Annotated in this window: 381 protein-coding genes, 7 tRNA genes, 5 pseudogenes and 2 riboswitches (2 of these 395 cut by a window edge); of the genes and pseudogenes, 247 read left to right on the forward strand and 146 right to left on the reverse strand. The window is 72.8% G+C overall.

Annotation, left to right across the window (positions count from 1 at the left end; translation table 11 throughout):
* On the reverse strand, nt 1-1,256 hold the 5' portion of the coding sequence (locus tag OG618_RS22915) for a fumarate hydratase (RefSeq protein ID WP_329489413.1). Its footprint begins 412 nt before the window's first position; the window shows 1,256 of its 1,668 coding nt (coding positions 1-1,256); the start codon lies at nt 1,254-1,256; the stop codon falls past the left edge of the window.
* Between the two features lie 156 nt (nt 1,257-1,412).
* On the opposite strand from OG618_RS22915, the gene OG618_RS22920 reads away from it, so the two are divergent.
* Together OG618_RS22920 and OG618_RS22925 are read left to right on the forward strand one after the other, a co-directional pair.
* Nucleotides 1,413-2,150, forward strand: a complete 738-nt coding sequence (locus OG618_RS22920; protein WP_329489414.1) for a DUF1707 SHOCT-like domain-containing protein — start codon at nt 1,413-1,415, stop codon at nt 2,148-2,150.
* Between the two features lie 284 nt (nt 2,151-2,434).
* Nucleotides 2,435-2,827, forward strand: coding sequence for a WhiB family transcriptional regulator (locus OG618_RS22925; protein WP_329489415.1), 393 nt, complete (start codon nt 2,435-2,437; stop codon nt 2,825-2,827).
* A 123-nt stretch (nt 2,828-2,950) separates the two neighbouring features.
* On the opposite strand, the gene glpX is transcribed toward OG618_RS22925, so the two are convergent.
* Entirely contained in the window at nt 2,951-3,991 is a 1,041-nt protein-coding gene (gene glpX / locus OG618_RS22930) for a class II fructose-bisphosphatase (protein ID WP_329489417.1), read from the reverse strand.
* Nucleotides 3,992-4,228: 237 nt separating this feature from the next.
* On the opposite strand from glpX, the gene OG618_RS22935 reads away from it, so the two are divergent.
* Nucleotides 4,229-4,744: a DUF4245 domain-containing protein gene (locus tag OG618_RS22935; protein WP_329489418.1), complete on the forward strand. Its 516-nt coding sequence runs from the start codon at nt 4,229-4,231 to the stop codon at nt 4,742-4,744.
* Between the two features lie 93 nt (nt 4,745-4,837).
* Here the strand turns inward: OG618_RS22935 and OG618_RS22940 are convergent, their stop codons facing one another.
* From OG618_RS22940 to OG618_RS22955, 4 genes are all read right to left on the reverse strand, one after another.
* Nucleotides 4,838-5,440 carry a malonic semialdehyde reductase gene (locus OG618_RS22940; protein WP_329489419.1) on the reverse strand — a complete coding sequence of 201 codons (603 nt, stop codon included), beginning with the start codon at nt 5,438-5,440 and terminating at the stop codon, nt 4,838-4,840.
* A gap of 111 nt (nt 5,441-5,551) precedes the next feature.
* Nucleotides 5,552-5,803 carry an exodeoxyribonuclease VII small subunit gene (locus tag OG618_RS22945; RefSeq protein ID WP_329489420.1) on the reverse strand — a complete coding sequence of 84 codons (252 nt, stop codon included), beginning with the start codon at nt 5,801-5,803 and terminating at the stop codon, nt 5,552-5,554.
* Between the two features lie 61 nt (nt 5,804-5,864).
* Complete coding sequence (gene xseA / locus OG618_RS22950; protein WP_329489421.1) at nt 5,865-7,085, reverse strand: exodeoxyribonuclease VII large subunit; 1,221 nt, start codon at nt 7,083-7,085, stop codon at nt 5,865-5,867.
* Between the two features lie 35 nt (nt 7,086-7,120).
* Nucleotides 7,121-8,464 carry an APC family permease gene (locus OG618_RS22955; RefSeq protein WP_329489422.1) on the reverse strand — a complete coding sequence of 448 codons (1,344 nt, stop codon included), beginning with the start codon at nt 8,462-8,464 and terminating at the stop codon, nt 7,121-7,123.
* Between the two features lie 87 nt (nt 8,465-8,551).
* Between OG618_RS22955 and OG618_RS22960 the strand changes: the two genes are divergently transcribed.
* Together OG618_RS22960 and ppgK are read left to right on the forward strand one after the other, a co-directional pair.
* Nucleotides 8,552-9,526 carry a 4-hydroxy-3-methylbut-2-enyl diphosphate reductase gene (locus OG618_RS22960; protein ID WP_329489423.1) on the forward strand — a complete coding sequence of 325 codons (975 nt, stop codon included), beginning with the start codon at nt 8,552-8,554 and terminating at the stop codon, nt 9,524-9,526.
* 142 nt (nt 9,527-9,668) lie between these two features.
* Nucleotides 9,669-10,418 carry a polyphosphate--glucose phosphotransferase gene (gene ppgK, locus OG618_RS22965; RefSeq protein ID WP_329489424.1) on the forward strand — a complete coding sequence of 250 codons (750 nt, stop codon included), beginning with the start codon at nt 9,669-9,671 and terminating at the stop codon, nt 10,416-10,418.
* Between the two features lie 106 nt (nt 10,419-10,524).
* Here ppgK and OG618_RS22970 read toward each other — a convergent pair whose 3' ends face one another.
* Nucleotides 10,525-11,082, reverse strand: a complete 558-nt coding sequence (locus OG618_RS22970) for a DUF6542 domain-containing protein (RefSeq protein ID WP_329489425.1) — start codon at nt 11,080-11,082, stop codon at nt 10,525-10,527.
* 257 nt (nt 11,083-11,339) lie between these two features.
* Between OG618_RS22970 and OG618_RS22975 the strand changes: the two are divergent.
* From OG618_RS22975 to OG618_RS22990, 4 genes and pseudogenes are all read left to right on the forward strand, one after another.
* Nucleotides 11,340-11,734 (forward strand): annotated as a pseudogene (locus OG618_RS22975) (VOC family protein).
* Nucleotides 11,735-11,809: 75 nt separating this feature from the next.
* The gene (gene ychF / locus OG618_RS22980) at nt 11,810-12,883 is read left to right on the forward strand and encodes a redox-regulated ATPase YchF (protein ID WP_329489426.1); all 1,074 of its coding nucleotides are present in this window, start codon (nt 11,810-11,812) and stop codon (nt 12,881-12,883) included.
* A gap of 199 nt (nt 12,884-13,082) precedes the next feature.
* Nucleotides 13,083-13,364 carry a type II toxin-antitoxin system Phd/YefM family antitoxin gene (locus OG618_RS22985; protein WP_329489427.1) on the forward strand — a complete coding sequence of 94 codons (282 nt, stop codon included), beginning with the start codon at nt 13,083-13,085 and terminating at the stop codon, nt 13,362-13,364.
* Complete coding sequence (locus tag OG618_RS22990; RefSeq protein WP_329489428.1) at nt 13,361-13,615, forward strand: Txe/YoeB family addiction module toxin; 255 nt, start codon at nt 13,361-13,363, stop codon at nt 13,613-13,615. The genes OG618_RS22985 and OG618_RS22990 overlap by 4 nt, the downstream gene beginning before the upstream one ends.
* Nucleotides 13,616-13,930: 315 nt before the next feature.
* Here OG618_RS22990 and OG618_RS22995 read toward each other — a convergent pair whose 3' ends face one another.
* Nucleotides 13,931-14,590: an HAD-IA family hydrolase gene (locus OG618_RS22995; protein ID WP_329489429.1), complete on the reverse strand. Its 660-nt coding sequence runs from the start codon at nt 14,588-14,590 to the stop codon at nt 13,931-13,933.
* Between the two features lie 64 nt (nt 14,591-14,654).
* Nucleotides 14,655-15,793 (reverse strand): annotated as a pseudogene (locus OG618_RS23000) (dihydrofolate reductase family protein).
* Between the two features lie 327 nt (nt 15,794-16,120).
* Between OG618_RS23000 and OG618_RS23005 the strand changes: the two are divergent.
* The 23 genes from OG618_RS23005 to OG618_RS23115 all read left to right on the forward strand — a co-directional run bounded on the left by OG618_RS23005 (nt 16,121) and on the right by OG618_RS23115 (nt 47,685).
* Nucleotides 16,121-16,939 carry a methyltransferase domain-containing protein gene (locus OG618_RS23005; protein ID WP_329489430.1) on the forward strand — a complete coding sequence of 273 codons (819 nt, stop codon included), beginning with the start codon at nt 16,121-16,123 and terminating at the stop codon, nt 16,937-16,939.
* Nucleotides 16,940-17,110: 171 nt separating this feature from the next.
* The gene (locus tag OG618_RS23010) at nt 17,111-18,568 is read left to right on the forward strand and encodes a DUF4190 domain-containing protein (protein WP_329489431.1); all 1,458 of its coding nucleotides are present in this window, start codon (nt 17,111-17,113) and stop codon (nt 18,566-18,568) included.
* Between the two features lie 200 nt (nt 18,569-18,768).
* Nucleotides 18,769-18,921, forward strand: a complete 153-nt coding sequence (locus OG618_RS23015) for an SPOR domain-containing protein (protein WP_329489432.1) — start codon at nt 18,769-18,771, stop codon at nt 18,919-18,921.
* 10 nt (nt 18,922-18,931) lie between these two features.
* Nucleotides 18,932-19,339 carry an NUDIX domain-containing protein gene (locus tag OG618_RS23020; protein WP_329489433.1) on the forward strand — a complete coding sequence of 136 codons (408 nt, stop codon included), beginning with the start codon at nt 18,932-18,934 and terminating at the stop codon, nt 19,337-19,339.
* Nucleotides 19,340-19,744: 405 nt separating this feature from the next.
* Entirely contained in the window at nt 19,745-22,318 is a 2,574-nt protein-coding gene (locus OG618_RS23025) for a SpoIIE family protein phosphatase (protein ID WP_329489434.1), read from the forward strand.
* 221 nt (nt 22,319-22,539) lie between these two features.
* Nucleotides 22,540-25,134, forward strand: a complete 2,595-nt coding sequence (locus OG618_RS23030) for a SpoIIE family protein phosphatase (protein ID WP_442906854.1) — start codon at nt 22,540-22,542, stop codon at nt 25,132-25,134.
* Nucleotides 25,135-25,272: 138 nt separating this feature from the next.
* A complete protein-coding gene (locus OG618_RS23035) occupies nt 25,273-27,165 on the forward strand; it encodes an ABC transporter family substrate-binding protein (RefSeq protein WP_329489435.1) in 1,893 nt (630 codons plus the stop codon).
* A 317-nt stretch (nt 27,166-27,482) separates the two neighbouring features.
* Nucleotides 27,483-29,351, forward strand: coding sequence for a translational GTPase TypA (gene typA, locus OG618_RS23040; RefSeq protein WP_329489436.1), 1,869 nt, complete (start codon nt 27,483-27,485; stop codon nt 29,349-29,351).
* Nucleotides 29,352-29,781: 430 nt separating this feature from the next.
* Nucleotides 29,782-31,416: a peptide ABC transporter substrate-binding protein gene (locus tag OG618_RS23045; protein WP_329489437.1), complete on the forward strand. Its 1,635-nt coding sequence runs from the start codon at nt 29,782-29,784 to the stop codon at nt 31,414-31,416.
* A gap of 89 nt (nt 31,417-31,505) precedes the next feature.
* Nucleotides 31,506-32,450, forward strand: coding sequence for an ABC transporter permease (locus OG618_RS23050; protein WP_329489438.1), 945 nt, complete (start codon nt 31,506-31,508; stop codon nt 32,448-32,450).
* Entirely contained in the window at nt 32,443-33,381 is a 939-nt protein-coding gene (locus OG618_RS23055) for an ABC transporter permease (RefSeq protein ID WP_329489439.1), read from the forward strand. The genes OG618_RS23050 and OG618_RS23055 overlap by 8 nt, the downstream gene beginning before the upstream one ends.
* Nucleotides 33,382-33,400: 19 nt before the next feature.
* On the forward strand, nt 33,401-34,450 hold the full coding sequence (locus tag OG618_RS23060) for an ABC transporter ATP-binding protein (protein ID WP_329489440.1): 1,050 nt from the start codon (nt 33,401-33,403) through the stop codon (nt 34,448-34,450).
* Nucleotides 34,443-35,462, forward strand: a complete 1,020-nt coding sequence (locus OG618_RS23065; protein WP_329489441.1) for an ABC transporter ATP-binding protein — start codon at nt 34,443-34,445, stop codon at nt 35,460-35,462. Before OG618_RS23060 ends, OG618_RS23065 begins: the two co-directional genes overlap by 8 nt.
* Nucleotides 35,463-35,653: 191 nt before the next feature.
* Nucleotides 35,654-37,273 carry a peptide ABC transporter substrate-binding protein gene (locus tag OG618_RS23070; RefSeq protein WP_329489442.1) on the forward strand — a complete coding sequence of 540 codons (1,620 nt, stop codon included), beginning with the start codon at nt 35,654-35,656 and terminating at the stop codon, nt 37,271-37,273.
* Nucleotides 37,274-37,393: 120 nt separating this feature from the next.
* Entirely contained in the window at nt 37,394-38,320 is a 927-nt protein-coding gene (locus OG618_RS23075) for an ABC transporter permease (RefSeq protein WP_329489443.1), read from the forward strand.
* Between the two features lie 76 nt (nt 38,321-38,396).
* Nucleotides 38,397-39,311: an ABC transporter permease gene (locus tag OG618_RS23080; protein ID WP_329492231.1), complete on the forward strand. Its 915-nt coding sequence runs from the start codon at nt 38,397-38,399 to the stop codon at nt 39,309-39,311.
* 15 nt (nt 39,312-39,326) lie between these two features.
* Nucleotides 39,327-40,376 (forward strand): ABC transporter ATP-binding protein, encoded by a 1,050-nt coding sequence (locus OG618_RS23085; RefSeq protein ID WP_329489444.1) that lies wholly within the window; start codon nt 39,327-39,329, stop codon nt 40,374-40,376.
* The gene (locus OG618_RS23090; RefSeq protein ID WP_329489445.1) at nt 40,369-41,490 is read left to right on the forward strand and encodes an ABC transporter ATP-binding protein; all 1,122 of its coding nucleotides are present in this window, start codon (nt 40,369-40,371) and stop codon (nt 41,488-41,490) included. Before OG618_RS23085 ends, OG618_RS23090 begins: the two co-directional genes overlap by 8 nt.
* 412 nt (nt 41,491-41,902) lie before the next feature.
* Nucleotides 41,903-43,552, forward strand: a complete 1,650-nt coding sequence (locus OG618_RS23095) for a peptide ABC transporter substrate-binding protein (RefSeq protein WP_329489446.1) — start codon at nt 41,903-41,905, stop codon at nt 43,550-43,552.
* 93 nt (nt 43,553-43,645) lie between these two features.
* Nucleotides 43,646-44,590, forward strand: coding sequence for an ABC transporter permease (locus tag OG618_RS23100; RefSeq protein ID WP_329489447.1), 945 nt, complete (start codon nt 43,646-43,648; stop codon nt 44,588-44,590).
* Nucleotides 44,583-45,557: an ABC transporter permease gene (locus tag OG618_RS23105; RefSeq protein ID WP_329489448.1), complete on the forward strand. Its 975-nt coding sequence runs from the start codon at nt 44,583-44,585 to the stop codon at nt 45,555-45,557. Before OG618_RS23100 ends, OG618_RS23105 begins: the two co-directional genes overlap by 8 nt.
* A 15-nt stretch (nt 45,558-45,572) precedes the next feature.
* Nucleotides 45,573-46,673 carry an ABC transporter ATP-binding protein gene (locus OG618_RS23110; RefSeq protein WP_329489449.1) on the forward strand — a complete coding sequence of 367 codons (1,101 nt, stop codon included), beginning with the start codon at nt 45,573-45,575 and terminating at the stop codon, nt 46,671-46,673.
* The gene (locus OG618_RS23115; protein WP_329489450.1) at nt 46,666-47,685 is read left to right on the forward strand and encodes an ABC transporter ATP-binding protein; all 1,020 of its coding nucleotides are present in this window, start codon (nt 46,666-46,668) and stop codon (nt 47,683-47,685) included. Before OG618_RS23110 ends, OG618_RS23115 begins: the two co-directional genes overlap by 8 nt.
* Nucleotides 47,686-47,743: 58 nt before the next feature.
* On the opposite strand, the gene OG618_RS23120 is transcribed toward OG618_RS23115, so the two are convergent.
* The 5 genes from OG618_RS23120 to OG618_RS23140 form a co-directional block, all read right to left on the reverse strand.
* Complete coding sequence (locus OG618_RS23120) at nt 47,744-49,453, reverse strand: ABC transporter family substrate-binding protein (RefSeq protein WP_329489451.1); 1,710 nt, start codon at nt 49,451-49,453, stop codon at nt 47,744-47,746.
* Nucleotides 49,454-49,631: 178 nt separating this feature from the next.
* Nucleotides 49,632-51,923: a peptidoglycan binding domain-containing protein gene (locus OG618_RS23125; protein ID WP_329489452.1), complete on the reverse strand. Its 2,292-nt coding sequence runs from the start codon at nt 51,921-51,923 to the stop codon at nt 49,632-49,634.
* A gap of 238 nt (nt 51,924-52,161) precedes the next feature.
* Nucleotides 52,162-52,623, reverse strand: a complete 462-nt coding sequence (locus OG618_RS23130) for a DUF6113 family protein (RefSeq protein ID WP_329489453.1) — start codon at nt 52,621-52,623, stop codon at nt 52,162-52,164.
* Nucleotides 52,620-53,519, reverse strand: coding sequence for an N-acetyl-1-D-myo-inositol-2-amino-2-deoxy-alpha-D-glucopyranoside deacetylase (gene mshB, locus OG618_RS23135; RefSeq protein WP_329489454.1), 900 nt, complete (start codon nt 53,517-53,519; stop codon nt 52,620-52,622). The genes OG618_RS23130 and mshB overlap by 4 nt, the downstream gene beginning before the upstream one ends.
* Nucleotides 53,520-53,550: 31 nt before the next feature.
* On the reverse strand, nt 53,551-53,745 hold the full coding sequence (locus tag OG618_RS23140) for a DUF2304 family protein (RefSeq protein WP_045939028.1): 195 nt from the start codon (nt 53,743-53,745) through the stop codon (nt 53,551-53,553).
* Nucleotides 53,746-54,061: 316 nt separating this feature from the next.
* On the opposite strand from OG618_RS23140, the gene OG618_RS23145 reads away from it, so the two are divergent.
* From OG618_RS23145 to OG618_RS23165, 5 genes are all read left to right on the forward strand, one after another.
* The gene (locus OG618_RS23145; RefSeq protein WP_329489455.1) at nt 54,062-56,251 is read left to right on the forward strand and encodes a S9 family peptidase; all 2,190 of its coding nucleotides are present in this window, start codon (nt 54,062-54,064) and stop codon (nt 56,249-56,251) included.
* 327 nt (nt 56,252-56,578) lie between these two features.
* Nucleotides 56,579-57,535, forward strand: a complete 957-nt coding sequence (locus OG618_RS23150; protein WP_329489456.1) for an ABC transporter ATP-binding protein — start codon at nt 56,579-56,581, stop codon at nt 57,533-57,535.
* Entirely contained in the window at nt 57,532-58,254 is a 723-nt protein-coding gene (locus OG618_RS23155; RefSeq protein ID WP_329489457.1) for an ABC transporter permease, read from the forward strand. Before OG618_RS23150 ends, OG618_RS23155 begins: the two co-directional genes overlap by 4 nt.
* An 8-nt stretch (nt 58,255-58,262) precedes the next feature.
* A complete protein-coding gene (locus OG618_RS23160; protein ID WP_329489458.1) occupies nt 58,263-59,489 on the forward strand; it encodes a sensor histidine kinase in 1,227 nt (408 codons plus the stop codon).
* Between the two features lie 33 nt (nt 59,490-59,522).
* A complete protein-coding gene (locus tag OG618_RS23165) occupies nt 59,523-60,149 on the forward strand; it encodes a response regulator (protein ID WP_380388404.1) in 627 nt (208 codons plus the stop codon).
* A gap of 42 nt (nt 60,150-60,191) precedes the next feature.
* Here OG618_RS23165 and OG618_RS23170 read toward each other — a convergent pair whose 3' ends face one another.
* Entirely contained in the window at nt 60,192-61,085 is an 894-nt protein-coding gene (locus OG618_RS23170; RefSeq protein WP_329489460.1) for a transglutaminase-like domain-containing protein, read from the reverse strand.
* A 95-nt stretch (nt 61,086-61,180) separates the two neighbouring features.
* The gene (locus tag OG618_RS23175) at nt 61,181-62,194 is read right to left on the reverse strand and encodes a GNAT family N-acetyltransferase (protein WP_442906855.1); all 1,014 of its coding nucleotides are present in this window, start codon (nt 62,192-62,194) and stop codon (nt 61,181-61,183) included.
* 130 nt (nt 62,195-62,324) lie between these two features.
* On the opposite strand from OG618_RS23175, the gene fdxA reads away from it, so the two are divergent.
* Both fdxA and dapC read left to right on the forward strand, forming a co-directional pair.
* Complete coding sequence (fdxA, locus tag OG618_RS23180) at nt 62,325-62,654, forward strand: ferredoxin (RefSeq protein ID WP_329489462.1); 330 nt, start codon at nt 62,325-62,327, stop codon at nt 62,652-62,654.
* Between the two features lie 21 nt (nt 62,655-62,675).
* Nucleotides 62,676-63,836, forward strand: a complete 1,161-nt coding sequence (gene dapC, locus OG618_RS23185) for a succinyldiaminopimelate transaminase (protein ID WP_329489463.1) — start codon at nt 62,676-62,678, stop codon at nt 63,834-63,836.
* Between the two features lie 94 nt (nt 63,837-63,930).
* Here the strand turns inward: dapC and OG618_RS23190 are convergent, their stop codons facing one another.
* Both OG618_RS23190 and OG618_RS23195 read right to left on the reverse strand, forming a co-directional pair.
* Nucleotides 63,931-64,695, reverse strand: a complete 765-nt coding sequence (locus OG618_RS23190) for a hypothetical protein (RefSeq protein ID WP_329489464.1) — start codon at nt 64,693-64,695, stop codon at nt 63,931-63,933.
* Between the two features lie 328 nt (nt 64,696-65,023).
* Nucleotides 65,024-66,046 (reverse strand): hypothetical protein, encoded by a 1,023-nt coding sequence (locus tag OG618_RS23195; RefSeq protein WP_329489465.1) that lies wholly within the window; start codon nt 66,044-66,046, stop codon nt 65,024-65,026.
* A 121-nt stretch (nt 66,047-66,167) separates the two neighbouring features.
* On the opposite strand from OG618_RS23195, the gene dapE reads away from it, so the two are divergent.
* On the forward strand, nt 66,168-67,241 hold the full coding sequence (dapE, locus tag OG618_RS23200) for a succinyl-diaminopimelate desuccinylase (RefSeq protein WP_329489466.1): 1,074 nt from the start codon (nt 66,168-66,170) through the stop codon (nt 67,239-67,241).
* Nucleotides 67,242-67,388: 147 nt separating this feature from the next.
* Nucleotides 67,389-68,198 carry a TIGR00730 family Rossman fold protein gene (locus OG618_RS23205; RefSeq protein ID WP_329489467.1) on the forward strand — a complete coding sequence of 270 codons (810 nt, stop codon included), beginning with the start codon at nt 67,389-67,391 and terminating at the stop codon, nt 68,196-68,198.
* A gap of 29 nt (nt 68,199-68,227) precedes the next feature.
* On the opposite strand, the gene folP is transcribed toward OG618_RS23205, so the two are convergent.
* Nucleotides 68,228-69,040 carry a dihydropteroate synthase gene (gene folP, locus OG618_RS23210; protein WP_329492232.1) on the reverse strand — a complete coding sequence of 271 codons (813 nt, stop codon included), beginning with the start codon at nt 69,038-69,040 and terminating at the stop codon, nt 68,228-68,230.
* A gap of 174 nt (nt 69,041-69,214) precedes the next feature.
* Here folP and OG618_RS23215 point away from each other — a divergent pair, with 174 nt between their 5' ends.
* Both OG618_RS23215 and OG618_RS23220 read left to right on the forward strand, forming a co-directional pair.
* Complete coding sequence (locus tag OG618_RS23215; protein WP_329489468.1) at nt 69,215-69,634, forward strand: DivIVA domain-containing protein; 420 nt, start codon at nt 69,215-69,217, stop codon at nt 69,632-69,634.
* Nucleotides 69,631-70,221, forward strand: a complete 591-nt coding sequence (locus tag OG618_RS23220; protein WP_329489469.1) for a DNA-3-methyladenine glycosylase I — start codon at nt 69,631-69,633, stop codon at nt 70,219-70,221. The genes OG618_RS23215 and OG618_RS23220 overlap by 4 nt, the downstream gene beginning before the upstream one ends.
* 74 nt (nt 70,222-70,295) lie before the next feature.
* Here the strand turns inward: OG618_RS23220 and OG618_RS23225 are convergent, their stop codons facing one another.
* On the reverse strand, nt 70,296-71,096 hold the full coding sequence (locus OG618_RS23225; protein ID WP_329489470.1) for an enoyl-CoA hydratase-related protein: 801 nt from the start codon (nt 71,094-71,096) through the stop codon (nt 70,296-70,298).
* 297 nt (nt 71,097-71,393) lie between these two features.
* Between OG618_RS23225 and OG618_RS23230 the strand changes: the two genes are divergently transcribed.
* Nucleotides 71,394-71,561, forward strand: coding sequence for a DUF3117 domain-containing protein (locus OG618_RS23230; protein ID WP_014137929.1), 168 nt, complete (start codon nt 71,394-71,396; stop codon nt 71,559-71,561).
* A gap of 171 nt (nt 71,562-71,732) precedes the next feature.
* On the opposite strand, the gene OG618_RS23235 is transcribed toward OG618_RS23230, so the two are convergent.
* Entirely contained in the window at nt 71,733-72,341 is a 609-nt protein-coding gene (locus OG618_RS23235; protein WP_329489471.1) for an O-methyltransferase, read from the reverse strand.
* 326 nt (nt 72,342-72,667) lie between these two features.
* Here OG618_RS23235 and sigE point away from each other — a divergent pair, with 326 nt between their 5' ends.
* The 4 genes from sigE to OG618_RS23255 all read left to right on the forward strand — a co-directional run bounded on the left by sigE (nt 72,668) and on the right by OG618_RS23255 (nt 75,899).
* Entirely contained in the window at nt 72,668-73,408 is a 741-nt protein-coding gene (gene sigE / locus OG618_RS23240; RefSeq protein ID WP_380388406.1) for an RNA polymerase sigma factor SigE, read from the forward strand.
* Nucleotides 73,405-74,442 (forward strand): zf-HC2 domain-containing protein, encoded by a 1,038-nt coding sequence (locus OG618_RS23245; RefSeq protein WP_329489472.1) that lies wholly within the window; start codon nt 73,405-73,407, stop codon nt 74,440-74,442. Before sigE ends, OG618_RS23245 begins: the two co-directional genes overlap by 4 nt.
* Nucleotides 74,443-74,572: 130 nt before the next feature.
* On the forward strand, nt 74,573-75,016 hold the full coding sequence (locus OG618_RS23250; RefSeq protein WP_329489473.1) for a sec-independent translocase: 444 nt from the start codon (nt 74,573-74,575) through the stop codon (nt 75,014-75,016).
* Nucleotides 75,017-75,224: 208 nt separating this feature from the next.
* Complete coding sequence (locus OG618_RS23255; RefSeq protein WP_329489474.1) at nt 75,225-75,899, forward strand: hypothetical protein; 675 nt, start codon at nt 75,225-75,227, stop codon at nt 75,897-75,899.
* Nucleotides 75,900-75,958: 59 nt separating this feature from the next.
* Here the strand turns inward: OG618_RS23255 and OG618_RS23260 are convergent, their stop codons facing one another.
* The 4 genes from OG618_RS23260 to OG618_RS23275 all read right to left on the reverse strand — a co-directional run bounded on the left by OG618_RS23260 (nt 75,959) and on the right by OG618_RS23275 (nt 79,823).
* Nucleotides 75,959-77,119, reverse strand: coding sequence for an Mrp/NBP35 family ATP-binding protein (locus OG618_RS23260; protein WP_329489475.1), 1,161 nt, complete (start codon nt 77,117-77,119; stop codon nt 75,959-75,961).
* A gap of 56 nt (nt 77,120-77,175) precedes the next feature.
* Nucleotides 77,176-77,769 carry a DUF1003 domain-containing protein gene (locus OG618_RS23265; protein WP_442906950.1) on the reverse strand — a complete coding sequence of 198 codons (594 nt, stop codon included), beginning with the start codon at nt 77,767-77,769 and terminating at the stop codon, nt 77,176-77,178.
* A gap of 49 nt (nt 77,770-77,818) precedes the next feature.
* Nucleotides 77,819-79,105, reverse strand: coding sequence for a magnesium transporter MgtE N-terminal domain-containing protein (locus tag OG618_RS23270; RefSeq protein WP_329489476.1), 1,287 nt, complete (start codon nt 79,103-79,105; stop codon nt 77,819-77,821).
* 157 nt (nt 79,106-79,262) lie between these two features.
* Complete coding sequence (locus OG618_RS23275; RefSeq protein ID WP_329489477.1) at nt 79,263-79,823, reverse strand: hypothetical protein; 561 nt, start codon at nt 79,821-79,823, stop codon at nt 79,263-79,265.
* A gap of 124 nt (nt 79,824-79,947) precedes the next feature.
* On the opposite strand from OG618_RS23275, the gene OG618_RS23280 reads away from it, so the two are divergent.
* Nucleotides 79,948-80,877 (forward strand): DMT family transporter, encoded by a 930-nt coding sequence (locus tag OG618_RS23280; protein ID WP_396488350.1) that lies wholly within the window; start codon nt 79,948-79,950, stop codon nt 80,875-80,877.
* Nucleotides 80,878-80,884: 7 nt separating this feature from the next.
* Here OG618_RS23280 and corA read toward each other — a convergent pair whose 3' ends face one another.
* Entirely contained in the window at nt 80,885-82,009 is a 1,125-nt protein-coding gene (gene corA, locus OG618_RS23285) for a magnesium/cobalt transporter CorA (protein WP_329489478.1), read from the reverse strand.
* A gap of 454 nt (nt 82,010-82,463) precedes the next feature.
* Here corA and OG618_RS23290 point away from each other — a divergent pair, with 454 nt between their 5' ends.
* Nucleotides 82,464-83,111, forward strand: coding sequence for a suppressor of fused domain protein (locus OG618_RS23290; protein WP_329489479.1), 648 nt, complete (start codon nt 82,464-82,466; stop codon nt 83,109-83,111).
* A 111-nt stretch (nt 83,112-83,222) separates the two neighbouring features.
* On the opposite strand, the gene OG618_RS23295 is transcribed toward OG618_RS23290, so the two are convergent.
* The 5 genes and pseudogenes from OG618_RS23295 to OG618_RS23315 all read right to left on the reverse strand — a co-directional run.
* Complete coding sequence (locus tag OG618_RS23295) at nt 83,223-84,083, reverse strand: PHP domain-containing protein (RefSeq protein WP_329489480.1); 861 nt, start codon at nt 84,081-84,083, stop codon at nt 83,223-83,225.
* 63 nt (nt 84,084-84,146) lie between these two features.
* Nucleotides 84,147-84,785, reverse strand: a complete 639-nt coding sequence (locus OG618_RS23300; RefSeq protein WP_329489481.1) for a DUF6758 family protein — start codon at nt 84,783-84,785, stop codon at nt 84,147-84,149.
* A gap of 316 nt (nt 84,786-85,101) precedes the next feature.
* A complete protein-coding gene (locus OG618_RS23305) occupies nt 85,102-85,248 on the reverse strand; it encodes a hypothetical protein (RefSeq protein WP_329489482.1) in 147 nt (48 codons plus the stop codon).
* Nucleotides 85,249-85,582: 334 nt separating this feature from the next.
* Complete coding sequence (locus OG618_RS23310; protein WP_329489483.1) at nt 85,583-86,470, reverse strand: alpha/beta fold hydrolase; 888 nt, start codon at nt 86,468-86,470, stop codon at nt 85,583-85,585.
* Nucleotides 86,471-86,617: 147 nt separating this feature from the next.
* Nucleotides 86,618-88,372, reverse strand: a pseudogene (locus tag OG618_RS23315) (DEAD/DEAH box helicase); the annotation flags it as partial.
* 715 nt (nt 88,373-89,087) lie between these two features.
* On the opposite strand from OG618_RS23315, the gene OG618_RS23320 reads away from it, so the two are divergent.
* Complete coding sequence (locus OG618_RS23320; RefSeq protein ID WP_329489484.1) at nt 89,088-89,816, forward strand: ferritin-like fold-containing protein; 729 nt, start codon at nt 89,088-89,090, stop codon at nt 89,814-89,816.
* Between the two features lie 24 nt (nt 89,817-89,840).
* On the opposite strand, the gene OG618_RS23325 is transcribed toward OG618_RS23320, so the two are convergent.
* From OG618_RS23325 to OG618_RS23335, 3 genes are all read right to left on the reverse strand, one after another.
* Nucleotides 89,841-90,158, reverse strand: coding sequence for a hypothetical protein (locus OG618_RS23325; RefSeq protein ID WP_329489485.1), 318 nt, complete (start codon nt 90,156-90,158; stop codon nt 89,841-89,843).
* A 125-nt stretch (nt 90,159-90,283) separates the two neighbouring features.
* A complete protein-coding gene (locus OG618_RS23330; RefSeq protein WP_329489486.1) occupies nt 90,284-90,511 on the reverse strand; it encodes a DUF3107 domain-containing protein in 228 nt (75 codons plus the stop codon).
* 131 nt (nt 90,512-90,642) lie between these two features.
* Complete coding sequence (locus tag OG618_RS23335; protein ID WP_329489487.1) at nt 90,643-91,305, reverse strand: TetR/AcrR family transcriptional regulator; 663 nt, start codon at nt 91,303-91,305, stop codon at nt 90,643-90,645.
* A 206-nt stretch (nt 91,306-91,511) separates the two neighbouring features.
* On the opposite strand from OG618_RS23335, the gene OG618_RS23340 reads away from it, so the two are divergent.
* From OG618_RS23340 to moeZ, 5 genes are all read left to right on the forward strand, one after another.
* The gene (locus OG618_RS23340) at nt 91,512-92,435 is read left to right on the forward strand and encodes an alpha/beta fold hydrolase (protein WP_329489488.1); all 924 of its coding nucleotides are present in this window, start codon (nt 91,512-91,514) and stop codon (nt 92,433-92,435) included.
* A 366-nt stretch (nt 92,436-92,801) separates the two neighbouring features.
* Complete coding sequence (locus OG618_RS23345) at nt 92,802-94,430, forward strand: DUF3492 domain-containing protein (RefSeq protein WP_329489489.1); 1,629 nt, start codon at nt 92,802-92,804, stop codon at nt 94,428-94,430.
* A 405-nt stretch (nt 94,431-94,835) separates the two neighbouring features.
* Nucleotides 94,836-95,579, forward strand: coding sequence for a hypothetical protein (locus OG618_RS23350; protein ID WP_329489490.1), 744 nt, complete (start codon nt 94,836-94,838; stop codon nt 95,577-95,579).
* A gap of 89 nt (nt 95,580-95,668) precedes the next feature.
* Nucleotides 95,669-96,694: an NAD-dependent epimerase/dehydratase family protein gene (locus tag OG618_RS23355; protein ID WP_329489491.1), complete on the forward strand. Its 1,026-nt coding sequence runs from the start codon at nt 95,669-95,671 to the stop codon at nt 96,692-96,694.
* A gap of 264 nt (nt 96,695-96,958) precedes the next feature.
* Nucleotides 96,959-98,137: an adenylyltransferase/sulfurtransferase MoeZ gene (gene moeZ, locus OG618_RS23360; protein ID WP_329489492.1), complete on the forward strand. Its 1,179-nt coding sequence runs from the start codon at nt 96,959-96,961 to the stop codon at nt 98,135-98,137.
* Between the two features lie 59 nt (nt 98,138-98,196).
* On the opposite strand, the gene OG618_RS23365 is transcribed toward moeZ, so the two are convergent.
* The gene (locus OG618_RS23365; RefSeq protein ID WP_329489493.1) at nt 98,197-101,028 is read right to left on the reverse strand and encodes a lysylphosphatidylglycerol synthase transmembrane domain-containing protein; all 2,832 of its coding nucleotides are present in this window, start codon (nt 101,026-101,028) and stop codon (nt 98,197-98,199) included.
* 134 nt (nt 101,029-101,162) lie between these two features.
* On the opposite strand from OG618_RS23365, the gene OG618_RS23370 reads away from it, so the two are divergent.
* The 4 genes from OG618_RS23370 (at nt 101,163) to OG618_RS23385 (ending at nt 109,626) form a co-directional block, all read left to right on the forward strand.
* A complete protein-coding gene (locus OG618_RS23370; RefSeq protein ID WP_329489494.1) occupies nt 101,163-101,507 on the forward strand; it encodes an MGMT family protein in 345 nt (114 codons plus the stop codon).
* A 113-nt stretch (nt 101,508-101,620) separates the two neighbouring features.
* On the forward strand, nt 101,621-104,938 hold the full coding sequence (locus OG618_RS23375; protein WP_329489495.1) for an ATP-dependent helicase: 3,318 nt from the start codon (nt 101,621-101,623) through the stop codon (nt 104,936-104,938).
* 77 nt (nt 104,939-105,015) lie between these two features.
* Nucleotides 105,016-108,243, forward strand: coding sequence for an ATP-dependent DNA helicase (locus OG618_RS23380; RefSeq protein WP_329489496.1), 3,228 nt, complete (start codon nt 105,016-105,018; stop codon nt 108,241-108,243).
* A gap of 192 nt (nt 108,244-108,435) precedes the next feature.
* Nucleotides 108,436-109,626: a PP2C family protein-serine/threonine phosphatase gene (locus OG618_RS23385; RefSeq protein WP_329489497.1), complete on the forward strand. Its 1,191-nt coding sequence runs from the start codon at nt 108,436-108,438 to the stop codon at nt 109,624-109,626.
* Between the two features lie 22 nt (nt 109,627-109,648).
* Here the strand turns inward: OG618_RS23385 and OG618_RS23390 are convergent, their stop codons facing one another.
* Nucleotides 109,649-110,620 carry an endonuclease/exonuclease/phosphatase family protein gene (locus tag OG618_RS23390; protein ID WP_329489498.1) on the reverse strand — a complete coding sequence of 324 codons (972 nt, stop codon included), beginning with the start codon at nt 110,618-110,620 and terminating at the stop codon, nt 109,649-109,651.
* 76 nt (nt 110,621-110,696) lie between these two features.
* Here OG618_RS23390 and OG618_RS23395 point away from each other — a divergent pair, with 76 nt between their 5' ends.
* The 6 genes from OG618_RS23395 (at nt 110,697) to OG618_RS23420 (ending at nt 118,783) form a co-directional block, all read left to right on the forward strand.
* Nucleotides 110,697-111,335: a PadR family transcriptional regulator gene (locus OG618_RS23395; protein WP_329489499.1), complete on the forward strand. Its 639-nt coding sequence runs from the start codon at nt 110,697-110,699 to the stop codon at nt 111,333-111,335.
* Between the two features lie 73 nt (nt 111,336-111,408).
* Nucleotides 111,409-112,182 (forward strand): ABC transporter ATP-binding protein, encoded by a 774-nt coding sequence (locus OG618_RS23400; RefSeq protein ID WP_329489500.1) that lies wholly within the window; start codon nt 111,409-111,411, stop codon nt 112,180-112,182.
* Complete coding sequence (locus tag OG618_RS23405; RefSeq protein WP_329489501.1) at nt 112,179-115,067, forward strand: ABC transporter permease; 2,889 nt, start codon at nt 112,179-112,181, stop codon at nt 115,065-115,067. The genes OG618_RS23400 and OG618_RS23405 overlap by 4 nt, the downstream gene beginning before the upstream one ends.
* 139 nt (nt 115,068-115,206) lie before the next feature.
* Nucleotides 115,207-116,619, forward strand: a complete 1,413-nt coding sequence (locus tag OG618_RS23410) for a dipeptidase (RefSeq protein ID WP_329489502.1) — start codon at nt 115,207-115,209, stop codon at nt 116,617-116,619.
* An 81-nt stretch (nt 116,620-116,700) separates the two neighbouring features.
* A complete protein-coding gene (nudC, locus tag OG618_RS23415) occupies nt 116,701-117,642 on the forward strand; it encodes an NAD(+) diphosphatase (RefSeq protein ID WP_329489503.1) in 942 nt (313 codons plus the stop codon).
* Nucleotides 117,643-117,919: 277 nt separating this feature from the next.
* Nucleotides 117,920-118,783 carry a GntR family transcriptional regulator gene (locus tag OG618_RS23420; protein ID WP_329489504.1) on the forward strand — a complete coding sequence of 288 codons (864 nt, stop codon included), beginning with the start codon at nt 117,920-117,922 and terminating at the stop codon, nt 118,781-118,783.
* A 35-nt stretch (nt 118,784-118,818) separates the two neighbouring features.
* Here the strand turns inward: OG618_RS23420 and OG618_RS23425 are convergent, their stop codons facing one another.
* Nucleotides 118,819-119,076, reverse strand: a complete 258-nt coding sequence (locus OG618_RS23425; protein WP_329489505.1) for a mycoredoxin — start codon at nt 119,074-119,076, stop codon at nt 118,819-118,821.
* A gap of 190 nt (nt 119,077-119,266) precedes the next feature.
* Between OG618_RS23425 and OG618_RS23430 the strand changes: the two genes are divergently transcribed.
* From OG618_RS23430 to OG618_RS38050, 4 genes are all read left to right on the forward strand, one after another.
* Nucleotides 119,267-121,498: an ATP-dependent DNA helicase UvrD2 gene (locus tag OG618_RS23430; protein WP_329489506.1), complete on the forward strand. Its 2,232-nt coding sequence runs from the start codon at nt 119,267-119,269 to the stop codon at nt 121,496-121,498.
* A 296-nt stretch (nt 121,499-121,794) separates the two neighbouring features.
* Nucleotides 121,795-122,277 carry a hypothetical protein gene (locus OG618_RS23435; protein ID WP_329489507.1) on the forward strand — a complete coding sequence of 161 codons (483 nt, stop codon included), beginning with the start codon at nt 121,795-121,797 and terminating at the stop codon, nt 122,275-122,277.
* Between the two features lie 168 nt (nt 122,278-122,445).
* Nucleotides 122,446-122,814, forward strand: coding sequence for a WhiB family transcriptional regulator (locus OG618_RS23440; protein WP_380388088.1), 369 nt, complete (start codon nt 122,446-122,448; stop codon nt 122,812-122,814).
* A gap of 149 nt (nt 122,815-122,963) precedes the next feature.
* Nucleotides 122,964-123,209: a hypothetical protein gene (locus OG618_RS38050; protein WP_380388100.1), complete on the forward strand. Its 246-nt coding sequence runs from the start codon at nt 122,964-122,966 to the stop codon at nt 123,207-123,209.
* A gap of 91 nt (nt 123,210-123,300) precedes the next feature.
* On the opposite strand, the gene OG618_RS23450 is transcribed toward OG618_RS38050, so the two are convergent.
* Together OG618_RS23450 and OG618_RS23455 are read right to left on the reverse strand one after the other, a co-directional pair.
* Nucleotides 123,301-124,692: an ABC1 kinase family protein gene (locus OG618_RS23450; RefSeq protein ID WP_329489509.1), complete on the reverse strand. Its 1,392-nt coding sequence runs from the start codon at nt 124,690-124,692 to the stop codon at nt 123,301-123,303.
* Between the two features lie 140 nt (nt 124,693-124,832).
* Complete coding sequence (locus OG618_RS23455) at nt 124,833-125,918, reverse strand: ThiF family adenylyltransferase (protein WP_329489510.1); 1,086 nt, start codon at nt 125,916-125,918, stop codon at nt 124,833-124,835.
* Nucleotides 125,919-126,332: 414 nt separating this feature from the next.
* On the opposite strand from OG618_RS23455, the gene OG618_RS23460 reads away from it, so the two are divergent.
* A complete protein-coding gene (locus tag OG618_RS23460) occupies nt 126,333-126,902 on the forward strand; it encodes a M48 metallopeptidase family protein (RefSeq protein ID WP_329492238.1) in 570 nt (189 codons plus the stop codon).
* Between the two features lie 136 nt (nt 126,903-127,038).
* Here OG618_RS23460 and OG618_RS23465 read toward each other — a convergent pair whose 3' ends face one another.
* Both OG618_RS23465 and OG618_RS23470 read right to left on the reverse strand, forming a co-directional pair.
* On the reverse strand, nt 127,039-127,626 hold the full coding sequence (locus OG618_RS23465) for an NUDIX hydrolase (RefSeq protein ID WP_329489511.1): 588 nt from the start codon (nt 127,624-127,626) through the stop codon (nt 127,039-127,041).
* Complete coding sequence (locus OG618_RS23470; RefSeq protein ID WP_329489512.1) at nt 127,623-129,200, reverse strand: zinc-dependent metalloprotease; 1,578 nt, start codon at nt 129,198-129,200, stop codon at nt 127,623-127,625. The genes OG618_RS23465 and OG618_RS23470 overlap by 4 nt, the downstream gene beginning before the upstream one ends.
* A 209-nt stretch (nt 129,201-129,409) precedes the next feature.
* On the opposite strand from OG618_RS23470, the gene OG618_RS23475 reads away from it, so the two are divergent.
* The 4 genes from OG618_RS23475 (at nt 129,410) to OG618_RS23490 (ending at nt 132,642) form a co-directional block, all read left to right on the forward strand.
* On the forward strand, nt 129,410-130,558 hold the full coding sequence (locus OG618_RS23475) for an NAD-dependent epimerase/dehydratase family protein (protein ID WP_396488378.1): 1,149 nt from the start codon (nt 129,410-129,412) through the stop codon (nt 130,556-130,558).
* Nucleotides 130,559-130,702: 144 nt separating this feature from the next.
* Nucleotides 130,703-131,143, forward strand: a complete 441-nt coding sequence (locus OG618_RS23480) for a molybdenum cofactor biosynthesis protein MoaE (RefSeq protein WP_329489513.1) — start codon at nt 130,703-130,705, stop codon at nt 131,141-131,143.
* A 182-nt stretch (nt 131,144-131,325) separates the two neighbouring features.
* On the forward strand, nt 131,326-131,514 hold the full coding sequence (locus tag OG618_RS23485) for a hypothetical protein (RefSeq protein ID WP_329489514.1): 189 nt from the start codon (nt 131,326-131,328) through the stop codon (nt 131,512-131,514).
* Nucleotides 131,515-131,556: 42 nt separating this feature from the next.
* Nucleotides 131,557-132,642, forward strand: a complete 1,086-nt coding sequence (locus OG618_RS23490; RefSeq protein WP_329489515.1) for a YlbL family protein — start codon at nt 131,557-131,559, stop codon at nt 132,640-132,642.
* Nucleotides 132,643-132,704: 62 nt separating this feature from the next.
* Here the strand turns inward: OG618_RS23490 and OG618_RS23495 are convergent, their stop codons facing one another.
* Nucleotides 132,705-133,268, reverse strand: coding sequence for a PPA1309 family protein (locus tag OG618_RS23495; RefSeq protein WP_329489516.1), 564 nt, complete (start codon nt 133,266-133,268; stop codon nt 132,705-132,707).
* A gap of 278 nt (nt 133,269-133,546) precedes the next feature.
* On the opposite strand from OG618_RS23495, the gene OG618_RS23500 reads away from it, so the two are divergent.
* The 3 genes from OG618_RS23500 (at nt 133,547) to OG618_RS23510 (ending at nt 139,033) form a co-directional block, all read left to right on the forward strand.
* Nucleotides 133,547-136,537: a UPF0182 family membrane protein gene (locus OG618_RS23500; RefSeq protein ID WP_329489517.1), complete on the forward strand. Its 2,991-nt coding sequence runs from the start codon at nt 133,547-133,549 to the stop codon at nt 136,535-136,537.
* A gap of 56 nt (nt 136,538-136,593) precedes the next feature.
* Nucleotides 136,594-136,667 (forward strand) — tRNA-Met (locus OG618_RS23505).
* Nucleotides 136,668-137,050: 383 nt separating this feature from the next.
* Nucleotides 137,051-139,033 carry a tetratricopeptide repeat protein gene (locus OG618_RS23510; protein ID WP_329489518.1) on the forward strand — a complete coding sequence of 661 codons (1,983 nt, stop codon included), beginning with the start codon at nt 137,051-137,053 and terminating at the stop codon, nt 139,031-139,033.
* A gap of 7 nt (nt 139,034-139,040) precedes the next feature.
* On the opposite strand, the gene OG618_RS23515 is transcribed toward OG618_RS23510, so the two are convergent.
* Nucleotides 139,041-139,460, reverse strand: a complete 420-nt coding sequence (locus tag OG618_RS23515; protein WP_329489519.1) for a Fur family transcriptional regulator — start codon at nt 139,458-139,460, stop codon at nt 139,041-139,043.
* Nucleotides 139,461-139,567: 107 nt separating this feature from the next.
* On the opposite strand from OG618_RS23515, the gene OG618_RS23520 reads away from it, so the two are divergent.
* A complete protein-coding gene (locus OG618_RS23520) occupies nt 139,568-141,046 on the forward strand; it encodes a catalase (protein WP_329489520.1) in 1,479 nt (492 codons plus the stop codon).
* Nucleotides 141,047-141,119: 73 nt separating this feature from the next.
* On the opposite strand, the gene hisN is transcribed toward OG618_RS23520, so the two are convergent.
* From hisN to OG618_RS23545, 5 genes are all read right to left on the reverse strand, one after another.
* Nucleotides 141,120-141,917, reverse strand: coding sequence for a histidinol-phosphatase (hisN, locus tag OG618_RS23525; protein ID WP_329489521.1), 798 nt, complete (start codon nt 141,915-141,917; stop codon nt 141,120-141,122).
* 523 nt (nt 141,918-142,440) lie between these two features.
* Complete coding sequence (locus tag OG618_RS23530) at nt 142,441-142,764, reverse strand: DMT family transporter (protein ID WP_329489522.1); 324 nt, start codon at nt 142,762-142,764, stop codon at nt 142,441-142,443.
* A gap of 118 nt (nt 142,765-142,882) precedes the next feature.
* Nucleotides 142,883-143,938: a ribosome small subunit-dependent GTPase A gene (gene rsgA, locus OG618_RS23535; RefSeq protein ID WP_329489523.1), complete on the reverse strand. Its 1,056-nt coding sequence runs from the start codon at nt 143,936-143,938 to the stop codon at nt 142,883-142,885.
* 16 nt (nt 143,939-143,954) lie between these two features.
* Complete coding sequence (gene aroA, locus OG618_RS23540) at nt 143,955-145,286, reverse strand: 3-phosphoshikimate 1-carboxyvinyltransferase (protein ID WP_329489524.1); 1,332 nt, start codon at nt 145,284-145,286, stop codon at nt 143,955-143,957.
* A 90-nt stretch (nt 145,287-145,376) separates the two neighbouring features.
* Nucleotides 145,377-146,093: a M50 family metallopeptidase gene (locus OG618_RS23545; RefSeq protein WP_329489525.1), complete on the reverse strand. Its 717-nt coding sequence runs from the start codon at nt 146,091-146,093 to the stop codon at nt 145,377-145,379.
* A 154-nt stretch (nt 146,094-146,247) separates the two neighbouring features.
* Between OG618_RS23545 and OG618_RS23550 the strand changes: the two genes are divergently transcribed.
* From OG618_RS23550 to def, 8 genes are all read left to right on the forward strand, one after another.
* Nucleotides 146,248-147,000 (forward strand): SOS response-associated peptidase, encoded by a 753-nt coding sequence (locus OG618_RS23550; RefSeq protein WP_329489526.1) that lies wholly within the window; start codon nt 146,248-146,250, stop codon nt 146,998-147,000.
* Between the two features lie 70 nt (nt 147,001-147,070).
* Nucleotides 147,071-147,706, forward strand: a complete 636-nt coding sequence (locus OG618_RS23555) for an alpha/beta hydrolase family protein (protein ID WP_329489527.1) — start codon at nt 147,071-147,073, stop codon at nt 147,704-147,706.
* Nucleotides 147,707-147,993: 287 nt separating this feature from the next.
* Nucleotides 147,994-148,737 (forward strand): sigma-70 family RNA polymerase sigma factor, encoded by a 744-nt coding sequence (locus OG618_RS23560; RefSeq protein ID WP_380391665.1) that lies wholly within the window; start codon nt 147,994-147,996, stop codon nt 148,735-148,737.
* The gene (gene rsrA / locus OG618_RS23565; RefSeq protein ID WP_329489529.1) at nt 148,734-149,138 is read left to right on the forward strand and encodes a mycothiol system anti-sigma-R factor; all 405 of its coding nucleotides are present in this window, start codon (nt 148,734-148,736) and stop codon (nt 149,136-149,138) included. The genes OG618_RS23560 and rsrA overlap by 4 nt, the downstream gene beginning before the upstream one ends.
* Nucleotides 149,139-149,444: 306 nt before the next feature.
* A complete protein-coding gene (locus OG618_RS23570) occupies nt 149,445-150,878 on the forward strand; it encodes an HD-GYP domain-containing protein (RefSeq protein WP_329489530.1) in 1,434 nt (477 codons plus the stop codon).
* Nucleotides 150,875-152,176 carry an HD-GYP domain-containing protein gene (locus OG618_RS23575; RefSeq protein ID WP_329489531.1) on the forward strand — a complete coding sequence of 434 codons (1,302 nt, stop codon included), beginning with the start codon at nt 150,875-150,877 and terminating at the stop codon, nt 152,174-152,176. The genes OG618_RS23570 and OG618_RS23575 overlap by 4 nt, the downstream gene beginning before the upstream one ends.
* A 247-nt stretch (nt 152,177-152,423) precedes the next feature.
* Nucleotides 152,424-153,413: a tetratricopeptide repeat protein gene (locus OG618_RS23580; RefSeq protein WP_329489532.1), complete on the forward strand. Its 990-nt coding sequence runs from the start codon at nt 152,424-152,426 to the stop codon at nt 153,411-153,413.
* A gap of 62 nt (nt 153,414-153,475) precedes the next feature.
* On the forward strand, nt 153,476-154,117 hold the full coding sequence (gene def, locus OG618_RS23585; RefSeq protein ID WP_329489533.1) for a peptide deformylase: 642 nt from the start codon (nt 153,476-153,478) through the stop codon (nt 154,115-154,117).
* 50 nt (nt 154,118-154,167) lie between these two features.
* On the opposite strand, the gene OG618_RS23590 is transcribed toward def, so the two are convergent.
* The 3 genes from OG618_RS23590 to OG618_RS23600 all read right to left on the reverse strand — a co-directional run bounded on the left by OG618_RS23590 (nt 154,168) and on the right by OG618_RS23600 (nt 158,861).
* Nucleotides 154,168-155,229, reverse strand: coding sequence for a ferritin-like domain-containing protein (locus tag OG618_RS23590; RefSeq protein WP_329489534.1), 1,062 nt, complete (start codon nt 155,227-155,229; stop codon nt 154,168-154,170).
* Between the two features lie 195 nt (nt 155,230-155,424).
* On the reverse strand, nt 155,425-156,420 hold the full coding sequence (locus OG618_RS23595; protein ID WP_329492241.1) for a ribonucleotide-diphosphate reductase subunit beta: 996 nt from the start codon (nt 156,418-156,420) through the stop codon (nt 155,425-155,427).
* Nucleotides 156,421-156,455: 35 nt separating this feature from the next.
* Nucleotides 156,456-158,861 carry a ribonucleoside-diphosphate reductase subunit alpha gene (locus tag OG618_RS23600; RefSeq protein WP_329492242.1) on the reverse strand — a complete coding sequence of 802 codons (2,406 nt, stop codon included), beginning with the start codon at nt 158,859-158,861 and terminating at the stop codon, nt 156,456-156,458.
* A 189-nt stretch (nt 158,862-159,050) separates the two neighbouring features.
* A riboswitch (cobalamin riboswitch) is annotated at nt 159,051-159,177 on the reverse strand.
* Nucleotides 159,178-159,560: 383 nt separating this feature from the next.
* Here OG618_RS23600 and OG618_RS23605 point away from each other — a divergent pair.
* The 5 genes from OG618_RS23605 to OG618_RS23625 all read left to right on the forward strand — a co-directional run bounded on the left by OG618_RS23605 (nt 159,561) and on the right by OG618_RS23625 (nt 166,230).
* Nucleotides 159,561-160,844 carry a hypothetical protein gene (locus tag OG618_RS23605; protein WP_329489535.1) on the forward strand — a complete coding sequence of 428 codons (1,284 nt, stop codon included), beginning with the start codon at nt 159,561-159,563 and terminating at the stop codon, nt 160,842-160,844.
* A 169-nt stretch (nt 160,845-161,013) separates the two neighbouring features.
* Nucleotides 161,014-162,477: a glycoside hydrolase family 26 protein gene (locus tag OG618_RS23610; RefSeq protein ID WP_329489536.1), complete on the forward strand. Its 1,464-nt coding sequence runs from the start codon at nt 161,014-161,016 to the stop codon at nt 162,475-162,477.
* A 149-nt stretch (nt 162,478-162,626) separates the two neighbouring features.
* On the forward strand, nt 162,627-163,481 hold the full coding sequence (locus OG618_RS23615) for a hypothetical protein (protein WP_329489537.1): 855 nt from the start codon (nt 162,627-162,629) through the stop codon (nt 163,479-163,481).
* A 71-nt stretch (nt 163,482-163,552) separates the two neighbouring features.
* Nucleotides 163,553-165,004, forward strand: a complete 1,452-nt coding sequence (locus OG618_RS23620) for a glycosyltransferase family 2 protein (RefSeq protein WP_329489538.1) — start codon at nt 163,553-163,555, stop codon at nt 165,002-165,004.
* 26 nt (nt 165,005-165,030) lie between these two features.
* Nucleotides 165,031-166,230: a glycoside hydrolase family 113 gene (locus OG618_RS23625; protein WP_329489539.1), complete on the forward strand. Its 1,200-nt coding sequence runs from the start codon at nt 165,031-165,033 to the stop codon at nt 166,228-166,230.
* Here OG618_RS23625 and OG618_RS23630 read toward each other — a convergent pair.
* Together OG618_RS23630 and OG618_RS23635 are read right to left on the reverse strand one after the other, a co-directional pair.
* The gene (locus tag OG618_RS23630) at nt 166,200-168,446 is read right to left on the reverse strand and encodes an acyltransferase family protein (RefSeq protein ID WP_329489540.1); all 2,247 of its coding nucleotides are present in this window, start codon (nt 168,444-168,446) and stop codon (nt 166,200-166,202) included. The two genes, OG618_RS23625 and OG618_RS23630, sit on opposite strands and share 31 nt — an antisense overlap.
* 182 nt (nt 168,447-168,628) lie before the next feature.
* Nucleotides 168,629-169,123, reverse strand: coding sequence for a GNAT family N-acetyltransferase (locus tag OG618_RS23635; protein WP_329489541.1), 495 nt, complete (start codon nt 169,121-169,123; stop codon nt 168,629-168,631).
* 442 nt (nt 169,124-169,565) lie between these two features.
* Between OG618_RS23635 and OG618_RS23640 the strand changes: the two genes are divergently transcribed.
* Nucleotides 169,566-170,522: a helix-turn-helix domain-containing protein gene (locus OG618_RS23640; RefSeq protein WP_329489542.1), complete on the forward strand. Its 957-nt coding sequence runs from the start codon at nt 169,566-169,568 to the stop codon at nt 170,520-170,522.
* Between the two features lie 46 nt (nt 170,523-170,568).
* Here the strand turns inward: OG618_RS23640 and OG618_RS23645 are convergent, their stop codons facing one another.
* The 4 genes from OG618_RS23645 to OG618_RS23660 all read right to left on the reverse strand — a co-directional run bounded on the left by OG618_RS23645 (nt 170,569) and on the right by OG618_RS23660 (nt 174,523).
* The gene (locus OG618_RS23645; protein WP_329489543.1) at nt 170,569-171,390 is read right to left on the reverse strand and encodes a histidine phosphatase family protein; all 822 of its coding nucleotides are present in this window, start codon (nt 171,388-171,390) and stop codon (nt 170,569-170,571) included.
* Between the two features lie 154 nt (nt 171,391-171,544).
* On the reverse strand, nt 171,545-173,158 hold the full coding sequence (mctP, locus tag OG618_RS23650; RefSeq protein ID WP_329489544.1) for a monocarboxylate uptake permease MctP: 1,614 nt from the start codon (nt 173,156-173,158) through the stop codon (nt 171,545-171,547).
* Nucleotides 173,155-173,412 carry a DUF3311 domain-containing protein gene (locus OG618_RS23655; protein WP_329489545.1) on the reverse strand — a complete coding sequence of 86 codons (258 nt, stop codon included), beginning with the start codon at nt 173,410-173,412 and terminating at the stop codon, nt 173,155-173,157. The genes mctP and OG618_RS23655 overlap by 4 nt, the downstream gene beginning before the upstream one ends.
* Nucleotides 173,413-173,731: 319 nt before the next feature.
* Nucleotides 173,732-174,523 carry a GntR family transcriptional regulator gene (locus OG618_RS23660; RefSeq protein ID WP_329489546.1) on the reverse strand — a complete coding sequence of 264 codons (792 nt, stop codon included), beginning with the start codon at nt 174,521-174,523 and terminating at the stop codon, nt 173,732-173,734.
* 336 nt (nt 174,524-174,859) lie between these two features.
* Here OG618_RS23660 and OG618_RS23665 point away from each other — a divergent pair, with 336 nt between their 5' ends.
* From OG618_RS23665 to OG618_RS23695, 7 genes are all read left to right on the forward strand, one after another.
* Complete coding sequence (locus OG618_RS23665) at nt 174,860-176,143, forward strand: extracellular solute-binding protein (RefSeq protein WP_329489547.1); 1,284 nt, start codon at nt 174,860-174,862, stop codon at nt 176,141-176,143.
* Nucleotides 176,144-176,231: 88 nt separating this feature from the next.
* Nucleotides 176,232-177,257 carry a carbohydrate ABC transporter permease gene (locus tag OG618_RS23670; protein ID WP_329489548.1) on the forward strand — a complete coding sequence of 342 codons (1,026 nt, stop codon included), beginning with the start codon at nt 176,232-176,234 and terminating at the stop codon, nt 177,255-177,257.
* Entirely contained in the window at nt 177,254-178,081 is an 828-nt protein-coding gene (locus OG618_RS23675) for a carbohydrate ABC transporter permease (protein WP_329489549.1), read from the forward strand. Before OG618_RS23670 ends, OG618_RS23675 begins: the two co-directional genes overlap by 4 nt.
* Before the next feature lie 6 nt (nt 178,082-178,087).
* Nucleotides 178,088-179,641 (forward strand): glycoside hydrolase family 3 protein, encoded by a 1,554-nt coding sequence (locus tag OG618_RS23680; protein WP_329489550.1) that lies wholly within the window; start codon nt 178,088-178,090, stop codon nt 179,639-179,641.
* 436 nt (nt 179,642-180,077) lie between these two features.
* Entirely contained in the window at nt 180,078-181,376 is a 1,299-nt protein-coding gene (locus tag OG618_RS23685; protein ID WP_396488559.1) for an extracellular solute-binding protein, read from the forward strand.
* Between the two features lie 209 nt (nt 181,377-181,585).
* Complete coding sequence (locus OG618_RS23690) at nt 181,586-182,644, forward strand: SIS domain-containing protein (protein WP_329489552.1); 1,059 nt, start codon at nt 181,586-181,588, stop codon at nt 182,642-182,644.
* Between the two features lie 430 nt (nt 182,645-183,074).
* A complete protein-coding gene (locus OG618_RS23695) occupies nt 183,075-184,595 on the forward strand; it encodes a sensor histidine kinase (protein WP_329489553.1) in 1,521 nt (506 codons plus the stop codon).
* A gap of 478 nt (nt 184,596-185,073) precedes the next feature.
* Here the strand turns inward: OG618_RS23695 and OG618_RS23700 are convergent, their stop codons facing one another.
* Nucleotides 185,074-185,325: a WhiB family transcriptional regulator gene (locus tag OG618_RS23700; protein WP_014138019.1), complete on the reverse strand. Its 252-nt coding sequence runs from the start codon at nt 185,323-185,325 to the stop codon at nt 185,074-185,076.
* A 369-nt stretch (nt 185,326-185,694) separates the two neighbouring features.
* On the reverse strand, nt 185,695-186,666 hold the full coding sequence (locus OG618_RS23705; protein ID WP_329489554.1) for a diacylglycerol/lipid kinase family protein: 972 nt from the start codon (nt 186,664-186,666) through the stop codon (nt 185,695-185,697).
* Between the two features lie 50 nt (nt 186,667-186,716).
* Here OG618_RS23705 and OG618_RS23710 point away from each other — a divergent pair, with 50 nt between their 5' ends.
* Nucleotides 186,717-187,145: a hypothetical protein gene (locus tag OG618_RS23710; RefSeq protein WP_329489555.1), complete on the forward strand. Its 429-nt coding sequence runs from the start codon at nt 186,717-186,719 to the stop codon at nt 187,143-187,145.
* Nucleotides 187,146-187,188: 43 nt separating this feature from the next.
* On the opposite strand, the gene OG618_RS23715 is transcribed toward OG618_RS23710, so the two are convergent.
* The 8 genes from OG618_RS23715 to sodN all read right to left on the reverse strand — a co-directional run bounded on the left by OG618_RS23715 (nt 187,189) and on the right by sodN (nt 193,613).
* Nucleotides 187,189-188,196: an RNA polymerase sigma factor SigF gene (locus OG618_RS23715; protein ID WP_329489556.1), complete on the reverse strand. Its 1,008-nt coding sequence runs from the start codon at nt 188,194-188,196 to the stop codon at nt 187,189-187,191.
* A gap of 155 nt (nt 188,197-188,351) precedes the next feature.
* Nucleotides 188,352-188,762 (reverse strand): anti-sigma regulatory factor, encoded by a 411-nt coding sequence (locus OG618_RS23720; RefSeq protein WP_093860582.1) that lies wholly within the window; start codon nt 188,760-188,762, stop codon nt 188,352-188,354.
* 301 nt (nt 188,763-189,063) lie between these two features.
* Complete coding sequence (locus OG618_RS23725) at nt 189,064-189,540, reverse strand: GNAT family N-acetyltransferase (protein WP_329489557.1); 477 nt, start codon at nt 189,538-189,540, stop codon at nt 189,064-189,066.
* Nucleotides 189,541-189,549: 9 nt separating this feature from the next.
* Nucleotides 189,550-189,933, reverse strand: a complete 384-nt coding sequence (locus OG618_RS23730; RefSeq protein ID WP_329489558.1) for a nuclear transport factor 2 family protein — start codon at nt 189,931-189,933, stop codon at nt 189,550-189,552.
* Nucleotides 189,934-189,998: 65 nt separating this feature from the next.
* Nucleotides 189,999-190,994: an ABC transporter substrate-binding protein gene (locus tag OG618_RS23735; protein ID WP_329489559.1), complete on the reverse strand. Its 996-nt coding sequence runs from the start codon at nt 190,992-190,994 to the stop codon at nt 189,999-190,001.
* A gap of 9 nt (nt 190,995-191,003) precedes the next feature.
* Nucleotides 191,004-191,822, reverse strand: coding sequence for an ABC transporter ATP-binding protein (locus tag OG618_RS23740; RefSeq protein ID WP_329489560.1), 819 nt, complete (start codon nt 191,820-191,822; stop codon nt 191,004-191,006).
* A complete protein-coding gene (locus tag OG618_RS23745) occupies nt 191,822-192,886 on the reverse strand; it encodes a FecCD family ABC transporter permease (protein WP_442906951.1) in 1,065 nt (354 codons plus the stop codon). The genes OG618_RS23740 and OG618_RS23745 overlap by 1 nt, the downstream gene beginning before the upstream one ends.
* Nucleotides 192,887-193,217: 331 nt before the next feature.
* Nucleotides 193,218-193,613 (reverse strand): superoxide dismutase, Ni, encoded by a 396-nt coding sequence (sodN, locus tag OG618_RS23750; RefSeq protein WP_063347853.1) that lies wholly within the window; start codon nt 193,611-193,613, stop codon nt 193,218-193,220.
* Nucleotides 193,614-193,797: 184 nt separating this feature from the next.
* Between sodN and sodX the strand changes: the two genes are divergently transcribed.
* Complete coding sequence (gene sodX / locus OG618_RS23755; protein ID WP_329492243.1) at nt 193,798-194,238, forward strand: nickel-type superoxide dismutase maturation protease; 441 nt, start codon at nt 193,798-193,800, stop codon at nt 194,236-194,238.
* A 12-nt stretch (nt 194,239-194,250) separates the two neighbouring features.
* Here the strand turns inward: sodX and OG618_RS23760 are convergent, their stop codons facing one another.
* From OG618_RS23760 to OG618_RS23780, 5 genes are all read right to left on the reverse strand, one after another.
* Complete coding sequence (locus OG618_RS23760) at nt 194,251-194,841, reverse strand: CGNR zinc finger domain-containing protein (RefSeq protein ID WP_329489562.1); 591 nt, start codon at nt 194,839-194,841, stop codon at nt 194,251-194,253.
* Nucleotides 194,842-194,951: 110 nt separating this feature from the next.
* Entirely contained in the window at nt 194,952-195,752 is an 801-nt protein-coding gene (locus OG618_RS23765; protein WP_329489563.1) for an amino acid ABC transporter ATP-binding protein, read from the reverse strand.
* Nucleotides 195,749-196,723, reverse strand: coding sequence for an amino acid ABC transporter permease (locus OG618_RS23770; protein ID WP_329489564.1), 975 nt, complete (start codon nt 196,721-196,723; stop codon nt 195,749-195,751). Before OG618_RS23770 ends, OG618_RS23765 begins: the two co-directional genes overlap by 4 nt.
* A 36-nt stretch (nt 196,724-196,759) precedes the next feature.
* Nucleotides 196,760-197,686: an ABC transporter substrate-binding protein gene (locus tag OG618_RS23775; RefSeq protein ID WP_329489565.1), complete on the reverse strand. Its 927-nt coding sequence runs from the start codon at nt 197,684-197,686 to the stop codon at nt 196,760-196,762.
* Nucleotides 197,687-198,200: 514 nt separating this feature from the next.
* Nucleotides 198,201-199,127 carry an ABC transporter substrate-binding protein gene (locus tag OG618_RS23780; protein WP_329489566.1) on the reverse strand — a complete coding sequence of 309 codons (927 nt, stop codon included), beginning with the start codon at nt 199,125-199,127 and terminating at the stop codon, nt 198,201-198,203.
* A 600-nt stretch (nt 199,128-199,727) separates the two neighbouring features.
* On the opposite strand from OG618_RS23780, the gene OG618_RS23785 reads away from it, so the two are divergent.
* Both OG618_RS23785 and OG618_RS23790 read left to right on the forward strand, forming a co-directional pair.
* The gene (locus OG618_RS23785) at nt 199,728-200,924 is read left to right on the forward strand and encodes an NAD(P)-dependent malic enzyme (protein WP_329489567.1); all 1,197 of its coding nucleotides are present in this window, start codon (nt 199,728-199,730) and stop codon (nt 200,922-200,924) included.
* A 131-nt stretch (nt 200,925-201,055) separates the two neighbouring features.
* The gene (locus OG618_RS23790; protein ID WP_329489568.1) at nt 201,056-202,018 is read left to right on the forward strand and encodes a zinc-binding dehydrogenase; all 963 of its coding nucleotides are present in this window, start codon (nt 201,056-201,058) and stop codon (nt 202,016-202,018) included.
* Nucleotides 202,019-202,076: 58 nt separating this feature from the next.
* Here the strand turns inward: OG618_RS23790 and OG618_RS23795 are convergent, their stop codons facing one another.
* The 7 genes from OG618_RS23795 to OG618_RS23825 form a co-directional block, all read right to left on the reverse strand.
* The gene (locus OG618_RS23795; protein WP_329489569.1) at nt 202,077-203,114 is read right to left on the reverse strand and encodes a PadR family transcriptional regulator; all 1,038 of its coding nucleotides are present in this window, start codon (nt 203,112-203,114) and stop codon (nt 202,077-202,079) included.
* 1 nt (nt 203,115) lies between these two features.
* Complete coding sequence (locus OG618_RS23800; protein ID WP_329489570.1) at nt 203,116-204,030, reverse strand: DUF4097 family beta strand repeat-containing protein; 915 nt, start codon at nt 204,028-204,030, stop codon at nt 203,116-203,118.
* Between the two features lie 207 nt (nt 204,031-204,237).
* A complete protein-coding gene (locus OG618_RS23805) occupies nt 204,238-204,417 on the reverse strand; it encodes a DUF6104 family protein (RefSeq protein WP_063347844.1) in 180 nt (59 codons plus the stop codon).
* 60 nt (nt 204,418-204,477) lie between these two features.
* Complete coding sequence (locus OG618_RS23810) at nt 204,478-206,469, reverse strand: serine/threonine-protein kinase (RefSeq protein ID WP_329489571.1); 1,992 nt, start codon at nt 206,467-206,469, stop codon at nt 204,478-204,480.
* 256 nt (nt 206,470-206,725) lie between these two features.
* Nucleotides 206,726-210,478 carry a multifunctional oxoglutarate decarboxylase/oxoglutarate dehydrogenase thiamine pyrophosphate-binding subunit/dihydrolipoyllysine-residue succinyltransferase subunit gene (locus tag OG618_RS23815; RefSeq protein ID WP_329489572.1) on the reverse strand — a complete coding sequence of 1,251 codons (3,753 nt, stop codon included), beginning with the start codon at nt 210,476-210,478 and terminating at the stop codon, nt 206,726-206,728.
* Between the two features lie 336 nt (nt 210,479-210,814).
* A complete protein-coding gene (locus tag OG618_RS23820) occupies nt 210,815-211,942 on the reverse strand; it encodes a sensor histidine kinase (RefSeq protein ID WP_329489573.1) in 1,128 nt (375 codons plus the stop codon).
* Nucleotides 211,943-212,020: 78 nt separating this feature from the next.
* Nucleotides 212,021-212,758 (reverse strand): response regulator transcription factor, encoded by a 738-nt coding sequence (locus OG618_RS23825; protein WP_209411241.1) that lies wholly within the window; start codon nt 212,756-212,758, stop codon nt 212,021-212,023.
* 575 nt (nt 212,759-213,333) lie between these two features.
* Here OG618_RS23825 and OG618_RS23830 point away from each other — a divergent pair.
* From OG618_RS23830 to OG618_RS23845, 4 genes are all read left to right on the forward strand, one after another.
* Nucleotides 213,334-214,092, forward strand: a complete 759-nt coding sequence (locus OG618_RS23830) for a rhomboid-like protein (RefSeq protein ID WP_329489574.1) — start codon at nt 213,334-213,336, stop codon at nt 214,090-214,092.
* 163 nt (nt 214,093-214,255) lie between these two features.
* Nucleotides 214,256-216,649, forward strand: a complete 2,394-nt coding sequence (lon, locus tag OG618_RS23835) for an endopeptidase La (RefSeq protein WP_329489575.1) — start codon at nt 214,256-214,258, stop codon at nt 216,647-216,649.
* A 112-nt stretch (nt 216,650-216,761) separates the two neighbouring features.
* Entirely contained in the window at nt 216,762-217,283 is a 522-nt protein-coding gene (locus tag OG618_RS23840; RefSeq protein ID WP_329489576.1) for a GtrA family protein, read from the forward strand.
* A 153-nt stretch (nt 217,284-217,436) separates the two neighbouring features.
* Nucleotides 217,437-218,651: an ROK family transcriptional regulator gene (locus tag OG618_RS23845; RefSeq protein ID WP_329492244.1), complete on the forward strand. Its 1,215-nt coding sequence runs from the start codon at nt 217,437-217,439 to the stop codon at nt 218,649-218,651.
* A gap of 36 nt (nt 218,652-218,687) precedes the next feature.
* On the opposite strand, the gene OG618_RS23850 is transcribed toward OG618_RS23845, so the two are convergent.
* Entirely contained in the window at nt 218,688-219,731 is a 1,044-nt protein-coding gene (locus OG618_RS23850) for an ABC transporter permease (protein ID WP_329489577.1), read from the reverse strand.
* 111 nt (nt 219,732-219,842) lie between these two features.
* On the opposite strand from OG618_RS23850, the gene OG618_RS23855 reads away from it, so the two are divergent.
* On the forward strand, nt 219,843-220,301 hold the full coding sequence (locus OG618_RS23855) for a MarR family winged helix-turn-helix transcriptional regulator (RefSeq protein ID WP_329489578.1): 459 nt from the start codon (nt 219,843-219,845) through the stop codon (nt 220,299-220,301).
* 158 nt (nt 220,302-220,459) lie between these two features.
* The gene (locus OG618_RS23860; protein WP_329489579.1) at nt 220,460-222,013 is read left to right on the forward strand and encodes an MDR family MFS transporter; all 1,554 of its coding nucleotides are present in this window, start codon (nt 220,460-220,462) and stop codon (nt 222,011-222,013) included.
* 85 nt (nt 222,014-222,098) lie between these two features.
* On the opposite strand, the gene OG618_RS23865 is transcribed toward OG618_RS23860, so the two are convergent.
* Both OG618_RS23865 and OG618_RS23870 read right to left on the reverse strand, forming a co-directional pair.
* Nucleotides 222,099-222,353: a hypothetical protein gene (locus OG618_RS23865; RefSeq protein ID WP_329489580.1), complete on the reverse strand. Its 255-nt coding sequence runs from the start codon at nt 222,351-222,353 to the stop codon at nt 222,099-222,101.
* Between the two features lie 26 nt (nt 222,354-222,379).
* Nucleotides 222,380-223,564 (reverse strand): inorganic phosphate transporter, encoded by a 1,185-nt coding sequence (locus tag OG618_RS23870; protein ID WP_329489581.1) that lies wholly within the window; start codon nt 223,562-223,564, stop codon nt 222,380-222,382.
* Between the two features lie 336 nt (nt 223,565-223,900).
* Between OG618_RS23870 and OG618_RS23875 the strand changes: the two genes are divergently transcribed.
* Nucleotides 223,901-225,580 carry a C40 family peptidase gene (locus OG618_RS23875; protein ID WP_329489582.1) on the forward strand — a complete coding sequence of 560 codons (1,680 nt, stop codon included), beginning with the start codon at nt 223,901-223,903 and terminating at the stop codon, nt 225,578-225,580.
* A 49-nt stretch (nt 225,581-225,629) separates the two neighbouring features.
* On the opposite strand, the gene OG618_RS23880 is transcribed toward OG618_RS23875, so the two are convergent.
* The 3 genes from OG618_RS23880 to OG618_RS23890 form a co-directional block, all read right to left on the reverse strand.
* On the reverse strand, nt 225,630-227,915 hold the full coding sequence (locus OG618_RS23880) for an FdhF/YdeP family oxidoreductase (protein ID WP_329489583.1): 2,286 nt from the start codon (nt 227,913-227,915) through the stop codon (nt 225,630-225,632).
* Nucleotides 227,916-228,333: 418 nt separating this feature from the next.
* A complete protein-coding gene (locus OG618_RS23885) occupies nt 228,334-230,364 on the reverse strand; it encodes an FAD/NAD(P)-binding protein (RefSeq protein WP_329489584.1) in 2,031 nt (676 codons plus the stop codon).
* Nucleotides 230,361-231,401, reverse strand: coding sequence for an amino acid ABC transporter permease (locus tag OG618_RS23890; protein WP_329489585.1), 1,041 nt, complete (start codon nt 231,399-231,401; stop codon nt 230,361-230,363). The genes OG618_RS23885 and OG618_RS23890 overlap by 4 nt, the downstream gene beginning before the upstream one ends.
* Nucleotides 231,402-232,148: 747 nt before the next feature.
* Here OG618_RS23890 and OG618_RS23895 point away from each other — a divergent pair.
* From OG618_RS23895 to OG618_RS23930, 8 genes are all read left to right on the forward strand, one after another.
* Nucleotides 232,149-233,315, forward strand: a complete 1,167-nt coding sequence (locus OG618_RS23895; RefSeq protein WP_329489586.1) for an LLM class flavin-dependent oxidoreductase — start codon at nt 232,149-232,151, stop codon at nt 233,313-233,315.
* Entirely contained in the window at nt 233,312-233,872 is a 561-nt protein-coding gene (locus OG618_RS23900) for a GNAT family N-acetyltransferase (protein WP_329489587.1), read from the forward strand. Before OG618_RS23895 ends, OG618_RS23900 begins: the two co-directional genes overlap by 4 nt.
* A complete protein-coding gene (locus OG618_RS23905; protein WP_329489588.1) occupies nt 233,869-234,819 on the forward strand; it encodes an ABC transporter substrate-binding protein in 951 nt (316 codons plus the stop codon). Before OG618_RS23900 ends, OG618_RS23905 begins: the two co-directional genes overlap by 4 nt.
* 40 nt (nt 234,820-234,859) lie before the next feature.
* Nucleotides 234,860-235,876, forward strand: a complete 1,017-nt coding sequence (locus OG618_RS23910) for an amino acid ABC transporter permease (protein ID WP_329489589.1) — start codon at nt 234,860-234,862, stop codon at nt 235,874-235,876.
* 20 nt (nt 235,877-235,896) lie between these two features.
* Nucleotides 235,897-236,649 (forward strand): amino acid ABC transporter ATP-binding protein, encoded by a 753-nt coding sequence (locus OG618_RS23915; protein WP_329492245.1) that lies wholly within the window; start codon nt 235,897-235,899, stop codon nt 236,647-236,649.
* 72 nt (nt 236,650-236,721) lie between these two features.
* Entirely contained in the window at nt 236,722-237,711 is a 990-nt protein-coding gene (locus tag OG618_RS23920; RefSeq protein WP_329489591.1) for an ABC transporter substrate-binding protein, read from the forward strand.
* Between the two features lie 93 nt (nt 237,712-237,804).
* Nucleotides 237,805-239,040: a serine/threonine-protein kinase gene (locus OG618_RS23925; protein ID WP_329489592.1), complete on the forward strand. Its 1,236-nt coding sequence runs from the start codon at nt 237,805-237,807 to the stop codon at nt 239,038-239,040.
* A 354-nt stretch (nt 239,041-239,394) separates the two neighbouring features.
* Entirely contained in the window at nt 239,395-240,246 is an 852-nt protein-coding gene (locus OG618_RS23930) for a fumarylacetoacetate hydrolase family protein (RefSeq protein WP_329489593.1), read from the forward strand.
* Nucleotides 240,247-240,345: 99 nt separating this feature from the next.
* Here OG618_RS23930 and OG618_RS23935 read toward each other — a convergent pair whose 3' ends face one another.
* Entirely contained in the window at nt 240,346-241,080 is a 735-nt protein-coding gene (locus OG618_RS23935; protein ID WP_329489594.1) for a TetR/AcrR family transcriptional regulator, read from the reverse strand.
* A gap of 258 nt (nt 241,081-241,338) precedes the next feature.
* Here OG618_RS23935 and OG618_RS23940 point away from each other — a divergent pair, with 258 nt between their 5' ends.
* The 5 genes from OG618_RS23940 to OG618_RS23960 all read left to right on the forward strand — a co-directional run bounded on the left by OG618_RS23940 (nt 241,339) and on the right by OG618_RS23960 (nt 247,798).
* Nucleotides 241,339-242,028 (forward strand): rhomboid-like protein, encoded by a 690-nt coding sequence (locus OG618_RS23940; RefSeq protein ID WP_329489595.1) that lies wholly within the window; start codon nt 241,339-241,341, stop codon nt 242,026-242,028.
* A 64-nt stretch (nt 242,029-242,092) separates the two neighbouring features.
* Nucleotides 242,093-243,796 carry a DUF885 domain-containing protein gene (locus tag OG618_RS23945; RefSeq protein ID WP_329489596.1) on the forward strand — a complete coding sequence of 568 codons (1,704 nt, stop codon included), beginning with the start codon at nt 242,093-242,095 and terminating at the stop codon, nt 243,794-243,796.
* A gap of 228 nt (nt 243,797-244,024) precedes the next feature.
* Complete coding sequence (locus OG618_RS23950) at nt 244,025-245,590, forward strand: MFS transporter (protein ID WP_442906952.1); 1,566 nt, start codon at nt 244,025-244,027, stop codon at nt 245,588-245,590.
* 274 nt (nt 245,591-245,864) lie between these two features.
* Nucleotides 245,865-246,866, forward strand: coding sequence for a trypsin-like serine peptidase (locus OG618_RS23955; RefSeq protein WP_329489598.1), 1,002 nt, complete (start codon nt 245,865-245,867; stop codon nt 246,864-246,866).
* Between the two features lie 86 nt (nt 246,867-246,952).
* Nucleotides 246,953-247,798, forward strand: a complete 846-nt coding sequence (locus OG618_RS23960) for an LppX_LprAFG lipoprotein (protein ID WP_329489599.1) — start codon at nt 246,953-246,955, stop codon at nt 247,796-247,798.
* A gap of 145 nt (nt 247,799-247,943) precedes the next feature.
* Here OG618_RS23960 and OG618_RS23965 read toward each other — a convergent pair.
* Nucleotides 247,944-248,015: transfer RNA gene (locus OG618_RS23965), tRNA-Arg, on the reverse strand.
* A gap of 198 nt (nt 248,016-248,213) precedes the next feature.
* On the opposite strand from OG618_RS23965, the gene OG618_RS23970 reads away from it, so the two are divergent.
* The 26 genes from OG618_RS23970 (at nt 248,214) to OG618_RS24095 (ending at nt 276,568) form a co-directional block, all read left to right on the forward strand.
* Complete coding sequence (locus OG618_RS23970; protein WP_329492246.1) at nt 248,214-248,633, forward strand: response regulator; 420 nt, start codon at nt 248,214-248,216, stop codon at nt 248,631-248,633.
* A gap of 73 nt (nt 248,634-248,706) precedes the next feature.
* Nucleotides 248,707-250,368, forward strand: a complete 1,662-nt coding sequence (argS, locus tag OG618_RS23975; protein ID WP_329489600.1) for an arginine--tRNA ligase — start codon at nt 248,707-248,709, stop codon at nt 250,366-250,368.
* Between the two features lie 87 nt (nt 250,369-250,455).
* On the forward strand, nt 250,456-251,847 hold the full coding sequence (gene lysA, locus OG618_RS23980; protein WP_329489601.1) for a diaminopimelate decarboxylase: 1,392 nt from the start codon (nt 250,456-250,458) through the stop codon (nt 251,845-251,847).
* Between the two features lie 136 nt (nt 251,848-251,983).
* A complete protein-coding gene (locus OG618_RS23985) occupies nt 251,984-253,276 on the forward strand; it encodes a homoserine dehydrogenase (RefSeq protein ID WP_329489602.1) in 1,293 nt (430 codons plus the stop codon).
* 8 nt (nt 253,277-253,284) lie between these two features.
* Nucleotides 253,285-254,373, forward strand: a complete 1,089-nt coding sequence (gene thrC / locus OG618_RS23990; protein ID WP_329489603.1) for a threonine synthase — start codon at nt 253,285-253,287, stop codon at nt 254,371-254,373.
* Nucleotides 254,374-255,031: 658 nt separating this feature from the next.
* The gene (thrB, locus tag OG618_RS23995; protein ID WP_329489604.1) at nt 255,032-255,967 is read left to right on the forward strand and encodes a homoserine kinase; all 936 of its coding nucleotides are present in this window, start codon (nt 255,032-255,034) and stop codon (nt 255,965-255,967) included.
* A 604-nt stretch (nt 255,968-256,571) separates the two neighbouring features.
* The gene (gene rho / locus OG618_RS24000; protein WP_329489605.1) at nt 256,572-258,686 is read left to right on the forward strand and encodes a transcription termination factor Rho; all 2,115 of its coding nucleotides are present in this window, start codon (nt 256,572-256,574) and stop codon (nt 258,684-258,686) included.
* Between the two features lie 126 nt (nt 258,687-258,812).
* Complete coding sequence (locus OG618_RS24005) at nt 258,813-259,958, forward strand: LCP family protein (RefSeq protein WP_329489606.1); 1,146 nt, start codon at nt 258,813-258,815, stop codon at nt 259,956-259,958.
* A gap of 193 nt (nt 259,959-260,151) precedes the next feature.
* Nucleotides 260,152-260,373, forward strand: a complete 222-nt coding sequence (gene rpmE / locus OG618_RS24010; RefSeq protein ID WP_329489607.1) for a 50S ribosomal protein L31 — start codon at nt 260,152-260,154, stop codon at nt 260,371-260,373.
* Between the two features lie 127 nt (nt 260,374-260,500).
* Entirely contained in the window at nt 260,501-261,577 is a 1,077-nt protein-coding gene (gene prfA / locus OG618_RS24015; RefSeq protein WP_329489608.1) for a peptide chain release factor 1, read from the forward strand.
* A gap of 60 nt (nt 261,578-261,637) precedes the next feature.
* Nucleotides 261,638-262,504 carry a peptide chain release factor N(5)-glutamine methyltransferase gene (gene prmC / locus OG618_RS24020; RefSeq protein ID WP_329489609.1) on the forward strand — a complete coding sequence of 289 codons (867 nt, stop codon included), beginning with the start codon at nt 261,638-261,640 and terminating at the stop codon, nt 262,502-262,504.
* Between the two features lie 78 nt (nt 262,505-262,582).
* Nucleotides 262,583-263,230 (forward strand): L-threonylcarbamoyladenylate synthase, encoded by a 648-nt coding sequence (locus tag OG618_RS24025; protein ID WP_329489610.1) that lies wholly within the window; start codon nt 262,583-262,585, stop codon nt 263,228-263,230.
* A 29-nt stretch (nt 263,231-263,259) separates the two neighbouring features.
* A complete protein-coding gene (locus tag OG618_RS24030) occupies nt 263,260-263,910 on the forward strand; it encodes an arsenate reductase/protein-tyrosine-phosphatase family protein (protein WP_329492247.1) in 651 nt (216 codons plus the stop codon).
* Nucleotides 263,911-264,033: 123 nt separating this feature from the next.
* Complete coding sequence (gene glyA, locus OG618_RS24035; RefSeq protein ID WP_329489611.1) at nt 264,034-265,338, forward strand: serine hydroxymethyltransferase; 1,305 nt, start codon at nt 264,034-264,036, stop codon at nt 265,336-265,338.
* A gap of 132 nt (nt 265,339-265,470) precedes the next feature.
* Nucleotides 265,471-266,814: an MraY family glycosyltransferase gene (locus OG618_RS24040; RefSeq protein WP_329489612.1), complete on the forward strand. Its 1,344-nt coding sequence runs from the start codon at nt 265,471-265,473 to the stop codon at nt 266,812-266,814.
* A 309-nt stretch (nt 266,815-267,123) separates the two neighbouring features.
* A complete protein-coding gene (locus OG618_RS24045) occupies nt 267,124-267,567 on the forward strand; it encodes a hypothetical protein (RefSeq protein WP_329489613.1) in 444 nt (147 codons plus the stop codon).
* Between the two features lie 285 nt (nt 267,568-267,852).
* Entirely contained in the window at nt 267,853-268,668 is an 816-nt protein-coding gene (gene atpB, locus OG618_RS24050) for a F0F1 ATP synthase subunit A (protein ID WP_329489614.1), read from the forward strand.
* 91 nt (nt 268,669-268,759) lie between these two features.
* A complete protein-coding gene (atpE, locus tag OG618_RS24055; protein WP_030235786.1) occupies nt 268,760-268,996 on the forward strand; it encodes an ATP synthase F0 subunit C in 237 nt (78 codons plus the stop codon).
* Between the two features lie 34 nt (nt 268,997-269,030).
* Nucleotides 269,031-269,588 (forward strand): F0F1 ATP synthase subunit B, encoded by a 558-nt coding sequence (locus OG618_RS24060; RefSeq protein WP_329489615.1) that lies wholly within the window; start codon nt 269,031-269,033, stop codon nt 269,586-269,588.
* The gene (locus tag OG618_RS24065) at nt 269,585-270,400 is read left to right on the forward strand and encodes a F0F1 ATP synthase subunit delta (protein WP_329489616.1); all 816 of its coding nucleotides are present in this window, start codon (nt 269,585-269,587) and stop codon (nt 270,398-270,400) included. Before OG618_RS24060 ends, OG618_RS24065 begins: the two co-directional genes overlap by 4 nt.
* 151 nt (nt 270,401-270,551) lie before the next feature.
* Complete coding sequence (atpA, locus tag OG618_RS24070) at nt 270,552-272,126, forward strand: F0F1 ATP synthase subunit alpha (RefSeq protein ID WP_329489617.1); 1,575 nt, start codon at nt 270,552-270,554, stop codon at nt 272,124-272,126.
* Between the two features lie 32 nt (nt 272,127-272,158).
* Nucleotides 272,159-273,073 carry a F0F1 ATP synthase subunit gamma gene (locus OG618_RS24075; protein WP_329489618.1) on the forward strand — a complete coding sequence of 305 codons (915 nt, stop codon included), beginning with the start codon at nt 272,159-272,161 and terminating at the stop codon, nt 273,071-273,073.
* A 2-nt stretch (nt 273,074-273,075) separates the two neighbouring features.
* Nucleotides 273,076-274,521, forward strand: a complete 1,446-nt coding sequence (gene atpD, locus OG618_RS24080; protein WP_329489619.1) for a F0F1 ATP synthase subunit beta — start codon at nt 273,076-273,078, stop codon at nt 274,519-274,521.
* Between the two features lie 186 nt (nt 274,522-274,707).
* Nucleotides 274,708-275,091, forward strand: coding sequence for a F0F1 ATP synthase subunit epsilon (locus OG618_RS24085; RefSeq protein WP_148642910.1), 384 nt, complete (start codon nt 274,708-274,710; stop codon nt 275,089-275,091).
* Nucleotides 275,092-275,239: 148 nt separating this feature from the next.
* A complete protein-coding gene (locus tag OG618_RS24090) occupies nt 275,240-275,740 on the forward strand; it encodes a DUF2550 domain-containing protein (protein ID WP_329489620.1) in 501 nt (166 codons plus the stop codon).
* Nucleotides 275,741-275,995: 255 nt separating this feature from the next.
* Complete coding sequence (locus OG618_RS24095; RefSeq protein WP_329489621.1) at nt 275,996-276,568, forward strand: cob(I)yrinic acid a,c-diamide adenosyltransferase; 573 nt, start codon at nt 275,996-275,998, stop codon at nt 276,566-276,568.
* 63 nt (nt 276,569-276,631) lie between these two features.
* On the opposite strand, the gene OG618_RS24100 is transcribed toward OG618_RS24095, so the two are convergent.
* Nucleotides 276,632-277,222, reverse strand: a complete 591-nt coding sequence (locus OG618_RS24100) for a hypothetical protein (RefSeq protein ID WP_329489622.1) — start codon at nt 277,220-277,222, stop codon at nt 276,632-276,634.
* Between the two features lie 158 nt (nt 277,223-277,380).
* Between OG618_RS24100 and OG618_RS24105 the strand changes: the two genes are divergently transcribed.
* From OG618_RS24105 to OG618_RS24125, 5 genes are all read left to right on the forward strand, one after another.
* Complete coding sequence (locus OG618_RS24105) at nt 277,381-278,592, forward strand: sensor histidine kinase (RefSeq protein WP_329489623.1); 1,212 nt, start codon at nt 277,381-277,383, stop codon at nt 278,590-278,592.
* Nucleotides 278,589-279,239, forward strand: coding sequence for a response regulator transcription factor (locus OG618_RS24110; protein WP_329489624.1), 651 nt, complete (start codon nt 278,589-278,591; stop codon nt 279,237-279,239). The genes OG618_RS24105 and OG618_RS24110 overlap by 4 nt, the downstream gene beginning before the upstream one ends.
* Before the next feature lie 183 nt (nt 279,240-279,422).
* The gene (locus OG618_RS24115; protein WP_329489625.1) at nt 279,423-280,292 is read left to right on the forward strand and encodes a 3-hydroxyacyl-CoA dehydrogenase family protein; all 870 of its coding nucleotides are present in this window, start codon (nt 279,423-279,425) and stop codon (nt 280,290-280,292) included.
* A gap of 364 nt (nt 280,293-280,656) precedes the next feature.
* The gene (locus OG618_RS24120) at nt 280,657-281,001 is read left to right on the forward strand and encodes an STAS domain-containing protein (RefSeq protein WP_329489626.1); all 345 of its coding nucleotides are present in this window, start codon (nt 280,657-280,659) and stop codon (nt 280,999-281,001) included.
* A 207-nt stretch (nt 281,002-281,208) separates the two neighbouring features.
* Complete coding sequence (locus OG618_RS24125) at nt 281,209-283,518, forward strand: ATP-binding protein (RefSeq protein WP_329489627.1); 2,310 nt, start codon at nt 281,209-281,211, stop codon at nt 283,516-283,518.
* 4 nt (nt 283,519-283,522) lie between these two features.
* Here the strand turns inward: OG618_RS24125 and nucS are convergent, their stop codons facing one another.
* Nucleotides 283,523-284,182 (reverse strand): endonuclease NucS, encoded by a 660-nt coding sequence (gene nucS, locus OG618_RS24130; protein WP_329489628.1) that lies wholly within the window; start codon nt 284,180-284,182, stop codon nt 283,523-283,525.
* Nucleotides 284,183-284,668: 486 nt separating this feature from the next.
* Between nucS and OG618_RS24135 the strand changes: the two genes are divergently transcribed.
* Complete coding sequence (locus OG618_RS24135) at nt 284,669-285,061, forward strand: SCO5389 family protein (protein WP_329489629.1); 393 nt, start codon at nt 284,669-284,671, stop codon at nt 285,059-285,061.
* A gap of 117 nt (nt 285,062-285,178) precedes the next feature.
* Here the strand turns inward: OG618_RS24135 and OG618_RS24140 are convergent, their stop codons facing one another.
* Nucleotides 285,179-286,486: an LLM class flavin-dependent oxidoreductase gene (locus OG618_RS24140; protein ID WP_329489630.1), complete on the reverse strand. Its 1,308-nt coding sequence runs from the start codon at nt 286,484-286,486 to the stop codon at nt 285,179-285,181.
* Between the two features lie 227 nt (nt 286,487-286,713).
* Between OG618_RS24140 and OG618_RS24145 the strand changes: the two genes are divergently transcribed.
* On the forward strand, nt 286,714-287,037 hold the full coding sequence (locus OG618_RS24145) for an ATP/GTP-binding protein (RefSeq protein ID WP_329489631.1): 324 nt from the start codon (nt 286,714-286,716) through the stop codon (nt 287,035-287,037).
* 28 nt (nt 287,038-287,065) lie between these two features.
* Here OG618_RS24145 and OG618_RS24150 read toward each other — a convergent pair whose 3' ends face one another.
* Both OG618_RS24150 and OG618_RS24155 read right to left on the reverse strand, forming a co-directional pair.
* Nucleotides 287,066-287,833 carry an ABC transporter permease subunit gene (locus OG618_RS24150; protein ID WP_329489632.1) on the reverse strand — a complete coding sequence of 256 codons (768 nt, stop codon included), beginning with the start codon at nt 287,831-287,833 and terminating at the stop codon, nt 287,066-287,068.
* Between the two features lies 1 nt (nt 287,834).
* Nucleotides 287,835-288,842 (reverse strand): ABC transporter ATP-binding protein, encoded by a 1,008-nt coding sequence (locus OG618_RS24155; protein ID WP_329489633.1) that lies wholly within the window; start codon nt 288,840-288,842, stop codon nt 287,835-287,837.
* A 92-nt stretch (nt 288,843-288,934) separates the two neighbouring features.
* On the opposite strand from OG618_RS24155, the gene OG618_RS24160 reads away from it, so the two are divergent.
* The gene (locus tag OG618_RS24160; protein ID WP_329489634.1) at nt 288,935-289,729 is read left to right on the forward strand and encodes an alpha/beta fold hydrolase; all 795 of its coding nucleotides are present in this window, start codon (nt 288,935-288,937) and stop codon (nt 289,727-289,729) included.
* Complete coding sequence (locus OG618_RS24165) at nt 289,726-290,046, forward strand: hypothetical protein (RefSeq protein ID WP_329489635.1); 321 nt, start codon at nt 289,726-289,728, stop codon at nt 290,044-290,046. Before OG618_RS24160 ends, OG618_RS24165 begins: the two co-directional genes overlap by 4 nt.
* A gap of 141 nt (nt 290,047-290,187) precedes the next feature.
* Here the strand turns inward: OG618_RS24165 and OG618_RS24170 are convergent, their stop codons facing one another.
* From OG618_RS24170 to mce, 3 genes are all read right to left on the reverse strand, one after another.
* On the reverse strand, nt 290,188-291,117 hold the full coding sequence (locus tag OG618_RS24170) for a cellulose-binding protein (protein WP_218201876.1): 930 nt from the start codon (nt 291,115-291,117) through the stop codon (nt 290,188-290,190).
* Nucleotides 291,118-291,224: 107 nt separating this feature from the next.
* A complete protein-coding gene (locus tag OG618_RS24175) occupies nt 291,225-295,874 on the reverse strand; it encodes a hypothetical protein (protein WP_329489636.1) in 4,650 nt (1,549 codons plus the stop codon).
* Nucleotides 295,875-296,400: 526 nt separating this feature from the next.
* Nucleotides 296,401-296,844 carry a methylmalonyl-CoA epimerase gene (gene mce / locus OG618_RS24180; protein ID WP_329489637.1) on the reverse strand — a complete coding sequence of 148 codons (444 nt, stop codon included), beginning with the start codon at nt 296,842-296,844 and terminating at the stop codon, nt 296,401-296,403.
* A 245-nt stretch (nt 296,845-297,089) separates the two neighbouring features.
* Here mce and OG618_RS24185 point away from each other — a divergent pair, with 245 nt between their 5' ends.
* Nucleotides 297,090-298,298: an acetyl-CoA C-acetyltransferase gene (locus OG618_RS24185; protein ID WP_329489638.1), complete on the forward strand. Its 1,209-nt coding sequence runs from the start codon at nt 297,090-297,092 to the stop codon at nt 298,296-298,298.
* A 71-nt stretch (nt 298,299-298,369) separates the two neighbouring features.
* Nucleotides 298,370-299,326, forward strand: coding sequence for a methylmalonyl Co-A mutase-associated GTPase MeaB (gene meaB, locus OG618_RS24190; RefSeq protein WP_329489639.1), 957 nt, complete (start codon nt 298,370-298,372; stop codon nt 299,324-299,326).
* A gap of 238 nt (nt 299,327-299,564) precedes the next feature.
* On the opposite strand, the gene OG618_RS24195 is transcribed toward meaB, so the two are convergent.
* The 4 genes from OG618_RS24195 to OG618_RS24210 all read right to left on the reverse strand — a co-directional run bounded on the left by OG618_RS24195 (nt 299,565) and on the right by OG618_RS24210 (nt 302,463).
* Entirely contained in the window at nt 299,565-300,080 is a 516-nt protein-coding gene (locus OG618_RS24195; RefSeq protein WP_329489640.1) for a MarR family winged helix-turn-helix transcriptional regulator, read from the reverse strand.
* Nucleotides 300,081-300,119: 39 nt separating this feature from the next.
* Nucleotides 300,120-300,929, reverse strand: coding sequence for an AIM24 family protein (locus OG618_RS24200; RefSeq protein ID WP_329492249.1), 810 nt, complete (start codon nt 300,927-300,929; stop codon nt 300,120-300,122).
* Nucleotides 300,930-301,174: 245 nt separating this feature from the next.
* Complete coding sequence (locus OG618_RS24205; RefSeq protein ID WP_329489641.1) at nt 301,175-301,825, reverse strand: AIM24 family protein; 651 nt, start codon at nt 301,823-301,825, stop codon at nt 301,175-301,177.
* Nucleotides 301,825-302,463 (reverse strand): AIM24 family protein, encoded by a 639-nt coding sequence (locus OG618_RS24210; protein ID WP_329489642.1) that lies wholly within the window; start codon nt 302,461-302,463, stop codon nt 301,825-301,827. Before OG618_RS24210 ends, OG618_RS24205 begins: the two co-directional genes overlap by 1 nt.
* A 242-nt stretch (nt 302,464-302,705) precedes the next feature.
* Here OG618_RS24210 and OG618_RS24215 point away from each other — a divergent pair, with 242 nt between their 5' ends.
* On the forward strand, nt 302,706-303,038 hold the full coding sequence (locus OG618_RS24215; protein WP_329489643.1) for a DUF3817 domain-containing protein: 333 nt from the start codon (nt 302,706-302,708) through the stop codon (nt 303,036-303,038).
* A 104-nt stretch (nt 303,039-303,142) separates the two neighbouring features.
* On the opposite strand, the gene OG618_RS24220 is transcribed toward OG618_RS24215, so the two are convergent.
* Together OG618_RS24220 and OG618_RS24225 are read right to left on the reverse strand one after the other, a co-directional pair.
* Complete coding sequence (locus tag OG618_RS24220; RefSeq protein WP_329489644.1) at nt 303,143-304,756, reverse strand: M4 family metallopeptidase; 1,614 nt, start codon at nt 304,754-304,756, stop codon at nt 303,143-303,145.
* Between the two features lie 442 nt (nt 304,757-305,198).
* Nucleotides 305,199-306,839, reverse strand: coding sequence for a M4 family metallopeptidase (locus OG618_RS24225; RefSeq protein WP_329489645.1), 1,641 nt, complete (start codon nt 306,837-306,839; stop codon nt 305,199-305,201).
* 499 nt (nt 306,840-307,338) lie between these two features.
* On the opposite strand from OG618_RS24225, the gene OG618_RS24230 reads away from it, so the two are divergent.
* From OG618_RS24230 to OG618_RS24240, 3 genes are all read left to right on the forward strand, one after another.
* Nucleotides 307,339-307,866, forward strand: a complete 528-nt coding sequence (locus tag OG618_RS24230) for a MarR family winged helix-turn-helix transcriptional regulator (RefSeq protein ID WP_329489646.1) — start codon at nt 307,339-307,341, stop codon at nt 307,864-307,866.
* Between the two features lie 101 nt (nt 307,867-307,967).
* Nucleotides 307,968-308,309, forward strand: coding sequence for a DUF3817 domain-containing protein (locus OG618_RS24235; RefSeq protein WP_329489647.1), 342 nt, complete (start codon nt 307,968-307,970; stop codon nt 308,307-308,309).
* A gap of 254 nt (nt 308,310-308,563) precedes the next feature.
* The gene (locus OG618_RS24240; protein WP_329489648.1) at nt 308,564-310,249 is read left to right on the forward strand and encodes an acyl-CoA mutase large subunit family protein; all 1,686 of its coding nucleotides are present in this window, start codon (nt 308,564-308,566) and stop codon (nt 310,247-310,249) included.
* A gap of 70 nt (nt 310,250-310,319) precedes the next feature.
* Here OG618_RS24240 and OG618_RS24245 read toward each other — a convergent pair whose 3' ends face one another.
* Nucleotides 310,320-311,015 (reverse strand): TetR/AcrR family transcriptional regulator, encoded by a 696-nt coding sequence (locus tag OG618_RS24245; protein ID WP_329489649.1) that lies wholly within the window; start codon nt 311,013-311,015, stop codon nt 310,320-310,322.
* Between the two features lie 367 nt (nt 311,016-311,382).
* Here OG618_RS24245 and OG618_RS24250 point away from each other — a divergent pair, with 367 nt between their 5' ends.
* The 4 genes from OG618_RS24250 (at nt 311,383) to OG618_RS24265 (ending at nt 315,909) form a co-directional block, all read left to right on the forward strand.
* Complete coding sequence (locus OG618_RS24250; RefSeq protein WP_329489650.1) at nt 311,383-312,378, forward strand: tetratricopeptide repeat protein; 996 nt, start codon at nt 311,383-311,385, stop codon at nt 312,376-312,378.
* Nucleotides 312,379-313,076: 698 nt separating this feature from the next.
* The gene (locus OG618_RS24255; RefSeq protein WP_329489651.1) at nt 313,077-313,742 is read left to right on the forward strand and encodes a DUF6230 family protein; all 666 of its coding nucleotides are present in this window, start codon (nt 313,077-313,079) and stop codon (nt 313,740-313,742) included.
* Between the two features lie 131 nt (nt 313,743-313,873).
* Nucleotides 313,874-314,500: a DUF6114 domain-containing protein gene (locus OG618_RS24260; RefSeq protein WP_329489652.1), complete on the forward strand. Its 627-nt coding sequence runs from the start codon at nt 313,874-313,876 to the stop codon at nt 314,498-314,500.
* Complete coding sequence (locus tag OG618_RS24265) at nt 314,497-315,909, forward strand: hypothetical protein (RefSeq protein WP_329489653.1); 1,413 nt, start codon at nt 314,497-314,499, stop codon at nt 315,907-315,909. The genes OG618_RS24260 and OG618_RS24265 overlap by 4 nt, the downstream gene beginning before the upstream one ends.
* 75 nt (nt 315,910-315,984) lie before the next feature.
* On the opposite strand, the gene pyk is transcribed toward OG618_RS24265, so the two are convergent.
* The 7 genes from pyk to OG618_RS24300 form a co-directional block, all read right to left on the reverse strand.
* The gene (gene pyk / locus OG618_RS24270; RefSeq protein ID WP_329489654.1) at nt 315,985-317,412 is read right to left on the reverse strand and encodes a pyruvate kinase; all 1,428 of its coding nucleotides are present in this window, start codon (nt 317,410-317,412) and stop codon (nt 315,985-315,987) included.
* 94 nt (nt 317,413-317,506) lie between these two features.
* Nucleotides 317,507-318,721 (reverse strand): acetate kinase, encoded by a 1,215-nt coding sequence (locus tag OG618_RS24275; RefSeq protein WP_329489655.1) that lies wholly within the window; start codon nt 318,719-318,721, stop codon nt 317,507-317,509.
* The gene (gene pta, locus OG618_RS24280; protein WP_329489656.1) at nt 318,718-320,889 is read right to left on the reverse strand and encodes a phosphate acetyltransferase; all 2,172 of its coding nucleotides are present in this window, start codon (nt 320,887-320,889) and stop codon (nt 318,718-318,720) included. The genes OG618_RS24275 and pta overlap by 4 nt, the downstream gene beginning before the upstream one ends.
* Before the next feature lie 233 nt (nt 320,890-321,122).
* Complete coding sequence (glgB, locus tag OG618_RS24285; protein ID WP_329489657.1) at nt 321,123-323,630, reverse strand: 1,4-alpha-glucan branching protein GlgB; 2,508 nt, start codon at nt 323,628-323,630, stop codon at nt 321,123-321,125.
* A 99-nt stretch (nt 323,631-323,729) separates the two neighbouring features.
* On the reverse strand, nt 323,730-325,217 hold the full coding sequence (locus OG618_RS24290; protein ID WP_329489658.1) for a maltokinase N-terminal cap-like domain-containing protein: 1,488 nt from the start codon (nt 325,215-325,217) through the stop codon (nt 323,730-323,732).
* A gap of 239 nt (nt 325,218-325,456) precedes the next feature.
* The gene (gene treS, locus OG618_RS24295; RefSeq protein ID WP_329489659.1) at nt 325,457-327,181 is read right to left on the reverse strand and encodes a maltose alpha-D-glucosyltransferase; all 1,725 of its coding nucleotides are present in this window, start codon (nt 327,179-327,181) and stop codon (nt 325,457-325,459) included.
* Nucleotides 327,178-329,133, reverse strand: coding sequence for an alpha-1,4-glucan--maltose-1-phosphate maltosyltransferase (locus OG618_RS24300; protein WP_329492250.1), 1,956 nt, complete (start codon nt 329,131-329,133; stop codon nt 327,178-327,180). Before OG618_RS24300 ends, treS begins: the two co-directional genes overlap by 4 nt.
* A 1,098-nt stretch (nt 329,134-330,231) precedes the next feature.
* On the opposite strand from OG618_RS24300, the gene glgP reads away from it, so the two are divergent.
* Nucleotides 330,232-332,943, forward strand: coding sequence for an alpha-glucan family phosphorylase (gene glgP / locus OG618_RS24305; RefSeq protein WP_329489660.1), 2,712 nt, complete (start codon nt 330,232-330,234; stop codon nt 332,941-332,943).
* A gap of 57 nt (nt 332,944-333,000) precedes the next feature.
* Here the strand turns inward: glgP and OG618_RS24310 are convergent, their stop codons facing one another.
* The 4 genes from OG618_RS24310 to glgX form a co-directional block, all read right to left on the reverse strand.
* A complete protein-coding gene (locus OG618_RS24310) occupies nt 333,001-333,753 on the reverse strand; it encodes a class I SAM-dependent methyltransferase (RefSeq protein WP_329489661.1) in 753 nt (250 codons plus the stop codon).
* A 128-nt stretch (nt 333,754-333,881) separates the two neighbouring features.
* Nucleotides 333,882-335,759 (reverse strand): ABC transporter ATP-binding protein, encoded by a 1,878-nt coding sequence (locus OG618_RS24315; protein WP_329489662.1) that lies wholly within the window; start codon nt 335,757-335,759, stop codon nt 333,882-333,884.
* Complete coding sequence (locus tag OG618_RS24320) at nt 335,756-337,585, reverse strand: ABC transporter ATP-binding protein (RefSeq protein WP_329489663.1); 1,830 nt, start codon at nt 337,583-337,585, stop codon at nt 335,756-335,758. Before OG618_RS24320 ends, OG618_RS24315 begins: the two co-directional genes overlap by 4 nt.
* 101 nt (nt 337,586-337,686) lie before the next feature.
* Nucleotides 337,687-339,891 carry a glycogen debranching protein GlgX gene (glgX, locus tag OG618_RS24325; protein WP_329489664.1) on the reverse strand — a complete coding sequence of 735 codons (2,205 nt, stop codon included), beginning with the start codon at nt 339,889-339,891 and terminating at the stop codon, nt 337,687-337,689.
* Nucleotides 339,892-340,180: 289 nt separating this feature from the next.
* On the opposite strand from glgX, the gene OG618_RS24330 reads away from it, so the two are divergent.
* The 4 genes from OG618_RS24330 to OG618_RS24345 all read left to right on the forward strand — a co-directional run bounded on the left by OG618_RS24330 (nt 340,181) and on the right by OG618_RS24345 (nt 345,063).
* Nucleotides 340,181-341,416: a L,D-transpeptidase gene (locus OG618_RS24330; protein WP_329489665.1), complete on the forward strand. Its 1,236-nt coding sequence runs from the start codon at nt 340,181-340,183 to the stop codon at nt 341,414-341,416.
* Nucleotides 341,417-341,633: 217 nt separating this feature from the next.
* Nucleotides 341,634-342,908, forward strand: a complete 1,275-nt coding sequence (locus tag OG618_RS24335) for a L,D-transpeptidase (protein ID WP_329489666.1) — start codon at nt 341,634-341,636, stop codon at nt 342,906-342,908.
* 202 nt (nt 342,909-343,110) lie between these two features.
* A complete protein-coding gene (locus OG618_RS24340; protein ID WP_329489667.1) occupies nt 343,111-344,388 on the forward strand; it encodes a L,D-transpeptidase in 1,278 nt (425 codons plus the stop codon).
* A 198-nt stretch (nt 344,389-344,586) separates the two neighbouring features.
* Complete coding sequence (locus OG618_RS24345) at nt 344,587-345,063, forward strand: ATP-binding protein (protein ID WP_329489668.1); 477 nt, start codon at nt 344,587-344,589, stop codon at nt 345,061-345,063.
* Between the two features lie 424 nt (nt 345,064-345,487).
* On the opposite strand, the gene OG618_RS24350 is transcribed toward OG618_RS24345, so the two are convergent.
* The 6 genes from OG618_RS24350 to OG618_RS24375 all read right to left on the reverse strand — a co-directional run bounded on the left by OG618_RS24350 (nt 345,488) and on the right by OG618_RS24375 (nt 348,928).
* Nucleotides 345,488-345,931, reverse strand: coding sequence for a hypothetical protein (locus OG618_RS24350; RefSeq protein WP_329489669.1), 444 nt, complete (start codon nt 345,929-345,931; stop codon nt 345,488-345,490).
* Entirely contained in the window at nt 345,931-346,341 is a 411-nt protein-coding gene (locus OG618_RS24355; protein WP_329489670.1) for a helix-turn-helix domain-containing protein, read from the reverse strand. Before OG618_RS24355 ends, OG618_RS24350 begins: the two co-directional genes overlap by 1 nt.
* A 62-nt stretch (nt 346,342-346,403) precedes the next feature.
* A complete protein-coding gene (locus tag OG618_RS24360) occupies nt 346,404-346,763 on the reverse strand; it encodes a type II toxin-antitoxin system RelE/ParE family toxin (RefSeq protein ID WP_329489671.1) in 360 nt (119 codons plus the stop codon).
* Between the two features lie 61 nt (nt 346,764-346,824).
* Entirely contained in the window at nt 346,825-347,685 is an 861-nt protein-coding gene (locus OG618_RS24365; RefSeq protein WP_329489672.1) for a hypothetical protein, read from the reverse strand.
* 233 nt (nt 347,686-347,918) lie between these two features.
* Nucleotides 347,919-348,119 (reverse strand): DUF397 domain-containing protein, encoded by a 201-nt coding sequence (locus tag OG618_RS24370; RefSeq protein ID WP_329489673.1) that lies wholly within the window; start codon nt 348,117-348,119, stop codon nt 347,919-347,921.
* A complete protein-coding gene (locus OG618_RS24375; protein ID WP_329489674.1) occupies nt 348,116-348,928 on the reverse strand; it encodes a helix-turn-helix domain-containing protein in 813 nt (270 codons plus the stop codon). The genes OG618_RS24370 and OG618_RS24375 overlap by 4 nt, the downstream gene beginning before the upstream one ends.
* Nucleotides 348,929-349,087: 159 nt before the next feature.
* Between OG618_RS24375 and OG618_RS24380 the strand changes: the two genes are divergently transcribed.
* On the forward strand, nt 349,088-349,498 hold the full coding sequence (locus tag OG618_RS24380) for an ATP-binding protein (RefSeq protein ID WP_329489675.1): 411 nt from the start codon (nt 349,088-349,090) through the stop codon (nt 349,496-349,498).
* 195 nt (nt 349,499-349,693) lie between these two features.
* On the forward strand, nt 349,694-350,992 hold the full coding sequence (locus OG618_RS24385; RefSeq protein ID WP_329489676.1) for a glycosyltransferase 87 family protein: 1,299 nt from the start codon (nt 349,694-349,696) through the stop codon (nt 350,990-350,992).
* Nucleotides 350,993-351,086: 94 nt separating this feature from the next.
* Here the strand turns inward: OG618_RS24385 and OG618_RS24390 are convergent.
* The 3 genes and pseudogenes from OG618_RS24390 to OG618_RS24400 form a co-directional block, all read right to left on the reverse strand.
* Nucleotides 351,087-351,555 (reverse strand): annotated as a pseudogene (locus tag OG618_RS24390) (type II toxin-antitoxin system VapC family toxin).
* Nucleotides 351,545-351,814 (reverse strand): type II toxin-antitoxin system Phd/YefM family antitoxin, encoded by a 270-nt coding sequence (locus tag OG618_RS24395; RefSeq protein ID WP_329489677.1) that lies wholly within the window; start codon nt 351,812-351,814, stop codon nt 351,545-351,547. The pseudogene OG618_RS24390 and the gene OG618_RS24395 overlap by 11 nt, the downstream one beginning before the upstream one ends.
* A 90-nt stretch (nt 351,815-351,904) precedes the next feature.
* Nucleotides 351,905-352,630, reverse strand: a complete 726-nt coding sequence (locus OG618_RS24400) for a TetR/AcrR family transcriptional regulator C-terminal domain-containing protein (protein ID WP_329489678.1) — start codon at nt 352,628-352,630, stop codon at nt 351,905-351,907.
* A gap of 137 nt (nt 352,631-352,767) precedes the next feature.
* On the opposite strand from OG618_RS24400, the gene OG618_RS24405 reads away from it, so the two are divergent.
* Entirely contained in the window at nt 352,768-354,267 is a 1,500-nt protein-coding gene (locus OG618_RS24405) for an MFS transporter (protein ID WP_329489679.1), read from the forward strand.
* Between the two features lie 78 nt (nt 354,268-354,345).
* Here OG618_RS24405 and OG618_RS24410 read toward each other — a convergent pair whose 3' ends face one another.
* The gene (locus tag OG618_RS24410; protein WP_329489680.1) at nt 354,346-355,656 is read right to left on the reverse strand and encodes a helix-turn-helix domain-containing protein; all 1,311 of its coding nucleotides are present in this window, start codon (nt 355,654-355,656) and stop codon (nt 354,346-354,348) included.
* Nucleotides 355,657-356,443: 787 nt separating this feature from the next.
* On the opposite strand from OG618_RS24410, the gene OG618_RS24415 reads away from it, so the two are divergent.
* Nucleotides 356,444-357,175, forward strand: a complete 732-nt coding sequence (locus OG618_RS24415; RefSeq protein WP_329489681.1) for a S1 family peptidase — start codon at nt 356,444-356,446, stop codon at nt 357,173-357,175.
* Nucleotides 357,176-357,239: 64 nt separating this feature from the next.
* Here OG618_RS24415 and OG618_RS24420 read toward each other — a convergent pair whose 3' ends face one another.
* Nucleotides 357,240-357,647, reverse strand: a complete 408-nt coding sequence (locus OG618_RS24420) for a DUF3291 domain-containing protein (RefSeq protein ID WP_329489682.1) — start codon at nt 357,645-357,647, stop codon at nt 357,240-357,242.
* An 85-nt stretch (nt 357,648-357,732) separates the two neighbouring features.
* On the opposite strand from OG618_RS24420, the gene OG618_RS24425 reads away from it, so the two are divergent.
* Entirely contained in the window at nt 357,733-358,353 is a 621-nt protein-coding gene (locus OG618_RS24425; RefSeq protein WP_329489683.1) for a MerR family transcriptional regulator, read from the forward strand.
* A gap of 215 nt (nt 358,354-358,568) precedes the next feature.
* Here OG618_RS24425 and OG618_RS24430 read toward each other — a convergent pair whose 3' ends face one another.
* Nucleotides 358,569-359,882, reverse strand: a complete 1,314-nt coding sequence (locus OG618_RS24430) for an MFS transporter (RefSeq protein ID WP_329489684.1) — start codon at nt 359,880-359,882, stop codon at nt 358,569-358,571.
* A gap of 196 nt (nt 359,883-360,078) precedes the next feature.
* On the opposite strand from OG618_RS24430, the gene OG618_RS24435 reads away from it, so the two are divergent.
* The 3 genes from OG618_RS24435 to OG618_RS24445 all read left to right on the forward strand — a co-directional run bounded on the left by OG618_RS24435 (nt 360,079) and on the right by OG618_RS24445 (nt 363,626).
* Nucleotides 360,079-362,055: an alpha/beta hydrolase family protein gene (locus tag OG618_RS24435; protein ID WP_329489685.1), complete on the forward strand. Its 1,977-nt coding sequence runs from the start codon at nt 360,079-360,081 to the stop codon at nt 362,053-362,055.
* Nucleotides 362,052-362,222: a hypothetical protein gene (locus OG618_RS24440; protein ID WP_329489686.1), complete on the forward strand. Its 171-nt coding sequence runs from the start codon at nt 362,052-362,054 to the stop codon at nt 362,220-362,222. The genes OG618_RS24435 and OG618_RS24440 overlap by 4 nt, the downstream gene beginning before the upstream one ends.
* A 96-nt stretch (nt 362,223-362,318) precedes the next feature.
* Nucleotides 362,319-363,626 carry a cytochrome P450 family protein gene (locus tag OG618_RS24445; RefSeq protein WP_329489687.1) on the forward strand — a complete coding sequence of 436 codons (1,308 nt, stop codon included), beginning with the start codon at nt 362,319-362,321 and terminating at the stop codon, nt 363,624-363,626.
* A 247-nt stretch (nt 363,627-363,873) separates the two neighbouring features.
* On the opposite strand, the gene OG618_RS24450 is transcribed toward OG618_RS24445, so the two are convergent.
* The 4 genes from OG618_RS24450 to gcvT form a co-directional block, all read right to left on the reverse strand.
* Nucleotides 363,874-365,241: an L-serine ammonia-lyase gene (locus OG618_RS24450; protein ID WP_329489688.1), complete on the reverse strand. Its 1,368-nt coding sequence runs from the start codon at nt 365,239-365,241 to the stop codon at nt 363,874-363,876.
* A 145-nt stretch (nt 365,242-365,386) separates the two neighbouring features.
* Entirely contained in the window at nt 365,387-366,655 is a 1,269-nt protein-coding gene (gene glyA, locus OG618_RS24455) for a serine hydroxymethyltransferase (protein ID WP_329489689.1), read from the reverse strand.
* A gap of 140 nt (nt 366,656-366,795) precedes the next feature.
* Entirely contained in the window at nt 366,796-367,173 is a 378-nt protein-coding gene (gene gcvH, locus OG618_RS24460) for a glycine cleavage system protein GcvH (RefSeq protein WP_329489690.1), read from the reverse strand.
* Nucleotides 367,174-367,307: 134 nt separating this feature from the next.
* Nucleotides 367,308-368,429 carry a glycine cleavage system aminomethyltransferase GcvT gene (gene gcvT / locus OG618_RS24465; RefSeq protein WP_329489691.1) on the reverse strand — a complete coding sequence of 374 codons (1,122 nt, stop codon included), beginning with the start codon at nt 368,427-368,429 and terminating at the stop codon, nt 367,308-367,310.
* A gap of 229 nt (nt 368,430-368,658) precedes the next feature.
* Nucleotides 368,659-368,765, reverse strand: a riboswitch (glycine riboswitch).
* Nucleotides 368,766-369,016: 251 nt separating this feature from the next.
* Here gcvT and OG618_RS24470 point away from each other — a divergent pair.
* The 8 genes from OG618_RS24470 (at nt 369,017) to OG618_RS24505 (ending at nt 378,503) form a co-directional block, all read left to right on the forward strand.
* Entirely contained in the window at nt 369,017-369,811 is a 795-nt protein-coding gene (locus tag OG618_RS24470) for an enhanced serine sensitivity protein SseB C-terminal domain-containing protein (protein ID WP_329489692.1), read from the forward strand.
* Between the two features lie 146 nt (nt 369,812-369,957).
* Complete coding sequence (locus tag OG618_RS24475; protein WP_329489693.1) at nt 369,958-370,896, forward strand: enhanced serine sensitivity protein SseB C-terminal domain-containing protein; 939 nt, start codon at nt 369,958-369,960, stop codon at nt 370,894-370,896.
* Between the two features lie 679 nt (nt 370,897-371,575).
* Nucleotides 371,576-372,565 carry an ABC transporter permease gene (locus OG618_RS24480; RefSeq protein ID WP_329489694.1) on the forward strand — a complete coding sequence of 330 codons (990 nt, stop codon included), beginning with the start codon at nt 371,576-371,578 and terminating at the stop codon, nt 372,563-372,565.
* A 55-nt stretch (nt 372,566-372,620) separates the two neighbouring features.
* Entirely contained in the window at nt 372,621-374,390 is a 1,770-nt protein-coding gene (locus OG618_RS24485) for an ABC transporter substrate-binding protein (RefSeq protein ID WP_329489695.1), read from the forward strand.
* Between the two features lie 98 nt (nt 374,391-374,488).
* On the forward strand, nt 374,489-375,499 hold the full coding sequence (locus OG618_RS24490; protein WP_329489696.1) for an ABC transporter permease: 1,011 nt from the start codon (nt 374,489-374,491) through the stop codon (nt 375,497-375,499).
* Nucleotides 375,496-376,563, forward strand: a complete 1,068-nt coding sequence (locus tag OG618_RS24495; protein WP_329489697.1) for an ABC transporter ATP-binding protein — start codon at nt 375,496-375,498, stop codon at nt 376,561-376,563. Before OG618_RS24490 ends, OG618_RS24495 begins: the two co-directional genes overlap by 4 nt.
* Before the next feature lie 34 nt (nt 376,564-376,597).
* A complete protein-coding gene (locus tag OG618_RS24500; RefSeq protein ID WP_442906857.1) occupies nt 376,598-377,656 on the forward strand; it encodes an ABC transporter ATP-binding protein in 1,059 nt (352 codons plus the stop codon).
* A gap of 187 nt (nt 377,657-377,843) precedes the next feature.
* Entirely contained in the window at nt 377,844-378,503 is a 660-nt protein-coding gene (locus OG618_RS24505) for a trimeric intracellular cation channel family protein (protein WP_329489698.1), read from the forward strand.
* Here OG618_RS24505 and OG618_RS24510 read toward each other — a convergent pair.
* The gene (locus OG618_RS24510; protein WP_329489699.1) at nt 378,439-379,197 is read right to left on the reverse strand and encodes an IclR family transcriptional regulator; all 759 of its coding nucleotides are present in this window, start codon (nt 379,195-379,197) and stop codon (nt 378,439-378,441) included. The genes OG618_RS24505 and OG618_RS24510 overlap by 65 nt on opposite strands.
* Before the next feature lie 274 nt (nt 379,198-379,471).
* Between OG618_RS24510 and OG618_RS24515 the strand changes: the two genes are divergently transcribed.
* The 21 genes and pseudogenes from OG618_RS24515 (at nt 379,472) to OG618_RS24615 (ending at nt 410,291) form a co-directional block, all read left to right on the forward strand.
* A complete protein-coding gene (locus tag OG618_RS24515) occupies nt 379,472-380,659 on the forward strand; it encodes a cysteine desulfurase family protein (protein WP_329489700.1) in 1,188 nt (395 codons plus the stop codon).
* 44 nt (nt 380,660-380,703) lie between these two features.
* On the forward strand, nt 380,704-381,840 hold the full coding sequence (gene mnmA / locus OG618_RS24520) for a tRNA 2-thiouridine(34) synthase MnmA (RefSeq protein WP_329489701.1): 1,137 nt from the start codon (nt 380,704-380,706) through the stop codon (nt 381,838-381,840).
* Between the two features lie 424 nt (nt 381,841-382,264).
* Nucleotides 382,265-382,822, forward strand: a complete 558-nt coding sequence (locus OG618_RS24525; protein ID WP_329489702.1) for a Uma2 family endonuclease — start codon at nt 382,265-382,267, stop codon at nt 382,820-382,822.
* 39 nt (nt 382,823-382,861) lie between these two features.
* Complete coding sequence (locus OG618_RS24530; protein ID WP_329489703.1) at nt 382,862-383,386, forward strand: TIGR00730 family Rossman fold protein; 525 nt, start codon at nt 382,862-382,864, stop codon at nt 383,384-383,386.
* A 13-nt stretch (nt 383,387-383,399) separates the two neighbouring features.
* Nucleotides 383,400-384,089, forward strand: a complete 690-nt coding sequence (locus OG618_RS24535) for an SDR family oxidoreductase (RefSeq protein WP_329489704.1) — start codon at nt 383,400-383,402, stop codon at nt 384,087-384,089.
* 131 nt (nt 384,090-384,220) lie between these two features.
* Nucleotides 384,221-385,249 (forward strand): methionine synthase, encoded by a 1,029-nt coding sequence (locus OG618_RS24540; RefSeq protein ID WP_329489705.1) that lies wholly within the window; start codon nt 384,221-384,223, stop codon nt 385,247-385,249.
* 22 nt (nt 385,250-385,271) lie between these two features.
* Entirely contained in the window at nt 385,272-387,557 is a 2,286-nt protein-coding gene (gene ligA, locus OG618_RS24545) for an NAD-dependent DNA ligase LigA (protein ID WP_442906953.1), read from the forward strand.
* Nucleotides 387,558-387,929: 372 nt separating this feature from the next.
* A pseudogene (locus OG618_RS24550) lies at nt 387,930-389,483 on the forward strand (putative bifunctional diguanylate cyclase/phosphodiesterase); the annotation flags it as partial.
* A gap of 364 nt (nt 389,484-389,847) precedes the next feature.
* Nucleotides 389,848-390,144 carry an Asp-tRNA(Asn)/Glu-tRNA(Gln) amidotransferase subunit GatC gene (gene gatC, locus OG618_RS24555; protein ID WP_280719380.1) on the forward strand — a complete coding sequence of 99 codons (297 nt, stop codon included), beginning with the start codon at nt 389,848-389,850 and terminating at the stop codon, nt 390,142-390,144.
* Between the two features lie 3 nt (nt 390,145-390,147).
* Nucleotides 390,148-391,641 (forward strand): Asp-tRNA(Asn)/Glu-tRNA(Gln) amidotransferase subunit GatA, encoded by a 1,494-nt coding sequence (gene gatA, locus OG618_RS24560; RefSeq protein WP_329489708.1) that lies wholly within the window; start codon nt 390,148-390,150, stop codon nt 391,639-391,641.
* Nucleotides 391,638-391,877, forward strand: coding sequence for a hypothetical protein (locus tag OG618_RS24565; protein ID WP_329489709.1), 240 nt, complete (start codon nt 391,638-391,640; stop codon nt 391,875-391,877). The genes gatA and OG618_RS24565 overlap by 4 nt, the downstream gene beginning before the upstream one ends.
* Nucleotides 391,878-391,958: 81 nt before the next feature.
* Nucleotides 391,959-393,470, forward strand: a complete 1,512-nt coding sequence (gene gatB, locus OG618_RS24570; RefSeq protein ID WP_329489710.1) for an Asp-tRNA(Asn)/Glu-tRNA(Gln) amidotransferase subunit GatB — start codon at nt 391,959-391,961, stop codon at nt 393,468-393,470.
* 258 nt (nt 393,471-393,728) lie between these two features.
* Nucleotides 393,729-393,887, forward strand: coding sequence for a hypothetical protein (locus OG618_RS24575; protein WP_329489711.1), 159 nt, complete (start codon nt 393,729-393,731; stop codon nt 393,885-393,887).
* A 119-nt stretch (nt 393,888-394,006) separates the two neighbouring features.
* Complete coding sequence (locus OG618_RS24580; RefSeq protein ID WP_329489712.1) at nt 394,007-397,057, forward strand: helix-turn-helix transcriptional regulator; 3,051 nt, start codon at nt 394,007-394,009, stop codon at nt 397,055-397,057.
* Nucleotides 397,058-397,528: 471 nt separating this feature from the next.
* Nucleotides 397,529-400,456: a putative bifunctional diguanylate cyclase/phosphodiesterase gene (locus tag OG618_RS24585; protein WP_329492253.1), complete on the forward strand. Its 2,928-nt coding sequence runs from the start codon at nt 397,529-397,531 to the stop codon at nt 400,454-400,456.
* A gap of 331 nt (nt 400,457-400,787) precedes the next feature.
* On the forward strand, nt 400,788-402,641 hold the full coding sequence (locus tag OG618_RS24590) for an acetolactate synthase large subunit (protein WP_329489713.1): 1,854 nt from the start codon (nt 400,788-400,790) through the stop codon (nt 402,639-402,641).
* 35 nt (nt 402,642-402,676) lie between these two features.
* A complete protein-coding gene (gene ilvN, locus OG618_RS24595) occupies nt 402,677-403,201 on the forward strand; it encodes an acetolactate synthase small subunit (RefSeq protein ID WP_329489714.1) in 525 nt (174 codons plus the stop codon).
* A 101-nt stretch (nt 403,202-403,302) separates the two neighbouring features.
* Complete coding sequence (gene ilvC, locus OG618_RS24600) at nt 403,303-404,301, forward strand: ketol-acid reductoisomerase (RefSeq protein WP_329489715.1); 999 nt, start codon at nt 403,303-403,305, stop codon at nt 404,299-404,301.
* A 249-nt stretch (nt 404,302-404,550) separates the two neighbouring features.
* Nucleotides 404,551-406,137, forward strand: a complete 1,587-nt coding sequence (gene serA, locus OG618_RS24605; RefSeq protein ID WP_329492255.1) for a phosphoglycerate dehydrogenase — start codon at nt 404,551-404,553, stop codon at nt 406,135-406,137.
* A 351-nt stretch (nt 406,138-406,488) separates the two neighbouring features.
* Complete coding sequence (locus OG618_RS24610) at nt 406,489-406,647, forward strand: hypothetical protein (protein ID WP_329489716.1); 159 nt, start codon at nt 406,489-406,491, stop codon at nt 406,645-406,647.
* Nucleotides 406,648-406,925: 278 nt separating this feature from the next.
* The gene (locus tag OG618_RS24615) at nt 406,926-410,291 is read left to right on the forward strand and encodes a S8 family serine peptidase (RefSeq protein WP_329489717.1); all 3,366 of its coding nucleotides are present in this window, start codon (nt 406,926-406,928) and stop codon (nt 410,289-410,291) included.
* A gap of 64 nt (nt 410,292-410,355) precedes the next feature.
* Here the strand turns inward: OG618_RS24615 and OG618_RS24620 are convergent, their stop codons facing one another.
* On the reverse strand, nt 410,356-412,848 hold the full coding sequence (locus OG618_RS24620; protein ID WP_329489718.1) for a YfhO family protein: 2,493 nt from the start codon (nt 412,846-412,848) through the stop codon (nt 410,356-410,358).
* 424 nt (nt 412,849-413,272) lie between these two features.
* Here OG618_RS24620 and OG618_RS24630 point away from each other — a divergent pair, with 424 nt between their 5' ends.
* From OG618_RS24630 to cimA, 3 genes are all read left to right on the forward strand, one after another.
* Entirely contained in the window at nt 413,273-414,310 is a 1,038-nt protein-coding gene (locus OG618_RS24630) for a 3-isopropylmalate dehydrogenase (protein ID WP_329489719.1), read from the forward strand.
* 247 nt (nt 414,311-414,557) lie between these two features.
* On the forward strand, nt 414,558-415,670 hold the full coding sequence (locus OG618_RS24635; protein WP_329489720.1) for a branched-chain amino acid aminotransferase: 1,113 nt from the start codon (nt 414,558-414,560) through the stop codon (nt 415,668-415,670).
* A 366-nt stretch (nt 415,671-416,036) separates the two neighbouring features.
* Nucleotides 416,037-417,662, forward strand: a complete 1,626-nt coding sequence (gene cimA / locus OG618_RS24640; RefSeq protein ID WP_329489721.1) for a citramalate synthase — start codon at nt 416,037-416,039, stop codon at nt 417,660-417,662.
* A gap of 67 nt (nt 417,663-417,729) precedes the next feature.
* Here cimA and OG618_RS24645 read toward each other — a convergent pair whose 3' ends face one another.
* The 8 genes from OG618_RS24645 to OG618_RS24680 form a co-directional block, all read right to left on the reverse strand.
* Complete coding sequence (locus tag OG618_RS24645; RefSeq protein WP_329489722.1) at nt 417,730-418,314, reverse strand: GTP-binding protein; 585 nt, start codon at nt 418,312-418,314, stop codon at nt 417,730-417,732.
* Nucleotides 418,295-418,993, reverse strand: a complete 699-nt coding sequence (locus tag OG618_RS24650) for a DUF742 domain-containing protein (protein WP_329489723.1) — start codon at nt 418,991-418,993, stop codon at nt 418,295-418,297. Before OG618_RS24650 ends, OG618_RS24645 begins: the two co-directional genes overlap by 20 nt.
* A 160-nt stretch (nt 418,994-419,153) precedes the next feature.
* Complete coding sequence (locus OG618_RS24655; protein WP_030057391.1) at nt 419,154-419,567, reverse strand: roadblock/LC7 domain-containing protein; 414 nt, start codon at nt 419,565-419,567, stop codon at nt 419,154-419,156.
* 10 nt (nt 419,568-419,577) lie between these two features.
* Nucleotides 419,578-423,057 (reverse strand): sensor histidine kinase, encoded by a 3,480-nt coding sequence (locus OG618_RS24660; RefSeq protein ID WP_329489724.1) that lies wholly within the window; start codon nt 423,055-423,057, stop codon nt 419,578-419,580.
* Nucleotides 423,058-423,458: 401 nt separating this feature from the next.
* The gene (locus tag OG618_RS24665) at nt 423,459-424,037 is read right to left on the reverse strand and encodes a GTP-binding protein (RefSeq protein WP_329489725.1); all 579 of its coding nucleotides are present in this window, start codon (nt 424,035-424,037) and stop codon (nt 423,459-423,461) included.
* Nucleotides 424,018-424,443, reverse strand: a complete 426-nt coding sequence (locus OG618_RS24670; protein ID WP_329489726.1) for a DUF742 domain-containing protein — start codon at nt 424,441-424,443, stop codon at nt 424,018-424,020. The genes OG618_RS24665 and OG618_RS24670 overlap by 20 nt, the downstream gene beginning before the upstream one ends.
* Before the next feature lie 161 nt (nt 424,444-424,604).
* On the reverse strand, nt 424,605-425,018 hold the full coding sequence (locus tag OG618_RS24675; RefSeq protein WP_030057391.1) for a roadblock/LC7 domain-containing protein: 414 nt from the start codon (nt 425,016-425,018) through the stop codon (nt 424,605-424,607).
* A gap of 10 nt (nt 425,019-425,028) precedes the next feature.
* Nucleotides 425,029-428,781 (reverse strand): nitrate- and nitrite sensing domain-containing protein, encoded by a 3,753-nt coding sequence (locus tag OG618_RS24680; protein WP_329489727.1) that lies wholly within the window; start codon nt 428,779-428,781, stop codon nt 425,029-425,031.
* A 628-nt stretch (nt 428,782-429,409) separates the two neighbouring features.
* Here OG618_RS24680 and OG618_RS24685 point away from each other — a divergent pair.
* From OG618_RS24685 to OG618_RS24720, 8 genes are all read left to right on the forward strand, one after another.
* Nucleotides 429,410-429,631, forward strand: a complete 222-nt coding sequence (locus tag OG618_RS24685) for a hypothetical protein (protein ID WP_329489728.1) — start codon at nt 429,410-429,412, stop codon at nt 429,629-429,631.
* 218 nt (nt 429,632-429,849) lie between these two features.
* Nucleotides 429,850-430,650, forward strand: a complete 801-nt coding sequence (locus OG618_RS24690; RefSeq protein WP_329489729.1) for a fumarylacetoacetate hydrolase family protein — start codon at nt 429,850-429,852, stop codon at nt 430,648-430,650.
* Nucleotides 430,643-432,142 carry a glutamate--tRNA ligase gene (gene gltX, locus OG618_RS24695; RefSeq protein WP_329489730.1) on the forward strand — a complete coding sequence of 500 codons (1,500 nt, stop codon included), beginning with the start codon at nt 430,643-430,645 and terminating at the stop codon, nt 432,140-432,142. The genes OG618_RS24690 and gltX overlap by 8 nt, the downstream gene beginning before the upstream one ends.
* A 210-nt stretch (nt 432,143-432,352) precedes the next feature.
* Nucleotides 432,353-432,424 (forward strand) — tRNA-Gln (locus OG618_RS24700).
* A 64-nt stretch (nt 432,425-432,488) separates the two neighbouring features.
* A tRNA-Glu gene (locus OG618_RS24705) sits at nt 432,489-432,561 on the forward strand.
* 27 nt (nt 432,562-432,588) lie between these two features.
* Nucleotides 432,589-432,661, forward strand: a tRNA-Glu gene (locus tag OG618_RS24710).
* Nucleotides 432,662-432,687: 26 nt separating this feature from the next.
* A tRNA-Glu gene (locus OG618_RS24715) sits at nt 432,688-432,763 on the forward strand.
* 43 nt (nt 432,764-432,806) lie between these two features.
* A tRNA-Gln gene (locus tag OG618_RS24720) sits at nt 432,807-432,881 on the forward strand.
* A 125-nt stretch (nt 432,882-433,006) separates the two neighbouring features.
* On the opposite strand, the gene ndgR is transcribed toward OG618_RS24720, so the two are convergent.
* Nucleotides 433,007-433,720: an IclR family transcriptional regulator NdgR gene (ndgR, locus tag OG618_RS24725; RefSeq protein WP_148642806.1), complete on the reverse strand. Its 714-nt coding sequence runs from the start codon at nt 433,718-433,720 to the stop codon at nt 433,007-433,009.
* 231 nt (nt 433,721-433,951) lie between these two features.
* On the opposite strand from ndgR, the gene leuC reads away from it, so the two are divergent.
* The 4 genes from leuC (at nt 433,952) to OG618_RS24745 (ending at nt 437,354) form a co-directional block, all read left to right on the forward strand.
* Nucleotides 433,952-435,373, forward strand: a complete 1,422-nt coding sequence (leuC, locus tag OG618_RS24730) for a 3-isopropylmalate dehydratase large subunit (protein ID WP_329489731.1) — start codon at nt 433,952-433,954, stop codon at nt 435,371-435,373.
* Nucleotides 435,374-435,378: 5 nt separating this feature from the next.
* Nucleotides 435,379-435,975, forward strand: coding sequence for a 3-isopropylmalate dehydratase small subunit (leuD, locus tag OG618_RS24735; RefSeq protein ID WP_329489732.1), 597 nt, complete (start codon nt 435,379-435,381; stop codon nt 435,973-435,975).
* Nucleotides 435,976-436,156: 181 nt separating this feature from the next.
* Entirely contained in the window at nt 436,157-436,504 is a 348-nt protein-coding gene (locus tag OG618_RS38055) for a hypothetical protein (protein WP_380388343.1), read from the forward strand.
* 133 nt (nt 436,505-436,637) lie between these two features.
* Complete coding sequence (locus OG618_RS24745) at nt 436,638-437,354, forward strand: HU family DNA-binding protein (protein WP_329489733.1); 717 nt, start codon at nt 436,638-436,640, stop codon at nt 437,352-437,354.
* A gap of 131 nt (nt 437,355-437,485) precedes the next feature.
* Here OG618_RS24745 and OG618_RS24750 read toward each other — a convergent pair whose 3' ends face one another.
* Both OG618_RS24750 and cofC read right to left on the reverse strand, forming a co-directional pair.
* Nucleotides 437,486-437,707, reverse strand: a complete 222-nt coding sequence (locus tag OG618_RS24750) for a hypothetical protein (RefSeq protein ID WP_329489734.1) — start codon at nt 437,705-437,707, stop codon at nt 437,486-437,488.
* A 101-nt stretch (nt 437,708-437,808) separates the two neighbouring features.
* Nucleotides 437,809-438,540, reverse strand: a complete 732-nt coding sequence (cofC, locus tag OG618_RS24755; protein ID WP_329489735.1) for a 2-phospho-L-lactate guanylyltransferase — start codon at nt 438,538-438,540, stop codon at nt 437,809-437,811.
* A 219-nt stretch (nt 438,541-438,759) separates the two neighbouring features.
* Here cofC and OG618_RS24760 point away from each other — a divergent pair, with 219 nt between their 5' ends.
* The 3 genes from OG618_RS24760 to OG618_RS24770 all read left to right on the forward strand — a co-directional run bounded on the left by OG618_RS24760 (nt 438,760) and on the right by OG618_RS24770 (nt 441,801).
* Nucleotides 438,760-439,590: a lysophospholipid acyltransferase family protein gene (locus OG618_RS24760; protein WP_329489736.1), complete on the forward strand. Its 831-nt coding sequence runs from the start codon at nt 438,760-438,762 to the stop codon at nt 439,588-439,590.
* Nucleotides 439,587-440,588, forward strand: coding sequence for an NAD(P)H-dependent glycerol-3-phosphate dehydrogenase (locus OG618_RS24765; protein ID WP_329489737.1), 1,002 nt, complete (start codon nt 439,587-439,589; stop codon nt 440,586-440,588). The genes OG618_RS24760 and OG618_RS24765 overlap by 4 nt, the downstream gene beginning before the upstream one ends.
* A 70-nt stretch (nt 440,589-440,658) precedes the next feature.
* Nucleotides 440,659-441,801, forward strand: a complete 1,143-nt coding sequence (locus OG618_RS24770; RefSeq protein WP_329489738.1) for a D-alanine--D-alanine ligase family protein — start codon at nt 440,659-440,661, stop codon at nt 441,799-441,801.
* A 78-nt stretch (nt 441,802-441,879) separates the two neighbouring features.
* On the opposite strand, the gene OG618_RS24775 is transcribed toward OG618_RS24770, so the two are convergent.
* Together OG618_RS24775 and OG618_RS24780 are read right to left on the reverse strand one after the other, a co-directional pair.
* The gene (locus OG618_RS24775; RefSeq protein WP_329489739.1) at nt 441,880-442,392 is read right to left on the reverse strand and encodes a DUF3515 domain-containing protein; all 513 of its coding nucleotides are present in this window, start codon (nt 442,390-442,392) and stop codon (nt 441,880-441,882) included.
* 20 nt (nt 442,393-442,412) lie between these two features.
* Nucleotides 442,413-442,646, reverse strand: coding sequence for an Lrp/AsnC family transcriptional regulator (locus tag OG618_RS24780; RefSeq protein WP_329489740.1), 234 nt, complete (start codon nt 442,644-442,646; stop codon nt 442,413-442,415).
* A gap of 225 nt (nt 442,647-442,871) precedes the next feature.
* Between OG618_RS24780 and OG618_RS24785 the strand changes: the two genes are divergently transcribed.
* The 3 genes from OG618_RS24785 (at nt 442,872) to thiD (ending at nt 445,948) form a co-directional block, all read left to right on the forward strand.
* Nucleotides 442,872-443,837, forward strand: coding sequence for a thiamine-phosphate kinase (locus OG618_RS24785; protein ID WP_329489741.1), 966 nt, complete (start codon nt 442,872-442,874; stop codon nt 443,835-443,837).
* A 215-nt stretch (nt 443,838-444,052) separates the two neighbouring features.
* Nucleotides 444,053-445,078 (forward strand): 6-phosphofructokinase, encoded by a 1,026-nt coding sequence (locus OG618_RS24790; RefSeq protein ID WP_329489742.1) that lies wholly within the window; start codon nt 444,053-444,055, stop codon nt 445,076-445,078.
* A 24-nt stretch (nt 445,079-445,102) separates the two neighbouring features.
* Nucleotides 445,103-445,948, forward strand: coding sequence for a bifunctional hydroxymethylpyrimidine kinase/phosphomethylpyrimidine kinase (gene thiD / locus OG618_RS24795; RefSeq protein ID WP_329489743.1), 846 nt, complete (start codon nt 445,103-445,105; stop codon nt 445,946-445,948).
* Nucleotides 445,949-446,117: 169 nt separating this feature from the next.
* Here thiD and rpmB read toward each other — a convergent pair whose 3' ends face one another.
* Nucleotides 446,118-446,303 carry a 50S ribosomal protein L28 gene (gene rpmB / locus OG618_RS24800; protein ID WP_014138233.1) on the reverse strand — a complete coding sequence of 62 codons (186 nt, stop codon included), beginning with the start codon at nt 446,301-446,303 and terminating at the stop codon, nt 446,118-446,120.
* Between the two features lie 282 nt (nt 446,304-446,585).
* On the opposite strand from rpmB, the gene OG618_RS24805 reads away from it, so the two are divergent.
* The 10 genes from OG618_RS24805 (at nt 446,586) to mutM (ending at nt 456,579) form a co-directional block, all read left to right on the forward strand.
* Entirely contained in the window at nt 446,586-448,217 is a 1,632-nt protein-coding gene (locus OG618_RS24805) for a DAK2 domain-containing protein (protein ID WP_329489744.1), read from the forward strand.
* Nucleotides 448,218-448,307: 90 nt separating this feature from the next.
* A complete protein-coding gene (recG, locus tag OG618_RS24810; RefSeq protein ID WP_329489745.1) occupies nt 448,308-450,539 on the forward strand; it encodes an ATP-dependent DNA helicase RecG in 2,232 nt (743 codons plus the stop codon).
* A gap of 149 nt (nt 450,540-450,688) precedes the next feature.
* Nucleotides 450,689-451,222 (forward strand): hypothetical protein, encoded by a 534-nt coding sequence (locus OG618_RS24815; protein WP_329489746.1) that lies wholly within the window; start codon nt 450,689-450,691, stop codon nt 451,220-451,222.
* A gap of 127 nt (nt 451,223-451,349) precedes the next feature.
* The gene (gene rsmD / locus OG618_RS24820; RefSeq protein ID WP_329489747.1) at nt 451,350-451,934 is read left to right on the forward strand and encodes a 16S rRNA (guanine(966)-N(2))-methyltransferase RsmD; all 585 of its coding nucleotides are present in this window, start codon (nt 451,350-451,352) and stop codon (nt 451,932-451,934) included.
* A gap of 49 nt (nt 451,935-451,983) precedes the next feature.
* Nucleotides 451,984-452,472 carry a pantetheine-phosphate adenylyltransferase gene (gene coaD / locus OG618_RS24825; RefSeq protein ID WP_329489748.1) on the forward strand — a complete coding sequence of 163 codons (489 nt, stop codon included), beginning with the start codon at nt 451,984-451,986 and terminating at the stop codon, nt 452,470-452,472.
* A 199-nt stretch (nt 452,473-452,671) separates the two neighbouring features.
* On the forward strand, nt 452,672-453,853 hold the full coding sequence (locus tag OG618_RS24830) for an ATP synthase F0 subunit B (RefSeq protein ID WP_329489749.1): 1,182 nt from the start codon (nt 452,672-452,674) through the stop codon (nt 453,851-453,853).
* Nucleotides 453,854-454,003: 150 nt separating this feature from the next.
* The gene (locus OG618_RS24835; protein WP_329489750.1) at nt 454,004-454,648 is read left to right on the forward strand and encodes a YceD family protein; all 645 of its coding nucleotides are present in this window, start codon (nt 454,004-454,006) and stop codon (nt 454,646-454,648) included.
* 2 nt (nt 454,649-454,650) lie between these two features.
* Nucleotides 454,651-454,824 (forward strand): 50S ribosomal protein L32, encoded by a 174-nt coding sequence (rpmF, locus tag OG618_RS24840; protein WP_188303282.1) that lies wholly within the window; start codon nt 454,651-454,653, stop codon nt 454,822-454,824.
* A gap of 20 nt (nt 454,825-454,844) precedes the next feature.
* On the forward strand, nt 454,845-455,633 hold the full coding sequence (rnc, locus tag OG618_RS24845; RefSeq protein WP_329489751.1) for a ribonuclease III: 789 nt from the start codon (nt 454,845-454,847) through the stop codon (nt 455,631-455,633).
* A gap of 52 nt (nt 455,634-455,685) precedes the next feature.
* Nucleotides 455,686-456,579, forward strand: coding sequence for a bifunctional DNA-formamidopyrimidine glycosylase/DNA-(apurinic or apyrimidinic site) lyase (mutM, locus tag OG618_RS24850; RefSeq protein WP_329489752.1), 894 nt, complete (start codon nt 455,686-455,688; stop codon nt 456,577-456,579).
* Nucleotides 456,580-456,612: 33 nt separating this feature from the next.
* On the opposite strand, the gene OG618_RS24855 is transcribed toward mutM, so the two are convergent.
* A complete protein-coding gene (locus tag OG618_RS24855; protein WP_329489753.1) occupies nt 456,613-457,536 on the reverse strand; it encodes a hypothetical protein in 924 nt (307 codons plus the stop codon).
* Between the two features lie 305 nt (nt 457,537-457,841).
* On the opposite strand from OG618_RS24855, the gene OG618_RS24860 reads away from it, so the two are divergent.
* The 5 genes from OG618_RS24860 to smc form a co-directional block, all read left to right on the forward strand.
* Nucleotides 457,842-459,212 (forward strand): hypothetical protein, encoded by a 1,371-nt coding sequence (locus OG618_RS24860; protein ID WP_329489754.1) that lies wholly within the window; start codon nt 457,842-457,844, stop codon nt 459,210-459,212.
* A 118-nt stretch (nt 459,213-459,330) separates the two neighbouring features.
* Nucleotides 459,331-459,828 (forward strand): winged helix-turn-helix transcriptional regulator, encoded by a 498-nt coding sequence (locus OG618_RS24865; protein WP_329489755.1) that lies wholly within the window; start codon nt 459,331-459,333, stop codon nt 459,826-459,828.
* A gap of 35 nt (nt 459,829-459,863) precedes the next feature.
* The gene (locus OG618_RS24870; RefSeq protein ID WP_329489756.1) at nt 459,864-460,163 is read left to right on the forward strand and encodes an acylphosphatase; all 300 of its coding nucleotides are present in this window, start codon (nt 459,864-459,866) and stop codon (nt 460,161-460,163) included.
* 424 nt (nt 460,164-460,587) lie between these two features.
* The gene (locus OG618_RS24875) at nt 460,588-460,791 is read left to right on the forward strand and encodes a hypothetical protein (RefSeq protein ID WP_329489757.1); all 204 of its coding nucleotides are present in this window, start codon (nt 460,588-460,590) and stop codon (nt 460,789-460,791) included.
* Nucleotides 460,792-460,968: 177 nt separating this feature from the next.
* Nucleotides 460,969-461,373: the 5' portion of a chromosome segregation protein SMC gene (smc, locus tag OG618_RS24880; RefSeq protein WP_329489758.1), read on the forward strand. Its footprint extends 3,225 nt past the window's final position; the window shows 405 of its 3,630 coding nt (coding positions 1-405); the start codon lies at nt 460,969-460,971; the stop codon falls past the right edge of the window.

Genomic DNA, 461,373 nt, shown 5'->3' on the forward strand with positions numbered 1-461,373 from the left:
TGGTCCTGGAGGTACTTGGGCATGCCCTCGCCGGCGTCCAGCCGCTCCTTGATCTTGGCGTGCGCGATGTCGCGCGCGACCACGAGCGTGCCGGTGAGCGAGAGCCGGGTCTTGACCGGGTACTTGGACAGCTCGCTCCGGATCGCGGCCATCGGCTGGTCGAGGTCGATGCGCACCACGTCGTCGTCGAGGTGCTCGTCGGTGGTGTCCGGCAGGTACTTCGCCGGGTCGGTCTCCAGCTGCTCCAGGAAGACGCCCTCGGCGGTGATCTTGCCCAGCGCCTGGCGGTCGGCCGAGCAGGAGACGGCCATCGCGACCGGCAGCGAGGCCCCGTGCCGCGGCAGCCGGACGACGCGCACGTCGTGGCAGAAGTACTTGCCGCCGAACTGCGCGCCGATACCGATCCGCTGGGTGAGCTCGGTGACCTTGGCCTCCAGGTCCAGGTCCCGGAACCCGTGCCCGGTACGGGCGTTGCCCTCGGTCGGCAGGTTGTCCAGGTAGTGCGCGGAGGCGTACTTGGCGGTCTTCAGCGCGAACTCCGCGCTGGTGCCGCCGATCACGATGGCCAGGTGGTACGGCGGGCAGGCGGCGGTGCCGAGCGAGCGGATCTTCTGCTCCAGGAACGAGAGCATGCTGGCCTCGTTCAGGATCGCCTTGGTCTCCTGGTACAGGTACGACTTGTTGGCCGAGCCGCCGCCCTTGGCCATGAACAGGAACTTGTAGGCGTCGCCGTCGGTCGCGTACAGCTCGATCTGGGCCGGCAGGTTGTTGCCGGTGTTCTTCTCGTCCCACATGGTCACGGGGGCCATCTGCGAGTACCGCAGGTTGAGCTTGGTGTACGCGTCGTAGACGCCGTGCGCGATCGCGCTCTCGTCGCCGCCCCGGGTCAGCACGGACTGGCCGCGCTTGCCCATGACGATCGCGGTACCGGTGTCCTGGCACATCGGCAGGATGCCGCCGGCCGAGATGTTGACGTTCTTCAGCAGGTCCAGCGCGACGAAGCGGTCGTTCGGGCTGGCCTCCGGGTCGTCCAGGATGCGCCGCAGCTGGGCGAGGTGGGCGGGGCGCAGGTAGTGCGAGATGTCGTGCATCGCCTCGGCGGTGAGCAGCCGCAGGGCCTCGGGCTCGACCTGGAGGAAGGTGCGACCGCCGGCCTCGAAGGTGGAGACACCCTCGGAGGTCAGCTTGCGGTACGGGGTCGGGTCAGCGCCCAGGGGGAGCAGGTCGCTGTACTCGAAATCCGGCGTGGGAGCCATGGGGGCGGTCCTTAGTGTTCCAGTGATGCGGCTGCGTCGGCGAAGCACCCTCAAGGGTAGGACCCGCCGGAACGTCGCACGCGGACAGGTCGGCCTGCGTGACCGGGGTCACTCGTACACGCGTACGGGACTTGCCCGGTTGACTAGGCTTGGGCCGTGGACAACTCGCCGTCGCAGGACGACCAGGGGCAGTCGCCCGTAGCCATCACCAAGCCGGGGGGCGAGCCGCCCGCCCGGGTCGACCGGACCCCGGTCGCCGAGGCCGAGATGCGGGCCTCGGACGCCGACCGCGAGCGGGTCGCGGAGCTGTTGCGCGACGCCTATGCCGAGGGCCGCCTGAACGTGGACGAGCACGCCGAGCGGATCGAGGCCGCCTACGGGGCCAAGACGCTGGGCGACCTCGTGCCGCTCACCCGGGACCTCCCCGCGCACCGGTCGATCTCCTTCGAGAAGGCCCCGCTGGGCGCGCCGGAGGCCCGGCCGTCCGGCCCGGTGCGGCTGCCGGCGCGGCACGAGGCGCCGACCATGGTGGCGATCTTCGGCGGGGCCTCCCGCCGGGGCCGCTGGCGGGTCGGCTCGCACCTGCGGGCGGTCGCGGCGTTCGGCGGGGTCGAGATCGACCTGACGGATGCCGTCTTCGAGTCGCCCGAGGTGGAGATCGAGGTGATCGCCATCTTCGGCGGCGTCGAGATCAAGGTGCCGGAGAACGTCAGCCTGCACGGCAGCGGGGTCGGCATCTTCGGTGGCTTCGACGTCAAGGAGCAGACCGCGGCCGACCCGTACGCGCCGGTCGTCCGGGTCAAGGGCGCCGCGGTGTTCGGGGGTTGCGAGGCGAAGCCGCGCAAGGGCAAGAAGCTCAAGGAGTGGGTGCGCAAGCAGCTCGGCACCGACTAGGGGCCCGCTGCGGGCCGCTGACCTGCGCAGGGCCGGACCGAGTGCCCGGGCGGGAACAACTCCCGCCCGGGCACTCGGTGTTGCGGCGAGTGCAGGCTGTAGTCGATTGCGTGCAGTGTGCATGAATCGCGGTGCGGCAGGGTAGTTCCTCTCGCACATCGCTTCTTGTACGGCTGCGCACCGGAGGCGGCCTGAGGCCGGCTCGGGGGGTGAAGAGCGGGGGCTCGCAGCCGGACAGGGGAGCGAGCTTCCCCGTGTCCGAGAGCCTCGTCAGGAGTACGGCCGTGCTGCATCCGATCGAGTCCCGCACCACTTCGCCCGTCGCCGCCGCCCGGGTGCTGGAGCGCCCGCCGGTTGCCCAGTCGCAGGGCGACGACAATCCCTGGCACACCGGCGCGGCCTGCCGGCGGGACGAGGTGGGCCTGTTCTTCGCTCCTTCCAAGGAGCCGACGGCGGCCCGGCTCTCGCGCGAGGAGCGGGCGAAGCAGGTCTGCGCGCGCTGCCCGGTGCTGCTGGAGTGCCGCGAGCACGCGCTGGCGCAGCCGGAGCCGTACGGGGTGTGGGGCGGGCTGACGGCCGCCGAGCGCCGGGTGGTGCTGGCCCGCCGGCGGCGCCGGGAGACCGACCTGCACGAGGCCGCCCGGATCCCGGCCGCCCGCAGCCGCATCGCGGGCTGACCGGGCTGACCGGGCGACGGGCGGTACGCGAGGCGCCCGGCGCGGTACGCGAACGCCCCGCGGCTTCGGCGAAGGGGGATTTCGCCGAAGCCGCGGGGCATTGGAACGCGGCCGGGAGCCGGTTCAGTTGGCGCGGTCGAAGTCGATCGCGCTGTACGCCCGCAGCTTGGACAGCTTGTGGGTCGAGTGGATCTCCCGGATCGTGCCGCTCTTGGAGCGCATCACCAGCGAGCTGGTGGTGGCGGTCTCCTGGCGGTAGTGCACGCCGCGCAGCAGCTCGCCGTCGGTGATGCCGGTGGCGACGAAGAACACGTTCTCGCCGCTGACCAGGTCGTCGGTGGTGAGCACCCGGTCCAGGTCGTGGCCCGCGTCGAGGGCCTTCTGGCGCTCGGCCTCGTCCTTGGGCCAGAGCCGGCCCTGGATGACGCCGCCCATGCACTTCATCGCGCACGCCGCGATGATGCCCTCGGGGGTGCCGCCGATGCCCATCAGGAGGTCGACGCCGGTGCCCTCGCGGGCCGCCATGATGGCGCCGGCCACGTCGCCGTCGGAGATGAACTTGATCCGGGCACCCGCCTCGCGGATCTCCTGGACCAGGCCCTCGTGGCGCGGCCGGTCGAGGATGACCACGGTGACGTCCTCGACGGCGCTGCCCTTGGCCTTGGCGACCCGGCGGATGTTGACGGCCGCCGGCGCGGTGATGTCGACGAACTCGGCGGCCTCCGGGCCGGCCACGAGCTTGTCCATGTAGAACACGGCGCTCGGGTCGAACATGGTGCCGCGGTCGGCCACGGCCAGCACGGCCACGGCGTTGTTCATGCCCTTGGCGGTCAGGGTGGTCCCGTCGACCGGGTCCACCGCGACGTCGCACTCGGCGCCGGTGCCGTCGCCGACCCGCTCGCCGTTGTAGAGCATCGGTGCTTCGTCCTTCTCGCCCTCGCCGATGACGACGACACCGTTCATGGAGACGGTGGAGACGAGGGTGCGCATGGCCTTGACGGCGGCGCCGTCGGCGCCGTTCTTGTCGCCACGGCCGACCCAGCGGCCGGCGGCCATCGCGGCCGCCTCGGTGACCCGGACGAGCTCGAGCGCGAGGTTCCGGTCCGGAGCCGCGGGAGCGACCTCAAGGGCGCTGGGGAGATTGTGCGGGTACTGCGTGGTCATCGTCGTTACCTCTCTGTACGCGACGGCCAGTAAGCGCCCGACTACTGCCAGGTCGAACGCCGTGGTGAGGGTCCTGCGATCGTATCTGCCCAAGAGATGACTGTCTGTGGCGCGGGTCGCCACCCCCGGTCGGAATCGGCCCGTTCGTCCCGGATCACCCATACGTGGGCACCCCCGGGTGCCGGTGTCCCGTAAGGGATGAGTCACCATGTGGGGGTGGCTGGAGAGAGCAAGGGCATGAGGAGCCGGCAGTCGGTACGGGACATGGTCCTGTCGATGCTGGCCGTCGGTTTGGTGGTCTGGGTCGGGTACCTGTTCCTGCCGCACGACGCCGGCGGCGACGGGGTGCGCACGGTCGAGTACAAGGTGGCCGCGGCCTCGGCGAAGCGCGCCGCACCGTACCCGCTGCTCGCCCCGGAGGGCCTCTCCGACAAGTGGCGGGCCACCTCGGTCAAGTACGACCCGGCGTCGCTGGGCGGCGGCCGGGGCAACGCCTGGCACCTGGGCTTCGTCACCCCCGCCGGTCAGTACGCGGCGGTCGAGCAGAGCGACATCGCCCCGGGCTCGCTGGTCGGCTCGCTGGTGGCCGACGGCAAGCCGGACGGCAGCTCCGAGGTGGCCGGGCGGGTCTGGGAGCGGATCCAGGGCGGCAAGTCCCGCGCGCTCACCTTCCAGAGCGGCGGCGGCACCACCGTGCTCACCGGCACCGCCTCGTACGAGGAGCTGGCCGAGCTGGCGCAGGCGCTCAAGTAGCCAAGCGGCGGGCGGAGCCGGCTGCCCGGCGGTGGAACGCGCGGAAGGGCCCGCACCGGTCGAACGGTGCGGGCCCTTCCTGCGTGCCACCGGTCAGACGGTGGTGACGACCTCGTCGTAGGCCAGGCGCGGCGAACGCGGGAACCAGGCGTCCTCGCCCGGCTTGCCGATGTTCACCACGGCCAGCACCGAGTGCTCGCCGTCGGCGAAGAACTCCTTGTTGATGCCCTCGGCGTTGAAGCCGGTCATCGGGCCGGCGGCCAGGCCCGCGGCGCGCACGCCGATGATGAAGTAGCCGGCCTGCAGGGCGCCGTTCAGCACCGCGGAGGACTCGCGCACCGGACGCTCGGTGAAGAAGAGGTCCTTGGCCTGCGGGAAGTGCGGCAGCTGGGTCGGCAGCTCCTCGTGGAACTCGTTGTCCACGGCCAGGATGGCGACCAGCGGCGCGGCGGCGGTCTTCGCCTTGTTGCCGTCCGCCAGGTGCTGGACGAGGCGCTCGCGGCCCTCCGCCGAGCGGACCAGGACGACGCGCAGCGGCTGCTGGTTGAACGCGGTCGGGCCGAACTTCACCAGCTCGTAGATGGCCTGGATCTGCTCCTCGGAGACCGGCTCGTCGGTGAAGGTGTTCGCCGTGCGGGCGTCACGGAACAGCAGGTCCTGAGCGGCGGCGTCGAGTACCAGGGCGTCGGTGGTCATGCTTGTCTGCACCTCATGCGGGACGGGGTTCGTCGGTCGACCGGCGGCGCCGATCACTGGATCCCAACATGAGTGAAGATTCAACTGTTCCCCGGGGGCGTGTGACACGTGTCACTCCGGGGCGGCCCCGCCCTCCTCGGCGGCCAGCGCGGCGTCCAGCCGGGCCCGGGCGCCGTCCAGCCAGCGCTGGCAGACCTTCGCCAGCTGCTCGCCGCGTTCCCAGAGGGCCAGCGACTCCTCCAGCGACGTGCCGCCGTTCTCCAGCTGCCGGACGACCTCCAGCAGCGCGTCCCGGGCGTGCTCGTACCCCAGCGCGTCGTCGGGGGTCCGCGGCGCCGCCTCCACCTGCTCCTGCTCAGCCATGGAGCCAGCGTAGGGCGTGACGCCGACAGCGCCGTCCCACCACCGCCCGCGCGGCCGGCGGCTAGGGCTTGGCCGTGGGGCCGGCCGTCACGTCGAAGCCGCCGCCCGCCACCCGGGCGTGCAGCGCGTCGCCCGCCTCGACCTGGGCCGGATCGGTCACCACCGTGCCGTCCGCGCGCTGCAGCACCGCGTAGCCGCGCTCCAGGGTGGCCGCGGGGGAGAGGGCGACCACCCGGGCCAGGGTGTGCCCGAGGTCGCTCTGCGCGTGGTCCAGCCGGTGCCCGAGGGTGCGCCTGGCCCGCTCCAGCAAGGCCTCCACCTCCTGGCCGCGGCCGTCCAGCATCCGGCGCGGCGCGGCCAGCGCCGGGCGGCTTCGGACGCCGTCCAGCCCGTGCTGCTCCCGTTCGACCCGGCCGAGCACCTGCCGCCGGGCCCGGTCGCGCAGGGTCAGGACCTTCGTCAGCTCCTCGCCGACGTCCGGCACCACCCGTTTGGCCGCATCGGTCGGGGTGGAGGCGCGCAGGTCGGCGACGAAGTCCAGCAGCGGCTGGTCCGGCTCGTGCCCGATCGCGCTGACCACCGGCGTCCGGGCGGCCGCGACCAGCCGCACCAGGGCCTCGTCCGAGAACGGCAGCAGGTCCTCCACGCTGCCGCCGCCCCGGGCCACGATGATCACGTCCACCTCGGGGTGGTCGTCCAGCTCGCGCACCGCCGCGCCGACCCGCTCCACCGCGCTGACGCCCTGCACCGGCACGTTGCGCACCTCGAAGCGGACGGCCGGCCAGCGCCGCCGGGCGACCTCCAGGACGTCCCGCTCGGCGGCCGAGCCGCGCCCGGTGACCAGGCCGACGCACTGCGGCAGGAACGGCAGGGGCCGCTTGCGCTCGGCCGCGAACAGGCCCTCCCCGGCGAGGCGCCGCTTCAGCTGCTCCAGCCGGGCCAGCAGCTCGCCGAGCCCCACCAGCCGGATCTCGGCGGCCCGCAGCGACAGCTGGCCGCGCGCCCCGTACCACTCCGGCTTGGCGTGCACGATGACCCGCGAGCCCTCCTGCACCGCGTCGGCGACCTCGTCGAAGACGGAGCGGAAGCAGGTCACCGTCAGGGAGACGTCCGCCTGCGGGTCGCGCAGGGTCAGGAACACCACCCCCGCGCCCGGCCGCCGGCTGAGCTGGGTGATCTGGCCCTCCACCCAGACCGCGCCGAGCCGGTCGATCCAGCCGCCGATCAGCGCGGAGACCTTGCCGACCGGGAGCGGGGCTTCGGGGGAGCTGGTGTTGGCCATGCGTATGAGGCTAGCGGCGGATGCCGACAGGGAGGTCAGCGGCGGACCCCAGCGGCCGCGGCCCCCTGGACCAGCAGCACGACGAGCCCGACCGCCAGCCAGACGGCCCCGGTGAGCTGCGCGGTGGACGAGGCCTCGTAGACCACCGCGCCGATCACCGCGATGCCCAGCAGCGGCGCCACCAGGTGCCGCGCCCAGTCCCGCGAGCCGTGCTTCACCACGTACCAGCCGATCACCGAGGCGTGCAGCAGTGCGAAGGCCGTCAGCGCGCCGACGTTGACCACCGAGGTCAGCTGGTCCAGCCCGTCGTCCCGGTTCGCCGCCCAGACGGCCGCACCCATCGTGATCACCGCGGCCACCAGCAGCGCCCGGCGCGGCACCGCCGAGTCGGGGTCCACCGCGGCCAGGAAGCGCGGCAGCCGCCCCTCCCGTCCCATCGCGAAGACCAGCCGCCCGGCGGCCGCCTGCCCGGCCAGCGCCGCGAAGGCCGCGCCGATCGCCTTGCTCGCCGCCACCAGCACGTGCAGCCAGTGCCCGACCCCGCGCTCCACGGTGTCGTAGAAGGCCGAGCCCTGGGCGGCCGGATCCGCCGCCAGCTGCTGCGGGGTCAGCGGCTCCAGCAGCGCCGCCAGGTACGTCTGCAGCACGAACAGCACCCCGGCCAGGGCCAGGCACCAGAGCACCGCCCGCGCCACCGCGGCGGAGGCGCCGACCGCCTCCTCCACGAAGGTGGCGATCGCGTCGAAGCCCAGGTACGACAGGACGGCCACCGAGACGGCCGAGATCACGGCCGTCGGAGAGAAGCCGCCGACGGCCGTGAACGGCGTGTCCCAGCCGCGCTGCGCCCCGTCCCGGGCCAGCACCACCACGGCCGCCACCACGAAGACCGCCAGCACCGCGATCTCCAGCGCCAGCACCGCCAGGCCGACCACCGCCGCCGTCCGCACCCCGGCCAGGTTGAGCGCGGTGGTGACCACCACCGCCAGCGCCGTCCACACCCAGCGCGAGACGTCCGGGACCAGCGAGTTCAGGGCGATGCCGGAGAAGAGGTACGCCACCGCCGGGATCAGCAGGTAGTCCAGCATCGCCATCCAGCCGGCGATGAACCCCGGACCCTCGCCCAGCCCGGCCCGCGCGTAGGCGAACACCGAGCCGGTCCGCGGCACCGCCCGCACCATCTGGGCGTACGAGAGCGCGGTGAATCCCATCGCGACCGTGGCGGCCAGATAGACGGCCGCCACCGCGCCGTGGCTCTTGGCGTCCAGCACACCGAACACGCCGACCGGGGCCATCGGGGCGATGAACAGGAGCCCGTAGACCATCAGATCGCGCACGCCCAGGCTGCGCCGCAGGCCGCCGTCGTCGACTCGATCGCTCATCACGTCCACATTTGAGCACCGGTGACCGGATCCGGCTCGAAGGCGCCTTCCGTCGGCGCGGCTCGCCGCCGCCCGTACGATGGAGCCATGTCCAACACCGCGCAGCGCCGTGTCCTGCTCGCCGCCCCCCGGGGCTACTGCGCGGGCGTCGACCGCGCCGTGATCGCCGTGGAGAAGGCCCTGGAGCAGTACGGGGCGCCGATCTACGTCCGCAAGCAGATCGTCCACAACAAGTACGTGGTGCAGACCCTGGAGAAGCGGGGCGCGATCTTCGTCGACGAGACGGAGGAGGTGCCCGAGGGTTCGATCGTGGTGTTCTCCGCGCACGGCGTCGCGCCGTCCGTCCACGACGAGGCCAAGGAGGGCCGGCTCGCCACCATCGACGCCACCTGCCCCCTGGTCACCAAGGTGCACAAGGAGGCCGTCCGCTTCGCCGACGAGGGCTTCGACATCCTGCTGGTGGGCCACGAGGGCCACGAGGAGGTCGTCGGCACCATGGGCGAGGCCCCGGACCGGATCCACCTGGTGGACGGTGCCGAGGACGTCGCCAACGTCGAGGTCCGCGACGAGTCCAAGGTCGTCTGGCTCTCCCAGACCACGCTCTCGGTGGACGAGACCATGGCGACCGTCGGCGAGCTGAAGAAGCGCTTCCCGCTGCTGGTCAGCCCGCCCAGCGACGACATCTGCTACGCCACCCAGAACCGCCAGGTCGCCGTCAAGCAGATGGCGTCCGAGACGGACCTGCTGATCGTGGTCGGCTCCAGGAACTCCTCCAACTCGGTCCGCCTGGTCGAGGTCGGCCTGGAGTACGGCGCCAAGGCCGCCCACCTGGTGGACTTCGCCGACGAGATCCAGGAGTCCTGGCTGGACGGCGTCACCACGGTCGGCCTGACCAGCGGCGCCTCGGTGCCGGAGATCCTGGTCGACGGCGTCCTGGAGTGGCTGGCCGCGCGCGGCTACGGCGACGTGTCGACCGTCAAGACCGCCGAGGAGCACCTGACCTTCTCGCTGCCCAAGGAACTCCGCCGCGACCTGCGCGCCGAGGCCGCCGGCAAGCTGTAACGGACCTCCCGGGAACCCGGTGCCCCGCGCGGGCGCCGGGTTCTCCGCTGCGCGCGGCCGTGCGCGCCCGGCCGCGCTCTCGTAGTTTTGTACACAGCTGTGCACAGGCCTGTGGACAACGGTTACGCGGAGGGCGGTCGTCATGACGGCGGTATTCGGTGTGGACATCGGCGGTTCGGGCATCAAGGGTGCTCCCGTCGACCTCGCCCGGGGCGTGCTCGCCCAGGAGCGGCACAAGGTCCTCACCCCGCAGCCCTCGGCCCCGGAGGCCGTGGTCGCCGCCGTCCGCGAGGTGGTCCGGCACTTCGACCACCAGGGACCGGTCGGGCTGACCTTCCCCGGGGTGGTGGTGAACGGCCAGACCAGAACGGCGGCCAACGTCGACAAGGGCTGGATCGGCCTGGACGCGGCGGGCCTGTTCCGCGAGGCGCTCGACCTGCCGGCCGTGGTGCTCAACGACGCCGACGCGGCGGGTCTCGCCGAGACCGTCCACGGGGCCGGCCGCGACCAGCAGGGCGTCGTCCTCGTGCTGACCTTCGGCACCGGCATCGGCAGCGCGCTCTTCGTGGACGGCGCACTGGTGCCCAACACCGAGCTGGGCCACCTGGAGCTGCGCGGCAAGGACGCCGAGCGGCGGGCCTCCTCGGCCGCCAAGGAGCGGCACGACCTGAGCTGGGAGCAGTGGGCCGGGCGGGTCGACGAGTACCTCGACCTGGTGGAGATGCTCTTCTCGCCGCAGCTGATCGTGATCGGCGGCGGGGTGAGCCGCAAGCACGAGAAGTTCCTGCCGGTGCTGCGCGAGCGCGAGGCGCGGGTGGTCCCGGCCGAGCTGCGCAACGACGCGGGGATCGTCGGCGCGGCCATGGCGGCGGCCCGGGCCTCCACCGGCTGACCGGTCCGGCCTTCGCGGCCGCGTACGGTGCCGGGTCGGGGAGTGGGCCGGGGGCGGGTCGGGCCGGGTCGGGGGCGGGAAGTCGGCCGGTCCGACGTCCCACTCCTCAGCGGTCGCGGTGGATCCGCCGCTGGGCCACGAAGCGGGCGAGCACGATGGCCGCGGCCAGGCCGGTGCCGGTGAAGAGCCAGCCGGCCCGCGTCGCGAGACCGGTCGCCAGCGCCACCACCTGGGCCGTCAGGCCCGAGGAGGTGACCGGGCCGAGCAGCAGCAGGGCGACGGCGAAGGCGATCGGGCCGCTGATCGGGGCGGCCAGCAGGTCGGCGAAGCGCACCCGGACGGCCAGCTGGAAGCAGATGACCAGGTAGCCGATGCCGAACAGCACCCCGAGACCGCCGAAGAGCATCCGGTCCACGCCCGCCAGGGCGACGGTCGCGACCGTCGCGGCCACGCCGGTGCCGATCGCGGTCAGCCGGGTCGGCCGCCCGGTGCGCCGGCGCCCGTAGAGCCGGCTGTCCGGGTGGCCGCCGCGGCGGGCGCCGCCCCGTTCGCCGCCGCGGGCGTCGTCCCGGGCGTCCTCGCGCTCGCCGGTGCGCGGTCCGAACGGCAGGCGCAGCCCGGTCCGGCCCGCGCCCGGGCGGCCGCGCTCGGCTCCGCCGGCCACGGCGCGTAGCCGGGAGGCGGGTGCGGCGGAGCCCTCGTCGGTCTCGGGGGCCCGCCCGGGCCCGGGGACGGCGGCCCCGGCCGCGCCGTTAGGCGGTCGGCGTCTGGGCCCTGGCGGCTGAGTTCGGATGCGCTGCTCCACCCACCCAACGTACGGTCCGATCATCGCCACACTGTGTAATGGGCCACAGGACCTTGCTCCGTGTCTCCGGACGGAGTACTGGTGTGATCGTCGCTCAACTCGACCATGGGGGGCTCATGACCGGCGGATTCGCCTTCGAACGCCTGCACCACGTGCAGCTCGACATCCCGGCCGGCGCCGAGGACGAGTGCCGCGCCTTCTGGCACGGCGTCCTGGGCATGGCCGAGCTGACCAAGCCCCCGGTCCTGGCCGCCCGCGGCGGCTGCTGGTTCCGGGGCGGCGGGGTGGAGGTGCACCTGGGCGTCGTTCCGGAGTTCCGTCCGGCCCGCAAGGGCCACCCGGGGATCCAGGTGCGCGCCCTGGACGCGCTCGCCGAGCGGCTGGCCGCGCACGGCCACGAGGTCGTCTGGGACGACGCCCTGCCGGGTCACCGCCGGTTCCACTCCAGCGACCGGTTGTGGGCAACCGCCTGGAGTTCCTGGAGCCGCTGCCGGTGGACGCGGGCGCCTGACCCGCTGCCCGTAGACTGGGCGATCGGCCCGCACGGTGCCGACCCAACTCCTCCAAGCCCACGGGACTGCGCTTCATGTCGCTCACGATCGGAATCGTCGGCCTGCCGAACGTCGGCAAGTCGACCCTGTTCAACGCCCTGACCAAGAACGACGTGCTGGCGGCCAACTACCCGTTCGCCACCATCGAGCCGAACGTCGGCGTCGTCGGTGTCCCGGACGCCCGGCTGAAGAAGCTCGCCGAGATCTTCGGCTCGCAGCGGATCCTCCCGGCGACCGTGGACTTCGTGGACATCGCGGGCATCGTGCGCGGCGCCTCGGTCGGCGAGGGCCTGGGCAACAAGTTCCTGGCGAACATCCGTGAGTCCGACGCGATCTGCCAGGTCATCCGGGCCTTCGTCGACCCGGACGTGGTGCACGTCGACGGCAAGGTCTCGCCGAAGGACGACATCGAGACCATCAACACCGAGCTGATCCTCGCCGACCTCCAGTCGATCGAGAAGGTGCTGCCGCGGCTCCAGAAGGAGGCCCGGCTCAAGAAGGAGTCGGCCGCCACGCTGGCCGCCGCCGAGGCCGCCCAGAAGATCCTGGAGACCGGCAAGACCCTCTTCGAGGTGGGCTTCGACGCCTCCTCGGTGCGCGAGCTGCACCTGCTCACCACCAAGCCCTTCCTCTACGTCTTCAACGTCGACGAGGACGAGCTGGTCGACGAGGAGTTCAAGGAGGCCCAGCGCGCCCTGGTCGCCCCCGCCGAGGCCATCTTCCTGAACGCCAAGATCGAGTCCGAGCTGATCGGCATGGACGAGGACGAGGCGCTGGAGCTCCTCCAGTCCATGGGCCAGGAGGAGACCGGTATGGCCACCCTCGGCCGGGTCGGCTACGAGACCCTCGGCCTGCAGAGCTACCTCACCGCGGGCCCCAAGGAGACCAGGGCCTGGACCATCAAGAAGGGCGCCACCGCCCCCGAGGCCGCCGGTGTGATCCACACCGACTTCCAGAAGGGCTTCATCAAGGCGGAGATCATCTCCTTCGACGACCTGGTCGCCTGCGGCTCCATCGCCGAGGCCCGCAGCAAGGGCAAGGCCCGCATCGAGGGCAAGGAATACCTCATGCAGGACGGCGACGTCGTGGAGTTCCGCTTCAACGTGTGATCAAACCATTACTGCATGTCAACTGATTTTGACAAGTGTGCAGGTCAGAGAGGGGCGGACTCCCCGGAGTCCGCCCCTCTCCTCGTTTCCGTGCTGACTTGGTGCTGACTTGCGGGAGTCCGTACCGGCCATCGATCCGCCCGGAAGCTCTCGCTTGAGTGGTACGTTATCCGGTACTACTCGCCGAAGGGGTACGCCCATGTCCATCACCGCGAGCGAGGCCCGCAGGGATCTCTTCCCGTTGATCAAGAAGGTCAACGAGGATCATGACGCCATCGAAATCGTGTCCAAGCACGGAAATGCCGTGCTCATCTCCGCCGAGGATTACGCCTCCTTGCGGGAGGGCTCCTACCTCTTGCGTTCGCCGGCGAACGCGCGTCGCCTGCTGAAGGCGTACGACAATGCGTTGAACGGCATAGGGCTCTCCGAGCGCACGCTCATCGACCCCGACTCGGCTGATGCCGGGCGGGGTGTCGAGTGAGGCTCGTCTTCGAAGAACAGGGCTGGGAGGACTGCACGTCCTGGCTCAAGAACGATCGCAAGATGCTCGCGAGGACCAACAAGCTCATCGAGGACGTCCTGCGCGATCCGTTCACAGGGATCGGCAAGCCCGAGCCGCTGAAGTACCACCTGCCAGGGGCCTGGTCGCGGCGGATCGATGACGAGCATCGCCTCGTCTATCTGGTCACTGACCGGGAAATCATCATCCTGGCGGCCCGCTACCACTACTGACCCGGCCCTGGCGTGCTGTCACGGTGCTGATTCCGTGCTGACTTGGGCCCTCGGAATCGACGTTTTCGCAGGTCACAGCGTTGCGGTGGACGTTCCGCTTCAACGTGTAGCCGTTCGCTCGCTGTGCGCCAGTTGACCGGTCAAGCGCGTAGCTAGGAAGGGGTCGGACTCTGTCGAGTCCGACCCCTTCGTCGGTACCGGGCCGGAGGGGTGGTCGCGGCGGATCGATACGAGCACCGCCTGGTCCATCCGGTCACCGACCGGGAAGTCGTCATCCTGGCGGCCCGCTCTCACGATTGGTCCCCGGTGGCGCCGTCAGGCGATGTGCACAGTGAGGGTGCCGTCGGGGCCGGGGGTGACGGTGACCTGCTCCAGGGTGGGGGCGTGGGCGGTGGTGCGGTGGGCCGTGGCGCGGGGGCCGATGCCGAGGACCGGGATGCCGGCGGCCACGGCGGCGGCGATTCCGGCCGAGGAGTCCTCCAGGGCGAGGCAGTCGGCGGGGGCGAAGCCGAGGGCGGCGGCGCCCTTGAGGAAGCCCTCGGGGTCCGGCTTGCTGGCGCCCACCGACTCGGCGGTGACGAGGACCGGCGGCAGCGGGAGGCCGGCGGCGGCCATCCGGACGCGGGCGAGCGGTTCGTCGGCGGAGGTGACCAGGGCGTGCGGCAGGTCGGCCAGTGAGGCGAGGAAGGGGGCCGCGCCGGGGATCGGGACGACGCCCTTGACGTCGGCCTTCTCCTCGGCGAGCATCCGGTCGTTGTCGGCGCGGTTGAGCGCGACCGGGCGGTCGGGCAGCAGGGCGGCCATGGTGGCGTGGGCCTGGCGGCCGTGCGCGAGCCGGAGCACCTCGGCGGGGTCGAGGCCGTTCGTCGCGGCCCAGCGGCGCCAGCAGCGCTCGACCACGGCGTCGGAGTTGACCAGGGTGCCGTCCATGTCCAGCAGGAGGGCGCGGGTGGTCAGGGTGAGGGGGGTGGGCATGCGGGGGCTCCTCGCGGGCGGCGGGCGGGCTTCCGAGTCTATTGTTCAGCAAGGATACAAAAGATCAACCCACCAGGTGCGCGTTGACCGCGCGGGCCTCCTCGGCCAGCTCCGGCAGCTCCACCACCTCGACGCCGGCCGCCTCCAGGAGTGCCGTCCCCTGGCAGTCGGTGACGAACAGGTCCGGCTCGCGCCAGGCGACGACCACCCGGGGCACGCCGGCCGCGATCAGCAGCCGGGCGCACGGCAGCGGCCGGGAGGCCCGCCGTCCGCAGGGCTCCAGCGAGCTGTAGACGGTCGCGCCGCGCAGTCGGGGATCGCCCGCCGGGAGCTTGGCGAGGGCGGCCTCCTCGGCGTGGTCCAGCGCGTCCGCCTCCCGGCTCCAGCCCTCGGCGAGCACCTTGCCGTCCGCGCCGACGATCACCGCGCCGACCGAGAAGGCGGTACTGGAGGGCGGGCAGCGACGCGAGAGCTCGACGGCCCGCCGCAGGTGTGCGAGGTCGGACGGTGCGCTGGTCACGGGGTGGACTCCTTCGGGGCGTACCTGAGCAGGACGACGTCGTCCACGGTACGTGCCTCCAGCAGGCGCATCCGGCGGGCCGGTCCGCCGGGGAAGGCCGCCGGCCGGACGAAGCGCGGCGCGTCCGCCTGTCCGACCAGCAGCGGGGCGACCGCCAGCTGGAGCTCGTCCGCCAGGCCCCGGGCCAGGAACTGGGTGTGCACGCCGCTCCCGCCCTCGACCATCAGCCGCCGCACCCCCCGGGCCCCGAGGTCGTCCAGGACCGCGCCCAGCTCCACCGTGCCGCCGAGGGCCACCACCTCGGCCAGCCCGTCAAGCGCCGGGCGGAGCACGGCGGCGCCGGCGTCCGAGGTGTAGGCGACCTTGTCGCCGCCGGTGTGCCAGAACCTGAGCGAACGGTCGAGGGCCCCGCTCGCGGTGAGGGTGACCTTCAGCGGGTACTCCGGTCGGCCGGCCGCGAGCCGGGCCGCCCGTCGGCCGGGGTCGTTGACCAGCAGCCGGGGGTTGTCCGCGCGCAGGGTGTTGCCGCCCACCAGGATCGCGTCGCTGGCGGCGCGCTCCGCGTCCACCCGGTCGAAGTCGGCGGGACCGGAGAGCAGCAGGCGGTCGGGGGAGGCGTCGTCGAGGTGTCCGTCGAGGGACATCGCGGCGCTCAGCAGGACGAAGGGGCGGCGGCCGGGCATGGTGAACCGTTCTGTCGGGAGCCCGTCCACGGTACGGGCCCCGGTCCTGCCCCCGCGCCGCGCGGGGGCAGGAGTTCGCCCGGTGGCCCGCCGGCGGAGGGGCGGCGTTCGCCGAGGGGGCCCACCGCGGTCCGGACCTCGCACCGCCCCTCAACTCGTGCTCCCCGCAAGGCGAAGCCCCCGCCCGGGCCCTGGGCGGGGGCTTTCGGGTGAATCGGTCGTTCGCCATGTGAGACGAATCTTCTCGCCATACGGGACAAGGGGTAGCGTCGGAGGCGTCGGAGGAACCGACCGCAGGGAACGCGACCGAACCCCAGGGGGACCGCCATGACCGGACCGCAGCCCACCGTCTACACGCACGGGCACCAGGAGCCCGTGCTGCGCTCGCACCGCTCCCGCACGGTGGCCAACTCGGCCGCCTATCTGCGGCCCGAACTGCGGCCGGGGCAGGCCGTGCTGGATGTCGGCTGCGGCCCCGGCACGATCACCGCCGAGCTGGCCGAACTGGTCGGCCCCACCGGGCGGGTGGTGGCCGTGGACACCTCGGCCGAGGTGCTGGAGTCGGCCGCCCGGTACGCGGCGGACCGGGGCCTGGCCAACGTGGTCTTCGAGATCGCCGATGTGCACGGACTGCCGTACGCGGACGGGGAGTTCGACGTGGTGCACGCCCACCAGGTGCTGCAGCACGTGGCCGACCCGGTGGGGGCGCTGCGGGAGATGCGCCGGGTCACGGCGGTGGGCGGCGTGGTCGCGGCCCGGGACGTCGACTACGCGACCATGACCTGGTACCCGCAGGTACCGGAGCTGGACCGCTGGCTGGCGCTGTACGGGCGGATCGCCCGGGCCAACGGCGGCGAGCCGGACGCCGGCCGACGGCTGCTGTCCTGGGCCCGGGAGGCCGGCTTCACCGACGTCACGGCGACGTCCAGCAGCTGGAGCTATGCGTCGCCCGAGCAGCGTGCCTGGTGGGGCGGGCTGTGGGCGGACCGGATCGTGGCGTCCGACATCGCCGACGCGGCGGTGGCCGAGGGGTACGCGGACCGGGCGGAGCTGGAGCGGATCTCGGCCGGGTGGCGGGCCTGGGTGGCCGCCGAGGACGGGTGGTTCGCGATGCTGCACGGCGAGGTGCTGGCGCGCCGCGGGTGAGCGGCGGGCGGCCGGAAAGGGCGGGAGGGTGTGCTCCAAGATCGGGTAAAGTCGCGCGTCCGTTCCCATCGCCCTAGCCGGTCCTCCGCTGGTCCGCCCGGTGGTCCGTCCGCGGAACGTTCGAGTCGAAACTGCCGAGCTGATGCCCGTGACCGGGCCGGGGGAGTCCACGTGTCCAAGCCCGAGTCCGACGCGCCCGTTCCCGGGCCGGAGGCCGTCGCACCGGAGGCCACCGCACCGGAGGCCACCGTGCCGGACGCCGCCGCACCCCACGCCGCACCGGCCGACACCCCGCCGGTGGACGCGGCACCGGCGGACCGGGTGGAGCTGACCAAGCCCGCGGCCCCCGCCGAACCCCCGGCACCGGCCACCGCTCCCGCCGCCGACCCGTGGGCCGCGCCGGGCGGGACCACCCCCGCTCCCGCCGCCGACCCGTGGGCCGCGCCCGGCGCCGACCCGTGGGCCGCCGCCGGGGGGCCGGTCCCGCCCGGGGCGCCGCCGGCCTCCGGCTGGGCCGCCGTCACGCCCGGCGCGATCTCCGGCTTCCAGCCCGGCTACGCCTACCTGGCGACCCCCGAGGTCACCAACGGCTTCTCCGTCGCCGCGCTGGTCACCGGCCTGCTCTGCATGTGGCCGCTCTCGCTCGCCTTCGGCATCGTCGCGCTGGTCCAGATACCCAAGCGCAACGAGCGCGGCCGGGGCATGGCGGTGACCGGTGTGGTGTTCGGTGTCCTCGGGGCGCTGGTCTCGCTGATCGCCTTCATCGGCCTGCTCGCCGCCGGGGTCGACGAGAGCACCCGCGCCGACCGTCCCGCCCGGTCCCCGAAGGCGCCGGCGGGCTCGGTGCTCTGGTCCTCGCTCAAGTCCGGCGACTGCTACAACCCCGCCGGTGGCGCCGACGGACGCGAGGACGGCGACCAGACGGTCCTCTGGGTGTTCAAGGCCCCCTGTGCGCTGCCGCACCACGGCGAGGTGGCCGGCACCGCCCGGATCCCGGAGAGCGGCGGGCTCGCCTACCCGGGCGAGAGCCGCGTCCGCGAGAGCGCCGCGGCGCTCTGCGGCCCGGTGCTCGCCGACTACGCCCTCGACTACTGGGCCGTGCCGGACGGCGTGGACGAGGTCTACCTGTTCCCGGGCCGCGCCAACTGGAAGTCCGGCGAGCGCTACGCCACCTGCGCCTTCGAGGACCGCGACGCCGAGCACCTGGGCAGCGTCCGCACCGACCGGGGCAAGCTGTCCCAGGCCCAGCTGGCCTACCTGGAGGCGGCCCTGGTCTACAACAAGGTCTCCTGGAGCGAGCCGGACGCCGAGGTCGCCGACGCCCGGCCCGAGTTCACCACCTGGGCGGGCAGGATGGCCGACGCCTCCCGCAAGGAGGCCGAGCAGCTGTCCGGGAGCACGGCGGCCTGGCCGGAGGGCGCCAAGCCGAAGGTGGCCGAGCTGGTGGCCGCCCAGCGCGCCGCCGCGACGGCCTGGGACGCCGCGGCCAAGGCCGTGGACGCGACCGCGCTCGAACGCGAGATCCGGCGGGCGAAGTCGCTGGTGGCCAAGGAGGCGAACTCGACCGTGGAGATCCGCCGGGAGCTCGGCCTCTCGACCGGCGAGCAGGTCGGCGAGATCCGGGTCTGACGGCGGCTGCGGGCCGGGCCGGTGTCTTACCGGGCGTTAACCGGGCCCGTACACACCGGAAGCGCGCGGGGCGTAGCGTCCCGTGCGCGTGGTCCCGGCCCGACCCCCACGCGGGCCGGGACCGCGCGCCCCGGGCGGTCGGATTCCCGTGCGGCCACCGGCCGTTCCGGTCCCGGGGCGGGGCGCCTAGGCTCACCGGTATGGACACCTGCCGGGTGATGCGACAGGACGACAACGGCAACCGCTACGTGGTCGCCAAGGGGCTGGACCGGGCCGAGGCCGAACGGCTGGCCGCGGAGTTCGAGGCCCGCGGGCACAAGCAGCTGTACTGGGTGGAGGCCGAGGCCGCATAGGGTCGGGGCCATGGAGAACCGGATCGTCGTCGGGGGCGCGCTCGTCCACCGGGGCCGGGTGCTGGCCGCCCGCCGCAGTGCCCCGGCCGAGGTGGCCGGGCGCTGGGAGTTCCCGGGCGGCAAGGTCGAGCCCGGTGAGACGCAGCCGCAGGCGCTGGAGCGCGAGCTGCTGGAGGAACTCGGTGTCCGGGCGAGGGCGCTGGAGCCGTTGCCCGGGGCGTGGCTGGTCCGCCCGGGGCTGGAGCTGCGGCTCTGGGTGGCCGAACTGCTCTCCGGCGACCCGCGGCCGCTGCAGGACCACGACGAGCTCCGCTGGCTCGGCCCCGCCGAGCTCGACGGGCTCGACTGGCTCGACCACGACCGCGAAGTCCTCCCGCACCTGACCCGCCTGCTGGCCGGGGCCGACAGCGCGCGCTGACCGCCGCGCGCCCGGCGTGCCCGCCCGCACCACGGGAGGGGCGGGCGGGCCGCCCGCGCCACGCGCGATACGCCAGGTAGGTCAATCGGAAAAGAGGACCCATAAGCCGGGATAGCCTGGGTTCTGCTGGGTATGTCGCTTTTCGGCACCATTCGTCACCATCGGTGAGCCGTCCCCAGCCGGCGACGCCGATCCCGACCAGAGCCGGAGGCCCCGTCGGTGTCGAGTACCGGTCACGGTGGCGGGGGAGCACGAGGCACGGGCACCGGGGGGAGTGCCGCCGCGCGCGCCCGCCTGCGCCGTGGCGCGCGCCCGCAGCAGCAGCCGCCGCAACCGCCGGCCGGCCGCCGCCGGGGGGACGGCGGCGCCCCCGAGGCCGATCCCGCGGACCGTCCCGCGACGTCCATGGTGGCGCCCGACGCGTCCCCGTCGGCGGGCCCCCGCAGCCGCCCCGGCCGCCCCTTCCCGGGCGCCCCCGGAGCCGAGCCGGGCGGCACGGGCGGCCACCGCGAGGGCAATCTGCTCGACGTGGTGAAGGTGGCCATCGCCATCCTGGACACCGCCGGCCGGGTGGTGCTCTGGAGCCCGGCCGCCGAGGAACTGCTCGGCTGGCCGAACGAGCTGCTGGTCGGCCGCCGGATCGACGAGCTGATCCCGGACGAGGACCAGGTCACCCGGATCCGCACGGCGATCCAGGACACCCTGCGCCACGGCCGCTGGGCCGGCCTCACCGAGCTGCGCGACCGGGACGGCGAGGCGGTCACCGTCGACGCCCGGATCTCCCTGCTGGTGGACGGCGACGGCACGCCGTTCCTCCAGGTCAACCTGGCCGAGGCGGCCGCCGTCCGGGCGGTCGAGCGGGACCTCGCCGTCCGGGACGCGCTGTTCGAGCAGTCCCCGCTGGGCATCGCCGTCCTCGACACCGACCTGCGCTACACCGCCGTCAACCAGACCCTGGCCGAGATGAACGGCATGGTCACCGAGGACCACGTCGGGCGGACCACCGGCGAGACCCTGCCCGAGCGGGCCGCCGACGAGATCACCGCCATCCAGCGCCAGGTGCTGGCCACCGGCGAGCCGGTCATCGACGTCACCCTGGCCTCGCCGGTCACCGCCCGCTCCGGGTACCGCTCGATCTCCTACAGCCGGATGACCGACCGGGCCGGCCGGGTGCTCGGCATCTCCGGCACCGTGATGGACGTGACCGAGCGCTACCGGGCGGTCGCCAAGGTCGAGCACGCCCGGCGCCGGCTCTCGCTGCTCAACGAGTTCGGCTCCCGGGTCGGCGACCTCCTGGACGCCTCGCGGATCGCCCAGGAGCTGGCCGGCGCCGTGGTGCCCCGGCTCACCGACCACTCCGCGGTGATCCTGCTCCAAGCCGTCGCGCACGGCGACGACCTGCCCCGGCACGGCCACGACCGCCGCACCTCGCTGCTCCAGCTGGGCACCGCCTCCGTCCAGGACGGTCCCGAGGTCGAGGTGATGCTCCGGCGCGGCGCCCGGATCACCTTCTCCGAGGACTCCGCCTGCGGGCGGGTGCTGCGCACCGGCGTCCCCGAGCTGCTCTCCGGCGCCGACCAGCTGAGCGACGTCACCTACCCGGGCGACCCGAAGATGCAGGCCGCCCACGACCTGGGCGTGCACTCGATGCTGGTGGTGCCGCTGCGGGCCCGGGGCATCGTGATCGGCCTGCTGCTGGTCAGCCGGGCCGGCTACCGCGAGGGCTTCGACCGGGACGACCTCGCCTTCACCGTCGAGCTGGCCGACCGGGCCGGCAGCTCCCTCGACAACGCCCGGCTCTACGCCCGGGAGCGCACCGCCGCGCTCACCCTTCAGCGCACCCTCCTCCCGCAGCAGGTCCCGCAGCCCACCGGCGTCGAGGTCGCCTACCGCTACGTGCCGGGCAGCATCGGCACCGAGGTCGGCGGGGACTGGTTCGACGTCATCCCGCTGCCCGGCGACCGCACCGCGCTGGTGGTCGGCGACGTGATGGGCCACGGCCTGCGGGCCGCCGCCACGATGGGCCGGCTGCGCACCGCCGTCCGCGTCCTGGCCGCCCTCGACCTGCCCCCGGACGTGCTGCTGCGGCACGTCCACGAGCTGGCCGACGACCTCGCCCAGGGGCCGGACGAGGCGCTGCTGGCCACCTGCGTCTACGCGGTGTTCGACCCGGCCACGGCCCGGCTGACGGTGTCCAAGGCCGGCCACATCCCGCCGGTGCTGGTGGTGCCCCGCGAGGGCGCCGAGGAACCGACCCGCACCGGCGGCCCGCTGCTCGGCGGGACCGGCCGGATCCTCGACCTGCCGTCCGGCGCTCCGCTCGGCGTCGGCGGCGTCCCCTTCGAGTCGGTCGAGCTCAAGATCCCCGAAGGCAGCCTGCTCGCCCTGTGCACCGACGGGCTGGTGGAGTCCCGGGACAAGGACCTCGACGTCGGCCTCGGCCGGCTGGTCACCGTGCTCCAGGAGCCGCACGCCTCCATCCAGGCGGCCTGCGAGGCGGTGCTGGCCACCATGGAGCAGGGCCGCGAGCCCGACGACGTGGCGCTGCTGCTGGCCCGGCTCGGCCACGGCCAGGCCGGCACCCCGACGGCCGGCTGGACGCTGCCCGCCGAGCCGACCGCCGTCAGCCGGGCCCGTCGGCTGGTCCGCGCCGCGCTGGTCGAGTGGGGCGTCGAAGCGCTCACCGACACCGCTGAGCTGCTGGTCAGCGAGCTGGTGACCAACTCGGTCCGCTATGCGAGCGCCCCCATCGGAGTACGGTTGACGCTGGGCGAGACGCTGCTGGTCGAGATCTCCGACCCGCTGCCCGACCCGCCTCGCGAGCGTCACGCGGCGGAGGCCGACGAGGGCGGCCGGGGCCTGGAACTCGTCCGCCGGCTGGCACTGCGCTGGGGCGCGCGGGCCGAGGGCATGGGCAAGGTCGTCTGGTTCGAGCAGGCGCTGCCGGGTAATGAGCCCGAGGAGCCGGGTGACGAGTAGGACGCGAGTAGAACGGGACCGCATATGCCAGCAGGGGGCCGGGGGGAGCGCGCACTCCGGCAGGGGGCGCGAGCGTGGCATTGTGGTTGCGCGGGCGGTAGGACAAAAACCTTCGCCCGATCTGATGTTGTGATGTTGAGGGCGTGTGAACGTACCCCTCGATGATGAATACTCGGTCTTCTCGGCATCCGGACGGTCGCGGGTTTGGAGGGGTCGGTCCGTTGAACAGCACCCCGGCGCGTAACGCGCCGAGCAGCAGCGGTCATGCCGCTGTGCCCGGGCAGGCCGGTTCGCCACACCTGCCCGCCCCGGCCGCGGGGCAGGGCCGGGCGGCCCGCCCGGTGGTCGGCGCCCACCAGTGGGGCGCGGGGGACCCGGGCTCGATCTACGACTACATCCGGGTCGCCACCTTCGCGATCGGCCCGGACGGCCGGATCAGCCAGTGGAGCGAGCGCGCCGCCGAATTCTTCGGTGTGCCCGCCGTCGAGGCGGTCGGCGCCGATCCGATCAGCACCTTCGTCCCGCGCGAGCTCTGGCAGCGCGGCCGCACCCGGCTGGAGCGCACGCTGGCCGGCGAGGAGTGGGTGGGCACCACGCCCTACCGCGACGCCACCGGCGGCGAGGGCCTCGCCGAGCTCTACCTGATGCCCGACAGCGCACTGCCCACCGCCGGTGCCACCTGTCTCGCGGTCGACCTCGGCCGGCTGCGCCGGATCGAGACCGACCTCGCCGCCTCCGAGGCCGTCTTCGGCCAGACCCCGACCGGCTTCGTCCTGTTCGACGACCGGCTCCGGCTCCAGCGGGTCAACGACGCCTTCGCCTCGGGGGTCGGCCTCGCCCCCACCGACCTCGAAGGCCTGACCGCGCACGACCTCTTCCCGGCCCCCGAGGCCGACCGGCTGACCGCCGCCCTGCGCAAGGTCCTCGCCACCGGCGAGCCCGTCTTCGACCTCCGCTTCCACTCCGCCGTGCCGACCCGCGAGGGCAACCGGCTCTGGGCCGTCTCGCTCTACCGCCTCAACGGCTCGGCCGGGCAGCCGATGGGCGTGGCCGGCCAGGTCTCCGACGTCACCTCCCGGCACGTCGCCGAGCGCGAGGCCGACGGGGTGCGCCGCAACCTCGCCCTGCTCAACGAGGCCAGCGCGCACATCGGCTCCACCCTCGACCTGGAGACCACCGCCAAGGAGCTGCTGGACGTCGTCGTCCCGCCGTTCTGCGACCTCGCCACCGTCGACCTCTACACCGCGCTGCTCTCCGGCGAGACCGTCCCCAGCGCCGGCCGCTACGGCGACGGCGTGCTCACCGACGGCAGCGGCGAGCTGCGCCGGGTCGCCGTCTCCAGCGTGGTCGGCGGCGCCTCCTCCGTACTCGGCTCGGTCACCGGCCTGCCGATCGCCGAGGCCGGCGGCACGCTCTGCTACCCGCGCCGCTCACCGCACGCCCGCGCGCTGCGCACCGGCCGCAGCGTCGTCCCCGAGCCCGGGCCGGACCCGCTGCTGCGCTCCACGCTGATCGTGCCGCTGGTCGCCCGCGACCAGGTGCTCGGCCTGGTCCAGCTCTCCCGCGCGATCGGCAGCGAGCCGTTCGACGCCCGTGACGTCGCCATCGCCGAGGAACTGGTGGCCCGCGCCGCCGTCTGCATCGACAACGCGCGGCTCTACCGCCGCGAGCACGAGCGCGCCCTGATCCTGCAGCGCAGCCTGCTGCCCCCGGGCAACCCGGCCGCCAGCGGCCTGGAGATCGCCTGCCGCTACCTGCCCAGCAACAACAACACCGAGGTCGGCGGCGACTGGTTCGACGTCATCCCGCTGCCGGGCAACCGCACCGCGCTGGTCATCGGCGACGTGATGGGCCGCGGCCTGCGCGCCGCCGTCGCGATGGGCCAGCTGCGCACCGCCGTCCGCACCCTGGCCATGCTCGACCTCGACCCCGCCGAGGTGCTCACCGCCCTCGACGAGATCGCCCGCGGGCTGGGCGACGACTCCGCGCCCGCCGGCTCGCCCACCCCGTACGGGCGGCTCACCTCGACCGCCGACGAGGAGGCCCGCGAGGTCTACCTGGCCACCTGCGTCTACGCGGTCTACGACGCCGTCACCCGGCGCTGCGTCTTCGCCAACGCCGGCCACCTGCCGCCCGTCCTGCTCAGCCCCGACGAGCCCGCCCGGATGCTCGACGTCCCGCCCGGCCTGCCGCTCGGCGTCGGCGGCGAGCCCTTCGAGGAGGTCGAGCTGACCCTGCCGGACGGCGCCGTCCTCGGCCTGTACACCGACGGCCTGGTGGAGAGCCGCAAGCACCAGCTGGACGAGGGCCTGCGCGCCTTCCGCATCGCACTGTCGGCGGAGGGCAAGAGCCTGGAGAACCTCTGCGACCACGTCCTCGGCGAGCTCAACCCGCACCACGGCGAGGACGACATCGCCCTGCTGATGGCCAAGGTGCACGCCTTCCCCGACGACGCCGTCGGCAACTGGTTCCTGCCGCCCGAGCCGACCTCCGTCGCCAAGGCCCGCGAGCTGGCCTGCAGCTGGCTGCTGGCGCGCGGTCTGGACGAGCTGGTCGACACCACCGAGCTGCTGGTCAGCGAGCTGGTCACCAACGCGCTGCGGCACGGCCGGGGCGAGATCCGGCTGCGACTGCTGCGCGACCGCAGCATGGTCTGCGAGGTCTGGGACGACGGCTACGCCCAGCCGCGCCAGCGGCGCGCGCAGGAGACCGACGAGGGCGGGCGCGGGCTCCAGCTGGTCAGCCTGCTGGCCGAGCGCTGGGGGAGCCGGCGGACGCCCAAGGGCAAGATCGTCTGGTTCGAGCTGTCGCTGTAGGGCCGGTCGCCCCCGGACCGGTCGCTCCCGGCCGGGCACGCTCGGGGCCGCCGCGCGGATCGGCTGTCCGGGTGCAGTCCCCCGGCGGCCGCCGTGTCGGGACGGCCGCCCCGACCGGGTCGGCGTTCGATGGCCGCCATGCGCGTCCGCCAGCTCACCGCCGCAGCCGCCGCGCTGCTGCTCGCCACCGGCGCCCTGGCCGGCTGCTCCGGCGGCCCGGCCCCGGCCCGCCCGCCGGTACCGGCTCCCGTACCGGCCCCGCCCACCGCCGTCACCGGGGACGTCGGCCCGCCCGACCGTGCCGCCGTCCGGGAGGGCGGCACGCCACGCTGGGCGCTGGACGCCGCGCCGGCCACGCTCAACGTCTACCAGCCGGCCGCGACCGCCGACAGCGCGCTGCTCGCCCACGCCCTCTACCCCTCGCTGTTCCGGCCGGACGAGCACGGCCGGCCGGTCGCCGACCCGGACTACCTGGAGTCCGCCGAGTGCACCCCGCCCGGACAGCAGCCGCAGGTGGTCACCTACCGGCTCAGCCCGCAGGCCGTCTGGAGCGACGGCACCCCGCTCTCGGCCGCCGACTTCGGCGCGCAGCGGGCCGCCCTCTCCGGCCTCGACCCGGCCTACGCCGGGAACCGTCCGGCCGGGTACGACGCGATCGACTCGATCACCGAGGGGGCCGGCCCGCACGAGGTGAAGGTGACCTTCCGGCGGCCGTACGCGGAGTGGCGCGCCCTGTTCGGTCCGCTCTACCCGGCCGCGGTGACCGGCTCCCCGGCGGCGTTCAACCGGCCGCTGACCGACGGGCCGGAGCCGAGCGCGGGTCCGTTCCAGCTCTCCCGGTACGACCCGGCGGGCGGGCGGGTGAGCCTGGTGCGCAGCCCTAACTGGTGGGGCGACCGGCCGAAGGCGGACGGGATCGACTTCCTGGTGGTCCCGGCCGAGGGCCGGCTGGACGCGCTCGACCAGGACCGGCTGGACATCGCCTCGCTCACCGCAGCGGTCGACCGGGCCGGCTCCACCCCGGCCGCTCCACCCACCCCGGCCGCGTCCGCCTCCGCCTCCGGGGCCGCCTCCGGGGCCGGGTCCGCCTCCGGCTCCGGGTCCCCGGCCGCGACCGCGTCCGCGACCCCCGCCGCCCCGCCCGCCGCCCCGCCCGCTGCGGCGCCGGAGGCCGCCGACCGGGCGCTGCGGCGGGCGGAGGCCCTGCCCGGCATCACCGTGCACCGGGCCGCCGCGGCCGCGCTCACCGAGCTCACCCTGAACGCCGCCCGCGGCCCGCTCACCGACCCGGCCGTCCGGCTCGCCCTGGCCCGCGCGGTCGACCGGCGCCGGGTCGCCGGTGCCGCGCTCACCCCGCTCGGCCTCGCCGCCGCCCCGCTCGGCAGCCACCTGTTCGCCGGTGACCAGGACGGCTACCGGGACAACAGCGCCGCGCTCGGCCCGGCGGACGCGGGCCGGCTGCTGGACGCGGCCGGCTGGAAGCGGCCCGCGGCCGGCGCCACCCGGCTCCGGGACGGCCGGGAGCTGGCCCTCGCCCTGCTGGTCCCGGCCGGCTCGGCCACTGCCCGGCGCACCGCCGACGCGCTGACCGCCGACCTCGCCGGCGCGGGCATCGCGCTCCGGACGGTGGCGGCGCCCGCCGAGGCCTTCGTCCGGGACCACCTGGCGACCGGCGACTACGACCTCGCCCTGTTCTCCTGGCCGGCCGGACCCCACCCGGCGGTCGAACAGCGTGCCGTCTACGCCAAGCCGCGCCCCGGCGCGGACGGCGCCCTGGAGGCCGGCAGCAACTACGGCCGCTCGGGGACGGAGGAGATCGACCGCCTCTTCGACCGCGCGGCCGCCGAACTCGACCCCGCCGCCCACCTGGCCCTGCTCCAGGAGGCCGACACCCGGATCTGGCAGCTGGGCCACTCGGTACCGCTCTACCAGCGGCCGGACCTGGTCGCGGTCCGGTCGGACGTGGCGGGCGCGGGCGCCTGGGGCTTCGGCCGGCCGCGCTTCCAGGACGTGGGGTTCCGCGGCCCCTGACCGTGCGCGGGGCGGGGCGGACCACGCGGACGACGCCCGGCCCGGCCGGGCCCGGCGGTGCGTGACCGGGAGGCCCCGGCACGGCGTCGGCCGGGTGCCGTGCCGGTGATCCACCTGTGATCTTGATCCCGCCCGACCTGCCCGTTTCTGCCGACCTGGAGGGTTCCCCGTACGATAGGAGGAAGCCGTGGCATGTCCTGCCCGGCGGGTGGACCGGTAGTAGCAGGCGGAACGGGCGGCGGTGATCACAACGGATCGCCGGTCGGCGTCACGCAGCCGGGCGCCGAAACCCACGATTCCGGGAGAATCCGCTCAGCATGCCCACGCGCAATGACATCCGCAACGTTGCCATCGTCGCCCACGTCGACCACGGCAAGACCACTCTGGTCGACGCCATGCTGAAGCAGGCCGGTGCCTTCGCCGCCCACCAGCACCTCGATGACCGCATGATGGACTCCAACGACCTGGAGCGCGAGAAGGGCATCACCATTCTCGCGAAGAACACCGCCGTGAAGTACCACCCCAAGGAGGGTGGCGCCCCGATCACGATCAACATCATCGACACCCCCGGCCACGCCGACTTCGGTGGTGAGGTCGAGCGCGGTCTGTCCATGGTGGACGCGGTCGTTCTCCTGGTCGACGCCTCCGAGGGTCCGCTGCCGCAGACCCGCTTCGTGCTCCGCAAGGCGCTCACCGCCAAGCTCCCGGTGATCCTCTGCATCAACAAGACCGACCGTCCGGACTCCCGGATCGACGAGGTCATCAACGAGACCTACGACCTCTTCCTGGACCTCGACGCGACCGAGGAGCAGATCGAGTTCCCGATCGTCTACGCCTGTGCGCGTGACGGCGTCGCCTCGATGACCAAGCCGGAGGACGGCAGCGTCCCGGCCGACAGCGACTCGCTGGAGCCGTTCTTCTCGACCATCCTGTCGGCCGTCCCGGCCCCGACCTACGACGAGGACGCCCCGCTCCAGGCCCACGTCACCAACCTGGACGCGGACAACTTCCTCGGCCGCATCGCGCTCTGCCGCGTCGAGCAGGGCGAGCTGCGCAAGGGCCAGCAGGTCGCGTGGATGAAGCGTGACGGTTCGATCCAGCAGGTCAAGATCACCGAGCTGCTGATGACCGAGGCGCTCACCCGCAAGCCGGCCGAGGTGGCCGGCCCCGGCGACATCTGCGCCGTCGCGGGCATCCCGGACATCATGATCGGCGAGACCCTGGCCGACCTGGAGAACCCGATCGCGCTGCCGCTGATCACGGTGGACGAGCCGGCCATCTCGATGGTCATCGGCACCAACACCTCGCCGCTGGTCGGCAAGGGCGGCAAGGGCCACAAGGTCACCGCCCGCATGGTGAAGGACCGCCTGGACCGCGAGCTGATCGGTAACGTCTCGCTCCGCGTGCTGCCGACCGAGCGTCCGGACGCCTGGGAGGTCCAGGGCCGTGGCGAGCTGGCGCTGGCCATCCTGGTCGAGACCATGCGCCGGGAGCTCTTCGAGCTGACCGTCGGCAAGCCGCAGGTCGTCACCAAGGTCATCAACGGCAAGACCCACGAGCCGGTCGAGCGGATGACCATCGACAGCCCCGAGGAGTACCTCGGCGCGATCACCCAGCTGATGGCGACCCGCAAGGGCCGCATGGAGACCATGACGAACCACGGCTCCGGCTGGGTCCGCATGGAGTTCATCGTCCCGTCGCGCGGCCTGATCGGCTTCCGGACCCAGTTCCTGACCGACACCCGCGGCACCGGCATCGCGCACTCCATCTTCGAGGGCCACGAGCCGTGGTTCGGCGAGCTCCGGATGCGCAACAACGGCTCGCTGGTGGCGGACCGCGCGGGCGTCGTGACGCCGTTCGCGATGATGGGCATCCAGGAGCGCGGCACGCTCTTCGTCGAGCCCACCACCGAGGTGTACGAGGGCATGATCGTCGGCGAGAACTCGCGCCAGGACGACATGGACATCAACATCACCAAGGAGAAGAAGCTCACCAACATGCGTGCGGCCTCCTCCGACACCACCGAGAACCTGGTGCCGCCGCGCAAGCTCTCGCTGGAGCAGTCGCTGGAGTTCTGCCGCGAGGACGAGTGCATCGAGGTGACTCCGGAGACGGTTCGCATCCGTAAGGTCGTCCTGGACCAGAAGGAGCGCGGCCGCACGGCTTCGCGCGCCAAGAAGGCGTGACCACTTCCTTCTGAGCGCCCTTTGGCCTGAATCGATCGCCCCCCTTTCCAACGGAGAGGGGGGCGATCGTTTTCACTACTCCACGCTGTCGACGCGCGTATAAACGGAATATCGCTTAACACAGCAAGGTGTCCGCTGAGCGAACGTGACAGTCCGTCATTCATGACGACTGTCCGTTTGATGCCTGTCTGAGTATGTCTCTTATGTCCGATTTTCGAAACTTACCGACCGTTCATGTGACCTAATTGAGATCGCTAGTGGTCACTTTCGTGTCCGTGCGTGACGGATAGTGGGTGCAGTCAGGCTCGGGTCAAGGGTTAACGCGCAGGGGTGCGCGCCGAAACCACGAGCGCGGACAGCACAACGGAAGCGGCGTCAGCCGACCGTGGTGCTCTCCTCGTTGGAAAGTCGATTTCAGGAGGCATCCCCCATGCGCGGTGCAACCCAGACCAAGTGGATCGTCGCGGCGACCGCTATCGCCCTCGCGGCGACCGCTTGCAGCACCAGCTCGAAGAGCAGTGACAAGGCCTCTTCCGGCGGCGGCACCATCGCCGTCCAGCTCGGCGAGCCGCAGCACGGTCTGGTTCCCCAGAACACCGCGGAGTCCGAGGGTGCCGAGGTTCTCGGTGCCGTCTTCGCCGGCCTGGTCGAGTACGACAACAAGACCAACGAGCCGAAGCTGCGCGTCGCCGAGTCGATCGAGAGCGCCGACAGCAAGCTCTGGACGATCAAGCTGAAGGACGGCTACACCTTCCACAACGGTGAGAAGGTGACCGCCCAGTCGTTCGTCGACGCCTGGAACTGGGGCGCCAACCAGGACAACGCGGCCGAGGGCCTGCCGTTCTTCGCCAAGATCGAGGGCTCCGAGGACCTGGCCCCGGGCAAGGACAAGAAGCCGACCACCGACAAGCTCAAGGGCCTGACGGTCGTCGACGACAAGACCTTCACGGTCTCCCTGACGCAGCCGTTCTCCCAGTTCAAGACCATGCTGGGCTACAACGCGTTCTACCCGCTGCCCAAGGCGTTCTTCACCGACCCGAAGACGTTCGCCGACAAGCCGATCGGCAACGGCCCGTTCGAGATGGACGGCGCCTGGGAGCACAACAAGCAGATCAAGGTCAAGCGCTACGAGAACTTCCCTGCCTCGGACGGCAAGGCGAAGCTCCAGGGCGTCACCTTCAAGATCTACGACAACCTGGACACCGCGTACAACGACCTGCGCGCCGACAACATCCAGGCCACCGACAAGCTGCCGATCTCGGCCCTGTCGAGCGTCAAGGGCGAGTTCGGCGACCGCTACATCTACAAGCCGGAGTCCGGCGTCGGCTACATCGGCTTCCCGATCGCCACCAACCCGGCCACCTACGGCAAGCCGGAGATCCGCAAGGCGATCTCGATGGCGATCGACCGCGAGGCGATCACCAAGACGATCTTCTCGGGCACCCGCGTCCCGGCCGACGACTTCATCAACCCGCTGATCCCGGGTTACCGCAAGGGCGCCATGGGCGACGCGGCGAAGTACGACCCGGCCAAGGCCAAGGCGCTCTTCGACCAGGCCGGCGGTGTTCCCGGCAACACCATCGAGCTGGGCTACAACGCCGACGGTGGCCACAAGGAGTGGATCGAGGCCGTCGCGAACCAGCTGAAGAAGAACCTGGGCATCGAGGTCACCACCAAGCCGTTCGAGAAGTTCGGCAAGATCCTCGACGCGCTGGGCGAGAAGCAGTACTCGGGCGCCTTCCGCATGGCGTGGTCGATGGACTACCCGTCGATCGAGAACTACCTCCGTCCGATCTTCTCCAAGGTCGCGATCGAGAACGGCTCGAACTACGGCGGCTACGTCAACGACAAGTTCGAGGACCTGCTGAACCAGGCCGACCAGGCGAAGACCCAGGACGAGGGCCAGAAGCTGTACCAGCAGGCCGACGACATCCTGGTGCAGGACCTGCCGTACATCCCGGTGTACACCTACATGTCCTCCGCCGCGTACAGCAAGAAGATCAAGAACTTCGACACCGACGCCCAGGGCCGTATGAACCTGGACGAGGTCGAGCTCGCCGGCTGATCCGGTAGTCAGACGAACGGGGGCGGGCGGACCGGACTACAGTCCCGGTCCTCCCGCCTCCCTTCCTTGCTTGAAAGTGTGGAGGTCTGATGGGCCGCTATGTCATCCGCCGACTGATACAGGCGATCCCTGTCCTGCTCGGTGCGACTCTGCTGATCTATGCCCTGGTTCACTACCTGCCCGGTGACCCGGTGCAGGCGCTGGCCGGTGAGAAGCGGGCCGACCCGCTCGTGGCGGAAATGATCCGCCAGAAGTACCACCTGAACGACCCCTTCCTGCTGCAGTACTGGAACTACATCTCAGGGGTCTTCAAGGGGGACCTCGGCGAGAGCCTGACCGGTCGCTCCGTGACCGACATGATCAGCGAGGCGTTCCCGTACACCGTCAACCTCGCCCTGGTCGCCTTCATCATGGAGGCAGTCATCGGCGTGCTGGCGGGTGTCATGGCGGCCCTGCGCAAGGGCAAGTTCATCGACCAGCTGGTGCTCATCAGCACCCTGTTCGTGATTTCCATCCCGGTCTTCGTCACCGGCTTCGTGCTCCAGCTGGTGCTGGGCGTGAAGCTCAAGACCGACTACGGCGTCGACTTCTTCCCGGTCTCCTTCAACGAGGAGGACGGACTGCGGGCCTACCTGCTGCCGGCCTTCGTGCTGGCGTCGACCTCGCTCGCGTACGTCGCCCGACTGACCCGCACCAGCCTGATGGAGACCATGCGCGCGGACTACGTCCGCACCGCGGTCGCCAAGGGTCTGAAGCGCCGTCGGGTGATCGGCCGCCACGCCCTGCGCAACGCGCTGATCCCGATCGTCACCTTCCTCGGTGCCGACCTCGGCGGTCTGATGGGTGGCGCGGTCATCACCGAGAAGATCTTCAACATGCACGGCATCGGCGGCCTGCTGGCCCAGTCCGTGTACCAGAAGCAGGGCACGGTGATCGTCGGCATGGTCACCCTGCTGGTGATGATCTACCTGATCACCACCCTGCTCGTGGACCTGCTGTACGCCGTGCTCGACCCGAGGATCCGCTATGAGTGACACCATCACCGTGGGCAGCGAGGCGCCCGAGGACAAGACCCCGAAGGCCGCGCCGGAGAAGAAGCAGAAGCCCGAGCGCGTCGCCAGCCTCTGGTCCGACGCACTGCGCGACCTGCGCCGCAACCCGGTCTTCATCATCGGCGCGGTGCTCGTCTCCGCCCTGCTGGTGATCGCCGCCGTGCCGCAGCTGTTCACCGACGGCAGCCCGCTCTCGGGCGACGCGTGCGACCTGGCCAACTCCCTGAAGCGCCCGAGCGCCGAGCACTGGTTCGGCTTCGACGTGCAGGGCTGTGACGTCTACACCCGCACCATCTGGGGTGCCCGCAACTCGATCATCGTCGGTGTGCTCACCACCACCACGGTGACCGTGATCGGCGCCCTGCTCGGCCTGCTGGCCGGCTGGGTCGGCGGCATGGTCGACAGCATCCTGTCGCGCTTCACCGAGATCTTCTTCTCCATCCCGCTGCTGCTCGGCGGCATGCTGATCATGTCGATGCTCGGCAAGGGCAACGCCTACACCGTCTCCGTCGTGATGGCCGTGCTCGGCTGGCCGCAGATCTTCCGCATCATGCGCGCCTCCGTGCTGGCCAACAAGCACAACGACTACGTGATGGCGGCCAAGGCGCTCGGCGCCGGCAGCTTCCGGATCACCTTCCGGCACATCCTGCCGAACGCCATCGCGCCGGTGATCGTGGTCTCCGCGATCAGCCTGGGTGTGTACATCGGTGCCGAGGCCGCGCTGTCCTACCTGGGCATCGGTGTCCAGTCCCCGGAGATCTCCTGGGGCCTGATGATCAGCGACGCCCAGCCCCGCTTCCTGACCGCCCCGCACGTGCTGCTCTTCCCGTCCGCGGTGCTGAGCGTCACGGTGCTGGCGTTCATCATGCTCGGCGACGCGGTGCGCGACGCCCTCGACCCGAAGCTCCGCTGAGAGAAGAGGTGACGACCCGATGACCACCGTGATCGAGAAGAACCAGAAGAGCGGCCGCCTCGAAATCGGCACCCCGCTGCTGGAGGTCCGTGACCTCCACGTGGAGTTCCACACCCGGGACGGCGTCGCCAAGGCCGTGAACGGCGTCAACTACTCCGTTTCCGCCGGTGAGACCCTGGCGGTGCTGGGTGAGTCCGGCTCCGGCAAGTCGGTGACCGCCCAGACCATCATGGGCATCCTGGACATGCCGCCCGGCAAGATCAGCCAGGGCCAGATCCTCTTCCGCGGCGAGGACATGCTCGCCATGAAGGAGGAGCAGCGCCGGCTGATCCGCGGCCAGAAGATCGCGATGATCTTCCAGGACGCGCTCTCCTCGCTGAACCCCGTGATGACCGTGGGCGACCAGCTCGGCGAGATGTTCCGGGTGCACAAGGGCATGTCCAAGAAGGACGCCCGGGCCAAGGCCGTCGAGCTGATGGAGCGGGTGCGCATCCCCGCCGCCAAGCAGCGCGTCGGCGACTACCCGCACCAGTTCTCCGGCGGCATGCGCCAGCGCATCATGATCGCGATGGCGCTCTCCATGGAGCCCGACCTGATCATCGCCGACGAGCCCACCACCGCCCTGGACGTCACCGTCCAGGCCCAGGTGATGGACCTCCTCGCGGAGCTGCAGGCCGAGTACAACATGGGCCTGATCCTGATCACCCACGACCTCGGCGTGGTCGCCGACGTCGCGGACAAGATCGCCGTGATGTACGCCGGCCGGATCGTCGAGACCGCCCCGGTCCACGACCTGTACGCCAACCCCGCGCACCCGTACACCAAGGGCCTGCTCCGCTCCATCCCGCGCCTGGACCAGAAGGGCCAGGAGCTGTACGCGATCAAGGGCCTGCCTCCGAACCTGCTGAAGGTCCCGGCCGGCTGCGCGTTCAACCCCCGCTGTGACGTCGCCACCGACCAGTGCCGCACGGAGATCCCGAAGCTGCACCAGGTGACCGACAAGGACGGCACGGAGCTCACCGGCCGCCGCAGCGCGTGCCACCTCTGGAAGGAGACCCTCCATGGCTGAGCCCATCCTGGAGGTCAAGGACCTGGTCAAGCACTACCCGCTGACCCAGGGCATCCTCTTCAAGAAGCAGGTCGGCGCGGTCAAGGCGGTCGACGGCATCTCCTTCGACCTGATGAAGGGCGAGACGCTCGGCATCGTCGGCGAGTCCGGCTGTGGCAAGTCCACGCTGGCCAAGGTGCTGATGAACCTGGAGCGGGCCACCTCCGGCCAGGTGCTGTTCAAGGGCGAGGACATCTCCAAGCTGTCCGGCTCCGCCCTGAAGGCGGTCCGCCGGAACATCCAGATGGTGTTCCAGGACCCGTACACCTCGCTCAACCCGCGCATGACGGTCGGCGACATCATCGGCGAGCCCTTCGAGATCCACCCCGAGGTGGCTCCCAAGGGCGACCGCCGCAAGGCCGTCCAGGACCTCCTGGACGTCGTCGGCCTGAACCCGGAGTACATCAACCGGTACCCGCACCAGTTCTCCGGCGGCCAGCGCCAGCGCATCGGCATCGCCCGCGGCCTCGCGCTCAAGCCCGAGATCATCATCTGCGACGAGCCGGTCTCCGCCCTGGACGTCTCCGTCCAGGCGCAGGTGATCAACCTGCTGGACCAGCTGCAGAGCGAGTTCGAGCTCTCGTACATGTTCATCGCGCACGACCTCTCGATCGTCCGGCACATCTCCGACCGCGTCGGCGTGATGTACCTCGGCAAGATGGTCGAGATCGGCACGGACGAGGCGATCTACGAGAACGCCACGCACCCGTACACCCAGGCGCTGCTCTCCGCGGTGCCGGTGCCGGACCCGACGGCGCGCGAGTCCCGGGACCGGATCATCCTGACCGGCGACATCCCCTCGCCGGCCAACCCGCCGTCCGGCTGCCGGTTCCGCACCCGCTGCTGGAAGGCGGAGGAGCGCTGCGCCACCGAGGTCCCGCTGCTGGCGGTGCCCAGCACGCTCAGCGGTGCGGCGGCCCACGAGTCGGCCTGCCACTTCGCCGAGGTCCGGGAGACGGCCGCCGCCGTCTGATCCCCGAGGCGTTCCCCGGAAGGGCCCGCGGCTGTCGAAGCCGCGGGCCCTTCCGGCGTTTCGCGCTCCTGTGGCGGCGTCAACCCCGGGCGGGGTCCGCTGCACCCGTCCGGGGGTACCTGGCTCGCGCCGCCGGGCCACCGCGCTTCTCATGGGGTGTGATGCGACACACACCTTGAGGAGGGACCTCCATGCCCGCAGCCACTCGCGCTCGATGGGTCCTCGCCGCTGCGACATCTGTGGCCCTGGTGGCCAGTGGGTGCAGCAGTAGCGGCGGAGGCAGTAGTTCGTCGGACAGCGGCAAGACCTTCAGCTACCAGAGCAGTGAGCCGCAGAACCCCTTGCAGCCCGCGAACGCGAACGAGACCGGCGGCGGCCGCATCCTGCAGAACCTGTTCAAGGGGCTGGTGGACTACGACCCCAGCAACGCGAAGATCCGGATGCAGGTCGCGGACTCGATCGAGACCAGCGACTCGCAGACCTTCAACGTCACCCTGAAGACCGGCTGGACGTTCCACGACGGCACCCCGGTCACCTCGAAGAACTTCGTCGACGCCTGGAACTGGGGCGCGACCACCAGCAACAACCAGATCAACAGCTCCTGGTTCTCGGACATCGAGGGCTACCAGGACGTCCACCCGGCCAGCGGCCAGCCGACCGCCACCGCGATGTCCGGCCTGACCGTCGTGGACGACACGCACTTCACCATCAAGCTGCACACCAAGGTCTCGTACTTCGAGTACAAGCTGGGCTACATCGCCTTCTCCCCGCTGCCGACCGCCTTCTTCAGCGACCCGACCGGGTTCGGACAGAAGCCGGTGGGCAACGGCGCCTACCAGTTCGTCAGCTGGAGCCACAACCAGCAGGTGGTGACCAAGGCGTACCCGAACTACCAGGGCGTGGACAAGCCGAAGAACGGCGGCATCGTCTTCAAGATGTACAACACGTCCGAGGCCGCCTACGCGGACCTGCAGTCCAACAACCTCGACGTGATGGACCAGGTGCCGCCGTCCGCGCTGGCGACGTACAAGAGCGACCTGGGCGACCGGGCGATCGACTCGCCGCAGGGTGCGATCCAGAACATCGGCTTCACGCTCTACCAGCCGGACTGGGCCGGCCCGGACAAGGCGAAGGTCCGTCAGGGGCTGTCGATGGCGATCGACCGCGACACCATCACGAAGACCGTGCTGCAGGGCTCGCGCAAGCCGGCCTCCGCGTGGGTCGCCGAGGGCGTCGAGGGCTACAAGGCCGGCCAGTGCGGCGACAACTGCACCTTCGACGCCACCAAGGCCAAGCAGCTGATCGCCGAGGGCGGCGGCGTCCCCGGCAACAAGCTGACGATCACCTACAACGCCGACGGCGGCCACAAGGAGTGGGTGGACGCGGTCTGCAACTCGATCCGGCAGAGCACCGGCGTGGACTGCGTGGGTGACCCGAAGCCCGACTTCAAGACCGCCCGCGCGGCGATCACCGGGCACCAGATCAACGGCGCCTTCCGCACCGGCTGGGTTCAGGACTACCCGCTGAACGCCAACTTCATGGCCGACGTCTACCGCACCGGCGCCGCGTCCAACGACTTCGGCTACAGCAGCCCGCAGTTCGACCAGCTGGCCACCGAGGCGGACCAGGCGGCCAGCGTGGCGGACACCGTGACGGGCTACCAGAAGGCGGAGACGGTGCTGGCGAACGACATGCCGGCCATCCCGCTCTGGTACTACCGCACCAACTCGGGCTACTCGGCGAACGTCCAGAACGTGAAGTTCGACTCCTTCGGCAACCCGGCCTGGACCCAGGTCGAGGTCAAGGGCTGATCCAGCCCCTCGCGCCGGCCCCGCCCTCCCCGCACGGAGGGCGGGGCCCGGGCACTCGACCCCCACGCGGCCCTGCGCACCCGGTCACGGGCCGACCAGTCACCTAGGAAGGAGGCTCGGATGGGAAGTTATGTGCTGCGGCGGGTGCTGCAGATGATCCCGGTGTTCTTCGGCTCCACATTCCTGATCTTCCTGATGGTCTACACGCTGCCCGGGGACCCCGTCGCGGCGCTCTTCGGGGACAAGGCCGCGGACCCGGCGGTGGTGGCCAATCTGAAGCACAAGTACTACCTCGACCAGCCGCTATGGAAGCAGTACCTGCACTACATGGGGAACCTCTTCCAGGGCGACTTCGGGACGAGCTTCACCGGCCGCTCGGTCACCGACATCATGGCGGACGCCTTCCCGGTCACCATCAGGCTGGCGCTGATGGCCTTCGCCTTCGAGCTGATCGTCGGGCTGGCGCTCGGCCTGGTCTCCGGCCTCAGGCGCGGCAGCGTCCAGGACACCCTGGTGCTGGTCCTGACCCTGGTGGTGATCTCGATCCCGGTGTTCGTGCTGGCCTACATCGCCCAGACGATCTTCGCGACCAACCTGGGCTGGGTCACCCCGACCGTGCAGGACTCCAAGGACCTCTCCCAGCTGATCCTGCCCGCGATCGTGCTGGGATCGCTCTCCCTCGCCTACGTCGCCCGGCTCACCCGGACCTCGATCGGGGAGAACCTGCGGGCGGACTACATGCGCACGGCGGTCGCCAAGGGCCTGCCCCGGCGCACCGTCATCACCCGCCACCTGCTCCGCAACTCGCTGATCCCGGTGGTCACCTTCCTCGGGACCGACCTGGGCGCGCTGATGGGCGGTGCGATCGTCACGGAGGGCATCTTCAACGTCCAGGGCATCGGCAACGTGCTGTACCGGGCGATCAACCAGAAGGAGGGCCCCACCGTGGTCGGCATCGTGACCGTCCTGGTGATCGTCTACCTGGTCGCCTCCCTGATCGTCGACCTGCTCTACGCGGTCCTGGACCCGAGGATCCGTTATGCCTGACCTGCATGACGAGGGCGAGTTCAAGCCGCACGCGGCCCCGGGTCTCGACCACCTGGACTACGCCGGCGAGCAGGGCATGGCGGTCGAGCAGGAGACCCTGGTCGAGGGCGATCCGGCCAAGCGGGAGGAGGCCCGCAGCCTGTGGGGCGACGCCTGGCGGGACCTGCGGCGCCGGCCGATCTTCCTGATCTCGGCGGTCCTGATCCTCCTGCTGGTCGTGATGGCGATCTTCCCCTGGGCCTTCACCGACGCCGATCCGCGCAAGGCCGACCTGGTCAACGACTACCTCAAGCGCCCGGACTGGTCGGACTTCTTCGGCGCCGGCTGGTTCGGCTACGACGGCCAGGGCCGGTCCATCTACGCCCGGGTGGTCTACGGGGCCCGCGCCTCGATCACCGTCGGCATCTTCGTGACCCTGGGGGTCACCCTGCTCGGCGGGCTGACCGGGATGGTCGCCGGGTACTTCGGCGGCGCGGTGGACGCCGTGATCTCCCGCGTCGTCGACATCTTCTTCGGTATCCCGCTGCTGCTCGGCGCGCTGGTCCTGCTGGGCGCGTTCTCCGCCCGCACGGTGTGGAGCGTGGTCATCGCCCTCGCGGTGCTCGGCTGGACGCAGATCGCGCGCGTCATGCGCGGGGCCGTCCTGACCGTCAAACAGTCCGACTACGTGGTGGCCGGCCGGGCGCTCGGCGCGAGCACCGGGCGGTTGATGTTCCGGCACATCCTGCCGAACGCGATCGCGCCGGTGATCGTCGTCGCCACGATCGCGCTGGGCGGCTACATCGCGACCGAGGCCACGCTGAGCTTCCTCGGCATCGGCCTGCAGGATCCGACCATCTCCTGGGGCATCGACATCGCCTCCGCCCAGAAGGTCATCCGGACGGCCCCGTACGTGCTGTTCTTCCCGGCCGTGGCGCTCTCGATCACCGTGCTGGCCTTCATCATGCTGGGTGACGCGGTGCGCGACGCCCTCGACCCGAAGCTTCGCTGAGCGAGGGGACTCATCGTGACCACAGCTGTCGACACCGGCAAGCCCCAGCGGGAGACGCCCTACGAGGGGCCGCTGCTGGACGTCCGGGACCTGCACGTGGAGTTCGTCACCCGGGACGGCGTGGCGAAGGCGGTCAACGGGGTCAACTACAGCGTCCGGGCGGGGGAGACCCTGGCGGTGCTGGGGGAGTCCGGTTCGGGCAAGTCGGTGACCGCGCAGGCGATCATGGGCATCCTAGACATGCCCCCGGCCCGCATCCCGCAGGGCGAGATCCGCTTCCGGGGCCGGGACATGTTGACGATGGGCAAGGAGGAGCGCCGGAAGATCCGCGGCCAGAAGATCGCGATGATCTTCCAGGACGCGCTCTCCTCGCTGAACCCGGTGCTGAGCGTGGGCTTCCAGCTCGGCGAGATGTTCCGGGCCCACCACGGGGCGTCGCGCAAGGAGGCCAAGGCCAAGGCCGTCGAGCTGATGGACCGGGTGCGCATCCCGGCGGCGAAGGAACGGGTCAACGACTATCCGCACCAGTTCTCCGGCGGCATGCGCCAGCGCATCATGATCGCGATGGCGCTGGCCCTGGAGCCGGACCTGATCATCGCGGACGAGCCGACCACCGCGCTGGACGTGACCGTGCAGGCGCAGGTGATGGACCTGCTGGCCGAGCTGCAGGCCGAGTTCCACATGGGGCTGATCCTGATCACCCACGACCTCGGCGTGGTCGCCGACGTCGCGGACAAGATCGCCGTGATGTACGCGGGCCGGATCGTCGAGACCGCCCCCGTGCACGAGCTGTACGCGCGGCCGGCCCACCCGTACACCCGGGGCCTACTGGACTCGATCCCGCGGCTGGACCAGAAGGGCCAGGAGCTCTACGCGATCAAGGGGCTGCCGCCCAACCTGCTGCGGATCCCGCCGGGTTGCGCGTTCAACCCGCGCTGCCCGCGCGCCCAGGACATCTGCCGGGCCGAGGTGCCCGAGCTCTTCCAGGTCACCGCGGACGACGGCAGCGAGCTGGCCGGGCGGGGCAGTGCCTGCTTCTTCTGGAAGGAGACCCTCCATGGCTAGCCCGCTCGGGCCCGCGGTGCCCAAGGAGGAGGCGTTCGCGCAGGCCGTGCGGCCCGGCGAACCGATCCTCGAAGTCCGGGACCTGGTCAAGCACTTCCCGCTGACGAGGGGCGTCGTCTTCAAGAAGCAGGTCGGCGCCGTGAAAGCGGTCGACGGGGTCAGCTTCGACCTGATGCAGGGGGAGACGCTCGGCATCGTGGGGGAGTCCGGCTGCGGCAAGTCCACGCTGGCCAAGGTGCTGATGAACCTGGAGCCGGCCACCGGCGGATCGGTGCGCTACAAGGGGGAGGAGATCTCCCGGCTCTCCGGCTCCGCCCTGAAGGCGGTGCGGCGCAACATCCAGATGGTGTTCCAGGACCCGTACACCTCGCTCAACCCGCGGATGACGGTCGGTGACATCATCGGCGAGCCGTACGAGATCCACTCCGAGGTGGCGCCGAAGGGCGACCGGCGCCGGGCCGTCCAGGACCTGCTGGACGTGGTGGGTCTGAACCCGGAGTACATCAACCGGTACCCGCACCAGTTCTCCGGCGGTCAGCGCCAGCGCATCGGCATCGCCCGGGGGCTGGCGCTCAAGCCGGAGGTGATCATCTGTGACGAGCCGGTCTCGGCGCTGGACGTCTCCGTCCAGGCGCAGGTGATCAACCTGCTGGAGCAGCTGCAGGGCGAGTTCAACCTCTCGTACATGTTCATCGCGCACGACCTCTCGATCGTCCGGCACATCTCCGACCGGGTCGGCGTGATGTACCTGGGCAAGATGGTGGAGATCGGCTCCGACCGGGAGATCTACGACCACGCGACGCATCCGTACACCCAGGCACTGCTCTCCGCGGTGCCGGTGCCGGACCCGACGGCGCGCGAGTCCCGGGACCGGATCGTGCTCGTCGGGGACGTGCCGTCGCCGGCCAACCCGCCGTCCGGCTGCCGGTTCCGCACCCGCTGCTGGAAGGCGCGGGACAGGTGCGCCGTGGAGGTGCCGCTGCTGGCCGCCCCGGCCTGGCTGGACGGGCACGCCCGGCACGACTCGGCCTGCCACTTCGCGGCGGAGCGCGGGGGCCCGGACGGCGGGGAGGGCGCGGCGGGCACGCCGGAACCCCCACCCGAATCCAGTTGACACAGTTGTCCTGACCACGCACCAAGGGCGCGTCCTCCCTCCGGAGGGCGCGCCCTTGCGTTGTCCTGCGGAAACGCCGGAATTCCCGGCCCGAAAATGATCATTACGCTCCGTAAAGCATCGAATACCGGAGCTTATTGTTCGTTATCCGGAAACCGGAACGCGGCATTCCAGGTTCGATATGCCGGAATTTGGCGAGCATTGTCATGACTTGGTCTGAGCATGTAATTGAAAAGAGATGTGAGGCGGATTCCGCCGGAGGGGTCGGGTGATCGATAGTTGCTCTGCGCGTATCAGTGGTCACCTCGCCAACTGTGCGGATCGGCCCTGAGATGTCGACCCTTGCCATGCCCGGCACACCGACTGGCGAGGCGCCGTTCGTTCGTAAGCCCCTAAATCGAGAGGCACTTGAATGAGGCTCACCAAGACCATGCGTTGGACCGCGCTCGCGGCGTGCACCGCACTCGCGATCTCCGCCTGCAGCACCGGCGGCGACAAGAAGTCCTCCAGCGAGGCGAGCGGCGCCGGGTCGGACAAGAAGGGTGGCTCGATCAGCGTCGAGCTGGGTGAGCCGCAGCACGGGCTGGTGCCCCAGAACACCTCCGAGTCCGAGGGTGCCGAGGTGCTCAACGCGATCTTCGCGGGCCTGGTCGACTACGACATCAAGGACAACTCGCCCAAGCTCCGGGTCGCCGAGTCGATCGAGAGCCAGGACGCCACCACCTGGACGATCAAGCTGAAGGACGGCTACACCTTCCACAACGGCGAGAAGGTGACCGCCCAGTCCTTCGTCGATGCCTGGAACTACGGTGCCAACCAGGACAACGCGCAGGAGGCCCTGCCGTTCTTCGACAAGATCCTCGGCTCCGACGAGCTGGCCCCCGGCAAGGACAAGAAGCCCACCGCCGACAAGCTCAAGGGCCTCGCGGTCGTCGACGACAAGACCTTCACCGTCACCCTCAAGGCGCCGTTCTCGCAGTTCAAGACGATGCTCGGCTACAACGCGTTCTTCCCGCTCCCGAAGGCGTTCTTCACCGACCCGAAGGCCTTCGAGGACGCGCCGATCGGCAACGGCGCGTTCCAGATCGACGGGAAGTGGGAGCACAACAAGCAGATCAAGGTGAAGCGCTTCGAGAACTTCCCGGCGTCCGACGGAAAGGCCAAGCTGGATTCCGTCACGTTCAAGATTTACGACAAGCTGGACACCGCGTACAACGATCTGCGAGCGGACAACATCCAGATCACCGACAAGCTGCCGATCTCGGCGATGGCGACCGTCGCCCAGGAGTTCGGCGACCGCTACATCTACAAGCCGGATTCCGGCGTCGGTTACCTCGGATTCCCGATCTCGACGAATCCGGCATTCGCCAGTCCGGACCTCCGCAAGGCGATCTCGATGGCGATAGACCGGGAATCGATCACCAAGACCATCTTCTCGGGCACCCGCAAGCCCGCCGACGACTTCATCAACCCGATCATTCCCGGGTACCGCCAGGGCGCGCTCGGCGACGCCGCGAAGTACGACCCCGCGAAGGCCAAGGCGCTCTTCGCCCAGGCCGGCGGCCTGCCCGGCAACACGCTGGAGATCGGCTACAACGCCGACGGCGGCCACAAGGAGTGGATCGAGGCCGTCGGCAACCAGCTCAAGGCGAACCTCGGGATCGAGGTCACCTTCAAGCCGTTCGAGAAGTTCGGCGCGATCCTCACCGCGCTGGGCGAGCACAAGTACTCCGGCGCCTTCCGGATGGCCTGGTCGATGGACTACCCGTCGATCGAGAACTACCTGCGGCCGATCTTCTCCAAGGTCGCCATCGACAACGGGTCCAACTACGGCGGCTACGTCAACGAGGAGTTCGAGGCCCTGCTGTCCAAGGCGGACGCGGCCAAGACCGACGCCGAGGGCATCAAGCTCTACCAGCAGGCCGACGACATCCTGGTCAAGGACCTGCCGTACATCCCGGTCTACACCTACATGTCCTCCGCGGCGTACACCAAGACCGTCAAGAACGTGAACGTCAACGCCCAGGGACAGATGGACCTGGCCAACGTCGAACTGGCCTGACCGACATCCAGCTGACCGGCACGCCGGGACGGGTGGCGCGGGCAACCCCCGTGCCGCCCGTCACGGGCGTGCCCCGAACCACGAGGAGGCCGCATGGGCCGCTATGTGGTCCGCCGGATCATCCAGGCCATACCTGTGATCCTCGGCGCGACGTTCCTGATCTACGCACTGGTCTTCCTGCTGCCTGGCGACCCCATCACGGCACTGGCCGGTGAGAAACGGCAGGACCCTGCCGTCGTCGCGGTCCTGCGGGACCGCTACCACCTGGACGACCCGTTCTTCATCCAGTACTGGGACTACCTGGTCGGCCTGTTCAAGGGCGACTTCGGGGAGGACTACCGCGGCAACGAGGTCGTGGACGTCATGAAGACGGCGTTCCCGTACACCATCAACCTGGCGGTGACCGCGCTGGTCATCGAGATGGTGGTGGGTGTCACCGCGGGTGTGATCGCCGCCCTGCGCCGCGGCAAGTTCATCGACAACGTGGTGCTGATCTCGACCCTGATGGTCATCTCGATCCCGGTCTTCGTGATCGGCTTCGTGCTGCAACTGGTGCTCGGGGTGAAGCTCAACACCGATTACGGCATCGACTTCTTCCCGGTCTCGTTCAACGAGGACGCCGGCTTCCGGTCCTATCTGCTACCGGCCTACGTCCTCGCCTCCACCTCGCTGGCGTACATCGCGCGGCTCACCCGGACCAGCCTGATCGAGGTGATGCGGGCGGACTACGTCCGCACGGCGGTCGCCAAGGGCCTCAGCCCGCTGCGGGTGGTCGTCCGGCACGGCCTGCGCAACGCGCTGATCCCGATCGTCACCTTCTTGGGCATGGACCTCGGCGGGCTGATGGGCGGCGCGGTCATCACCGAGGGCATCTTCAACATCCCCGGGGTCGGACACCAGCTCTTCCAGTCCGTCTACCTGCGCGAACGCACCATCGTGGTGGGCATCGTGAGCGCCCTGGTGCTCGTCTACCTGTTCGCCAACCTGGTGGTCGACCTGCTGTACGCCGTTCTGGACCCGAGGATCCGCTATGAGTGAGCCGACGAAGAGCGAGGACACCAAGGTGGCGATCCCCGAGCAGCCCGGCTCCGCGGCGCCCGGGACCGCGGTGCTCACCAAGGACGCCGAGGCCGGCCGGACCGGCAACGAGCGGGTGGCCAGTCTCTGGACCGACGCCTGGTACGACCTGCGGCGCAATCCGCTGTTCCTGATCGGCGGGTTCCTGGCGCTGTTCATGGTGGCGCTCGCCGTCGCCCCGAGCCTGTTCACCGACGGGGACCCGACCTCGGCGGGCTTCTGCAACCTGTCCGACTCGCTGAAGCGGCCCAGCGCCGACCACTGGTTCGGCTTCGACGTCCAGGGCTGCGACATCTACACCCGCACCGTCTGGGGCGCCCGCAACTCGATCATCGTCGGCATCCTGACCACCTCGCTGGTGGTCGCCGTCGGCGGCACGCTGGGCCTCTGGGCCGGCTGGATCGGCGGGATCTGGGACAGCCTGCTCTCCCGGGTCACCGAGATCTTCTTCGCCATCCCGCTGCTGCTCGGCGGCATGCTGATCATGTCCACCTGGGGCAAGGGCAACGCCTGGACCGTCTCCGCCGTGATGGCCGTCCTCGGCTGGCCGCAGATCTACCGGCTGATGCGCTCGGCGGTGCTCTCCAACAAGCACAACGACTACGTGGTCGCGGCCAAGGCGCTCGGCGCCGGCACCGGGCGGATCGTCTCCCGGCACATCCTGCCGAACGCGGTCGCCCCGGTGATCGTGGTCTCGACCATCAACCTGGGCGTCTACATCGGTGCCGAGGCCGCGCTCTCGTACCTCGGCATCGGCATCCAGTCCCCGGCGATCTCCTGGGGCCTGATGATCAGCGACGCGCAGTCCCGCTTCCTGACCGCGCCGCACGTGCTGCTCTTCCCGGCCGCGGTGCTGAGCATCACCGTGCTGGCGTTCATCATGCTCGGCGACGCGGTACGCGACGCCCTCGACCCGAAGCTGCGCTGAGGAGGGCCGCGGACGATGAGTGACACGACGAAGCTGTCGAAGCAGTCGAAGGACGGCACCCCGCGCCGGGACGCCGTGGAGGTGATCGGCGGCGGCCGGGAGAACCTGGTGCCCGGAACGCCGCTCCTGGAGGTCGACGACCTGCACATCGAGTTCCACACCCGGGACGGCGTGGCCAAGGCCGTCAACGGCGTGAGCTACTCGGTGTCGGCCGGGGAGACCCTGGCGGTGCTGGGGGAGTCCGGCTCGGGCAAGTCGGTGACCGCGCAGGCGATCATGGGCATCCTGGACATGCCCCCGGGGAAGATCACCGCCGGCTCGATCCGGTTCCGGGGCGAGGACCTGCTCACCATGAGCCCCAAGGCCCGGCGGGCGGTCCGCGGCCGGAAGATCGCGATGATCTTCCAGGACGCGCTCTCCTCGCTGAACCCGGTGCTGAGCGTGGGCTACCAGCTGGGCGAGATGTTCCGGGTGCACCAGGGGGCCTCCCGCAAGGAGGCCAAGGAGCGGGCCGTCGAGCTGATGGAGCGGGTGCGCATCCCCGCCGCCAGGCAGCGCGTCGGCGACTACCCGCACCAGTTCTCCGGCGGCATGCGCCAGCGCATCATGATCGCGATGGCGCTGGCCCTGGAACCGGACCTGATCATCGCGGACGAGCCGACCACCGCCCTGGACGTCACGGTCCAGGCCCAGGTGATGGACCTGCTGGCCGAGCTGCAGGCCGAGTTCAACATGGGCCTGATCCTGATCACCCACGACCTCGGCGTGGTCGCCGACGTCGCGGACAAGATCGCCGTGATGTACGCGGGCCGGATCGTCGAGACCGCCCCCGTGCACGAGCTGTACGCGCGGCCGGCCCACCCCTACACCAAGGGCCTGCTCCGGTCGATTCCCCGGCTGGACCAGAAGGGCCAGAACCTCTACGCCATCCAGGGCCTGCCGCCGAGCCTGCTGCGGATCCCCGAGGGCTGCGCGTTCAACCCGCGCTGCGACCGGGCGGCGGACCGCTGCCGCGGCGAACTCCCGCGGCTGGTGCCGGTGCTGGACTCCGACGGGGCCGATCTGCCGGGCCGCCGCAGCGCCTGCCACTTCTGGAAGGAGACCCTCCATGGCTGAGCCCATCCTGGAGGTCAGGGACCTGGTCAAGTACTACCCGCTGACCCAGGGCATCGTCTTCAAGAAGCAGGTCGGCGCGGTGAAGGCGGTCGACGGCATCTCCTTCGAGCTGATGAAGGGCGAGACGCTCGGCATCGTCGGCGAGTCCGGCTGCGGCAAGTCCACGCTGGCCAAGGTGCTGATGAACCTGGAGCGTGCCACCTCCGGCCAGGTGCTGTTCAAGGGCCAGGACATCACCCGGCTCTCCGGCGCCGGGCTGAAGGCGGTGCGCCGCAACATCCAGATGGTGTTCCAAGACCCGTACACCTCGCTCAACCCGCGGATGACGGTCGGCGACATCATCGGCGAGCCCTTCGAGATCCACCCGGAGGTGGCGCCGAAGGGCGACCGCCGCAAGGCCGTCCAGGACCTCCTGGACGTCGTCGGCCTGAACCCGGAGTACATCAACCGGTACCCGCACCAGTTCTCCGGCGGCCAGCGCCAGCGCATCGGCATCGCCCGGGGGCTGGCGCTCAAGCCGGAGCTGATCATCTGCGACGAGCCGGTCTCCGCCCTGGACGTCTCCGTCCAGGCGCAGGTGATCAACCTGCTGGAGCAGCTGCAGAGCGAGTTCGAGCTCTCGTACATGTTCATCGCGCACGACCTCTCGATCGTCCGGCACATCTCCGACCGCGTCGGCGTGATGTACCTCGGCAAGATGGTCGAGATCGGCACGGAGGACGAGATCTACTCGCACCCGACCCACCCGTACACCCAGGCGCTGCTCTCCGCGGTGCCGGTGCCGGACCCGACCGGGCGGGAGCAGCGCGAGCGCATCCTGCTCACCGGCGACCTGCCGTCGCCGGCCAACCCGCCGTCCGGCTGCCGGTTCCGCACCCGCTGCTGGAAGGCGGAGGAGCGCTGCGCCACCGAGGTCCCGCTGCTGGCGGTGCCCGGCACGCTCAGCGGCGCGGCGGCGCACGACTCGGCGTGCCACTTCGCCGAGGTCCGGGACGTGATCGGCGCGGGCTGAACCGGTCGGCGGGCCGGGCCCCGGGGCGTGCTCCCCGGGGCCCGGCCCGCCCGGCCGTTCACCGCTGGAAGGCGACGTTCTCCCAGACGATGTCGGACAGGCCCTGCGCGCCGATGTTGGCCAGGTCGGCGCGGGCGCCGTACAGCTGCGGGCGCTGGTAGAGCGGCAGCACCCCGGCCACCTTCCACAGCTCGCCGTCGGCCTGGTTGATGGCCTCGAAGGCGGTGGCCGCGTCGGTCGCGGCGGCGGCCCGGTCGAGGGCGGCGTCGGCGGTGGCGCTACCGGCCAGGGAGTGGTTCGTGCCGCCGTTCTGGACGAAGTTGGCCCGGTTGCCGCTGGCGGGGAAGGGCGTGCCGAGCAGCGAGTAGGCGGCGATGTCGAAGTCGTGGCGGTTGACGTACTTGTCGAAGTACTCGTTGGCGGCGGCGGTCACCGTGGTGACCTTGACGCCGACGTTCTTGAGCATCCGGGTGGTCACGGCGGCCTCGTTCTGGGCCTGGGTGACCCCGGCCGGGATCACCATCCGCAGGTTCAGCTCCCGGCCGTCCTTCTTGCGGACGTCGCCGTCGAGCTTCCAGCCCGCCGCGTCCAGCTTGCGGACGGCGTCGGCCGGGTCGAACCGGCTCAGGCCGAGCGAGTTGTCCCGGTAGGCGTTCTGGTTGGCCACCAGCAGGTGGTTGTTGAGGGTGACGGTGGGCCAGTCAAGGCCGCTGAGGTCGGAGCGGGTGATGGCGTCCCGGTTGATCGCCTGGAACAGGGCCTGCCGGACGGCCGGGTCGGTCAGCAGGGGGCTGTGGCTGTTCAGCGTGAACTGGCGGAAGTCGGGCCCGCCGGCGCGGCGCACGGCGGCGCCCTTGGTGCTCCTGATGAGCTGGTAGCCGGCCACGTCGGGGCCGTTGTTGAAGAAGTCGATCTCACCCTTGGCGAAGGCGGCGGCCATCGTGTTGGGCACCATGGCACGGAAGACGATCCGGTCCAGCAGCGGCTTCTCGCCCCACCACCCGGGGTCGGCGACCAGGGTGACCGTCTGCGCGGCCCGGTCCAGCTTCTCCACCTTGAACGGGCCCGCGGTGACCGGTATCGCGTCCAGGTAGGCGGAGTTGAACAGGTCCGCGGTGGCGATCCGGCTCGCGGGCAGCAGCGGGGCGTTGGCGGCGCCGTTGAACATCGACTGCCACTCGGAGAACGGCTTGTCGAAGGTCATCACGGCCTGGAAGTCGTCCCGGCCCCGCTCGACCGACGAGACCAGCTCGAAACCGGTGCTGCTGGAGGCCTTGAAGGCGGGGTCCTTCCCGTTCAGGGCGTGCCAGTTGGCCGCGATGTCGCGCCAGGTGAGCGGGGTGCCGTCGGACCACCTCGCCTTCGGGTTGAGCGTCCAGGTGACGACCTGGTGGCCGTCCCGGAACTCGGACCGGGCGTCCTGGAGGTAGGCCGGGTTGATGCTCTGGGTGCCGGCCGCGTCGGAGCGGAAGAAGGTCGGCAGCAGCGGCTTGGTGACGGTGACCGTGGAGGACTCGCTGCCGTCGGTGTGGATCGGCGACCACTGGGTGGAGTACTGCGCGACCGCGACCCGCAGGGTGCCGCCCGGGCGGAGCTCGGCACGGTCGTGCGGATTGATGTCGACCGCGGTGAGCTTGGGCGATTCGAGCGGGGTCGGGGCGGCCTGGGCGCCGCCGGTGCCGGAGCCGCAGGCGCAGAGGGTCAGCGAGAGCGAGACGGCGGTGAGGCCGGCGAGCAGGGCCGTGCGGTGCGAGGTGAGGCGGCCCATGATGCTGCTCCCGGTGCGGATGTGAAGGACGTGACGGAGGGTACGGCGTCACATCTTGATGACCGGGGTGGTGAGTTGTCGAGGGGCGGGCCCGGATCCGGGCCCGCCCCTCGGTCGTTCGTCCACTCGCCGTGCGCCCGGGACCGGTGGGCCGGCCCCGGGCGGTGGGAGGCTCCGCTCAGGCGACGGTGAACTTGACCGTGCGCTCCTTGTCGCCGGTCTTGTCCAGCACCGAGGTGATGGCGTCGGCGACGTCCTGCGGAGTGATCGCGGCGGTCTGGCCGTTCTTCTTGATCTTCAGCTTGTCGAACACCGTGCCCAACTGGCCGGCGAGCGCGTCCAGGTCCCACTTGGGCACGATCTTGCCGGCGGCGTCGGGCACCAGGGTGAGCGTCTTGGGGGCGGTCTTCGGGCCGAAGTCCCAGGTCTTGGTGCCGGCCGTGATGTGGATCTTCCCGTTGACCGCGGACTTGCCGAGGCTGTCCGCGGCGGCCTGCAGGGCCTGCGGGGAGACCTTGGGCTGGGCGGCCGTCACGGTGAGGGCGACCGGCTGCTCGGCCTTGCCGGTGGCGCGGTCGCGGTAGGCCTGCTCGACCTGGTCCACGGCGGACGCGGCGTCGACCGCCTGGCCGGCCCTGCCGGGCACCACGACCGGCTCGCCGGCGTCGCCGAACCTGACGTAGCCCTCCTGGAGGCCCTGCCCGGACCCGGCGGCCAGCCCCTCCAGGGCGGCCTTGAGCTTGGCCCGGTCCACCTTGACCTCCGGCGGCACGGCCTTCTCGTCGCCCTTCAGCGAGGTGATCACGTCGACCGGGCTGTAGGAGTGCTGGGTGAGCCGGTCCACGGTGGCCGTGGTGTCGAAGCTCAACCCGGCGACGGTCGGGTCGAGGTCCATCGCCTGGTCGCCGATCTTCAGCTTGACCGGCTGCTGGCCGGCCTTGCCGACCGTCTCGTCGAGCTGGTGGATCGCCTGGTCGCGGTTGCTGCCGCCGATGTCCGTGCCGAGCACCACGGTGCCCTTGGGGATGTCGGACTGGTTCAGCATCAGGCCGGTGCCGTACGCGGCGGCGCCGAGGAAGAGCACGCCCGCGACGCCGTAGACGCCGAGCTTGACGAGCTTCTTGCCGCGGCTCGGCCGGGCCTTGCCGGTGGCCGCCTTGGCGGCCTGCGGCGCGGCGGGCGCCGGCTGCTTCGGGGCGGGAGCGGTACCGGCCTCGGCCTCCGGGCCGCCGGGGTACGGCCGGCCGGGGGCGGCGCTGCCGGGGCCGCCCGGCCGACCGGCCTGCGGGTCGGGCGGGGCCGTCGGCTGGGCGCCGGAGACGCCGGGAACGCCGGGGAAGAGGCCGCCGGGGGCGGCGGAGCCGTACGGCTCCGCGCCGGCCTGGGGGCGCTGGGCGGCGAACGGATCGGCGCCGGCCGGGGCCGAGGCGAACAGGCCGTTCTGCGGGGAGCCGTTCGGCGGGAGGCCGTGCTGGGCCGTGCCGCCGGGCAGGCCGGATATGGCGGCGGGCGGGAGGGCCTCTTCGCGGATCGGCGCGAAGCCGTCCACCGAGGTGTCCTCCGGGTTCGCCGCGTCGGCCGGTCCGGCCATCGGGTGGCCCTGGCCCTGGCCCTGGCCCTGCGGAGCGCGGCGGGCCGCGAACGGGTCCGCGCCGGGGCCCGGGCCGAAGGGGTCGGCGCCGGGGCCGGTGGCGAACGGGTCCGCCGGGGCGTCCTCGTAGACGCCGGCCTCGTCCGCCGGGGCGTCCGGGCCGGCGCCGGTGCCGAACGGCGAGGCGGGCGCGCCGGTCGGGCGCGGGGCGGCGGCCTGCGCCGGTACCGCCCGGCCGTTCGGGCGGGCCGTGTCCGGGCCAGCGGTCCGGGCGGGGCGGGCGGCCTTGGGCCGGGCGCCGTTCGGGCGGGCCTCGGTGCCGGGGGCGGGCGCGGGGCCCGGCGCGAAGGGGTCGGCCGGGGCGTCCGCGGCGCCGGCCGGGACGGCGGCGGGCTCCGCCGGGCCCTTCTTCTGGCGCGGCCGGAACCACGCGCCGGTGGACTCCGACTCGGAGGTCGCGGGCGGGATCTCCCACTCCGGCGGCAGGTTCGGCGGGGTGGCCGTCCGCGCGCCGCCGTCCATCACCCCGAGGACGGGGGAGGCGGACGCGGCGGAGCGGTGCCGGGGTCCGGCCGGCTCGGCGGCGGCCGGCGGGGCCTCCTCGCCCTGGCCGTCCTCGTTCTTGACGGTGCTGCGGACCACCACGGGCGGGATCGGGCGCGAGCCCGGGATGTTGATCCGGACCCGCGTGGTCAGCGTGGTCTCCGTCTTCGGGGCTTCGTCCTCCCCGGCCGACGCGGAGCCCGGGGCGGCACCGGCACCCGCGCGGTCGCCGCCGGGGAAACCCGGTGTGCCGTAGGGCGGGGTGCCCGACGGGTAGGCGTCCGGGCCCGTCCGCCGAGGCGTCGGGTGGGCGTTGTCAGATTCGCGGCTGCTCAATGCTGCTCTGCTCCGGGTTCGCGGGCGGGCCGTGCGGCGCGACCGCGGTTCGTGGTCGCCGGGCCTGGCGGGCGGCGGTGGGGTACGGGCGTTCTGCGGCACCACCATACTGGGAAGAACTGACCGGTGAACCGGTTCGGATAGAACCTGATACGTCCGGTTCCTCCGGTATGAGAGTACGGCTGTGTGGTCCTGACTGCGCGTCGTACGCGGTACCGTACGCGGGCCGCCGGGGCGGTCAGCGCGGCGGGCCGGGCACTCCGGGGAACCAGCTCGTCCGGGTCGGCAGGGTGGCGCAGATCACGCCCAGGATCGAGCCCGCGAACAGCCAGGCGAGCGACGTGGCGTTGGTCCAGAGCACGTTGTCGCCCTCGGGCCGGGGGACCATCACCAGCAGCAGTGCCAGGAACCAGCCGGCCGCCGGCAGTGCGGCGCCGAGCCGGGTGCCGGTCACCCGCAGGCCCGCGTAGAACGTGGCGCCGGTGGCGGCGAGCGCCAGCAGGACTCCCACGGGCGGCCACAAGGCCTGCACAAATGCTCCGCAGACCGAGACCGCGACGCCCAGCAGGAAGAACAGGACATAGGCCGCGATCCGCCCGATCCGCGGGGGCTGCGGCTCGGCCAGCCGCTCGGCGCGGGTGCCGAGGACGGCCGCCGGGATCGAGCGGCGACGGGCCTGCGGGGTGGCGGGCTCGGTCATCGGGCACTCTCCTCGAAGGTGCTGTCCAGGCCGGCGAAGAGGTCGTCCTCCGGCAGCGGCCGTCCGGCCCGGCCGCGGACCAGCTGGTAGTACTCGGTGGCGACCAGCGGCTGGCCGAGGTCGTTGGAGAGCGTGAACCAGTCGCCGTGCACGGTGATCTGGGTGGCGTGGGCGGCCATCGCGGCCGCCTTGCGGTCGGCGTACGCGGCGCCGTCCAGCACGGTGGTGACCACGGCGTCGTCCACCACGCCGGGTACGTCGGAGGGGCTCGCGACGCCGGGCGACGGCGCCTTGGCGGCCGTCTCGGCCAGCCCCCGCTCGATCACCGACCGGGGCATCCGGTTCCAGTACACCTTGGCGATCCGCCAGGCCGGACCCAGGTCGGGCCGGTACGCCGGGTCGGCGGCCAGTTCGTACGCGCGCATCGCCACCCGGTGCGCCTGGATGTGGTCCGGGTGCCCGTAGCCGCCGTCCTCGTCGTAGGTGACCAGGACCTGGGGCCGCACCTCGCGGACCACCGCGACCAGGTGGCCGGCCGCCTCGTCCACGTCCGCCCGCCAGAAGCAGCCGGGCGCGTCGTTGTCGGGGACGCCCATCATCCCCGAGTCGCGGTAGCGGCCGGGGCCGCCGAGGAAGCGGAAATCGGCGACGCCGACGGCGCGCATGGCGTCGGTCAGCTCGCCGATCCGGTGGGGGCCGAGGGTGTCGTCCCGATCCGCCGTCAGGTGGGCCAGCTCCGGCGGGATCACCTCGCCGCCCTCGCCGAGGGTGCAGGTCACCAGGGTGACCAGGGCGCCCTCGGCGGCGTACCTGGCCATCGTGGCGCCGTTGCCGATCGACTCGTCGTCGGGGTGGGCGTGCACCAGGAGCAGGCGGCGGCCGGTAGTCGCGGTCATGGGAGGAAGCCTAACGACCGCGTGCGGGGGGTCAGAGCTTCAGGCCGTTGATCATTCCGGCGAGGTTGCTGGTGACCTGGCTGATCGACGGCGCGATGGAGCTGGACGCCAGGTAGAAGCCGAGCAGCGCGCAGACGATCGCGTGCCCGAGCTTCAGGCCGGAGCGGCGGATCAGCACCACCACGATGACCAGCATCAGCATGGCTGCGGAGATGGACAAAGCCATGTCGGCTCACACCCCTTCTCGGGTGCGCCACCCCCTCGGGGAGGGCGGCGGTCGGGACCGTGCGGGACTTGCGGTCGGGCGACCGGGGCCCGGGACGGGGCCTGACGATCACTCGTTGAACCAGTCATACCCGATGTGTGAGGGGCGCATTACGTTCAGTGAGGCTGCACGCGCCGGGGCATGGTGGCACAAATGGGGCGCATGGGCCGGTCGGAAGGGGTGTGGACCCCGTTCGGGGGTCCCGGTCGACGATGCTCCGAACGAGTGATCAAAATCCTCCGGGTGGGGGCGGGGGAACGTCATAGGGTCTGGTGCCATGACCTCCCACACCCCTGCGGACACCTTCCCGCGGCAGTACGCGCGCACCCTGCGCTACACCGTCGGCGCCCCCCGGTCCTTCTCCGTCGCATCCGACGGCTCCCGGGTCGTCTTCCTGCGCTCCCTGCCCCGCCCCTCGGCCGGGGAGACCCCCCGCGCCGGCGACCGGGCCAACCGCCTCTGGACCCTCGACACCGCCACCGGCGAGGAGCGGATCGCGGCCGATCCGGTCGCCCTGCTCGGCGGCGGCGAGGAGGACCTCTCCCCGGCCGAGAAGGCCCGCCGCGAGCGCAGCCGCGAGGGCTCGGCCGGCATCGTCGGCTACTCCCTCGACGGCGCCGGCGCGCTGGCCGCCTTCGCCCTCTCCGGCCGCCTCTTCACGGCCGACCTGGTCGCCGGCGGCACCGTCGAACTGCCCGCCGAGGGCCCGGTGGTCGACCCCCGCCTCGCCCCGGACGGCGTCCACGTCGCCTACGCCAACACCGCCGGCGAGCTGCGGCTCACCCGCGCCGACGGGACGGCCGACCGGGCCCTCGCACAGCCCGACGGCCCGGGCGTGACGTGGGGCCAGGCCGAGTTCATCGCCCAGGAGGAGATGAGCCGCGACCGCGGCTTCTGGTGGTCGCCGCAGAGCGACCGGCTGCTGGTCGAGCGGGCCGACGACACCCCGGTGCGCCGCTGGTGGATCGCCGACCCGGCCAACCCGGGCACCGAGCCCGCCGAGATCGCCTACCCCGCGGCCGGCACCGCCAACGCCGGCGTCGGGCTCTGGCTGATCGGCCTGGACGGCGGCCGGACGGAGGTCCGCTGGGACGACGCGGCCTTCCCGTACCTGGCCCGGGTGCACTGGTCGGCGGGCGGCGTGCCACTGCTGCTCGTCCAGGCCCGCGACCAGCGCAGCCAGCGCATCCTCGGGGTGGACGTCGAGACCGGCGCCACCGAGGTGCTGTTCGAGGAGCACGACGACGCCTGGCTGGAGCTCTTCCAGGGCGTGCCCGCCTGGACGCCGGACGGCAAGCTGGTCCGGATCTCCGACGGCGCGGGCGAGGACGGCGTGCGGGCGCTGGTGATCGGCGACCAGACCGTCACCGGCGCCGACCTGCTGGTGCGCTCGGTGGTGGCGGTGACGGCCGAGGAGGTCTTCTTCACCGCCTCCGGCGGCGCCGGCGAGACCGACCCCGAGCCGGGCTGGATCGCGGTCGGCCGGATCAGCCACGACGGCAAGCGGCTCTCCTGGGAGGCCGCCAACGACCGGCCGTTCACCTCGGTCACGTCGGCGGTGCACGCGGCCGGCATCACCGTGCGGGCCACCGCCGAGCCCGACCTGCCGGGCACGCTGGTGCAGGTCGCCCGGGACCTCCCGGAGGGCGTGGTGGTCGACGTCGTCGCCACCGTCGCGTCCTACGCCGAGACGCCGGTGCTCACCGCGCGCCCGGTGTTCCGCTTCGCGGGCGAGCGCCGCATCCCCGCCGCGGTCTTCCTGCCCACCGGCTACGACCGCGAGCGGGACGGCCTGCTGCCCGTCCTGATGGACCCGTACGGCGGCCCGCACGGGCAGCGCGTCGTCCAGGCGCACAACCCGCACCTCAACTCGCAGTGGTTCGCCGACCAGGGCTTCGCGGTGGTCGTCGCCGACGGGCGCGGCACCCCCGGGCGCGGGCCGGCCTGGGAGAAGTCGATCGCCTTCGACTTCGCCGGCGCGACCCTGGACGACCAGGTGGACGCGGTGCGGGCGCTCGCCGAGGAGTTCCCGCTGGACCTCGGCCGGGTCGCCATCCGCGGCTGGTCGTACGGCGGCTACCTCGCGGCGCTCGCCGTGCTGCGCCGCCCGGACGTCTTCCACGCGGCCGTGGCCGGCGCCCCGGTGACCGAGTGGGAGCTGTACGACACCCACTACACCGAGCGCTACCTGGGCCACCCCGCCGAGCGGCCCGAGGTCTACGCGGCCAACTCGCTGACCGGCCACGCGGCCGGGCTGGAGCGCCCGCTGATGATCATCCACGGTCTGGCGGACGACAACGTGGTGGCCGCGCACACCCTGCGGCTCTCCTCGGCCCTGCTCGCGGCCGGCCGGCCGCACACCGTGCTGCCGCTCTCGGGCGTGACGCACATGACCCCGCAGGAGGAGGTCGCGGAGAACCTGCTGCTGCTCCAGGTCGACTTCATGAAGAAGTCGCTCGGCCTCTGAGGCGGGCGGCTGCGAGGTTCAGCGGAGGGGGGCCGTCAGGGCGCCGGGGCCCCGCGGACGAGCGGTGCCGAGGCGCCCTCCGCTCCCCCGGCCGCGGGTGCCCGCACGGGGTCGACGGGCCCGGCCCCGGTGGGGACGCCGGCCCCCGGCACTGACAGACGGCGCGCGACCTGCGGCTTCGGTGGCCGGTACCCGTGACACGGGTACCGGCCACCGGCATGACATCCGTCATGCCGAAGGCACGACGGCGGCCACTGCCGCCGGGCCGGGGCCGCGCGGGACTCTGAGCTGGTGCGAACGACACCAGCAGGGGAGAGGACCGGGTCGATGGGTACCGAGGTGGCCGCCTTCCGGGGCGTGGGCAAGAGCTACGGACGGGTGCGGGCGGTGGACGGGCTCGACCTCGTGCTGTGGCCGGGCGAGACCGTCGCGCTGCTCGGCCCGAACGGCGCCGGCAAGTCCAGCAGCCTCGACCTGCTGCTCGGCCTGCGCGAGCCGGACCGCGGCAGCGTCACGCTGTTCGGCGGCGCCCCGCGCGCCGCGATCGCGGCCGGCCGGGTCGGCGCGATGCTGCAGAGCGGCGGGCTGATGGCGGACGTCAAGGTCCGCGAGCTGGTCGGGCTGGCCTGCGACGTCCACCCGCGCGGCCGGGCCGTCCGGGAGGTGCTCGTCGACGCCGGGATCACCGAGCTGGCCGAGCGGCGGGTCGACAGGCTCTCCGGCGGCCAGGAGCAGCGGGTGCGCTTCGCGCTGGCGATCGCCGGGGCCAACGACCTGATCGTGCTGGACGAGCCCACCACCGGCATGGACGTCTCGGTCCGCCGGTCGTTCTGGGCGAGCATGCGGGCGCAGGCCGACGCCGGGCGCACGGTGCTGTTCGCCACCCACTACCTGGAGGAGGCGGACTCGGTCGCCGACCGCGTCCTCGTGCTGCACCGGGGCCGGCTGATCGCGGACGGCACGTCCGCCGAGATCAAGGCGAAGGCCGGGGCCCGCCGGATCACCTTCGAGCTGCACGACGTGGACGGCCCGTTCGAGGAGGCGGCGCTGCGTCGCCTGCCGGGGGTGCTGGCCCTGGACGTCAGCGGCCGGGTCCCGGGGGTGCGGACCGTCCGGATCCGGACGGCGGACGCCGACGCTGGCGTCGCCGGGCTCTACCGGGCGGGTCTGTACCCGCGCGGGCTGGAGGTGACCGGCCTGGGCCTGGAGCAGGCCTTCCTGACCATCACCGGCGAGCAGGACACCGCCGACACCACCGAGTTCGCGACGGAGGCCGCCCGATGACCACGCTGATCCGGCTGGAGATCACGCGCACCCTGCGCAACAAGCGGTACGTGCTCTTCACGGTGCTCTACCCGGCGCTGATGTACTTCTTCTTCATCCACGCCTACGGCACCGACCAGGTGGCCGGCGGCCTGCCGGTGAAGACCTACTTCATGGTCTCGATGGCCACCTTCGGCGCGGTCGGCGCGGTGCTCACCGGCAGCGCGCAGCGGATCTCGCTGGAGCGCAGGAGCGGCTGGGTGCGCCAGCTGCGGCTGACGGCGCTGCCCGGCCGGGCGTACACCGTCGCCAAGATCGCCGCCGGCGCGGTCACGACGCTGCCCGCGATCCTGGTGGTCTTCGGGGTCGGGGCCGCCCAGGGCGTGCGGATGGGGGCCGCCGAGTGGGCCGGCCTGGCCGTGGCGCTCTGGCTGGGCAGCTTCGTCTTCGCGGCGCTCGGGGTGGCGCTCGGCTACGCGGCGGGGGCTGACTCGGTGCAGACCGTCGTGATGATCACCTACATGGTGATGGCGCTGTTCGGCGGGACGTGGTTCCCGGTGACCGGCACGCTGCGGACGATCGCCCAGGTCGACCCGGTCTACCTGTACAACCGGCTGGCCGGCTTCACCCGGCCCGGACAGTCGCTGGACCTGGTCGCGGCCGGCGGTCTGGCCGGCTTCCTGGTGGTCTTCACCGCGGCCGCGGCCGTGCTGTACCGCCGGGACACCCGGCGGGCATGATGGCCACCATGTCCGACACGCCCCGCACCCACCGCACCGACGAGCCGGAGGCGGGGCCGGTGTCCTTCATGAACGTCCCCGGCGCCACCGTGGAGAACCGGCGGCAGCTGCTGGTCAAGGTCAGCTGGATGCTGCTCTGGATGGTCTACCTGCTCTACCCGGTGGGCGACCTGCTCAAGGACGGGCACTCGCCCGCGGCGACGGTGGCCGGCTGGATCGCCCTGGTGGCGTTCGTCGGCTGCTACATCAGCCTGGTGGTGTTCCGTTCGATGGCCGGCATGCGGCCGCTGGCCTGCCGGGTGGTGGTCGCGGCGATGATCGTGACGGCGGTCGTCACCTCCTTCGGCCTCGGCACCGCGTGGCTCACGCTCTTCACCTACGCCTCGGTCGCCGTGGCGATCATCGCGCCGGTGCGCTTCGCGCTCGCCGGGGTCGCCGCGATGGCCGGGCTGACCGTCGTGGTCGGGCTGCTCAGCCGTGCCGACCACGGGGACATCCCCACCATCGCGCTCACCGCCTTCCTCTCCGGGGCCGCCATGACCGGGCTGCAGCGCCTGGTCGCGACCATGCGGGAGCTGCGCGAGGCACGGGCCGCCGTCGCCCACCTCGCCGCCTCGGAGGAGCGGCTGCGGATGGCCCGGGACCTGCACGACCTGCTCGGGCACTCGCTGTCGCTGATCACGCTGAAGAGCGAGCTGGCCGGGCGCTTCATGGACGGCGGCAAGGAGGAGGCCGCGCGGGCGCAGGTCGCCGACATCGAGAAGGTGGCCCGGCAGTCGCTGATCGACGTCCGGGAGGCGGTGACCGGCTTCCGCCGGCCCACCCTGCCGGTCGAACTCGCCGCCGCCCGGACGGCGCTGGCGGCCGCGCAGGTCAGCCTGGAGGTGGCGCCGGAGCTGGTGGACGCCTGGCCCGGGCTGGCCAACGAGGAGGCCGGCGCGCTGGCCTGGGCGCTGCGCGAGGCGGTCACCAACATCGTCCGGCACGGCGAGGGGGCCACGGTCTGCACGGTGCGGGCGGACGAGACGTGGGAGGGCGGCGGCGAGCGGTACGCCGTCCTGGAGGTCTGCGACAACGGGGCCGGGCCGGGCAAGTCCGGGCCGGGCAACGGGCTCTCCGGGCTGGAGGAGCGGCTGGCGCTGGTCGGCGGCCGGCTGGAGACCGGCCCGGGCGACCGCGGCCGGGGGTTCCGGCTGCGCGCGCTGGTCCCGCTGCGCTCGGTCTCCGTCGTGTAGGGGCGCGGGCCTAAGGTCGTCGGCATGAGTGAGATGCGAAACGACGGTGCCCCGTCCGTCCGCGTGCTGCTGGCGGAGGATCAGGGGATGGTCCGGGAGGCGCTGGCCGCGCTGCTCGGGCTGGAGGGGGACATCGACGTGGTGGCCCAGGTGGGGCGCGGCGACGAGGTGGTGGACGCGGCGGTCGCCCACGACGTGCAGGTCGCGGTGCTGGACATCGAGATGCCCGGCATGACCGGGATCGAGGCCGCGGCGGAGCTGCGCCGGCTGCGGCCGCAGACCAGGGTCGTGATCGCGACCACCTTCGGCCGCCCCGGTTACCTGCGGCGGGCGATGGAGTCGGGGGCGGACGCCTTCCTGGTCAAGGACGCCCCGGCGGCCGAGCTGGCGGAGGCGATCCGCCGGGTGCTGCGCGGCGAGCGGGTGATCGACCCGGTGCTGGCCGCCGCCGCGCTCGCCGAGGGGGCGAACCCGCTGACGGCGCGCGAGCGGGACGTGCTCGCGGCCGCCGCGGACGGCGCCGTGAACGCCGAGATCGCCCGCCGGCTGCACCTCTCCGAGGGGACGGTGCGCAACTACCTCTCGATGGCGATCCAGAAGACCGAGGCCCGCAACCGCACCGAGGCGGTCCGGATCGCCCGCGAGAAGGGCTGGCTGTAGGCCCGGCGCGGGCCGGACGGACGGGGCGCGGCCCGGCGGCGGTCAGTTGAGCCGGTGCCGGGCCGCCCGGGCCTCCAGGCGGACCTTCGCCGCGGTGTCCGGGTCGAAGGCGTCCAGGATCTCGGCGTAGGCGTCCATCTCGGCCGAGCCGCCGAGGAAGTCGCCGGTCCGCACCAGCAGTTCCGCCCGCTCCAGCCGGAGCTGGGCCGGGTGCCGGGGCAGCAGCAGGGAGAGTTCGGTGGCCCAGAGCTGGGTGCGGGCGTGCTCGGGGCGCTCGGCGGCCCAGGCGCGGATGTTGCCGAGCACCCGCAGCACGGTGTCCAGCGGCTGGGCCGGGGTGAGCAGTTCGGGCGAGAACGGGTGGCCGGCGGCCCGGACCAGGCCGGCCGCGTCCTCCAGGTCGAGCAGCCGCCCGCCGTGGAACGGGTCGGCCAGGACGTAGTCGTCCCCGCCGTCCGGGCCGCCGACCGCGACGATGAAGTGGCCCGGCAGCGCGATCCCGTGCACCGGCACGCCGGCCCGCCGGCCGACCGCCGTCCAGACCAGCGCGAGCATGATCGGCAGGCCACGCCGGCGCCGCAGCACGTCGGGCAGCAGCGAGGACTCCAGCCGCCGGTAGTCGGACTGCCGCCCGTGGAACCGCTCCCGCCCGCCGAGCACGGCGGCCAGCAGCGCGGCCGTCTCCTCCGGCCCGGCCGGGACCCGCTCGGCGACGGCGAGCCGGACGGCGGCGGCGTGCCGCTCCAGGGCCGCCTCGCAGGCGGCCAGCAGGGCCTCCAGGGTGGGCGGGTCCCGGGGGTCGTCCGGGTCCGGGACGGGGCTGTGTTCGGCGGCCGCGAGCAGGCAGAGCAGCACCGGATCGGGGTGCTCGGCCCGGGCCTCGGTCCGGAAGCGTGCTCGGCTCTGCTCGGTCACGGTGGCTGCGACGGCTTTCATGCGGGCGGACGGACAGGCGGAACGGAACTGACGGGTGGCACCGGCGGCCGGGCCGACGGGCGGGCGGGGCGGACGGACGTGGCGCCACGACCGCGCTACCCCTGGGGCAGGCGGGCGTAGTGGTAAGTGTGACTGGTCGTGAAGCCAAGTCCGTCATAGAGCGCGATCGCACCATCGTTCTCCGCCTCGACCTGGAGGTGGGCACCGGTCGCGCCCTCCTCGGCGGCCCGGGCGGCGAGCACCGCCATCAGCGTGGTCGCCAGGCCCGCACGGCGGGCGTACGGGGCGACCTCGATCGCGCCGAAGCAGGCCCACGGGCCGTCGATGACGCAGCGTCCGATGGCCAGCGGCGGCTGCCCGGGCGCGCCCGGCGCGGTGGCGAACCAGACCGACGGGCCGCCGTGGATCACCTGCCGCGCCGCCTCCTCCACCGCCGGGTCGCCGGTGACCCGCCGGTACAGCGACATCCACTCGGCGCCGGCCGTCCGGGCGAGCCGCACGCGCCGGTGGCCGGATCCGAGCCGGGCCAGCGGGGCCAGCGGGGCGATCCGTACCAGCGTCGGCGAGTACGCCGCGCCCAGCCGGTCCAGCTCGCCGCGCAGGTCCTCGGGCGAGCCGGGCGTGCTGACCTCCACCCAGGCCGGCAGGCCGCGCGCCGCGTACCACCGCCGGACGGTCGCGAGCGCCTCGTCCAGGGGCAGGCCGGGGTCGCCGAGGGTCTGGACCGAGTTGGCCCGCCGGGTGAAGCCGGCGGACGCCCGCAGCGTCCACCCGCCGAGCGGCTCCTGCTCGACGGCAGGCCAGCCGCGCGCGGCGATCCGCTGGAGCTCCTCCGGCGGGGCGACGGGCAGCGCGGCCCGCCGGGCCGGGAAGAGCGGCACCACCTTGCCCGCGACCAGCAGCTTCTCCGCGAAGGTGACCGGAGCGCCGCGCCGCGGGACGACGGTAAGCTCATGATCGTCCCAGGATGTGAGCACACCGATCACATCGCGGAATACCGGCCTGTCGTCCACGAACTCCGCGACACGCCGAACTGACACCCGTAGTCCCACGTCAGAGCGATCTATCCGGACCTCCGGACGGTCCTGGACCGGCCCGCCAGCCGCCATCTGGGCACCTCCTGTGCATTTGCGGTCTCCGACCCGCGATACTAGGGGCGGGCATCGACGACGCCGCGCTCACCCGCGCACGCGAGCAAACAGAATGGGCCGCCGAGCCCTTCCGAGGAGGAACGACAGCGTGACCTACGTCATCGCGCAGCCTTGTGTCGACGTCAAGGACAAGGCCTGCATCGAAGAGTGCCCGGTTGACTGCATCTACGAGGGCGAGCGATCGCTCTACATCCACCCGGATGAGTGTGTCGACTGCGGCGCTTGCGAGCCGGTCTGCCCGGTCGAGGCGATCTTCTACGAGGACGACACTCCGGAGGAGTGGAAGGACTACTACAAGGCGAACGTCGAGTTCTTCGACGACCTCGGTTCGCCCGGTGGCGCCTCGAAGCTCGGCCTGATCGAGCGCGACCACCCCTTCATCGCCGCTCTGCCGCCGCAGAACACCGACGAGCACTGAACGATCGGTGGCAACTGAGCTGTGAGTACCAAGAACAGCACGCACGCGCCGTTCCCGGGCCACCCGGGGGCGGCGCGCCGCGTTTCCGATCTCCTGCCGGTCTTCCCCTGGGACAAGCTGGAGCCGTACAAGAAGACGGCGCTGGCCCACCCCGGCGGGCTCTGCGACTTCTCGGTGGGCACCCCGGTCGACCCGGTTCCCGAGGTGATTCAGAAGGCGCTGGCCGCGGCCACCGACACGCCCGGCTACCCGACCGTCTGGGGCCCGCTGGAGCTGCGCGAGGCGATCGCCGGGTGGCTGCGCCGCCGGGTCGGCGCCGAGATCGGCCCGCAGGCCGTCCTGCCCACGGTCGGCTCCAAGGAGCTGGTGGCCTGGCTGCCGACCCAGCTCGGCCTCGGCCCCGGTGACCAGGTGGCCTACCCGCGGCTGGCCTACCCGACCTACGAGGTCGGCGCGCGGCTCTGCGGCGCGGAGCCGGTCGAGTACGACTCGGTGGACGAGCTGGACGGCTCGCGGGTCCGCCTGCTCTGGGTCAACTCGCCCTCCAACCCGACCGGCCGGGTGCTCGGCGCGGACGAGCTGCGCCGCGCGGTCGAGTGGGCCCGGGAGCACCGGGCGCTGCTGGTCAGCGACGAGTGCTACCTGGAGCTGGGCTGGGAGGCCGACCCGGCCTCCGTGCTGCACCCGGACGTCTGCGGCGCCGCCGACGACGGGACGCAGCACGAGGGCCTGCTGGCCGTCCACTCGCTGTCCAAGCGCTCCAACCTGGCCGGGTACCGCGCCTCCTTCGTGGCGGGCGACCCGGTGGTGGTCAAGGAGCTGCTGGGGGTGCGCAAGCACGGCGGGATGATCGTCCCGGCCCCGGTCCAGGCGGCGGTCGTCGCGGCGCTCGCCGACGACGCGCACGTGGCCGAGCAGCGCGGGCGCTACGCCGCCCGCCGGGCGGCCCTGCGCGCGGCGCTGGAGGCGTACGGCTTCCGGGTGGAGCACTCGGAGGCGAGCCTGTACCTGTGGGCGACCCAGGACCGGCCGTGCTGGGAGACGGTGGCCGAACTGGCCGGGCTGGGCATCCTGGTGGCGCCCGGCGACTTCTACGGGCCGGCCGGCGAGCGGTTCGTCCGGGTCGCGTTCACCGCGACCGACGAGCGGGTCGCGGCGGCCGTGGAGCGGCTGCGCGGCTGACCCGCGGAGCCCGAGCGCGGCGAAGGGGGCCGGTGTCCAGGACGGGACACCGGCCCCCTTCGGTGCTGTGCGGGGCGCGCCGGGCGGCGCCGGATCAGCCGATCGGCAGGCCGCCGAGGCCACCGCCGCCGATCCCGCCGAGCAGGCCGGTGATCGGGCTGAGACCGGCCAGCGGGGAGTTCGGGCCGAGGTCGGCGCCGCCGAGGCGGTTGGCCGAGCCGTGCTCGGCCAGGCCGAGCAGGTCCGTGCCGGGGACGTCGGCCGGCAGCGCGCGGCCCAGGGCGCCGAGCGGGAGCGCGTCGGTCACGGCGTTGGTCCCGGGGACGGCGCCGGCGAGCGCACCGGCGCCCGGCAGCCCCTGGGTCAGGCCGGCGGTCTGCGAGAGCCCGCCGACCGGGTTGGCGCCGGCGGCCGCGCTGCGGCCGGTCGCGCCCGGGCCGCCGTTGACGGCCTCGCCGAGCTTGCCGGCCAGTGCGGCGGCGACCTTCGGGGTGATGCCGGAGAGCTGGCCGGTGGTGGCGGCGGTCTTGTCCACCGGGGCGGTCAGCGAGCTGGCCTTCTCGTTCGCCTCGGGCAGCTGGTGGGCGACGATGTTGCCGGTGGCGTCGGCGGTCGCCGGGACGCCCGCGGCGACGGTGGCGGCGCCGGTGTCCCCGGCGGCCTGGCCGAGCTCGTGGGTGGTGTGCTGCAGGGTGGATCCCGCATCGGTGTTGGTCAGCTGGCCGAGCGGCGCCGCCAGGTCGGACTTGGGCAGCAGCGCGTCGGCGGCGGACGCGGTGCCGGCCGCGACGAGCGGGGTCGCGCCGGCCGCCACGAGCAGTGCGGCCTGGGCGATCCGGCGCGTGAGGGAGTGAGACATGGGGCTCCTCGAAAGGGTCTTGGGTCCGTCCTGTCCGCCGGGCGGACGACGTTCTTACCGCTTCAGAAGCCAGAAGGTTTCGGCCGGTGCAAGGAAACGGCCTTACCGACGATCGGATCGTAGGACCGGTGCCGGGGGGTGGCGAACGGCCCGGCCGCGGGCGTGCGGGCGGGGCGGGCCAAGGGGAGTGACGGTTCTTCGGGTCGGGCTCCGGCGCCGGCCGCCCGTCCACCTGGGTTGACCGGAATCACTCCTTCGGCGGCAACCCGGACACCAGTGCGTCAGCCCGCCGGAGCGGCCGTTCGGAGCCGCTCCGGCGGCCTTCCGCTCAGGACTTCCCGACCGGGGCGAGCGAGACCAGCACCAGCTTGGTCGAGGTGCCCGTCGGCTGGGGCTTCCAGCCGCCCTCGGACTTGGACTTGCGCCAGACCTTCCCGTCGTAGGCGATCGTCTCGATGCCCAGCTGCTGGGCCTGCGTCACCGCCCAGTGCGCCACCTCCCAGCCGTTCTGCCGCTCGGCGTCCGGGCCGGCGTCGGTGCTCGCCGCCGGGTCCGGGGTCAGCGAGACGGCCTGCTCGGCGCCCTTGACGGTCGAGGTGTAGCCGGCCGCCGGCGTCACCGTCCGGCCGAACTCGCGGCGCACCCGGTCGCTCAGCACCTGCACCCGGTCGGGCAGCGGGGCCGCGGCGGCCGGGGCCGCGGGGGAGCCGATAGCGGTCGGCGCGGTGTCGTCCGGCTCCGGCTCGGGCGCGGCGAAGTCGTGCACCACGCAGTTCAGCGCGCCCGCCTCGCGGCCGGTCAGCGCCGAGGCGAGCAGCGTCGCCTTGGTCTCGTGCTTGGCGTAGGCCTGCGGGTAGCCGCTCTTCTGCACCTGTTGGGCCGCGTCGGTCAGCGGCAGCCGGGTGTAGCCGGGGACCTTGACCAGGCCGTCCAGGAACTTGTTGGTCGCGTAGACCGGGTCCATGATCTGCTCCACGGTGCCCCAGCCCTGCGAGGGACGCTGCTGGAAGAGGCCGACCGAGTCCCGGTCGCCGCCCGCCAGGTTGCGGATCTTGGACTCCTGCATCGCGGTGGCCAGCGAGATGGTCACCGCGCGGTCCGGCAGTCCGCGCGAGTGCGCCACGGCGGCGATCGTCGCGGCGTTGGCCGCCTGCGGGATCTCCAGGGTGCCCTCGCCCGAGGCCGTCTTGACCGTGCAGCCCTCGGGCGTCAGCTTGGTGTCGCGCAGCCAGTACAGGCCGACCGCGACCACCACGAGCGCCAGCAGGACGACCAGCACCGCGCGCAACGGCCTGCGCCGCCGTCGGGGCGCCGTGTCGCCGCCCTGCTCGCCGCGCCTCTTCCTGGCCACCGCCGCCCCTCTCCACGCTGTTCCTGATCGCACACCGTACCCACTCGGACGGATGTGCGGCGCCACCGGTTGCGATCCGCCGCACGGGGCGGCCGGTCGCCCACGACTAGGCTGAAGGACCATGAGCAGCTCTGAAACGCCCCTGGACCTCACCCTCGACGGCGGTGCGCTGACCGCCCGGCTCGTCGACTTCCCCTCGGTCAGCGGCGACGAGCAGGCGCTCGCCGACGCCGTCGAGGCGGCGCTGCGGGCCTACCCGCACCTGGCCGTGGACCGGTACGGCAACAACGTGGTGGCCCGTACCGGCCTGGGCCGCGCCGAGCGCGTGCTGCTCGCCGGCCACCTGGACACCGTGCCGATCGCCGACAACGTGCCCTCCTACGTCGAGGGCGACCTGCTCTACGGGTGCGGCACCTCCGACATGAAGTCCGGGGTGGCCGTCCAGCTCCGGCTGGCCGCCACCCTGGCCGAGCCCAACCGGGACCTCACCTTCGTCTTCTACGACTGCGAGGAGGTGGAGGCCCACCGCAACGGCCTCGGCCACCTCGCCGCCCGGCACCCGGACTGGCTGGCCGCCGACTTCGCCGTGCTGATGGAGCCCAGCGGGGCCGCCGTCGAGGGCGGTTGCCAGGGCACCATGCGGATCCAGGTCCGGCTGACCGGGGTGCGCGCCCACGCGGCCCGCGGCTGGCTCGGCGACAACGCCATCCACCACGCCGCCGAGGTGCTCGGCCGGCTCGCCGGGTACGAGCCGCGCCGGGTGGAGATCGACGGCCTGGAGTACCGCGAGGGCCTGAACGCCGTCCGGATCGACGGCGGCGTGGCCGGCAACGTCATCCCCGACGAGTGCGTGGTGACGGTCAACTTCCGCTTCGCGCCGGACCGTAGCGAGGCGGAGGCCGAGAAGCACCTGCGCGAGGTCTTCGACGGCTTCGAGGTGACCGTCACCGACTCCGCCCCCGGCGCCCTCCCAGGGCTCGACCAGCCGGCCGCCCGGGCCTTCCTGGCCGCCACCGGCGGCGTCGCCCGGGCCAAGTTCGGCTGGACCGACGTCGCCCGGTTCAGCGCCTTCGGCATCCCGGCGGTCAACTACGGCCCGGGCGACCCGAACATGGCGCACAAGCGGGACGAGTACTGCTCGCTCGCCGCGATCGCCGAGACCGAGGAGCGACTGCGCGCCTGGCTGACCGACTGAGCCGCCGCGGCCGGCCGGACGGTCCGCCGCCGGCCGGCGGCGGACCGTCCGGACCAGCAGGTCCGTCGTCGAACGCCATCTTCCGGTTGCCCAACCGACCTCTCACCGTTGCCTGAAAACCGGGATCGTCGGGCGTAGGGTTTCGTCATGACAGGCACTGGAGACGAGAAGCACTACGGACACGGGCCCGAGCAGGTGGGCGAGCCGCGCCCGAAGAAGGCGTGGCCCGAGAAGCAGAAGGGCCCGGTGCTGGTGCGCCGGGACCAGGTCGGCACCAGCACGACGGACCAGCGCCTGCTGGACACCACCGGCCCGACGGACTGGCTGCACACCGACCCCTGGCGGGTGCTGCGGATCACCTCGGAGTTCGTCGAGGGCTTCGGCGCGCTGGCCGAACTCCCGGCCGCGATCAGCGTCTTCGGCTCCGCCCGGACGCCGGTCGACTCCCCCGAGTACGCGGCGGGCGTGGCGATCGGCCGGGCGCTGGCGGAGGCCGGCTACGCGGTGATCACCGGCGGCGGCCCGGGCGCGATGGAGGCGGCCAACCGCGGTGCCTCGGACGCCGGCGGCCTGAGCGTGGGCCTCGGCATCGAGCTGCCCTTCGAGCAGGGGCTCAACGAGTTCGTCGACCTCGGGCTGAACTTCCGCTACTTCTTCGTCCGCAAGACGATGTTCGTGAAGTACGCGCAGGGCTTCGTGGTGCTGCCCGGCGGCCTCGGCACGCTGGACGAGATGTTCGAGGCGCTGACCCTGGTGCAGACGAAGAAGGTCACCCGGTTCCCGGTGATCCTCTTCGGCAGCGAGTACTGGGGCGGCCTCTACGAGTGGCTGAAGAACACCCTGGTCGCGCAGGGCAAGGCGGCCCCGCACGACCTGGAGCTGTTCCACATCACCGACGACATCGACGAGGTCATGAAGATCCTCGCCGACGCCCGCCGCCCGGCGAACGAGATCTGAGGGCCGCGGGAGCCGAAGGAGGGGGCGCCCTACGCCAGCCCCCGGCGGGCGACCGCCGGGGGGCGGGTGCCCCGGATCGAGGCGACCATGTCCAGCACCTGCCGGGTCTCGGCCACCTGGTGCGCCCGGTAGATCCGGGCGCCCAGCCAGGCCGAGACCGCCGTGGTCGCCAGCGTGCCGAGCAGCCGCTCGTTCACCGGCCGGTCCAGGGTCTCGCCGACGAAGTCCTTGTTGGAGAGCGAGACCAGCACCGGGAAGCCGGTCGCGGTCATCTCCGGCAGCCGGCGGGTCGCCTCCAGCGAGTGCCGGGTGTTCTTCCCGAAGTCGTGCCCCGGGTCGATGACCACCGCGTCCCGCCGCACGCCCAGCTCCACCGCCCGCTCGGCCAGGCCGACCGTCACCCGCAGGATGTCCGCCATCACGTCCGGGTAGCCGGTGCGGTGCGGCCGGGTCCGCGGTTCGGCGCCGCCCGCGTGGGTGCAGACCAGGCCGGCGTCGTACCGGGCGGCCACCTCGGCCAGCTTCGGATCGACCCCGCCCCAGGCGTCGTTGAGCAGGTCCGCGCCCACCTCGCAGACCGCCTCGCCGACCTCGTGGCGCCAGGTGTCCACGCTGATCACGGCCTCCGGGTGGCGCTTGCGCAGCTCCGCCACGAACGGCACGGTGCGCCGCAGTTCCTCCTCGACGGTCACCTCGTCGCCCGGTCCGGCCTTCACCCCGCCGATGTCCAGGATCGCGGCGCCCTCGGCCATCGCGCGGTCGGCGGCGGCGAACGCGGCCTCGTCCGCGAAGGTGGCGCCCTTGTCGAAGAACGAGTCCGGAGTGCGGTTGACGATGGCCATGATCACCAGCTCGTCGTCACCGAAGTCCCGTGGTCCCAGGCGCAGTGCCACCGATGTCTCCTCCACAGCTGCTCCGGGTGCGATGATGGCCCCCGGCCTATCGGGAACCATGCTGTCATGATCGTGAGCCGGGCACTGTTGTCAGCGCCGGCAGGGAAGTCGGGAGGACCGCTCGTGTTCTGGGTGATCGTGGTGGCGATGGCCGTCGTGGTCGTAGGCGCCGCGTTGGTGGCGCTCGGCGGGGGCGGCTCACTGCCGGAGGCGGTGCAGGACCGGATCGCCGCCCGGCTGCCGCAGGACCGTCCGCTGAGCCGGGACGACGTGGACGGCATCCGGCTGCCGATGGCCGTGCGCGGCTACCGGATGGACGAGGTGGACGACGTCCTGGACCGTCTCGGTGCCGAACTCGCCTACCGGGACTCGCGGATCGCCGAGCTGGAGGCCGCCGGCGCGGTCCGCGGCGCCGTCGAGGCCACCGGCCCGGACGCCGGGGCCGAACCGCTGCCCGGGCTGGAGGAGTTCGCGCAGGTGGTGGAGCCCGTCAGCACGCTGACCAAGGGCCCGGAGGGTGCGAAGCCGGCGGCGGACCAGTGACCGAGGCCGGTGCGGCGCTCGGTGCGGACGGCCTGCGCCGCTGCGGCTGGGGCGACTCGGCGGACGACTACCGGCTCTACCACGACACCGAGTGGGGCCGCCCGGTCCACGGCGACGACGCGCTGTTCGAGCGGGTCTGCCTGGAGGCCTTCCAGTCCGGCCTCTCCTGGATCACCATCCTGCGCCGCCGCGAGGGCTTCCGGGCCGCGTTCGAGGGCTTCGCGATCGACAAGGTCGCCGAGTTCGGCCCCGCGGACGTCGAGCGGCTGCTCGGCGACGCGGGCATCATCCGCAACCGGGCCAAGATCGAGGCGTCGATCGCCAACGCGAAGGTCGCCCGCGACCTCGACGGCGGCCTGGACGCGCTGATCTGGCAGTACGCCGGTGCGCCGGACCGGCCGGCCCCCCGCACCCTGGCGGAGGTCCCGGCCGTCACGCCCGAGTCGACGGCGCTGGCGAAGGCGCTCAAGAAGGCGGGCTTCCGCTTCGTCGGCCCGACCACCGCGTACGCGCTGATGCAGGCCTGCGGCCTGGTCGACGACCACCTGGCGGACTGCCACGTCCGGAGCGCCCTGCGGGCCGTCTAGGCCCTCCCGGGCCCCGGGAGGACCCCGCCGGGCCCCGCCCGGGCCCGCACGGCCCGGGCGGTGCCCGCCGGGCCTCAGCGGCCCAGGTACGTCGGCTTCTCCTTGGCGATGAACGCGCGGACCGCGATCCGGTGGTCCTCGCTGTCGCCGGCCAGGGTCTGCAGCTCGTCCTCCTTGTCGAGCAGCTCGTCCAGGGAGTGCGAGGCGCCGTACGCGAGCGACTCCTTGATGGCGCCGTACGCGACCGTCGGGCCCTCGGCCAGCTCCTTGGCGAAGACCCGGGCGGTGGCGGCCAGCTCGGCGGCCGGGACGACCTTGGTGGCCAGGCCCAGCTCCATCGCCTCGGTGGCCTTCACCGTGCGCGGCAGCATCAGCAGCTCGGTGGCCTTGGCGTGCCCGACCAGCCGGGGCAGCGTCCAGGAGGCACCCGAGTCGGCGGTCAGGGCGATCCCGGCGAACGCCGTGTTGAAGCCGGCCGTGTCCGCGACGATCCGGAAGTCGCAGGCGAAGGCCAGCGAGGCGCCCGCGCCCGCCGCGACGCCGCCGACCGCCGCCACCGTCGGCTTGCGCATCCCCGCCAGCGCCCGCACCAGCGGGTTGTAGTGCTCGGAGACGGTCTTCAGCGCGCCCTCACCGGTCTCCTCGGCCCGCTTGAGCAGGCCCAGGTGCTCCTTGAGGTCCTGCCCGACGCAGAACGCCCGCTCACCGGCGCCGGTGAGCAGCACCGCCCGCACCGCCCGGTCCTCGGCGGCGGCGGTCATGGTGTCGCGCAGGGCCACCTTGGTGGCGGTGTCCAGCGCGTTCATCGCCCCGGGGCGGTTGATGGTGATGACGGCGAGGCCGCCGTCCAGCTCGTACAGCACGGAATCGGACATGGGCGAGGGGCTCCCTTGCGATCGGCACAGCTCGGTCGTGTGTCAGGATGCCGGAGCGTGCGGCCGGGTGGGGAGTGTGAGGTATCGCACCTTTCGGCGGCGCGCCGACCGCCGCCGCGCCGGGGCTTATGGCAGGAAATGTGGCGCTTGGAGCCGGTCCGGCCGTGGTTGCGCCGAGAGTGATGTTGGTCATCAGGCCGTGGCATGCGGGATAATGGCTTCCGATCAATGCGTTCGATACCGGCGGTGGACGGACTGCCGGTGCGTAGCTGAGCGGTTGCAGGAAGGGGAACGAGCATGGCGGCCATGAAGCCGCGGACGGGTGACGGCCCGCTCGAAGTCACCAAAGAGGGGCGGGGCATCATCATGCGCGTTCCGCTCGAAGGCGGCGGACGCCTTGTGGTGGAGCTCACGCCTGACGAGGCCGACGCCCTGGGCGAGGCTCTGAAGAAGGCCTGCGGCTGACCGCAGCGGGTGCTCCCCATCTCCTGGAGATGTGCCGCCGGGCCCGGGTACGACACTACGTCGGCCCGGGCTCTGTGGTTCCCGGGCGGCCTGGTTTCCGGGCGGCGTGGTTTCCGGGCGGGGTGGTTTCCGGGCGGCCGCCGTCGGGGCGCCGTCGGGGCCCCGACCCGGTCAGCGCTTCACGGCGCAGAGCAGCCCGTCCGACACCGGCAGCAGCGCCGGCAGCAGGGCCTCGCTCTCCCGGACGTCCCGGACCAGGTCGCGCACCGCGTGCGTCTGCGGGTCCTGCTGGTCCGGCTCGGCCAGCCGGCCCTCCTGGAAGACGCCCTCGAAGCAGACCATCCCGCCCGGCCGCAGCAGCCGCAGCGACTCCGCCAGGTACTCCCGGGACTCCGCCGGGTCCCCGTCGCAGAAGACCAGGTCGTACTGGCCGTCCGCGAGCCGCGGCAGCACGTCCAGGGCCCGGCCCGGTATGAAGCGGGACCGGTTCGCCGCGAACCCGGCCGCGTGGTACGCCTCCCGGGCCAGCTGCTGGCGCACCGGTTCGGTGTCGACGGTGGTGAGCACCCCGTCCGGGCGCATCCCGCGCAGCAGGTAGACGCCGGAGACGCCCGTCCCGGTGCCGATCTCGGCCACCGCCTTGGCGTCCAGGGCGGCCGCCAGCAGCCGCAGACAGGCCCCGCCGCCCGGTCCGATCGCCCTGATACCGGTGCGCGCGGACTGTGCCCGGGCGTAGGTGAGCACCGCGTCCTCGCCGACGAAGGTGTCGGAGAGGGCCACGCGCGCGGGCCCGAACTCGCTGATGGCTGCCTCTTTCGGAGCCCCGGGCGATGGCCCGGTGCCGAGCGGAAGTCGATATTTCCTGGCACAGATTACTGGCCGACCGGGAACCGCGTACGGCGGCGGGCCGTTGCTGAGGAAGGGACCGGTCGACGGATACCCCCGCGATACCCCCCGGGCACTTTTATCCGGGCTTGACGGGCGAGGTGGATATGGTGGTGGCCCTGCTGGGCAGAAGAGCCAACCGAGGAGGTGTGGCCGAGGGCGACGTCCCTGTGCGGCGGCACTCCCGCGGCACCGCGTCAGCCCGTACGCCGAAGCCCGTGATGAACCAGTCTGCGCACTCCACCCTGGACCAGCCGGTCGCCGCGACGCCGGCCGCCGGTACCACCGAGGCACCCGCCGCCCTCGCGAGCTTCGCCGAGGGTCCCGACGCGCAGACCTGGACTCCGCCCTCCTGGGAGGAGATCGTCGAGGCGCACAGCGCCCGCGTCTACCGACTCGCCTACCGCCTGACGGGGAATCAGCACGACGCCGAGGACCTCACCCAGGAGGTCTTCGTCCGGGTGTTCCGTTCGTTGTCGACCTACACCCCCGGCACGTTCGAGGGCTGGTTGCACCGGATCACCACCAACCTGTTCCTGGACATGGTCCGCCGACGCCAGCGGATCCGCTTCGACGCGCTCGGCGACGACGCGGCCGAGCGCCTGGCCAGCCGCGAGCCCAGCCCGGCCCAGCACTTCAGCGACACCCACTTCGACGCCGACGTCCAGCAGGCGCTGGACACCCTCGCCCCGGAGTTCCGCGCCGCCGTGGTGCTCTGCGACATCGAGGGCCTCTCCTACGAGGAGATCGCGGCGACGCTGGGCGTCAAGCTCGGCACCGTCCGCAGCCGGATCCACCGCGGCCGCTCGCACCTGCGCGCCGCGCTGAAGCACCGCGCCCCCGGCGCGGCCCCGGGCCGCGAGCGCCGGGGCGGCTCCGAGGAGCCGGTACCGGTGCCGGTCGGCGCCGCCGCGGGTGAGGCCACGGTCGCGCCGGGCGGGCGCGGACGGAGGCGATCGTGAGCGGAACCGGCCGGTCGGGACCGGGTCGGCCGGACGCTCCCGGCAAGGCCGCCGCCTGGCGCGGCGGCTGGCCCCAGCTGGGCCGGCGCGGCCACGAGGACGGCGCCGAGGACCCGCTGCCGCCCGTTCCGGCCCTGCCGGGTGAGGCATCGCTGCGCGCGGTCGCCCTCCGGCCCGCCGAACCCGCCGCCGAGGAGCACCACCTCGGGGAGCGGCTCTCCGCCTTCGTCGACGGCGAACTCGGCCACGACTCCCGCGACCGCGTCCAGGCCCATCTGGCGACCTGCCCGCAGTGCCTCGCCGAGGCCGACGAGGGCCGCGCCGTGAAGCACCTGCTGACCCGGACCGGCACCCCCGGCCCGTCCTCGGCGCTGATGTCCCGGCTGATGGCCGTCGGCACGCTCCAGGACGAGGACGCTCCCGCCGAGCGGCCGCGCCGGGACGACGACGACCTGCCCGGCGGCGGACTGCCCGCGGCCTGGGGGTCCCCCCGGCCGGAGACCGGCGGCACGCTCGGCGGCAGCCGGCTGAACGGCGGCTCCTTCGGCCGTGGCGCGGGCGCCTTCGGTGCGGGCGCGCTCGGCGCCGACGCACCGGTGCCCGGTGTCGACCCCCGCGCGTTCGGGCGCGGGAGCTCGGTGCTGCGCCCGCTGATGGGCCGGCGCTCCGGCCGTCCCGAGGCCTCCGCGGTGCCGCGCCCGGCCGCGGCCGCCACCGGCCCGGTGGTGACCCGGCAGGCTCCGCCGCGCGGACGCCGCTTCGTCTTCGCCGCCGCCGGGGCCTTCTCGGTCGCCGCGGTGACGCTGGGCGGGGTCGGTGGCTTCGCCGCGCAGAGCGACGATCAGCACGGCACCTCGGTGAGCCCGGCCGGCAACCCCGGCCGCGGCGGCGGGTACGCCCCGATGAAGGCCCAGGTCCCGGTGGACTTCCCGGTCCGCCCGGTGGCGGCCACCCGCAGCGCGACCCCGCAGCAGATCGTGCCGGACCGGACCCCGAGCTCGGGCCTCGCCGGGCTGCACCAGGAGAACCGGTAGCGCGGACCGGCCACCGCGGCCATGGCCATCGACGGCTCTTCACCACGGCTTCATCACACTGTGGGGTCCGGATCCGACGGTGGCCATTACGCTGTAGGAACCCGTTGTCCGACGAGCTGAGGGAGCTTAGGTGTTCAGCGACGTAGGCGGACTGGAGATCCTGACTCTGGTCATCATGGCCATCGTGATTTTCGGTCCGGACAAGCTGCCGAAGCTGATCCAGGACACCATGGGCTTCATCAAGAAGGTCCGCTCCTTCGCCGACTCGGCCAAGGAGGACATCCGCAGCGAGCTGGGCCCGGAGTTCAAGGACTTCGAGTTCGAGGACCTCCACCCCAAGACCTTCGTCCGCAAGCAGCTCATGGGCGGCCAGGACGACCCGCTGGGCCTCAAGGAGATGCGGAACAGCCTGGACATCCGCTCGGTGCTGGACGACAAGCCCGCCGCCGCCGTGAACGGCTACGGGCGCGCCGGCACGGTCAGCATGGACAAGTCCGCCGCGGTGGCCCCGGCCTCCGCCGGCGCCGCGCTCCAGCCCGGCGAGCGCCCTCCGTTCGACCCCGACGCCACCTGATCCCGCGTCGCTCCGACGACGCCACCGCCCCGCCCGGCCGCACGGCTGAGCGGGGCGGCGGCGTGTGCGCCGCTATTGTGCTGAATGTTCCCGCTGTGCCGTCGGTCACTTCCGGTCGGTTCCGGCCCGAAGGCACCCGGCGGGAACGCCGCGGTACGCCACCATGGGAGCGCACCACGGCAGGAGATCTGCGTTGAGGAGGCCCGGGATGGACGCGACGAGTCATGCGGTGGGGACGGCGACGGCCGACGGCCCGACGGTCGGCGGACAGGCCGGCCCGGCCGACCCACTGGTCCCCTACCTGTCGGCGGACTTCCCCTGGTACGGCCTGGACGACGGCTGGACCGGCCGCCGCTACCTGATCCAGGCCGGCGCCGGCGGCCCGCGCGGTGGCGCGCCCGGCAGCGTCGACTACGGCACCCTCGGCCACGGTGAGGAGCCGGCCCGGCAGTACGAGCCGCGGGACATGCGCAAGTTCGCCGTGGTCGTCACCGTGGCCCGCCGGGGCAGCCGCCGCAGCGCCGACAACACCGGCACGCTGGAGGCGACCTCGGCCTCCTCCGCCGCCTGGCTGGCCGGCTCCGGCCTGCTCGCCTCCACCTGGCCGGGCCAGCTGGACCGCACGCTGCGCCAGGACTGGCTGGACCAGCAGAGCACCCTCGCCTGGGACCTCGCCGACGACCTGGCCGGCCCCGGGTGGTCCACCCTCAGCCTCCCGGTGAACGGTCTGCCGCAGCCCTTCCGCTACCGCGAGTCCGAGTACGGCTGGGTCCTCGCGGGCGAGGCCCCCGGCGTCCTCCTCGGCGCCTACGGCCGCGGCGTCAGCGCCTACGGCACCGGCTTCTCCACCGTCCCCGACCTGACCGCCTACACCCGCCCGTAGCCCGCCCCGCCCCGGGACAGCGCGAAGGGCCGGGCGAACCGCCCGGCCCTTCGCGAGGATCAGAACTTGTTCTTCGGGGTGAGGCCGAGGGAGAGGCCGGAGAGGCCGCGCTGGCGGCCGCCGAGCTTGCCCGCGACGGCGCGCAGGGCGGCGCCGGCGGGGGAGTCGGGCGCGGCGAGCACGACCGGGCGGCCGTCGTCGCCGCCCTCGCGCAGCCGGACGTCGATCGGGATCGAGCCGAGCACCGGCACGTTGGCGCCGACGGTCCGGGTGAGCGCGTCCGCGACGATCTGGCCGCCGCCGGTGCCGAACACGTCGATCATCTCGTCGCAGTGCGGGCAGGGCATGCCGGACATGTTCTCGATCACGCCGACGATCTTCTGGTGCGTCTGCACCGCGATGGTGCCGGCCCGCTCGGCCACCTCGGCGGCGGCCATCTGCGGGGTGGTGACGATCAGGATCTCCGCGTTCGGGACCAGCTGCGCGACCGAGATCGCGATGTCGCCGGTGCCGGGCGGCAGGTCCAGCAGCAGGACGTCGAGGTCGCCCCAGTAGACGTCGGCCAGGAACTGCTGGAGCGCGCGGTGCAGCATCGGGCCGCGCCAGACCACCGGGGCGTTGCCGGGGGTGAACATGCCGATCGAGATGACCTTCACGCCGTTCGCCTGCGGCGGCATGATCATGTCCTGGACCTGGGTGGGCCGGCCCTCGACGCCCAGCATGCGCGGCACGCTGTGGCCGTAGATGTCGGCGTCCACCACGGCGACCTTCAGGCCGTCCGCGGCCATCGCGGCCGCGAGGTTCACCGTCACGGAGGACTTGCCGACGCCGCCCTTGCCGGAGGCGACCGCGTAGACCCGGGTCAGCGTGCCCGGCTTGGCGAACGGGATCTCGCGCTCCGGGGCGCCGCCGCGCAGCAGCTGGGAGAGCTCCTTGCGCTGCTCGTCGCTCATCACGTCGAGCTCGACCTCGACGCCGGTGACGCCGGGGACCGCGCCGACCGCGTCACGCACCCGGGTGACGATGGTGTCACGCATCGGACAGCCGGAGACGGTGAGGTAGACCGCGACGCGGACCTCGCCGCTCTCGGCGATCTCGACCGATTTCACCATGCCGATCTCGGTGATCGGACGGTTGATCTCCGGGTCGTTCACGGTCGCCAGCGCCTGGCGTACGGACTCCTCCGTGACGCCGGCCGCGACCTCTGTCTCGTTGGCCATGCCTTGATGGTACGGCGCCGGGCGTACCGCTTAACCGGTCGGTAGCGTGCTGCCGGTCACAGCATCCCGGAACTCTCCCGGCGTTCGTCGATCTCCTTGAGCAGGGACTGCAGTTCGGAGCGGACCGCGCCCAGCTCCGAGGCGATGAAAGCCCGGGTGGCGACCTCGCCGAGGCCCTGGCGCAGGGCCGCCACCTCCCGGGTCAGGTACTCGGTGTCGGCGATGTTCCGATCGCTGCGGGCGCGGTCCTGCTCCATGTTGACGCGGTCCCGGTCGTCCTGGCGGTTCTGCGCCAGCAGGATCAGCGGCGCCGCGTACGAGGCCTGCAGCGAGAGCATCAGGGTGAGGAAGATGAACGGGTAGTCGTCGAAGTGGACGGCGTCCGGCAGCACGGTGTTCCAGCCCACCCAGACGACCACGACGACGGTCATCCAGACGATGAACCGCCCGGTGCCCAGGAAGCGCGCGATCCGCTCGGAGAGCTTGCCGAAGGCCTCCGGGTCGTACGTCGGCAGGTTGATCAGGCCGGGCCGGGTGGTCCGCGGCTGGTCCAGCCGGGAGCGGGAGGCGACGCCGGTGGAGGGCTCGGCGCGGCGCTCGCGGGCGCCCTCCCGGGCGCGCAGTTCGCGCAGCTGGCGCAGTTGGCGCAGCTCGCCCTGGAGGCGCTGGCGGGGGGTGTCCTCCCGTCGGCCCTTGCGGTCAGCGTCCACCGGTCAGCACCTCTCGCTCGTCGTCCGGTCCGTGCAGGGCGGCCTCGCGCCAGTCCTCCGGCAGCAGGTGGTCGAGCACGTCGTCGACGGTCACCGCGCCGACCAGGTGGTCCGCCTCGTCGACCACCGGCGCGGCGACCATGTTGTACGTCGCCAGGTAGCTGGTGATCAGGGACAGCGGGGTGTCCGGCGGCAGCGGGTCGAGGTCGTCGTCCACCAGCGAGCCGACCAGGGTGTACGGGGGCTCGCGCAGCAGCCGCTGGAAGTGCACGGTGCCCAGGTACTTACCGGTCGGCGTCTCGTTCGGCGGGCGGCAGACGAAGATCTGCGCGGCCAGCGCCGGCTTGTTGTCCGCGACCCGGACGCGGGCCAGCGCCTCGGCCACCGTGGCGTCCGGCTCCAGCACGATGGGCTCGGTGGTCATCAGACCGCCGGCGGTGTTCTCCTCGTACCGCAGCAGCCGGCGGACCGGATCGGCCTCGTCCGGTTCCATCAGCTGGAGCAGGCGCTCGGCCTCGTCGCCGGGCAGCTCGGAGAGCAGGTCGGCGGCGTCGTCCGGGTCCATCGCCTCCAGCACGTCGGCGGCGCGCTCGTCCTTCAGCTTGCCGATGATCTCGACCTGGTCGTCCTCGGGCAGCTCCTCCAGGACGTCCGCGAGCCGCTCGTCGTCGAGCGCGGCGGCCACCTCGGCGCGGCGCTTGGCGGAGAGGTGGTGCATGACGTTGGCGAGGTCGGCGGGGCGCAGCTGGTCGAAGGTGGCGAGCAGGTTGGCGGCGCCCTGGCCCTCCTCGGTGAGGCTGAAGCCGGTGACGTCCTGCCAGTCCAGGGTGAGCGACTCGCCCTTGGCCTTGCGCAGCCGGCCGACCCGGCCGACCTGGACGAAGACCTTGCTGATCTCCCACTCGCGCAGCCGGGTCTGCACCATCGCGACGTCCAGGACGGTGACGTCCTGACCGGTCTTGGTCCAGCTGACGGTGCGGTCCAGCAGCTCGCCGAGCACGAGGGTCTCGGACGGGCGCTGTTCGAAACGGCGCATGTTGATCACGCCGGTGGTGAGCACCTGGCCGGACTCCAGGCTGGTCACCCTGGTCATCGGCAGGAAGATCCGGCGCCGGCCGATCACCTCGACCACCAGACCGAGCACCCGGGGCGGCCGGCCGCCGAGGCGGAGCGTGACCACCACGTCGCGCACCCGGCCGACCTGGTCGCCGTTCGGGTCGAAGACGGCGACGCCGGAGAGGTGCGAGATGAAGACCCGGCTGCCTGCCCCTGCCATGGACTCCCTCGCTCGCTCGGCGCCCCAGGAGCGCGCGGGCGCGGCCCGCGGCTTGTCGGACCAGCCCCAGGCTACCCGCGCGTCCCGCACCCGGCCCGACGAGCCACGGCGCCGATCCGGCCGTCCGGGGAGGGCTGAGCGGCGGCGCGGCGCGGGCTCAGCGCTTGCGGCGCTTGAACAGCAGCTTCGGGAGGCCGGCCGGTACGGGCTCGCGGGTGGTGGCCGAGGTGGGCAGCGGCGCGGTGGCGTGGGACTCGTCGGGCATGGCGCCCGGGTGTTCGGCGAGCAGGTCCCGCCCGGTGCCGGCCGGCTCCAGCCGGAGCACCCGGCACTCGCGGGCCCAGCGGTCGGCGATGGTGTCGGTGTCGGGCGCGTTCAGCCGCTTGCCCTTGAGCTCCTCGACGGCGCCCAGCCAGGCCTCGCCGTGCGGCTCCGGCTCGACCACGCGGGCCGTCCAGCCGGTGAGCCGGCCGCCCTTGTCCTTGCTGCGGACGGTCACCACCGCGCCGGCCCCGGCGGTCAGGCCGTGCAGCGGCTGCTCGGCGCCGTCACCGACCACGACCACCGCGCCGTCGTGCCAGGCGTGCCAGAGCGGGCGGCTGTGCTCCTGGCCGTCCGCGCGCACCCAGAGCAGGCCGGACTTCTTCGCGGCCTCCTCCAGGAGGGCCTGGTCGAGGAAGTCGTCGGCGGTGGCGGCTGCGGCGGGCGTACGGTCCATGGCGGACAGCGTACGGCCTGGGCTGTCCACGGGGTGTCTCACCGGTCGGGCGACAGTTCCAAGACGGCCACACGGGCCTTACCTTAGGAGCCGCCCGACTCCCACCCCGAGCCCGAGGAGCACCGTGCCGACCCGGCCCGAGACCGCAGCCCCCGCCACCGTGTCCGGCCCCGCCGCGCCGCCGCCGCACCCGCTCCCCAGGCTGGACCTGCTGCTGCTCGCCGTCTCGGTCTCCGGCATCTCGCTCTCCGCGCCGCTGATCAGCGCCACTGCCGCGCCCGCCCTGGCGATCGCGTTCTGGCGCAACGTCATGTCGGTCGGCGTGCTGGGTCCGTACGCGCTGCTGCGGCACCGGGCCGAGCTGCGCGGGATCGGCCGCCGGGCACTGCTGCTGGCGGCGGCGGCCGGCGCGCTGCTCGCCGTGCACTTCGCGCTCTGGATGCCGAGCCTGCGGATGACCTCGGTGGCCTCGGCGACCGCGCTGGTGACCACCACGCCGCTCTGGACCATCCTGCTGATGCGCCTCGGCGGGGTGCGGGCGCCCCGCGCCGTGTGGATCGGCATGACGGTGGCGTTCGCCGGTGTGCTGGTGCTCACCGGGGTCGACCTCACGCTCTCGCCGCGGGCCCTGCTGGGCGACGCGCTGGCGCTGGGCGCGGGCCTCGCCGCGGCCGGCTACATGCTGCTGGGGGCCGAGGTCCGCCGGACCGTCAGCACCACCGCGTACACCCTGGTCTGCTACGCCACCACGGCGGCCGTCCTGCTGGTGGTCTGCCTGGTGGCCGGGACGCCGATGGCCGGCTGGCCGGCCGGCGTCTGGTGGCAGATCGTGCTGCTGATGGTCACCGCCCAGCTGCTCGGCCACTCGCTCAGCAACCGGGTGGTGCGCACCCTCGGCCCGTCCGTCACCTCCACCGCCATCCTGCTGGAGACCCCGGGCGCCGCGCTGATCGCGGCGCTCTGGCTCGGCCAGTGGCCCCCGGTGGCCGCCTACCCGGCGGTGGTGCTGATCCTGCTGGGCCTGGTCCTGGTCGCCCGGGGCGGCCGGCGGTGACGGCCGGCTACAGCCAGCCGTTGCGGCGGAAGCCGCGGTACATCCCGATGCAGATCAGGACGACGCTGCCGAGCACCATCGGGTAGCCGTACTCGTGGTGCAGCTCCGGCATGTAGTCGAAGTTCATGCCGTAGACGCCGGTGATCATGGTGGGCACGGCGAAGATCGCCGCCCAGGCGGTGATCTTGCGCATGTCCTCGTTCTGCGCGACCGACACCTGGGCCAGGTTGGCCTGGAGCAGCGAGTTCAGCAGTTCGTCGAAGCCGTGCACCTGCTCGGTGACCCGGGCGAGGTGGTCGGCGACATCCCGGAAGTACTTCTGGATGTCCGGGTCGACCAGCCGCTGGAGCGGCTCGGAGAGCTGCTGCATGGGCCGCAGCAGCGGTGTCACCGCGCGCTTGAACTCGAGGACCTCGCGCTTGAGCTGGTAGACCCGGCCGACGTCGGTGCCCCGGCCGCCCTTGTTGGAGAAGACGTCGAACTCGATCTCGTCGACGTCCGTCTGGAGCCGGTCGGCGACCAGCAGGTAGTTGTCCACCACGTGGTCGGCGATGGCGTGCAGCACTGCGGAGGGGCCCTTGGCCAGCAGCCCGGAACCGTCCGCGTCGGCCTCCAGCCGGTGCCGCAGCTCCTGCAGCGAACTGTGCCCGCCGTGCCGGACGGTGATGACGAAGTCCCGCCCGGCGAAGACCATCAGCTCGCCGGTCTCGACCACCTCGCTGGTCGGGGTGAGCTGGTCGTGCTCGACGTAGCGGATCGTCTTGAAGACGGCGAACAGCACGTCGTCGTACCGCTCGACCTTGGGCCGCTGGTGCGCGTGGACGGCGTCCTCGACCGCCAGCGGGTGCAGGCCGAAGCGCTGCGCGATGCCCTCGAACTCGGCCTCGGTCGGCTCGTGCAGTCCGATCCAGCTGAACGATGCCGCGCCGTCCGGCAGTTGCTGCGAGGCCTTCACCCGGCGGGCCGCCTCGCGCGGGCTGCAGCTCTCGCCGTGCCGCTTGCCGGACTGGTACACCGCGCAGTCCACCACCGCGGAGGCGGACTGGCCCGGGTGGATCGAGTCGAACAGGCCGCTCGCGGACCGGCGGCGGTTGGTGCGGACGGCTGCGCGCAGGCTGTTGATCATCGACATGGCAGGCTCCCTGGGCAGGAGCCGCCGCACGGCGGCACGGTGGCGGATGGCCGTGGTGCGACGGCATGGAACACCGGTGGAATGACGCCTGCGGTCGGTCCTCGGCCTTGCTGGGGCTCGCGCTGGAACGACCGGACGCCGGTGAGGGTGCTCTCCCGGCCGGGGCCGACTTCGCCTGGGTCCGTCTCGAGGAACGCGGCTGCCGATCGGCTACTGGTGCCGCTGTTTCAGCCTGCGAGGCGAGGGGTACGGGGAAGGCGTCCGGGCCGGGTAGAGCTGCCGGTACTGCATGGTCGGCTGGTATCCACCGCAACCACCTCCTTCACGCCGCTGCCCCGGAGAGAGGATCCCCGGTGGCCAGTCGCTCACACTAACATCTGACCGGGCATCGTCGCTGCGACGTTCTCCCGGTGGTCCTGCCGGCTCCGCGGCCGCACCGGTTACGCTCACCGGCATGGCGCACGACTTCCCGCTCTTCGGTGACCCCTCCGGCGGCTCCCACGACCCGGCCGGCCTCTCCCGGGAGGCCGTGCTGGCCGCCGTCGAGGCCCGGCTGCTGACCACCTTCGGCGAGCCGAGCGGCCGCGCCGCGGTCACCTTCCTCGGCGCGGACCGGATCGAGGTGCTGCGCTTCGGTCCGGACGCCGAGGGGCTGGTCCGCTACGCCACGCTCGGGATGGCCGCCGCGCCGATGGCGGACCCGACCGCGCCGGTCGCCGACCAGGTCCGCGGCCCCCGCGCCGAACTGCTGCTGACGATCCGTGGGGCCCGCGACACCGTGCTCCGCACCCTGGCCACCTTCGCCGCGACGCCGCAGGTGGAGGGCCTGGTGCTGGCCCCCGGCGGCTCGCTGGACCTCGGCTCTCCGCTCTGGGACGGCGCGCCGTTCACTTCGGTGCTGGCAGCCGAACCGGGCGGTCTGGTGCCCGACCTGGAGCTCGACGAGCCGGCCGACCCGGTGCGCTTCCTCCCGCTGCTGCCGATGACGCCCAACGAGGCCGGCTGGAAGCGGGTGCACGGCGCGGCCGCGCTGGAGGAGCGCTGGCTGAAGCACGGCACCGATCTGCGCGACGCCGACCGCCGCGGGGTGCCGCTGGACTGACGCCCGGTCACCGGGGTCCGCAGGGCCCGGCGCCCGCCGCAGCGGGGGCGCGCGCCCCCGCCGGGCCCGGCGGTGTGCTCCCGCGCGCCCGCGCGTCCGGCCCGGGTGGGCTCAGCCCTCGATCGGCTTCGCGCCGGTGGCCTGGGCCAGCAGCGCCTCGTAGACGCCGGGGTCGGTGGTGTGCTCGCCGAGCCGGACGCTCTTGCGGCTGCCGTGGTAGTCGCTGGAACCGGTGGTCAGCAGGCCGAGGTCGGCGGCCAGTCCGCGCAGCCGGGCCCTGGTGGGCTCGTCGTGGTCGATGTGGTCGACCTCCAGCGCGGCGAGCCCGGCCGCCGCGAGGTCCGCGATCACCTGGTCGGAGACGGTCCGCCCGCGCTTGACCGCGCCCGGGTGGGCGAAGACCGGCACCCCGCCCGCCGCGCGGACCAGCCGGACGGCCTCGGCCGGGTCGGTCTCGTGCTTGCGGACGTCCGCCCGGCCGCCGTTGGCCAGCCATTGCGGGGTGAAGGCGTCGGAGACGGTGGCCACCACCCCCGCCTCGACCAGCGCGCTGGCGATGTGCGGCCGGCCGACCGAGCCGGTCCCGGCGATCCGCTGGACCTGCTCCCAGCTGATGTCGGCGCCCAGCGCGCGGCAGCGCTCGACGACGGCCCGCCCGCGGCGGAACCGGTCGGTGCGCACCAGCTCGCGCTCGCCGGCGAAGGCCGGCTCGGCCGGGTCGAAGAGGTAGGCCAGCAGGTGCAGGCTGATGCCGTCCACCGCGCAGGACAGCTCGGCGCCCGGGACGAGGCTCAGCCGGGTGCCGGAGGGCAGCGCGCGGACCGCCTCGGCGGCCTCGGCGTGGCCGGCCACCGTGTCGTGGTCGGTGAGCGCCACCACGTCCAGGCCCGCGGCGGCGGCCGCCGCGACCAGCTCGGCCGGGCTGTCGGTGCCGTCGGACGCGTTGCTGTGGGCGTGCAGGTCGATGCGCACGGGGTCGGCTCCTGGGGTGGGCGGCGGGTGCCGCCCAGGATAGTGCGGGCGCCCGGCGGGCCGTCAGCCCAGCAGCTGGGGGGAGAGCGCGCCGCAGGGCAGCAGGCCCAGCTCGGCGCCGGCCTCGCGCAGATCCGTGAGGACGAGCTCGTCGTACATCACCAGGGCGGACTGCTCGGGCCAGGCGACCGCCCAGAGCCAGAGGCCGCGGGCCTCGCCGACGAACACCGCGCGATCGGCGGGCGCGTCCGGGACGTGGAACATCGGGGTGGGCCGCCCGGCCGCCATCAGCTTGGCGTCGGCGGGCTTGTAGAGCGAGACGGACTCGCCCGGGTCCGGCCCGGACAGGCCCGCGTACCGGGCGCCGAGCCCCACGCCCAGCTCCTCGGCGACCAGCACCAGCTCTCCGAAGCCGCCCAGCGGCGCCGGTCCGGAGCAGGCGACCGCGGTGGCGCGGGCTCCCGAGACATCGTCGCCGACGTGCGCGATGCCGGTGTAGAGCCAGCCGACCGGGAGCGGCCAGGGCAGCCAGACGGGGACCTGGGAACGGGCGACGGCCACGCCGAGCGCCTCCACGCTCGGGGGCAGCACGGGCTGCATCGGGTGCACCGCTCCGTGCCGGTCGCACTGCCAGGTGTCTGAGAACAGACCGGGGGCGCGGACCCGACCGGCGCACCTCGGGCAGCTAGGCTCGCCCCTCATAGCCGACAACGCTCCTCCCTCCGGACCGCCGCGTCAAGGACGATCACCCGTACGGAGGGCGCGGCGGTACCTGTCGGTGCGGACACCCGTTCGGCGCCGGGCGGGCGCGCTGCGGGCGGTTCCCGCTAGGGAATGTCCAGCGGCGGCCGGTGGCAAACGTCGGTGCCGCTCCGGGTGGGCCGGGCCGGACGCACTGACGCCCCGTCAACGGCGATCGCGGTGACGGGGCGTCAGTCGGGTATCGGAACGTCGGGATCGGACGCTCCCGGCTCTTCGGCGGCGGGTGAGGGCTCCCGGTCGGAGGCGCCGCGCTGGGTCAGACGGTCGGGCACGGACGGATGAGCAGGCGCTCGCCGGTGCGGGCGGCGGCCTGGACGAGTTCGCGGACGGTCTCGGCGTCGGCGATCACGCGGTCGGTGGCGGTGCCGTGGGCGTCGTCCAGCCGGACGATCTCGAAGCGCATGGGCCTCTCCTTCTCTTGCCCCGTCGGGCGGGGCGGTCGTGGCTGAGTGGGTATCAGCCCTTTCGCGGTCTGTCGGATCGAACGGTCGACGGTCTGCTGAGGCAAAGGGGCTCCCCCTGCTTGCCAAGTGCGTCTGGTACCTCGTGAACCACTGTCTCGTGGTGCTGCTACCGGGCCGTTGCCCGTCCGTAAAGCCCAGGTTTCGGCGGATTGTCGCCAGCGTCGACCCCGACGATGATTCCCGGACAGAATCAAATATTACCGCAACTAACGACTTTTGTCGTGGGACTTCCCGGGGCGGGGCGCCGGCGCCCCGCCCCGGGGTGGTCCGGGCTCAGCCCCAGAAGGCCAGCAGGGCCTCGGCCGTGGCCTCCGGCCGTTCGGCGTTGGGGGAGTGGCCGGCGTCCTCGATCACCACGCGGCGGGCGCCCAGCCGCTCGGCCATCCGGGTCTGCTCCGGCACCGGCCAGGCGTAGTCCCGGACCCCGGAGAGCACCAGGGCGGGCAGCGCGGCCGCGGTCGCGGCCAGCTCGTCCACCCGGTCGGGCGCGGCGATCAGATGGGCGCCGGTGGTGGCGAGCGCCTGCGGCACGTTGGCCACCCAGCGGCGGTGCAGGAACTCCGCGACCTCGGGGGCGGGGCGGCGGGCCCGGTCGCCGCCGGTCTGCTCCGCCTGCCGCTCCATCTGCTGGAGCACCTGCCAGATCTCCTCCAGGCTCATCGACGGCAGCACGCCGATCAGCAGCTTGGTCCGCTCCGCCTCGGCGGGCTCGATCGAGGCGGGCCCGGTGGACATCAAAGTCAGTGAACTCCACGGCAGCGGACCGTCGGCGGCCGCCGCCAGGACGGCCTCCCGGGCCACCTGGCCGCCGAAGGAGTGGCCGAGCAGGTGGAGCGGCGCGTCGCCCTCGGCGAGCACCTCGGAGAGCGCCCGGACGTCCGCCCCCAGGGCGTCGACCGCGTAGGCGGCCGGATCGTCGGGGCCGCCGCTCTCGTACTGGCCGCGCTGGTCGACCGCGGTCACCCGGTAGCCGGCCGCGGCGAGCGGCTCCAGGAGCGCGATGAAGTCCTCCTTGCTGCCGGTGAACCCGGGCACGAGCAGGGCCGTCCCGCGGACCGCACCGGCCGGCTCCGCCCGCAGCGCGGCGAACTCCCCGCGCGCCGTCGGCACCCGCAGGGCGCGCGCGCAGCGGGGGAGGGTGAGGAACGGCGGCGTGCTCATGGGCGATCTCCTGCGTGCGCGGGTGCGGTGCGGCGGGGCGACTGGCGCCGGTGACGCCGAGCGTAGCCGGGTGGAAACGCCGCAGGGGGCGACGCCGCCCGGTGGCCGGACGGGGTCGCCCCCTGCGCTTGGTGCGTGACCGGATCAGCTCTCCGGGGCCGCCTCGGGAGCGGCAGCCGCCGGGCGGCGGGTACGGGCCCGACGACGCGGGGCCGCGGCCTCGGCCGGGGCGTCCGCGCCGGCCTCGGGGGCCGCGGCGGCCTCGGCGACCGGCTCGGCCGTCGTCGCCTTGGCCCGCGAACGGGTCCGCTTCACGGCCGGCTTCCCCTCGGACTTCTCCGCGGTCTGCACGGCGGCGGCCGGAGCGGCGGCCTCGGCGACCGCGGCGGGCGCCTCGGTCACCGCGTCGACGGCGGTCTCGCCGGCGGCGGCGCGGGGACGGCGACGGCGGCGGCGCGGGGCCGCGCCCTCGCCCTCGGCGCCCTCGACGGCCGGAGCCGCCGGGGCGTCGACCGCGGCGACGGCCTCGGTGGTCGCGTCGAGCACGGCGTCACCCTCGACCGTGGAACCGCCGCGGGTGCGACGGCGCTCGCGGGCCCGGCGGGCGGGCTTCTCCTCGGCCGCCTCGGCGGCGGGGGCGGCGCCCCGGCCGCCACCGGTCCGGCCGCCCTTGGGGGCGCGACCGGGCGCCGAGCGGGCCCCGCGACCGCCGGTCTCGCCGAGGTCCTCGACCTCCTCGGCGCCCAGCCCGGCCCGGGTCCGCTCCGAACGCGGCAGCACACCGGTGGTGCCCTTGGCGATCTTCAGCAGCTCGAACAGGTGCGGCGAGGTGGAGTAGGTCTCCTCCGGCGCGTTGAACGACAGGTCCAGCGCCTTGTTGATCAGCTGCCAGCGCGGGATGTCGTCCCAGTCGACCAGGGTGACGGCGGTGCCGGAGGCGCCGGCGCGGCCGGTCCGGCCGATCCGGTGCAGGTAGGTCTTCTCGTCCTCGGGGCACTGGTAGTTGACGACGTGCGTCACGCCCTCGACGTCGATGCCGCGGGCCGCGACGTCGGTGCAGACCAGGACGTCGACCTTGCCGTTGCGGAAGGCCCGCAGGGCCTGCTCGCGGGCGCCCTGGCCGAGGTCGCCGTGGACGGCGCCGGCCGCGAAGCCGCGCTGGGTCAGCTGGTCCGCGACGTCGGCCGCGGTGCGCTTGGTGCGGCAGAAGATCATCGCCAGCCCGCGGCCGTCGGCCTGCAGGATGCGCGAGACGAGCTCGACCTTGTCCAGCGAGTGCGCACGGAAGATGTGCTGCTCGGTGTTGGCCACGGTGGTGCCCGTGTCGTCCGGCGCGGCGGCGCGGATGTGGGTCGGCTGGTTCATGTACCGGCGGGCGAGGCTGATGACCTGGCCCGGCATGGTGGCCGAGAACAGCAGCGTCTGCCGCTTGGCCGGCAGCATGGTCAGGATCTTCTCGACGTCGGGCAGGAAGCCCAGGTCGAGCATCTCGTCGGCCTCGTCCAGGACGAGCGAGCGGACCCGCGAGAGGTCCAGCTTCTTCTGCCCGGCCAGGTCCAGCAGGCGGCCCGGGGTGCCGACCACGATGTCGACGCCCTTCTTGAGCGCCTCGACCTGCGGCTCGTAGGCCCGGCCGCCGTAGACGGCGAGCACGCGCACGTTGCGGACCTTGCCGGCGGTCTGCAGGTCGTTGGTGACCTGGGTGCAGAGCTCGCGGGTCGGGACGACGATCAGCGCCTGCGGGGCCTCGTGGAGCTGCTCCTCGGTGCCCCGGCCGGCGTCGACGTCGGCCCGGACGACGACCCGCTCGATCAGCGGGAGGCCGAAACCGAGGGTCTTGCCGGTGCCGGTCTTGGCCTGGCCGATGACGTCGTGGCCGGTCAGCGCGACCGGGAGGGTCATCTCCTGGATGGGGAAGGGGTGGATGATGCCGACGGCCTCCAGGGCCTCGGCGGTCTCCGGGAGGATCCCCAGGTCCCGGAAGGTGGTCTTGACGGGTTCAGCGTTGGTGGACAGGGTGCTGCCTCTTCCGTGTGGAGGGGCCGAGAACGAGCGGCGGGCGGGCAGCCGCGCTGCTGCGTACGGGCCTGGACGGCCCTGGTACAGCTGCGTGGACGCACAACCGCGCCGGTCCCTGCGGCCGGCCGGTCCGCGGGGCCCGGTGAGGGGCGCGGTCACGGCGGCGTCGGGGAGGATTCCCTTGAGGGACCTGCGCGGGACCTTGCGCCGTGCGGCGCGGTCTCGGCGGCCCTCGCTCGGCCACTGATGCGGTGCCAAGGCTTGAAGTCCAAGCCATGGTCGGAGCCGATCGGCTCTCCGACCGGGCATCCGCGTACGTGAGTGCCCGGCTTCCGGTGCGGGCACGTCCTGCCGGACGGTGCCGCTACGAAGCGGGCTTGCCCGGCGCACCGAGACGGCGGTGACACCGTGCGAGCACTACGGACCTCACTACCACCATACAGTCACGCGACGACTCGAACACGTGACGCGTCTGACATCGCCCGCACCGGACCGTCGCGCCGGCTCCGCGCCGGGCTCCCCGCGCACCGGTCGCGGAGCGGGTGCCGGGGGCCACCGCGCGTGTGCGGGGGGCCGCGCCGGACTAAGGTGGCAGGTCATGGAGACCCATGGTGAGACGCAGGACGACACGGCCGGCTCGATCGGGGACTGGGCGAGCTGCTCGGCCGATCCGGGCTACCGGGCGGCCGTGCTGGACCTGCTCGGCGCCCTCGCGTACGGCGAGCTGAGCGCCTTCGAGCGGCTCGCCGAGGACGCCAAGCTCGCGCCGGGCCTCGCCGACAAGGCCGAGCTGGCCCGGATGGCCTCCGCCGAGTTCCAGCACTACCAGCGGCTGCACGACCGGCTCGCGGAGGTCGGCGCGGACCCGCAGGAGGCGATGCGGCCGTTCGTCGAGCCGCTGGAGCTGTTCCACCGGATGACGGCGCCCTCGGACTGGCTGGAGGGCCTGGTCAAGGCCTACGTCGGCGACGCGATCGCGACGGACTTCTACCGCGAGGTGGCCGTGCGGCTCGACGACGACACCCGGGACCTGGTCCTCGGCGTGATGTCGGACACCGGGCACGCCCAGTTCGCGGTCGACAAGGTGCGGCAGGCCATCGAGGCCGACCCGCGCTCGGGCGGCCGGCTGGCGCTCTGGGGCCGGCGGCTGATGGGCGAGGCGCTGAGCCAGGCCCAGCGGGTGGTCGCCGAGCGCGACGCGCTCTCCAACCTACTGGTCGGCGGCGTCCAGGTGCAGGGCTTCGACCTGGTCGAGGTCGGCAAGATGTTCAACCGGATCACCGAAGCGCACACCAAGCGGATGGCCGCGCTGGGGCTCGCCTCCTGAGCTGCCCGGCCGGGCCGGCGGGGCTCAGGCGTGCCGCTGCCGGCGGTGCGCGCCCGCCCGGTGCGGGCGGTGCCGGTGGGCGGGCTGGCGCCCGGCCGCGAGGTCGGGCCGGGCCAGCACCGAGGTGAGCAGTGCCGAGGCGACCGCCGCGATGCCGATGCTGGCCGCCGGGACCCGGCCGTCCAGCGTGAAGTGCGTGATCACCCCGCTGAGCAGGGCCGACACCAGCGCCGTCCCGAGCGTCAGCCCCCGGCCGGCCGGGAAGTACGCCGGCAGGGCCAGCAGCGCGGTGGCCCCGACGATCAGGCCGACGAGGGCGAAGGCGATCGACTCGACCAGCAAGGGTGCCTCCCCGGTGCGGTGGGCGGCTCCGGACGGCCGCACTTGTCGCCGTACCCCGGTCCACCCGGCCGTACACGCAGTGGTGCCCCGTTCCCCGGGCGGGGAACGGGGCACCACGAAGCAGCTCAGAGCGTGCCGAACCCGACCTTGCGGGCGGCCTGCTCGCCGATCTCCACGTACGCCAGGCGCTCGGCCGGGACGATGACGCGGCGGCCGTGCTCGTCGGTCAGCGCGAAGAGCTTCGAGGGGCCCTCCAGCGCCTTGGCGATCGCGCTCTCGACCTCATCGGCGGTCTGCGAGCTCTCGATCACGATCTCGCGCGGCGCGTTCTGCACGCCGATCTTGACCTCCACGACTTCCGTCCCTCCGGGTTGCAGCCAGCCACGCGCGGTCACCGGACCGCCTGGGACAAGCGTTCGTGGTGATCGCGCCGTACGGCTTCACCATAGAGCACCGGATCAGTGCCCTGGCGAAGGTCGGCGGATCACTGGTCGGCGGCCTGCGCCTCGGCGGCCTCGGCGGCGGGGTGCATCGGGAAGCCCTTCAGACCGCGCCAGGCCAGGCTGGCGACCAGCCGGACGGCTTCGTCGCGGGGGATCTCCAGGCCCTGGGAGAGCCAGTAGCGGGCGGTGATCTGGGCCAGGCCGCAGACGCCGGCGGCGAGCAGCTTGGACTCGGCCTCGGGGAGGTCGGTGTCCTCCTGGATGACCTTGCTGACCAGGGTCGCGCTGGCGTCCGAGGCCCGCTCCACCCGCTCGCGGACGGCCGGCTCGTTGGTCAGGTCCGACTCGAAGACCAGCCGGAAGGCACCGGACTCGCTGGAGACGTAGTTGAAGTACGCCTCCATCGTCGCGGCCACCCGGTGCTTGTTGTCGGTGGTCGCCGCGAGCGCCTCGCGGGTCGAGTCGACCAGGGCGTCGCAGTGCTTGTCCAGCAGCGCCAGGTAGAGCTCCAGCTTCCCGGGGAAGTGCTGGTACAGCACCGGCTTGCTGACCCCGGCGCGGTCGGCGATGTCGTCCATGGCGGCCGCGTGGTAGCCCTGCGCGACAAACACCTCCTGGGCGGCACCGAGCAGTTGTTCACGGCGGGCGCTTCGCGGCAGGCGGGCACCGCGCGGGCGCTCCTGCGCCTCCTGGATGGCCGTCACGGCGCTCCTCACTTCACGGGTTTCGGGGCTGGCAAGATGACCGATTCTACTTTTCGGTAACCGCGTTCGCGCTTGGCGAGCGTGAGAAAAGCACCGAGCCCCCTTGTCAGGAGCCCACAATACGGCGCTGACCACCGGCGACGGCAGTGGTGCGACAAGAGCTGGGACGGCCCCGGTGCACCCGCGGCTCACTACCATCGTCCACCATGAGCGGCGCCGAGCAGCGGGTACGTACGGAGGCGGGGGATCCCGCGGGGGTCCGGACGGTCGGCGCCGCCGGTGCGGAACTGGCGGTGCACCGGCCCGGCGGCGGGGCCGCCGACGGCCGGGAGCAGGCACTCTTCGTGCACGGACTCGGCGGCTCGGCGGCCAACTGGACGGCGCTGATGGACCGGCTGGCCGGCCTCGTCGACGGGGAGGCGGTGGACCTGCCCGGCTTCGGGCACTCGGCGCCGCCCGCCGACGGCGACCTCTCCGTGTCCGGGCACGTGCGCGCGGTGACCGGCTACCTGGAGACGACCGGCCGCGGCCCGGTGCACCTCTTCGGGAACTCGCTCGGCGGCGCCGTCGCCGTCCGGCTCGCCGCGCTCCGGCCCGATCTGGTGCGCAGCCTGACGCTGATCTCGCCCGCGCTGCCCGAGCTGCCGCCGCAGCGCACCGCCTGGCCGACCGGGCTGCTCGCGGTGCCCGGCCTGCCCGCCCTGCTGGGCCGGCTGCCGTCGAACGGCCGCAGCCCGGAGGACGCCACCGAGGGCCTGCTGCGGCTGGTCTACGGGGATCCGCGGAGCCTCTCGCCGGCGGCCCGGGCCGAGGCGGTGGCCGAGTACCGGCGGCGGACCGCGGTGCCGCACGCGATGCGGGCGCTGACCGGCTCGGCCCGCGGGATCGTCTCGGCGTACACCGAGCGGGGCGAGCAGGCGCTCTGGCGGCAGGCGGAGCGGGTCACGGCGCCCACGCTGCTGGTGTACGGGCTGCGCGACAAGCTGGTCTCGTACCGCTCGGCGCGGCGGGCCTGCGCGGCGTTCGGGGACGCCCGGCTGCTGGTGCTGCCGGACTCCGGCCACGTGGCGATGATGGAGCACCCGGAGCGGGTGGCCCGGGCGGTGCGGGAACTGTTGACGCGGGGCTGAGCGGCGGTGCGGAGCGGCCCCGGCGGGGGGCGTGGGGACGGACGGGCGGTAACGCCCCGCTCCGGGGCGAGGTCACGCCGGTTCACTCGTTCAGGTGGCAACCAGGCATGTGACCGATGGAGGGCCGGGGCCCGGTCCTACCTTTCTGCTGTCGGACCGAACAGGTGTGGGGGAGTGGCGGCCGCCGGAGGAGCCGGAGGGCGGCCGCACGCAGGGAGCCGGTGGTGCGACCGCCGGCCCGGGCCGCGGTGCTTCCGGCCGACCGGACTCCTCCGCCCGGGCCGCACCCGTGCCCGCACGGGGCGCCCGGGTGCCGATCGAGCCGCTCCAGCCATCCGTCGTCCCGTTCTGTTCTGGAGGTCTCCCGTGCGCGTTGCACTGCTCACCGAGGGTGCCCGTCCGCACCCCGGACACGGCGTCGGCGGCTGGTGCGCCCGGCTGGTGGAGGGTCTCGCCGAGCACGACTTCGAGCTGTTCGTCCTGGCCGGCGCGGCCGGTTCGGGCATCGCCGAGAGCCCGCGGGGGCGCTGGCTAGGGGTGCACGAGCTGGCACTGTGGGGGCGCCGCCCGGCTGGCCGGCTGCCCGGCGCGCTGCGCGGACGCCAGTACGCCCGGGCGTACGAGGAACTGGTCCGGGCCCTGGTGATGCCGGGCGAGCGGGCCTCGTTCGGGACGGGGCTGTACCGGCTGGCGGCGCTCGCCCGGGAGGACGGCGGCCTGTCCGCGTTCCTGGCCTCCGCCGCCGCCCGGCGCACCCTGGAGCGGGTCTGGCGCTCGCCCGGCGCCGACACCACGGCCGGGCAGCCGCTGGTCCGTGACGTGCTGGTCGCGGCGGACCTGCTGGAGCAGTGCCTGCGCCCGCTCTCGGCCCCCTGGTACGGCGCCGGGCCGGGCGGCCTCGGCTCGGCCGACCTCTGCCACGTGGTCGGCGGCGGTCCGGCGGCGCTGCCGGCGCTGGTGGCCAAGCGGCTCCACGGGGTGCCGTTCGTGGTCACCGAGCACGGGCTGCACCTGCGCGAGCAGTACCTCGGCTACCGCGAGGCGCCCTACCGCTGGCCGGTCCGGGCCCTGCTGCTCTCCTTCTTCCGCTCGCTCACCGAGGAGACGTACCGGCAGGCCGCGATACTGACCCCCGGCAGCGCCCACGACCAGCGGTGGCAGCGCCGCTGCGGCGCCGACCCGGCGCGGACCAGGGTGGTCCACGAGGGCACTCCGGCGGTGGCCCGGGCCGCGGCCGGCCCGGAGCCGGCCGCGCCGACGCTGGCCTGGGCGGGCGCGCTGGAGCCGGGCCGGGACACCGAGCTGATGCTGCACGCCTTCGCGCGGGTCCGCGCCGAGCTGCCCGCGGCCCGGCTGGTGGTCCACGGCGAGGAGGCCGTCCCGGGCTACCGGGCGCACTGCGAGGCGGTGGCCGACCGGCTGGGGGTGGCCGGGGCGGTGGAGTTCGTCGGGCGGCCCGACTCGGTGGCGGCGGCCTGGGAGAGCGGCACGGTGGTGGTCTTCTCGGCGCTCTCGCAGCGCGGCCCCCGGCTGCTGGCCGACGCGATGCTGAGCGGCCGGGCGGTGGTCTCGACGGACGTCGGGGTGGCCCGGGAGGTGGTGGGCCCGACCGGACTGCTCGTCCCGCCGCGCGACCCGCGGGCACTGGCGGGCGCCTGTCTGGCCCTGCTGCGCGACCCGGAGCGGCGGGCCCGGCTGGGGCTGGCGGGCCGGTTGCGGGCGCAGGAACGCTTCGCCGTGGAACCGGTGATCGGCGCGTTCCGGGAGATCTACCTGGAGCTGGTCTCGCAGTGGCCGGCCTTCCCGGCGGCCCGGTCCGGTGGTGCGGCCGCCGAGCGGCCCCGTCCGTTCGCCCGGCCCGCCGAGTACTGGCTGGCCGACCGCCGGGACGGCGCCGGCACCGGGCAGCCGGTCGGCGAGGGGCAGGGCGAGGGCGTGGACGAGGGCGCGGGCGAGGCGTCCGAGCGGCCCGGCGCACTCGCGGAGGCCCTCTGATGGCCGGCGGCGCGCCGGTCGCCGGCAGCGGCCCGGCCACGGGGCCCGGAGTCTTCGGCGATCCGGTCCGGGAGGTGATGGCGGAGCACCGGGAGCTCTGCGAGCGGGCCGTCGATCCGCTGGAGATCGCCGCCGGGCTGGAGGAGGCGGGCTGCGGGCCGGAGACGGCCGCGCGCTGCCGGCACGCCGATCTGTTCTCGCTCGCCGACGAGCTGTACGCCCGGGTGCCGCGCCGTCCGCCGCCGGACCCGGCGGCGGTGCCGGACGGCCACCGGCCGCGCCGGTGGGGTGCGGCGCTCCGGGCGGCGGCGCTGGCCGTGCCACCGGTCGGGGCCGCCGTCGGGGCGGCCGGTCGGTGGCCGGTGCTGCTGCTCGGCCGCCGCCGTGCTCGCGCTGGGGTCGGCGGTGTCCGCCTCCGGGCGGGCCGACCGGGCCGCGGCCGGCGCCCCGGCCGTCGACCTGCCGGACGCCGGGCTCGGACCGTCCGCCGGGGGCCCCGGCCCGCGGGCCCGGCGGTTGCGGCCGGCCGGGCTGGGCCACGGGTGCGGGGTGGCCGCCCTGCTGCTGCTCCCGCTGGCCGGGGTCGGCGCCGGGTTCGGGGCGTCCGGCACCGGGGACACCCGGGTGACGGCCGCGCTGGTGCTGGCCGCGGCGCTGTCGGCCGGGTCGGCCGAGTGGGCGGCGCGGTGGTTCCGGCACATCGCCCGCGGCCACCTGTGCGTGGCGGGCACCCTCGCCGAGTTCCGGGCCCGGATGCGGCCGGTGCTGCCGGTGGCCGTCGCCCTGCACCTGGCCGTCCTCGCGGTCCTGACCTTCGCCGCCCTCGCGGTGCTGACGGCCGTGGCGCCCCGGCCCGGGCCGGGCCACGGCGGCGGACTGCCCCACCTGGTGGCCGAGCGGGCCGACCCCGCCCAGTGGGCGGCGCAGGGTGTGCTCGGGCTGCTGCTGGTGCTGCCCGCGCTGCTGGCCCGGTCCGGCCGGACCGCCGCCGCCGCGCTGGGCGCGCTCGCCGGGCCGACCGCCGTCGCGGCGCCGCTCCTCCTGGGCCGCTCCGCGCCGACGGCCTGGCTGCTCGGCGGAGGCGCGGTCGCGCTCGCCCTGCTGGCGTACGCCTGGCCGGTGCTCGACCGGGCCGACACGCACCGCTGAGCCCGGCCCCACCGAACCGTTCGACCTCCCCGTTGTTCACTCTGTCCGCCAGGTCGTACCCGACCTCGCTTCGTGGAAGGACACCCCCGATGAGGGTGCTGCTGCTGGGCGCCGACGGCTTTATCGGCCGCCGGGTCACCGATCGTCTGCTCGTGGACCAGGAGTTGCAGGTGACGGTGCTCGGCCGGCGCGACTCGGCCGACATCCGCTTCGACCTGACCACCGGGAGTCCGGGCGCGCTCGCCCGGTTCCTGGACGCGGTCGCGCCCCAGGTGGTGATCAACTGCGCGGGCGCCACCTACGGCAGCTCGCGGACGCTGATCCGGGCGAACACGCTGGCCGTCGCCACGGTCTGCGAGGCGATCCGGCGCAGTCGGGAGCCGGCCCGGCTGGTGCACGTCGGCTCGGCGGCCGAGTACGGGCCGGTGCCGGGCGGGGTCCCGGTCTCGGAGGGCGCCGAGCCGCGTCCGGTCGGTCCGTACGGGGTCTCCAAGCTCGCCGGGACGGAGCTGGTGCTGGCCTCCGGGCTGGACGCGGCGGTGCTCCGGGTGTTCGACGTGGTGGGGCCGGGGGCGCCGACGGCCTCGCTGTTCGGGCGGCTCGCCGAGGGGCTGCGCCGGGCGCTGGAGCGCGAGGAGTCGCAGGTGCGGATGCCGGACCTGTCCGGATACCGGGATTTCGTCGACGTCCGGGACGTCGCCCGGGCGATCCAGGCGGCGGCGGTGTCGGCGGCCACCGGGGTGATCAACATCGGCAGCGGGCACGCCGTCCGGGCCCGCGAGGCGGCCCAGCTGCTGGTCCGGGCCTCGGGCTTCGAGGGGGCGATCGTGGAGGAGAACCGGCCGGTGCTGCTCCCCGCGCAGGCCGGCGGGCCGGTCGAGCACGTCGACCGGCACGCGGACCGGCACGTCGACCGGCACGCGGGCCAGCACGGCGGCCCGTACCACCGGCCCGCGGAGGCACGGCCGGCCGAGGGGCGGGGCCCGGCGGGCGAGCCGGTGCCGTGGCGCCAGGCGGACGTGCGGACCGCCCGGGACCGTCTCGGCTGGCGGACACAGGTGCCGCTGGAGGAGTCGCTGGGTGACGTCTGGCTGGAGACCGCCTGCCGGGTCTGACCCGCCGGCCCGTGGTGCCCGGGTGCGCGACGGCCCCGCTGAGGCGGGCCGCGGCGCTCCCGGGCGCCCGTCGTCCGCCGCCCCGGGGGGCTCCGGTGGGCGGTCCCAGCATCCGAGGCCGGCTGTCTCGCCAGTCGGACGGGCTGTCTCGGAATACCGGGGCGGCATGACACTGTTGGCCTAGCTGAGCCACCGCGGTGGCGGAGCGTGAAGCCACTAGAGGTCGGCCCCTGGCCACCTGAACCGACGACCATCGGAGTCCCCGTGTCGCTGCCACCCCTGGTCGAGCCGGCCGCCGAGCTCACCGTCGACGAGGTCCGCAGGTACTCCCGCCACCTGATCATCCCCGACGTGGGCATGGCCGGGCAGAAGCGGCTGAAGAACGCCAAGGTGCTGTGCGTCGGCGCCGGCGGCCTGGGCTCGCCCGCGCTGATGTACCTCGCCGCCGCCGGCGTGGGCACGCTCGGCATCGTCGAGTTCGACGTGGTGGACGAGTCCAACCTGCAGCGGCAGATCATCCACGGCCAGTCGGACATCGGCCGCTCCAAGGGCGAGTCGGCGCGGGACTCGGTCAAGGAGATCAACCCCTACGTGGACGTGATCCTCCACGAGGAGCGCCTCGACAACGACAACGTGATGGAGATCTTCTCCGGCTACGACCTGATCGTCGACGGGACCGACAACTTCGCCACCCGGTACCTGGTGAACGACGCCGCGGTGCTGCTCGGCAAGCCCTACGTGTGGGGCTCGATCTACCGCTTCGACGGCCAGGCCAGCGTGTTCTGGGCCGAGCACGGCCCGTGCTACCGCTGCCTCTACCCCGAGGCCCCGCCGGCGGGCATGGTCCCGTCCTGCGCCGAGGGCGGCGTGCTGGGCGTGCTCTGCGCGTCCATCGGCTCGATCCAGGTCACCGAGGCGATCAAGCTGCTGGCCGGTGTCGGCGAGCCGCTGGTCGGCCGGCTGATGATCTACGACGCCCTGGAGATGAACTACCGCCAGGTGAAGGTCCGCAAGGACCCGAACTGCGCGCTCTGCGGCGAGAACCCGACGGTCACCGAGCTGATCGACTACGAGGCCTTCTGCGGCGTCGTGTCGGAGGAGGCCCAGGCCGCCGCCGCCGGTTCGACGATCACCTCGAAGCAGCTCAAGCAGTGGCAGGACGACAAGGAGGACATCTTCCTGATCGACGTCCGCGAGCCCGGCGAGTACGAGATCGTCAACATCCCCGGCGCGGTGCTGATCCCGAAGAACGAGTTCCTGATGGGCAATGCGCTGGAGTCGCTGCCGCAGGACCGGAAGATCGTCCTGCACTGCAAGTCGGGCGTCCGCTCGGCCGAGGTGCTGGCCGTGGTGAAGGCGGCCGGGTTCTCCAACGCCGTCCACCTCGGCGGCGGCGTGCTCGGCTGGGTGAACCAGGTCGAGCCGCACAAGCCGGTCTACTAGCAGACGCGGGAAGGGCCCGCCGGAGCGATCCGGCGGGCCCTTTGCGCGTACCGGGAGCCCTACAGGGCGCCCTTGCGCTGGAGCATGTTGTAGGAGATCCAGCCGGGTAGCACGGGCAGCCAGAAAGTGAGCGCCCGGTAGAGGAAGACCGCCGGGGTGGCGATCGTCGGGGGCACGTCGGCGACGGTGAGCGCACCGATCAGGGCGACCTCGACCGGGCCGATGCCGCCGGGGGTGGGGATGGCCGAGCCGGCCGCGTTGGCGGTCAGGAAGACCACCGCGACCGCCGAGAAGCTGATGCTGCCGCCGAAGGCCTGCACCGAGGCGTCCAGGCAGGCGGTGAAGGAGAGCGTCAGCAGCAGGATCCCGCCGAAGCCGGTGACCAGCTTGCTGGGCGTCTGCATCAGGTCGAGCATCCGCGGCACCACGCCGAAGAACAGCGAGCGCAGCCGGTTCAGCACGAACCGCCGCAGCGGCGAGACGGCCGCGACCACCAGGGCGAGCACGGCGGCGGTCAGCACGCCGATGATCACCGCGCGGGAGGCCGAGAGGTCCCCGTTGGTCTGGCTGCCGGTGATCAGGCCGAAGCTGAACAGCAGCAGCAGGTGCCCGGCCAGGCCGGCCAGCTGGGAGGCGCCGACCGAGGCGACCGCCTGCCCGGAGCGGATCCCGGCCTTCTGCAGGTAGCGGGTGTTCAGCGCGATGCCGCCGATCGCGGCCGGCGCGACCAGCTTGACGAAGGAGCCGGCCAGCTGGGCCGCCACGGTGCGGCGGAACGGCAGCTTCTCCGGGACGAAGCCGGTCAGGCTCATCGAGGCGGCGACGTAGCTGAACGCGGCGGCGGCGAGCGCCACGGCCGCCCAGGCCCAGTCCATCTGGGAGAGCTTGAGCTGGGCCGGCTTGATGGTGGTCAGCGCGAGGTAGGCGGCGAAGGTGAGCGCGATCACCATGATCAGGCTCTTCGGCTTCAGCCGCTCCAGCTTGGCCGTCTCGGTCGGCGCCTCGGGGGCGATCTGGAGGATCTGGCCGCGGATCCGGCTGAGCAGGTCCTCCCCGGCGACCGCGATGTCCTCCTCGGCCTGCTGCTGGGTGCGCTCGCCGGCGGCGACCTGCTCCAGCGCCTGGGCCCGGGCGGCGGTCTTGCGCTCCTTGGTGAGCTTCTTCAGGTCGACCCTGGTGGAGCGGCTCAACCCGACCGGCTGCAGCAGCGGCAGCGCCTGCGCGACCCGCTCGGCGCCGAGGACGGCGTTCGCGGTCGCGACCGCCCGCTCCGGGCCGATCCGCAGGGCGAAGGTGGTGAGCAACTGGGCGACGTCGATGCGCAGCGTCAGATCGGTGGCGGCGATGTCGCCGCCGGAGAGGTTGACCAGGCAGGCCGCCTTCTCGTCGACCACCAGCAGCGACTCGCCGGTCAGCCGGCGGTGCGCGATCCGGCGCTCGTGCAGGGCGGCGACGGACTCCCAGAGCGAGGCCATCACCCGGTCGGTGACCTCCTCGTCCGAGAGGTCGTCCAGGATGCGGCCCTCGACGTTCTCGTAGACCAGGATCGCGGCGTCCGGGCCCAGCTCGGAGGTGGCCACCAGCTGCGGCGAGTGGGCGCCCGAGGCGGCGGCCGCGTAGGCGATCAGCGCCTCCTGCTCCAGCGCCTGGCGCAGCGACTGCGGGCTGCGGCGGACGGCCACCGAGCGCAGCCGCAGCCGCCGCCAGGCGCGGTAGAAGAAGCCGGAGGCCTGCTGCTCGCGGTCGATGATGTGGACGTCCAGCGGCGGGCCGCTCTGCTGGCCGACGTAGTAGCGGCGGGTGCCGCCGGGGGCGTCGGGGGCGCGGTGGGCGCTGGCCGGGGTGAAGCCGACCTTGCGCAGGCCGATCATCAGGTGCTGGCCGGTGGGCCGGATGTTGGGCGAGCCGATCGCGTACAGCGTGCCGTACGCGACGGACCAGCCGATCAGCACGGTGAGCAGCAGGGACAGCGGGGTGGTGTAGCCGCCGAGCAGCTCGGTGAGCCCGCTGAAGACCACCACCACCCAGAGGGCGACCCGCCAGCGCGGCCGGCTCGACATGCCGACCGCGGTCATGTAGGCGATCACCGGCGCCAGATAGCCGTGCACCGGGTCGGTGAGGGTGCCGTTGCTGTCCATCGGCAGCCGGGTGAGGGCGTCCCGGATGTGCTCGGAGGCGCCTTCGGCCACCCACCAGTCGATGCCCAGCGAGACGCCGTAGGAGAGCACCGAGGCGAGGACGCCGTCGGCGACCCGCAGACCGTCGCGTTTGATCAGGCGCTCGACCGCGAAGGCGAGCGGGACGGCGAGCACCGCGACGCTGGAGACCAGGCCGGTGATGGTGGCGAGCACCGGGGAGAAGCGCGGCGCGTTGGAGGCGATGTCCAGCTCGATGCCGGTGGTGGTCGAGGTCGCCACCCCGGCCAGGACGAACACGGCGACTATGCCGAGGACGCCGGCCAGGAAGCGGATCAGGTCCGACGGGCGGTGCGCGCGGGCGGCGAGCAGCGGTTCGTCGACGTCCAGGTAGGGGGTGTCGTCCAGCGGGTCGTACCCCTCGTACCCCGCCTGCTCCTGCGGCCGCTCCTGCCCCTCGGGTACCAGGAAGGGCTCCTCGGGTGCCGCGGGCGGCTCTTGGGGTACCGGGGACGGCTCGGGGACGGCGGGCGGCTCGGGCTGCTGGGCCGGGACGCCGGCCGGGGCCGGTCCGGGCGCCCCGGCTCCGGGGACGGCTCCGGGTTCGGTCGGCTGCGGGGTCTTGATCGTCCGGTCCTTGATCAGGGAGACTTCGGGTGTCGGCGTGGCGGCGGGCTCTCCACCGGGGCCTGCGGGCATGGTGTCGGAAGACTCGTCGGAGTCCTCGCCCTCGCCCACGTCAGCCGTCCCGGTCATCTGGTCTTGTCCTCGTATCACCACTCACCGCCCCGAAGATGGTGGCATGCCGCGGCGCCCCGTGCTGGACAGGGGCCGGATCGGGCGCGGCGGATCATGCCCACCGGGCCGCGCGCCCGGGCCGGTGAGGAAGAATGCCGCAGGTGACGGACGCTACCGACGACGCCGGACCGGGCGGCCTGCCGCCCTTCGCCGAACTGGTTCTCGACCTGACCGAGCGGATTCCACCCGGCCGGGTGATGACCTACGGGGACGTCGCCGAGTACCTCGGCCAGGGCGGCCCCCGCCAGGTCGGCCGGGTGATGGCCCTGTACGGCGGCTCGGTGCCCTGGTGGCGGGTGGTCCGCGCGGACGGCCGGTTCCTGCCCAGACACGAGCACCGCGCCCTCGCCCGGTACGGCGAGGAGGGCACCCCGCTGCGCGAACTCGCCGACCCGCCCCGGGTCGACCTGAAGCGGGCCCGCTGGGACGGCCGGTAGCGCCGAACCGGGTGCGAGGACGGGAATGACGGGGCAGGATCGTAGGCTCGATACGGACGGGCCCCGCCGCGGGCCCGTCCGCCGTTGCCCGAAGCACGACCCCCAGGACGTCCGTGAGCTCCCCCTACCGTCTGGTGCGAAGCCCCCTCGCGCTCCCCGCCCCGCCCGTGCTGGACGACTACCAGCGCGCCGTGGTGGAGCACGCGGGCGGCCCGCTGCTGGTGCTCGCCGGGCCCGGGACCGGCAAGACCACCACGCTGGTAGAGGCCGTCGCCCGGCGGATCGAGCGCGGCACCGACCCCGAGCGGATCCTGGTGCTGACCTTCAGCCGCAAGGCCGCGATGGAACTGCGCGACCGGATGTCCGGCCGGCTCGGCGCCTCCGCCCCCGCCCCGCAGGCCACCACCTTCCACTCCTTCTGCTACGCGCTGCTCCGGGCCCACCAGGACCCTCAGGACTACGCCGAGCCGCTGCGGCTGCTCTCCGGCCCCGAGCAGGACGTCATGGTCCGCGAGCTGCTGGCCGGCGGCGCCGAGGACGCCCGCGGGGGCCGGGGCCGGATCGACTGGCCGCTCGACCTCCGGGCCTGCCTGACCACCCGCGGCTTCGCCGACGAGGTCCGCGCCGTGCTCGCCCGCAGCCGGGAGCTCGGCCTCGGCGAGGCCGAGCTGCGGCGGTTCGCCGAGGGCGTGCAGCGCCCCGACTGGGCGGCCGCCGCCCACTTCCTGGCCGACTACCTGGACGTCCTGGACCTGCGCGGGGTGCTCGACTACGCCGAGCTGGTCCACCGCGCGGTGCTGCTGGCCGAGCGCCCCGAGGTGGGCGAACGGCTGCGGCAGCGCTACGAGGTGGTCTTCGTCGACGAGTACCAGGACACCGACCCCTCGCAGGTCCGGCTGCTGCGCCAGCTCGCCGGCGGCGGGCGGGAGCTGGTCGCCGTCGGGGATCCGGACCAGTCGATCTACGCGTTCCGCGGCGCCGACATCAACGGCATCCTGGAGTTCCCGCAGACCTTCCGGCAAGCCGGCGGCGGCCCGGCCGAGGTCAAGGTGCTGCGGGTCTCCCGCCGCTCCGGCGCCGTACTGCTCGCCGCCTCCCGCGAGCTGGCCCGGCGGATGCCGATGGGCCGGCTGCCGGCCGACAAGCTCGCCCAGCACCGGGCCCTGCTGCCGTCCCGCGAGGGCGGCCGGGTCGAGGTGTACACCTACCCGACCCCGGGCACCGAACTGGACTCGATCGCCGACCTGCTGCGCCGCGCCCACCTGGAGGACGGCGTGCCGTGGGGCGAGATGGCCGTCCTGGTCCGGGCCGGCGGCCGGTCCATCCCCGGGGTGCGGCGGGCGCTCGGCGCGGCCGGCGTCCCGCTGGAGATCGACGGTGACGACCTGCCGCTGCGCGAGGAGCCCGCCGTCGCCCAGCTGCTGCTCGCCCTGCGGGTCTGCGCCGAGCAGGCCGCCCGGGACAAGCACGACCGCGCCGCCGGCCCCGACCCGCTCACCACCGAGCTCGCGCACACCCTGCTCACCGGCCCGCTCGGCGGCCTGGACGGCTCCGACCTGCGCCGCCTCGGCCGCGCCCTGCGCGAGGAGGAGCGCGCCGCGCTGCGCGCCGACGGACGGGCGGCGGCGGTGCCCCGCGCGGCCGAGGAGCTGATCCGCGAGGCCCTCGCCGAGCCCGAGCGGCTGATCGCCCTCGACCCCTCGCACGCCCGGCGCGCCCGCGACCTCGGCACCCTGCTGCGCAAGGTCCGCGAGCGGCTGGCCGGCGGCTGCACCGCGGAGGACGCGCTCTGGGAGCTCTGGGACGGCAGCCGGCGCTGGCGCGAGCGCCTGGAGCGGGCGGCGCTGCGCGGCGGCGCGGCCGGCCGCAACGCCGACCGGGACCTCGACGCGCTCTGCGCCCTGTTCGAGACCGCCGCCCGCGCCGAGGAGCAGGTCACCGGCCACCGCAGCGCCCTCGACCTGCTCGCCGAGCTGGAGGCCCAGGACATCGCGGCCGACACCCTCACCGTGCGGGCCGTCCGCCCGGACGCCGTCCGGCTGATGACCGCGCACCGCTCCAAGGGCCTGGAGTGGCGGGTGGTCGTGGTGGCCGGCGTCCAGGACGGCCTCTGGCCCGACCTGCGCCGCCGCGGCTCGCTGCTGGAGGCCGACCGGATCGGCCGCGACGGCCTGGCCGAGCCGCTCTCCCCGGCCGCCCTGCTCGGCGAGGAGCGCCGGCTCTTCTACGTCGCCGCCACCCGCGCCAAGGAGCGGCTGATCGTCACCGCCGTCAAGGCCCCCGCCGACGACGGCGACGAGCCGTCCCGGTTCCTGCGCGAGCTCTACCGCGAGGACGTCGACCCGCGGACCGGCAAGGTGCTGCGCCGGACCCCGCCGGTCACCGTCGAGGACGTCACCCACCGCCCGCGCCGCCCGCTGTCCGTCCCCGCGCTGGTCGCCGAGCTGCGCGCGGTCACCGTCGACCCGGCCCGGTCGCCCGAGCTGCGCCGCGCCGCCGCCGAGCGGCTCGCCACCCTGGCGCTGGCCGCCGACGAGGACGGCCTGCCGCTGGTGCCGGCCGCCCACCCGGACCGCTGGTGGGGCCTGGACGACGCCACCGCCGCCCCCGAGCCGCTGCGCAGCGCCGAGCTGCCGGTCCGGCTCTCCGGCAGCGGCCTGGAGCAGCTGGAGAACTGCTCGCTGCAGTGGTTCCTGGACAAGGAGGTCAAGGCGCGCGGCGCCGGTTCGGCCGCCCAGGGCTTCGGCAACGTGGTGCACGCCCTCGCCGACGAGGTCGGCTCCGGCCGCACCCCCGCCGACCTCGCCGTGCTGATGGAGCGGCTGGACACGGTCTGGGACGCGCTGGCCTTCGACGCGCCCTGGAAGTCCCAGCAGGAGAAGACCGAGGCCCGGGCCGCCCTGGAGCGGTTCCTGAACTGGCACGTCCTGCAGCGCGGCCGCGACGTGGTCGCCACCGAGCACGGCTTCGACGTCACGTTGGACGTCGGCGGCGTCTCGGTGCGGATCCGCGGCTCGATGGACCGGGTGGAGAAGGACGACGCCGGGCGGGCCTACGTGGTGGACTTCAAGACCGGCAAGGAGGCGCCGACCGACAAGTCGCTGCCCGAGCACAAGCAGCTCGCGGTCTACCAGCTCGCCGTCCGGGCCGGGGCGCTCAACGAGCTGCCCGGGTTCGAGGGCCGGGTCCCCGACTCCGGCGGGGCCGAGCTGGTGCAGCTGCGCAAGCCCGACAAGGGCGCCCCGGAGGCGCCCAAGGTGCAGCGCCAGGACCCGCCGGACGGCGAGCCGTGGATCGAGAACCTGCTGGCCGACGCCGCCGGGCGGGTCCTCGCCGAGCGCTTCGTGCCGCGGACCGGCGGCGGCTGCGACCGCTGCACCTTCCGTCGCAGTTGCTCGGCCCAGCGTGACGGCGCCCAGGTGGTGGAGTGAGCGCCGCGGTGTGGGGGTGGCCACAGCGGGCCGGGCGAGGGGCCCGGACTGTCGGCGGTGCCCGTTAACGTTGCGGGGTGACCGCCGCGCTCAGCCACCCCGACCAGCTCAAGGAGCTGCTGGGCATCCCGTTCAACCGGGAGCAGATGGCGGCCATCGGGGCTCCGCTGGAGCCGGCCGTGATCGTCGCCGGGGCGGGCTCCGGGAAGACCACGGTGATGGCCGCCCGGGTGGTCTGGCTGGTCGGGTCCGGGGCCGTCCGCCCGGAGGAGGTGCTCGGCCTCACCTTCACCAACAAGGCCGCCGGGGAGCTCGCCGAACGCGTCCGCGCGGCCCTGCGGCTCGGCGGCGTGGCCGAACCGGACGAGGAGGCGCTCGGCGAGCCGGAGATCTCCACCTACCACGCCTTCGCCGGCCGCCTGCTCAAGGAGCACGGCCTGCGGATCGGCATCGAGCCGGACGTCCGGCTGCTCGCCGACGCCACCCGCTTCCAGCTCGCCGCCAAGGTGCTGCGCACCGCGCGCGGTCCCTTCCCGGCGCTCACCGGGACCTTCAGCAACCTGGTCGCCGACCTGACCGCGCTGGACGGCGAGCTCGCCGAGCACCTGGTCGAGCCGGACGCGCTGCGCGCCTTCGACGAGGAGCTGCTCGACACCCTCGCCACCGTCCGGCTCGGCAACGACGACCTGCGGGCCGTGCCGGTCACCGCCCGGGCCCGGCTGGAGCTGCTGCGCCTGGTCGAGGAGTACCGGCGGCGCAAGGCCGCGGCCGGGCTGATGGACTTCGGCGACCAGATAGCCGCCGCCGCCCGGCTCGCGCAGCAGCGCCCCGAGGTCGGCGAGCTGCTCCGGGCCCAGTACCGGGTGGTGCTGCTCGACGAGTACCAGGACACCTCGGTCGCGCAGCGGCTGATGCTGGCCGGCCTGTACGGCGCCGGCCCCGAGGGGCGGGGCACCGGCCACCCCGTCACCGCCGTCGGCGACCCCTGCCAGGCGATCTACGGCTGGCGCGGCGCCTCGGTCGCCAACCTGGACGACTTCCCCCGGCACTTCCCGAAGGCCGACGGCTCCGGGGCGGCCCGGTACTCGCTCAGCGAGAACCGCCGCAGCGGCGGGCGGCTGCTCGCCTTCGCCAACGAGCTGGCCGAACCGCTGCGCGCGATGCACGAGGGCGTCGAGGCGCTGCGCCCGGCTCCCGGCGCCGAGCAGGAGGGCTACGTCCGGGCCGCGCTGCTGCCCACCCACGCGCAGGAGATCGACTGGCTGGCCGACTCGATCGCCCACCTGGTCCGCACCGGTACCGCCCCGGGCCGGATCGCCGTGCTCTGCCGGGGCGGCGCGGCCTTCCCCGACATCCACGCGGCGCTGGTCGCCCGGGACGTGCCGGTCGAGGTGGTCGGACTCGGCGGCCTGCTGCAACTGCCCGAGGTGGCCGACCTGGTGGCGACCTGCGAGGTGCTGCAGGACCCGACCGCCAACGCGGCGCTGGTCCGGCTGCTGATCGGCCCGCGCTGGCGGATCGGCCCGCGCGACCTCGCCCTGCTCGGCCGGCGCGCCGCCGAACTGGTGCGCACCGCCCGGCCGGAGGGCGTCGAGGCGCTGGCCGCGGCCGTCGCCGAGGCCGATCCGACCGAGGTGGTCTCGCTGGCCGACGCGCTGGAGACCTTCCTGGACCCGGCGTCCGGCGGGGACGGCGACCGGTCCGACGAGCTGCCGTTCTCCGCAGAGGCCAGGCCGCGCTTCGCCCGGCTCGCCCGGGAGCTGCGCGAGCTGCGCCGCTCGCTCGCCGAGCCGCTGATGGACGTGCTGCACCGGGTGCTCGCGGTCACCGGCCTGGAGGTCGAACTCGCCGCCTCCCCCCAGGCACTGGCCGCCCGCCGCCGGGAGACCCTGCACGCCTTCCTGGACGTCGCGGCCGGCTTCGCGGACCTGGACGGCGACCCGGGCCTGTCGGCCTTCCTCGGCTTCCTGCGCGCCGCCCAGGAGTACGAGCGCGGGCTGGACAGCAGCCTGCCCGGCGGGGAGGACACCGTGAAGGTCCTCACCGCGCACAAGTCCAAGGGCCTGGAGTGGGACGTCGTGGCCGTTCCCGGGCTGGTCAGGGGCGCCTTCCCGTCCTCGACCACGCGCGAGCGCTGGACCAGCGTCAAGCGGGTGCTGCCGCACGCCCTGCGCGGCGACGCGGCCACCCTGCCCGATGTGCGCGGCGGGTGGAACAGCAAGTCCATGGCCGCCTTCAAGGCGGCGCTCGCCGAGCACTCGGGCACCGAGGAACTGCGCCTCGGCTACGTCGCCTTCACCCGGCCGCGGTCGCTGCTGCTGGCCTCCGGGCACTGGTGGGGCCCCAGCCAGAAGACCGTGCGCGGCCCGTCCGCCTTCCTGGAGCGGCTGCGGACGCACTGCGAGCGGCCCGGCGCCGGCGAGCTCGAACACTGGGCCGAGCAGCCGCCCAAGGGCGCCGAGAACCCGGCGCTGGCCGCGCCCGTCGAGCGGCCCTGGCCGCTGCCGCTGGATCCGGCGGCCCAGCACGCCCGCCGCCGGGTCGCCGAGGTGGTGCACCGCCGCCTCGCCGGCCTGCCCGCCCCCGAACCGGAGCCGATGGCCGCCGAGGACCGCCGCCAGGTCGAGTCCTGGGACCGCGACCTCACCGCGCTGGTCGGCGAGTTGGAGCGGTCCCGGCGCAGCGTCCGGGAGGTGCCGCTGCCCGCCGCGCTGTCCGCCACCCAGCTCCAGCGGCTGGCCGCCGATCCGGACGGCTTCGCGCACGACCTGGCCCGCCCGATGCCCCGGCCGCCGCAGCCGGCCGCCCGCCGGGGCACCCGGTTCCACGCCTGGGTGCAGTCCCGGATCGAGCCGCTGCTGCTGATCGAGCCGGGCGCGCTGCCGGGCGCGGACGACGACGGCATCGAGGACGAGCAGGACCTGGAGCGGCTCAAGGAGGCGTTCCTGCGCACGCCCTACGCGAACCGGACGCCCTACCGGGTCGAGGCGCCGTTCCAGTTGGTGCTGGCGGGCCGGGTGGTGCGCGGCCGGATCGATGCGGTCTACCGGGAAGATGACGGCCGGTCGGAATTCGGCGGCGCGTCACGCTACGAAGTGGTGGACTGGAAGACGCACCGCGAGGAGACCGCCGATCCGCTCCAGCTCGCGGTCTACCGGGTCGCCTGGGCCGAACAGTTGGGAGTTCCGCCGGAGCAGGTCACGGCGTCCTTCCTGTACGTCCGCAGCGGTCGGGTCGAACAACCAGCAGGACTTCCCGACCGAAAAGAGTTGGAACGGCTCCTGATCGGGAACAGTGAAGAATGAGTCACGCAGAGCATTCAAGTCATCACGGCAGCGGGCGAAACCTGTGCGTAGTGCACGTTTCGTGCCTATTGTGGGGTCGGTAACCGGTCAACCCCTGTGCTCCGGCCGCCAGCGAGGCCCGCATTCCCCAACCCTCAGTCATCACCGCGGGTGCCCACGGGGCACCGGCGTCTTCTGCTGGAGAGACCGAAGTTGAGCGCGACCGGATGGATGAGAGAGCGGTTCGCCGGGCCGGCCCCGGGGACCGCTCCGGGCTCGACCGGCACCTGGCCGAGGACGGCGCTCGCGCTGCCGTTCATCGGCATGGCGCTGGTCGTGGCCCTCGACTACGTCAGCAACACCGAGGTGACGGTCGAGCCGGCCCTCACCGCCGTTCCCGCGCTGGCCGCCGTGGTCAGCCGGCGTACCTGGTACCCGCTCGCCATCGGCCTCTGCACCGAGGCCGTGGCCTTCCTGATGGCCGCCAGCAGCGACTCGCTCGGCGAGTCCGTGCACAGCGCCACCGTCTTCGCCGTCGTGCTGGTCGCCGCGATCGGCTGGGTCAGCGCCACCCTGCGGCTGCGCCAGGAGAAGGCGCTGGCCGACGCCCAGCTGGTCGCCTCGATCGCCCGCCGGGTGCTGCTGCGGCCGGTCCCCGAGCGGGTCGGCACCGTCCGGGCCGCCGTCCACTACGAGGCCGCCGCCGCGCACGCCAGGATCGGCGGCGACCTCTACGAGGTGGTCAACACCCGGCACGGGGTCCGGGCCGTGGTCGGCGACGTCCGGGGCAAGGGGCTCGGCGCGGTGGAGACCGCCGCCGCCGTGCTCGGCGCCTTCCGGGAGGCCGCCCACCAGGAGCCCGCGCTGGACCGGGTGGCGGGCTGGCTCGCGGTGAGCCTCGACCGGGCCCTGCACGAGAACGAGCACCCCGGCGTGGAGGAGGAGTTCGTCACCCTGGTGCTGATCGGGGTCCGGCCCGACGGCACCGCCGAGATCGTCAACTGCGGCCACCCGTCGCCGCTGCTGCTGCGGGGTACCGAGCCGGTCCGGCCGCTGGAGCTCGCCGAGACGGTGCCCCCGCTCGGCGTCCTCGACCCGGTCGACGTCCGGCCGCCGGTGCACGAGGTCCCGCTGCGGCAGGGGGACCGCGTCCTGCTGTTCACCGACGGAGTCATCGAGGCCCGGGACCGGGCCGGCGTCTTCTACCCGCTCGCCGAGCGGCTGCCGCACTGCGCGGACGGCCACCCGGTGGACGTCCTGCGGCGCCTGCACCAGGACGTGGTCCGCCACGTCGGCCGCCAGCTCGGCGACGACGCGGCGATGCTGCTGCTCCAGTACGACCCGCTCGGGCCGGAGCCGCACCTGCCGCACCAGAACGGGCAGCTGACGCACCCCCGGAGCTGACCGCCCGGCACGGCCGGACCGCCTAGAGGCCGACCTCCACCACCAGCGGGCGGTGGTCCGAGACCACCGCCCGCGGGGCGGCCGCCGGGCCGACCGCGGTGCGCGGCACGCCCACCGCGAGCACGTGGTCGAACTGCACGGCCGGTCGGTGCGAGGGGTAGGTGGGCGTGCGGGCCAGGTCGTACCAGCCCTGGAGCCGCGCCCGGGGCTCGCGCACCCGCCGCCGGCGCGGCTCGACCAGGGCCGGCCGGGCCCGCCGGGCCGCCCGCAGTTCGCGCACCCGCGCCCGGGGCGCCGTCCGGTCCAGCGCGGTGGCCCCGCCCAGCACCGTCCGGGGCACCGCGCCGATCAGGTTGAAGTCCCCCAGGACCAGGTAGGGCTGCGGCAGGTCGGCGATCCAGCGCCGGATCCCCGCCAGCTGCGCCATGTTCCAGCCCGGCACGAACGACAGGTGCGCCGCCACCACGGTGAACGGCCCGTGCTCGCCCTCCAATACGGCCGCCAGCGCGGCCCGCGGCTCGTCCGGGACGGGCGTGAGCCCGCGCCGGCCGGCCACCCGCAGCGGCAGCCCGAACGGGGCCGGGGCGAACCGCCGGGCCCGCCAGTGCCGCACCGGCAGCCGGGTCAGCAGTGCGGTGCCGTACGACGGCGGCGCGTCGTCGCCGACCTCGTTCGGCCCGTACACCTGGAGTCCGGCGGGGACGGCGGGCTCCGGCACCCAGCCCGCGACCGGCGCCGGGCGCCCGTGCAGCGCGGCGGCGAACCGCCAGTCCGCGGCGCCCATCGCCTTGGCGGCGACGGCGGCCTGGTCGGTGCCGCCGGAGCGGGCCTGGTAGCGGTCCACCTCCTGGAGGGCGAGCACGTCGGCGTCCAGCGCGGCCACCGCCTCCGCCAACGGTCCACCGGCGTCGGCGGGGTAGGGCCGCGGAGCACCGTCCGGGGCGAGCGGCTGACCGTGCAACAGATTGAAGGTGGCGATGCGCAACTGGCTCACACCGCACGACGGTACCCGCTCGCCGGGAGGGGGCGCCGCTTGAGCCCGCCGGGCATACCGGGTATACATACTCGGTATGTCCATCCGTCACGGTCTGCTCGCCCTGCTCGACCAGGGCCCGCGCTACGGCTACCAGCTGCGTACCGAGTTCGAGGCGCGCACCGGTGCCACCTGGCCGCTCAACGTCGGCCAGGTCTACACCACCTTGTCCCGCCTGGAGCGCGACGGCCTGGTCGAGCCCGCGGGGGAGGACGAGGAGGGGCACCAGTTCTACGCGGTCACCGAAGCAGGACGCGCGGAGCTGCGCACCTGGTTCGACACCCCGGTGCCGCGGACCAGCCCGCCGCGCGACGAGCTGGCGATCAAGCTGGCCATGGCGGTCACCGTCCCCGGGGTGGACGTGCCCGCCGTCGTCCAGGGCCAGCGCCGGCACAGCATCAAGGCGCTCCAGGACTACACCCGGCTCAAGGCCCGCGCGCTGACCGGCGAGGCCCGCCCCGGCGGCGCCGGCCCGTCGGCCGCCCCCGGCGCCGACCTCGCCTGGCTGCTCGTCCTCGAACAGCTGATCTTCCAGACCGAGGCCGAGATCCGCTGGCTCGACCACTGCGAGACCCGCCTCGCCCAGCACGCCGAGATCGAACAGGCCCGGGCCGCCGAGGCCCGCGCCGCCGAGCCCGAGGTCGTCCGGCGCGGGCGGCGCCGCACCCGGGCCTGAACCCCGTACGGACTTCACGAACCACGGCCCGGCCGCCATCCGCGATCCCGGGCCCAGAACAGCAGGGGGAAGTGTGATCCACACCGATCCGAGCAGGCTCGGCACCGAACCGGTGCTGCACCTGGACAACGTCACCCGGGTGCACGGCCAGGGCGCGGCCGAGGTGCACGCGCTGCGCGGGGTGGACCTCCGGGTGCACCCCGGCGAGTTCGTCGCCGTGATGGGGCCCTCCGGCTCCGGCAAGTCGACCCTGCTGACGCTCGCCGGGGGGCTGGACACCCCGAGCAGCGGTCGGGTCCTGGTCGAGGGCACCGCCCTGGGCGGCCTCAACCGCAAGAAGCTGGCCGAGGTCCGTCGCCGTTCGGTCGGCTACGTGTTCCAGGACTACAACCTGATCCCGGCCCTCACCGCGGCCGAGAACGTCTCGCTGCCGCGCGAGCTCGACGGTCTCTCCGGCCGCGCCGCCCGCCGCGAGGCGATGACCGCGCTGGAGGAGCTCGGCATCCCCGAGCTCGCCGACCGCTTCCCCGACGACATGTCCGGCGGGCAGCAGCAGCGCGTCGCGATCGCCCGCGCGCTGATCGGCGACCGCCGGCTCGTCCTCGCCGACGAGCCCACCGGCGCCCTCGACTCCACCACCGGTGAGTCCGTCCTCGCCGTGCTGCGCGCCCGCTGCGACGCCGGCGCCGCCGCGATGATGGTCACCCACGAGGCCCGGCACGCCGCCTGGGCCGACCGCGTGGTCTTCCTCCGCGACGGCCGCATGGTCGACGAGAGCATCAGCCAGGACGCCGGCACCCTGCTGGTCTCCGCAGCCACCAACGCGAAGGGCCCGGTGGCGCAGTGAGGTTCAGCGCCTGGCGGGTCGCCCTGCGGATCGCCCGACGGGACGCCCTGCGCGCCAAGGGCCGCAGCGCGCTCGTGGTCGCCATGGTCGCGCTGCCCGTGCTCGGCGTCACCGGCGCCGACGTGTTCTTCCGCAGCGCCGAACTCGACCCCGTCGAGCGGATCGTCCGCACCATGGGCCAGTCCGACGCCGAGATCCACATGGTCGACCGCGGCTCGATCATCCTGCAGGCACCGGACCCGGACCAGCCCTTCGACCTCACCGGCGCCGACGAGGCCAAGGTGGAGAACGGCCGGCCCCAGTACACGCCCGAGCAGCGCCGCAGCCTCGACACCGAGCCGGCCGAACTGGTCAAGCAGCTGGTCCCGGCCGGCACCACGCTCGTCCCGCTGCGCGAGGGCCCGTACGTCCCCACCAGCACCGTGCAGGGCCTGCTCAGCGTGCGGACCGCCGAGGCCGACCTGAACGACCCGGTCTGGAAGGGCCGGATCGACGTGGTCGAGGGCCGCGCCCCGAGCGCCGGCCACGAGGTCGCCGTCACCCGGGACTTCCTCGACCGCTCCGGCCTCAGGATCGGCGACCGCACCTCCCCGCGCGGTCTGGAGGCCACCCCCTTCACCATCACGGCCGTCGCCGAGTACCCCGGCGACCTGCGGGCCACCGGGCTGATCGCCCGCCCCGGCGCGCTGGTCGACCCGCTGATGAAGCTGCCCGGCGCCGACAAGGGCCTCGGCCGCTCCGCGCTGGGGGAGAGCGCCCGCTGGCTGGTCAAGCTCCCGGCCGGGGCCGCGATCGACTGGCCCAAGGTGACCGAGTTCAACAAGTACGGCTTCACCGTCGCCTCCCGCAGCGTGCTGCTCGACCCGCCGGCCCGTTCCGAGGTGCCGCTCTACGCCCAGAAGGGCCAGAGCAGCGGCGGTACCCCCTACCTCGACCGGACCTCCGTCGTCATCCTCGCCACCGTGGTCGGCATGGCGCTGCTGGAGATCGTGCTCCTCGCGGGCCCCGCCTTCGCCGTCGGGGCCAGGCGCTCCCGCCGCCAGCTCGGTCTGCTCGCCGCCGGCGGCGGTAACCGGGCCGACGTCCGCGCGGTCGTCCTCGGCGGCGGGGTCGTGCTCGGAGTCACCGGCGCCGCCCTCGGTCTGGCCGTCGGCGTCGGCCTGGTCGCGGTGCTGCGCACCCAGGCCGAGAACTACGCCGGCGAGCGGTTCGGCCACTTCGACCTCCAGCCGCTCGACCTGCTCGGCGTCCTGGGCATCGGCCTGGTCACCGGTCTGCTCGCGGCCGTCGTCCCGGCCGTCCAGGCCTCCCGGCAGGACGTCGTCGCCGCGCTGACCGGCCGCGACTCGCTCAAGCCGCCGAGCCGCAAGCTCGCGCTGCTCGGCCTGCTGATGGTGGCCGGCGGCGCCGCGCTCGCCCTGCTCGGCGCGACCAGCGGCTTCGGCAACCGCAGTACGGCCGTGCTCGGCGGCTCGATGATCGCCGAACTCGGCATGGTCGCCCTGACGCCCTACCTGGTCGGCCTGTTCGGGCGGATCGGCCGCTGGCTGCCGCTCGGCCCCCGGCTCGCGCTGCGCGACTCGGTCCGCCACCGCGGACGCACCGCCCCCGCCGTCGCGGCGGTGATGGCCGCCGTCGCCGGCTCGGTCGCCGTCGGCATCTACACCGCCAGCAGCCATGAGGAGCACCGCCGGGAGTACGTCGCCGCAGCGCCGGCCGGCGCGGTCACGGTGAGCAGCGGCTGGGGCTCGGCCGCCGACGGGAAGCTGCTGCCCCAGCTGCGCGGCGCCGTCGAGAGCAACATCCCCGACCTCGGCCGGCGCGCCGACGTGCAGGAGGTCGGCCTCAAGGGCGACTGCGACCGGACGCACGGCAACTGCGGCTACGTCACCACCGAGCTGCCGAAGGAGCTGCGCTGCCCGCTGTTCGACAAGGGCAGCGAGGCCATCGCTCCGGCCGAGGCCGAGCGGCTCCGCAAGGAGGACGCGCGCTGCAGGGCGAACCACTCCTACCGGGTCAACCCGTTCAGCACGGTGGCCGCCGGGGACTCCACCCTGCTGCGCAACCTGTTCGGTGTGGACGACCCGGCCGCCGGCCAGGCGCTGGCCGCCGGCAAGGCCGTCGTGTTCGACGCCGACTACGTCAAGGACGGCAAGCTCGTCGTGAGCGTGACGGAGCCGGCCGAGGAGCAGTCGAACAAGCTGAACGCCTCGCCCGTGCACGACACGCCCAGCCACGAGATCGCCGTCGACGCGGTGCTGTTCCACGCCGTCGTCCCGACCGGTGGCCAGGCGCTGGTGAGCCCGGAGACCGCCGGCCGGCTCGGGCTGGGCACCCATGACGCCGGTTCGGTCTGGCTGCCCGCCAAGGCGCCGTCCGACAGCGCCGAACAGAAGGCGACGGCGGCGATCGACAAGCTCGCCGACGGCACCCAGTTCGGGGTCGAGCGCGGCTTCCGGTCCAACGACGACCTGGTCAGCCTCGGTCTGACGGGCTTCGCCGCCCTGGTCGCGCTCGGCGCCGCCGGCATCGCCACCGGGCTCGCCGCCGCCGACTCGCAGCGCGACCTGACCACCCTCGCGGCGGTCGGCGCCGCGCCGCGGATCCGCCGCAGCCTCTCCGGCTTCCAGTGCGGGGTGATCGCCGCGATGGGCACCCTGCTCGGCGTGGTCGCCGGAGTGGTGCCGGCGGTGGCCCTGCGCAAGGTGGAGGGCGTGTCCGTCTCCTACCCGGGGATGTCCCCCGAGGAGACGGCCGACCACAGCGTGATCGTCTTCCCGTGGCTCGACATCGGCGCCACCGTGATCGTCCTGCCGCTGCTCGCGGTGGGGCTGGCCACGCTGCTCACCCGCTCGCGGATCTCGCTGCTGCGCCGCTCCGGCTGACCGCGCGTTCCCCGTGTCCCCCGTCACCCCCGGCCGCCGCCCCCGTGCGGCCGGGGGTGACGGACGTTACAGGCCGTCCGGCGCCCGGTGGCCGGACGGCCGGGGCGGGCACCCGCACGGGCGAACTAAAGTCGTCCGTATGACGAGAACCCCGGACAGCGTCGTCCGCTCCTTCATCGACCGGCACCAGGCCGAGTTCCTGGCCGACCTCTCCGACTGGCTGGGCATCCCCTCCGTCTCGGCCGAGCCCGAGCGGGCCGGGGAGGTCCGCCGCTCCGCCGAGTGGCTGGCCGCGAAGCTGGGCGGGACCGGGTTCCCGGTGGTCGAGGTCTGGGAGACGGACGGCCTGCCGGCGGTGTTCGCCGAGTGGCCGTCGGGGGACGCGTCCGCGCCGACCGTCCTGGTCTACGGGCACCACGACGTGCAGCCCGCCGCCAAGGAGGACGGCTGGGCGACGGAGCCCTTCGAGCCGACCGTGGTCGGCCGGCAGCTGTTCGCGCGCGGGGCCGCCGACGACAAGGGGCAGGTGTTCTTCCACACGCTCGGGGTCCGCGCCCACCTGGCCGCCACCGGGCGCACCGCGCCGGCCGTCAACCTCAAGCTGCTGATCGAGGGCGAGGAGGAGTCCGGCTCGCCGCACTTCCCCGCGCTGGTCCGCCGGGAGGCCGGGCGGCTGGCCGCCGATGTGGTGATCATCTCGGACACCGGGATGTGGTCCGAGACCACGCCGACGGTCTGCACCGGCATGCGGGGCCTGGCCGACGCCCAGATCGACCTCTACGGCCCGGACAGCGACATCCACTCCGGTTCCTTCGGTGGCGCAGTCCCCAACCCGGCGGCGGTCGCGGCCGAACTGGCCGCCGCGCTGCACGACGAGGACCGCCGGGTGGCCGTCCCGGGCTTCTACGACGGCGTGGTCGAGCTGACCGCGCGCGAGCGCGAGCTCTTCGCCGAGCTGCCCTTCGACGAGGGGCAGTGGCTGAAGGTCGCCAAGTCGCACGGCACCCTCGGCGAGGCCGGCTACTCCACCCTGGAGCGCGTCTGGGCCCGGCCGACCGCCGAGGTGAACGGCATCTGGGGCGGCTACACCGGCCCCGGCGGCAAGACCATCGTGCCGTCCTCGGCGCACCTCAAGCTCTCCTTCCGGCTGGTGGCCGGCCAGGAGGTGGAGCGGGTCCAGGAGGCCGTCCGGTCCTGGGTGGCGCAGCGGGTGCCCGAGGGCATCCGGTACGCGCTGGAGTTCCCGGGCGCCACCCGGCCCTGCCTGACCCCGCTGGACCACCCGGCCCTGCGGTCCACCGTCCGGGCGATGGAGCGGGCCTTCGGGCAGCGGATCCTGTTCACCCGGGAGGGTGGTTCCGGCCCGGCCGCCGAACTCCAGGACGTGCTCGGCGCGCCGGTGCTCTTCCTCGGCATCTCGGTGCCCTCGGACGGCTGGCACTCGGTCGACGAGAAGGTCGAGCTCGACCTGCTGGCCAAGGGCGTGGAGACGACCGCCTACCTCTGGGCCGACCTGGCCGAGAACTGGCGGCCGGGCGGCGAGGCGGCGTGAAGGCCGCGGGGCGCCCTCCGCGGCCCGTCCTGGCGAACAGACCACTCATCCGGATGATTCATCACGTGGGGATGGAACGAAGTGAGCACCGTGCCTGAGACCGAACGCCCGCTGCCCCCGGCACTGGCCCGGGCCGGGGTCGACCGGGCGGCCCAGCACCGGTTCGACGAGCCCTGGCTGGCGGCCGCCTGGAGCCACCCGACCACCAAGGTGCTGCCGATCGCCGGCGGCGAGGCGTTCGTGGTGGACACCGGGCAGGGCACCGAACTGGTGCTGATGCCCTCGTTCGAGGCGCCGCAGACCGGGGACCGCTACTTCCTCGGCACCGACGAGGACGGGGTGTCGTACTTCGCGCTGGCCGGCGAGAGCCTGCCGGGGCGCCTCGACGGCGACGCCCGCCCGGCCGGGCTGCGCGAGGTCGGGGGGATGCTCTCCGACCGGGACGCCGGGCTGCTGGTGCACGCCGTCGCGCTGGAGCACTGGCACCGGCTGCACAGCTTCTGCTCGCGCTGCGGGCACCCGACCGAGAAGGCCGGCGCCGGCCACGTCCGGCGCTGCACCTCCTGCGCGGCCGAGCACTACCCGCGCACCGACGCGGCGGTGATCATGATGATCACCGACGAGCAGGACCGCTGCCTGCTGGGCCGGCAGGCGCTCTGGCCGGAGGGCCGCTGGTCGACCCTGGCCGGGTTCGTCGAGCCGGGCGAGTCGATCGAGCAGGCCGTGGTCCGCGAGGTCTTCGAGGAGGCCGGGGTGCGGGTGGCCGAGGTCGCCTACGTGGCCAGCCAGCCGTGGCCGTTCCCGTCCAGTCTGATGCTGGGCTTCATGGGCAAGGCAGATCCGGACGGGACGGCCATCACCGTGGACGGCGAGGAGCTGGCCGAGGCGCGCTGGTTCTCCCGGGAGGAGCTGCGGGCCGGCATGGCGGCGGGCGAGATCCTGCCGCCGTCCGGGATTTCGATCGCCCGTCACCTGGTCGAACTCTGGTACGGGGAGCGGCTGCCTTCGGCGGCGCGCTGGTAATTCCGACAATCAGGGGCGTGCGGCTTATTGCCGCGCGCCCCTGATTTCGTTTCGTGCCCTCCGTCGCGCCGGTCATCCAGGGGCCCGGCGCGGCCGAACGGGTGGTCCGGACGGATTTCGCGCCGGTCGGGCGCGCTGACGTTCGTATCCGGAGGGGCCGCCTCCTGCCGTGTACCGGCGGGCCAGGGCGCCCGCCGCGGGCCCGCCGTCGCCGATCCGGGTCGACATTGTCGGAATCGGCTGAAACCGGGTCACCGCCCTCGCTACATTCACTCGGGTGACAATCCCCCGGGGCACCACCCAATCCCCCAAATACCAGCGCCTCGCCGCCGATCTGCGCCGCCGGATCGCCGAGGGCGAATTCACCGCCCGGGCCGCCCTCCCGGTCGAGAGCGAACTGGAGCGCCAGTACGGGGTCGCCCGCAACACCGTCCGGCTGGCCGTCGACGTCCTGGTCAACGAGGGCCGGCTGGTCCGGCTCCAGGGCAAGGGCACCTACCTCCGGGAGCACCCCGTCCTGGACCACCGCGCCTACGGACCGGCCCCGGCGCCGCCGGGGCCGCGCGACCCGCTCGCCGGGCCGCGGGACTGCCTGGCCGTGCCCACCGCCGTCTACCTCGGCGAGGCCGCCGACGCCGGCCGGGAGCTCACCGTCGACTTCGAGATGATGATCGTCCGGGCCCGGGTCGACATCGCCGAGCGGCTCGGGCTCCGGCCCGGCGAGGCGATCGTGGTCCGCCGCCAGCTCCGGCTGCTGGACCGTGAGCCGTACTCGATCGAGGAGAGCCACTACCGGGCCGGCCTCGCCGCGGGCACCCCGCTGATGGAGCCCGACCAGATCGACGGCGGGGACGAGGCGGTGCTCGCCCTGCTCGGCCGGACCGAGATCGGGGCGGTGGACCACCTGGTGGCCCGGATGCCCGGCCCCGAGGAGGCGCAGTGGTTCCAGGGCGGCCCCGGAGTGCCGCTGATGGTCCAGACCCGGGTGACCTACGACCGGCGCGGCCCCGTCCGGGTCATCGAGACCCGCTACTCCGCCGACCGCAGCCGGCTGGTCTACGGCGTCGGCGACCTCGCCGCCCGGACCCAGCTGCCCGCACCCGCGGCGCCGGTGGACCCGGCCCGGGCCGACGCCCCCTGAGGTGCGCCGGCCCGGGCCCCGCGGGCCGTCGCGGGTCAGGCCGCCAGGGCCTTCTTGACCTGCATCAGGCTCGGGTTGGTCATCACGACCTGCTCGCCGCCGCCCGCCGGCGTCACCAGCACCGTCGGCACGATCTGGTTGCCGCCGTTCACGGACTCGACGAAGGACGCCGAGTTCGGGTCCTCCTCGATGTTGATCTCGGTGTAGCCGATGCCTTCACGGGTCAGCTGGCTCTTGAGTCGGTTGCAGTACCCACACCAGGTCGTGCTGTACATCGTCACGCTGCCGGACATCGAGGGGCTCCTTCGGGAAAGAGGGCGTGCGGTCTCTGGGAGGAACGTCCGTCACGCAACGGTCATTCCGCGTGCGCCCGGCGTGAGATCGACCTCGCACGCCCGAGCGCGCACCGTTCATCCTGCGATCGCACCGGGCCTGTGGACAAGCCCGCCCCGGTTGTCGCACCGGGCTGAGAGGATGGAACGCATGCAGGAAGACCTCTTGAGCGGCAGCCCGTTCGACGACTACCGCGCCGCGTCCGGCCCCGACGCGGTGCTCGCCGGGCTCGACCCCGAGCAGCGGGCCGTCGCCACCGCCCTGCAGGGGCCCGTCTGCGTGCTCGCCGGCGCCGGCACCGGCAAGACGCGCGCCATCACCCACCGGATCGCCTACGGGGTCCGCAGCGGGGTCTACCAGCCCGCCCAGGTGCTCGCCGTCACCTTCACCGCCCGCGCGGCGGGGGAGATGCGCGGGCGGCTGCGCCAGCTCGGCGCCGAGGGCGTCCAGGCCCGCACCTTCCACGCCGCCGCGCTGCGCCAGCTCCAGTACTTCTGGCCGCGCGCCGTGGGCGGCCCGGTGCCGCAGCTGGTGGAGCGCAAGGTCCAGCTGGTCGCGGAGTCCGCCGCGCGCTGCGGGCTGCGCGTCCAGCGCACCGAACTGCGCGACCTCACCGCCGAGATCGAGTGGGCCAAGGTCTCCCAGATCGGCCCGGACGACTACCCGGCCGCGGTGCAGAAGTCGGCCCGCGAGGCCCCGCGCGACCCGGCCGAGATCGCCCAGGTGTACCGGGTGTACGAGGAGACCAAGAGCCGCCGCGGCGTCATCGACTTCGAGGACGTCCTGCTGCTGACCGCCGCGATCCTGGAGGACCGCCCGGACATCGCCGACCAGGTCCGCGCCCAGTACCGGCACTTCACCGTCGACGAGTACCAGGACGTCTCGCCGCTCCAGCAGCGGCTGCTCGACCAGTGGACCGGCCCCGCCGCGGGCAGCCTCTGCGTGGTCGGCGACGCCAGCCAGACCATCTACTCGTTCACCGGCGCCACCCCCGACTACCTGCTGAACTTCCGCACCCGCCACCCCGAGGCGACGGTGGTCAAGCTGGTCCGGGACTACCGCTCCACCCCGCAGGTCGTCCACCTGGCCAACGGACTGCTCGCGCAGGCCCGCGGCCAGGCGGCCCGGCACCGGCTGGAGCTGGTCTCGCAGCGCGAGGCCGGTCCCGAGCCCGTCTACACCGAGTACGAGGACGAGCCGACCGAGGCCGAGACCACCGCCCGCCGGATCAAGGAGCTGCTGGCGTCCGGGGTGCGGGCCAGCGAGGTCGCCGTGCTGTTCCGCACCAACGGCCAGTCCGAGGTCTACGAGCAGGCACTCGCCGACCTCGGCGTCTCCTACCAGCTCAAGGGCGCCGAGCGGTTCTTCGAGCGCCCCGAGGTGCGGGACGCCGGCGTGCTGCTGCGCGGCGCCGCCCGGGCCGCCTCCGACCCGCTCACCGACGGCACCCCCGGCCTCGCCGCGCAGGTCCGGGCGGTGCTCGCGACCCGGGGCTTCACCGCGGAGCCGCCGGCCGGCTCCGGCGCGGTGCGCGAGCGCTGGGAGTCGCTGGCCGCGCTGGTCCGGCTCGCCGAGGACTTCGAGCGCACCCGCACGGCGGCCGGGGAGCCGGCCGACCTGGCCGCGTACGTCGCCGAGCTGGACGGCCGGGCCGCGGCCCAGCACGCGCCCGCCGTCGAGGGCGTCACGCTGGCCTCGCTGCACGCCGCCAAGGGCCTGGAGTGGGACGCCGTCTTCCTGGTCGGCCTCACCGAGGGCACCATGCCGATCATCTACGCCAAGACGGACGAGCAGGTCGAGGAGGAGCGCCGGCTGCTCTACGTCGGCGTCACCCGGGCCCGCAAGCACCTCTCGCTCTCCTGGTCGCTCTCCCGCTCGCCGGGCGGCCGGGGCAACCGCAAGCCGACCCGCTTCCTGGACGGGCTGCGGCCGAACTCCGGCGCACCGGGCGCGCGCGCCGGGGGCCGGGGCGGGCGCGGTGGCGTCGAGGCCGGCGAGCGCTCCGCCGGGCGCCGGGTGCGCGGCCCGGTCCGCTGCCGGGTCTGCGAGCGGGTGCTCACCGAGGCGGTCGAGCGCAAGCTGCGCCGCTGCGAGAGCTGCCCCTCCACGATGGACGAGGCGCTGTACGAGCGGCTGCGCGAGTGGCGGGCCGGGCAGGCGAAGAAGCAGGGCGCCCCGGCCTACGTGGTGTTCACCGACGCGACGCTGATGGCGATCGCCGAGGACGTCCCGGCGACCACCCAGGAACTGGCGGTGATCTCGGGGGTCGGTGCGATGAAGCTGGACAAGTACGGGGCCGCCGTGCTCTCGTTGTGTGCGGGGGAAGAGCTCACGGAGGATCCGGTCGACGTCGAGGACGGCGATCCGGACGAACCGGCCTGAGCCCGTCCCGGGGAGGTCCCCGGGGCGGGCGGAGCCGATGCCCCGGGCTCCTTCGGAAGCCGTCGAGAAACTCGCCGGAAAAATAGTTTGCGCGCCGTACCGGGAGCGCAATAGCCTGCCGGAGCGGTCAAGGGGACGCGAACGCACGGGGTGACGCCTGTGCCATGTCCTCCTGGGCCCGACAGCTTCTCCGCACCACGCACCACCTGCATCACCTGCACCACCGAGACAGACATCCGAACAGTTCGGAGCCCGGGAAACCAGGCCCCGCGAGACGCCGAGAGGAGGCGAAGACAGTGGAAACCATCATGATCACCAAACTGACTGGCCAGACCGTCGTCGCCGCTGCCTCTCTGCGTGCCGCCCGCCTGCGGGCTCTCGCCGAGCTGGGTGGAACCGGTCTGGGTCTCGAAGCCGTGGGTGCCTCCGTCATTCCCGCTTCCGTCGCCTCCGTTGTCAGTGGTCTTGGACACACTGGCCCCTGCGGCGCGGATATCACGGGCGGTATTGACGGCACCTCTGTCGAGACCGGTCTGTCCCGTGGCTGGGCGGCCGTGAGCACGTCGCGCTCCCTGCGTGACGAGCGACCGACCCAGGCACCGAAGGCAGCCGTAGCCGTCGCCATGCATGGCGGCTATGCGCGGGTCATCGGTGCCGGAAACGCCCAGAAGCAGAACGAGCAGCAGATCAACGAGCAGGCCATGGCCGCCTTTACGGGAGCCACGGCCGTCCGGATGCGGGCCTTCCGCGGGCCTGAACCCTGGAGAGAACGAACCTGAGGAAGCCTCAGGTCGGCACCTCCAGGGCCGCGGAACCCGTCACACCGGGATCCGCGGCCCTTCTGTTTTGTCCGGTACGCAAGACCACCCAGGCCCTCCGGGGCCTCCGGCCCAGCCCCACCAGTCAGCTGAGCCGGACCCACTGAAAAGACGAGGAAGACGCCCACAGTGTCCACGGTCATCACGCCGCCCATCCCGTCCGTACCGCAGACAAGCCAGATCACCCCGGCCGACCAGGCCGACCCTCCGGAGGTTTCCCTGATGCAGATCACCACCATCGAGCAGGCCGAGGCGCTCGGTCTCCCCATCCCGTGCCGCGCCTTCGACCCGGAGGTCTTCTTCGCCGAGACGCCCGCCGACGTCGAGTACGCGAAGTCCCTCTGTGGCACCTGCCCGGTCAAGGACGCGTGTCTGACCGGTGCGCTGGAGCGGCGCGAGCCGTGGGGCGTCTGGGGTGGCGAGCTCTTCGTCCAGGGTGTCGTCGTGGCCCGCAAGCGGCCGCGTGGCCGCCCGCGCAAGACCGAGGTCGCAGCGTGAACCCCGCGCTCGGAGCCAAGGCCGTCCGCCGGGGAGAGCAGCCCCCGCTGGACAGCACCCTTCGCCGCTCCGTGCGAATCGCCGCCGCCAAGGCCGACGCGGCCCGCACCGTCCACTTCCCTACGTCGCACCACGAGCAGGACCACGACATGACCCCCGCCGCCATTGACCCGACCGTCCGCGCTGAGCAGACCACCGAACTTCAGATCCAGAACAGGACCCTTGAGATGCAACTCCTCCACGAATCCCTGGCCCGTGCCCATATGCAAGAGCGCTTGCAAGAGGCCGAGCACGAACGGCTCGTCTCCCGGGTCGCCCGGGCCCGCCGGCTCAAGCTGAGGGCCGAACGGGCCTCGCTGCGGGCCCGCAAGGCCCTCGCCGTCGCGCTGATGTAGCGCGCCGGGCCGTAAGAGTTCCACCCCCGTCGTGCCGCAGGCCGCCCCCCGAACCGGGGGGGCGGCCTGCGGCCGTTGCTGCCCGGACCGGTCAGGGCTTCTTGACAGCCTTGGTGGCCTTGGTGGCGGTGCGCGCCTTCGGCGGGGTGGCGGGGCGCTCCTCGAACTCCGGGAGCCACCGCCGCATCTCCGCCCGGAACGGCGCGTTGGCGCCCAGCTGGCAGAGCACCCCGATGGTGCTCAGCGTGACCCGGTGGATCAGCAGGTACGCCGGGGGCAGGTTGAGCTGCTTGCCCAGGTTGTAGGCGGGCGACCGCGGATCGGCGATCCGCGCGGCCTGGGCCCGCATCCAGGCCCGGGTGAAGTGGAAGGTGTCCACCGCCGCCGGCTCGATGATCGGGACGAGGTAGTCCAGCACCGCGTCCGGGTCCAGCTCGATCGAGGGCTTGACGAAGCCCTCCTCGCGCAGCATCTCCAGCACGCCCGCGGCGTCGCCCGCCAGGGCCATCCGCAGGGAGGCGCCGATCGGGGCGGGCAGCCCGCCCGGCAGCCGGTCGACGGTGCCGAAGTCCAGCACCCCGAGCCGCCAGCCGGCGACCGGGCCGTCGTCCTTGAGCAGCCGGAAGTTGCCCGGATGCGGGTCGGCGTGCAGCAGGCCGGTCCGGGACGGGCCGGCGAACAGGAACCGGGCCAGCAGGTGCCCGGCCCGGTCGCGCTCCTCCTGGGTGCCGCCGGTGATCACCTCGGCCAGCGGGGTGCCGTCCATCCACTCGGTGACCAGCACCTGGTCGGCCTGCGCGACCACACCGGGCACCTGGATGTCCGGGTCGCCAGCGAACTCCTCGGCGTGCCGGCGCTGGGCCTGCGCCTCCAGCTCGTAGTCCAGCTCCTCGGCGACCCGCTCGCGCAACTCGGTGATCAGCGGCTTGATGTCGAGGCCGGGGATGAGCGGGCCGAGCAGCCAGGCCACCCGGCTCAGCTGCGTGAGGTCCGCCAGCAGGGCGTCGCCCGCGCCCGGGTACTGGACCTTGACGGCCACCTCGCGGCCGTCGTGCCAGACGGCCCGGTGCACCTGCCCGATCGAGGCGGCGGCCGCCGGCCGGTCGTCGAACTCCCGGAACAGCTCCCGCCAGCCTTCGCCCAGGCGCTCCGCGAGGGCGGTGTGGACCTTGGCGGCGGGCATCGGCGGGGCGGCGTCCTGCAGTTTGGTCAGGGCCGCCCGGTAGGGCCCGGCGACCTCCTCGGGCAGCGCGGCCTCGAAGACGGACAGCACCTGCCCGAACTTCATCGCCCCGCCCTTGAGCTCGCCCAGGACCTTGAAGAGCTGGTCGGCGGTGGCCTGCTGGAGCTCGGCCGTCACCACCTCGGCGGAGCGCCCGCCGATCCGCTTCCCCAGCCCGAGGGTGGCCCGCCCGGCGATTCCCAGCGGCAGGGCTGCGAGCCGTGCCGTGCGGGTCATTGCCTTGCGCGGAAGATCGCTCACCCGGGCCTCCAATCCACACGCCCCCGGCACCCCACGACCGGGGGCCGACCATCACTACGCCATTGTGCCCGCTCGCCGCCCCGGTCCCGGCCCCCTTTTCCGACCTGTCGTGCGGCGGTCGCCGCGGCGCCCCGCCGCGGTCATCCCGGCGGCTGCGGTTGCCAGAGGCAGCCGCAGTCGGGGTGGCCCTTCAGCCGCAGCCGCCGGGGCATGCCGTCGACGGCCGAGAGTTCGCACCAGCCGTCGAGGCTCGGCGGCCGGCCGCCGTCCAGGTAGACCTGGGCGTGGAGGGCGGCGAGGCCCGCCACGGCCGTCGCCAGGCCGGTGTCGCAGGCGGGGGTGCGGGCCCGGCCGGGGCCCTCGTCGGCGAGCTGGGCCAGGATCCGGGGCCAGGCCGGATCCTCGTCCTCGCGGGCCAGTACCAGGCAGTGGCCGCAGGCCGAGACACCGGGCACGACGAGCGGGCCGACCACGCCGAACTCCTCCACCACCCCGACGTACAGGTGCGGCACCCCGGCCCGCAGCAGCTCCCTGGCCTCGGCCGCGCCGCCGGCGAAGGCACCGCTGCCGTCCCTCGGCGCCAGCACCACCAGGTCGAGGTCCCGCGCCGACGGGCGGCGGGTGCTCGGAGCCGTGCGGCGGGCCGAGGCCCGCCGGACGGCGTCGCGGGCCGCGGTGGACCGCAGCCGCCCGACCTCGCCGGGCGGCAGGCCGGCGGGGGAGCAGTCCGCGGGCCGCACCCGGCCGGTGTCGGTGACGGTGACCGCCCCCGTACCGGCGGCCGCCAGGACGGCGGCGATCGCGGCGCCGACCCGGCCGGCCCCGCGCACCTCCACCCGGTGGTCGGTCCGGCGGCCGAGGACGGCGGGGGCGGCGCCGGGGGCGGAGTGCACCAGGGAGAGCGAAGCGAGGTCCGGGCCGAGCAGCTCCCGGTGCGGCTGCGGGAAGCGGGCCAGCGCACGGCCCGCCGCCTCGGCGTCGTCGAGCAGCCCGGTCCGCTCCAGCTCGTCCAGCAGTGCGCCGGTCGGCTCGCGCCCGAGGCCGGCCCGCTCGCCGGCGGCCAGCAGCGCGGGCCGGTCCCGCGTCCCGTCGAGCAGGCCGAGGAAGTCGCAGCGGGCCCGGTCCGCGCGTTCGACCACCCCGGCGTACTGGCGGACGGTGCCGAACTGCAGGGTCTCGGAGTCCCGCCAGCTGCGGGAGAGGGCGGGCTTCAGCAGGAGGCGCACGGTGGATTTCCTTCCGATCGTTTCCGGACGGCCGGGGCCAGCCTGCCCGATCGGCGCGGATCCGTGCCCGGCGTTGTCCACAGGCACGAGCACATGATCGAATGATCCGTTCGCATGCCCTGTGGATAACCTGCCGGCCGGTACGGGGTCGCATTCCGGACACCCGCCGTCGGCCTTTCGTTCCCGATCACTCCACGAAAGATTTCGGCCATGGCAGCGGACTTCTGTCAGTGGTACCGGGTAACGTCGTGTGCCATGGCAGCCGAACGGGACTCCCATCCCCCGGCGTCGCGTCGGCGTGCCCGTGCAGCCTCCGGGTCCCAGGTCGCGACGCCGAGCACGCGCGGGCGCCCGGACCAACAGCCCGGATCGGCGCCCGCGCAGCCCCCCGCGCCGTCGGAGAAACACGTCGAGCTGCCCTTCGACCGCTCCCGGGTGGAGGTCCGCCGCAGTGCCCGGCGCAGCCGCACCGTCTCGGCCTACCGTGAGGGCGACCGCACGGTCGTGCTGATCCCGGCCCGGATGTCGCACGCCGAGGAACAGCGCTGGGTCGCGCAGATGCTGGAGAAGCTGGCCGCCCAGGAGAGCCGCCGGGTGCTCGGCGACGACGCGCTGGCCGTCCGGGCGCGCGAGCTGTCCGCCGCCTACCTGGGCAACCGCGCCCAGCCGGTCCAGGTCCGCTGGGTCACCAACCAGAACTCGCGCTGGGGTTCCTGCACCCCCAGCGAGCGGACCATCCGGCTCTCGCACCGGCTGCAGGGCATGCCGGAGTACGTCGTCGACTACGTGCTGCTGCACGAGCTCGCCCACCTGCTGGTGCCGGACCACGGCGCCTCGTTCTGGGCCCTGCTGGAGGCGTACCCGCGGACGGAGCGGGCGCGCGGCTATCTGGAGGGCGTCGCCTCGGCGGCCCGGCTGCCGCACATCCCGGGCGCCCGGCACGCGGGTCCGCCGGAGGCCGAGCCGGCCGGATCCTGCGGCTGACCGGAGCGCCGCACCCCCGTGGCGGGCGCGGGCGGCGGGCGACGCGGGGCGGACGGGCGCGGGTCAGCGGCGGACGGACGCACGACAGAGGGGGCGCGGGCCCCTGTGGCCCGCGCCCCCTCAGGTCTGTCGCGCCTCAGCCGGTGAGCTGCCGGGCGCGCGCCACCAGGTCGCGCACCGAGTGGTCGGTCAGCTCGGGCAGCTCGTCGAAGCCGAACCAGCGCAGGTCCAGCGACTCCTCGCTGATCAGCGCCTCGGCGCCGGGCGGGGCCACCGCGATGTACTGGACGTCCAGGTGGGTGTTCTCCGGCTGGTCCTTGCCGGTGCAGCGGACCTGGTGCCGGTCGAGCTTGGCCGGTACCGGTACGCCGTCGGCGGCCAGCAGCACGAGGTCCGGGATGCCCGACTCCTCGGTGGCCTCGCGCAGCGCGGCGGAGGCCAGGTCGCGGTCGCCCGGCTCGCAGTGGCCGCCCATCTGCAGCCAGAGGCCGACCTTGGGGTGCAGGGTCAGCAGCACCCGCCCGGCGGCCGGGTCCACCACGGCCGCGCTGGCGGTGATGTGAGCGGGCAGGCAGGAGCGGAACAGACCCTCGGGCTGCTCGGCCAGGTGGTCCAGGTAGTCGAGGCGCAGCCGCTCCTGGTCCGGGCCGGCCGGACGCCAGCCGCTCAGGGTGCGGACCGCGTCCGCGTGCAGGGCGGACGCGCCCGTCTCGGTGAGCGTCATGCGGTCGGCTCGCCCTTCCCGTCCTCGCCGTCGTCCTTCTTCTCCAGGTCGGGCTTGGCGGACTCCGAAGGCTTCGAGGGCTCCGAGGACTTCGACGACCCGCCCGCGGCGGCCTCGCCGAGCAGCTTGTCGATCGCGTCGAAGTCCAGGCCGCCCTCGGTGTCGCCGGCGGTGTCCCGGTGCACGAAGGCGTCCGGGTCGTCCAGGTCGGCGGCGGTGGGGAGCATGTCGGGGTGCTGCCAGAGGTCGTCGCGGCCCTCGATGCCCCGGGCGTCGGCGAGCAGCGCCCAGAGCCGGGCGGCGTCGCGCAGCCGGCGCGGGCGCAGCTCCAGGCCGACCAGGGTGGCGAAGGTCTGCTCGGCGGGTCCGCCGGCCGCACGGCGGCGGCGGACGGTCTCGCGCAGCGCGCCGGCCTGCGGCAGGTGCGGTTCGGCGGCGGTGTGCACCACGGCGTCGACCCAGCCCTCGACCAGCGCGAGCGCCGTCTCCAGACGGGCGAGCGCGGCCTTCTGCTCGGGGGTGTCCTCGGGCTGGAGCAGTCCGCCGGCCAGGGCCTCCTGGAGCGCCTCGGGGTTGCTCGGGTCGAGCTGGCCGGCGAGCTCCTCCATCCGGGAGGTGTCGACCTTGATGCCGCGCGCATAGGCCTCGACGGCGCCGAACAGGTGGGCGCGCAGCCACGGCACGTGGGCGAAGAGGCGCTGGTGGGCGGCCTCGCGCAGGGCGAGGTAGAGCCGGACCTCGTCGGCGGGCACGTTCAGGCCCTCGCCGAACTCGGCGATGTTCTGCGGCAGCAGCGCGGCCTTCCCGGCGGGGGCCAGCGGCAGGCCGACGTCGGTCGAGCCGACCACCTCGGCGGCGAGCGCGCCGAGCGCCTGGCCGATCTGGCTGCCGAACATGGCGCCGCCCATCGAGCGCATCATGCCCATCAGCGGGCCCGCCATGGCCTGCATCTCCTCGGGCAGGACGCCGCCCATGGCCGTGCCCACCCGCTCGGCGACCGGGTCCACGAGGTCCTTCCAGACCGGCAGGGTGGCTTCGATCCACTCGGCCCGGCTCCAGGCGACGGCGGTGCCGGCCCCGGAGGGGAACTCGGTGGCGCCGTCCAGCCAGAGGTCGGCGAGCCGGACGGCCTCGGCGACGGCGGAGCGCTCGGAGGCGCCGACCGACCGGTCCTTGGACTTGCCCTCGACGGGCTCGGCGACGACGGTCTGGCGGGCGATGTCCTTGGCGAGGTCCCAGTTCACCGGGCCGCCCTCGAACGAGAGCATCTGGCCGAGCTGCTGGAAGGCGGCGCCGAGGTCGTTGGGGTTGAGGCCGCCGAACATCGCGGCGAAGGGGTTGTCGCCCCCGCCGGGCCCGCTCGGGGTGCCGGGAGCGCCGGGAGCGCCGGGCATCCCCATGCCGAAGAGCGCGCCGAAGGGGTTCCCGCCGAAGCCGAACGGCTGGGGGCCGCCCTGCTCGCCGCCCTGGTCCTTCTTCTTCTGCTCGTCGCCGGGCTTGCCCTTGCCGTCCTCGGGCTTGCCGTCCTCGGGCTCCTCTGGCGGAACGCCGAATCCGAAGGGAAGGTCGCTCACGGGGTCCTCGATCCGGTCGGCCGTCATGCGGGGTGGTGGCGGAATTTCGGCCCGCCCGGGACGGTCCGCGGAGTGGGGGACTCGCGTTCGGTGGGCGGCTCCCGCACGGCTGGTCCGCGCCGGGTGCACCGCCGGGCCTTCGCCTCGGGCAGGATGGACGTACGTGACACACGCACGTACGCACATAAGCTAACCGTGGAGGATGGCCGGTGAGTTCCCCGCCTTCGGACGTTCGCTCTGGGCTGACCGGAGGAGAGGACGCCCCGGACATCACGGCGTCGCCGCCTCCAGCCTACGGCGGAAGGCCACTGACCGTGGCCGTCACCGGCGCCGCCGGTGTGCTCGGCGAGCGCGTCGCCGCCCGCCTGGTCGCCTCGCCGGGGGTGAGGAAGGTGCTCGCCGTCGACGACCGGCGGGGCGAGGTGCCGGGCGTGCAGTGGCGCGTCCTGGACGTCCGCGACCCGGCGGTGGCCGAGCGGCTGGCCGGTGTGGACGTGGTCGTCCACCTGGCGATGGACCTCGGGATGGAGTCCGATCCGCGCGCCCGCAGCGCCTACAACGTGCGCGGCGCGCAGACCGTGCTGACCGCCGCCGCGGCGGCCGGGGTGCACCGGGTGGTGCTGTGCACCTCCGCGATGGTCTACGGCGCGCTCGCCGACAACGAGGTGCCGCTGGCCGAGGACTCCGAGCTGCGGGCCACCGAGGAGGCCTCGCTGGTCGGCGACCTGCTGGAGATCGAGCGGCTGGCCCGGCGGGCCCCGCGGGCCCACCCGGGGCTGCAGGTGACCGTGCTGCGTCCGGCCGTGGTGGTCGGGCCCGGCGTCGACACCGTGCTGACCCGGCACTTCGAGGCGCCCCGGCTGCTGGTGGTGGCGGGCTCCCGGCCGTGCTGGCAGTTCTGCCACGTGGACGACCTGGCGGCGGCGCTGGAGTACGCGGCGCTCGGGCTGGTCGAGGGCGAGGTCACGGTCGGCTGCGACGGCTGGCTGGAGCAGGAGGACGTGGAGCGGCTGTCAGGCATCCGGCGGATGGAGCTGCCGGCCTCGCTCGCGCTGGGCACCGCGGCCCGGTTGCACCGGCTCGGGCTGACCCCGGCCCCGGCCGGGGACCTCGCGTACACGATGTACCCCTGGGTGGTGTCCGGCAGCCGGCTGCACGAGGCGGGCTGGCGTCCGACCTACACCAACGAGCAGGTGCTGGCGGAGCTGCTGGCGCAGGTCTCCGGGAAGCACGCGGTGGCCGGGCGGCGGCTCGGCGGCAAGGAGGCCGCCACCAGCCTGGGCGCGGCCGGGGCGACGGTGGCGCTGGTCGGTACGGCCGCGCTGGTCCGGCGGGCGCGCAAGCGGCGCCGCTTCTGACCCTTCGACGGCCGCGGCGGGCGGGGCCCGCCGCACCGGTGCCCGCCGCGGTCGGGGTGCCTCAGTTCTCACGATGCGAAATTTCCCAATCGTGATACGGAACCCCCTTGCCCGAAGTCGCCCGCGATGGGGAATCATGGGGGTATGGCCGACAACCACGACCCCATCCGCCTGCTCGCCGTCCGCGACACCCCCCTCTCGCTCGACGAGGTCTACGAGGCGGTCGGCGACGACGCCGCCGGCGGTACGACCGTCTTCGTCGGGACGGTCCGGGACCACGACGGCGGGAAGTCGGTCGCCGCGCTGGAGTACAGCTGCCACCCCTCGGCCGAGCAGGAGATGCGCCGGATCGCCGAGAAGGTCGTCGCGGAGTTCCCGGTCCGGGCGCTCGCCGCGGTGCACCGGATCGGCCGGCTGGAGATCACCGACAAGGCCGTGATCGTCGCCGTCTCCTGCGCCCACCGGGGCGAGGCGTTCGCCGCCGCCCGCCGGCTGATCGACGACCTCAAGCACGAGGTGCCGATCTGGAAGCACCAGGTGTTCTCCGACGGCGAGGAGGAGTGGGTCGGCGCCGGCGGCTGCTGACCCACCCGGAGACCGCCGACGCGCAGGCGCGCCGGGCCTTCACCCGAACGGGTCCGGGCCGGCGCCCCGGATACTCCCTGGCAGTGAGCCGATCGGCCGTGCCGTAACCCGGACGGCGCCACCCGCGTTCTCCGGCGGGGTGGTTAGTCTGCTCATAGACACGACGAGCTGGGAGTACTGATATGGCTGCGCTCGCCTGGTTGATCATTCCTGTCATCGCCGCACTGTTCGCCGCCGTGTGGGCGGGCTGGGCCCAGCGGTCCCCCAGAGCCACCGGTGACCCCGCCTCCCTCGCCGAGCACCGGCGCTTCATGGCCGCCATGGAACGCACCACCGCCGCCCCCGGCCCGGGCGAGGACCCCGGCCGGTAGCCCGGCGGGCGTGGCGTCGGGCGCGTCCCGTACTGTCGAGGCATGCCACGCCGCTCTGCGACGATGCTCGCCGCCACCCTGCTGCTCATAGCGCTGCTCTGCGCGTCGGTGATGATGAAGGTGCCGTACACGGAGATGAGCCCGGGGCCGACGTACAACACGCTCGGGGTGCAGGAGAAGACGGGCACGCCGGTGATCACCGTCACCGGCCACGAGTCCTACCCGGTGAGCGGCCACCTCAACATGACCACCGTCCAGGTCACCGGTGCCAAGTACGAGCCCAGCCTGGTCAACGCGGTGGTCGGGTGGCTCCGGGACGACGTGCTGGTGGTACCGCACGACAACGTCTACCCGAAGGGCCAGACGGACGCCGACGCCAAGCGGCAGAACGCCGAGGAGTTCGCGCTCTCCGAGGACCACGCGCGGACGGCGGCGCTGACCCAGCTCGGCATCCCGGTCGGTAACGAGCTGATCGTCCAGTCGGTCACGGCCGGGGCCCCGGCCGAGGGCAAGCTGCACGCCGGGGACCGGATCATCGCGGTCGACGGCGCCCCGGTCACCGACGCGGACAGCGTGGCGAAGGCCGTCACCAAGCACCAGCCCGGCGAGACGGCCGTCTTCACCGTGGTGCCGATGGTCAAGGACGCGAGCAAGGCGGACCCGGCGGCGGCCCGGACCGACATCGCCGTCCCGACCGTGAAGTCCCCCGACACCGGCGCCGCCATGGTCGGCATCCGGCCCGGCGTGCGGCACACCTACCCGTTCCAGATCGACATCGGCCTCCAGGACGTCGGCGGGCCGAGCGCGGGCCTGATGTTCTCGCTGGGCATCATCGACAAGCTGACGCCGGAGGACCTCACCGGCGGCAAGTTCGTCGCGGGGACGGGCACCATCGACGACGCCGGCGGCGTCGGGCCGATCGGCGGGATATCGATGAAGCTGATCGCGGCCCGGGACGCCGGCGCCCAGTACTTCTTCACCCCGGCCGCCAACTGCGCCGAGGCCGGCAAGAACACCCCGTCCGGACTGACCCTGATCAGGACCGAGACGCTGGACGGCGCGCTGAAGTCGCTGGAGCAGGTGCGCAGCGGCCAGACCGCCGCGCTGCCCTCCTGCGCCACCGGCTGACCGGCCGGACACCGCGGGCCCCGGACGGTCCCGTCCGGGGCCCGCGGCGTACCGGTCGTGGCCTAGGAGAAGGTGGCGAGCAGCGCCGCGGTCAGGCCGGGGACGAGGTCGGGGCCGGTCAGCACCTCGCGGGCGACGTCCTTGGAGCGCAGCCGCAGGGCGATCTCCCGCTTGCCGTCGCGCAGCACGGCGGCGGTGATCCGCACTTCCTCGCGGTTGGGGTGGTTGGCCACCCAGTCGGCGAGCTGGGCGTCGCTGGCGTTGCGCGGGCGGGACTGCTCGGCGCCCGGCGGCAGCATCAGCCGCTCGACCACCAGGGCGCAGCCGACCACCGCGTCGGGCCAGGCGATGGTGCCCAGGAACTTGTCCAGCTCCATGCCTTCGGGCAGTTCGTCCTGCTCGATCGGGGTGAGGCCGGCCTCCGGGCTGTCGGAGAGGCCGAGCTTCTTGGCGATCCCGGGATCGGCCTTGAGCAGGGCCGCGCTGTCCACCAGGGCGAACAGCCGGGCCGGGAGGTCCCAGCCGAGGGTGGCGGCGTACTCGTCGATCTCCAGCGCGGCCCGGGTCAGCGGGGTCGCGGCCGGGAGCTTGGAGACGTCGTCGGGGGAATTGGAGACATCGGACATGCCTCAATCCTCACACGCCGGGCGGTCCGGGCGGTGCCACAGGTCCGGCGGGGGCGGGCGCGGCGCCTACGGGGCGGAGCCGCGGGGCCGCCCGGGGGTGCCCGGACCGCGGCGGCGCCCGGTGGCGCGTCCGGTGGCCGGACGGCCGGACGGCTGCGGCCGGGGAACGCCGGAGTAACCGTCTGCTAACGGTGGGAACTCGGCTAAAGCCTGGTTAAGTTGCACTGACGACCGCTCGATTCCAGACGACACAGCTGAGGTGCCCCGTGGTATTCCAGATGCCGGAACGCTCAGGGCCGGGATTCCGGCGCAGGGTAGGCCCGCCCTCCCGGCGGGCGCGGGTACTCCTGCTGACCCTGGGCGTACTCGCGGTGCTCTTCCTGTTGTTCGTCATGTTCGCCGGGTTCTGGACGGACTGGCTCTGGTTCAAGTCGGTCCACTACTCCTCGGTGTTCACCACCCAGCTCTGGACGAAGGTCGGCCTGTTCGCCGTCTTCGGCCTGTTGATGGCGCTGGTCGTGGGCGCCAACATCTGGCTGGCGCACCGGCTCCGGCCGCCGCTGTCGGCGATGTCGGTGGAGCAGCAGAGCCTGGACCGCTACCGGGCCGGCCTGGCGCCGTTCAAGCGCTGGGCGCTGATCGGGATCTCGCTGGTGATCGGCCTGGTGGCCGGCGCCGCCGCCTCGGGCCAGTGGCGGACCTGGCTGCTGTGGACCAACGGGACGTCCTTCGGCGTCAAGGACCAGCAGTTCGGCATGGACGTCTCGTTCTACGCCTTCGAGCTGCCGTTCTACGAGTTCCTGCTCGGCTTCGCGTTCAGCGCGGTGATCGTCTCGCTGCTGACCTCGGCGCTGGTGCACTACCTGTACGGGGGCCTGCGGCTGCAGGGCCCGGGCCGCCGGGCCAGTGCCGGCGCGCAGGGCCACCTCGCGGTGCTGCTCGGCGTGTTCGTGCTGCTGAAGGCGGTGGCGTACTGGCTGGACCGGTACGCGCTGGCGGTGAAGACCGGCTCGTACAAGAGCGTCACCGGTTGGACCGGCCTGCGCTACGTGGACGCCAACGCGTTCCTGCCGGCCAAGACCATCCTGTTCTTCGTCGCGATCATCTGCGCGGTGCTGTTCTTCCTGACCCCGATCCGCCGCACCTGGGCACCGGCCCTGATCGGCCTCGGGCTGATGGTGCTCTCGGCGGTGCTGATCGGCGGGGTGTACCCGGCGATCGTGCAGCAGTTCCAGGTCAAGCCGAACGAGCAGGCCAAGGAGACGCCGTACATCCAGAAGAACATCGACGCGACGCGGCAGGCGTACGGGATCGCGGACAGCCAGACCACCCAGTACACCCCGCAGGGTTCGACCACGGCCGAGGCGCTCAAGCCCGACGCGCAGACCATCGCGGACATCCGGCTGCTGGACCCGAACGTGGTCTCGCCGACCTTCCAGTCGATCGAGCAGCAGCGCTCTTACTACGCCTTCCCGTCCACGCTGGACGTGGACCGCTACGGCAAGGGCGAGACCGCCCAGGACACCGTGATCGGCCTGCGTGAGCTGGACCTCAACGGCGTGCAGCGCAACTGGATCAACGACCACTTCAAGTACACCCACGGCTACGGCGCGGTGGTGGCCAAGGGCAACCAGGTCAACGACAAGGGCCAGCCCGTCTTCACCGAGTCGGGCCTGCCGGCCACCGGTTCGCTGGGCGACTACCAGCAGCGGGTCTACTACGGCGAGAAGACCGGCACGTACTCGATCGTCGGCGGTGCCAACCAGGAGATCGACTACACCACCGACTCCGGTGAGAACAAGCAGTACCAGTACACCGGCGGCAGCGGTGTCTCGCTGGACAACCCGATCACCCGGGCCGCGTACGCGGTGAAGTTCGCCGAGCCGCAGATCCTCTATGCGGGGGCGATCACCGACGGCGCGAAGGTCATCTACGACCGGACGCCCAAGGAGCGGGTGGAGAAGGTCGCGCCGTGGCTGTCGATCGACGCCGACCCGTACCCGGTCGTGCAGCCCGGCCCGGACGGCCAGCCCGGGCGGGTGGTCTGGGTGCTGGACGGCTACACCACCTCCGACGGCTACCCGTTCTCCTCCAAGACGACGCTGGGCACGGCCACCAAGGACTCGCTGACCAACCAGCGCGGCGAGCTGCTGACCGCCGCCAACCAGGTCAACTACATCCGCAACTCGGTCAAGGCCACCGTGGACGCGTACACCGGTGAGGTGACGCTCTACCAGTGGGACGAGAACGACCCGGTGCTCAAGACCTGGATGAAGGCGTTCCCGGACACCGTCAAGGCCAAGGCCGACATCCCGGGCACGCTGATGCCGCACCTGCGCTACCCGCAGGACATGTTCAAGGTGCAGCGCGACCTGCTCGGCCAGTACCACGTGACGGACGCCAACTCGTTCTTCAACGGCAGCGACATCTGGCAGATCCCGGTCGACCCGACCAGCGACACCAAGCAGCCGCAGCCGCCGTACTACCTGACGGTGCGGATGCCGGACCCGGCGGTCACCTCCGCCGGCTTCTCGCTGACCAGCACCTTCGTCCCGAGCGGCCGGGAGAACCTGGCGGCCTTCATGGCGGTCAGTGCCGACCCGGGGCCGGACTACGGGAAGATCAGGCTGCTCAAGGTGCCGGGGGACAGCAAGACCCTCGGGCCCAACCTGGTGCAGTCGCAGTTCAACTCCCGCCAGGAGGTGGCCCAGCAGATCACCCTGCTGAAGAGCGGCGGTGACTCCGAGCTGGAGTACGGCAACCTGCTGACCCTGCCGGTCGGCGGCGGCCTGCTCAACGTCGAGCCGGTGTACGTGCGCGGGCGCGGTGCCAAGTACCCGACGCTGCAGAAGGTGCTCGCGGTGTACGGCAACGACAACGTGGCGTTCGAGAACACCCTGGAGGAGGCGCTGAAGAAGGTCTTCGCCGGTGCCGCCCCGGCGACCACGCCGACCGCGCCGACCACCCCGGGGACCCCGAGCACCCCGACGCCCACCCCGACGGCGCCGGCGACCCCGGGCACCGGCGGGGCCACCACCCCGGAGCTGCAGAAGGCCTGGGCGGACGTCGAGAAGGCGTACAACGACAGCCAGAACGCGTTCAAGAGCGGTGACTGGGCGGCCTACGGCCAGGCCCAGAAGGCGCTCGGCGACGCGATCAAGGCGGCCCAGGCGGCGCAGCAGAAGGCCGGCGGCACCCCCGCCGCCACGCCTTCGGCCACCGCGCCGGCCGGGGCCTCGCCGAGCCCCTCGGCGGGCGCGAGCCCCTGAGCTGGGAGAACCGATTCCTGTTCCACCCCGCGACCGTGCTATGGTTTCACTACCGACGCGGGGTGGAGCAGCTCGGTAGCTCGCTGGGCTCATAACCCAGAGGTCGCAGGTTCAAATCCTGTCCCCGCTACTCAGTAGCCGAGAGGCCCGGAGGATCATCCTCCGGGCCTCTCGCGTTTCCCGCCGAGGGTGGTGTGGGCCCCTCCGGTAGGATCGATCGTCGCCAACGACGCCGGCATCGGGGTTTGTGGGACCCGAGTGTCGGGAAATCGACAAAGCGCCGAAGCAATTTCGTCGGCTTCGGTTCCGCGCCGCCGAATTCGGCCGGGGCAGGTGTACGCGGGTTGCGGGTGATGCGACGATGGGACACATGGGGGACGTTGCGCGGCTGTTGACCGGCCGTCGGCTCCAGCGCGCCCCGTGGGGACCCCTTCGGTCGGAGGCCGGCAGCGGGTCCGTCCGGCCGCGGGCCGGGGGAGGATGCCGCGACACTCTGGGGGAGCGGGAGTCGGCATGAGGCTGATCGGCAAGAACGGGCCAGGAGCCAAGTCCGCGGCGACCACCGAGGCGGACACCGAGGGCTGGGCCGATAGCGCCGAGACCTCCGAGGACCGGCCCGGCGCCCTGCCCGCCCAGCGCACCGGCGGACTGACGGACCGCCGGCCGGTCGACGGCTACGGCCCCGACAGCCTGGTGCACGTCTCCGCCAGCCAGTTCACCGCCGCCATCGGCCCCTACGGCGCCGCCACCGAGGACGAGGAGGTCGGCGAGGAGGGGCGCGAGCGGGCCGGATTCGACTCCGCCAGCTTCGAGACCGCACTGGCCGCCCGGGAGCAGGCCGCCCTGGAGGCCCGGCACCGCCAGGCCGCCGACGACGGGGACGCGGACGCCGCCGGCCGGCTCGGCACCCTGCTGCTGCGCCGCGGGGACCTGGAGGACGCCGAGCCGTACCTGCGCGGCGCCGCCGCGGCCGGGCTGCGCTCGGCCGCCAACAACCTCGGCGTGCTGCTGCACCAGCAGGGGCACCGCTCGGAGGCGGCCCAGTGGTGGCGTCAGGCCGCGGTGGCCGGCAGCGCGCCCGCCGCGCACGCGCTCGGGCTCCAACTGCGGGACCAGGGCGAGGAGGAGGCCGCCGAGTACTGGCTGCACTTCGCCGCCGACCACGGGCACCCGCTCGGCGCCTACGCGTTGGGCGACCTGATGGAGCACCGGCGCGACGTGCGTGCCGAGCGCTGGTTCAAGGTCTCCGCCGACGCCGGGCACCGCGAGGCCGCCTACCGGCTGGCCCGGATGCGCGAGGCCGCGGGGGACAAGGAGACCGCCGAGACCTGGTACCGCACCGCCGCCGCCCGCAGTCACGCCCGCGCCGCGCTGCGGCTCGGGGTGCTGCTGGAGGAGCGCTCCCGGGTCGACCACGGCCTGCTGGACGAGGCGGCCCGCTGGTACCGGCAGTCGGCGCAGAACGGCGAGCCGCGGGCGGCCTGCGCGCTGGGCTTCCTGCTGCGCGACTCCGGGGACCTCACCGCCGCCGCCGAGTGGTGGCAGGAGGCGGCCGAGGCGGGCGACGGCAACGCCGCCAACGCCCTGGGCGCGCTGCACGCCTCGCGCGGCGAGGCGGCCGAGGCCGAACGCTGGTACCGCAGCGCACTGGACGCCGGCGACCAGAACGGCGCCTTCAACCTCGGACTGCTCTGCGCCGGGGCCGGGCGCGACCAGCAGGCCGAGCAGTGGTACCGCCGCGCCGCGTACGCCGGGCACCGCGAGGCGTGCAACGCGCTGGCCGTGGTGCTGCTCCAGCGCGGCGACGAGTCGGGCGCCGAGCCCTGGTTCTCCAAGGCCGCCGAGGCCGGCAGCGTGGACGGCGCCTTCAACCTGGGCGTGCTGCACGCCGGGCGCGGGGACCACCGGCAGGCGCAGGAGTGGTACGCGCGCGCCGCCGCCGAGGGCCACGGCGAGGCGGCCCTCCAACTGGCGGTGGCCCAGGAGCAGCGCGGCAACCTGGCGGGGGCGCTGGAGCGCTACCGGCAGGCGGCGGCCGGCGGGTCGGCCGAGGGCGCGTTCCGGCTGGCCTCGGTGCTGGACCGGCGCGGCGACGCGGACGACGAGGCCGAGCACTGGTACGCGGTCGCGGCCGACGCCGGCCACCGCCGGGCGCAGGTCCGGATGGGCGTGCGGGCCGCCGAGCGCGGGGCGCTGGAGATCGCCGAGAGCTGGTACCGGCGAGCGGCCGGGGCGGGCAGCCGCAGCGCGGCCTTCAACCTGGGACTGCTGCTGGCCCGGCAGGACTGCGAGGCCGAGGCGATGCTCTGGTACACCCGGGCCGCCGACGCCGGGCACGGCCGGGCGGCGCTGCGGCTGGCCCTGCTGGCGCTGCGCCGCGGCGAGCCGGTGCAGGCGGAGAACTGGTGCCGGCGGGCGGCCGACTACGGCCCCGCCGAGGTCGCCGAGCGGGCCGGCCGGCTGCTCGGCGCGTTGCACGCGGAGTTGAGCGCGTAGCGCTCGCTCAGCCGCGGTCCGCGCATTCCGGACAGAGGCCCCGGTAGGTGATCTCGGCCCCCGAGAGGACGAAGCCGAACCGCTCGCCCTGCGGGAGGCCGGCCAGCGGGTCGCCCTGCGGGTGGACGTCGCGGATGGCGCCGCAGCCCGAGCAGACCAGGTGCTGGTGCGGCCGGTGCGCGTTGGGGTCGTACCGCTTGGCCCGCCCGTCGGTGGCGACCTCCAGCACCTCGCCGAGGCAGACCAGCTCGCCGAGCGTGTTGTAGACCGTCGCGCGGCTGATCTCGGGCAGGCGCTCCACGGCGCGCGAGTGCACCTCGTCGGCCGTGAGGTGGACGTGGTCCCCGTCGAGGACCTCGGCCACGACCCGGCGCTGCGAGGTCAGCCGCCACCCACGTCCGCGAAGTCGTTCCAGCAGGTCGCTCATGCGTACAGGATAGGTGAGCTCTCACTTTGGTTCCAGTATTGACTTGGACAAAGTCCAAGTTAGGATCGAGTTGTTGTCACGACCGGACCACGCGGAGGCACCCCCTTATGAGCACCCAGGACGAGCTGCGCCCCACCCTCACCACGGAGGCGGGTGCCCCCGTCGCCGACAACCAGAACACCGAGACCGCCGGCGTCGGCGGCCCGGCGCTCATCCAGGACCAGCAACTCTTCGAGAAGCTGGCGCACTTCAACCGGGAGCGGATCCCGGAGCGGGTGGTGCACGCCCGCGGCGCGGCGGCCTACGGCACCTTCACGGTGACCGCCGACGTCACCGCGTACACCCGGGCCCGCTTCCTCTCCGAGGTGGGCAAGGAGACCGAGACCTTCCTCCGGTTCTCCACCGTGGCGGGCAACCTCGGCTCCGCCGACGCCGTCCGCGACCCGCGCGGCTTCGCGCTGAAGTTCTACACCGAGGACGGCAACTACGACCTCGTCGGCAACAACACCCCGGTGTTCTTCATCAAGGACGCCACCAAGTTCCCGGACTTCATCCACACCCAGAAGCGGGACCCGTACACCGGCTCGCAGGAGGCGGACAACGTCTGGGACTTCTGGGGGCTGTCGCCCGAGGCGACCCACCAGGTGACCTGGCTCTTCGGCGACCGCGGCATCCCGGCCAGCTACCGCCACCTCGACGGCTTCGGCTCGCACACCTACCAGTGGCAGAACGAGGCCGGCGAGTACTTCTGGGTCAAGTACCACTTCAAGACCGACCAGGGCATCAAGAACCTGACGGCGCAGGAGGCGGCCAGGCTCGCGGGCGAGGACCCGGACAGCCACCAGCGCGACCTGCGCGAGTCCATCGAGCGCGGCGAGTACCCGAGCTGGACGGTCAGCGTCCAGATCATGCCGGCGGCGGACGCGGCCCACTACCGCTTCAACCCCTTCGACCTGACCAAGGTGTGGCCGCACGCCGACTACCCGCTGGTCGAGTTCGGCAAGCTGGAGCTCAACCGCAACCCCGACAACGTCTTCGCCGAGGTCGAGCAGTCGATCTTCTCGCCGTCGCACTTCGTACCCGGCATCGGCCCGTCCCCGGACAAGATGCTCCAGGGCCGGCTCTTCGCCTACGCGGACGCCCACCGCTACCGCGTCGGCGTCAACGCCGACCACCTGCCGGTGAACCGCCCGCACGCCACCGAGGCGCGTACCAACAGCCGGGACGGCTACCTCTACGACGGCCGCCACGGCCGCCGCAAGAACTACGAGCCCAACAGCTTCGGAGGCCCCGTGCAGACCGGCCGCCCGCTCTGGGCCGCGACGGCGGTCACCGGCGCGACCGGCACCCACGAGGCGCCCTCGCACGCCGAGGACGACGACTTCGTGCAGGCGGGGAACCTGTACCGGCTGATGGGCGAGGAGGAGAAGCAGCGGCTGATCGCCAACCTGGCCGGCTTCATCGCCAAGGTCTCGGCCGACCGCGAGGACATCGTCGAGCGGGCGGTCGAGAACTTCCGCCAGGCCGACGCCGACTACGGCCGCCGGCTGGAGACGGCGGTCCGGGAGCTGCGCAAGCAGCGGTAGCGGTACCCCGATGAGCCGCGGGCCCGGCGACCGGATGACCGGTCGCCGGGCCCGCACCCATGCGCGTTCCGGGTCAGACGCTCAGGCGGCGCAGGGCCTCCGCGTGCAGCAGGCCGTTGCTGGCCACGGCGTCGGCACCGCCCGGGCCGGGCACGCCGTCCAGACCGGTGAACCGGCCGCCGGCCTCCTCGACGATGACGGCGTTCGCGGCCATGTCCCACAGCGACAGCTCGGGTTCGGCGGCGATGTCGACCGCGCCCTCGGCGACCATCATGTAGGACCAGAAGTCCCCGTAGGCGCGGGTGCGCCAGCAGGCCCGGGTGAGGTCCAGGAAGGGGTCGAGCCGGCCGCGCTCCTCCCAGCCGGAGAGCGAGGAGTAGGAGAACGAGGCGTCCTCCAGACGGGAGACGCCGGAGACGTGGATCCGGGCGGCCTTGGTCAGGCTACGGCCGGCGAAGGCGCCGAGGTCCTTGGCCGCCCACCAGCGGCGGTTCAGCGCGGGGGCGGAGACGATGCCGACCACCGGGCGCTCCACGCCGTCCGGGCCGTCCTCCAGCAGCGCGATCAGGGTGGCCCAGACCGGCACGCCGCGGATGTAGTTCTTGGTGCCGTCGATCGGGTCGATCACCCAGCGGCGGGGCCCGGTGCCCTGCAGGCCGAACTCCTCGCCGAGCACCGCGTCGCGCGGGCGGGCGCGCTGGAGCACGCTGCGCACCAGCTCCTCGGCGGCCTTGTCGGCGTCGCTGACCGGGGTGAGGTCGGGCTTGGTCTCGACCTTCAGGTCGAGGGCGCGGAAGCGCTCCAGGGTGACCGAGTCGGCCGAGTCGGCGAGGACGTGGGCGAGTCGGAGATCGTCGTGGTAATCGGCCATGGTCGAAACCCTAGCGAGCCCACCCGGATCGGCCCAGTCGGGCTCGCGGAGCGGACGGCAGCAGCCACCGGTCCCGCCCCGAGCCGGGTGGCCCACCGGTGCCGCCCTCCCGTAGCCCCCGGCCACCCACCCGACCCGCCCCGCCCCGCCGGCAGGGCGGCCCCGCCGCCCGACCCGCCCCGCCGCCCGAGCCGCCCCGCCGCCCGAGCCGGGTGGCCCGCCGGCGCCGGCCTTCGGTAGCCCCCGCCCCCACCCGACCCGCCCCGAGCCGAAGGGGCGCGCCGGTGCCGAAAGGGAGAAGCGAGGACGACCGAGGTACGAGGGCGTTGGAGCGCCGACCGTCGGCACCGGATCGAGCGCCCCGGAGGCGAGCGGGCGAAGATACTGCCCCGGAGGCGAGCGGGCGAAGATACTGCCCCGGAGGCGAGCGGGCGAAGATACTGCCCCGGAGGCGAGCGGGCGAAGATACTGCCCCGGAGGCGAGCGGGCGAAGATACTGCCCCGGAGGCGAGCGGGCGACAGCTCAGTGCGCCGTGCCGCTGAGTTGGAGGCCGATCACCCCGGCGATGACCAGGGAGATCGAGACCAGCTTGAGCACCGAGGTGGTCTCGTCCAGGAAGAGCATGCCGTAGATCGCGGTGCCGGCCGCGCCGATGCCGGTCCAGACCGCGTACGCCGGACCGACCGGCAGGCTCTTCAGGGAGAGGGTGAGCAGGCCGAAGCTGCTGAGGGCGAAGACGCAGAAGCTGATGGTGGGCCAGAGCTTGGTGAAGCCTTCGCTGAGCTTGAGGTTGATCGCGAAGCCGGTCTCCAGGAGGCCGGCCAGGATCACCAGGGCCCATGCCATCGCGTGCTCTCCCTGTCGATCGGCGGGCCGGGCCGTGATCCGGCCCGACTTTCCTATGATCACCAGGCTGGCCCGCTCCGACACCTCGAACGCGGCGAAAACGGCCGGGGCCGCGCCGTCAGTCGCCCTCGCGGGTCTCCTTGCTCGCCAGCAGACGGCGCAACGAGTACAGCCGGGCCTGCTCCGCGTGGCCGTCCGCGACCCAGGCGTCCAGCGCGCAGTCCGGTTCGTCGTGGCTGCACGCGCGCGGGCAGTCGACGGTGCCGGGCTCCAGGTCGGGGAAGGCGTGGATGACCCGGGACGGGTCGATGTGCGAGAGGCCGAAGGAGCGGAACCCCGGGGTGTCGATCACCCAGCCCGGGTCGAGCGCCTTCTTCGAGCCCGGCTTGGCGCCCGGGGGCGGCGGCAGCCGCAGCGCCAGCGCCGACACGGTGGTGTGCCGGCCGCGACCGGTCACCGCGTTGACCACCCCGGTGGTCCGCTGGTGGAGCGGTACCAGGGCGTTGACCAGGGTGGTCTTGCCGACGCCGGAGTGGCCGATGAACACCGTCGAGCGGCCGCGCAGGTGCGCCCGGACGGCCTCGGCGCCCTCGGTGGCCAGCTCGTCCCGCCGGGTCACCACGTAGTTGATGCCGAGCGGGGCGTAGGACTCCAGCAGCGGCTCGGCCGGGGCCAGGTCGGACTTGGTGAGCACCAGCAGCGGCTCCATGCCGGCGTCGTACGCGGCCACCAGGCAGCGGTCGATCAGCCGGGGCCGGGGCTCCGGGTCGGCCAGCGCGGTGACGATGGCCAACTGCTGGGCGTTGGCGACGACGATCCGCTCGAACGGGTCGTCGTCGTCCGCGGTCCGGCGCAGCACCGAGGTGCGCTCCTCGACCCGGACGATCCGGGCCAGGGTGTCGGCGTCCCCCGAGAGGTCGCCGACGATGTTGACGATGTCGCCGACGACGACGCCCTTGCGGCCCAGCTCACGGGCCTTCATGGCGACGATCTCGCGCTCCTGCTTCGTTCCGACGTCCAGCAGGCAGGTCAGCCGGCCGCGGTCGACGGTGAGCACCATCGCCTCGGCCGCGTCGTCGTGCTTGGGCCGGATCCGGGTCCGCGGCCGGGAGCCCCGGCGGGCGGGGCGGTTGCGGATGTCGTCCTCGTCGGCGTCCTTGCCGTAGCGGCGCATGTGCCCAGTCTCCCGCTCAGCCGCCCACCACTGCTCCGCCGAGCAACTCGTCCCACATCTTCGGGAAGTCCGGCAAGGTCTTGGCGGTGGTGGCCACGTTCTCCACCTGGACCCCCTCGACGGCCAGCCCGATCACCGCGGCCGCGGTGGCCAGGCGGTGGTCCTCGTAGGTGTGGAACACGCCGCCGCGCAGCGCGCGCGGGCGGATCCGCAGGCCGTCCTCGGTCTCGGTGACGTCGCCGCCGAGGTCGTTGATCTCCTTGGCCAGCGCGGCCAGCCGGTCCGTCTCGTGCATCCGCAGGTGCGCGATGCCGTACAGGTGGGACTCGGAGTCGGCGAGCGCGGCGACGGCGGCGATCACCGGGGTGAGCTCGCCGACGTCGTGCAGGTCCGCCTCGATGCCGTGGATCCGGCCGGTGCCGGTGAACTGCAGGCCCTCGTCGATGAACTCGCAGACGCCGCCCATCCGGGTGTAGATGTCGCGCAGCTGGTCGCCGGGCTGGGTGGTGTGCCTCGGCCAGTCGCGGACGGTCACCCGACCGCCGGTGACCAGGGCGGCGGCGAAGAACGGCGCCGCGTTGGAGAGGTCCGGCTCGACCACCATGTCGCGGCCGAGCAGGGCGCCGGGGGTGACCCGCCAGACGTCCTTCTCGCCGCCGTCCTCCGGGGCGTCCACCTGGGCGCCGGCCAGCCGCAGCATCTCGACCGTCATCCGGATGTGCGGCAGCGAGGGGACCGGCCCGCCGACGTGGCGGACCTCGACGCCCTGGTTGTACCGGGCGCCGGAGAGCAGCAGGGCGGAGACGAACTGCGAGGAGGAGGAGGCGTCCAGCTCCACCACACCGCCGTCCAGCGCGCCGGTGCCGTGCACGGTGAGCGGGAAGGCGCCGCGGCCGCCGTCGTCGATCCGGGCGCCGAGCGCGCGCAGGGCGTTGATCACGCCGTGCTGGGGGCGCTCGTAGCTGCGCGGGTCGCCGTCGAAGTGCACCGGGCCGTCGGCGAGGACGGCGAGCGGGGGGAGGAAGCGCATGACCGTGCCGGCGTTGCCGACGTCCACGGAGGCCGGGCCGCGCAGTGCGGGGGCCGGGATGACCCGCCAGGCCTCCCCGCCGCCGAGGCCGCCGGAGTCGTTGTTGACCTGCTCCTCGATGCCGACCCCGAGCGCCCGCAGGCCGTCGGCCATCAGCTGGGAGTCGCGGCTGCGCAGCGGGCGCCGCACCCAGCCGGGTTCGGTGGAGAGGGCGGCCAGCACCAGAGCCCGGTTGGTGACCGACTTGGAGCCGGGGATGGTGACGGTGGCGTCAACGGGGGTGGTCGCGACGGGGGCGGGCCACAGGGTCTCGGTCATGGGGCAAGTTTAGGGGCCGTACGGGAACTGTCCGCTCCGCGGCCGGATGGCGGGACGGGCCGGTCGGCGGGGCACCGTCGGCCCCGCGGCTCACAGCGGGGACAGCAGCCAGCTCGCGCCGAGACCCAGGCAGGCCAGCGCGGTGACCAGGAAGAGGAACACCCAGGCGAGCCCGGGAACGCCGGTGAGCCGGGCGAGCTGGTCCGCGTCGGAGTCCCCGCCCTGGCCGCGCCGGCGCTGGTGCTGCAGCTCCAGGACCGGGCGGACGGCGCCGAGCAGCAGGAACCAGCTGCCGAGGCAGGCGAAGCCGGCCTGGACGTCGGTACTGCCGAACCAGGAGACCAGGAAGAAGGCCGCACCGGCGAGCAGCACGGTGAGGAAGCCGAAGGCGTTGCGGATCCGGACCAGCAGGGCCAGCAGCAGGGCTATCGCGAGCCAGAGCAGCAGGGTGATCCGGTCGGCCGCGAGCAGTGCGGCGCAGCCGAGGCCGAGCAGGGCGGGGGTGCAGTAGCCGGCGGCGGCGGTGAGCACCATGCCCGGCCCGGTGGGGCGGCCGTAGGAGAGGGTGAGGCCGGAGGTGTCCGAGTGCAGCCGGATGCCCGCGAGCTTGCGGCGGGTGGCCAGGGCGGCCAGGCCGTGTCCGCCCTCGTGGGCGATGGTGATCGCGTTGCGGGCGAACCGCCAGAGCGGGCGGGCCGCCACCAGGAGCAGGGCGGCGGCGCCGGTGGCCAGGGTGAGCCAGCCCGGCGGGGCGGGCTGGGTGCCGGTGACGCGGTCCCACACCTCGCCGATGCTCTGTGCGTCCATGCCCGCTCCCGTTCTCGTCCGGCCCGGTCCGGGGCGGCCGCGGTCGGCCGGCCCGGGTGGCAGCCTCCCATGCGGGGACGGCCGGGCGGGAGGCCGCGGTTCGCACTTCGGGATGAGGAAGTGCTGAGAGCGGCGGTCGTGGCAAGCTGACGGCATGTGCGGTCGCTTCGCCTCCAGCCTCCGGCCCGAGGACCTCGTCGAGCTCTTCGGCGTCCAGCAGTGGGACCCGGTCGAGACGCTGGCACCCAGTTGGAACGTCGCGCCGACCGAGCGCGCCTTCGTGGTGCTGGAACGGCAGCGCAGGGGTGAGCCGGCCCCGGTCCGGCAGTTGCGGGTGCTGCGCTGGGGCCTGGTGCCGCAGTGGGCGAAGTCGCCCGAGACCGCGGTGAAGATGATCAACGCCCGCTCGGACACGGTGCACGAGAAGCCCTCGTACCGGCAGGCCCTCGCCTCCCGGCGGTGCATCCTGCCGGTCGACGGCTACTACGAGTGGCAGACCCTGCCGGGCGAGCGCGGCAAGCCCCGGAAGAAGCCGTTCTTCGTCTCCCGGGCCGACGGCGGCCCGCTGGCGCTGGCCGGGCTGTACGAGTTCTGGCGCAACCGGGCGGTGCCCGCGGACCACCCGGAGGCCTGGCTGGTGACCTTCACCGTCGTCACCACCGAGGCGGAGGAGCTGCTGGCCCCGATCCACGAGCGGATGCCGCTCTTCCTGGACCGCGAGTCCTACGACGACTGGCTGGACCCGGGCCTGGTGGACCCGGACGCGATACGCCCGCTGCTGGTCCCGCCGCCGCCCGGCGCGCTGCTGGCCACGCCGGTCTCGCCGGCGGTCGGCAGCATCCGCAACAACGGTCCCGAGCTGACCCGGCCGTGGGTCGAGGCCGAGCACGAGACCACCCTCTTCTGACTTCTTCTGAGCACCGCTTCCCGCCGGCGCGCCTCGTCGGCACCGCTCTCCGAGCACTGGAGTCCACGCCGTGACGCAGGAACTCGTCCCCACCCCCGCCGGGGACGCCCGGATCAGTTACCACCCGGCGGCCGCGCCGAAGGCGCTGCTCGCGCTCGGCCACGGCGCCGGCGGCGGGATCGGCGCGCGCGACCTGGTGGCGCTGGCCGCGGCGCTGCCGCCGCGCGGGATCACGGTGGCACTGGTCGAGCAGCCCTGGCGGGTGGCCGGGAAGCGGCTGGGGCCGGCGCCCAGGACGCTCGACACCGGGTGGACGCCGGTCGCCGAGCGCCTCGCCGGGCAGGGGGTGCCGCTGGTCGTCGGCGGGCGCAGCGCCGGGGCCCGGGTGGCCTGCCGGACGGGCGCCGCCACCGGCGCGGCCGGGGTGGTGGCGCTGGCGTTCCCGCTGCACCCGCCGGGCAAGCCGGAGAAGAGCCGGGCCGGGGAACTGCTGGAGTCGGGGCTGCCGACGCTGGTGGTGCAGAGCGTGGCGGATCCGTTCGGCGGGCCGGCCGAGTTCCCGGCGCTGCCGGCCGGGCACCGGATGGTGCCGGTGCCCTACGGCAGCCACGGCTTCGAGGTGCCGAAGCGGGCGCCTACCGGGCAGGACGAGGTGCTGGAGCTGATCACCGGGGCGGTCGGCGACTGGGTGCTCGGGCTGCTCTGAGCCGCCCGGGAACGCACGGTCGCGAACCGCTCACCCGTGCGGGTGAAAACCTGCCGGGGGCCGGGAATGCGGGCGCCCTCGGCATGGTTGACACCCTCGTCAGCTTGAGTCCCGGACGGAAGGCAGCACAGATGGGTTCGATCGCGTGCCCCGAGCGGCCGGAGGAGCGCGAGGCCTCCGCGGCCTTCACCCCCTCCTGGTCGGAGTGGATTGCCGCGGGCGAGAAGCCCGTCAGCCCGATATCCTCCATTTCGGGGCGGCCCGCTGTGGGCGGCCATGCCGAGGAGGTGGGTCCGGTCGTCGGGACCGAGCACGAGGCCGAGCCGGGCCGGGGCCCGGAGGAGAGCCTGCCCGCGGGCGAGGCGCTCACCGGTGAGGAGCTGGCCGAGGCGATCGGTGAGGACACCTTCCGGGTGTCCGCGGCGGAGAGCGAGGCGGCCCGGCGGGAGCGCTTCGAGCGCGACGCCCTGGGCTACCTGGATCCGATGTACTCCGCCGCGCTGCGGATGACCCGCAATCCGGCCGATGCGGAGGACCTCCTCCAGGAGGCGTTCGCGAAGGCGTACGCGTCATTCCACCAGTTCCGCGAGGGCACCAACCTCAAGGCCTGGCTGTACCGCATCCTCACCAACACGTTCATCAACTCGTACCGCAAGAAGCAGCGGGAGCCCCAGCGGACCGCCGCCGAGGAGATCGAGGACTGGCAGCTGGCCCGGGCCGAGTCGCACATGTCGACGGGTCTGCGCTCGGCCGAGACCCAGGCGCTCGACCACCTCCCGGACAGCGATGTGAAGGACGCCCTCCAGGCCATCCCGGAGGAGTTCCGCATCGCCGTCTATCTCGCGGACGTCGAGGGCTTTGCGTACAAGGAGATCGCGGACATCATGGGTACTCCCATCGGTACGGTGATGTCCCGGCTGCACCGCGGCCGCCGTCAACTGCGCGGCATGCTGGAGGACTACGCCCGTGAGCGCGGGCTGGTCCCGGCCGGCAGCGGGGCAGGGCAGGAAGCGAAGGGCTCGGGCTCATGAGCTGCGGCGATCCGCACGACACCGAGTGTGGCGAGGTCCTCGACCACCTCTACGAATTCCTCGACAACGAGATGGCCGAGGGCGACTACGACAAGTTGCGGGTGCACTTCGAGGAGTGCTCGCCCTGCCTGGAGAAGTACGGCCTGGAGCAGGCCATCAAGGCGCTGATCAAGCGGTGCTGCGGCTGCGACGACACCCCGGCCGATCTGCGGGGCAAGGTGCTGGCCAGGATCGACTCGATCCGGGCCGGGCAGCGCTCCGGCGAGGCGGTGGTGGTCGCCGTGGACGCCGCGGCCGAGGCGCACGGCGACAGCGAGCAGGGCCGGCCGCCCGCGAAGGCCTCCGCCGAGGCGGCGGCCAGGCCCGGTACGCCGGTCGAGGCGGGCGCTCCGGCGGAGTGAGCGCGCCGCCGTCCCACGGCGGGCCGTCCACCCGAGGACCAGGCGACCCCCGGAGCGTGCGCTCCGGGGGTCGCTCCGTCTCTGCTTGCGGGCGCCCTCACTCGTTCGAGTGAGTTGGTGGTGCGCCAACTGCGGCATTCCGCGATCATGCGCCCCGACGCCGGAACGGCGGCCTATCCTCCTGACGGACGCTCACCGCCGTTAGCCCGGTGCGCTGAGCGCGGAGCGGGCCAGGACGGCGGGGAGGTCGAGATCGCTACCGACAGTGGAGGAACGGACCTGCCGACGGGCGCGGTGTGCTACCTCGTGGCCGTCCCGGTGGCGGCGCTCTGCTGCCTGCTGCCCCTGCTGCCGGGGCCCGTCCCGGCCGCCGTGCCACGCTGGCTCGGCGCTCCGGTGGACTGGCCCAAGGTCGGCCTGCTGGCCTTTCTGCACGGCTGCTGGGAATCGCTGGCGCAGGGCCAGCCCACCCCCTGCCGACGGCTGCTCCGGGCCCTGCTGGGCCGGCCGCCGCTGCCCTCCCGGCCACCGGCCCGGCCCCTGGCCAACGCCTTCTTCCCGGTGCTGTTCGCCGGGGTGCTGATGCTCGCCCCGGCCGCCGCCGCCCTGGTCGCGGTGCCGATCGCGCTGTTCGGCGACACCGAGCCGGACTGCCGCCGGCGCCAGGTGTGGAACGGCGCCCAGCTCGCCCTCTCCGCCTTCGCCGCCTCGGCGGTCTTCCACCTGCTCGCCGGACCGCAGCTGCTGCTCGGCTCCCGCTTCCCGGCCGCGCTGCTCCCCGGGGCCGCCGCGCTGGCCGCGTTCTGCCTGGCCAACGGGGTGCTGGTGGGCGGCATGCTGGTGCTGGCCGAGGGCCGGCGGGCGAGTGTCCTGCTGCTCGGTCCGGTCGCCGCGTTCGGGCTGCCGGTGCTGGTGCACGCGGCCGGCGGGCTGATGGTCGCGGTGCTCTGGCAGGGCCCGTACGGGGCCTTCGCGGCGCTGCTGGCCCTGCTGCCGCTCTCCATCTCGGCCTGGGTGTTCGCCCAGGGCCACCGCGAGCGGGACGCCCACCAGGCCACCGTCCAGGCGCTGGTGCAGGCCGTGGAGATCAAGGACTCCTACACCCGGGGGCACAGCGAACGCGTCGGCAAGGCCGCGGTGCTGATCGCCGGTCAGCTGGGCATGGAGGCCGAGCGGCTGCGTACCCTGCGGTTCGCGGGCATCCTGCACGACGTCGGCAAGCTCGGCGTGGCCACCGAGCTGCTGCGCAGGAACGGTCCCCTCGACGAGGCCGAGCGGCGGGCCGTCGAGGTGCACCCGGTGCACGGCTACGAGCTGGTGCGCGGCATCGTCTTCCTCGGCGAGGCGCACGCCGGGATCCTGCACCACCACGAGCGGATGGACGGCCGGGGCTACCCGAGCGGGCTGGCGGGCGAGCAGATCCCCGAGTTCGCCCGGATCATCTCGGTCGCCGACGCCTTCGACTCGATGACCTCCACCCGGTCCTACCGGCGCGGCCGGCCGGTCACCGAGGCGGTGGCCGAGCTGGAGCGCTGCTCGGGCAGCCAGTTCGACCCGGTGATGGTGCGGGCGCTGGTCGACGCGCTCGCCGTGCACGACTGGCAGCCGGTGCTGCCCCCCGACGACGACTGCATCCGGGCGGTGCCCGACATTCCGCTGGGCGTGCCCGAACCGGTGCGGCCGGGCCCGGGCCGGGTGCCCGCCCAGGGCGGCACCGTGCCGACGGCCGGACCGTCGTGAGCGCCCGCCCGCCGGCCGGCGGGGTGGCCGCGGTGCACGCCGCGGCCGTCGTGCTGCTGGCGTTCTCGTTCGGCGCGGTGGCGGTGCGCGGGATGGCCGAGCCCGGGGTGGCGCTGGCGTTCACCGTGCTGATCGCGCTCGGCGAGTGCGTCCGGATCACTCTTCCGGGCGATCGCGAGCAGGCACCGATCGGCGCCGCCGGTGCGCTGGCGTACGCCCTGCTGGGGCCGCTGCGCGGGCTGCCCACCGCGCACGGCGTGCTCCAGGCGGTCGCGGTGACCGGCGCGGGGCTGCTGCTGGCGCTGCTCCCGGCGGTGGCGCTGCCCCGCGGGGCCCGGCGGCCGCGGCGGGCGCCGTGGCGGGACCGGGCCCGGCTCGACGGCGCCGCCCTGCGGCTGCTCGGGGCCGGGTTCGCGGCCGCGATCTTCCAGCCCCTCTACAACAGCGGAGTGGTCGACCGGTTCTCGGCGGACGGCCCCGCCTACGGGGTGTTCCTCACGGTGGTGGCGGCGCTGGCCGCGCTCTGCGACGCCACCCTGGCGGCGGTGCTGCGGCGGGCCCGGAGCGGGCTGCGGTTCCCGGCGGCGCTGGAGGACGAGCTGCGGTCGCTGTTCGGGATCGGCTCGGCGATCGCCGCCACCGGAATGCTGGTCAGCCTGGCGGCGGGCGAGGTCGGGCTCTGGGCGCTTCCGCTGTTCTGCGCGCCCCTGCTGCTGGCGCAGGTGTCGTTCCGGCGGGCCGCCGCCGTCCGGGCCACCACCGGGCAGACCATCGCCAGCCTGGCCAAGGCCACCGAGGTGGCCGGCTACACCCCGTACGGCCACGCCCGCCGGGTCGCCGACACGGCGTGCGCGGTCGGCCGCGAGCTGGGGCTGAGCACCCGCGAGCTCGCCCTGCTGGAGTACGCGGCGCTGATGCACGACATCGGGCAGCTGTCGCTGGTCGAGCCGGTGCCGGACGGGGCGACGGCGCTGCTCCCGGAGGAGGAGCAGCAGCGGATCGCCCGGCTGGGCAGCGAGGTGATCCGGCGGACGGGGGTGCCGCGGCAGGTCGCCGAGCAGGTCGCCCGGCTGGCCGATCCCTGGCCCGGGCGGCCCGACCCGGACGAGCGGGCAGTGCCGCTGGCGGCCCGGATCATCCGGGTGGCGAACGCGCACGACGACCTGCTGACGGCGGCGCGCGGGCGCGGGGTGGAGGAGGTGGTGGGGCGGCTGGAGGTGCTGGAGGTGCTGCGGCTGGGGCGGGGCCGGATCTACGACGGACGGGTCGTGGACGCGCTGGTGAGGGTGCGGGGGTAGGGGAGGGGCGCGCGGCTGGTGGGGGCGGCGGGCGCTGTTCAGGGGTTGGGGTTGAGGCGGGGCGTCGGGGCGGGCAGGCTGGGTAGGGGTGGGGCCGGGAGCGGCCGGAACCCCGGCTGCGGGGAGCGCGGGCGACGGCGGGCGTGGTTGGATGCGGTCGTAGCGTGGAACACCGACCCGGGGCACCGGGCCCGTGGCAGCGGGAGCGGACACGGGACTTGAGCGGACGACGACGGCAGGGACGAACGTGAGGATCTTCCACCGGGCACGGCACCGGCCGTCCGCCACCTGGCGGCAGACGACCGATCGGGCTTTCACGCTGATCGGCGACGGCCGCTACGAGGACGCGGGCGCCCTGCTGGTGATGGCGGCCGATCTGGAGCCGTGGCTGTCGGACTCCTGGTTCAACCTCGCGCTGCTGCACAAGTTCCGGCGGGACTGGGAGCAGGCGCGGGCGGCCGGGCTGCGGGCGGTGGCGCTGTTGGACCGCGAGCAGGGCGCCCCCGACTGGTGGAACCTGGGGATCACGGCGACGGCGCTGCAGGACTGGCCGCTGGCGCGGCGGGCCTGGCAGGCGTACGGGCTGCGGCTGCCGGGCGGGGCCGGGGCCCACCCGGACGGCCCGGTCAGCCTGGACCTGGGGACGACGCCGGTGCGGCTGTCGCCGGACGGCGAGTCCGAGGTGGTCTGGGGGCGCCGGCTGGATCCGGCGCGCATCGAGGTGCTGTCCATCCCGCTGCCCTCGTCGGGCCGCCGCTGGGGCGAGGTGGTGCTGCACGACGGCGCCCCGCACGGCGAGCGGGTGACCGACGGGGTGGCGTACCCGGTGTTCGACGAGATCGAGCTGTGGGCGCCCTCCCCGGTGCCGACCTACGTGGTGCTGCTGCAGGCCGCCACCGCGGCGGACCGGGACGCCCTGGAGCGGCTGGTCGCGGACGCGGGGTACGCGGCGGAGGACTGGACGTCGTCGGTGCGGCTGCTCTGCCGGGCGTGTTCGGAGAGCCGGATGGCCTCCGACGACGGGCACACCGCGCACCACGACCCGCACGACGACGGGGACGCGGCCCACCCGGGGCACCTGAGCCATCTGAGCCAGGGCGCCGGCGGTATGTCCTGGCTGGTGGAGCGGGAGTGCGGGATCGCGGCTCCGGCGCTCCTGGTGCGTACGCTGCTGGACCGCTGGGTGGCAGCGGCCCCCGGCACCCGCGCGTACCGGGATCTCGAAGAGGTCTGCTGAGCGGTCCGCTTACCCTTGGTCGGTACGGCCAGACGATCCAGGGAAGCGGAAGACACACAGCGATGGCGGAGCAGCACGACCACCAGCACGACCACGACCACGAGCCCGCGCAGGGTGAGGCCCAGCCGGTGAAGGTGGTCGGCGAGGAGCCGGACCTCTCGAAGGGCACCGCGCGTCCGATCACCGTCTACGGCAACCCGGTGCTGCACCGGGAGGTCAAGACCGTGACGGCCTTCGACGGCGAGCTGTCGGCGCTGATCGACGACATGTTCCAGTCGATGTACGCGGCCGAGGGCGTGGGCCTGGCGGCCAACCAGATCGGCGTGGACCTCAAGGTGTTCGTCTACGACTGCCCGGACGACGAGGGCGTGCGCCACATCGGCCACGTCATCAACCCCGTCCTGGAGGAGCTGCCGGCCGGCAGCAAGCGGGTGCTGGACGACGGCAACGAGGGCTGCCTGTCGGTGCCGACCGCGTACGCCGAGCTGCCCCGGCCGGACTACGCCGCGGTGACCGGCCAGGACAAGGACGGCAACCCGATCCGGGTCGAGGGCACCGGCTTCTTCGCCCGCTGCCTGCAGCACGAGACCGACCACCTGTACGGGTTCCTCTACATCGACAAGCTGTCGAAGCGGGACCGCAAGGACGCGCTGCGGCAGATGGCCGAGGGCACGCCGCGGTACGCGACGGTGTCGAACGGCTGACGTGTCACGGAAGGGCCGGTGCGCGCGCACCGGCCCTTCCGCACGGGTGCCTACCGCGGCACGAACAGCCACTCCGGGCCGTAGGTGAAGCGGGGGGCGGCGGGCAGCTTGACGCCGTTGATCTGCTGGGCGGTCCGGCGCATCTGGCCCATCTGCCCGATCGCCGGGCCGATCGAGTCGGGGCCGGCGTCGCCCCAGGCGCCTTCGAGGGCGTACAGCATGTCGCTGTAGTGCTGGTTGAAGGTCGCCAGGAGGGTGGCGGTGGGCTGGTCGGGCTCGTTGCCGGGGCTGTTGGCCCAGCCGCCCAGGGGGACCCGGGCGACCGGGGAGGTGTCCGGCAGCGGGACCTCCGGGCCGGTGAACCCGTACTTCTTCGTCCCCTCGTCGAGGACGAGCTTGCGGCCCTCGGCGATCTCCTTGAAGGCGTAGTAGTGGGCGAGTTCGCCCGGGGCACCGGGGAAGGGGTTCTCCGGCGAGGCGTCCGTGCCCTCGCCCTGCGACTGGATGACGTGGATGGCGGCCAGCACGTCGTCGATGGTGTTCATCGGGACGATGTCGTTGCCGGCGCCGTGGCTCGACCCGAGCGGGAAGCTCACCTGCCGCTGCCCGGTGAGCAGGTGGGCGAAGGTGGGGAAGACGTTCGCGATCCGCTGGTAGAAGGCGCCGATGGTGTTGCCGTCGGCGGCGAAGGCGAGCGGGTGCTCGGGCTTCTCGATGTCGGCGAACAGGCCCGCCGAATCGCGGGTCAGCCCGCTCAGGTAGACCTCCAGGCCGGGGTTGACGCCGCCGGGGAGCTCACCGGGGTACTTGGGGACGGTGAGCGGGTCGGTGAGGACGACCGTGCCGCCGATGCTGGTGAGCATGTTGCAGACCAGGCCGAAGTGCGACATCTCGTCGAAGACGATCTCGCGGATGGTGTGGCGCACCGGCTTGGAGTTGTCGGGGTCGGTGATCGACCAGAGCGCGGTGGCGTAGGGCGGGATGGTGGACAGCTCCAGCATGATCGCCCGCTGGAGCGCGTCCTTGAGTTCCTGCTCCGTCCAGTCCTCCTCCGCCATGCTCATGAGCTGGACGATGGCGTCGCTCCGGTAGTCGAGGATTCCGGTCGGCACGGTGGGCCCCTTTCGTTCGGCTGTGGCCGGACCGTAGCGGGGGACGGCACCGTCCGTATGCGTGCCGTTCCGGTGGGGCCCGGCGGTTTCATTCGGACGAGCGAACGACGCCGCCCCGCCCGGTGCGAACACCGGGCGGGGCGGCGGCTGTTGGTCGGGCCCCCGGAGGAGCGGGACCGGGCGGGCCGGGCGGGCCTAGAAGTCGTCGTCGAAGGAGACCGAGCCCTCGACGGCGACCTGGTACGCGGAGACCCGGCGCTCGAAGAAGTTGGTCAGCTCCTGGACGTTCTGCAGCTCCATGAACCCGAAGGGGTTGGTGGAGCCGTAGCGGATCGGCAGGCCGAGGCGGGCGAGCCGCTGGTCGGCCACCGCCTGCAGGTACTCGCGCATGGACTCGGTGTTCATGCCCGGCAGGCCCTCGCCGCAGAGGTCACGGGCGAACTGGAGCTCGGCCTCGACGGCCTCCTCCAGCATCTCGGTGACCTGCTGGGCCATCTTCTCGTCGAAGAGGTCGGGCTCCTCCTCGCGGACGGTGTCCACCACCGACATCGCGAAGTCCATGTGCATGGACTCGTCCCGGAACACCCAGTTGGTGCCGGTGGCGAGGCCGTGCAGCAGGCCGCGGCTGCGGAACCAGTACACGTACGCGAAGGCGCCGTAGAAGAACAGGCCCTCGACGCAGGCCGCGAAGCAGATCAGGTTGAGGAGGAACGCGCGGCGGTCGTCCTTGCTCCGCAGCGAGTCGATGTGGTCGACCGCGTTCATGTACTTGAAGCAGAACTGGGCCTTCTGGTGGATGGAGGGGATGTTCTCCACCGCGGCGAAGGCCGCGTTGCGGTCCTCGGGATCGGGCAGGTAGGTGTCGAGCAGCGTCAGGTAGAACTGGACGTGCACGGCCTCCTCGAACAGCTGCCGGGACAGGTAGAGCCGGGCCTCGGGGGAGTTGATGTGCTTGTAGAGGCTCAGCACCACGTTGTTGGAGACGATCGAGTCACCGGTGGCGAAGAAGGCGACCAGCCGGCCGATCATGTGCCGCTCGCCGTCGCTCAGCTTGGCGAGGTCGGCGACGTCGGAGTGCAGGTCCACCTCCTCGACGGTCCAGGTGTTCTTGATCGCGTCCCGGTAGCGGTCGTAGAACGACGGGTACCGCATCGGCCGCAGGGTCAGCTCGAAGCCGGGGTCGAGCAGCATCTTCTCGCGGTCGGGACGGGCTTCGGGGGTGGTGCTCACTGGCAGGCCTCGCAGGACTCGGGGTTCTCCAGGGAGCAGGCCAGCGCGGCCTCCTCCTCCGGGCTGAGGGTCGGGGACGCCACCGGCACCGGCGCGGCGGCGCGGGCGGTGCCCGAGGCGGCCTGGGCGATCCGGGTGGCGGGCCGCGACCGCAGGTAGTAGGTGGTCTTCAGACCGACCTTCCACGCGTACGCGTACATCGAGCTCAGCTTGCCGATGGTGGGCGCCGCCATGAAGAGGTTCAGCGACTGGCTCTGGTCGATGTACGGCATCCGGGCGGCGGCCAGGTCGATCAGCGCGCGCTGGGGCAGCTCCCAGGCCGTGCGGTACAGCGAACGGACCTCGGCGGGCAGCCAGTTGAGGTCCTGGACGGAGCCGTTGGCGTCGCGCAGCGCGTCCCGGGTCTGCTGGTCCCAGACGCCGAGCTCCTTCAGCTCGCGCACCAGGTACGGGTTGACCTGGAGGAACTCGCCGGAGAGGGTCTCGCGCTTGAACAGGTTGGAGACCTGCGGCTCGATGCACTCGTACACACCGGCGATCGAGGCGATCGTGGCGGTGGGGGCGATGGCGAGCAGCAGCGAGTTGCGCAGACCGGTCTCGGCGATCCGGGCGCGCAGCGCCTCCCAGCGGCCGGCCCACTGCGGCGCGGCCGAACCGAAGTGGTCGATGTGCAGCTCGCCGCGGGCGGCGCGGGTCTCGCCGTAGGCCTCGTGGCGGCCCAGCTGCTCGGCCAGGTCGGCGGAACGCTCGTACGCGGTGAGCATGATGCGCTCGGCGATGAGGGTGGAGAGGGCCTTCGCCTCGGCGGAGTCGAAGTCCAGGCGGAGCTGGAAGAAGACGTCCTGGAGGCCCATCACGCCGAGGCCGACCGGGCGCCAGCGCGAGTTGGACGCGCCGGCCTCGGGGGTCGGGTAGAAGTTGATGTCCACCACGCGGTCGAGGAAGGTGACGGCGGTGCGGACGGTGGCGTCCAGGCGGTCCCAGTCCATCGCGTTCAGCAGGTCGGCGGCGGTGGCACCGGGGGCGACGTGGGCGCCGAGGTTGACCGAGCCGAGGTTGCAGACGGCGGTCTCGGAGTCGTCCGTGACCTCCAGGATCTCGGTGCAGAGGTTGGAGCTGTGCACCGTGCGGCCGGGCAGCGCGGTCTGGTTCGCGGCGCGGTTGGAGGCGTCCTTGAAGGTCATCCAGCCGTTGCCGGTCTGCGCCAGGGTGCGCATCATCCGGGAGTAGAGGGTCTGCGCCGGGATGGTGCGGACGGCCTTGCCGGCCTGCTCGGCCTTCAGGTACGCCTCGTCGAACTCGGCGCCCCAGAGGTCGACCAGCTCGGGCACGTCGGCGGGGGAGAACAGCGACCAGTCGGCGTTCGCGTTGACGCGGCGCATGAACTCGTCCGGGATCCAGTGCGCCAGGTTGAGGTTGTGGGTGCGGCGCGCCTCCTCACCGGTGTTGTCGCGCAGCTCCAGGAACTCCTCGATGTCCGCGTGCCAGGTCTCCAGGTAGACGCAGGCCGCGCCCTTGCGGCGGCCGCCCTGGTTGACCGCGGCGACCGAGGAGTCGAGGGTGCGCAGGAACGGGACGATGCCGTTGGACTTGCCGTTGGTGCCCCGGATCAGGCTGCCGCGCGAGCGGATCCGCGAGTAGGACAGGCCGATGCCGCCGGCGTGCTTGGAGAGGCGGGCGATCTGGGCGTACCGGGAGTAGATCGAGTCCAGGTTGTCCAGCGGCGAGTCCAGCAGGTAGCAGCTCGACATCTGCGGGTGCTTGGTGCCGGAGTTGAAGAGCGTCGGCGAGGAGGTCAGGTACTCCAGCCGGCTCATCAGGCCGTACAGCTCGGAGACCTCGCGCACCGACTGCTCGTTGTCGCCGACCGCCAGACCACAGGCGACGCGGAGCAGGAACTGCTGCGGGGTCTCGACGACCTTGCGGGTGATCGGGTGGCGCAGCAGGTACCGGGACTGCACGGTGCGCAGGCCGAAGTACTCGAAGCGGCCGTCGCCCTCGGGGTCGATCAGCGCGTTCAGGGCGGTGGCGTGCTTGGCGACGAAGTCGGCGGTGGAGTCGCCGATCAGGCCCTCGGCGTGGCCGACCGCGATCGAGTCCGAGAAGGTGACCGAACCCTGGCTCACCGCCTCGTCGACGATCTCCAGCGCGAGCAGTCGCGCGGCGAGCTTCGAGTACTGCGGGTCCTCGGCGATCATCGACGCTGCGGCGTCCACGGCCAGCCCGCGCAGCTCGGCGAAGTCCGAGCCGGCGTGGCGGCCGCGCAGCGCGGCGGCGGCGACATGGCCGGGGTCCACCTGGGGGAGGTCGGCGCTGCGGTCGGTCAGCAGCCGAAGCAGTGCGCCACCGGGGTCGGACACCGTCGGGTCGACGGGGGCGGAGCTGGAACCCTGGGCGGGCAGGGTGACTGAGGCAGCGGTGGTCAAGGCGCTCTCTCCTGGCGGCGATCGGCGTCGGCGGTGGCTCGGGCCGGACCGTTCGGGGCAGGGGAGCACGGCGCGCCGGCCCGGAGGCGGCGCGCGACGGTGGCATCCCCGGCCCGCCCGCGAGGCCCGGAAGTGGTGCTGGTGCGAAAGGCCTCTGCGGGGAGGCCAGGCGGCACGCCGTCGGCAGGTATTCGGACTCGCGGGCTCTGTCGGAGCCGCCCGCACACCGCTGCGGGGCAGTCCCGGACTCGCACCGGGTTCCCCTGCGTCGACAGCAGGGATGAGCATACATCTAGTGGTGTCCGCTCGATGCGACCCCACATGTTGTGCGGCGTCGCGTGTCGACGTGATCGCAGGTGGTACCGGTGAGAGGCCTTTCCCGGGCTGTTCCGGGGCCGTTCCGGGGCTGCGGCCGGCCCCCGGCCGCCCGCTGCGGGGGCCTGCGCCGGGGGCCGCCGCAGGGTCGCTCCAGGGCCTTCGCGGACCGCGGCGCAGGGCGTCGCCGGGACTGCCCGGGGCCCGGCCGGTGTTCGGATTCGGAAACGGATCGGCCACCGGGCAGGCCCGCCGTCAGGGGCATGCCCTACGATCTCGGCTCATGAGGGAGCGGAGCCAGCGGGTCGTCGACACCGACGTGATTCGCGGAGCGGCCGCCGAAGGCAGTGAGGGGGGCGCATGAGCGACGGAACGGGCACGCCCGGGGAGTGGAGCGGCCGACCCGGCTCGCCGGGGCAGCAGCCGCCCCCTCCCGCCGGGCCGGGTGGCGCGCAGAACCAGCAGCCGGGCACGCCCGGACAGCCGCCGCAGGGCCCGCCGCCCGCGCCGTACCCCGGCGCGCCGCAGCCGGTGCCGCCGGCCCCGGGCGGGTTCGGTCCGCCGCCCGCCTCGTACGGGCCGCCGGTGCCCGCGCCGCAGCCGGTCCAGCCGCCGGTGCCGTCCGTGCCGCAGCCGCCGCAGCAGGTCCAGCCGCCCGTGCCGCAGCAGGTCCAGCAGCCGCAGCCGGTCCCGCAGCAGCCGGCGCCGGTGCAGCCGCAGCCCCAGCCCCCGGTGCACCAGCAGCATGTCCAGCCGCAGCCGCAGCCGCAGCCGCAGCCGCAGCCGCCGCAGCACCAGTGGCAGCCGCAGCCGCACCCCCAGCCCGTGCCGCAGCACGCCGAGCCGGACTGGGCCGCCCTCGCGGACCGGAACGAGGCGGAGGCCAAGCGCAAGGGCCGGACGCGGATCATCGGCGGTGTGGTCGCCCTCCTGGTGGTCGGCGGCCTGGTCGCCGGCGGCCTGCTGTTCCTGAACAAGGGCGACGACAAGAAGCCGGTCGCGGATCCCACCGGCGCCGCCACGGCGGCCACCCAGCCGCCGGTGCCCACGGCGTCCGGCAAGGCGTCCCCGACGGCCACCCCGAGCGCCACGCCCGAGGACCCGTCGAAGCCGCTCTGGGAGGCGACCACCGACCCGGCTCCGCAGGACGCGGCGGCGCTCTTCTCGGCGCTCACCGTGACGGTCAACGGCGCCACCTGGAACCGCACCGTGGTCTCGCTCGACTCGCCCTGCTGGGACGGCAACTCCACGGTCGGCGGCCTCGGCAAGGTCCTCGGTGACCAGGGCTGCCGCCAGGTGCTCCGGGCCACCTACGTCTCCGGCGACAGCGCGGTGACGGTCGGCGTCGCGGTCTTCGACCACAAGCAGCAGGCCGAGACCGCGGTGAAGAACTACGTCGGCCACCTCAAGGGCGCCGCGGCCCCCGGCTCGCCGGCGTTCTGCACCACCCCCGGCTGCACCAACACCAAGGGCACCCTGGGCCGGTACGGCTTCTTCACCGTCGAGGGCTCCGCCAAGGGCGGCAACACCGCGGACGCCGCCGCGACCGCGGCCGCCGCGGGCTTCGACGAGCACGTGAAGAACCAGCTCCTCCAGCGCACCAAGGCGGCGGGCGGCGCACCGGCCGCCACCCCGGCGGGCTGACGGTCCGCCCGGTTCGGCCCGGTTCCGGCCGGGCCCGCCCCGGTTCGCGCCCGGCGGGTCCGCTCGCCCCGGCCCCGGGGGATGTGGCAGGCTCACCGCCTGTCAGTCGTACACGTGTTCCGGTTGTGACGGTGCAGGCCGGTGCCGGTGAGCATCCGGAGGAGTGTCCGTGGCCCTGCCCCGCGTGCTGCGTGCCAAACCGGCCGTGCTGGCCGCGGCCGGCGCGCTGCTCGCCGCCGGCGCGGTGGTGCTGGCCGGCCAGGACGGCCGGGCCGACGGCGACCGCCGGGACGCGCCCGCCCGCAGCACGCTCACCCTGGGCGGCGCCGGGCGCACCCTGGCGCCGGAGGTCGGCCGCGAGCTGCTGGCCCGCGACCCGCAGGCCTCGCCCAACGCGCGGGCCGTCCAGCAGCTCCTCGCCGACCTGGAGAGCGCGGCCCGCGCCGGCCGCTCCGGCGGGACGGTGATCGGCCAGCACGTCGAGGCGCACAACGAGCTCTACAACCCCGAGTACGGCGACTACCGGGGGACCAAGCCGGTCGGCTACTACTACAAGAAGGCCGCCGACATCACCGGCCGGCTGCCCGGCTTCGTCGAGACCGACCTCGGCCCCGGCTACGGCCAGAACGGCTGGGGCGTCGGCAACCCGCGCTCCTACTCGGCGGGCCGCTGGCCGGCCTGCGCGGTCGGCTGGCAGTACACCGACGACGCCGTCGACCTGATGACCGCCGTCTGGTCCGGCCACCCGCGCCCGGACGACGGCAGCTACGGGGCGTCGGGCACCCGGAAGAACTGCGACGGCACCAGCACCGAGCTGCCCGACAACGGCGGCGGCCCGGCCGGACTGGTCGGGATGTCCTTCCACGAGCCGTACCCGGGCTCGGACGTGAAGTCCTTCGACCGGGTGCTCTGCTCGGCCTCGCCCGGCGCGAAGGACCCGGGCTGGTTCGGCCGGGTCGTCGACAGCGCCGGCGACACCCCCGAGTACCGCGCGCTGCTGACGGACCTCTCCTTCCTGGCGGACCACCTGGAGTACCTGGCGGCCCACGACGTGCCGGTGCTGCTGCGGCCGTACCACGAGATGAACGCGGCCGACTGCGCCCGCGGCTTCTGGTGGTCGGGCCGCAAACCCGCCGACTACCAGGCGCTCTGGCGGATCACCTACCACTACCTGGTGGAGACCAGGGGCCTGCACAACCTGCTGTTCGCCTGGACGCCGGTCTCCTGGGACGGCGCCCCGGGCGTCGATCCGTGGGACTACTACCCGGGCGCGCGGTACGTCGACGTGGTCGGGGTGGACGACTACAGCGGCAGCCCGGCGCACCCGATCGGCACCGGCGAGGTGTGGACCAAGCGCTACTACGACGGCCTGGCCGGCTACGGCAAGCCGCGGATCCTGGCCGAGTCCTTCGCCGTGCCGGTCAACTCCCGCCAGCCGGACACCCTGCGGCGGACCCCGTGGACGATCTGGACGGTCTGGGGGCAGTCGCTGACGGCGGACAACCTGACCCCGGACCAGCCCCGCAACTCCAACGCCGACGTCAAGGCCACCTACGGCAACGGCCTGGCGCTCACCGGCGGCTCCGGCCCGTTCGGTGCGGACGTCGACTGGAGCGGTCTGCACGTCCGGTGAACCGGCCGGCCTCGTCCGTGAGATCGACAACACGTCCGCACCCTCCTGAACCGGGGGAATTCCTGGTCCGTTCGCGCGTGTGGCATCCTGTGGCCCGGAATCGAACGGGTTGAAGCCGGGTGCGCCCGGCAGGGGCGGGGGTACGGGAGATGACACAGGCGCGTCCTGACCGTCCGGCCGGTGGCCTCGCGGTGGCCTGGGGGGCGGTGATGCTCGGCTGGGCGGTCTACAACTGCTTCTGGCAGGTCGGCTTCGCCACCTTCGCCAAGGGCGTCTTCTACTACGGCGGCTCCTCGGTGGGCGCCGAGACCGGCAGCCTCAACTTCGCGGTGCTGTACCTGACCTCCGGCATCCTGCTGCTGCGCGGGCGGGACTGGGCGCGCGGCGTGGTGGTCGGCGTGGCGCTGGTCGAGGGCTACAACCGGGTGCGCAGCCTGACCGGCGCGCTGCTGGACGCCCCGCAGCGCCGGTGGTTCACCGGCACCACCGAGGGCTGGCTGAAGCTGGCGACCTTCGGGCTCGGGGTGGCCGTCACCGCGACGCTGGCGGTGCTGCTGGTCGTCTCGCTGCGCCGGACCGGATCCCGCTGGGCACCGGCGCCGGGCCCGTGGGCGGCCGCCGGGCAGCCGTCGCCGTTCCAGCCGCTGCCCGCCCAGCAGCAGGGGCAGCAGCCCGGCCAACTGCACTGGTCGCTGCTGCAGACGCTGCCGCAGGACCAGGCTCCCGGCCACCCGCCGACCCAGCCCCAGCAGCCCGCCCAGGCCTGGCCGCAGCCCCAGCAGGCTCCGCAGCCCCAGCAGGTTCCGCAGCCCCCGCAGCCCCAGCAGGCTCCCCAGCCCCAGCAGCCTCCGCACCCCCCGCACGACCGGACGCAGCCCGGCTGGACCCCGCCGCCGGCCGCCGTCCCGCCGCAGCCCCCGCAGCCCCAGCACTCGTGGCCGGCCCCGCCGGTGACGCCCGGGCCGGTTCCGCCGGCCCCGGGGACGCCGCCCTACCCGGGGTAGCGAGCAGGACCCGCCGGCCCGGACCGGCGGGGTGAACGGACAGACGCAACAGACGAGGAACGACTTTCGCCATGACAGCACCAGCACCCGCGCGGACGGTACTCACCACGTCCCGCGAGGCCGCTCGGCTCGCCGACCGGCAGATGTCGTGGAAGCCGCGCATCGTCCCGTTCTACCTCTCGTTCGTGATCATCTTCGGCTTCTCGCTCTGGGCGTACGTGCCCAACCCGACCCCGCTCGGCTGGGCGATCACGATCCTCTGGGGCATGCCGGTCTTCGGCGTGCTGATCGGCTTCCAGGGTGTGCTGATGGTCCGCCGCCGACTGCGCAAGGCGAACCGGATGACCCCGGCGGTGCCGGTCGACGACGACTACCTGATCGTCCTGGTGCCGACCATCGGCCGGCACGACACCTACCCGGCGCTGGAGCGCTCGGTGCTGTCGTACGTCGACCACCTGCCGGCCTACTTCCCGTGGATGCGGGTGGACATCCTCACCGAGGAGGGCTGCGCGGCCGGCGAGAAGATCGACGAGCTCGCCGCCCGCAACCCGCTGATCCGGGTGGTGACCGTCCCGAAGGCCTACCAGACGCCCAACGGAACCAAGTTCAAGGCCCGCGCCAACCACTACTCGCACGAGCTGCGGATCGAGGAGGGCGAGGCCGAGGACGACGTCTGGGTGCTGCACATGGACGACGACACCGGGGTCGGGCCGGACACCGCCGCCGCGGTGGCCCAGTTCATCAACCGGCAGCGCCGGGCCGGGGACGACGCCAAGCACATGGCCCAGGGGATCCTGACGTACCCCCGGGAGAACGCCGTCTCCACCTTCACCTGGCTCGCCGACGCGATCCGCCCGGCCGACGACATCGCCCGCTTCCGCGCGATGACCGGGACCGGGACGCCGATCGCCGGCGTGCACGGCGAACTGCTGCTGGTGCGCTCCTCGGTGGAGGCCACCATCGGCTGGGACTTCGGCCCCGACACCATCGTCGAGGACGCCCAGATGGCGCTCAACTTCTGCGTGCGCTACCCCGGCCGCAGCGACTGGTTCAACGGCCGCTGCTACGGCGCCTCGCCGGCCGGCCTCAAGGACTTCCTCAAGCAGCGCGAGCGCTGGGCCTGGGGCCTGGTGGCGCTCTGCTTCAACAAGAGCATCCCGCTGCGGTTCCGGCTGTTCATCGGGATGGGCATGGTCAGCTGGGTGCTCGGACCTCTCCAGCACGTCGGCCTGGTGCTGCTGATCGCCTGGTTCACCGGGACGATGAACACCTCGCCGGTGACCCAGTCGGTGGTGCTGATCTGGTCGATCAACTTCGCCTACGTGATCTGGACGTACTGGGAGGGCCTGCGCCTGAACGTGGTGGGCTCGGCCGACCACCGGCGCAAGTGGTGGGAGCCGATGGCGGTGGTGGCGGCCATCCCGCTGTTCTCCCTGCTGGAGGGCTGGGGCGGGATGCGGGGACTGATCAAGTTCCTGCGCCGCGAGGAGAACAAGTTCGTCGTCATCGCCAAGCCGGCATGACCGGCGACCAGGGACTGCTGCCAGATATGAAACGCTTCGTCATCTTCATCCTGCCGACCGTCGTGCTCGGCCTCACCGTGGGCGTGCCGATCGTCTGGGGCGACCACCCGATCAAGTTCGACCACAAGCGCCCGACCGAGGTGCACTGGGCCGGTGCCCCGGCCGAGCAGGGCCGGGTCTGGGGCTTCGGCAAGGACGCGCCGCCGGAGCACACCGGGCCCAAGGTGGCCCGGCCGTGGGCGAAGGGCAGCCCGGAGTGGGGCGTCCAGGTGTACTGGCTGGACGACCCGGCCGACCCGGAAAGCTTCGTCCAGGGCAAGGCGGACCGCATCGTCAAGTACGTGGTCGGCCTGAACGCCAACGCGCTCTCGGTGTCCTTCCCGTTCTACACGGTGGGCAGCAAGTCCAACGCGGTCGCCGCCCGGCCGACCACCCCGAGCCCGGACCGGCTGGCGATCCTGCTGGACACCGCGCACCGGGCGGGCCTGCGCACCACCGTCCGGCCGATCCTGGACGAGGAGTCGCTGAAGCCGGCCAACAACGGCTGGCGCGGCAACATCGCCCCCACCGACCGGGACGCCTGGTTCGCCAGCTACGCGGCCTTCCTGGCGCCCTACCTGAAGGCGGCCGAGGAGCACGACGCGACCGAGTTCACCATCGGTACCGAGTTCAACTCGCTGGAGGCCGACCCGCACTGGGCCCCGCTGGTCGAGCAGGCCGGGAAGACCTTCCACGGCGAGGTGGCCTACGACGCCAACTGGGACAACTGGTCCAAGGGCGCCGTCGCGGTGCCGACCGGGCGCACCGGCGTCGACGCCTACTTCCCGGCCAAGTCGGCCGGGGACGACGCCACCCCGGCCGACCTGGCGGCCAGCTGGAACGGCTGGCTGGACAAGCGAGGCAAGGGCCCGCAGCCGACCACCAAGCTGACCGAGGTGGGTATCCCGGCCCAGAAGGGCGCCTACAAGACGCCCGGTGACTTCTACACCAAGCGCGAGCTCAACGAGCCCGTGCAGGCCACCTGGTTCACCGCGGTCTGCCAGGTGGCGCAGGAGCGGAAGCTGGCCGGACTGTACTTCTGGTCGCTCTACTTCGGCATCGACCCGACCCTGCCCACCAACCAGGACACCCCGCGGATGGACTTCGCCGGGCGCCCCGCCTCCGAGCAGGCGATCCGCGACTGCTTCGCGCAGACCTACGCCGTCCCGGAGGCCGCGGCCGGCTGACCGGCCGGCGGGGTCGCCGCCCGGCTCGGGCCGGTGGTGGGCTTGCGGGACGGCGTGGTGGTGGGCTTGCGGGACGGGGTCGTCGAGTGGCTCGGGGACGGCTGCTCGGTCGGGGTGGCCTGTTCGGTGGCCGGCGGGGCGGTCGGCGTCGCCGGGGCGGTCGGCGTCGGCTGGGGAGCCGGCGCGTCCGGCGGCCGGACCCCGGCCAGCGCGTCCGCGATCTGCTGCTCCAGCCACGGCGTCACCAGCCGCATGCCGGCCGGCGTGAGGTGCACGCCGTCGGTGGCGGGGGAGACCAGGTGGCCGTCCCGGTCCTTCCAGAGGCAGTTGCCGCCGGGGCAGTAGAAGGCGTTCAGGTCGAGCAGCTGGACGGCGCCGCCGGAGGCCTTCACGAAGTCGCCGACCTGCTGGTTGTAGCAGGTGCCCCAGGCCTTGCTGATCGCGCCGTTCTGCACCCGCTCGTTCATCAGCAGCACCCGGGCGCCGTGCGCGCGCTCGCGGACCAGGTCCGTCGCCTGGGTGAGCTGGGCGGTGTACCGGGTGCGGTAGTCCTCGTCGCAGGGGTTGAGCCAGCTGCCGTCCAGGTACTGCTCGGCGGCGTCCCAGCCGAGGTGCAGGACGACCGCCTGCGCCTGGACGCCGTCCAGGCTCTTCGCCCAGAGCGCGGTGCGGTCGCGGCAGTCGTCCGTGGTGTCGAACTCCACCCGGGAGGTGCCGCGGACCTTCTCGGAGCCGAACACGCCGCAGCCGCTGATGCCGCCGTCGACCACCCGGAAGCGGTCGCCGTGCCGGTACAGGCCGGTGGCCAGGTCCTCGGAGAAGGAGTCGCCGAGGGCGAGTACCAGCGGCTTGTCGGCGGGGCCGCCGCGCATGTCGTGCTCGACCCAGGCGGGCAGGTACCAGGCGCCGGCGGTGGCCGTCAGCGCGGCGGCGGCCAGCAGCGGGATGGTCGGCAGCGGCCGCCAGCGCAGCACCCGCAGCCGCTCGGTGCCGGTGTGCAGCAGCCAGGCCAGCACCCACGAGACGGGCGCGCCGATGGCCAGCAGCAGCGCCGGCGAGATGTCGTCGACGAACCGCTGGAGCAGCCAGTAGACCGGCAGGTGCAGCAGGTAGAGGCTGTAGGAGATGGTGCCGGTGAGCCGCAGCGGCGGCAGTGCGAGGAGCCGGACCAGCGGACCGCGGTCGTGGCAGAGCGAGGCGGCGAGGACGGCCGAGAGCACCGCGACGCCGGCCAGCCCGCCCCGGTAGAGCCAGGGCTCGTGGTAGTTGTCCACGCTGAGGCTGGCCCAGACCAGGCCGCCCAGCGCGAGGGTGCCGACCACGGTGGGCAGCACCGTGCTCCCGGCCCCCGGACGGCCGGGCGAACGCCGCTGGGCCCGCGAGCCCGACTCCGGACCCTCCTGGACCGTGCGGCGCAGCCGCAGGTAGACCACGAAGGCGGCGGCGGCGCCGGCCGCGAAACCGACCGCGCGGGACTCGGTGCCCAGGTAGAGCCGGTCGCTGTTGGAGCCGTTCCACATCAGCGGGGCGACGGCGGCGGCGCCGGCGAACAGCACACCGGTCACGATGCCCGCGGCCTTGAGCGAGCGGCGGCAGACGGCGTAGATCAGCAGCAGCAGCAGCGGCCAGACCACGTAGAACTGCTCGGTGATGCTGAGCGACCACATCGCGGCCAGCGGGTCGATGCCGGCGAAGTGCTGCCAGTAGGCGTCACCGCGCTCCAACTGCGCCCAGTTGGCGACCTGGGCCAGCGCGGCCAGCGCCTGCGGGCGCAGCTCCTTCACGTCCTTGAGCGGGCTGAGCAGGGCCGAGACGAGGACCACCAGGAGCACGGTGACCAGCAGGCCGGGCAGCAGCCGCTTGGCCCGACGGCGGTAGAAGACGCCGAGGGCGATGCCGTCGGTGCGGTCCAGCTCCCGGATCAGGACCAGGGTGACCAGGAAGCCGGAGAGGACGAAGAAGGCGTCCACACCGAACAGGCCGTTCTGGAACCAGTTGGTGTGGTAGAGCAGCACGGAGGCGATGGCGAGGCCGCGCAGGCCGTCCACCGCCTTGAAGCGCACCGACGGCGGCACCGGCCGCCGGTGGGCGGGCGGCTCCGCGGGGATCGCGTACCGGCTGCCGCGCGGCGCGGGGATCCCGCGCGCCTCGCGCATGTCCTGCAGGGTGGGTCCGCTCGCCGCGGAGGGCGCGCCGATGCCGGGCCCGTCGTACATGAGGTGCTGCTCCTCTGATCGATGGGCTACCACGACGTGTCTCGATCAGAGGTTTATATCAAAAGAGCGGCCTGATCGTTCGTCGGCCGCCGGGGCAGCCGGCCGATCCGGTCCCCGGCCCGCCGCTCCGCCGCCCCCTGACCGGCGGGCCGGCCCGCGGCCGGACCGCCCCCGGTGGGCCGTCAGAAGGCCATGCTGTAGACCATCAGGTCCATCCCCGGGTACGGCGCCCAGTCGCGTTCCGGGGTCCGGCGGAAGCCGATCCGCTCGTAGATGCGGTGGGCGGCCGTCATGTCGGGGCGGGTGGAGAAGGCCATCCCGGCCAGGCCGAGTTCGCGGCTGCGGGTCAGGGCGGCCCGCACCAGGCTCTCGCCGACGCCCCGGCCGCGGGCGGCCGACGCGGTGGCGAGCATCCGGATCTCGCCCTCGTCCGGGGTGGCGATGTCGGCCCACTCGGTGCCGCCCACGGCGAAGGTCACGCAGCCGAGCACCCGTCCTTCGGCCGCGTCGACCGCGACGAGGAGCTCGGCCTCCCGGGCCCGGCGGGCGGTGTCGCGCAGGAGGTCGACGTACTGGCTCTCGGGCGAGGTGTAACCGTCGCCGACGAAGGCCTCGACGGTGACGTGGCCGGCTGCTTCGAGGTCCGCTTCGCGGGCCGGGCGGATGACGATGTCCATCCGGTCAGTGTGCCGGAGCCGCGTCCGGCGGCGGGCGCCGGGGCGGCCGCCCGCCGACCGGTGGCAGCGGCCGCCGCGGGGCCGGCGACGGCGGGGGTGGTGGTGGCGGCCGGGTCGGCGTCGGGGCGCAGCGAGGCGGCCGGCATGGTGCCGTAGAGCCGGTCGGGCAGCGCCGGGTCGACGGGGTACCCGCCGGGCCGGTGCCAGTTGTCGCGGCCGGTGGCGGCGCCGCGGGCCACGTCGCGCCCGATCAGGGTGCCGAGCAGTCCGAAACCGCCGACGGTCCCGACCAGGGCGAGTGCACTTGCGAGCGTGTCGGAGTCCATGGCTCCACTCTCGCGGCGCGGCAGGCCGGCCACGAGTGGCAGGAATGCCCGATCCCATCGAAATCCTGCCACCGGGCCCTTCCCCGCGGGCTCCCCGGGGAGGCATCCTGGGCGGCATGCTGAAGAACGTGGTCGCGGTGGTGCTGGAGGAGCTCCACCCCTTCGAACTCGGGGTGGCCTGCGAGGTCTTCGGCCTGGACCGCAGCGCGGACGGCCTGCCCCGGTACGACTTCGCCGTCGCCGGTGCCCGCCCCGGGCCGCACCGCACCCACGCCGGTTTCTCGGTGGACGTGCCGTACGGCCCGGAGCGGCTCGCCGGGGCCGACCTCGTCGTGGTGACCGCCACCGGGGTGCGCCCGCACTACCCGGAGCCGCTGGTGGACGCCGTGCGCGCGGCGGTGGAGGGCGGTGCCAGGGTGCTCTCGATCTGCAGCGGCGCCTTCGTGCTCGGCGCCGCGGGGCTGCTGGACGGCCGCCGCTCGACCACGCACTGGCGGCACACCGCGGAGCTGGCCGCCCGGTTCCCGCGGACCACCGTCGAGCCGGACGTGCTCTACGTGGACGACGACCCGGTGATCACGTCGGCCGGCACGGCGGCGGGCATCGACGCCTGCCTGCACCTGGTCCGCCGGTTCCAGGGCGCCGAGGTGGCCCGGGGGATCGCCCGCCGGATGGTGGTGGCCCCGCACCGGGAGGGCGGCCAGGCCCAGTTCGTCGCCCGGCCGCTGCCCGAGGGGGACGGCGAGTCCCTCGCGCCGCTGCTCGACTGGATGCGCCACCACCTGGACGAGGAGTCCACCGTCGAGCAGTTGGCGGCCCGGGTGCACCTGTCGCCGCGCACCTTCGCCCGCCGCTTCCAGCAGGAGACCGGCACCACCCCGCACCGCTGGCTCACCGGGCAGCGGCTGCTGCTCGCCCAGCGGCTGCTGGAGAGTACCGCCGAGCCGGTCGACGCGATCGCCGCGCGCTGCGGCTTCGGCAACGCCGCCACCCTGCGGCACCACTTCGGCCGCCGGCTCGGCACGACCCCGCTGGCGTACCGCCGCTGCTTCGCCGAACCGGCGGCCGGCTGACGGCGGCCCGCCCGGGCCTGCCGCCGTCGGCCGACGGCCCGCGGCCTCAGCCGAGCGTCAGGTGCCCGGTGTCGTTCCAGTGCGCCGGGCGCAGCCGCCCGGCCTCGGCCCGCCACAGGCTGGTGGAGCAGTTGCGGACCGTGTCCAGGGCCGTCAACTGCGCCTCGGTGAGCCGGTCCAGCGCGTAGCGGAGCATCAGCACCGTACAGTCGTGCGCGACCAGCAGGACCGGTCGCCCGGCCTCCTCCGCGCAGATGTCGCGCAGCACGCTGCGCACCCGCAGGGCCACGTCCGCCCAGGACTCCCCGCCGGGCGGGCGGTAGTAGAGCTCGCCCATCTTGCGGCGTCTCGCGGCCTCGTCCGGGTGCCTGGCCTCGATCGCGGCCTTGGGCAGCATCTCCAGGATGCCCAGCTCCCGGTCGCGCAGCCGCTCGTCGTAGCGGACGGCGAGCGAGACCGGTACCGCGCCCAGCCCGGCGGCCTGGGCCAGCGCGATCCGGGCGGTCTCGGTGGTGCGCTCGTAGGGGGAGCACCAGACGCTGCGCGGGCGGTCGGCGCTGGGCAGGCCGGCCCACCAGCGGCCGAGCGCCTGGGCCTGCTGCCGGCCCTGGAGCGAGAGCGGGATGTCCGCGTCGCGGCAGCTGATCGGCACGCTCAGCGCGCCGGCCGCCTCGGCGAGCTGGAACTCGACGTTGGCGGTGGACTCGCCGTGCCGGGTGGCGATCAGCACGGACGGCAGCGGGCCGGGGGCCGTCACCGGCGCGGTGTGCGGGGCGGGCGCCGCCGGGTAGGGCGCCGCGGTGACCTGCGGGCCGGGCCGGTGGGTGGACTGGTGCTGACCGTTGAGTGTGGTGCCGAGCTCTGCCATCGCCGCTGCTCCCCGTGGGTCGATCGGGTGCCGGCCGGATGCCGGTCCGGTCTGGTGGTGCCCTGCATGTGCGGCCGTTCATACATATGATCGCGCCGCCTCCTCCAGTGTTCACGGAGGAGGCGGCGCGGTCACAGGGCGCGCGCGGAGCGAATCAGTGCGCCGCCACGGGCTCCGGCGCGTTCTTCAGCTCTTCGTCGCCGGATTCGGCGCTGTAGTCGCCCGGCCGGGTCTCGTCCGGCCCGTCCGGCGCCTTGACCGCCCGGAGCACCAGGGTGAGCACCACCGAGACGGCCAGGTTGAGCACGAAGGCGGTGAGGCCGATGTAGCCGAGCTCGCCGATGCCGGGGATCTCGGCGGCGTTCCCGCCGAAGTGCTTGGTGGCGGGGCTGGCGATGTCGTACGCCTCCCAGGTGCCGTAGATCATGCCGACCGCCCAGCCGGCGAACAGCGCCCAGTGGTGGAACCACCGGGTGAACAGGCCGCCGACGATCGAGACGAAGGTCTGCAGGATCCACAGCCCGCCGAGCAGCTGCAGGTTGATGGCCGCCTGCTTGTCCATGCTGAGCACGAAGACCAGCGCGCCGACCTTGACCAGCAGCGAGGCCAGCTTGGCGACCCTGGTCTCGTCGGCGGGGGTGGCGGCCGGCTTCAGGAACTCCTTGTAGACGTTGCGGGTGAAGAGGTTGGCCGCCGCGATCGACATGATGGCGGCCGGCACCAGCGCGCCGATCCCGATCGCCGCGAAGGCCACGCCGGTGAACCAGTCCGGGAACATGTTCTCGAACAGCTGCGGCACCGAGAGCTGGGCGTTGAACTTCTTGTCGCCCTTGCCGATGCCGGCCGCGATCGCCATGAAGCCGAGCAGCGCCAGCAGGCCCAGCATCAGCGAGTAGGCGGGCATGATCGCCATGTTGCGGCGGACGGTGTTGCGGGACTTCGAGGCCAGCACGCCGGTCACCGAGTGCGGGTACATGAAGAGCGCCATCGCCGAGCCGATCGCCAGCGTGGCGTACGTCCACTGCTTGTTCTCGGGCACGGTGAGCGAGCCGGCCGACTTGGGAGCGCTGAACTTCTCGCCGACGGCGTCGAAGATGTGCCCGTAGCCGCCGAGCCGCAGCGGGATGTAGATCACCGCGACGATGATCACGATGTAGATCAGGGCGTCCTTGACGAAGGCGATCAGCGCCGGCGCCCGCAGCCCGGAGGAGTAGGTGTAGGCGGCCAGCACGCCGAAGGCGATGAAGAGCGGCAGGTCCTTGACGAACCAGTTGGCGTTCTCCCCGCCGCCGACGCCCAGCACGTCCAGCACCGCCTGGATGCCGACCAGCTGGAGCGCGATGTAGGGCATCGTGGCCAGGATGCCGGTCAGCGCCACGACCAGAGCGAGCGGCTTGGACCCGTACCGCCCGCGCACGAAGTCGGCCGGGGTGACGTAGCCGTGCACCCGGGAGACCGACCAGAGCCGGGGCAGGAAGAGGAAGACCAGCGGGTACGCGATGATCGTGTACGGCACCGCGAAGAAGCCGGCCGCGCCGGTCGCGTAGACCGCCGCCGGGACGGCGACGAAGGTGTAGGCGGTGTAGAGGTCGCCGCCGAGCAGGAACCACGTCACCCAGGTCCCGAAGCTGCGGCCGCCCAGGCCCCACTCGTCCAGGTGCAGGGCGTCGTCGGCCCGGCGCCAGCGCGAGGCCATGAAGCCCATCACGGTGACCAGCACGAAGAAGAGGACGAAGACGGTCAGGGCCGGTACGTTGACGCCGCTCATCGTGCGCCACCCGCCTTGCGGGCCTTCTCGTCCCGGTTGATCAGCAGGTACGCGGCCACCGTGAAGACGGCCGAGACCGGCACCCAGAGCAGCTGGTACCAGTAGAAGAAGGGCACCCCGCCCGCCTCGGGGTCGGTCTTGTCGTACGAGGAGACCCAGAGCATCGCGACGATCGGCACGAGCAGGGCGAGCCCGGCCAGGACCCGTTCCGGGGTCACCGCCGGCACGGCCGCCGGGCCCGGTGGCTCGGGCATGACAGGTTCGGTGGCAGCAGGATCTGACGACATGGTTCGGCTCCGCTCCAGAGGGCTCACCCCGACGGCGCCGCAGCCCCGGAGCACCGCACAGCCCCCCGGAACCCGCCGAGCAGCACCACTGGTGATCGACAGTCAATACGGCTGCGAAATCTAGAGCATGGCGTGATCTGTGTCACCGGGAACGACAGAACTTCCCGCATTCCGGACGCTCCGCGCGCCGGGGCGGGCCGCCGCGCGCCGGGCCCGTGTACGAAGGCACCGGCGTACGCCGTGCGTACGCCGGTGCCGGGAGAGCGGTGGGGGAGCGGCCGGAAGCCTACTCGGGGCGCTTGAGCCGGGTGATGAACTTGTACCGGTCGCCGCGGTAGATGGACCGCACCCACTCGACCGGGTCGCCGTCCGCGTCGAAGGAGTGCCGGGCGAGCTGGAGCATCGGCAGTCCGAGGTCGGAGCCGAGCAACCCGGCCTCGCGCGGGGTGGCCAGGGTGGTCTCGATGGTCTCCTCGGCCTCGGCCACCGTGACGCCGTACACCTCGCGCAGGGCGGTGTACAGCGAGTTGTGCTTGGCCAGGTTGCGGCGCAGGGCCGGGAAGCGCTTCGCGGAGAGGTGGGCGACCTCGATGGCCATCGGGTCGCCGTTGGCCAGCCGCAGGCGCTCGATCCGCAGCACCCGCCCGCCGGGCTTGATGTCCAGCAGCGGGGCCAGCCGGTCGTCGGCGGTGATGTAGCCGATCTCGATCAGCCGGGAGGTGGGCTCCAGGCCCTGGGCGCGCATGTCCTCGGTGTAGGAGGTGAGCTGGAGCGCCTGGGCGACCTTGGGCTTGGCGACGAAGGTGCCCTTGCCCTGGATGCGCTCCAGCCGCCCCTCGACCACCAGCTCCTGGAGGGCCTGGCGGACGGTGGTGCGCGAGGTGTCGAACTGGGCGGCGAGTGCCCGTTCGGGCGGTACCGGGGTACCGGCCGGCTGGGTCTCGGTGAGCTGCAGCAGATGCCGCTTGAGGCCGTAGTACTTGGGCACCCGCGCGGTGGCGTCCGCGCCGGTCTGCGCGGGGAGGTTCTTCACCTGGGGGTCGTTGACCTGGGCCGTGCTGCCCCCGTCGCTGCTCATCGGACCTGTCTCCCGCTTCTCGCGGGGTCTTTGGGCGCCCCGCCGCATCGTTAACAACTCACATCGTTGCATGTATGGCTACGGAACGAATACCTCATCACGCGATGAACGATGTGCGGTGTCGGCTTGATAACGGGTGGTCCGGATCGGTCTAAGAGCCGTTGACAGGCCCATTGGTCTAGGCCAAGCTCCAGGCATCTGGTCTACACCACTAGATCGGTAACTATGAATCCCCCCACCCGTTCGATGGGGTCCGCGGCACCTTTCCTCCCGCTTTATGTGGGTCTGCCGCTGCCACCCGACGGGGGTCACTCAGGCATCCCTCAGGAGGATGGCGTGAAGCGTCAGCTCATCGCGGCGGTCGGCGTCGCAGCAATGGTCGTCGGCCTGGCGGCTTGTGGTTCGGACGCCAAGAGCGACGGCGACAAGGCCGGCTCGTCCTCGTCCGCCGCCAAGAACTACAGCGGCAAGACGCTCAAGGTGTGGCTGATGTCCGGCTCGGCCCCCAAGGGCTGGGACGACGCGGTCAAGACCGAGTTCGAGTCCACCTACCCGGGCTCCAAGGTCGAGTACCAGATCCAGGAGTGGACCGGCATCGGCCCCAAGGTCACCGCCGCGCTGTCCGAGGGCTCGGTCGACGTCCTCGAGGTCGGCAACACCCAGACCGCGGGCTACGCGGCCACCGGTGGTCTCCTCGACATCACCAAGGACAAGGCCGCCCTGGGCGGTGCCGACTGGAACGACAACCAGAGCGAGTCCGCGATCCTGGACGGCAAGCAGTACGCCGCCCCGTGGTTCGTGACCAACCGCGTGGTCGCCTACAACAAGGAGATCTGGGGCAAGGCGAACATCACCACGCCGCCGAAGACCCTGGACGAGTTCTACGCCGACCTGGAGAAGGTCAAGGCCGTCCCCGGCGTCACCGACCCGATCTACATGCCGGGCCAGGAGTGGTACACCTACTTCGGTCTGCTCACCAGCGAGGGCGGCAAGCTGGCGAAGAAGGACGGCGACAAGTGGGCCGGCGGTCTGTCGACCCCCGAGGCGCAGAAGGCCTTCGACACCTACAAGAAGCTGCAGAGCTACTCGGCCACCGCCGCCAAGGACGGTGACGAGGCCAAGCCGCAGCAGAAGGACGTCTTCGCCAAGGGCGACATCGGCTCGATCATCGGCCTCGGCTGGGAGATCCCGACCGAGAAGGAGATGCCGAAGGAGAAGATCGGCTACTTCCCGCTCCCGGGCAAGACCGCCGACAAGGCCTCCGGCGTGTTCCTCGGCGGCTCGAACCTGGCCATCGCCCAGGCGAGCAAGAACACCGACATGGCCAAGGACTTCCTGAAGATCGCCCTCAACGACAAGAACGAGGGTCTCGTCGCGGGTGCCGGCAGCATCCCGAACAAGAAGTCGCTGGACGACAAGGTGGTCGGCGACTTCGCCGCCGCCGCCAAGGTCGCCGCCTCCTCCGGCGGGATCACCCCGACCACGCCGAACTGGGCGAGCGTCGAGAACAACCCGAACCCCATCAAGGAGTTCCTGACCGGCGCCCTGACCGGTGACTACGCCGCCGCCGCCAAGAAGGCCGACGACGAGATCGCCAAGCGTCTGAACGCCAAGCAGTAGTAGTCGAGCGGCGTCGCTCACCGGCCCCCGGCGGGGGGCCGGTGGGCGGCGCCTGTCCGTCGTGGTCAGGTTCCAGGAAGAGAGAACGATGGCTGTGCATTCGGAGCGGGTGCAGACACAGTCCCCGGACACAGGGAAGGCTGCTGTGGCCACTATTGAGACGAGCGTCGCCGGCGGCGCCGAGGGCACTCCGAAGAAGAGCACCAGAACAGCGGGCGGACCGGGCTTCGGCACGCGGTTCGCCCCGTACCTGCTGCTGCTGCCGGCCACCGTGGTGACCCTGGGCCTGCTGGGCTGGCCCCTGCTGAAGACCGTGCTGGTCTCGTTCCAGAACCTGAACGCGCGCCAGCTCGTCCAGCACCTGACCGAGTGGAACGGCTTCGAGAACTACACCGAGCAGCTGACCAACGCCGACTTCTGGGCGGTCACCGGCCGGACGGTGGCGTTCACCCTGGTCAACGTGGTCCTGATCATGGTCGGCGGTTCGCTGGTCGGCCTGCTGCTCAACCGGCTCGGCAAGAAGATGCGGCTGGTGCTCTCGGTCGGCCTGCTCCTCGCCTGGGCCATGCCGGTGGTCGCCGCGACCACCGTCTACACCTGGCTGTTCGACACCCGCTTCGGTGTCGTGAACTGGTTCCTGGACCAGCTGGGCTGGCACTCGATGGCCGCCTACAACTGGACCGGCAGCCAGTACTCCACCTTCTTCGTGATCATCCTGCTGATCGTCTGGGGCTCGATCCCCTTCGTGGCGTTCAACATGTACGCCGGTCTGACGACCATCCCGAAGGAGCTCTACGAGGCGGCCCGGATGGACGGCGCCGGCCCCGCCAAGATCTTCACCTCGGTGATCTTCCCCAGCCTGCGGCCGTTCTTCCTGGCCACGACCTTCCTTGAGGTCATCTGGGTCTTCAAGGCCTTCACCCAGGTCTACGCGATCAAGGCGGGCGGCCCCGACTCGCTCACCCGGACGCTGCCCGTCCACGCCTTCCTGGAGGGTTCCGGCGCCCAGCACTACGGGACCGGCGCCGCGATCGCGGTGCTCACCATCCTGATGCTCGGCGTGCTGATGGCGTACTACTTCCGGATCATTCTGAAGCAGGAGGACGAGCTGTGAGGCGCTCGCTCATCGGACGTACCTGGCCGAACGTGATCGCGCTCGTCCTCTTCGTCTTCTTCATCTTCCCGGTCTACTGGATGGTCATCACGGCCTTCAAGGACGACAAGGACATCGTCAGCCGGACGCCGGTCTTCCTGCCGATCCACGCGACGTTCGACCACTTCACCACGGCGGTCAACGCGCCCAAGTTCTGGACGTACGTCACCAACAGCTTCACGGTGACGGTCGTCGCGGTGCTGATCTCGCTGGTGATCGCGACCCTGGCATCCTTCGCCATCGCCCGGATGCGGTTCCGCGGCCGCAAGGCCTTCGTCCTGGTCGTGATGGCTGCGCAGATGGCGCCCTGGGAGGTCATGACCATCGCGGTCTACCTGATCGCCCGCGACAGCGAGATGCTGAACAGCCTGGTCCCGCTGACCGCCTTCTACATGATGATGGTCCTGCCCTTCACCATCTGGACGCTGCGCAGCTTCATCGCCGCCGTCCCGAAGGAGCTGGAGGAGTCGGCGATGGTGGACGGCTGCACCCGCACCCAGGCCTTCGTGAAGGTGATCTTCCCGCTGCTCGCCCCGGGCCTGATGTCGACCTCGCTGTTCGGCTTCATCACCGCGTGGAACGAGTTCCCCCTGGTCCTGATCCTGAACAAGACCGAGGGGCAGACCCTGCCGCTCTGGCTGTCCTCGTTCCAGACCAACTTCGGCACCGACTGGGGTGCCACCATGGCCGCCTCGACGCTGTTCGCCCTCCCGGTGCTGATCCTCTTCGTATTCCTCCAGCGCAAGGCCGTCGGCGGCTTGACCGACGGTGCAGTGAAGGGCTGACGCGACGTGAGCATCCTTGTCCCCACCCTCCCGGCCAGCGACCAGCTGCACCGTGACGCGCTGACCGTCCTGCAGCCCGGCTTCGTCGGCACCGAGCCCCCGGAGTGGGTCCGCCGCCACCTCGCGGCCGGCCTCGGTTCGGTCGCGCTCTTCGACCGCAACGTCACCGGTCTCGACCAGCTGTCGGCGCTCACCAGGGCGCTGCGCGAGGAGAACCCCGACCTCCTGATCGCGATCGACGAGGAGAGCGGCGACGTCACCCGCCTGGAGGCCGGCTCCGGCTCCTCCTGGCCGGGCAACTTCGCCCTCGGCGCGATCGACGACCCGGCGCTGACCCGCGACGTCGCCCGCGAGCTGGGCCGCGCGCTGGCGGCCGCCGGCGTCAACTACAACTGGGCGCCCACCGCGGACGTCAACTCCAACCCGCGCAACCCGGTGATCGGCGTCCGCTCCTTCGGCGCCGACCCGGAGCTGTGCGCCCGGCACACCGCGGCCTGGGTCGAGGGCCTGCAGTCGGCCGGCGTGGCCGCCTGCTCGAAGCACTTCCCCGGGCACGGCGACACCGCGGTCGACTCGCACCACGGCCTGCCGGTGATCGACGTCGACCTGGCGACCCTGCGCGCCCGCGACCTGATCCCGTTCCAGGCCGCCATCGCGGCCGGGACCAAGGCCGTGATGACGGCCCACATCATGATCCCGGCGCTCGACCCGAAGCTGCCGGCCACGCTCAGCCCCCGCGTGCTGCGCGACCTGCTGCGCGCGGCCCCGGCCGACGGCGGCCTCGGCTACCAGGGCCTGATCGTCAGCGACGCGATCGAGATGGGCGCCATCGCCGACACCTTCGGCATGGGCGAGGGCACCGTCCTGGCCCTGGCGGCCGGTGCGGACGCGATCTGCGTCGGCGGCGGGCTGGCCGACGAGGACACCGTGCTGCTGCTGCGCGACGCCATCGTGGCGGGCGTGCGGGCCGGCAAGCTCCCGGAGGAGCGGCTGGCCGAAGCCGCCGACCGGGTGCGCGCGCTCGGCAGCTGGGGCCGGATCGCGGCCCAGGGCGAGCGACTGGAGCCCGATCTGGCGGTCGGCCTGCGGGCCGCCCGCCGCGCGCTGCGGGTGGTCCGGGCACCGGGCCGGGAGGCCCTGCCGGTGACCGAGCGCCCGTACGTGGCCTCGTTCTCCGACGAGCCCAACATCGCAGTCGGCGCGGTGACCCCGTGGGGCGTGGCCGACATGCTGGCCGACCGCTTCCCCGGCACCCGCACCCGGGAGGTCGGTCCGAAGGACGCCGCCCCGGAGCAGCTGGACGCGCTGGTCGCCGAGGTGGTGGCCGGCGCCGAGGGCCGCCGCCTGGTGCTGGTGGTCCGCGACGCGCACCGCTACGCCTGGATGTCCGCCGCGCTGTCCCGGCTGGTGGCGGCCCGCCCGGACGCCGCGGTGGTCGAGATGGGCCTGCCGCAGTCCGAGCCGGTCGGCGCGCTCCACATCGCCACCCACGGCGCCGCCCGGGTCTGCGGACTGGCGGCCGTCGAGGTGCTCACCGGCCAGTCGGGAGCGATCGGCTGAGGTCCCGTCGGACCGTGACCCCGGGGGCCGGGAAGGCCTCCGCGAGCGGGCCCGTCATGCGCATGGCGCATGACGGGCCCGTTCCGTTTTCCCGCCGTTGGCCCCGCGGCGTTCCCGGATGACGGTGTTCCCTCAAATCAGCCTTAAGACAGCCTTAAGTTCTACTTAGGGTGATGACGTCGCAACTGATCGCCACGGGCTACAACAGGTCTGCAACGTCCTTGTCGGCCAGGCCATTTGGCGTTGACACCGCCAGTGGTCTAGGCCAGGCTCCAGTCCATCCGGTTCGAACTTCAACCTCACCGGATGTGGTATAGGCCCTTCCTGAAGCACTTCGCCGTCCCCGCCCGGATCCCTCCCGGCGGACGCGCCATCACGCTGCCGGCGGGCACAGGCTCTAGCACCCTCGGAGGATGGCGTGAAGAAGCGTCAGCTCATGGCGACGTTCGGGATCCTGGCGCTCGCCGCCGGATTGACGGCCTGTTCCTCGGGCGGCTCGCCCTCGGGGGACGGCAAGGCCGCCACGGCGGACCCGAAGTCCGCCACCGGCACGGTCACCGTCTGGCTGATGGACGACGCCCAGAAGAACTGGCCGGACCTCGTGCAGCGGGTGAACGACGAGTTCGCGGCGAAGTACCCCAACGTCACCCTGCGGCTCGCCTACCAGGGGTGGGCCGACAAGGTCGGCAAGCTGGACAAGGCGCTCGCCGAGGGCAACGCCCCCGACGTGGTGGAGCTCGGCAACACCGAGACCATGAAGTACGTGCTCGCCGGCGCGCTGGCCCCGGTGGAGCGTTCCAGCTTCGACAACTCGGACGCCTGGATCAAGGCGCTCGCCAACACCTGCACCTACCAGGACAAGCTCTGGTGCGTGCCGTACTACGCGGGCGCCCGGGTCGCCATCTACAACGCGACGGCCTTCCAGGCGGCCACCGGCAGCGCGGAGTTCCCCAAGACCGAGGACGACCTCAAGGCGGCCCTGGACAAGGTCGCGGACAAGAACAAGGCCGACAAGGGCTACTCCGCGCTCTACCTGCCCGGCCCGTACTGGTACGCCGCGATGAGCTACGTCTCCGCGTACGGCGGCGCCATCGCCCGCTTCGACAGCGCCGGGAACTGGCACGGCACGCTCAGCGACCCGAAGTCCCAGCAGGGGCTGAACCACTTCGTCGACCTGGTGCGCAAGTACAACAAGGGCGACCTGGCGGTCAACGAGCAGAACCAGTTCGAGGCGATGGCCCGCGGCCACGCCGGGGCCTTCTACGGCAACGGCTACGAGGCCTCCAGCGTGACCGCGCCGGTCACCGGCGACCCGACCCTCAAGGACGCCGTCAAGCTGGCCACCATGCCCGGCCCGGGCGGCAAGCCGCTGCCGACCTTCATCGGCGGCTCGGACCTCGCCGTCACCGCCAAGTCGCCGTCGGCCGCGCTGGCCACCGACTGGGTCCGGATGTTCACCAGCACCAAGTCCCAGCAGGCGCTGGCGGACAAGGACATCCTGCCGAACAACCTCACCCAGCTGAACCCGCTGAAGAGCAAGCCGGCGACCGCCGCCGCGGCCAACGCGGTGCCGGACGCCTGGTTCACCCCGCTGGCGCCGGGCTGGGGCGCGATCGAGAAGCAGAAGATCCTGCCCGACATGCTCACCGCGATCCTCAAGGGCAACAAGCCGGTGGACCAGGCCGCCAAGGAGGCGGACGCCGCGATCGACCAGCTGATCAACAAGCAGGGCTGAGCCGCGCCGGCGGGGCCGGCGCCCCGGGGAGAGCCCCTTCCGGACCACCGGGAGGGGCTCTCGGATGTGCCGCGCGGGGGAGTCCCCGTACGATTGCCGCAGGAATCACGGAACCACCGCAGCGAGTGTGCGGACTCGCCGCCGTAGAGGTCCTCGCCGGGCATCCCCGTCCGGGCGGGGTCGAACCATCTCATCGGAGGCACATCCTGATGTCCGACCCGCAGACTGCTCCCGTCCCCGGCCGGATCATGGCGGCGGAGATGGCCGAGCAGCCGGCCGTCCTGCGGCGCATCCTCGACGAGGGCGCCCCGAAGATCTTCGACATCGCGACCCGGATCGCCGCCCGCAACCCTCGCTTCGTCCTGCTCACCGCGCGCGGCACGTCCGACAACGCGGCGCTCTACGCCAAGTACCTGGTCGAGATCCTGCTCGGCAAGCCGGCCGGTCTGACCTCGATGTCCACCACCACCGCGTACGGCGCCAAGCCGGACCTCACGGACGTGCTGGTCGTCACCGTCAGCCAGTCCGGCGGCTCGCCGGACCTCGTCGCCTCCACCAAGGCGGCCCGCGAGGCCGGTGCGATCACGCTGGCGGTCACCAACAACGCCTCCTCGCCGCTCGCCGAGGTCTCCGAGTTCCACATCGACGTGCTGGCCGGCCCGGAGAAGGCGCTGCCCGCCACCAAGACCTACACCGCCGAGCTGCTCTCGCTCTACCTGCTGGTCGAGGGCCTGCGCGGCGGCGACGGCACGGCCGCCCGCGAGCTGCCGGAGCTGGCCGCCGGCATCCTGGCCCGGCAGCCCGAGGTGAAGGCCCTGGCCGAGCGCTACCGCTTCGCCCAGCGCCTGGTCATCACCTCGCGCGGCTACGGCTACCCGACCGCCCGCGAGGCGGCGCTGAAGCTCATGGAGACCACCTACATCCCGGCCTCCCCGTTCTCCGGCGCCGATCTGCTGCACGGCCCGCTGGCCATGGTCGACAACGTCTCCCCGGTCATCGCGATCGTCCCGGAGGGCAAGGGCGGGGAGGCCCTGCAGCCGGTCCTGGACCGCCTGCGCGGCCGCGGCGCGGACCTGGTGGTCATCGGCCAGCGGCAGCAGGTGGACGCCGCCTCGGCGGGCTTCGTGCTGCCGGCCGGCGTACCCGAGGAGGTCCAGACGATCCTGGAGATCCTGCCGCTGCAGCTGCTGGCCTACGAGGTCACCATCGCCCGCGGCCAGGACCCGGACGCCCCGCGCGCCCTGGCCAAGGTCACCGAGACGCACTGAGCGCGGGCGCCACGACGCCGCACCCCCGTCCACGGGCCGTGGACGGGGGTGCGGCGTTTGAGCGGCCGGAGCGGTCCGCGGGTGTCCCGCCGGGGCGGGGAGCGCCCCCGGCCGGGGGCGGGAAGCACTACGGGCCACGGCGCCGACACGGGACCCTCAACCCATGCGGCACCGCAGCCCGGAGCTGTCGTCGGGCACCGGGACGACCGAGAACTGTGCGGGGTCCTCGCTCGGCGGTATCCGACCGAGGAGCGGCGTCGCGCGGTCAGGGCAGTTGCGCGGCGGCCTCTCCTTGGTGCTCTTTCATTGTGGACTAGACCAATCTGGGTTGTCCAGGGGACCCCGAAAATTGGTCTGGACAACCTACGGTCACCCGCGCGCGGACGGGTGCGCCACGTCCGTGCCCGGGACCTGGAGCTACGCTCGCCATGTGCCCTCGCTGAACGAACTCGTCCGCCGCCACACCACCCTGACCGGTGCCGACGTGGACTGGCTCCACATGCTGGTCTCGGAGTGGCAGCTGCTCTCCGACCTCTCCTTCGCCGACCTGGTCCTGTGGATCCCCACCTGGGACGGCATCCGGTACGTCTCGGTGGCCCAGATGCGGCCCAACACCGGGCCCACCTCCTACCAGGACGACATGGTCGGCCACCTCGTCCCGCGCGGCCGCCGGCCCTTGCTGGACGCCGCCTTCGACGAGGGGCGGATCGTGCGCGAGGGCGATCCGGAGTGGCGCGAGGAGGTGCCCGTCCGGGTCGAGTCGATCCCGGTGCGGCGCGAGGGCAAGGTGCTCGGCGTGATCGCCCGCAACACCAACCTGCTGACCGTCCGCACCCCCAGCCGGCTCGAACTCACGTACCTGCAGAGCGCCTCCGACCTGGCCCAGATGATCGCCGCCGGGACGTTCCCGTACCACGGTGTCGAGCAGACCGACATGGACGCCGCCCCCCGGGTCGGCGACGGCCTGATCCGGCTCGACGCCGACGGCATCGTCACCTACGCCAGCCCCAACGCGCTCTCCGCCTACCACCGCCTCGGGCTCACCACCGACCTGGTCGGCAGCCACCTCGGCCGGGCCACCGCCGAGCTGGTCCCGCCCTCGCGGTCGGCGGTGCACGAGGCACTGGTGAAGCTGGCGAGCGGCTGGGCGCCGCGCCAGACCGAGGTCGAGGTGCAGGGCGGGGTGGTGACCCTGCGGGCGATCCCGCTGAAGCCCAAGGGCACCCTGACCGGCTCCCTGGTGCTCTGCCGCGACGTCACCGAGCTGCGGCGGCGCGACCGCGAGCTGATGACCAAGGACGCCACCATCCGGGAGATCCACCACCGGGTGAAGAACAACCTCCAGACGGTGGCGGCCCTGCTGCGGCTGCAGTCCCGCCGGATGGACTCGGACGCCGGCCGGGCCGCGCTGGACGAGGCGGTCCGCCGGGTCGGGTCGATCGCGATCGTGCACGAGACGCTCTCCCAGGCGCTGGACGAGCAGGTCGCCTTCGACGAGATCGCCGACCGGGTGCTGGCCATGGTGATGGAGCTGTCCCAGGACGGCCGGGTGGCGACTCGGCGCAGCGGGAGCTTCGGCATCCTCTCCGCCGAGGTGGCCACCCCGCTGGCGATGGTGCTCACCGAGCTGCTGCAGAACGCGCTGGAGCACGCCTTCGGGCCGTCCGCCTCCGGGAACCTGGAGGTCAGCGCGTTGCGCGGGCGGGCCCCGGCCACCGGCATGGGCTGGTCGGACAGCTGGAACGGCGGCGCCCGGCCGGAGGAGTACCTGCTGATCACCGTGCAGGACGACGGCCGGGGCATGCCGGAGGGCTTCGACCCGCAGCAGGCGGGCAACCTCGGGCTGCAGATCGTCCGGACCCTGGCCACCGGGGAGCTGGGCGGCACCTTCGACATGGTGGCGGGACCGAACGGCGGCACCAAGGTGATCCTGGAGATCCCGGTGCCCTGAGCCGTCCCGGCTCGACGGACACGGCGCGGCACCCGAGGCGCAGTGGAGTGTGTCGGGGGCGTGTACCCGGAACGGGCGCCGGGTGCGCACCTCCGCACCACCGCAGGTGGCCATCGGGAGGCGCCCCGAACGGCGGGTGGCCGCCGCGCGTGACCGGACGCGGAAACAGAAACGAGGCCCTGTCGACCGGGGGGGGGTGGGTCGACAGGGCCTCTCAACCCGTTCCGGCCGTCGGGGGGAGTCGGCCGGAACGGGGGCTCTGGGTGATACGACACCTCACCGGTGCGTTGCACACGGTGAGCGCCTCAGCTCCACAATATTGCTCTAAGTGAACAGTATCAAGTGCCTGGGCGGCCCGGTGTCGTCGGACCGTGTCGAGCAAGGTCCTTTGTACGGAAGGCTTCGCCAGGAAGTGCAGGGAAGCCCTTGATCATGTGTTGATCGGCACTGCGGTCACTACTGGTGTTACGGCGTGTGATCAGGCGGTGCGGGCGCGGTTGCGGGCAGCGCGGCGCTTCATCGCGCGACGCTCGTCCTCGCTCATACCGCCCCAGACGCCGGCATCCTGGCCGGTCTCGAGCGCCCACTGCAGGCACTGCTCCATGACCGGACAGCGGCGGCACACGGCCTTGGCTTCCTCGATCTGCAGCAGAGCAGGACCGGTGTTCCCGATCGGGAAGAAAAGCTCCGGGTCCTCTTCGCGGCAGACAGCGCGGTGGCGCCAGTCCATGGTCGTCCAACTCCTCCTGCCGGCGGGGGTGACCCGATCGGCATAATCGATGGCTTGTGAATGTGAACGCTTTCACGAATCCCGCAACAGCAAAAGAGACCAAAGGCCCATCGGGCCCGGGTGGTCTGTGCTGGGGAGGGATTCGGCGATTCGAGGGACACTCCGCGGTCGGCACCCGCCAGGGTCTGTGGTTGCCGTCGCTGCGATGTGTCCCGATCGCCATGTAGAGGTTCGCAAACCTCGGGCCCGGATACAACCCCCTTCAGGGAGGAATTTTTGATTCTTCGGTGTCGCCTAGCTCACAGCCAGTACTTCTATGGAGTGAAGGGGGCTTGTGCGTTCGAGAAGAAGGGAGAACCCTCCTTCCAGTCACACAATCACACGCAGTGCCCGCCGTACGCCTGTGAAACTGACGCGACTCCTGTCTCCAAGGTGGTCCCCGTCCACCTGGAATGGGGCCGGTTCCTGCGAAACCAAGGTGAAGTGCCGAGCGTCGTGGTAGGAGACGACGTGCTTTCCGGACGGGCCGGCAGGGGCGGCGCCATCGGCCGAAGGCGTGTGCGACCGCAGGATCTGACGGACCGTTCGAGCGGTGCCGAACGCGGTCATCCGGGTGATGCCGAAGACATCGAGGTCCGTGTCGAAGGAGGCGAGCGGGGAGGGATAGACCGGGCGGTTGCCCAGGAACGTCCACGGCGAGGTGTTGCTGACTATGGCCAGCACCAGGCCCGGCACCGGCGCCCGGCCCGGCAGTTGCAGGGTGACGGGGCCCGATCGGCGCTGCTCACGCTGGGTGACGTAGTGCCGGAGCGCCTGCCCGACGTAGAGCGCGTGGGTCGACCTGCGCCCCGCTCTGCGCTGCTCCTCGACCCGGCCCACCACGCCCGCGTCGAAGCCGAGGCCGGCGGTGAAGGTGAACCAGCGGTCCGGCAGCCCCTCCGTCATCGCCTTGCCCAGGCCGATCGGCCGCTCCCGGCGCTGGTCCAGGGCGTTCAGCAGGGCCCCGGTGGCCTCCACGGGGTCGTTGGGCAGACCCAGCGCGCGGGCGAACACATTGGTCGACCCGCCGGGCACCACGGCCAGCCGGGGGACCTTCTCGCCCGGGCCGTGCGTCAGCAGTCCGTTGACCACCTCGTTGACCGTGCCGTCGCCGCCCAGGGCCACCACCAGGTCGACGGCGCCGTCCTCGACCGCCTCGCGGGCCAGGTCGCGCGCGTGGCCGCGGTACTCCGTCTGGGCTACTTCCAGCTTGAGGTCGCTGCGCAGGGCATGGATCAGGACATCCCTGGTGCGGCCACTGGTGGTGGTCGCTTTCGGGTTGACGACCAGGAGAGCGCGCATGTGCTCAGCCTACGGGGCGGTACGGACCAACCGGCGGCTACCCTGCTGGAGTGACCGCAGAATCCTCCGCACCCGTACCCGCGCCCGGCGCCGACCGGCCGGCGGCCCTGACCGCGGGCGCCGCCATCACCGCCCTGGAGGGCGCCGCACTCGCCGTCGTCGGCGTCTGGGACATGGTGTCCGCCGTGTCCGGCGACTCCAGGCAGCTCGCGCTGAACGAGTTCGGCGGCCTCGTGATCGTCCTGCTCGGCGTGCTGCCGCTGCTGGCCGCCCGGGCGCTGCTCAAGGGCCGCCGCTGGGGCCGCAGCCCGGCGGTGCTGACCAACTCGATCTGCCTGCCGGTGGCCTACTACATGTGGCAGACCGGCGGCGCCATGGTGGCCGTCGGGGCGGCGATCGGCCTGCTCGGGCTGGCCGGCATCGGCGCCCTGCTCAGCCCGAAGGCGACGACGGCCCTCTACGCTCCGCACGAGGGCTGAGCGCGGAGGGCCGGCGACGGCGGCCGCTGAGCGGCCGTCAGTCCTACTCCTCCACCAGGAGCTTCTCCCGGAGCTGGGCCAGGGTACGGGCCAGCAGCCGGGAGACGTGCATCTGCGAGATGCCCACCTCGGCGGCGATCTGCGACTGGGTCATGTTGCGGAAGAACCGCAGCACCAGGATCTTCTGCTCCCGGGGCGGCAGTTGGGCCAGCAGCGGCTTGAGGGACTCGCGGTACTCGACGCCCTCCAGTGCCTCGTCGGTGGCGCCCAGGGTGTCCGCCACGGCCGGCGACTCGTCGTCGCTGTCGGGGACGTCCAGCGACAGCGTGGAGTACGCGTTGGCGGACTCCAGGCCCTCCAGCACGTCCTCCTCGGAGATCCCCAGGTGCTCGGCCAGCTCGTGCACGGTGGGGGAGCGGCCGTGCCGCTGGGAGAGCTCACTGGTCGCCGTGGTCAGCGACAGCCGCAGCTCCTGGAGCCGGCGCGGTACCCGGACCGCCCAGCCCTTGTCCCGGAAGTGGCGCTTGATCTCGCCGACGATGGTCGGCGTCGCGTAGGTGGAGAACTCGACCCCGCGTTCGTGGTCGAAGCGGTCCACCGACTTGATCAGTCCGATGGTGGCGACCTGGGTGAGGTCGTCCAGCGGCTCGCCCCGGTTGCGGAACCGCCGGGCCAGGTGCTCCACCAGGGGGATGTGCATCCGCACCAGCTGGTTGCGCAGCTCGACGCGCTCCGCGGAGCCCTCGGGCAGCGCGGACAGCCGGACGAACAGGGCCCGGGCCGCCTCCCGGTCCGGCGCCCCCGAACGGTGCGGCGCCTGCGAGGGCACCGCACCGCGCAGCGCCTCGGCCGCGTCGGGCACCGGGGACTCCGGGGCCGCGGACGGCGGCGAGGGCGTGGGCGACGGATCAGACGTCGGCTCGGTCGGCTGGCTCATCCGGTGGGCGTCCTTCGGGTGCGCTTCGTCGTTGGCGGCGAGGCCGGGAACGCTCGCCTGGGTCGGTACGGCAGGGCCCGCCGTCGCGAGGCCGGTACGGTCCAGATCACTCACGGCCATTCCCCCGTTCCGTTCCGGGAGCACCGGGACCTGGGGCGGTCCCGGATTCGTCTCGTTGGTCGTACCGCGTGGTGGGCGGTACCGGGAGCCGTCCGCCGGCCCGGGTGGCGCCGGACGGACGGCTCTTGTTCGGTGCTGCTGTGGCGGCCCTAATGGGCGGCGGACCCGCCGCGCTTCTTGTGCAGGCTGATCGAGACGGTGTTGTCCTCGGCGACCGAGGACTCCACCTCGCCGGCCAGCGCGGAGAGCACCGTCCAGGCGAAGGTGTCCCGTTCCGGGGCACGGCCGTCCGTGGTCGGGGCGGAGACGATGACCTTCAGCGAGTCGCCCACCAGCCGGAACTCGCAGGAGAGGACGGAGCCGGGCACCGCCTGCTGGAGCAGGATGGCGCAGGCCTCGTCCACCGCGATCCGGAGGTCCTCGATCTCGTCCAGCGTGAAGTCCAGCCGGGCCGCCAGCCCCGCCGTCGCTGTTCGCAGCACCGAGAGGTAGGCCCCCGCCGCGGGCAGCCGGACCTCCACGAAGTCCTGTACTCCGGGCTCGCCGTCGATCTGGGACACCCTCACCTCCTGGGTGACGCGCTGTGCTTCCGGGCCGGTGGCCGCGGCACTGTCTGTTGCTTGGCTCAACTGCTTCGCCCCAACTGTCCAGAGGGGTGGTGCGGTACGTACCGGTCATACCCCGGGAGGGGTGGTCGGACGCCGCGCATCCGCCCGAGACGTTACCGCTATCGGTGGGCGGATGTCGCGATCCGGTCCCGCCTTCACGGGAACGAGCGACACCGGGTGCGAGGGTCACTCATGGTAGGCCCTCGCGACGCAGGGTGGCAGCCCCCGGGAGGGACTCGTGGCACCCGGTCGGTCAGCGGGTGCCGGCCGCGGTGAGCGCCGGGCCGGTGAGCCGGTGCACGGTCCACTCGTCCATCTGCACCGCGCCCAGCGACTTGTAGAAGTTGATCGAGGGCTCGTTCCAGTCCAGCACCGACCACTCCACCCGCGAGTAGCCGCGCTCGACGGCGATCCGGGCCAGCTCCAGCAGCAGCGCCTTGCCGTGGCCGCCGCCGCGGGCCTGCGGGCGGACGTAGAGGTCCTCCAGGTAGATCCCGTGCGTCCCGCGCCAGGTCGAGAAGTTGAGGAACCAGACCGCGAACCCGACCGGCTCGCCGGTGGCGTCGTCCTCGGCGACCAGCCCGAACACCGCCGGGGCGGCGCCGAACAGCGACTCGCGCAGCTGTTCCTCGGTGGCGACCGCCTCGTGCGGTGCCTTCTCGTACTCCGCGAGTTCGCGGATCATGGCGTGAATGACCGGGACATCGGTGACTACGGCGGTGCGGATCATGCCACGAGCCTACTTGGCCCGCCCGTCCTCGTCCCAGGCCTGGATCGAGGTCTGGTCGACGATCCGGCCCTCCCGCAGGTCGGCGACCGAGGTGACCAGCACCCGGACCCCGTCGGGATAGCGGCAGGACTCCATGAAGGCGAGGCGGTCGCCGTCCAGGACCACCCGCTCCAGCGTGTGGCGCGTCTCCCGGCCGTAGACGTCGTTCAGCAGGGCGCCGATCTCGTCCCGGCCGTGCACCACCAGCGGGTGGCTGGGCTGGGTCTCGCGGTCGACCACGCGCAGTTCGGCGTCGTCCGCGTACAGCGCCAGCAGCGCGTCGGCGTCGCCGCGCTCGATGCCCTCGCGCAGCACGCCGGTGTCGAAGGCGGACGGCGCGGCCATGGTGCTCATGTTCTCGCTCCTCCGGTCGGTTCCGTCGGCTCGTACCTCCGAGCGTACGCCCGCCCCGCCGCGGCTCAGCCGGCCGTCACACCGCGCAGGTGGGCCGCGAGCGCGGTGATCGCGGCCGGGTTGCGCGGGCTCTCCACCAGGTCGACGTAGTCCAGGACGAAGATCCGCCCGTTGCGGACGGCGGAGACGCCGGCCAGCGGCGGGAAGGACGTGAGGAACTTCCGCTTGGCCTCGGCGTCCGGGGAGCCGTAGTTGTTGATCACGATCACCTCGGGGTCGCGCTGGACCACGCTCTCCCAGCCCACGGTGGTCCAGGAGTCGGCGAGGTCGCCCATCACGTTCTCCCCGCCGGCCCTGGCGATGATCTCCTGGGGCGCGGCGAACTTCCCCGAGGTGTACGGCTTGTCCTCGCCGCTGTCGTACAGGAAGACGCGCGGCCGGCGCTCGGGCTGCGGGACGGCGGCGACCTGCGCCCGGAAATCGGCGATCAGCGCGTCGGCCCGGTCCCGGACGTCGAAGATCTCGCCCAGGTTGGCCAGGTCGGTGTAGAGCGCGTCCAGCGGGGACATCACCCCGCGCTCGGGGCCCTTGCCGCTGCGGCAGGACTCGCTGAGCACGTACGAGCCGATGCCGAGACCGGCCAGCGCCTGCGGGGTGAAGCCGCCGGCCTCGTCGAAGCCGTAGTGCCACCCGGCGAAGACCAGGTCGGCCCTCGCCTCCAGCGCGATCTCCTTGGTGATCTGCTGCCTGGAGAGCCACCTGGCCTGCTGGTAGCCGTCCTTCCAGGCCACCTTGTCGACCTGGCCCTTGTCGTCGGGCATCACGTAGCCGGCCATCCGGTCGGCCAGGCCGAGCGCGAACATCAGCTCGGTGATGCCCACGTCGTTGGTCACCGTCCGGGCCGGCTTCCGCTCGAAGGTGACCTTCGTACCGCAGTTGTCGACGGTCACCGGGTAGTGGGCGGAGCCGGCGGCGGCGTCCCCGGCGGGGGCGATCTCGGCGCCGCAGGCGGTCAGCGCGAGGGTGAGCAGGGCGGCGGTGGCAACGGCCTTGGTACGCATGGGGTTTCCTCAGCAGGGGGAGTCAGCGGAGTCAGCGGAGTCGGCGGGGCCGGGGGAGGTCCGGCCGAGCCGGTCGAAGAGCAACTGGACGGCGCCGGTCCCCGGGTGCTTCACGGGCGTCGCGCGGACGCCGAACACCTCGGCCAGCAGCGCCGGCTCCAGGACCTCGGCCGGCGGTCCGGAGGCGACGATCCGGCCGGCCGCGATGACGTACAGCAGGTCGCAGTGGCCGGCCGCCAGATTGAGGTCGTGCAGGGCCGTGAGCACGGTCGTACCGGCCTCCCGGACCAGCGCCAGCACCTCCAACTGGTGGGCGATGTCCAGGTGGTTGGTGGGCTCGTCGAGCACCAGCACCCGGGGCTCCTGGACCAGCGCGCGGGCGATCAGCACCCGCTGCTTCTCGCCCCCGGACAGGCTCAGGAAGCCGCGCCCGGCCAGATGGTCCGCGCCCACCCGCCGCAGGGCGCGGGCGCACCGCCCGGTGTCCTCGGCGGTCGGCCGGGCGAAGCCGCCGCGGTGCGGCAGCCGGCCCATGCCGACCACCTCGGCCACCGTGAAGTCGAACTCGGCGGAGTGCTCCTGCGGCAGCGCGGCCACCCGCCGGGCGGCCTCGCGGGCGGCGAGCGCGTGCAGGTCCTCGCCGTCCAGCCGGACGGCGCCGGCGGCCGGGCGCAGCGCCCGGTAGACGCAGCGCAGCAGGGTCGACTTGCCGCTGCCGTTGGGCCCGACCAGGCCGACCACCTGCCCGGCGGCGGCGCCGAGGGTGACGTCGTGGACCAGCCGGGTGCCGGCCAGGTCCACCGAGACGCCGTCGAGGGCGAGATCCATCAGCGGCCTCCGAAGGTGTAGCCGCGACGGCGCATCAGCAGCAGGAAGCAGGGCACCCCGAGGACGGCGGTGACCACCCCGACCGGCAGTTCGGCCGGCGCCAGCAGGGTGCGCGAGACGATGTCCACCCAGACCAGCAGCAGCGCCCCGGCGAGCGGCGCGACAAGCAGCACCCGGCGGTGCCCGGCGCCGACCAGCATCCGGGTCAGGTGCGGCACCATCAGGCCGACGAAGCCGATCGCGCCGCTGACCGCGACCACGGTGCCGGTGACGGCGGCCGTCACCACGAACAGCTCGCGGCGCAGCCGGTCGCCGTCCACCCCGAGCGAGGCCGCCGTCTCGTCGCCCATGGCGAGGGCGTCCAGCCGCCCGGCCGCGCCGGCCAGGTAGGCGAGACCTGCCAGCACGGTGGCGGCGGCGATCGGGACGGACCCCCAGGTCGCGCCGCCGAGGCTGCCGAGCAGCCACATCATGGCGCTGCGGGCGGCCTCACCGCGCGCGGCGCCGAACACCATCAGCGCCGTCACCGCCGAGAACCCGTAGGACATCGCGGTACCGGTCAGCACCAGCCGCAGCGGGGTGAGCCCGTACGCCGTCCGGGCGGCGGCGTACACCAGGACCATCGCCAGCAGGGCGGCGGCGAACGCGGAGACCGAGATCGCCCAGACCCCGAGCGAGGCGAACGCGCCCAGCAGCAGCACGGCGTTGGCGCCGACCGAGGCGCCGGAGGAGATGCCCAGCACGAACGGGTCGGCCAGCGCGTTGCGGACCATCGCCTGCACCGCGACCCCGGTGGCCGCGAGCCCGGCGCCGACCACGGCGGCCAGCACCGTGCGCGGCAGCCGGATCTCCCAGACGATCGCGTACCCGGCGGCCTCCCCGGCGTCGAGCCGACCGCCCGTCAGTCCGGCGCCCAGCAGCCGCAGGACGCGGGCCCAGCCGAGTCCGGAGGCGCCGAGGGCCACCCCGCAGACCAGCGAGAGCAGCAGCGCCGCGAGCAGGGCGGCGGCCAGCGCCGCGACGGGTATTCGACGGGCCGCCGGTACGGGGGCCGGTGCGGTCACTGCGGTGCTCACGGGCGGCGCGCCTTCGCCTCGGGCCGCGGACGGCAGCGAGGCGGCGCGCCCGGGCACGGAGCTGCCGGGGCGCCATCCCCTCGCAGTCCACGGCGAGTTGTCGGGAGATCGGCGTCCCAGGGCGATCGGGCTCGCGGGCACAGGGCTCCGCCCACCGTTGCGGGTCAGCGCCGGATTCACACCGGACTTCTCCCTCGGACGCCCTGGCAGCATAACAAGCGCCGGGCCAGAGCGACCCTTACCGGGTTCGCGCGCGAAAACGCGCGACCGCCCCCGTCCGCGCTGCGGACGGGGGCGGTCGGCGGTGCCTGATCGCTGATCAGGCCTGCTTGGTCTCCCAGAAGATCTTGTCGACCTCGGCGATCAGGTCGAGCAGGGCCTGGCCGGTGGCCGGGTCCGTCGACGCCTTGGCGGCCGAGGCGGCCTTCAGGGTGTCGTTGATCAGCTGGTGCAGCTGCGGGTACTTCTCGAAGTGCGGGGCCTTGAAGTAGTCGCTCCACAGCACCGAGATGTGGTGCTTGACGGCCTCGGCGCGCTGCTCCTTGATGATCAGGGCGCGGGTGCGGAACGCCGGGTCCTCGTTGGCCTGGTACTTCTCCTGGGTGCCCTTGACCGACTCGGCCTCGATCCGGGCCTGCGCGGGGTCGTACACGCCGCAGGGGAGGTCGCAGTGGGCGTGGGCGGTGGCGCGCGGTGCAAACAGACGAGAGAACATGGGAGTCCTTCCTTAGATCGTCTTCCCGCGAGCGAGATTACCCTTCCGGGCACCGGGTTTCGCGGCCGGGCGGCGGGCCTAGGGCAAAAGGCGGAGCCGGAACCGGGCCAATTCGGGCATCGGCCGCGGACGGCCCGTACGGCAGACTGGACGCGGCGAGCCGGGAGGAGCAGGCGTGGCGCGGATGACGGAACCGGAGGGCGGCACCCCGGGGGGTGGCGCGCCGTTCGGGCTGATCGACGTGGCGGGGCCCTCGATGGTGCCGACCCTGCGCGAGGGCGACCGGCTCCTGGTCAGGTACGGCGCGCGGATCAGACCGGGGGCGGTGGTGGTGTTCCGTCACCCCTTCCAGCAGGACCTGCTGGTGGTGAAGCGGGCCGTCGAGCGGCGGGCCAAGGGCTGGTGGCTGCTCTCCGACAACCGGCCGGTCGACAGTGACAGTCGCAGTTACGGCGCCGTCCCGGACGAGCTGGTGCTCGGCCGGGTGCTGCTGCGGCTGCGCCCGCGCCCGGCCTGGCTGGCCCCGGGGCACAGGCTGGAGCGGCTGCTGCTGGCCGGCCGGCCGGCCCGGATCCCGGGCCTCGCCCGCCGGCTGGGCGTCTGGGTCGACCCCGGCGCCTGGTAGCCGGGGTACCGGTCAGCCCCCGGCCAGGGCCGAGGCGTCCTGGGCCTCCTGCCGCTTGCGGGCCCGGTACGCGGCGACGTTGGCGCGGGTGGCGCACCGGTCGGAGCAGTACCGCCGGGAGCGGTTGGTGGAGGTGTCCAGGTAGGCGTTGCGGCAGGGCGAGGCCTGGCAGATGCCGAGCCGGTCGGCGCCCAGCTCGGTCAGGTGGACGGCCAGTCCCATGCAGGCGACGGCGCTGAAGTGCGCGGTGGCGGTGGGCGAGTTGTCGGCGAGGTGCAGGTGCCAGCGCGGCCGCCCGGCGTCGTCCAGGTAGTCGTGCCCGGAGACCAGCGGGCTGACGGGGTACTCCATCAGCAGGCTGTTCAGCAGGTCGACGCCGCGGATCTCGTCCCCCTCGGCGGCGGCCTCGAACACTCCGCGCAGCCTGGTCCGGACGGCGCGCAGCCGCGGCAGGTCCGACTCGTCGGCGAGCGCGGCGGCCCGGGAGGATTCGGAGAACAGCGACCGCACGGCGTCCACGGAGGTCAGGGTGTCGGTGCCGCGCTCGGGCTCCTCGGTGTTCACCAGCCGAACGGCCCGTTCGGCGTACGAGGCGAGCTCCACGGTGGTCCTTCCAGAGTCGGTAACGGGCTGACTAGCTCCAGCCTATTACCCGGGCGGGGAAAACGTCGGCGCCCGGCAGGACCGGCCTGCCGGGCGCCGTGCCGGTGTGCTCAGAGCACCTTGGAGAGGAACGCGCGGGTGCGCTCGTGCTGGGGGTCGGTGAGGACGTCGCGGGGGTTGCCGGACTCGACCACCACCCCGCCGTCCATGAAGACCAGGGCGTCGCCGACCTCGCGGGCGAAGCCCATCTCGTGGGTCACCACGACCATGGTCATGCCCTCCTCGGCGAGGCCGCGCATGACGTCCAGGACGTCGCCGACCAGCTCCGGGTCGAGCGCCGACGTGGGCTCGTCGAAGAGCATCAGCTTGGGCTTCATGGCCAGGGCCCGGGCGATCGCGACCCGCTGCTGCTGGCCGCCGGAGAGCTGCGAGGGGTAGTTCTTCGCCTTGTCGGCCAGGCCGACCCGCTCCAGCAGGGCCATCCCGCGGGTCCGGGCGTCCGCCTTGGACTCGCCCTTGACCTGCACCGGCGCCTCGATGACGTTCTCCAGGGCGGTCATGTGCGGGAACAGGTTGAAGCGCTGGAACACCATGCCGATGTCGCGCCGCTTGAGCGCGACCTCGTTCTCCCGGAGTTCGTAGAGCCGGTCGCCCTTCTGCCGGTAGCCGACCAGCTCGCCGTCGACCCAGAGCCGGCCGGCGTTGATCTTCTCCAGGTGGTTGATGCACCGCAGGAAGGTGGACTTGCCGGAGCCGGAGGGGCCGATCAGGCAGAACACCTCGCCCTGCTTGACCTCCAGGTCGATGCCCTTGAGCACCTGGACCGTGCCGTAGGACTTGTGGACGTCCTCGGCCCGGACCATCGGGCCGCCGTTGCCGGCGTCGGCGGGGGTCTTGGTCAGATCGGTCATACGTGACCACCTCCCTCAAGCCCCGGGACCACGTCGGCGGTGGTCTTCGGGGTGGGCTTCCCGGCGAACAGCCTCCGCAGCCGCTGGATCGGCGTGGGCGGGAGCGTCCGGTTGGAGCCGCGGGCGTAGTGCCGCTCGATGTAGTACTGGCCGATGGTCAGCAGCGACGTGAAGAACAGGTACCAGAGGCTGACCACGATCAGCAGCGGGATGTTCTGGTAGTTGCGCGAGTAGATCACCTGGCCGGCCCGGAAGATCTCCTCCAGGGAGATCACGCTGACCAGCGAGGTGGTCTTCAGCATCGAGATGGTCTCGTTGCCGGTGGGCGGGATGATCACCCGCATGGCCTGCGGGAGCACGATCCGCCGCATGGTCTGGAAGCGGCTCATGCCGAGCGCGTGCGAGGCCTCGCTCTGGCCCTCGTCGACCGACTGGATGCCGCCGCGGACGATCTCCGCCATGTAGGCGGCCTCGTTGAGGCCCAGGCCCAGCAGGGCGGCGACGAAGGTCGGGATCAGCACGTTGGTGGACTCGGACCAGAACTCCGGTCCCCACGGTACGCCGATCGAGAGCTTGGCCCAGATCAGGCCGAGGAAGTTCCAGAAGACCAGCTGCACCAGGACGGGCGTGCCGCGGAAGATCCAGATGTACATCCACGCGGTGCCGGAGAGCAGCGGGTTGGGGGAGAGCCGCATCACCGCGAGGATGATGCCGCCGACCACACCCATGATCATGGCGAGCGCGGTCAGCTCCAGCGTGACGAGCATGCCGTGCACGATGCTGTCGTGGAAGAGGTACTTCCCGACGATGTCCCACTTGAAGGCGGGATTGGTGAAGAGGGCGCTCAGCAGCATCGCCGCGAGCAGGGCGATGACGACGGCGCCCGCCCAGCGTCCGGGGTGGCGCACGGGGACGGCCTTGATGGTCTCAGGCCGTCCCTTCGTCGCCTTCCCCTTGTCCAGAGAGTTCACGGTGTGGCCTCGGGGGAGAGAGAGTCAGGCGGAGGGTCAGCTGACGGCGCCGTTGACGGTCGACTTGTCGATCGCACCGGCCTCGACGCCCCACTTGGAGAGGATCTGCTTGTAGGTGCCGTCGTCGATCAGCGACTGCAGGGCGCTCTGGACGGCGGGGGTGAGGGCCGAGCCCTTGGCCAGCGCGATGCCGTAGGGGGCGGCGTCGTAGGTGGCGCCGACCTTCTCCAGCTGCCCGCCGGACTGCTTGACCGCGTAGTCGACGACCGGGGAGTCGGCCATCATGAGCTGGTCGCGGCCGGAGACCACGGCGTTGGTGACGTCGGTCTGGAGGTCGAACTTGTCACCGTCGTTGACGATGCCCGGCTTGCCGGCCTGGGCGCAGGCGGGGTTGCGGGTGTCGGTGATCTCCTGCGCCTGCGTGGTGCCGGTCTGGACGGCGACCTTCTTGCCGCACAGGTCGGCGGGGTCGATCTTGTCCGGGTTGCCCTTCTTCACCGCGATGGCGCTGCCCGCGTTGAAGTAGGTGACCATGTCGACGGTCTGCTCGCGCTCCTTGTTGTCCGTCAGGGACGACATGCCGATCTGGAACTTGTTCGACTGGATACCGGGGATGATCGCGGTGAAACCGGAGTCCTGGACGTCGACCTTGAGACCGAGCCTGGCGGCGACCGCGGTGATCAGGTCGACGTCCATGCCCTCGATCTTGCCGTTGTCGGCCTTGAACTCGTTGGGCGCGTACGAGGCGTCCGAGCCGACCGTGAGCTTCCCGGCGGACTTGATGTCGGCGGGGACGAGGGCGACCAGCTTGTCGTCGGCCTTCACCTCGTTGACGGTCGCGCCGGCGTTGGGGGCGCCGGTGCTCTCGTCCTTGCTGCTGCTACAGGCGGTGAGGGCCAGGGAGACGGACGCGAGTACCGCGCCGGCGGCGAGGAGGCGGGTGCGCGGGGTACGGGCGGTCATGGGGGATCTCCTCCTGAGGGAGAGGTCGGGCGGAGCGCGCCGCGGGGAGCGGCACACCGGGGCAGCAGGCCGTACGGCGCTGTACGGGGTGTATGTCGCTGTACGTCGTCGAACGGGCAGAGCCGGTCGTGCTGGGCCTGAGCAGGCTTCGCGCAGGGTGGTGCGTGGTACTGCTTCCGCCACCCTCCGCCGAGGTGGACGTTGATCGAACCGCCTCGACCAGTGGCCGGCTCGATCGGAGATGGGGGGAATCCTGCCATCTGATGACGGTCGGATGGCCCTCATTCAGATCAAAATCGGATAACGGGGGGTCACACTGTCCGCTATTCGGACCAATACCGTGTCCCTGTCACCCTGCGTATAAGTATGCAGATCTCCCCGCGCTCTGCCCGGAGGCCCGCCCGTGTGCCCGCCGGACGGGTCCCCCGGCCGCCACGCCCGGTGATGACGCCCGGTGACGGCGCCCGAGACGGTGGCCGGTGACGGCGCCCGGTGCCTGCCCCCGCGCGGCCGCTCAGATGCCGCCGTTGACCACCGCGTTCTGGGCCGCCCCCGCGGCGACGTTCCACTTGGCGAGGATCTTGTCGTACTCGCCGCTGCGGATCAGCTGGTCCACCGCCTTGGTCAGCACGTCGCGCAGGTCGGTGTCCCCCTTGCGCACCGCGATCCCGTACGGGTTCGACCGGGACTGCGCGCCGGTCACCTCGAAGCGGTTGCCGCCGTCGGTGGTCTTCGCCGCGTAGGCGGCCACCGGGAAGTCGTCCAGGCCGGCGGCCGCCGTGCCCGCGGCGACCTCGGCCAGTGCCTTGGCGTCGCTGTCGAACTTGTGGACGGTCAGCGGCTTGCCGCTCCGGCCGCAGGCCAGCACCTGGCGGGCGACGATCTCGTCCTGGGTGGTGTTCTGCTGCACCGCGACGACCCGGCCGCACAGGTCGTCCAGGGTGCGGACGCCCTTGGGGTTGCCCTTCTGGACGATGATCGAGGTACCGGCGATGAAGTAGTCCACGAAGTCCACGCCCGGGTCGACCTGCTTGCCCGCGTCGTCGACGCCGTCACGGCGCTGGCGGATGTCGCTCAGACCGGACATCGCCACGTCGACCTGCTTGGCGTGCAGGTTCGGTATCAGCTTCTCGAACGGGGTGTCGACGACCTCGATCCGCAGGCCGAGGATCTTGCCGACGGCGTTGGCGATGTCGGGGTCGATGCCGTCCGGCTTGCCGTCCGCACCCCGGAAGTCCACCGGCGCGTAGTTGAGGTCCGAGGCGATCCGGAGCACGCCCGCGGTGCGCTGGGCCTGGGGGATGCGGCCCCGGAGCTCCTGGACCGGGTCCTTCGCGGCGGCCTGCTCGTCGCCGCCGCAACCGGTCAGCAGCAGGGCGCCGGCGGTGGCCAGGCAGAGGGCCGCGGCGGCCGGTCGGCGGGGGTGGGCGCGGTGGTGCATGAGGGTGCTCCTGTGGGAGGGAGGTGGTGTCGCCACGCCGTCGCGGAGATGTACGCGAGACGGCGGAAGAAGGGATCCTCCCATCCCGACCTGCCGGTCCCGGCGGCGGGTGTGTCAGAATCCAGTACCGGGTGACCCCCGATGCTCGAACCGGACCACCGAGTCGCGACAGGCTCGGGGTGCGCAGGAACGGAAGTCCACGACGACGCCGACTCCGTATCCGAGGCACCGCCTCCCCGTCGTGTCCTGGTTCACTCCTGCGAGTGCGCGTGCTCGTCCGCTGTTGCCGCCACCGGTGCCCGGTGTTCCAGACACCAGGCACCCCGTCTTTTGGCCGCGATGCGGAGGAAGCACGCGCGACGAGGACGAAAAGGCATAGGTGCGATGCCGTCGTCCGACCTACGCTCGGCCCGGGAAGAAGCAGCAGCACAGCGCAGGCTCAACAGTTACACAACCCTCATTCCGAGGGCGCGGCCCCGACGGCGGCGCCCCGATCCAGCCCTCCCCGGGTCCGCCTCGGCGTACCCGGTTTCAAGTTTCCGGCCGGGTCGTCCGCCCGTCGGCCACGCGTCCTCGCTGATCAATGACGAAGAGGTCATCGTGGCAGCGGAGATCATCCACAGCAGCACCCAGGACACCGTCGATCCGGTCGATGCCGTTTTCGCGCTCCACCGCGGCGGCAAGATGGAGGTCCGGGCGACCGTTCCGGTGCGCGACGCGGACGACCTGTCCCTCGCCTACACCCCCGGTGTCGCACGGGTCTGCACGGCCATCGCCGAGCAGCCGGAGCTGGTGAACGACTACACCTGGAAGGCCAACACGGTCGCCGTCGTCACCGACGGCACCGCGGTGCTGGGCCTCGGCGACATCGGCCCGGAGGCCTCGCTGCCCGTCATGGAGGGCAAGGCCATCCTGTTCAAGCAGTTCGGCGGCGTGGACGCGGTGCCGATCGCGCTCGCCTGCACCGGGGTGGACGAGATCGTCGAGACCGTCGTCCGGCTGGCGCCCTCCTTCGGCGGCGTCAACCTGGAGGACATCTCCGCGCCCCGTTGCTTCGAGATCGAGCGCCGCCTCCAGGAGGCGCTGGACATCCCGATCTTCCACGACGACCAGCACGGCACCGCGATCGTCACCACCGCGGCGCTCTGGAACGCGGCCCGGGTGACCGGCCGGGAGATCGGCACCCTGCGGGCCGTCATCTCCGGCGCCGGCGCGGCCGGGATCGCGATCGCCAAGATGCTGGTCGCCGCCGGCATCGGCGACGTGGCGGTCTGCGACCGCCGGGGCGTCGTGTACGAGGGCCGCGGCGACCTGACCGACGTCAAGGCCGAGATCGCCGCGCAGACCAACCGGACCGGCGTCAAGGGCTCGCTGGCCGACGCGCTGGCCGGTGCCGACGTCTTCATCGGCGTCTCCGGCGGGACCGTGCCGGAGGAGGTCGTGGCCACCATGGCCGAGGGCGCCTTCATCTTCGCGATGGCCAACCCCAACCCGGAGATCCACCCGGAGGTCGCGCACAAGTACGCGGCGGTCGTCGCCACCGGTCGCAGCGACTTCCCGAACCAGATCAACAACGTGCTGGCCTTCCCCGGCATCTTCGCCGGCGCCCTCCAGGTCCGGGCGACCCGGATCACCGAGGGCATGAAGCTGGCCGCCGCCAAGGCGCTGGCCGGTGTGGTCGCCGACGAGCTGACGCCGCAGAAGGTGATCCCCTCGCCGTTCGACGAGCGGGTCGCCCCGGCCGTCACCAAGGCCGTCGCCGAGGCCGCCCGGGCCGAGGGCGTCGCCCGGCGCTGACGCCCGGGCCGGGAGCGCCCCCCGCGGCGGGGGGCGCTCCCGGCCGGCTCCGCGCTCCCGGCCGAACCCGGGACGCGCGTCACAGTCACACCCTGTTCCGGGCCCGGGCCGTCGCCGCTATCGTCCGGACCATGTTTGCTGCCTACGCCGCACGAATCGACGCCGACGACCCGCTGAGCGGGCTGGAGCTGGGCGAACTCCCCGAACCGCAGGCGCGTCCCGGGTGGAGCGTGGTCACGGTCAGGGCCGCCAGCCTCAACCACCACGACCTCTGGTCGCTGCGCGGGGTCGGCCTGCCCGCCGGGAAGCTGCCGATGATCCTCGGCTGCGACGCCGCCGGTGTCGACGAGAACGGCAACGAAGTGGTCGTCCACTCGGTGATCGGCCAGAGCGGCCACGGCGTGGGCCCGGACGAGCGGCGCTCCATCCTCACCGAGCACTACCAGGGCACCTTCGCCCAGCGGGTGGCGGTGCCGACCTGGAACCTGCTGCCCAAGCCGGCCGGGCTCAGCTTCGAGCAGGCCGCCTGCCTGCCCACCGCCTGGCTGACGGCCTACCGGATGCTGTTCACCAACGCCGGGGTGAAGCCCGGCGACACCGTGCTGGTGCAGGGCGCCGGCGGCGGTGTGGCGACCGCCCTGATCGTCCTCGGCAAGGCCGCCGGACTGCGGGTCTGGGTCACCGGCCGGGACGAGGCCAAGCGGGCCCGGGCCGTGGAGCTCGGCGCCGACGCCGCCTTCGAGAGCGGCGCCCGGCTGCCCGAGCGGGTGGACGCGGTGATGGAGACGGTCGGCGCCGCGACCTGGGCGCACTCGGTGAAGTCGCTGCGCCCGGGCGGCACCGTGGTCATCTCCGGGGCCACCTCCGGCCCCAATCCGAAGACCGCCGAGCTGAACCGGATCTTCTTCCTGGAGCTCAGGGTGGTCGGCTCGACCATGGGCACCAAGGAGGAGCTGGCCGGGCTGCTCTCGCTCTGCGCCACCACCGGCATCCGGCCGCAGATCGACTCGGTGCTGCCGCTCGCCGAGGCCCGGGAGGGCTTCGCCCGGCTCGCCGGGGGCGACGTCTTCGGGAAGATCGTGCTCACCCCCTGAACGCCGGCGGGCCGGCGCTCCCGGGGGAGCGCCGGCCCGCACGGACCCGTCGGCCCGGTCAGCCCAGGAGGCGGCGCAGCCGCTCGCCGGCCGTGCCCAGCACCGAGCGGGCCTCGGCCAGCCGCTCGGGCGTCACCCCGCCGTCCCGGGCCGCGTCGCGGACCTGGTCCCGGAAGCGGTCGAGCAGCCGTTCCAGCTCGCGGGCCGGATCACCGGCCGGGTCGGTCGCGGTCCAGGCCGGAAGGTCGGCCGGGGCGGTGCCGGCCGGCTCGTCCTTGTCGAGGTCGATCCGGGTGACCCTGACCTTCTCGGCGGGTGCCTCGGCGTCCTGCGCCGGGTGGCCCCAGCGGGCGGCGTCGGCCAGCCCGGCCAGACCCTTGGTGAGTTCGGAGAGCCCCTCGGCCAGTCCGGTCGGCCAGTCGCCGCGGGCCGCGTGGTCGCGGACCTGCTGCTCGACCCGGCGCTTGATCCGCAGCGCCTCCTGCTGGGCGGCCGTCCGCGCCGCCCGGGACTGCTCGCGGAGCCTGCGGGCCTCCTCCTCGGCGGCCTTCGCCTTGGCCTTGGCCGCCTTCTCCTGCTCCTTGGCGCGCTTGGCCTGCTCCTTGGCCTGCTTCTTGAACTGGGCGAACTCGTCCTTGGCGCGCTGCCAGGCGTCCTTGTCCCCCCAGGGGCCGGCCCACGGGTCCCCGCTCTCGGCGCCCTCCGGGCGGGGTGCCTGCTTCGCCGCCCCCCACAGCTCCTCGCGCAGGCTCCGGGCGCCGTCCCGGACGTCCTCGCGGATCGCCCCGGCGAGCTGGGCCACCGAGTCGCGGATCTCCAGCTCCAGCTCGTCCAGCTCGCCCTGGCGGGCCGCCAGCTCGCTCCGGCCGGCCTCGGTGAGCCGGTAGACCTTGCGGCCGCCCTCGGTGCTCTGCGTCACGAGGCCCTCCTGCTCCAGCTTGGCGAGCCGGGGGTAGACGGTGCCGGCCGAGGGCGCGTACAGGCCCTGGAAGCGCTCCTCCAGGAGGCGGATGACCTCGTAGCCGTGCCGCGGTGCCTCGTCGAGCAGCTTCAGCAGGTAGAGGCGAAGGCGGCCGTGGCCGAAGACGGGGGTCATCTCAGACCTCCTTGGTGAGGTCGGGGCCGGTGCCGAGGTCGGGGCCGGCCGGGAGTTCCTTGACGATCACGGGGCCGTCGTCCTCGGCCTCCGGCCGGCGGAGCACGGTGACGGCGCCGGAGACGGTGGTCACCACCAGGTTGCCCCGGCCGTCGCCGAGCTTGCCGGAGAGCCGCTTGGCGCCCCAGGAGCCGCCGACCTTGAGCTGCTCGAAGGTGCTGGTGACGTCCCCGCTGTTGGTACCCGCCTCGACCTTGGTGTCGACCAGCGAGGGCAGCCGGACGCCGACCGAGCCGCTCACCGTGGTGACCCGGATCTCCGACGGGGTGGCCACGTCGAGGTCGAGGGTGACGTCCCCGTTGACCGAGTGGACCTGCACGTTGTCCGAGGTGCCGGCGACCAGGGTGACCTGCCCGGAGGCGGTGTTGACCTTGAGGTCGCCGGAGAGCGACTGGGCGTCGACGTCCCCGGAGACGGTGTGGGCCTCCGTCCGGCCGGTCAGGCCGACCAGGGTGGCGTCGCCGCTGGCGCTGTGCACCGAGACCGGCGCGGTGATGCCGGAGACGGTGGCGCCGGCCGAGACGGTGCCGGCCTTGACCTTGGCGCCGGCCGGTACGGCCAGCGAGACCACGGCCCGGCGGGTGCGCCGCAGCCCGCCGAAGAACGACTTGATGGACTGCACCGACTTGACCGACTCGCCGAACTCGCTCCAGCTGAGGTCCTTGTAGGTGACCGTCAGCACCCCCTCGGCGAGGGTGACCTGAAGGGGCTCGCCCTCCAGCTCGGTGACCTCCAGCCGGGCCGGGCCCTCGGTGGCCACCACGTTCACGGCGCCTCCGACGATCCGTACGTGGAGGGCGTCGACCTCCCCGTCGATGGTGATCCTGTCGGGGCCCTCGACCGTCCACTGGCTCATGTCTGCCGCCTCCCGTTACGACTCGCGATGTATCGCGTCCTCTTCCAAAGACGATATATCGCGTGACGGCGAAGTCAAGGGATCCGGCCCCGAGGGCGCCCCGGAGAGCGACCCGGAACGAACCCCGAGACGCCCCCTACGGGGCGCGGCACGCGAAGGGCCCGGGAGGCGGGTGCCTCCCGGGCCCTTCGGTCACGGTCTACCGCGTCACTCGTCGTCCTCGTCGTCGAGCCGGGCCAGCCACGTGGCCAGCCGCTCGACCGGGATCTCGAAGTCCGGGTTGAGGTCGACGAACTCGCGCAGGCGCTCGGCCAGCCACTCGAAGGTGACCTCCTCGTCGCCGCGCCGGTTCTGCAGCTCCTCGATGCCGCGGTCGGTGAAGTACACGGGTTCGCTCCGGTCCGGTGGGGATTCGACCTGGTCAGGATAGTCCGGGCGGGCGCCCGGTCAGCTGGCCCGCCAGGTGCTCACGGTGAGCTTGACGGCGCCGGTGGTGCCGTCGGCGATCTCGACCACCGCGATGGCGATGTTGCGGGTGAGCCGGTCGCGGACGCAGAGCAGGCGTCCGGGCGAGACCCGGTTGAAGGACAGGTCGGTGTCGGGCCGCGAGTCGATCGCGATCGCGCACTGCTCCGGGGTCACGCTGGCCTCGGTGATCACCGCGAAGTCGGACTTGTCGTCCCCCGCCGTGGTGAAGGAGTTGGCCTTGCTGCTGCTGCCGGTGGCGTTCAGCCCCAGGCCCCACTTGAGGTCGTTGCCGCGCGGCACGACCGTCCCGCCGTCCAGGTCGATCCGGTAGGAGTCGTAGTACGCCTCGGTGCCGGGGATGGCCAGCGGCTTCTTGTCGAGCAGCGGCGTGTAGCCGACCGGCCGGGCGGGCGCGGTCACGCCGTTGCTGGTCGTGGCCGACGGCGCGGCCGTCACCTTCCCGGCGGACGACGGGGTCGGCGAGGGGCTGTGCGAGCCGGCCGCCCCGGCGTCCGCGGTCTGCGACGGCAGCGGCTGGGGCTGGTTGCCGGGGCTCTGCTGGGCGGTGCTCGCGCTGTCGTTCTTCTTGTTGTCGTCGCCGAGCTTCTTCACCAGCACCACGCCGCCCGCGGTGCCGCCGAGGGCCGTCACCAGGGCGACCACCAGCAGGACCTTCCAGGAGACGCCCTTGCGCCGCGGCTCGGGCGCCGGGGTGTCCGTCACCACCGGGCCGGGCGGCGGGGTGTCGTAGGACGGCGGCTCCTGGCGCAGCTGAACGGTCGGCGGCGAGGGCAGCACCGGCGCGGTGGGGGCCTCGTAGCCGGGCTGCGGAGGGCCGTACGCGCCGAGCGGCGGCGGGGTGAAGCCCGGCGGCGGGGTGACCGGCTGCGGCCGGGGGGTGCCGAAGTCCGGCACGCCGAAGGAGGCCGCGGTGGCCGGGTGGGTCGGCGGCGCGAAGGGCTGCGGCGGGGTGGTCGGCGGGCCGCTCGGCGGCGCGGTGGGCGCGGCCGGCAGCGGGGTCGGCGGGGTCTTCGGCAGGTCCGAGCGGCGGGTGATCTCGGTGTTGACCTGCCGGGGCAGCCAGTCGTCGGCGAACCGCAGCTGCCCGCCGACCGACGGGTGGTTGCGGGCGATCTCGATGATCTCGGCGGGCTTCGGGCGGTCCTCGGGGGACTTCGCCAGGCAGCGCATGATCAGCTCGCGCAGGTCGGCCGGCACGGCGTCCAGGTCGGCCTGCTCGTGCACCACCCGGTAGAGCACGGCGGTGTCCGGGCCGTCGCCGAACGGCGCGGTGCCGCCGGCCACGTACGCGGCCAGCGCGCCGAGCGCGAAGACGTCGGTGGCGGGGGTGACCGGGCGGCCCTGGGCCTGCTCCGGCGACATGAAGGCGGGCGAACCGATCCGGTAGCCGGTGCCGGTCAGCGCGGTGGCGTCGGCGGCCCGGGCGATACCGAAGTCGATCACGCGCGGGCCGTCGCCGGCCACCAGCACGTTGGCCGGCTTGAGGTCGCGGTGCACCACCTCGACGCTGTGGATGGCCTGCAGCGCCTCGGCGATGCCGCCCATCAGCAGCAGCACGGTGCGCACCGGCAGGGCCCCGTTCTCGCGGACCACCTGCTGCAGCGACGGGCCCGGCACGTACGCGGTGACCAGCCAGGGGGCGTCCGAGTCCAGGCCGCCGGAGTCGATCACCTGGGCCGTGTAGAGGCCGTGGATCCGCTGGGCGTTGCTGACCTCCTGCGCGAAGCGGCGGCGGAACTCGCCGTCCTCGGCGAATTCCGGGCGGACCACCTTGAGCGCCACCGGACGGCCGCCCGGGGTGTACGACAGGTAGACCCGGCCCATGCCGCCGGCGCCGAGGCGGGCGAAGAGCCGGTAGCCGCCGACCTCGCGCGGGTCGTCCGGGTGCAGCGGCTGGAAGACCGGCGGGAGCGGCGAGGCCGTGGCGTCCCGTGGTGTGTCGGCGGTCATGTGGTGATCCCCCTGGGAGAGCGGTGAGGTCATCCGGTCGGTCACGGGCGCGGTGAGGGCGCCCGGGCATCGGTCCGGCGAGGCATAACCTACCGACCCGTCAGCTGTGCTCGCAGGTCGGTGGCCGTTTGGTTGCAGAGCTGGAACCTTGGCACGGCGCCGTCACACGGGCCGCGGGACACCGGAACGGCCCCGGCCCCCGTGCGGTGTGCGCGGGGGCCGGGGCCGTTCGAGCCCGGCCGGGGCCGGGGCGGGCTCAGATGGTGAAGATCTCCTCCAGCAGCGCCTGCTGCTCGGCGGCGTGACGCTTGGCCGAGCCGACCGCGGGGGCCGAGGAGGCCGTGCGGGCGACGCGGCGCAGCCGCGGCGAACCGTTGGCACTGCGGCCGATGACGACCTGCAGGTGGTCGACCAGGTTCATCGCGATGAACGGCCAGGCACCCTGGTTGGCCGGCTCCTCCTGCGCCCAGACGAACTGGACGTCGTCGCCGTAGCGGGCCAGCTCCTCCTGGAGCTCGGCCACCGGCAGCGGGTAGAGCCGCTCGACCCGGACGATCGCGGTGTCGGTGACCCCGCGCTCGGTACGGGCCGCCTCGACGTCGTAGTAGAACTTGCCCGCCGTGATGACGACCTTGCGGACGTTCGCCGGGTCGACGGTGGTGTCACCGATGACCGGGCGGAACGAGCCGGACAGGAACTCCTCGGTGGCACTCGCCGCGGCCTTCAGACGCAGCATCGACTTCGGGGTGAAGACGACCAGCGGCTTGTGGTGCGGGTTGTGCGCCTGCCAGCGCAGCAGGTGGAAGTAGTTCGACGGCAGGGTCGGCATGGCGACCGTCATGTTGTTCTGCGCGCACAGCTGCAGGAAGCGCTCCGGGCGGGCGGACGAGTGGTCCGGGCCCTGGCCCTCGTAGCCGTGCGGCAGCAGCAGGGTGACGCCGGAGTGCTGGCCCCACTTCTGCTCGGCGGAGGCGATGTACTCGTCCACCACGGTCTGCGCGCCGTTGACGAAGTCGCCGAACTGCGCCTCCCACATGACCAGCGAGTTCGGCCGCGTCAGCGAGTAGCCGTACTCGAAGCCCATCGCCGCGTACTCGGACAGCAGGCTGTCGTACACGGTGTAGCGGGCCTGGTCCTCGGTCAGGTACAGCAGCGGGGTGTAGTCCTCGCCGGAGACCCGGTCGATGAGCACCGCGTGGCGCTGGCCGAAGGTGCCGCGGCGGCTGTCCTGGCCGGCGAGGCGGACGGGGTGGCCCTCCATCAGCAGCGAGCCGATGGCGAGGGTCTCGCCCATCGCCCAGTCGATGGTGTTGTCCTCGACCGAGGCGGCCCGGCGCTGCAGCTGCGGCAGCAGGCGCGGGTGGACGGTCAGCCAGTCCGGCAGGTTGACCTGCGAGGCGGCGATCCGCTTGACCATCTCCTGGGAGATGCCGGTCTGGATGTTGACCGGGAAGTCCGCCTGCGGCTTGCCGTTGGAGGCCGGGGCCGGCGTCTGGGCGGCGTCGCGGACCTCGGCGAAGACCTTCTCCAGCTGGCCCTGGAAGTCCTGGAGCGCCTGCTCCGCCTCTTCCATGGTGATGTCGCCGCGACCGATCAGGCCCTCGGTGTACAGCTTGCGCACCGAGCGCTTCTTGTCGATCAGGTCGTACATCAGCGGCTGGGTGAACGACGGGTTGTCGGCCTCGTTGTGACCGCGGCGGCGGTAGCAGATGAGGTCGATCACGACGTCCTTGTGGAACGCCTGACGGAACTCGAAGGCGAGCCGCGCGACGCGGACCACGGCCTCCGGGTCGTCGCCGTTCACGTGGAAGATCGGCGCCTCGATCATGCGGGCCACGTCGGTGCAGTACATCGACGAGCGGCTGCTCGCGGGCGCGGCGGTGAAGCCGACCTGGTTGTTGACCACGACGTGCACGGTGCCGCCGGTGCGGTAGCCGCGCAGCTGCGACATGTTCAGGGTCTCCGCGACGACGCCCTGGCCGGCGAAGGCCGCGTCGCCGTGGATCTGGATCGGCAGCACCGGGAAGGTGGTGCCGCCCTGGTCCAGGATGTCCTGCTTGGCGCGGGCGATGCCCTCGACGACCGGGTCCACGGCCTCCAGGTGGGAGGGGTTCGCGGCGAGCGAGACCTTGATGGTCTCGCCGTCCAGGCCGGTGAAGGTGCCCTCGGAGCCGAGGTGGTACTTCACGTCGCCGGAGCCGTGCATCGACTTCGGGTCGAGGTTGCCCTCGAACTCGCCGAAGATCTTGCCGTACGGCTTGCCGACGATGTTGGCCAGCACGTTGAGGCGGCCGCGGTGGGCCATGCCGATGACGGCCTCGTCCAGGCGGTGCTCGGCCGCCGAGTCGATGGTCGCGTCCAGCAGCGGGATGAGCGACTCGCCGCCCTCCAGCGAGAAGCGCTTCTGCCCGACGTACTTGGTCTGCAGGAAGGTCTCGAAGGCCTCGGCCGAGTTCAGCCGGCGCAGGATGCGCAGCTGCTCCTCGCGCTCCGGCTTGGTGTACGGCTTCTCCAGGCGCTCCTGCAGCCACTTGCGCTGCGTCGGGTCCTGGATGTGCATGTACTCGATGCCGACCGTGCGGCAGTACGTGTTGCGCAGCAGGCCGAGGATGTCGCGCAGCTTCATCATCCGCTGGCCGCCGAAGCCGCCGACCGCGAACTCGCGCTCCAGGTCCCACAGGGTGAGGCCGTGCGTGGTGACGTCCAGGTCGGGGTGCTTGCGCTGCTTGTACTCCAGCGGGTCGGTGTCGGCCATGAGGTGGCCGCGGACCCGGTAGGAGTGGATCAGCTCGATGACGCGGGCGGTCTTGTTGACCTCGTCGTCGTGCGTGGTGGCCACGTCGGTGGCCCAGCGGACCGGCTCGTACGGGATCCGCAGCGACTCGAAGATCTCGTCGTAGAAGCCGTTCTCGCCCAGCAGCAGCCGGTGGATCTCACGCAGGAACTCGCCGGACGCCGCGCCCTGGATGACGCGGTGGTCGTAGGTCGAGGTCAGCGTCATGATCTTGGAGACGCCCAGCCGGGACAGCGTCTCCGGGGCGGAGCCCTGGAACTCGGCCGGGTACTCCATGGCGCCGACGCCGACGATGGTGCCCTGGTTCTGCATCAGGCGCGGCACGGAGTGCACGGTGCCGATGCCGCCGGGGTTGGTCAGCGAGACCGTGACGCCGGTGAAGTCGTCCATGGTCAGCTTGTTGGCGCGGGCCCGGCGGACGATGTCCTCGTAGGCCTGCCAGAAGCCGAAGAAGTCGAGGGTCTCGGCCTTCTTGATCGCCGCGACCACGAGCTGGCGGTCGCCGTTCGGCTTCACCAGGTCGATGGCCAGGCCCAGGTTCACGTGCTCGGGCTTGACCAGGTACGACTTGCCGTCCTTCACCTGGTAGCTGTGGTTCATGCCCGGCGAGGCCTTGATGGCCTGGACCAGGGCGTAACCGATCAGGTGCGTGAAGGAGACCTTGCCACCGCGGGCGCGCTGCAGGTGGTTGTTGATGACGATGCGGTTGTCGATCAACAGCTTGGCCGGCACGGCGCGCACGGAGGTCGCCGTCGGCACCTCCAGCGAGGCGTCCATGTTGGTCGCCACCGCCTTGGAGGGGCCGCGGAGCTGGACCAGCTCGGGGCCGGTCTCGGCGGGCGCGGCCGGCGCCGGAGCGGCGGCCTTCGGGGCCGGGGGCGCGGCAGGAGCTGCGGCGAGGGGCGCGGGCGCCGGGGCCGCGGCGGCGGGCGCTGGCGCGGCCGGTGCGGCGGGGGCGGGCGCGGCCGGAGCAGCAGCGGCGGGCGCGGGGGCGGCAACGGGGGTCGGCGTGGGGCCGACCTGGGTCGCGGCCTGGGTCACTGGGGTCACCTCGGTACCGGGCTTGTAGTCGGCGAAAAAGTCCCACCAGGCTCGGTCGACCGAGTTCGGGTCCTGGAGGTACTGCTGGTAGATCTCGTCGACGAGCCACTCATTGGGGCCGAAGCCAGTGGAGCTTGCCGAGCTGTTGGGGGTTTCTTGGGACTGTGGCGACACGGCGGCAACCGCCCTCTTCCGCTTCCTTTTGGGATGTTTGGACAGCGGGGATTAAGGCTACGCCCCTGACCAGTGATCGCGCAGTCCCCAGGGCTCAGGCGTCGCCCAGATCACAGTCCTGACCTGCAGGTTGGCTGAAAATGTGCGTTAGAAAGCCGCCTCGGATGGGAAGCGATCGCTTCCGATCAGCCGCTATATATGGATGAAACCGGACAAATCATAGCCCGGAGCCACCTGGATCGTCCGTCCACGTCTGTGTCGCTTCTGTGACATGCGGGCGACGTCCGATCGACGCGGGCGGGTGCCCGGGGCCGCCGAGCGGACCCCGGGCGGGCGCTACCGCGGGCCGGGCAGCCGGACCTCGATCCGGCAGCCGGGGGAGGCCTCCGCCACCTCGATCCGCCCGCCGTGCAGGTCCACCGCCCAGCGGGCGATGGCCAGCCCCAGACCGGTGCCGCCGTCGGAGCCGGGACCCTGGGCGGTGGCGGTGCCGCTGCGGCTGAACCGCTCGAAGACCCGGGTGCGGTCGGCCGCCGGGATGCCCGGCCCCTCGTCCTCGACCTCCAGCAGCAGCGCGCCGGGCTCGCCGCCGGGCCGGGCCCGGACCGTCACGGTGCCGCCGGGCGGCGAGTGCTTGCAGGCGTTGTCGACCAGGTTGGCGACCACCTGGTGGAGCCGCTCGGTGTCCGCCACGCCGGTCAGGCCGGCCGGGCTGACCTCCAGGGCCAGCCGGACGTCCCCGCGCCGGGAGAAGGCCCCGCCGGCCGTCGCGCCGTCCACGGTGACCCCGCGCAGCACGCCGTCCAGGAACTCGCGCACCTCGAAGGGGCGCGCGTCCAGGTCCACCACGCCGTCGTCGATCTTGGACAGGTCGAGCAGGTGGGTGACCAGCCGGCCGAGCCGTTCGGTCTGCTCCAGGGCGGCGCCCAGGGTCGCGGGATTGGGCTGGACCACGCCGTCCACCACGTTCTCCAGCACGGCGCGCAGCGCGGCGATGGGCGTGCGCAGCTCGTGGGAGACGTTGGCGACCAGCTCCCGGCGGTGCCGGTCGGCGGCCTCCAGGTCGGCCGCCATGTGGTTGAAGGTGGCCGCCAGCTCGCCGATCTCGTCCCGGGAGCTCACCTCGACCCGGCGGCTGTAGTCGCCGGAGGCCATCGCGCGGGCGGCGGCGGTCATGTCGCGCAGCGGGGCGGTCAGCCCGTGCGCGAGGAACTGCATGAAGAGCAGTGAAGCGATCATGGAGAAGACCATGATGATCCGGATCTGCGTCTCGGAGCGGATCGCCACCACGACCATGCCGGTGGCGAGGAAGACCGAGACGATCACCAGGAGGGCGAGCTTGCCCTTGATCGAGCGGACCGGGTCGAGCGGCCGGATGTCGGCCCACACCCGGTGGGCGGCGCGGGCGGCCAGCGTGGGCCGGGCGCCGTCGGCGTCGCCGTTGCGTTGCTGTGGAAAGGTCATTGGTCCCCTGTGATCCCCGCGGGTCCGCGCGGCGGTTCGGGACACGGGCCCCCCGGAGGCCCGGTGCCCGAGGCGCCGCTAGGAGAGCGGGGCCTCCAGCGCGTAGCCGACCCCGTGGACGGTGCGGATCCAGCTGGCGCCGATCTTCCGGCGCAGCGCCTTGACGTGGCTGTCCACGGTGCGGGTGCCGGACGCGTCCGTCCAGTCCCAGACCTCGGCCAGCAGTTGCTCGCGGGTGAGTACCGCCCGCGGCTGTGCGGCCAGGCAGGCGAGCAGGTCGAACTCGGTCGGCGTCAGGTGGACGTCGCCCGAGGCCAGCCGGACCCGGCGCTGCACGTGGTCGATCTCCAACTCGCCGAAGCGCAGCGAGCCGAGCGCCGGTGTACGGGCCGCCTGCTGGGCACGCTCGACGCGGCGCAGCAGGACGTTGACCCGGGCCGCCAGCTCCCGCATCGAGAACGGCTTGGTCATGTAGTCGTCGGCGCCCACGCCGAGGCCGACCAGGAGGTCCGTCTCGTCGTCACGCGCGGTCAGCATCAGGACCGGTACCGGGCGTTGGGCCTGGATCCGGCGGCACACCTCAAGGCCGTCGAAGCCGGGCAGCATGATGTCGAGCACGACCAGGTCGGGCTGCCAGGTGTGGAACCCGTCGACCGCGCCCGGGCCGTCGTGGGCCACGGCGACCTTGAAGCCCTCCGCGCCCAGCCGGGCCGCGATCGACTCGGCGATCGTGGGCTCGTCCTCCACCACCAGCACTCTGCGCTGGCTGCTCACCGTGCCGCCGCTGTTCTGGTTGTCCTGCTGAATTTCTGTCACGGTCACGCCACCGCCCCCAGGGCTGCGGGCCGGCCACCTGTGGGGATGGCGAGGCTCCGCTCGTAGTCTTGTTCCGTCGTGGACTGTGCCGGGTCCGCCGTCCCGTAGCGCGTGCGGAGTCGGAGGACAGGTGTGGACTGCCCACCGCTCCCGCACACTTCGCAGCGTACGGACACCCGGTGCTTCCCGGCAGGTGGACCGGATGTTTCCGGCCCGTGGGCCGGCCGTCCGGCCGCCCGTCGGACCCACTCGGAAGTGGGCACGGGCCAGTACCTTACCCGCCGATTTTTCACTGCGTAACGGTACGTATGCACTCCAGTTGACGACAAGCCGCCGGTCAGAGCCGCTACTCGTGCGTAGACGGAGTGCAGGTCTGTACCAATCGTGGAGTCGCGCGCCACATGATGTTCACGGGGTATTCCCAGCTGGCTCCCAGGACCCCGAAGTACCGTGGTCACGACAAGTCGCACAGGCGGGATTTCCGGCGCGCGCCGGTACGTTGAGCACCGGACGGGGGCCGGAGGCTGCGGGTCTGGAGCGGAGGCGGCATGGCGGAGCTGCGGAGGAACGCTGTGGTGAGCGGGCCGCGTCCGGGGCCGCCGTACGGGATGCTCCGGTTCGGCCTGCGGACCGGCCTGGCCGCCTGGGTGCTCGCCCGGGTGCCGACGCCCCGGCGCAACCCCTTCGCGCTCGGCTACCTCGCCGTGGTCGTGGCCACCACCACCTTCGCCGGGCTGGCCGACCCGGGCCTCGTGCTCCGGCTGCAGGAGGCCTCCAGCTCGGACGGGCACAACCTGGTCCACCACCCGCTGCGCGCCCTGCTGTTCAGCGGCTTCTGGGTGGCCGGGACGATCTGGATGCCCTACCTCTGGGCCTTCGCCTTCACCGTCGCGCCGCTGGAGCGCCGGGTGGGCGCCGTCCGGGCCGCGGCGGTCTTCGGGATCGGGCACGTCACGGCGACGGTGCTCTCCCAGTCGGTGGTGATCACCGCCGTGGCGACCGGCCGGATGGAGCCCCGCGCGCTGGACTGCCTGGACATCGGGGTCAGCTACGGCGTGCTGGTCAGTCTCGGTGCGCTGGCCGGGCTGCTGCCGCCGCGCGGGCGGCTGCTCGCGCTCGGCGGCGCCGCCGTCCTGGTCGCCGAGCAGATCGCCGGCGACCGGGACCTGGTGACCGGGGTCGGCCACCCGGTGGCGCTGCTGACCGGGGTCGCGCTCTGGCGCTGGCTGCGGAACGGGCCCGGCCCCCGGTGGCGGCGCCCGGAGGCGGCGGCCGTCGGCGCCACGGGCCCGGCGCAGGCCCAGGGGGCGACCGCCCTGCTGGACCGCGCGTGACTCCCGGGTGCTCCCGGGGGGCGGTGTGCGCCCCCATGAGGCGTTTTTGACACCCCTTCCCGGACCCCTTCTTGTTCGCTCCCGGCGAACAGGACGGGGGGAACATTCCATGGCCGCGAAACCTTAGTCAGGTCAACTCAACTTCGCTGACTGGGGAGAGATCATGGCATCGACGTCCACTCCGCTCACCCTGCCCGTACTGCCGCTCGACGACGAGGTCGTGCTCCCGGGCATGGTCGTCCCGCTGGACCTCAAGGACACCGAGGTGCGTGCCGCGGTCGAGGCCGCGCGGGCCGCGGCCGCCGGCGCCGGCAAGCCCCAGGTGCTGCTGGTGCCGCGGGTGGACGGCTCGTACGCGGCGGTCGGCACCCTCGCCACCGTCGAGCAGGTCGGGCGGCTGGCCGACGGGGAGCCGGCCGCGCTGGTCCGCGCCGTGCGCCGGGTCCGGATCGGCGTCGGCACCACCGGGCCCGGCGCCGCGCTCTGGGTGGAGACCACACCGTTCCGGGAGTCCTCGGAGGGCACGCCGGTGGCCGGCCGCGCCGCCGAGCTGGTCAGGGAGTACAAGGTGCTCTCCACCCAGTGGCTGCGCAAGCGCGGCGCCTGGCAGATCGTCGACCGGGTGGCCCAGATCGAGGGCGTCGGCGAGCTGGCCGACAACATCGGCTACGCGTCCTTCGTCACCGCGGAGCAGAAGCTCAAGGTGCTGCTGGAGGCCGACCAGGTGGCCCGCCTGGAGTACGCCCTCACCCTGCTGCGCGACCACCTCGCCGAGGAGGAGGTCAACGACACCATCCGCAAGGACGTCGAGGAGGGCGTGGCCAAGCAGCAGAAGGAGTTCCTGCTCCGCCGCCAGCTGGAGGCCGTCCGCAAGGAGCTGGCCGAGCTGAACGGCGACCCGGCCGACGAGGAGGGCGACTACCGCGCCCGGGTCGAGGCCGCCGACCTGCCCGGGAAGGTCCGCGAGGCCGCGCTGAAGGAGGTCGACAAGCTGGAGCGGGCGTCCGACCAGTCGCCCGAAGGCTCCTGGATCCGCACCTGGCTGGACACCGTCCTGGAGCTGCCCTGGAACGAGCGCACCGAGGACGCCTACGACATCGCCGGCGCCCGCGCCGTGCTGGACGCGGACCACTCCGGCCTCGGGGACGTCAAGGACCGGATCGTCGAGTACCTGGCCGTCCGCAAGCGCCGGGCCGACCAGGGGCTCGGCCTGGTCGGCGGCCGCCGCGGCGGTGCGGTGCTGGCCCTGGTCGGCCCGCCCGGCGTCGGCAAGACCTCGCTGGGCGAGTCGGTGGCCAGGGCGATGGGCCGCACCTTCGTCCGGGTGGCGCTCGGCGGCGTCCGGGACGAGGCGGAGATCCGCGGCCACCGGCGCACCTACGTCGGCGCGCTGCCCGGCCGCCTGGTGCGCGCCATCAAGGAGGCCGGTTCGATGAACCCGGTCGTCCTGCTCGACGAGATCGACAAGGTCGGCTCCGACTACCGGGGGGACCCGGCGGCCGCCCTGCTGGAGGTGCTGGACCCGGCGCAGAACCACACCTTCCGGGACCACTACCTGGAGGTCGAGCTGGACCTCTCGGACGTGGTCTTCCTCGCCACCGCCAACGTGCTGGAGGCCATCCCGGAGGCGCTGCTCGACCGGATGGAGCTGGTCCGGCTGGACGGCTACACCGAGGACGAGAAGGTCGTCATCGCCCGGGACCACCTGCTCCCGCGCCAGCTGGAGAAGGCCGGGCTGACGAGCGAGGAGGTCTCCGTCGAGGAGGAGGCGCTGCGCAAGCTCGCCGGGGAGTACACCCGCGAGGCCGGCGTCCGCACCCTCGAACGCTCGATCGCCCGGGTACTGCGCAAGATCGCCGCGCAGGCCGAGCTGGGCGAGCGCGAGCTGCCCGCCGCGATCGGCGCGGGCGAGCTGCGCGCGCTGATCGGCCGGCCGCACCACGTCCCGGAGGCGGCCCAGGAGCCCGCCGAGCGGCGGACCGCCGTACCGGGTGTGGCGACCGGCCTGGCGGTGACGGGCGCCGGCGGTGACGTCCTGTACATCGAGGCCTCGCTGGCGGACGCCGAGACGGGCGGCACCGGGCTCACCCTCACCGGGCAGCTGGGCGACGTGATGAAGGAGTCCGCGCACATCGCGCTCTCCTACCTGCGCTCGCGCGGCGCCGAGCTGGAGCTGCCGGTCACCTCGCTGCGCGACCGCGGCGTGCACCTGCACGTCCCCGCCGGGGCCGTCCCCAAGGACGGGCCGAGCGCCGGCATCACCATGACCACCGCCCTGGCGTCACTCCTCTCCGGCCGCCGGGTGCGCACGGACGTGGCGATGACGGGTGAGGTGTCGCTGACCGGGCGGGTGCTGCCGATCGGCGGGGTGAAGCAGAAGCTGCTCGCCGCCGACCGGGCCGGGGTCAGCACGGTGATCATCCCCAAGCGCAACGAGGCCGACCTGGACGACGTCCCGGCCGAGGTGCTGGAGCGGCTCACCGTCCACCCGGTGGCGGACGTGCGGGAGGTGCTGGAGCTGGCCCTGGAGCCGGCCGAGGTGCTGGTCGCCGCCTGACGGCGGGACGGGAACGGGCGGCGGCCCGGCGGAGCGCGCTGCTCCCGCCGGGCCGCCTTCCCGCCGATTCCGTCGGAGGGAGCGTCGGCGGGCCCCGTGCGAAACTGCGAAGATGCCGTCCCCCACTCAGCGCGCCCTGGCCAAGGTGCCGGCGGGGCTGCGCCCGTTCCTGGTCAGGCACCGCAGGCTGGTGAAGGTCCTGCTGGTCGGGGGGACGTGCTTCGTTCTGACAACAGTGATCAACTTCTCACTGAAATTCACCCTTTTGGAGCACAAACCGGTGGTGGCGCTCACCATCGCGACCGTGGTGGCCACCACCGTCTCCTACGTGCTCAACCGCCGGTGGTCCTTCCGGGCCCGCGGCCACCGGCGTGAGGTGCTGCTGTTCCTGCTCGTCAGCGTGGTGGCGATCGGCGTCAACGACCTCCCGCTGATCGTCTCGCGCTACGTCCTGGACCTGCGCGAGCCGCAGGTGACGCCCTTCACCCAGGAGGTGGCCGACTTCCTGAGCGGCATGGTCCTCGGCACCTTCGTCGCGATGCTCTTCCGCTTCTGGGCGATGCAGCGCTGGGTCTTCACGCGCTTCCCCGAGCCCGTCGCCCCCCGCGTGGAGCAGCCGCAGCGGATCCCGTAGCGGCCCGGCGCGGCGGGGCGCCGGAGCGGCCGATCCGGCGCCCCAGGGCCCGGCGGGAGCGCCCGGCCGAACGCGGTTACGCTGCAGACACCGGTCCGAACTGCGGGACCCGCCCACCGGCGGGGCGGGCGGAAGCTGAGCGGGGTGAGCGCGATGCGCGAGACGGACGGCCGCCGGGCCGGGCCGGCCAGCCAGCAGGGCATGCGGCGGGCCAATCTGGCGCTGGTGCTCGGCGTGATCGCGCGGGCCCCGCGCTCGCGCGCGGAGGTCGCCGCGGAGAGCGGGCTGACGAGGGCGGCGGTGTCCTCGCTCGCCGAGGAGCTGATCGCGGCCCGGCTGGTGGTCGAGGAGGGTCCGGCGGCGCCCAGCGGCAAGGTCGGCCGGCCCGGGACGGCCCTGGGGCTCAACCCCGAGGGACCGGCGGGTCTGGGCGCCGAGATCGGGGTCGAGCACCTCGGCGCCTGCGTGGTCGACCTGCGCGGCGAGGTCCGCGCCTGGCACCGTCAGGAGATCCGCAACCGGGACCGGCGGCCCGCCGCCGTGATGGCCGACCTGGCCGAACTGCTGCGCCGGGCGGTCGTCGACGCGGGGCTGCGCCCGGCCGGGCTGATGCTCGCGGTGCCCGGCCTGGTCGGCGACGGCGACGGGGTGCTCCAGCGCGCCGCCAACCTGGGCTGGCAGGACGTGCCGCTGGCCGCCGAGCTGCGGCCGGCGCTGCGCGCGGCCGGCGCGCAGGGCCTGGCCGAGCTGCCGGTCGAGGCCGAGAACGAGGCCAACCTGGGCGGGCTCGCCGAGCTCTGGCTGGGCGGCGCCCCGGATCACTTCCTGCACGTCTCGGCCGAGGCCGGGGTCGGCTCGGCGATCGTGGTCGGCGGCCGGCTGATGCGTGGGGCGCACGGCTACGCCGGAGAGCTGGGGCACGTGCCGGTCCACCCGGACGGACCGCGCTGCGCCTGCGGGGCGCACGGCTGCCTGGAGCAGTACGCGGGGGAGGCGGCGGTGCTGCGGGCGGCGGGGCTGGAGGGGATCCGGGGCGACTGGGTCGCCCTGCTCGCCGAGCGGGCCGGGGCCGGGGACGAGGAGGTCCGCGGGGCGCTGGACGGGGCCGGGTCGGCCCTGGGGATCGCCTCGGCCGGGGCGGTCAACCTGCTCGACCCGGCCGAGGTGGTGCTGGGCGGCGGCTACGCCCGGCTGGCGCCCTGGCTGCTGCCGGGGATGCGGGCCGAGCTGGCGGCCCGGGTGACCGTCCGCCCCTGGACGGAGGAGCGGCTGGCGGTTTCCCGGCTGGGCCGGCGCGGGCCGCTGCTGGGGGCGGCGGTCGGCGTGGTCCGGGCGATCGTCGCGGACCCGGGCCGGCTCGACGGGTAGGGGCGGTGTCGGGCCGGCCCGGGCGGTGCGGTGGGGCTACCCGGCGGGCAGCTCGCGGCCCCCGCGCGGCCGGCGCAGCACGGCGGCGAAGGTGACGGCGACGCCGACCAGTGCCCAGACCAGCAGCACGAGCAGCGGCATGGTGAGGTTGGTCGCGCCGAAGTAGGCGATCGAGCGGGCCGCGTCGGTGCCGGCGCCGTTCGGGATCCAGGCGCCGATGGCCCGCCAGAACGGGGGCACCATCGGTGGCGGGAAGACCCCTCCCGCGCTGGGGTTGCCGAGCACCACGAAGATCAGTACCGCGACGCCGATCCCGATGATGTCGAAGAGGCACTGCAGCGCCATGGTGAACGCGCCGACCGTGAACACCACCAGGGCGCCCAGCGCGGCGAGCCCCCAGGACGAGCCGGGCAGGGCGTTCAGCGCAGGTCCGACGATCACCGCCCCGCCGATGCCGGCCGCGATCGAGTACAGCGCGAGGGCGGCGAGCCGGATGGCCGCCCGGTAGGCGTTGGCGGGTTTCGCCCCGGCGCTGACGCCGAGGATCGAGGCGACCAGGTAGCCGCCGACGCACCAGCCGATCACCAGGTAGAAGGAGGACAGGCCGTTGGTGTCGCCCTTGGCCAGCGGGATGGTGTCGACGGTGCGCACCGTCCGGCCCTGGGTCTGGTCCACCGCGGTGACGATGGTCTGGGCGGCCCGGGCGGCGGCCGGGCCGCGGGCGTTGGCGACCAGCAGGGTGTCCTCGGTGCCGGCCGGGTCCACCACCAGCGCGGCGTAGAGCTTCTGGTCCTTGATCCGGGCGGTGGCGGTCTCCGCGTCGGGCGCGGTGGAGGCCCGTACCGCGTTGTCGGGCACCCCCTCCAGCGCCTCGACCAGCTTGGGGGAGACCTGCGGCGGCGCGACCACCGCGATCGAGAGCTCGTGCGGGGTGGGGCTGTGCAGCGCCCCGACGTACGAGGTGATGAAGCCGAGCTGGAGGAGGAGGACGGCGATCACCAGCAGCGCCGCGCGCGGGGTGACCGCCCCCTTCAGTTCGGCGACGAGTCCTGGCCTCGGTCCCTGCCCTGGGGTGGTCATCCACATCTCCTTGCGTATCGGGAAAAACGGATACTTCATACCATCAAGTAGTTGGCTTTCCCGATTTCCCGCGCCGTATGTGGGGGCACTGTGCTGCGGGATACTTGCGCGGTGAGTGCGGCGAATGACGAGGAACCCCTGCTGGCGGTGGAGCGCGAGGTCGCGCTGATGTTCCGCCGGGGCCGGGCCCGGGTGGCGGAACTCTCCCGCCGGGTGCACCCCAGCCTGGAGGGGGCGGCGTACAGCATGCTCGGCTACATCGAGCAGGCCGGGCGGGTGCGGGTGACCGACGTCGGCGTGCACTTCGCGGTGGGCAAGGCCACGGTGAGCCGGCAGATCCGGGCGCTGGAGGAGCTGGGCCTGGTGACCCGGGAGGCGGATCCGCTGGACCGCCGGTCCGCGCTGGTCTCGCTCACCGACGACGGCCGGCGGCGCTACCTGGGCGCGCGGGACGCCCGGATCGAGCGGGTGCGCGAGCTGATGGCCAACTGGTCCGAGGAGGACGTGATCCGCTTCGCCGGGCTGCTGCACCGCTTCAACGACGTGGTCGGGGAGGCCGTCGGGACCTGAGGTCCGGCGGTCCGGCGCGGGTCGCGGGGCGGGACTTTACTTGGGCTTGAAGAAAGTTGCCTTAAGCAACCATTGATCCTATGGTTGCTTAAGGCAACGACTTTTCCGTCCCTCGTCGCCGCCTCCCGCTTCCGCCCCGCACCCGCCGAAGGACCCAGATGACCGTCACCACCCGAGCCGCGACCGGAGCCGCCACCGCCGACGACGACACACCCATGACCCACCGGCAGGTGCTGGAGGCCCTGTCCGGCCTGCTGCTCGGCCTCTTCGTGGCCGTGCTGTCGTCGACCGTCGTCTCCAACGCCCTGCCGCGCATCCTCACCGACCTGCACGGCGGCCAGTCCGCCTACACCTGGGTGATCACCGCCACCCTGCTCACCCTCACCGCCTCCACTCCGATCTGGGGCAAGCTGTCCGACCTGGCCAGCAAGAAGCTGCTCCTGCAGATCGCCCTGGTGATCTACATCGCCTCGTCCGCGCTGGCCGGCCTCGCCCAGAACACCGGCGAGCTGATCGCCTGCCGCGCGCTGCAGGGCATCGGCGCCGGCGGTGTCACCGCGCTCGCCCAGATCTGCCTGGCGGCGATGGTCCCGCCGCGCGAGCGCGGCCGGTACAGCGGCTACTTCGGCGCGGTCTTCGCCCTCGCCACCATCGGCGGCCCGCTGATCGGCGGCGTCATCGTGGACACCTCCTGGCTCGGCTGGCGCTGGTGCTTCTACGTCGGGATCCCCTTCGCGCTGGCCGCGATCGCGGTGCTGCAGCGCACCCTGAAGCTGCCGGTGGTCAAGCGCAAGGTGAAGATCGACTACCTGGGCGCCCTGGTCATCACCGGTGCCGTCAGCCTGCTGATGATCTGGATCACGCTGGCCGGCAAGAACTACGCCTGGCTCTCCTGGCAGACCGCGGCCATGGTCGGCGGCGGCCTGGTGCTGGGCGGGCTCGCCGTGGCGATCGAGAAGCGCGCGGCCGAGCCGATCATCCCGCCGAGCCTCTTCCGCCACCGCACCGTCACCCTGGCGGCGGTCGCCAGCGTGCTGGTCGGCATCGGGATGTACGGCGCGACCACCTTCCTCAGCCAGTACTTCCAGCTGGCCAGGGAGAAGTCCCCGACCATCGCCGGCCTGATGACGCTGCCGATGATCCTCGGCCTGGCCGTCGCCTCCACCGTGGCGGGCAAGCTGATCACCAAGTACGGCCGCTGGAAGGCCTACCTGGTCGCCGGCACCCTGATGCTGGCCGTCGGCTTCGCCCTGCTCGGCACCGCCCGGGCCGACACCGACTACGTGCTGCTCGCCGTCTACATGGCGATCACCGGCATCGGCCTCGGCCTGACCATGCAGAACCTCGTGCTCGCGGTGCAGAACACGGTGCCCCGGCACGAGCTCGGCGCGGCCAGCTCGGTGGTCACCTTCTTCCGCACCATGGGCGGCGCGATGGGCGTCTCCGCCCTCGGGGCCCTGATGAACAACCGGGTCGGCCACTACCTGACGGAGAACCTGGCGGCCGCGCACGTCCCGGCCACCGGCGCCGCGGCCGGCGGCGGCATCCCGGACCTGCACAAGCTGCCCGCCCCGCTCGTCCCGCTGGTGACGGACGCCTTCGGGCACGGGGTCGGCGTGGTCTTCCTGGTCGCGGCGCCGTTCGCGCTGCTGGCCTTCGTGACGGTGCTGTTCATCCGCGAGACCGTGCTGCGCACCGGCCACCAGGGCTGACCGCCGCCGGCGGGGGCACGGGGCAGGACACGGCGAAGGCCGGGGAGCGGACCACCGCTCCCCGGCCTTCGCCGTACTCCGTGCGTCAGTGGCCGGCGATCAGGGACAGGCCGTAGAGGACGGCGGCGCCGCAGACCGCGAAGCAGGTGTAGGCACCGGCCAGGGCCAGTCGGCCGCCGCCGGCCGGGGCGTCGGAGCCGGCCGCCGAGCGCTGCGCGGTCAGCGCGGCCTCACGGCGGGAGAGGGCCAGGATGCCCAGCGCGAAGACGGTGACCACCGCGACGGTGATGCCGAAGCTGAAGCCGGCGGTCTGGGCCAGGGCGTTCCACTTGATGTGCATGCTGTGTGCTCCTCAGCCGTCGGCGCTCAGGCCGCGACCGTGGTCGAGGCGGGAGTGGTGGGGGTGCCGGCCGCGGCGGTCGGGGTGATCTCGACCGGGGTGATCTCGCCGGCCTCGTTGACGTTGTCCGCGTGGACCGGCTGGCGGCGGGAGATCAGCCACATCGCGCCCGAGCCGGCGACCAGGACGGCGCCCACCAGGACCACGCCCCAGGTGCCCTGCTCGACCACGAGGGCCGCGAGGCCGGCCACCGTGGCGGCGGCGGGCAGGGTCAGGCCCCAGGTGTAGACCATGCGGCGCACCAGGCTCCAGCGCAGCTCGCCCTTCGGGCCGCCGAGGCCGGCGCCCATGATGCCGCCGGAGCAGACCTGGGTGGTGGAGAGGCCGAAGCCCATGTGCGAGGAGGTCAGGATGACGGTCGCGGCGGCGGACTCGGAGGCGAAGCCCTGCGGGGCCTGGATGTCCGCCAGGCCCTTGCCCATCGAGCGGATGATCCGCCAGCCGCCCATGTAGGTGCCGAGCGCGATCGCCGCACCGGCCGAGACGATCACCCAGGTGGGGGGCAGCGCGCCGGTCGGCAGGGCGCCGACCGAGACCAGGGTCAGGGTGATGATGCCCATCGTCTTCTGGGCGTCATTGGTGCCGTGGGCCAGCGAGATCAGCGAGGAGGAGAACACCTGGCCGGTCTTGAAGCCCTTGGTGACGGTGGCGCCGTCGCTCTTGCGGGTGATCGCGTACGCCAGCTTCGTGGCGCCCCACGAGGCCAGGCCCGCGACCAGCGGGGAGGCGATCGCCGGGATGAGGATCTTGGTGACCACGGTGTCGAAGTTGACGCCGTTGAGACCGACGCCGACCACGGTGGCGCCGATCAGGCCGCCGTAGAGCGCGTGCGACGAACTGGACGGAAGGCCTCTCAGCCAGGTGATCAGGTTCCAGAGGATCGCGCCGACCAGTGCGGCGAAGATGATCTCCGGATGGATCCCGGCCTTCTCGTTGACGATGCCGCCGGAGATGGTGGTGGCGACCTTCACCGAGAGGAACGCCCCGGCGAAGTTGAGGACGGCCGCGATGGTGACCGCGACCTTGGGTCGAAGGGCTCCGGTGGCGATGGAGGTGGCCATCGCGTTGGCGGTGTCGTGGAACCCGTTGGTGAAGTCGAAGGCGAGCGCCGTGATGATCACAACGGCCACCAGGAACGAGATGTGTTCCATACCCAAACAATCGTCGTAGTTGTCGCACTGACGTTGGTGTCGATCGCGACGGTAGGGAGCCTCGGTGAACGGAAGGTGAACTGAGACGGGCCGCGTGGTTCCGGACGTGTCCCAGGGGTTGCCATGACCTTGCCAGGAGGTGTCCCCGGGCCCGCTGAACTGGGCATTGGCGCAGAACGTCCTGGTTCGCTCCGGTTTGCTGAGACCTGTCTCACAACCGACCGAAGAATTCATCGGGCCGTACGGGTGCGGTCTGTTTCTGCCGGGTGACCCATGACAGGATCGGCGAGGATCCGGGCATCCCGGGGATCGGCAGGGGCGGGGAGGAACGAATCCATGGGCGGGGCCGCACAGCGCACGGAGACAGCGGGAACACGACCGTGGGTGCGGGCCGCCCTGCGCTGCGGAGCCGTCCTGGCGGCCGCCGCGCTGGCGCTGCCGCTGGCCGCCCAGGCCGCCTACGCGGCGCCGGACCCGGGCAACCCGGGCATCACCGCCCCGGCCGCCGCGCCCGGCGCGGACCCGCTCGCGGAGGCCAAGGCCACCCTCGGGCCGCTGCTCGACCGGCTGCACGAGCTGTACACGGGGGCGGAGGCCGCCACCGAGCAGTTCAACGCCGCCGTCACCAAGGTCGCCGAGCAGCAGGCCACCGTCACCGACCTGGGCGACCGGCTGGACCGTCAGCAGAAGCTCGTGGACGCCGGTACCGACGTGGCCGCCCAGCTCGCCGCCGCCCAGTACCGCAACGGCGCCACCTCGGCCTACGCCGAACTGCTGCTCTCCCAGGACCCGTACGAGGCCGTCACCATCGCCGAACTGCTCTCCGCCGCGAGCCGTTCGCAGTCCGAGTTCCTGGACCGGCTCAAGCTCGACCGCGAAGCGCTCACCGGCCTGCAGAAGCAGAGCGAGGAGGCGCTGAAGAACTCCCAGGCACTGGTCGCCCAGCAGGACGCGGCCAAGGCCAAGCTCGCCACCGACCTGGCAGCCGTCGAGCAGCTGGTCTCCTCGCTCACCGGTGCCCAGCGCACCGAGCTGGAGCAGCTGGAGAAGGCCAAGGCCGACGAGGCCCAGCTGGCCTTCCTCGCCTCCGGCGCCCTCGGCAAGGGCGAGCGCACCCCGTCGCTGGCCGGCCGCGCCGCCGTCGCGTACGCGCTGGCGCAGCTCAACAAGCCGTACGTGTGGGGCGGCGCCGGCCCGGACGTCTTCGACTGCTCCGGCCTCACCTCGCAGGCCTGGCTGCACGCCGGCAAGCCGATCCCGCGCACCAGCCAGGAGCAGTGGGCCCAGCTCCAGCACGTCGCGCTGAACCAGCTGCGCCCCGGTGACCTGGTCATCTACTTCGAGGGCGCCACCCATGTCGCGCTCTACATCGGCGGCGGGCTGGTCGTCCAGGCGCCCCGCCCGGGCGCCGTGATCAAGGTGTCGCCGATCGGCTCGATGCCGATCCTCGGTGCCGTCCGCCCCGACCCGGAGACCGCCTCGGACGAGGCGGGCGGTGCCTGGAAGGTGCCGGACCTCCCGGCGGGCTGGGACAGCGTCACCCCGATCGCCCCGAGCCCGGCCAACCAGGTGCCGGTCGACCCGAACGCGGCGAACCCCGCGCCCGGCACGCCGACCGCGCCCGGCACGCCCACCCCGGGGACGCCGACGCCCGGCACCCCGCAGCCCGGCACCGGCACGCCGACCGACCCGGGGACGCCGACCGACCCGGGGACGCCGACCGGCACCCCGACGGGTACGCCGACCGGGACGCCCACGGGAACGCCGACGGGCACGCCCACCGGGACCCCGACGGGGACGCCGACCGGTACCCCGACGGGCACGCCGACCGGGACGCCCACGGGAACGCCGACCGGTACCCCGACGGGCACCCCCACCGGGACGCCGGCCGGGACGCCGGCCGGGACGCCGGCCGGGACTCCCGCGGGCTCGCCCAGCGGCACCCGTACCGGTTCGTCCACCGCCTCGGCCCCGGGCTCCACCTCGGCCACCCCGCTGCCGGCGGGCCAGCACTAGCTCGGCCCGTCGGCCCGACGGCCCGGGGAGCCCCGGGCCGTCGGCCGGTTCAGCTCGCGCCGCTGTCCGGCTCGAAGCGGATCAGCACGGCCTTGGAGGTCGGGGTGTTGCTGATGTCCGCGGTGGAGTCCAGCGGCACCAGCACGTTGGTCTCCGGGTAGTACGCCGCCGCGCCGCCGCGGGCCACCGGGTAGTGCACCACCTTGAAGTGCGGGGCGCGCCGCTCCACGCCGTCCTTCCACTCGCCGACCAGATCGACGTACCCGCCCTCGGTCAGGCCCAGCTCGGCGGCGTCGACGGGGTTGACCAGCACGACCCGGCGGCCGCCGGTGATGCCGCGGTAGCGGTCGTCCAGGCCGTAGATCGTGGTGTTGTACTGGTCGTGCGAACGGAGCGTCTGCAGCAGCAGCCGGCCCGGCGGGACCTCGGGCGCGGTGAGCGGGTTGACCGTGAAGTTGGCCAGCCCGGTCGCGGTCGGGAAGGTCCGGGAGTCGCGCGGCCCGTGCGGCAGGGTGAACCCGCCGGGCCGGCGGACCTTGTCGTTGAAGCCGTCGAAGCCCGGCACCACCCGGGCGATCCGGTCCCGCAGGGTGTCGTAGTCGTCGGCGAAGTCCTCCCACGGGACGTCGTCCCCGGGGCCGAGCGCCGCGCGGGCCAGCCGGCAGACGATCGCCACCTCGGAGAGCAGCCCCGGCGCCGGCGGGCGCAGGCCGCCGCGCGAGGAGTGCACCTGGCCCATCGAGTCCTCGACGCTGACGAACTGCGCGCCACTGGCGGTGACGTCCCGGTCGGTGCGGCCGAGGGTGGGCAGGATCAGCGCCCGGGCCCCGGTCACCACGTGCGAGCGGTTGAGCTTGGTGGAGACGTGCACGGTGAGCCGGCAGCGGCGCATCGCCGCCTCGGTGACCTCGGTGTCCGGGGTGGCGGCGACGAAGTTGCCGCCCATCGCGAAGAACACCTTCACCCGGCCGTCGCGCATCGCGCGGATGGTGTCCACCGAGTCGTAGCCGTGCGCCCGCGGCGGCTCGAAGCCGAACTCGCCGCCCAGCGCGTCCAGGAAGGCCGCCGAGGGCCGCTCGAAGATGCCCATCGTCCGGTCGCCCTGGACGTTGCTGTGTCCGCGCACCGGGCAGACCCCGGCGCCCGGGCGGCCGACGTTGCCGCGCAGCAGCAGGAAGTTGACCACCTCGCGGATGGTCGGCACGGCGTGCTTGTGCTGGGTGAGGCCCATCGCCCAGCAGACGATGATCTTCCGGGAGGAGAGCACCAGGCGGCCCAGCTCCTCGATCTGCTCCCACGGCAGGCCGGTGGCGGCGAGCACCTCCTCGCGCCGGGTCTGCCGGGCCTCGGCGGCGAACTCCTCGAAGCCGTGGCAGTGCCGCGCGACGAACTCCTCGTCGACGCCGCCGTCCGCGTCGAGGACGAGCCGGTTGAGCGCGCGGAACAGGGCGAGGTCGCCGCCGAGCCGGATCTGCAGGAAGAGGTCGGTCAGCTTGGTGCCGTGGCCGGCCAGGCCGCGGGCGTTCTGCGGGTTCTTGAACCGTTCGAGGCCGGCCTCGGGCAGCGGGTTGACGCTGACGACGGTGGCACCCGCGCGCTTGGCCCGCTCCAGGGCGGAGAGCATCCGCGGGTGGTTGGTACCCGGGTTCTGGCCCGCCACGATGATCAGGTCGGCCTGGTAGAGGTCCTTGAGGCTGACGCTGCCCTTGCCGACGCCGAGCGTCTCGGTGAGCGCCGAGCCGGAGGACTCGTGGCACATGTTGGAGCAGTCCGGCAGGTTGTTGGTGCCCAGCCGGCGGGCGAACAGCTGGTAGGCGAAGGCGGCCTCGTTGCTGGTCCGGCCGGAGGTGTAGAAGGCCGCGCCGTCCGGGGTGTCCAGGGCGCGCAGCTCCTCGGCGATCAGCGCGAAGGCGTCGTCCCAGGCGATCGGCGTGTAGTGGGTGGCGCCCTCGTCCAGCAGCATCGGCTGGGTGAGGCGGCCCTGCTGGCCGAGCCAGTAGCCGGAGCGTTCGGCCAGCTCGGCCACCGGGTGGGCGGCGAAGAACTCGGCGCGGATCCGGCGCTCGGTGGCCTCCTCGGCGACGGCCTTCGCGCCGTTCTCGCAGAACTCGGCGGTGTGCGTCTTCCCGGGCTCGGGCCAGGCGCAGCCGGGGCAGTCGAAGCCGTCCGGCTGGTTGACCTTGCGCAGGGTGGCGAGGGTGCGCCGGGCGCCCATCTGCTCGGTGGCCATCCGGAGGCTGTGGCCGACCGCCGGCAGTCCGGCCGCGGCGTGCTGGGGCGCGGACACCACGGGGGCGTCCTGCGCGGGATCGCTCTGCGGGGCCGGTTTGGCCATGACTGCGCTCCTCGGCTGTGCTCGTCCGGCCGCCGCTCCGTCGCGTGGCCCGCCGTCCATCCTTCCACCCGTTCGAGTCGTCCGGGCCATCCCGGTAACGGTCCCGGCCGACCCCGCACGGTGCGTGGATGGGGTGCGGCCGCTTCGAGAGGCGGGGGCGCGGGTGACCGGCCACCGCGCGGGCCCGGCACGACCTGTCCCGACCAGCAGCGGCCGGCGCTGTCCGCGCGCCGGGGCCCGCCCGCGCGCCGCGGCCCCGGGAGGCCCTCCGGGCCAGGAGCGCCCCGGCCGGGGCCGTGGTGCCGATCCGGCGCCCTCCCGGCCCCGGGACGTCGCCTCGGGCCAGGAGGCCGGTGCCTGCCTGACCGCGCTGGAGCGCGGGACCGGCATCACGCCGAGCGGGAGCTGGACCGTCGTGTCAGCTCCGGACCACGTCACCGCCGAGGACCTGGTCGAGGAGCTGTTCGGGCCCCGAGCCGGCCGGGCGGGGCCCCGGGCCGACCACGCGGGCCGCGAGCGGCGCGGTGGGCCGCCCGGTGGGCCGCCCACCCGCCGCCGGGAGGGCCGCCAGGGCCCGCAGGATGGCCCGGGCGGCGGCGTCGTTCTGGCGAAAGCCCGGGGAGTCGGTGCGCGGCCGGGCGAAGGCGGCCGCCGCGCGCAGACTGGTGTGCGGGCCGAGGGCGGTGCGCCGCGGGTGCGGCCCGCCGTCCAGGGCCGGGTCCAGGACCCGGCTGTCCCCGGGCCGGATGGTGAGCAGCCCGGAGCGGTGGGTGTGCTCCTCGTCGCTGACCACCTCCTCCACGATCCGCCCGGCGCGGTGCAGGTCCCGCAGGACCGGGTCCCGGGTGCGGGCCAGCGCGTGCTTGGGCAGGTACGCCTCGATCAGCGCGGTGGCCTCGACGCGGTGCCCGGGCACGGTGCTACCGGACGCCCGCCAGGTGCCGGTCGCCTCGTCCCGGTCGACCCGGACGCCCGCGCCCAGGAAGCGGACCACGCCCGCCTCGGAGAGCGCGAGCAGCTGGCGCAGCCGGAAGCCGGGCGGGCCGGAGGCGAGGTAGCTGAAGTAGCCGAAGAACCACTCGTCGACCTCCTCGCCGACCGAGCGGGCGGTGAGCCGGCCGGAGGCCAGCACGCGGGGCAGTTGGCCGAAGAGCGAGAGCAGGGCGAGGAAGGCGCCGAGGTCGGCGCTGTGGGCCGGGTCGGCGCGGCGGTCGGCGTCCTCGGCGATGTAGCCGCGCAGATGGCGCTGGAGCTCCTCGGCGGAGCCGAGTTCGAGACCGGCCAGCGGGAAGTCGAGCCGTTCGAAGTCCAGCCGGTCGGCCTCGTCGGGGACGGCCCGGGCGATCAGCCGGGCGAGCTCGGGCGCGTACCAGTCGTGGGCGTCGTAGCCGGCGAGGAACTCGGCCCAGGGGAGCGCGGTGCGTTCGGGGTGGGCGTGGAACAGTTCGTGGTAGTGCCCGAAGCCGATGTCCTTCGCCATCAACGGCCAGAAGTCGCGGCGCAGTTCGAGCGGCCCGGGGCGCGCGAGAACGGCGTCCACGGCGGCCGCGTCGAAGTAGCGGGGGAGCGGGGCGGGCGGCCCCTGGAGCCGGTAGCCGGTCTTGGAGTGGTAGGGAACACCGCGCCGGGAGCCGACGTGGATCACCGGCTCGCGGCCGGAGGGCCGGTAGACCGGGCCGTCCGGCGTCTCCTCGAAGCGGCCGCCCCGGCCTTCGGTGAGCAGGGCGACCAGGTCGACGAAGGCGAGCCCGAAGCCGCGCAGGACGACGTGCTCGCCGGCGCCGATGCCGCTCAGGTCGGCGTCGGCGGAGAAGGCGGGCGGCAGGTGGAAGCGGCCGTGCCGGGCGGCGAACCCGGCGTCCGCGGCGTACCGGGGGTGCGGCGCGGAGTCGAGGTGGCCGAGGGTCAGGGTGACGTGGTCGGCGGTGAGCACCCGGTCCCCGAGGTGGACCAGCTGCGGGCCGTCCACCGGGCCCTCGACCCGGCGGACGGTGTCCCGGTGCACGGTGACGGTGATGTGCGGCGGGAGGTCGGCGACGGCGCGGCGGAACACCCAGTCCAGGTAGGCGCTCTGGGCCCGGCGGGTGGGGAAGTCGGTGGGCGCCAGGGTGCCCAGCTCGGCCCGGACCGCCGGGTCCTCGACCTCCCGGTAGGGCGCGAACTCCGTCTGCCGGGCGGCCCATTCGGCCAGCGAGGGCCCGGGGCGGACCGGTCCGTCGATGGTGGACCGCTCGTCGGTGAACATCGTGACGTCCTCGGCCATCGAGTTCATCCGGAGCAGCGGGGACTGGTCGTAGCGCCAGATCCGGCCCGCGCCGGGCGGGTGCGGGTCGACCAGGTGGATCTCCAGCGGGCGCTCGGAGGGCAGGAGTTCGGCCGCGTTGGCGGCGATCCGCTCCAGCAGCCCGGTACCGCGCGGGCCGGCGCCGACGATCACCAGGGTGGTCAACGCGTCCCCCCGGCTGCGGTCTTGGCGCCGGTCGCGGCGTCGGCCCCGGCCGGGGCGTCGGCGGCAGCGCGCAGCCGGCGCCAGGCCGCGCGGGCCTTCTGCAGCGGGGTGGGCGGCAGGCCGTCGCGGGTGGCGCCCTTGGCGTAGTGCCGCTCGACGTAGTACTGGCCGACGGACAGCACGGTGGTGATCACGATGTACCAGATGGTGGCGACCATCAGCATCGGGATGACCTGGTAGGACTGCAGGTAGACCAGCTGCACCGAGTAGAGCAGGTCGGAGACGGCCAGCACGCTGATGATGCTGGTGCCCTTGAGCGCGCTGATCAGCATGTTCCCGGCGGTGGGGACGATCGAGCGCATCGCCTGCGGGACGATGATCCGGCGCAGCACCCGCCACCGGCCCAGCCCGAGCGCCGAGGCGGCCTCCAGCTGGCCGCGGTCGACCGAGAGGATCCCGCCGCGCACCACCTCGGCGGCGTAGGCGGCCTCCAGCAGGGTCAGGCCGACCACGGCGGTGAGGGTGGGGCCGAACAGGTTGACGGTCCGGACGGTGACGAACTCCGGGCCGAACGGGATGCCCAGGCCGAGCGTCGGGTAGAGCGCGCCGATGTTGAAGAAGAGCAGCAGCTGCACCAGCGCCGGGGTGGAGCGGAAGATCCAGATGTACGTCCAGCTCAGCGTGCGCAGCACCGGGTTGCCGGAGAGCCGCATGGTGGCGAGCACCGTGCCGAGGACGAAGCCGAGGCCGAGCGTGACGGCGGTCAGCCACAGGGTCAGGGTGAGGCCGTTCAGGACCGAGGTGGCGGTGAACCAGTCGGCGACGACGTCCCATTGGAAGGCCTTGTTGCGGATCACCGAACTGAGGGCCATCGCGAACAGCAGCAGCGCGACGGCGGCGGAGACCCACTGGCCGGGCCGGCGGCGGGCGACGAGCCGGGCCGAGGGGTCGACGACGGCGCCGGCGGGCGGCCCCGGGTCCGGCACGGGGTTCTCGGTGAGGGAGGGCGCGGGAAGGACGTCCTGCGGGGTGGCCATGAGGAGGCTCCAGGCGGAAGCTGCGGGCAGGCGGGAGGTACGGGGGTGGTCACGTACGGCCGTCGGGCCGGCTCGCGTCCCTCAACGCGACCGGCTCCGCACTGCTCTCCGCATTGATCGTACGCATGCGCGAACGAGGGCTGTCAAGGGTGGTGCCGCCGGGGCACACGGCGACAAGTGATCGCAACAGAGCGGTAATGGACGGTGGTTGACGCCGTGCATCCTTCACTGCTCAACTTGTGCTCATGTACGCCGAGCAGCTCCTGGTCACCCGCGACCACATCGACTTCGGTCGGGTGTGGTCCGCGGCGTGTCGCGGCTGACCCGGCAGCGGGCCGTCCAGCCGGCCCTGTCCTCCTAGGAGCCTCCTCCCTCGGAGGCCCTCCTCGCGGAGACCTCTCCCTCGGTGCCCCGTCGCGGGCCGGGTAGGCCGTCCAGTCCCGTACGGACGGCCGTTTCAGGCGCACGCTGCCGCCTTCAGCCTTCCGTACCCCACTGCACTCCGGCAGTTCTCCGTCGCCCTTCCGCCGACGTCGACGTCTTCGCCGACGTCGTCACCGTCACGTGCCCGTGCCCGTCGATCCGCGTGCTCCGCTCCGCCCTCCCCGCTCGGCCCTCTTCGCTCCGCGCTCCCCGCTCGGCCTTCTCGCTCCCCGCTCCGTGCTCCAAGCCTGGCTCTGCCACGGCCTGTTCCGGTCTGCCCACCCGCAGCCGCCGGATTCCGTACGACCCGAAAGGTCAGTCACCATGCCCGTCGAATTCCTCGGCATCGCCGCCACCGGTGATGGTTCGGAGACCACCCCCCGCTCCACGGCGGCCTTCGACCGCGACTACACCCTGCGGCTGGCCCGGGCCCACGAGGACAACGGCTGGGACCGCGTGCTGTTCGCCTACGGCGCCGGCGCCCCCGACCCGGCGGCGGCCGCGGCGTTCCTCGCGGCCCGGCTCGACCGGCTCCAGATCCTGCTGGCCCACCGGCCGAACGTCTCCTACCCGACCTACGCGGCGAAGACCTTCGCCACCCTGGACCGGATCAGCGACGGGCGGCTCACCGTCCACTTCATCACCGGCGGCAACGACCACGAGCAGCAGCGCGAGGGCGACTTCCTGACCAAGGACCAGCGCTACGCCCGCACCCGTGAGTACATCGGAATCGTCAAGAAGGCGTGGACCAGCACGGAGGCCTTCGACCACGAGGGCGAGTACTACCGCTTCAACGACTTCGTCTCGGACGTCTTCCCCGTCCAGGCCCCGCGCCCGGGCGTCTCCTTCGGCGGCTCCTCGGAGGCCGCCTACGCGGCCGGCGGGGCGGAGGCGGACATCTACTGCCTCTGGGGCGAACCGCTGGCCCGGACCGCCGAGCAGATCGAGCGGGTCAAGGAGGCCGCGCGGGCCGCCGGCCGGACGGACGTGCCGCGCATCCAGGTCGCCTTCCGGCCGATCATCGCGCCGACCGAGGAACTGGCCTGGGAGAAGGCGTACCGGACGGTGGACGCGATCCGGGCCCGCAAGGAGTCCGGCGAGCTGGTCCGGCGCGGTGCGGCCGCGGCCCGGACCCCGGAGAACACCGGGTCGCAGCGGCTGCTGGAGATCGCCGCGGCCGGCGAGCGCTACGACCGCGCGCTCTGGACCCCGACCGCGGCCGCCACCGGCGGGGCCGGCAACTCCAACGCCCTGGTCGGCACGCCGGAGACGGTCGCGCAGGCGCTGCTCGACTACTACGACCTCGGCGTGGACATCCTCTCCGCGCGCGGCTACGCGCTGCTCGACGACGCGATCGACTTCGGCCGGTACGTCATCCCGCTGGTGCGCGAGGAGGTCGCCCGGCGGGACGCCGCGAAGGCGGCCGAGGCGGCCGAGCGGGAGGCCCGGGCCGAGCGCGACCGCCACCAGCTGATCGCGGTCCAGGCGTGAGCGGCACCAGCCTGGCGACCGAGGTCCGCCGGGTGACGATCGACGATCCCCTGGTCGAGCCGCTGCTGCGGGAGCTCACCCACGAGTACGTCACCCGCTACGGGCCGGATGCCCGGGAGGAGATGAGCCGGTACCCGAAGGACGCCTTCGCGGAGCCGGCCGGCGTACTGCTGCTCCTGCTGGAGGACGGCGAGCCGGTGGCCGGCGGTGCGTACAAGCGGTACGACGAACGGACCGCCGAGGTGAAGCGGATGTGGACGCATTCCGCGCACCGCCGCCGGGGGCTGGCCAGCCGGGTGCTGGCCGAGCTGGAGCGGGCCGCGCGGGCGGTCGGCTACACCCGGATCTTCCTCACCACCGGCCCGCGCCAGCCCGAGGCCAGGGGGCTCTACCTGGCGACCGGCTACACCCCGCTGTTCGACGTCGACGCCGATCCGCTGGAGATCGGCCCGCTGGCGTTCGAGAAGTCCCTGCCGGCCCGCACCGACAGCGAGCGGGCCGAGGCCCCCGCGCGACCCCATCACGCACCGACCCCGAAAGGCGCCCAACTCCCGTGAGAACCACCACCGTCCGCCGCCGCCTGCTCGCGGCCACCGCCCTGCTGCCGGTCCTGGCCCTGGCCGCGTGCGGTTCGGACCCGAAGACCGCCGCCCAGCCGGGCGCCGGCCAGGCGGCGGTCGACGCCGCCGCGCAGGACCTCGTCTCCGGCGTCGCGAAGTCGGACGCGGCGGCCGCCCTGCTGCCCGAGGACGTCCGCAAGGCGGGGACGGTGAAGTTCGGCTCGGCGATCGCCTCGCCGCCCGCCGCCTTCTACGCCGACCAGGCCACCAAGAAGGCGGCCGGGGTGGACATCGACTTCACCGACGCGGTGGCCAAGGTGCTCGGCCTGACCGTGGAGCGCGAGGAGGCCGCCTTCGAGACCATCCTGCCCGCGCTGGGCAGCGGCAAGTACGACGTCGGCACCGGCAACTTCGGGGTCACCGCCGTCCGGTTGAAGACCATCGACTTCGTCACCTACATCGACGACGGCCAGGGCTTCGCGGTCAAGAAGGACAACACCAGCGTCCAGCCGGTCACCGACCTCGCGCAGCTCTGCGGGCTGGTCATCGGCACCGGGGCCGGCACCACCTTCGAGACCACGCTGAACGCCAAGAAGAACGTCTGCACCGACGCGGGCAAGAAGCCCTTCGAGGTGAAGGCGTTCAGCGACAACGGCGCCACGCTGACCGGCCTCCAGCAGGGGCGGATCGACGTCGTGATGTCGACCATCAACGGCCTGCGCTACCAGGCGTCCCAGGAGGCGTCGGGGACGAAGTTCCTCGGCGAGTTCCACCGGCTGGACGTCGGCTTCGCGTTCAAGAAGGGCTCCCCGCTCGCCCCGGCCTTCCAGGCGGCGGTCAACCAGCTGATCAAGGACGGGACGTACGACAAGATCGTCAAGAAGTGGGGAGTCGTCGATTCGGCGATCAAGGAATCCCAGATCAGCCCGCCCGAGCACGTGTGACCCCCTGTCCGGGCCCCGGGCCTGTTGGAGGAATCCCCCCATGAGCATCACCACCACCGAGGCCGGTCCGCCGGCCGGAAGAACCGCCGCCAAGGTGTCGGCCGCCCCGGCCGGGCGCGTCGACCTCGGCGAGCTGGCCGGTCTGCGGACCGTCCGGGCCCGCCACCCGTGGCGCTGGGCGGCCGGCCTCGCCGCCGTCGTCGTCCTGCTCCAGTTCGCCCACGGGCTGGCCACCAACCCCGGCTGGGACTGGGCGACCTTCCGGGTCTACTTCTCCGCCGACACCATCCTGCGCGCCGTCGGCCGCACCATCGAACTCACCTTCTACGGAACGCTGCTGGGCTTCCTGCTGGGTGCGGTGGTGGCGGCGATGCGGCTGTCGCGCAGCGCGATCCTGCAGTCCATCGCCTGGGCCTACGTCTGGGCGTTCCGCTCCATCCCGCTGATCGTGCAACTGGTCTTCTGGTTCAACCTCTCCTACCTCTACAAGCGGTTCGGCATCGGGATCCCGTTCGGCCCGACCTTCGCCGAGTTCGAGACGATGGGGGTGCTGGGCGCGCTCGGCGCCGCCGTGCTGGGGCTGGGCCTGCACCAGGCGGCGTTCGCCGCGGAGATCATCCGCGGCGGCATCATCGCGGTCGACGGCGGGCAGCGCGAGGCCGCCGCCGCGCTGGGCGTGCCGCGCTGGCGCCAGGCCTGGCGGATCGTGCTGCCGCAGGCCATGCGCGGCATCCTGCCGGCCGCCGCCAACGAGGTGATCTCGCTGTTCAAGGGCACCTCGGTGGTCTACGTGATGGCCATCGGAGAGCTCTTCTACCAGGTGCAGGTCGTCTACGGCCGCACCGGCCGGGTGGTGCCGCTGCTGATGGTGGCCACCGTCTGGTACGTGCTGCTGACCACGGTGCTGTCGCTCGGCCAGTACTACGTCGAGCGCTACTTCGCCCGGGGCGCCGAACGCACCCCGCCGCCCACCCCGCTGCAGCGGGCCCGGGCCTTCGTCCAGGGCCTGCGGGCCGACCGCACCCCCGTCGAGACCGCTACCGGAGGACGCTCGTGACCACCCCCGTCGTGGAACCCATGGTGCAGGTCAGGGGCCTGCACAAGAGCTTCGGCCCGCTCGCCGTGCTGCGCGGCGTCGACCTCGACGTGCCGGCCGGATCGGTGACGGTGGTGCTCGGCCCCTCCGGCTCCGGCAAGTCGACGCTGCTGCGCTCGATCAACCACCTGGAGAAGCTGGACCGCGGCTTCGTCGCGATCGACGGCGAGCTGATCGGCTACCGCCGCTCCGGCGACCGGCTGCACGAGCTCAGGGAGCGCGACGTCCTGCGCCAGCGCACCAACATCGGCTTCGTGTTCCAGAACTTCAACCTGTTCCCGCACCTCACGGTGGTGGAGAACATCATCGAGGCCCCGGTCAGCGCGCTGCGCCGGCCCAAGGCCGAGGCCCGGGCGGCCGCGCTGGCGCTGCTGGAACGGGTCGGCCTCGCCGACAAGGCGGACGCCTATCCGCGCCAGCTCTCCGGCGGCCAGCAGCAACGGGTGGCGATCGCCCGGGCGCTGGCGCTGGAGCCGAAGGTGCTGCTCTTCGACGAGCCGACCTCGGCGCTCGACCCGGAGCTGGTGGGCGAGGTGCTGGACGTCATCAAGGACCTCGCCCGGTCCGGCACCACCATGATCGTGGTGACCCACGAGATCGGCTTCGCCCGCGAGGTCGCCGACACCGTGGTCTTCATGGACGGCGGGGTGGTGGTCGAGCAGGGCCCGCCGAAGGCCGTCCTGGACGATCCGCAGCACGAGCGCACCCGCGCCTTCCTCGCCAAGGTCCTCTGACCCCCCTCGCCGATCCCCTTCGCCGACCCCCTCCCGCTCCCCGACCCTCTTCCAGCCATCAGGAGTTCCGCCATGTCCCTACCCCGTCGCGCCCTCGTGACCGCCGCCGCCGCGCTCGCCGCCACCCTCACCCTCGCCGCCTGCGGCAGCTCCACGGACGCCGCCGCGGAGCTCGCCCCCGCGAAGGGCAGTACCGCGCCCAACGGCACCACGGTGAACCTGACCCCAAATCAGAACCGCATCACGACGGCGAAGGTGGACGCCATCGCGGCGCTGGTTCCGGAGGAGGTCAGAAAGAGAGGGACGCTGACGGTCGCCAACTCGCTTGGTACCACGCCGCCGCTGGACTTCTACGCGAACGACGACAAGACCATCATCGGGGTCGAGCCCGACCTCGCCTCGCTGGTCGGTGACGTCCTCGGCCTGAAGGTCGAGTTCAACCCGGTCTCCTGGGAGAACGTCTTCGTGGGCCTGGACAGCGGCAAGTTCGACGTCGGCATGACCAACATCACCGTCACCGAGGCCCGCAAGGAGAAGTACGACTTCGCCACCTACCGGCTGGACATCCTCGGCTTCGAGGCCAAGAAGGGCACCGGCTGGAAGGTCGCCGGCCCCAAGGACGTGGCCGGCAAGACGATCGCCGTCTCCTCCGGCACCAACCAGGAGAAGCTGCTGATCTCCTGGAACGAGGAGAACGTGAAGAACGGCCTCAAGCCGGCCGACATCAAGTACTTCCAGAGCTCCTCCGACTACTACCTGGCGCTCTCCTCCGGCCGGATCGACGCCTACGTCGGCCCCAACCCGAGCTCGGCCTTCCACGCCGTGCAGACCGGTGAGACCGAGGTGGTCGGCACCTACTCCGGCGGCGGCGCGGACGTCCTGGGGAAGATCGCGGCGACCACCAAGAAGGACAACGGGCTGGTCCAGGCACTGAACGGGGCGATCAACGAGATCATCAAGAACGGCACCTACGGCCAGGCGCTGAAGCGCTGGGGGCTCGACGGCGAGGCCGTCCAGACCTCCGAGATCAACCCGCCCGGCCTGCCCAAGCCCAAGCCGTAGCCCGTTCACCCCCATGTCCTCCCCCGACGCTATGGTGGCCCCGGTCACGGTGGACGCTGTTCGTATCCGGTGCACCCGGGGGTTGGGGGAGACATGAGGGCTGGGGAGGTTCTGGACGGCCGCTACCGGCTGGACCGGACGCTCGGCCGGGGCGGCTTCGGGGTGGTCTGGGCGGCCCACGACAACAACATCGGGCGGTCGGTCGCGGTCAAGGTCCTCTCCGAGGAGAAGGCGAGCGACGAGGAGGCGGTCGCGCGGTTCGTCCGCGAGGCCAAGACCGCCGGCAGCCTGTCCAATCCGCACATCGTCACGTTGCACGACTACGGCCGGGTCCAGCAGGGCGCCTGGTCCACCCACTACCTGGTGATGGAGCTGGTCCGCGGCCGCCCGCTGTCCGCGGTGCTCAAGGAGGGCACGCCCGACCCGGCGCTCGCGCTGAAGTGGGCCCGGCAGGTCTGCAAGGCACTGGACGCCGCCCACCGTTCGGGCGTGGTGCACCGGGACATCAAGCCGGAGAACATCATGATCGCCGAGAGCGGCGAGGCCAAGGTGCTGGACTTCGGCATCGCCCGGCTGCTCACCCAGTCGGGCACCGGGCTCACGTCGACCGGTGTGGTCATCGGCACCCCGCCATACCTGGCTCCCGAGTGCTGGGCCGGCGGCGCCATCGACGGCCGGGCCGACCTCTACGCGCTCGGCGTGGTGCTCTTCCAACTCTGCACCGGACAGCGCCCGTTCAACGCCGGATCGCCGGTCACCATGATGTACCAGCACCTCAACGACCCGCCGCCGCCGGTGCGCACCCCCTACCCGGCGCTCGCCGCCCTGATCCGCCGGCTGCTCGCCAAGGACCCGGCCGACCGGCCCGCCGACGCCGCCGAGGTGCGCCGCCTGCTGCGCGAGATCCCGGTCGGGCAGAGCACCCCGGTCGGCCGGAGCACCCCGGCCCCGCCGCCCGAGCCGCCCGAGGCGCTGCGGCAGCGGGCCGACCGGGCCTGGGAGTACGGCGTGGAGGGCCGGCCCGAGGAGGCCGTCCGGATGCTGACCGAGCTGATCCCGCGGTTCGCCCGCAGCTTCGGCCCGGCCGACCTCCGCACCCTGCGCACCTGTCACGACCTCGCCCTATGGCTGGCCCGCGCCGGCAGCCCGGGCGCCGCCGCCGCGCTGCTGCGCGAGCTGGCCCCGGCCCTGTCCGGCGAGCCGAGGGCGCACGCCGACGTCCTGCGCGACCTCGACCGCTGGGAGCGGGAGCGCGACGAGGCCGGCCCCGGCCCGGCCCGGGCACAACCCCTGGACCAGCTCCTCGGCGGCCCCGCGCAGAGCGGCTGACGCCCCGGGCGGCGGCCGACGACCGACCGGCGCCGGGCCGCCCACCCGCGCGTTCACCCCGGGCGGAGGCCCGTCCGCCCACGGTGGAGCCCTGTGCCGGAGCCCCGTGGTGGAGCCCCGTGGTGGAGCCCCGCGCCGCCCGGTCCGCCCGGTGGCCGTCGCCCGGGCCGGGGGCTGTCAACCGTACGGGCACCTGATTCGGTGCTGCTCCGGGTTGTGGGAATTGATAGGAATTCGCCGAGCTGGACTGTCTGGTTCGCAGGCGGCAGCCGTTGATATACCTCGCAACAAGAGTTCGGTGCGGTGTGTGCGGCCGTACCGGCGAGCTGAGACGAAAGTGGTGGTGACGCTCAGATGAAGCTCCTCCGTGTCGGACCACCGGGCGCCGAGCGTCCGATCGCGCTGGGCCACGACGGCACCGCGTACGACCTCTCCGGGCGCGCCCGGGACATCGACGGCGCCTTCCTGGCCGGGCTCGACCCGGCCGCGCTGGCCCGCGACGCGGCCGCCGGCCTGCTGCCGGTGGCCGACATCGCCGGGCAGCGGGTCGGCGCTCCGGTCACCCGGCCGGGCAAGGTGGTCGGGATCGGGCTCAACTACCGGGACCACGCCGCCGAGGCCGGCGCGGCGATCCCGGACGAGCCGGTGATCTTCCTCAAGCCGAGCAACACCGTGGTCGGCCCGTACGACGAGGTGCTGGTGCCCCGGGGCGGCGAGAAGACCGACTACGAGGCCGAACTGGCGATCGTGATCGGCCGCACCGCCCGGTACCTGGCCGGCCACCGGGAGGCGGCGGAGGCGATCGCGGGCTACACGATCGCCAACGACGTCACCGAGCGGGCCTTCCAGCTGGAGCGCGGCGGCCAGTGGGACAAGGGCAAGTCGGCGGAGACCTTCACGCCGCTCGGCCCCTGGCTGGTCACCGCGGACGAGGTCGCCGACCCGCAGCGGCTGCGGCTGCGCCTCTGGGTCAACGGCGGGCTGCGGCAGGACGGCTCCACCGCCGAGATGATCTTCCCGGTGCTGGAGATCGTCCGGTACGTCAGCCAGTTCATGGTGCTGGAGCCGGGGGACGTGATCGTCACCGGCACTCCGGCCGGCGTCACCCTGGGCCACCCGGGCACGCCGTTCCTGACCGCCGGGGACGTCGTGGAGATCGAGATCGACGGGCTGGGCCGCCAGCGTCAGGTGCTCGGCAAGGCCTGACGTCCGGGCGGCCCGACCCCGACCCCGGGCACGGGGGTCGCGGGTCGGGCCGCGAGAGCGAGCCGGACCCGCCCGCGAAGAACCGCCGCGCCCCGCGCCTCAGCCGCCGAGCGCGGCCCGCAGCCGGGCGGTCCGTGGTGCGTCCGGGCCCTCCAGCGCCAGCAGCGCGGTCAGCACCTGCGCCGTCTGCGGATCGTGCAGCGCCGTCGCCGCGGCCATCGCCACGAACTGGTCCACCAGCCACTCCCGCAACTCGTCCACCGGCAGCGCGCGGCCCTCGTCCAGCCAGGTCAGCGAGGTGCCCTCGACCACCGCGATCCACGAGCGCACCAGCAGGGTCAGCCGCGGCCCGGCCTCCCGGACCCCGAGGTGGCGCAGGGTCCGCTTGAGCGCCGCCCGCCGGACGTCGTCCACCATCGCGGAGGTGCGCTGCGTCTCCACCACCGAGCCGCCGCGCAGCAGGGCCGAGTACCCGGCGTCGTGCTCGGCCACGAAGGCGAAGTAGCTCTCCAGCACGGCGGCCAGCTGCTCGGTCGGGCTGCCGGTCAGCGGCACCGTGAACCGGCTGGTCAGCTCCTCCGCGGCGGTGCGCAGCGCGGCCTCGTACAACTGCTGCTTGCCGCCCGCGAAGTAGCGGTACACCAGCGGCCGGGAGGCCCCGGCGGCCTCCGCCACGTCGTCCAGGCTCACCTCGTCCGGCGGCCGCGAGGCGAAGAGCTCCAGGGCGACCGCGATCAGCTGGTCCCGTCGCTGCTGCACCGTCAGCCGCCGGTACCCGCTGCGCCGCGGCCGGGCCTCGGAGGACGGTGGGACGGGCGCTGAGCTGGCTTCCATGGCGGTCAGCGTAATGGTCGCCGGTCCGATCGGATCCTTGCCTGCACCGATCATTCCGAACGGATGTTTGCCGCGCGGGCGCCCCGGCCGCCCCAGCCACCCCGCCGCCCCGGCCCCGCCGCCCCGACCTGCCCCGGCCCGTTCGTGACCCGCCGCCGCTCCGCGACCGCCCGCCCCGGCGGGTCGGCCCGCCGCAGGGCGGGCCGGGCGCCGACCATGGGGACGGATCGTCGCCGTCGCTTCGAGGAGGGCCGCCGGATGGCGCGGGCAGTGCAGTGGACGGCGGCCGTGCGCCGGGTGCCGGGCGCGGTCCTCGGGTGGGTCCGGTCGGCGCCCGGGACGTACCTGTGGCTGCTGCTCCTGGCGGCCACGAGCTTCGTGGTGGCGCGGATGGACCCGGCGCGGCTGGACTGGTTCCTGGCCGCCCGCTCGACCAACCTGGAGAACCTCCGCTCGGACCCGGTGCACGTCCTGGTGGCCAGCGCGCTCTGGACCGAGCAGTCGAGCTTCCTCCTCTACTTCGTGCTGTTCACCCTCTTCCACGCCAACGCGGAGCGCTGGCTGGGCACGCCGCGCTGGTTCACGGTGGCCGCCACCGCCCACGTGCTGGCCACCCTCGTCAGCGAGGGGGTGGTCGCCCGGGGCATCATGCGCGGCCGGCTGGGGGAGAGCCTGGCCGGCACGGTGGACGTCGGGGTCTCGTACGCGCTGGCCGGTGTGGTCGCCGTGCTGACGTACCGCTTCGCCGGCCGCTGGCGACTGCTGTACGGGGGCGGCGTGCTGGCCTTCTACCTGGTGCCGCTGGTCGGTTCGCACACCTTCACGGACCTCGGACACTTCTGCGCGGTGCTGATCGGCCTCTGCTTCTTCCGGTTCGCCCGCGGCCGGTCCAGGTGGGACCCGGGACTGCTGCTCCGGCGCAGGCGGGAGCGCCGGGCGGAGGTCTGAAATGGCCGGTCCATGCCACAGGGTAGGGGCTTGCAATCGGCCCGGGCCGCGAAATGATGTCCGGATGGTTGAAGAACTGATCAGCTCCGACGGCACCACCCCGCGCCGTATTGCCGACGACTACGTGCAGGCCCTGGCCGAGCTCGACCCGCTGACCGCGGTGTACCTCGGGCTCAACCTCGACGACGACCGGCTCCCCGACCTCTCCCCGGCCGGTGACGAGGCGCTCGCCGAACTCGGCCGCCGCACGCTCGCCCGGCTCGCGGACGCGGAGCGGGCCGGAGCTGCCGAGGACGAGGCCGAGCGCCGCTGCGCCCGGCTGCTGCGCGAGCGGCTCACCGCCTCGCTCGCCGTCCACGACGCGGGGGAGGGCTTCCGCGCGGTTCGCAACCTGGCCTCACCGGTCCACAACGTGCGGGACGTCTTCACCCTGATGCCCGCCGACACCGAGCAGCAGTGGGCGGTGATCGGGCGCCGGCTGGCCCGGGTGCCCCTCACGCTGGAGCAGTACCGGGCCACCCTCGCCGCGGGCATCGAGCGCGGTCTGCTCTCCGGCCCCCGTCAGGTGAGCACCGTGGTCGAGCAGCTCGGCGACTGGCTGGAGGGGGACGAGGCCGGCTGGTTCGGCGTCTTCGTCCGGCAGGCGCCAGAGGGGCTGCGCGCCGAGCTGGCCGGGCCCGCCGCCGCCGCTGCCGCCGCGGTGGCCGCGCTGCGCGACTGGCTGCGCGACGTCTACGGCCCGGCCGCCGCCGGCACCTCCGACACCATCGGGCGCGAGCGCTACGGCCGGTGGGTGCGCTACTGGACCGGCGCCGACCTCGACCTGGACGAGGCGTACGGCTGGGCCTGGCAGGAGTTCCACGGCCTGCTCGCCCAGATGGAGGCGGAGGCCGAGAAGGTGCTCCCCGGCTCCACCCCGATGGAGGCGATGCGGTGGCTGGAGAGCGACGGCCCCGCCGTCCAGGGCGCCGAAGCGACGCGTGAGTACCTCCAGGGGCTGATGGACGGGGCGATCCGCGACCTCCAGGGCACCCACTTCGACCTGGCCGAGCCGGTCACCCGGGTCGAGTCGATGATCGCCCCGGCGGGCAGCGCGGCCGCGCCGTACTACACCTCGCCGTCGCTGGACTTCACCCGCCCGGGGCGGACCTGGCTGCCGACCATCGGCCGGGAGCGCTTCCCGGTCTGGGACCTCGTCTCCACCTGGTACCACGAGGGCGTTCCCGGCCACCACCTCCAGCTCGCGCAGTGGAACTACGTCGCCGACCGGCTCTCCACCTACCAGGTCAGCATCGGCGGGGTGAGCGCCAACATGGAGGGCTGGGCGCTGTACGCCGAGCGCCTGATGGACGAGCTGGGCTACCTCACCGACCCTGGCCACCGGCTCGGCTACCTCAACGCCCAGATGATGCGCGCGCTGCGGGTGATCGTCGACATCGGCATGCACGTCGGGCTGGACTTCCCCGCGGACTCCCCGTTCCGCCCGGGCGAGGCCGTCCTGCCGGACGCCGCCCGGGAGTTCTTCGGCCGGTACTGCGGGCTGGCGCCGGAGGTCCTGGACAGCGAGCTGGTCCGCTACCTCGGCATGCCCGGCCAGGCGATCGGCTACAAGCTCGGCGAGCGGGCCTGGCAGCGCGGCCGGGCGGCGGCCCGGGCGGCGCACGAGGCGCGCGGCGAGGAGTTCGACCTCAAGGCCTGGCACATGGCGGCGCTCTCGCAGGGCTCGCTGGGGCTGGACGACCTGGTGGCGGAGCTGGCCGCGCTGTAGTGCGGTGCCGGCGACGGCGGGTGCCCCGGCCCGGGCGGCCGACGGCACGGCCCCCGGGTGCAGGGGCACCCGGGGGCTCTTCGCCGCCTCCGGCCGGGGCGGGCCTGGTCCCGTGGTCCCGGGCCAGTGGTCAATTAGTCCCATTCGTCCGATTTGGTGAGCTTTTTCCTTGCCATTCGCCGCGCGGAGCGTTTGGCTGGAAGGCGACTGCGTGACCTCTCCGAACCCCTGCGGAAGGCTCCCCCAGTGTCTGCTCAACCTGCCACCGGTCATAAGGCGGCGGACAGTCGTCGCTGGTGGGCATTGGCGGTCATCGCCATCGCCCAGCTGATGATCGTCCTCGACATCACCATCGTGAACATCGCCCTGCCCTCGGCCCAGAAGGACCTCGGGATATCCGACGCCAACCGGCAGTGGGTGATCACCGCCTACACGCTGGCCTTCGGTGGCCTGCTGCTCCTCGGCGGCCGGCTCGGCGACCTCTTCGGCCGCAAACGCGTCTTCATCATCGGCCTGCTCGGCTTCGCCCTCGCCTCCGCGATCGGCGGCGCCGCGTCCGGGTCGGCGATGCTGTTCGCGGCCCGCGCCCTCCAGGGCGCCTTCGGCGCACTCCTCGCCCCGTCCGCCCTGGGCCTGCTCTCCACCACCTTCAGCGATCCACGGGAACGCAGTACGGCGTTCGGCATCTTCGGTGCCATCGCCGGCGGCGGCGCCGCGATCGGCCTGCTCCTGGGCGGCCTGCTGACCGAGTACCTGAACTGGCGCTGGTGCCTGTTCGTGAACACCCCGATCGCCATCGCGACGGCCTTCGCCGCCTTCTCGATCCTCACCTCGGACCACGTCGCCAAGGGCCGCCGGGTCAAACTCGACCTGCCCGGCGCGTTCCTGGGCTGCGGCGGCCTGCTCGCCATCGTCTTCGGCACGTCGGAGGCGGTCAGCCGGGGCTGGGTGGACTGGCTGGTGCTGGGCTCGCTGGCGCTCGGCGCGCTCCTGCTGGTGGTCTTCGTGCTGGTGGAGCGGCGCACCGAGCACGCGCTGCTGCCGCTGCACATCGTGGGCGAGCGCAACCGCGGCGGCGCCGCGCTCTCGATCGGCCTGGCGATGGTCGGCATGTTCGGCCTGTTCCTGTTCCTCACCTACTACCTCCAGGTGATCAAGCACTTCTCGCCGGTGATGTCCGGCGTCTCCTTCCTGCCGATGACGGCCGCCATCGTGATCAGTTCGACCGGGTTCGCGGCCCGGCTGATGACCAGGGTGCCCTCGCGCAACCTGATCGGGCCCGGGCTGCTGCTGGCCGCGGCCGCGATGGCCTGGCTGACCCAGATGAAGGTGGACAGTCCATGGGCCGGCATGGTGCTCCCCGCCGAGCTGCTGCTCGGCTTCGGGATGGGCCTGGTGTTCATGCCGGCGATGAGCCTGGCCACCCTGGGCGTCGCCCCGAACGAGGCCGGCGCCGCGTCGGCCACCATCAACTCGGCCCAGCAGGTGGGCGGTTCCGTCGGTACGGCGCTGCTGAACACGATCGCGGCCAGTGCCACCGCGACGTACCTGGCCACCCGGATCGCCGGCAATCCCCAGGTCCAGGCCCAGGGCGCGGTGCACGGGTACGTGATCGCGACCTGGGTGGCGATGGGCATCCTGCTGGCGGCGGCGCTGATCGCCTTCCTGATGATCAACCACCGCCCGGCACCCGGCGAGGCCACCGGGGAGACCGTGTCCGGGGCGGGCGCGCAGGCCGGCGCGGCGGCCACCGCGGGGGCGGCGGCGCCGAGCCACCGGCAGCGCGCCCGATGAGCCGCGGCCCCGGTACCCGCGCCGACTGAAACATGCCCCGAGGTCCCGCAGTCGACCTCCGGCGCCTCCCCGCTCCCGGCCACCCCGGGAGCGGGGAGGCGTCGCCGTGCCGGGGGGCGCCGGACCCCGGGGTGACGCCTCGGGACCGACCGCCCCCGGGCCGCCGGGCGGAGGATTTCTCATCCGGCTCCCAGCCGGACATCACAGCCCTCCCAGCTCCCTGGGCCATAGTCGGACGGTACTCGCACCGACATCCAGGTCAGGAGGACCAGGCATGGGCCAGCACCGTCGCCTTCAGCCCCGACGCCGACTTCTGGCCCCCACCCTCCTCACCCTGCTCTCGGTGCTCACCGTGGCGGCCGTCGTCACGGGCGCGCACAGCGTGACCTCGGAGGTGACGGCGGCGGGCAGCCCGACGGTGACCGCCCCGGCGGCCGCCACGTCGTCCCCCGCGCCCGCGCCCGCGCCCTCGTCCTCTGCCCCGGCGCCGGACGCGGCGGCGCACGCGGCGGCCCCGGCCGCCACCGGGGCGCCCACGGACGGGGCCGCCGGCGAGGCCACCACCGACCAGGCCGCCGCCGAGGCGCCCACCGACCCGGCCACCGCCGCCGTCACCGTCCCGGGCCCGCTCGGCACCACCGCGGTGGCCCCGGCCACGCCCGAATCCGCCACCGTGGGAGCCCTGTTCAGCGGCAAGGTCACGGCGGGCGACCACTTCTGCACCGCCAGCGTGCTGCACAGCACCACGAAGAACCTGCTGATCACCGCCGCCCACTGCCTCGACAGCGCCGCCGGCGTCACCTTCGTCCCCGGCTACCGCGACGGCGCCGCCCCCTACGGCACCTGGCGGGTCACCGCGATCCACACCACCACCGGCTGGTCGCGGGACGGCGACCAGGACGAGGACTTCGCCGTCCTGGAGACCGCGTCCGACGGCGGCCGCCGGATCGAGGACGTGGTCGGCGCCAACCAGCTCGGCACCGACGAGCCCTTCGGCGTCACCGTCCGTCTCTACGGGTACCCGAGCGGCACCGAGGCGCCGCTCCTGTGCGGCAACACCACCGGCCGCCAGAGCACCTACCAGCGCGTCGTCGACTGCCCCGGCTACTCCGGCGGCACCAGCGGCGGCCCGTGGATCAGCACCACCACCGGCCATGTGGTCGGCGTCATCGGCGGCTACCAGGAGGGCGGCGACAGCCCCGACACCTCCTACAGCGCCGCCTTCGACCACACCGTGGCGGCCCTCTACGAGGAGGCGGTGGACGCGGCATCCTGAGCCCGGCCCGGACAGCGGTTCGAACGGCGTTCTTCACATGAAACACTCTCCGTCGACGAAACCGACACACCCGGAGAGCCCCAACCGTGACCACCTCCCGCACCACCGCCCTGACGATCGCGGCGACGGCCCTGGCCCTCGCCACCGTGGCGGGGTGCAACGACGACACCGGGTCGGCCGCCCAGCCGGCCCCGACCTCCGCCGCGGCCTCCGCTTCCCCGACGGCCTCCCCGACGGCCACCGCCTCCTCGCCGGCCACCACCGCCCCGGCGCCCGCGAATTCGGCCGCCACCGGGTCCGCGAGCCCGGCCGCCGAGGGTGCCTTCGACCCCGAGCAGGCCCTGGCCGCGGCCGACAAGTCGCCCTACGCGGTCTCGGTGGTCATGATCACCGAGAGTGGCGGGGTGGCGCTGTCGACCATGAAGGGCCGCAGCAACCTCAACGGCGTCTGGACCGGCCGGATGGAGATGCGCACCACCGCGCCCGGTGTCGCCGAGCCGATCCTCTGGATCGAGAGCCTGACGACGGCCGACGCCAGCTACCTGCGCGACCTGTCCACGCCGGGTGACGAGTGGGCCAAGATGCCGCGCTCCACCGACAACGCGGTCGTCGACTACACCGACTACGCCAAGCTGCTGCTGGCCGCCGGCCCCGGTGCGCGCAAGGGCATGGAGACGCGTGACGGCGTCGCCGTCTACCACCTCACCGGCCACATCAGCACCGAACAGCTGAGCACCGTCGACCCGCGGACGTACAAGTCGCTGAAGGCGAAGGGCACCACCGGCTTCGACTTCGACCAGTGGATCGACCGCGCGGGCCGCACCCGCTACGCCGAGCAGCAGGTCGAGATGAAGGGCGTGAAGGCGGTCAACAAGGTCACCTTCTCCGACTTCGGCCCGGCCGAGACCTTCGCCGCCCCGGTGGCCGGCTGACGGCGAGCCGCCCGGAGCGCCGGGGCCGCCGTCCTTCCCGGGCGGCGGCCCCGGTCATGCCGCCCGCCCCGCCGCCGACATGACGAAGGCCCAGATCCGTGGATGAACTCCACTGATCTGGGCCTCTGTTGCACTTCTCGCGAAGTGCCCCCGGCAGGATTCGAACCTGCGCACCCGCCTCCGGAGGGCGGTGCTCTATCCCCTGAGCTACGGGGGCCTGCTTGGTGTTGTCGTCGCGTTCGCTTCGACGTGGAGAACATTACCAGGCCCGGGGCGTGGTCCGTGCACGGGTTTCCACCACCGGCCCGGCGGCGGGGAGCGGAGCGGGGCCGGAGGGGGGCCGGAGGGGGAGCGGAAGTCCGGAAAGGCCGGACGGGGCGGCGGGCGCGCCGATACCCTCGGTGAGGTGTCGGGAGTGTCCGGGCGGGTCCTCGTGGTGGACGACAGCGAGGTGATCCGTCAGCTGATCAGGGTCAACCTGGAGCTGGAAGGCTTCGAGGTGGTGACCGCCGCCGACGGCGCCGAGTGCCTGGAGGTGGTCCGCCGGGTCCGGCCGGACGTGGTGACGCTGGACGTCGTGATGCCGCGGCTGGACGGCCTGCGGACGGCGGCCCGGCTGCGGGCGGCGCCGGTGACCAGTGGGCTGCCGATCGCGATCGTCAGCGCCTGCACGCCGGCCGACCTCGACCTCGGGGAGGCGGTCGGGGTGGACGGCTACCTGGGCAAGCCCTTCGACCCCGCCGATCTGGTGGCGCTGGTGTGGCGGCTGATGGCGCGGACGGCGAGGCCGGACGGGTTTCGCCCTGAGCGAACAGAGCGCACGGATCGCGGCTGAGCACGGCGCGCGGGCGTCTCAACCGGCAAACCGGGTGGCGAGCGGGTACCCCGTCTCGCCTACGCTTGGCGTCGTGACCCCCGCAGAGCTTTCCCAGGCAGTCCAGGCCGCAGTGAGCGCCGCCGTCGAGGCGGGCGAGCTGGCCGTCGCCGTGCCCGAGCACGTGACGGTCGAGCGACCCAAGAACAGGGACCACGGCGACTACGCGACGAACGTGGCCCTCCAGCTCGCGAAGTCGGCCGGTCGGCCGCCGCGAGCCGTGGCCGACCTGGTGGCCGCCCGCCTGCGTGCACTGCCCGGGGTCGCCAAGGTCGACATCGCCGGGCCGGGCTTCCTGAACATCACGCTCGACGCCGCCACCCAGGGCGCGCTGGCGCGGAGCATCGTCGAGGCGGGCGAGTCCTACGGCCGCAACGAGGCGCTCAAGGGCCTGAAGATCAACCTGGAGTTCGTCTCCGCCAACCCGACCGGCCCGATCCACATCGGCGGCGTCCGCTGGGCCGCCGTCGGCGACTCGCTCGCCCGGGTGCTGCGGGCCACCGGCGCCGACGTCACCACCGAGTACTACCTGAACGACGCCGGCGTGCAGATCTCCAAGTTCGCCGGCTCGCTGAAGGCCGCCGCCAACGGGCAGGCCGTGCCGGCCGACGGCTACGTCGGCGAGTACATCGTCGACATCGCCAAGGCGATCGTGGACGGCGTCCCCGGCGTGCTCGACCTGCCCGAGGGCGAGCAGTCGGAGGTGTTCCGCACCGAGGGCCTCAAGCTCATGGTCGCCGAGATCCAGCGCTCGATGGAGGAGTTCGGCACCCACTTCGACGTCTGGTTCTCGGAGAAGTCGCTGCACGACTCCGGCGCCGTCGAGAAGGCCATCGAGCGGCTGCGCGAGCAGGGCCACGTCTTCGACCGGGACGGCGCGATCTGGCTGCGCACCACCGACTTCGGCGACGACAAGGACCGCGTCCTGGTCAAGGCCGACGGCGAGACCACCTACTTCGCCGCCGACGCCGCCTACTACCTCTCCAAGCGCGACCGCGGCTCCGAGGTCTCCGTCTACATGCTGGGCGCGGACCACCACGGCTACGTCAACCGCCTCAAGGCCATCTCGGCCTGCGCGGGCGACGACATGGACCGCAACATCGAGGTCAAGATCGGCCAGTTCGTGAAGATGCTTCGCGACGGCGAAGAGGTCCGCATGTCCAAGCGGGCCGGCAACATCATCACCATCGACGACGTGGTCGACTGGATCGGCGTGGACGCCGCCCGGTACACCCTGGCGCGCTCCTCCACCGACTCCACGATCACGCTCGACATCAACGTGCTGACCAGCCAGACCAACGAGAACCCGGTCTACTACGTCCAGTACGCGCACACCCGGATGTGCGGCGTCGCCCGCAAGGCCGCGGAGCTCGGCGTCGACAAGGGCCCGGCCGGGGACTTCAAACCCGAGCTGCTCGCCACCCAGTGGGAGAACGACGTCCTCGGCGCCCTCGGTGAGTTCCCGCGGATCCTGGCCACGGCCGGCGAGCTGCGCGAGCCGCACCGGGTCGCGCGCTACCTGGAGGACCTCGCGGGCAAGTACCACCGCCTGTACGAGAACTGCATGTTCCTGCCCAAGGGCGACGAAGAGCTCAACGACACGCACCGGGCCCGGCTGTGGCTGGTCGAGGCCACCCGCACGGTCATGGCCAACGGCCTCACGCTCCTGGGCGTGACGGCGCCCGAGCGGATGTAGGACCACCCCCAAGCGCACAGCGGGGGCGGCGGACGGTCAACGAGGACCGTCGCCGCCCCTCGCCATAAGCCAAGGAAGTAAGCAGAGATGAGCCGCTCCGCACACCCCGCAGGCCCCCGGCACGGCGACGTGCTGACCGAGGGCCACTACCAGGCGCCGCCGAGCGACCTGAACGCGCTCGACCCCAAGGTCTGGTCGAAGACCGTCGCCCGCGGTGCGGACGGCGTGGTCACCGTCGGCGGCCTCGACGTCAAGCGGCTCGCCGCCGAGTTCGGCACCCCGGCCTACGTCATGGACGAGGACGACTTCCGGACCCGGGCCCGCGCCTGGCGCGAGGCCTTCGGTACCGGCGCGGACGTCTACTACGCGGGCAAGGCCTTCCTCTCCAAGGCGGTCGTGCGCTGGCTCCACGAGGAGGGCCTCAACCTCGACGTGTGCAGCGTCGGCGAACTGGCCGTGGCGCTGGCCGCCGGGATGCCGCCGGAGCGGATCGCGCTGCACGGCAACAACAAGTCGGTGGACGAGCTCGAACACGCGGTGAAGACCGGCGTCGGCCACATCGTGCTCGACTCCTACGAGGAGATCGAGCGGCTGGCCGCGATCGCCGGCCGGCAGGGCGTGCGCCAGCCGGTGCTGATCCGGGTCACGGTCGGCGTCGAGGCGCACACCCACGAGTTCATCGCCACCGCTCACGAGGACCAGAAGTTCGGGCTCTCGCTGAACGGGGGCGCGGCGGCCGAGGCGGTCCGCCGGGTGCTCGGCCACCCCGGCCTGGAGCTGCGCGGCATCCACTCGCACATCGGCTCGCAGATCTTCGACACGGCCGGCTTCGAGGTCGCCGCCCGCCGGGTGGTCGGCCTGCTCGCCGAGATCCGCGACGAACACGGCGTCGAGCTGCCCGAGATCGACCTCGGCGGCGGCCTCGGCATCGCGTACACCAGCGAGGACGACCCGCGCGAGCCGGCCGAGATCGCCGCCGCGCTGGCCGACATCGTCCGCCGCGAGTGCGCCGCCGCGAACCTGAGCGCCCCCCGGCTCTCCGTCGAGCCCGGCCGCGCGATCGTCGGCCCGACCGCCTTCACGCTGTACGAGGTCGGCACGATCAAGCCGCTGGAGGGTCTGCGCACCTACGTCAGCGTGGACGGCGGCATGTCGGACAACATCCGCACCGCGCTCTACGACGCCGAGTACTCGGTGGCCCTGGTGTCGCGCGCCAGCGCCGCCGAGCCGATGCTGGTCCGGGTGGTCGGCAAGCACTGCGAGTCCGGCGACATCGTCGTCCGGGACGCCTTCCTGCCGGCCGACCTGGCCCCGGGCGACCTGATCGCGGTGCCCGCCACCGGTGCCTACTGCCGCTCGATGGCGAGCAACTACAACCACGCCCTGAAGCCTCCCGTGCTGGCCGTCAAGGACGGTGCGGCCCGGGTGATCGTCCGGCGCGAGACGGAGGAGGATCTCCTGCGTCTCGATATCGGATGACGAAATTCTTGTCTCAGATCATGGAACGACCGTAGATCCGTACGGAAAGTCCCGGAGACTGGTACAGACCGAAGATCCGGCGGATCCCCGAAATACCGCCGGAAACCGAAGCACGAAGAATGCAGAGCGGAGTCGGATGATGCGTACGCGGCCGCTGAAGGTGGCGTTGCTGGGCTGTGGTGTGGTGGGCTCCGAGGTGGCGCGCATCATGACGACGGACGCCGCCGACCTCGCCGCGCGCATCGGCGCGCCGGTCGAGCTCGCCGGCATCGCGGTCCGCCGGGCCGGGCGGGTGCGCCCGGGCGTGCCGGAGCACCTGATCACGACGGATGCCGAGGCCCTGGTCAACCGGGGCGACATCGATGTGGTGATCGAGGTGGTGGGTGGCATCGAGCCCTCCAAACACCTCCTCCTGTCGGCGTTCCGCAACGGCGCCTCGGTGGTCAGCGCCAACAAGGCGCTGCTCGCCAAGGACGGCACCGAGTTGCACGCCGCGGCCGCCGAGGCCGGGGTGGACCTGTACTACGAGGCCGCGGTGGCCGGCGCGATCCCGCTGATCCGCCCGCTGCGCGAGTCCCTGGCCGGGGACAAGGTCAACCGGGTGCTCGGGATCGTCAACGGCACCACCAACTTCATCCTCGACAAGATGGACAGCACCGGCGCCGGCTACTCGGAGGCGCTGGAGGAGGCCACCGCGCTCGGTTACGCGGAGGCGGACCCGACGGCCGACGTGGAGGGCTTCGACGCGGCCGCCAAGGCCGCGATCCTGGCCGGCATCGCGTTCCACACCAAGGTCACCGCGGCGGACGTCTACCGCGAGGGACTGACCGAGGTGACCGCCGCCGACATCGCCTCCGCCAAGCAGATGGGCTGTGTCGTCAAGCTGCTGGCGATCTGCGAGCGGGCGGCCGACGGCGCGTCCGTCACCGCGCGGGTCCACCCCGCGATGATCCCGCTCACGCACCCGCTGGCCTCGGTCCGCGAGGCGTACAACGCGGTGTTCGTGGAGGCCGAGGCGGCCGGCCGGCTGATGTTCTACGGCCCGGGCGCGGGCGGCGCGCCGACCGCCTCGGCGGTCCTCGGCGACCTCGTCGCGGTCTGCCGCAACAAGCTCGCCGGCGCCACCGGCCCCGGCGACTCGGTGTACACCCGGCTGCCGGCCAAGCCGATGGACGAGGTCGTCACCCGGTACCACGTCAGCCTCGATGTGGACGACCGCGCGGGCGTGCTCGCCCAGGTGGCGTCCGTCTTCGCCGAGCACGGGGTCTCCATCGACACCGTGCGCCAGCAGGGCCGCGACGGCGACGCCTCGCTCGTCGTGGTCACCCACCGTGCCACCGACGCCGCCCTGTCGGCGACGGTCGACAAGCTCCGCGCGCTGGACAGCGTGCGGGACGTGGCCAGCATCATGCGGGTCGAAGGGGAGTAGGAAGAGCCATGAACGCCGTGATCGCCAGAGGCGCGCACACCCACCAGTGGCGCGGGCTGATCGAGGAGTACCGTGACCGCCTGCCGGTCAGCGACACCACGCCCGTGGTCACCCTGCTGGAGGGCGGCACGCCGCTGGTGCCCGCCCAGGTGCTCTCCGAGCGCACCGGCTGCGAGGTCTACCTCAAGGTCGAGGGTGCCAACCCCACCGGGTCCTTCAAGGACCGCGGTATGACGATGGCCATCTCCAAGGCCAAGGAGGACGGCGCCCAGGCCGTCATCTGCGCCTCCACCGGCAACACCTCGGCCTCCGCCGCCGCCTACGCGGTGCGTGCCGGGATGGTGTCGGCGGTACTGGTGCCGCAGGGCAAGATCGCGCTCGGCAAGATGGGCCAGGCGCTGGTCCACGGCGCCAAGATCCTTCAGGTGGACGGGAACTTCGACGACTGCCTCACCCTTGCGCGTGAACTGTCCGAGAAGTACCCGGTGGCGCTGGTCAACTCGGTGAACCCGGTGCGGATCGAGGGCCAGAAGACCGCCGCCTTCGAGATCGTGGACATGCTCGGCGACGCGCCGGACATCCACGTGCTCCCGGTCGGCAACGCGGGCAACATCACCGCGTACTGGAAGGGCTACCGCGAGTACGCCGCCGACGGACTGTCCACCCGGACGCCGCGCATGTGGGGCTTCCAGGCCTCCGGTTCGGCCCCGATCGTGGATGGCGCCCCGGTGCTCAAGCCGCAGACCATCGCCACCGCGATCCGGATCGGCAACCCCGCCTCCTGGGACTACGCGCTCGCCGCGCGGGACGAGTCCGGCGGCCTCATCGACAAGGTGACGGACCGTCAGATCCTCTCCGCCTACCGGCTGTTGGCCGCGCAGGAGGGTGTCTTCGTGGAGCCCGCCTCGGCCGCCTCGGTGGCCGGCCTGCTGGCCAAGGCGGAGGCCGGCCTGGTCGACCCGGGCCAGCGGATCGTCTGCACGGTGACCGGCAACGGCCTCAAGGACCCGGACTGGGCGGTGGCCGGCGCGCCGCAGCCGCAGATCGTCCCGATCGACCCCGAGGCCGCCGCCCAGCGCCTCGGCCTGCTCGACTGACCGGAAGCCGTCTGACCGGAACCCGCCTGACCTGGCCGAATCACCGCCCCCGGACCAGGATCCGCCCAGCCGACCCCGCCTTGAGCCGAGGGGGCACGGCGACGCCGTAGGGGCGGGAGAAGCGAGGACACTCCGAGCCGACCCCGCCCCGAGCCGAAGGGGCGCGCCGGTGCCGAAAGGGAGAAGCGAGGACGCCCCGAGGAACGAGGGGTGTTGGAGCGCCGACCGTCGGCGCCGGGTCAAGCGCCCCGGAGGCGAGCGGGCGAGGATACTGGGCGCCGACCGTCGGCACCGGGTCAAGCGCCCCGGAGGCGAGCGGGCGAACACGCAGTGGGCCGACCCCCCCTTTCGGGGGGCGGCCCACAGCCGTTCTCGGCTGACACTTTTGTGTCAATTCAGCCACGTATTCCGGTGCCATTCCGGCACGTATTCCGGCCAGAAACGGCAACACACCAGATCGAAGGCCCACGGGGTGTACCACTGTGGAACCTCTCTTCGATACTCTGGGTCCGGCCGTGTGGCACATGCCCCGGGTCCGACCCCTCCAGGGGTCGCGACGACGGCTGTGACCGCCCACCCCGATCGGGGCCCGCGGCCCCCTCCCACCCTCGCACCGACGCGCTTCGCGCCGCCCGATTTCCCCAGGAGAGTCCACCGCATGGCCGGTCCTGCGTTCCGTGCCGCCGCCGTCCGGGTCCGGGTTCCCGCGACCAGCGCCAATCTCGGCCCGGGCTTCGACGCCTTCGGACTCGCGCTGGGTCTGTACGACGACGTGGTCGTCCGGGTCGCCGACTCCGGGCTCACCGTCGACATCGCCGGTGAGGGCGCCGAGACGCTCGCCCGGGACGAGCGCCACCTGGTGGTGCGCGCGATGCGCGCCGCCTTCGACCGGCTCGGCGGCCAGCCGCGCGGCCTCGAAGTGGTCTGCGCCAACCGGATACCGCACGGCCGTGGCCTGGGCTCCTCCTCCGCCGCGATCTGCGCCGGCATCGTGGCCGCCCGTGCCGTCACCATCGGCGGCCCGTCCGCGCTGGACGACGACGCGCTGCTGGCCCTCGCCTCCGAGCTGGAGGGTCACCCCGACAACGTCGCGGCCTGCCTGCGCGGCAACTTCACGGTGGCCTGGACGGACGAGGAGTCGGCCAAGGCCGTCACGCTGGAGCCGTCCGACCGGGTCGTCCCGGTGGTCTTCGTCCCGGCGACCGAGGTGCTCACCGAGACCGCCCGCGGTCTGCTGCCCCGGACCGTCCCGCTGGCCGACGCCGCCGTCAACGCCGGCCGTGCCGCGCTGCTGGTCGAAGCGCTGACCCGTCGGCCCGAGCTGCTGCTCGCCGCGACCGAGGACCGGCTGCACCAGGACTACCGGGCCTCCGCGATGCTGGACAGCGCCGCCCTGGTGGGCGCGCTGCGCGCGGAGGGCATCCCCGCGGTGATCTCCGGCGCCGGCCCGACCGTACTCGCGCTCACCGACGAGGCGGGCGCCGACAAGGTGCTGGCCTTCGCCGAGGACGCAGGTCAGGGCGGTGCGGTGTTCGCCGCACACCGTCTGGAGCTCGACCGGGCCGGAGCCTCGGTGCTCCCGCTCGACGGCTGAGCACCGGTCCGGCGGCCCGGATCCGGCCGTGTCCGGGCCGGACCGTCCGGACACGATTGGCAAGCGCAAGGCTGGGGAATGTCTGAGGGGGTCGGTAGTGTTAACCTCATTGCTGCACCAGGTGCCCTCCGGGGCTCGGTGCGCCGCGTCCCGATCCCAGCACTCCGCCCAGGCGGAGTCCCGGCGATGTACGGGGCGACGATTCTCCGGGAGCCCACCGCAGCGCGTACGCAGCCTGCCTGCGCGACTTGCGGCCGCATCCCGAAGCCGTGACGGCACCTGACTCCCACCCGCGGCCTCCCACCTTGAGGCAAGGACGGGCGGAGCGCGGGCCACCGTCACGCGACGGGGGCCCGGGATTCGCAGGCAGCGTGGGGGTACCACCCGGCCATGGCCGGCTGGGGGAGGGTCGGCATGCGACCGTCCCACCGCGCCAATCAGCACCACCGTGCATCACGCACCGCACCTCGCAGCTCTCCTCCGACTGGCTACCCGCCATCCGGGGGATCACCGCCTCGGACCGACGCAGTCGAGCGTTGGTCAGGACAGCACAACCGGTCGCCGAGCCAGACAGGCCGACGTCCGCTCCAGGGAAGGACCCTTAGTGAGCGACACCACCGATCTGATGGGCGCGCGCCCGGACGCCGAGGCGTCGGACGCAGCCGCCGCCCCCGCGGCCCCGGCCCGGCGCCGTCGCACCGCTGCCGCGGGCCTGGACGGCCTCGTCCTGGCCGAGCTGCAGAAGCTCGCCTCGACGCTCGGTATCAGCGGCACGGGACGCCTGCGCAAGAGCCAGCTGATCGAGGCCATCAAGGAGAAGAGCGGCGGGGACCCGCTGCTCGCCGCCGGTGCCGCTCCCGCCGCCGCTCCGGCCGCCAAGCGCACCGCCGCCAAGGCCGGCTCCGCCGAGCAGGCGGAGAAGCCCGCCCGCCGGACCAAGGCCGCCCAGGCCGAGGCCCCGGCCGCCGACGAGCAGGCCCAGATCGACATCCCGGTCCAGGCCGCCGCCGAGACCGCCGCGCCGGCCCGTGCCGAGCGCACCCGCCGCCGGGCCACCTCGGCCGCCGGCGCGCCGACCGCCGACGCGGTCGCCGAGGCGCCCGCCGCCGTCGCCACCGAGGCCAAGCAGGCCGAGGCCCGCCCGGCCGAGGCCCGCGGCTTCGAGGGCCGCGAGGAGGGTCGTGCCGAGACCCGCCGGGACCGCCGGGACCGCCGCGACCGCCGCGAGGGCGGCGAGCGCGAGGGCCGCCAGGAGGGCGGCGACGCCCAGGCCGGCCAGGACGCCGACTCCCGCGAGTCGCGCCGTGACCGCCGCAACCGCCGGGACCGTGCCGACCGCCAGGGCGGCCAGGGTCAGGGCCAGGGTGGCCAGGGCCAGCAGCAGGGCGGTCAGGGCGAGAGCCAGCCGAGCCGCCAGAGCGGTGGCCAGCAGGCCCAGCCGCAGGCGCAGCAGGGCGGCTACGACGACGACGAGTTCGGCGACGGCCGTCGCGGCCGCCGCGGCCGCTACCGTGACCGCCGGGGCCGCGGCACCCGCCGCGAGGGCTTCGAGGTCGGCCCCGCCGAGCCGCAGGTCGGCGACGACGACGTGCTGATCCCGGTCGCGGGCATCCTCGACATCCTCGACAACTACGCGTTCGTCCGGACCTCCGGCTACCTGCCGGGCCAGAACGACGTCTACGTGTCGCTCGCCCAGGTCCGCAAGAACGGCCTGCGCAAGGGTGACGCCATCACCGGCGCGGTGCGCCAGCCGCGCGACGGCGAGCGCCGCGAGAAGTTCAACGCCATGGTGCGGCTGGACTCCGTCAACGGCATGGACCCGGAGAGCGGCCGCGGCCGTCCCGAGTTCAACAAGCTGACCCCGCTCTACCCGCAGGACCGACTGCGCCTGGAGACCGACCCGGGCATCCTGACCACCCGGATCATCGACCTGGTGTCGCCGATCGGCAAGGGCCAGCGCGGTCTGATCGTCGCGCCGCCGAAGACCGGTAAGACGATGGTGCTGCAGGCGGTCGCCAACGCGATCACCCACAACAACCCCGAGTGCCACCTGATGGTCGTCCTGGTGGACGAGCGTCCGGAAGAGGTCACCGACATGCAGCGGTCGGTGAAGGGCGAGGTCATCTCCTCGACCTTCGACCGCCCGGCGGAGGACCACACCACCGTCGCGGAGCTGGCCATCGAGCGCGCCAAGCGCCTGGTGGAGCTGGGCCACGACGTGGTGATCCTGCTGGACTCGATCACCCGCCTGGGCCGCGCCTACAACCTGGCGGCGCCGGCCTCCGGCCGCATCCTGTCCGGTGGTGTCGACTCGACCGCGCTGTACCCGCCGAAGAAGTTCTTCGGTGCCGCGCGCAACATCGAGAACGGCGGCTCGCTGACGATCCTGGCCACCGCGCTGGTCGAGACCGGCTCGCGGATGGACGAGGTCATCTTCGAGGAGTTCAAGGGCACCGGCAACATGGAGCTCAAGCTCGACCGGAAGCTCTCGGACAAGCGCATCTTCCCGGCCGTCGACGTCGACGCCTCCAGCACCCGCAAGGAGGAGATCCTGCTGGGCAGCGAGGAGTTGGCCATCGTCTGGAAGCTCCGCCGGGTGCTGCACGCGCTCGACTCGCAGCAGGCGATCGAGCTGCTGCTGGACAAGATGAAGCAGACCAAGAGCAACGCCGAGTTCCTCATGCAGATCGCCAAGACGACCCCCGGGTCCGGCGACTGACCGCTGCCGAGCGGCTCGTGAGCACAGAACCCTGGTCCGCGCGAGCGGGCCAGGGTTCTCTGCTTGTTCCAGAGTTGGGACATTTGGAACCCTATGGATCATGTTGTCCGATTTACTCTGGACCGTATGGCCGACCACAAGAGGATCCCGAGCCGCCGCCGCATGGTCCTGCGGGCGGCCGCGTGCGCGTTCGCCGCGCTCGTCGTCCTCGGCGCCGGTGCGGCCGGGTACGCGTACTTCAAGCTGAACGGCAACATCAAGAGCGTCGACATCGACGCCCGGCTGGGCACGGCCCGGCCGCCGTCCGCCACCGACGGCTCGTTCAACGTCCTCGTCCTGGGCTCGGATTCGCGGGCCGGCGGGAACGGCGCGCTGGCCGGCGGGGACACCGGCGATACCGCCCGTTCGGACACCGCGATGGTGGTGCACGTCGACCAGGGCCACACCCGGGCCGACGTGGTCTCCATACCCAGGGACACCCTGGTCACCCGCCCCGACTGCACGGACGGCAAGGGCAAGACCGCCGCCGGTGCCAAGCGGGCGATGTACAACAGCGCGTACGAGACCGGTGGCGCCGCGTGCGCGGTCAAGACCACCGAACTGCTGACCGGCCTGCGGATGGACCACTACATCGAGATCGACTTCGCCGGCTTCGCCCGGGTCGTCGACGCGCTCGGCGGAGCCACCGTGACCACCACCGTCCCGATCGACGACAAGGACAGCGGGCTGAACCTCGCAGCCGGCGAGCACCACCTCGACGGGCAGCAGGCGCTGGCCTTCGTCCGGACCAGGCACGGCGTCGGCGACGGCAGCGACCTCGGCCGGATCGAGCTGCAGAAGCAGATGGTGAAGTCGCTGCTGGGCCAGGCCGGCGGGATCGGGCTGTTCGGCAACCCGGTCAAGCTCTGGTCGGTCGGCGACACCCTGACCCGCAGCATCACCACCGACTCGGCGCTGGCCTCGGTGAACTCGCTGGTGGGGCTGGCCGAGGAACTCAAGGGGATCGGCCCCGACCAGCTCTCGATGGTCACCCTGCCGGTGGTGACGGCGCCCGGCGACGCCAACCGGGTGGTCGCCCAGCAGCCCCGGGCCGACCAGCTCTGGGCGGCTCTGAAGGCCGACCAGCCGCTCCCGCAGGCCGTCCTGGCCGAGCAGCCGCAGAACCCCGCCCAGACCACCCCGGCGGCCCCCACGGCGGCCCCCAAGGCCTCCGGCAGGGCCTCCGCGCAGCCCGCCGCGGGTACCGCGGCGAGCCCCTCGCCGCGGCGCTGACCCGCCCGCCGACCGGCCGGTGGCTGCCCCCGTGGCCGCCCCCTTCGGTCCCGTCGGCCGGGCCCGGAATATCCCGGAACGCGACCCGGTTTGGGAAGAAGCGACCGGTCCTGGCAGACTGGTACGTCGGTCCCGGTTCACGTGCGGCATTCAAGCCGCCGACCCGGTGCCCTCCCGAACCTAGGAGATCCCCTTGAAGCCCAACGTTCACCCCGAGTACGTGGTCACCCATGTGACCTGCACCTGCGGCGCCGAGTTCACCACCCGCTCGACCGAGACCAGTGGCGAGATCCGCGCCGAGGTCTGCTCGCAGTGCCACCCGTTCTACACCGGCAAGCAGAAGATCCTCGACACCGGTGGCCGCGTGGCCCGCTTCGAGGCCCGCTTCGGCAAGCAGCACAGCGCGAAGGCCTAGCGCTCCCTCGGCGCCGGTTTCCGGTGCCCCCGTACTCGTTCCGGGGGCGCTGGAGACCGGCGCCGTTCGCGTCCCACGACTCGTCCGTGTCATCCCTCCACCGGTTCCCAGGGAAGAAGGCCCCTTCATGTTCGAGGCAGTCGAAGAGCTCCTCGTCGAGCACGCCGACCTCGAAACGAGGCTGGCCGACCCCTCCGTCCACGCCGACCAGGCCAACGCGCGCAAGCTCGCCAAGCGGTACGCCGAGCTGACGCCGATCACCCGGGTCTACCGGGCCTGGCGCCAGGCCGGCGAGGACATCGAGGCAGCGCGCGAACTCGCCGCCGAAGAGCCGGAGTTCCTCGCCGAGGTGAAGGACTCCGAGGCCCGGCGCGAGGAGCTGACCGAGGAGCTGCGCCTGCTGCTCGTCCCGCGTGACCCGAACGACGACAAGGACGTCATCCTGGAGATCAAGGCGGGTGAGGGCGGCGAGGAGTCGGCGCTCTTCGCCGGCGACCTGCTCCGGATGTACCTGCGCTTCGCCGAGCGGATCGGCTGGAAGACCGAGATCATCGACGCCAACGAGTCCGACCTCGGCGGCTACAAGGACGTCTCGGTGGCCGTGAAGACCAGGGGCAGCACCGAGCCCGGCCAGGGCGTCTGGGCCAAGCTGAAGTACGAGGGCGGCGTCCACCGCGTGCAGCGCGTCCCCGCCACCGAGTCGCAGGGCCGCATCCACACCTCCGCGGCCGGCGTGCTGGTCACCCCCGAGGCCGAGGAGGTCGAGGTCGAGATCGTGGCCAACGACCTGCGGATCGACGTCTACCGTTCGTCCGGTCCCGGCGGGCAGTCCGTCAACACCACCGACTCGGCGGTCCGGATCACCCACCTCCCGACCGGTATCGTGGCGTCCTGCCAGAACGAGAAGAGCCAGCTGCAGAACAAGGAGCAGGCGATGCGCATCCTGCGTTCGCGGCTGCTGGCCGCCGCGCAGGAGGAGGCCGAGCGGGAGGCCTCGGACGCGCGTCGCAGCCAGGTCCGCACGGTGGACCGCTCCGAGCGCATCCGCACCTACAACTACCCCGAGAACCGCATCTCGGACCACCGCACGGGCTTCAAGTCCTACAACCTGGACCAGGTCCTGGACGGCGAGCTGAACGCGGTGATCCAGTCCTGCGTGGACACGGACGCCGAGGCCAAGCTCGCCGCGGCCCAGCAGAACTGAGACCGGCCTCCGGGCCCGAATGCACCAGAGAAGCCGCAGCGCAGAAACAAGAGGTCGTTCGTGAACCTGCTGCTTGCCGAGGTGGCCCAGGCCACCCAGCGGTTGGCCGCGGCCGGCGTGCCGTCGCCGCGCTTCGACGCGGAGGAGCTGGCCGCGCACGTCCACAGCGTGAAGCGCAGCCAGCTGCACACGGTGAAGGACGCGGACTTCGACGCCCGGTACTGGGAGGCCGTCTCCCGCCGCGAGGCGCGTGAACCGCTGCAGCACATCACCGGCCGCGCGTTCTTCCGCTACCTGGAGCTGGCGGTCGGCCCGGGCGTCTTCGTGCCCCGCCCGGAGACCGAGTCGGTCGTGGAGTGGGCCATAGACGCCGTCCGCGACATGGACGTCGCCGAGCCGCTGGTGGTCGACCTCTGCTCCGGCTCGGGGGCCATCGCGCTCGCCCTCGCCCAGGAGCTGCCGCGCTCCACGGTGCACGCCTTCGAGCTGGACGAGGGTGCGCTGCGGTACACCCGGCGCAACATCGAGGCCAGCTCCGACCGGGCCCGGGTCACCCTGCACGCCGGCGACGCCACCAAGGCCTTCGAGGACGACCGTTCCTGGGACGGCCGCTTCGACCTGGTGATCTCCAACCCGCCGTACATCCCGCTCACCGAGTGGGAGTACGTCGCCCCCGAGGCCCGCGACCACGATCCGCAGATGTCGCTGTTCTCCGGCGAGGACGGGCTGGACACCATCCGCGGCATCGAGCGGGTCGCCGCCCGCCTGCTGCGCCCGGGCGGCGCCGTGGTCATCGAGCACGCCGACACCCAGGGCGGCCAGGTGCCGTGGATCTTCAACGAGGAAGGCGGGTGGACGGACACCGCCGACCACCGCGACCTCAACAACCGGCCCCGCTTCACGACGGCCCGAAGGGTCTCGCTGTGAACACCCGGTGCACCACCACCGGGCGCGGAGCCGCGCTGTGAACGCCGTCATGAGTCATCTCGGAAGGGGACCGCACCGATGAGCCGCCGCTACGACTGTGCCGATGCCGGAGACCGCGCCACCGGTCTGCGCGAGGCCGCCTCGGCCATCCGCCGCGGCGAAATCGTCGTGCTGCCCACCGACACCCTGTACGGGGTCGGCGCCGACGCCTTCTCGCCGGAGGCCGTCGCCGCACTGCTGGCCGCCAAGGGCCGGGGCCGCAACATGCCCTCGCCCGTCCTGGTGGGCTCGCCGACCACCCTGCACGGACTCGTCACGGACTTCTCCGAGCAGGCCTGGGAGCTCGTCGACGCCTTCTGGCCGGGCGGGCTGACCCTGGTCGCCAAGCACCAGCCCTCGCTGCGCTGGGACCTCGGCGAGACCCGCGGCACGGTCGCCGTCCGGATGCCGCTGCACCCGGTCGCGATCGAGCTGCTGAACGCCACCGGCCCGCTCGCCGTCTCCAGCGCCAACCTGACCGGCGGCCCGTCCCCCGCCACCTGCGACGAGGCCCAGCAGCAGCTCGGCGACGCGATCTCCGTCTACCTGGACGGCGGCCGGGCCGACCACGCCGTCGCCTCCTCCATCGTCGACGTCACGGGCAAGGTCCCGGTCCTGCTGCGGGCCGGCGCGATCAGCGCCGAGCAGCTGAGGGAGGTCGTCCCCGACCTGGAGGCCGGCAGTTGACGACCGCCTCCCTCCACTCCGGGCCCGGCATATCGCCGTACCTGAGCGTGGGCCCCAGGCCGCTGGACCACTTCCGCATCCTGTTCGTCTGCACCGGGAACATCTGCCGCTCGCCGATCGCCGAGCGGCTCACCCGGCGTGAACTGGACACCCGGCTCAGCCCCCGGGTGGCCGGCCGGATCCTGGTGGAGAGCGCCGGCACCTGGGGCCACGTGGGCGCGCCGATGGAGGACCACGCCGCCACGGTGCTGGACGAGTACGGCGCCGACAGCGGCGGCTTCGCCGGCCGCGAGCTGCTCGACGAGCACGTGGTCGAGGCCGACCTGGTGCTCACCGCGACCCTGGACCACCGCGCCCAGGTGATCTCGATGGGTCACGAGGCGGGGCTTCGCACCTTCACCCTGAAGGAGTTCACCCGCCTGGTCCGGACGATAGACCCGGGCACCCTGCCCGATCCGCGCCGCGGCGCCGACGTCACCGAGCGGGCCCGCGCCCTGGTCCGGGCCGCGGCCGCGCTGCGCGGCTGGCTGCTCGCCGCCAGCCCGGAGTCCGACGAGGTCCACGACCCGTACGGCGCGCCGATCGGCATGTTCCGCAACTGCGGCGAGGAGATATTCGACGCGGTGGACCCGGTGGTCACCGCCCTCACCGGCATGCCCTCCCCGCGCTCCGTGCGGTGAGCCGCCGCCAGCCCCCGGGCCGGCGCCGCCCGGGCGGGTGCATCGGGTCCGCGTCGGCAGGCCGCGGGCGGGGCCCGGTCCTACGCTGGAGGCACCTGCCCGACGCTGCCCGGGAGCTCCGCCATGACCGTCACCGATGCCGCGACCGGTTCCTCCGAGACGACGGGGCGGTGGGCGTCCGAAGCGCTGCGCCGGGCCGACCCGCAGCTGGCCGATCTGCTGGCCGCCGAGGCCGAGCGCCGCGCCGAGACGATCCAGCTGCTGGCGGGGGAGAACCTCACCGATCCGGCCGTCCTGGCCGCCCTGGGCGGCCCGCTGATCGACAAGTACGCCGAGGGCTACCCCGGACGGCGCCACCACACCGGCTGCGCCCTGGCGGACGCCGCCGAGCTGCTGGCGATCGACCGGGCCCGTCAGCTGTTCGCCGCCCCGCACGCCAACGTCCAGCCCCGCTCGGCCACTTCGGCGATGCTGGCGGCGTACGCCGCGCTGCTGCGCCCCGGTGACGTGGTGCTGGCGATGTCGCTGGAGCACGGCGGCCACCTGAGTTGCGGCTCGCGCGCCAACTTCTCGGGCCGCTGGTTCGAGTTCATCGGCTACGGGGTGCGCGAGGACGACGGTCTGATCGACCTCGACCAGGTCCGCGAGCTCGCCCGCCGGCACCGGCCGAAGGCCATCGTGGCCGGCTCGATCTCCCACCCCCGGCACCCGGACTGGGCGGCCTTCCGGGCGATCGCCGAAGAGGTGGACGCCTATCTGATCGCCTCGGTCGCCCAGACCACCGGCCTGGTCGCGGCCGGTGTGGCGCCGTCCCCGCTGCCGTACGCGGACGTCACCGTGGCCGCCACCCACAAGCTGCTCCGCGGCCCGCGCGGCGGCCTGCTGCTCTCCACCGCCGAGCTGGCCGAGCGGATCGACCGGGCGGTCTTCCCGTTCAGCCAGGGCGGCGCCGCGATGAACGAGGTGGCCGGCAAGGCCGTCGCGTTCGCCCGGGCGGGCACCCCCGAGTACCGCGCCTACGCCCACCGCACGGTCGCGGGGGCGCGGGTGCTGGCGACGGGGCTCGCGGAGGCCGGGATGCGCCCGTTGACCGGCGGTACCGACACCCACCTGGTGACGGCCGACGTCCGACCGCTCGGGGTCAGCGGGGCCGAGGCCGAGCGCCGCTGCGCCGCCGCCGGTCTGCTGCTCGGCAAGTGCGCGCTGCCGTACGACTCCGCGCCGCCGTCCGAGGCCTCCGGGATCCGGCTCGGCAGCGGGACCGTCACCACCCAGGGCATGGGGGAGGCCGAGCTGGCCGAGATCGCCGCACTGGTCGGTCGCCTGCTCGTCGAGGGCACGGACGTCCGGATCGGGGCCCGGGTCCGTGAGCTGGCGGGCGCCTTCGCCGCCCCGGGCCGGGGGGCGTCGCACTCTCCTACCCGGTAGGGCGAACCGCGATGCACGCGCCGGGCGTCCGACTCAATAAGGTGTGTGCCGTGGCGACGCACCTCGAACCCCGGACAGGCACGGGAGTACCTTCGGTACCGACCCGTCGGACAGTGACGCAGGAGGCCAGTGGTGCGTGAGTATCTGCTGGTGCTGTTCTGCACTGCGGCCGTCACCTATCTGCTGACCGGCCCGGTCCGGAAGTTCGCGATCGCGGCCGGCGCGATGCCGCCGGTCCGCGCCCGTGACGTGCACCGCGAGCCCACGCCCCGGCTGGGCGGCATCGCCATGTTCGGCGGGCTCTGCGCGGGCATCCTGGTCGCCTCCCAACTGGACAACCTCAGCAAGGTGTTCTCGCAGGGCACCGACATCCGCGCGCTGCTCTCTGGCGCCGGGATCATGTGGCTGCTCGGCGTGCTCGACGACAAGTGGGGCGTGGACGCCCTGGTCAAGCTGGGCGGTCAGATGATCGCCGCCGGTGTGATGGTCTGGCAGGGCGTCACCGTGATCACCCTGCCGGTGCCCGGCGTCGGTGCGGTCGCGGTCAGCCCCACCCAGGGCATGGTCATCTCGGTCACCATGGTCGTCGTCATGGTCAACGCGGTGAACTTCATCGACGGCCTGGACGGTCTGGCCGGCGGCATGGTCTGCATCGCCGCGATGGCGTTCTTCCTCTACTCGTACCGGCTCTGGTACGGCTACACGATCACCGACGCGGCGCCCGCCGTGCTGTTCAGCGTGCTGCTGATCGGGATGTGCCTGGGCTTCCTGGCGCACAACCTGCACCCGGCGCGGATCTTCATGGGCGACTCCGGCTCGATGATGCTCGGCCTGATGCTGGCCGTCGCCGCGATCTCCATCACCGGCCGGGTCGACCCGGACCTCATCACCAGCGAGACCGGTTCGCAGACCGCCACCGTGCACGCCCTGGTCCCGATCTACATCCCGCTGCTGCTGCCGCTGACCGTCATCGCGCTGCCGCTGGCCGACCTGCTGCTCGCCGTGGTGCGCCGCACCTGGGCCGGCCAGTCGCCGTTCGCCGCGGACAAGCGGCACCTGCACCACCGGCTCCTCCAGGTCGGCCACTCGCACAGCCGGGCGGTCCTGATCATGTACTTCTGGGCCGCGCTGATCGCCTTCGGCACCGTGGCCTTCTCGGTCACCAACACCGGCCGCACCGTGGCCCTCACGCTGGCCGGGCTCTGCCTGGTCGGCCTGGTGGTGCTGCTCACCCCGCGCTTCCGCCCGCGCGCGCCGCGGGCCGTGCAGGCCTTCGTGCCGCCGCGCTACCGGCGCCGCAAGCCGGCCCGCGCCGCCGCACCGGTCGCCGAGGGCGAGGCCCCGGCCGCCGCCGCGGCCGCCTCGGAGCCGATGGCCGAGCTCTCCGCGAAGGACAAGGAGCTGCTCGGCGGCCTGGGCAAGGGGGGCTCGTCGGCGGTCGGCGGCCGGGGTCACGGCAGCGGTCGCGGCCACTAGTCCGAACGGCGGGTCCGACACCTGACACGTCGTCAAGGTGGTTCACCCGTACGGAGGCACCCTTGGGCCGTCAGTGTGACAGGTGCCACACAAACATGGTAAAGCTCTCATCAAATAGTTTGTGATACCGTTCACGAGTACCGAGAACACGCCGAAAGACCTGACAGGTGGAGGACTTCCGTCCCCGGTCGGTCTCCCTCGACGGACTCGCCGCAGAGCGGCCGGTCCACGGCGGTCCCTTGGTCGGTACCACCACCACGTTCTGTGCCCGTCCCCCTGCCACATCGACATGCCGCCGGAGCTGCCGACATGCCGTCCAACGACGCCCGGATCCTCCGAGGCGCCGCGATCCCCACTGCGGTCGCCGGAGTCATCGCCATGGCGATCTCATTCGCCGTCGCAGGTGGCAAGGGACTGCTCGGCGCCTTCTTCGGCGCGCTGCTGGTGGTGGCGTTCTTCAGCTTCGGCCAGGTCGCCCTCGACCGGCTGACCAGGTCGAACCCGCAGATGATGATGGCTGCGGGGTTGCTCGTTTACACCACGCAGATCCTGCTGGTCGGCATCGTCCTCGCGGTCTTCAAGAACACCGAACTCTTCAACCGGCAGGCGTTCGCCTTCACCCTGCTGGGCTGCGCCCTGATCTGGACGGGCTTCCAGGTGCGCGGTGCGCTCAAGGCCAAGACCTTCTACGTCGAGGCCGACGCCTCCGAAAACAAGGGCGACAAGCCCTCGGACTCGGGGCGTCAACAGTGACGAGGCCCGGCTGTCCCCCCAACGAGGGGGGCAGTGTTTATGCCGCACTGACGGACTGCTATCGTCCGTCGCAACAACGGAGTACGGGAAGAGGCCAGGTCTGTCCGCACGATGGACGGATCGCCCCCCGGATCCTTGCAGTCTTCGATGATCCCGCTGTGGTGCAGCGCACCGCCGTGCGGGATCGGCGAGAAACCCATCAAGTTCCAGTGCCGCACCGTGGCCTCGGGCCACGCCGACACACCGAGGTTGCCGTAACCATGCGTCACGACGAAGGAGTCCGTGGTGAGTGCTGAACTCACGTCTTCGCTCGCCTCAGGCAGTTGCCACTTCGGGGACGCTGGCTGCGGCTTCCCGGCCCCCGGCCTGAACGAGTTCGACTTCAAGCCGATCTTCTCGATCGGCAGCTTCGAATTCAACAAGCCGATGCTGCTGTCGATGATCGTCGCAGTGCTGGTGGTCGTCTTCTTCTGGGCCGCGTTCGCCAAGCCGCGCCTGGTGCCCGGCAAGCTGCAGCTGGTCGGTGAGATCGGCTACGACTTCGTCAAGCGGTCCATCGTGCTGGAGACGATCGGCAAGAAGGGCGAGAAGTTCGTCCCGATGCTCGTCTCGATGTTCTTCTTCGTCTGGCTGATGAACATCATGTCGGTCATCCCGTTCGCCCAGTTCCCGGTGACGGCGGCCATCGCCTTCCCGGCGGGTCTGGCGGGGGTCGTGTGGATCACCTACATGACCCTGACCTTCAAGAAGCACGGCTTCGTCGGCGGTCTGAAGAACCTCTGCTGGCCCTCGGGCATCCCCGGCTGGGTCATGTTCATCCTGGTGCCGATCGAGTTCTTCTCGAACATCTTCGTGCGCCCGTTCACGCTCGCGGTCCGAGCCTTCGCGAACATGTTCGCCGGCCACCTGCTGATCGTGATGTTCTCCATCGCCTCCTGGTACCTGCTCAGCCCGACCCTGGGCGCGCTCTACGGCTCGGCGTCGTTCATCGTCGCCATCGGCCTGACCGCCTTCGAGCTGCTGGTCCAGTTCCTGCAGGCCTACATCTTCGTGATGCTGGCCAGCAGCTACATCGCCGGTGCCCTCGAAGAGGCGCACTGAGCCTGGGGCCCCGGCCCCTCACGAACCAACCTCCCGGATCGCCCGGTGGCCAATCACCACCGGTTCACCACCCCTGCAAAGGACAATTGCAATGAGCATGCTCGCTGAGGGCGTCGTCGGTTCCATCGCCTCCGTCGGCTACGGTCTCGCGGCCATCGGCCCCGGCATCGGCGTTGGTCTCATCTTCGGTAACGGTGTCCAGGCCATGGCCCGTCAGCCCGAGGCTGCCGGCCTGATCCGTTCCAACATGTTCATCGGCTTCGCGCTGACCGAGGCGCTCGCCCTGATCGGCATCGTCATGCCGTTCGTCTTCGGCACCGGCAAGTAATTCCGGCGTAGCCCTTTCTGAGGAAGGTCCAGATATGAGCATCGCGGCTTCGCTCGCGGCCGAGGAGCAGATGAATCCGCTCCTCCCCGCGTGGCCCGAGATCATCATCGGCCTGCTCTGCTTCTTCATCGTCTTCGGGCTGCTCGGCAAGAAGCTCCTCCCCAGCATCGAGAAGGTGCTGTCGGAGCGTCGGGACGCCATCGAGGGCGGCATGGAGCGCGCCGAGGCCGCTCAGGCCGAGGCCCAGGCCCTGCTTGAGCAGTACCGCGCCGAGCTCGCCGAGGCGCGTCACGAGGCTGCCCGCATCGTCGAGCAGGCTCGCGAGCAGGGCGCTGCCCAGCTCACCGAGATGCGCGAGGAGGGCCAGCGCCAGCGCGAGGCCATCGTCGCCGCCGGCCACGCGCAGATCGAGGCCGACAAGAAGCAGGCGACCACCGCCCTGCGCCAGGACGTGGGTTCGCTCGCTTCGCAGCTGGCCTCCCGCATCGTGGGCGAGTCCCTTGAGGACCACACGCGGCAGAGCGGCGTGATCGACCGGTTCCTGGACGAGCTGGAGGCCAAGGCCACCGTTGCTCCGGGTGCGGCCAAGTGATCGGCGCTAGCCGCGAGGCCCTCGCCGCCGGGCGGCAGAACCTCGAAGCCCTGACCGACTCCACCTCGGTGGACGCGGTCAAGGTCGCCGAGGAGCTCACCGCCGTCACGGTCCTCCTGGACCGTGAGGTGTCGCTGCGCCGCGTCCTGACCGACCCGTCCCGGTCCGGCCAGGACAAGGCCCAGCTGGTCTCCTCGCTGCTGACCGGGCAGGTCTCCGGCGAGACCATCGACCTGGTCTCCGGCCTGGTCCGCTCCCGCTGGTCGGGGTCGCGCGACCTGGTCGACTCGGTCGAGGAGCTGGCCGCGTACGCCGAGGTCATCGCCGCCGACAAGGCCGGTGTCCTGGACGACGTCGAGGACGAGCTGTTCCGGTTCGGCCGGGTGGTGAACGGCTCCACCGAGCTGCGCTCCGCGCTGACCGAGCCCAAGGCCGGCGCCGTCGCCAAGGCCGAGCTGATCAAGAAGCTGCTCGGTGGCCGCGCCAACGCGGGCACCGTCCGGCTGGTCACCGCCCTGGTGAACAACCCGCGTGGCCGTAGCCTGGAGCAGGGCCTCGAGTCCTACTCGAGGCTCGCCGCCGCACGGCGCGGGCGCGTGGTGGCCCTGGTCACCACCGCGGTGCCGCTGTCCGACAGCCAGAAGGATCGCCTGGAAGGCGCTCTCGGCCGGCTGTACAGCCGCCGGGTCCACCTGAACATCGACGTCGACCCCGAGGTCGTCGGCGGTGTCCGGGTCCAGATCGGCGACGAGATCATCGACGGCACCGTGTCGAGCCGCCTCGAAGGCGCTCGCCAGTCGCTCGAAGGCTGAGCACCGAAGAACATCCGACCCTCGGTCGGGAACCGGCTCCACCGGAGCCGGCAAATCGTACGGCCGGTTCGAGAGACCCGGCCGAGAGTCGAATACTTGCGGCCCTCAATGGCGGGCCGAGGATCGCAAACTAGGAGAGCAGGGAAGCCTGATGGCGGAGCTTACGATCCGTCCGGAGGAAATCCGGGACGCGCTGGCCGACTTTGTCCAGTCGTACCAGCCGGACGCCGCCTCGCGTGAAGAGGTCGGCACGGTCACTGACGCGGCGGACGGCATCGCCCATGTCGAGGGTCTGCCCTCGGTCATGGCGAACGAGCTGCTGAAGTTCGAGGACGGCACGCTCGGCCTCGCGCTGAACCTCGACACCCGTGAGATCGGTGTCGTCATCCTCGGTGAGTTCGGCGGCATCGAGGAGGGCCAGACGGTGCGCCGCACCGGCGAGGTCCTCTCCGTGCCGGTCGGCGACGGCTACCTCGGCCGCGTCGTGGACCCGCTGGGCAACGCGATCGACGGTCTGGGCGACATCGCCTCCACCGGCCGTCGCGCCCTGGAGCTGCAGGCCCCCGGCGTCATGGTCCGCAAGTCGGTCCACGAGCCGATGCAGACCGGTATCAAGGCCATCGACGCGATGACCCCGATCGGCCGCGGCCAGCGTCAGCTGATCATCGGCGACCGCCAGACCGGCAAGACCGCGGTGGCGATCGACACGATCATCAACCAGCGCGACAACTGGCGCTCGGGCGACCCGAAGAAGCAGGTCCGCTGCATCTACGTCGCCGTGGGCCAGAAGGGCTCCACCATCGCGTCCGTGCGTGGCGCCCTGGAGGAGGCCGGCGCGCTGGAGTACACCACGATCGTGGCTGCTCCCGCCTCCGACCCGGCCGGCTTCAAGTACCTCGCCCCGTACACCGGTTCGGCCATCGGCCAGGAGTGGATGTACGACGGCAAGCACGTCCTCATCATCTTCGACGACCTGTCGAAGCAGGCCGAGGCGTACCGCTCCGTGTCGCTGCTGCTCCGTCGTCCGCCGGGCCGCGAGGCCTACCCGGGTGACGTCTTCTACCTGCACTCCCGCCTGCTGGAGCGCTGCGCGAAGCTCTCCGACGAGCTGGGCGCCGGCTCGATGACCGGTCTGCCGATCATCGAGACCAAGGCCAACGACGTCTCGGCGTACATCCCGACCAACGTCATCTCGATCACCGACGGCCAGTGCTTCCTGGAGTCCGACCTGTTCAACGCCGGCATCCGCCCGGCCGTGAACGTCGGTATCTCGGTCTCCCGCGTCGGTGGTTCGGCCCAGATCAAGGCCATGAAGTCGGTCGCCGGCCGTCTGCGTCTGGACCTCGCCCAGTACCGTGAGCTGGAGGCCTTCGCCGGCTTCGGTTCCGACCTGGACGCGGCCTCCAAGGCCCAGCTGGAGCGCGGTGCGCGCATGGTCGAGCTGCTCAAGCAGGGCCAGTACCAGCCGTTCCCGGTCGAGGAGCAGGTCGTCTCCATCTGGGCCGGCACCACCGGCAAGCTGGACGACGTCCCGGTCGCGGAGATCCGCCGCTTCGAGCGCGAGTTCCTGGACCACCTGCGCCTTCAGCACAAGAACCTGCTGGCCGGCATCGTCGAGACCTCCAAGCTGGAGGACGGCACCATCGACGCGCTGACCTCCGCGATCGAGGCCTTCAAGCAGGGCTACACCACGGCTGACGGCAAGCTGCTCTCCGAGCAGGCCTGAGTCCGGTAGCGAGGGAAAGGACGTAACGACCCATGGGAGCACAGCTTCGGGTCTACAAGCGCCGGATCCGCTCTGTCACCGCGACGAAGAAGATCACCAAGGCGATGGAGATGATCTCCGCGGCGCGCATCGGTAAGGCGCAGCGCGCGGTGGCCGCCTCCACTCCGTACGCCGATGAACTCACCCGGGCGGTGACGGCGGTGGCCACCCGGTCCAACGCCAAGCACCCGCTCACCAGCGAGAACCCGGCCGCCACGCGCGCCGCGGTACTGCTGATCACGGCGGACCGCGGTCTGGCGGGCGGCTACTCGTCCAACGCCATCAAGGCCTCGCTGGTGCTCGCCGAGCGCCTGCGCGGCGAGGGCAAGGACGTGGTGACGTACGTCGTCGGCCGCAAGGGCGTCTCGTACTACAGCTTCCGTGACCTCGCGGTCGCGGAGTCGTGGACGGGCTTCTCGGACAAGCCGACGTACGGCGACGCCAAGGCGGTCTCGGCCGCTCTGATCTCGGCCTTCACGGCCGAGACGGACGGTGTCGACGAGGTCCACGTGATCTCGACGCGGTTCGAGTCCATGCTGACCCAGACCGCGGTGGACGCCCGGCTGCTGCCGCTGAAGCTCGACGAGGTCGAGCTCAGCGACGAGTCGAAGGCCACGCACGAGATCTTCCCGCTGTACGACTTCGAGCCGTCGGCGGAGGGCGTCCTCGACGCACTGCTGCCGCGGTACGTCGAGAGCCGGATCTACAACGCGCTGCTGCAGTCCGCCGCATCGGAGCACGCCGCTCGCCGGCGCGCGATGAAGAGCGCGACGGACAACGCCGGAGAGCTCATCAAGTCGCTTACGCGGCTTGCCAACTCGGCCCGTCAGGCCGAGATCACCCAGGAAATCAGCGAGATCGTCGGCGGTGCCAACGCCCTCGCCGACGCTAGCCGCGGGAGCGAATGAGAATGACCACCACTGTTGAGCCGACCACGGCGACGGGCCGCGTCGCGCGGGTCATCGGCCCGGTCGTCGACGTGGAGTTCCCCGTCGACGCGATTCCGGAGATGTTCAACGCCCTGCACGTCGAGGTGGACAACCCCGACGGCTCGGGCAAGAAGGTCCTGACCCTTGAGGTCGCGCAGCACCTCGGCGACGGCATGGTCCGCGGCATCTCGATGCAGCCGACCGACGGCCTGGTCCGTGGCGCGCAGGTCTCCGACACCGGCTCCGCCATCTCGGTGCCGGTCGGCCAGATCACCAAGGGCAAGGTCTTCAACGCCCTCGGTGAGGTGCTGAACGTCGACAAGGCCGAGTTCGAGGCCGAGGTCAAGGTCCGCTGGCCGATCCACCGCAAGGCGCCGGCCTTCAAGGACCTCGAGTCCAAGACCGAGATGTTCGAGACCGGCATCAAGGTCATCGACCTGCTCACCCCGTACGTCACCGGTGGCAAGATCGGTCTGTTCGGTGGTGCCGGTGTCGGCAAGACCGTTCTGATCCAGGAGATGATCTACCGCGTCGCCGAGAACTTCGGTGGTGTGTCGGTCTTCGCCGGCGTCGGCGAGCGCACTCGTGAGGGCAACGACCTCATCCACGAGATGGTGGACTCGGGCGTTCTGGACAAGACCGCGCTGGTCTTCGGCCAGATGGACGAGCCGCCGGGCACCCGTCTTCGCGTCGCGCTCTCCGCGCTGACCATGGCGGAGTACTTCCGTGACGTCGAGAAGCAGGACGTGCTCCTCTTCATCGACAACATCTTCCGGTTCACCCAGGCCGGTTCCGAGGTGTCGACCCTGCTCGGCCGGATGCCCTCCGCGGTGGGTTACCAGCCGAACCTGGCCGACGAGATGGGCCTCCTCCAGGAGCGCATCACCTCGACCCGCGGTCACTCGATCACCTCGATGCAGGCGATCTACGTCCCCGCGGACGACCTGACCGACCCGGCCCCGGCCACCACCTTCGCCCACCTGGACGCGACGACCGTTCTGTCGCGCCCGATCTCGGAGAAGGGCATCTACCCGGCCGTCGACCCGCTGGACTCCACGTCCCGCATCCTCGACCCGCGGTACATCGCGCAGACCCACTACGAGACGGCCATCCGTATCAAGGGGATCCTGCAGAAGTACAAGGACCTCCAGGACATCATCGCCATCCTCGGTATGGACGAGCTGTCGGAGGAGGACAAGATCACGGTCCACCGTGCCCGTCGCATCGAGCGCTTCCTCTCGCAGAACACCTACGTGGCGAAGCAGTTCACCGGCGTCGACGGTTCGACCGTGCCGCTGTCGGAGACCATCGAGGCCTTCAACGCGATCGCGGACGGCAAGTACGACTCCGTCCCCGAGCAGGCCTTCTTCATGTGCGGTGGCATCGAGGACCTCGAGAAGAACGCCGCCGAGCTCGCGAAGAAGTAGTCGCGTCCGGTAGCAGCCGAGTGTGATCGTGAGGGGTGGGCCCCAGCCCTGGGACCCACCCCTCACGTCGCACCGGCTGTGATTCCGGTCAAATCCGTGCCGCCGGTTTCATGCCGGGGGCGCGGGCCCGTTATTCTTACCGAAACTCCCGAGTAATCGGGGGTTGCATGAGCCTAGGAGCCCACGTTGGCTGAGCTGCACGTCGAGCTGGTCGCAGCCGACCGCAAGGTGTGGTCCGGTGCGGCCACCATCGTCGTCGCCCGTACGGCCTCCGGTGACACCGGCATCATGCCGGGGCACACCCCGGTGCTGAGCGTGCTGGAGACCGGTCCGGTCACCATCCGCACCGTGGACGGCGGCACCGTGATCGCCGCTGTGCACGGCGGCTTCATCTCCTTCGCCGACAACAAGCTGTCTCTGCTCGCGGAGATCGCCGAGCTGGCGGACGAGATCGACGTCGCGCGCGCCGAGCGTGCACTGGAGAAGGCACAGTCGGACCTGGACGAGCACGCCGAGCGACGCGCCGAGGTGCGTCTGTTCGCGGCGCGCGGTCTCAAGGCCCACGCCTGAGTGCGCCGGACCCTCGCTTAGCGGGGTCGACCGACGGTCCCGGGGACGCGTGAGCGTGACCCCGGGACTGTCGTCTCAGTTGGTAGGTCAACGCGGTCGCCTGATACGACCGATACGGGGAACGCGGGTAGCGAGGAGGTAGGTGAGCATGGTCCTCGCCCTTGTGGTGTGCGCGGCGGTCGTTGCGCTGGGCGTGATCGGCCTGGTGGCATTCGCGGTACGGCGCCGTGTGATCCAGCGGGTCGGCGGAACGTTCGATTGCAGTTACCGGCTCAAAATGCCCGCCGACGCCTCGACGCAGCCCGACCTCGACGAGAACGGCAAACCCACCTCGGCCCCGGTCCCCCAGACCGATGGCAAGGGGTGGGTTTTTGGTATCGGGCGCTACAGCGGTGACTCGATCGAGTGGTTCCGGGTCTTCTCGTACGCCCCGCGCCCGCGCCGGGTGCTCCCCCGCCGGGAGATCGAGGTGCTCGGCCGGCGCTACCCCGAGGGCCAGGAGGAGCTGGCGCTGCTCTCCGGCTCGGTCGTGCTCCGCTGCCTGCACAACGGCGCCCCGCTGGAGCTGGCGATGAGCGACGACGCCCTGACCGGCTTCCTCGCCTGGCTCGAAGCCGCCCCGCCCGGGCAGAGGGTGAATGTCGCGTAGCGACGAGACCCTCGGGTTGGGGGCACCTCCCGGCCGGAGGCTGGGGGAGGGTGAATGTCGCGTAGCGACGACACGCTCGGGTTGGGGGCACCTCCCGGCCGGAGGCTGGGGGAGGGTGAATGTCGCGTAGCGACGAGACCCTCGGGTTGGGGGCACCTCCCGGCCGGAGGCTGGGGGAGGGTGAATGTCGCGTAGCGACGAGACCCTCGGGCCGGGGGTTAACGCGGCCTAACCCGGCTCGCTAGGCTGGGCGGCATGGTCAATCTGACGCGCATCTACACCCGTACCGGCGACGACGGCACCACCGCGCTCGGTGACATGAGCCGCACGACCAAGACCGACCCGCGCCTGATCGCGTACGCCGACACCAACGAGGCCAACGCCGCGATCGGCGTGGCGATCGCCGCCGGAGGCCTCGCCGAGGACGTCACCGCGGTGCTCGTCCGGGTGCAGAACGACCTCTTCGACGTCGGCGCGGACCTGGCCACCCCGGTGGTGGAGGACCCGAAGTACCCGCCGCTGCGGGTGCTGCAGTCCTACATCGACAAGCTGGAGTCGGACTGCGACCACTACCTGGAGTCGCTGGAGAAGCTGCGCAGCTTCATCCTCCCCGGCGGCACCGTCGGCGCGGCCCACCTGCACCTGGCCTGCACGGTGGTGCGGCGGGCCGAGCGGGCCACCTGGGCGGCGATCGAGGAGCACGGGGACACCGTGAACCCGCTGACCGCCAAGTACCTCAACCGGCTGTCCGACCTGCTGTTCATCCTGGCCCGGGCGGCCAACAAGGAGCGTGGCGACGTGCTCTGGGTGCCGGGCGAGAACCGCTGAGCCGACCGCCCCGCCGACCGCCCCGCCGGTCGGCGGGGCGGTGGGGCGTCCGGCGGCGGGCCGCTACTGCTGCTGGGGGATCTTCCAGCCGACCACGTGCCCGTCCTCGACGATCGCGCCGGCCGGCGCCTCCTTGGGCCAGAGCGAGTAGCAGCCGGCCACGATCACGTTGATCCCGGCCGCCATGCCCAGCCGCAGGTACCAGCCGGTGAAGGTGCCGAAGTCGGCGGCGCCGTCGGAGAGCGGGACGAGCGCGGTGATCAGCGCCAGGGTGATGGCGGCCGAGACCACGGTGCGGCGGCAGAACTCCCACTCGTGGCGGGTCCGCGCGGGCCCGTACTTGGGGGCGCCCTTGGGCTTGGGGCCGCCGGCGAAGCGGTACTGGAAGTGCCGGTCGGCCCAGCGGACCAGGGACGGCCCGAAGCCGATCGAGAAGCCCGCGTAGCTCGCGGCCAGCGCGTGCGTCCAGCTCGCGGTGGCGCCGCCGCGCAGGTCGAGCACGGTGAGCACGAAGAGCGTGAGGTCCACCACCGGCAGGCCGACCAGCAGCGCGGTGCTCACCCCGCGCAGCCGCAGCAGGTAGCGGGTGGCGAGCCCGAGGGCGAGGAGCACCCAGAAGGCGACCTCGGCCCCGATGACGAGGGTGACGATCATGGTGACTCCCGGACTTCTCGGCGGTACCCCCCCAGCCTTGCCGCCCGGGGCGCCCCCGTCGTCGTCGCCGATGCCGAACCGGGCCTGCACCTTTCGATGTACGGCGGCTCCTCCCTGGACCGGAGCCGGGGGCCGGCCGGGGATGATCTGATGGGGGAGTGCGCAGACCGACACTCACCCCGTGGCAGGAGGACCGGGCGATCGCCCTCTTCGGGCTGGTCGGCGGGCTGGTGCTGATCGCGTCCAAGGTCTACGACCACTCCTCGGCCGTGCCGCGCTGGCTGGTGCTGCCGCCGCTGCTGGTCACGGCCGCGCTGGAGCTGTTCCGGCGCACCCGCCCGATCCTGACGGTGACGCTCGGCGGGGCGGTCTTCGCGGCGAGCATCTTCAGCGGTGCGCTGATCGCGACCACCATCATGTACACCGACCTGCTCTACGCGGCGGTGGTCTACGGGCGCCCGCGGATGTCCCGCGTCCTGCACCTGTCCGGCGCCGCCTCGGTGCTCGTCCTGAGCAGCCTGTCCTTCCTGTACAGCGACGCCCCGACGGCGCTGGCCGTCGTGGTGCTCACCTCGCTGATCTTCCTCGGACCGGTGTGGACCGGGGACCTGGTGCGCAGGCACCGCGAGGAGGCGGAGAGCCAGCGGCTGCGCGCCGAGCAGACCGCGCTGCTCTCCGAGATGGACCGGCGCGAGGCGGTGGTCGCCGAACGGGCGCGGATGGCGAGGGAGTTGCACGACGTGGTGGCCAACCACCTGTCGGCCATCGCGATCCACGCCACCGGCGCCCAGTCGGTGGCCCGGCGCCAGCACCGGACGGCGGAGGATCCGCTGGTGGCGGCGCTGGGGGTGATCCGGGAGAACAGCGTGCAGGGATTGGCCGAAATGCGCCGCATGATCGGGCTGCTGCGCGACAACGGCGGCGGCGAGGCCGACGCGTCGTACGCCGCGCCCGACCTGGGTGCGGTGGACGCGCTGCTGGCCAAGGCCGGGGACGCCGGGCGGGCCGTGGGGCTGGAGTTCGAGCTCGCGGAGCACGGCGAGCGCGGGGAGCCGGCGGTGCCGGTCGGGCTGGCGGCGTACCGGATCGTGCAGGAGTCGCTCACCAACGCGCTCAAGCACGCCGGCCCGGGCCGGGTGCACGTCCTGCTGGAGTACCTTTCGCAGGAGCTGCGGATCACCGTGGACAGCCCGTACCGCACCGACGTGGGCCGGGAGCTGCCCGGCGCCCGGGCGGGGATGGTGGGCATGCGGGAACGGGCCGGGCTGCTCGGTGGCAGCTTCGAGGCCGGTCCGGTCGGGGACCGCTGGACAGTACGGGCGGTGCTGCCGCGGGAGCCGGTGGCGGTGGAAGGGGAGCGGCGGGCATGACGATTCGGGTGCTGGTGGCCGAGGACCAGGCGGCCGTCCGGGCGGCGCTGGTGATGATCCTGCGGGCGGAGCCGGACCTGGAGGTGGTCGGGGAGGCCGCGGACGGCGAGGAGGCGGTGCGGCTGGCCCTGGAACTGCGGCCCGACGTCGTCCTGATGGACGTGCAGATGCCCCGGCTGGACGGCGTCTCGGCGACCGGCCGGGTGGTGGCCGCGGGGGCCGCCCAGGTGCTGGTGCTGACCACCTTCGACCTGGACGAGTACGTCTACGGCGCGCTGCGGGCCGGCGCGGCCGGCTTCCTGCTGAAGGACCTGGAGGCGGACACCCTGGTCGAGGGCATCCGCACGGTGGCGCGCGGGGACGGCATGTTGGCGCCCTCGGTGACCAGGCGGCTGATCGGCACCTTCGCCCGCCCCGGCCGCGCGGTCGGACCCGAGACGCGGGAGTCGGTGTCGGGGCTCACCCCGCGCGAGCGGGAGGTGCTGGCCTGCATCGGCGCGGGGATGTCGAACGGCGAGATCGCCGAGCGGCTGGAGATGGCCGAGGCGACCACCAAGACGCACGTCAGCCGGATCCTCGCCAAGCTGCGGATGCGCAGCCGGGTGCAGGCGGCGATCCTCGCGCAGGACCTCGGTCTGACGATCTGAACGACGGCCTTCCGGTATCGGGCCAGGTCAGTCGCAGATCACACTCCCGGATGACACCACGGCGGGCGGAAGGGCATTAGAGTCCGGCGCATGAGCGGCGCGGCTCATGAGCGGGTGACCCCTGCGCTGAGCCGCCTTCAGGGCCCGCCCGCAGGGCGGCGACGGCATCCGGGAGACCCAGCCATGAGCAACGCGTCCAGCAAGCAGATCGCCGTGATCGGTGCCGGCCTGATGGGTGCCGGTATCGCCCAGGTCTCCGCCCAGGCCGGACACCCGGTGGTGCTGCGGGACGTCACCGAGGCCGCGCTGCAGCGCGGTGTGGCCGGTATCCGGGCCTCGTACGAGAAGTTCGTCGCCAAGGGCCGGCTGACCGCCGAGGACGCCGAGGCGGCGCTCGGCCGGATCACCACCACGACGGACCTGGGCGCGGTGGCCGAGGCCGACATCGTGGTCGAGGCGGTCTTCGAGCAGTTGGACGTCAAGGAAGCCGTCTTCAAGGAGCTCGACAAGCTCGCCAAGGACGGCGCGGTCCTGGCCTCCAACACCTCGGCCATCCCGATCACCCGGATCGCCGCCGCCACCGGGCGCCCCGAGTCGGTCGTCGGCGTGCACTTCTTCTCGCCGGTGCCGCTGATGCGCCTGGTGGAGCTGGTGCGCGGCTACAAGACCAGCGACGGGACGCTCGCCACCGCGCGCGCCTTCGCCGAGGGGGTCGGCAAGGAGGTCGTGGTGGTCAACCGCGACGTGGCCGGCTTCGTCACCACCCGCCTGATCATGGCGCTGGTGGTCGAGGCCGCCAAGCTGTACGAGTCGGGCGTCGCCAGCGCCGAGGACATCGACACCGCCTGCCGGCTCGGTTTCGGACACGCCATGGGCCCGCTGGAGACCGCCGACCTGACCGGCGTCGACATCCTGCTGCACGCCGCCCGGAACATCTACGCCGAGACCAAGGACGAGAAGTTCGCCGCGCCGGAGATCATGGCCCGCATGGTCACCGCCGGTGACCTGGGCCGCAAGAGCGGGCAGGGCTTCTACCCGTACCCGGCCAAGTGACCCGCCGGGGCCGCTGACCGACCGGGCCGTGCGGTCGCAGCACCGTACGGCCCACCTCGCCGGGGGCGGGTGAGTTTCCTCACGCCGGGTGCCGCAGACGGGTGATTTGGGCGGTAATCGAGCGTAGGTGTGGAGACTTCCTGCGTATATTCCCTCGGACGAGTGAAGTTGCTTCAGATCTGGCCGGAACCAGCAACCTGCGGACCTGGTTCACCGTCAGATGAGGGGGACCCGGCCCACGCCGACGATGCTGCGGCCGGCCCGGGCGCGGGGCTCCACGCCCGCCCGGTGGACACCCGATCCGGGCCCGCGCGGCCGGGGCGGAACGACCCGTACCAGTGACCGCCAGGCGGAGGAGGAGACCATGCGCATCACGGGCGACCAGACGGCGCTGGCCATCGAGGGCCGCCTCGACGTGCGCACCGCCGCCGACGCGCGGGTCCGGCTGCACCAGGCCGTCGACGGCGGTCGGGGCGACCTCGTACTGGACCTCACCCGGCTGGAGTTCTGGGACGCCACCGGCCTCGGTGTGATCATGGGGACCCACCGCCGGGCCGGCCGGATCGGCCGCCGGCTGGTGCTGCGCTCCGTCCCGGCGCAGCTCCAGCGCCTGCTGGTGGCCACCCGGCTGCACCGCATCCTCGCCGTCGAGGGTGTCGTCCCCGAGCCCTACGGTGCCACGCTGCCCGCCCTCGGCCCGGTGCTCTAGGGCTCCCGCGCGCCCTCCGGGGAGGGACCGCCCTGCGCGGTCCGGACCGGATGTGCAAGAGTCTGCCGTCAGAAGACGGCCGCCGGGGACAGGACCGGCTCCTTCCCGCCCCGGCGGGGTGGGGGTCCCCCCGGCCGGAGGCAGGGGCGCGCCCCCGGTCCGGAACGGCCGTACCGAGTCGTCGGCCGACCAGGGGCGGAGCAGATCGTGGGACAGCCATCCGGTGAGTTCCGGCAGGAAGCCGTCCGCACCCGGGGCGGTGAGCTGGTCTCCGGGGCCCTGCTGGTGACCGTCGGCACCCCGGAGGGGTCCGAGGTCCGGCCCTGCCCCGAGGAGTGGCGGCCCCGCCCGCGCCGGATCGGGCGCACCGAACCCGCCCGCGGACCGGTCGGCGGCCCCGGCCGCGCGGTCGGACCGCTCGCCCTCGGTGCCGGCCCGGCCGACCTGCCGCTGCTCGACCGCGAGGCCGACATCGCCCACCTGCTCGGCCTGCTCGCCGAAGGGCGTTCGATACGCCTGGTCGGCCAGGCCGGCTCGGGTCGCAGCGCCCTGCTCTCGGCGGTCGCCGAGGCGGCGGGCGACCTCGCGCCCGGCGGCGTCGTCCAGCTCTGCGGTCATCGCCGCACCGGCGACGACCTGCTCCAGGACCTCTTCGCCGCCACCCACCAGGCCCCCGGCTTCCGGCCCGACCCGGGGCAGCTCGCCGAGCACCTCGCGCAGGTCGGCGCGGTCGTGGTCGTCGACGAGGTCGAACCGGCCGGCGCGGAGCTGGAGCGGGTGCTCGCCGCCGCCCCCGACTGCGCCTTCCTGATATCCGTCGCGCCCGACAGCCCGCCGCTGTCCGCCGACTCCCGGCTGCGGGACCACCTGGTGGCCGGGCTCTCCCGGTCCGCCTGTCTCGCGCTCGCCGCCCGGCTGGCCGGCCGGCCCCTGGACGCGGCCGAGAAGGCCTGGGCGGTCGACCTCTGGTTCGAGTCCGAGGGGCTGCCGCTGCGCTTCGTCCAGGCCGCCGCGCTGCTGCGTCAGCGGGACGTCGCCGTGGACGCGCTGGTCGCCGCGGAGGAGGACCGGCTGGACGTCTTCGGCGCGGTCGAGGAGCCCGACCGGCACCCCGACCCGGCGGTCCGTGAGAGCGAGCTGCGCGGGGCCGTCCCGCTGCCGTCGGTGGCCGAGAGCGCCTCGCCCGCAGTCCGGCTCGCCGAGGGCCTCAGCGAGCCGGCCCAGGCCGTGCTGAGGCTCGCGGTGGCGCTCGGCGGTGAGTGCCCGACCGCGCCGCACCTGCCCGCGCTGATCGACGTCGGCCAGGGCGAGAGCGCGCTGCACGAACTCGCCGACGCCGGGCTGGCGGTGTCCATCGGCGGCCACCACCGGCTCACCGCGGGCGCGCTGGACCTGCTCGCCCCGCACTGGCCGGCCCGCCGCAGCGTCGACGGCGCCGCCCAGCACTTCGCCTGGTGGCTCGGGCACAGCTCGGTCTCCACGGAGCAGATCGCCGCCGAGGCGGAGGTGGTGATCGGGGTGCTGCTGGCCGACCGGGCCGCCGGCCGGCACGCGGCCGTCCTGCGGCTGGCCCGGGCGGCCGGCCCCGCGCTGGCCCTGGCGCTGCGCTGGGGCGCCTGGGAGCGCGCCCTGCTGCTCGGCCTGGAGGCCGCCCGCAACACCGGCTCCCGGGCCGACGAGGCCTGGTTCCACCACGAGTTGGGCGTCTACGCGATCTGCGTCCGGGAGCCCGGGCGGGCCGTCGCCGAACTGGAGTCCGCCCTCACCCTGCGGGCCGCGCTCGGCGAGCCGCGCGGGGCCGCCGGCGCCCGCCGGATGCTCGATCTGCTGCGCGCCGACGGCCGGCAGCTGCCCGCCGCGGCGACGACCGCCCCGGCGCCCGTCCGACGTCCCGTCATCCGGGCCATCGCGCAGGTGCCGTGGCGGTTCAAGACCACCCCCGGCACGGCCGGCGGCACCCGGCGCACGGTGATCGCCGCCTCGGCGGCCGTCCTCGCGCTCGGCGTGCTGGGGACGGCGGTCGGGCTGAGCGTCACCGGGCCGGACGAGCACCGCGGCAACGACCCGCTCAGCAGTACGGACGACGGCACCGGCCTGCCGGCGGGGCGGCCGGCGCCCCGGCCGAGCCTGAGCCCCGAACCGACGCTGTCCGACGACGCGTCGGGCTCGCAGGGCCCGCAGACCCCGCCCGCGCAGGACCCGGCGGGCCCGGAGTCGTCGGCGGGCGGCGGGACTTCGCACTCGCCCTCGGCGTCCGGGTCGGCGTCGAAGAAGCCGAGCAAGTCGCCGACCGCGACCGGCTCGCAGTCGCCGTCCCCGGGCCAGTCGCAACCGCCGGTGGTCCCGTCCGTGCCGCCGCCGGTTCAGCCGACCGTCCCGCCCTCGGTGCCGACCAGTTCCGGTCCGGGCACGACGCCCCCGACGACCGCTCCGTCGACCCCGGGCTCCCCGACCACCGCGCCGAGCACGCCCGGGACCCCTTCGCCGACGGCGACCGGCACGGTCACACCGGGCTGATCGGTCAGAACAGCTTGAGCTTGTCGTCGTCGATGCCGCGCAGCCCGTCGTAGTCGAGCACCACGCAGCCGATGCCGCGGTCGGTGGCGAGGACGCGGGCCTGCGGCTTGATCTCCTGCGCGGCGAACACGCCCTTCACCGGGGCGAGCAGCGGGTCGCGGTTGAGCAGCTCCAGGTAGCGGGTGAGCTGCTCGACGCCGTCGATCTCGCCGCGGCGCTTGATCTCGACGGCGACGGTCGTGCCGTCGGAGTCGCGGCAGAGGATGTCGACCGGGCCGATCGCGGTCGGGTACTCGCGGCGGATGAGCGACCAGCCGGCGCCGAGCACCTCCATCCGGTCGGCCAGCAGCTCCTGGAGGTGTGCTTCGACACCGTCCTTGATCAGGCCGGGGTCCACCCCGAGTTCGTGGGAGGAGTCGTGGAGCACCTCCTCCAGCGTGATGATGAGCTTCTCGCCGGCCTTGTTGATCACTGTCCAGACCCCGTCGCCCACCTTGAGGGTGCACGGCGGGGACATCCAGTTGAGCGGCTTGTAGGCGCGGTCGTCGGCGTGGATGCTGACGCTGCCGTCGGCCTTGACCAGGATGAGCCTGGTGGCGGAGGGCAGATGGGCGGAGAGCCGACCGGCATAGTCGACTGAGCAGCGGGCAATTACGAGACGCACGGTCGACCACGCTAGCCCACCGGGGCCAGTTGATGCGATTCCGCGACGGCCGGGTGAAGAATCCGCGAACCCCGCGAACATGGAAGTTCGGCGATCCCGCGAATGCCTGTCGGCACTCTGGCGCCCATTCCCACGGGCAGCTACGGTGTGTGACGGCTTGCTTGCAGCGGAGCTGTCAACGGGGACGGAGACTTCAGGTGAACGATCCAGCAGGATCCGGCCAATCTGGTGCAGCAAGGCGTATTTACGGAGCAATCCACAGGAATCCCCGGCCTCGCCCCCGATCGGCTGCCACGCTGTCCTGAGCGGCCGGTGCCCCCGACGCGTCCTCCGACGCGGCCTCGGCGCCGCCGCCTCCGCGCGGTGCCGGAAACAGCCGTCCGACGGCGTTCCGGACATCACGCGCGTTTCGCCCACCCTCACCCTCAGCTTGGACTACGCATCACCACCCGGGCGCCGCGCGGGTGGACCGCGAGAGGAGAATCCATGTCGCTCGACGTCTCACCGGCCCTGCTGGAAAAGGCCGAGCGGGGCGAGGTCGACGAGCGGGAATTCGTCGACTGCGTCCGCGTCTCCCTGCCGTACGCCTGGGAGCTGATCAGTTCGCTGGTCGCCCAGGCGAAGGTCGACGGCACCGACTTCGCCGACAACCACGTTCCGCCGCCCAGCGAGCAGGCCCGCGGCCAGCTCCTCCGGGCCCTCGCCAGCGACGCCATCCGGGGTGCGCTGCAGCGCCACTTCGGCGTCCGGCTGGCCTTCCAGAACTGTCACCGGGTGGCGGTGTTCCTGCCGTCGGACTCCAACGAGGCGCGGTTCGATCGCTTCACGTCCGTCCGGGAGCAGCTGCTCAACCAGTCCGAGGAACTCCGGGACTGCTGATCGCGCGGGCCGACCGTGCCGGTTCGACGGTGCGGGGAACGCCGGTGCCGCCGCCGCGGCACCGGAACCGCCACCGGGCCGCCCCACTCCGCTCAGGGGAGGGGCGGCCCGGCGACGTCAGCCCAGCTGCGGCAGCACCTCGGAGCCGAGCCGGGCGATGTTCCGCAGGGTGGCCTCACGGTCGCCGCTGCCCTCGGCGAGGAGGGCGAAGCGCCGGATGCCGGTGCGCTCGGCGGTGGCCAGCAGCCGGTCGGCACACTGCTTCGGCGTTCCCACCGCGTGCAGGTCGCAGAGCAGTTCGGTGTACGCGTGCGGGTCGCGCATCTTGCGCTCCCGGCCGTCCACCGTGCGGTGGGCGCCGAGCCCGTACTCGAACCAGCCGGGCATCGCGCGCAGCAGCGTGGCCCGGGCCGTCGAGGTCCGGTCGTCGACCTGCGCCACCCCGGCCGCGACGTGCTGGCGGCCGATCCGGCGCAGCTGTTCCTCGCCGCGCCCGGCGGCCAGCCAGGCGGTGCGGTAGAGCTCCAGCATCCGCAGCTTGTCGTCGTCCCCGGAGTGCATGCCGAGCAGCATCGGCAGGCCGCGTTCGGCGGCGAGCCGGACCCCGCCGGGTGAGGTGCAGGCCACCACCAGCGGCGGGCCGGCCACCGGGCGCCCCGAGGCGGTGAGTTCGTCGACGGGCGCGTCCGCCTCCACCCGCTGGCGGGGGAAGCGCAGCAGCCCGGACTGGTCGCCGAGCCCGAGCCAGGCGCCGAGGTCGGGCCGGCGGGGCGGTTCGGTGGCACGCGGCACCACGGCCACCTCGGGGAAGCTGAACTGCGGGCCGTCCGCGCCCACCCGGGAGCCGCGCAGCCAGCGCAGCAGCAGGTCGAGCCGCTCCGGGAAGCCCTGCTCGAAGGCCTCCACCCCGCCGCCGAAGACATCGAGGTCGATCCACGGACCACCGCGCCCCACCCCGAGCGTAAAGCGCCCGCCGGAGACCAGGTGCAGCATCGCGGCCTGCTCGCCGAGGGCCACCGGGTGCGCGGTGGAGAGCACGCTGACCGCCGTGCCGATCCCGATCCGGCGGGTGCGGCCGAGCAGCATCGCGGCGAGCGTGGCCGCGTTCGGGCAGACGCCGTAGGGGACGAAGTGGTGCTCGGCGAGCCAGACGCTGTCCAGGCCGGCCCGTTCGGCCTCGACGGTGGCCCGGACCGTCCGGTCCAGCGCCTCGCCGTGGGTCTGTCCGGGGAACTGGGCCGAGAGCAGGAAGGCACCGACCTTGACCGGTGCGGTGTCCGCGGGGCGTGCGGCGGAGCGCTGGGGCGCCGGCAGGGGGGCGCCGGTGGCGGTGGCCGGGCCGGCGGTCGTGGGTGCCGGGCCGACGGTGGGCGGCCGGACTCCGACGGGTCGGCGGGTCTCGGCGCGGGCGCTGGTCTTGGTCATCCTTGGGCCTCCTCGGGTGCGCGCAGGGTCTGCGGGCCCCGCCTCTCCCCTTGTGAGTAACCGATGTCATGTGCCAATGGCACGCCGAACCACGAATTTCACAGAAGAACGGGTGGATATCACGGGAAACACCGAAGCACCGGGCGGCGCCGTGATAGTGGCTTCTAGGGGTGCGCGCCGGCCGTAACCTGGAACGGTCACGAGCCCCCGTAGAGAGGTAGCCAGACGTGTCGCCCCGCCGCAACCGGATCAAGAGCGCAGCCGATCACGAGGACTCGGCGCCGGCCGCCCCGCTCGGCGGCGCGCTGCGCCGCACCGAGAGCTACCGGGGGGACGAGTGGGTGGTGCAGACGGTGGCCGGCACCGCCGGCCGGCACTACCGCTGCCCGGGCTGCGACCAGGAGATCCCGCCGGGCGTGGGCCACGTGGTGGCGTGGCCGATGTACGGGGCCGGGGTGGACGACCGCCGGCACTGGCACCGGGCGTGCTGGGGCGCCCGCGACCGCCGGGCCTCGAACATCCAGCGCGGCCGCGGCGCACCCCGGTACTGAGGGCGCCGCGGCCGCGTCGGCGAGCCGGTCAGGCGTCGCGGTTCTTCAGCACCAGCGTGCCGCCGACCAGCGCGGCCACCGTCCAGGCCAGGCAGATCGCGAAGCCGGCCCACGGCCCGTACGGCTGGTTGTGCTGCTCGTAGACGAGCATCATCCGCGAGCCCGCGTAGTCGGGGAAGTAGTGCGCCAGCGTCTTGACCTTCGGCACCGCCGAGAGGATCGGCGAGAGCAGGAAGAAGAACGGCACCAGCACGCCCAGCGCCAGCGTCTGGTTGTGCAGCATCGCGGTGACGCCGGCCGAGAAGAGGCAGAGCAGCGTCAGGTACATCGCCGCGCCGAACACCGCGCGCAGCACGTGCGGCTCGCCGAGGCTGGTGGAGTGGTCGCCGAGCAGCGCCTGGCCGACGAAGAACGTGATGAACGCGGTGACCAGGGAGACCGCGAAGGCCAGCGCGCCGAGCACCACCATCTTGCCGGTGAGCAGGGTCCCGCGCTGCGGGACGGCCGCCAGGGTGACCCTGATCATCCCGCTGCTGTACTCGTTGCCGACCGCCAGCACGCCGAAGACGATGATGGCCAGTTCGCCGAGGATGATGCCGGAGAAGGCCGTCCCGGTGGCGTCGAACGGGCTGTCCGCGTCGCCCCGGAACTCCTCGAAGTTGTTGTTGGTGAGCAGCGACAGCAGGGCGCCGATACCGAGGGTGACCACGAAGGCCAGCGCGAGCGTCCAGACCGTCGACCGGACACTGCGGATCTTCGTCCACTCGGAGCGCAGCACCGCGGGGAAGGACGCCATCTCAGTTCTCCTTCTGCTGTACGGCCGCCGGCTCCTGCTGCGCCGCCGCGCCCTGCCAGTTCGCGCCCCAGGTGCCGGGCGCCCCGGCCGCGTCGCGGCTCTCACCGCTCCCCGCGTGGTACTCCACCGAGTCGGCGGTCATCTGCATGAAGGCCTCCTCCAGCGAGGCCTGCTGGGGGCTCAGCTCGTGCAGCACCACCCCGTGGGCGGCGGCCAGGTCGCCGAGCGCGGCGAGCTCGCCGTCGACCACCTCGTAGGAGCCGTCCGGGCCCGGTTCGCCGCGCAGCCCGGCACCGGCCAGGACGTCCAGCAGCCGCTCGGGCTGGGGGCTGCGCAGGCGGACGGCGGTGCGGGAGTTGCGCCGGATGAACTCGGCCATCGGCAGGTCGGCGAGGAGCCGGCCCCGGCCGATGACGACCAGGTGGTCGGCGGTGACGGCCATCTCGCTCATCAGGTGGGAGGAGACGAAGACGGTCCGGCCCTCGGCGGCGAGGCGCTTCATCAGGTTGCGGATCCAGAGGATGCCCTCCGGGTCCAGCCCGTTGACCGGCTCGTCGAACATCACGATCTCCGGGTCCCCGAGCAGGGCGGAGGCGATGCCGAGCCGCTGGCCCATGCCGAGCGAGAAGCCGCGGGCGCGCTTGCGGGCGACCGGGGTGAGGCCGACCAGGGCGAGCACCTCGTCGACCCGCCCGGTGGGGATGCGGTTGCTCTGGGCGAGCCAGAGCAGGTGGTCGCGGGCGGTCCGGCCGGGGTGGACGGCCTTGGCCTCCAGCAGTGCCCCGATGTACTTCAGCGGCTCGCTGAGCTGCCCGTATCTCTTGCCGTCGATGGTGACGCGGCCGCCGGAGGGCCGGTCGAGGTCCAGGATCATCCGCATGGTGGTGGACTTGCCGGCGCCGTTGGGGCCGAGGAACCCGGTGACCACACCCTGCGGCACCTGGAAGCTGAGCCGGTCCACCGCGAGCGTCTTGCCGTAACGCTTGGTCAGTTCGTGCAACTCGATCATTCGCGCTCCCTCACTCTCCGTCAGGCTATGACAAACCGGACAGGGTGGCCCGCTGAGTGGGCCCGCCGGGCGCACCGAACTACGGTGGGCGCATGACCCAGCTCCCCTCCGCATTGTCGGTCCGCGAGAGTGGTACCGGAATGCCCCTCGTGCTCCTGCACGCCTTCCCGCTCGATGCCTCGATGTGGTCCGCCCAACTGGACGGGCTGCCCGGGACGACCGGCCACGAGGCCCGGGTGCTCGCGCCCGACCAGCGCGGCTTCGGCAGTACCGAGCTGGGCACGGACGAGCCCTCGCTGGACGCGGTGGCCGACGACGTCGCCCTGCTGCTGGACGCGGCCGGGATCGACCGGGCGGTGATCGGCGGTCTCTCGATGGGCGGGTACGTGGCGCTCGCCTTCGCCCGCCGCCACCCGCGGCGGATGGCCGGTCTGCTGCTGGCCAACACCAAGGCGACCGCCGACACGGACACCGCCCGGGCCAACCGCGAGCGGATCGCCGCCGCCGTCCTGGCCCGGGACAGCGTCCAGCTGCTGCTCGACGAGCGGATGGCGGCGGGCCAGCTCGGGCCGGACTCCGGGCACCTGGTCGACCGCGTCCAGGGCATGATCGCCGCCGCGTCGCCGGCGGCGGTGGCCTGGGCGCAGCGGGCGATGGCGGCCCGGCCGCAGACCCTGGACGTGCTCGCCGGGGTACGGGTGCCGACCGCCGTCGTGGCGGGGGAGCTGGACGGCCTGATGCCGCTCGAAGAGGCCGAGCTGATGGTGCGGGCGCGGCCCGACGCCGAGTTGACCGTCATCCCCGGCGTGGGGCACCTGAGCGCGCTGGAGGCGCCGGAGGCGTTCGACGCGGCGGTGCGCGGGCTGCTGGCGCGGGTGACGCGATGAAGGAGGAGCGGGCGGAGACCGGCGGCTGGGACTTCTCGGCGCTGGAGGTGACCGGCCGGGTACCGGTCACCAACCGCGGGGAGGGGCTGCTCGAACTGACCCTGGAGCCGCTCGGCGAGGACTACTGGATGCGTCCGGGGGAGACCTTCATCGTCACCTCGTACGGCGACTACGGCTCCGGACACCCCTTCGAGGTGCAGTACTGGCGGGACTCGGTCTCGGTCTGGTGCACCTCGTGGTTCGGCACCGTCTCGGACGACGACGGCAACCAGCTGAGCTGTGGCCACCAGCGGCCCGACGGGGCCTATCCGCGGTGAACCCGGGGAGTGGGGAGTCGGGCCGGCCGACTTCCCGCTCCGGGCCGCCAGGGGCCGCCAGGGAGCCGTCCCGGGGCCGTCGCCGGGGGACAGCAGGACGGGCCCCCACCCGCAAGGGTGGGGGCCCGTCCTGCCGCGGCGTCAGCGCGACTGCTGGGCGGGCACGCCCATGGTGTCGTCGTTCGGCAGCGAGGCGGCGGCCACGGCCGCGCCGGTCAGCGTCGCCAGCATCTCGCGGACGTTGGTCAGCTGGGCGTTGATGCTGTCGCGGCGGTTGGTGAGCGCCGCCAGCTCGCGCTCGGACTCGCTGCGGATCCGGTCGGCCTTGGCGTTGGCGTCGGCCACGATGTCCTCGGACTGGCGCTGGGCCGTCTCCACCGTCTGGCGGGCGCGGCGCTCGGCGTCGGTGCGCAGCTTCTCGGCCTCCAGGCGCAGCTGCTCGGCCCGGTGCTCGATCTCGGCCAGGCGCTTCTCGGCCTTGGCCTGACGGGCGGCCAGGTCGCGCTCGGACTGCTCGCGGCGCTTGGCCAGGTTGGTCTCGAACTCCAGCGCGGCCTGGGCGGCCTTGGTGCGGGTCTCCTCGAAGAGGGCGTCCGCCTCCTCGCGCTTGTTCTGGGCGTCCTTGTTGGCCTCGGCGCGCAGCTGGGCGCTGTCGCTCTTGGCCTTGTCGACGATCCGCAGACCCTCGTCCTCGGCCTTGGCCTTGCGGTCCTTGGCGTAGTTCTCGGCCTCGGTGCGGACCTGCTGGGCGGCGGCCTCGGCGAGCTCGCGGTGCTGCTCGGCGGCGCGGTGCGCCTCGTCGCGCAGGTCCTTGGCCTCCTCCTCGGCGAGTCGCAGGATCTTCTCGACCCGGGCGCCGAGACCGGCGTAGGAGGGCTCCGCCTCGGTGACCGCCGCCTGCGCGGTCTGGGTCTCCAGGTGGAGCTCCTCGATGCGCTTCTCCAGCGCGCTGATCCGGGTCAGGGCACTGTCACGGTCGGCCACCAGCTTGGTGATCCGCTCGTCGACCTGGGCGCGCTCGTACCCACGGCGCACCAGGTCGAAGCCGTGAGGGGAGTGACTGTCGCTCATGGGGTTCTGGGCTTCCTGTCGTCAAACCGCTGAGGTGGTTGAGGGAATCCTGACACGGTACCGGAGTGTCGTCGGCGAAATGCCGTTGTCTTGCGGAGAATGTCCGCTCAATCGGGTGGTGCGCTGCCGGAACGATTGCCACCCGACCGGGGGGAGCCGACTCCGGCACCCGCCTTGGCCCCCCCGTCTTTCTTGCTCGTACTTCCCCCGTTTGCCTGCACGACCGGTGACGGTGCTTCGAACGCCTCCAGCGCGGACAGCACGTCCTGCACCCTGGAGATCTCGGTGTTGATGTCCTTGCGGCGGCGCACCAGCTCGTCCAGCTCGCGCCGGCCCTCGTCGGTGACCCGCTTCGCCTCGGCCCGTGCCTCGGCGAGCACCCGCTCGGCCTCCGCCTTCGCCAGCTCGATCTGCTCGTCGGCGGCCTCGTCGGCGGTCCGCAGGCGCTTCTCCGCCTCGGCCGCCGCCGTCTCGATCCGCTCCTCGGACTCCTCCTGGGCGGACTTCAGCTTGGCCTCGGCCTTGATGATCAGGGCCTCGGCGCGGTCGGTCGAGTCGGCCAGCTTGGTCTCGGCCTCCTTCAGCAGGCCCTCGGCCTTGCGGACGGCCGAGATCCGGACCTTGCTGGCCTCGGCGGACGCCTGCGAGTTCAGCTCGTTGGCGTGCTCCTCGGCGGCCGCGATCAGCGCCGCCGCCCGCTCCTCGGCCTCGGCGACGGCGGCCACCGCCTGCTCCTCGGCCTCGGTCAGCTGCTCCTGGGCGGCCGTCACCAGCGCGTCCACCCGCTCGCCGGCCGACTTCATCGCCTGCGCGTTCTCCTTGCGGGCGCGCTCGTGCAGGGCCTCCACCTCGGCGTCGGTGCGCTCGCGCAGCTCCTCGGCGCGCTCGCGGATCGCGGTGGCGTCCCGGCGGGCCTCGGAGAGCAGGGCGTCGGCGTCGGCCCGGGCCTTCTCGACCGCGGCCTGCCCGGCCGCCTCGCCGGCCGCGACCAGCCGGTCGGCCTCCTTGCGGGCGGCCGCGACCATCGCGTCCGCCTGCTCCTCGGCGGCGGCGGTGGTGGCCAGCGCGGTGGTCTGGGCGTCCTCGCCGAGCGCCTCGGCGTCGGCGAAGGCCCGCTCCAGGACGGACTTGGCCTGCTCGCGGGTGGCCTTGTCGAAATGCTCGGCGGCCTCGCGGATCTCCGCGTCGAAGGCGTCGGCGCGGGCGTGGGTGTCCGCGTCGTAGTCGTCCGCGAGGGACCGGGTGGCCAGCGCGTACTCCTCGGCCTCGGCCCGCAGCGCGGCGGCGAACTCCTCGGCCTCGGCGATCGTGGCGGCGGCCCGCTCCTCGGCGGCGGCGCGCTGCTGCTCGGCGTTCTCCCGGGCGGCGTGCAGTTCGGCCTCGGCCTCGGCGCGCAGCTGCTCGTCGTAGGCCTGCGCCTCGGCGCGGCGGCGGGCCAGCTCGGCCTCGGCGGCCTGGCGCTCGCCGGCCAGCTCCAGCTCGGTCTGCTCGCGCAGCGCGGTCGTCTCGGCGGCGGTCCGGGCCCGCAGGTCCGCGGTCTCCCGGTCGGCCAGGGCCCGCTGTTCGGCGGTCTCCCGGTCGGCGGTCTCGTGCTGCTCGGCGATCGCGCGGGCGGTGCGCTCGCGCAGCTCGGCGGTCTCCCGGTCGGCCAGCGCGCGCTGCTCGGTGGTCTCCCGCTCGGCGGTGTCGCGCAGTTCGGCGGCGGCCTGCTCGGCCTCCCGGCGGACCTCGGCGGCCTCGCGCTCGGCGGTGGCCCGCAGCTCGGCGATCTGCAGGGACGCGGCCTCGTGCATCCCGGCCACCGACTGGCGGACCTCGGCGGCCTCGTCCTCGGCGTTGGCGACCAGCTCGGCGGCCTCGGTCCTGGCCGCGGCCGTCAGCTTCTCGCCGTCGATGCCGGCCTGCTCCAGCACCGCCCGCGCCTCGGCGCGGATCGACTCGGCGGTGGCACGCGCCTCGGACAGCTCCCGGCCGGCCTCGGCCCGGACGGTCTCGGCCTGCTCGGAGGCCAGGGCCAGGTCGGCCTCGGCCCGCTCGCGCAGCGCCGAAGCGGCGGCCTCGGCCTCGGCCGTCCGCTGCTCGGCGGCGGCCCGGGCGGCCTCCAGCGCCTCCTCGGCCTCCGCCCGCAGACGGGCCGTCTCGGCGGCGGTGTACTCGGTGAGTTCGGCGGCGGTCCGTTCGGCTTCGGTGCGGAGTCGGTCGGCGTGGGCCTCGGCGGCTTCGCGGAGCGCGGTGGTCTCGGCGGCGGTGCGCTCGGTGAGTTCGGCGGCGGTCCGTTCGGCTTCGGTGCGGAGTCGGTCGGCGTGGGCCTCGGCGGCTTCGCGGAGCGCGGTGGTCTCGGCGGCGGTGCGCTCGGTGAGTTCGGCGGCGCTCTGTTCGGCTTCGGTGCGGAGTCGGTCGGCGTGGGCCTCGGCGGCTTCGCGGAGCGCGGTGGTCTCGGCGGCGGTGCGCTCGGTGAGTTCGGCGGCGGCCGTCTCGGCCTGCTCGCGGGCGGTTCGGGCGGCGGCCAGCTGCTCGGCGGTCTCCTCGCGCTCGCGGAGCAGACCGGCGGCGGCCTCCTCGCGCTCGCGCCGGCTCTCCTCGCGCAGCGCCTCGGCGGCGGCGTCGGCCTCGGCCCGGGTCCGGGCCAGCTCGGCGTCGGCCTCGGCGCGCAGCCGCTCGGCGTCGGCGACCGCGGCGTCCAGCACGGCGGTGGCCTCGGCCTGCGCGTCGGCCCGGACGGCCTGCGCGTCGGCGTTCGCCCCGGCCCGCACCCGCTGATCGAACTCGGTTGCCTCGCGGCGCAGTTCGGCGGTCTCACGCTCGGCGGCGGAGCGGTTCTCGGCGGCCGCGGCCTTGGCCGCGGCGAGCGCGTCCTGGCCCTGCTGCTCGGCACCGGCGACGATCTTCTCGGCCTCGGCGCGGGCCCGGTCGAGGGTCTGCTCGGCGCGGCCCTGGGTCTCGGCGGCCTGCTGCTTGGTCTGCTCGCGCAGCCGCTCGATCTCGGCGGCCGCGCCGGCGCGCAGCTCGTCCGCGTCCGTCTTGGCCCTGGTCAGCAGCTCCTCGGCGTTCTTCGCCGACTCCTCGATCTGCACGACGGCCTGCCGGCGGGCCTCGCCGCGGACCCGGTCGGCCTCGGCGGCGGCCTGGGCGCGCAGCTCCTCGGCCTCGGCCCGCAGCCGGGCGGCCTCGTCCTGCATCTGCCGGACCCGCTCGCGGATGCCGGCCGCGTCGTCCAGGGCGGCGTTCTGGGCCTGCTCGACGGCGGCCTGCGCCTGCTCGCGCAGCCGCTCCGCCTCGGCGGCGGCCTCGGCGCGGATCCGCTCGGCCTCCGTGGTGGCCTCGGCCCTGGCGGTCTCGGCGTCCTGGTTGGCCCGGCCCAGCATCTCCTCGGCCGTCTTGGCGGCCTTGGCGAGGTGGACGGTGGCGTCCTTGGCGCCGGCCGCCCGGCCGGCCTCCTCGGCCTCGCTGCGCAGCTGCTCGGCGGCGGCCTCGGCCTGGGCCCGCAGCTCGGCGACGTCGCGCTCGGCCTGCGAGCGCAGCTCCGCGATGGCGGCCTCGGCCTCGGACCGCAGCTGGCCGGCGACCGACTCGGCGGTGGCGCGCAGCCGTTCGCTCTCCTCGGCGGCGGCCGCCTTGGCGGCCTCCGCCTCGGCCTGCTTGGTGGCGGCCTCGGCCCGGATGGCCTCGGCCTGCTTGGTCGCCTGGGCGACCATCCTGGCGACCTCGGCGCGGGCGGTCTGCGAGCGCTGCTCGCTGGCGGCCTCGCCGTCGGCGACCTTGCGGACGGCGGCGGCCTCGGCATCGGCCTGGAGCTGCTCGGCGGCGGCCTCGGCCTGGGCGCGGAGCTCGGCGGACTCCCGACGGGTGCGCTCGGCCTCGGCGATCGCCTCGGCGCGCAGCCGCTCGATCTCGGCCTGGGCGTGGGCGAGCGCCTCCTCGGCGCGGGCCTGCTCGGCGCTGGCGTGCTCCTTGAGCCGGCCGATCTCGGCCTGCGCGGCGGCGAGCTGCTGTTCGGCGGCGGCGTGCGCGGCGGCCAGCTGCTGCTGGGCCTCGCCGCGGGCGGCGTTCACGTCGGCGGCGGCCTGGGCGCCGGCCTGCTGGGCCTGCTCTGAGGCGGCGCGCAGCAGGCGCTCGGCGTCGGTCTGGGCGCGGTGGAGGGCGGCCTCGGCGGCGGCCTGGGCCTCACCGCGGGCGGCGTCGACGTCGGCGGCGGTCTGGGCGCGGGCGTGGTCGGACAGCGCGGCGGCCTCGGCGCGGGCCGCGGCCATCATCCGCTCGGCCTCGGCGCGGGCCTCCTGGAGCAGGCGCTGGGCCTCCTGCTCGGTGCCGGCCCGGGTCTGCTCGGCCCAGTTGACGTTCTCGTTGACGTGCTGTTCGGCGCTGCGCCGCAGCTCGGTGAGCTCGTCCTCCAGCTGGCGGCGGCGGGCGGCCAGCTCGGCCTCCAGCCGGGCGGTGCGCTCGGCGGCCTCGGCCATCAGGCGCTGGGTGGCCTGCTGGGAGTCGCGCAGCTGCCGCTCGGCGTCGGCACGCAGCTGCTGGGCCTGCATCTCGGCGGTGCGGAGCAGCTGCTCGGCCTGGCCGGAGACGGCGTCGAAAGCACGCGGCTGGGCGAGCATGCGACGGGACTCGTGCAGCTTGGCCCGGAGCACCTCCACCTGGTAGGCGAGGTCCTCGGCATGCTCGACGGTCTTGTCCCGCTCCTTGCGAGTCCGATCCATCTCGGCCTCGAACTGGGAGAGGTGATCGTCAACCTCGTAGCGGTCGTAGCCCCGCACTCCGCGGTCCCATCCATCTCCTGGTCGCGTCCTCGACCCGGCCGCACCCCGGCTCCCGTGTCCGGGGCCCCGGTCCGACTGGTCCTTGCATCCGCAGCCGGTGGACGGCCCCTGTTCTGGTCGGGGGCGTCCGCCACGGTTGTCGAAGTCCTGGGCGTCGGAGCGCGGTCGTGCCGCGTTCCCCCGTCCGGGTGGACTCCTGGGCGAACTCTTGCCTTGTGGAGAATGGTGACAGATCCGAACTGCGACTGTTCAGCCGTGCCCGCGTAATGGACTCCCCTGCGACGGGCCGGTCCACCGCTGGGCGGACAGGCCTGTCATCGGCCGTGCCCGTCGCCTCCGTCCCCCGGAGTCTTCGCGCACCTGGGCATTGTAGTGGGAGCGTCCCACGGGGGAATGGCCGCGTAGGGGTTTTCCGGGCATCGGGCGACATTACTGACGGGTCATGAGGGCCGCGGGCCCCTCGGCGGGCCCTGGGCGGACCCCCGGCGGGTGCCGTCGGAACCCGACGGCACCCGGGTGCGGGTCAGTGCTCGTCGTGCTCGCCGGGCTCTGCGGCGGTGACCAGCTCGGTCAGCACACCGCCGCAGTCCTTGGGGTGCAGGAAGGTGATCCGGGAGCCCATCGAGCCGATCCGGGGCTGCTCGTAGAGGACCCGGATGCCCTTGGCGCGGATGGACTCGGAGTCGCCGTCCACGTCGGCGGTGCCGAACGCGATGTGGTGGACGCCCTCGCCGTTCTTCTCCATCCACTTGCCGACGGCGGAGTCGGGCCGGGTGGGCTCCAGCAGCTGGAGGTAGGAGGCGCCGCCGTCACCGGTGTCGTTGATCTTGAGCATGGCCTCGCGCACCCCCTGCTCCTCGTTGACCTCGCTGTGGAACACCTCGAAGCCGTAGGTGGCGCGGTAGAACTCGACCGTCTTGTCGAGGTCTCGGCAGGCGATGCCGATATGGTCGATGCGGGTGAGCACGGTGGCCTCCGGGTCTGGGCGGGCTACGGGACGGCAACAGTGCAGCGCATGCGGCCGGGGTGCGCCAGCGATCCGGGTGCGAGCCTGCTCACACGGGCGGGGTTCACCCGGACCGGGTTGACACGGTGTTGACTGGATCGTGCCAGTGCGCTCGATCACACCGTCGGTCCGGTGACGGACGGGTAGCAGGTCAGTACATTGAGCGGGATCCTCACCTGGCCACGACGTGCGAAGGGGCTCGTCCCATGACCAACACCACCTCTGTGATCGTTGCCGGTGCGCGGACCCCGATGGGTCGCCTGCTCGGTTCGCTCAAGGGCTTCTCCGGCGCCGACCTCGGGGCCGTCGCGATCAAGGCCGCCCTGGAGCGGGCCGGCGTCGCGGGGGACCAGGTCCAGTACGTGATCATGGGCCAGGTGCTGCAGGCCGGCGCCGGCCAGATCCCGGCCCGCCAGGCCGCCGTCAAGGCGGGCATCCCGATGAACGTCCCGGCGCTCACCGTCAACAAGGTCTGCCTCTCCGGCCTGGACGCCATCGCGCTGGCCGACCAGCTGATCCGGGCCGGCGAGTTCGACATCGTGGTGGCCGGCGGCCAGGAGTCCATGACCAACGCCCCGCACCTGCTGCCGAAGTCCCGCGAGGGCTACAAGTACGGCGCGATCGAGCTGCTGGACGCGATGGCGCACGACGGCCTCACGGACGCCTACGAGAACATCCCGATGGGCGAGTCCACCGAGAAGCACAACACCCGCCTGGGCATCCCGCGCGACGTCCAGGACGAGATCGCCGCCGCGTCCCACCAGCGGGCCGCCAAGGCCCAGCAGAACGGCGTCTTCGAGGCCGAGATCGCCCCGGTGGAGATCCCGCAGCGCAGGGGCGAGCCGCTGGTCTTCAGCCAGGACGAGGGCATCCGGGCGGACACCACCGTCGAGGGCCTGGCCAAGCTGCGCCCGGCCTTCACCAAGGACGGCACGATCACCGCCGGCACCTCCTCGCAGATCTCCGACGGCGCCGCCGCGGTGGTCGTGATGAGCAAGGCCAAGGCCGAGGAGCTGGGCCTGAGCTGGATCGCCGAGATCGGCGCGCACGGCAACGTCGCGGGCCCGGACAACTCGCTGCAGTCGCAGCCGTCCAACGCGATCAAGCACGCGCTGGCCAAGGAGGGCCTGGAGGTCGGCGACCTCGACCTGATCGAGATCAACGAGGCGTTCGCGGCCGTCGCCCACCAGTCGACCAAGGACCTGGGCGTCTCCTCCGACATCGTCAACGTCAACGGCGGCGCGATCGCGCTCGGCCACCCGATCGGCATGTCCGGTGCCCGCGTGGTGCTGCACCTGGCGCTGGAACTCCAGCGGCGCGGCGGCGGCATCGGCGCGGCCGCGCTCTGCGGCGGCGGCGGCCAGGGCGACGCGCTGATCGTCCGCGTCCCGAAGGAGCAGGCCGCGAAGGCCTGATCATCCGACTTACCTCAGGGGCTGCGGACCGCCACCAGCGGTCCGCGGCCCTTCGGCGCTAGGAGCTCCTGATGATCGATGTCGCGACCCTGGTCGAGCAGGCCCGCGCGGGCCGGCCGCGTGCGGTGGCCCGGCTGATCTCGCTGGTCGAGAACGCCGCCCCGCAGCTGCGCGAGGCGATGGCGGCGCTGGCCCCCTACACCGGCCGGGCCTACACCGTCGGGCTGACCGGCTCGCCCGGCGTGGGCAAGTCCACCTCGACCTCCGCCCTGGTCACCGCCTACCGGCGGCTCGGCAAGCGGGTCGGGGTGCTGGCGGTGGACCCGTCCTCGCCGTTCTCCGGCGGCGCGCTGCTCGGCGACCGGGTCCGGATGCAGGACCACGCCACCGACCCCGAGGTGTTCATCCGCTCGATGGCCACCCGCGGCCACCTCGGCGGCCTCTCCTGGTCGGCCCCGCAGGCGCTGCGGGTGCTGGACGGGGCCGGCTGCGACGTGATCCTGGTGGAGACCGTCGGCGTCGGCCAGTCCGAGGTGGAGATCGCCGCCCAGGCGGACACCACCGTGGTGCTGCTCGCCCCCGGGATGGGCGACGGGATCCAGGCCGCCAAGGCCGGGATCCTGGAGATCGGCGACGTCTTCGTGGTGAACAAGGCGGACCGGGACGGCGCCGACGCGACCGCCCGGGAGCTGAACCACATGCTCGGCCTCGGCGAGACCCGCGAGGCGGGGGACTGGCGGCCCCCGATCGTGAAGACCGTGGCGGCCCGCGGCGAGGGCGTCGACGAGGTGGTCGAGGCGCTGGAGAAGCACCGCGCCTGGCTGGAGGAGCACGGCGAGCTGGCCGTGCGCCGCCGCCGCCGGGCCGGCGACGAGATCGAGGCGATCGCGCTGGCCGCGCTGCGCTCCCGGATCGGCGACCTGCACGGCGACCGCCACCTGGCCACCCTGGCCGAGCGGGTGGTGGCCGGCGAGCTGGACCCCTACGGCGCCGCCGACGAACTGGTCGCCGGACTCACCCAGGGCTGAACACGACGAGGGGCCCTGTCACCCGCCGCACCGACGGCCGACCGGGCCCCGGCACAACCGGCCCACTCCGATCCCGCCCTGCCACCCACCCGACCCGCCCCGAGCCGAAGGGGCGCGCCGGTGCCGAAAGGGAGAAGCGAGGACACCCCGAGGAACGAGGGGTGTTGGAGCGCCGACCGTCGGCGCCGGGTCAAGCGCCCCGGAGGCGAGCGGGCGAAAGTACAGCGAGCGGGCGAAGTTACGCCCGGCCGCGCAGGTCCCGCAGGTGTTCGGCGACGGGGGCCAGGGCCTGGTACATCGCGTCCAGCTGCTCGGGGCTGAAGCGGTCGATGAAGTGCGTCCGGACGCTGCGCACGTGGTCCGGGGCGACCTTCTGCATGGTCTCCCAGCCCTGCTCGGTGAGGTGGGCGTAGAGGCCGCGCCGGTCGCCCGGACACTCCTGCCGCAGGACCAGCCCGGCCGTCTCCATCCGCGTGATCTGGTGCGAGAGCCGGCTCTTGGACTGCAGGGTCGCGGTGGCCAGGTCGGTCATCCGCATCCGCCGCTCGGGTGCCTCGGAGAGCACGACCAGGATCTCGTAGTCGTTGATCGCGAGGTTGTGCGGCTGGAGTTCGCGGCTGAGCTGGTAGTCCAGCAGCTTGGAGACCTCCAGGTGGGCGCGCCACAGCCGCTGCTCCCGGGCGCTGAGCCACGGAGTCCCCTCCTCCGGCTGCGAGGGGGGGACGTCGGCGGCGTCGATCGTGCGCGTATCCATGGTGCGAGCATACCGCATTTAGTTCAATCTTGTACGACTTTACAGGCCGAAACGCCGCCCGAGGTCGCCCAGGTTACCGAGCCCGGGCACGTTGAGGTTGCCCCCGCCGTGGCCCGCGGCCGCGGGCTGCGACGGCACCCCGCCCATCGGCACGCCCGCCTCGGCGTGCACCTGGCCGACGTTGCGGTCGGCCATCAGCACCTCGGTCGACTGCAGCAGCACCTGGCCGGCGCCGATGAACTCGAACTGGTGCTCCTCGCCGGACGCCCCGCCCAGGCCGGTCAGCCGGCGGATCCCGCCGATCACCCCGTGCATGTAGTCGTGGTCGTAGTGGTGGCACGGCGCCGGGCAGTCCGCCCAGCCGACCAGCGCCTGCGGGTCCACCCGGATCGGCGGCTCGACGAAGTGCACCGGCCCGTTGGACGCGGCCACGAACTTGCCGCTGCCGATCAGCGTGAGGAACCCGGGGATGATCGACTGCTTGAGCCGCAGCGTGGGCTCGTACGCCAGGAGGTTGCCCGAGCGGACGGTCAGGTTCCCCTCCTCCAGGTCGTAGGAGTTGAGGTCGAAGGCGCGGTCGGCCAGCAGCAGCTTGCCCCGGCCCTCGGCGACCACCCAGTCCGCCGCGTGCATCGGCGAGTTGAAGTGCTGGCCGAGCATCCGGTCGATCGCCCCGGCGCCGACGCCCTTGAAGGAGATGTCGCCGTAGTAGGCGATCATCTTGCCCTTCTGCAGGAAGTACGACCCGTTCAGGTCGACCGAGAAGGCGTACGGGTTGACGTTGTCGTTCGCCGGCAGGCTGTGCACGTCGTGCACCACCGGGCCGGAGCCGTCCGGCGCCTTCGGCAGCGGGGCCTGGGCGCCGCCGTACTGCTCCTGGGCGTACTGCTGCGGGTAACCCTGCTGCTGCGGAGGCGGCGGGTAGCCCTGCTGCGGGTAGCCCTGCCCGGGCGGCGGGCCGTAGCCGGGCGGCGGCGGGGCGGCCGGGTAGCCGGGCTGGGTGGGCTGGTTGTACGGCGACGGCTGGCCGTACGGCTGCGGCTGGCCGTACGGGTCGTGCGGCTGCCCGTAGGGGGGCTGCGGCGGGTAGGACATCAGAGCTTCTCCTCGCTCGCCTGCACGAACACCGTGCCGTTCCCGGACAGCTCCAGCTGGAAGGCCTCGCCGGAGCCGCGTCCGATCATGTCGCGCCACCCCAGCGCGGTGGACAGCTTGTTCTGGACCTGGCCGCGGTGCGCGACGTAGGCCTGGGGGTCGACGTGGACCGGCTGGTGCGGGGTGATCGGCAGTTCGAAGACGCCGCCGTGCGCCATCACCGCCACCGCGCCGTGGCCGTCCAGCTTGGTGGTGAACAGGCCCTGCCCGGTCACCTGGCCTCGGACCATGCCCATCACGCCGCCCTGCGACCCCATGAACATCGTGGACTGCTGCAGCGAGCCCTCGAAGGCCAGCAGCCGGTCCGCCTCGACGTACAGGGTGTCGCCGGCCAGGTCGATCACGTGCACGTGGTGGCCGCCGTGGCCGAACATCACGGTGCCCTGGCCCTCGACGGTCATCAGCGGGGTGTCCTCGTTGGCCACCCGGCGGCCGATCATCGACATGACGCCGCCCTGGCCGCCGGTGAGGTTCGGCGTGAACCGGACCTCGCCGGTGTACGCGAGCATCGCGCCGCGCTGGCTGAACATCCGCTGCCCGGGGACGACCCGGGCCTCGATCATCTTGTTGTTGATCCTGGTGAACGGCATCAGACGTCGCCCCCGATGGTGATCTTCTCGGACGGCTGAACGTAGACCAGGCCCTCGCCGGAGAACTCCACCTGGACCGCCTCGCCGCCGCCCTCGCCGATGAAGGTCGACCAGCCGGCGCCCGACTTGAGGCTGCGGCTGAGGTTGCCGGTGTGCGCGACGTACGCCCCCGGGTCCACCCGCAGCGGCATGCCCTGGGAGACCCGCAGGATGATCGCCGGCCCCTTGGAGGTCAGCGCGGCCCAGCCGTGGCCCTCCACCTTGGTGGTGAACAGGCCGTTCCCGGAGGAGATGCCGTTGAGCCCGGTGAAGCTGGTGCCGGTCTTCAGCGTGCCCTCGGTGCAGAGGAGGTTGTCCGACTCGACGTAGAGCGTCTCGCCGTTCAGCCGGACCAGGTTGATTTCGGTGGCTCGGTCGGCGAAGTAGCAGGTGCCCTGCCCCTTCACCTCCATGACCGTCATCTGCTCACCGGTCAGCCGTCGGGTCACGACGCCGCGCAGCCCGTCACCGCCGCCGCTGAGCTTCTTGAAGTTCATCTGGCCGGTGTACGCGACCATCGAGCCGTTTCTGGCTTTCACGCCATCGCCCGTCATGTCGACGGCGAGCGTCTTGGACCCTTGGAGTCGAAACTGTGCCACCGCCGCAATGTAGCGGGATCCGGCAGCTCGGGGGGAGGGGGCGGGGTCGTTCTGGTACCTGTCTGCGACAAAACCGGCCCGTCGGACACCGGCTGTACCAGCTCCGTATCCCCTGCGTGTCCGCCGCCGGACCCCGGGCCCGCCGGCGCCGCACCCCGGGAGCGGGGTCGGACATGTGCTCGGTGATAATGGCGGGGATGCTTGTGAGCCGGTTCACAAGCGATCTTCGACTCCTGACTGAGGTGCCCATCGTGAACAGCAGTGCCGTCCACCGCCTGCGTCTGGTCTCCGGCCCCGAGGGCCTCTCGTTCCTCCTGCTGCTGGTCTGCTCGGTGCTCAAGCGCACCACCAGCTTCGACGCGGTGCCGGTGATGGGCATGATCCACGGGATCCTGTTCGTCCTGTACGTGGTGTTCTGGATCATGGCCTGGCAGGCGCAGAAGTGGGACGCCAAGCGCGGCATCCTGCTGTTCGTCCTCTCGGTGCTGCCCACCGGCGGCTTCTTCGCCGAGCGGACCCTCGCCAAGGAGGAGCGCGGCGAGCTCGCACCCGCCCGCGAGCCCGCCACCGCCTGATCGCCGCCCGAACGACCGCGGGCAGGCCGGCAGGCTGCCGGGGCCTCCTCTCCCAGTGGGCCCCGGCAGCCTGTCGCCGTTTCCAGGTGTGGTTCCGGTGGTGACTAGTTGACGTTCACCGCGCTCCAGGCCGCGGCCACCGCCGCGTACTGGGTGCTGGTGGTGCCGTAGAGGTCACCGGCCGCCTTCAGGGTCGCCGTGCGGGCGGCCTTGTAGTTGGTGGTGGAGGTGAAGTAGACGGTCAGCGCGCGGTACCAGATCGCGGCGGCCTTGTCCCGGCCGATGCCGGTGACGGTGGAGCCGTTGGAGGTGGGGCTGTTGTAGCTGACGCCGTTGATGGTCTTGGCGCCGCTGCCCTCGGCCAGCAGGTAGAAGAAGTGGTTGGCCACGCCGGAGGAGTAGTGGACGTCCACGTTGCCGACCCCGGAGTACCAGGAGTCCTTGGACGCGCCGTCCTTCGAGGGCTTGTCCATGTAGCGCAGCGGGGTGCCGTTGCCGTTCAGGTTGAGCCGCTCGCCGATCAGGTAGTCCGGCACGTCCGAGGGCAGGTTGGCGTACCACTCGACCATGGTGCCGAAGATGTCCGAGGTGGCCTCGTTGAGGCCGCCGGACTCGCCGGAGTAGACCAGCCCGGCGGTGGCGGAGGTGACGCCGTGGGTCATCTCGTGGCCGGCCACGTCGATGGCGGTCAGCGGGTGGGTGTTGCCCGAGCCGTCGCCGTACGTCATGCAGAAGCAGGAGTCGTTCCAGAACGCGTTGACGTAGTTGGAGCCGTAGTGCACCCGGCTGCTCGCGCCGACGCCGTTGTTCTTGATGCCGCTGCGGCCGAAGGTGTTCTTGTAGTAGTCCCAGGTCGCGCCGGCGCCGTACTGGGCGTCCACCGCGGCGGACTGGGTGTTGGAGGCGAGCCCGTTGCCCCAGACGTTGTCCGCGTCGGTGTACAGCGCGTTCCCGCTGGCGGCGTTGCCCGTCCACTGGTTGCCGCGGGAGGCGTCCTTGAGCTGGTAGGTCGAGCCGCTCTGGGTGGTGGTCAGCGGGACGCTGCCGACGAAGACGCCCTTGCCGCTGCCGTTCGCGGTCTGGAACTCCTCGTGCGTGGAGAGCACCTCACCGGTGGCCGCGTCGGTGACCAGCCGCTGGCTGCTCGGCGTGCCGTCGGCCCGCTCGCCCTTGACGACGGTCTGGTACGCCAGTCGCGGGTTGCCGTCGGCGGCCCAGACCACCAGGGTGGCCGTGCCCGCGCCGTCGACCCGGCTGATCGCCGACTCGTCCTTGTCCGCGGCGATGCCGACGGTGGCCCGGACGGCGCCGAGCGCCTGGGCGCCGGCCTTGTCGGCGGAGAGCGCCGGGGTGAGGCTCGGCAGTGAGAGCTGCCCGCCGAACGCCCGGTCCACCGAGGTGATCGCGCCGTCGGCCTTCTGGTGCACCACCAGGTCGCCGCCGAGGACCGGCAGGCCGCCCAGGGTCCGCTCGTAGCGCAGGTGACGGGTGCCGTTGGCGTCCACCACGGCGTCCTTGGCGACCAGCCGCTCCTGGCCGCCGAGGGCGAGCGCCTGCGCCACCGGCGGGGCCTCGCTGCCGGCCAGCGAGATCAGCGCGTCGTGCTGCTGCACCACCGAGGGCGCGGCGGCCTGGGCGGGGGCGGCGGCGACCTGGATGGCGCCGGCGAGCAGGGCGGTGGCGGAGAGTACGGCTCCGGCTGTCAGCTTTCGCTTCACGTACGGGGTTCCTTCCACGAAACCGCGTGTGCGCGGTCACGCCGCGTACCGGGGCGCCGGGGTTGGCGCCGTGGGGCGGTAGGGCGCTGACGTGCTGCTCCCGTGCGGTTCCGACGGCCGGTCGGTGGGTGGGGCGACAGCCGTCGAACGGGGCTTTGGTCAGAAGCATGACAAGCGCAGGTCGTGAAAGGACAGGGCGCCGCCGGCGATTGGCCAGGTCTCGCCAGTCGTCGGGTACGGGTGGTTCCGGTGTGCCGAGTGACCGGTTCGGGGTGCTTCGTCCCGCTGGCGGGATCCCGCCAGCGGCCACCCTTGTCGCTCGCCGCGGCCCTTGCTACGGCGCCGGGCCGGGCGCCGCTCCGGCCCTCCCCGGCCCGGCGCGGACGCGCGAACGCCCGGGGCCTCCCCTCCCAGTGAGGCCCCGGGCGCTGTCGAGCGGACGTCAGCTGACGTTGACGCCGCTCCAGGCCGCGGCCACCGCCGCGTACTGGGTGCTGGTGGTGCCGTAGAGGTCACCGGCCGCCTTCAGGGTCGCCGTGCGGGCGGCCTTGTAGTTGGTGGTGGAGGTGAAGTAGACGGTCAGCGCGCGGTACCAGATCGCGGCGGCCTTGTCCCGGCCGATGCCGGTGACGGTGGAGCCGTTGGAGGTGGGGCTGTTGTAGCTGACGCCGTTGATGGTCTTGGCGCCGCTGCCCTCGGCCAGCAGGTAGAAGAAGTGGTTGGCCACGCCGGAGGAGTAGTGGACGTCCAGGTTGCCGACGCCGGAGGACCAGGAGTCGGCCGAGCCGCCGTCCTTGGAGGGCTTGTCCATGTAGCGCAGCGGCGTCCCGTCGCCGTTGATGTCGATCTCCTCGCCGATCAGGTAGTCCGGCTTGTCGGTCGCGAGGTTGGCGGAGAACTCGACCATGGTGCCGAAGATGTCCGAGGTGGCCTCGTTGAGGCCGCCGGACTCGCCCGAGTAGTTGAGCCCCGCGGTGGCGGAGGTGACGCCGTGCGTCATCTCGTGGCCGGCCACGTCGATCTCGGTCAGCGGGTGGGTGTTGGCGTCACCGTCGCCGTACGTCATGCAGAAGCAGGAGTCGTCCCAGAACGCGTTGACGTAGTTCTTGCCGTAGTGGACCCGGCTGGTGGCGCCGACGCCGTTGTTCTTGATGCCGTTGCGGCCGAACGCGTTCTTGTAGAAGTCCCAGGTGGCCGCCGCGCCGAACTGCGCGTCCACCGCCGCCGACTGGGTGTTGGAGGCGAGGCCGGTGCCCCAGGCGTTGTCCGCGTCGGTGTACAGCGTGCCCGAGCCGGAGGTGCGGCCCTTGAGGTCGCTGGTGGACTGGTTGCCGCGGGAGGCGTCCTTGAGCTGGTAGGTCGAGCCGCTCTGGGTGGTGGTCAGCGGGACGCTGCCGACGAAGACGCCCTTGCCGGTGCCGGTCGCGGTCTGCACCTGCTCGTGGGTGGAGAGCACCTCGCCGGTGGCCGCGTCGGTGACCAGCAGCTGGCTGCTCGGGGTGGAGTCGGCGCGCAGGCCCTGGACGACCGTCTGGTACGCCAGTCGCGGGTTGCCGTCGGCGGCCCAGACCACGAGCTTGGCGGCGCCGGCCTGGCGCACCTCCCGCAGCGGCGACTCGTCCTTGTCGGCGGCGATGCCGACGGTCGACTGGACCGCGCCGGAGGCCTGCGCGGCGGCCTTGTCGGCCGGGATCTGCGGGGTGAGGCTCGGCAGCTCGATGGTCGCGGCGACGGCCTTGTCCACGGCCTCGACCGAGCCGTTCGCGGCCTCGTGCACGACCAGGTCGCCGCCGAGGACGGGCAGGCCGGCGAAGGTGCGCTCGAAGCGGAGGTGGCGGGTGCCGTCGGCGTCCACCACGGCGTCCTTGGCGACCAGTTGCTCCTGGCCGCCCAGGGCCAGGGCCTGCGCCAGCGGGCCGGCCTGACCGCTCGCCAGGGCGATCGCCGCCTCGCGCTGCTGCGCGGCCTGCGCCTGCGCGGCGGGGGTCGGGGCGGCCTGGGCGGCGGTGGTGCCCACCTGGATGACGCCGGTGAGGAGGGCGGTGGCGGAGAGTACGGCGCCGGCTGCGAGCTTTCGCTTCACGTACAGGTCCTTCCAGGGAAACCGCGGGTGTGCGGTTGCGCCGCGTCCCGGGGTGCCGGGGTTGGCACCTGAGGGGCGGGACGGGCGCTGACGTGCTACTGCTCCGTGCGGTCGAGCGGCGGTGCCACCGGTGAGTGGGGCGGTGGCTGCCGAACGGGGCTGGGCGAAAGCATGACAATCCAACAAGTGAAATGACAGGTCTTGTTCATCGATTGGCCAGGTCTCGCCAGCCCGGCGGAAGGTAAACGGGGCGACAAATCCGGTCGAACCACCCCGCCTTGCAGCGGGTTACCGCCCGAACCGAGGCCTGACTACGGGCCGAACGCCGGATCGGCGGCCAACGGGCGGCCGACGGCGGGCGATTGGCGGTGGTTCACACCCCCGCAATGTGCTGGTACGGACCTGTGCGTCCCACTGGCGTGATCCCGCCACGTGTCGCGCTTGTCCACCATCAGGACGCCTGGTAACACCCCGGCGGCCCGCCGGTACGGTAAGGGGCGTGGCCAAGCCCCTCGCACTCGACTTCGACCCGATCGCCCGCGCCGACGAGCTCTGGACCCGCCGCTGGGGCGGAGTCCCCTCGATGGCGGCGATCACCTCGATCATGCGCGCCCACCAGATCCTGCTCGCGCGGGTGGACGCCGTGCTCAAGCCGTACGGGCTGACGTTCGCCCGGTACGAGGCGCTGGTGCTGCTCACCTTCAGCCGGACCGGCGAGCTCTCGCTGTCCAAGATCGGCGAGCGGCTGATGGTCCACCCGACCAGCGTGACCAACACCGTCGACCGCCTGGAGCGGGCCGGTCTGGTCGGCCGCCGGCCCAACCCGCTGGACGGCCGCGGGGTGCTCGCGGCGATCACCGCCCGCGGCCGCGAGGTCGTGGAGGAGGCCACCCGGGAGCTGATGGCGATGGAGTTCGGCCTGGAGGAGTACGGCCCCGACCAGTGCCGTCAGGTGTTCGACCTGCTGAGGCCGCTGCGGGTGGCCGCCGGGGACTTCACCGAGCCGGGCGCGGAGCCCGCGGAGTAGGGCGCTGCACGGCCCACCCGTAAGCGGCGGCTACCCTCGTGGGGAGCGGTGCGCGGATCCGGGCGTACCGGCCCATTCCGGCGAGCGAGGCGATGAAGAGTATGAAGGCGAACCCCCTGCTGGGCTGGTACCGGGCCCTGGCCATTGCGACCGGTGTGGCCCTGCTCGTGTTCTGCGGCTTCATGGTCGCGAAGTACGGCTTCGACACGGCCGAGGACCTGACCACCTACGTCGCGATGCTGCACGGCTACCTCTACGTCGGGTACTTCGTGGTGACCTTCCTGCTCGGCCAGAAGCTCAAGTGGCCGCTGGGCCGGATGCTCCTCACCCTGGCCGCCGGCTGCATCCCGTTCGCCTCCTTCGTCGCCGAGCGCCGGGTGGTCCGCGAGGCCGGCGAGCGGCTCCCCGCCGCCGGTGCCGCCCGGCAGGCCGCCGGCGTCTGAGCCACGCGCCGTCCACCGCGCCTTCGAGGGCGCCCCTCCCCGCACCGGGGAGGGGCGCCCTTCGCTTTCCGGGGCCGCGAACCGGCCCTTCTCGTGCCCGAACCGGCCCTTTTCGGCGTTTTCCGGCGCGTTCGCCCCCGGCCGGGCCCCGGCTCCATCGACAATTACTAGGACGTCCGAGTAAATTGGTAGGACGTCCTAACAGTTGTGCCGTCCACGTGCCGTGGCGGCCGTACGGAGCGGAGTTCGGGGTCATGGACGCCGAGGAGATCGAGCGCGGACGGCAGCGCTGGCAGCAGCGGTACGACAGCTCCCGCAAGCGGGACGCGGACTTCACCACCCTCTCCGGTGACGAGGTCGAGCCGGTCTACGGCCCGCCCGCGGGCCAGCCGGTCGAGGGCTTCGAGCGGATCGGCTGGCCCGGCGAGTACCCGTACACCCGGGGGCTGCACGCCACCGGCTACCGGGGGCGGACGTGGACCATCCGCCAGTTCGCCGGCTTCGGCAACGCCGAGCAGACCAACGAGCGCTACCGGATGATCCTGGACTCGGGCGGCGGCGGCCTCTCGGTCGCCTTCGACATGCCCACCCTGATGGGGTACGACTCCGACGACCCCAAGTCGCTCGGCGAGGTCGGCCACTGCGGCGTGGCGATCGACTCGGCCGCCGACATGGAGGTCCTCTTCAAGGGGATCCCGCTCGGCGACGTCACCACCTCGATGACCATCAGCGGCCCGGCCGTCCCGGTCTTCTGCATGTACCTGGTCGCCGCCGAGCGCCAGGGCGTCGACCCGGCGGTGCTCAACGGCACCCTGCAGACGGACATCTTCAAGGAGTACATCGCGCAGAAGGAGTGGCTCTTCGCGCCCGAGCCGCACCTGCGCCTGATCGGCGACCTGATGGCCTACTGCGCCGAGGGCATTCCGGCGTACAAGCCGCTCTCGGTCTCCGGCTACCACATCCGCGAGGCCGGCTCGACGGCCGCGCAGGAGCTGGCGTACACGCTGGCGGACGGCTTCGCCTACGTCGAACTCGGCCTCTCCCGCGGCCTGGACGTGGACGTCTTCGCGCCCGGCCTCTCCTTCTTCTTCGACGCGCACCTCGACTTCTTCGAGGAGATCGCCAAGTTCCGCGCCGCGCGCCGGATCTGGGCCCGCTGGATGCGCGACCGCTTCGGCGCCCGGACGGACAAGGCGCAGTGGCTGCGCTTCCACACCCAGACCGCCGGGGTCTCGCTGACCGCCCAGCAGCCGTACAACAACGTGGTCCGCACCGCGGTCGAGGCCCTCTCGGCGGTGCTCGGCGGCACCAACTCGCTGCACACCAACGCGCTGGACGAGACCCTGGCGCTGCCCTCGGAGCAGGCCGCCGAGATCGCCCTGCGCACCCAGCAGGTGCTGATGGAGGAGACCGGCATCACCAACGTGGCCGACCCGCTGGGCGGTTCCTGGTACGTCGAGGCGCTCACCGACCGGATCGAGGAGCAGGCCGAGGCGATCTTCCAGCGGATCCTGGACAAGGGCCGCGAGGACCACGAGATCGGCCCGATCACCTCCGGCATCCTGCGCGGGATCGAGGACGGCTTCTTCACCGGCGAGATCGCCGAGGCGGCCTTCCAGTACCAGCAGGGCGTCGAGAAGGGCGAGAAGCGGGTCGTCGGCGTCAACTGCCACCCGCGCAGCGTCACCCCCGAGCTGGAGATCCTCCGGGTCAGCCACGAGGTCGAGCGCGAGCAGGTGCGCGTGCTGGCCGCGCGCAAGGCCGGCCGGGACGAGGCGGCGGTGCGGGCCGGGCTGGACGCGATGCTGGCGGCGGCCCGCTCGGGCGCGTCGATGATCCCGCCGATGCTGGACGCCGTCCGGGCCGAGGCGACCCTGGGCGAGATCTGCAACGCGCTGCGCGACGAGTGGGGCATCTACCGGGAGACCGCCTCCTTCTGACGAACGGGGCAGCCCCCTGGACGCCGAGAACCGCCCCGCGCAGTCGCGCGGGGCGGTTCTCGGCGTCCGCTCAGCCGGCGAGGAGCCGCGGGAACGGTCCGAGCAGCAGCTCGGTGAAGCGGCGGATCCACTCGGCGGTGATCGGCTCGCCGCTGACCAGCACCCGGTGCTCGACCGTCCCGGCGATGATGTCGAAGATGATGTCGATCTCCTCGGCGGCCGCCGCCGGGTCGCCGTCCGGGGCGAGTTCGCCGCGCGCCTGGGCGGCGGCCCGGCCCTGGCGGACCAGGTGCTTCTGCGGGTCCACGATCGCCTCCCGGATCCGCCGCCGCAGCTGCCGGTCCCGGGTGCCCTCGGCGAACAGCGCGAGCAGCGCGGCCTGCGTCTCCGGGCGGACCAGCAGACCGGCGAACTGGGCCACCACGGCCTCGATGTCGGCCCGGAGGCTGCCGAGGTCGTGCATCACCAGCTCGTCGAAGAGGCTCGCGACGGCGTCCACCACCAGCTCGTTCTTGGAGGGCCAGCGGCGGTACAGGGTGGTCTTGGCGACCTTGGCGCGGGTGGCCACGTGGCCCATGGTCAGCCCGCCCCAGCCGAGTTCGGCCAGTGCCTCGCGGGTGGCGTCGAGGATGGCGGTGTCGGCGGCCGCGCTGCGCGGGCGGCCCTTGGCCCGGGTGGCGGTGCTCTCGGCGCCGTCCGGGGCCTGTGGGGGGTCTTCACGGCCCGCCGGGCACGCCGGGGTCGCGGGGGGCTGGGGGGCCGGCACCGGGCCTCCTTGCGATGTACTGGTAAGTAACATGGGTGGGGCAGGTAACGGTAGCGACTGTTCCCCGTCGGGGTCAGCGGATGCGGGCGGGAAAGTGGGGCAGCTCACGTCCCGGGACGCCGGGATGGGGTTGCGGCGGGGGGCCTCGGTCCAGTTACGCTACGACTCGTAGCGAAAGCAGTGACGACCAGGCGTCGTGACCCCGTGGGGCGGGGACGGCGCGGGCGCGGATGGGGATCCGCGCCGAACGGTTCAGGTTACCGGGGGACGGGCCGTCCACCTGGGGAATCGCCGCCGCGCAGCCCGCGCGGTGCGACTTTCCGGAGGTTGGTGCCCGTCAGCGGCGCGGACGGGGGAGGATAGTGCCATGCAGCCACGGAATTCGCGTCTCAACAGCTCCGCCCTGCGCGGTGCGGTCGACCTCGCCGCAGTGAAGGCAGCCGGCGAGGCCGCCCAGAAGGCCGAGCAGGCCAGGGCCGAGCGGGCCCGCCAGGCGGCGGCCGCCGAGGCGGCCGGAGTCGCCCCGGCCCAGCCCGCGTACCCGCTCGTCATCGATGTCACCGAGGACACCTTCGAGACCGAGGTCGTCCAGCGCTCCACCGAAGTGCCGGTGGTCATCGACTTCTGGGCCGAGTGGTGCGGTCCGTGCAAGCAGCTCAGCCCGATGCTGGAGCGGCTGGCGGAGGAGTACGCCGGCCGGATCGTGCTCGCCAAGATCGACGTCGAGGCCAACCAGCTGCTCACCCAGCAGTTCGGCATCCAGGGCGTCCCGGCCGTGATGGCCGTGGTGGCCGGCCAGCTGGTGCCGCTGTTCCAGGGCGCCGAGAGCGAGGCCAACGTCCGCAAGGTGCTGGACCAGCTGATCCTGGTGGCCGAGCAGCGCTTCGGCGTGGTCGGCGGGGCCGGGGCACCGGCCGAGGCGTCGGGCGAGGCCGAGACGTACCTGCCGGAGGACCCGGCCCTGGCGGCCGCGCACGAGGCGCTGGACCGGGGGGACCTCGGCGGCGCCGTCCAGGCGTACCGGAACGTGCTGGCCGACGAGCCGGGCAACACCGAGGCCCGGCTCGGCCTGGCCCAGGCGGAGCTGCTGCGCCGGGTGGAGGGTCTGGACCTGGCGGGCGTCCGCGCGGCGGCCGCGGCCGACCCGAAGGACGTCGCGGCCCAGCTGGACGCGGCCGACCTGGACCTGGTGGGCGGTCACGTCGAGGACGCCTTCGGGCGCCTGGTGGCCACCGTCGGGCGGACCTTCGGCGAGGACCGGGACACCGTCCGGCTCCGGCTGCTGGAGCTGTTCGAGGTGATCGGCACCGACGACCCGAGAGTGACGGCGGCGCGCGGCGCGCTGGCCCGCGTGCTGTTCTGAGGACCGTCCAACGGCCGGTTCTGGCACGGCGGATGACCTGCGGTGTCGCTGACGATTTGGCGACAATCCGGTCATCGGTCCAGAGGTTTACCAAATCTTGACAACACCCGTGGGTGGTCACTTCAGGTGACCGCCCACGGGTGTTTCGCTGGTGTTTCCGGCGGATTTCGTCCTCACCGTTCCTTCAATTCATCACTCTGGGTGTGCGGGCGGCCATTTCCATGATCGCCGCCGTCCGATGTTGGATTACCCGTCAGTAATGAACCCCTTGTGCTTCGCCCGGGATTCAAGCAGCATCGGCGACGCCCGGTCCCAGCGTTCAGCCCCCCGACAGCCGGTCGGTGGGCGGAGCCAGGGATCCCCACCGGGTGAGCCGCCGGCCGAGGCCGGCGGTGGGAGGGCAGGGGGGTATCCGCGGTCCCACGGCGGTTCCTGTCCTTCGAACCGGCCGCGCGGCCCGCGCGGTCGCTGGTTGTCGCTCGGGGGTGATCGCCGATGTCGTCGGTCCTGCCCGCCGCCCCGCAAGGGCGGTCGGTGAAGGGACGGGAGTGCCGCTGTGTGCCGGCCGCTCCCGCGTCCGACGACGCCAACGGCGCTCTCCGCTACCGAGGACGTAGCTCTCTCCCATCCCAGGCCCCCACCGGTGCGCGACGCACCGCCGGGGAGCCGGAGATGTACGTCCTAGAAGGAGGACTCGCATGTCCCAGACCTACGGCAAGACCCGCTGGAAGCGCTTCGCCCTGGTGATGGTGCCCAGCCTCGCGGCCACCGCCGCGGTGGGCGTCGCACTGGCGAACAACGCGCTGGCGGCTTCGTTCAGCGTCTCCGGCCAGAGCTTCAAGGTCACCACGGCCGAGCTGCACGGCTCCAACTTCGCGCAGTTCGGCTCGATCGACGCGGAGACCAACGGCACGCCGCACCCGGTGGCCATCTCGGCGTTCGACTCGGCCACCATCAAGAGCCTCTGCCAGTCCGTGGTGACCGACCCCAACGTCATCCCCGGCCTGCCGTGGAAGCTGCCGAAGATCACCCTGCGCCTGGAGGCCGGCCAGAGTGACGACCCGGCGAAGCAGGTCACTGCCAAGAACCTGCTGATCGACCTGGAGCAGCTGAACGCGGACGCCGAGTTCACCAACATCAACATCGGCCAGGACGCGTCCACCCTGAAGGGCACCGCCACCCAGGGCTGGAAGTCCAAGCTCGGTACCGGCCTGCCCTCCGGCGCCACGGGCTTCGCCCAGGCCGCCGACAAGGCCGACCTGTCCAACGTGCAGCAGACCGCCTGGGCCACCTCGGCCGGCACCTTCAAGCTCCAGGGCCTGAAGCTCAACCTGCACACCGACGGCGGGCACGAGTGCTACTAGGCCGTTGACCGGCGGCGGGCCCCGGCCCGCCGCCGACCGCGGTACCCGGGGGGTCGGGGGCGGTGCGTGCGCCGTCCCGGGCCCTCCCCCTCCCGTTTTTCGCCTCGTTCACACCATCGAGGAGCTGCATCGTGTCCAGCGCCCTTGCCGAGTTCCGGCCCGCCGAGCACGAGAACCCCGCCCAGTGGGTGCGTCGGGTGTTCCGTAACTTCCGCCGGTCCCGGCCGTTCTACGGCGGCTTGCTGGCCATGATCGCCGGCGTCCCGATCATGTACTTCCCGTACGCCAAGCTGGCGTTGAACGGCATGACCGTCACCATGGCGACCACGGCCGGTGCCGGGTCATTGATCATCGGGGTCCTGCTGATCGTGCTTGGCCTGACCGCCTGGTTCCAGCCGGCCGTCCGATTCTTCGCCGGCATCGCCACCACGCTGCTGACCCTGATCTCGATCCCGGTCTCCAATCTCTCCGGTTTCGGCATGGCGCTGCTGCCCGGTCTGATCGGCGGCGGGCTGATGCTCTCCTGGGCGCCGAACCCGGCCGCGCCGACGACCGAGGCGGTCGCCGCCGGCGCCGGCGGCGCCAAGACCCTGCCGTCGACGGCGTCCGAGGAGCCCGGCACCGCGGAGTTCGCCGCCGAGGAGCCCGCCACCGCGCCGCTGCCGGCCGTCCCCGCGCAGGCCGCCCCGGCCGACGGCGGTACCGCCGGGGCCGGCGTCCCGTCGCAGCACACCGGTGACCAGAAGGAGGCACGGTGAGCGGGTCCCAGGAGCCGCGGGCGGAGCAGCGCTCCGGGCGGCACGCGGCGCCCCGCACGCCCGTCCGGGTCCGGCTCAGAGGCCGTGCGCTGGCGATGGCCGCGGTGCCGACCGCGCTGCTGATGGCCGCCGCCTACACGCCGAACGCCGCGATCGCCGAGACCTCGGCGGGCAAGCCCTGCGCCACCGCGCCGGACACCGCGCCGCCGGTGGTGGCTGAGACCCCGGTGCCCAAGAGCGAGCTGCCCCCGCCGCTGCCCGGTCCGTCGGTGCCGCTCCCGGAGAGCCCGGCGACCACCCCGGCGGACACGCCGACCGGTGTGCCGACCGGTGCGCCGACCGGTGCTCCGACGAGCACGCCCACCACGGTGCCCGGCACCCCGGCCCCCTCGTCCTCGCCGGCCTCGGCCCCGGTCCGGTCCGCGACCACCGGCGGGTCCGGCGGCGGCGTCGTCCAGGCCGGGCTGATCGACGACATCGTCGGTGGGATCACCAACCTGATCCACCCGAGCGCGTCGGCGAGCCCGTCCGCCTCCGCCACCACGGCCGCTCCGGCGCCGACCCAGGCCCCGGCGACCGCGCCCGCCGCGGGAAACCGCGCGGTGGCCCCGGCCGCCGCCACCCAGGCGCCCGCCGCGCCCGCGCCGTCCGCCGCCACGACGCCCCCGGCCGCCGGGTCGGGGACGCCGAGCCCGGCGGCCACCACGCCGGGCGCCAAGGCGAGCACGCCGGGTGCCAAGGCGAGCGGCAAGCCGTCCGCGGGTGCGAAGGCCACCGGGTCGGCCACGCCGTCGGGCCCGGCCACGCCGTCCGCCTCGGGCACGCCGTCCGCCTCGGGCACGCCGAGCAAGGACCCGAACTGCCTGGTCCCGATGAAGGGCCTGGCCGCCGGGGAGAAGACGGACAACGCGATCCTCGTCCCGGACCAGAACTGGACCCTGCAGACCAGCCGGCTGACCCTCAACCACGCCGTCCTGATGGGCGTGGTCAAGGTCCAGACGCCGACCGGCACCAAGCGGGTGCTGAAGTTCGTGGTCGACAGCGTGGACATCGAGAACCTCGACATGTCGACCCTTGAGGGCAACGGCAAGACCTTCCACGTCAAGGGCGCCCCCGGCTCGGTCTCCACGATGCGCAAGGGCCCGGTCACCATGTACGTGGAGAAGCTCTCCGGCCACCTGTCCAAGGTGCTCGGCCTGCCGATCCCGATCGACCTGGGCGAGCTCACGCTGACCCCGGACGGGCCGCTTCCGCAGTGGCTGTACGACCTGATCGGCAAGCTCGAACTGCCGCTCTGGCTGGAGATGACCGGTGTCACCGCGGTCCAGTCCGGCCAGTTCGGCGGCACGCTGAAGATCCCCGGCATGCAGCTCTACAACGACGACAAGCCGTACGTCGGCAACCAGTAGCGGCGGCGAGAACGCCCGTGGGGCGGCCCCTCCGACGAGGAGGGGCCGCCCCACGGGCGTGTTCGCGGGCGGGTGCTACGCGCTCCGGGTGCCCAGGTGGTGCACCTGGACCATGTTGGTGTTGCCGGGGACGCCGGGGGGCGAGCCGGCGGTGACGATGACGGTGTCGCCCTCGTCCAGCTGGCCGATCTTGAGCATCTCGCGGTCGACCTGGGCCACCATCTCGTCGGTGGAGCCGACCTGCTCGGTGACGTGCGCCTCGACGCCCCAGCTCAGCGAGAGCTGGTTGCGGGTGGCGTTGTCCGGGGTGAACGCGATCACCGGGATCGGCGAGCGGTAGCGGGAGAGCCGGCGCGCGGTGTCACCGGACTTGGTGAACGCGACCAGCGCCTTGCCGTTGAGGAAGTCGCCCAGCTCGCACGCGGCGCGGGCGATCGAACCGCCCTGGGTGCGCGGCTTGCGGCCCGGGTTCAGCGGCTGGAGACCCTGCGAGAGCAGCTCCTCCTCGGCCTTCTCGGCGATCCGGCTCATGGTGCGGACCGTCTCGACCGGGTACTTGCCGACGCTGGACTCGGCGGAGAGCATGACCGCGTCGGTGCCGTCCAGGATCGCGTTGGCGACGTCGGAGACCTCCGCGCGGGTCGGCCGCGAGGCGTGGATCATCGACTCCATCATCTGGGTCGCGACGATCACCGGCTTGGCGTTGCGGCGGGCCAGCGTGATGAGCCGCTTCTGGACCAGCGGCACCCGCTCCAGCGGGTACTCGACGGCCAGGTCGCCACGGGCGACCATGATGGCGTCGAAGGCGAGGACGATCTCCTCCATGGCCTCGACGGCCTGCGGCTTCTCGATCTTGGCGATGACCGGCACCCGGATGCCGACCGCGTCCATGACCTCGTGGACGTCCTTGATGTCGTCCGCGTTGCGGACGAAGGAGAGGGCGACCATGTCGACGCCCAGCTCCAGGGCGAAGCGCAGGTCGTCCTTGTCCTTCTCGGACAGCGCGGGCACGTTCACGGCCGTGCCGGGCAGGTTGATGCCCTTGTTGTTCGAGAGCACACCGCCCTCGACGACCACGGTCTTCACCTGCGGGCCGTCGACGCTGACGACCTCCAGGGCGATGACGCCGTCGTTGATCAGGATCGGGTCGCCGGGCTTCACGTCGCCCGGCAGGCCCTTGTAGGTGGTCCCGCAGATGTGCTGGTCACCGGGGACGTCCTCGGTGGTGATGATGAACTCGTCACCGTTGTCGACGGTCACCGGACCGTTGGCGAAGGTGGCCAGACGGATCTTGGGGCCCTGGAGGTCGGCAAGGACGCCGATGGCCTTGCCGGTGTCCTCCGAGACCTGGCGGACCTTGTGGTACCGCTCCTCGTGGTCCGCGTGGGTGCCGTGGCTCATGTTCAGTCGGGCGACGTTCATGCCCGCCTCGACGATGGCCTTCAGCTGTTCGTAGGAGTCCGTCGCCGGACCCAGGGTGCAGACAATTTTCGCTCGGCGCATATGGATCAGTCTATCCGTTCGTGTTATAGGTGCATTCGGCACGAAACGTGAGGAATCGTCGACGAAGGATCCCGAGGGGCGAGACGACGACGGCTCAGCCCCCGGACCGCCGGTGCACCAGGGCGAAGGCCTGACGCGCGATCTCCAGTTCCTCGTCGGTGGGGACCACGGCGACCGCGACCCGGCCGTACGCGGGCGAGATGATCCGGGCCTCGCCGGAGCGGACCGAGTTCAGCTCGGGGTCCACCGCGATGCCCAGCTCCTCCAGGCCGGCGGTGGCCGCGGCCCGCACCGGAGCCGCATTCTCGCCGACCCCGGCCGTGAACGCGATCGCGTCCACCCGGCCGAGCACCGCGTAGTAGCCGCCGATGTACTTGCGCAGCCGGTGGACGTAGGCCCGGAACGCCAGCTCGGCGTCGGCGTCCCCGCCCTCGGCCCGCCGCATGATCTCGCGCATGTCGTTGTCGCCGCACAGTCCCAGCAGGCCGCTGCGGCGGTTCAGCAGGTCGTCGATCTCGTCGATCGAGAGACCGCCGACCCGGTGCAGGTGGAACACCACGCCCGCGTCGATATCACCCGAACGAGTGCCCATCACCAGGCCCTCCAGGGGGGTCAGCCCCATCGAGGTGTCCACGCAGCGGCCCCCGGAGACGGCCGAGGCGGAGGCGCCGTTGCCCAGGTGCAGGACGATCACGTTCACCTCGGCCGGGTCCTTGCCGAGCAGCCGGGCGGTGGCCCGCGAGACGTACTGGTGCGAGGTGCCGTGGAAGCCGTAGCGGCGCACCCGGTGCTCGTCCGCGACGGCCTTGTCCACCGCGTACCGGGCCGCGTACTCGGGCATCGAGGCGTGGAAGGCGGTGTCGAAGACGGCGACCTGCGGCAGGTCCGGGCGCAGCGCCCGGGCCACCTCGATGCCGGTGATGTTGGCCGGGTTGTGCAGCGGCGCGACCGGGATCAGCCGGCGGATCTCGGTCAGCACCTCCTCGGTGATCACCGTCGGCTCGGTGAACCGCAGCCCGCCGTGGACCACCCGGTGGCCGATCGCGGCCAGCTCGGGGGAGTCCAGCCCGGTGCCGTCGGCGGCCAGCTCCTCGGCGACGGCCTTCAGGGCGGCGGAGTGGTCGGGGAAGACCTGGAGCGCCTCGCGCCGCTCCCCGGAGCGCGGGGCGTGCACCAGCCGGCCGTTCGCCTCGCCGATCCGCTCGACCAGGCCGGAGGCCAGCCGGGCGCCGTCCAGCATGTCGATCAGCTGGTACTTGACCGACGAGGAGCCGGCGTTCAGGACCAGGACGCGGGTGCCTTCACTCATGCCCGGACTCCTTCGGTGCGGTCCTGCGAGGGGGTGGCCGGGCCCTGCGGCCCGCCGTGTTCCTGCGACTGGATGGCGGTGATCGCGACGGTGTTGACGATGTCCTCGACCAGCGCGCCGCGCGAGAGGTCGTTGACGGGCTTGCGCAGCCCCTGGAGGACCGGGCCGACCGCCACCGCGCCGGCCGAGCGCTGGACCGCCTTGTAGGTGTTGTTGCCGGTGTTGAGGTCCGGGAAGATCAGCACGGTGGCCCGGCCTGCCACCGGCGAGCCGGGCAGCTTGGTGGCCGCGACATGGGCGTCCACCGCCGCGTCGTACTGGATCGGGCCCTCGACCAGGATGTCCGGGCGCAGCGCGCGGACCAGCTCGGTCGCCTTGCGGACCTTGTCGACGTCGGCGCCGGAGCCGGAGGTGCCGGTGGAGTAGGAGAGCATCGCGACCCGGGGCTCCACGCCGAACTGGGCGGCGGTGGAGGCGGACTGGATGGCGATGTCGGCCAGCTGCTGGGCGTCCGGGTCGGGATTGACCGCGCAGTCGCCGTAGACCAGCACCTTGTCGGCGAGGCACATGAAGAAGACCGAGGAGACGATCGCGGCGCCCGGCGCGGTCTTGATCACCTCGAAGGCGGGCCGGATGGTGGCGGCGGTGGAGTGCACCGCGCCGGAGACCATGCCGTCGGCGATGCCCTCCTGGACCATCAGGGTGCCGAAGTAGCTGACGTCCGTGACGACGTCCAGCGCCAGCTCCACGGTCATGCCCTTGTGGGCGCGCAGCCGGGCGTACAGCTCGGCGAACTGGCGGCGCAGCGGGCTGGTCGCCGGGTCGACGATCCGGACCTGGGCGCGGTCGGCCGCCGGGTCCTCCTGCGGGAGGTCGATGCCGAGGGCGGCGGCCTTGCGGCGGACGGTGTCGGGGTCGCCGAGGAGGGTGAGGTCGCAGATGTTGCGGCGGAGCAGCACCTCGGCGGCGCGCAGTACCCGTTCCTCGGCGCCCTCCGGGAGGACCACGTGCCGGCGGGCGCCCCGGGCCCGCTCCAGCAGCGCGTGCTCGAACATCATCGGGGTGACCCGCTCGGACCGGCCGACCTCGATCCGGTTGGTCAACTCGGCCGTGTCCACGTGGAGTTCGAAGAGGCCCAGGGCGATCTCGGCCTTCCGCGGGCTGGCCGAGGTGAGCTTGCCCTCCAGATGGGTCAGGGCGGCGGCGGTGATCCAGCTGCCCTCGGGGACGACGGCGACCGGAGTGCCGGGGGCCAGCCGGGCGGCCAGCGCCATCACGTTCGGGCCGGGGTGCTGGCCGAGCGTCAGCAGCACGCCGGCGATCGGCGGGGCGCCGGCGGCGTGCGCGGCCAGCGAGCCGATCAGCAGGTCGGCGCGGTCCCCGGGGGTGACCACCAGGGCGCCCTCGGTCAGCGCGTCCAGGAAGGTCGGCAGCATGGCGCCGCCGAAGACGAAGCCGCGGACGTCCCGGGCCAGCCCGGCCGCGTCCCCGGTCAGGACCTCGGCGCCGGTGGCCTCGACCAGCTGGGCGACGGTCGGCGCGGCCAGCGCCGGCTCCTCGGGGATGACGTACGCGGGGATCGGCAGCTTCTCGCCGAGGGTGCGCTGGATCCGCTGCTTGGCGCCGGGCGCGACCCGGTTGGCGACCATCGCGAGGGTCTCGCAGCCGAGGTCGGTGTAGGCGCGGTGGGCGTTGCGGACCTCGGCGATCACCGCCGCCGGGTCCTCGGAGTGGCCGCCGACCACCGGCAGCACGGCGGCGCCGAACTCGTTGGCGAGGCGGGCGTTGAAGGCCAGCTCGTCGGGGATGTTGGTGTCCGCGAAGTCGGTGCCCAGCACCAGCACCGCCTGGCAGCGCCGCTCCAGCGCCCGGAACCGGTCGACGAGGGTGGAGACCAGCTCGTCCTGGCCCTGGGCGGCCTGCAGGGCGGCCGCCTCCTCGTAGGTGAGCCCGTACAGCTCGGCGGTGGGCAGGTCGACCCGGTAGCGGGTGCGCAGCAGCTCGACGACGTGGTCGGAGCCCCGCTCGCCGGGCGCGTGCGCGTGCACCAGCGGCCGGAACACCCCGACCCGGTCCACCTGGCGGGTGAGCAGTTCCATGACCCCGAGTTCGACGGCCTGCCGGCCGTCCCCTCGGTCGATCCCGGTCACGTACACGCTGCGCGCCACGTGGGTCTCTCCGTCCCGTCGTCTCAGAGGATGGTCATATCGACCATACCTTCGCACCGGGAACGGACGTCCGCGAGCAGAGGGCCCCGGCCGGGGCAAGGGACGAAGGTCACGTCGGGACGGCCGGGGGTCAGCCCGCCACGGGTTGGAGCCGCGGTAGCCCTCGGCCTGCGGCGGGGAGCCTGGGGGCCGGTCGGTGCCGGGCACGACGGCCCGGCACCGACCGGGCGTGCTCAGGCCGGGCGGAGCCAGACGGTGGCGAGGGGCGGCAGGACGAGTTCGGCGCTGCGGGGCTGGTCGTTCCAGGGGACGGACTCGGTCTTCACCGGGTGGGAGTTGCCGACGCCGGCGCCGCCGTAGGTCTCGGCGTCGGTGTTCAGCACCTCCTCCCAGAGCTGCTCGCGGCCGTCGAGGGCGGGCAGGCCGACCCGGTGGCCGTGCCGCACGACGGGGGAGAAGTTGCAGACCGCGACGAGCGGGGAGCCGTCGGCGGCGTACCGGACGAAGGAGAGCAGGTTGTCCTCGGCCGCGCCGCCGTCCAGCCAGCGGAAGCCGTCCGGCGTGGTGTCCTGCTCCCAGAGCGCCGGGGCGTCGAGGTAGCGGCGGTTGAGGTCGCGGACCAGCCGGCGCATCCCGAGGTGCTCCCCGGCGGCCGGCCAGGACTGCTCGTCGAGCACCCACCACTGCGGGCCCTGCTCGTGGTCCCACTCCGACCCCTGGGCGAACTCCTGCCCCATGAAGAGGAGTTGCTTGCCCGGGTGGGCCCACATGAAGCCCAGGTAGGCGCGCTGGTTGGCGCGCTGCTGCCACCAGTCGCCGGGCATCTTGGAGACCAGCGCCTGCTTGCCGTGCACCACCTCGTCGTGCGAGATCGGCAGCACGTAGTTCTCGGAGTAGGCGTACACCATCGAGAAGGTGATCTCGTTGTGGTGGTACTTGCGGTGCACCGGCTCCTTGGACATGTAGACCAGCGAGTCGTGCATCCAGCCCATGTTCCACTTCAGGCCGAAGCCCAGGCCGCCGCTGTCGGTGGGCCGGGTGACGCCCTCCCAGGCGGTCGACTCCTCGGCGATGGTGAGCACGCCGGGGCAGCGCCGGTAGACGGTGGCGTTCATCTCCTGGAGGAAGGCGGCCGCGTCCAGGTTCTCCCGGCCGCCGTACTGGTTGGGCGTCCAGGCGCCGCCCTCGCGGGAGTAGTCGAGGTAGAGCATCGAGGCGACGGCGTCCACCCGCAGGCCGTCGATGTGGAACTCCTCGCACCAGTACACCGCGTTGGCGACCAGGAAGTTGCGCACCTCGGTGCGGCCGTAGTCGAACTCCAGGGTGCCCCAGTCGGGGTGCTCCGCGCGCAGCGGGTCGGCCGGCTCGTACAGCGGCTCGCCGTCGAAGCGGGCGAGGGCGAAGTCGTCCTTGGGGAAGTGCGCGGGCACCCAGTCGACGATCACGCCGATGCCGTGCCGGTGCAGGGTGTCGACCAGGTGGCGGAAGTCGTCGGGGCTGCCGAGCCGGGCGGTGGGGGCGTAGTAGCCGGAGACCTGGTAGCCCCAGGAGCCGCCGAAGGGGTGTTCCATCACCGGCATGAACTCCACGTGGGTGAAGTTCAACTCCTTGAGGTAGCCGGGCAGTTCCTCGGCGATCGCCCGGTAGCTGGTGAGGTCGGGCCGCCAGGACGGCAGGTGCAGCTCGTAGACCGACATCGGCGCCCGGTGGTGCGCGGCGCGGGCCCGGCGCTCCATCCACTCGTCGTCCTGCCAGCGGTAGGAGGAGGAGGTGACGACCGAGGCGGTGCCCGGCGGGCACTGCGCGGCCCGGGCCAGCGGGTCGGCCTTGTCGAGCACCCAGCCCTGCCGGGTGTGGATCTCGTACTTGTACTGGGTGCCCTCGGCCAGGCCCGGGACGAACAGCTCCCAGACGCCGGAGGAGCCGAGCGAGCGCATCGGGTGCGCGGTGCCGTCCCAGTGGTTGAAGTCCCCGATCAGCCGGACGCCCGCCGCGTTCGGCGCCCAGACCGCGAAGGCGGTGCCGGGCACCCCGTCGACGGTGCGCACGTGCGAGCCGAGGGCCCGCCAGAGCTGCTCGTGCCGGCCCTCGGAGATCAGGTGCAGGTCCAGCTCGCCGAGGGTGGGCGCGATGCGGTAGCCGTCGTGCTGGCTGAGCGGCTCGCTGCCGGGGTAGCTGACCAGCAGCCGGTAGTCGGGCACCTCGGTGCCGGCCAGCAGGCCGGTGAAGAGGCCGTTCTGCTGGTGGGTGAGCTCGGCGGGGCCGTGCGCGGTCTCCACCACGACCCGTTCGGCGAACGGGCGCAGCACCCGGATCGCGGTGCCGCCGTGCACCGGGTGGGCGCCGAGCAGGCCGTGCGGGTCGTGGTGCATGCCGCCGACCAGCCGGTCCACCTCGCTCGGCGGCAGCGGTGCCTCGGGCAGCCGCAGCGCCCCGGGCGGGGCGGCCGGTCCGTCGGGGAGGCCCTCCGGGGCGGCGACGGGGGCGGCAGCGGCGGCAGGGGTTCCGTCGGGGGCGCTCCCCGCGGCGTCTGCGGCCGCGGCGCCGGCGGTGTTGCTGGCCGGGTCCGTAGCCGCGTTCGTGGCCGCCCGGGCGGCGCCGTCCGGGCTGCCGTCGGGCGCCGGGCGGCGCGGTTCGGCCCGCCGGGCCGCCGAGGGCTCGCGCTGGGCGGAGTCCGGGCCCGCCAGGAAGGTGGCAGGCACGGTACGGGGGGTGCGGCCGGGCGGGTCGAGCGGCGTCACGGCGTGGTCCTCCTGCGGAATCGGGGTGGCCGGGGGCGTCGGTGGCGGGCGGGCGTTCTCGGGGGCGGGGGCGGGTGCGGAGCCGGTCTGGCGGGGCCCTCAGACGGTCAGGGCCAGCCGGTTGATCGCGGCCAGCGGGATCGGCAGCCAGCCGGGCCGGTGGCGGGCCTCGTAGACCACCTCGTACACCGCCTTGTCGATCTCCAGGGCGCGCATCAGCTCGGGCGAGGCGGCCGGGTCGGTGCCGCCGCCGGCGGTGTAGCCGGCGCAGAAGGCGGTGCGGTTGCGCTGGGCCCAGGCGGCGGCGAGGTGGGCCAGCTCCGGGTCGGGCGGTGCGCCGGCCAGCAGGTGGGCGGCCGCGTAGTCGAAGGAGCGGAGCATCGCGGCGACGTCGCGCAGCGCGGTCTGCGGTTCGCGCCGCTCGGCGACGGACTTGGCCGGCTCGCCCTCGAAGTCCAGCAGCACCCAGCCGTGCGGGGTCCGCATGGCCTGTCCGAGGTGGAGGTCGCCGTGGATCCGCTGGACCGGCATGCCGTCCGGGTGGGCGTCGGCGAGCTGCTGGAAGGCGGCGCGCAGGGCGGACCGGTAGCGGAGCAGCCCGGGCACGGCGGCCACCGCGCTGTCCAGCCGGTCGGCCATCGCGGTCGCCAGCTGCCGGGTCTGGGTGCGGTCCAGCCGGGCGACCGGCATCGAGCGCGCCAGGACCCGGTGGACCTCGGCGGTGGCCCGGCCGAGCCGGTGCGCCTCGATCGCGAAGTTGCCGGGGGACGGGTCGCCCTTGAGCCGGCCGACCTGGTCCAGGGCCAGCTCCCAGCCGTCCTCGGCCTCCGGCAGGTAGCGCTGGAGCAGGCCGAGAGTGGCCGGTTCCGCGCGCTCCAGCCGGCTCTCGAACCAGGCCGCGACCCGGGGGATCCGGGTGGAGCCGGCCCGCGAGAGCGCCAGCGACAGCTCCAGGTCGGGGTTGGTGCCGGGGTGGATGCGGCGGAAGAGCTTGAGGATGTACGCGGTGCCGTAGATGACCGAGCTGTTGGACTGCTCCGCGGTGGAGGCGCGACCGGGCAGGTTGGTGGGCAGCCCGGAGCCGGGGGTGCGGCGGAACGACAGCGAGCCGAACCGGTCGCCGGTGGCCAGGTGCTCCAGCAGCCGCCCGGTCAGCTCGGGATCGTGCACCGCGTCGTAGAGCGCCGCGCCGTCGTACGGGCCCTGGTTGAGCCGGCCGAGGACGGCGCTCGGCTCGATGTCGGCCGTCCCCGCGGAGCGGATGCCGAGCAGCAGCTGGTAGATGTCCCCGTGCGGTGCGCCCGCGGTGGTGGCGTGCTCGACCCGCAGCAGCAGGTGCAGCAGGGCCGGGTCGCCGACCTGGAGCGGGGTGCCGACCACGGGGGTGAGGCCGGTGATGGGCCGTCCCTTGCCGGCGTACCAGCGCTGGGTGGGGAGCCACTCGGCGATCAGGGGCAGGGCCGCCTGGACGAGTTCGCTGACCCCCAGAGCGGTTCTCCGGGCCGCGGCGCCGCGGGAGCCCACCGGCGCGGGGCCGGTGGGGGTGTCGCGGTGCAGATCGGCTTGAGAACGGGAGGTTTCGGACATGACTCCCTTTCCCCGGAAGCGGGCGGACTGCCCGACGGGTCTGGCCGGGTCCGTCAGTCTTCCGGATTTCGGCGGCGCGGCGGCGACGGCACGCGAGCGGTGCTCAGGTGTCACGCCTTCGTGTAAGTGGCCGTTGGGCTGTTCTCCGTACGCGGTGGTGCAGAGACCTCCGGGGGCGCGGGGTGTTCAACTCTCGCGCCCCCGGAGGGTTTGGTGGAACGGGTGCTCCTGGCGGATCGTTACTTCGATCGCCTGGCGCTGCTGAGGCGCGGGGGCTGCCGGAGCTGGAACCAGTAGAAGCCGTGCCCGGCGAGGGTGAGCAGGTACGGCCACTCACCGATCGAGGGGAAGCGCACCCCGCCGATCAGCTCGACCGGGTACCGCCCTCCGAACTGCCGCAGGTCGAGTTCGGTCGGCTGCGCGAACCGCGAGAAGTTGTTCACGCACATGACCAGGTCGCCCTCGTGCTCCCGCACGAAGGCCAGTACCGCGGGATTGCTGGAGGGCAGCTCGGTGTAGGTGCCGAGGCCGAACGCCGAGTTGAGCTTGCGGATCTCGATCATGCGACGCGTCCAGTGCAGCAGTGAACTCGAACTGCTCTGCTGCGCCTCGACGTTGGTCACCTGGTAGCCGTACACCGGATCCATGATGGGCGGCAGACTGAGCCTGCCCGGGTCGGCGGACGAGAAACCCGCGTTGCGGTCCGGGGTCCACTGCATCGGCGTGCGCACGCCGTCCCGGTCGCCCAGCCAGATGTTGTCGCCCATGCCGATCTCGTCCCCGTAGTAGAGCACCGGGGAGCCCGGCAGGGAGAGCAGCAGGGCGGTGAACAGCTCGATCTGGTTGCGGTCGTTCTCCAGCAGCGGGGCGAGCCGGCGGCGGATGCCCACGTTGGCGCGCATCCGGGGGTCCTTGGCGTACTCCGCGTACATGTAGTCGCGCTCCTCGTCGGTGACCATCTCCAGGGTCAGCTCGTCGTGGTTGCGCAGGAAGATGCCCCACTGGCAGCCGTGCGGGATGCGCGGGGTCTTGGCGAGGATCTCCGACACCGGGTAGCGGGACTCCCGGCGGACCGCCATGAAGATGCGCGGCATCACCGGGAAGTGGAACGCCATGTGGCACTCGTCGCCGCCGGAGGCGAAGTCGCCGAAGTAGTCGACGACGTCCTCCGGCCACTGGTTGGCCTCGGCGAGCAGCACGGTGTCGGGGTAGTCGGCGTCGATCTCCTTGCGGACCCGCTGGAGGAACTCGTGCGTCTCCGGCAGGTTCTCGCAGTTGGTGCCCTCGCGGGCGAACAGGTACGGCACGGCGTCCAGCCGGAAGCCGTCGATGCCGAGGTCGAGCCAGAACCGCAGCCCGGCGATCATCTCGTCCTGGACGCGGGGGTTGTCGTAGTTGAGGTCCGGCTGGTGGGAGAAGAACCGGTGCCAGAAGTACTGCTTGCGCACCGGGTCGTAGGTCCAGTTGGAGGTCTCGGTGTCGACGAAGATGATCCGGGCGTCCGGGTACTGCTTGTCGTCGTCGGCCCACATGTAGAAGTCGCCGTACGGGCCGTCCGGGTCCTCCCGGGAGGCCTGGAACCAGGGGTGCTGGTCGCTGGTGTGGTTCATCACGAAGTCGATGACCACGCGCATGCCGCGCAGGTGCGCGGCGTCGACGAACTCCATGAAGTCGGCGAGGTCGCCGAACTCCGGCAGGACCGACTTGTAGTCCGCGACGTCGTACCCGCCGTCGCGCAGCGGCGAGGCGAAGAACGGCGGCAGCCAGAGGCAGTCGACCCCGAGCCACTGGAGGTAGTCGAGCTTGGACGTGAGCCCCCTGAGGTCCCCGATCCCGTCGCCGTTGCTGTCCTGGAAGGACCGCACCAGCACCTCGTAGAAGACCGCACGTTTGAACCACTCGGGGTCCAGGTTCTTCTTCGAGGTCTCGGGGAAGGTGTCGGGGACGGGCTCGTTCACTGTCACGCTGGGTTCCTCCGAACCGTGAGGAGGTGAGCCGGCTCGGCTGAGGGATCGAGCCGGACGTAGTTGTGCCGGCCCCAGGTGTAGGCGGCGCCGGTGAGCTCGTCGTGCACCGCGAACGGGCCGTCCCCGTCGAGGGTGACGGTGGCCTCCTGGGCGTGGTGCGGGTCGAGGTTGACGACCGTGATGACGTGGTCGGTCAGGCCCTCGGTCGTGGTGGCGGTCTTGGAGAAGGCGAGTACCTGGTCGTTGTCGGTCGGGTGGAAGCGCAGGCCGCGCAGCTGCTGGAGCGAGGGGTGCCGGCGGCGCAGCCGGTTCAGCACGGTGAGCAGCGGGGCCAGGGAGTCGGTGCGGGTCCAGTCGCGGGGTCGCAGTTCGTACTTCTCGGAGTGCAGGTACTCCTCCGAGCCCGGGTGGGCCGGCTCGTTCTCGTACAGCTCGAAGCCGGCGTAGACGCCGTAGCTGGGGGAGAGGGTGGCGGCCAGTACGGCACGGATCGCGAACGCCGCCCGGCCGCCGGTCTGCAGGTACTCGTGCAGGATGTCCGGGGTGTTGGCGAAGAAGTTGGGCCGCATGTAGGAGGCGGCGTCGCCGGCGAGCTCGGAGAGGTATTCGGTGAGCTCCTGTTTGGTGGCGCGCCAGGTGAAGTACGTGTACGACTGGTGGAAGCCGATCTTCCCGAGGGTGTGCATCATCGCCGGCCGGGTGAAGGCCTCGGCCAGGAAGACCACGTCCGGATCGGTGCGGGCGATGTCGGCGAGCACCTTCTCCCAGAACAGCACCGGCTTGGTGTGCGGGTTGTCGACCCGGAAGATCCGCACGCCGTGGCTCATCCAGAACCGCAGGACCCGGAGGGTTTCCTTGACGATTCCGTCCATGTCCTGATCGAAGTTGATCGGATAAATGTCCTGGTACTTCTTCGGGGGGTTCTCGGCATAGGCGATGGTGCCGTCGGCGCGGTGGCTGAACCACTCCGGGTGCTTGTTGACCCAGGGGTGGTCCGGCGAGCACTGCAGCGCGAAGTCCAGGGCCACCTCCAGGTGCAGCGCCGCGGCCTCGGCGACGAAGTGGTCGAAGTCCTCGATGGTGCCGAGGTCCGGGTGGACGGCGTCGTGGCCGCCCTCCGGCGAGCCGATCGCCCAGGGTGAGCCGACGTCGTGCGGACCGGCCGTCAGGCTGTTGTCCGGCCCCTTGCGGAAGGCTCGCCCGATCGGGTGGACCGGCGGCAGGTAGACCACGTCGAAGCCCATCGCGGCGACGGCGGGCAGCCGCTCGGCGGCGGTGCGCAGGGTGCCCGAGCGCGGCGGCTCGACGCCGGAGGGGTCGACCACCGCGCCCTCCGAGCGGGGGAAGAACTCGTACCAGGAGCCGTACAGCGCGCGCTCGCGGTCCACCTGGAGCGGCAGCGGGCGGGAGGCGCTCACCAGTTCGCGCAGCGGGTAGCGGGCCAGCAGGTCGAGCACCTCGGGCGCGAGCGCCGCGGCCAGCCGGGACAGCGGCGGCAGACCGGCGTCGCGCAGGGCGTCCACCGCGGCCAGGATGTGCGCCCGGCCCTCCTTCTTCGGCACGCCGCCCGCGGCCCGCTCCAGCAGCAGCGCGCCCTCCTCCAGCACCAGCGCGGTGTCGATCCCGGCGGGCAGCTTCACCGCGGCCACCTTGCGCCAGGTGGCCAGCGGGTCGCTCCACGCCTCCACCAGGTAGGACCAGCGGCCGGGCGCGGTCGGAGTGACCTGCGCGCCCCAGCGGTCGGTGCCCTCGGCGAGTTCGCGCATCGGCGTCCACGGGCCGCTGCGGCCGCGCGGGTCGCGCAGGACGACGTTGGCGTTCACCGCGTCGTGGCCCTCGCGGAACACGGTGGCGGTGACCGCGAAGGTCTCGCCGACCACCGCCTTGGCCGGGCGACGGCCGGCGTCGACGAGGGGGCTGACGTCCAGGACGGGGATGCGGCCGATCACGGTGTCGCTCTCTGTCGTCTTGCGGGCGGCTGGCTTGCGGGCTGGGGTCTTGGCGGCGGGCTTGGCGGCGGGCTTGGCGGCGGGTCCGGTCGCGGACCCGCCGGTGGCCGTGGTGCGGGCGGGTGCCCGCCGGGGCGCCGGGCCGGCCTTCGCGGCGGCGCCCGTTCCGGAGCCGGCGATCGTCCCGGTGCCGGCGGTGGTGACCTCGGCGCCGGTGGCGGCGGTGCGGCGCGTGGTGGTGCGCCTGCGGGGTGCCGCCGGCCGGCTCTCCTCGGTCCCGGGTTGTCGGGCCGGTTCGGACGGCTGCTCCGGACGGTCGGCCGCGGCGCCCCGGGGTCCCGGCATCGCCGCGTCTGTCCGAGTGTCAGAATCCATCCGTCCGGCGGATTCCGCGACCGCTGCGTCGTGGCTTTCGGCCACCGGTGTGGACTGGTCCCGCGTGTCGCCGTGCATGCCAAACTCCTGCCCGAGATCGGCGGCAGCTCCCGCGGGCCGGGCCGGCCGGGGGGAGTACCGGGAGGACTGCTGGGTGGGGAGGACGTGCGACCGGAAGCCTGCCCGCGCCGCCGTCCCCGGCAACCTGCCCCGCTCCCGCCGAGCCCCTGGCGGGGCGCCCGAGAGCCCGCGCGCGTCCCGGCGCACGCCTCTCGGGGCACGCCCCTGGGCGACCCAACCCACCCGTGAACGAGCAGGCCGAGTCCCAGGACACGCGGCGGCGCGCGGTGAGCGCCGAATGGGCTAAGGAGGTTGGGAACCGATCAACGCGAAAAGGATTCGGACGTGCTGCTTCAAGGAGGGCGCCACCCGTCGCCGCACTCCCCGCAGCATCCACGACCTTGGTTCATAGTCGCACCGGCGACCGGACTTTTGCAGCGGTACGACAGTAGTTTCGGGCTTTGTCCGGGGCGGCTCCGCCGGTGGAAATGGATCTGTTCCGCAATGTTCACGCATTGGTAGCGCGATCCGACGGAACGTGCGCCGCGCGCGCCCCCTGTGCAGCCCAATGCGCCGAATGCGATCTCATCAATAGGCCGAACGGAGGCTCAATAGTCCACTTGACGCGCCCTCATGACAGCCGCCGGGGCTACGCTTCACGCCGTGAAGGCAATCCGCAGATTCACCGTCCGCACTGTCCTGCCCGAACAACTCCAGCCGTTGCACGAGCTGGCCCTCAACCTGCGCTGGTCCTGGCATCCCGAGACCAGGGACCTCTTCCGGTCCGTGGACCCGGAGGTCTGGGCGGCCACGGGGGAGGACCCGGTGCGCCTGCTGGGCGAGGTCCCGGCCGCGCGGCTCGCCGCGCTGGCCACCGACCGCCGGTTCCTGCGCAGACTCGGCGACCTCGCCGACGACCTGCGGGAGTACCTGGCCGGACCGCGCTGGTACCAGGCCGCCCAGCACGGCCTCGACCAACCGGTCGCCGATGCCGCGCAGCCCACCGCCATCGCCTACTTCTCGCCCGAGTACGGCATCGCCGCGGCGCTGCCCCAGTACTCCGGCGGCCTCGGCATCCTGGCCGGCGACCACCTCAAGGCGGCCAGCGACCTCGGCGTGCCGATCATCGGCGTCGGGCTGTTCTACCGCCACGGCTACTTCCGGCAGTCCCTCAACCGGGACGGCTGGCAGCAGGAGCGCTACCCGCTCCTCGACCCGGACGAACTCGCCGTCACGCTGCTCCGGGAGAGTGACGGCACCCCCTGCCGGATCGACCTCGCGCTGCCCGGCGGCCGCACCCTCGCCGCGCACGTCTGGCGGGCCCAGGTCGGGCGGGTGCCGCTGCTGCTGCTCGACTCCGACATCGAGGCCAACTCGGCCGCCGAGCGCGACGTCACCGACCGCCTGTACGGCGGCGGCAGCGAGCACCGGCTGCTCCAGGAGATGCTGCTCGGCATCGGCGGCGTCCGTGCGGTGCGCGCCTACTGCCGGCTCACCGGCCACCCCGCGCCCGAGGTCTTCCACACCAACGAGGGCCACGCCGGCTTCCTCGGGATCGAGCGGATCCGCGAGCTGATCACCGACGGTCCGGCCGAGCCCGGTCTGGACTTCGCCGCCGCCCTGGAGGCCGTCCGGGCCGGCACCCTGTTCACCACCCACACGCCCGTCCCGGCCGGCATCGACCGCTTCGACCGGGACCTGGTCGCCCGCCACTTCGGCGGCGACGCGGCACTGCCCGGCGTCCCGGCCGACCAGGTGCTCGCGCTCGGCGCCGAGACCTGGCGCGGCGGGGACCCGAAGCTGTTCAACATGGCGGCGATGGGCCTGCGGCTCGCCCAGCGCGCCAACGGCGTCTCGACCCTGCACGGCGAGGTCAGCCGGTCCATGTTCAACGGACTCTGGCCGGGATTCGACGCCGCGGACGTCCCGATCACCTCGGTCACCAACGGCGTCCACGCGGCGACCTGGATCGACCCGGCGGTCGTCCGGCTCGGCGCCGCCGAGATCGGCGCCGACCGCGCCGAGGACGCCATGACCACCGGGGACGCCAAGCGCTGGACGGGCCTGGAGCGGATCGGCAACAGCGAGATCTGGGAGCTGCGCCGCAGCCTGCGCGCCCAGCTCGTCGAGGAGGCCCGCCACCGGCTGCGCGCCTCCTGGCGCCAGCGCGGCGCCGGCGAGGCCGAGCTCGGCTGGGTCTCCTCGGTGCTCGACCCGGACGTGCTCACCATCGGGTTCGCCCGCCGGGTGCCCTCCTACAAGCGGCTCACCCTGATGCTGCGCGACCAGGAGCGGCTGCGCGCCCTGCTGCTGAGCCCGACCAGGCCGGTGCAGATCGTGGTCGCCGGCAAGGCCCACCCGGCCGACGACGGCGGCAAGCGGCTGATCCAGCAGATGGTCGCCTTCGCCGACGACCCGGCCGTCCGGCACCGGATCGTCTTCCTGCCGGACTACGACATGGCGATGGCCCGCCACCTCTACCCGGGGTGCGACGTCTGGCTGAACAACCCGCTCCGCCCGCTGGAGGCCTGCGGCACCTCGGGGATGAAGGCCGCGCTGAACGGCTGCCTCAACCTGTCCGTCCTGGACGGCTGGTGGGACGAGTGGTACGACGGCCAGAACGGCTGGGCGATCCCCACCGCCGACGAGAGCGCCGGCGTCCTCGACCCGGAGAGCGGCGAGGCCGAGCGGCGGGACGACATCGAGGCCGCCGCACTGTACGACCTGATCGAGCACCAGGTGGCCGCCCGGTTCTACGACCGGGGCGCGGACGGGCTGCCGCACCGCTGGATCGCCATGGTCCGGCACACCCTGGTCACCCTCGGGCCCAAGGTGCTGGCGGGGCGGATGGTCCGCGAGTACGTCGAGCGGCTGTACACCCCGGCGGCGCTGGCCCAGCGGGAGCTGGCGGCGGCGGTGCCCGGCGGGCCGGTGACCGGCCCGTACGCGGGGGCCCGCGAGCTGGCCGGCTGGAAGGCCAAGGTCCGGGAGGCCTGGCCGGCCGTCCGGGTCGAGCACGTCGAGGCGGAGTGCCCGGACGAGGCGCAGGAGCTGGGCAGCTCGCTGGCGCTGCGGGTGCAGGTCGCGCTCGGCGCGCTGGAGCCCGGTGACGTGGAGGTGCAGGTGGTCTCCGGCCGGGTGGACGAGTCGGACGGCATCTCGGATGCCTGCCTGCTCGCCCTCAAGCCGGTCGGCGGGCCGGACCTCGACGGGCGCACCCGCTACGAGGGCTCGCTGGAGCTCTGCCGGACGGGCCCGTTCGGGTACACCGTCCGGGTGCTGCCGGCCCATCCGCGGCTGGCCTCGCCGGCCGAGCTGGGCCTGGTGGCGCTGCCGCCGGAATCCACCGGGATGGACGCGGGGCTGCTGCGCTGAACGGGTGGGGAGGGCCGGTCGGTCCGGCTCTCCCCACCCCGCCCGGCCGGGCGGGGCCTAGCGGACGGCGGCGACCAGGGAGTCGGTGACGGAGCGCCAGGCCACCCCGGCCTCGCGGAACCCGGTCTCGACGAGCCGGGCGGTGTGCCAGTCGGCGGGGTGCACGGCGCCCTGGGCGTGCGAGCCGTAGAGCGCGTTGCGGGCGGCGACCTCCTCGGCGAGCAATGGGTCGGCCGCGGCCGCCGCCCACCAGCCGGCCCAGTCGAGCACGCCGTCGGCCCGCTCGCGTTCCTGGCGCCGCTGCTGGAAGGCCTCGTCGGCCGCGGTGAGCAGCGGGATCGTCGACTCGGGGGTGTGGTCGGCGTTGAGGAAGACGCCCCCGGGGCGGACCAGCTCGGCGAGGTCCCCGTACAGCCGGACGAGGTCGTCGGTGGGCAGCCAGTGCAGGGCGGTGGCGGTCACCACGGCGTCGAACGGGCCGGGCGGGAGCCGGGTGGCCCAGTCCGGGTCCTTGAGGTCGGCGGTCACCAGGGTGAACCGGGGCTCGTCGGCGAAGATGCCGCGGGCGATGGCCATCAGCGCCGGGTCCTGGTCGACGCCGACGCTGACCGCGCCGGGCAGCCGGGCGAGCAGTCGTTCGCTGATGCTGCCGGTGCCGCAGGCCAGGTCGAGGACGCGCGGCTCGGGGCCGGCGACCGCCTCGACGACGTCCAGCATGGCGCGGAACCGCTCCTCGCGGTCGGGCAGGTACCACTCCTGCTGGCGGTCCCAGCTGCGCTGCCAGTCCTGCCAGTGCGTCCGGTCGGTCACGTCCGCTCCCTAGGTCGTCGGCCTGCGGACCGGTGCGGGCCGGTGCGGCCCGGTCGGTCCCGGGGACGACTCTAGGCCCTTTCGGTAATGGATGAAAGGGCCTAGAGGCTATTACCCGCGCGGCGCGGTCAGACCAGGCTGTCCCGCCAGGCCTGATGCAGCTCGGCGAAGCGGCCGGAGCCTTCGATCAGCTCCTGCGGGGTGCCGTCCTCGACGATCCGGCCCTGGTCCATCACCAGGACGCGGTCGGCGATCTCGACGGTGGAGAGCCGGTGGGCGATGATCACGGCCGTCCGCCCGGCCAGCACGGTGCGCATCGCCCGCTGGACGGCCTGCTCGCCGGGCACGTCCAGCGAGCTGGTCGCCTCGTCCAGGATCAGCACCGCCGGGTCGGCCAGCAGGGCCCGGGCGAAGGCGACCAGCTGGCGCTGGCCGGCCGAGATCCGGCCGCCGCGCTTGCGCACGTCGGTGTCGAAGCCCTCCGGCAGCGCGGCGACGAACTCGTACGCGCCGATGTCCCGGGCGGCCTGCTCGACCTCCGCGCGGGAGGCACCGGGACGGCCGATCGCGATGTTCTCGGCGACGGTGCCGGAGAACAGGAACGACTCCTGCGTCACCATGACCACCCCGCGCCGCAGTTCCGGCGTGGCGAGGTCGCGCAGGTCCACCCCGTCGAGGCTGATCCGGCCGCCGGTCGGGTCGTAGAAGCGGGCCAGCAGCTTGGCGACCGTCGACTTGCCCGCGCCGGTAGCCCCGACCACGGCCACGGTCTGGCCGGCCGGCAGCACCAGGTCGAAGGCGGGCAGCACCTCCTTGCCGGAGCGGTAGCCGAAGGCGGTCTTCTCGAAGTGCACCTCGCGCCCCTTGGCCGCGGCGGTGGACCGCTGGGCCGGGAGCTCCTTCGGCTCGGCGGGCTCCGCGACGGTCGGCTCGTGGGCGAGCAGGCCGGCGATCTTCTCCAGGGCGGCGGCGGCCGACTGGTAGCTGTTCAGGAACATCGCGAGCTGGTCGATCGGGTCGAACAGGCGGCGCAGGTAGAGCACGAAACCGGTGAGCACGCCGAGCTCCACCGCGCCGTCGGTGACCAGGAAGGCCCCGAGCAGCACCACACCGGCGCTCCAGACGTTCGCGGTGGCGCGGGAGAGGCCGACGTAGCGGGCGATCTCCAGCAGGCCGTCCGCCGTGGCGGCGGCCGACTGCCGGTTGACCACGGAGAACGCGGCGTCGTTGGCCCGCTCGCGGCGGAAGGCCTGGACGGGGCGGATGCCGTTCATGGTCTCGGTGAAGCGCACGATCAGCGAGGCGGCCGAGGTGCGCGAGCGGCGGTAGACCCGGCGGGAGCGGCTCCGGAACGAGCGGGCGATCAGGAACAGCGGGACGAACGAGGCCAGCGAGACCAGGCCCAGCCGCCAGTCCATCACCAGCAGCAGCACCGAGATGTAGAAGACCGAGAGGAAGACGGTCAGCAGCTCCTGGAGGCCCTCGGAGAGCAGCTCGCGCAGCGCGTCCACGTCGGAGGTGGCGCGGGAGATGATCCGGCCCGAGGTGTACCGCTCGTGGAAGTCCAGGCTGAGGCGCTGGGCGTGCCGGAAGATCCGGCCGCGCAGCTCCAGCAGGATGTCCTGGTTGATCCGGGCGCTGATCTTGATGAACGCCCACTGCAGCACGGTGCTGATCAGCGCGCAGGAGAGGTAGGCGGTGATCACCGCGACCAGCGGGCCGGCGTCGTGGTCGCGCAGTGCCGGGATGCCCCGGTCCATGGCGATCGCCACCAGCAGCGGACCGGACTGCAGCGCCGCCTGCTGGAGCAGGATCACCACCATCGCGACGGTGATCCGGGCCCGGTGCGGGCCGAGCAGCGCGCGCAGCAGCGCCCGGGGCGCGCCCGGCGGGACGGGGATGTCCTCCTCGTCGGCCGGGGGCGCGGGCAGCTCCTCCTCCGGCGCGGCCTTCGCCGCCTCCGTGGACTTCGCCGACTTCTCGGCGGGTTCGAGCGTGGTGGTCATCGGGCGGCGCCCCTCTCCGGTACCAGGGCGGCGTCGCCCGACATCAGTTCGCGGTAGCGCGCCGAGCTGCGCAGCAGCTCCTGGTGGGTGCCGACGGCCTCGATCCGGCCGTCCGAGAGCACCGCGACCCGGTCGGCGAGCAGCACGGTGCTCGGCCGGTGGGCCACCACCAGCGCGGTGGTGGAGCCGAGCACCTGCCGCAGGGCCCGCTCGACGAGCGCCTCGGTGTGCACGTCCAGCGCGGAGAGCGGGTCGTCCAGGACGAGGAAGGCCGGGGCGCCGACCACGGCGCGGGCCAGCGCCAGGCGCTGGCGCTGGCCGCCGGAGAGGCTGAGGCCCTGCTCGCCGACCTCCGTCCCGGCGCCGTCGGGCAGCTTCTCGACGAAGCCGGCCTGGGCGGTGGCCAGCGCGGCGGCGAGCTGCTCGGGGCCGGCGCCGGGCGCGCCCATCAGCACGTTCTCCCGGACGGTGGCGGAGAACAGGGTCGGCTCCTCGAAGGCGACCGAGACCAGCTCGCGCAGCCGCTCGCGGGGCAGCTCGCGGATCGGGCGGCCGTCCAGCGTGATGGTGCCGGCGGTGGCGTCGTACAGCCGGGGGAGCAGCGCGGTGAGCGTGGTCTTGCCGCTGCCGGTGGCACCGACCAGGGCCATCGTCTCGCCGCTGCGGATGTGCAGGTCGATGCCCCGGAGCAGGTCGGGGGTGTCGGGCGGCGCGTCGGGGTAGCGGAAGCGGACGCCGGTGAGCCGGATGCCGTCGGGGGCGGAGCCCGGCGTCGTGGCCGTGGTGTCGGCGGCGTCGGCCGGGGCCGGCTCGGTGTCGTCGTCCGGCAGCGGCTCGTCCAGCACCTCGAAGAAGCGGTCGGCGGCGGTGGCGGCCTCGTTGGCGTAGGCGAGCAGCCAGCCCAGCGACTCGACCGGCCAGCGCAGCGCGAGCGCGGTGGAGAGGAAGGCGACCAGGGTGCCGGTGCTCAGCTCGTCGTGCGCCACCAGGTAGCAGCCGACCGCGAGGGCGCAGCCGAGGGCCAGCTCGGGCAGGCCGACGATGACCGCCCAGAGGTTGGCGAGCAGGCCGGCCTTGCGCAGCTCGGTCCGGCGCAGGTCGTGCGTCCGGGCCCGGAAGCGGTCGGCCATCGACCGGTGGCGGCCGAAGGCCTTGAGGATGCGGATGCCGAGGATGGACTCCTCGATGACGGTGGCGAGGTCGCCGTTCTGGTCCTGGGCGACCCGGGCGGCGCCGGAGTAGCCGGCCTCGAACCTCCGGGTCAGCACCATCAGCGGGACGGCGGGCGCCAGCACGATCAGGGCCAGCCGCCAGTCCTGGGTGAACATCAGGGCGGTGCCCGCGAGGAAGGTCGCGGTGTTGACGATCAGGAAGACCAGCGGGAAGGCCAGGAACAGCCGCATGGTGTACATGTCGGAGGTCGCCCGGGAGAGCAACTGGCCGGAGCCCCAGCGGTCGTGGAAGGAGATCGGCAGCCGCTGCAGCCGGGCGAAGAGGTCGCCGCGCATCGCCGTCTCCACCCCGGCCAGGGGTTTGGCGAGGATGACCCGGCGGGCGTAGAACAGGGCCGCCTCGAAGAGCCCGAGCGCCAGGAGCAGGCCGATCAGCGGCCAGAGCGCGCCGACGTCGTGGTCGGTGATCGGTCCGTCGACGATTCGGCCGAGAACGATCGGGACGAGCAGCACGCTGAGCGCGGCGAACAGCGCGGCGGCGACCGAGGCGGTCAGCCGCCAGCGGATCGCGCGGGCGTAGGGCCACAGGCGCAGCAGCGAGCGGACCGTCGACCGGTGGGCGGACGTGGGGGCGGGGGCTTGGTTCTCGGCCATCGCCGTGAGCGTAGGTCGGGCCCGCGTCATTTCTCATCAGGTTTTTCGCACCTGTCGTCGAGAACCGGCCACCGGTGGCCGGGACGCGTGGGGTGCGGGGGTCAGCGAGGGGCGGGTGCGCGCAGCAGGCGCAGCGAGTGCCCGCCGAGCAGGGCGGTGTCCGGGGAGGGGAGCGGGCCGTTCTCCTCGCTCGCGGTGTCCAGCACCGTCTCGTACCGCGCGTCCGGCGCGGCCCAGGGTTCGCCTGGCAGCGTGAAGGCCACCGGGTCGGGGCCGGTGTTGAGCAGCAGCAGGAAGCTGTCGTCGCGCAACGGGCGTCCGTGCTGGTCGCGTTCGGACATCGCGGTGCCGGAGAGCAGCATCCCGAGGCAGGCCGTGGGGGCGAACCAGTCGGCCTCGGTCATCTCCTTGCCGCGCGGGGTGAACCAGGCCAGGTCCGGCTGGCCGCCGGGGGTGGCGGCCCGGCCGGAGAAGAACGCCCGCTGCCGCAGCACCGGGTGGGCGCGGCGCAGCCGGACGAGGCGGGCGGTGAGGTCGCGCAGCCCGGCCCAGTCGCGGTCCGCCAGCAGGGACCAGTCCAGCCAGCTGATCTCGTTGTCCTGGCAGTAGGCGTTGTTGTTGCCGCGCTGGGTGCGGCCGAACTCGTCCCCGGCGGTGATCATCGGGACGCCGGTGGAGAGCAGCAGGGTGGCCATCAGGTTGCGCAACTGGCGCAGGCGCAGGGCCTGGACGGCCGGATCGGCGGTCTCCCCCTCGGCGCCGTGGTTCCAGGACCGGTTGTCGTCGGTGCCGTCCCGGTTGGCCTCGCCGTTGGCCTCGTTGTGCTTGCGGTCGTAGGAGACCAGGTCGCGCAGGGTGAAGCCGTCGTGCGCGGTGACGAAGTTGACCGAGGCGTAGGGGCGCCGGCCGCCGCGCTGGTAGAGGTCGGAGGAGCCGGAGAGCCGGTAGCCGAGCTCGCGGACGTCCGGGCGGGCGCCGCGCCAGAAGTCCCGCACGGTGTCCCGGTACTTGTCGTTCCATTCGGCCCACAGCGGGGGGAAGCCGCCGACCTGGTAGCCGCCCGCGCCGACGTCCCAGGGCTCGGCGATCAGCTTGACCCGGCTCAGCACCGGGTCCTGGGAGACGGCGGCGAGGAAGGGGTGGTCCATCTCGACGCCGTCGCTGCCGCGGGCGAGCGCGGCGGCGAGGTCGAAGCGGAAGCCGTCCACGCCCATCTCGGTCACCCAGTACCGCAGCGAGTCGGTGATCAGCCGGATCACCTGCGGCCGCCGGGTGTCCAGGGTGTTGCCGCAGCCGGTGTAGTCGGCGTAGCCGCGCGGGCGGTTCAGCGGCAGCCGGTAGTACCCGGCGTTGTCGATGCCCCGCAGCGAGAGGGCGGGGCCCAGCTCGGCGCCCTCGGCGGTGTGGTTGTAGACCACGTCGAGGACGACCTCGATGCCGGCGGCGTGCAGCGCGCGCACCATCCGCTTGAACTCGCCCACCTGGCCGCCGCGGCTGCCGGAGGAGGAGTAGCCGGCGTGCGGGGCGAAGAAGCCGACGGTGTTGTACCCCCAGTAGTTGCCCAGGCCGCGGGCCTGGAGGTGGTCCTCGCTGGCGTACTGGTGCACCGGCAGCAGCTCGACGGCGGTGACGCCGAGCCCGGTGAGGTGGGCGATGGCGGCGGGGTGGGCGAGGCCCGCGTAGGTGCCGCGCAGCTCCGGCGGCACCTCGGGGTGGCGCATGGTGAAGCCGCGCACGTGCAGCTCGTACAGCACGGTCTCCGCCCAGGGGGTCTTCGGGCGGTGGTCGTCGTACCAGTCGTCGTCGTCGTGGACCACGACGGACCTGGGCACGTAGCGGGCCGAGTCGCGGTTGTCCCGGACGGTGTCGGCGACGTCGGCCTCGGGCCAGTTGCGGACGGCGGAGCAGACCGCGTCGTGGGAGGTGTAACAGCCGTCGACGGCCCGGGCGTAGGGGTCGAGCAGCAGCTTGGCCGGGTTCCACCGGGCGCCGGTCCACGGGTCCCAGCGGCCGTGGACCCGGAAGCCGTACCGGGTGCCCGGGCGGACGCCGGGCAGGAAGCCGTGCCAGGTCTGGAAGTTCTGCTCGGTGAGGCGGTGTCTGCTCTCCTGGCCGTCCTCGTCGAAGAGGCAGAGGTCGACCGCCTCGGCGCCGGCCGCCCAGAGCGCGAAGTTGGTGCCCTGGCGGCCCTGGGCATCGGTGCGGAAGCGGGCGCCGAGCGGCTGCCAGCTGCCGGGCCACGGTGGCTCGGTGCCGGTACCGCCGCGCGGCCGCACTCCGGCTTCCAGCTCCTGCCCTGACGCCATGGCCCTACCCTCCCTGGGCGGGGTGTCCCGGACCCCGTTCACCTTCTCTTTCCCTGATCCTGCTGATCGGAAGCCGCTGAACGGTGGCTTACCGGCGGATGGCGGCCGGGGGCCGCGCGCCGCGGGGGCGGTTCGGGCACGCCGCCCGGGCCCGAACCGGGGCCACCACCGGGCCGCCGGCCGCCCGGTGGTGGGCCGCCGGAGTGAGGTTCACCCGGCGGTCCGCGTGTCCTGCCGGGATTGCCCTCGTTGTCCGGGGTATCGGACGGAAACGGCGGGAGGCCCCGGAATGCGGCCCCGAGTACTGGTGTGGGCGCGCCGTGCGGCGGCGCTGGGGTGGAGCCTGGCGGTGCTGACGGGGTGCGCCGGCGGGGGCGGTCCGGCGGCCGGCCCGGCCCAGGACGCGGCGGCCCCGGGGCACACGGCCCCGCCGGCCCCCTCCCGGGCGGCGATCACCGCGCTGCCCGCCGACGGCGCCGAGGACGTCCCGCCGGACGGCGCGGTCCGGGTCTCGGTGGCCCAGGGCCGGCTGGTCTCCGTCCGGCTGGCCGACGCGAAGGGCACCGAGGTGGCCGGGACGCTCTCCCCGGACGGTGCGAGCTGGGCGCCGAACGGCCCGCTGCCGCTCGGCACCGCGTACACCCTGGACTCGGTGGCCGAGGACGACCAGGGCCAGAAGGCGAACCAGCACACGGACTTCTCGACGGTGGCCCGGGCGCACACCTTCGTCGCCTTCTTCACCCCGGAGGACGGCTCCACGGTCGGCGTCGGCATGCCCGTCTCGCTGCGCTTCAGCCGCCCGATCACCGACCGGGCGGCCGTCGAGCGGGCGGTGACGGTGACGGCCGACCCGCCGGTGGAGCTGGCCGCGCACTGGTTCGGCACCCAGCGGCTGGACGTCCGGCCGAAGGCCTACTGGGCGGCCGGCACCAAGGTCGCGGTGGCGCTGCGGCTCAAGGACGTGCAGGGGGCGCCGGGCGCGTTCGGCACCCAGACCAGGGACGTCCGGTTCACCGTCGGCCGGGCCCAGGTCTCCACGGTGGACCTGGACGCCCACACCCTGACCGTGCGGGCCGGGGCGGGCGGCAAGGTGGTGCGCACGCTCAAGGTGTCCGGCGGGGACCCGAAGCACACCACCTACCGGGGCGTGCTGGTGGTCTCCGAGAAGTACCGCACGACCAGGATGAACTCGCAGACCGTCGGGATGGGCGACGAGTACGACATCAAGGACGTCCCGCACGCGATGCGGCTGACCACCTCCGGCACCTTCATCCACGGCAACTACTGGGCCGACCCGGCGGTGTTCGGCACGGCCAACACCAGCCACGGCTGCATCGGCCTGGCCGACGCCAAGGGCGGGACGAGCAAGGACACCCCGGCGGGCTGGCTGTTCGAGCACACCATCCCCGGGGACGTGATCGAGGTGAAGGCGGCCACCGGGGACGCCGTCCCGCCGAGCAACGGGTTCAACGGCTGGAACCTGCCCTGGGCCCAGTGGGTCGCGGGCAGCGCGATCGAGCGCTGAGCCACCGGCCCCTGGCCCCGGCTGCGGGGCGGTGACCCTCCCGCCGGTCTTCACCGCTGTTCCACCTGTGATTCACCGCACTCCCCCCGGGGTTCACTCATTCGGCCCAGCTATCCTGCTTGCCGCGCCGAAGACCGGCGCGGAAGATCGCCGGTCCGGTGCAACCCGTCCGGGCGAACACGCGTCCATCTGGATGGACACCGGGAGGGGAGAAACCGTGAAGCCGGTTTTGGCGGACGACGCCGCGATAGGGACCACCAGCCGTCGGATGCGCCGCGGCGCAGTGGCGCTCGCGATGGGCGGGGTGCTGCTGCTCACCGCGGCATGTGGGGACGACAAGGGCAGTGACGGGGGCAGCGGCGGGGGTGACGCGGCCGCCACGGCGGGTGCCAACGGTGGGGGCGCTCCGGCGCCCGGCCAGAGCTCGGCGGCGCCGAAGACCTCGGCCGCGGTGCTGACCGTCGAGCCGAAGGACGGTGCCCAGGACGTCTCGCCGACCAACGCGCTGGCCGTCTCGGTCGCGAGCGGCAAGCTCACCACCGTCGAGGTCACCGACAAGGAGGGCAAGCCGGTCGCCGGGGCGATCACGCCGGACGGCTCCGGCTGGAAGCCCAGCGCGCCCCTGGCCGTCGGCATGGTCTACAAGGTGAGCGCGCAGGCCCAGGACGCCGAGGGCCTGGTGACGGCGTCGACGACCTCGTTCACCACGCTGACCCCGGCGAAGACGATCTCCACGAACGACAACATCGCCGACAACGCCACCTACGGCGTCGGCATGATCGTCTCGGTGGTCTTCAACAAGGACGTGAAGAACAAGGAGGCCGTGGCGAAGGGGATCACCTTCGAGACCAGCGACGGCGCCGCCACCGAGGTGAAGGGCCACTGGTTCGGCACCAAGCGGCTGGACTTCCGCCCGGCCGAGTACTGGAAGCCGGGGACGAAGGTCACCATCCACTACCGGCTGAAGAACGTCGAGGTCGCCCCCGGCATCTACGGCGACGTGGACAAGGACGAGCCGTTCACCATCGGCCGCTCCCAGGTCTCGACGGCCGACTCGGCCGCCCACACGATGACGACCGTCCGGGACGGCAAGAGCACCACGGTGCCGGTCACCCTCGGCGCCGACGCGACCCCCTCCTGGGGCGGCACCATGGTGATCATGTCCAAGGAGAAGGTCACCCGGATGAACTCGCAGACCGTCGGTCTCGGCGGCGAGTACGACATCCAGGACGTCCCGCACGCGATGCGGCTCACCACCTCCGGCACCTTCGTGCACGGCAACTACTGGGCCAACCCCTTCGGCAAGTCCAACGCGAGCCACGGCTGCGTCTCGATGGCCGACGAGAAGGGCGGCAGCGACACCTCGGTGGCGGGCAAGTTCTTCAACGACTCGCTGGTCGGCGACGTGGTGAAGATCGTGAACACCAAGGAGAAGACCGTCGCGCCCGACAACGGGCTCGGCGGCTGGAACATCGGCTGGGCCAACTGGTAGGTCCGGCGACACACGCTCTACCCCGGCGGCAGCCCCGGTAGTCCCGGTTCGACGACGACCGGCCCGATCCTCACTCGTTGGGGTCGGGCCGGTCGTCGTTCGTGGCGTGATCGTCGCCCGGATGGCGCAACCTTTCCGGTGGATGGCGCGTGTATCTGTCGAGTCCCCTCGTGGTCGAGCGGGATCAACGGGAGGAGTCGGCATGAGGTCGATACGGACAGTGGTGGCCGCCGGTCTGATGGGCGGCGCGCTGGTGCTGACCAGCGCGTGCGGCGGGGGCGACGGCGCGGCCGGCGGGAGCGCGGCCAAGGCGGACCTGGGGGGCGCGGCGGGCGTCGCGGCGACCGCCTCCGCGCCGGCGTCCGGAGCGGCACCGGCCTCCGGGGCGGCGCCGGCCGATGCCCCCGCGTCGACCCCGGCGGCGCCGAAGGTGTCGGCGGCGGTGCTGGACATCCAGCCGAAGAACGGCGCGGTGGACGTGGCCCCGAGCGGCGCGCTCAAGGTCGCGGTGGCGGGCGGCAAGCTCACCACGGTCAAGGTGAGCGACCGGACCGGCAAGGAGGTCGCCGGGACGATCGCCGCCGACGGCGGCAGCTGGACGCCGACGGCCGGCCTGGCGGTCGGCACCGCCTACCAGGTGAGCGCGATGGCGGCGGACGCCAACGGCGTGGTCGCCTCGGCGGACAGCGGCTTCACCACGCTGACGCCCGAGCGCGAGGCGAAGGCGAGCGACAACGTCGAGGACAACGCCACCTACGGGGTCGGCATGATCGTCTCGGTCGACTTCGACAAGGACGTGAAGAACAAGGAGGCGGTCGCCAAGGGCATCACCTTCGAGTCCGACAACGGCACCGTGGTGAAGGGCCACTGGTTCGGCAACCGCCGGCTGGACTTCCGCCCCGAGGCGTACTGGAAGCCGGGGACGAAGGTCACCGTCCACTACCGGCTGAAGAACGTGGAGCTCGCCCCCGGCGTCTACGGCGGCGTGGACCGGGACGAGCCCTTCACGATCGGGCGATCGCAGGTCTCGACGGTTGACGCGAAGACGCACAGGATGACGGTGGTCAACGACGGCAGGAGCTCCGTCGTCGACATCACCTCCGGCTCCTCGGAGCACCCCACCTGGAACGGCACCATGGTGGTGATGTCCAAGGAAGGCGTGGTGCGGATGCAGTCCAGCAGCATGCCCGGGATGACCGGGGACCCGTACGACCTCCAGGTGCCGCACTCGATGCGGCTGACCACGTCCGGCACGTACGTACACGGCAACTACTGGAGCAGCGCCTTCGGCAAGGACAACGTCAGCCACGGCTGCGTCGGCCTCAAGGACGTCAAGGGCGGCGGCGACGGCACCTCGGCGGGCACCTTCTACGACGGCTCGCTGATCGGCGACATCGTGACGGTGCAGAATTCCTCGCGCGGCACGGTGGCTCCGGACAACGGCCTCAGCGGCTGGAACCTGGCCTGGAGTGCCTGGTAGGAGGCGGTTTGCGGCAACCCGGGCTTGACGCGCACCCGGCCCGGGTTGCATCCGGCATATGCCGAGCGGGTAGTGATCGTTTGCTCATTGTCCGTACGCGGCCGCTTGCGTTCCGCAATGATGGACCGCATGGCGGGTTGGGGCGAAACAGATCAGTCATCACTTCCTGGGTCGAGCTTGGTCGCTGAGGCATCGTGGATGTGCTTCCAGGACGCGCTGGCGGCCCTGGAGCGGCTCAGCTCCGAGGAGCTGGAGCGGATGTACTTCGGCAGGCTGTGCGACCAGTCGGCACCGGGCGAGATGCGGTTGCCGTCGAGGCCGGAGTCCGGGCCGCTGGCCCGCCGGCTGGTGCTCTCGGTGCTGGAGTCCTGGGAGCTGCACCAGCAGTTGGAGGTCGGCGAGCTGCTCACCAGCGAGCTGGTGGCCAACGCGGTGCGGCACGCGGCCGGGCGGACCATCGGCGTCCAGGTGTCGCGCAAGCCCGGCTGGCTGCGGGTCGAGGTGCGGGACTCCTCGCGGGCGCTGCCCTGTCTGATCATGGCCGAGCCGCTGCCGATCAACGAGTACGGGCGCGGGCTCAAGGTCGTCGACGACCTCGCCGACCGCTGGGGCGCCGATCTGCTGCCGCGCGGCAAGGGCGTCTGGTTCGAGCTCAAGGTGCGCGAGCGCCACTGAGGCGTCGCGGCGGCCCCCGCCGTGGTCGCGCCCCCGCCGTGGTCGCGCCGCAGCCGTGGCCGTGCCCGGAAAACGCGCAGGGCCCCCGATCCACCGTGTTCCGGTGCGTGGGGGCCCCTGCAAGTCATCGCGCGGCCAAGGGGGTGCGTGCCGACACGATGGGCGACGGCCGTGCCAGGTCGGGCGGGCCGTAGTCTCGGTGTCCTCGGCGGGTCGTCGTCGTCCGCCGCCGGACATCTCGACTATCGCACGGATCTCAGCATGTGGGCAAACCGGCTGGCTTTGATTTCAAGGTTTGTAACCTAGTTCACCTTTGGAATTTGCATAGGTTAACGCTGTCGCCTGAGATTATTCATGAGCGAGCCGTGTAGACCCTGTGACGAGGCTCTGTGACGAGGCCCTGTCGGGGCCGGCGGTCCGAGTGCTAGCGGACGCCCTGCCCCGGGCCGCGCAGCGAGAGCAGCGGGGTATCGACGCCGAGCTTGGTGGCGCTGCCCTGGAGGGCCTCCCGCAGGTACGGGTAGAGCACCGTCACGCCGATCCGGTCGACGAACAGCTGCTGCAGTTCGGCGGGAAGCTCGAACGGCGCGCCGAGCGAGAAGGCCGCCGCCGCGTCCACCACGAAGTCGGCCTGGGCGCTCCCCAGTTCCAGCCGGCAGCGGACCTCCAGGGTGGTCCCGTCGTCGCCCTCGCGGAGCCAGACCGCGAGCGTGGTCCGGTTCTCCGCCCCGCTGCGCGGCTCCTGCTGGTCGAAGAGGCGCCGGCCGGAGACCTCCAGGAAGGTGACGTCCTCCAGCTCGGTGGCGGCGGAGAGCTCGTCGAGGGTGGCGAAGCGCCGAACCCCCCGGCGGGCGGGCGAACCGGCCATCAGACGGTCACCGACCGCTGCGCGTCGTCGCCCCAGGCGGTCGGCCGGGACCGTGCCCCGCGCTCGCGGACGGCCACCCGGACCTGCACCTCGACGGGCGCGGGCTTCCAGGCGGGCGTCAGGTCCGCGGCGGTGTGGTCGACCAGGCTGTACAGCCGGGCGTCGACCGCGCGGGCGTACCGCTGGAGCGTGGAGTAGCGGGCGTCGCCGCCCACCCGCTCGAACTCGGAGATCGTCGACTGCGACGTCCCCATCAGGTCCGCCACGTCGCGCTGGGTCAGACCGCGCTTCTTGCGGGCCACCACCAGGGTCTCCACGAGTTCGGCGTAGGCCTGCGCGTCGGCCAGGCTCGCGGCGACGCGGGGATCGTCCGGGTCGAGGTCGAGTAGATCGTGCAGCGTGGGTGCCATGGCCGCCTCCCCTCAGAGTGCTTCAACATTATCGCCCGAAGCCGATATCGAGAACCGGGAACTCAGCCCGCCGACGGCCGGTTCCGCCACTCCCGGAGCCGCCGCTCCGCGGCGCCGCGCTCGTTCGGCGGGGTCTTCTGGGACTTCTTCTGGAAGAACGACAGGGCGAGCAGGACCAGGCCCTCGCCCTCCTCCGCGAAGAGCAGCCGGAAGGTGCGGTGATCGCCGGTGAGCCGCACCTCCAGGAGGTCGTTGCCGAGGTCCTTGACGTCCCCCGGCAGGGTCTGCCGCTCCTTGACCCGGTTCATCAGGACGAACAGCCGGGCCCGCTCGTGGCTGGCCAGCCGGGCCTTCTGCAGGTCCTTGACCAGGGGCGTCGAACCGTCCGCGCCCTCGTAGAAGGACCACTCCCGTGTGTTCAACGCCCACCCCCTCGGCCCGTGCGCCGGTCGGCAGTCTAGGGGGGAGGGGGTGAAGGGGAGATCAATGCGGCTGCCGTGCGGACGGGTTGGGACGGACCGAGGCGCGCACCCGGGCGGCGTGCCGGTGCACGGCCTGGGGCGAGAGCCGGGCCCGCGGTGGCGGGGCGTCGGAGGCGCCCGCCCGGCAGGCCCGGCAGAGGCCGCCGAGGAGGGCCTGCGGCCGGCTCGGGGTGCGGCAGTCGGTGCACTCCAGGACGCGGGTGACCGGCGCCGTCGGCTCCCCGGTGCGTTCGGGCGGCATCTTGTCGGCCAGGCGGCGGTGGACGAAGGCGGCCGGGCTGTGGACGGCCGGCGGGAGCCCGGCGGTCAGCGCGCTGGTGAGGTACGCCGTACCGGCCCCGCGCGCGAGCCACTGGGCGGCGAGCGGTTCGAGGGAGTCGCAGTCGCGCGCCGAGAGCGCGAGCCGGGGGTCGGCGAGCCCGAGGGCTGCGAGGGCCCGGTAGGCGGGTGACCGGTTCACGCGGGGGTGGGGCCGCTCGTCCGGGTGAACCTGCGCGGGGCCGGTGTCGGCACTGCCGTCCGTGTCGCCGACGGTCAGGAAGCGGGACCACCAGGCGTCGTCCCGGGGCGTCCGGGAGAAGTAGGTGCGGAACACCCACTGCGTACGGTCGCCGTCGACCCGCTCGCGGACTCGGCGCAGGTGACCGGCGACGGAGAGCCGGTTGAGCGCGCTGCGGACGGCCTGCTGGCCGTAGTGCGGCTGCTCGCGGGCGAGGGTCTTGGTGTCCATCGCGGCGCCCTCGGGCAGCCGGTCGACCAGCCGCGCCAGGTAGGCCTCACGGGCGGGAAGGTGCGCGAAGTCGTCGGCGCGAGGGGGATTTTGGCCCGGCGCGGAACGCTTTCCGTAGCCGGGGGACGCCATCGGGGGCAGGGCAGCGCTAAAGTCGTGGGTAGCCACAGGATCGAGGTCCTATCGATCGTGTCGGTCAGACCCCCGTTCGGTGTTGGTGCACCGGCGGGGGTTGATTCGTTGGTGCGCACGCTACACGGCGTGCGCAGCCCGTGGCGACCGGTGACGATTAGTCATACGGGCTGGCTACGGCGGTGGTTGGGAGGGTGGGTGGGGGGTGTTCACCCACCCGTTCCACTAGGAAGTCACTCGACGCCCGACACCTGAGCTTCGGCCGCGAAGACGAGGAACGCGGCCCACGCAGCGGGCGAGAAGGAGAGCTGGGGCCCGGCCTTGTCCTTGGAGTCCCGGACGTGGACGGTGAGGCTGGAGGAGGCGACCTCGACGCAGTTGCCGCCCTCGTAGTCGCTGTAACTCGACCGGTACCAGGTGCTGGTGTCGCTCATAGCTGCTCCGCTGCCTTTCTGATGAACTCTGCAGAATCCTCGGCGCTGAGGGCTTGCGCGCGGATCATCGCCTGCCGCTGTGTGAGTATGCTGACGATTTTCGGATCGGAGTGAAGCGCATTCGTCTCGTGCGTCTCCACATATGCGAAGTGCTCATGATTGACCGTCTCCATGAGGACCATTGATCCGGACAGGCATGACGGTGGCCCGTGCTCGAAGGTCAGGATCTGGATGCGGACGTTGCGCAGCTGCCCTACGTCCAGCAGGTGGTGAAGCTGCCGCTTCATGGTGCCGCTGCCGCCCATGAGGGTGTTGAGAGCCGCCTCGTAGATCACGAAGCTGAACAGCACGGTCGGCCGGAGTGCGAGCTTGCCCTGTCGTTCCAGTCGGGCGGCAACACGGTCCTCGATGGTCTGATCGTCCACTGGCGGGATCGTGTAGCTCAGAGTGGCTCGCGCGTACTCCTCGGTCTGTAGGAGGCCCGGGATGTAGAGCGGTTCGTACGAGTACAGGGCGATGGCCTCGTTCTCGACGGTTCGGTAGGCCTCCGTGCGCGTGGGAGGTCGTTCTGGAATCAAGAACTCGTAGGCCCCGAGGAGGATCCCTCGCGCGTTGCACAGCTCATCGGCTGTTGCGAGCAGTTTGAAAGAGGGTTTCCGTCGTCCCGCCTCCATCGACCGAACGCTCTCGATGTCGTAGCTGGCCGCGGTGCTCAACCGCTCTCTCGTCACGCCCGCTTGAGCGCGCCATCGCTTGATCTGATCCCCGCAGTACTTCCACGCCATCGGCGGCTGCGTGGGTGCGCTCATCGCCGGACCCCCATTCTTCATGGTCAACCAGCGAGTCACGGTTCGATGTACCCCTGGCGCCACTTCTGAGGCTATGCGGAGAGACCGAATCCTGGGGCGTGAAATGGCCGATTCCGTCCCCACGGGTGACGCCAAGGACTCGTCTCGCCAAGGACACTGATGATCACTCAGCCCGTCGACATCGAGTGGATGTTCCCCCGCCACCCCCGCAGCGTCGGCCACGCCCGCGTGCAGCTCCTCCGGCAGGCCTACGCCTGGCGGGTGCCCGACGAGACGACCGAGACGGCCCTGCTCCTCCTCAGCGAACTGGTCACCAACGCGTGCCGCCACGCCCGTGGCCCGCGCGACCGCCTCATCGGCGTCCGGTTCGCCGTCACGGAATGCGGTGCGCTCCGGGTCGAGGTCGCCGACGCCAACCCGGACCTGCCCGAGCCCCGTCAGGCCGGCCCCGACGACGAGGGCGGTCGCGGGCTCGAACTCGTCGAGGCCCTCGCCGCCTCCTGGGGCGCCCGGCCCCGGGGTCCGGGTCACGTGGGCAAGATCGTCTGGTTCGAGCTCAAGCCGGAGTAGTGGGAAGTCGACCGGTCCGACGTCCTGCTCCGGCCCCTTCCGCGACTCCCGTCACTACCCTCACTTCGGCCACTTCAGCGCTGCGACCTGCCCTGGTTCGTGCCCTGATAGCCCTTCGCTCAGCGCACGTGTGTCTGTATATATGATTTTTGGTGCACGGCTTCGGGGGCGCCGTGGACAACCGAACGGAGTGCGATGTCCGACATCACCACCGAGGAGTCGCGCCGTGACGGCGTCGATCCGATCGTCCTGGCGCTGGCCGCGGCAGCCGCGGTGCTGGCCGCGCTGACCGTCAGGATCCTCATGCTGGACAGTGAGTCGTCGGACTACTACTACTTCCTCGGTCCGTGGTACCGGTACATCGCCGAGAACGGCGGCTTCAACGCTCTCAGCCACGCCGACTTCTCGGACTACAACGTCCCGTACCTCTACCTCATGGCCGCGCTCACCTACCTCCCGGTGACGGCGCTCGCCGGGATCAAGTGGGTCTCGATCCTCTTCGACCTCGCCCTGGCGTCCTACGTGTTCCGCATCGTGGAGCTGCGGTGGCCGCAGCGGCCGTGGCGCGCCCTCGGCGCCGCGGTGGTCGTGCTCTTCCTGCCCACGGTCGTCACCAACAGCGGCTGGTGGGGCCAGGCCGACGCGATCTTCACGACCTTCCTGGTGGGCGGCGTCTACCACCTGCTCCGGGACCGGCCCACCTGGGCGTGCGCGTTCTTCGGGATCGCGCTCGCGTTCAAGCTCCAGGCCGTCTTCCTGTTCCCCGCCCTGCTGGTGCTCGTCCTGGCGAACCGGATCCCCTGGCGGAGCCTGTTCGCCGCCGTGGCCGCGTACGTGGCCCTCGACATCCCCGCCTTCCTGCTCGGCGCGGACCCGTGGCAGCTGCTGACCGTCTACACCCGGCAGCCGGACACGTACAAGGACCTCACGCTCTACGCGCCGTCGGTGTACCAGTTCGTCTCCGTCCCGCAGGACGCCCAGGACACCGCGCGGGGCATCGGCGTCGTGGTCGCCGGCGTGGTGGTCCTGGCGCTGGTGGGGCTCGCGGTGTGGGCCCTGCGGCAGGCCGGCGCCGCCGCGGCCGGCCAGGCGGGGCGGCGGGTGCTCACGGACACCCGGATCCTGCTGCTGGCCACCGCCTCCGCGATCGCGGTGCCCTTCCTGCTGCCGTCGATGCACGAGCGCTACTTCTACATAGCCGACGTGCTCAGCGTGATCGTGGCCTTCCAGCTGCCCCGGCAGCTCTGGTACCTGCCGGTGCTGGTGCAGCTGTCCTCGTTCGGCAGCTACCTCAAGTTCATCAACCGCGACGTGGACCCGTACCTGTCGATGCCGGCCCACGGCGTCCTGATGCTGTTCGCCCTGATCGCCGTCCTCCGGGTCACGGTCGCGGACCTCCGCCACCGGCCCACCGTCCCGTTGCCGCACCAGGCCGACGGGGGCGAGGCCCCGCCGACCCCGGCGCCGATCCCCCGAGCGACCCCGGCCACCTGACCACCCGCCCCGTAGTCGGTCGAGCTTCTCGAACGCCGTTAGGGCATTCCTGGCGGCTGAAGGCCCTCGGCCAGTGGCTCAGGTGACGGTCCGCCTAGCGGTCGTGCAGCACCTGCGGTCTGGTGACCGGGACGACGGTCAGTAGCCCGTCGAGGCCCTTGAAGTCGTCGGGATTCGTCGTGAACAGAGGAAGGCCCTCGGCGATGGCGATGGCGGCGATCATCAGATCCGCCACGCGTCGGCGAGGCTTGCGGCCGCTGCTGATGACGGCAGCGCAGACGCGGCCGTAGATGCGGGCCGCCTCCGTGTCGAACGGAATGGGGTCGAACTCGTTCTCCGCACGTTGGAGCACGTTGGAGCACGTCGAGTCGTCGGGCACGTTCGGTGTGCTCGTCGTAGTCGTTCTGCTCCTCGTTCCTGCGGACCTCATGCGGTCCCGAAGAGAGCTCGGCCAGCGTGATCGCCGTGATGGCCATCTCTGCGGGTAGTTCGTCCGGGTCTACCCACTTGCGCAGGATCATGATGTCGGTGTCCAGGATGCCTTGTTGGATGTCACCGGCCATAGGGGTCATCCGTCTGCTGCTCGGCCAAGGCGTCCTGGTCGGCGCGGAAGGAATCCAGGGAGATGTCCGGGGCGCTACGTGACATGGCTGTGAACTCGCTCCGTGGGACGAATCGTCGCCGCCTTCGTGGCGGGATCAGCTCGCCGATCCGGTGCCCGTCACGTGTGACCGTGAAGGAGTGGCCTGCCTGAACGGCGTCCATGATCTCCTTCGACCGACTTCGTAGATCTCTTTGAGTGATCTCGGGCTGCACTGACATGAGTTCAGCGCAATCCCGCTGTGCCACCCTGTGCTACTGCGTGGCACGGGACTCGGAACGCCCTTGGCGCAGGCAGCCCGCCGCCGGCGGTTACCGGGGGCCGGGGAGGCGTAGGGCCAGGCCGTCGAGGATGACGTTCAGGCCGTAGGTGAACTTCTCGTTGCGCAGGGCCACCGGGTCGACGCCGATCGCCGCCGCGTACGCGGCGGAGAGGTGCTCGGTGTCGGCCGCCGCCTCCTGGGCGGTGGGGATCAGGCCCGCGATGAACTCGGCCTCGGTCTGGCCGGAGCGGGCCACCGTGGTCAGCCAGGCCGTCTCCGTCGTGCTCATCCCGATCACGTAGGTGATCACGGTCTCGATCGCGCGCTCCGGCTCGGGGAACCCGGCGGTGACGAACAGGGCGGCCACGCGCTCGGAGTAGGCCTTCAGGTTGGGGCCGAGGTAGGCGAGCCCCGCCTGGCCAAGGACCGAGGCGAGCCACGGGTGCCGCAGCGCGGTCGCGCGGAAGGACTCGGCGGCCTCGGCGACGGCCTCCCGCCAGTCGGGGCTGTCGGCGGGCGGGACGGTGCTCTCGCCGAAGACCTCGTCCACCGCGAGCTCCATCAGCTCGTCCTTGGTGGCCACGTGCCGGTAGAGGGACGTCGCGCCCGCGTTCAGGCGGGCGCCGAGCTTGCGCATGCTGAGCGCGTCGATGCCGTCGGCGTCCAGCACGGCGATCGCCTCACGGACGATGGCGGCCCGGTTGAGCGCCGGCTGCTCCGCCTCCCGCCGCTGCCGTGCCCAGACGGACGGGGCCGGGTTCGCCTTGGTGGCCATGCGGTTCTCCTCTTCACATCTTCCTGCGTACGCCGTGCGCATCCAGCGTACAGGTGCAGTGGGTTGCGCACACTGTTCCGCTCTGCGTACAGTGTGCGCAGCGAAGGAACAGCGTGCGCAACTCGGAGGGACAACCCATGGAAACCCGCAACCCACGTCGTTGGTGGATCCTCGTCGTGCTCTGCCTCAGCACGCTGGTCCTGGTGATCGACGGCATGGCGCTCACGGTGGCGGTGCCGTCGATGACGGAGTCCATCGGGGCGAGCGCCCAGGACACCCAGTGGATCCTCGACTCCTACATCCTGGTCTTCGCCGGGCTGCTGCTCACCTCGGGCAGCCTCGGGGACCGGTTCGGCCGCCGTAAGGTGATGATCATCGGCCTGCTGCTGTTCGGCGCCGCCTCACTGGCCGCGACCTACTGCACCAGCCCCGGTGAGGTCATCGCGGCCCGCGTCGCGATGGGTGTCGGCGGTGCGCTGATCATGCCGTCCACCCTCTCCATCCTGATCACCGTCTTCGACGAGGACGAGCGCAGCAAGGCGATGGCGGCCTGGGGCTCGGTGTCGATGCTCGGCCTGGTCGGCAGCCCGGTACTCGGCGGCGTCCTGATCGACCACTTCTCCTGGCACTCGATCTTCTTCATCAACGTCCCGGTCGTCGTCCTCGCCGTCGTCGCCGCCCTGACCCTCATGCCGGAGTCGAAGGGCCCCTGGCAGAAGGCCGACCCGCTGGGCGCGGTGCTCTCCGCCGTCGGCATGACCGCCATGATCTGGTGGATCATCGAGATCCCGCAGCACGGCGCCTTCGACGGCCGCTCCGCCGTCACCCTGATCGTCGCCGTCGTCGCCCTCGGCGGGTTCGTGATCTGGGAGAACGTCACCTCCGAGCCGATGGTCCCGCTCGCCCTGTTCAAGCACCGCAACTTCAGCGGCGGCTCGCTCTCGCTGACCCTCGTCCAGATCGGCAACGGCGGTCTGCTGCTCGTCCTCACCCAGTACTTGCAGTTCGTGCTCGGGTACTCCCCGGTCAAGGCGGGCCTCGCCTTCGTGCCGCTGGCCGTGGCCGCGCTGATCGGCAACGGCGCCGGTGCCGGGCTCGCCGCGAAGATCGGCAACCGCCTGCTCGTCCTGGTCGGCATGCTGCTCATGGCCGCCGCCTTCGGCCTCCTGAGCACGGTCTCCGCCGACGCCGGGTTCACCCTCCCGGCCGTCGCCCTCGGCCTGCTCGGCCTCGGCGCCGGGCTGGCGATGCCGGCCGCCATCGGCGCCCTGATGGGCACCATCCCCGCCGAGAAGGCGGGCGTCGGCTCCGCCCTGAACGACACCATCCAGCAGGCCGGCAGCGCGCTCGGCATCGCCATCCTCGGCTCCCTGCTCTCCAGCCGGTTCGCCCGGGAGATGCCCGCCGACAGCTCCGCGCAGGCCAAGCGCTCGATCGGCGACGCCCTGGCCGCCGCCGGCGGCGACGCCGGACTGGTCCACTCCGCCCGGGAGGCCTTCACCTCCTCGATGTCGACCACCTTCACGATCAGCGCGGTCGGCGTCCTCGCCGCGGCCCTGCTCGCCACCCTGGTCATGCGGGACAGGAAGGCCGCGCCGACCGACGTCCAGGCGGAGGAGGCCACGCTGGCCGCCTGACGCCCCGCCCGTCCGCCGGGAAGGCCGGCCACCCGCTCCGGGTGGCCGGCCTTCCCGGCGTGGGGGCGCGGCCCGGGGTCAGTCCTCGGTCGAGGTGGGGGTCCAGCCCGTGCGGTCGTCCTGGTAGAAGTAGCCCGGCGCGCCCTTCAGGCCCATGGTGCGGAAGGGCTTGTCGTTGGCGTCCTTGACGGTCTGGGTGCCGCGGCTGCTACCGCTGCTCCACTCCAGCTCCAGGTACCAGCTGACGTCCTGCCCGGCGGTCCCGGCCTCGACGTTCAGCACCTGGGGGTCGGTGGCCGAGACCCGGTAGGGGAAGTCCGAGACGGTCTTGGCCTTCACCTCGCCCTCCTGGGCGGGGACGGCCACCGGCCGGGGGGCCGCCGCGTCGAGGTCGACCGAGAAGGCCGCCGGGGTGATGCTGCCGCCGCAGCCGGAGCCCATCGTGTACGCGTTCCACTTCGGGGCCGGGCGGGTGCTGACCACGTGCACGTAGAGGGCGTGCAGGACGACCGGGACGGCGGAGTCGCCCTGCGCCGTCACCTGCAGCCGCAGGTGCCCGGCGGGGACGGCCTCCTGGGCGGCCGCCCAGCTGTCCGTCCGCTTGGGGCTCGGGGGCGCGGGCACCGAGCGCGGCGCCTTGGCGGTCAGGAACCACTGGCCGCAGGGGCTGCCCCAGTTGTCGGTCAGGACGGTGACCTGGAACGGGGCCGGTGTGGCCGCGCTCGTCGCGGTGGCGGTCGCGGCAGGGGTCGTGTCGGACGCCGGAGCGGACGGCGGCCCGGCGACCGGTGCCGGGGCCGCCGGGGTGGAGGGGGCGCCGGCGGCGGTCGGGGACGGGGGAGCCGCCGACGGGGTGCCGCCGTGCCCGCTCGGGACGAGGAGCGGGATCGCGGCGGCGACGAGGGCCACGGCCGCCGCGCTCAGCAGGATCCGCGGGTACGGGAGCCTGCGGCGCCGGGTCTCGCCGTCGGCGGGGTCGCCCTGGGGGCTGCGCGCGGAGTGCAGGGCGTCGACGGGCGGCAGCGTCGCCTCCTGGGCGGTCGCCGGAAGCGGGGCGTCGGGGGCTTCAGGGGCCACGGTGACCACAGGGGTCGGCTTCGGCTCGGCGGGCTCCGGCCGGACCGGTTCGCGGGCGGGCTCACGGCGCCGGGCCGCGTCCGCCAGGATCCAGCGGCGGTGCAGTTCGACGAGCTCGTCCGCGCCCGCCCCGCAGACCCGGGCGAACCGCTCCACCGGCGCGTACTCGTTGGGGACGGCGGCGCCGTTGCAGTAGCGGTGCAGCGTGGACGTGCTGACGTGCAGCCGGGTGGCGAGCGTGCCGTAGCTGCGACCCGAACGGTCCTTCAGCTCCCTCAGCATCGACGCGAACTCGTCGGTCTCCACGCTCATCCGGCGCCCCCTCGTTCCGGTCCGGCGTTCCAGGCGGCACCGAATCCGCAGATCACGGTACCTGTCGCCGTTCCAGCGTCCCGAACTCCCCGGGGGGTCTGGCGGCCGGGACGCCTTCCGGGCCACTGTGCGGTGCAGCGGCGGTCCGCCCTTCGGCCGAGGGGGCCCGCCCGTACCGACCGAGTCCTCAGCGGAGAAGAGCAGCCACGTGTCCGTCCACCTCCACCGAATCCTGATCACCTGCGCGCTGCTCCTGCTCGGGGCGGGCGCCCTCCGGGTGCTGCTCCGGCGGCCGGGCCCGCGCCGGGCCGGTGCGGACGGGGGCCGCCCGGTGGCCGATCGGCCGGAGCCGGGCGGTGGCGCCCGGCGCTGCCCCGGTCGGGTGGCGCGGACCCGGGGCAACTGCCGCGGCCCGGTCCGTCCGGTGCCCCGCCGCTGCCGGCTCACCGGGCCGGGGGCCGTGCGGCACTGAGGGGCCGCCCGTCGGCCGGGGCGTCAACGCGGTGGCTCCCTGCGCCACTTTCGGGTACGGGCGCCGTGCCGCCCGCCCCCGTCAGGGCTTCTGCCCGCCCACCCGCCGCCGGTGCCCGGTCCGCCGGCCCGGGATCCGCGGTGGGACCCGATCGTGGGTACCGGAACCGCGAGCGCCGGTGCCCCTTTCGGCCCGCTGCCCTTTTGCCCCTTCGCCCCTTCGGCCTGACCACCTTCGCCCCGACGACCTCCGCCCTGAGCGATCCGCCCGAGAGAGATGCGAGCCCACCCGATGCGCAAGCCGTACCGACGCCCGTTGACCGTCCTGCTGGCCTCCGCCGCCCTGGTGGCCGTCGCCGCCACCCCGGCCGCCGCCGTCCACGGGGGCACCGACACCACCACCGCCGCCAACCCGTTCGTCGTGGCCCTGGAGACGGCCGGCGGCGAGCAGTGGTGCACGGGTGCCCTGATCGCCCCCACCAAGGTGCTCACCGCCGGCCCCTGCGTGGCCGAGGCAGACGACCCGACCACGCTGCGGGTGATCGCCGGCCGGACCGACCTGACCGGCCACGGCGGGCAGGTGCGGCGGGTGCGGAGCGCCGCGGTCGACCCCCGGTACACCTCCGCCCTGGACCACGACTCGGCCGTCCTCACCCTGGACCGGCCGCTGAACGCGCGGACCGTCCGGGTCGCGACGAACCGGGACGAGGCGCTGTACCGGTACGGCCGCACGGCGACCGTCTACGGCTTCGGCCGGACGGGCGACGGCGGCCCGGGGACCCACCTGAAGAAGGCCGCGCTCACGCTCTCGCCGCTGTCCGGCTGCGAGCCCTACACCGGTCCGGGCGACTCCCCGCGGCTGAAGGTCTGCGGCAGCCCCCGGCCCGGGACGGCCGACAGCATCTGCAAGGGCGACTCCGGCGGGCCGCTCGTGGTCGACGGCGTGGTGATCGGCATCGTCTCGACGGGCAACAAGTACTGCGACACCCAGCACCCCGTCTCGGTCTTCACCCGCGCCACCGACGTACCGGCGCAGATCCTCCGCTAGCTCCGGCCGCGGCCGCTCCGGTCGCGCCCCCTTCGGCTGCACCCCCCTTAGGCTGCTCCGCGGGTCAGCCGGCCGGTCGGGTGGCCTGCTGCTCGGCCAGCCGGCGGTGGGCCTCGGGCCAGCCGACGGGGAGCTGCTCGACCGGGGCCTGCCAGTAGGTGAACACGGACTCCCGCATGGTCGAGCGCAGGCCGGTCATGATCGAGCGGTGCGGCTCGGCGCGGGCGAAGTCCTGGAGCGCCTCCTGGCTCTCCCAGGCCGACAGCGTGTAGAAGGTCCGTTTGGTCGGGCGGGCGATCAGCGAGGCGCCGAGGGCGCCGGGCGCGGACTGGATCTGGCGCCAGACGGCGTACGACTTCAGGAGGAAGCGCGGGACGTCGCCGAGCGAGCGGACCTCGAACCGGGAGGCCATCACGACGGCCTGCGTGCCGGGAGTGGCCGGGTGCGGGGTGATCCAGGGAATCGTGGGCATGGCTGACGCGCCTCCGTTGTTGGGTAGTGGCACTATCTATGTTAGACAGTAGAGGTATCCAATAGCTAGGGGAAAGCGGAGCACCGTGCGCATCTCGGAGTTGAGCCGTCGTAGCGAGGTCCCGATCGCGACGATCAAGTACTACCTGCGCGAGGGACTGCTGCCGCCCGGCCGCTCCACCTCCGCGACCCAGGCCGAGTACGACGAGACCCATCTGCGCAGGCTGCGGCTGGTCCGGGCGCTGATCGGGGTGCGGGGGCTCAGTGTGAGCGCCACCAAGGAGGTGCTGGGCGCGATCGCCGCGCACGGCGGCGAGCAGCACCAGGTGCTCGGCCTGGCGGTCGGCGCCCGGCCGGCCGACGAGGACGCGGCCCGGCCGGCCGCCGCCCCGGGCGCGGCGGAGGTCGACGCGCTGATCGCGGAGCTGGGCTGGGAGGTCTCGCCGTACGCGCCGGCCCGGGCAGTGCTGGGGGAGACCCTGGAGACCCTCCGCTCGCTCGGCGAACCCGTCGACCGGCACACCCTGCTCCCCTACGCGGAACTCGCCGCGCGCACCGCCGTCCTCGACCTCGACCAGCTCCGGACCAGCGACGACCCCCTCGAACAGGCCGAACGCGCCCTGCTCCTGACCGTCCTGCTGGAGCCCGCCCTGCTCGCCCTGCGCCGGCTGGCCCAGGAGAACGAGTCCGCCCGCCGAAACGCCTGAGCCGATCAGGTCGCGGGCGAGGCAGGGGGACGGGCGTTCGAGCGTAGGCGGAGGCGAGCTTGTCGCTGGTCATCACCAGCGGCCGCCAGATCGGCCGCATCGAACTGCGCGAGGCCACCGCGGCGGGCTCGGACGCGGAGTACCGCGAGGAGGACTTCCGGTGAACTCCGCCACCGCGTGACCCTCGTCCACCGCGGTCTTCTCGGAAGGCCAGGTCAGTCCGGGGCCCCGGTGGCCTGGAGGCGGCGCAGGGCCAGGATCAGATTGCCGCTGCCGAACGTCGCGAGCGCGGCGACGCCCCACAGGGTCGCCGCGACACCGGCCCGGTCCAGCACGGCGCCCGCGGCCAGGAAGCCCAGCGGCCCGGCCAGGGCGCTGATCGTGACCACGGCCTGCAACACCTTGGGCCCGAAGCCGTCCGGCAGCCGGGCGGAGAGCAGTCCCATCAGCGGCGCGTTCGCCAGGGGCGCGGCGGCCGCTGACAGGCCGACGGCGACGACGAGCATGCCGGCCGACACGGGCACCAGGAGCGTCCACAGGGGCAGTGCGACGCAGACCAGGGCCGTACAGGCGAGTCGTACGGGGGCGACCCGTGCCGCCAGCACATAGGCGGCCACCGAGCCCACCAGGCCACCGGCGCCATGGGCGGCGACCAGCAGGCCGCCGACCCTGGCGTCCCCCTCGAACCGGGCGAACGCCAGCACCGGCATGGTGATCATCAGGGTTCGCAGCATCAGCCCGAACACCACGGTGGACAGCATCGCCCGGCTCAGGAACCAGTCGCCGCACAGGTGCCGTACCCCCGCCCACAGGCCTTGGGGCCCGGCTGCGGACCCTCCGTCCCCGCCACCCCCTGCCGGGACGCGGCGCAGCAGCAGCAACCCGGAGAAGGCGAACGAGGCCGCGTCCAGCCACACCACCGATGTGGTCCCCACCAGCGGGATCAGCGCGCCCGCGAGCGCCGGTCCGGCGAACGCCGAGCCGTTCTGCACACCTGCCAGCGCGCTGTTCGCGCGGGCCAGAGAGCGGGCGTGCGGGCTCAGCAGTTCCATCGCCAGCACCCGCTGTGCCGCGTGGTACGGAACGGCCAGCGCCCCGAGCGCCGTGACGATCGCCACGATGACGGCCAGATTGAGCGCGCCCAGGGTCTGCAGCAGCGGGATCAGCGCCACCACCGGAGCGCGGGCGAGGTCGGAGACGACCATGGTCCGGCGGGCGCCCAGGCGCTGGATGACCTCTCCGCCCGCGAAGCCGAGCAGCGCCATGGGCAGCACCTGGGCCGCGAAGACCAGGCCCGCCCGGGTGGCCGAGCCGGTGCTCTCCAGCACCAGCCAGGGCAGCGCGAGCATGGTCATCTGGGTACCCAAGGCCGTCACCGCGCCCGCGACATAGACCGCCGTCAGCGCACGGCTCGGCCTGCCACCCGCTGTACCGTTCGGGGCTCCGCCGGGTGGGACGGGGGCTGCGTCGGGCCGGGTCGCCGCGATCGTCATCGGGTCGCCCCTTTCTCCTCGGTGGGTCCGGGACATGTGGTCGCCCCCGCACCCTGTCGCCCGCCCCCCGTCCGGTGCCAGGGAAGGACCGGCAGCAGCTCACGGTCGGTGCCGCTGCGCCTTCTTCCCTTGCCACGCAGCCCGCCCGACCGGCAGTGTGATGGCCGTCGGAGCCCACCACAGCCAAGGCCACCGGCGGCGGAAGCGGACACCGACGAAGGGAGGGACGGCGATGAGCGGCGGTATCGGAACGGCGGTGCACGTCCCGTCCTTCGCCGCCCGCGACGGACGGCGAGCGGTCGAGACCCGGTATGTGGACGGTCTCCCGCAGATCGTGGCCTGGGACCTGACGACGGACCAGCGCCGCCAGGCGACCACGGCACCGCTGGGTGTGGAGACCGCCGCCATCGAGCCGGACGGCCACGGCCTGTGGTGGTTCGACGCCGCTCCCGGCGGTCAAGGCCGCTGGCTGCGCGGGCCGTTCGAGGGTGGGCACCCGCGCCCGGCGCTCGACGGCGTACCCGCCGGGCGGATGCACGGCCTGGCCTTCGACCCCCGCGGCGGCCTCGCCGCCGTCGGCGTCGGGGTCGCGGACCGCTCGCGGCACTACCTCGGCCGACCGGGCGAGCGCGCCCGCCTGGTGGCCGAGGAGCCCGGCTATGCGGCAGTGGTGGGCCTGGCCCCCGGCGGCGGACTGCTGGCCACCGCGGGGGGCCAGGCCGGACCGGCCGCGGTCCGGCTGTGGTCACCGGCCTCCGGCGTTCTCGTGGACGCCATCCCCGGCGCAGCGGGGGACGGCGACGGCGGCGCGGTGTGGGCGCTGGGCTTCCGCCCGGACCTCACCACCGCACGACCGGAACTGCTGCTCGTCCTCGAACGCGCGGGCCGCTACACCCTGGCCTTCTGGCGGCAGGGCGAGGGGATCCGTACGCACGGTCCCGGCTCCGCCCTCGACTTCGATACGGAGATCACCGCCTGCTGGTACGGGCCCGGCCGCACGGCACTGGTCCAGCAGGACCGGGCGGGACGCAGCCGCCTGCTCCGCGCCGACCTCGACCGCGGTACGACGACGGTGCTTCCCACGCCCGAGGGCACGATCATCGACTTCTCCTGCGCACCCGACCGCACGGTCCACTGCCTGTGGAGCCGCGACGGCGAACCGCCCCGGCCACTGATCTGCCACCCGGAAAGCCCGGAGAGCCCGGAGAGCCCGGAGAGCGCGGAGCACCCGGAACCCCCGGAACGTCCCGACCGCTCCGGTCCTTCCGACCGCTCCGACCGCTCCGACCGCTCCGGCCGCTCCACGACGGCGTCACGCTGCACGGCGCCCGGCGGACCGACCGGATCCAGGCGCCGCGAGCTGTGGACACGCCGGCCGTACGGGCAGATCCACAGCTTCGTGGCCACCCCGCCCGGCCGCAGGGCGGGCAGCCGCCCCTGGCCGACGGTCTTCCTCGTCCACGGCGGGCCCCACACCCACGACCGGGACGCCTATGACGCCCGGACCGAGGCCCTGGTCCGGGCCGGATTCGCCGTGGTGCGCACCAACTACCGCGGCTCGACGGGCTACGGCCCCCGCTGGCGGGACGACTTCGGCCACCGGGTCGGCCTCGCCCAGCTCGAAGACCTCGCCGCGGTGCGCGGCCACCTCATCGACGCGGGAGTCTCGGAGCCGGGCCGTACCGGCCTGTGCGGCTACTCCTGGGGCGGTTATCTGACGCTGCTGGCGATGGGCGTCCAGCCCCGGCTGTGGGACGTCGGGCTGGCCGTCGCCCCGGTGGCCGACTACACGGCGGCGTACCGGGCGACGACGCCGGCGCTGCGGGAGGTCGACGACCGCCTCTTCGGAGGCACCCCCGAGCAGGTGCCGCACCGCTATCGCGCGGCCTGCCCGATGACCTATGTGGGCCGCGTACGCGGCCCGCTCTTCCTCGCCGCCTCGGCGGACGACGAGAAGTGCCCTCCGGAACAGATCGAGCGCTATCTCGCCGCGCTGCGGCGCCGCGACGTCCCGCATCGCGTCCGGTGGCTCGGCGGCGGACACGACGTGGGCCGTGACCCAGCCGGACACGCCGCCGCCTGGGCCGCCATGGTGCGCTACGCCGACGACACGCTGCGCGCCTCCCCCAGAACCGCCGACCGCCGCGACATCGGGCGGACCGGCTCGCACCACCCCGTCCACCACACCGAAGAAAGGTCAACCCCATGAAGCGTCACGGACTGCGCGTCGACCCCATCAGCGCCACCGAGCGGGAGCGCGGGATCATCATTCCGCCGGACCACCAGCTCACCCTGGACAAGGCGGTCCCGGTCCGGCCGAACGGCCAGGCGCGGACCTGCACCACCACCCGCACGGAGAAGAACGCGGAGAAGTAGTCGCCTCTGCAGTGAGCCCAAGCAGCGCCGTAGCGGGGTGCCATGCCCGGCACCCCGCCGCGGCGCCGGCCGTGCCGGTGAGGACAGGAGAACATCATGACCACAGCTACGGCAGCGACGGCAGCACCCCGGACGAACGGTCCCCGGCCGGAGAAGCACCGGCCGGACAAGCCCGAGACGACGGAACCGCGCCAGAACCCGCCGACGTTCCTCAGCGACCCGTACCCGACCCTGGCCAGGATGCGGCAATCGGCCCCGGTCTCCGTGCTGCACAGCGACGGCGGCCTGCGACTGTGGATCATCCCGCGCTACGACGATGTCCGGGCCGCGCTCTTCGACCCCCGCTTCGCGCAGGACGTGCGGCGTGCCCAGGCCCTGGCCGACAGCCGGGTCGAGGGCGTCAACCTGGGCACCGAGATCACCCATATGCTCAGCAGCGATCCTCCCGACCACACCCGCCTCCGCCGCGTGGTCCAGGCGGCGTTCAGCCGCAAGCGCGTCGAGGCGATGCGACCGATGGTCGAGCGCATCACCCTCGAACTCCTCGACGGGCTGGACGCGGCAGCCACGCGCCACACGACCCGCACCACCACCGCCACGGTGGACCTGGTACGTGACTTCGCCTTCCCGCTGCCCATCCTCGTCGTCTGCGAACTGCTCGGCTTCCCGCCCGAGGACCGCGACCTCTACCGGAAGTGGTCGACCGCCATCGTCACCCAGGAGGGCGACCACACGGCGTTCCAACAAGCCGTCCAGGAGATGGGCTCGTACGTCCTGGCCATCGCCGACCGGCGTATCCGCCGCAATGACCGTCCCGCCGATCTGCTCACCGAGCTGCTGGAAGCCCGCGAGCGCGGAGAGCTGACGGACGACGAAATCGTGGGCATGGTCGCCCTGCTGCTGATCGGCGGCCATGAGACCACCGTGAACCTGCTGGGCACCTCCTGCCTCGCGCTGCTGCGCGATCCCGGCCAGGCCGCCTGGCTGCGCGCCGATCTCACCCGGATGCCCAGGGCCGTCGAGGAGTTCCTGCGCTACGACTCCCCCATCTGCATGGCCACCACCCGCTTCACCACCGAGCCGGTGGACGTCGGCGGGGTGGAGATCCCGCAGGACGAGTTCGTGCTGCTGTCCCTCGGCGCGGCCAACCGCGACCCGGCGCGCTTCCAGGACCCCGACCGCCTCATCCTCGACCGCCGGGACGCCGGCCATCTCGCCTTCGGCGGTGGCATCCACCGCTGCCTCGGGGCCCTGCTCGGCAAGCTGGAGACCGAGATCGCGCTCACCGCGCTCCTCACCCGCTTCCCCGGAACGACCCTGGCCTGCCAGGAGCGCGACCTGCGCTGGCGCAACACGATGATGCTGCGCGGCTTGGAGGCGCTGCCCCTCACCCTGCGCCGCTGACCCCCCCGACCCGGTGCGCGGACGGAGGCCTAGCGGGGAAAGCGGGAGGCCGCGGTACGCCAGGCGCCGGCTCCGTCCGCCGCGAGACCGGAAATCCCTGGTCGGCATGGTGCGGACCAGGGATCTGCCAGGGAGTCCTCAGGGAGGTTCAGAGCTGTCCGAGGGGCCTTTCAGGCACTTCGGGCCGTGTGCGCAGAGAGGGACCTGGCAGCTCTGACGGAGAAATCATGCAGGTCGGCACACTTGCCTAGCACTCGATGACGTTGACGGCGAGGCCGCCGCGCGAGGTCTCCTTGTACTTGATCTTCATGTCGGCGCCGGTCTCCTTCATGGTCTTGATCGCCTTGTCGAGGGAGACGTGGTGGCGGCCGTCGCCGCGCAGGGCCATCCGGGCGGCGGTGACGGCCTTGACCGAGGCCATGCCGTTGCGCTCGATGCAGGGGATCTGGACCAGGCCGCCGACCGGGTCGCAGGTGAGGCCCAGGTTGTGCTCGATGCCGATCTCGGCGGCGTTCTCGACCTGCTCGGGGGAACCGCCGAGGACCTCGGCGAGGCCGCCGGCCGCCATCGAGCAGGCGGAGCCGACCTCGCCCTGGCAGCCCACCTCGGCGCCGGAGATCGAGGCGTTCTCCTTGAAGAGCATGCCGATCGCACCGGCGGCGAGCAGGAAGCGGACGATGCCGTCCTCGTCCGCGCCCGGGATGAAGTTCAGGTAGTAGTGCAGCACGGCGGGGATGATCCCGGCCGCGCCGTTGGTGGGCGCGGTGACGACCCGGCGGCCGGAGGCGTTCTCCTCGTTGACGGCCATCGCGTAGAGAGTCACCCACTCCATGGCGTTGGCCGGGCCGATGCCCTCGGCGCGCAGGGCGCGGGCGCCCGAGGCGGCGCGGCGGCGCACCTTGAGGCCGCCGGGGAGGATGCCCTCGCGGGACATCCCGGCCCGCACGCACTCCTGCATGACGCGCCAGATCTCCAGCAGCCCGGCCCGGATCTCCTCCTCGCTGCGCCAGGCCTTCTCGTTCTCCAGCATCAGGCCGGAGATGGACAGGCCGGTCTCGCGGCTGAGGCGGAGCAGCTCGTCGCCGGTGCGGAAGGGGTACTTCAGCACGGTGTCGTCCGGCTTCACGCGGTCCGCGCCCAGCGCGTCCTCGTCGACGACGAAGCCGCCGCCGACCGAGTAGTAGGTCTTCTCCAGCAGCAGGCCGCCGTCGGCGTCGAAGGCCCAGAGGGTCATCCCGTTGGCGTGGTACGGCAGCGAGCGGCGCCGGTGCAGGATCAGCTGGGTGCCCGGGTCGAAGTCGATCGGGTGGGCGCCGAGCAGGTCGAGCCGCTTCTCGGCGGTGATCCGCTCGACGTCCCGGTCGGCCTGGTCGACGTCGACCGTGCGGGGGGAGTTGCCCTCCAGGCCCAGCAGGACGGCCTTCGGGGTGCCGTGGCCGTGGCCGGTGGCGCCCAGCGAGCCGAAGAGCTCGGCGCGGACGCTCGCCACCCCGGTCAGCAGGTCCTCGGACTTCAGGCGGCGGGCGAACATCCGGGCGGCGCGCATCGGGCCGACGGTGTGGGAACTCGACGGGCCGATGCCGATGGAGAAGAGGTCGAAGACGCTGATGGCCACGGAGGACGTCCTTGTCTGGTCTCGTGGAAGGACTTGCAGGCGGGGTGCTGACACGGAACGGGGCACCGCGCGCACTGTCCAGTGTGCGCGGTGCCCCGGAATCCCAGGTGACCAGGCGGGGTGAGCCCGGTCACCCGTGTCCGAACTACAGGTTCGGGTAGAGCGGGTACTTCTCGGCGAGGGCGGTGACCCGGGCCTTCAGCGCGGTGGCGACGGTCTCGTCGAAGGCGGGCTTCAGCGCCTCGGCGATGATGTCGGCGACCTCGCGGAAGTCCTCGGCCTGGAAGCCGCGGGTGGCCAGGGCCGGGGTGCCGATCCGCAGGCCGGAGGTGACCATCGGCGGGCGCGGGTCGTTCGGGATGGCGTTGCGGTTGACCGTGATGCCGACCTCGTGCAGCCGGTCCTCGGCCTGCTGGCCGTCGAGCTGGCTGTTGCGCAGGTCGACCAGGACCAGGTGGACGTCGGTGCCGCCGGACAGCACCGAGGCGCCGGCCTCGGCGACGTCGGCCTGCAGCAGGCGCTCGGCCAGGATCCGGGCGCCGTCCAGGGTGCGCTGCTGGCGCTCCTTGAACTCCTCGGAGGCGGCGACCTTGAAGGCGACGGCCTTGCCGGCGATCACGTGCTCCAGCGGGCCGCCCTGCTGGCCGGGGAAGACCGCGGAGTTGATCTTCTTGGCCCACTCGGCCTTGGAGAGGATGACGCCGCCGCGCGGGCCGCCCAGGGTCTTGTGCGTGGTGGTGGTGACCACGTCCGCGTACGGCACCGGGTTGGGGTGCAGGCCCGCGGCGACCAGACCGGCGAAGTGCGCCATGTCGACCATCAGCAGGGCGCCGACCTCGTCGGCGATCCGGCGGAACGCGGCGAAGTCCAGCTGACGGGGGTAGGCGGACCAGCCGGCGATGATCAGCTTCGGCTGGTGCTCCTTGGCGAGGCGCTCGACCTCGGCCATGTCGACCTGGCCGGTCTTGTCGTCCACGTGGTACGCGGCGACGTTGTAGAGCTTGCCGGAGAAGTTGATCTTCATGCCGTGGGTCAGGTGACCGCCGTGGGCCAGGCTCAGACCCAGGATGGTGTCGCCCGGCTGGATCAGCGCGAACATCGCGGCGGCGTTGGCCTGCGCGCCGGAGTGCGGCTGGACGTTGGCGTGCTCGGCGCCGAACAGGGCCTTGATCCGGTCGATCGCGATCTGCTCGACCACGTCGACGTGCTCGCAGCCACCGTAGTAGCGGCGGCCCGGGTAGCCCTCGGCGTACTTGTTGGTCAGCACCGAGCCCTGGGCCTCCATGACCGCCACCGGGGCGAAGTTCTCGGAGGCGATCATTTCCAGGGTGGTCTGCTGGCGGTGCAGCTCGGCGTCGACCGCGGCGGCGATCTCCGGGTCGAGCGAGTGCAGGGACTGGTTGAGAACCGTCATGGTGTGGTCTTCCCAGGGAGGAGAGAAGGAGGTGCCGCGCCTGGCACGCCCCACGGAAGGGTGGCGGCGGGCGACCGGAGGGCGGAGGAGGCCCGGTGGCCGGGGCGGCCGCCGCACTGCGGCCACCCCGAACGGCCGGCTCAGGCCGGGTTGGTCAGGGCGTTGTACTCGTCGGCGCTGAGCAGCTCGTCGGTCGACTCGACGCGCACCTTGAACAGCCAGCCACCCTCGAACGGGGCGCTGTTGACCAGGGAGTTGTCGTCCAGGACGTCCTGGTTGACCTCGGTGATCTCGCCGGTGACCGGCGAGTACAGGTCGCTGACCGACTTGGTGGACTCCAGCTCGCCACAGGTCTCACCGGCGGTCACGGTCTCGCCGACCTCGGGCAGCTGCACGTAGACGATGTCACCGAGCGCGTCGGCGGCGTGGGCGGTGATGCCGACCGTGGAGACACCGTCCTCGACGGCGGTCAGCCACTCGTGCTCCTTGGTGTACTGCAGGTGCTGGGGGTTGCTCATGGCGTCATTCTCCAGGATGGGAAGCGGGTACGACGAAGCGGGCCGCCGGACGGACGGCTTCGACGTGGATCTTCGGGGTGGTCAGGCCCGGGCGGGCGCGCTCGTGAGGCCTCGGCGGGCGCGCCCGAGGGGCGTCAGCGGGCGCGCTTGTAGAACGGCAGCGCCACGACCTGCACGGGCTCGTGCTTGCCGCGCACGTCCACCGCGACGGTGGTGCCCGGGGCGGCGTGCGCCGCGTCCACGTAGGCGATCGCGATCGGCTTGCCCAGCGTGGGGGAGGGCGCGCCCGAGGTGATCCGGCCGATCGGCTCGCCGTCGGCGGTCACCACGGTGTACTCGGCGCGCGGCACGCGCTTGCCCTCGGAGACCAGGCCGACCAGCACCCGCGGCGGGTTGGCCTCGGCTGCGGCGGCGGCCTGCTCCAGGGCCTTGCGGCCGACGAACGCGCCCTCGTTGGTGGTCTTGTCGAAGCGGACCACCCGGCCGAGACCGGCGTCGAAGGGGGTCAGGTCGGTGGAGAGCTCGTGCCCGTAGAGCGGCATGCCGGCCTCCAGGCGCAGCGTGTCGCGGCAGGAGAGGCCGCAGGGGACGAGGCCGCGGCCGGTGCCGGCCTCGGTCAGCGCCGTCCAGATGTGCGCGGCGTCGCCCGGGTTGCAGAAGATCTCGAAGCCGTCCTCGCCGGTGTAACCGGTGCGGGCGAGCAGCACGTCGCGGCCGGCCACCTGGGCCGGGAGGATCGCGTAGTACTTCAGGCCGGGCAGGTCGGCCTCGGTGGTGTCGGCCAGGATCGCGGTGGACTCCGGGCCCTGGACGGCGATCAGCGAGTAGGTGTCGCGGTCGTCGGTGACGACGGCGTCGTAGCCCTTGGCGCGGGCGATCAGCTCGTCCAGCACCAGCTGGGCGTTGGAGGCGTTGGCGACGACCAGGAAGGCGTCCTCGCGCAGGCGGTAGACGATCAGGTCGTCCAGGATGCCGCCGTCCTCGGCGCAGATCATGGTGTAGCGGGCCCGCAGCTCGCCGAGCGCGGAGACGAAGCCGACCAGCGCGTGGTCCAGCATCGCGCCGGCCTGCGGGCCGGTCACGGTGATCTCGCCCATGTGGGAGAGGTCGAACAGACCGGCCTTGGTGCGGACGGCGAGGTGCTCCTCGCGCTCGCTGCCGTAACGCAGCGGCATGTCCCAGCCGGCGAAGTCGGTCATGGTCGCGCCGAGGGCGCGGTGCAGCGCGTCGAGCGCGGTGAGGCGGAGGGACGACATGGCCTGGAACTCCTCGGTCTGGGCACTCAGGTGTGCGCACGCCGGACCGGACCCGCTCGGGGACCGAGCCTGCGCGCGGGCATGCGGCGGCTGGGTCTCCCCATCTGTCGTCGAACCTGAGAGCTTCACCGCACGCGGGCCCGCAGCGCTTCACAGCTAACAGGACAGCATGGCGGCTTGCACCGTGGGTGGGCGCGCGACAGGGCCGTGCGCCGCTTTCCAGATGTGCCTAACCCGTGCGGTAGGGGGGCCTGAGAGATTCCGGGGAGGACTTGCTCCTTCGGCGCCGGCTGTACCGCCTCTCGGGGGTACTCCGGACTCTCCCGCGCGGGTTCGAGCGGCCGGTATGGAGTTGAGGTTCTCGGCGGGGAACACCCGCAGACGCGGACATCATGGCACGTCCCGGCGGAAGACGGGAGAGGGGCCCCGGGCCCGGCCCCGCCCGGCGGGCCCGGCCCGCACCCGCCACCGGTAGCCCACCGGTACCGCCCCGGCCCGTACCGACCGGTACCGGCGCGCACCGCGGCCCCGCCCGCGGGCCCGCTAGGCTGCTCGGCGTCGGCGGACAGAGGACGGTACAGCGGCGGATGGGGTACCCGGTGGAGCAGCAGCAGGGGTGGGGCGGCCCGGAGGCGGCGCCGCCCGGCGGTGGATGGCCCGCGAACGAGCTGGAGCAGGTGCTCACGGCCGCGCTCGGCGATCCCGGCGCGACCCCCCGGGTGTTCGAGGTGCTCGCCCGCAGCCAGGTGTGGATCCCGCTGCCGGCCGGCGGCGACCCGCAGGGCCAGGCCCTGGACCTGCCGACGATCGAGCTGGCCGGCGACCCCTACGTCCCGGTCTTCTCCTCGCAGGAGGTGCTCCTCCAGCAGGCGCCCGGGATGGCCTTCGCGATCGCGCCGGTCTGGGAGTTCGCCCGCGGGCTGCCGCTGGGCGTGGGCATCGCGGTGAACCCGGAGGCGCCGGTGGGCATCCCGGTGCCTCCGCAGGGCGTCGCCGAGCTGCGGCGCGGGCCGCGCGAGGACCGCTGGGACGCCCCGGAGGCGCCGACCGGCGGCCGGGTGGCGCTGCGCGAACCGGTGCCGGGCGAGGACCCGGAGGCCTTCCTGGCCGCCTGCCGGTACGAGCTCTCGGGCCTGCCCGGCGTCCTGACCGCCAGGCGGGCGCTGGCCAGCGTGGAGGGTGAGCCGACGGTGATGTTCGTCGGCGTCCAGCTCGATCCGGCGGCCCCGGCCGAACCGGCCGCCGTGAACGAGGCCCTGGGCCGTGCGCTGGGAACCGCGCCGCTGCCCGGCGGCGTCCACCTCGTACTGCTCGACCTCGCGGAGGACCCCGTGGTCGAGTGGCTGCTCAACCGGGTCCAGCCGTTCTACGCACGGATGTGACGCGTTCCTCCTCGCCCGGCACCGGGCCGGAGGCCACCGCCGGGCACGTCGGCGTGGCGGTGGCGGGTGGCGCCCCATAGGGTGCCTGCAGATGACCGCCGGGCCGGCGGCAGGTGAGAGAAGAAGAGGCGCAGCGAGGTGGGCGCATGAGTGCGGGAGCGGTAGCGGGCGGTGCACCGGGGCCCTGGGGCCAGGCACCCGCCGGGCGCCCCGGCGCGGATCCGAGAGCGCTGGAGCACGCCCTGCGCGAGGTCGCGCCGGAACGCTGGGAGGCGTACGAGGCACTGCTGCACGCGCTGGCCGCGGGGCAGGTCTGGATGCTGCTCTGGCACGGTACGCCGGGCAGTCCGGACGCCCAGTACGGGAACATGGAGATCAGCGGTCACGGCTACGCGCCGGCCGTCACCTCGCCCGAGCAGCTGGCGGCGTCCGGCTGGGCGCGGGCGCACGAGGTGATCTCGGGGCGCGAGATCGCCGCCTCGCTCTATCGCACCCGCTGGGGGCTCTGGCTGAACCCGCACGCCCCCGGCGGCGGCGTCGGGGTGCCCTGGGCGGACCTGCGCCGGATCGCGGCCGGCCTGGACCGGCTGCCGGCCGGGCCGCTGAAGCTGAGCGAACCGCAGGTGCAGGCCCAGCAGTTCTTCGCGCTGCTGGAGCGGCAGGCGGTCGAGGTGCGGGCGGTCAAGGCGTTGCGCCGGGCCTGGGTGCAGCCCTCCGTGGGCGAACCGTACCTGGCCATCGGACTTGAGCTGTACGAGAGTTCGCCGCCCACGGTGGAGGCCGTCCGGGCGCTGATGCAGCGCGCGATCGCGGTCGCGCCGGAGGGCCTCGCGGTCTCCACCGTCGCCATGGGGGACGAGTACGACCCGGTGGCGCTCTGGATGCGGGCCAACGCCCGGCCGTTCTACGACCGCGAGGCGGGCGGCCACGGCCGCTCGCAGGCCGCGCCGTACCCGCCGGTGCCGCCGCCGCCCTACGCCTCGCAGGCGGGCCCGTACGGCTACGGCACCCAGGCGCCCGGCCCGGTGTGGCCGGGGCAGCAGCCGCCGCCGCAGCAGCCCTGGCCCGGCTACCCCGGGCGCTGACGCCCGCACGGTCGACGCGACGGGCGCCGCGGTGCCCGCGCCGCACGCCGGCGTTCCGCCGCCCGTGCCGGGGCTCCGGGCATTCGGGCGCCGGTACCGCACGCCGGGCATTCCGGCGACCGTGCCGCAACTCCGGGCAGACCCGGTGTTCGTGTCCCAACTACGGGCACTTCGGACACCTGTCGCAAGCACGGATGTTCGGGTGTTCTCGGCGCGGTAACGGGTAGTCCGGGTGTATGCGCCCAAAGCCCTCCACCAGGACCGATATGACGACCCGTCATGTCGGTCCTGGCATTTCCGGTCGGATTTCCGGCTGGTTCGGTGCAGCCTCTTGACATGCATGTAACAGCTGTGTGAAGAGGGATATGCCGAAGATCCAGAGGTGCATGCCGACAGATCACAGTTGGGCATCTCTCGGTTGTCAGGGCTGGCGCAAGCCAGTTCGGATGGCAGAGAGTTCTGCGCAACGCACCGCGCGTACTGGGTGCCCCACGAGGGTGAACGCGCTGGCGGACCGCTTGAGCCTCGCGACGCCCATCCCGCGCGGCCGCAGTACCCGAGCACGTCGCACCGCTGAACACCCGCACCTGAACCTCCGCACGTCCGCACCAGCCGTACCGCCGAACCGGCGACCGGCACCCGTGGGCCGGCCACCGTCGGCGAGGGGACCGAACTGACCATGACCGCACCCATCAAGACCGCCGGGAACACGCCGGAGGCAGCCGCCGCCGCGAGCCCGGCCACGAAGATCGAGGGCCGCTCGCTCGGCCGGATCGCCTGGACCCGTTTCAAACGGGACAAGGCCGCCGTCGCCGGCGCCGTCGTGGTGATCCTGCTCGTCCTGCTGGCCGTGCTGGCCAAGCCGATCGAGTCGATGTTCGGCCTGGACCCCGACGCCCTCAACCAGGACCTCCTGGACGCCAACCTCGGTGGTCTGCCGTTCGGCGACTGGGGCGGCATGAGCGTCGACCACCCGCTCGGCGTGGACCCGCTGCAGGGCCGTGACCTGCTCTCCCGGGTCATCGAGGGCTCCTGGGTCTCGCTGCTCGTCGCCTTCGGGGCGACGCTGCTCTCCAACACCCTCGGCACCGTGCTCGGCGTGATGGCCGGCTACTACGGCGGCTGGGTGGACGCCCTGATCAGCCGGGTGATGGACGTCTTCCTGGCGTTCCCGCTGCTGCTCTTCGCCATCGCGATCTCCGCCTCGCTCCAGGGCGGCGCGTTCGGCCTGCACGGCCTCCCGCTGCACATCGGCGTGCTGATCTTCGTGATCGGCTTCTTCAACTGGCCCTACATGGGCCGGATCGTGCGCGGCCAGACCCTCTCACTGCGTGAGCGCGAGTTCGTCTACGCGGCCCGCAGCCTGGGCGCCCGGGGGCCGTTCATCCTGTTCAAGGAGCTGCTGCCCAACCTGGTCGGTCCGATCCTGGTCTACTCGACCCTGCTGATCCCGACCAACATCCTCTTCGAGGCGGGCCTCAGCTTCCTCGGCGTCGGCATCCAGGCCCCGCAGGCCTCCTGGGGCGGGATGCTCAACGACGCGATCAAGTACTACCAGGTGGACCCCCAGTACATGGTGGTCCCCGGTATGGCGATCTTCCTCACGGTGCTCGCCTTCAACCTGCTCGGCGACGGGCTGCGTGACGCCCTCGATCCCAAGAGCAACTGACATCCCGTCAGGACCCTCCGATCCGCCACCACTTCCTCAAGGGGTTGATCTCACCATGCGTAGGTCCCGTACCGTCGGACTGACCGCAGTGGCCGCCGCCGCTGTCCTGGTCGTCACCGGGTGTACCTCCGGTTCATCCAAGAGCGGGGGCGACTCGTCGTCCTCCGCCGCGTCCGGCGGCGGCGCCGACGCGGCCACCAAGGGCATCGTCAACGCCTCGGACAAGAAGGGCGGGACGGTCACCTACGAGATGAAGGGCACGCCGGACTCGCTCGACCCCGGCAACACGTACTACGCCTACATCTACAACTTCTCGCGCCTGTACGGGCGTCCGCTGACCACCTTCGCGCCGGGCCCCGGCGACGAGGGCAACAAGCTCGTCCCGGACCTCGCCGAGTCCATGGGCCAGCCCAGCGCGGACGGCCTGACCTGGACGTACAAGCTGCGCGCCGGCCTGAAGTACGAGGACGGCAGCGCGATCACGTCCAAGGACGTGAAGTACGCGGTGGAGCGCTCCAACTTCGCGCCGGACGTGTTCTCCAACGGTCCGACGTACTTCAAGGACCTCCTGGTCGACAACCCGACCCCGTACGCGGGCCCGTACAAGGACGCGGCAGGCGACCTCAAGTCCATCGAGACGCCGGACGACCTGACCGTCGTCTTCCACCTGAAGCACGCCTTCGCGGACTTCGACTACCTGGTCTCGGCCCCGCAGACCGTCCCGGTCCCCAAGGACAAGGACAAGGGCGCCGACTACGTCAAGCACCCGATGGCCTCGGGCTCCTACAAGTTCGAGTCCTACGAGGACGGCAAGCAGCTCACCCTGGTGCCGAACACCAGCTGGGACGCGAGCACCGACACGATCCGCAAGCAGCTCGCGGACAAGATCGTGCTCAAGATGAACATCGAGCAGTCCACCATCGACAAGGACCTGCTGGCCGGCAACGCCCAGGTGGACCTCGTCGGCGGCGGCGTCGACCCGCAGACCCAGGCGCAGATCCTGCAGAACCCGAAGCTGAAGGCCAAGACGGACAACGCCTACGGCGGCCGCCTGGTCTACACCGCGATCGACAGTCAGGTCGCGCCGTTCGACAACGTCGAGTGCCGCAAGGCCGTGCAGTACGCGATCGACAAGGTCTCGGTGCAGACCGCGGTCGGCGGCCCGATCCGCGGCCAGATCGCCAACTCCGTCCTGCCGGCGGACATCCCCGGTCACCAGGACATCAACCTGTACGAGACCAAGGACAACAAGGGCGACGAGGCCAAGGCCAAGGAAGCCCTCAAGGCCTGCGGCAAGGAGGGCGGCTTCAACACCGTCCTGAGCGCCCGGACCGAGCGCGCCACCGAGATCGCCGCCGCGACCTCGATCCAGGCCGCGCTGAAGAAGGTCGGCATCAACGCCGAGATCCAGCAGTACCCGCAGGGCAAGTACCTCTCCGACAACGTCGGCGTGCCGGCGAAGAACAAGGAGAAGAACATCGGCCTGATGATGATGCAGTGGGGCGCCGACTGGCCGACCGGCTACGGCTTCCTGCAGCAGATCGTCGACGGCCGCGCCATCAAGGAGGCCGGTAACAGCAACCTGGCCTCGCTGAACGACCCGGCGATCAACAAGCTGCTCGACGACGCCGCCGTCAACACCGACAAGGCGGCCCGCGAGAAGATCTACGCGGAGATCGACAAGAAGGTCATGGAGCAGGCGGTCTACGTCCCGCTGACCTACTTCAAGGTGTTCCTGTACCGCTCGGACACCGCCACCAACGTCGTCTCCACCTCGGCCTTCTCGGGTGAGTACGACTACCTGAACATCGGTACGACCAAGTAAGAGCCTGGCTCCGTATCCCTGAAGGCAGGTGAAGGCAGCGGCGCCCGCCGCCGTCCGGAAGATCCCGGACGGCGGCGGGCCGCCGGAGCCGACCAACTGTGTTTGCCTACATCCTCCGCAGGACGCTCGCGGCCGTGGTGCTGCTGCTGGTGGTCAGCGCGGTCACCTTCGCGATCTTCTTCCTGCTGCCGCGCCTGGCCGGTGAGACGACCGACCAGCTGGCCACGCAGTACATCGGGAAGAACCCGTCCCCCGAGGCGGTCGCGGCGGTCAAGAAGAACCTCGGCTTCGACCAGCCGATCTACGTCCAGTACGGGCGCTTCCTGAAGGCGCTCGTCACCGGGGCCGAGTACAAGTTCGGCCCGGACGCCGCCACCTGCCACGTGCCCTGCTTCGGCTACTCCTTCAAGAACCACCTGGAGGTCTGGCCCGAGCTGACCAAGCGCATCCCGATCACGCTGTCGCTGGCCATCGGCGCCGCCGTGCTCTGGCTGGTCTCCGGCGTCACCACCGGTGTCATCTCCGCGCTCAAGCCGAAGTCGATCTTCGACCGGCTCTCCATGGGCGTCGCGCTGGCCGGTGTCTCGCTGCCGGTCTTCTTCACCGGTGCGCTGCTGCTCACGCTCTTCAGCTACGAGTGGCCGATCCTCGACAACCTCCAGTACGTCAACTTCACCGACGACCCGCTGATGTGGGCCCGCAACCTGATCCTCCCGTGGATCTCGCTGGCCTTCCTCTACTCCGCGCTCTACGCCCGGCTCACCCGCGCCGGCATGCTGGAGACGATGAGCGAGGACTACATCCGCACCGCCCGGGCCAAGGGCCTGGCCGAGCGCAAGGTGGTCGTGAAGCACGGGCTGCGCTCCGCGCTCACCCCGGTCGTCACCATCTTCGGCATGGACCTCGGTCTGCTGCTCGGCGGTGCGCTGATCACCGAACAGGTCTTCTCGCTCCAGGGCGTCGGCGCCTTCGCCGTCTCGGCGATCTCCGACAACGACCTGCCGAAGATCCTCGGCGTCACGCTGCTCGCCGCCTTCTTCATCGTCCTCTGCAACCTCGTGGTTGACCTCCTGTACGCCGCTGTCGACCCCCGGGTGAGGCTGTCGTGACCGAGCTCCAGAAGACCCCGGCGCCGGTGGCCGCCGCGACCGGGGACCCGTTCCTCTCGGTCCGGGACCTGCGGATCCACTTCGACACCGACGACGGCCTGGTCCGCTCGGTGGACGGGGTCAGCTTCGACCTGCACAAGGGGAAGACCCTCGGGATCGTCGGCGAGTCCGGCTCCGGCAAGTCGGTCACCTCGCTCGGCATCATGGGCCTGCACCGCTCCAAGCGGGCCCGGATCAGCGGCGAGATCCACCTGGACGGCGAGGAGCTGGTCGCGGCCGGCCCCGAGCGGGTCCGCCAGCTGCGCGGCCGCGAGATGGCGATGATCTTCCAGGACCCGCTGACCGCGATGCACCCCTACTACACCGTCGGGGCGCAGATCATCGAGGCCTACCGGGTGCACCACCCGCAGGCGACCAAGAAGCAGGCCCGGGCCCGCGCGGTCGAGATGCTCGACCGGGTCGGCATCCCGCAGCCCGACCGCCGGGTGGACGACTACCCGCACCAGTTCTCCGGCGGCATGCGCCAGCGCGCCATGATCGCGATGGCCCTGGTCAACGACCCGTCGCTGCTGATCGCCGACGAGCCCACCACCGCGCTGGACGTCACCGTCCAGGCGCAGATCCTGGACCTCATCCGGGACCTCCAGGAGGAGTTCGGCTCGGCCGTCATCGTCATCACCCACGACCTCGGGGTGGTCGCCGAACTCGCCGACGACATCCTGGTCATGTACGGCGGCAAGTGCGTCGAGCGCGGCCCCGCCGAGACCCTCTTCGACGCGCCCCAGCACCCCTACACCTGGGGCCTGCTGGGCTCGATGCCGCGTCTCGACCGTGAGCTCCAGGAGCGGCTCGTCCCGGTGAAGGGCACCCCGCCCAGCCTGATCAACGTGCCGTCCGGCTGCGCCTTCCACCCGCGCTGCCCGTACGCCGGGCTGACCGGCGGGCGCTCGGCCGACGAGGTCCCCGCCCTGACCGAGGCAGCGCCCGGGCACCACGCGGCCTGCCACCTCGCCGCCGCCGACCGGCGCCGCATCTTCACCGAAGAGATCGCGCCCCGGCTGTGAGCCCGGTTTCGTACCACCATTCTGGAGAGAACCGATGACGGACACTCAGGCGGCGGCCCCCGAGCCCATGAAGAAGGTGCCCGCGCCCGCGCCCGCCCCCGACCGCGAGCCGCTGCTCCGGGTGACCGGCCTGACCCGGCACTTCCCGATCAAGGGCGGCCTGCTGCGCCGCAACGCCGGGGCGGTCCGGGCCGTCGACGGCATCGACTTCACCGTCAACGCGGGGGAGACCCTGGGCGTCGTCGGCGAGTCCGGCTGCGGCAAGTCGACGATGGGCCGGCTGGTCACCCGTCTCGACGAGCCCACCGGCGGGAAGATCGAGTTCGAGGGCACCGACATCACCCACCTGGGCACCGGTGCGATGCGGCCGCTCCGGCGCGACATCCAGATGATCTTCCAGGACCCGTACTCCTCGCTGAACCCCCGGCACACCGTCGGCACCATCGTCGGCGCGCCGTTCCGGCTGCAGAAGGTACAGACCGAGGGCGGCGTCAAGAAGGCCGTCCAGGAGCTGCTGGAGCTGTGCGGGCTCAGCCCCGAGCACTACAACCGCTACCCGCACGAGTTCTCCGGCGGCCAGCGCCAGCGCATCGGCATCGCCCGGGCGCTCGCCCTGCGGCCCAAGATGGTCATCGCGGACGAGCCCGTCTCCGCCCTCGACGTCTCCATCCAGGCGCAGGTGGTCAACCTGCTGGACGACCTCCAGCGCGAGCTGGGCCTGACCTACCTGATCATCGCGCACGACCTCTCGGTGGTCCGGCACGTCTCCGACCGGGTCGCGGTGATGTACCTCGGCAAGATCGTCGAGATCGCCGACCGGGACTCGCTCTACGCGTCCCCGATGCACCCGTACACCACCGCGCTGATGTCCGCGGTGCCGGTGCCGGACCCGCGCCGTCGGCAGCGCCGCGAGCGGATCCTGCTCAAGGGCGACGTGCCCTCGCCGATCAACCCGCCGTCCGGCTGCCGGTTCCGCACCCGCTGCTGGAAGGCGCAGGAGGTCTGCGCGGTCCAGGAGCCGCCGCTGGCGGCGCTGAAGACCGGGCACCAGGTGGCGTGTCACTTCCCCGAGCGGAGCGAGGGGAACGACTAGCGGGGTCCGGAGAACAGTCCGGCCGGCGGCGAGAAGGTGCTCGCCACCGCGTGACGGTCCGGGGTGCGGTCGCCGGCTCGCGGCCGCATCCCCTCTGCGCGCCATCGGCCGTCACGTGCTGTGACGGCCGATGGCGTGGCCGTGACGGTCGGCCGGGCGCGGTGCCCGGGGGGTCCATAGTTGTCCGGTGACATCGCAGATCTTCCCTTCCGACGTGCAGCAGAGCCTGGACCTGGTCGGCATCTTCGTCTTCGCCCTCTCCGGAGGGCTGCTGGCCGTGCGCAAGAACATGGACATCTTCGGGATCTGTGTGCTGGCGGAGGTGACCGCGCTGGGGGGCGGGGTCATGCGCGACCTCGTCATCGGGGCCACCCCGGTGGCGGCCTTCTCCAACCTCGGCTACTTCAGCACGCCGCTGGCGGCCGGCCTGGTGGTCTTCTTCCTGCACCCGGAGGTCGAGCGGATCAACCGCGCGGTGCAGACCCTGGACGCGCTCGGCCTCGGGCTGTTCTGCGTCACCGGTACGGCCAAGGCGCACGACTACGGCCTCGGCGCGGTGGCCGCGATGGCGCTCGGCATGGTGACGGCGGCCGGCGGCGGCGTGATGCGCGACATGCTCGCGGGGGAGATCCCCTCGCTGCTGCGCTGGGACCGCGAGATCTACGCCGTCCCGGCCCTGGTCGGCTCGGCCCTCGTGGTGATCCTGATCGGCCTCGACCGGCTCACCGCGCTCACCGGGACGGCGGCCGCGCTGACCGCCTTCGGTCTGCGGATGCTCGCCCTCAAGTACGGCTGGCGCGCACCGCGGGCCTGGCACCGCAACGGTTCTCGCACCAGCGAGGAGTAGGCGAGCCCCCGTACGCCAGCGAGATCGCCTCGGCGGTGCAGAGCAGCTCGGGGAGCAGCCGGACCAGTTCGGCCGGCGGGACCCGGTCGGTCGGGGCGCTGACCGCGCAGGCGGCGACCGGCCGCCCGGCGCTGCCGGCCACCGGGGCCGCCACGCAGGCCACCGCCTCCCGGTGCTCGGCCGACTCGGCCGCCCAGCCCTGGCGGCGGACGGCGGCCAGCTCGGGAGGCAGCTCGTCCTCGCCGGCCCCGTCGTCGGGCAGACCGGCCAGCAGGACCCGGCCGATCGCGGTGCCGGCCGCCGGGGCGCGCCGCCCGATCCGGGTCGGCCGGGCGGTGTCGCTCCCCGGCCAGCGGCCGGCCAGCTCGTCCAGGTAGAGGACCTCGCCGTCCTGGAGCACGGCCAGCTGGACGGTCAGTCCGCAGCGCCGGTGGAGGGCGGCCAGGTAGGGCGCGGCGATCTGGCGGACGTCGATCTCCTCCAGCGCCCGGTGGGCGAGCGAGAGGACGCGACCGCCGAGCCGGTAGCGCCGGTCGGACTGGCGGTGGACGAAGCCGTGCTCCTCCAGCGTGCGCAGCAGCCGCAGGGCCGTGGACTTGTGCACTCCGATGCTGGTGGCGGCCTGGTCGAGGGTGACCGGCCCGTCGCCGAGGGACCCGAGGAGGGTGAGGGCGCGGTCGACCGACTGCGACATGGCGCCCCCAGTCCTGATCCGGTCCGGCCGATTTGCGGTGCCCGACAGGCTAACCGTTCGGCCCGGCGGGAGACCAACGAGCCCCCGGCCGTCCCGGCTTGGCCGCCGGCGGCCGGGCCGGTGCCCGGCGCCGCGGGTGGCGGGGGAGCGGCGGCCGGATGGCGGGCGGGTGGCGGACGGTTGGCCGGATCGGGGCGTTTGCGCGCGCTGCGCGGCGGCCGGATCCGCCGGGTGGCCCGAGCGGCGCGCGGTGGCCCTCTACAATCGGATGGTTATGCCATACCTGGACCATGCGGCGACCACGCCGATGCTGCCCGAGGCGATCGCCGCGATGACCGCGCACCTGGGGGTCGTCGGCAACGCCTCCTCCCTGCACGCGTCCGGCCGCCGGGCCCGCCGCGTGGTCGAGGAGTCCCGCGAGTCGCTGGCGGAGTCGCTCGGCGCCCGCCCCAGCGAGATCGTCCTCACCGGCGGCGGCACCGAGTCCGACAACCTGGCCGTCAAGGGCCTGTACTGGGCCCGGCGGGGGGCCGACCCGGCCCGGACCCGGGTGCTGTGCAGCCCGGTCGAGCACCACGCGGTGCTGGACGCGGTGCACTGGCTCTCCGAGCACGAGGGCGCCCGGGTCGACTACCTTCCGGTGGACGGCTACGGCCGGGTCCACCCGGCGGCGTTGCGCGAGGCGATCGAGCGGGACCCGGCCTCCGTCGCGCTGGTCACCGTGATGTGGGCCAACAACGAGGTCGGCACCATCCAACCGGTCACCGAACTCGCCGCGGTCGCCGCCGAGTTCGGCATTCCGATGCACGCCGACGCGGTCCAGGCGCTCGGTCAGGTGCCGGTCTCCTTCGCGGAGTCCGGGCTGACCGCACTCACCGTCACCGGCCACAAGGTCGGCGGTCCGTACGGCGTCGGCGCCCTGCTGCTGTCGCGCGGGGCCACGCCCGTCCCGCTGCTGCACGGCGGCGGCCAGGAGCGGGACGTCCGCTCCGGCACGCTGGACGCGCCGGCCACCGCGGGCTTCGCGGCCGCCGCCGCGCTCGCCGTCGAGCGGCGGGACGAGCACGCGGCGGTGCTCGGCGCGCTGCGCGACGAACTGGTCGCCTCGGTCCTGGCCGGCGTCCCGGACGCGGTCCTCAACGGCGACCCGACGACGCAGGGGCGGCTGCCCGCCAACGCGCACTTCTCCTTCCCCGGCTGCGAGGGCGACGCGCTGCTGATGCTGCTCGACGCCCAGGGCATCGAGTGCTCGACCGGCTCGGCCTGCTCGGCGGGGGTGCCGCAGCCCAGCCACGTCCTGCTGGCGATGGGCGTGGACCCGCTGCTGGCCCGCGCCTCACTGCGGTTCTCGCTCGGCCACACCTCCACCCGGGAGGACGTCACCGCGCTCGCCGGAGCCATCGCCCCGGTCGTCCAGCGGGCCCGCAACGCGGGGCTGGCGGCGGCCGCGCGCGCCCGGTAAACCCGGCCGGGACTCCGCCGCGACCACGTACTCTTGTGGGCATCATGACTGACTTCCCCGGTGCCCCGACCGCCCCGTCCACTGGCCGCCTGCGTGTGCTCGCGGCGATGTCCGGCGGGGTGGACTCCGCCGTCGCCGCCGCCCGCGCGGCCGAAGCGGGGCACGAGGTGACCGGCGTGCACCTGGCGCTCTCCGCCAACCCGCAGTCCTTCCGCACCGGCGCCCGCGGCTGCTGCACCATCGAGGACTCCCGCGACGCCCGCCGGGCGGCCGACGTGATCGGCATCCCGTTCTACGTCTGGGACCTCGCCGAGCGGTTCCGCGAGGACGTCATCGACGACTTCGTCGCCGAGTACGCGGCCGGCCGCACCCCCAACCCCTGCCTGCGCTGCAACGAGAAGATCAAGTTCGCCGCGCTGCTGGACAAGGCGATCGCGCTCGGCTTCGACGCGGTCTGCACCGGCCACTACGCCCGGATCGTCGACCTCCCGGACGGCCGCCGCGAGCTGCACCGCGCCGTCGACGCCGCCAAGGACCAGTCCTACGTGCTGGGCGTGCTCGACGCCGACCAGCTCGCCCACTCGCTCTTCCCGCTGGGCGACACCACCAAGGACGTCATCCGCGAGGAGGCCGAGCGCCGCGGCCTGGCCGTCGCGAAGAAGCCGGACAGCCACGACATCTGCTTCATCGCGGACGGCGACACCCAGGGCTTCCTGGCCAAGCACCTCGGCCGGGCCCCCGGCGACATCGTCGACGCGGACGGCACCAAGCTCGGCGAGCACGACGGCGCCTACGGCTTCACCATCGGCCAGCGCAAGGGCCTGCGGATCGGCCGCCCGGCCGCCGACGGCAAGCCCCGCTACGTGCTCGACATCTCCCCGGTGAACAACACCGTCACCGTCGGCCCCGTCGAGGGCCTGGACGTGACGGCCCTGACCGCGATCCGCCCGCGCTGGTGCGGGGCCGAGGCCGCGGCCGACGGCCGCTACACCGCCCAGCTCCGCGCCCACGGCGAGGAGGTCCCGGTCACGGCCGCCATGGTCGACGGCGAACTCCACGTCACCCTGGACACCCCCGCCCGCGGCATCGCCCCCGGCCAGGCCGTCGTCCTCTACGACACCACCCGCGTCGTCGGCTCCGCCACCATCGCCACCACCCACCGCCGCCCGGTCACGGCCTGAAACGGGTCCTCCCGGTCGGGGCGTGCCGTGGGTGCCGCTGTATCAGCGGCACCCACGGAAGACCGGCACGAGCGCGGCTGTGACGAGGTGCACCAGGGCGCTCGCGGACACGGCGTAGGCGCTCCAGCGACGTAGTGACTCCGGCGCGGTGGCTCGGAGGCCGTCGCGGGGCCACGCCTTCGGGAGGTGGGCTCACGGCGAGACGTCGGCGTCGACGACCTCGCCGAACGGTTCGATCGTGACGCCCCACCGGCCCCCGGTGAGCCCGGCGTCTTTCCGTTCCCGGTGGGAGCGTCGGCCGCGGGTCCCCGGGGTGCGTCATAGTGGACGGAGCCGCACGGGTGGTGCGGCCCGCCGGTGATTCGACGACCCGGGCTCCGGGGAGCGGCCGGCGATGCCCGTGGCGCCTTGCGGAGAGGACGGCATGACCTTCTACGAGCAGCACCGCGACTTCGTCGAGGAGCTGGAGCGGATCGCTCCCGAGGGCGTTCGGATCGAATGGTCCGGGGACACGCTGATCATGCAGGCGTCACCCTCGAACATCCACCAGCTCAACGTCGCGCGGGTGCGCAGGCAGTTCGAGCGGCACGCCCCCGACGGCTACCTCCCCAGTGAGCGGAGCGAGATCGTCAGCCCGGACGTCTCCAAGGGGCGCGAGCCGGACCTGACCTACCTGCCCGAGGAGGTTCTCTCCCAGCCGGGCAACAAGGCCCCCGCCGGGGAGGCCCTGATCGCCGTGGAGATCGTCTCGCCCTCCAACCCGGGCAACGACTGGATGGACAAGCTGCACGACTACGCCGTGATGCGCATCCCGCTGTACCTGATCGTGGACCCGCGGCAGCAGACGGTGACGCTGTTCTCCGAGCCGGACCACGACCGGTACCACACGCGCAGTGACCGGAAGTTCGGTGACGAGATCGGCATCCCGGAGCCCTTCGGCTTCACGCTGGGCCTGTCCGAGCTCGTCCCGTACAAGGACTGACCGTGCGCGTCGGCGGGGCGTGATAGACCAGTCAGCATTATGAACATCACTGTCTTCTGCTCCGCGTACTCGCTCGACGAGCGGTACTCCGTACCTGCCGCCGAATTCGCCCGTCTGCTCGGGGAGGGCGGGCACACCCTGGTGTGGGGCGGCTCCAACGCCGGGTTGATGGGGCTGCTGGCCGACGGGGTGAAGGCGGCCGGCGGCAAGCTGGTCGGGGTGCTGGTCGAACTGCTCCGGCACAAGGGCTACGAGGGCGCCGACGAGCTGGTGATGACCCTGGACCTCGCCGAGCGCAAGGCACAGCTGCTGATGCGCGCGGACGCCGTCGTCGTGCTGGTCGGCGGCCTCGGCACGCTGGACGAGGTGACCGAGGTGCTGGAGCTCAAGAAGCACGCGCTGCACGACAAGCCGGTGATCGTCCTGGACACCGAGGGCTTCTACGCGGGACTGCGCACCCAGCTGGAGCGGATGGACACGGAGGGCTTCCTGCCGCGGCCGCTCGGCGAGCTGATCACCTTCGCCGACACCCCCGCCCAGGTCTTCGAGCAGCTCAAGGCCTGAGAGGATCGGGACCATGGCTGCACATCTGATCACGGGCGCGGGCTCCGGCATCGGCGCCGTCCTCGCCGAGCGCCTCGCCGAACGCGGGGACGACCTCTGGCTGCTGGCCCGCGACGCCCGCCGGGCCGCGGAGCTGCGCGAGCGCTTCCCCGGGGCGCAGACCCTGGTCGGCGACCTCGGTACGCCGGCCAAGCTCTCCTGGGCCTTCGGCCACCAGGCGCTGCCGGCGGAACTCGACTCGCTGCTGCATGTGGCGGGCGTCGTCGAGCTGGGCCAGGTCGGTGAACTGCCGGTCAAAGCCTGGCAGGACACCCTGAACGTGAACCTGGTCGCGCCCGCCGAGCTGACCCGGCTGATGCTGCCCTCGCTGCGGCTGGTCAAGGGCCACGTGGTGTTCGTGAACTCCGGCGCGGGGCTCACCGCGCACGCCGACTGGTCGGCGTACGCGGCGAGCAAGCACGGCCTGAAGGCGCTCGCGGACTCGCTGCGCCACGAGGAGCACGCCGCCGGCGTCCGGGTCACCTCGGTCTACCCGGGCCGCACCGCGACCGCGATGCAGGTCAAGGTGCACCAGCAGGAGGGCCGGGAGTACGACGCCGACCGCTTCATCGCGCCCGAGTCGGTGGCGAAGGCGGTCCTGGCCGCGCTCGACGCCTCCCGCGACGCGGAGATCACCGAGATCACCGTCCGCCCCGGGAAGTGAGCCCGGGGAAGTGAGCCCTGGGAAGTGAGGCCGGGAAGTGAGCCCCGGGGACGTGGGTTCGCCGGCCCGAGCCCGGGCGTGGGAGGTCGGCCGGTCCGACTTCCCACGCCGGGCGCACTAGGCTCGGGCGGGTGAGCAACGGACACTCTTTCCCCGACCTGCGCGGCGCCGCCACCGGCGTCGGATCGCTGCCCGGCACCGACGCGCGGGAGGCCGCCAGGACGGCCACCGGGGCGCTGGAGCAGCTGCCGTTCCTGCCCGAGCTGCCCGCCCGCGGGCCGGGCGCCGACATGATCGGGCGCAGCGCCGGCCTGCTGGTCGAGCTGTTCGCGCAGACCGAGCCCAGCGGCTGGCGCTTCACCGACCGCCCCGGCCGCGACACCCGGCGGGCCCGTGCCTGGCTGGGCGAGGACCTGGACGCCCTGGAGGAGTTCACCCAGGGCTACCAGGGCGCGCTCAAGGTGCAGGCCGTCGGCCCGTGGACGCTGGCCGCCTCGATCGAGCTGAAGCACGGCGAGAAGGCACTCGCCGACCCCGGTGCCCGCCGGGACATCGCCGGTTCGCTCACCGAGGGGCTGCGCCGCCACCTCGACGAGGTCCGCCGCCGGATCCCCGGCGCGGCGGTGGTGCTCCAGCTCGACGAGCCCTCGCTGCCCGCGGTGCTGACCGGCGGGGTGAGGACCGCCAGCGGCTTCCAGCGGCTGCGCTCGGTGGACCGCCAGGTCGCCGAGGAGGCGCTGCGCGAGGTGATCCGCAGCGTCGACGTACCGGTGGTGGTGCACTGCTGCGCCCCGGACGTCCCGATCCCGCTGCTGCGCCGGGCCGGTGTGGCCGGAGTCTCCCTGGACTTCTCGCTGTTGACGGAACGTGAGGACGAGCAGCTCGGCGAGGCGATCGAGGCGGGCACCGTGATCCTCGCCGGCGTGGTGCCGCCCACCGACGGAGCCCCCGCTCAATCAACGGCACTGTCCGACCCGGCCGGTAGTGTCCAGGGTGTCAGGACGTTGTGGCGCAGGCTCGGGTTCGCCCCGGAGCTGCTGGGCCGCCGTGTGCTGGTGACGCCCACCTGCGGGCTGGCCGGGGCCTCTCCGGCCCACGCGCGTAAGGCGCTGTCACTCAGTGTGAGGGCGGCCCAGAGCCTGGTGGACAACCCGGAATGAGAACGTAGGAGGGCTTGCGGTGGTGGCTGTCGAGGGCTGGGAGGAGATCCCGGCGGAGGTCCGCGGGCGGCACGCCGAGCTGGCGGCCGAGATCGAGGACCACCGCGCCCGCTACTACGAGCAGGACGCGCCGGTCGTCACCGATGCCGAGTTCGACGCGCTGATGCGCGAGCTGGAGGCGCTGGAGGCCGGGCACCCGGCCCTGCGCACCCCCGACTCGCCGACCCAGAAGGTCGGCGGCGCCGTCACCGAGCAGTTCGCGGCCGTCGAGCACCGCGAGCGGCTGCTCAGCCTGGACAACGCGATGGACGACGACGAGCTGGCCGCCTGGGCCGAGCGGGTCGCCACCGAGCTGGCCGGCATCGAGTACCACTACCTCTGCGAGCTCAAGGTGGACGGCCTGGCCGTCAACCTCACCTACGAGAACGGCCAGTTGGTGCAGGCCGCGACCCGCGGCGACGGCCGGGTCGGCGAGGACATCACCGCCAACGTCCGCACCATCAAGGAGATCCCGCACCGGCTCAAGGGCGACGACGTCCCCGCGCTGGTGGAGATCCGCGGCGAGGTCTACTTCCCCACCGACGCCTTCGAGGCGCTCAACGCCTCCTTCGCCGAGGAGAACGAGCGCCGCCGGCAGGAGAACGAGGAGCGCGCCAAGGAGGGCAAGCGGCCCCGGGCGATGATCCGGCTGTTCATGAACCCGCGCAACGCGGCCGCCGGTTCGCTGCGCCAGAAGGACCCGCACATCACCGCGTCCCGCCCGCTGCACATGGTGGTGCACGGCATCGGCGCCCGGGTCGGCTTCGACATCGACAACCAGTCGCACGCCTACCGGCTGCTGCACGACTGGGGCCTGCCCACGGCCCGGCACAACAAGGTGGTCGGCACGCTGGCCGAGGTCCGCGCCTTCATCGAGCACTTCGGCGCGCAGCGGCACTCGGTCGAGCACGAGATCGACGGCGTCGTGGTCAAGGTGGACGAGATCGCCCTCCAGGGCCGGCTCGGCGCGACCTCGAAGTCCCCGCGCTGGGCGATCGCCTGGAAGTACCCGCCGGAGGAGGTCACCGGCAAGCTCGCCGCGATCAAGGTCGGCATCGGCCGCACCGGCCGGGCCACCCCGTACGCGGTGCTGGCGGAGCCGGTGAAGGTGGCCGGCTCGATGGTGCAGTACGCGACGCTGCACAACCAGCAGATCGTCAAGGCCAAGGACGTCATGCTGGGCGACACCGTGGTGCTCCGCAAGGCCGGTGACGTCATCCCCGAGATCCTCGGCCCGGTGTACGACCTGCGGGACGGCACCGAGCAGGAGTTCGTGATGCCCTCGCACTGCCACGAGTGCGGCGCGGAGCTGCGCCCGATGGCGGAGGGCGACATCGACCTGCGGTGCCCCAACGCGCAGTTCTGCCCGGCCCAGATCCGCGAGCGGATCGCCTTCCTGGGCGGCCGGTCCGCGCTGGACATCGAGGGGCTGGGCTACGTCGCGGCGACGGCGCTGACCCAGCCGCTGGAGCCGGCCGAGGCGCCGGTCCGGGACGAGGGCGACATCTTCCGCCTCACCGCCGAGCAGCTGCTGCCGATCAGGGTGCTGGTCCGCGACCCGAAGACCGGCCTGCCGAAGCTCGACGACGAGACCGGCGAGGAGAAGGAGGTCTTCTTCTTCGCGACCACCACGGGCGCGGCCAAGAAGAACACCGGCCTGATGCTCGACAACATCGACCTGGCCAGGGAGCGCCCCCTCTGGCGCTTCCTCAACGGCCTGTCGATCCGGCACGTCGGCCCGGTCGCCGCGCAGGCGCTGGCCAGGGAGTTCCGTGACCTCGACCGGATCTTCGCGGCCAGCCAGGAGGAGCTGGCCGCCACCGAGGGGGTCGGTCCCGGTACGGCGCGCTCGATCGCCGAGTGGTACCAGGAGGAGTGGCACCGGGAGATCCTGGAGAAGTGGCGCGAGGCCGGGGTCCGCTTCACCGAGGAGGCCGGCGAGGAGCAGGGCGAGCGTCCGCTGGAGGGGCTGACGGTGGTGGTCACCGGCACGCTGGCCGGGCACACCCGGGACGGCGCCAAGGAGGCGCTGACCTCGCGCGGAGCGAAGGTGACCGGATCGGTGTCGAAGAAGACCGATTTCGTGGTCGCCGGTGACAATCCCGGTTCCAAGTTCGACAAGGCCGTTCAGCTCGGGCTGCCGGTCCTGGACGACGAGGGCTTCACGGTGCTGCTGGAGCAGGGGCCGGACGCGGCTCGCAGGCACCTGGGCCTGCCCGAACCGGAAGCCGTCGCCGGGGCCGCCGAGGAGCCCCCCGCCGAGGGGTGACCCGAACTCGGAGCCACCGAGTCCGTCTTGTTATCGTCCTGATGCGCCGTCACCGGGTGCCGCGCGGTGAAAGCGGGCATTGTGTCACTGTGCGGCACCGGAACGCGGTGGCGCGCTCCCGGTTGTCCGAAAGTCTGCCCGCCGGGTGGACCCCGGAATACCCTGGAGCGCAACAGAGTGTCAGCAGGGGTGGGGGCACCGGCTGAGCCGGTCTCCGCGGGGTCGCTCATGCCCGGCAGCTGCCGGCACCGGTACGGTGCCTCACCGTAAGGCGGCCTGACGGGGCGGGCCCGACGGAGGACAGGGCTTATGGATCGTACGACCGGCGGTGCGCCCACACGCCCGCCGCAGGGGGTGGCGGGTGCGGTCCTGCTGCTCGGAGTCCTGCTGGCCGGCGCCGCACCGCTCATCCCGCTGGCCGTCCTGGTCTACCGCTACGAGCCCGAGCTGCTGCCGCTGTTCGCGGTGCCGCTGGCCGTGCTGGTCGCGGCCTGGCGGATCGCCCGGGACCGTGCCCGTGACCAGCTCACCGACCCGCTGACGGACCTGCCCAACCGCCAGGCCCTCTTACTGGCCGCCCAGGAGGCCATCGCCGAGCACGAGCAGGGCTACAGCGTCGGGCTGATCCTGCTCGACCTCGACCGGTTCAGGTCGCTCAACGACACGCTCGGCCACACCGCAGGCGACCGGCTGCTGGTGCACATCGCCCGCCGGCTGCACCGCGCCCTGCGCTCCGGCGCGTCCGGCGGAGCGGGACGGGAGACGATCGACGACGTCTTCGCCGGGATGCCCCGGGACTACCGGCGCGGCCGCCCGATGGTGGCCCGGATGGGCGGCGACGAATTCGCCGTGCTGCTGCCCGGCGTCGGCTGCCCCAACACCCTGGAGCGGGTCGCCAAGGCGCTGATCGCCGAGCTGGCCGCACCGATCCGGCTGGACGGGCTGCTGCTCGTCCTGGAGGCCAGCGCCGGCGTCTGCGTCTACCCGCAGCACGCCCAGGACGCCGAGTCGCTGCTGCGCCGCGCCGACGTGGCGATGGGCCACGCCCAGCGCGGCTGCACCTCCGTCGAACAGTACGACGAGGCCCAGGACGCCGACACGCCGTACCGGATCGGGCTGCTCGGCGATCTGCGGCGGGCGCTGGAGACCGGCGAGGTGCAGCTGCACTACCAGCCCAAGGTGGCCTTCGACGGCCGGGTGGTCGGGCTGGAGGCGCTGCTGCGCTGGGACCGGCCCGGCCAGGGCAAGGTCTCGCCGGACGAGTTCGTCGGGCTCGCGGAGTCCAGCGGCCTGATGCCCCGGCTGACCGACTACGTCCTGGAAGCGGCCGTCGGCCAGCTCGCCTCCTGGCGCGAGCAGGGCCTCCAGGTGCAGGTCGCGGTGAACGTCTCGCCGCGCGACGTGCTGAACCCGGGCTTCGCCCAGCGGGTCGCCGGGCACCTCGTCCGCCACCAGGTGCCGGCTCACGCGCTCCAGCTGGAGATCACCGAGCGGCTGCTGCTGGACGACTCCCGGCGGGCCGCCGACACCCTGGCCGAGCTGCGCGGCTACGGCGTCGGGATGTCCCTGGACGACTTCGGGACGGGCCACTCCTCGCTGGTGCGGCTGCGCAGCCTGCCGGTCGGCGAGTTGAAGATCGACCGCTCCTTCGTCTCCCGGATGGTCGCCGACGACCACGACGCGGCCGTGGTCCGCTGCTCGGTGGAGCTGGCCCACTCGCTGGGCCTGACCGTGGTGGCCGAGGGCGTGGAGGACGACGAGACCTGGGAGCGGCTGCACCGGATGGGCGTGGACGCCGTCCAGGGCTGGCTGGTCTCGGCGGCGCTGCCGGCCGAGCAGGCCACCGCCTGGCTCCGGGTGCACCGCACCGGCGCCCCGCCGGTCGAGCGGTTCGGCCCGGCGGGTCAACTGCCGCGGGTGATCCAGCCGGTGGTCAAGCCGGGGATCCAGCCGGTGCTGCCTCCGGTCATCCCGCCGGTGCTGCCTCCGGTGGTCCAGGCGGTGTCGGCGGCCCAGTTGGAGGTCCAGGCGCAGGGCACGCCGAGGTGGGTCCCGACGAGCCCGCAGTAGGGCGTCCGCGGCGGTCGCCGGCCCGGTCCCGGAGCGGGGCCGGGGCAGGGTGACCGCCCCGCGGGGTTACTCGTTGGCCGGTGGCCGGGCCGGGCCCCATAGGATGGGGTCCACAGACCAAGAGGACGGGAGCGCCGAGCCGGCTGCTCCTGCCCGGGCCCGGCACCGCCTGAGCGCGGCGCCGGGTCTCACCAGAACTCACACCCCTGAGGATCGCCGCATGCCTGGCATCACGCGCGAGGAGGTCGCCCACCTCGCTCGGCTGTCGCGTCTTGAGTTGCAGGCCGAAGAGCTGGACCACTTCGCCGAGCAGCTCGACGTGATCATCGGCGCGGTCGCGCGCGTTTCCGAGGTCGCCGGACAGGACGTCCCGCCGACCTCCCACCCCCTCCCGCTGACCAACGTCATGCGGGCGGACGTGGTGCGACCGTCGCTCACCCCGGAGCAGGCGCTGTCCGGCGCCCCCGCCGCCGAGGAGCAGCGTTTCCGTGTGCCGCAGATCCTCGGGGAGGACTGACCGATGACCGACCTGATCCGTTACACCGCGGCCGAGACCGCGAGTGCCATCGCCAAGGGCGAGGTCTCCGCCGTCGAGGTCGCCCAGGCGCACCTGGACCGCATCGGCGCCGTCGACAAGAAGGTCAACGCCTTCCTGCACGTCGACACCGAGGGCGCGCTGGACGCCGCCAGGGCCGTCGACGAGAAGCGCGCCAAGGGCGAGGAGCTGGGCCCGCTGGCCGGCGTCCCGCTCGCGCTGAAGGACGTCTTCACCACCAAGGGCGTGCCGACCACCTGCGGGTCCAAGATCCTCGAAGGCTGGATCCCGCCGTACGACGCCACCCTGACCTCGCGTCTCAAGGACGCGGGCGTGGTGATCCTCGGCAAGACCAACATGGACGAGTTCGCGATGGGCTCCTCCACCGAGAACTCGGCCTACGGCCCCACCGGCAACCCGTGGGACCTCAGCCGGATCCCCGGCGGTTCCGGCGGTGGCTCGGCCGCCGCGCTGGCCGCCTTCGAGGCCCCGCTGGCGATCGGCACCGACACCGGCGGCTCGATCCGCCAGCCCGGCGCCGTCACCGGCACCGTCGGCGTGAAGCCCACCTACGGGTCGGTCTCCCGCTACGGCCTGGTCGCGTTCTCCTCCTCGCTGGACCAGGGCGGTCCGTGCGCCCGCACCGTGCTCGACGCGGCGCTGCTGCACGAGGCGATCGCCGGCCACGACCCGCTGGACTCCACCTCGATCGACGCGCCCGTCCCGGCCGTGGTCGAGGCCGCCAAGCTGCGCGACGTGCGCGGCATGCGGATCGGCGTGGTCAAGGAGTTCGCCGGCGAGGGCTACCAGGCCGGCGTCATGCAGCGGTTCAACGAGTCCGTCGAGCTGCTGCGCGAGCTGGGCGCGGAGGTCGTCGAGGTCTCCTGCCCGTCGTTCACCCTGGCGCTGCCCGCGTACTACCTGATCGCGCCCAGCGAGGCCTCGTCCAACCTGGCCCGCTTCGACGCGATGCGCTACGGCCTGCGGGTCGGCGACGACGGCACCCGCTCGGCCGAGGACGTCACCGCCCTCACCCGCGAGGCCGGCTTCGGCCCCGAGGTGAAGCGCCGGATCATCCTCGGCACCTACGCCCTCTCCTCGGGCTACTACGACGCCTACTACGGCTCGGCCCAGAAGGTGCGCACGCTCATCTCGCGCGACTTCGACACCGCCTTCGCCGGCGTGGACGTGCTGGTCTCACCGACCACGCCGACCACCGCCTTCCCGATCGGCGAGCGCGCCGACGACCCGATGGCGATGTACCTGGCCGACCTCTGCACGATTCCGTCGAACCTCGCGGGCAACGCGGCCATGTCGCTGCCCTGCGGGCTGGCGCCGGAGGACAATCTCCCGGTCGGCCTGCAGATCATCGCACCCGCGATGGCGGACGACCGCCTGTACCGCGTGGGCGGCGCCGTCGAGGCCGCACTCAACGACAAGTGGGGGCACACCCTGCTGGAGGAGGCACCGGCACTGTGAGCAAGCTCGAAAAGGCGAAGGGCTTCAAGCACTCCAAGCCCGGCCTGTGGCTGTCCATCGGCACCAGCACGTTCGGCGCGGTCTCGATCGTCAAGGACATCCGGAAGGCGCGCGGCGAGAGCGACACGCTCAAGCTGATCAACGCCCTGGTCGGTGCGGCGGCGCTGGTCACCGGCACCGCCCTGCTGGTGCGCGAGTTGCGCCGGCTCGGCGACGACGACGTGCTGCTGGGCTGAGAACGCCCTCGGCCCGGCCGCGCACCCGACCGTGCGCGGCCGGGCCCGTACCTCCACAGACTTTTAAGCGAAGGGGACGCTGTGAGCGTCATGAACCTGGTCTCCTACGAGGACGCTCTCGCGTCGTACGACCCGGTGATGGGCCTTGAGGTCCACGTCGAGCTGGGTACCAAGACCAAGATGTTCTGCGGGTGCTCGACCGAACTGGGTGCCGAGCCGAACAGCCAGGTCTGCCCGACCTGTCTGGGCCTGCCCGGCTCGCTGCCGGTGGTCAACGCCATCGGCGTCGAGTCGGCGATCAAGATCGGCCTGGCGCTGAACTGCGAGATCGCCGAGTGGTGCCGGTTCGCCCGGAAGAACTACTTCTACCCGGACATGCCGAAGAACTTCCAGACCTCGCAGTACGACGAGCCGATCGCCTTCAACGGCTACCTCGACGTGCAGCTGGAGGACGGCTCGACCTTCCGGGTGGAGATCGAGCGCGCCCACATGGAGGAGGACACCGGCAAGTCCAGCCACGTCGGCGGCGCGACCGGCCGGATCCACGGCGCCACGCACTCGCTGCTCGACTACAACCGGGCCGGCATCCCGCTGATCGAGATCGTCACCAAGCCGATCGAGGGCGCCGGCGAGCGGGCCCCCGAGGTCGCCAAGGCGTACGTCGCCGAGCTGCGTGAGCTGATCAAGGCGCTGGGCGTCTCCGAGGCCCGGATGGACAAGGGCCAGATGCGCTGCGACGTCAACCTGTCGCTGCGCCCCAACGGCACCGAGAAGTTCGGCACCCGCTCCGAGACCAAGAACGTCAACTCGCTGCGCAGCGTCGAGCGGGCCGCCCGGTTCGAGATCCAGCGGCACGCCACGGTGCTGGGCGACGGCGGCACGATCGTCCAGGAGACCCGGCACTTCCACGAGGAGGACGGCAGCACCACCGCCGGCCGGATCAAGGACAACGCCGAGGACTACCGCTACTTCCCCGAGCCGGACCTGGTGCCGATCGCGCCGTCCCGCGCCTGGGTGGAGGAGCTGCGCGCCGGTCTGCCCGAGCTGCCGCGGGTGCGCCGGGCCCGGCTGCAGGCCGAGTGGGGCCTGACCGACAAGGACATGCAGTCGGTGCTGAACGCCGGCGCGGTCGAGCCGATCCTGGAGACCATCGCCGCGGGCGCCCCGGCCGACCAGGCCCGCAAGTGGTGGATGGGCGAGCTGGCCCGCCGGGCCAACGAGACCGGCACCGAGCTGAGCGAGCAGCCGATCACCCCGGCGCAGGTCGCCCGGGTGACCGCGCTGGTCGCCGAGGGCAAGCTGAACGACAAGCTGGCCCGCCAGGTCATCGAGGCCGTGCTGGCCGGTGAGGGCGAGCCGGACGAGGTCGTCGAGAAGCGCGGCCTGGCCGTCGTCTCGGACGACTCCGCGCTCGGCGCGGCCGTCGACGAGGCCATCGCCGGCAACGAGGCGATCGCCGCCAAGATCCGCGACGGCAAGGTCGCCGCGGTGGGCGCGCTCGTCGGCGCGGTCATGAAGGCCACCCGCGGGCAGGCCGACGCGGCCCGGGTGAAGGACCTCATCCTGGCGAAGCTCGGCGTGGAAGGGCAGTAGGCACTACCTGAAGAAGCTCGGTGCCGACCGGATCCGACCACGGTTTCTAAGGCATCTAAGGCTTTCTAAGGTGCCTTAGTGCGCTCAGGGCCCGGATCCACCCCCTAAGTGGGGTGGATCCGGGCCTTTGCCGTTCCAGGCCGCCCGACCTAAGGCGCAGGCCGCCCGGAACATCGGGCAAGGTGCCGATGTGGCGCACCCCCCTGGGGGAGGAGGCTTTACCTCAGAACGAGAGAGACCACCACGAGGGGAAACACCGTGTTCGAGTACGAGCTCATCCAGCACCAGGTGCGGGAACTCCACGCCCAGGCCGACCACCAGCGCCTGGTCCGCGAGGCCAAGGGCGACCGCCGCGGCCTGCGCCGACTGCCCGCCGTCCGCTCCGAGCGGCGCGCCGCGCGTCTGCGCGAGTGCTGACGGGTCGACACCCGGCCGGGGCCGGGACGGAGATGGAAGGGGAGGTGCGATCCAGCGCCTCCCCTTCCGGGCGTCCGAGGGCCGGGATAACCGATCGGCCCGGCCCGGACGGTTATGGCATGCTCGCCTCCATGCAGCAGATATCGGTGAGTCCCGTCTTCGTCGGCCGCGGCACCGAGATCACCGAACTGGGCGAGGCGCTGCGGCGGGCCGGGGAGGGGAAGCCGCAGACCGTCCTGATCGGCGGCGAGGCGGGCGTCGGCAAGACCAGGCTGCTGGAGGAGTTCCTCGACCGGTGCTGCGCGGACGAGGGCGTGGTCACCACCGTCGGCGGCTGTCTGGAGGTCGGCGCCGAGGGGCTGCCGTACGCGCCGCTGGCCACCGCGCTGCGCCGGCTGCACCGGGGGCTGGGCGCCGAGCTGGAGGCCGCCGCGGCCGGCAGCGAGGGCCACCTCGCCCGGCTGCTGCCCGACTTCGGCGAGGCCGACGGCGAACCCAACGACGAGTACGGCCGGGCCCGGCTGTTCGAGCACACCGCGAGGCTGTTCGAGCGGCTCGGCACGGACCGTACCCTCGTGCTCGCGGTCGAGGACCTGCACTGGTCCGACCGTTCGACCCGGGAGCTCTTCACCTACCTGGTCCGCACCCTGCACCGGGCCCGCGTGCTGCTGGTGGCCACCTACCGCACCGACGACCTGCACCGCCGCCACCCGCTGCGGCCCTTCCTCGCCGAGCTGGAGCGGCTGCGCACCGTCCAGCGGATGGAGCTGGAGCGGTTCGGCCCGGGCGAGGTGGCCGAGCAGCTGGCCGGCATCCTCGGCACCGCCGACCCCGACCGGCAGCTGGTCGACCGGATCCACCGCCGCTCCGAGGGCAACCCGTTCTTCGTCGAGGAGCTCGCCACCTCCTTCCAGTCCGGCTGCTCGGCCGGGCTCACCGACTCGCTGCGGGACATCCTGCTGGTCCGGGTCGAGGCGCTGGACGAGGAGACCCAGCGGGTGCTGCGGATCGCCGCCGAGGGCGGCTCCTACGTCGAGCACGCGCTGCTGGCCGCGGTGCTGGACGACGAGGAGGAGCTGATCGAGTCGCTGCGCGCGGCCGTCGGCGCCAACATCCTGCGCCCGGACACCGACGGGGACGGCTACCGGTTCCGGCACGCCCTCGTCCGGGAGGCGGTCTCGGACGACCTGCTGCCCGGCGAGCGGCACCGGATCAACCGCCGCTTCGCCACCGCCCTGGAGCAGCAGCCGCACCTGGTCGGCTGCGACGTCCGGCCGGCCCGGCTGGCCAACTACTGGTACCACGCGCACGATCCGGTCCGGGCCCTGCCGAGCGCCCTGGACGCCGCCCGGGCGGCCCGCCGGCGCAACGCCTTCGCCGAGCAGCTGCGGATGCTGGAGCGCGCCCTGGAGCTGTGGGACGAGGTCTCCGAGGACGTCCTGGCGCACACCCTGCGCCCCTACGACTGGGCCGAGACCTACCCGCCCTGCTCCTGCGACGTGGACACCCACGACGGCGACTGCGAGCGGCTGCAACTGGTCGACGTCCTCGCCGAGGCGGTGGTCGCGGCCCGGCGCAGCGGGGACCGCGAGCGCGGGCTGAGCCTCTCCCGGCGGGCGCTGAAGCTGGTCGACGAGAACCGCGACCCGGCCCGGGCCGCCTGGTTCCGGATGAACCGGGCCCGGATGTTCGGCCACCTCAACCGCTCCAAGGACCAGGACGAGGCGGCCTACGCCCGGCGGCTGGTCGAGCACCTGCCGCCGTCCGCGGTGCAGGCCGAGGTGTTCGCGCTGAGCGCCGGCATCGCCATGCTCAACAACCCGACCGGCGAGAGCGTCGAACTCGCCGAGCGGGCCGCGGCGATCGCCCGCCAGGTCGGCGCGCACGCCGTCGAGCAGCACGCCCGGATGACGCTCGGCACGCTCCGCCACGACCTGGGCAACGACCCCGAGGCCGCCGTCACCGAGCTGACCGAGGCGCTCGCCGCCACCCGTGGGCTCGGCGTCCCCGACCTGATGCTCCGCGGCCTCAACAACCTGGCCAGCCTGCTGCAGTCGCTCGGCCGCGCGGAGGAGGCGGTGGCGCTCGCCCGCGAGGGGCTGGAGACGGCGGACGGCACCGGCCTGCTGCGCAACATCGGCACCCTGCTGCTCGGCAACCTCGCCGAGGCGCTGCTCGACCTGGGCCGGACCGGGGAGGCGGCCGAGCTGCTGGCCGGCGCCGAGCGGACCCAGTACCCGGGCAGCCACGCCGAGTTCCTCGACCGGCTGCGGGGCGAGCTGGCCCTGCTGCGCGGGGACCTCCCGGCGGCGGCCGGCATGCTGGCCCAGGCCCGGGCCTCGGACCGGGTCTGCCAGGTCCAGCACTCGGTGCCGATCTCCCGGCTCGCGGTGCTGATCGCCGCCCGCGGCGGGCGGCCGCTGGAGGCGCGGGCCGAACTGCTCGCGGTGATCGGGGGCCCCGTTCCGGCCGGGAACGAGGCCGCGCTCTACCCGCTGCTGATCGACGGGGCCGCGGCCGAGGCCGACGGCCGGGGCCTGCCGGAGGCCGATCCGGGCCGGCCCGCGGTGCTGGCCAGGATCGCCGAGGTGGCCGCCGGGCTGACTCCCAAGGCGCCGCTGCACCACGGCTGGGCGCGCCTGCTGGAGGCCGAACTGGCCCGGGCCGAGGGCCTGGACACCCCGGCGCAGTGGGCCGTCGCCGTCGAGGCGCTGCGGCCGGCCGGGCTGCCCGGCCCGCTGGCGGCGGCCCTGCTGCGGGCCGGCGAGGCCGGAGTGCTGGCCGGCGACCGGGAGGCCGGGGCGGCCCTGCTCCGCGAGGCCCGGACGCTGGCCCGGGCCCGGTCGGACAGCGCGCTGCTGGCCGAGATCAACGGCCTGGCCGAGCGGGCCGGTCTGGCGCTGACCGCCCGTGCGGCGAGGGCCGCCGCGGTGCCCGCGGTCGGCGACTCCTTCGGGCTCACCCCCCGTGAGCGGGACGTGCTCCGGTTGCTCGCCCGGGGCCGTACCAACCGGCAGATCGCGGAGGAGCTGTACATCTCGCCGAAGACCGCGAGCGTGCACGTCTCCAACATCCTCGGCAAGCTCGCGGTGGCCGGCCGGGGCGAGGCCGCCGCACTGGCGCACCGCCTGCGGCTCTTCCCGGACGAGCCGGCGCTGGCCGGCCGCTGACCCGCACGCTCGCCGGTGACCACCGGCCGGACCTGCCCGGACCGGCCGGTGGTCGCCGGACCCCGCCGCGTGCTCCCGTGCGCGCCGCGTGAGCCCCCGCCCGCACGCCCCCGCCAACCGGCCCGATCCGGCGGAATCGGGTGCATTTCACCACCCTTTCACCATTACTCTAAGTTGAGTGTGCGTGTCATTGAGTGACCGAAGTGGTGTAGGGTCCCGAGTGGGAACATCGGTGCGGTGCGTCGGCCGGCAGGCCGCCCACCCCCTGGGCCATCGCCCTGACGGGGCGCCTGGTCACCGCGTACGGCCATCAGGTGCGCGGCCGGTGGCCCGTGGCCGGGGCGCCAGGCTCCGGGTCGGAGGGGGAGAGGCCGAGTGAGCTCCACCGATGCGGTGCTGCCCGGAGCCGGACGGTCGGGCGTACCGGACGCCGACCTGTCCGCAGCCGTCCGGCGCGGCCCGGTCCGCCGACTGCTGTACAGCCGATCCCTGCCCGGCACCGTGCTCGGCGCCCTCTGCCTGGCGTACGCACTGGGCGCGTCCCTCGGCTGGGGTTCACGCCAACTCTCCGTCTTCATGGGGGACTTCGGCCTGGCGGCGGCCGCGCTCGCGGCCGCGCTGTCCTGTCTGACGTACGCCTGTACGGTCGGCGGCCCGGCCCGCTCGGCCTGGCTGCTGTTCGGCCTCTCCTCGCTCATGGTCGCGTTCGGCAACGCCACCTGGGGCTGGTACGAGCTGGTCGAACCCGGCAAGCAGCCGCAGGACTCGCTCGCCGAGTTCGCCTTCCTGCTGTTCGCCCCGCTCGCCATCACCGGCGTGCTGGTGCTCTCCCAGCGCCCGCGCAGCGCCGCCGGCTGGCTCTGCCTGCTGCTGGACGGCTGGCTGGTGGCCGGCTCGCTGTTCACCCTGAGCTGGAGCCTGGCACTCGGCCGGATCGCCGCCGGCGCGGACGGCTCCGTGGTGGCGCTGGCGACCAACCTGGCCTACCCGGTGCTGGACATCCTGCTGGTCAGTCTGGTGGTCGGGCTGCGCTTCGGCGGCCGCGACGGCAACCGGGCCGCGGTGCACACCGCGATGATCGCGCTCGCCGTGACGGTGCTCTGCGACGCCCTCTTCACCTCGCCGGAGCTGAAGAGCAACTACCACTCGGGGGAGCTGCTGGACGCCGGCTGGTTCGCCGGCAGCCTGCTGCTGGCCTGGGCCCCGTGGTCGCCGCGCTGGCGCCGTCCGCTGCGCGAGCACCCCTCGGTCGGCGGCCTGCCGCGCCGCCGGGTGGCCACCACCTTCAGCGCGCTCACCCCGTACGCGGCGGCCGCCGTCTGCACCGCCGGGATCCTCTACAACGCCCTCGGCGGGCGGCCCCTGGACCGGGTGGTGGCCGCGGCCGCCTGCACCGTCGGCCTGGCGCTGATCCTGCGCCAGGGCGTGATGCTGCTGGACAACCTCTCGCTGGCGCAGGAGCTCGCCCACAAGGAGGCGCACTTCCGCTCCCTGGTGCAGGGCTCCAGCGACGTCATCATGATCGCCGGCGCCAACGGCGTGCTCTCCTACGTGTCCCCGGCCGCGCTCGGCGTCTACGGGCGGGATCCGGAGGAGCTGGTCGGCGGCAACCTGCTGGACCTCGTGCACCCCGAGGACGTGGACCGGGTGCTCGCGGAGGTCCGCCGCTTCCTGGCCCGGGGCCGGCTCGCCGCGCTCCGCTCGCCCGCCGCCGCCGAGCCGTCCGCGGCCCGGGTGGAGTGCCGGATCAGCTCCGGCGCCGGCGAGTGGCTGCACGTCGAGTCCACCGTCAACCGGTACCGCGACGGCCTGATCCTGAACAGCCGGGACGTCACCGAACGCGTCATACTGCAGGCCCAGTTGCAGCACAACGCCTTCCACGACCCGCTCACCGACCTGCCCAACCGGGCGCTGTTCGCCCAACGGCTGCGCGCCGCCCTCGCCACCCGCGGCCAGCAGGGCGGCGCGGGCGCCGGGATCGCCGTGCTCTTCCTCGACCTGGACGGCTTCAAGGCGGTCAACGACAGCGCCGGCCACCAGGTCGGCGACGAACTGCTGGTGCAGGCCGCCCGCCGGCTGCAGGGCGCGGTGCGCAGCGGCGACACCGTCGCCCGGTTCGGCGGGGACGAGTTCGCGGCGCTGGTCTGCGGCCCGCTCGGCCGGCTGCAGGTCCAGGAACTCGCCGAGCGGCTGCGGATCGCCCTCTCCGAGCCGTACTGGATCGGCGGCGCCGAACTCAGCGTCGCGGCCAGCATCGGCATCTCCTTCGGCACCCCCGAGCGCGGCCCGGCCGCCGATCCCCGGGCCGCCACCGACGAGCTGATGCGCAACGCCGACCTCGCGATGTACCGGGCCAAGTCCGAGGGCAAGGGCCGGGTGGTGCTCTACACCCCGGCGATGCGGGCCGACCTGGAGCGCCGCACCGAGCTGGAGGAGCGGCTGCGGGTGGCCGTCCGCGAGGGCGGCTTCACACTGCTCCACCAGCCGGTGGTGGACCTCGGGACCGGCGCCGTCACCGGCGTCGAGGCCCAGGCCCGCTGGCGCTCCGCGCAGGGCCTGCTGCTCACCCCCGCCGAGTTCCTGCGCTCCGCCGAGCACGGGGACGCGGCCACCCGGTTCTCCCGCTGGCTTATCCACGAGGCGGTGACGGCCGCCGCGCTGCGCCGCGGGCTGCCGGCGAGAACCCGCTCGGCGCCGGCCCCGGTGCCGGTGTCGGTCCGGCTCTCGGCGCAGCGCCTCTGCTCGCCCGGCATGTACGAGGCGGTGGTCGCGGCGCTGCGCGACACCGGGCTGCCGGCCGGCCACCTGGTGGTCGAGGTGGCCCGGATGGGCCCGGACGCGCTGGCCGACGAACTCGGCCGCCGGCTGGCCGCGCTGCGCCGGCTCGGCGTCTCGACCGCGCTGGCCGGCTTCGGGGCGGGCAACGGCTCGCTGGGGGCGCTCGCCCGGCTGCCCTTCGACAGCCTCAAACTGGACCGCACGCTGGTCCAGGACCTCGGTGACTCGCCGCTCGGCCGGACGCTGGCCGGGCACGCGCTGCGGCTCGGCCGGGACCTCGGCCTGGTGACCGCGGCCGAGGGGGTGGACCTGCCGCGCCAGGTGGCCGTCCTCCAGGAGCTTGGCTGCCGGCAGGGCCAGGGGTCGGCCTTCGCCCCGCCGCTGGACGAGACCCGGCTGCGGCGGGCGCTGGTGCGCCGTTCCTACCCGCTGCCGCGCCCGCTCGGCTCGCTCTCGGCGCGGCGCGCGTACCTGGCCGCGGACACCCGGACGGGTGGCCGCGGCGAGCCCGGCGCGGGCCGGTCCGGGCCCTCTCACAGCCCCTCCGACCTGCCCGAACACCGGGCCGCCGCCGGCCCGGGGCACGGTCCGCATGGCGAGACTGTCGTCCCACCTGCTTGACAGTCGACCCCGCACGGGAGGAAGGTCGTTGCCATGCGCACCCGAATTCTCGTACTTGGCGGGCGCGTCGGCTGAGCGGGCGATGCCCCGCTCGTGACAGACCGACGCGCCACCCCTCGCATGCCCTTGGCACGAGGGGTTTTTTGTTGCACTGACGCTGTTCCACTCCGCAAGACCACTGGCCCCGGCCGCCCGATTCCCCCCGATTCCGGAGGGAGAGGAGGGACGATTGGGGCAGAGCCGGCGATCGGCCCGACACGCGGGACCCCACCCTCAGCCACTTGGGGCCCGCAACCACCCGGGCCGGCGAAACCCGAGAAGAGACAGGCAGATGACTGAGCACGCCGCATCCCCCCGCCGCGGGGACACCCCGGCCGCCCACGCTCCCGCTCCCCAGCACGTCGTCGAGACCATGACCGGAGCCCAGTCGCTCATCCGCTCGCTGGAGGCCGTGGGCGCGGACACCGTCTTCGGCATCCCGGGCGGGGCCATCCTTCCCGCGTACGACCCGCTGATGGACTCGACCAAGGTGCGCCACATCCTGGTCCGCCACGAGCAGGGCGCCGGCCACGCCGCCACCGGTTACGCCCAGGCCACCGGCAAGGTCGGGGTCTGCATGGCCACCTCGGGGCCGGGCGCGACCAACCTGGTGACCCCGATCGCCGACGCGTACATGGACTCCGTCCCGATGGTGGCGATCACCGGGCAGGTCGCCTCCAAGGCGATCGGCACCGACGCCTTCCAGGAGGCGGACATCTGCGGCATCACGATGCCGATCACCAAGCACAACTTCCTGGTGACCGACCCCGCCGAGATCCCCCGGGTGATCTCCGAGGCGTTCCACATCGCCGCCACCGGCCGTCCCGGCCCGGTGCTGGTCGACATCGCCAAGGACGCGCTGCAGGCCACCACCACCTTCCGCTGGCCGGCCGAGACCTCGCTGCCCGGCTACCGCCCGGTCACCAAGCCGCACGCCAAGCAGATCCGCGAGGCCGCGAAGATGCTGGTGAGCGCCCGGCGCCCGGTGCTGTACGTCGGCGGCGGGGTGCTCAAGGCGCACGCCACGGCCGAACTGCGGATCCTCGCCGAGCTGACCGGCGCGCCCGTGGTCACCACGCTGATGGCGCTCGGCGCCTTCCCCGACAGCCACCCGCAGCACCTGGGCATGCCCGGCATGCACGGCACCGTCCCGGCCGTCACCGCGCTGCAGAAGTCGGACCTGCTCTTCACCCTGGGCGCCCGCTTCGACGACCGCGTCACCGGCAAGCTGGACAGCTTCGCGCCCTACGCCAAGGTCGTCCACGCCGACATCGACCCGGCCGAGATCGGCAAGAACCGCCCGGCCGACGTGCCGATCGTCGGCGACGCCCGCGAGGTGCTGGCCGACCTGATCGTCGCCGTCCAGGCCGAGTTCGACGCCGGCCACCGCAGCGACTACGCGGACTGGTGGGTCAAGCTCAACGAGTGGAAGAAGACCTACCCGCTGGGCTACGAGCCGGCCCCGGCCGGTCAGCTCTCCCCGCAGCAGGTCATCGAGCGGATCGGCCGGCTGGTCGGCCCGGAGGCGATCTACGCCGCGGGCGTCGGCCAGCACCAGATGTGGAGCTCGCAGTTCATCCAGTTCGAGAAGCCGGCCACCTGGCTGAACTCGGGCGGCGCGGGCACCATGGGCTACGCGGTGCCGGCCGCGATGGGGGCCAAGGCGGGCCGCCCCGAGACGGCGGTCTGGGCGATCGACGGCGACGGCTGCTTCCAGATGACCAATCAGGAACTCGTCACCTGCGCCCTGAACGACATCCCGATCAAGGTCGCGGTCATCAACAACGGTTCGCTGGGCATGGTCCGCCAGTGGCAGACCCTCTTCTACAACCAGCGCTACTCCAACACCGTGCTGCACGCCGGCCCGGACCACGACGGCATCGAGCCGCCGGCCCAGGGCACCCGGATCCCCGACTTCGTGCTGCTCTCCGAGGCGATGGGCTGCGTCGGCCTGCGCTGCGAGCGCCCGGAGGACCTGGACGCGGTGATCAAGCAGGCGATGGAGATCAACGACCGCCCGGTCGTCATCGACTTCATCGTCCACCAGGACGCCATGGTCTGGCCGATGGTCGCGGCCGGCACCAGCAACGACGAGATCCAGTTCGCCAAGGGCGTCCGGCCCGACTTCGGCGACGACCTCGACTGACGCCCGCTCCGGAACGCCAAGGGAACAGAGACCCCATGTCCAAGCACACCCTCTCCGTCCTGGTCGAGAACAAGCCCGGCGTGCTCGCCCGCATCGCCTCGCTGTTCTCCCGTCGGGGCTTCAACATCGACTCCCTCGCCGTCGGCCCGACGGAGCACCCGGACATCTCCCGGATGACGATCGTGGTCAACGTCGAGGACCTCCCGCTGGAACAGGTCACCAAGCAGCTCAACAAGCTCGTGAACGTGATAAAGATCGTCGAACTCGACCAGTCCGCTGCGATCCAGCGGGAACTGGTCCTGGTGAAGGTCCGCGCCGACAACGAGACCCGGTCGCAGATCGTCGAGATCGTCCAGCTCTTCCGCGCCAAGACGGTCGACGTGTCCCCCGACGCGGTGACCATCGAGGCCACCGGTAGTTCGGACAAGCTGGAGGCCATGCTCCGGATGCTGGAGCCGTACGGCGTCAAGGAGCTCGTCCAGTCCGGCCTGGTGGCCATCGGCCGCGGCGCCCGGTCGATCACCGACCGCTCGCTGCGCGCCCTCGACCGCAGCGCGTAGCGCGGTCGTCTCACCCCCTGAAGCACCGTCCCACACCCTGCCGGGTCCACGTACCGTGGGAACGTACCCGGCAAGACCATCACGCAAGGAGATGTGCCCCCGTGGCCGAGCTGTTCTACGAAGACGACGCCGACCTGTCCATCATCCAGGGCCGCAAGGTCGCGGTCATCGGCTACGGCAGCCAGGGCCACGCCCACGCGCTGTCCCTGCGCGACTCCGGTGCCGACGTCCGGGTCGGCCTGAAGGCCGACTCGAAGTCCCGCGCCAAGGCGGAGGAGGCCGGCCTGCGCGTCGTCACCCCGGCCGAGGCCGCCGCCGAGGCCGACGTCATCATGATCCTGGTGCCGGACCCGATCCAGTCCGACGTCTACGAGGAGTCCATCGCGCCGCACCTGAAGGCGGGCGACGCCCTGTTCTTCGGCCACGGCCTGAACATCCGCTTCGGCTTCATCAAGCCGCCGGCCGACGTCGACGTCTGCATGGTCGCCCCGAAGGGCCCGGGCCACCTGGTCCGCCGCCAGTACGAGGAGGGTCGCGGCGTCCCCGCGATCGTCGCCGTCGAGCAGGACGCCTCCGGCAAGGCCCTGGAGCTGGCGCTGTCCTACGCCAAGGGCATCGGCGCCACCAAGGCCGGCGTCATCAAGACGACCTTCACCGAGGAGACCGAGACCGACCTGTTCGGTGAGCAGGCCGTCCTCTGCGGTGGCACCGCCGCCCTGGTGAAGGCCGGGTTCGAGACCCTGGTCGAGGCCGGCTACCAGCCGGAGATCGCCTACTTCGAGTGCCTGCACGAGCTGAAGCTCATCGTCGACCTGATGTACGAGGGCGGCCTGGAGAAGATGCGCTGGTCGGTCTCCGAGACCGCCGAGTGGGGCGACTACGTCACCGGCCCCCGCATCATCACCGACGCCACCAAGGCCGAGATGAAGAAGGTCCTCGCCGAGATCCAGGACGGCACCTTCGCCAACACCTGGATCGCCGAGTACAAGGCCGGTCTGCCCAAGTACAACGAGTACAAGAAGGCCGACGAGGACCACCTGCTGGAGACCACCGGCAAGAAGCTCCGCAAGCTGATGAGCTGGGTCAAGGAAGAGGCCTGAGCCTCAAGGCTCCGCCCCTTCGGGACCTGTCCGATTCCGTAGGGTCCTTGTACAACTAGGCTGCTCCCGTCCGGGTGATTTCGCCGGACGGGAGCAGCCTGGTACCCAGCCCGTCGATACACTTCCGAGTGCGCGTCAGGCCCACAGCGTCGTGCGTCTACCTACGCGGCATGCCACCTTCCCCCCGACTTCCACGCCACCTACGTGCCGGGGAGAACCGGACAGTTAAGGACCACTGTCGTGAGCACTGTGACCAAGACCGCCGTTGTACTGATCGCCGAAGAGCTGTCCCCCGCCACCGTCGACGCCCTCGGGCCGGACTTCGAGATCCGCCACTGCAACGGTGCGGACCGCACCGAGCTGCTGACCGCGATCGCGGACGTGGACGCCATCCTGATCCGCTCCGCCACCAAGGTGGACGCCGAGGCGCTGGCCGCCGCCCGCAAGCTCAAGGTGGTCGCCCGCGCCGGCGTCGGCCTCGACAACGTGGACGTCGCCGCGGCCACCAAGGCCGGCGTGATGGTCGTCAACGCGCCGACCTCCAACATCGTCACCGCCGCCGAACTCGCCTGCGGCCTGCTGATCTCGGTCGCCCGCAACATCGCGCCGGCCAACGCCGCCCTGAAGCAGGGCGAGTGGAAGCGCAACAAGTACACCGGCGTCGAGCTGAGCGAGAAGGTCCTCGGCGTCGTCGGCCTCGGCCGGATCGGCGTGCTGGTCGCGCAGCGGATGTCCGCGTTCGGCATGCAGATCGTCGCGTACGACCCCTACATCCAGGCCGCCCGCGCCGCGCAGATGGGCGTCAAGCTGGTCTCGCTGGAAGAGCTGCTGGAGATCTCGGACTTCATCACCGTCCACCTCCCGAAGACGCCGGAGACCATCGGTCTGATCGGCGACGAGGCGCTGCACAAGGTCAAGCCCAGCGTGCGCATCGTCAACGCCGCCCGCGGCGGCATCGTGGACGAGGCCGCGCTGGCGAGCGCCCTGCGCGACGGCCGGGTGGCCGGCGCCGGCCTGGACGTCTACGCCAAGGAGCCGTGCACCGACTCCCCGCTGTTCGGCTTCGACAACGTGGTGGCCACCCCGCACCTGGGCGCCTCCACCGACGAGGCCCAGGAGAAGGCCGGCATCGCGGTCGCCAAGTCCGTCCGCCTGGCGCTGGCCGGCGAGCTCGTCCCGGACGCCGTCAACGTCCAGGGCGGCGTGATCGCCGAGGACGTCCGCCCGGGCCTGCCGCTGGCCGAGCGGCTCGGCCGGATCTTCACCGCGCTGGCCGGCGAGGTGGCCGTCCGCCTGGACGTCGAGGTCCGCGGCGAGATCACCCAGCACGATGTGAAGGTGCTCGAACTGTCCGCCCTCAAGGGTGTGTTCGAGGACGTCGTGGCGGAGACGGTGTCCTACGTCAACGCCCCGCTGTTCGCCCAGGAGCGCGGTGTCGAGGTGCGCCTGACCACCTCCAGCGAGAGCCCCGAGCACCGCAACGTGATCACCGTCCGCGGCACCCTGGCGGACGGCGGCGAGATCGCCATCTCCGGCACCCTGGCCGGTCCGAAGCAGACCCAGAAGATCGTCGGCGTGGACGCCTTCGACGTGGACGTGGCGCTCACCGACCACATGGCGTTCTTCAAGTACGAGGACCGCCCGGGCGTGGTCGGCGTGCTCGGCCGCCACCTCGGCGACGCCGGCATCAACATCGCCGGCATGCAGGTGGCCCGCGACGGCAGCGGCGCGCTCGCCTCGATCACCGTGGACTCCCAGATCCCGCAGGAGGTGCTGTCGGCGATCGCGGCCGAGATCGGCGCCCGCTTCGCCCGCTCGGTCGACCTGGGCGCCTGAGCCCCGGCAGAGCCGTTCCGACAGGGCCCGGACCACCGCGCGGCGGTGGTCCGGGCCCTGTCGCGTCCGGGGCCGGACCGGCGCTCCGGGTGAGTCCCGTCTCAGATACTAGGAAATCCAAGTATTCGTGCAGACAGGCCAGGGCCCGGGTCGTACCGTGGAAGAGCCATACGGTGCGCCGCCCCTGTAGCCAGGGTGTGCGGCCCGTGTGCGCCCGTACGCCGTGGGCAGGCGATCCCCGCCCGGCGTGCTCCGCTCCGCCGTGAGCCCCCTGGCGACGCGCTTCGCCGGCACCCCCCTCTCCCCACCCTCTGCGCCACTGCCCGGCGCATTCGATCCAAGGAGCCCGGTATGCCTCCCACCGCAGACCGCCACGCCACCCCCGCCCCCGCCACCACCGCCCGTGCGCCGCGCCGCCGCCGCGCGACCGAGCGGCCCCCGTTCGCCGCCGCCGCGCTGCAGCGCGCGCTGGACCGCCGTGACAACGGTGGCGTGACCGGTCACCTCTGAGCGGGCCGCCTCCCGGCGTCCCGGGTCCAGGGCCGCTCGCCGCTGCGCCGGGCGGGCCTCACCCTCCGGAACCGGCGTTCATCTGCCGAATAGCCCGCACGGCCTGACGGTGAGTCACTCCCGAGAGTGCACGTGGCACCCGTTGGAGGGATGTTGCTCGCGCTGTCCGGCGCGATCATCCTAATTTGGGGGCCCCGGAAGGGTGATCGGCGTCCGCGCGGGCGGGCGTCAGCGGCACGGCGTGCGGATCAGTTCCCCTTGCCGGGGGAGAGGGCCCAGTGCGTCAGCCACCCGTCCGTCGTCCGATCGCCCGGATCGGCCTCACCCTGGCCCTGCTGGCGGGGTCGTTCCTGCTCACCGCCGCCCCGGCGGCCGGCAGTCCACCGACGGCCGCGCCCCCCGGCGGCGGCCGCCCGGCCTCCGTCCTGCTGGAGCTCGGCACCGAGGCCGCAGGTCCGGCCTGGCGGCAGGCGGCCACCGAGGCCCGGCGGGCCCGGCGCTCCCCGGAGGCCGTCCGCCAGGAGGCCGCGCGGGCCGGAGCCGAGCAGGTGACCAGGGCGTCCGAAGCGCTCGACCGGCTGGCCCGGGCCGTCCGCGGTACGGCTCCCACCGTCCGCGAGCTGTACCGCACCCGAACCCTGCTCACCGGACTCGCCGTCACCGTGCCGGCCTCCCGGCTGCCCGCCCTGCGCGCGCTGCCGGGCGTCCGGGCCGTCCACCCCATCGTGCGCAAGCAGCGGGACAACGCGCACTCCGTGCCGCTGACCGGTGCGCCGTGGGTCTGGGACGCCGGATCCGGTGACGCCGGGGCCGGCAACACCGGTCAGGGGGTGCGGATCGGCATCATCGACAGCGGAATCGACTACACCCACGCGGACTTCGGCGGCCCCGGCACCGAGGACGCGTTCAAGGCCGTGGACGGCGCCAAGCCCGCACCCGCCGGCCTCTTCCCGAACGCCAAGGTGGTCGGCGGCCGCGACCTGGTCGGCGACGACTACAACCCGGACCCGGCCTCCCCGCACCACCAGCCCGACCCGCACCCGGACGACAACCCGATCGACTGCGCGCTCAACGGCCACGGCACGCACGTCGCCGGTACCGCCGCCGGCCTCGGCGTCACCACCGACGGCCGCCCCTACCCCGGCCCCTACCGGCCCGGCCTCGACCCGGCCGGCTTCGCGGTCGGCCCGGGCGCCGCGCCCGGCGCGCAGCTGTACGCGATCCGGGTGTTCGGCTGCGACGGCGCCACCGACCAGCTCGCCCAGGCCCTCGACGTGGCCGCCGACCCGAACGGCGACGGCGACCTCGGCGACCGGCTCGACGTCGTCAACCTCTCCCTCGGCAGCCGCTTCGGCGCCACCGACGACGCCGACGCGATCGCCGTCGACCACCTCTCCGAACTCGGCACCGTGGTGGTCGCGGCGGCCGGGAACGAGGGGGACGTCTACGGCATCGGCGGCAGCCCCGGCACCGCCGCCCGGGCCGTCGCCGTCGCCGCCTCGGTCGACCCGCACAGCGACGCCGACGGCCTGACGGTACTGGCCCCCGAGCCGCTCGCCGGGGTCGTCCCGGGCCACTGGAGCGCCCGCTACCAGGGCTGGTCGAGCGCCGACGTCAGCGGCGAACTCGCCCTGCCCGTCGACCAGTCCGACGGCTGCACGGCGTTCGGCGAGGCCGACCGGCAGCGGCTCGCCGGGCGGATCGCCGTCCTCGCCTGGAGCACCCGGGCGTCCGAGCGGGCCTGCGGCTCCGGGCCGCGCGCGGACCACGCCGCCGACGCGGGCGCGATCGGCGCCCTGCTCGCCGCCGACGACGACCACCTCGCCGAGGTCTCCGGCAACGACCGGATCCCGCTCGCGCTGCTCGCCCGGGCCGACGGCGAACGGCTGCGCCAGGGTGCGGCGAGCGGCCCGGTCACCGTCCGGCTGGCCGCCCCCGGCAACCCGCTGCACGGTGTCGTCTCCCAGGACCAGCCGCAACGCGCTGACACCCTCACCGACTTCACCTCGCGCGGGATCGGCGTCCCCGGCGTGGTCAAGCCCGACCTCGCCGCCCCCGGCGAGACCATCTGGTCCGCCAAGGCCGGCAGCGGCCTCGGCGGCCAGCGCGAGGACGGCACCTCGATGGCCACCCCGCACGTCGCCGGGCTGGCCGCGCTGGTCCGCGCGGCCCACCCGGAGTGGACGGTCGAGCAGCTCAAGGCCGCGCTGATGAACACCGCCGGGGACACCTGGCCCGGCGACGGGCACACCGGCCCGGTCTACGGCCCCGAGCGCACCGGCGCCGGCCGGGCCCAGGTGGACCGCGCCGTCCGCACCCCGGTGGTCGCCTACGCGGCGGGCGAGGGCGCGGCGCCGGGCAGCGTCGGCGTCTCCTTCGGCCCGGTGGCCGTCGGCGGCCCGCTCGGGCTCGTCCGCGAGGTCGAGGTCCGCAACCTGTCCGGCACGGCGGCGCTGTACCGCACCGGCTACGCGGCCGCCACCGAACTGCCCGGCGCCCGCTTCGAGATCGCGCCCGACCGGGTCGAGGTGCCGGCCGGCGGCACCGCCCGGGTCAGGGTCACGCTGACCGTCCCGGGACTGCTCGGCCGCGCGCCCGACCCGACCATCGACACCAGCCAGGGCGGCCGGGCCCGCAGCTACCGGGGCGAGCTCTCCGGGCGGCTGCTGCTCACGCCCGTCTCGGACGACGCGCTGCCCGAGCTGCGGGTCCCGCTGCTCGCCGCTCCCCGCCCGGCCTCGGACCTGAGCGCGGCGGCCCCGGCGCGCGGAACCAGGACCGGCGCCCTGGTCGTGCTCGGCGGCACCCGGGCGCCGGCCGAGCAGCCCGGACTGCTCAGCGCCTTCGCGCTGGGCGGCGAGGGCGCCCGCTGGCCCGACTGCCCGCCCGACAGCGGCGCCGCGGTCGGACCGGGGGCCGGCATCGTGCCGGAGGAGAGCACCGAACCGCAGGCCCCGCAGGACGTCTGCGTCGAGCGCCCCGGCGACCGGGCGGCCAACCTGCGCGCGGTCGGCGCGGCCTCCGACGCGCCCGCCGTCGGCGACGAGCAGGGCATGCTCTACCTCGCCGCGCAGTTCTGGGCGCCCGCCGCCACCCCGGTCGGCGTCTTCGCCGTCCGGGCCTCGCTGGACACCGACGGGGACGGCGCCACCGACGTCTTCGTCAAGGCGGACCGGCAGCCCGGCAGCGACGTCCTGGTCGCCCGGTCGGTGGACGCCCGCAGCGGTGCCGAGCTGGACGTCCAGCCGCTGAACGCCCGCTGGGGGGACACCGACACCGCGCTGCTGGACAGCGACGTCCTGGTGCTGCCGGTGCGCCTCGCCGCCCTGCCGGGGGTGCGCGCCGGGCACAGCACCGTCCGCTACGGGCTCTGGACCGGTGTCGCCACTTCGGGGAAGCCCGACCCGGCCGAGGCGTTCTCCGCCGTCGGCCTGCGCGGCACCAGGCCCACCCTCGCGGTCGACGTGCTGCACCCGGCCGTGGACGTCCGCACAGGTCCCGGCGGCCCCGCCGCGGTGGCCGCCGCCCTCCCGCCGGGCACCGTCCTCGACGTCCGGCGCGCCGACGGTGACACCTCCCGGCTGCTCCTGCTCCACCACTTCAACCGGGACGGCCACCGGGGACAGGTCCTCGCCCTCCCCTGACCGCTCCGCCCCGACCCGCCCCGCCGGAGGCCGTCACCGCACGCGGTGACGGCCTCCGGCATCGCTACCCGTCGGCGCGCCCCCGGTGGGCGGCCCGGCGGATCCGGCGCGGTGTGCGGGTGGGCCGGTGGCGGAGCCGGCCGAAGACCCCGGTCAGGGTGGTGACGGCGGCCGCGGCCAGCGCGAGGAGCAGTCCCTCGGTCAGACCGGGCGGGCGGAACGAGCAGCTGATCCGGTCCGCGCCGGCGCCGAGCGGGACACCGATCATGCCGAGGACGGAGGTGGGCGCGGTGGGCCGGCCGCCGCCGGTCGCGCAGGTCCAGCCCGCGGTGGCCGGGACGGAGAGCAGCGCCGTCCCGGTGCTGCCGGGCGGGAGGGCGGCGGCCAGGGTGTGCCCGCCGGCCGTGACCGAGCGGGCGCCGGTCGCGGTGAGCCGCGCGACGGCCGCGTCCAGCGCGCCGGGCCGCAGACAGCCGACCGGCCGGGCCGGGACCTGGGTGACGGTGTCCGCGCGCAGCACGACCCGCACCACGCCGTCGGCGGGCACCGTCCCCAGCTCGTGGATCGGCACGGCGGTGGTCGGCTGCTCGCCGTCGCTGCGGTAGGTCGTGGCGAGGCCGCTCACCGTGCCGTCGAACCAGACCCCGTGGAAGTACGCGGTGGCGCCCGGGGTGCAGGCCGCGGTGAACGCGGTGCCGTCCGAACCGGCGGGGGTGGCGGGGACGGACCAGCCGCTGCTGCCGTGCTCCGCCGGCTCCGGACCGCCGGCCGAGACCAGCCCGGGGACGTCGTAGACCGGGCCGCCGAGCAGCGACTCCTGGCGCGACCAGACCGAGGAGGTGTCCGGGGCGGAGCCCGCCGGGAGGACGGTGACCAGCGGGGGAGCGGCGGACCGGGCGACCGTGAAGCCGTTCGGCGCCGGCCCGTCGGCGAGCTGGGTCCGGACGGCGAACAGCGCCCGTCCGACCGGGTCCGTGACGCTCCGGGTGAGCCGCCCGCCGGCCGACCAGCCGGCGCCCAGGTCGTGCAGCAGCAGCGCGGTGACGGTGGGCAGGGACCCGCTGGAGTAGCCGCCGCCCTGGCCGTCGAGCAGCAGCGGGTCGTTCGGGGTGAAGGCGTGCGGTCCCGGGTCGCTCCGGGCCCGCGGCCAGTCGGCGGCCTGCCGCAGCGCCGCGTGCGCGGCCCGGACGGCGGCGCCCGAGGGCGTCCCGGCGGCCGGTGTGCCCAGCGCGGCGTAGGCCGACCAGACCGCTCCGCCGAGCACCGCTGCGCCCAGGACGGCGGTCGCGGCGGCGCCCGCCCGGCGGTCGGTGTGCCGGTGCTCCAGGGTCCACAGCGCGGCGAGCAGCACCGCGCCGCCCAGCGCGAGGAGGGCCCAGGTCGACCCGTGCACCGAGCGGTGCGCCGCCGCGATCCCGGCCACCAGGGCGACCACGGCGGCGCCGCCGAGCAGCGTCGGGGTGTCGGGTCGGTGCACCAGCGAGACCCAGCCGGCCAGCACCAGCAGCCCGCTGAGCACGAAGGCCGCCCGGTAGGGGCCGCCGGCCGGGATGGCCAGGCCGTGCCAGACCAGCACGGTCGGCGTCCAGACGAAGCTCAGCACCACCATGGCCAGCAGGGCGCACCAGACGATCCGCTCCCGGGGCCGCACCCGCCGGTTGAACGGCAGCCCGGCCACCAGCAGCAGGCCGAGCAGGCCGATCGAGACGTCCGGCAGCGGCCGCCCGCTCTGGGTGCCGGGCAGCAACTGGGCGAGGTGCCCGCCGAGCCCGGAGGGGCCGAGCGGCTGGACGGGGGACTCGGGCTGCGCCTCCTGGGCGGCCCGGACGCCGACGAACAGCACCGGCGCGGCGAGCAGCACCCCGAGGCCGGCCGTGGTGACCGCCCGACCGGTCACCCGGACCACGGCCTTGAACGGCCGCCGGACGGCCGCCAGCCGCACCGCGAGCACCAAGCCGGCCGTGATGGTGGCCATCGCGGCGGTGTAGAGGTTGCCCGCCCAGGCGAGGGCGACGCAGAGGGTGCCGGCCACCCAGCGGCGCTCGTGCAGGCACCAGTCGCCGGCCAGGACGAGCAGCGGCAGCGAGACCAGGCCCCAGAGCCACATCGGGGCCGTCCCGCCCACGGTCGGCACCCAGGCGCAGAGCCCGTAGCCGAGGGCGGCGACCGCCCGCAGCCAGCGCGGGCCGGCGTGCAGGCGGCCCAGCGCGTGGGTCATCAGGCCGGTGCCCAGGCCGATGCTGCCCAGTGCCACCAGGAAGACCGCGAGCTGGGCCTGGTCGCGCGGCAGCAGCGCGGCCGGCCAGGAGAACGGGTTCATCAGGTAGGCGAAGAAGTCGGCCAGGAACGGCGCGCCGTACCCGCTGTTCCAGGTGAACAGCAGGTCCCCGGCGGTCTCGCCGTGGACGAGGTCCCACAGCTGGGCGTGGAACGGCACCGCCGTCTCCGCGGCCCCGGGCGGCCAGGCCCCGCGCAGGGCGGCGGCGAGCGCGTAGCCGGCCATGCCCAGGCCCGCCGCGACCCCGCAGGCCAACGCCTCCCGCCGTCGCTCGGCCATGGTGATTCGCCCCGTTCCACGAGGAATGCCGGACCAGTTCGTCGCGAGCATAGACGCGCCCCGGGCGCTGGTTCCGCCTCCCGCGCTCCCCCGTGGGAGTGACGTCCGGCGGGATCCCGCCGAGTAGCCCGAGAGCGTCCGTCAGGATGCCCGTACGGGAGGAATCATGAGCATCGAGCCGTACCCCGACTGGCTCCGCCCCCGGTCGGCGGGTACACCGCCGAGGACCTCGACCGGCTGCCGGATCTCCCGCCGCACACCGAGTTGCTCGACGGGAGCCTGATCTTCGTGAGTCCGCACACGCTGTTCCGTATGGCGACCCTCAAGCGGTCGGAGCGCGCGCTCGACGACTGCGTGCCGGATCGAGCGTCCGGATAGTGGACGCGAAGTGTCAGCCCCTGGGACGGCGGAGTAGGGTCCGAGCATGTCTCGCACCATTCGTCTCGCAGTAGTTCCCGGTGACGGCATCGGCCAGGAAGTGGTGGCCGAAGGCCTCAAGGTCCTTGGCGCGGCGCTGCCCGCCGACGTGAAGCTGGAGACCACCGAGTACGACCTCGGCGCCCGGCGCTACCACCGCACCGGCGAGACGCTGCCGGACAGCGTGCTGGCGGAGCTGAAGACCCACGACGCGATCCTGCTCGGCGCCATCGGCGACCCGAGCGTCCCGTCCGGCGTGCTGGAGCGCGGGCTGCTGCTGAAGCTGCGGTTCGCCTTCGACCACCACATCAACCTGCGGCCGGGCCGGCTCTTCCCGGGCGTGGCGTCGCCGCTGGCCGGTGACCCCGCGATCGACTTCGTGGTCGTCCGCGAGGGCACCGAGGGCCCGTACGTCGGCAACGGCGGCTCGCTGCGCACCGGCACCGAGCACGAGGTGGCCACCGAGGTCAGCCTGAACACCGCCTACGGCATCGAGCGGGTCGTCCGCGACGCCTACCGCCGGGCCCAGGCGCGGCCGCGCAAGAAGCTGACCCTCGTCCACAAGAACAACGTGCTGGTGCACGCCGGTCACCTGTGGACGCGGATCTTCGAGCAGGTCGGCCGGGAGTTCCCCGAGGTCACCACCGACTACCTGCACGTCGACGCGGCGACCATCTTCTTCGTCACCCAGCCGGAGCGGTTCGACGTGATCGTCACCGACAACCTGTTCGGCGACATCCTGACCGACCTGGCCGCCGCCGTCACCGGCGGGATCGGCCTGGCCGCCAGCGGCAACATCAACCCGAGCGGCGACTTCCCGTCGATGTTCGAGCCCGTGCACGGCTCCGCCCCGGACATCGCGGGCCAGGGCAAGGCCGACCCGACCGCCACCGTGCTCTCGGTCGCCATGCTGCTGGAGCACCTCGGCTTCGCCACCGAGGCCGCCGCGGTCGAGGCCGCGGTCGCCGCGGACCTGACCGAGCGCACCGGCACCCGCAGCACCTCCCAGGTCGGCGACGCGCTCGCCGCCCGAGTATCCGGCTGACAGGCCGGATCCGACACGCGGGATCAGGCCGGGAGGCCGGATCCGACAAGCGGTGTTCCGGCCGAAGGGGCCGGGGCGCACAAGCGCACAACCGCGGCCGCCGACTCCTCCTGGGGTCGACAGCTGTTCGGCACGGCCCTCTGGATGCGAGTATCGACAGTGGGCCGTGCCGTCGTGCGTTCGTTCGCCGAAACGTTCACCCGACGGAGGCGGCCCGGACCAACCCCACGGTGAAGGACACACAGCCATGAGCACGCCCACCCAGGCGCCCATCACGTTCGACCTCAAGCCCTCCGCGCACCCGCTGTCCGACGCGGAGCGCGAGGCCCGGCTGGCCAACCCCGGCTTCGGGAGGATCTTCACCGACCACATGGTCACCATCCGGTGGACCGAGGGCCTGGGCTGGCACGACGCCCAGCTGGCGCCGTACGCGCCGCTGGAGATCGACCCGGCGAACATGACGCTGCACTACGGTCAGTCGATCTTCGAGGGCCTGAAGGCCTACCGCCAGGCCGACGGCTCGATCGCGACCTTCCGCCCGGAGGCCAACGCCGCCCGCTTCCAGGCCTCCGCCCGCCGGCTGGCCATGCCGGAGCTGCCGATCGAGACCTTCGTCGAGGCCGTCGAGCACCTGGTCCAGCAGGAGCAGAACTGGGTGCCGAACGAGCAGGAGCAGAGCCTCTACCTGCGGCCCTTCATGTTCGCCACCGAGGTGGGCCTGGGTGTGCGCCCGGCCAACTCCTACCTCTTCATGATCATCGCCTCGCCGGCCGGCGCCTACTTCTCCGGTGGCGTCAAGCCGGTCTCGGTCTGGCTCTCCGAGGACTACGTCCGCGCCGCGCCGGGCGGCACCGGTGCCGCCAAGTGCGCCGGCAACTACGCCGCCTCGCTGGTCGCCCAGGCCGAGGCCGCCGCCAAGGGCTGCGACCAGGTGGTCTGGCTCGACGCCGCCGAGCACCGGTGGATCGAGGAGATGGGCGGGATGAACCTGTACTTCGTCTTCGGCGAGGGCAAGGACGCGACGATCGTCACCCCCGAGCTCTCCGGCGCGCTGCTCCCCGGCATCACCCGCGACTCGCTGCTCCAGCTCGCCGCCGACCTCGGCTACGCCGTCGAGGAGCGGAAGATCTCCACCGAGGAGTGGAAGCGGGGCAACGCCGACGGCACCCTCACCGAGGTCTTCGCGTGCGGCACCGCCGCCGTCATCACCCCGGTCGGCTCGGTCAAGTCCCGCGGCGGGGACTGGACCGTCGGCGCCGGAGAGCCCGGCCCCACCACCATGGAGCTGCGCCGGGCGCTGCTGGCCATCCAGGGCGGCCAGCGCCCCGACACCCACGGCTGGCTGCACAAGATCGTCTGATCCGGAGCCGCCCCGGCCCGTGCCGTTTCGGATCGCGAGACGGCCGGGCCGGACTCCGGAGGGTGTGCCACACTGCGAGCGTGTCCTCGCTTTCGCTGATCATTAGCAGCAGGCGCGCCGGTCCGCAGTGACCGCTCCGCAGTACCCGATGCGGAGCGACCACCAGCGTCCAGACCCGCGCGCAGACCTCTCGCACCCGCGAGGGGTCTTTTGCTTTTCGGGCCCAGCCCGAACGGCACACCCCCGGACCGGCCGGAGCCCCCACAAGGGGCCGAGCGACACCGGGCGCGCGCGGGATGCTGGACAGTGGAGCCGGATCAGAACCGGCAGAGCAGTACCAACCTCCCGGAACGGAGACCCAGGGCCATGACCCAGGCCAGCAACCGCACCGACGACAGCTTCCACGTCTTCGACACCACCCTGCGCGACGGCGCGCAGCGCGAGGGCATCAACCTCACGGTGGCCGACAAGCTGACCATTGCCCGGTATCTGGACGAGTTCGGGGTCGGGTTCATCGAGGGCGGCTGGCCCGGCGCCAACCCGCGGGACACCGAGTTCTTCGCCCGGGCCGCCGCCGAACTGGACCTCCGGCACGCCCAGCTGGTCGCCTTCGGCGCCACCCGGCGGGCCGGCGGCAAGGCGGCCGAGGACCCGCAGCTGGCCGCCCTGGTGACCTCCGGCGCCCCGGTGATCACCCTGGTCGCCAAGGCCCACGACCGGCACGTCGAACTGGCGCTGCGCACCACGCTGGACGAGAACCTGGAGATGATCCGGGACAGCGTGGCCTACCTGCGCTCCCAGGACCGCCGGGTGTTCATCGACTGCGAGCACTTCTTCGACGGCTACAAGGCCAACCGCGCCTACGCCCTGGCGGTGGTCCGCGCCGCGCACGAGGCCGGTGCCGACGTGGTGGTGCTCTGCGACACCAACGGCGGGATGCTGCCGGCCGGCGTCCGCGACATCGTCGCCGACGTCCTCGCCGACTCCGCGACCTACAAGCCCGGTGCCCGGATCGGCATCCACGCCCAGGACGACACCGGCTGCGCCGTCGCCAACACGCTGGCCGCGGTGGACTCGGGTGCCACCCACGTCCAGTGCACCGCCAACGGCTACGGCGAGCGGGTCGGCAACGCCAACCTGTTCCCGGTGGTCGGCGCGCTGGAGATCAAGTACGACCGCCGGGTGCTGCCGCCCGGCAGCCTGGCCGAGATGACCCGGATCTCGCACGCGGTCGCCGAGGTGGTCAACCTGGCGCCCTCCACCCACCAGCCGTACGTCGGCCACTCCGCCTTCGCGCACAAGGCCGGTCTGCACGCCTCCGCGATCAAGGTCGACCCGGACCTCTACCAGCACATCGACCCGGAGACGGTCGGCAACACCATGCGGATGCTGGTCTCCGACATGGCCGGCCGCGCCTCGGTCGAGCTCAAGGGCAAGGAGCTCGGCTACGACCTGTCCAGCGACCGGGACCTGGCCGGCCGGGTGGTCGTCAGGGTCAAGGAGCAGGAGAACCTCGGCTACACCTACGAGTCCGCCGACGCCTCCTTCGAGCTGCTGCTCCGTGACGAGGTGCGCGGCAGCCGCGAGCGCTTCTACACCCTGGAGTCCTGGCGGACCATCAGCGAGCAGGGCCCGCAGGGCTTCGCGGGCAACGAGGCGACGGTCAAGGTCTGGGCCAAGGGCGAGCGCCGGATCGCCACCGGCGAGGGCAACGGCCCGGTCGACGCGCTGGACAAGGCGCTGCGCACCGCGCTGGAGCGGATCTACCCGCAGCTGGCCAAGCTGGAGCTGGTCGACTACAAGGTCCGCATCCTGGAGGGCCAGCACGGCACCGGTTCCAAGACACGGGTACTGATCGAGTCCACCGACGGCACCACCAGTTGGTCCACCGTCGGGGTGGCCGACAACGTGATCGCCGCGTCCTGGCTGGCCCTGGACGACGCCTACACCTACGGCCTGCTGCGGGCCGGCCTGGAGCCGTCCGCCGGGTGAGCCCCCGGGTGGTGCGGCCCACGGACCCCCTGGTCCGGTGGCCGCACCGCCCCGGTGGCCGCCCCGTTCACCGCAGGCGGGCGAGGAGGGCGTGTTCGACGAGGGTGATGAGGGCGCTCTTGGCGCTGTCGCGTCGTCGGGCGTCGAGGGTGATGACGGGGGTGTCGGGGCCGAGTTGGAGTGCTTCGCGGACTTCGTCGCCGGTGTGGGGCTGGTGTCCGTCGAAGCCGTTGAGGGCGACGACGAAGGGGAGTCCGCTGTTCTCGAAGTAGTCGAGGGCGGGGAAGCAGTCGGCGAGGCGGCGGGTGTCGACGAGGACGACGGCTCCGATGGCGCCTCGGACGAGGTCGTCCCACATGAACCAGAAGCGGTCCTGTCCGGGGGTGCCGAAGAGGTAGAGGATGAGGTCTTCGTCGAGGGTGATGCGGCCGAAGTCCATGGCGACGGTGGTGGTCGTCTTGCCGGAGACGTGGCTGAGGTCGTCGATGCCGGCGGACGCGGAGGTCATGACGGCTTCGGTGCGCAGGGGGTTGATCTCGGAGACGGCGCCGACGAGCGTGGTCTTGCCGACACCGAAGCCGCCGGCGACGACGATCTTCGCGGAGGTGGTGGCGCGGGTGGGGGCGGCCGCGTTAGAGCTTGCGAAGTCCACTGAGGACCCTTTCGAGCAGCGTGACGTCGGGCTGGTTTCCGGATTCGCCGCCGGAAGCGGGCTGGTGGATGGCGACCAGGCCGGCTTCGGCCAGGTCGGCCACGAGGATGCGGGCCACCCCCAGAGGGAGGGAGAGCAGCGCCGACACCTCGGCGACGGACTTGACCTCGGTGCACAAGGTGCAGATCCGCTGGTGCTCGGGGAGCAGGGTGGCCAGGCGCTGCGGGTCGACGTCGGCCGAGACGAGCGCCTCCAGCGCCAGCTCGTAGCGCGGTCTGGTCCGCCCGCCGGTCATCGCGAACGGCCGGATCAGCGGGCCCGAGTCGTAGTCGTCCTCGAACTCCTCGACGTACCCCGGCTCCTGGGCCGGCTCCTGGCCGGGACCGGAGTGGTGCCGGCCGGGCTGCGGGGCGGGGGCGGAGTGCCGGCCGGGGAGGTGGCCGTCCGTCCTGCCCGGGGCCGGCCAGCCGGCCGGGGGCGCGTCGTACGAGGGCTGCTGCCGGCCGTACTGGTCGTACTGCTCCTGCGGGTACGGCTGGCCGTACTGCTGCTGGCCGTACTGGCCGTACTGGCCGTGCTGCTGACCGTGGCCGGCGACGCCGGGTGCTCCGAAGGCGTCATGGCCCGTGCCAGGGTACGGAACGCCGTACTGGCCGCTGCGGTCGTCGGGCGGTGTCACGGTTCCTCTCCTCACAAGGTGCGGCGGTGCGGTGCGAGCTCCGGACGGGTCCGGAGCCGGTGGTGCGAAGGCCGTACAACGTCCGAACCCGAGCCCGCCGAAGCGGGCCCGGGACGGGCGTGGAGGTGCTTCGAATACCAGGACGGTATCCGACGAACCGTCAGTGCAGGAGACTGCCCTGGAGTTCTGCGCGGAGTGCGGGGGTGAGGACGGCGCCGGCGCGGTCGACGAGCAGTGCCATCTCGTAGCCGACGAGGCCGATGTCGGAGTCCGGGGAGGCGAGGACGGCGAGGGCGGAGCCGTCGCTGACGGCCATCAGGAAGAGGAAACCGCGCTCCATCTCGACAACGGTCTGGTTGACCTCGCCGCCCTCGAAGATCCGGCTGGCGCCGGAGGTGAGGGAGGTGAGGCCGGAGGCGACGGCGGCGAGCTGGTCGGCGCGGTCGCGGGGGAAACCTTCGGACATGCACAGCAGGAGGCCGTCCGCGGAGACCACCACCGTGTGCGACACCCCAGGGGTGTTGTCCACGAAATTGGTGATCAGCCAGTTCAGGTTCTGTGCGGCCTGGCTCATCTGACTCAACTCAACGCTCCTGGTGGTTCGAGCCGCCGAAGAGATCGGTGCTGCGGTTCTGCTGTCCGTTGCCGGACGGGTCTACCTGATCGGGGTCGATCCGGAAGCTTCCGGTGTTGCCGGCGCTGCGGCCCTGCTCCACGCCGCGGCGCAGGTTGGTGAGCCGGCCGCGGACCTCCTCGGGGCTGCGGGAGACCTGCGGCCCGTCCTGCGGAGTGGGCTTGGCGTTGCCGGCCACCAGGTTCTGCTTGGGCACCCGCCGGGGCAGGCCGGACGAGGTGGTCCCGCCGGAGGCGGGCTCGCGCAGCTGCTCGGCACGCTGCCAGGCGCCGTCGTTGGGCGACTGCCAGGCGGCGCTGGTCGGGCCGGTCGGTCCGGTGGGACCGTAACCGCCCAGCGCGGACACCTCGTGTCCGCGCGGTTCGGCGGGCGCCGAGGTGTCCTTGGCGCCGGTGAACCAGTTCGGGGTCTCGCCGGTGTCCTGGCCGCCGCCCTGCTGCGGCGCGGCGGCGGGGCCACCGCCGGCCAGCTGCTGGCCGGGGCGGCGCTGCGGCAGCCCGGACGGCAGGGTGGCGGCGGGCTGGGCGGCTGGCAGGGCCGGCGGCTCCGGGGTGTACGGGTGGCCGGCCGGGGCCTCCTCGGCCCCGTACTGCTCGTCGGCGTAGCCGTCGTAGCCCGGGTACTGGCCGTACTGGTCGTCCTGGCCCTGGTTCTGGCCCTGGTTCTGGTCCTGACCGTACTGGTCGTCGCCGTAACCCTGCTGGGGGAACCGGCCGTAGGCGTCCTGGCCGTAGTCGTTCTGCCCGTACTCGGTCCCGGCGTAGCCGTCCTGGGCGTACCCGTCCTGGGTGTAGCCGCCCTGGTCGTAGCCGTACTGCTGGTCGGCGTAGCCGGACTGGTCGTAGCCCTGCTGGGGGTACTGGCCGTCCTGGCCGTCCTGGCCGTAGCCCTCGTCGTTGCGCCGGCCGTACGCCGGGTACTCCTCCTCGACCTCGGCGTCGAGCACCTGCCGCTCCTCCGGCCCGAGCGGGCCGGACTCCAGGGCCGCGCGGCGGACCTGGTCGAGCCGCTGCGAGCGCTGGACGGCCTCCAGGGCCGGGCTGAAGCCGCTGGACCCGGCGCTGCCGTTGCCGGTGAGGTGGTCGTCGAAGCCCAGCTCGGCGGCGCTGCGCGGCTGGTTCTGCTGGACCTCGGCGGCCCAGTCGGCCGCGGACGGCTCCTGCTCGGCGAAGATCCGGGAGACGGTGAACTGCTCCTCCGGCTCCGGGGCGGCGCCCATCTGGGTCAGGAACGGCGGGAGCATGACCAGCGAGGTGGTGCCCGCAGACTCGCCCGAGGGGCGGAGCTGGACACGGACGTCGTGCCGCTGGGAGAGCCGGCCGACCACGAAGAGGCCCATGCGGCGGGAGATGGTGGCGTCCACGGTGGGCGGCTCGGCCAGCTTCTCGTTGATCTCGGCGAAGTCCTCGGCGGTGAGGCCGATGCCCTTGTCGTGGATCTCGATCAGCACCCGGCCGTCCGGCAGGCGGGTGGCGTTGACCAGCACCCGGGTCTGCGGGCTGGAGAACGAGGTGGCGTTCTCCAGCAGCTCGGCGAGCAGGTGGACGAGGTCGGTCACGGCGGCGCCGACGACCTCGGCCTCGGGGATGCCGGAGAGCTCGACGCGCTCGTACTGCTCCACCTCGGACGCGGCGGCGCGGAGCACGTCGACCAGCGGGACCGGGGTGTTCCAGCGGCGGCCGGCCTCCTCGCCCGCGAGGACGAGCAGGTTCTCACCGTTGCGGCGCATACGGGTCGCGAGGTGGTCCAGCTTGAAGAGGTTCTCCAGCTGGTCCGGGTCGGCCTCGTTGTTCTCCAGGTCGGTGATCAGCGCCAGCTGGCGCTGGATCAGGCTCTGGCTGCGGCGCGACAGGTTGGTGAAGATCGCGTTGACGTTGCCTCGCAGCAGGGCCTGCTCGGCGGCGAGCGCGACCGCCTGCCGGTGGACCTGGTCGAAGGCCCGGGCGACCTCGCCGATCTCGTCCTTGCCGTGCAGCGGGATCTGGCTGACCGAGGTGTCCACCCGGTCCGGGTCGGTCTTGGAGAGCCGCTCGACGAGGTCCGGCAGGCGGTGGTCGGCGATCTCCAGGGCGGCGTTGCGCAGGGTGCGCATGCCCAGGATCATCGAGCGGGCCACGTAGCCGGTGAGGACGCCGGCGAGGACCAGCGCGGCGAGCACGATCGCCGAGTTGAGGATGGCGTCGTAGAGCGCGTTGTCCCGCAGGTCGGCGGCGTCGTTGAGGACGTCGTCCAGCAGTGCGACCTCGGTGGCGCGCAGGCTGGCGATGTGGGTGTTGGAGGCCTGCTCCCAGTTCTCCTTGGTCAGACCGGCGTCCTTGGCCTCCTTGTAGGCGGCGTCGGCGGCGGCCTTGCCCTTGGACTGGCCCTCGGCGGCGGCCTGCGTGTAGGCGGCGCCGAGGCCCAGCAGGCCCGTCATGGTCGGCACGCTGCCGTTCGGCATCCGGTACGCGGCGCGCTGGTCGGCGGCGGCCTGGGCGACCTGGGCGTCGGAGTAGCGCTGGGCGTCCTCGGGGGCGCTGCCGGTGTTGAACTCGGAGAGCGAGACCTGCTCCAGCTTCTGGGAGACCAGGAGCTGCTGGATCAGGTCGGCGTTCTCGTACCGGGTGGTGGACTGGGCCGAGATGCCGACCAGCAGGTGGAGCATCAGCGCGCGCTGGGTCGAGGCCGAGGCCTTGGCCAGCGACATGGCGTAGATCGCGCGGCCCTTGCTGGTGATGTTGCTGCTGCCGAGGCCGACCGAGTTGTCGTAGGCCAGCAGCGGCGCGATCATCGTCGAGTACGCGGACTGGGTCGCGGTGGCGAACAGCTCGGGCTTGTAGGCGACGTCGCGCAGGTGCGGGAGGAACAGCACCATGCTCTGGAAGGCCGCGTGCCGGTGGGGCAGTTCGGCGGACTTGTCGCTGGCGTCGTAGGCCGCGTTGTACGCCTTGAGCGCGGTGTCTGTGGTGGCGCGGGTCTTCGGGACGTCGCCGTTCGGGTCCTGACCGGTCAGCAGGGGGCTGAGCGACTTGTCGCGCTCGTTCTCCAGCGCCTCGGCGAGTTCGGTGGCCGCCTTGGCGAGGCGGGCGGTCTTCTCGGCGCGGGAGGCCTTGACGTAGCCGTCGACCGAGGTGTTGACGCGCAGGCCGCCGAAGATCAGGCCGATGATGACCGGGATCAACAGGATGGCTATCAGACGGGCCGGCACACGCCAGTTCCGCGGCCGGAGGAAGTCGTACCGACCACCCTTGCCGCCGCTGCCTCCGTCGTCCGCCGAGCCACCGCTGCGGCGCTCCGTGGAGGCGGCCGGCGGCTTCGGGGAGGGGGCCGGGGGTCGCTCCTCGACCGGCGTGAACGCGGAGAATCCGGCCGGGTCCGTTGCGGTACCGTTCGGCTCGCTCTGGCGGGGCTCGGAGCGCCGCTGCGGGGCGACCTGCTGCTTACGCCTCACTCGACAACAACCTCTCGGCCGATTGGCGGCCATGGATCAATCCAGCGCTACCCCTGGCAGCGGCCCGCTGGTGGTGGGACTGCCGAAATGGATTTAGGGGTAGCTGGAATTTCAGCACGTGCAGGGGTGGGGGACAAACAGGTGTCGATGGCGGCCTGCTGTGGAGCAATCCGGACATTAGCCGACATCGAGGGGCAAAACCGTGGTCTTCTGGCGCTGAGCGATGCTAATTCGCTACGCATGGTCACTGTTGATCACAAAATGCCTACCGAACTGTTATCCGCTGCTTATGTAGGGGTCTTGCGCGGGCCGCCGCGGCGACACCCGCGCCCTAGCCGCAGCTGCCCCGGTGCCCGACCGTGACGGTGGGGCACCGGGGCGTGCGACCTGCGGGTTCCCGCTCAGCGCAGGCGGGCGAGGAGGGCGTGTTCGACGAGGGTGATGAGGGCGCTCTTGGCGCTGTCGCGTCGTCGGGCGTCGAGGGTGATGACGGGGGTGTCGGGGCCGAGTTGGAGTGCTTCGCGGACTTCGTCGCCGGTGTGGGGCTGGTGTCCGTCGAAGCCGTTGAGGGCGACGACGAAGGGGAGTCCGCTGTTCTCGAAGTAGTCGAGGGCGGGGAAGCAGTCGGCGAGGCGGCGGGTGTCGACGAGGACGACGGCTCCGATGGCGCCTCGGACGAGGTCGTCCCACATGAACCAGAAGCGGTCCTGTCCGGGGGTGCCGAAGAGGTAGAGGATGAGGTCTTCGTCGAGGGTGATGCGGCCGAAGTCCATGGCGACGGTGGTGGTCGTCTTGCCGGAGACGTGGCTGAGGTCGTCGATGCCGGCGGACGCGGAGGTCATGACGGCTTCGGTGCGCAGGGGGTTGATCTCGGAGACGGCGCCGACGAGCGTGGTCTTGCCGACACCGAAGCCGCCGGCGACGACGATCTTCGCCGAGGTCGTGGCGCGGGTGGCTCCGTTAGAGCTTGCGAAGTCCACTGAGGACCCTTTCGAGCAGCGTGACGTCGGGCGTTCCGCCCGACTCGCCCGCGGCGGCGGGCTGGTGGATGGCGACGAGACCGGCCTCGGCAAGGTCGGCGACGAGGATGCGGGCGACACCGAGCGGCACGCCGGCGAGTGCGGAGATCTCCGCGATGGACTTGACCTCACGGCAGAGGTTCACGATCCGGGCGTGCTCGGGCAGCAGGCCGCCGGTCCGCTCGGCGGAGCTGGTGGTCGAGATCAGCGCCTCGATCGCGAGCTGGTACCGGGGCCGGGTGCGGCCTCCGGTCATCGCGTACGGGCGGACCAGCGGCTGCTGCTCGTAGCCGTCGGACTGCTGCCCGCCGTAGCCGCTGCCGTACCCGCTGCCGTACGAGCCGGCGGGTGTCGAAGGCGGGGTCATGGGTCCTCCTTGTGCTGCAGCCTTGGGCAGCCGGTTCCAGCTGGGGCGATGCCAGCTGAGGCGAAATCAGCTGCCTGAGGGTAGCTGAGGGTGAGGCGCCGGGCCTGGTCGGGTCAGGCCCGGCGGGGAGGTGGGACGGGTGGGGTCGCCGCTCAGGGCACTCAGTGCAGGAGACTGCCCTGGAGTTCTGCGCGGAGTGCGGGGGTGAGGACGGCGCCGGCGCGGTCGACGAGCAGTGCCATCTCGTAGCCGACGAGGCCGATGTCGGAGTCCGGGGAGGCGAGGACGGCGAGGGCGGAGCCGTCGCTGACGGCCATCAGGAAGAGGAAACCGCGCTCCATCTCGACAACGGTCTGGTTGACCTCGCCGCCCTCGAAGATCCGGCTGGCGCCGGAGGTGAGGGAGGTGAGGCCGGAGGCGACGGCGGCGAGCTGGTCGGCGCGGTCGCGGGGGAAACCTTCGGACATGCACAGCAGGAGGCCGTCGGCGGAGACCACCACCGTGTGCGACACCCCGGGGGTGTTGTCCACGAAATTGGTGATCAGCCAGTTCAGGTTCTGTGCGGCCTGGCTCATCTGGTTCAACTCAACGCTCCTGGTGATCTGCGCCGTTGCCGTCGGTGCGGCCCCCGAAGCTATCGAATCCGGACTGCTGGGCACCATGCTGCGGGCCCGCCTGGCTGCCCTGGCCCGGGCCCTGGCCGGCCGCCTGCTCGGCGCCGACCCGGCGGCCCTGCTGGATGCCGCGGCGCAGGTTGGTGAGCCGGCCACGGACCTCCTCGGGCGCACGGGACACCTGGGGGCCGGTCAGCGGGGACGCCTCGGCGGTACCGGAGACCAGGTTGGCCTGCGGGGTCCGCCGGGGGAGACCGGACATGGTGACGCCGCTGGTCGAGGGCTCCCGGACCTGCTCGGCCCGGCGCCAGCGCTCGTCGTTCGCGGACGGGCGCCACGGCGCGTCACCCGGCCCGCCCGGCCCGCCCTGCGGGGCCTGCTGCGGCTGGCCCTGCTGGGGGGCCTGCTGCTGAGCCTGGTGGGGAGCCTGCTGGGCGTGCTGCTGCTGGGCGTGCTGGTGCTGCTGCGGGGCCTGCTGGTGCTGGCCCTGCTGCTGGACGCCGGGCGCACTGGTCCCGGGCCGGCGCGGCTGGTACTGACCCGCCCGCGCCGCCTCGGCCTGCTCGGCCGACTGGAAGATCGGCGCACCGCCCTGCGGGCCGCCGTCGGACGGACCGGTCGGCAGCGCCATCGGCTCCTGGCGGACCGGCTCGGGCCGGAGCTGCTCCTGGCGGACCGGCTCCGGACGCGCCGGGTTCGGCAGCACCGGCTCGACCAGACCGAGGCCGAGCGGGTCACGCGGGTCGATCTCGCTCGCCTCGAAGCGCGGCCGGGCGAACTGCGCGGTGCTCTCCATCGACGAGGGCTCGGCCGCGGGGAGCGGCTGGGCCTGCTGCGGCGGGAGCTGCTGCTGCCGCTCGCGCTGCGGTGCGTCCGGGCCGGGGCGCTGCGGACGGCGCGGACCCTGCGGGCCCTGGCCGCCGGGGCCGCCCTGGCCCTGCGGTGCCTGGCCCTGCGGTGCCTGGCCCTGCGGTGCCTGGCCCGGCTGGCGGCGCTGCGGCAGACCCTCCTGCGGGCGGTTGCCCGGGCGGGCGCCCTGTGGCGCGCCCGGACGGCCCGACTGGTCGGCCCAGCCGTGCTGCGGCTGCTCGCCGGTCCGGGGGCCCGGACCGCCGGCGAAGTCCCCGCCGGGGCGCGGCCGCTCCTGGCCGGGGCGCCGGCCCTGGCCGGGCTGGCCCGGGCCCTGGCCCTGCTGGCCCTGGCCCGGCTGACCCGGACCGGGCTGGCCCTGGCCGGGCTGCTGCTGGCCGCGGCGCGGCAGCGCACCGGGACCGCCCTGCGGCGGAGCCTGCCGGCCCGCACCGCGCTGCGGCAGACCGCCCTGCGGGTTCTGGCGGGCCTGCGGGCCCTGCGGGCCCTGCTGCTGGGCCTGCGGGGCCTGCTGGCCCTGCGGCTGGCCCTGGAGCGACTGGCCGACCTGTCGGGTCGGCAGCGCGCCGCCGGCCCGTCCACCGGGGCCGCCCTGGCCGCCCGGAGCACCGGGACCGCCCTGGCCGAGCTGCGGACGGCCCTGCGGGGCACCGCCCGCCGGACCCTGGCCGAGCGCGGCCGGGCCGCCGGCCGGACCGCCGGGCACCTGGCGCTGCTGGCGCGGTGTCGGGGCGACCCCGCGCTGCTGCTTGGCCTGCGCCGAACCGGGGCGGGCCGGAGCCCGGCGGTCGGCGGAGTTGGTGACGTCCACCGGGAGCATGACCAGCGCGGTGGTGCCGCCGGAGTCGCTGGGGCGCAGCTGGATGCGGATGCCGTGTCGCAGGGACAGGCGGCCGACCACGAAGAGGCCCATCCGGCGGGAGACGGAGACGTCCACCGTCGGCGGGTTCGCCAGGCGCTCGTTGATGTCGGCGAGGTCGTCGGGACTGAGGCCGATGCCGGTGTCGTGGATCTCGACCAGCACCCGGCCGTCCGGCAGGGCGTGGCCGGTCACCCGGACGCGGGTCTGCGGGCTGGAGAACGAGGTGGCGTTCTCCAGCAGCTCGGCGAGCAGGTGGACGAGGTCGTTGACGACGCGGCCGGCGACCTCGGCCGACGGCACGGTGGCCAGCTCGATGCGCTCGTACTGCTCCACCTCGGAGGCGGCGGCGCGGAGCACGTCGACCAGCGGGACGGGGCGGGTCCAGCGGCGGCCCGGGTCCTCGCCCGCGAGGACGAGCAGGTTCTCACCGTTGCGGCGCATGCGGGTCGCGAGGTGGTCGAGCTTGAAGAGGTTGGCCAGCTGGTCCGGGTCCGCCTCGCGGCTCTCCAGCTCGGAGATGAGCGACAGCTGGCGCTGGATGAGGCCCTGGCTGCGGCGCGAGAGGTTGGTGAACATCGCGTTGATGTTGCCGCGCAGGAGGGCCTGCTCGGCGGCGAGGCGGACGGCCTCGCTGTGCACCATGTCGAAGGCGTGTGCCACGTGGCCGATCTCGTCCGCGGAGTCGATGCCGACCGGTTCGACGGTGACGTCGACGTCGTGCGGGTCGCTCTCGGACAGCGTCTTGACCAGCTCGGGCAGTCGCCGCTCGGCGACGTCCTCGGCCGCGGACTGCAGCCGCGTCAGCGAGCGCACCATCGAGCGGGCGATCAGACCGGCGCCACCGAGGGCGACCAGCAGCACCAGCGCGACGGCGGCACCGATGATCAGGGCCTCGGTGTCGGCGGCGGACTGCAGCTCCTGGGCCTTGCCGTCGAGGTCCTCGATCAGCTTCGACTCGATCCGCCGCTCGGCGGTGATCTTGGCGGTGGCCTGCTCGTACCAGTCCTTGAAGCTGACCGGCTCGGTCTGGTGGATACCGCTCTGCTGGAGCACCGAGCGCGCGTACCGGTCGGCGGCGGCGACCACCGAGTTGTAGCTGAGCTGGCCGCGCAGGTTGTCCAGGTCGTGCGAGGTGTAGATGTTGTTGAAGCTGGTGAGCGCGTTGTCGTAGGAGGCGCGCAGCCGGATACCGAAGGACTCGTCGCTCAGGCTGAGGTCGGGGGCCTTGGGGTTGGCGAGCGCGGCGCTGATCAGGGCGCGCTGCTGCGAGGTGGCGTTCTTGGCCAGCGAGAACTGCTGGAGGGCGCGGGTGGCGCGGACCAGGTCGCGGTTGTTGGACGCGAGCGCGATGTCCTGGGTGATCGACAGCAGGTCTCGGATGATCACGTCGTAGGCCGTGATCGTCGACTGGATGTTCTGGTTGTTCTGGTACGGGGTGTTGCGCGCGTCCGAGATCGAGTTCAGGTCCTTGCGGATCTGGAACAGCAGCGCCTTGCCGCCGGAGAGCTCCAGGTTCTCGAACTTGTCCGAGGACGCGGTGAAGGTCCGGCTCAGGTCGTCGGTGATCTTGCGGGCGTTGACGATGTCGTCGTCGAGCGGGGCGTTCGGCTCGTGGGTGATCGGCCCGGCGCTGATGTCCCGCTCGGTCTGCAGGGCGTCGGCGAGGTTGGTCGCCTTCTTCGCCAGGTCCGAGAGGTTGGCCATCTGGGCGAGCTGCTGCGAGGCCTCGAGAGAGGTCTGGATGCGCAGCCCACCGAGCACGAGGGCGACCAGCACCGGGAGCGCGAGCAGCGCGATGAGGCGGGTACGGATCCGCCAGTTGCGCATCGCCAGCCGGCTCATGCCCTTGGCCCGTCGGCGGGTCAGCGTCTTGCGGAGCTTGCCCCGGGCCGATTTCCGGTCCTGTTCGGCGTCGTCCTCCGGGCGGCCGACCGCCTCGGGTGCCGGCTCGACGGGGCCGCCGGGCACCGCCGCCTGCTGGGGTGGTGCCACGGGCTCACGCGACTCCGGGTCACCCGCGGCGCCGCTACCCCTTTTGAAACGTCCCTGCACTGGCGTCGCAACCTCTGGACCGGGCGTCCCGCCGCGTCGCCGCAGCCTGGACGGTGTGGAGTTTCCATCCGCACCCCGGCCGGTCCGGGAGAGCGGGCACCGGGGTGGACTACTCCCTACCCACGGTCCGTGGCATTCCAGCACAGCCGGGGAATCCCAACAAGGGCCGCCAGGGCGAGTGGGGCCACACTACCGACCGCGCGCGCGATTTCACTGACTGTGCGGTAACCGGACCGGAATACCGCCTTTTTCGGACACTTGCCGGATACATGCCAACCGGACCCGAGATCAACGGGAGGTGCAGAGGTTCCCGAATGACCGATATATGGGGTTTTGTCGGCGAAACTTGATGAAGCGATATGTCGGATATTGGAGAATTGCTCTTCAATTTGTGAGCAAAATCACAGCACAATGTGTAGCTTTGGTCACGGCGGCTGTGGAAAGAGATCCGTAATCTTGCTGTCTCCGGCGCACGGCCACGATCAGCCTGCCCAGAATCTCCCCGAACCACTCAGGCCGGTGCCGCGCCACGTCGACGCGCCGGTCGCGACCCCGAGGTGCTGACGAGATGTCCCAGGCGAACACGGCCGCCACCAGTCCCGAGCTCTCCAGCCGTTCCACGGCGAACCCGCGCCGGACGACGCTGGCCTCGGTCGAGGACTTCAGCGGGATCCCGGGCGCCCGCCGGGCCGAGCACGTGGCGACCTATGCCACCGAGCTGCCCACGAACACGGCCAACCCGCGCCGCACCCAGCTGATGGTCGCCCCGGCGGTGGCCCCGCGGAGCTGACACCCCGCACGAACCCGGAAGGCGCCGCACTCGCGGCGCCTTTCGGTTTGCTCCCGCCGGGTCGGGCGCAACCGCGCTGAACAGGGGCAAAGCGGTCGGGGGAGGCCCCACGCGATAGCCTGGTCGACGATTGAGCGGGGCCGGGCCCACACGGGCGCGGCGCCCACCAGCGCCCGGGCGCGCCCCGGGCGGCCGACGAAGCGAGGGGTAGCCCAGCCGTGCGCATTGCCAGGTTTTCCGTCCGGGAGGGGAGCCCTGCCGCCGGCACCGTCTCCTTCGGTGTGGTCGAGGGTGACCCGGCGCAGCCCGAGTCCCTCGTGGTCCACGCCCTGGCCGGCCACCCGTTCGGGCAGCCCCAACCCACCGGTGAGAGCTACCGCTTCCAGGACGTGCGGCTGCTCAGCCCGATGCTGCCGAACAAGATCGTCGCGGTCGGCCGCAACTACGCCGCCCACGCGGCGGAGCTCGGCCACGACGTCCCGGACGTCCCGCTGACCTTCTTCAAGCCGTCGACCTCGGTGATCGGCCCGACCGAGTCCATCGCGTACCCGCCGTTCTCCTCCGACGTCCACCACGAGGCCGAACTGGCCGTGGTCATCGGCCGGATGTGCCGCGAGGTCCCGCTGGACCGGGTGCCCGAGGTGATCTTCGGCTACACCTGTGCCAACGACCTCACGGCCCGCGACATCCAGCAGCGCGAGGGCCAGTGGGCCCGCGCCAAGGGCTTCGACACCGCCTGCCCGCTCGGCCCGTGGATCGAGACCGACCTCGACCCGAGCGACCTCGCCGTCACCTGCACGGTCAACGGCGAGCTCCGGCAGGCCGGCCGCACCTCACAGATGGTCCGCTCGGTCGCCGAGCTGATCGTCCACATCTCCGAGGCCATGACGCTGCTGCCCGGCGACGTCATCCTCACCGGCACACCCGCTGGGGTGGGCCCCCTCAACGTCGGCGACGCGGTCGCCGTCTCCATCGAAGGCATCGGCACTCTCACCAACAAGGTGATCAAGCGTGGCTAACACTGACCCGAGCGTTCGGGTTCGCTTCTGTCCGTCCCCGACCGGCAACCCGCACGTGGGCCTGGTCCGCACGGCCCTCTTCAACTGGGCCTTCGCCCGCCACAACGGCGGCACGATGGTCTTCCGGATCGAGGACACCGACTCCGCCCGCGACTCCGAGGAGTCGTACCGGCAGCTGCTCGACGCCATGCGCTGGCTCGGCTTCGACTGGGACGAGGGCCCGGAGATCGGCGGCCCGCACGCGCCGTACCGGCAGTCGCAGCGGATGGACATCTACGCGGACGTGGCCCGCCGGCTGCACGAGGCCGGCCACGCCTACCACTGCTACTGCTCCACCGAGGAGCTCGACGCCCGCCGCGAGGCCGCCCGCGCGGCCGGCCGCCCGTCCGGCTACGACGGCCACTGCCGGGAGCTGACGGACGACCAGGTCGCCGTCTACAAGCTGGAGAAGCGCGAGCCGATCCTGCGGTTCCGGATGCCCGACCGCACCATCGCCTTCGACGACCTGGTGCGCGGCACGCTCAGCTTCGAGCCGGAGAACGTGCCCGACTACGGCATCGTCCGGGCCAACGGCGCACCGCTCTACACCCTGGTCAACCCGGTCGACGACGCCCTGATGGGCATCACCCACGTCCTGCGCGGCGAGGACCTGCTCTCCTCGACCCCGCGCCAGATCGCGCTGTACGCGGCGCTCGCCGAGATCGGCGTCGGCGACGGCGGCACCCCGCGCTTCGGCCACCTGCCGTACGTGATGGGCGAGGGCAACAAGAAGCTCTCGAAGCGCGACCCGCAGGCCTCGCTCAACCTGTACCGCGAGCGCGGCTTCATCCCCGAGGGCCTGCTCAACTACCTGTCGCTGCTCGGCTGGTCGCTCTCCGCGGACGACGACATCTTCTCGGTGGAGCAGCTGGTCGAGGCGTTCGACATCGCCGACGTCAACGCCAACCCGGCCCGCTTCGACCTCAAGAAGTGCGAGCACATCAACGCCGAGCACGTGCGCCGGCTGGCCCCGGAGGACTTCGTCCGCCGCCTGGTGCCGTACCTCCAGGCGCCCGGTCTGCTGCCGGCCGAGCCGACCGCCGAGCAGCTGGAGCTGCTGGCCAAGGTGGCACCGCTCACCCAGGAGCGGATGGTCGTGCTGAGCGAGATCGTCACCATGGCGGGCTTCCTCTTCGTCGACCCGGCGGACTTCACGCTCGACCCGGACGACGCCGCCAAGGTGCTCACCGCCGACGCCCGTCCGGTGCTGGAGGCGAGCATCAAGGCGCTGGAGGAGCTGGCGGACTTCTCGCCCGAGCCGATCCAGGCCGCGCTGCGCGCGGCGCTGGTGGACGGGCTGGGCATCAAGCCCAAGTTCGCCTTCACGCCGCTGCGGGTGGCCGTCACGGGCCGCCGGGTGTCCCCGCCGCTCTTCGAGTCGATGGAGCTGCTCGGGCGCCCCGAGACGCTGCGCCGGCTGACCGCCGCGCTGGCCGCCGTCCCGGCTGCCTGAGCACCGCCACCGGCGGCCGCGGGCCGGGTTCTGACCTGGCCCGCAGCCGCCCCGGCCGCGGCCTGGGCTTATCGATTTTGGACCGGGGCCGGACGTCGGGTAATGTTCTTTCTGCGCCGCCCGGGAGGGAACGGACGAGGGAGCGAAACCCCGTCGGGACCGAGCGAGGGGCGCAACGCCTGAGAAGGGCCCGCAGGGGTTCAACTCTGGTGGGGTATGGTGTAATTGGCAGCACGAGTGATTCTGGTTCATTTAGTCTAGGTTCGAGTCCTGGTACCCCAGCGCAGTACGGCACTGTCGGCTCCATCGCAGTGCAGGCACCACCGCAGTACAAACAAAGATCCAAGCCCCCGTTGTGTAGCGGCCTAGCACGCTGCCCTCTCACGGCAGTAGCGCCGGTTCGAATCCGGTCGGGGGTACTGATCCCGCAAGGGATCGTCTGGAAAGCCCCCGTTGTGTAGCGGCCTAGCACGCTGCCCTCTCACGGCAGTAGCGCCGGTTCGAATCCGGTCGGGGGTACTGATCCCGCAAGGGATCGCCAGGATGCCCCCGTTGTGTAGCGGCCTAGCACGCTGCCCTCTCACGGCAGTAGCGCCGGTTCGAATCCGGTCGGGGGTACCAGAGCATTAAGCCGGTGGGCTTGCCCATCGGCTGATTGCTTTGTTGGGGTATGGTGTAATTGGCAGCACGAGTGATTCTGGTTCACTTAGTCTAGGTTCGAGTCCTGGTACCCCAGCCAGAAATTAGCAAGGCCCTGGTCCGCCGGGGCCTTTTGTGTTTTCTGCCCGCATTTCCGGGTGATTCGGAAAAGGGCCCGCGCACCGAGGTGCGCGGGCCCTTTTCGACGTCGGCGGGTAGGGGTGGTCAGCCGCGGCGCAGGGCCTCGGTGAGCCGGTTGGCGGCCTCGATGATGGCCTGGGCGTGCAGCCGGCCCGGGTGGCGGGTCAGGCGCTCGATCGGACCGGAGACGGAGACGGCGGCCACGACCCGGTTGGAGGGGCCGCGCACGGGGGCCGAGACGGACGCCACACCCGGCTCGCGCTCGCCGATCGACTGCGCCCAGCCGCGGCGCCGGACGCCGCTCAGCGCGGTCGCGGTGAACCGGGCGCCCTGGAGGCCCCGGTGGAGCCGCTCGGGCTCCTCCCAGGCGAGCAGGACCTGGGCGGCCGAGCCGGCCTTCATCGGCAGGGTGCTGCCGACCGGGACGGTGTCCCGCAGACCGGAGAGCCGCTCGGCGGCGGCGACGCAGATCCGCATCTCGCCCTGCCGGCGGTAGAGCTGTGCGCTCTCGCCGGTGACGTCGCGCAGATGGGTCAGGACCGGGCCCGCGGTGGCGAGCAGCCGGTCCTCGCCCGCCGCGGCGGAGAGTTCGGAGAGACGGGGGCCGAGGATGAACCGGCCCTGCATGTCCCTGGTGACCAGTCGGTGATGTTCGAGTGCGACGGCGAGCCGGTGGGCCGTGGGCCGCGCCAGACCGGTGGCGGCGACCAGCCCCGCCAACGTGGCGGGGCCCGACTCCAGTGCGCTCAGCACCAGAGCGGCCTTGTCGAGAACGCCGACGCCGCTAGAGTTGTCCATGCCCTAAGACTGCAGTCTCATTCCGCGAGACGCAAGTTCAATCCGGCGAGAAAAGCGCCACTCTGGATGCAGCAGCCCGGGAGACATCCAGAATGCGGCCTCAACAGAGTGTCCGCATGGTGGACACCGATCCGGCGTGCAGGTCACGCGGCGCGCCTCACGGGGCGGCGCCAGGCAGTGACCCCGATGAACACGAGAAGGCCGGCAACGCGGCCGGCTGGAGGGAATCCGATGGGACGGACACTCGCAGAGAAGGTCTGGGACGACCACGTCGTCCGGCGCGCGGAGGGCGAGCCCGACCTGCTCTTCATCGACCTGCACCTGCTCCACGAGGTCACCAGCCCGCAGGCCTTCGACGGCCTCCGGCTGGCCGGGCGCACGGTCCGCCGGACCGATCTCACGATCGCGACCGAGGACCACAACACCCCGACCCTGGACATCGACAAGCCGATCGCCGACCCGGTCTCGCGGATCCAGCTGGAGACCCTGCGCCGCAACGCCGCCGAGTTCGGCGTCCGGATCCACTCGCTGGGCGACGTCGAGCAGGGCGTCGTGCACGTGGTCGGCCCGCAGCTCGGGCTGACCCAGCCGGGCACCACCGTGGTCTGCGGCGACTCCCACACCTCCACCCACGGCGCCTTCGGCGCCCTGGCGTTCGGCATCGGCACCAGCCAGGTCGAGCACGTCCTGGCCACCCAGACCCTCCCGCTGGCGCCGTTCAGGACGATGGCGATCACCGTCGAGGGCGAGCTGCCCGAGGGCGTCACGGCCAAGGACCTGATCCTGGCGATCATCACCCGGATCGGCACCGGCGGCGGCCAGGGCTACGTCCTGGAGTACCGCGGCTCGGCCATCCGCAGCCTCTCCATGGAGGCCCGGATGACCATCTGCAACATGTCCATCGAGGCGGGCGCCCGGGCCGGGATGATCGCCCCCGACCAGACCACCTTCGACTACCTGGAGGGCCGTCCGCACGCGCCGAAGGGCGAGGACTGGGACGCCGCGGTCGAGTACTGGAAGACCCTGGGCACCGACGAGGACGCGGTCTTCGACCACGAGATCTTCATCGACGCGACCCAGCTGACCCCGTTCGTCACCTGGGGCACCAACCCGGGCCAGGGCGCGCCGCTCGGCGCCCAGGTACCGGACCCGGCCTCCTTCGCCGACCCGCAGGAGCGGATCGCCGCCGAGAACGCCCTGAAGTACATGGGCCTGGAGGCCGGCACCCCGCTGCGCGAGGTCGCGGTGGACGCCGTCTTCGTCGGCTCCTGCACCAACGGCCGGATCGAGGACCTGCGGGCCGCCGCGGCCATCCTGGACGGCCGGACCATCGCCGAGGGCGTGCGGATGCTGGTCGTCCCCGGCTCGGTGCGGGTCGCCCTGCAGGCCGTCGAGGAGGGCCTGGACAAGGTGTTCACCGCCGCCGGCGCCGAGTGGCGCCACGCGGGCTGCTCGATGTGCCTGGGCATGAACCCCGACCAGCTGGCCCCCGGCGAGCGCTGCGCGTCCACCTCGAACCGCAACTTCGAGGGCCGTCAGGGCAAGGGCGGCCGCACCCACCTGGTGTCGCCGCAGGTCGCCGCCGCGACCGCGGTGCTCGGCCGACTGGCCGCACCCGCCGATCTCCCGTCCGACGTCGCTGTGGAGGCCTGAGCAGCATGGAGAAGTTCACCACCCACACCGGTCGCGCCGTGCCGCTGCGCCGCAGCAACGTCGACACCGACCAGATCATCCCGGCCCATTGGCTCAAGAAGGTCACTCGTTCCGGTTTCGAGGACGGCCTGTTCGAGGCCTGGCGCAAGGACGAGTCGTTCGTCCTGAACCGGCCCGAGTACCAGGGCGCGACCGTCCTGCTGGCCGGCCCCGAATTCGGCACCGGCTCCTCCCGGGAGCACGCCGTCTGGGCATTGCAGAACTACGGGTTCCACGCGGTCGTCTCGTCCCGCTTCGCCGACATCTTCCGCGGTAACTCGCTGAAGAACGGCCTGCTCACGGTCGTGCTGCCGCAGGAGACGGTGGAGCGGCTCTGGGCGCTGGTGGAGGCCGATCCGACGGCCGGGATCACCGTCGACCTGGAGGCCCGCGAGGTGCGCGCCGAGGGCGTCACGGCCCCGTTCGAGCTGGACGACAATGTCCGTTGGCGGCTGCTGAACGGGCTGGACGACATCAGCATCACCCTGCAGAACGAGCCCGACATCGCGGCCTTCGAACAGACCCGGCCCGCCTTCAAGCCGCGTACTCTGCCGGTCGCCTGAGCGGCTCGGGAGAACAAGCATTCTGACGTTCCACCGGATGGTCCGCCTCCCCTCGGGGGGGCGGACCATCCGCCGTTCCGGGCCCGGAGTTACCCCCCGGCGCCGGCCCCCGATTGCCGATTTGGCATTGCCGCAGAGGCCCCGCGCAAGCACAACTGCGGGTAGATGGCACAATCAGTACATGCACCGGCACCATGAACCTCCGTACGCGGGCGGCGAACCCGCGTCACCGGAGTCCACGGGCCGGGGATCCGAACGCCGAATTGACGATCGGCCGGACGCCGCCACCTCACCTGCTGAGGGGCCGGACGACCCGGAAGTCGCAGCGCTCTACGCGCTTGTGGCCGAGCGGTTGAAGCAAGCTCACGCCCGCGTGCATGCGCTGAACGTGTCTGCCGATGCAAAGACCGCTCTCACCCGTCAACTCCTGATCGTCACCGAGGCCGCCAAGCGCGATCTTCCGGAGGCGGCAAGGCGGTTGAGTCGCTTTGTGCATGACCTCGACGAGGGGCGCCCGCCCGTCGCCTGAGGTCGCCGACGCGCAAATCCATTGCGACACTAGGGTGATTCGCGCGTTTGGTAATTGAAAGTCCGCAGATACATACCTAACGTGCGAAATGAACGGATGGAATCATCCGGCGCCCGTTTCCGAAGGGGAAGACGTGAACAAGGCTCAGCTTGTCGAAGCGGTGGCCGAGCAGCTGGGCGGTCGCAAGGCTGCCGCAGAGGCCGTCGACGCAGTGCTCGACACCATGGTCCGCGCCGTCGTGGCCGGTGACCGGGTGTCGGTCACCGGTTTTGGCACCTTTGAGAAGGTGGAGCGCTCCGCGCGCTTCGCCCGCAACCCGCAGACCGGCGAGAAGGTCAAGGTCAAGAAGACCTCGGTGCCCCGCTTCCGTCCCGGCCAGGGCTTCAAGGACCTGGTCAGCGGCAGCAAGAAGCTGCCGAAGGAAGGCCCCTCGGTGAAGAAGGCCCCCAAGGGCTCCCTCACCCCGGGCAAGAGCGGTGTCGCCGCGACCCCGGCCGCCAAGCGCGCCGCCACCAAGCGCGCCGCCTCGGCCGCCGCCGCGGCCCCGGCCGCCACCAAGAAGGCCGCTGCCAAGAAGACGGCGACCACGGCCGCCGCCAAGAAGACCACGGCCACCCCCGCCAAGAAGGCGACCGCGACCAAGAAGACCACGGCCGCCGCCGCCAAGAAGACCACGGCCGCCGCGACCAAGAAGACCACGGCCGCCGCCGCCAAGAAGACGGCGACCACGGCCGCCGCCAAGAAGACCACGGCCACCGCCAAGAAGGCGACCGCCACGGCCAAGAAGACGGCTCCCGCGAAGAAGACCGCCACCCGCAAGACCACCGCGCGCAAGACCAGCGCGAAGTAGTCCTCGGACGGCTCTCCAGGGCCGTGGCGCACCCCCTCCCGGAATTCCGGGTGGTCGGGCCGCCACGGCTCTTCGGTTTTCCGGGGTCAGTCTCGGCCCCGGCGCGCGGCTGTGGAGCGGCGCGGGCCCGGTCAGGCCTCGGCGGGGTCCGGGAAGGTCTGCAGCGTCAGGAAGACCACCCGGCGGGCGTCGCCCGCGCCCTCGGTGCGGATCCGCACCCGCTGGCCGGGGCGCAGCAGCCGCAGGCCGCCGGCGTCGAAGGCGGCGGCGTCGAACGGCACCGGGGTCCCGTCGTCGAGCAGCACGGAGCCGGCCCGGGTGGCGGGGTCGAAGGTGAACGCGGTGGCCTGCATGGAAGCAGCATAGCGAGCAGCACCGACAGGCCCCCGGGGCAGCTCGCGGAGGCGGCCCGGCACGGATGGGGAGTTGTGGGCACGCCCGTCCGGAGCGGGGGTCAGAGTTGCTCCCGCGCCCGTCCGGAGCGGTTCGCGGCGGGGAGCCCGAGCGCCTGCGCGAGCCGGGCCGACAGGGCGCCGGTGTGCGGGCCGACGCCGAGTGCGAGCGCCGCGCCGAGGTCGGCGCCGGTGTCCACGTCCCGGCGCACCGACTCCACGTCGTCCAGCCGCAGTTCGCGGGCGCCGCCGGCCGCGTGCCGGGCCCGGGAGCCGTCGCCGAAGGCGGGTGCGAGCGGACCGCCGGGGGAGCGGGCCAGCAGCGTGGTGCCCAACCCGGGGGCATCGGCCAGGAAGGACCGCCCGGCCGGCCGGGCCGCGGCCAGCACCCGGGCCAGTTCGGCCGGGCGCAGGGCCGGCAGGTCGGCGGAGAGCGCGGCCAGCGGGGCGTGCGGGGCGAGCGCCAGCGCGGCCGCCGCGCCGTGCGCCAGCGCGTCGTTGAGGCCGCCGCCCGGTTCGTCGCCGACGACGACCGCGCCCAGCGCGGCCAGCCGCTCGCCGGCGGCGCCGTCCCGGGTGACCACCAGGACGCGGGACACGCCCGGGGTGGCCAGCGCGGCGGTCACGGTGTCCAGGGCGAAGGAGAGCGCCAGGTCCGCGCGGTGCGGCCCGGCGAAGGGTGCCAGCCGGGTCTTCGCCAGGGCGAGCCGCTTGAGCGGCAGCACCAGCGACCAGCCTGCGGTGGGTGCGGGGGGCGCGACGGGCCCGCTGGGGCGTACGGTGTCCTGGGTCATCGGCGTCATTGTGACGCCGGTCCCGGAACCCTCGCCAGGCCGTCCGAACTGTGCGGACGTGCGTTTGGTCACGCCCGCCCGACGTGCTGGCGGGGTTGCTCGACAGCCGCTCCGCGGTCGGGCGAGACTGTTCCGCGCCCCGACCCCGTCCGACGGGGGTCGCGGGAGGCGAGAGACTGCGGCACCCCGCGTGCCGCACCTGGATGAGGAGGACCTGGGGTGGCCCGCCGCTCGTATGCCGGCTTCGGCAACGCCGATTACGGCATCTGGTACCGCTTCGCGGCCGTGCTGGTGAAGCCGGTGACGACCGCGCTGGTCAAGCCAGACTGGCGGGGCTGGGAGCACCTGCCGAAGGAGGGCGGCTTCATCGCCGCCGTCAACCACAACTCGATCATCGACCCGGTGGTCTACGCGCACTGGCAGTACAACAGCGGGCGGCCGCCGCGGATCCTCGGCAAGTCCTCGTTGTTCTCGGTCCCGTTCATCGGCTTCATGCTGCGCAAGACCGGCCAGATCCCGGTGTTCCGCGAGTCGACCGACGCCGCGCACGCGTTCCGGGCGGCCATCGACGCGGTGAACGGCGGCCAGTGCGTCCAGTTCTACCCGGAGGGCACGCTCACCCGGGACCCGGACCTGTGGCCGATGACCGGCAAGAGCGGGGTGGCCCGGGTCGCGCTGATGACCGGTGCGCCGGTGATCCCGGTGGCGCACTGGGGTGCGCACGAGATCATCCCGCCGTACGGCCGGGGCGGCTCGGGGAAGGGCCGGTTCAACCTGTTCCCGCGGCACCGGGTGACGGTGGCGGCCGGTCCGGCCGTGGACCTGAGCAAGTACCAGGGCCAGGAGCTGACCGCCCAGGTGCTCCGGGACGCGACCGAGGACATCATGCGGGCGATCACCGCCGTGCTGGCCGACATCCGCGGCGAGGAGCCGCCGGCCGAGCGCTACGACATGCGCACGGCGGCCCGGCACCGGGCGGAGGCGGCCGCCGCCGAGCGGCAGCGGGCCGCCGGCACGCGCAAGACCAGCACCGAGGAGGCCGGCAAGTGACCCGATGTGCCGTGTTCGGAACGGGTTCCTGGGGGACCGCGTTCGCGATGGTGCTGGCCGACGCGGGCTGCGAGGTCACCCTCTGGGGCCGCCGGCCGGAGCTGGTGGACGCGATCCACACCACCCACGTCAACCCCGACTACCTGCCCGGCGTCCCGCTGCCCGGGTCGGTCCGGGCCACCGTGGACCCGGCGCGGGCCCTGGCCGGCGCCGACTTCGCGGTGCTCGCGGTGCCCTCCCAGACGCTGCGCGAGAACCTCGCCGCCTGGGCCCCGCTGATCGAGCCGCAGACCGTGCTGGTGAGCCTGATGAAGGGCATCGAACTCGGCACCGCCAAGCGGATGAGCGAGGTCATCGCCGAGGTCGCGAAGGTCGGGGCGGAGCGGGTGGCCGTCGTCAGCGGCCCCAACCTGGCCCGGGAGATCGCCAACCGGCAGCCCGCCGCGAGCGTGGTGGCCTGCACCGACGAGGCGGTCGCCAAGCGGCTCCAGGCGGCCTGCCACACGCCGTACTTCCGCCCCTACACCAACACCGACGTGATCGGCTGCGAGCTGGGCGGCGCGGTGAAGAACGTGATCGGCCTGGCGGTCGGCATGGCGGACGGCATGGGTCTCGGCGACAACACCAAGGCCACGCTGATCACCCGGGGCCTGGCCGAGACGACCCGGCTGGGGCTGGCGCTCGGCGCCGACGCGTACACCTTCGCCGGGCTCGCCGGGATGGGCGACCTGGTGGCGACCTGCTCCTCGCCGCTCTCCCGCAACCACACCTTCGGCACCAACCTCGGCCGCGGGATGTCGCTGGCCGAGACCATCGCGGCCACCCGGCAGACCGCGGAGGGCGTCAAGTCCTGCGAGTCCGTGCTCGACCTGGCCCGGCGCAGCGGCGTCGACATGCCGATCGTCGAGGCCGTGGTGGACGTGGTGCACAACGGGCGCCCCACCCAGGAGGCGCTGCGGGCGCTGATGTCGCGCTCGGCCAAGGCCGAGCGGCACTGACCGCGCGACGCCGGGCGACCGGGGCGGTTGACGTCCCGGAAACGGCTCGCACGGTAGTCTCACACCCGATATGAGCATCGAACAGACCCCCCCGAATCCGTCCGCGAAGCCGCGCGTAGCGCTCGTCTTCGGTGGCCGCAGCTCCGAGCACGCCATCTCGGTGTCCACCGCGGGCAGCGTGCTCAGGGCGATCGACCGCGAGAAGTACGACGTGCTGCCGATCGGCATCACCCACGAGGGCCGCTGGGCGCTGGTCAGCGACGATCCGGCCCGGATGGCCATCACCGACGGCCGGCTGCCGGACGTCGCCCAGGTGGCCGAGGCCGTCGACGGCCAGGTCGTGCTGCCGGTCAGCCCGGACAGCCGCGAGGTGGTCTGGAGCGAGCCGGGGGCGGTGCCGAAGGCGCTCGGCGAGGTCGACGTGGTCTTCCCGCTGCTGCACGGCCCCTGGGGCGAGGACGGCACCCTCCAGGGCCTGCTGGAGCTGTCCGGAGTGCCGTACGTCGGCAACGGCGTGCTCTCCAGCGCGGTGGGCATGGACAAGGAGTTCACCAAGCGGGTGCTGGCCTCGCACGGCCTGGGCGTCGGCTCGTACACCATCGTCCGGCCGCGGGAGTGGGAGAGCGAGGCCGGCCGCGCCGCCGTCCGCGAGCGGGTCGGGGAACTCGGTCTGCCGGTGTTCGTGAAGCCCTGCCGGGCCGGCTCCAGCATCGGCATCACCAAGGTCAAGGACCTCGCCGGGCTGGACGCCGCGATCGAGGAGGCCCGCCGGCACGACCCCAAGCTGATCATCGAGGCCGGGGTGTCCGGGCGCGAGATCGAGTGCGGGGTGCTGGAGTTCGAGGACGGCCCGCGCGCCAGCGTCCCGGCCGAGGTCCTGGTCGGCGGCGACTACGAGTTCTACGACTTCGAGGCCAAGTACATCGACTCCTCCGAGGTGCGCATCCCGGCCGAACTCGGTGCGGCCGAGCTCGCCGAGATCCGCCGTCAGGCGGTCGCCGCGTTCGAGGCGCTCGGCTGCGAGGGCCTGGCCCGGGTGGACTTCTTCCTGCTGGACGACGGCAGCTGGATGATCAACGAGGTCAACACCATGCCCGGCTTCACCCCGATCTCGGCCTACCCGAAGATGTGGGAGGCCAGCGGGCTGTCGTACCCGGAGCTGATCGACCGGCTGCTCCAGGCGGCGCTGCGCCGCCCGACCGGGCTGCGCTAGCCGCCCGGGCACCCGCCGCACACCCGCGCAAGGGCGGTCCGGGAGCTCCCGGACCGCCCTTCCCGTGCTCTCCGGCCGCTACGGGATGTTGGCCTTCACCACGCCGTTCAGGGCGGAGACCGGGTCGAGCGGATTACTGAAGGCCCCGCCGGGGACGGTCACCTCGACGTACGCCCGGCGCATCGTGGTGATGAACCGGTATCCGCCGTCGTCGAGCTTCTGCGCCCACCAGGTGACGTCGTCGATGGTGGGGGAGAGGTCCTTGGCGTGCTCGCCGTTCAGCGCCTCCGGCCGGTCCACCCCGCAGCGCAGCACGGTGCGCGGCGAGCTGGCCCAGGCGGCCACGTACGGGGAGCCGGGCGACGGGTCCTTGCGGGCGTGGCCGAGCACCTCCTGGGGCAGCGCCGCGGCCAGGTCCCGGCAGTAGCCGGCGGCCCTCCCGGTCGGCTTCGGCACCTCGATCGCCGCGGGCGCGCCCCAGCTGCCGAGCAGCACCACGACGGTGCAGCTCAGCGCCAGCGGCAGGGCCAGCCACCGGACGGGGGCCGGCAGCGCAGTCAGGAAGCTGGGGACGCGGAGTTCTCGGGCCACCCGCCGATGGTAGCCGGGGCCTACAGGTGGACCACCGGACAGGTGAGGGTGCGGGTGATGCCCTCCACCTGCTGGACCTTGGCCACGACCAGGCGGCCGAGGTCGTCCACCGTCTCGGCCTCGGCCCGCACGATCACGTCGTACGGTCCGGTGACGTCCTCGGCCTGGAGGACACCGGGGATCTCGGAGATGGACCGGGCCACGGCGGTGGCCTTGCCGACCTCGGTCTGGATCAGGATGTATGCCTGTACCACGGGGGGACCTCCCGGCGGCTGGGAACGGGGATCGGCGCCGTGATCGCCCGCTCGGGCGTTCGGGCGTTCGGGGGTGGGGAACGGACTCACCGGCATTCCGATCACCACGCTACCGCGCAGCGGGCCGGGGAGGGGAGACTTCTGCACCCCCGGAGGGCGTACGCTGCGCGCGGGGGAGCGGGGGGCACCAGTTCCGATTCGGATGGAAACGCGAGAGGACGGCAGATGCAGGGGACCGTGGGCGAGCTCGGCGAGTTCGGACTCATCAGGGAGCTGACGGCCCGGGTACCGCTCACCGACGCGGTCGACCTCGGTCCGGGCGACGACGCCGCGGTGGTGAAGACGCCGGACGGCCGGGTGGTCGCCACCATGGACGTGCTGATCGAGAACCGGCACTTCCGCCGGGACTGGTCGACCGCCTACGACGTGGGCCGCAAGGCCGCCGCCCAGAACCTCGCCGACGTGGCCGCGATGGGCGCGGTGCCGACGGCGATCCTGCTCGGCCTGGTCACCCCCGCCGATCTGCCGACCACCTGGGCCACCGAGCTGATGGACGGGCTGCGCGACGAGTGCCAGGTGGCCGGTGCCACGGTGGTCGGCGGCGACGTGGTGCGCGGCGATGTCATCACCCTCGCCATCACGGCGCTCGGGGATCTCCAGGGGCGCGCACCGGTGACGCGCGCCGGGGCTCAGGTGGGCGACGTGGTCGCCGTCACCGGCTGGCTCGGCTGGTCCGCCGCCGGGCTGACCGTGCTGCAGCGCGGGTTCCGCTCGCCGCGCGCCTTCGTCGAGGCGCACCGCCGGCCCGAGCCGCCGTACCACGCGGGCCCGGCCGGCGCCGAGTTGGGCGCCACCGCGATGGTCGACGTGAGCGACGGGCTGGTGGCCGACCTCGGCCACGTCGCCCGGGCCAGCGCGGTGGACATCGACCTGCGGGCCGCCGACTTCGACGTCCCGGCGCAGATGGCCGACATCGGGCAGGCCGTCGGGGTGGACCCGCTGGTCTGGGTGCTCTCCGGCGGCGAGGACCACGCGATCGTGGCGACCTTCCCGCGCGGGGTCCAACTGCCCGCCCGCTGGCGGGTGGTGGGCGAGGTGACCGGCCGGGCCCGGCCGTCCCGCGGTGGCCGGGTGACGGTGGACGGCGAGCCCTGGGACCGGGTCGGCGGCTGGGACCACTTCGCGGAATGAGCGGAGTGAGCGGAATGAGCGCGGCGTCAGCCGTCCGGCGGGCGGCCGCGGGCCGGCGCGGGCGCGCGCATCGGCCCGGACGCGCGGGACGCCCCGGCGAGCGGCGCGCGGGCCCGCGCCGGGGGACGGCGTAGGCTTGCGCTGAACCGGATCCACCTGCTGCTCCTCGGACGCGGGTGGTCTGAACCACTGCGGAGCGGGAGAGCACAGCCACCATGCGCATCGGTGTCCTGACCAGCGGCGGAGACTGCCCCGGGCTCAACGCGGTGATCCGCTCCGTGGTGCACCGGGGAACCGATGTGCACGGTGACGAGATCGTCGGCATCGAGGACGGCTTCCTCGGCCTGATCGAGGGCCGCACCCGGCCGATCTCGCACGACGACGTCACCGGCCTGCTGACCCTCGGCGGCACCATCCTGGGCTCGGCCCGCGTGCAGCGCGACCGGATCGCCTGGGCGGTGGAGAACGCCGAGACCCTCGCCCGGGACATCGGCATCGACGCGCTGATCGCGATCGGCGGCGAGGGTACGCTGACCGCCGCCAAGATGTTCAGCGACGCCGGACTGCCGGTGGTCGGCGTGCCGAAGACCATCGACAACGACATCGACGCGACCGACGTCACCTTCGGGTTCGACACCGCGGTCCATGTCGCGACCGACGCGATCGACCGGCTGAAGACCACCGCCGAATCCCACCAGCGGGTGATGGTGGTGGAGTTGATGGGCCGGCACACCGGCTGGATCACCCTCACCGCCGGAATGGCCGGCGGCGCCCACGGCATCCTGATCCCGGAGAAGCCCTTCGACATCGAGGCGGTCGCCCGGATGGTCGAGGACCGCTTCTCCCGGGGCAAGAAGTTCGCCATCATCGCGGTGGCCGAGGGCTCGGCCCCGATGCCCGGCACGATGCGCTTCGACCACGGCGTCGTCGACCAGTTCGGCCACCGGACCTTCGGCGGGATCGGCAACCGGCTCGCCAACGAGCTGGAGAACCTGCTCGGCAAGGAGGCCCGGCCGGTCATCCTCGGCCACACCCAGCGCGGCGGCACCCCCACCGCCCGGGACCGGGTGCTCGCCACCCGGTTCGGCTGGCACGCGGTGGAGGCCGTCCACAAGGGCGCCTTCGGGCACTTCACCGCGCTGCGCGGCAACGACATCGAGCTGGTGCCGGTCGCCGAGGCGGTCACCCACCTCAAGACCGTGCCGCAGGACCGCTGGGCGGAATCCGAAGCCGTGCTCTGAGGCGGCGCGGGTAGGTTGGGGCCCATGTCCCTCCCGTCTTCCGCCCCCGCTCCCGGCGGCCGCCCCCAGGGCGGCCCCTCCTCCGCACCCCCGCGGGTGCTCACCGTCGCCGGATCCGACTCCGGCGGCGGCGCCGGCATCCAGGCCGACCTCAAGGCGATGCTGGCCCTCGGCGTCCACGGCATGAGCGTGATCACCGCCGTCACCGCGCAGAACTCGCTCGGTGTCCAGGGCTACTGGGAGCTGCCGGCCGAGGCCGTCCGGGCCCAGTTCCGCAGTGTGGTGGACGACATCGGCGTCCAGGCCGTGAAGACCGGGATGCTCGCCTCGATCGAGCTGGTCGAGACCGTCTCCGAGCTGCTGACCGGGGTAAACGCCCCGGTGGTGGTCGACCCGGTCGGCGTCTCCAAGCACGGCGACGCGCTGCTGGCCGCCGAGGCCGTCGCCACCGTCCGGGAGCGGCTGCTGCCGGTCGCCACCCTGGCCACGCCCAACCTGCACGAAGTGACGCAGCTCACCGGGCGCACCGTCGAGGACGAGGCGCAGATGCTCGACGCGGCCAAGGCGCTGCTCGACCTCGGGCCGCGCTGGGTCCTGGTGAAGGGCGGGCACCTGGAGGGCGAGGCCGCCGACCTGCTGTACGGCGGGCCGGGGGAGGAGCACTGGTACCGGGCGCCCCGCTACGACAACCGGCACACCCACGGCACCGGCTGCACACTGGCCAGCGCCATCGCCGCCGGGCTGGCCAAGGGCGAACCGCTGCCCGGGGCGGTGGCCTCGGCGAAGGCCTACATCACCGGCGCGATCGCCGGCGGCTTCGCGCTCGGGTCCGGCATCGGCCCGGTGGACCACGCCTGGCGCTGGCGCTGAGCGCACCGGGGCCGCAACGACCACGGGCGGGCCCGAGGGCCCGCCCGTGGCGGCTCCGGGCAGGCCCGGAGAGAGGGGTCGGCACTGGAGAGCCGGGATCCAGAAACAGGAAGCCGGCCCATCCGAGGATGGACCGGCTTCCTGGAGGACCGGCTTACCGGTCTGCGCGTCAGCGCGAGACCTTACCGGCCTTGATGCACGAGGTGCAGACGTTGAGCCGCTTCGGCGTCCGCCCAATCACAGCGCGCACCGTCTGAATGTTGGGGTTCCAACGACGGGGGGTACGGCGGTGAGAGTGGGAGATGCTGTTGCCGAAGCCCGGCCCCTTGCCGCAGACGTCGCAGTTGGCAGCCACAGGAGTCACTCCAAGACTTCAGATCATTTACGTTCGAAACCCCGCCAACCCACCGGAGCACTCACGTGAACCAGATCAGATCAATGGGGTGAGCCTGGACTGTTCCAGGCAACCGGAAGAGCATACAACGCTTGCTTCCGTTCAACGAAACTACCACGTCTGCGCAGGTGATCGCCGCGCTCGGCGCTTCCGGCGGCGGCCCCCGGCCCCCGATAACCTGCCGGTACCAACCCTCGCCGTTCAACCTCAGGCCATCACGGCGTCCCATCCGGAGGAGACCTGGTGCTGACCACGCTCGACGCCCCGGCCGTGCGCAGCTGGTGCCAGCTGGCCCTGCGCGCGCTGGGCCAGGCCCGCGAGGAGATCGACGCACTCAACGTCTACCCCGTCCCGGACGGCGACACCGGCACCAACCTCTACCTGACCGTGGAGTCCGCCGCCGCCGCGGTGGAGAGCCGGTTCACCGACCCGGCGGGCGGCCCGGCCCCCGGGCTCGCCGAGACCGCCCGGGCGATGGCCCGGGGCGCGCTGGTCGGCGCCCGCGGCAACTCCGGCGTGATCCTCGCCCAGTGGCTGCGCGGCACCGCCGAGCAGCTGGCCCAGGGCGGTGGCGCCGACCAGCTGCGGGCCGCCCTCCAGGGGGCCGCGGACGCCGCCTACCAGGCGGTCGCCGAGCCCGTCGAGGGCACCCTGCTGACCGTCGCCCGGGTGGCCGCCCGGGAGGCGACCCGGGCCGGCGACGGGCTCGGCCAGGTCGCCGACACCGCGTACCGGGCCGCCCGGGACGCGCTGCGGCGCACTCCCGAGCAGCTCTCCGTGCTGGCCGAGGCCGGGGTGGTGGACGCCGGCGGACGCGGCCTGGTCGCCGTCCTCGGGGCGCTCGCCGACGCGGTGGCCGGCCACCAGCCGATGGGCCCGGTCGCGCTGCGCGGTGACGTCCGGCCGGTCGAGAGCTGCCAGGGGCACGTCCGGCCGCCCGGCCCGGGTTACCCCGCCTTCGAGGTGATCTACCTGCTGGACGCCCCCGACGAGGCGCTGCCCGCGCTGCGCGAGCGGCTCGCCGGACTGGGCGACTCCCTGGTGATCGGTGGCGGGGACGGCCTCTGGAACGTGCACGTCCACGTGGACGACGCGGGGGCCGCGGTGGAGGCCGGGCTGGGGGCCGGGCGGCCGCACCAGATCCGGATCACGCACTTCGCCGAGGCCGCCGCCCGGGCCGGGACCGCCGACGACCGCGGCGAGCACGAGGAGCGCACCCGGGTGGTGCTCTCGGTGGTCTCCGGCGCGGGACTGGCCGACCTCTGCGAGCAGGCCGGCGCCGTCGTGCTGCACGCCGACCCGGACCGCCCGCCGGCCAGCGCCGAACTCGCCGCCGCCGTCCGCCGGGCGGGCGCCCGGGAGGTCGTCCTGCTGCTCAACGACCCCGAGCTGCGGGCCGCCGCCGGGGCCGCCGCCGACCAGCTGCGCGAGGAGGGGGTGCGGATCGCCGTCCTGCCCACCCGGTCACCGGTCCAGGGGCTGGCCGCCCTCGCCGTGCACGAGGCCGGCCGCCGGTTCGACGAGGACGTGGTCGCCATGACCTCGGCGGCCGGCGCCACCCGGTACGCCGAGCTCGCCGTCGCCGAGGGCGAGTCCTGGACGATGGCCGGGGTCTGCCAGGCCGGGGACGTGCTCGGGCTGATCGACGGGGACGTGGTGGTGATCGGCGCCGCCCCGGCCGAGGTCGGTGCCAGCGTGCTCGACCGGATGCTCGGCGCGGGCGGCGAACTCGTCACCCTGATCCTCGGCGACGGCGCGGACGAGGAGCTGGCCGACCGGCTGGTGGCGCACGCCCGGCACCGGCGGCCGGAGGTCGACGCGGTGGTCTTCCACGGCGGGCAGGAGTCCGCGCCGCTGCTCATCGGCGTGGAGTAGCGGTCCGGGCGGCGGGCGCCGCGGTCCGGCCGGGGGCCGGGCAGCGGGTGGCGCCCGGAATGTCGGTCCGGTGGTGTAAACAAGGGCCTGATGGGCGCTCTCGATGAACCACTGACCAAGCTCGTCGGCGACCGTACCGCCAAGGTGCTCGCCGACAGCCTCAAGCTGCGCACGGTCGGGGACCTGCTGCACCACTATCCGCGCCGCTACGTCGAGCGCGGCCAGCTCACCAGCCTGGACGAGCTGGAGATCGACGAGCACGTCACCGTGCTGGCCCGGATCGAGAAGGTCACCCTGATCCCGTTCCGCGGCCGCAAGGGGGACCGCCTGGAGGTGGTCGTCACCGACGGCCGCAGCCGGCTCTCGCTGGTCTTCTTCAACCAGGGCTGGCGGCAGAAGGAGCTCCGCACCGGCGCCCAGGGCCTGTTCGCCGGCAAGGTCGGCGTCTTCAACCGCACCCGCCAGCTGGTCTCGCCGGACTACCAACTGCTCGACGAGGACACCGGGTCGGACGCGGCGCAGCAGTTCGCCGGCCGGCTGATCCCGGTCTACGGAGCCAGCGCCCAGATGCCCAGCTGGAAGCTGTCCATCTGCGTCGAGACCGCCCTCACCAAGCACCTCTCCGACGTCGGCGAGCCGCTGCCCGCGGAGCTGCGCGAGCGGCACGAACTGATCCCGCTGCCCGAGGCGCTGGAGCTGATCCACCGCCCGCGCGGCCAGGCCGACCGCGAGCGCGCCCAGAGCCGGCTCCGCTGGGACGAGGCCTTCGTCCTCCAGGTCGCGCTCGCGCAGCGCCGGGCCGCCGACTCCGCCCTGCCGGCCAAGCCCCGCGAGCCCCGGGCCGGCGGCCTCCTGGACGCCTTCGACGCCCGGCTCCCGTTCACCCTCACCGACGGCCAGTTGAAGGTCTCCGCCGAGATCGCCGCGGACCTGGCCACCGAACACCCGATGCACCGGCTGCTCCAGGGCGAGGTCGGCTCCGGCAAGACGCTCGTCGCGCTGCGCGCCATGCTCGCGGTGGTCGACGCGGGCGGCCAGGCCGCCCTGCTGGCGCCCACCGAGGTGCTGGCGCAGCAGCACCACCGGTCGATCGTGGAGATGATGGGGGACCTGGCCGAGGGCGGCCTGCTGGGCGGCTCGGACCTCGGCACCCGGGTGGTGCTGCTGACCGGCTCGATGGGCGTCCCGGCGCGCCGCCAGGCGATGCTCGACATGGCCTGCGGGGACGCGGGCATCGCGATCGGCACCCACGCGCTGATCGAGGACAAGGTGCAGTTCCAGGACCTCGGCCTGGTCGTGGTGGACGAGCAGCACCGCTTCGGCGTCGAACAGCGGGACGCGCTGCGCGCCAAGGGCGAGCAGCCGCCGCACCTGCTGGTGATGACGGCCACGCCGATCCCGCGCACCGTCGCGATGACCGTCTTCGGGGACTTGGAGACGTCGGTGCTGGACCAGTTGCCGGCCGGCCGTTCGCCGATCTCCACCCATGTCGTCCCGGCCCTGGAGAAGCCCAACTTCCTGGCGCGGGCCTGGGAGCGGGTCCGCGAGGAGGTGGCCAAGGGCCACCAGGCGTACGTGGTCTGCCCCCGGATCGGGGACGAGGAGCCCGCCCCCGACGCCAAGAGGAAGCGCCGGTCCGTACCGGCCGAGGACTTGGAGGAGCTCACCGGCGCGGAGCCCGACGCGGGCGCCGGGAGCGACGACCGGCGCCCCCCGCTGTCGGTCGTCGAGACCGCCGAGAAGCTGCTGAAGGGCCCGCTGGCCGGGCTGCGGGTGGAGATCCTGCACGGCCGGCTGGCGCCCGACGCCAAGGACGAGGTGATGCGCCGGTTCGCGGCCGGCGCGGTGGACGTCCTGGTGGCGACCACGGTGATCGAGGTCGGGGTCAACGTCCCCAACTCCACCGCGATGGTGATCATGGACGCCGACCGCTTCGGCGTCTCCCAGCTGCACCAGTTGCGCGGCCGGGTCGGGCGCGGCAGCGCCGCCGGCCTCTGCCTGCTGGTCAGCGACATGCCGGCGGGCAGCCCGGCCCGGGCCCGGCTGGACGCGGTGGCCGCCACCCTGGACGGCTTCGAGCTGTCCCGGATCGACCTCGAACAGCGGCGCGAGGGCGATGTGCTGGGCCAGGCGCAGTCCGGGGTGAAGTCCTCGCTGAAGGTGCTCTCCGTGCTGGAGGACGAGGAGGTCATCGTGACCGCCCGGGCCGAGGCCACCCGGCTGGTCGCCGAGGACCCGGAGCTGGCCGCCCACCCGGACCTGCGCACCGCGCTGGAGAGCCTGCTGGACGCCGACCGCGCTGAGTACCTGGAGAAGGGCTGAGCCCCCGGGAGCCCGGCCGGCGGGCCGGTGCCCGGGCCGCCCGTGAGGGCTGACCGCCAGGGCCGATTGTCAGACCCCCGCGAGAGAATGTAGTTGTTCAGGACGCACCCTCAAGGTGCGTACCTGGCACGACACTTGGGGGTCCTGCCATGGCATTCCGTCATCTCAACGAGCTCCCGCTCGGCGACAAGGTCTTCCGGATCGAACTCGCCAGCGACGACGACCGCGAGGTCACCCTCACCCTGACCGGCTGGCGCGAGGGGGCGGCCGCCGCGCCGCTCGCCTCGGGCAGGCTCCGCCTGCCGGTCGAGGACGTCGCCTCGCTGCGGATCGCGCTCAACCGCGCGCTCCGGGCCCTGGCGATCGTCGCCGACGTCTCCGAGCCCATCCCCGACCGTGACGTGCTGCGCGAGCTCTACCCCGGACACGGCGCCCCCTGGGTGCCGCAGCACGAGGAGGAGCTGGTCCGGCGGTTCCACGACAGCGAGACCGTCGCCCGGATCGCCGCCCGCTTCGGCCGCACCCCCGACTCCGTCCGCACCAAGCTGCGCGAGCTCGGGCACGACCCGCGCCGCCCCGAGTTCTGCCCGCCCGACGGCTGCCTCTCGTGGTCCCGCTACGCCTCGCCGGCGCTGCTCGGCGCGGCGATCCCGCCCCAGACGACGGCGGCCGACGCGAGCTGATCCCGCGGCCCTCGCCGCGACCTTCGCCGCAGCCCTCCGCCGGGGCTGCGGCGAGGGGTTCGGGGCGGCCCTTCGGGTGGGGGCCGTATAGCGTGGTCGGGCAGCGACGAAAGGACCTCCCACCACCATGACCCGCGTCATCGCCGGGGCGGCCGGCGGCCGCCGGCTGGCCGTACCGCCCGGCCGGAGCACCCGCCCGACCTCCGACAAGGCCCGCGAGGCGATGTTCTCCACGCTGGAGGCCCTGCGCGGCACCCTGCACGGGGCCCGGATGCTCGACCTGTTCGGCGGATCGGGCGCGGTCGGCCTGGAGGCGCTGTCCCGCGGCGCCGAGCACGTCCTGCTGGTCGAGGCCGACGGCCAGGCGGCCCGGGTGATCCGGGAGAACGTCCGGACGATCGACCTGCCGGGCGCGGTGGTGGTGGCCTCCCGGGCCGAGAAGGTGATCGCGGGACCGCCCCCGGAGACCCCGTACGACCTGGCCTTCCTCGATCCGCCGTACGTCGTCACCGACGACGAGGTGCGCGAGATGCTGATCACACTCCTGGCCGGGGGCTGGCTCGCGGCCGACGCACTCGTCACCGTGGAGCGCAGCACCCGAGGCGGCGAGTTCGGCTGGCCCGAAGGCTTCGAGGTACTGCGCTCGCGCCGCTACGGCGAGGGCACGCTCTGGTACGGTCGCGCCGCCGCCGAGGGCCGCCCACACTCGTAGCGGGCCGAGGCCCGCAGGACCCGTCACCCCACGAGGGAGCATCCACGCCATGCGCCGCGCCGTCTGCCCCGGATCGTTCGACCCGATCACCAACGGTCATCTCGACATCATCGAGCGGGCCTCGAAGCTGTACGACGTGGTGCACGTCGCGGTCGCGGTGAACCGGAACAAGCAGGGCATGTTCACCATCGAGGAGCGGATCGCGCTGATCGAGGAGACCACCGCCAAGTACGGGAACATCGTGGTCGAGTCGCACCTCGGCCTGTTGGTGGACTTCTGCCGGGAGCGCGGCATCCCCGCGATCGTCAAGGGCCTGCGGGCCGTCAGCGACTTCGACTACGAGCTGCAGATGGCCCAGATGAACCACGGGCTGAGCGGGGTCGAGACGCTCTTCCTGCCGACCTCGCCGACGTACAGCTTCCTGTCGTCGACGCTGGTCAAGGAGGTCGCCTCGTACGGGGGCGACGTCTCGCACCTGCTGCCGGAGACGGTGCACCGCCGGCTGGTCGAGCGGATCGCGCAGCGGAAGGCACAGTAGCCGCGGGGCCGGAGCCGGGCCGGTCCGTTTCTGCCGATTCGTCACCAGTTGTCCGGGGGCCGGTCCGGCAGCCCGGTCCGGGCGTTGTGACCTCGCCCCGCCGTGGCCGTAAAGTCTGTGTTCCTGCCCTGCGGTGAGGTCCACCGCGCCGGGCCTGCCTCCGCCGGACCGTCGGCGGCACACGGAAAGACGAAGCCCCGTGGACGTGCAGAACAAGGTCGACCAGATCGTCGCGGCCGTCGAGAACGCCCGCTCGATGCCCATGTCGGCCTCCTGCGTGGTGAACCGAGCCGAACTGGTCGGCCTGCTCCAGGACCTCAGGGCGGCACTGCCCGCCGAGCTGGCCCAGGCCCAGTCGGTGATGGCCGACCACGAGCAGGTGGTCGCCGGCGCCGAGGCGGAGGCCGAGCGGATCATCCAGGGCGCGCACGCCGAGCGCGGCTCGCTGATCTCCGACACCGAAGTGGTCCGCCGGGCCCAGGCCGAGGCGGACCGCATCCTCGCGGAGGCGCGTGCCGAGGTCGAGACCAAGCGCGCCGAGGCCGACGACTACGTGGACAGCAAGCTCGCCAACTTCGAGGTGGTGCTGACCAAGACGCTCGGCGCGGTCGGCCGCGGCCGGACGAAGCTGCGCGGCGACTCCAGCGTCTTCGAGACCCCGTACGAGGGCGAGACCGACGGCGAGGAGTTCCGGCCGCAGCCGCGGATCACCCCGAGCCCCGAGGTCGACGAGTACGTCGATGTGAAGCTCGCCACCCTGGAGAACGTCCTCAGCGCGACGCTGGAGGCGGTCGGCAAGGGCCGCGACAAGCTGCTCGGCAAGGCCCCGATCGACGAGCTGGGTGCCTACCTGGCCGCCGCCGACGAGGCCCAGCAGGCCAAGAACCGCGCCGAGGCGGTGGCGGCGGGCTTCGCCACCGACGCCGACGGCGAGGAGGTGCCGTGGTACCGCGAGGAGGTGCCGCAGCAGCAGACCTGGCCGGAGCAGACCCCGGCCGCGGCCGGCTGGCAGGCGCCCGGCGTCGACCAGTACGCCGCCGCGCAACAGCCGGGCGGCCAGTACGCCGAGGTGTACGGCGGCGGCTTCGACCCGGCGGGCCAGGGCGATCCGTACGGCGGCCAGTACGGGTACGGGCAGCAGCAGCAACACCAGCAGCAGCAGCACCAGCAGCAGGGGTACCCGGCCGCGCAGGAGCAGGGCGGCTACGGCTATCCGCAGCAGCAGCAGGGCTACGCGGCGCAGCAGTACGACGCCTACGGCTACCCGCAGCAGCCCGCCAACCCGCCGGCCGTCCCGCAGCAGCCGGGCCTGGACGAGACCAGCTTCTTCGACACCAGCATGATCGACATGACCAGGCTCCGGGAGCTCGGCGGCCGCTGAGCCCGCTCGCCCTCCGTGGGCGAAGTTGGGCCTGGCGGGAGACTCCGGTAGTCTGACCACTCCGGCCTCTCCGTGTCGGGCCGTCGGTCTGCCCGCGCATCGTCCGGTGAGCAGCACCGCGCATCAGTTTTCTCAGGAAGTCAGGACACCTTGAACCGCCTCGACCACCGCGACCCACTCGTGTTCGACACGCACGAGCTCGGCCGTCGCCCGGGCTCGCTGCGCAAGGTGTCCCGCACCCTGGAGGCCCCGGAGGGCCTCGGGATCATCGATGTGATCGGTGTCCCGGAGAAGAGCGAACTGCGGCTGGAGCTCCGCCTGGAGTCGGTGGTCGAGGGCGTGCTGGTGACCGGCACCGCCGAGGCCGTGATCGAGGGCGAGTGCGTGCGGTGCCTGGAGCCGGTCGAGGACGACCTCGACGTGGACTTCCAGGAGCTGTACTACTACCCGGAGTCCGACGAGCGTCACCGTGCCCGCACCGCCGGGACGGACGACCTCGACGAGGACTCGGAAGATGAGACTTACCGCCTGGAGGGCGATTTCTTCGACCTCCAGCCGGTGCTGCGTGACGCGGTGGTGCTCGCACTGCCGCTGCAGCCGGTGTGCCAGGAAGACTGCCTGGGCCTGTGCTCCGAGTGCGGAGCGCGCCTGAGCGACGACCCGGCGCACCACCACGACGCCGCCGACCCCAGGTGGGCGGCTCTGCAGGGACTCTCCGCCGCCCCCGGCGACGAGGGTGACGGAATCAAGAACAGCGACACCCGTGAGGGTGCCGCCGAGAACCAGGAGAAGTAGCCGTGGCTGTTCCGAAGCGGAAGATGTCGCGCAGCAACACGCGCCACCGCCGTTCCAACTGGAAGGCCGTCGTTCCGGCCCTCGTGGCGTGCGACAGCTGCCACGAGCCGAAGCTCGGCCACATCGCGTGCCCGAGCTGCGGCACGTACAACCGTCGCCAGGTCCTCTCGGTCTGATCGGCGGGGTGTACGGATCGATGTCGGACAGTAACTCTTCCCGCAAGGCGACCATCGCCCCGAAGGCTTCTTCGGGCGGCGGAAAGGCCGGCGGGCCGGCTTCGACCGAATACGACGTCCTGGAAGGGCGCCTCGGGTACACGCTCGAGCGCGCCCTTCTGGTGCGTGCCCTGACCCACCGCTCGTTCGCTTACGAGAACGGCGGGCTGCCCACCAACGAGCGCCTGGAGTTCCTCGGCGACTCGGTGCTGGGCCTGGTGGTGACCGACACCCTCTACCGCGTCCACCCGGACGTCCCGGAGGGCACGCTCGCCAAGCTGCGCGCCGCGGTGGTCAACTCCCGCGCGCTCGCCGACGTCGGCCGTGGCCTGGAGCTCGGGACGTTCATCCGGCTCGGCAAGGGCGAGGAGGGCACCGGCGGCCGCGACAAGTCGTCGATCCTCGCCGACACCGTCGAGGCCGTGATCGGCGCCGTCTACCTGGACCAGGGCCTGGACGCGGCCACCGAGTTCGTCCACCGCCTCTTCGACCCGCTGATCGAGGAGTCCTCCCAGCTGGGCGCGGGCCTGGACTGGAAGACCAGCCTCCAGGAGCTCACCGCCTCGGTGGGCATCGGGGTGCCGGAGTACGTGGTCGAGGAGTCCGGTCCGGACCACGAGAAGACTTTCACCGCCGCGGCCCGGGTGGCCGGCGAGGACTTCGGCAGCGGCGTCGGCCGCTCGAAGAAGGAAGCCGAGCAGAAGGCCGCGGAGAGCGCCTGGCGGGCGATCAAGGAGAAGTACGCCGACCGCCTGCCCGCCGGCGCCTGAGCACGCAGTACTCTTCCTCCTGCACGTTTCAGTCGCAGGAGGCTTGTTTCCCGTGCCCGAACTCCCCGAGGTAGAGGTCGTCCGCCGAGGTCTGGCGAACTGGGTCGCCGGGCGGACCGTCGCCGCCGTCGACGTGCTGCACCCGCGGGCGGTGCGCCGCCAGCCGGCCGGTGCGGCCGACTTCACCGCGCGGCTGACCGGGGCCACGCTCGGCGCCGCGCAGCGTCGCGGCAAGTACCTCTGGGTGCCGCTGTCCACCGCGGCCGACGGCTCGCCGGTCGGCGGGTTCTCGCTGATCGGTCACCTGGGGATGAGCGGCCAACTGCTCGTCCAGGACCCGTCGGTGCCCGACGAGAAGCACCTGCGGGTGCGGCTGCGGTTCACCGACGGCGGCCGGGAGCTGCGCTTCGTCGACCAGCGGACCTTCGGCGGGCTGGCCGTCGAGGAGGCCGAGGAGGGTGACCCGGAGGGCACCCCGCTCTCCATCGCGCACATCGCCCGGGACCCGCTCGACCCCCGCTTCGACGACGCCGCCTTCGTGGCCGCGCTGCGGGCCAGGCGCACCACGGTCAAGCGGGCGCTGCTGGACCAGACGCTGATCAGCGGGGTCGGCAACATCTACGCGGACGAGGCGCTCTGGCGCTCCCGGCTGCACTACGACCGCCCGACCACGGCGCTGACCCGTCCGCAGGCCGCCGTCCTGCTGGCCCACGCGCGGGACGTGATGACGGCCGCCCTCGCGGTCGGCGGCACCAGCTTCGACAGCCTCTACGTCAACGTGAACGGCGAGAGCGGGTACTTCTCCCGGGACCTCGACGCCTACGGCCGCGAGGACGAGCCGTGCCGCCGCTGCGGCACCCCGATCCGCCGAGCCGCCTGGATGAACCGCTCCAGTTACTTCTGCCCCCGCTGCCAGCGCGTCCCGCGCGCCCGCAGCGGGGCCTGAGCCCGGGCGGCCCCGCTCCGGGGCCACCCGGCGCTACCGCTTGGTGAGTTCGGGCTGCGGCTGGTCGGACCCGGCCGGGCCGTGGGTGTCCTGGCCGAAGTAGGCGACGCCGACCGCCGAGACCACGGCGAGCAGGAAGCCGACCGCGCCGAGCCAGGCCAGGCCCTCCTTGGAGGAGTCGCCGAGCCAGAGGACGCCGACGGCGCCGGGCAGCACCGTCTCACCGACCACCAGGGCGGCGGTCGCGCCGTTCACCGAGCCGATCTGCAGGGCCACGGTGTGCACGTACATCCCGCCGATGCCGCCGACCAGGATCGCGTACAGGGCGGGGTCGGAGAGCAGCGCGCCGAGGTCGAACGGCTCGACGCCGTTGAGGATCCGCACGCCGACGCCGAGCGCGCCGAAGCCGAGGCCGGAGAGCAGACCGGCGACGATCGCGCCGTTGGCGCCCATCCGCCGCACCAGCAGGGCACCGCCGACCAGCAGCACGGTGGTGATCAGCAGCAGCCACCAGTGGAAGGACATCTCCACGTGGTGGCCGCCCTCCGGCCCGGCGGAGACGGCCAGCAGCACCAGCGCCGAGCAGAGCACGCCGATCGACGCCCACTCCAACTGCTTGAGCCGGATGCCGAGCAGCTTGATGCTCAGCACCGCGGTGATCACCAGATTGGCGCTGATGATGGTCTGGGAGAGGAACAGCGGCAGCAGTCGCGCGGCCAGGGCGCCGAGTCCGAACCCGATGAAGTCGAGGACGGTGCCCAGGATGAACTCCCAGGTGACGGCGGCCTTCGCGGTGGAGGCGAGGCTGGGCCCGCCGTGTGCGGTGACCCCCGCCGAGCCGCTGCCCGCGGCGGCGGCCTCCTCCCGGGCGGAGCGACGTGATCCGACGGCCTGCAGGACCGAACCGGTGCCGTAGCAGGCGGAGGCCGCCACGGCGGTGACGAGGCCGATGAACACCCAGATGCTCCGATCGGGAGAAGAGGTCAGGAGTAGGTAACGGGGCCGAGGCCCGGCCACCACTATGCCTGGTCGGGGGAGAGGGTCCGATCGGCCGTCGAGCGCTCCTCGACCACCCGTGGACCCGCCGGGACGGACGACCGGGTCGACGGCCGGGTTCCCGCCGCGGCCCGTCTCCGGGGCGGCCGGGGGAAACATCATCCGCGAGGAGGGGAGCGACCCCGGCGGACGGTGGGGGTGCGCGGGGCCGCCCGTACGCGAAGGGGATGCCCTGTCGACGTGGCGGGAGGGGTAGCGTCGATGGCATGAGAACCCTCGCTCGACGACGCTCCCGGAGTGCCGGGCTGTCGGCCCTGGTGGCGCTGCTGCTCGGGCTGCTGCTCGTGCTGGCCCCGGCGGCCGCCGCGGCCGGCGGGCTGGACGACGCCACCGCCGCGCTCAAGCAGGGCCGGGTCTACGTCGACCCGGCGATGACCGGCCGGTTCAGCCAGGGCCAGGCCGACGCCCTGACCGAGAAGATCCGCAAGGCCGACAAGCCGATCTTCATCGCAGTGGTCCCGGCGGCTGACCCGTACGGCGCGAGTACGGTCTTCTCCGACCTGCAGACCAAGGTCGGCATCACCGGTGTCTACGGCATCTGGCGCGGTGACCGGTTCCTGGCCCAGTCCGACAAGGCCGCGCTGGCCACCGCGAGCGCCGAGCGCATCGCGGGCGCCTCCGCGCGCTCGCACCCGGGCGACGTCGACGCGACCCTGAACGACTTCGTCGACACCGCCGCGCCCCAGGTGAAGGGGCACGGGGTGAACAGCGGCTCCGGCGGCTTCTCGGTGGCGGCGGTCGTCGTCCCGCTGGCCCTGCTGGCACTGGCCGGCGCCGGGGTGTTCCTGCTCTTCCGCCGCTCGAAGAAGCGCAAGGAGGAGCGGCGCCGGGCCGAACTGGCGCAGCTGCGCCGGGTGGTGGACGAGGACATCACCGCGTTCGGCGAGGAGCTGGACCGGCTCGACTTCAGCCCGGGCGCCCCGGACGCCGACGACGTCCAGCGGGCCGACTACACGCACGCCCTGGACTCCTACGAGCGGGCCAAGCGCAGCATGGACGAGGCGAAGGGGCCGGAGGACGTCAAGCCGGTCACCGAGGCACTGGAGGACGGCCGGTTCGCGCTGGCCACACTGGACGCCCGGCGCGCGAAGCGGCCGCTGCCCGAGCGCCGGCCGCCGTGCTTCTTCGACCCGCGGCACGGCCCGTCCGTGCGGGACGCCGACTGGGCACCGGCCGGCGGCGCGGCGCGCACCGTCCCGGTCTGCCGGGCGGACGCCGACCGGCTGGCCACCGGGCAGGACCCGGAGATCCGGACCGTGCCGACCGAGCACGGCCCGCAGCCGTACTGGAACGCCGGCCCGGCGTACGGCCCGTGGGCGGGCGGCTACTTCGGCGGCTTCGGCGGCGGCGGGCTGCTGCCCGGCCTGCTGGTCGGCACCATGCTCGGCTCGATGATGAGCTCCCCGGCCTACGGGGCCGGCTACGACGGCGGCTCCGGCTACGAGGGCGGCGACTTCTCCGGCGCCGACTTCGATTCCGGTGACTTCGACGGCGGCTTCGACGGTGGCGGCGGGGGCGACTTCGGCGGCGGTGGTGGCTTCGACGGCGGCGGCGGTGACTTCGGCGGGGGCTTCTGACCCCGTCGGCGTGACGACCGGGCCCGCGGCCCGCCGGTGGACGGCGGGGGCCGCGGGCCCGGCCGGCGGTGCACCCGAGGAGGTTTGAGAACGCAACCCTGTGTGGCAGGCTGGTGGTGTGACCTCCCACACGCCTTCGGCCCCGCCCGCCCTCCCCGGCCGGCCCTGCTCGATCGCCGCCGCGCTCCACGTGGTCGGCGAGAAGTGGGCCCTGCTCGCCGTCCGCGAGCTGTTCTACGGCAACCACCGCTTCGACCGGATCGCCCGCAACACCGGCGCTCCGCGCGACCGGCTCACCGCCCGGCTGCGCGCGCTGGAGGAGGCGGGCGTGGTCGAGCGCCGCGCCTACAGCGAGCGGCCGCCGCGCTACGAGTACCACCTGACCGAGGCCGGCCGCGACCTCGCCCCGCTCACCCACGCCCTGCTCGGCTGGGGCGACCGCTGGCTGCTCCCCGAGCCGCCGGTGAGCTTCGAGCACAGCCCCGAGGGGCACGAGCCGCACCCCTACGACCCGGCCTGGGTCTGCCGCACCTGCGGCGAGGAGGGCCGGCGCGGGGACCTCCGGGCGGAGATCCACAGCCCGGACTGGACGATGGCCGGCCCCACGGCGCCGTAGCGCGGCCCGCGATCCGGCCCGATAGGGTCGGGGCCATGCACGGTCGCGACGCCCACAGTGATGAACCGGTCCGGGTGACCGCCTGGGTGCGGGGCAAGGTCCAGCAGGTCGGCTTCCGGTGGTGGACCAGGGCGCGGGCGCTGGAGATCGGGCTGACCGGCTACGCCAGCAACCTCGGCGACGGCCGGGTGCAGGTGGTGGCCGAGGGACTCGCGGCCGACTGCGAGCATCTGCTGGCGTTGCTGCGCGGCCCGGACACGCCCGGCCGCGTCAGCGGGGTGACGGAGATCTGGACGGCTGTCGGAACCGGCTACCCGGGTTTCGAGATCCGCTGACCGGGGCCCCGCGCGCCGTGGCGGACGGGCCGGGGCCCGCCCCCGTGAAATGATCGGCGGCCTTCGGTGTCATACGGTTGCCATCTGGGCAGACTCGTGGTTGACTCCGCATCGAACGATGATCCACGAGCGACTGGTGGACCGGCCCGAGATCCCCCCTGGTGTGACCACACCGCCAGGCAGGTGACAGGGGCGCGGTAGCGTGCGGTGATCGTGTTGACCCTTTCCGTCTTTGGTGAGACGCTGGAAGCCCGCGCACACGACCGCGTTTACCCGGTAGGCGCACGCCCTCGTGAGCCCAGCTCACGGTGGTTGTGCCGTAGTGCCCAGCCAGCACTGCCGGTGGCGCGACGCGCGTGCGTCCCCCTTCCCCCTAGACCTGTACCGTTCCGGTTCGGTCACTCAGCGTGGAGGACCATTCATCATGGCAAAGGCGCTTCTCGGGTACGTCGGCGGCCCCGACCCGCGAATGCTCACCGAGGTGCGACGGCTTCAGCAGCGTGTCCAGGATCTTGAGTCCGAGCTCCTTCGGATGCAGGCCGAGAACGACGCGCTCACCGCTGTCGCTGACGAGCACTCGCTGCTCAACAGCATCGATCTGGATCAGCGGGAGCCGGCTCTCACCTGAGTCCCGCCCGGTCCTCGCAGATCGACGCAGCAGTGCACTGAGCCGCCCCGATAAGGGACGCAGCTTGCAAGGGGCGCCCTGAGTGGCGTCCCTTCGTCGTGTCCGGGCGCCGTCGGCGCCGGTCCGTCCGGATACAGTCGCCGCTGGGGACCTGGCGAGCGACGAGGAGACCGGCGCGTGCACCTGAAGAGTCTGACCCTGCGCGGGTTCAAGTCCTTCGCCTCCGCCACCACCCTGCGGTTCGAGCCCGGGATCACCTGCGTGGTCGGTCCCAACGGCTCCGGCAAGTCCAACGTCGTCGACGCGCTCTCCTGGGTGATGGGGGAGCAGGGCGCCAAGTCGCTGCGCGGCGGCAAGATGGAGGACGTCATCTTCGCCGGGACGAGCGGGCGCGCCCCGCTCGGCCGCGCCGAGGTCAGCCTCACCATCGACAACTCCGACGGCGCGCTGCCGATCGAGTACGCCGAGGTGACCATCACCCGGACGATGTTCCGCAACGGCGGCAGCGAGTACGCGCTCAACGGCGACACCTGCCGGCTGCTGGACATCCAGGAGCTGCTCTCCGACTCCGGCATCGGCCGC

This window comes from Kitasatospora sp. NBC_01246 (assembly GCF_036226505.1).
GTDB lineage: Bacteria > Actinomycetota > Actinomycetes > Streptomycetales > Streptomycetaceae > Kitasatospora.

Coding starts and splice junctions, on each gene's coding strand:
- glpX (WP_329489417.1), bottom strand. CDS start 3,991: ATGACCACGCAGTACCCGCACAATCTCCCCAGCGCCCTTGAGGTCGCT.
- OG618_RS22935 (WP_329489418.1), top strand. CDS start 4,229: ATGAGGAGCCGGCAGTCGGTACGGGACATGGTCCTGTCGATGCTGGCC.
- OG618_RS22940 (WP_329489419.1), bottom strand. CDS start 5,440: ATGACCACCGACGCCCTGGTACTCGACGCCGCCGCTCAGGACCTGCTG.
- OG618_RS22945 (WP_329489420.1), bottom strand. CDS start 5,803: ATGGCTGAGCAGGAGCAGGTGGAGGCGGCGCCGCGGACCCCCGACGAC.
- xseA (WP_329489421.1), bottom strand. CDS start 7,085: ATGGCCAACACCAGCTCCCCCGAAGCCCCGCTCCCGGTCGGCAAGGTC.
- OG618_RS22955 (WP_329489422.1), bottom strand. CDS start 8,464: ATGAGCGATCGAGTCGACGACGGCGGCCTGCGGCGCAGCCTGGGCGTG.
- OG618_RS22960 (WP_329489423.1), top strand. CDS start 8,552: ATGTCCAACACCGCGCAGCGCCGTGTCCTGCTCGCCGCCCCCCGGGGC.
- ppgK (WP_329489424.1), top strand. CDS start 9,669: ATGACGGCGGTATTCGGTGTGGACATCGGCGGTTCGGGCATCAAGGGT.
- ychF (WP_329489426.1), top strand. CDS start 11,810: ATGTCGCTCACGATCGGAATCGTCGGCCTGCCGAACGTCGGCAAGTCG.
- OG618_RS22985 (WP_329489427.1), top strand. CDS start 13,083: ATGTCCATCACCGCGAGCGAGGCCCGCAGGGATCTCTTCCCGTTGATC.
- OG618_RS22995 (WP_329489429.1), bottom strand. CDS start 14,590: ATGCCCACCCCCCTCACCCTGACCACCCGCGCCCTCCTGCTGGACATG.
- OG618_RS23005 (WP_329489430.1), top strand. CDS start 16,121: ATGACCGGACCGCAGCCCACCGTCTACACGCACGGGCACCAGGAGCCC.
- OG618_RS23015 (WP_329489432.1), top strand. CDS start 18,769: ATGGACACCTGCCGGGTGATGCGACAGGACGACAACGGCAACCGCTAC.
- OG618_RS23020 (WP_329489433.1), top strand. CDS start 18,932: ATGGAGAACCGGATCGTCGTCGGGGGCGCGCTCGTCCACCGGGGCCGG.
- OG618_RS23025 (WP_329489434.1), top strand. CDS start 19,745: ATGGTGGCGCCCGACGCGTCCCCGTCGGCGGGCCCCCGCAGCCGCCCC.
- OG618_RS23035 (WP_329489435.1), top strand. CDS start 25,273: ATGCGCGTCCGCCAGCTCACCGCCGCAGCCGCCGCGCTGCTGCTCGCC.
- typA (WP_329489436.1), top strand. CDS start 27,483: ATGCCCACGCGCAATGACATCCGCAACGTTGCCATCGTCGCCCACGTC.
- OG618_RS23045 (WP_329489437.1), top strand. CDS start 29,782: ATGCGCGGTGCAACCCAGACCAAGTGGATCGTCGCGGCGACCGCTATC.
- OG618_RS23050 (WP_329489438.1), top strand. CDS start 31,506: ATGGGCCGCTATGTCATCCGCCGACTGATACAGGCGATCCCTGTCCTG.
- OG618_RS23055 (WP_329489439.1), top strand. CDS start 32,443: ATGAGTGACACCATCACCGTGGGCAGCGAGGCGCCCGAGGACAAGACC.
- OG618_RS23060 (WP_329489440.1), top strand. CDS start 33,401: ATGACCACCGTGATCGAGAAGAACCAGAAGAGCGGCCGCCTCGAAATC.
- OG618_RS23065 (WP_329489441.1), top strand. CDS start 34,443: ATGGCTGAGCCCATCCTGGAGGTCAAGGACCTGGTCAAGCACTACCCG.
- OG618_RS23070 (WP_329489442.1), top strand. CDS start 35,654: ATGCCCGCAGCCACTCGCGCTCGATGGGTCCTCGCCGCTGCGACATCT.
- OG618_RS23075 (WP_329489443.1), top strand. CDS start 37,394: ATGGGAAGTTATGTGCTGCGGCGGGTGCTGCAGATGATCCCGGTGTTC.
- OG618_RS23080 (WP_329492231.1), top strand. CDS start 38,397: ATGGCGGTCGAGCAGGAGACCCTGGTCGAGGGCGATCCGGCCAAGCGG.
- OG618_RS23090 (WP_329489445.1), top strand. CDS start 40,369: ATGGCTAGCCCGCTCGGGCCCGCGGTGCCCAAGGAGGAGGCGTTCGCG.
- OG618_RS23095 (WP_329489446.1), top strand. CDS start 41,903: ATGAGGCTCACCAAGACCATGCGTTGGACCGCGCTCGCGGCGTGCACC.
- OG618_RS23100 (WP_329489447.1), top strand. CDS start 43,646: ATGGGCCGCTATGTGGTCCGCCGGATCATCCAGGCCATACCTGTGATC.
- OG618_RS23105 (WP_329489448.1), top strand. CDS start 44,583: ATGAGTGAGCCGACGAAGAGCGAGGACACCAAGGTGGCGATCCCCGAG.
- OG618_RS23110 (WP_329489449.1), top strand. CDS start 45,573: ATGAGTGACACGACGAAGCTGTCGAAGCAGTCGAAGGACGGCACCCCG.
- OG618_RS23115 (WP_329489450.1), top strand. CDS start 46,666: ATGGCTGAGCCCATCCTGGAGGTCAGGGACCTGGTCAAGTACTACCCG.
- OG618_RS23120 (WP_329489451.1), bottom strand. CDS start 49,453: ATGGGCCGCCTCACCTCGCACCGCACGGCCCTGCTCGCCGGCCTCACC.
- OG618_RS23130 (WP_329489453.1), bottom strand. CDS start 52,623: ATGACCGAGCCCGCCACCCCGCAGGCCCGTCGCCGCTCGATCCCGGCG.
- mshB (WP_329489454.1), bottom strand. CDS start 53,519: ATGACCGCGACTACCGGCCGCCGCCTGCTCCTGGTGCACGCCCACCCC.
- OG618_RS23140 (WP_045939028.1), bottom strand. CDS start 53,745: ATGGCTTTGTCCATCTCCGCAGCCATGCTGATGCTGGTCATCGTGGTG.
- OG618_RS23145 (WP_329489455.1), top strand. CDS start 54,062: ATGACCTCCCACACCCCTGCGGACACCTTCCCGCGGCAGTACGCGCGC.
- OG618_RS23150 (WP_329489456.1), top strand. CDS start 56,579: ATGGGTACCGAGGTGGCCGCCTTCCGGGGCGTGGGCAAGAGCTACGGA.
- OG618_RS23155 (WP_329489457.1), top strand. CDS start 57,532: ATGACCACGCTGATCCGGCTGGAGATCACGCGCACCCTGCGCAACAAG.
- OG618_RS23160 (WP_329489458.1), top strand. CDS start 58,263: ATGTCCGACACGCCCCGCACCCACCGCACCGACGAGCCGGAGGCGGGG.
- OG618_RS23165 (WP_380388404.1), top strand. CDS start 59,523: ATGCGAAACGACGGTGCCCCGTCCGTCCGCGTGCTGCTGGCGGAGGAT.
- OG618_RS23170 (WP_329489460.1), bottom strand. CDS start 61,085: ATGAAAGCCGTCGCAGCCACCGTGACCGAGCAGAGCCGAGCACGCTTC.
- OG618_RS23175 (WP_442906855.1), bottom strand. CDS start 62,194: ATGGCGGCTGGCGGGCCGGTCCAGGACCGTCCGGAGGTCCGGATAGAT.
- OG618_RS23190 (WP_329489464.1), bottom strand. CDS start 64,695: ATGTCTCACTCCCTCACGCGCCGGATCGCCCAGGCCGCACTGCTCGTG.
- dapE (WP_329489466.1), top strand. CDS start 66,168: ATGAGCAGCTCTGAAACGCCCCTGGACCTCACCCTCGACGGCGGTGCG.
- OG618_RS23205 (WP_329489467.1), top strand. CDS start 67,389: ATGACAGGCACTGGAGACGAGAAGCACTACGGACACGGGCCCGAGCAG.
- folP (WP_329492232.1), bottom strand. CDS start 69,040: ATGGCCATCGTCAACCGCACTCCGGACTCGTTCTTCGACAAGGGCGCC.
- OG618_RS23225 (WP_329489470.1), bottom strand. CDS start 71,096: ATGTCCGATTCCGTGCTGTACGAGCTGGACGGCGGCCTCGCCGTCATC.
- OG618_RS23230 (WP_014137929.1), top strand. CDS start 71,394: ATGGCGGCCATGAAGCCGCGGACGGGTGACGGCCCGCTCGAAGTCACC.
- sigE (WP_380388406.1), top strand. CDS start 72,668: ATGAACCAGTCTGCGCACTCCACCCTGGACCAGCCGGTCGCCGCGACG.
- OG618_RS23255 (WP_329489474.1), top strand. CDS start 75,225: ATGGACGCGACGAGTCATGCGGTGGGGACGGCGACGGCCGACGGCCCG.
- OG618_RS23260 (WP_329489475.1), bottom strand. CDS start 77,119: ATGGCCAACGAGACAGAGGTCGCGGCCGGCGTCACGGAGGAGTCCGTA.
- OG618_RS23270 (WP_329489476.1), bottom strand. CDS start 79,105: ATGGCAGGGGCAGGCAGCCGGGTCTTCATCTCGCACCTCTCCGGCGTC.
- OG618_RS23275 (WP_329489477.1), bottom strand. CDS start 79,823: ATGGACCGTACGCCCGCCGCAGCCGCCACCGCCGACGACTTCCTCGAC.
- corA (WP_329489478.1), bottom strand. CDS start 82,009: ATGTCGATGATCAACAGCCTGCGCGCAGCCGTCCGCACCAACCGCCGC.
- OG618_RS23290 (WP_329489479.1), top strand. CDS start 82,464: ATGGCGCACGACTTCCCGCTCTTCGGTGACCCCTCCGGCGGCTCCCAC.
- OG618_RS23300 (WP_329489481.1), bottom strand. CDS start 84,785: ATGAGGGGCGAGCCTAGCTGCCCGAGGTGCGCCGGTCGGGTCCGCGCC.
- OG618_RS23305 (WP_329489482.1), bottom strand. CDS start 85,248: ATGCGCTTCGAGATCGTCCGGCTGGACGACGCCCACGGCACCGCCACC.
- OG618_RS23310 (WP_329489483.1), bottom strand. CDS start 86,470: ATGAGCACGCCGCCGTTCCTCACCCTCCCCCGCTGCGCGCGCGCCCTG.
- OG618_RS23320 (WP_329489484.1), top strand. CDS start 89,088: ATGGAGACCCATGGTGAGACGCAGGACGACACGGCCGGCTCGATCGGG.
- OG618_RS23340 (WP_329489488.1), top strand. CDS start 91,512: ATGAGCGGCGCCGAGCAGCGGGTACGTACGGAGGCGGGGGATCCCGCG.
- OG618_RS23355 (WP_329489491.1), top strand. CDS start 95,669: ATGAGGGTGCTGCTGCTGGGCGCCGACGGCTTTATCGGCCGCCGGGTC.
- OG618_RS23365 (WP_329489493.1), bottom strand. CDS start 101,028: ATGACCGGGACGGCTGACGTGGGCGAGGGCGAGGACTCCGACGAGTCT.
- OG618_RS23370 (WP_329489494.1), top strand. CDS start 101,163: ATGCCGCAGGTGACGGACGCTACCGACGACGCCGGACCGGGCGGCCTG.
- OG618_RS23395 (WP_329489499.1), top strand. CDS start 110,697: ATGTCCATCCGTCACGGTCTGCTCGCCCTGCTCGACCAGGGCCCGCGC.
- OG618_RS23410 (WP_329489502.1), top strand. CDS start 115,207: ATGACGAGAACCCCGGACAGCGTCGTCCGCTCCTTCATCGACCGGCAC.
- OG618_RS23425 (WP_329489505.1), bottom strand. CDS start 119,076: ATGTCCGGCAGCGTGACGATGTACAGCACGACCTGGTGTGGGTACTGC.
- OG618_RS23430 (WP_329489506.1), top strand. CDS start 119,267: ATGCAGGAAGACCTCTTGAGCGGCAGCCCGTTCGACGACTACCGCGCC.
- OG618_RS38050 (WP_380388100.1), top strand. CDS start 122,964: ATGACCCCCGCCGCCATTGACCCGACCGTCCGCGCTGAGCAGACCACC.
- OG618_RS23465 (WP_329489511.1), bottom strand. CDS start 127,626: ATGACGCTCACCGAGACGGGCGCGTCCGCCCTGCACGCGGACGCGGTC.
- OG618_RS23480 (WP_329489513.1), top strand. CDS start 130,703: ATGGCCGACAACCACGACCCCATCCGCCTGCTCGCCGTCCGCGACACC.
- OG618_RS23485 (WP_329489514.1), top strand. CDS start 131,326: ATGGCTGCGCTCGCCTGGTTGATCATTCCTGTCATCGCCGCACTGTTC.
- OG618_RS23490 (WP_329489515.1), top strand. CDS start 131,557: ATGCCACGCCGCTCTGCGACGATGCTCGCCGCCACCCTGCTGCTCATA.
- OG618_RS23495 (WP_329489516.1), bottom strand. CDS start 133,268: ATGTCCGATGTCTCCAATTCCCCCGACGACGTCTCCAAGCTCCCGGCC.
- OG618_RS23500 (WP_329489517.1), top strand. CDS start 133,547: ATGCCGGAACGCTCAGGGCCGGGATTCCGGCGCAGGGTAGGCCCGCCC.
- OG618_RS23510 (WP_329489518.1), top strand. CDS start 137,051: ATGAGGCTGATCGGCAAGAACGGGCCAGGAGCCAAGTCCGCGGCGACC.
- OG618_RS23515 (WP_329489519.1), bottom strand. CDS start 139,460: ATGAGCGACCTGCTGGAACGACTTCGCGGACGTGGGTGGCGGCTGACC.
- OG618_RS23520 (WP_329489520.1), top strand. CDS start 139,568: ATGAGCACCCAGGACGAGCTGCGCCCCACCCTCACCACGGAGGCGGGT.
- hisN (WP_329489521.1), bottom strand. CDS start 141,917: ATGGCCGATTACCACGACGATCTCCGACTCGCCCACGTCCTCGCCGAC.
- OG618_RS23530 (WP_329489522.1), bottom strand. CDS start 142,764: ATGGCATGGGCCCTGGTGATCCTGGCCGGCCTCCTGGAGACCGGCTTC.
- rsgA (WP_329489523.1), bottom strand. CDS start 143,938: ATGCGCCGCTACGGCAAGGACGCCGACGAGGACGACATCCGCAACCGC.
- aroA (WP_329489524.1), bottom strand. CDS start 145,286: ATGACCGAGACCCTGTGGCCCGCCCCCGTCGCGACCACCCCCGTTGAC.
- OG618_RS23545 (WP_329489525.1), bottom strand. CDS start 146,093: ATGGACGCACAGAGCATCGGCGAGGTGTGGGACCGCGTCACCGGCACC.
- OG618_RS23550 (WP_329489526.1), top strand. CDS start 146,248: ATGTGCGGTCGCTTCGCCTCCAGCCTCCGGCCCGAGGACCTCGTCGAG.
- rsrA (WP_329489529.1), top strand. CDS start 148,734: ATGAGCTGCGGCGATCCGCACGACACCGAGTGTGGCGAGGTCCTCGAC.
- def (WP_329489533.1), top strand. CDS start 153,476: ATGGCGGAGCAGCACGACCACCAGCACGACCACGACCACGAGCCCGCG.
- OG618_RS23595 (WP_329492241.1), bottom strand. CDS start 156,420: ATGCTGCTCGACCCCGGCTTCGAGCTGACCCTGCGGCCGATGCGGTAC.
- OG618_RS23605 (WP_329489535.1), top strand. CDS start 159,561: ATGAGCGACGGAACGGGCACGCCCGGGGAGTGGAGCGGCCGACCCGGC.
- OG618_RS23615 (WP_329489537.1), top strand. CDS start 162,627: ATGACACAGGCGCGTCCTGACCGTCCGGCCGGTGGCCTCGCGGTGGCC.
- OG618_RS23620 (WP_329489538.1), top strand. CDS start 163,553: ATGACAGCACCAGCACCCGCGCGGACGGTACTCACCACGTCCCGCGAG.
- OG618_RS23625 (WP_329489539.1), top strand. CDS start 165,031: ATGAAACGCTTCGTCATCTTCATCCTGCCGACCGTCGTGCTCGGCCTC.
- OG618_RS23630 (WP_329489540.1), bottom strand. CDS start 168,446: ATGTACGACGGGCCCGGCATCGGCGCGCCCTCCGCGGCGAGCGGACCC.
- OG618_RS23635 (WP_329489541.1), bottom strand. CDS start 169,123: ATGGACATCGTCATCCGCCCGGCCCGCGAAGCGGACCTCGAAGCAGCC.
- OG618_RS23640 (WP_329489542.1), top strand. CDS start 169,566: ATGCTGAAGAACGTGGTCGCGGTGGTGCTGGAGGAGCTCCACCCCTTC.
- OG618_RS23645 (WP_329489543.1), bottom strand. CDS start 171,390: ATGGCAGAGCTCGGCACCACACTCAACGGTCAGCACCAGTCCACCCAC.
- mctP (WP_329489544.1), bottom strand. CDS start 173,158: ATGAGCGGCGTCAACGTACCGGCCCTGACCGTCTTCGTCCTCTTCTTC.
- OG618_RS23655 (WP_329489545.1), bottom strand. CDS start 173,412: ATGCCCGAGCCACCGGGCCCGGCGGCCGTGCCGGCGGTGACCCCGGAA.
- OG618_RS23660 (WP_329489546.1), bottom strand. CDS start 174,523: ATGAGCAGCGACGGGGGCAGCACGGCCCAGGTCAACGACCCCCAGGTG.
- OG618_RS23670 (WP_329489548.1), top strand. CDS start 176,232: ATGGCTGTGCATTCGGAGCGGGTGCAGACACAGTCCCCGGACACAGGG.
- OG618_RS23685 (WP_396488559.1), top strand. CDS start 180,078: ATGGCGACGTTCGGGATCCTGGCGCTCGCCGCCGGATTGACGGCCTGT.
- OG618_RS23690 (WP_329489552.1), top strand. CDS start 181,586: ATGTCCGACCCGCAGACTGCTCCCGTCCCCGGCCGGATCATGGCGGCG.
- OG618_RS23700 (WP_014138019.1), bottom strand. CDS start 185,325: ATGGACTGGCGCCACCGCGCTGTCTGCCGCGAAGAGGACCCGGAGCTT.
- OG618_RS23705 (WP_329489554.1), bottom strand. CDS start 186,666: ATGCGCGCTCTCCTGGTCGTCAACCCGAAAGCGACCACCACCAGTGGC.
- OG618_RS23725 (WP_329489557.1), bottom strand. CDS start 189,540: ATGATCCGCACCGCCGTAGTCACCGATGTCCCGGTCATTCACGCCATG.
- OG618_RS23730 (WP_329489558.1), bottom strand. CDS start 189,933: ATGAGCACCATGGCCGCGCCGTCCGCCTTCGACACCGGCGTGCTGCGC.
- OG618_RS23735 (WP_329489559.1), bottom strand. CDS start 190,994: ATGCGTACCAAGGCCGTTGCCACCGCCGCCCTGCTCACCCTCGCGCTG.
- OG618_RS23740 (WP_329489560.1), bottom strand. CDS start 191,822: ATGGATCTCGCCCTCGACGGCGTCTCGGTGGACCTGGCCGGCACCCGG.
- sodN (WP_063347853.1), bottom strand. CDS start 193,613: ATGTTCTCTCGTCTGTTTGCACCGCGCGCCACCGCCCACGCCCACTGC.
- sodX (WP_329492243.1), top strand. CDS start 193,798: ATGACGGAACCGGAGGGCGGCACCCCGGGGGGTGGCGCGCCGTTCGGG.
- OG618_RS23765 (WP_329489563.1), bottom strand. CDS start 195,752: ATGACCGATCTGACCAAGACCCCCGCCGACGCCGGCAACGGCGGCCCG.
- OG618_RS23775 (WP_329489565.1), bottom strand. CDS start 197,686: ATGACCGCCCGTACCCCGCGCACCCGCCTCCTCGCCGCCGGCGCGGTA.
- OG618_RS23780 (WP_329489566.1), bottom strand. CDS start 199,127: ATGCACCACCGCGCCCACCCCCGCCGACCGGCCGCCGCGGCCCTCTGC.
- OG618_RS23790 (WP_329489568.1), top strand. CDS start 201,056: ATGTTTGCTGCCTACGCCGCACGAATCGACGCCGACGACCCGCTGAGC.
- OG618_RS23795 (WP_329489569.1), bottom strand. CDS start 203,114: ATGACCCCCGTCTTCGGCCACGGCCGCCTTCGCCTCTACCTGCTGAAG.
- OG618_RS23800 (WP_329489570.1), bottom strand. CDS start 204,030: ATGAGCCAGTGGACGGTCGAGGGCCCCGACAGGATCACCATCGACGGG.
- OG618_RS23810 (WP_329489571.1), bottom strand. CDS start 206,469: ATGACCGCCGACACACCACGGGACGCCACGGCCTCGCCGCTCCCGCCG.
- OG618_RS23820 (WP_329489573.1), bottom strand. CDS start 211,942: ATGACCTTTCCACAGCAACGCAACGGCGACGCCGACGGCGCCCGGCCC.
- lon (WP_329489575.1), top strand. CDS start 214,256: ATGGCATCGACGTCCACTCCGCTCACCCTGCCCGTACTGCCGCTCGAC.
- OG618_RS23840 (WP_329489576.1), top strand. CDS start 216,762: ATGCCGTCCCCCACTCAGCGCGCCCTGGCCAAGGTGCCGGCGGGGCTG.
- OG618_RS23845 (WP_329492244.1), top strand. CDS start 217,437: ATGCGCGAGACGGACGGCCGCCGGGCCGGGCCGGCCAGCCAGCAGGGC.
- OG618_RS23850 (WP_329489577.1), bottom strand. CDS start 219,731: ATGACCACCCCAGGGCAGGGACCGAGGCCAGGACTCGTCGCCGAACTG.
- OG618_RS23860 (WP_329489579.1), top strand. CDS start 220,460: ATGACCGTCACCACCCGAGCCGCGACCGGAGCCGCCACCGCCGACGAC.
- OG618_RS23865 (WP_329489580.1), bottom strand. CDS start 222,353: ATGCACATCAAGTGGAACGCCCTGGCCCAGACCGCCGGCTTCAGCTTC.
- OG618_RS23870 (WP_329489581.1), bottom strand. CDS start 223,564: ATGGAACACATCTCGTTCCTGGTGGCCGTTGTGATCATCACGGCGCTC.
- OG618_RS23875 (WP_329489582.1), top strand. CDS start 223,901: ATGGGCGGGGCCGCACAGCGCACGGAGACAGCGGGAACACGACCGTGG.
- OG618_RS23880 (WP_329489583.1), bottom strand. CDS start 227,915: ATGGCCAAACCGGCCCCGCAGAGCGATCCCGCGCAGGACGCCCCCGTG.
- OG618_RS23890 (WP_329489585.1), bottom strand. CDS start 231,401: ATGGCCACCCCGCAGGACGTCCTTCCCGCGCCCTCCCTCACCGAGAAC.
- OG618_RS23895 (WP_329489586.1), top strand. CDS start 232,149: ATGCCCGTCGAATTCCTCGGCATCGCCGCCACCGGTGATGGTTCGGAG.
- OG618_RS23910 (WP_329489589.1), top strand. CDS start 234,860: ATGAGCATCACCACCACCGAGGCCGGTCCGCCGGCCGGAAGAACCGCC.
- OG618_RS23915 (WP_329492245.1), top strand. CDS start 235,897: ATGGTGCAGGTCAGGGGCCTGCACAAGAGCTTCGGCCCGCTCGCCGTG.
- OG618_RS23920 (WP_329489591.1), top strand. CDS start 236,722: ATGTCCCTACCCCGTCGCGCCCTCGTGACCGCCGCCGCCGCGCTCGCC.
- OG618_RS23925 (WP_329489592.1), top strand. CDS start 237,805: ATGAGGGCTGGGGAGGTTCTGGACGGCCGCTACCGGCTGGACCGGACG.
- OG618_RS23930 (WP_329489593.1), top strand. CDS start 239,395: ATGAAGCTCCTCCGTGTCGGACCACCGGGCGCCGAGCGTCCGATCGCG.
- OG618_RS23935 (WP_329489594.1), bottom strand. CDS start 241,080: ATGGAAGCCAGCTCAGCGCCCGTCCCACCGTCCTCCGAGGCCCGGCCG.
- OG618_RS23940 (WP_329489595.1), top strand. CDS start 241,339: ATGGCGCGGGCAGTGCAGTGGACGGCGGCCGTGCGCCGGGTGCCGGGC.
- OG618_RS23945 (WP_329489596.1), top strand. CDS start 242,093: ATGGTTGAAGAACTGATCAGCTCCGACGGCACCACCCCGCGCCGTATT.
- OG618_RS23955 (WP_329489598.1), top strand. CDS start 245,865: ATGGGCCAGCACCGTCGCCTTCAGCCCCGACGCCGACTTCTGGCCCCC.
- lysA (WP_329489601.1), top strand. CDS start 250,456: ATGAGCCGCTCCGCACACCCCGCAGGCCCCCGGCACGGCGACGTGCTG.
- OG618_RS23985 (WP_329489602.1), top strand. CDS start 251,984: ATGATGCGTACGCGGCCGCTGAAGGTGGCGTTGCTGGGCTGTGGTGTG.
- thrC (WP_329489603.1), top strand. CDS start 253,285: ATGAACGCCGTGATCGCCAGAGGCGCGCACACCCACCAGTGGCGCGGG.
- thrB (WP_329489604.1), top strand. CDS start 255,032: ATGGCCGGTCCTGCGTTCCGTGCCGCCGCCGTCCGGGTCCGGGTTCCC.
- OG618_RS24005 (WP_329489606.1), top strand. CDS start 258,813: ATGGCCGACCACAAGAGGATCCCGAGCCGCCGCCGCATGGTCCTGCGG.
- prfA (WP_329489608.1), top strand. CDS start 260,501: ATGTTCGAGGCAGTCGAAGAGCTCCTCGTCGAGCACGCCGACCTCGAA.
- OG618_RS24025 (WP_329489610.1), top strand. CDS start 262,583: ATGAGCCGCCGCTACGACTGTGCCGATGCCGGAGACCGCGCCACCGGT.
- glyA (WP_329489611.1), top strand. CDS start 264,034: ATGACCGTCACCGATGCCGCGACCGGTTCCTCCGAGACGACGGGGCGG.
- OG618_RS24045 (WP_329489613.1), top strand. CDS start 267,124: ATGCCGTCCAACGACGCCCGGATCCTCCGAGGCGCCGCGATCCCCACT.
- atpE (WP_030235786.1), top strand. CDS start 268,760: ATGAGCATGCTCGCTGAGGGCGTCGTCGGTTCCATCGCCTCCGTCGGC.
- OG618_RS24060 (WP_329489615.1), top strand. CDS start 269,031: ATGAGCATCGCGGCTTCGCTCGCGGCCGAGGAGCAGATGAATCCGCTC.
- atpA (WP_329489617.1), top strand. CDS start 270,552: ATGGCGGAGCTTACGATCCGTCCGGAGGAAATCCGGGACGCGCTGGCC.
- OG618_RS24075 (WP_329489618.1), top strand. CDS start 272,159: ATGGGAGCACAGCTTCGGGTCTACAAGCGCCGGATCCGCTCTGTCACC.
- atpD (WP_329489619.1), top strand. CDS start 273,076: ATGACCACCACTGTTGAGCCGACCACGGCGACGGGCCGCGTCGCGCGG.
- OG618_RS24090 (WP_329489620.1), top strand. CDS start 275,240: ATGGTCCTCGCCCTTGTGGTGTGCGCGGCGGTCGTTGCGCTGGGCGTG.
- OG618_RS24095 (WP_329489621.1), top strand. CDS start 275,996: ATGGTCAATCTGACGCGCATCTACACCCGTACCGGCGACGACGGCACC.
- OG618_RS24100 (WP_329489622.1), bottom strand. CDS start 277,222: ATGATCGTCACCCTCGTCATCGGGGCCGAGGTCGCCTTCTGGGTGCTC.
- OG618_RS24110 (WP_329489624.1), top strand. CDS start 278,589: ATGACGATTCGGGTGCTGGTGGCCGAGGACCAGGCGGCCGTCCGGGCG.
- OG618_RS24115 (WP_329489625.1), top strand. CDS start 279,423: ATGAGCAACGCGTCCAGCAAGCAGATCGCCGTGATCGGTGCCGGCCTG.
- OG618_RS24120 (WP_329489626.1), top strand. CDS start 280,657: ATGCGCATCACGGGCGACCAGACGGCGCTGGCCATCGAGGGCCGCCTC.
- OG618_RS24135 (WP_329489629.1), top strand. CDS start 284,669: ATGTCGCTCGACGTCTCACCGGCCCTGCTGGAAAAGGCCGAGCGGGGC.
- OG618_RS24140 (WP_329489630.1), bottom strand. CDS start 286,486: ATGACCAAGACCAGCGCCCGCGCCGAGACCCGCCGACCCGTCGGAGTC.
- OG618_RS24150 (WP_329489632.1), bottom strand. CDS start 287,833: ATGGCGTCCTTCCCCGCGGTGCTGCGCTCCGAGTGGACGAAGATCCGC.
- OG618_RS24155 (WP_329489633.1), bottom strand. CDS start 288,842: ATGATCGAGTTGCACGAACTGACCAAGCGTTACGGCAAGACGCTCGCG.
- OG618_RS24160 (WP_329489634.1), top strand. CDS start 288,935: ATGACCCAGCTCCCCTCCGCATTGTCGGTCCGCGAGAGTGGTACCGGA.
- OG618_RS24165 (WP_329489635.1), top strand. CDS start 289,726: ATGAAGGAGGAGCGGGCGGAGACCGGCGGCTGGGACTTCTCGGCGCTG.
- OG618_RS24170 (WP_218201876.1), bottom strand. CDS start 291,117: ATGAGCGACAGTCACTCCCCTCACGGCTTCGACCTGGTGCGCCGTGGG.
- OG618_RS24185 (WP_329489638.1), top strand. CDS start 297,090: ATGACCAACACCACCTCTGTGATCGTTGCCGGTGCGCGGACCCCGATG.
- meaB (WP_329489639.1), top strand. CDS start 298,370: ATGATCGATGTCGCGACCCTGGTCGAGCAGGCCCGCGCGGGCCGGCCG.
- OG618_RS24195 (WP_329489640.1), bottom strand. CDS start 300,080: ATGGATACGCGCACGATCGACGCCGCCGACGTCCCCCCCTCGCAGCCG.
- OG618_RS24205 (WP_329489641.1), bottom strand. CDS start 301,825: ATGCCGTTCACCAGGATCAACAACAAGATGATCGAGGCCCGGGTCGTC.
- OG618_RS24235 (WP_329489647.1), top strand. CDS start 307,968: ATGAAGGCGAACCCCCTGCTGGGCTGGTACCGGGCCCTGGCCATTGCG.
- OG618_RS24240 (WP_329489648.1), top strand. CDS start 308,564: ATGGACGCCGAGGAGATCGAGCGCGGACGGCAGCGCTGGCAGCAGCGG.
- OG618_RS24250 (WP_329489650.1), top strand. CDS start 311,383: ATGCAGCCACGGAATTCGCGTCTCAACAGCTCCGCCCTGCGCGGTGCG.
- OG618_RS24255 (WP_329489651.1), top strand. CDS start 313,077: ATGTCCCAGACCTACGGCAAGACCCGCTGGAAGCGCTTCGCCCTGGTG.
- pyk (WP_329489654.1), bottom strand. CDS start 317,412: ATGCGCCGAGCGAAAATTGTCTGCACCCTGGGTCCGGCGACGGACTCC.
- OG618_RS24275 (WP_329489655.1), bottom strand. CDS start 318,721: ATGAGTGAAGGCACCCGCGTCCTGGTCCTGAACGCCGGCTCCTCGTCG.
- OG618_RS24290 (WP_329489658.1), bottom strand. CDS start 325,217: ATGTCCGAAACCTCCCGTTCTCAAGCCGATCTGCACCGCGACACCCCC.
- OG618_RS24315 (WP_329489662.1), bottom strand. CDS start 335,759: ATGACCACCACGCTCGAACCCGCCGAGAAGTCGGCGAAGTCCACGGAG.
- OG618_RS24320 (WP_329489663.1), bottom strand. CDS start 337,585: ATGGCCGAGAACCAAGCCCCCGCCCCCACGTCCGCCCACCGGTCGACG.
- glgX (WP_329489664.1), bottom strand. CDS start 339,891: ATGGCGTCAGGGCAGGAGCTGGAAGCCGGAGTGCGGCCGCGCGGCGGT.
- OG618_RS24330 (WP_329489665.1), top strand. CDS start 340,181: ATGCGGCCCCGAGTACTGGTGTGGGCGCGCCGTGCGGCGGCGCTGGGG.
- OG618_RS24340 (WP_329489667.1), top strand. CDS start 343,111: ATGAGGTCGATACGGACAGTGGTGGCCGCCGGTCTGATGGGCGGCGCG.
- OG618_RS24345 (WP_329489668.1), top strand. CDS start 344,587: ATGTGCTTCCAGGACGCGCTGGCGGCCCTGGAGCGGCTCAGCTCCGAG.
- OG618_RS24350 (WP_329489669.1), bottom strand. CDS start 345,931: ATGGCCGGTTCGCCCGCCCGCCGGGGGGTTCGGCGCTTCGCCACCCTC.
- OG618_RS24355 (WP_329489670.1), bottom strand. CDS start 346,341: ATGGCACCCACGCTGCACGATCTACTCGACCTCGACCCGGACGATCCC.
- OG618_RS24365 (WP_329489672.1), bottom strand. CDS start 347,685: ATGGCGTCCCCCGGCTACGGAAAGCGTTCCGCGCCGGGCCAAAATCCC.
- OG618_RS24370 (WP_329489673.1), bottom strand. CDS start 348,119: ATGAGCGACACCAGCACCTGGTACCGGTCGAGTTACAGCGACTACGAG.
- OG618_RS24375 (WP_329489674.1), bottom strand. CDS start 348,928: ATGAGCGCACCCACGCAGCCGCCGATGGCGTGGAAGTACTGCGGGGAT.
- OG618_RS24380 (WP_329489675.1), top strand. CDS start 349,088: ATGATCACTCAGCCCGTCGACATCGAGTGGATGTTCCCCCGCCACCCC.
- OG618_RS24385 (WP_329489676.1), top strand. CDS start 349,694: ATGTCCGACATCACCACCGAGGAGTCGCGCCGTGACGGCGTCGATCCG.
- OG618_RS24395 (WP_329489677.1), bottom strand. CDS start 351,814: ATGTCAGTGCAGCCCGAGATCACTCAAAGAGATCTACGAAGTCGGTCG.
- OG618_RS24400 (WP_329489678.1), bottom strand. CDS start 352,630: ATGGCCACCAAGGCGAACCCGGCCCCGTCCGTCTGGGCACGGCAGCGG.
- OG618_RS24405 (WP_329489679.1), top strand. CDS start 352,768: ATGGAAACCCGCAACCCACGTCGTTGGTGGATCCTCGTCGTGCTCTGC.
- OG618_RS24410 (WP_329489680.1), bottom strand. CDS start 355,656: ATGAGCGTGGAGACCGACGAGTTCGCGTCGATGCTGAGGGAGCTGAAG.
- OG618_RS24420 (WP_329489682.1), bottom strand. CDS start 357,647: ATGCCCACGATTCCCTGGATCACCCCGCACCCGGCCACTCCCGGCACG.
- OG618_RS24430 (WP_329489684.1), bottom strand. CDS start 359,882: ATGTCCCGGACCCACCGAGGAGAAAGGGGCGACCCGATGACGATCGCG.
- OG618_RS24435 (WP_329489685.1), top strand. CDS start 360,079: ATGAGCGGCGGTATCGGAACGGCGGTGCACGTCCCGTCCTTCGCCGCC.
- OG618_RS24440 (WP_329489686.1), top strand. CDS start 362,052: ATGAAGCGTCACGGACTGCGCGTCGACCCCATCAGCGCCACCGAGCGG.
- OG618_RS24445 (WP_329489687.1), top strand. CDS start 362,319: ATGACCACAGCTACGGCAGCGACGGCAGCACCCCGGACGAACGGTCCC.
- glyA (WP_329489689.1), bottom strand. CDS start 366,655: ATGACGGTTCTCAACCAGTCCCTGCACTCGCTCGACCCGGAGATCGCC.
- gcvH (WP_329489690.1), bottom strand. CDS start 367,173: ATGAGCAACCCCCAGCACCTGCAGTACACCAAGGAGCACGAGTGGCTG.
- gcvT (WP_329489691.1), bottom strand. CDS start 368,429: ATGTCGTCCCTCCGCCTCACCGCGCTCGACGCGCTGCACCGCGCCCTC.
- OG618_RS24470 (WP_329489692.1), top strand. CDS start 369,017: ATGGGGTACCCGGTGGAGCAGCAGCAGGGGTGGGGCGGCCCGGAGGCG.
- OG618_RS24475 (WP_329489693.1), top strand. CDS start 369,958: ATGAGTGCGGGAGCGGTAGCGGGCGGTGCACCGGGGCCCTGGGGCCAG.
- OG618_RS24480 (WP_329489694.1), top strand. CDS start 371,576: ATGACCGCACCCATCAAGACCGCCGGGAACACGCCGGAGGCAGCCGCC.
- OG618_RS24485 (WP_329489695.1), top strand. CDS start 372,621: ATGCGTAGGTCCCGTACCGTCGGACTGACCGCAGTGGCCGCCGCCGCT.
- OG618_RS24500 (WP_442906857.1), top strand. CDS start 376,598: ATGACGGACACTCAGGCGGCGGCCCCCGAGCCCATGAAGAAGGTGCCC.
- OG618_RS24510 (WP_329489699.1), bottom strand. CDS start 379,197: ATGTCGCAGTCGGTCGACCGCGCCCTCACCCTCCTCGGGTCCCTCGGC.
- OG618_RS24515 (WP_329489700.1), top strand. CDS start 379,472: ATGCCATACCTGGACCATGCGGCGACCACGCCGATGCTGCCCGAGGCG.
- mnmA (WP_329489701.1), top strand. CDS start 380,704: ATGACTGACTTCCCCGGTGCCCCGACCGCCCCGTCCACTGGCCGCCTG.
- OG618_RS24525 (WP_329489702.1), top strand. CDS start 382,265: ATGACCTTCTACGAGCAGCACCGCGACTTCGTCGAGGAGCTGGAGCGG.
- OG618_RS24530 (WP_329489703.1), top strand. CDS start 382,862: ATGAACATCACTGTCTTCTGCTCCGCGTACTCGCTCGACGAGCGGTAC.
- OG618_RS24535 (WP_329489704.1), top strand. CDS start 383,400: ATGGCTGCACATCTGATCACGGGCGCGGGCTCCGGCATCGGCGCCGTC.
- gatC (WP_280719380.1), top strand. CDS start 389,848: ATGCCTGGCATCACGCGCGAGGAGGTCGCCCACCTCGCTCGGCTGTCG.
- gatA (WP_329489708.1), top strand. CDS start 390,148: ATGACCGACCTGATCCGTTACACCGCGGCCGAGACCGCGAGTGCCATC.
- OG618_RS24580 (WP_329489712.1), top strand. CDS start 394,007: ATGCTCGCCTCCATGCAGCAGATATCGGTGAGTCCCGTCTTCGTCGGC.
- OG618_RS24590 (WP_329489713.1), top strand. CDS start 400,788: ATGACTGAGCACGCCGCATCCCCCCGCCGCGGGGACACCCCGGCCGCC.
- ilvN (WP_329489714.1), top strand. CDS start 402,677: ATGTCCAAGCACACCCTCTCCGTCCTGGTCGAGAACAAGCCCGGCGTG.
- OG618_RS24610 (WP_329489716.1), top strand. CDS start 406,489: ATGCCTCCCACCGCAGACCGCCACGCCACCCCCGCCCCCGCCACCACC.
- OG618_RS24620 (WP_329489718.1), bottom strand. CDS start 412,848: ATGGCCGAGCGACGGCGGGAGGCGTTGGCCTGCGGGGTCGCGGCGGGC.
- OG618_RS24630 (WP_329489719.1), top strand. CDS start 413,273: ATGTCTCGCACCATTCGTCTCGCAGTAGTTCCCGGTGACGGCATCGGC.
- OG618_RS24635 (WP_329489720.1), top strand. CDS start 414,558: ATGAGCACGCCCACCCAGGCGCCCATCACGTTCGACCTCAAGCCCTCC.
- cimA (WP_329489721.1), top strand. CDS start 416,037: ATGACCCAGGCCAGCAACCGCACCGACGACAGCTTCCACGTCTTCGAC.
- OG618_RS24655 (WP_030057391.1), bottom strand. CDS start 419,567: ATGAGCCAGGCCGCACAGAACCTGAACTGGCTGATCACCAATTTCGTG.
- OG618_RS24670 (WP_329489726.1), bottom strand. CDS start 424,443: ATGACCCCGCCTTCGACACCCGCCGGCTCGTACGGCAGCGGGTACGGC.
- OG618_RS24675 (WP_030057391.1), bottom strand. CDS start 425,018: ATGAGCCAGGCCGCACAGAACCTGAACTGGCTGATCACCAATTTCGTG.
- OG618_RS24685 (WP_329489728.1), top strand. CDS start 429,410: ATGTCCCAGGCGAACACGGCCGCCACCAGTCCCGAGCTCTCCAGCCGT.
- ndgR (WP_148642806.1), bottom strand. CDS start 433,720: ATGGACAACTCTAGCGGCGTCGGCGTTCTCGACAAGGCCGCTCTGGTG.
- leuC (WP_329489731.1), top strand. CDS start 433,952: ATGGGACGGACACTCGCAGAGAAGGTCTGGGACGACCACGTCGTCCGG.
- leuD (WP_329489732.1), top strand. CDS start 435,379: ATGGAGAAGTTCACCACCCACACCGGTCGCGCCGTGCCGCTGCGCCGC.
- OG618_RS38055 (WP_380388343.1), top strand. CDS start 436,157: ATGCACCGGCACCATGAACCTCCGTACGCGGGCGGCGAACCCGCGTCA.
- OG618_RS24750 (WP_329489734.1), bottom strand. CDS start 437,707: ATGCAGGCCACCGCGTTCACCTTCGACCCCGCCACCCGGGCCGGCTCC.
- cofC (WP_329489735.1), bottom strand. CDS start 438,540: ATGACCCAGGACACCGTACGCCCCAGCGGGCCCGTCGCGCCCCCCGCA.
- OG618_RS24770 (WP_329489738.1), top strand. CDS start 440,659: ATGAGCATCGAACAGACCCCCCCGAATCCGTCCGCGAAGCCGCGCGTA.
- OG618_RS24785 (WP_329489741.1), top strand. CDS start 442,872: ATGCAGGGGACCGTGGGCGAGCTCGGCGAGTTCGGACTCATCAGGGAG.
- OG618_RS24790 (WP_329489742.1), top strand. CDS start 444,053: ATGCGCATCGGTGTCCTGACCAGCGGCGGAGACTGCCCCGGGCTCAAC.
- thiD (WP_329489743.1), top strand. CDS start 445,103: ATGTCCCTCCCGTCTTCCGCCCCCGCTCCCGGCGGCCGCCCCCAGGGC.
- recG (WP_329489745.1), top strand. CDS start 448,308: ATGGGCGCTCTCGATGAACCACTGACCAAGCTCGTCGGCGACCGTACC.
- OG618_RS24815 (WP_329489746.1), top strand. CDS start 450,689: ATGGCATTCCGTCATCTCAACGAGCTCCCGCTCGGCGACAAGGTCTTC.
- rsmD (WP_329489747.1), top strand. CDS start 451,350: ATGACCCGCGTCATCGCCGGGGCGGCCGGCGGCCGCCGGCTGGCCGTA.
- coaD (WP_329489748.1), top strand. CDS start 451,984: ATGCGCCGCGCCGTCTGCCCCGGATCGTTCGACCCGATCACCAACGGT.
- rnc (WP_329489751.1), top strand. CDS start 454,845: ATGTCGGACAGTAACTCTTCCCGCAAGGCGACCATCGCCCCGAAGGCT.
- OG618_RS24860 (WP_329489754.1), top strand. CDS start 457,842: ATGAGAACCCTCGCTCGACGACGCTCCCGGAGTGCCGGGCTGTCGGCC.
- OG618_RS24870 (WP_329489756.1), top strand. CDS start 459,864: ATGCACGGTCGCGACGCCCACAGTGATGAACCGGTCCGGGTGACCGCC.
- OG618_RS24875 (WP_329489757.1), top strand. CDS start 460,588: ATGGCAAAGGCGCTTCTCGGGTACGTCGGCGGCCCCGACCCGCGAATG.